The sequence below is a fragment of the Pseudidiomarina aestuarii genome (assembly GCF_003987355.1).
Taxonomy (GTDB): Bacteria; Pseudomonadota; Gammaproteobacteria; order Enterobacterales; family Alteromonadaceae; genus Pseudidiomarina; species Pseudidiomarina aestuarii.
This window is the reverse complement of record NZ_PIPR01000001.1, coordinates 575935-1037307: the sequence shown is the minus strand read 5'-3', so window position 1 is coordinate 1037307 and position 461373 is coordinate 575935. Positions and strand designations below refer to the sequence as shown.

Sequence of the window (461373 nt, the reverse complement as noted above, 5' to 3'; positions counted from 1 at the left end):
TGAGGGACGCTTGGTATTGGCAGACTTGCTATCGCATTTGCGTGTGGAAGCAGGCAAGTATCCACGGCCGCAGCTGTTTAGTGTCGCGACGTTGACGGGTCATGCCGCATTAGCGAAAGGTCCATACTCCGCATTCGTCCCCAATGGTCCTGCGGTGTCACAAGGCACAGCAAATCGATTATTGGAAGCTGGCGAGGTGTATGGCGACCCGGGTGAAATCAGTTGGTCGCGTCGTGAGGACTATGATTTTGTTCGTCCACGCACGAAGTCTGATGATGTGTTATCGAGCAATAATGGCCCCTCTGCAACCACCAAACGTGGGCATCAATTCCCTATGGCTTTCCTAGCGATAGCTGCAGGCCTTGATGGGCACGGTAATGATAGCGAACACCCTCTGCCGTATGTCCATGTCGATATCGCGGGTAGTGGGGTTGAAGGGGGTGATTGGCAGCATGGGAAACCGACCGCAACGCCAGTTGCTTGCTTTTCAGGATGCTATTTACATCGCTAACAACTGATTATTAGGATGGCAACTCGAATGCAGAAGATACAACAATGGCTACGTAGTAGTTTAGTGACAGCGGCCGCACTCGTCACACTGACCGTTTCAGCACAACCGACTATGGATGATGTTGAAATTAAGGCAACACAAGTGAGTGAGCGGGTGTTTATGCTAACTGGTGCGGGTGGCAACATTGGCGTTTATGTGGGTGACAATGGCGTTGCTATGGTGGACGCACAGTATGCAGCATTGACGGATAAAATTGCTGCTGCTATCTCGGAAATCAGCGACAAGCCGTTGCAACTGCTCGTCAATACCCATTACCACCGTGATCATGTCGATGGCAACGCTGGTTTTGTTGAGCGCGGTGCGAAAGTGGTTGCGCACGAGAATGTGTTGTCGCGTCTTCAAGCTGATGCTGAGTTCAATACCACTGGTTTACCGACTATTACGTTCGACAATGAGTTGGTTTTGAAAATTGGTGGCGACAGTCAATTGTTTATGCGCCATTACGCCACGGGTCATACGGATGGTGATGCGGTGATTTGGTTTGGTGATGAGAACGTGATTCACGCCGGTGATATGTTCTTTGTGGATCGCTTTCCGTTTATCGATCTGAATTCTGGCGGAAACGTTCAAGGTTTCATTGATAATGTTTCTGCGGTCATCGCGGAACTAGACGATGAGACTAAAATTATTCCAGGTCATGGTCCGTTGTCGACCAAGCAAGATTGGCAGCGTTTGGTTTCCATGGTCATCATTACGCGTGAGGAAGTTCGCCTGATGCAAACCGAGGGGTTGAGTGCAGACGAAATTGTTGAACGTGGTTTGTCAGATCAGTGGGATAGCTGGACGTGGGGCTTTATCACTGAAGAGCGCTGGATTCGGACGTTGCTGCAAGAGCTGTAATGAACTTATAAAAAACGCCGACTTAAGTCGGCGTTTCTATTTTTAGCGTATCCAATTGTGCTTTGGTCTTGCCGTGCGGCTGTGGCGCGCGACTCTCCGGGTCAATGTGCACAAAAACGATATCGTCAGCCACGCAGATGTTTTGTTTCGTTTGCTTGTTACGTACGACACAAGTGACTGTCACCGAAGTGCGACCTACGGCTTTTACGAACAGACCAAACTCAACCACATCCCCCTGATAGGCAGAAGTTTCGAACGTGATAGCACCAATGTGCTTCGTCACGAGACTTTTGGCATCGAGTTGGCAGGCGGCGAAGATATAGGCTTCTTCGTCGATCCATTCCAGAATTCGACCGCCGAAGAGTGAACCTGCAAAGTTCAAATCGTTTGGCATGACCAAACGACGCGATAGAAAGCGCATCCGTTTAACTCCCTATATTGAGGCAAAAGTGAAGCAAAAAATAATGCGCTCAGTATAGCATGCATCAACGCTTCAGCGAGCGTTCGAAAAAATCTGCAATCAGTTGATAGCGGTGAATACTTGTTTCCTTTCCGTAAAGCCCGTGAGCTTTGCCTGGATAAGCCATAAGTTCAAATGGCAACATCGCTTGCTGCAATGCATAAGTGAGTTTGGCGGTGTGGGTATAGAGAACATTATCATCGGCCATGCCATGGTAAATGAGCAATGGCTTGCGTAATTGCGTGGCATAGGGCATCACCGATGCTTGTCGATAGCCTTCCGGATTGTCCTCAGGTGTGCCCAGATAACGCTCTGTATAATGAGTATCGTATAAAGCCCAATCGGTCACTGGGGCACCCGCCACGGCAGCTGCAAACTGTTCGTCCGCGCGGAGAATCAAATGCAGCGCCATGTAGCCGCCGTAACTATGCCCGAAGACTCCAATCCGTTCTGGGTTGATGTATGGCCGACTCCGCAAGAATTCAGCGCCAACAATTTGATCGGCGACTTCGAGCTGTGCGAGTTGCCGAAATATACCGGATTCAAACTGGCGACCCCGATTACCGCTACCGCGATTGTCGAGTTGAAAGACAACATACCCCTGCTGGGCCAAATATTGCGTAAAATAATCGCCCCAACTGTTGGTGACACGCTGTGCGCGCGGCCCACCATAGACCATCACAACAGCCGGGTAGCGTTGATTATCAGCAAATTGCGTCGGTTTCGTCAGTTTATAATGCAAGACTTGGCCATCTGCTGCATTGAGAGTGCCAAACTCAGGCTGACTCCAGTTATCTAAATAAGGACTCAGTGGATGCGCTTCATTTAACGTATTTTCATGCAGCCACGCAATACGCTCACCGGTAGGGCCGTGTAATGCGACTTGTGGGGGTTGCGTAGTGCTTGAAAAACTATCCACATAACTACGTGCATTTCCCGCAAAATGCACCGAATGAAAGCCAGAGCGCTCCGATAAACGAGTAGGCTGACTCGGTGTGCTGGTAGTCATACTCGCGCGATATAGATGCCGTTCTATTGGTGTATCCCTGCGCGCTGTGAAATAGATCAAGCCAGCAGTCTCATCAACACTCGCAACCTGATCCACCTGCCAGTCGCCTGCTGTAAGTTGGCGAATCAACTGGCCGTCGAGGCGATAGAGGTAGAGATGCTTAAAGCCACTGCGCTCAGATGCCCAGATAAAATGTTTGCCGTCAGCAAGAAAAACCAGATCGTCATGCAAATTGATCCAGTGCGTGCTGCTCTCTTGCAGGATACGTTGATGGCTTTTGTCGGCAAGCGAATAAGACCATAACGTCAGCTCACTTTGACTTCGATTCTGCCACTGATAGCTCAATTGCGAAGTGTTACCCACCCAATTCACACGGGCTAAATAACCATCGCCGTAACGCTCTGGGAGTCCCAACCAGGTCAGGTTTTGAGTAGCGAGTTGCAGTACACCTAAGTCAACGACCGCATTGGCTTCGCCGGCCGCTGGATAACGTTGCTTTACCAGCTCAGTTTTGTCGGCATAGACATCAACCCGTGTTTTGATCGAAACCGGGCGCAAGTCGACGCGGGTCAACGCAATATGTTGTTCATCAGCGCTCCACCAATATCCCGTCATACGTTTCATTTCTTCTTGCGCAACGAACTCGGCGACAGCGTACTGAATAGTCGAGGATGAACCAGTCGTTAGTTGCTTCGCGCTATTGGTGGTTAAATCGACCGACCAAAGATTGTGTTCATACACATAACTGACGAAGTTGCCCTGCGGTGAGAAGCGCGCATCGGTAACACTGATTTCGGCACTGGTTAGAGCAGTAATTTGTTGTTCTGCATCGTTATCTAACGCATACAAATAGAGCTGACCGGCAAGCGGTATCAAAATATGAGAACCTTTCGGAGACCACTGATAATCGACGATACCCGTTGCGCGGATACGCAGACGTTCGCGACGGGCGCGCTCAGTCGCCGACATAGCCGTGGGGTCAGGCGCAAGCGTCTCTGCATCGAGCAGCAGTTGATGCTGCCCAGCACGCACATCGTAGACCCATAAGTCATAGATCTCCGGTGACTCCAACGACCCCTTGAGATAACTCACTAAGTTGCCGTCAGGCGAAAACTGAATATTTTGTGGTGCAACGGTGGTGAGGTCGGGCGCAGAGAAAATACGCTCGATAGAGAGTTGATCGGCATCTGCAACGCCACTCCAAGTGAGCGTTGCAACCATTGCGACCAATGCGTGCAAAAAACGCATGCCTGCTGATTCCTTTATTCCCAAAGTAAGGTCAAGTGTATCAAAGCAGGCTGCGTTTCGCTTTCGACTGCGACAAAGTGTGCCGCAACTGCGCTAGAATTCTCCGCGTATACCAATGCTAAAGTTACGACCACGAACGGGCGCATCCTCTTTCAAGAATGAGGTGTGGACAAAGCCTAGTTCATCGGTCAAGTTCTCTGCTTTGGCATATAAGCTGATGTTGTGCTCAGCCAATGCCGCAGGAAACCAACTGACCTTCGCATCGACCAACCCGTAACTTGCGGTTGGTTCCTCGTTGATCGCAATGCGATCTTGCTGGGCGTAGTAGGTGTAACCTAAACTGGCACGCCAATTGTTGCCGAGATAGTGGACGTCAGTGCCAAATCGTTGTGTTGGAATGCGCGGTAAGTTTTCTGCGCCATCGCGCGTCCGAGCACGAATGTAGTCGCTGAATGCCTCAACTTCCCAACGTTCATTCAGGTGGTATTTACCGCTCAACTCATAGCCGTATAACTCGACGTCACGCTGAGTGAAAGCGATAACCGGCAATCCCTCACCGTGATCATGCTCATCGGCATGTTCGTCACCATGCTCATCATGGTCGTCTTCGTGCATCAGATCTTCGCTATTTACGCCAGTAAAGGCACCAAACACGTAATCATCAACTTGGTTATAAAATAGGTTGGCTTGGAGGTGTAAGTGTTCGGTTTCAAAATGCATACCAAGGTCAATATTATTTGATTTTTCCTCAACCGGGGCCCGATCATTGGCTTCAACATGATACTCATGCTCACCTTCTTGATGCAGCTCGTACACTAAGCCCAATTCATAGGTTTGCGTAGCCAAATGCGTTCCATCCGAGAACAGCTCACTACCCGATGGTGCACGCTGAGCATGACTGAAATTCGCCGCGAACTGGAGTTGCGGTGTCGCTTGATACGTGAACCCGATGGAGGCCGAAAGCGGCGTGAACGAGAGACTCGAATAGGCATTGTCTACCAATGTCGGTGCGTCAACATCAACTTGTTCGTAGCGTAAACCACCTTGCCAATTCAAGTCACCGAATTGTTGTTCAACGAGCCAGAACAAGCCATGTCGCGTGGTCGTTGATGGTGGTGTGTATGCTTCCTCGCCAAAAGCGTTCAAATCTTGATCAAAGTAATGATAACCAAAAGCACCATTCCAGCCGGCTAGTGGCTCGTGAGTCAAGGTGACACGCAGTTCATTCTGTTCGTTTTGGAAGGTACTTGCTGGTGAACCATCTTCAATTTCTTGGTGCTGATAATCGGTGAATCCATAGCGGACTTCTGCTTGTTCGATGCCAGTCCAAGGTTGATAGAGGCCGGCATGAAATTGAATTCGGTTTTGCCAAAGTTCAGCATATGGACCCGCTTCTTCCATGTTTTCGTCGGCATGCTCGCCCTCATGCTCATCGCCATGCTCATCTTCGTGTTCTTCTTCATGACCATGATGATGTCCGGGAATACCGTACTCCTGCTCAAGACGACCATAAGCTACACCGGCGTAGCCGCCATCAAACAAATAACTGAAGCCAAAGTTCGCGCCTTGCGCATCAATAAAGCTGTTTTCTACTGTATCTTCGGTTTCACCTTCGTCATTCGTAAATGCTGGAACGTCGTAGTCATCAGAACGACGTTTAAAGCCATCGAAATGCCAGACCGTATCTTTGTGGTCGGCAGTAAAACCTAATGTTGCTTCACGCAAACTGCTCGCGGTATCAAACCGCGTACCATAAAATCCGCGCGATCCGCCAACGGCTTCTTGAGCAATACGGTTATCGACGACATTCACGACTCCACCAATCGCACCACTGCCATATAACAGCGTTGCGGGGCCACGTAAGATCTCAATCTGTTCCGCCACCGATGTCTCGGTCGTGACTGCGTGGTCAGGGCTACTGCGCGATACATCGCCGCTATCGAGTCCATTTTGCGTGACTTTCACGCGTGGTCCATCTAAACCACGAATAATCGGGCTACTAGCGACACCAGCGAAGTGTGTTGAACTAATGCCTGGTTCATTTTCTAATGTTTCGCCGAGAGTGTGGGCGTGTTGCTCACGCAATTCATCCCCAGCAATGACACTAACTGGTTGCGCCGAACTAATTTGAGTGCGCGCCAAAGGGCTGGCGGTGATAACGATCACTTCAGGTTTGTCGCTCTCTTTGTGAATAGTATTTTCTGCTGATTCTTGTTGAGCGATTGCCAGCGGTGTCCAGCTTCCTGCTACTGCGGCGGCAATAACGATTGCGAGTGGATGTCGACGAAACATATCAAACCTCTCCAATAGATAGTGTTACTCAGCGAGTTGCCTAACTCACCAATGCTTATGTAATGTTATAATATAACAATATCTCGACTCCATTTGAATCTCAAGTAGTTTTGTCGTCATGAGCAAGCTTTTGGTCGTATTCTCTCGCTCAGGTATCGAATTGGGGCGGGATAAAACTAGTCAGCTTGCTTCGGCTTGGATAGACTGAGCCCCGACTTTTTATTAACCGTTACGGATATCGATATGAAACCATTATTGAATCGCTCTAATCGAACGCGATTAGTGGCTTGGTTTGGTGCTGTTTTGCTTACAACCAGTCTGGCTGCCTGTGGGGAGCAAAAATCGCCTGCAAATACATCGTCACAAACGGCTGATAGTTCAACGTTGAGTGCTAGTGCGGCGTCGTTACAAGCGCATTTAGAGTTTTTAGCCAGTGATGCGTTAGAAGGGCGCGATACGGGTAGCGCTGGCCATGAAATAGCAGCCCAATATATTGCTGCGCAGTTTAAGCAACTTGGCTTGCAACCCGCCGGTGATGACGGGACTTACTACCAACGTATTCAGTTTCGCCGGAGCTTTTTGAAGGAAAATAGTGCAACATTTTCCATTGATGATGGTTCTGAAGTGGTCAGTTTGGATTACCCAAAGCAGTTTTTGACCGGTCCGAGTGTCTATAGTGAAAGAGATGAAATTACCGCGCCTCTCGTGTTTGTTGGCTACGGTCTCGTCTCCGATGTATTCGGTATTGATGATTACGCTGGCTTAGATGTAGACGGTAAAATTGTGGTGATGCTGACTGGGCGCCCAGAAGATTTACCGAGTGAGGAGGGTGCTCACTTAAATAGTAGCAAGGCGAAATTTGCCGCGGAACGCGGCGCAGTAGGCATTATTACCCTGCATACGCCAGCCCGTGAAGAAGTGCGTCCGTTTGAAGTCAGCATCATGTATCAGCGTGCGCCGACTGTGCGTTGGCTGCAGCCCAACGGTGAGCCAAATGTGGCGTACAAAAATATCGCTGCGTCCGCCTATGTTCATCATGAAGCAGGCGCACGATTATTCCGAAATGCACCGCAATCACTAAACGATATTTTTGCGCAGATGGAAGCTGGCGAATCGCCGCAAGGTTTTGATTTGAACGTGACTGCATCGCTCACTCGTGAATCACGCCATGAAGAAATCAGCAGTCCTAATGTGGCGGCGATTTTACCGGGTAGCGATCCGACATTGAAAGATGAGTATGTACTCTACACAGCACATTCTGATCACATCGGCATCACCAAAGACTTGAGCCAAGATGACCATATCAACAATGGTGCTATGGACAATGCTTCCGGGGTATCGGTCATGCTCGAAACTGCGCGGATGTTTGCCGAAGCCGAGACGGCACCGAAGCGTTCTATTTTGTTTGTATCGGTCACTGCTGAGGAACGTGGTTTGTTGGGGGCGGACTACTACGCACACAATCCAACCGTGCCTTTGAGTCAAATTGTTGCCAACGTAAATTTGGATATGCCAGTGCTGTTGTATGATTTTGCGGATGTGATTGCTTTTGGTTCAACGCACTCCACATTGGGTAACTCGGTAGCCCAAGCAGCGGGTGAGTTTGGTATTGAGCTGAGTGAAGATCCGATGCCTGAACAAGCAATCTTTACCCGCTCGGATCACTATCCCTTCGTGAAAAAAGGGGTTCCTGCGGTCTTTTTAATGACTGGGTTTACAGCCAAAGATGAAGATCAAGATGGTGGTCAAATTTGGGGTGAGTTCTTTGCTGAGCATTATCATCAGCCGAGTGACCAACCCAGTTTGCCGATCAATTATGAGGCAGGCGTCGTCTTTACCAATATCAACTACACCATTGGTCGGCAGGTCGCCAACACGCCTGAACGGCCGCGTTGGCTCCCTGAATCGTTCTTTGCCCGCTTAGATTAAGTGCGGTTTAAATAGGTGAACCGGGTGGCAATGGCCGTGCTTTCGCGAGCGGCCATTGTCCTCGGGTAAACCAACTCTCGAAAGCGCTCATCACAAAAGCCTGTGTCGCAGATGGCGCAGCATCTTGCCAAGCCTCCTGCTGTTCTAGTAAAAATGCTTGTAATTGAGCTTGTAATAAAGCGTTGCTCGTTGCCGCTTGAAAGCTATGCACGATAGCGGTCAACGAGGTCAGTGCGAGTTGTTGCTCAAGCGCAGTCGCTTGTGCTTGTTGTGCGGGTGCCAACGTTGTCGCGGCAATGCCATTCAGTACATCGGCAACAGCAGGAATCGTATCGTCATGCGCGTGCTGCTGCTGCAACCGGCCAAGCCGTTCAGGGTGCAGTAATAAGTCTAACGAAAATGTTGCGCTGCTTGTGGCCATTGCATGAGCGTCTGGAATCAGTCCAGTGGCGCCCTGGAAATGCTCTCGGTTCGATGGTTCGCCGTAAGCGAGCGGTTGCAACCATGCCTGAATAGTCGGATTCACCGCTAAGGTATCGGCATCGATCGTACGTAATAGTTGACGTAAGGCCCGCTGCTGTTGGCTGCCATTGACGGCGCGCAGCGGCTTAGCAGTGCCATCGTGAATGCCGTAGTCATAATGCACACCACCGAGCATTTTTACTGCCGCTTCGGTTTGATAGCGGTGCAAGAGGTACATAGGTACAAAGATATCCTGCAAGCGACTGATCGGCTCGTTCGGAGCTAAATTAGCCAGCCCAAAGTTTTCTAACGCCGTTTGTCGAACGCCTAAAATACGCTCTAATTCGGTGACTGCGTCACTGCCGTTATCCCATAGGTGAGCATCGGGGTGTGCACCGCCGGCGGGTCGGGCATCACGATCTGAAATATAACTTAAACCCAGCGCCCGATTCTGTTCGATCACAGCGTCGAGAGGTTCGTTGCCATAACCGTATGCGATGACTCGCTTATCCCACAAACCAATTCCTTCTTTGTAGGCTGCGGCCAGCGTTAAACCGTTGTTGTCAGTATCAATACTGACTAATGGGTGAGGGTAATCCATGACGGACGCACGGTCATCGCCGCTGGCAGCAAAGTTATGAGCAATACCTAGGGTATGGCCGATTTCGTGGGCAGAAAGTTGACGAATGCGTGCTAACGCCATTGCTTCAACGGCAGCCATTCGCTGTTGCTGTTCCGCTTCGTTAAGGCTTTCAGCGTACGGGGCTATTAACCCTTGCGCAATTTTCATATCTTGCCGTACGCGCAGCGAACCTAAGGTCACATGACCTTTGAGAATTTCACCTGTGCGTGGATCGATCACGGACGCGCCATAGCTCCAGCCGCGGGTTGAGCGATGTACCCATTGAATGACGTTATACCGAACATCCATGGGATCTGCATCTGCGGGTAGGATCTTCACCTGAAAGCCATTGGGGAAACCTGCTGCAGCGAACGCGTCCGCCCACCACCGACCGCCGTCAAGTAATGCGGTACGCACGGGCTCTGGCACGCCTGGGTCGAGATAATAGATGATTGGCTCGTCGGCACTAAAGCGGTGCCTTGGGATGTATTGAACTGTTGTCGATTGGCCGAGTGGCGCAGAGTAATCCTCGAACGCATGACTCCAAAAACCGCTTTGCGGATGGAATGCGCGGGGTTGGTAGCCGTCATCAGGTAACGCAATAAATGAATGATGGAGATGCAATGTAATTGCATCGGGGTCCGGTGCAACACTGCGTAAATAGGCTCCAGTGCCTTTGCCGGTAAAGGTTACTTTGGCTTCCAGTTCGGTGTTTTCTGGGAAGCTCCGGCTGCGTTCTGGATAGACCACTGACCGGTCGGTCGCGACCTTAAACGAACCTTGCTTGGTTCGTTCTAAGCTCGCACTTACACCGTGCACATCACTGAGTAAAAATGGGGTGTAATCAATCAGTACCGCAGTGTCGTTCTTTGCGGCTACCGTGAATCCTGCGATGACCGAGTCGGCAAACGCTTCTTGAATACTGGCTCGCTCTGCCGCGTTGGGGCTACTGGCTCGAAATTTGGTATTTTGTTCAACCAATAAGACTTTATCGCCCTCAATATGGAAGTTGGCTAGTCGAGTGGCGCCAAGTTGACCACGGTCTAGGCCAATATCGTTTGAACCGAGGCCCCAAGGTAAACTGGTCTGAAAAATGAATTCAGGGGCATCAACAGGAACTTCGAGATAAAATTTCCCTGTATTCGCATCATGGTAAAACGTAAACAAACCAGCATGAGCTGTCATCGCTGCGGTATAAGTGCTGATGGCATCTTGAGATGCTGTCGTCTCGTTTTGCGCTGTCGCAGTTGGCGCGACAATGCTGACACTAAGTGCAACAATCAAGAACCAAAACGAGGCGGCTAGCGTGCTCAATAAATTCAATTTAGTATGGGGCATAAATCAGGTCCGGAGTTCACATGACAAACGTCGGTTATAACAAATTTGCGCTGGATACGCGACTCGAACACGATACGATTGACCTTGGCGAGCGGGGAATTTGTCGCGTTCTTCGATTTGACGATCAGCGCTACGATTGGTTGGTGTTGGTTCCTCAACGGGCCGATTGTATTGAGTTTATCGATTTGAACGAGGCTGACCAACAGCAACTGGCCGCGGATGTGCGTTGGGCCGCAACATTGTTACGCCAGCACGGTAAGGGACAGAAGTTAAACGTGGGGGCGCTCGGCAACGTGGTCGCTCAGCTGCATATTCATATGGTATTGCGCGCCCCGGATGATCCTGCTTGGCCGGGTCCCGTTTGGGGGCATTCTCCAGCCCAGCGATTTACTCCCGTGGACGCAGCGAAGGAACAGCATCGCTGGCGCCGATGGCTCGAACTAGATTAATTCGGAAAGCTCAGTTTGCAGTTGTTGGCACCAGGTCGCGATGCGTTCATCACTGAGCTCATACTGGCTATCTTCATCAAGTGCCAGCCCAACAAAAAACTCTTGATCATGAACCAATGCTTTTGATGCGGCGAATTCGTAGCCGTCATTAGGCCATAGACCAATGCGGATGGCACCTTGGGTGGTTGGACTTGCTGCTAACTCATCATGCAGCATGCCGAGCGCGTCTTGAAACCAGTCGGTATATCCGACTTGGTCACCCATGCCGAATAACGCAACAATTTTATTGTTCAAATGAAGCTGCCCAATTTCATCCCAATGGCTTTCCCAGTCTTCTTGGATTTCACCGAAATCCCAAGTCGAGAGGCCAAAAATGATGATGTCGTATGCTTCACATTCACTTAAGGGAGTGTCTTTGATATTGAAAAGGTCGATAACGCCCGCTGGAAACTGCGCTTGAATTTTTTCAGCAGCGATTTCGGTGTAACAGGTCGTTGAACCGTAAAATAAACCAATTTTCAATGTCATTAGTTGACTTGTCTCCACTTGATCGGGGTGATTTGAGCTTACGCGCAGTGTATCAGAATCCAGTACTTTCTGGTAACCTACGCGCCTTTAAAAGAAGCCGATCAAAGGAATTATTCATCATGGTTGCAAGCGCAGAATTTCATGCCTTAGTGGCACAGTTGGAGCCGGTTTTTGATGCTGCGGTCGTTACAGGCGATGCAGATCAACTCTTTGCCAGTGGCTATTTGCGTGGCCATTTTGATCTTGCTGTGGCGCAATTAGAATTGAACGATCAGGCGCAAGCATCTGCCATTATGCCGGCGGTTCGGGCGTCGGTAGAAGCGAACAAGCATGAACTCAAGCCTGCGGATCAGGCGCTGATTCAGGGACTGCTCGATCAACTTGAAGCCGTTGCGGCAACAACCGCTGACGCAACAACTCGTTTATAGGTTGAGGTTCTCCCGCCCACTGCGCAGCGATTATTTCTGCGGCAAGTGGTGCGGCGGTGAATCCGCGCGAGCCCAACGCTCCAATCACCGCTAATTTGGCTGCCAGTTCACCGACCACGGGCAAATGATCGCGGCTGGTATTGCGCAGCGATGTCCGATCGGCAACTGCTGTTAGTGTTTTAGGCCAAGCTTGCGGTGCTAAATTATCGCTCAGCGTCGCTAAGTTCTGGTCAGTATCCGACGGTAATGATTGAGACGCCTCTGTTGCGCTGAATTGGCGAGCGTAGGTTGCCCCAACGCAATGTTGTGACTGCAATGCCGGAGTAAAATAGCCCTTGTAACAAATTACCGACGGACACGTTGCGGTCGTTGCAGTGCTGCTTACCATAGTGACTTGACCACGAACATTTTGAAATTGTAATTGCCAATCCGCAGTGAGTTCGGGTAAGCCTGCGCCTGCTGCAAGAATGACGGCGTCAGCTGCGAGAATGAGCTGTGATTGTTGGTCGTACAAATGCCAACCGGTTACGCTGGGTTCAATCCGCGCAACGGTGGCCTGAGTGTGGTTGCTGTCCGTCAGTAATGCATTCACCGCGTTTGCGGCTTCGAGCCAGCCACCTGTGGGATACCACAATGCCGATTGCGCCGGTAGCTCAGACCAATGGTTTTGAACGTGTTGCGGCGACCACAGTTGCACTTGCTCCGAACTGTATTCTTGGACTATTTTTTGGGCTCGTAAAGTTCGCTCAGCAGTATAGTTTAACTGTAACACACCGCACGAGTGCCAATAGTCAGCCGCATGTTGGCGGTAGAAGTTTTGGGCGTACCCAAATGCAGCGACAAAATACTCGGCGAGTGGACTGCGTTGCGCATGAAGTAAAGGATAGACAGCAGCCTGTGGATTTCCCGATGCGCCGTCAGCAATTCCCGCGCTGACAATGTGTACCTCCCAACCGCGTGCTCGGCAAGATTGCGCAGCAGCGGCAGCGGCGATGCCACCACCCACAATAGCGATGCGGCGTAAGTTTCCAGTGTCGGGTATTACGGCAGGGGTATGTTCGGCAATAACGCCACGTAACATTTCTCGTTTGCGGCCATAACCAGCGGCTTTGCTCACGGTGTAGCCAGCTGCTTGTAATCCACGCCGGACTGCTCCTGCTGCAGTAAAAGTCGCGAAAGTTGACGCGGGCGCCGAGGCTGAGGCCATTGCGTGATAGAGTTCAGGTTGCCACATTTGTGGGTTCTTATCGGGTGCGAAACCATCGAGAAACCAGGCATCAACAACGTGTTTTGCGGTGGGTAACCACTGTGGCAGCGTATCGAGTAAGTCGCCGAACCAGAGGTCGAGCGTGACCCGTCCGCCTGCTAGAAGTCGTCGATGGCAGCCTGGCTCTGGCGCTGGATAGTGTTCTTGTAGCTCGGTCGCATAAGCAGCTAGTTCAGGAAATTGTGCATGGGCGCGTTGCATATCTGCTACTTGCAGAGGGTACTTCTCAAATGAGACTATATGAAGATGCAGATGGGACGGTGCGTGGGTCAGAAAGCTTTGCATCAAGGCAAGTACATTCAGCCCGGTTCCAAAACCAGTCTCTGCGACGACAAAGCGTGACCGCGAGTGCTGATGCCAGCGCGCAGGTAGATCGTTTTGAGCTAAAAACACGTAACGGCTTTCAGCAAGACCGTTATCATTGCTAAAATAGATATCGTCAAATTCGGTGGCCACGGGCATACCGAATTCATTGAATACAACTTGGGCAGATTTGGGCCGACTCATGTTGATGATAAGCTCATACTAGAACAACCAGAAGAATACGCGCTAGTGTATCAATAATCGTCACAAAAATAGTGTAAAAAGCGGAAAGCAGACCACTTTAATACAGAACTGAGCTACCATACACAGGCGCTCAGCAAGACAGGAAATCAGAATGAGAAGAGCAGTGATCACCGGAATCGGCATCGTGTCGAGTATCGGCTTAAATAAAGAGGAAGTTCTGGACTCGCTCAAACACGGCAAGTCAGGACTCGAGTTCTCTCAAGAATTTGCAGACATGGGTCTCCGCTGTCAGGTGTGGGCACCAGTGCGCGCGAACCCAGCAGATCATATTGACCGTAAAGCACTGCGCTTTATGGGCAATTCAGCGGCCTATGCCTACATGGCAATGGCGCAAGCGATTGAAGATGCAGGTCTGAGCGAAGAGCAAGTATCGAATCCACGTACAGGACTTGTTGTGGGGTCTGGTGGCGCCTCCGGCGAACAGCAGGTTGCTGCTGCAGACACGCTTCGCGAAAAAGGTGTGAAGCGAGTCGGTCCATATATGGTTCCGCGCTGCATGGCGTCTACGACGTCGGCCTGTTTGGCTACGCCATTCAAAATTAAGGGTGTGAACTATTCCATTAGTTCTGCTTGCGCAACCTCTGCCCATTGTATTGGCCACGCACTTGAATTGATTCAATTTGGCAAGCAAGACCGCGTGTTCGCTGGTGGAGGTGAAGAGTTACATTGGACCCTCGGCATGGAGTTCGATGCCATGGGTGCCTTGAGTACCAAATACAATGACACCCCAACCAAAGCCTCGCGTACGTATGATGCGGATCGTGATGGATTTATTCCAGCAGGTGGCGGTGGCATTTTGGTCATCGAAGAATTAGAAGCTGCCCTAGCACGTGGTGCGACCATTTATGGTGAGATTGTTGGCTACGGTGCGACTTCCGATGGTTACGATATGGTTGCCCCGTCGGGTGAGGGCGCGATTCGTTGTATGGAAATGGCAATGAGCACAGTGGATACGCCCATTGACTACTTGAACACACACGGTACCAGTACACCGGTTGGTGATGTCAAAGAACTCGAAGCCATTCGCGCTGTGTTTGGTGATAATACGCCGCATATGAGTGCTACGAAAGCAATGACTGGGCATTCACTCGGCGCTGCTGGTGTGCATGAGGCGATTTATTCGTTATTGATGTTAAACCATGACTTTATTGCACCCTCTATCAATATCGAGAATCTCGATCCAGCCGCAGAGGGCATGAACATTGTTCGTGAACCAACTGCAGCGAAGCTCACGACAGTCATGTCGAATAGCTTTGGTTTCGGTGGTACGAATGCAACCTTAGTCATGCGTCGTTACGAGTCTTAAGCGCGAGCTTTAGGTTACGACAACAGTAGGATTTATCGATGAAAAAGGTGCGCCGCGGCGCACCTTTTTTGTTATGGTAGCGGCAGTAAAACGACCCATAGTCGATTGCTAGAAAGGAGTTTCTATGCGGATTCTTGCAGATGCATCCATGCCTTTGGTGGAGAAATTAGCGAGTTTGTGCCAAGCAGCGGGATACGCGGTCGAATTCGATACATTTCAAGGTCGCCAACCGAATGCGGCGCAGTTGGCCGTGGCTGAAGTATTATTGATTCGCTCGATCACGCGAGTGGACCAAACCTTGCTCGATCAAGCTCCGCAGTTGCGTTGGTTAGGTACCGCTACTATTGGCACGGAGCATGTGGATACGGATGCTGTGCAAGCGCGTGGCATCTGCTTTCACTCAACCCCGGGGGTGAATGCGCAAGCTGTAGGCGACTATGTCGCCAGTGCTATAGCCGCATTGACCGAGCATTTGGGGCATTTACCCAGTCGCAGCGGTCGCAAAATGGCGGCTATTGTGGGTGCCGGACACACTGGGCGGGCTGCAGGTTCCCGCTTGCGAGCTTTTGGCTACCACGTGAGTTATTACGATCCTCCGATCGCGGCAGCCTTTACCGAGCATCCGGTGCCGGTTCATGCAGACTGGCAACGCGTTGTGGATGCTGATGTCATCAGCATTCATGTGCCGCTGATTGCCGATGGGCTCTATCCTACCGTTGGCCTCTTTGATGAGACCACGCTGTTAAGTCTTGCCGATGACACTATTCTGATTAATGCCAGCCGCGGCCCTGTGGTCAGTGAAGCTGGCTTGCGCGCAGCCAAAGCGCGTGAGCAGCAATTGCGCGTGATTCTCGATGTGTGGGAGCATGAGCCAATCATCGCAGCTGATTTGCTCCCTTACCTTACTTTTGCGACGCCCCATATTGCTGGGCATAGCGTCGCGGGAAAGGTGGGTGGCACGTTACAACTTTTTCAGTTGTTCACGCAGTGGGCTGGCTGGACAGTGGCATTCCCTGATTTGGCGCAGTTACTCGGCGCAATGGCTGACTTGCCAAAGCCTCCGGTAATCCATGCCGAGCGCGCGCCGAGCGCGGTAGAACTGGCATCCTGGGTGTTGTCCATTTATGATATACGCGCTGATGACGAGCGGCTGCGACAAGCGCCGGCAACTGCCAGCGAATTTGATGCATTGCGCCGTCATTATCCCGCGCGCGCAGAACTCTCAACTCTACAACTGCAGCCAGCTGCATGGCAGCTCGAGGGCAATTGGCCCCAGCGGTTGCGTCTGTTAAAAGGAAGCTAAAAATGTCACGTGCTTATTCTGTAGCCGTTCTTGGTGCCACTGGGTTAGTGGGCCAGCAGATGATTGAAATTCTCGAAGCACGGGATTTTCCCGTTGGACAATTGTTCCCATTAGCCAGCAGTCGTTCAGCTGGCGCGACAGTGTCATTTCGAGGCGAAGACGTCACAGTTTTAGATGCTGAAACCTTTGATTGGAGCCAAGTCGAAATCGGCTTTTTCTCTGCAGGTGGTTCAATCTCACGGATCTACGCTCCACGCGCAGCAGACGCCGGCTGTATTGTGATTGATAACACGTCGGAGTTTCGCTACGAACCTGAGATTCCTTTGGTGGTACCGGAAGTCAATGGTCATACGTTGGCTGACTTCCGCAATCGCAACATCATTGCCAACCCAAACTGCTCAACGATTCAAATGTTGGTGGCGTTGAAGCCTATTTATGATGCCGTGGGTATTGAGCGAATTAATGTAGCGACTTATCAATCGGTTTCTGGTGCGGGCAAAGAGGCTATGGATGAACTGGCAAAACAAACCGCTGCGCTGTTGAATGGCCGTCCGGTTGAGCAAGAAACATTCAGCCGTCAAATCGCGTTTAATTGTATTCCACAAATTGATGTATTCATGGATAACGACTACACCAAAGAAGAGATGAAGATGGTGTGGGAAACGCAAAAGATTTTGGGTGACAGCTCGGTGCGAGTGAATGCAACAGCAGTAAGGGTACCGGTATTCTTTGGTCACGCTGAAGCGATTCATATTGAAACCCTGCAACCGATTGATGCTGAACAAGCCAAAGAGTTACTCAGAAATGCTCCTGGTGTGGTGTTGATGGATGCGCGAGAAGACTTCCCCACCCAAGTAGGGAATGCTGCGGGTCATGACGAGGTATTCGTCGGGCGTGTGCGAAATGATATTTCGCATCCACAAGGACTAAACTTATGGGTGGTGAGTGACAACATTCGTAAAGGTGCAGCAACCAATAGTATTCAAATAGCCGAACATTTGATAAAAGAATATCTATAACTCACTATTATGATTCAAATAGTCGTCATTTGAACAAGGATTACTCGCAATGCAGCGGTCGATTTTAGCTCTGATTACCGGAAGTTTGTTGCTGGGCTTAGCAGGCACGGCAGCCAAGGTACATAGTCACGCGTTGGCTCCTTTTAGCACGATTGCGCTGCAGGGGCAGAGTGTATCGCGTTGGCAGGAAGAGCGATTCGGCCCCATTGTATCCACGGATACCTTGTGGACGATCTCTACCTATTACGGACAAAAGCAAGGTATTAGCATCTACGCCATGATGGATCTGATTGTCGCGGCCAACCCTCGGGTCTTTATCAACGGCAATCCGGATCGGATGATGGATGGTTATTTTTTAACGATTCCAAATCTGAACGACCGCGCGAGCGATTCTACTGATTCTGAGTCAACCTCAGTCGTTGCCGGTGATCGTGTGGTCGATGACACGGTTATCGCGACGCCTGATCCAGTTGAAACCGCAGTCGATGCCGCTGAAGCGACTTTATCTGCTGAAGAAATGGATTCGTTGCGAACGAATTTAGCTGAATCCATCGAGCTGATTGAAAATCTGCAACGGGAAAATGTGGACTTGCAGGAGCGTTTGCGCGCGGTGAACGCTGAGCTCGCTGAATTGAAACAGCGCGTAGATATCGAGGACGCTGCCGATGCCGAATTACGTCAGCTGACGGATGAAGTCACTGCAATTGCAGCGGCCGAACAGGAGTCTGTTGAAGAACCGACTCGCGAGGACAGTTCACCTGCAGAAGGTGCTGCGACTGCGGAAGAACCCGCTGCTATCGAAACCGCTGATGCTGAAGTTACTGTTGACGAGTCGCGTACCGATGAAACGATGAGTGAGGAGTCACTTGCGGACGTTGATGCTGAAGCCAGTGAGTCTGCTGCAGAACCAGATGTTGAAACCGCAGCGGTTGAACCGATGCTTGATGCAGATGAAGAGGTGACCAAAGAGTCGGCGACAGCCGCGTCCTCTGAATCAGAATCGAGTGCTTCAACAACAGTACCGAAGCGTGATGCCAGTAAACGGCAGAGTCCGAGCTTCATCGACTGGTTGTTGCAGCCCTATCAGTTAGCGCTCGCGATACTCGTACCACTCTTAATTGCGGCCATTATTTGGTATGTCATTTATGTGCGCCGCGTCAACCGTGAAATTGCAGGAACCTATAATGGTGCTCGCCAAGCGGCCGAACGAGACCAACAAGATTTGAGGGATTCTGAGCCAGCTCCGCAAGAAACAACTGAAGAGCCAGTTGACAACGATGAGGTGGCCGTTGCAGAGGATGCGGTTTTGTCGACCGATCCACTGTGGTCTGAAACCGATAAGGACCTGGACGATTTTGAGATGGAGGTCGTGGATGCTGAGAGTCCAACGGAATCAGCGGAGGAAGAAGCGAGTGATGCTGATATTGAGGCCGCTTTAGCTGACCTGAATTGGTCAATGGATGATGCGGCGAAAGCAGACGCAGAAGACTCTGACACAACAGCGGAGACCGAGGAAGACGAAACCCATGAGTCTGAGGCGGAGGTATCGCTGGACTCCATGCCAGACTTGGAGTTCGAACCTGCTGTTGAGCCAGAGCCAGAGCCAGAGCCAGAGCCAGAACCAGAACCAGAACCAGAGCCAGAACCCGAACTTGATGCTAGTCTTGAGCTTGAGCCGCAGTCGGACGAAGCCTCCGTTGAATCTGCAGATAACGATGCTGAGCCCGAAGCCGAGCACGATCTGGATTTGATTGATATCGAAACCTTGTTGGAAGAGGCAGATGCCGAAGCCAATGATGATGTGGAAGACCGCTATTCGACAGATGATGTCAAAGAAGTATTGGGTGCGTCGGATGAAGCTGCAGAGCCCCCCGCTATCGACATCGAGGATGACTTCGAATTGGGTAAAAGCCCAGCAACCTTGCTCGATCTGGCGCAAGCCTACATAGAAATGGGCGAAATTGACGATGCGCAGCTGCTATTAAATAAGATTAAGCACTGTGGCGACGACGATATTGAACGGGAAGTAGCCCAATTGCTGCAACAGCTTGATGGTCAATCCCATCGTTAAATTGAGATAAGTGCAGTACTCATGACGGATGTTGAACAAGATTTAAATGCCAGTGCGTTGACGCGAATTGCATTGGGTGTGGAATATGATGGCAGCCAGTTTTATGGCTGGCAGCGTCAGCGCGAAGTGGTTTGTGTGCAAGAAGTGCTCGAACGCGCGTTGAGTCAAGTTGCCAATAGTCCCATCGAGGTGACTTGTGCTGGGCGTACCGATGCGGGTGTTCATGCGACCGGCCAGGTGATTCACTTCGATACCCCAGAACTGCGAACTATCGCCGCCTGGACTATGGGTGTAAATAGCAACCTACCAGCCAGTGTCGCCGTGCGTTGGGCGCAGGTGGTTCCTGCCGATTTCAATGCGCGCTTCAGCGCTACTGGGCGTCGTTACCGCTATATCATCGCCAACATGCGCTTACGTCCTGGATTCTTGCAGTATGGCCTCAGCCATTATCATCAACCGCTGAACGCGGCAGCTATGCATCGCGCTGCGCAAGGCCTGCTCGGCGAAAATGACTTTACTTCCTTTCGCGCCGCTCAGTGTCAAAGCACCACATCGTTTCGCTGCGTCACTCACATAGATGTGCGCCGTCATGGCGACTTTGTTGTCGTCGATATTGCTGCGAATGCGTTCCTCCATCATATGGTGCGGAATATAGTGGGTAGCCTCATTGAAGTGGGTGTCGGTGCTCAGTCTGAGTCGTGGGTTGCTGAATTATTAGCTGCACGGGACCGTAATCTCGCGGCAGCGACGGCAAAGCCAAATGGTCTTTATTTAGTGCAAGTCGACTATCCTTCTGAGTTTGGTCTGCCGCAACTACCCCCGGGGCCGTTATGGTTGCCGGACTATCATCCCGGTCATGAGTAGCGGCTGTGTCGCCGAGTGCTTAGACCACTTTTTACTGCACTCATTGGAGCGGATGTGCTTTAATAAGGTCACTGAAACAAACAAATCATCGTCATAGTTAACGATAACAACGGAATCATATGAGCTGGATTGAGCGTATTCTCGCGAAACCGAAGAGCGGTAAGCGTCGTAACATTCCTGAGGGTGTGTGGTCGAAATGCACCAGTTGTGACGCCATTTTATATGGCGCCGACTTAGAGCGCAGTTTGAATGTGTGCCCGAAATGTGATCATCACATGCGCATTGGTGGCCGCCGTCGCCTTGAGGCATTTTTCGACACCGATACCATGACTGAAATTGGGGCCGAACTCGAGCCGCAAGACATTCTCAAGTTTCGCGATTCGAAAAAGTACAAAGATCGTATCTCAGCGGCGCAAAAGGCGACCGGCGAGAAAGATGCACTGATTGCTGGCAAAGGTAAGCTGAAAGGTATGCCTATTGTCGCAGTAGCATTCGAATTCGAATTTATGGGCGGATCCATGGCTTCGGTGGTGGGTGCTCGATTCGTGAAAGCCGCCGAAGTCTGTTTGCGCGAAAAGCTACCATTGGTGTGCTTCTCTGCGTCGGGCGGTGCGCGGATGCAAGAAGCCTTGTTGTCATTGATGCAAATGGCTAAAACGTCAGCGGCGTTAGCGCGCATGAGCGAAGAAGGCTTACCGTTTATCTCAGTGCTTACTGATCCGACTATGGGCGGTGTATCCGCGAGTTTAGCTATGCTGGGTGACTTAAATATTGCCGAGCCTAAGGCTTTGATCGGTTTCGCTGGCCCCCGCGTCATTGAACAAACCGTCCGAGAAACACTGCCTGAAGGTTTCCAACGAGCGGAGTTTTTAGTGGAGCATGGCGCCGTCGACATGATTGTAGACCGTCGTCAGATGCGAAATAAAATCTGCGCGTTGTTAGCTAAATTCCAGAAACTTCCGGCAGTCGCTGACGAAATTTAAGGAGACTTGTGTCGTCTTCACCAGTGACTCCACCTTCTACAGCAGCTGGGCTTGATGCCTGGCTGTCTTATTTGGAGGCCTTGCATCCGACAGCTATTGATATGGGGCTGGACCGGATTCGACAGGTCGCCAATAAGCTCAACCTCGACCAGAATCAGCCGCCGGTTGTCACCGTGGCAGGTACCAATGGTAAAGGCTCCACGGTTCGTTACATCGAGACTATTCTACGCTGCCAAGGCTACCGCACGGGCGTTTACATTTCGCCGCACATCCACGAGTATCGTGAGCGAGTTCGGGTTGATGGTGAGTGGTTATCGAACGCTGATCATGTCGCTGCGTTTCAAGCGATTGAGGCTGTGCGGGGTACCACATCTTTAACCTACTTTGAGTTTGGCACCTTAGCAGCGCTGTGGCTGTTGCAGCGCGCTCAAGTCGATGTGTGGATCCTTGAAGTCGGGCTAGGAGGGCGCCTTGACGCCGTCAATATCATTGATGCAGACGTACCTGTGCTCACGTCTGTGGGTATCGATCATATCGGCTTTCTGGGATCCGATCGGGATGGTATTGCGGTTGAAAAATCGGGTATTTTTCGTCCCCACCGCGTCGCTATCTGCGGCGAACCTGACTTTCCAGAGGTAGCGCTCGATTACTGTCGGCAAAATCAGGTGCAACTCCGTCGAGTGAACCAACAGTTCTTTTATAAAGTGGCTGCTGATGCGCAATCCTGGAGCTTTCAGGGCGTTCACACACAATTATCTCAATTAGCTTTGCCTCAGTTACCATTACCCAATGCTGCAACGGCTCTGGCTGCTATTGAGGCGTTATCTTTGCCGGTGAGCGCAGAAGCTATTCGTGAAGGCCTCGCGCTCGCTCGTGAGCCAGGGCGTTTGCAGGTGCTCGCTGGACCACCAGAACAGTTATTGGATGTCGCGCACAACCCGCATGCTGCGGCATTTTTGTGTGCACATGTGCAACGCTTCTATTCAGCACAGCAACGGCCTGTGTACGCGGTGATCGGGATGCTCAAGGACAAAGACATTGCGGGAACTTTAGCGGCACTGGAGCCTGCAGTATCGCGTTGGTTTTGCGCCGACTTAGGGCCGCCGCGTGGAGCCAGTGCGCGTGAATTGGCTGCTGCGTTGCCACCGACAGTTCAAGCGTTTGAGCTATTTTCCTCGGTCGAGGCAGCACAGCAAGCGGCTTGCGCAGCGGCTCTGGAGCATTCGTCGCAGCAACCTCTGGTATTGGTGTGCGGCTCGTTTTACACTGTCGCTAGTATTTCGACTTCGGAGTAAGCATGTCTTCGCCCCTGCAAAACCGGATTGTTGGCAGTATTATTTTATTGGCTCTCGCAGTGATCATTCTGCCCGAGTTGCTCGATGGTAAACCTGTGGAGGATCGCGAGGCTTTTGTCGCAATGCCCCTGCAGCCTGAGGTGGATGTTGAGCAACAGCCTGTTGCTGAGATCCCAACTCAAGCAGAGCCTGTTGAAGACGAAGCATTTACTGAAATTCCAGCCATTGAAACGGTTGAACTGGGTGAGCAAGAACCCGCATTGAATCCGGATTCAACGGTTCAAGCTAAACCAAGGCCACCGACCGATGCTGATTTGCAGGAAGGTGGTTGGATTATTCAACTTGCTGTACTCGGTAATCAAGAGTCAGCCGAGCGCACGGTTCAATTACTCAAAGAGCGCGGCTATCCAGCGTACATTGAGCCCTATCAAAGCAATGGCAGAGCCATGCATAAGCTGTTAGTCGGGCCTGGGCTTGTCAAAAATGAACTCACTGCGCAACTCGATGAACTGCGTGAACTCACGAATCTCTCTGGTAAGGTCATTCGTTATCAGCCTTAGTTGGAGACATCTTTGGGCGCTGAGTAGGATTGATGAAAAGCGCTTAAAAAGGGAGCGTAATGCGACCAATTTTCTGGTACACTGCGCGCGTTTTCATAACAGCCTCAGGAATGCTTCCCTATGGTCTGGATAGATTATGCCATCATCGCAGTCATCGCACTGTCAACGTTGATCAGCCTGTTTCGCGGGTTTGTTCGTGAAGCTCTGTCTCTCGCTATCTGGATAGCAGCCTTTTTCATTGCCAGCTGGTATTACCTCGATTTAGCCGTGTATTTTACCGGCATTGAAGATGAACTCGTGCGTAATGGCGCAGCAATATTAGCGTTATTTGTCGCCACTCTCATTGTTGGTTCCATCGTCAATTTTTTGGTGAGTAAACTGGTCGAGTCGACCGGTCTGACTGGAACTGATCGCGTGCTTGGTGCCGTGTTTGGTGCGCTGCGCGGTGTGTTGATAGTCAGTGCGCTGTTATTTTTCCTTGATTCCTTTACTGGTTTTGCCAGCAGTACCTGGTGGCAGAATTCGGTACTGATCCCGCATTTTGGGATCTTTATTCAATGGTTTTTTGAATACCTTGAACAATCGTCCAGTTTTCTTCCCAAACAAGTGTAATGAGGTTGTGTTGGCATGTGTGGCATTGTAGGCATAGTTGGTAAAGACCCAGTCAATCAAGCGTTGTATGACGCTTTAACCATGCTCCAGCATCGTGGCCAAGACGCGGCGGGAATCATGACCGTAGACCAAGACACATTGCGTTTGCGTAAGGCGAATGGTTTAGTTCGTGATGTTTTCCACACGCGGCATATGCATCGTTTGCAAGGTCGAGTGGGTATTGGGCATGTTCGCTACCCAACGGCCGGTAGCTCCAGCTCCGCTGAGGCGCAACCGTTTTATGTGAATTCGCCCTTTGGTATTGCCATGGCGCACAACGGTAACTTAACGAACGCACAAGAACTGCAAGAGCAGTTGTTTGCCAAAGCACGTCGGCACATCAATACCACGTCGGATTCAGAAGTCTTACTGAATATTTTTGCACATGAGTTGTATCAACAGCATAGTTTGCAACTGACCGCTGATGATGTTTTTGCAACCGTGTCGCGTGTGCACCGTCAGATCCGCGGTGCTTATGCCGTTGTTGCTATGATCATTGGCCACGGAGTCGTCGCGTTCCGGGACCCGTGGGGGATTCGTCCGTTGGCACTTGGCAAGCGCGAAACCGCTCAAGGCAACGAGTGGATAGTCGCGTCAGAGAGTGTTGCTATTGATGGGACTGGTTTTACCTTCGTGCGTGATGTGGAACCGGGTGAGGCTATCTATATTTCTGATGAGGGTGAGCTCTTTTCACGTCAGTGTGCTGACAATCCGCAACATGTTCCCTGTATTTTTGAGTATGTTTACTTTGCGCGTCCAGATTCGACGATTGACAAGATTTCAGTCTATGCATCACGCGTGAACATGGGACAAAAGCTCGGTGAGAAGATCAAGCGAGATTACAGTCATTTGGATATTGATGTCGTCATTCCAATCCCCGAAACCAGTTGCGATATCGCATTGGAAATGGCGAACGTGCTGGGCTTACCCTATCGTCAGGGGTTCGTGAAAAACCGCTATATTGGTCGCACGTTTATCATGCCGGGACAAACCCAGCGACGGAAGTCGGTGCGGCGTAAACTGAATGCTATTGGTGCCGAATTTAAAGGCAAAAATGTGCTCCTAGTCGATGACTCGATTGTGCGTGGTACTACCTCTGAACAAATTATTGAAATGGCGCGAGAAGCCGGTGCCAAGAAAGTCTATTTTGCATCTGCTGCGCCTGAAATTCGCTTCCCTAATGTGTATGGCATCGATATGCCAAGCGCGAACGAGCTGATAGGTCACGGTCGTGAAGCGTCGGAAATCAATGATTTGATCAAAGCTGATGGATTAATTTATCAAGATCTTGATGACCTAATTAGCGCGGTTCAGAAAGAAAATCCTACGGTTGAGCGATTCGAAACATCAGTCTTTAGCGGCGAATACATTACCGGTGATATCAACCAGTCGTATCTCGACCGACTGGATGCTGCTCGCAACGATGTTGCTCGGAATGGATCGGATCAAGGCGAAGATGCGAATCTAGAGCTGCACAACGAAGACGACGACTGACCATTCGAAAGCGTGATTTGCTACTGGTTACTAGCTACTATAAGAGCGAAAAGCGTGATTTGCTACTAGTTACTGGCTACTAGAAGAGCACAGATCTGTGTTTTCTAGTAGCCAGTAGCTAATAACCAATAGCTAGTAGCTAGTAGCTAGAGTTGGAAGGGATAGACCGAGCCGAGTTTGAGGATTTGAGTCAACTCGTCCAGTGCGGTGCGCGACTCATCCAACAGATTCGGATCGGCTAGATCTGCCACCGCCAACTCATCCCGATAATGTTTATCAACCCATTGATTAAGCCGATTGAACAGAGTATCTGTCAGGATAACCGCAGGGTTTACCGCTGCCAATTCGGTGTCATTCAGAGCTACGCGCAAACGTAAACAGGCTGGCCCACCACCGTTCCGCATACTTTGCTTCACGTCCATGTAATGCACTTGCTGGATGGGCGTGTCACGGGTAACTAATTGCGCTAAATAATCGGCAACGCTGTCATTTTCTTGACATTCAGTTGGCGCAATAATCGCCATTTTACCGGACGGTAAAGTAATCAGCTGGGTGTTAAATAAATAGGTCTGTACGGCATCTTCTACCGACACTTCAGACGTTTTCACTTCGATGAAATAGACTGGCTCGGAACCGAATTTTTGCTGGATTTCGTGTAGTTTTTTCTCGGTGTCGAGAAATGCTTGTTCATGATAGAACAGCACATTCTGGTTGCCGACCGCAATCACGTCATTATGGAATACACCTTGGTCGATCACGGCTGGGTTTTGCTGAATGTAGACAGTGGTCTCATCACTGAGTCCGTGTAAACGTGCAATGGCTTGTGATGCTTCATAGGTTTGCCGAGCTGGATAACGCGATGGCGCTGGTTTGCTCGAGTCAAATGCGTAACGTCCGAAGGTAAAAATTTCCACTCCCGCTTTGTCGTAGCTACTGCACAGTCGCGTATGGTTCGCCGCACCTTCGTCACCGAAATGTTCGTTATCGGGTAAATGGGTGTGATGCTCAAAATAACGTGGGTTCGCGAACATGGACTGTAAAATTCGTCCACTGGTTTGCGGCTCGAGCGAACGGTGGAATTTATTGGTCAGATTGGCCGGGGTAAAATGTACTTTGCCGTTGGCAGTATCTGCACCCGGCGAGACGGTAGCCGCGTTTGCAGTCCACATGCTGGATGCGGAGCATACGGCCTGAAAAATTTCTGGAGCCTGTTGTGCCGCTTTAGCAAGCACTTCGCCATCATTGCCGGTAAATCCGAGCCGCCGCAGTGCATGGGTATCTGGACGCTCTTGCGGTGCCAGCACACCCTGTACCATACCGAGATCATGCAATGCTTTCATTTTCGCGAGACCTTGCTTGGCTGCGGAACGAGGGCTTGATGTCGCTTTGGCGTTACTGAGTGAGGCTACGTTGCCGTAAGAAAGCCCAGCATAATTGTGGGTAGGGCCCACTAAACCGTCAAAATTTACTTCTACGTGACGTGAACTCATCAAGGTCTCCGTTGCCAACTAGGCATTGTACTGTTTCAATTTAAGGCTATTATACGCACACTTTTGGCTGGGTGTAAGGGGCGGGAGGTCTTGAAAAGATTGGCTTGCCGCACCATTTGCATGGATATGACGGGATGCAGAATTTTTATGAAATTTGATCTGCATGGTTGTGAAGTGACTAGAGAACAGATATATCTAAAAAAAGAACCCGCAAGTAAACCACATCATTTGATACATAGAGAGTCGCATGGCTAAAGCGCTGGTTATTGTCGAGTCGCCGGCAAAGGCAAAGACAATTAATAAATATTTAGGAAACGATTTCGTAGTGAAATCGAGTGTCGGGCATGTCCGTGATTTGCCGACCCGAACCACTGATTCAGTCAAAGCAAAATCTGCGGCTGAAGTGCGAGCGATGTCGCCGGAAAAGAAAGAAGCCTATAAAAAACGCCGTGATTTTGAAAAGCTGGTCGCCCGCATGGGGGTCGATCCGAATAATGGGTGGCAGGCGCAATACGAAGTTTTACCGGGTAAAGAAAAAGTCGTTGCAGAACTGAAAAAGCTGGCAAGTAAAGCCGAAACCATTTATCTCGCAACGGATTTGGACCGCGAAGGAGAGGCTATAGCTTGGCATCTGCGTGAACTTATTGGCGGTGATGACCAACGTTTCCAGCGCGTGGTCTTTAACGAAATTACCAAGAAAGCCATTCAAGACGCCTTCTCTCATCCATCGGCATTGAATACGCATCGCGTGAATGCGCAGCAAACGCGGCGGTTCCTCGATCGTGTGGTTGGCTTTATGGTGTCGCCCTTGTTGTGGAAGAAAATTGCGCGGGGATTATCGGCGGGTCGCGTGCAGTCGGTGGCGGTGCGCTTAGTCGTAGAGCGCGAACGTGAAATCAAAGCGTTTGTCCCAGAGGAGTTTTGGGATATCTACGCAGATCTGCAAAGTCAGCGAGAGCACGATTTGCGGATGCAGGTCCAAAAGTTCCGAGATAAGGCATTCAAAGCAGGCGACAAGGCTGCTGCTGATGCCGCAGTGGCTGCATTACAGGATGCCCGCTACCTAGTTACTGATCGCGAAGATAAACCAACCAGCAGCCGCCCATCGGCTCCGTTTATTACTTCGACCTTGCAACAAGCAGCCAGTACTCGATTGGGTTACGGTGTGAAAAAAACCATGATGCTGGCACAGCGGTTGTATGAAGCAGGTCATATTACTTATATGCGTACCGATTCGACCAACCTGAGCCAAGAGGCTGTGCAGAGTGTACGTGGCTTTATTGAAAAGCAGTATGGTAAAGATTACCTGCCGGAAAAGCCGAATTTTTATGGTTCCAAACAAAATGCGCAAGAAGCGCATGAGGCGATCCGTCCGTCCTCTGTGACCGTCAAGTCTGAGCATTTGAAAGATATGGAGCGTGACGCACAGCGGTTGTATGAGCTGATTTGGCGCCAGTTTGTTGCCTGCCAAATGACTCCAGCTCGCTATGATGCGACGACACTCACTGTCACAGCGGGCGAGTACGAACTCAAAGCACGCGGTCGCGTCCTGCGTTTCGCCGGTTGGACCAAGGTACAGCCGCCTGCGGGTTCGAAAAACGACGAAGACAAGAGTTTGCCCGATATTAAGAAAGGGGAAACCTTAGCATTACAGGCCTTGGATCCACAGCAGCACTTTACCAAACCGCCAGCACGTTTTAGCGAAGCGTCATTGGTCAAAGAATTGGAAAAACGTGGCATTGGTCGGCCATCGACTTACGCTTCGATTATTTCGACTATCCAAGACCGTGGTTATGTACGGGTGGAGAATCGCCGCTTTTATGCTGAAAAGATGGGCGAGATTGTCAATGATCGCTTGGTCGAAAACTTCTCGCGGCTACTCAATTACAACTTCACCGCCGAAATGGAACAGGCGTTGGATGATATCGCCGAGGGCAAACGAAATTGGAAAGAGACGCTCGATGCGTTTTACGCGGAATTTAGCAAAAAGCTAGCTGACGCAGAGTTACCTCCGGAAGAAGGCGGTATGCGTGCCAACCAAATGGTGCTCACCGATATCGATTGTCCGCAATGTGGTCGGAAGATGGGTATTCGGACGGCATCGACGGGCGTCTTTTTGGGCTGCTCCGGTTACGAGTTGCCGCCTAAAGAGCGCTGTACGCAAACATTAAATTTACTACCGGGCGAAGAAGCCATTCGCGTCACTGACGACGACGAAGCGGAAACCAACGCACTGCGTGCGAAAAAGCGTTGTCCAGAATGTGGTACTGCCATGGACAGTTACCTCATTGATCAAGGCCGCAAGCTGCATGTGTGTGGTAACAATCCACAGTGTTCTGGACAGCTGGTAGAGCAAGGCGAATTCCGCATCAAAGGCTATGATGGTCCGGTGCTTGAATGCGACCGTTGCGGCAGTGAGATGCAATTAAAAACGGGACGTTTCGGCAAGTACTTCGACTGTACCAACAGCGAGTGTAAAAATACGCGGAAGTTGTTGAGAAACGGTCAGCCGGCGCCACCGAAAGAGGATCCAGTGCCATTCCCAGAGCTACCTTGTGAAAGCGGCGATGCGTATTTTGTGCTTCGCGATGGAGCCTCAGGTATCTTTATGAGTGCCAACACCTTCCCGCGGTCACGCGAAACGCGGGCCGTAAAGGTCAAAGAGCTGCAGCAATTTAAAGACCGGATTCCGAAGAAGTTTCATTATTTAGCCGATGCGCCAGCACAAGATGATCAAGGTCATGATGCGATCGTTCGCTACAGTCGCAAAACCAAAGAGCAGTATGTTGTGACTGAGGAAGACGGGAAGCAAACAGGCTGGCAAGCATTCTATAAAGATGGCGAATGGTCGGTTAAGAAAGCAGCCAAAACTACTGCGAAAAAGACCAAGAAATCAGCGGCTAAAGGAACCAAAAAGAAAGGTACGAAATAAACTACAACACGATGCGCGAACGCCTGCTTGTTGCTCACTGTTAGGTCAACTACAGTGAATACTCGTTGCCAAGGACGGTGACGTTTAAAAACAACAAGGAGGTGTGCAATGGCTTTCATTCGTGTTCTTTTCTGTAGTGGTGTCCTCAGCGTAGGGCTGCCATTTTCCACGCAAGCGACAGAATGCGCTGATTTTGATATCAGCGCTGACCCTCACTTGATGCCAGTGACTGAGCAAACACTGACACCCCCATCGGCAGCAGACACCGACGTCTCATTGCAGCTTCACGATGGCCTGTTAAAACCGCAACTGGATTTACTCTTGCGCGAGCAATTTGGCGTGCAAGCGATCGAGTGGCGGGCGTCTACGCAACACTTGTGGCCAACCGTTTATCTGCTGCGTGGAGCCTCCTGGCGACAATTATTGCAGCAAATGCTTGAGCCCTATCAATTACGAGTTACCCTGCACGCAAACCATACCGCTGTTGTTGATTATCAGCAGTCACAGCGTGCCTCGCTATGAGATACATCCTCGCTTTGTTCAGCGGTCTTTTAGTGGGGTGCGCGGTCCCGCAACTCGCAGACAGCAGTGACCTCACCAATGAGCGTCGTCATCAGGTCATGCTCGCACAATTGGAACATTTGCAACAGAGTGGGGACTCTACGCTAACTACGAGTCGCATCACCGAGTCCGAGCAGTTCTATGTACCGCCCTTAGCGCCGCTTCGTCATGACCAACCGAGTTGGTTTAGCCAGCCGCAGTCCAGCAGTTTTAGTGATGTACCAGCACACATTGCGCTAGCAGAAGTCCTCACGCCTGTTGCTCTGTCCTATCAATTTCTTACCCCACGCCTGGCCGATGCCTTAGTGTCGACTCCAACGACTCGGACTGTTGGTGAATTTATTCAAGCGCTCGAACGTTCGACCGGGTGGCATATTGAGACGGATGACGATGGTATCGCAGTCAGTGAATTTCGGGTTGCTGAATTTGATGTAGCCTTTCTCACCGGCGATACCAATTTCTTTCTCGGTAATAAGGGACAGCAGAGCGGCACATCGCAACGTAACGCCAACTTACCCGTGCAATCGCTAAACTCGACCAATGAGCAATTTCTCAATTTCAGTAGCTCCGCATTGTCGGTATGGACTGACTTAGATCGCGCATTGCGCTTGTTACTATCAGAAGCTGGGCAGCTCTCTATTAATCAAAGCTCGACGTCGGTATTGGTTCGCGACTACCCCCACCATGTCGCGTCGATTGAACGCTATTTAGATCAGCAAAATGAACGGCTCACTCGACAAGTGGCCATTGAGGTTCAAATTTTGGATGTGACCTTTACTGATGAAGAGCAGTTCTCGGTAGACTGGCAGGCGCTGCTGAAGACCGCCGGTGGCGAGGGTGTTTTGGGGCTCACTTCGGCGGCAATATCGGGCATTGGTGGTGCGGACGGTGCGCAACTGTCATGGCAGCAACAACAGGGGCGTGCTGCTGGCTCGAAGGTATTTCTGGAGGCCTTGGAACAGCAAGGACTGGTTCGTATGAATAATCATCCGCGGGTGGTGTCATTGAACAATCAGATTGCCAAGATTCTACTTGAAGACAATGCCACCTACTTAGCCGCAGCAGGCTCCACCGCAACCGCAAATGTGGGGACAACCGAGTTATTGGAACCTGGTGTAGTCACCACTGGTTTCGAGCTTTATGTATTGCCGAGTATCGGTGACGATGAAGTGATTCTACAACTGTCGACGGAATTGTCGGATTTGGAACGCATCGATGAGGTTCGATCGGGCCAACAGTTAATTCAAACACCGCACACCAAACGCAAAAAATTCTTTATGAAAGCACTGATTCAAAATGGTCAGACGCTGTTGCTGAGTGGACTGCGGAATGAACGTGAGCAGTGGCTTGAACAAAAGAGTTGGCTGAGTACATTGCTCGGTGGCGGACACGCTCAGCAGCAACGGCACTCGGAAACTTTGGTGCTGTTGACACCGCGAATTGTTAAGCGAGCGAACCTATGACTCCAGCAGTGAAAGAGTCCAGAGCCCATTGTTGGCGTCAATGTTGCACTTCGAAAGGTCGGGTCGTAGCCCTGTTACGAAGCGCTCAACAATGGCAATTCACACACTATTCAGTGGTTCCCAGTGGCTCTTACTATTGGCTCAGTTGTGCTCAGGTAGGCGCACACCAACGCGTTTATGATTACGCCCATGAATTGCGCTTGCAGTATCCCCAACTACCTCATGTGATCGCCGTTACGGAGTATTCCCAACAGATTCATGTCGTTATTTGGTATCAGCATAAACTCGTGGTGAGTCTGTCTGTCAAGCAACAGCAAACGGACGTTGCTTGGATGAAGGAGCGCTTGCGTGAATGGACCGAGTCCTGGGAATTAAGTGACGCGCATGTGTTATTGGATGTGCCCTCGGATCCGTCGCTCAATGATTTTGTCAGAGACTATGCGTGCTCCTCCCAGTGGTTGAATAAACCCGCAGGGAAACAAACAGCAACGAACGCGTTACTACGTCCTTTCAGTGAACCATTGCCTTGGCAACGACGCAGACGACTCTGGTTCAGTTTTGCGGTTGTTGTCAGTATTGCCGCTGGGACGTCGTGGTGGTTCTGGCCGGAACGGCAAGTCAGTGCACCGCGTATCCAGTCCTATTTGTACGAGATTGAGGGAGTACCGCTATCTCACCTTGAGCAACTGCTGACTTATCAAGATCAAGCGAATTTGATTGCAGGTTGGCAATTTCAGGAGGCGACCCTAGCCGCTGGGACTTGGACGATAGTGATGCGATCAACTTATGGTTCGGTGTCTGAGTTACGTCAGCAAACACCACTCGTGGTGAGTGGCGATGCCACAAGTGCGCGCTTGGGAACACGGTTTGAGCATAAGGTGACGATGACGCCGCAACAACTCGTTAGTGATCAGCAGCACGCCAATGATGCACTTGAAGCCCTGCTGAATGACTGGGCTGAACACATTCAATGGCAGCGGGTCGGTGCTCCAGCAGTCGACAAACTCCAATGGCAAGAATATCAATTGGAATGGTTACCCGATGCGGCAGGTTTAGATCGGAAGTTTGCACAGGCATTGCAAGCATTGCCAGGCCGATTACTCGAGTATCGTTGGTTCGAAGCGCGACAGGAACTAACGATGAGATTGCGTTTTTATTGGCTACCGAGACATCTGCAGGAGGCAGACCTATGATCATCACTGGGCGTATCAACGCATACATACTCCTCGTTGGCATTGCATGTTTGTGGCAGCCAACGGCGCAAGCACAGCAGATTGAAACCGGAACCGAGATCCTCAAGCAACTGCGTTTGCAGGAACTACAAGAGCGTTCTGCCGCTTCTCGCGCGAAACAACTGCACTACGAATTACAAGTCGCAGAGGCAGAGTCTGCGATACGTCAGTTACAACAACCTTCCACAGCAGCGAAACAATCCGCTGCTACCGAATCGGAAACCACTCAGGTCGCATTGATCGGCTGGACTGAACGACAGGGGCAGTTGCGCTACCTCTTACGTGTCGATGAGCGGATTGTCCGTGTTTGGGATGGTATCGCCAACAGTGCTGGTTTGCTGGTTAAACGCGACGATGATCGTTTGAGCGTCTCTATAGGCAAAGCCACCTATCAGTTGGAGTTACTACATGAACACTACTGACCACGTTGGCTTTGCCGCTCATCAAGTGAATCTGCAACTGCTCGATTACTGCTTAGCGTTGGCAGAGCAAGAACAGCCGGTCTTTGCACTGTGTAGTCAGGATGGCTGGCTAGTTAGCACAGTCGTTGCCTGGGGCAGTCAGCCACAAACCTTAGTCAATTTAATGTGCTTGATGGAGCTTCAAACATCAGGATTTCGATATCGCTCGGTGGAACCTGAGCATGTGATTCGAAACTTGTTGCATGATGCTGATGATCTCAGAAAGGTGAAGCGGCAAACCGAGTCTGCGGTCGTTTTAGACCAGACGCGAGCGCAGCAAGCACTTGAAGACCTAGTTGTTCAAGCTATCCAACTGCAGGCTTCTGATATCCATTTAGTGTTTCAGCCGAGCGTGGCAACTTTGGCCTTTCGTGTGCACGGTCGATTGGTCAGCCGAGTGGAACGCGGTCGAGAAGTGCTAGCGGCTGCAATTGCGGCGGCGTTGAACACACGCTCTGATGATTTTCATGAACTTTTTGACGAACAGCGTCTGTCGAGTGCCAGTATTAGTTTGACGGTGGTACATGATGAACAACCTAAGTCGTTGCGATTGCGAGTACAGAAGTCACCGACACGATCTGGGTTTGCGGTGACGATGCGATTGCAGTATGAGCAACAAACGATAAAGAGTTTGGCTGAACTCGGGATGCCCATAGATATGGTCGAGAGCCTGTCCACGATGATCCGCACTGGGCATGGTTTGATATTAGTTGCTGGACCCACTGGGCAGGGGAAGTCAACGACCTTGGCGGCAATGAACTTGGTGATTCCTGCTGCGCATAAAGTCATCTCATTAGAGGATCCGATTGAGATTATTCAACCGCAGATCGAACAAAAGCCGGTGCTCGCTGATCATCCAGAATTAAATTTCGCCAACATGGTTAAGGTGGCGTTACGAGAGGATCCTGATGTTATTTCGATTAGCGAAATTCGCGATAGCGCAACAGCAAAAGCTGCTTATACCGCGGCTTTGACCGGTCACTTAGTTTCAGCAACGGTGCATGCACACGATTGTCTTGGGGTCATTCAGCGACTTCTGGATTTGGGGGTGTCAGGTTCGATGCTGGCGCAACCGGGCGTTTTGCAGGGGATTTTGGCCCAGCGTCTCGAGCCTATTCTGTGCCATGCTTGCCAGGGTATTGAAGAGGGTATTGAAGCCGCAGGGAAAATGGACACAACCTGCACACGTTGCTTAGGTTCAGGGGTAACGGGTCGGCGTTGGCGGGGCGAGTTGCTGTGTCTGGATGATTTTCTTCGTGCCGCTATTCGGCATGAAAATTTAGCGGAGTGTCAGCGGATCTTGGTGACGCGAGGGTGGCCGTCACTCGCCTCAACTCAACCCATTTTAGTATCTCATCAGCGCTCAGTTGAGGAGACGTCATGCGTTTAGCTCGCGATCGGCAATTAGCTTTTCTGGAAGACTTTGCGGTTGGGCTAGGTGATGGTTTGAGTCCCATTCAAATTGTTCGGGAAATCTCTGAAAATGCGGCTCAGCAGCGTCTGCGACAAGAACGACAAGTTGCCAGCGAATTTCTCGCTGCATTGAATCAGGGACAGCCCTTGGTCTTTGCTATGCAGGCTCATTTTGATTCCGATTTATGTATGTTGGTTGCGGTCGGTGAGCGAAGTGGTGTTCTTGAAAATTTGATTACGCAGTTAAAAGGATTTGAGCAACAACGACGAACAGCCCAACAAGCCTTTTGGAAGCCGCTGGCTTATCCGGCCGTTATGGTCGTGGTTGCGATGATAGCAGTAAAGTTCATCGGTCAGAATGTAGTCATGAAATTGGCAAATTCGGTGCCGGAATTGCAATGGCCATTGTTCAGTGTGTGGTTGGTTGAATTGAGCGAGGGTAGCTGGCTGGTGTTGTTGATGGTGATACTGAGTGGATTGATCGTATTTGCTTGGGGGCTACCGCCTGGGATTTCACTTCGAGGCAAGGTTGCTCAGCCACTTGTGAGTGTCGGTGCGTTTGTTATTCAGCGCTATTTTCGTGCGGTGTTGCTGCTGCAAACAGTGAGTGTGTTAATGCGTGGTGGGGGTAATTTGGACCGAGCTTTGCGGGCTATGCAGTCGGTACCGAAGCATCCACTGTGCGAGGTAGTGACATTGATGCGGCAACGGCTTGCAGCTGGAGAGCGACGATTAGGAATCCTATTCGATGTGCAGTTGCTGTCTCCGCGGATGTTATTTCGACTCAGTAATGGGGGGCGTCAGGATGAACTGTCTACATTACAGCGGGTGGCGGATTATGCGAGCCATGATGCAATACAGGCGTTGTCGCGACTACGGGTGTTAATGCTGAGTTGCTGTTACGGATTAATTTTTGTGCTGTTGGTTCTCGTGGTGGGTGGCATGGGAGCCATGTTAATGGTCACTACCCAACAATCGCTGTCATGAAAGCAGGGAAAAATTAGATAGATTAACAACAAGGAGTGTTCGATGAACAAGCAACAGGGATTTACATTTATAGAAGTATTAACGGTGTTATCCATTATTGCGCTAGCAACCATTGGCTCATTGGTTGCGCGGGATTGGGCCGTAGGTAACTCGCGAATTAATGAGGCAAAAAGTCAGATTGTGACCATTCAGCTGGGCACCCAGATTTGGCGACCTAGCAGCGGTTTGTATACGGGGATTACTCTGGAATCTATGTCAGGTATTGCCGCCGTCCCGGAGAATTGGCTCGATGGAGTCGGACTCAATCCGTGGGGTGGAAATATTACGGTGACGGCTGATAGTTCCGATCCATCCCGTTATGTGATTGCAATGACTGGCATTGGGCAAGAAGCCGAGGGAGCCCGCGTCGCCAGAGATTTTGGTGAACATGCACTGAGTGCGGTGTATGACTCAGGCACGCTCACATTACGCTTCCAAGGTTAAGTCATGAAAAGCTCAGCTCAGCTATCTGGCTTTGTTATTGCAGAGCTTCTGATTGCAGTAGCGGTGCTGAGCTTGTTTGCAACGACGATGTTACTGGCATTGCAGTGGCACTATCACTTTGTCGTACAGCGGCCAATGACCCACGTGAACGACAGTCCAGTGCTCATTGCTTGGCAACTACGCTTGTTGAGGCAAAGTCGGGCGGTAGCAATTTTGCAGGGTAGCAATGATGAAAATTAGAGGTGGTTATATTCTATTTGAATTGATTATCGCGTTGGCGTTGATTGGCTCAGCATTGCTGTTATTTGGACAATGGCTTTCGCGATCTCCGACCAATCTGGGTGGACAAGCCAAATGGCTAGCGGATACAGAAGTATTGATGGAAGCGACTCGCCAATATTGGTTTCAAACAGGCGTAGCGCCTGAATCAGTCGAACAGTTGCAGGCTACTGGTTACCTCCCAACGATTCAATCGCCCTGGGGACGTCCGTGGTCGTTCAATGCAACTAATAACGTCAATAGTCGCTTGCTAGCTCTGCAAATTCAGGCGCCTTCAGTCGGTGAGGCGCAATGGTTAAAGACGCAACTATCGTCGGTCGTCGTGCAGCATCATACGGTTAGTCTAATGATTTGGCAGCCAATCTCAGATATTCACGCCGCACGATATGTACATCGCGTTCCACGTACGGACATTCCAGAGCTCAATCAGCTCGCTACTCACCTTGACTTTTCAGCACACGATATCCGTCAAGTCGGCACTGTCGAGGCGACTGATATTACTGTCGATCAGGTACAAGCCGACAGAATGTTAGTGCGCAATCTTACCGGCACGTGGCTCACTGCCGAACACATTGAGACACAGACGTTCAATACCCTCGATGGCAGCTATTACACCCTTCGAAATCAACTACAGCAATTACAGCAACTGTGGGATCAGTGTGTGGCCAACGGTGGTTGTCGCTGATGCCCCAAAGCTCTGTGCAACGAGGCCGACAAACTGGCATGGTGATGGTGGAGAGTTTGTTAGCGCTGCCCGTCATAGTCTTATTTGCCTGTTTATGGGTGCAAATCGTATGGTTGTTCTGGGCGGGACAAACATTGGCAGTCGGTTCGAGCTACGCGTTACGAGCGGGTGTTCTCCATCAGGGCGAACGCCAAGCGATCGAGCGAACTTTGGCGGCAGCGATGGCGACAATCGATCCAACCACATTGGCGAATTTGGATTTCGATTTCAGCAAGGCACCGAAGCCAGCGGATTTTCAAAAGACTCATGTAATTGCCGCGGCTCGACAACAGTTGCATGTGAAAGTGGCTGGACGAATTGCGATCCGTCACGCAACACCTGCACAGTTCAAGAAGTTTGGCGAGCAACGTCGCATTCATGGCGAATGGCGCTGGGTTATACCGAATGATCATTTAGACGCTCGCGCCCAAACTATCGAACGGTCGGAACAGCAAGACTGGCTTGCAGCTCAACAACTTGAAATTGAAGTGTGGTGGTGCTTTCCGTTGCAAGTTCCGCTGGCGGCACAAGTTTTAGCCGCATGGTCAGAATGGCAGTTGAGTGCAGCTCAACAATTTTGTCGTACGCGAACTGCGATGACGGATACGCCCTATTGGGTACTGACCCACCATATTCGAGGACCGATGCTAAGCGATCTCGTTGGACCGCCTGTGACCGATTTATTCTGAGGTCGGTGCAGGTGCATGCCAAGTCTCGCAGGCCTGCAAGGTGTTCTGTAGTAACGTTGCCACTGTCATCGGGCCAACACCGCCTGGAACAGGAGTTATGTAGGAAGCACGACTGGCTGCGGGTTCAAATTCGATGTCACCGACGAGTGTTCCATTAGTAAGCCGATTAATACCTACATCAATAACGACCGCACCGGGCTTGACCCAAGAACCGGGGATAAAGTTTGGCTTGCCGACGGCTACTACGAGTACATCAGCTCGCTCGATGTGTGCTTGCAAGTCTGTTGTGAAACGATGACAGATGGTCGTCGTTGCACCAGCCAGCAACAACTCTAATGCCATTGGCCGACCGACAATGTTGGAAGCGCCCACAACGACCGCGTTTTTACCGTGTAAATCCAGCTTAATAGAGTCCAATAGCGTAATGACGCCGCGTGGTGTGCATGGACGTAAGGCCGGATTGCGTTGGGCGAGACGGCCCATATTGAACGGATGAAAGCCATCGACATCTTTGAACGGATGAATGCGTTCGAGAAGCGCCTGTGCATCCAATCCTTGTGGTAGCGGTAATTGCACCAAGATACCATCGACTTCAGGATCGGCATTGAGCTGGTCAATCAGCTGTTCAAGCTCAACTTGCGTACTCGTCGCAGGTAAATCAAACGCTTTGGAAACAAAACCAACTTCGTCACAAGCTCGACGTTTACTACCAACGTAAACTTGGGAAGCAGGATCTGCTCCTACCAGAACTACCGCCAGTCCGGGCGCTCGCAGCCCGGCTTGTTGACGCGCTGCAACACGTTCCTTTACCTCATTACGAACTTGTGCGGCTACAGCTTTGCCATCGATGCGTTGAGCGGTCATAGACGAACTTTCCTTTTAAGGTGTAAATAAACAGGCTAACGGGCTAGTGAACCGTTCTCGATGGCTGCATATTTTCGCACGTTTTTGCGAGTTGGTGTAGTCGTAATCCATGCAACCCTCGTGCTGTAGTTTTTGACGAGTCTTTGTGATTGATTTAAAAAGCAGCAGTTGGCAGCTATCGACAAAAAAATGTTTGACGCTGTGGGGCGAGACAGGTAATATTCGCCCCCGTTGTCAGGCCGCGTCCTGCACGGGTTTATCGGAATTGTCGGCGAGTAGCGCAGCTTGGTAGCGCACTTGTTTTGGGTACAAGGGGTCGCTGGTTCGAATCCAGTCTCGCCGACCATTTTCGAGCGTAGCTATGCGCCCGTAGCTCAGTTGGATAGAGCAACGGCCTTCTAAGCCGTGGGTCGCAGGTTCGAATCCTGCCGGGTGCGCCATGTTTGCCCTGGCATTTCTAGGTGCTGATTGTCAGCGTCTGATAGCAATAACTTCACCACGAAGTTGTGGTGGCTGTAGCTCAGTTGGTAGAGCCCCGGATTGTGATTCCGGTGGTCGTGGGTTCGAGCCCCATCAGCCACCCCATTTTTCTCGAGTAATTTCCCACATATTGATTGTCGGCGAGTAGCGCAGCTTGGTAGCGCACTTGTTTTGGGTACAAGGGGTCGCTGGTTCGAATCCAGTCTCGCCGACCATTTCTTCAGCACTTGTTGATCTTTTTAACAAACTAACCGATAGTTATTTACACAACCGTAAATTGCTGGAGTTTGTTATGCGTACGTTTACCCTGAAACCCTTATTGCTTGCTAGTTTCTTTAGTCTGGCTGCGAGTCCTTTGGCGTTGGCTCAAGAAACTGTGAATCCAGGTCAAGTAACCGCACCAACGGGACAGTTCCAGCCAAGCAATTGGGGCGCTCAATATTTAAAAATCAAAACTTCACCTGAACTCCTTGAAGAGGATGAGATCCCAACCTTTGAAGTGGTCGAGTCCGACTGCACGTCAGCAACCTGTAGTAAAGATATGCAAGAACTGGTGGAGTTTGCCCTGAACGGCAGTAGCGACGCACAGGTTATTGCTGCCGTTGCATACGCGACCGGTGATGGTCTGCCAGCGAATCCTGACCGTGCTCGGCAATTTTTGAAGCGCGCTTTACAACAGAAAGACTCGCGCGCTTGGTACATCTACTCGCAGTGGTTGCGTCAGGGCGCAGGCGGGTTTGAAGAGGACCGTGTAGAGGCCGAATACGCATTGCAGCGCGCTGCACGCAGAGGCTCACCGCAAGCGCTTTATGAACTTGCGGTGCGCGAATTGAATTTTGATGGTGGTGACAACAGTAAAGCGGTCGAGATGCTGGAGCGCGCAGCACAGCGGCATGACTTACCCGCGAAATACTTGCTGGCTCAATTAAAAGCTGGTGGCGTAGGTACCCCAGAAGATTTGGTTGGTGCCGCGAAGTTGTTTTCTGAACTGAAACGTTGGAACTATCGCGAGAGTGGAGTTCGCTATGACGCAGTCATGGCTGATCTTGAGACTAGTCAAAATACTGAAGCTATGATCGAGGTCGATCTTTATGCGAAATCAGGTTACGAAAATGGCGTCGAAGTTATTGAAGTGTCAGGAGCGCGAATTACCACCGAAGAATATGTGAGTGAGTTGGTTGATGTGCTCAGTGGTGTGAATCTCTATGACGGGAGTTCGACAGGCACGAATATTCGTGGTCAAGTTTGTGGCCAAGGTGTCTCTAAATGTAATGTAATCTACACCGCTGGTGACCGCGGTAATGCAGGTACGACAGCGCTAGGAGCCCTGTTAGGAAGAGCCTATCCTTCGCTGTAATATTTCGTGTTAAACAAGTGCTATTGAAAAAGTCGGCTGAAAAGTCGACTTTTTTGTTATAAAAGCATTTAAAACTTGATTTTTATTAAAAAATTGTCAATATTTTTTGTGAATTCAACAAAAAGAGCGATTGACGATGAAAACTCAGACCTATCTAACTTGCGGTACCTTTCTACTATTAGCACTCGTTGTTAGCTTTAGTACCTCCGTATTTGCTCAAGAAATACTGAATACCAATGACTGGGCAGAGACTGAATGTCGTTCGGCACAATGCAGCGAAGATATGAAACGTCTCGTTAAGTTTTCTCTCAATGGCAGCCCGGATGCGCAAGTGATTGTTGCGTTGGCATATGCCAATGGTGAAGGCCTTGAGCAAAACCTCGATCTTGCGCGGCAACATTTGAAACGAGCACTGCGCAATAATGATCCACGTGCTTGGTATATCTATTCGAACTGGTTAAAGAAGGGGATCAGTGTCGATGCCGATTTAGTTGAAGCTGAGTACGCCTTTCAACGAGCATTGCGTCAAGACCATCCGTCTGCGTTGTTTGAGCAAGCAGTACGAAACCTCAACCTTGAGGGCGGCACAAACCAAAAGGTTGTTCAATGGTTAGAGCGAGCAGCAAAACAAAATCATCAGCCTTCACAATATCTGTTGGCCCAGTTGCTCGCTGCGGGAGTTGGAGTTCCTGCTGATGCGGACCGCGCAGCTATCTTATTTGGCAAATTAAGTCGCTTCAACTACAAAGAGAGCCGCGAACGCTTGGCTTCGTTAGTTGAATCGGAAGCAATTCAAGAACAGACAGTCACTGCGCTGCAATCTGAATCCAGCCCATACCAAAACGTGGAGCGTATTAGCGTGTCCGGTACTCGTATCACGATGGAGAGTTATATCGGTGAATTAGCTTCTACTCTAGACAATATGAATATTTATACTGGCCGGTCGACAGGCACAAATATTCGAGGTCAAGTGTGTGGACAAGGCTTTGCTATGTGCGGTGCGATGTATCCCGCCTACGGAAGCCCTGCAGCAACTGCGTTAGGTGTTATATTGCGCAAAGCGCATTTCTAAAACAAAATATCGACAAGCAATAAAATATTTACAATGTAATTCATGGCTCGGTATACTTCGGTTAATTAATGAGCGCATGTCTGTAACTGTATGCCGATAACAATAAGTGTGTAAATATCAGTGTCGATGCCGTGTAAACAGGACTCCGTGGACTTAAAGTCCATCACTAAAACGCAACTAAGACCGAGCGATTCAGCAGAATCGTTCGGTCTTTTGATTTCTGAAATCAGTGCCCAATTGATCAACTGTCCGTTTGAGAAAACCGAACAACATATTTCGCAAGCACTTGCAGCTTTAGGTCATGGTGATCGTAAAGATCGGTGTTATGTATTCCTGTTCAATGACGATTACAGCACCATGTCGAATACGCATGAATGGGTGAATACTGAGATCAGTGCACACATTGACGAGTTACAGGATGTTCCGCGCGATGCCATGCCGTGGTTTTTTGATCAGATGCTACAGCAGGGACAAGTGGTGGTCAGTTCGCTATCGGAGCTGCCGCCCGCCGCAGTTGGCTTTCAGGAAGAGTTAGCGCGTGAGCACATTCGTTCCATGATGGCTGTTGGTATGTTTCTAGAAGGCCAATTGCTTGGTTTTGTCGGCTGTGATTTGGTGAATCGACAAGTGCACTGGAGTGATATTGATGTACGGCAAATGCGATTGGTGGCGGACTTAATTGCCAATACGATTGCTCGCCAACGCTCCGAGGCTAAACTACGCAAAACCGAAGCTGAGTTGCGGTTGGCAAATCAACGTTTGGCGCAGCTGGCACGAGAGGATGGCTTGACCGGGTTAGTGAATCGGCGCGGGTTGGACGAAGCACTCCGGCAGGAATTGCAGCGAGCGCGACGCAATGCCCAGCGTTTGACTGTTTTTATGATCGATGTCGACCATTTTAAGTCGTTTAACGATGTCAGTGGCCATGTTGCTGGTGATCAAGCGTTGAAGGCTGTCGCGAGAGTGTTTCGACAAGTGTTTAAGCGCAGTGGCGAGGTGGTTGCGCGTTACGGTGGCGATGAGTTCTTTGTGGTGTCGCCGCAATGTGTTCCGAGTGAAGCTCAGGAGCGCGCAAAGAAAATCCTTGAATGCGTCCGTACCCTCAAAGATACCGGCGAAATTGAGCGGCCGGTGACGGTAAGTATCGGTATTGCCAGTTTAATTCCCAGCACGGAAGACGATGTTGATAGCTTATTGCGAATTGTTGACCAAGCTGTCTACCAAGCCAAACATCATGGGCGCGATTGTTCCGCGCTCATCACGGTGTAATTTATACTCGACTCCCCCCAGTCGCTTCGTTATAATGCTGCGTCATTTTGAAGGGCCCCCGAATGGTAGTGGGCTCAGGCCACAAGTGAAGCCGAGGTAACAAAGCAATGCAGGTTTCTGTAGAGACAACCCAAGGATTAGAGCGCCGTGCGACTATCGTAGTGCCGGCCGAAGCAATTGAGAAAGAAGTCACGCGTTTGCTCAAAGAAGAGTACCGCAACCGTCGTATCAATGGCTTCCGCAAAGGCAAAGTGCCACCAAACGTGTTACAGAAGCTGTTTGGCAAAGAAGCGCATGCACGTGCCGCATCGAACATGATGTACACCAAGTATTACGAAGCGGTCATGCAAGAAAAATTGAACCCAGTCGGTAACCCTGCGATCGAACCAAAAGTAAATGAAGCAGGTAAAGACCTGGAGTTCGTTGCGACTTTCGAAGTATACCCAGAGGTCAAAGTTGGTGCGTTGGATAAAATCACCATCGAAAAGCCTACTGTTGAAGTGACCGAGAAAGACGTCGATAACATGCTTGAAACTTTGCGTCAGCAACACGCTGGCTGGAAAGAAGTCAAGAAGAAGTCGAAGAAGAAAGATCGTATCACGATTGATTTCGTCGGCTCTATTGACGGTAAAGAATTCGACGGCGGCAAAGCTTCTGATTTCGCGCTAGAACTCGGCGAAAATCGCATGATCCCTGGTTTTGAAGACCAAATTATCGGCATGAAAACCGGTGAAGAGAAAACCATCGAAGTCACGTTCCCTGAAGATTACCACGCGGAAAACCTGAAAGGGAAAGCTGCGTCGTTTGTGATCACAGCGAAGAAAGTTGAAGAGCGTGAGCTGCCAGAAATTAATGACGAATTCGTTGCGCTATTTGGTGTGAAAGAAGGCGGCATTGAGGCTTTGAAAGCTGAAGTTCGCAAAAATATGGAACGTGAGTTGAAAACTACGGTTCGTAGCAAAGTCAAAGAGCAAGTGCTCAAGGGCCTCGTTGAAGCGAATGAAGTAGATACTCCGAAAGCAATGGTTGATCAAGAAATCGACAACTTGCGTCGTCAAGCCATGCAGCGTTTTGGCGGTCAACAAGCGAACTTACCTGAATTGCCTGCAAACTTGTTTGAAGAACAAGCGAAAGAGCGCGTAAAGGTTGGTTTGTTACTCGGCGAAGTGATTCGTAGTAACGAAATGAAAGTTGATTCTGCGAAGGTCGATGAGATTATCGAAACCAACGCTTCTGCCTACGAAGATCCAGCTGAAGTGGTTGCTTACTACAAAGGCAACGAAGAATTGATGCAACAAGTTCGCAATGTTGCCCTGGAAGACCAAGCGATTGAATTTGTTCTGAGCCAAGCGAAAGTGAAGGCAAAGAAAGCAACATTCGACGAATTGATGAATCCGAAGCAAAAGTAAGTTTACGAGAACCGTCGAAGAACATTGACGGGCTCTAGATCAACTTGGTTTAATGGCTCGTATATCTTATACGAGCCATTTTTTATTTCAGGAGTTGTAATTATGTCAGAGTTGACGTCTGCACCAATGGCCGCTTTGGTCCCTATGGTGGTCGAACAAACTTCAAAGGGAGAGCGTTCGTACGACATCTACTCGCGCTTGCTCAAAGAGCGTGTCATTTTTTGTTGTGGCCAAGTGGAAGAACACATGGCCAATTTGATTGTGGCTCAGTTATTGTTCCTTGAGTCTGATAATCCAGATAAAGATATCTACTTGTACATCAACTCGCCCGGTGGCGTGGTCACCGCAGGCATGGCTATTTATGATACGATGAAATTCATTAAGCCAGATGTCAGTACGGTATGTATGGGGCAAGCGGCAAGTATGGGCGCGTTCTTATTGGCGGGTGGCCAAAAAGGTAAGCGCTATTGTCTGCCTAACTCTCGAGTGATGATTCATCAACCACTTGGCGGATTCCAAGGGCAAGCGTCTGACTTTGAAATTCATGCGCGGCAAATTTTGGATATCAAAGAGAAGCTGAACCGCATGTTGGCCGAGAATACCGGCAAAGATTATGAGCAAGTAGCGAAAGATACTGACCGTGACTATTTCATGGGTGCTCAAGAGGCTGTCGATTACGGCGTAGTTGATGGCATTCTGACCAAGCGAGAAGGAAACTAAATCGAATGACGGACACAACCAAAGGCGATGGCGATAAGCCATTATTCTGTACCTTTTGTGGCAAGAGTCAGCATGAAGTTCGTAAACTGATTGCTGGGCCGTCCGTATTTATTTGTGATGAGTGTGTCGAGCTGTGTAACGATATTTTGCATGAAGAAATTCAGAATATCGCGCCGCAAGCCTCAAGTGACCAATTACCGGTGCCTAAGGAAATTCGGGAACACTTAGATGAATATGTGATCGGTCAAGATTTGGCGAAAAAGGTACTGGCGGTCGCCGTGTACAACCATTACAAGCGGCTCCACAATAATAGTAGTAAAGGTAAAGAGAATGTCGAGTTGGGCAAGAGTAACATCTTGCTGATTGGTCCAACCGGTTCAGGTAAAACTTACCTAGCAGAAACGCTCGCGCGTTTCCTCGATGTTCCGTTCACTATGGCTGATGCGACCACATTGACCGAAGCGGGTTACGTGGGTGAAGACGTTGAAAATATCATCCAGAAACTGCTGCAGAAATGTGATTACGACGTCGAAAAGGCGCAACGTGGCATCGTCTACATTGATGAAATTGACAAGATTTCACGCAAATCAGACAACCCCTCGATAACTCGCGATGTATCGGGTGAAGGGGTGCAACAAGCGCTACTGAAACTGATTGAAGGTACGGTAGCAGCAGTGCCACCCCAAGGTGGTCGGAAGCACCCGCAGCAAGAGTTCGTGCAGGTCGATACCTCGAAAATCTTGTTTATCTGCGGCGGCGCATTTGCTGGTCTAGATAAAGTTATCGAACAGCGGATCAGCGTTGGCACTGGCATTGGCTTTGGTGCGCAAGTGAAGAGTAAGAAGTCTGACGGCGAGGGTGCAACCTTAGCCAAAGTCGAACCTGAAGATTTGGTGAAGTACGGTCTGATTCCAGAATTTATCGGGCGCTTGCCAGTATTAGCAACACTGACCGAGTTGGACGAAGACGCTTTAGTACAAATTCTGCGTGAACCCAAAAATGCATTAACCAAACAGTACAATGCCTTGTTTGAAATGGAAGACGTGGAATTGGAGTTCCGAGAAGATGCTTTACGTGCCATAGCTCGCAAAGCCATGCAACGGAAAACGGGTGCGCGTGGTCTCCGCTCTATCGTTGAAGCGGTGTTGTTGGATACCATGTACGAATTACCATCGTTGAAGAATATCAGCAAAGTGGTGATCGATGAATCTGTCATCAAAGGTGAGTCTGATCCGATCCTGATTTATCAAAATCAAGGTAAAGACAAGCAAGCCGCAGGTGAATAGCACCCCCAGTTAGCACAAAAATCATGCAAAAAGGGCCAATAAGGCCCTTTTTTTGTGCAAAACATTGAACTTTAGCTGGAGGACCACATATTAAGGAGTAAGATAAGAAAGCATACACAGAGTTACCACCTGGAGAAGTTTATGAGCGAAGAGCGGGTTGAACGCCTGAGTATTCCCGTATTGCCATTGCGTGACGTCGTTGTCTATCCGCATATGGTGATTCCATTATTTGTTGGTCGTGAGAAGTCGATCCGCTGCTTAGAGGCCGCTATGGATGCGGATAAGCAAATCTTTTTAGCTGCCCAGAAAGACGCCACTGTGGATGAACCAGAAGCGGACGACATCCACACTATAGGCACCATTGCGACTATCCTACAGCTGCTGAAATTGCCTGATGGCACGGTAAAAGTGTTAGTGGAAGGTGTGCAGCGCGCAGCGATTGATAATTTCGAGCCGTCTCCCGATTACTTTCAAGCACTGGTCCATTACCTCGATTCCGAGCGCATGGATGAGAAAGAAGAAGAGGTGATGATTCGCTCGGCAATCAATCAGTTTGAAGGTTATGTCAAACTGAACAAAAAGATTCCACCAGAAGTCCTTACTTCACTCTCTGGAATTGAAGCTGCGGACCGCCTCGCTGATACCATGGCAGCGCACATGCCGCTGAAACTAAATGACAAGCAACGCGTGCTAGAAATCACAGATGTACGCGAACGTCTTGAGTTTTTGATGGCGTTGATGGAAGGCGAGATTGATCTGCTCCAAGTCGAGAAGCGCATTCGTACGCGAGTGAAGAAGCAGATGGAAAAAAGTCAGCGCGAGTACTATTTGAATGAGCAAATGAAAGCCATTCAAAAAGAACTGGGCGAAATGGAAGACGGTCCTGACGAATTTGAAGCGCTACAACAGAAGATTGAAGACGCCAAAATGCCAGAAGAAGCCGAGATGAAGACTCGTGCTGAACTGCAGAAGTTGAAAATGATGTCACCGATGTCAGCAGAGGCAACGGTAGTCCGTGGTTATATCGATTGGATGGTATCGGTACCGTGGAAAAAGCGCTCGCGGATCAAGAAAGATTTGGCGGGGGCTGAAAAAATCCTAGACGCAGACCACTATGGTCTGGAGAAAGTTAAAGAACGCATTCTCGAGTATCTTGCCGTGCAACAACGGACGAGCAAAGTGCGTGGTGCCATCCTCTGTTTAGTAGGACCTCCCGGTGTTGGTAAAACATCATTGGGTCAATCGATTGCGAAGGCTACGGGACGTAAATATATTCGCATGGCACTTGGTGGTGTGCGTGATGAAGCTGAGATTCGTGGTCACCGTCGCACCTACATCGGCTCGATGCCAGGTAAATTGATTCAGAAAATGGCGAAGGTTGGGGTGCGTAATCCGCTCTTCTTACTCGATGAAATCGATAAGATGGCCTCCGATATGCGTGGCGATCCAGCGTCAGCCTTGCTCGAGGTATTAGACCCGGAGCAGAACATCAACTTCAACGACCATTATTTGGAAGTGGACTACGACCTGTCGGATGTCATGTTCGTCGCGACCTCCAACAGTATGAATATTCCAGCACCATTACTGGATCGGATGGAAGTGATTCGCTTGTCAGGTTATACCGAGGACGAGAAATTAAACATCGCGAAGCGCCATTTGCTGCCGAAGCAGATTGAACGTAATGGTTTGAAAGCCAAAGAAATTAATGTGAAGGACGACGCGATTATCGGAATTATTCGGTATTACACCCGCGAAGCTGGGGTGCGGAATCTGGAACGTGAAATTTCTCGTCTCTGCCGTAAAGCAGTGAAGAAAATCGTTCTCGATAAGCGCGTCAAGCATGTGGAAATCAACGGTGAAAACCTGAGTGATTTTCTTGGTGTGCAACGCTTTGATTTCGGTAAGGCCGAGGACAACAACCAAGTTGGACAAGTGACCGGCTTAGCCTGGACTGAGGTGGGGGGTGACTTACTCACCATTGAGGCGACCAACGTTGCAGGTAAAGGCAAAATCACCTCAACCGGCTCGTTGGGTGATGTCATGCAAGAGTCGATTCAAACAGCGTTAACGGTCGTACGTAGTCGCGCAGCTAAGCTCGGCATCCCGGATGATTTCCATGAGAAACGTGATATTCACGTGCATGTTCCTGAGGGCGCAACTCCAAAGGACGGTCCGAGTGCGGGTATTGCTATGGTCACTTCGCTAGTTTCATCATTGACGCAGATCCCGGTTCGGGCTGATGTGGCGATGACCGGTGAAATTACCTTGCGCGGAGAAGTGCTCGCCATCGGCGGTTTGAAAGAAAAGCTACTCGCAGCGCATCGCGGTGGCATCAAGCATGTTTTGATTCCTAAGGAAAACGAGCGCGATCTGGTTGAGATCAGTGATAATGTGAAGGGTGATTTGAAGATTCAGCCGGTGCAATGGATAGACGAAGTGCTGAAAGTTGCACTCGAACGGACCCCTGAGGCGGTCGGAAATGCACCGTAAAACGATAAAATGCGGGCTGCGAGGCCATCATCAGCCTACAGACCGCATTCTTTCGTCAAAAAAATTGTGAAAAAGGGTTCTCAATAGAAATTCTTGTGGTAGCCTAAGGCAAGAGTGATTGGTCAGAACAACATTGGAATTCGTCTGCCACCACACTTGTGTGACTGGTTTGAGTTAAGTAGTCTACTTACCTGTTGCCAACGCTTGAACGGTTTGTTCAAGCTTGTTATAACCTTCGCTGGGCCATTCATATGCAAATGGAACCATGCAAAATCTGATAATAACAATCTAAGGGGATGATACTGTGAACAAGTCTCAGTTAGTTGACAAAATTGCAGAGGGAGCAGAGATTTCTAAAGCTGCTGCTGGACGTGCTTTAGACTCTTTCATCGAAGCAGTAACAGACGCTTTGAAAAAGGGTGAGCAAGTAGCTCTAGTTGGTTTCGGTACTTTCAGCGTTCGTGAGCGTGCTGCTCGCACTGGTCGTAACCCACAAACCGGTCAGACTATTCAAATTGCAGCTGCAAAAGTACCTTCTTTCAAAGCCGGTAAAGCACTGAAAGACTCAGTAAACTAATACCTGCGGAGCGGTAGTTCAGCTGGTTAGAATACCGGCCTGTCACGCCGGGGGTCGCGGGTTCGAGTCCCGTCCGCTCCGCCAGCGAATGTTGAAAATAACCCGAAGCCTCGCTTCGGGTTATTTTTTTAGCGCACAAGCAGGTATAATACCGCGCAATTGTAGAGTTAAATCGAGGTGTAACAGAACATGTTGGACAGTATTCGAGAGAGGTCTCAAAGTTTCATCGTGAAAGCCATTTTGGTTTTCTTGGCTTTGACCTTTGCGTTGTTTGGAATTGGAAGCTACGTCACCAATCAACCTGAGCCTGTTGTTGCTATTGTCAACGGTGAGGAAATTGCGCAAGCACAATTCGACCGTGAAGTAGAAAATGAGCGCAATCGCCAACAACAACAATTAGGCGATTTTTACGCAACACTATCAGCCGATCCTGCGTTTAATCAACGTCTTCGCCAACAAGTTCTGGATCGTCTTATCGACCAGAAATTGGTTGAACAGTATGCGCAAGAACGCGGCTTGCGAGTGTCGAATGAGCAAGTGAAAGCGGCTATCCGTGAGTTTCCAGCATTTCAAGTGGCCGGGCAATTTGATAACCAAACCTATCGCATGGTACTGGCACAAAACGGTTTTTCTGTCGATGGCTTCGCTGAATTGATGCGTGGCGATATGGCGCGGACTCAGTTACTTGAGTCCATTCTAGAAACGGACTTCGTATTGGCCGATGAAGTACAGCAAGTGCAAGCTCTGGTCAATCAATCGCGCAGTGGTGGCTATCGTGAAATCGCGCTGGCGGATTATCTAGATACAGTCGAAATCACCGATGCTGATGTAGAGACTTGGTATCAGCAAAATCTCAACCGGTTTGCGGTTCCTGAGCAAGTTCGCGTGGAGTTTGTCGCACTACAAGCGGGTGCTATTGCCGAGTCGATTGAAATCGATGAGACGGTCGTTCGTGAGTGGTATGAGAGTAATCGTTCACAGTATGAAACTGCAGCGCGAGCTCGCTTCTCACACATTTTGATTGAAGCGGAAGATGGCAATGCCGATGCTCGAGCTGAAGCAGAAGCTTTGCTTGCTGAAATTAATAATGGAGCTGATTTTGCCGAAGTTGCTAAAGCAAACTCGGATGACGTCTTTTCTGGAGAGCAAGGTGGTGATCTCGATTTTATTGAAGCGGGTACCATGGATCCAGATTTTGAAGCTGCTGCGTTTGCGTTAGAAAACGTAGGCGATGTGAGCGACGTTGTAGAGACATCTTTTGGTTTTCACATTATTAAGTTAACCGATCGTGAAGAAGGTTCAGTGACGCCATTTGAGGAAGTTCGTGACGACATCGTTGCCGAATTGCGCGATGAGCGTGTTAAGCAGCGTTACTATGAGTTACAGCAAGGCGTCGCAGAGGCATCATTCGAAATGCCAGATACGTTGCAACCCGCAGTAGAGGGTACGCAACTGACTGTGCGCACTTCAGATTGGTTTAATCGTAATAACGCACCGTCAGCATTGAATCATCCTGCTGTGTTGCAGCAAGTATTTGACAACGACTTTATTGCGGAAGGTTTAAATAGCGACTTAATCGAGACCAGTGATACAGAGTCCGTTGTTGTTCGTGTTCTTGAGCATCGCCCAGCCTCCACGCGTGCTCTGGACGACGTTCGTGACACGGTCACAACGCAGTTACGCCGTGAACGTGCTCAAGTCGCTGCATCTGAGCAAGCGGAAGCAATTGCAGAGCAGCTCCGAGCAGGTGAAGCGAGCGTCGAATTGACCCTGCTTGATGCTGTTAACCGTCGTACTGATGAACACCCTCGCGCTATCGTGCAAGCTTTGTTCGATATGGCGGCACCAGCTGCAGGTGCAACCACGGTAACGACAGCGACACTCAACAACGGCAATGTTGCTGTGGTGCAACTGCGTGAAGTCATTGCGGGTGAGCCCGATGCTGAGTTGGCAACTAGTCTGCAAGAGCAGTTGGAAACGAGTAACAGCCAACAGCTTTATATGGCCTTCGTTGAGGGGCTACGTGCGGACGCTGAAATTGAAATAGTTCGGAATAACTAAGTCCATTGGATGGCTCAGTGATGAAAAGCCCGCCTCAGTGAGAGCGGGCTTTTTTGTGTCTCATGACTGGGTTGGATATAAGGGCGGCAATGCTGCCTTTGGCTTGCTCTTCTTATGTTGGTCTCGGACGGCGCTCTGTAAGGCTCGCCAGAGTCCTTTGCCCTCCAGCCATGGGGTAGGTGATGAACCGAAACGAGATGCTAAGAGAAAGTCTATTTGCGCGGTTACAGGGGCACTATCAAGGTGTTTCTTTAATCCCAACAAAGATGCATCTGCTAGTTTTAAGTCATGTCGTGCCCACAACTGGAGTGCTTGGATAGCCCCGGCACCGTCATTGTGGGTACACGCGTGTTGCACTTGCTGCCAATAGTGATTGCTGGGTGTCGACTGTGAGCTTGTCTCGTTGGTATTGCGCTGACGACCGCGATACCAGAAGCCAAAGAGGGTCAGTAACCATAATGCGGCAAAGCTGCCCGTCAGTGCTATCCAGAGCCAAGGTTGCGACTCGTTTGAAGTCTCCTGCGCTATATCGGTGCTACCGATGCGAGTTGTCGGAGCTGACTCATTGTTAGGCGTAGATGCGACGGGTGCCGATGTAACCGCTGGTTGCTGCGGGATATCCGGTTGCAGGCCTGAGCCAGCGACAATGGTGAAACTCAGCGAGTCAGTTCGAGCTTCCTGACGTTGCCCTGTCGATGTGTTAAACCAGGGAATCACCAGTGCCGGAATGGTCAGTTCACCCACTTCACGTGGAATTAACGTCACCGATACGAGTTTTTGCGCAATGACATTACCATTGCGCACTGCGCTTCCTAATTCCGGTTGTTCAGGGTAGCTATTGGCTCCAGCCAATTGCGGGAGTGCCAGTGGCGGTAATTGCTCAGGCTTAACGCCAATCGCCGTGAGGCGGTATTGCAATGTAATGGGCTGACCGATGGTTAATTCACTCGGAATATCTTCACCATCACTGATGTATTCAAGACTCAGAGTAGCTAATTCAGCGGGGAACCACTCGCCCTGCCAATTATCGGGCGCAGGCCGAACACGTAACGGAATGTCCTGAGCAGCGGTAGTGACCGGTTGTGTTGAGGAGAATGCCGAGAAGATGGAGTTACCACTTTCAGTACTGATTTGTCCTTCAAAAACCGGACCGCGAATGGTTTGTTCGCCTGAACGCTGAGGGGTGACCACGTAAGTGCGTTGAAATACCTGATAGCGAATACCATCAATCACTTCATAGGTTTCTTCATCTTTACCAATTTGCACCACATCTGCATCGGTCAACCGCGGTGGAATGATATTACCGCTTTGCAAATTCGCGGCTAAATACAAGCGTGCAATAATCGTCACTTGTTGCTGAACATATATTTCGTCGGCACTCACACTGGTGCGAATAAAGGCTAGACTTTCTTCTTCTCCGGCATCGCTACCCGCTTCTAGCACGCGCAAGGAGATCGGTTCTGATTGGACGGACTCGATGGTTAGTGCAGGGATTGTCACTTCACCTGCGGTGGTCGGGGCTCGGACGCTCACCGTAAAGGTGGTTTGGCGACTAAAACTGTTGTTAATCATCGATGTGCGTCGAGCGGTACGCGTATTCAATACACTGAAACTGTCCGGCAGCTGAGCTGCAGCATCGAAACTGCTGGTCGGCACATCATCGTCAACGGTTACGGTGAGGATAAAGCTATCGCCGGCCACGACCGGATTTTTATCAACACTTGCTATCACGGTGGTCGGTTCCGCATGTGCGGGGAGCAAGGCGCCCAGCACTAACACGGCCAGACAGAAGAGCATCGCTGCAAGCTGGCCTGGCAAAGCTGTTCTCATATCTATTTGTTGCGCGGTTATGTGCGTTACCACTCTTGTTCTACTCCTCTGGGTAATCGATTCTGTTCTCGGCGTTGAGCTTCGAGCCGCATTTTATTACGCAGCAAAACTGCCGGGTCATCTTGAATTCGATTCAACCACTGTTCCATTTGCTGCCGCTGCTCTTCAGTTAGGTCGCCTTGCGGTAAAGCTTCACGGGGTTCAGCTTCAGCTTCGGCATTGTCAGCCTCTGCCTCTTGTTCTTGCGGTTCAGGTTGTTCTTGCTGCGATTCGTCGCTTTCGGATTCGTCGGAATTTTCTTCCGCTTGTTGCTGTTGGTCGCTCTCTTGCTGTTCGCCTTCAGCTTGCTCTGACTGCTGCTGTTGGTCGCTTTGCTGCGACTGCTGTTCCTCTTGCTGTTCTGCAAGCTTTTTGGCTAGTTCGAAATTCTCTTGTGCAGCTGTCCAATCCGGTTGTTGTTGCAGAGCTGCTTGGTAAGCGCCCGCAGCTTCGGCATACCGCTGCAACTGCATTAATGCGTTGCCTTGATTGTAGAATCCTGTCGCATCCGTCCGTTGCGAGAAGTCGGTTAAAGCAGCGGCATAATTTCCTGCACGATAACTTGCTTCACCACGTTGCCAACTGTCTTCGCTGATGGCCCGCGCGCGTTCAAATTCACCTTGTTGCAGGGCTTTATCGGCTTGTTGATAAGGGGTCGCAAAGAGTTGCTCATGCCAAGCTAATCCTGAGCTTTCTGGCGGTGGCGTCGCGTCAGACTCTTGGGCATAGACCGGATTGATTAAGCATAAACAAATAAGTACCGGCAATACTTTGGGTAACATGCCGCGGCGAGCGGCGGACAAGGCGGCTCCTAGCAGAACCAGGACGAGCCAAGGTCCTTGGTCTCGCCATTGATCACCGGCTTGGTCTTCGGTTTCACTGCCAGAGCGCTCGATGGGCGCTAAGTCTGTGAGATAGGTGAGGTCAGCTTGATCATTTCGAATCACCGCAAAGCGACCTTGAGTCAGCGAACTGAACCGCTCAAGTGTTTCAGGTATAAGCCTTGGCACGACCACTTGGCCACTGCGATCACGCATGAGACTGCCATCTGAACGCTGAATGGGAGCACCTTCTTCCGTACCGATCCCGAGAATAGACACACGATGGTTGCGGCTGCGTAAAAACGTAACAATGCTTTGCTGATCACGCGACTGAATACCATCAGTAAGCCAATATATATCTCCGTTTGCGTAGCCAGCTTCCGTTAATAAACGATCGGCGAGTTGCAGTGCTGCCAATGGATTACTGCCTTGTTCGGGCATGATCTCGGGACTGAGTGCGCGAATTAAATTGGTTAGATTATTCGCATCAGCGGTCAATGGGCTCACCACGAAAGCATCGCCTGCATAGGCAATGAGACCCACCTCACCATCTAAGTGTGACTTGACCAAGTCGATGGCCTTAAAGCGCTGCTGCGTGAGTCGATTGGGAGATATATCGGTGCTGCGCATAGACATCGACATATCCATGATGACCACTTGACCGGCTTCGAGTTGATAGACTGGTTGTGGGAGACGTTGCCACGTAGGACCCGCGAGCGCGACTGCGCCTATCAGTGTACCGAGAACCAGTAACCGCAGTGGCCAATGCCGCTGGCGTTCGTGCTGCGGTGGACTCAACCAAGCTAGTAAATGGGGGGCTACGACATGTTGCCAACCACTTTGTTGTCGCTGTTGGCGAAGTAATTGCCAACCCACCAGTAACACCGGCAGCAGCGCGAGTAACCACCAGGGGCGGAGGAAATGAAACTCAGCCATGTTGCTCCTCCGACTCTGTGCGACGTTGCCACTGTGGCAGGCGCAAAATCATCCACGCGAACGTGAGTATCCATGCGAAAGCCAATGGCCAATGAAAGAGGGCACGTTGAGGTCGTCTGAGCTGTTCGTCACCTGCAACAGGTTCATATTGATCCAGCAACGTATAAATTTCCTCAAGTTCAGCAGTACTGCGAGCACGGAAGTATTCACCACCGGTGGCATCGGCGAAACTGCGCAGCATGTCTTCATCTAGGTCGCGACTTGGATTGACGCGTCGTTGCCCAAAGAAACCTTCGACAATCACTTCCTCTGCGCCTACACCAATGGCATAGATTTTGACATCATGAAATTGGGCGAGTTGCAGGGCTTGTTCGGGTGAAACATTCCCTGCAGTATTTTGACCGTCGGTTAACAAAATAAGAATTTTATTCGACTCTTCATCATCAGCAAAACGTTTCACCGCAAGCGCAACCGCATCGCCTATGGCTGTGCGCTCGCCAATAAGCCGGAGCACAGCTTCGTCGAGCAACTGCTCAACGGTACGACGATCGTAGGTCATCGGAGCTTGCACATAAGCCGTATCGGCGAACAAGATGAGACCGAGACGATCCCCGACTCGACGGCTGATGAAGTCAGTTAAAACACTCTTCACCATGGTTAATCGATCAACCTGTTGCCCTTCAATTTCCATATCGGCAATTTCCATACTGCCCGAGAGATCGACTGCCAGCATCATTTCACGCGCTTCGTTGCGCGCGGCAACGGGCTCACCAAGCCAGCGCGGTTGCGCAGCAGCTGCAACGAGAGCCGTCCAAATGAGCGCGGCAATAAATAACGCCCACCGTGAAGTTTGCGTGCGTTGCATGACGCCGTCGGCAGCAGGGACATAGGATACGCGCAGAACCGAAGTGGGTTGCCGAAATTTTGGCACTAACCACCACAATAAAACTGGAAGAGGCCAAATGAGGCCAAGCCAAGGCCAAGCAAATTCAATCATGACTTACCTCCTGTCGGAGGCAAGGCGCGCTGCAACCAAAATTGCGCGTAACGCTGGTATTCGACGACTAGATCGGCTGCGGTATCACCTGAATATTGAGTGCGCTCGAGCTCATCAATGACTGGCTGCCAACGTTTCGCCGCGCGGGTCGATAATTGTTGCTGCAGGAACTGCCACCAAACAGCGCCTTGCATACTGGCGACTTGCTCGCGCGGGAAGTAAGCCAGTAGCGCTTGCTTCAAGAGCGCAGTGACTGCGGCCGGATTGGTTGCGGGTTGTTGCGCAAGCTCACGCAACGCGAGACGTTGCATCCGCCGTTGGCGCCAACGGCGCAGTAGCAGCCAGATAGCGACTGCTAGCACAATGAGGACAAGAGTGCCGACTACATACCATCCCGGTGCCAGAGGCCACCATGATGCCACTGGTGCACTGACGATATCATTCATTTCAGCGAGCGCTTCGTTGGCTGCTGGCGTATCCAGTAACATCATCGCATCACCTCAGCCCATTGCTGCTCCAAGGCTTGACCGGCATCGACCCGTAGTGGCCTAACCCCCAATTGTTGAAAGTGTTGCTGAAGTTCGGCTTGTTTTGTTTGCATGGCTGCTAGGTAGGCATTGCGCTGTTGGCTATCCATGACCAGTGGCGTCTGCAGGCCATCGGTAATCGCTAATGGATTGGATGCCGCAGGGAGTGGCATGTCCAACTCAAATGGGTCAGTTAATTGATAAGCATGCAGTTGGCAATGACGACGAATCGCCAATAAGCGATCGAAAGTATCATGACTAGCCGTGAGCCAATCACTGATGCAATGCACAATAGTTCCTGGACGAGCCACTTGCTGCGTACGCTGAATAAGATCGTCCAATGTTTGTGTTGCCTGTGTGGGTGAATCATTACTGCGATGTTGCTGTTCAACGAGTGCTTGCACCAATCGCATCATGCCATGTTGCCGACCTTGCGGTCGCACCTCACGGTGATCTTGACCGGAACTAATGAGACCACCAATGCGGTCATTGCGGCTAATAGCAAGCCAACCCAGTGCTGCAGCCAAGTGACATGCTTGCACTGATTTGACGAGTAATTGGGTTCCAAATTGCAGAGTAGGGCCCAAGTCGACAATCACCATGACCGGACGCTCACGCTCTTCGCGGTACAGTTTGGTATGCGGTGTGCCGGTTCGCGCTGTGACACGCCAGTCAATCGAACGGACATCGTCACCAGCTTGGTAATGCCGCACTTCGTCGAACTCCATACCTCGGCCTTTATGCTTGCTGAGAATGGCGCCAGTCTGTGTTTTGGGAGGTTGCAGCCGCTGATGCCGTTGAAAAGCCGCCACCTTATTGCGGTAATACATAAGCTCAGCACTCGTGACACGGATGCCATTCGAGTGCATTACGTCTAACCAATGCGTACTGCTTGTCTGCATAGTCACTGCCATGATAACGCTAAGGTGCGGGAACGAGACTCAAAATTTTCTGGAGTACTGCGTCTGCGGTAATACCATCAGCCTCGGCTTGATAACTCAAGATGATGCGGTGGCGGAGTACATTCGGGAATACCGCTTGAATATCTTCTGGAGTCACAAAATCGCGACCATCCAACCATGCTCGAGCACGGGCACAGCGATCCAGGGCAATCGTTGCCCGTGGACTGGCACCATAACTCAACCAACGACCCAAGTCGTCGCTGTAGGCTGCTGCGGTGCGCGTTGCGATGACCAATTGCACTAAATAATTTTCGACGGCTTCGTCCATGTAAATTTCGAGCACTGCTTTTCGCGCGGCAAACAGGTCTGCTTGCTTGAGCGGTTGTAGCATCGTTTCCGAACCATGCAATTCTTCACCACGCGTCAGTCGCAGAATATCCAACTCAGTTGCTGCATTTGGATAATCGATATTAATGTGCATCAAGAAGCGATCGAGCTGCGCTTCAGGGAGCGGATAAGTGCCTTCTTGCTCCAATGGGTTTTGAGTGGCGAGTACCATAAAGAGTTCGGGTAATGGGTAGGACTTCTGCCCTACGGTAATCTGCCGTTCCGCCATAGCCTCCAACAATGCAGACTGAACTTTTGCTGGGGCGCGGTTAATTTCATCTGCCAAGATGACATGATGGAATAGCGGACCTTGTTGGAATTCAAACGTACCTTGTTCAGGGCGAAAAATATCGGTACCGGTCAAATCAGCGGGAAGCAGGTCGGGTGTGAACTGAACCCGGTGGAAGCTGCCTTCAATACCTTGTGCCAATGCGTTGACGGCACGAGTTTTGGCAAGGCCTGGCGGGCCTTCCACCAACAAGTGCCCGTCGGCAAGCACAGCAATCAGCAGGCTTTCCGTAAACTCGGTTTGGCCTAGTACCTGACTATTCAAGTAAGTACGAAGCGCTTGAAACTGTTCAGCGGCCATGGTGTTCCTCTATCTACATCGGATGAACTCGAAAATGCGGTGTATACTCTACTTACGCACTTTACCGAAAACAACGGTTTAATTCTCGCCAGTAACCCGTTAAAATTTGTAACTAGCTATGAGGTCAGACCAGATTGATGGCCCACTTCTATTTTGGATGAGGACAATTGAATGTCAGCACGTCAGCAATTAACCACACCAGCGGGTGAGCGTATCGCTATTGTCGCCGGATTGCGAACTCCGTTTGCAAAACAGGCGACCTATTTTCATGGCGTTCCAGCACTCGACCTTGGCAAGCTTGTAGTGCAAGAACTGCTGAATCGTTTCAGCTTGGAACCGCGAGAAGTGGAACAACTGGTGTTCGGACAGGTGGTCCAAATGCCCTCAGCACCCAATATTGCGCGCGAAATTGTGTTAGGCACAAGTCTGCCCGTGAGCACCGACGCATACAGTGTGTCCCGAGCTTGTGCGACCAGCTTCCAAGCAACTGCGAATATTATCGAAAGTATGGTTGCTGGGAACATTCAAGTGGGTATTGCTGGCGGTGCCGACTCGTCATCAGTATTGCCGATTGGTGTGTCACGGACCCTAGCGCACGCACTGGTTGATTTGAACAAAGCTCGTTCTCTAGGACAACGCTTGGCGATTTTGAAACGTCTGCGGTTTAAGGACTTAATGCCGGTTCCACCCGCTATTGCTGAATACAGCACGGGGCTGACGATGGGGCAAACCGCGGAACAAATGGCTAAATCCCATGGGATTAGCCGCGCGGATCAAGACGCACTGGCACATCGTTCGCATACCAAAGCCCACGAGGCTTGGGAAGCAGGCGTTCTTGCTGACGAAGTGATGACCGCCTACGCCGAACCTTACAAGGATTTTCTCGGTCGCGACAATACCATCCGTAGCGATAGTCAATTAGACAGCTATGCCAAATTAAAGCCCGTCTTTGATCGAAAGCATGGCTCAGTTACTGCGGCGAACAGCACCCCGCTCACAGACGGCGCCGCTGCAGTGCTATTGATGACCGAAAGCAAAGCAAAAGCGCTAGGCTACTCGATTCTCGGCTATGTGCGTAGCTACGCATTCAGCGCCATTGATGTGTGGGAAGATATGTTGATGGGACCCTCTTATGCGACACCGATTGCATTAGAGCGAGCTGGCATGAAATTGAGCGATTTAGATTTGATTGATATGCATGAGGCATTCGCTGCACAAACCTTGGCGAATGTGAAAATGTTCGCGAGTAAGAAGTTTGCTGAAGATAAGTTAGGGCGGAGTGAAGCCATCGGTGAGATCGATATGGACAAATTTAACGTCCTTGGTGGTTCTATTGCCTACGGTCATCCATTTGCTGCCACAGGTGCTCGTATGATCACACAAACGCTCCACGAATTACGCCGCCGTGGCGGAGGCACCGCATTGACGACAGCATGTGCTGCCGGTGGCTTAGGTGCAGCAATGATTTTGGAGAGCAACTAATGAGCGCAGTAGCAACGACAACTAAAGCATTTCAATTGGAAATTCGTGACGATCAAGTCGCTGTGATTCGCATTGACGTTCCGGGCGAGTCAATGAATACATTGAAGGCCACTTTTGCTGAAGAAGTTGCTGAAGTATTGAATCAGTTGGAGTCGAACTCCGCTATCAAAGGTGTGGTCGTGATCAGTGATAAGCCAGGCTCCTTTGTTGCGGGTGCGGACATCAGTATGATCGACGATTGCGAGACTGCGGCGGACACCGAGAGCCTCGCGCGCCAGGGACAAGCGATGTTTGATCGTATCGAGCAGTTAAAAGTCCCAGTCGTCGCAGCGATTGACGGTGCGTGTCTCGGAGGTGGTCTCGAACTCGCATTGGCTTGTCATTATCGAATCACTACTGAAGATAAAACGGTCATTGGTTTACCGGAAGTTCAGCTCGGGTTGTTACCTGGATCAGGCGGTACTCAACGTTTACCGCGTTTGATTGGCATGCAAAAGTCATTGCCATTGATTCTGACTGGCAAACAATTACGTCCGAAGCAAGCGCTCAAGCTTGGGATTATTGATGAGATTGTCCCTCGCAGCATTTTACTCGAAGCCGCTGTGAAAAAGGCTTTGAGCAGCAAAGCTCGGGTTCGCAAAGTGAAGCACTCATTACTGAACAAAGCATTGGAAGGTACAGGTGTTGGTCGCGGCATTATTATCAGCAAAGCGCGGGAACAAGCGCAGGCCAAAGCGCATGGAAATTATCCAGCGATTGATGCCATCATCGATACTATCGCCTATGGATTGAACGAAGGCTTTCAGGCTGGCCTTCAGTATGAGGCGCGACGTTTTGGTGAACTCGCCATGACACCAGAGTCAAAGCAGTTACGCGGCATCTTTTTCGCGACCACTGCTATGAAGAAGGAATCAGGAGCTGGCGATGTGAAACCGCGCAAAGTTGAGCGTGTTGGTGTGCTCGGTGGCGGATTGATGGGCGGTGGTATTGCTTATGTTACTGCAGTGAAGGCCGGTATTCCGGCCCGCATTAAGGACATTGCAGAGCAGGGTATCGTACACGCTTTACGCTATAGCTATGATTTACTGAAGACCAAGGTGAAGCGCAAACAGATGCGTCGGTCCGAGCTAGAGAAAACAATGCTCAGACTTAGTGGTACTTTGGATTATAGCGGTTTCGATCGTACTGATGTCGTGATTGAAGCGGTGTTTGAAGACTTAAGTTTGAAGCAGAAAATGGTGGCAGACATTGAAAATGTTGCCCCGGAACATTGTATTTTTGCGACCAATACTTCGAGTTTGCCAATTACCAAAATAGCCGAGGGCGCGAAGCGCCCAGAGCAAGTGGTCGGGCTGCATTATTTCTCACCGGTTGATAAAATGCCATTGGCTGAGATTATCACGCACGCGGGTACGTCAGCGGAAACCATTGCAACAGTGGTGTCCTTGGCGAAAAAGCAAGGCAAAACGCCGATCGTAGTTAAAGACGGTGCTGGATTCTACGTAAACCGTATTTTGGCACCTTATATGAATGAATCGGCGCGGATGGCACTGGCGGGCGAGCCCATCGATAGCATTGACAAAGCTTTGGTGAAGTTCGGCTTCCCAGTCGGCCCGCTGAAGCTGATGGATGAAGTGGGTATTGATGTGGCCGCGAAAGTAGCGCCTATCATGGAAGCTGAATTGGGTGACCGATTCGCAGCACCTGCGGCCTTTAGTAAGCTGCTTGATGATGATCGTAAAGGTAAAAAGAACAAGAAAGGTTTTTACAGCTATTCAGGCAAAAAGCCAGGTAAACAGGTCGATGAATCAGTCTATTCGTTACTTGGAATCAAGCCAGATGCGAAAATCAATCCAGCAGAAATTGCGCAACGCGCGGTCATGTTGATGCTGAACGAGGCGGTTTACTGTTTAGCTGAAGGTATTATTCGTAGTCCGCGTGACGGAGATATTGGGGCGATTTTTGGAATTGGCTTTCCGCCATTCCGTGGCGGACCTTTCCGCTATATGGATGCACTCGGGATTGCAACGGTTGTGAAACGTCTGCGCCAGTATGAAGATGAATTTGGTGAACGGTTCCAGCCTGCACCATTATTAGTCGAGATGGCTGAAAGCGGGCAAACTTTTTACGGTACGGAAACCCACTCTTAACGAATGAATGAGGTGAATAAACGTGATTATTGCGCTGTGTAGTTTGTTGTCTGCGCTGGGTTTATATATTCAAGCTCTAAAGAATGGTATGGGTGCTAAGCGTTGGGGGTTGCTCGGATTGTGCTTCGGGCCGCTCATGGTACCCATGTTTGTCAGTCATAAACGCATGACCTTAATGCGTACGCTTGGTCGTCATGATGTGCTGTGGCAGTGCCGATGAGTGACAGAGTAAAAGGTTTTAGTTCAGCAATACATGCGCCGGTTTCTTAACCGGCGTTTTTATATGCGCAAGAAATTGGTCACGTTTCAGGGGTTGAGCGAACAAGAAGCCTTGAGCAAACTCACAGTTGAGATGATGCAGCGTGGAAGCCTGTGCAGCGTTGACGACGCCCTCAGCCACAACATCGAGCCCTAGATTGTGAGCCATGGCGACAATAGAGGCGACCATATTCCGATCACGCTCAGCGCCATTGATATCATCGATAAATGCTTTATCGATTTTTAACGTTTGAATAGGGAAGCGTTTCAAGTAGGCCAACGATGAATAACCGGTTCCAAAATCGTCCAGAGCTAAGTGAATACCGCAGAAGTGCAACTCAGTCATAATCTGAATTGCACGCTCCGGATCTTCCATGACTACGCCCTCAGTTATTTCGAGTTCTAGACACTTGGGATCTAAGCCTTCCTCATCTAAGATATTCATGATGCGCTGAGTTAAATCAGGTTGGAGGAATTGCTTGGCGGATAGGTTCACTGCAACTCGCCCGTCAACAGCGCCAGAAGCAACCCATTCACGCATATCTCGACAGGTTTGTCGTAATACTCGCTCGCCTACGTCAATGATTAATCCGGTTTCTTCCGCCAGCGGAATGAACTCAGCGGGACTGATTATTCCAACGCCAGGAATGTCGAGTCGCACCAGTGCTTCGAGTCCGACAAACTGATGTGTTTTTAAGCTGACTTTCGGTTGGTAATGAACCTGCAAATGATTGTTGCGGAGTGCTTGCCGCAGTTGATTTTCAAGTTGTAGGCGGCGAACTGCGTTTTTATTCATCGATTCATTGAAGAATTGATAACCGTTACCACCGCGACTCTTCGCGTGATACATAGCAGTATCTGCATTTTGTAGTAACTCTTGTGACGATTGACCATCGTTCGGGTAGACCACAATACCGATGGAGCTACTGACCACAATGTCATGACCACTGATGTGGAACGGGTGACTCAGTGCTTCCAATACTTGATTCGCTGCATCAGTGATGTCGTGTAAGTCAGTGGTATCTTCGAGAATCAGGGTGAACTCATCGCCGCCCAGTCGATAAAATGTGTCTTGTGCGCGTCCAATTTCCCCGACTCTTTCAGCAACTTGCATGAGCAGGTGATCACCGACTTCATGGCCGAGTGAGTCATTAATCTTTTTAAAATCATCGAGATCGAAAATCAGCAGCGCATGGGCGATACGTTTTCGTACCAAGTTCGAATGACTGACCTGAAAGTAGGAACGATTGGGTAATCCTGTCAGGGTATCGGTATTGGACAATCGGCGCAGTTCACGTTCGGCATTTTTGCGTTCGGTGATATCAGAAAATGTCGCAACGTACTGAGCAATTTGGCCGCTGTCATCAGTAATCGCATCCAGCGTTAACTCCATTTGATAGGTGGTGCCATCTTTGCGTAGATCTTCGATCTCACCATGCCAGCTCCCGTGCTGTTGCACCATCCGCTTAATTTGCGCGAGGTATTCAGGATTGTAGAGCGACAGATGCAAGGGTTTGTTGAGCATGTCAGCACGACTATAACCGGTAATTTTGGTGAAGCTTTGGTTGGTTTCGATCAATTTAAACTGACTGTCATAAATACAGACGCCATCTGAAATATTGGTAATCGAAGTCGCCAGCATTTTCAGGCGCTCTTCGGCGGCAACTAAGGGTGTAATGTCTTTTAAAGTCCCGGTCATTCGAATCGGTTGTTGATGCTCGTCGCGCGCCACAATTTTGCCGCGGTCGAGTACCCAAATCCAACCATTGTCGCTGCTCACCCGATAGGTAACCTCAAAGGTATCTATCTTCCCATCTAAGTAATCTCGAAGCTGTTGCTGGACGCGCTTCAAATCGAGCGGATGAATATTGGAGGTTGGACTGCGCTCGCCAGCTCTCAGTCTGTCCTGTGGAAACTCAGATAAATGCCGCCAAGTGTTATGGCGATGAATGGCTTGCTCTTGAATATGCCAATCCCACAGTTGGTCGCCACTGCCCCATAAACTGAGCTTAAGACGTTCCTCACTATCGCGCAATTGAACCAATGTCCGGCGTTTGGCGCGTACTAAAAGAGCCAAGCCAAATAGAATGCAGCAGCTTAATATGGCATACAAGGTGATGGCCCACGGCGACAACCATGTGGGGACTGCAACATCCAAAGTAATCGTACGTCGGCCTTGCCAGGTTTTGCCATCAATAGAGGCTTCCACAATAAACTGATGTTCACCAAACGGCAGGTTGGTATAGGTCGCACGACGAAACTCCGCATCTGTAATCACCCAATCACGGTCTACGTCTTCGAGTTGATAGCGATAGAACAACCGCTGTGGTTGGGGTGCATAGGGAGCCCCAAATTCGATAGTAAAAGGCGAATCAATCGTTGGAATAAAGAGGACTTCGGAATTGTAAAGCTGCGGACGGTTACGATCGTCCAATTGCTGCGCGCTGACAGGTTGGTTCGCCATTCTCAAAGTAATGAGCTCAACCTGCCAGTCAGAATATGATGCGACAGACTGCGCTGAAGTACCACCCGCTGTTAAAAGCAGGCTGCACCACATGATGACCTGAAGTAGTGGCGTTCGACGCACGCTATCCCTCGAGTGAAAGGCTGCTTTTCTACTGCGCAGCTCTTCTATTTGTTATGTGTTGCTTAAGTTAAACAATTCAGCTGTCGGTGTCAAAGTTCTTCGGCATTGTGCTGATTAGCAGCTGTTGCTCTTCATTTCTGAGTAACTGCTGTGCGAAAGGAATAAAGGAAGAATGTTGCCAATTCGTTATTGCGATTCCAAGTTCATGTAAACGATTGAAATCATGATCGTTTTGCGTAATCGAGCTCCACAGACGCTGACTGCGCACGCGTAGATTGGTGTCTTTTTCTACCAACTGCGCCAACATGGCTTGCTGCGCACGTTTAAAGTCCGCGGGACGAAGTGTTTCTAGCTGTTCGGCAAATATCTCGACAAACTCCACTAAGGCCGCATTTAAGTGATTGGCGTCATATTGACTGGATTGCACATACAGCAATAAATGGGGCACTTGCTGGATGGGTAGGTAAGTGGTGCCGACCACGTATCCTAATTGCTGTTCGGTCCGCAACTCGTGAAAGAACAGTGGACTCATCAATTGATTGAGCAATAAATACGCCGCCTGTGCAGGCAATTCTTGGGTGAAACTTTGCAGTGCGAGAATAGACGCTTGATCTTGATGATGTGTCACTAATGACGAGCACAACCTTGCTTTGGGTTGCACCTTCAACTCAGCAAAAGACGTTGGTTTCAAGTCTGCTTGCTCGACTCGAGTGTGCAGTTCTAACTGGTTTGTCAGCGCATGGATGTAGTCATCCAATTGTTGACGCTGTAAATCTCCGTGAGCAAATACGTCGGCGTTAATCGGTTCTAGTGCTGAGTCGAGCCAGTTCTCAAAAGTACCGAAGGTCATCGCTTCTAAGTGGTCGGCTAAATCACAGACCGCATAGGTATTGGGTTGTAGCGAGATATTCAGACGCGAGAACAATACGTTCATTGGCTTATTGGTCATCGCTGCTCGCCAATTATTGATGAGTTTCTGCCGTAATTCTTGCCAGCGCTTTTGCTCAAAACGCATGGTTCTCAATTCAGCTACAATTTGCACCGCAAGCGGCACCGTTGCGGCAGATAATCCCGATATGTGCAGGGTCAAACCTTGTTGTTGGGGATAAATATTAAAATGAAGTCCGGCTACTTCGGCGTCATAACAGGTCTCGTTGAGACCATCGAGCAGTAATTCACTCCACAGTCGAGCACAGGCAAAATTCGCTGGTGTAGCGACCATATCAGGCAAATAGAAGCAGGTATAAATATGCGCTTTAGGTACCCTAAAATCGGGGTCATGCCAGTGCCATAGTCGCAACCCTGGAGTGAGCAATTCGAACTGTGGTTGCTCGGCCAGTTCAGCTTCAAGCAGAGGTTGGGTATCGAGCTGATCGGTGATAAAGCGATTCTTTTTGGGTAATTTCGCGGTTGTGTGTTGCGCTAAACGAAAGCGCTCGAGCCGCTGCTCGCTGAGAGGCTGGATAGCATAATCAGTGCCGTAAATAGGTTCATGCTGATCGGTTTCTACCTGCCGGTGAATGAGCGTGATCCGCATATTATCGGGTTGCATACAGTCAAATAACTCGCGAGCAAAGTCCACATTGATACAATCCATGCGATAGTCCCCAAAAATGAGGTCGCAGTTTGGATAATGATGCATATTCACTGCCAACTGCGGTGCGAGATCACTCGCTCGGGCTGGCTCCTGAAATCGGAACGCTTGGTTGACCGACAGTTGGCGCTCACGATAACGCCAATCCTCCAAGCCTTCTGAGGCAACCTTTCGAATCAGTGCGAGTACCTCACAAATGATGTCGTCAATATGCTGCAACCCTGACTCCGTTAACTGCATATTGATATTAAAGTCTTTAAAATTACTACCGCTCATTCCACCACCTGCGGCCAGTGAATTGACCCAGTGTCTGTGGCGCAACTCTGAAAACAAACTGCCAGGGCCTTCATCACCGAGTATATGCGCGATAAAGCTCGTGGTTTTATGCGCGTAATCTTGGTCAATGCTCGGCAGCGCGAATGTCAGAATCAAACGCTTGGCGGCCTTTAATGGACGAACCTGCAGTTCAACCCCAAGTTGTGAAGGCAGGTACAAAGGAACACTAATGGTTGTCGGCTCGCTCAAAGCGGATGGTGCAGTAGGAAGCTTACCACCATAGTTCAACGCCAATGCCTCGAGTTCCTCGAGTGACTGCGGACCGATAATGACCAGTGTCATTCGGTCGGGGCGGTACCACGTCTTAAAAAACTCGAGGAGTCGTGGTCGCAAGGGGTTGTCCGTAGTGTCCTGCAGAGTATTGAGGTTCCCGACGGAGAACTTACTAAATGGATGCGCTGGATTGACGGTCGCTTTATGAACTTGATAGAGACGGCGGAGCTCATCTTTTCGCTTCAATTGAAATTCCGACTCGACCGATTGCAACTCTTTCGTAATCCAATCTTGTGAAAAGAGAGGTTGGTAAAAGAATCGAATGAATCGGTCTATTGCTGGTTCAAGAAACTCAGGATCGATATTGAAATAGTAATTACTGAATTCAGTTCCGGTCCACGCGTTATGACTGCCGCCATGCTGACTGACAAAGTGTTGGTAATCTTCAGGCTCTGGAAACTCTTCAGTGCCGAGAAATAGCATGTGCTCTAAGAAGTGAGCAAGCCCTTGAGCGTTTTGCGGATCGTGAAAATGCCCTGCATGGACGGCGGTCGAAACAGCGGCTTGTTGGGATCTCGCATCATGAACCAGCGCGCAACGAAGACTGTTCGATAATCGAATGATTCGATAGTCCCGATGGTCGGTCGGGCTTTTGATGATGCTTTGTGCGCACGTTTCGGCAGATGCCGGCGCAGTGGTGGGTGCCATAGAGCTCCTGATGTTGGCTTAGCGCTACCCGCGCCAAGCCATTGAGCAGCTATTGGTCCAGCGGGGTATCGAAGTTTTTCGGCCGGTCGAAGTCACCTTCGTAAGAGACCAGCTTGTCATCTTTAAAAGTCAGTGTGACTTTGCGATTATAATCGCCTTCGCCACTACCAGAATTCATATCAAATACGTAATACCAAACGTCGTTTTCAAAAGGGTTGGCTGCTACAGGAGCACCAACAACATACTCGACTTGTGCTTTACTCATGCCAACACGGAGCTGATCAATATCACGTTGTTCCAAGTAATTACCTTGTGGAACGTCAATTTTGTACACCATGCTATCCAATACGGAACACCCACTTAGGATGATCAGACTACCAGCGATAATTAAACTTCTCATGGGTCCTACTATATTTTATTTCTCGGCGAACGAGTATCGAATGAACTACGTGGTGCATCATAGCCAATGCTTGTGATGATGACCAGCCTCAACGACAGATTGACTTCGATAAAACTGAATAGTTCCACCGTTACCGACAAGCTTCGAGTGTGAAATTACGAAGCGAGTAACTCTGCTGCATTGGCTTTGGTTGCAGAGGTAATGGTATCGCCACCCAATAGCCGCGCTAACTCGATCACGCGCTGCTCATTGGATAGCGCGGTAATAAACGTCTCTGTTGACTGTCCATCCGACGATTTTTCAACTTGAAACTGTTGATGTGCTTTGGCAGCGACCTGCGGCAAATGCGTCACACAAATGACCTGATTCGTCGTGCCTAATTGCCGTAGTAATTTGCCGACCACTGCTGCGGTTGGACCGCTGACACCGACATCAACTTCGTCAAACATTAAGGTTGGCGTACTCAGATGACTGGCGGTAATCACTTGAATTGCCAAGCTGATACGTGAGAGCTCACCTCCAGATGCAACTTTGGCCATTGCTTGAATGGGTTGCCCTGGGTTGGTACTCACTAAAAAACGTACTGTGTCGGTGCCGATTGGTGTTGCCGGTGATTGTTCATCCGCATCCACGGCAATCTCAAACTGGGCATGTGGCATATTCAATTGCTGCATGGATAATACAATTTCTTGACTCAAACGTTTTGCTGCCTGCTGGCGGCTGGTTGATAGCTTTGCTGCCGCTTGACGATATTGACTGGCAGCAGCTTTGACGTCGGCGTCGAGTTGCTCAGTATCTACTTGTTGGTCAGCGAGCGTTTTGAGTTCAGCATTTAAAGCTGCGTGATGCTGAGCAAGAAGATGGGGTTCAACTTGGTGTTTGCGAGCCAACTTGACAGCAGTAGTTACACGTTGCTCGAGTTGATGTAACTGTTCATCATCAATTTCGATTTGCTCATGATAATGACGTAATTCTCGAGCTGCCTCTTCTATTTGAACTCCCGCTTCACGCAGCAATTGAACTGCTGGCGCTAATCCCTCATCCACGTCTAATTGCGCTTCAAGTCGCGATAATGCCGTCTGAATGAGACCATGCGCGTTATTGTGTTCGCCATCGAATAAGGCATTCAGTGCAAAGCTTGAATCCTCGACTAAAGCAGCGCTATTGGCAGCACGTTTGAATTGCTGATCGATAACTTCATACTCACCTTCCGTCAGAGCAAACTCATCGAGCTCTTGCACTTGATAAGCGAGTAATTCGTGTCGCGACTGCACATCTGAGCTTTGTTGTGCCAGTGTTTTTTGCTGTTTACGAAGTTGATACCAACGTTGGTAAGCAGTCCGCACACCTTCTAACAACGTGGCATGCTGCGCATAACCATCGACAATAGCGAGTTGGTGATCAGCTCGAGTCAATAATTGATGTTCATGTTGCCCATGTATATTGACTAACAGCGGCGCGAGCTCGCGCAATTGACCGACTGTAGCTGGGTAACCATTGATCCATGCTTTTGAACGGCCTTCCGCGGTAACAACGCGACGGACGACACAGTCGTCATCATCAGCTTGTAATTCATGCAGTGCCAACCATTGTGATGCGGGGGAGTCAGCGCTTAATGTAAATGCGGCCACCACTTCAGCTTTATCGCTTCCAGCGCGAACCCATTCGGTATCCGCTCGATTGCCTAAACACAGGCCTAGTGCGTCAAGAGCGATGGATTTACCTGCGCCCGTTTCGCCAGTGATAGCAGTCATACCTTGAGCGAAATCGATATCGAGTTGACGAACGACAGCAAAGTTACGGATGTGTAATTGGCTTAACATGGCTCACCTCAAATACTGGTTGTTCATACAGTAGTTATACAGTGTTTATACAGTATTTCAAGAGAGCCAATAAAATTTAAAAGAGACGACTACCCCAGCCAAGTTTATTGCGCAGGACACGGTAGTAGCTATGGTCGGTGGGGTGCACTAACCTAAGTTGTTGTGGGTGTTTGCGGATTATTATGTGGTCACCTGGCAGCACTTTCATGCGTTTGTGTCCATCGCAGCTGATTTGTAATAAATCATTGTCTGGAGCGGTACGCAATTGCACTATGCTCGTTGCTGGTATCACGATCGGGCGGCTACTGAGCGTGTGTGGAAACATCGGTACTAACGAAATCGCATCGAGTGCCGGCGTTAGAATAGGGCCACCCCCTGATAATGAATAGGCCGTTGAACCTGTTGGGGTGCTGACAATTAAACCATCGGACCGCTGGCTAAACACAAAATGGTCGTCAATGAATACCTCAAACTCAATCATGTGTGCGACTTTGTCTGAGTGAAGGACAATCTCATTAATCGCACGGCCGACCATGGTAGACTTTCCATCGTGCATAATTTCTGCATTTAATAGAAAGCGTTCTTCAATTTGATAGTGACCTTGAATGACCGGCAGTAACTGTGCCAATGCATGATCGGGGTCAATATCTGTGAGAAACCCCAAATTACCGCGGTTAATCCCAATCACAGCAAGATTCGCATCACAGAGTACGCGGGCTGCGCCCAGCATGTTGCCGTCGCCACCCACTACCACGACTAAATCGGTATTGCCATTGAGTTGATCCAACGGCAACACTTGTGCTTCAACAGACCCCAGTTGTTTAGCGGTGCGGCTTTCGATAACCACGTGATACTGAGCGGCGATTAACTCGCGTTCGAGTAATTGAAGGGTGTCACGAGTTGCGTCATGATTGACTTTGCCAATCAAGGCAATACGCTGAAACGGTGTACCCAGTTTGCTCATGGTTGATCCTTTCAATCTCAACAACGAATTAATTATCGAAAGCACTCTTGAAAGCCGGGTTGACGCCCCCATCTTTCCGATTAGCCTAGTGGGGCGGCAGTCACTGAAGTTGGCCCGCTCATTGTTAGAAAGATTAACGTGAATTTGGAATGAATCACAACTGCTTTCAATAGCTACAGAGATATGAGTATTTAATTTATGAGCACGAATGAATCAAAACCTACTGCAGAGCAACCCACAACCGAGCAAACGGAAGAGCTGGCCCCTGAAAGTGTCGAGAACTCGAACGAATCAGTAGCCGCTGAACAGAGTGATGCAGATGAGGCGCTGAGCGAACGCGTAGCGGAGCTCGAGTTAGCGCTAGAGAAAGCTGAGCGTGGACACGCAGACGCAAATGAGCGCGCTGTTCGCGCTGTCGCTGAGATGGAGAATGTTCGTCGCCGTGCGTCCGCTGACGTTGAGAAGGCACACAAATTCGCGCTCGAGAAATTCGCTCAGGATCTACTGACGACGCTCGATAACTTTGAGCGTGCTCTGGCGGTAGCCGAGCAATCAGAGAGTGTTGATAAAGCTTTTGTTGAGGGTATTGAGCTTACCTATAAAGGTCTATTGAGTACCATGCAACGCTTTGACGTGCAGCCAGTGGGTGCTGAGGGTGAAGTTTTTAATCCAGAATTGCATCAAGCTATGTCGATGCAAGCCGCTCCGGATCGCGAGAACAACACCATCCTTGCAGTGCTGCAGAAGGGCTATACATTGAACGGACGGTTGTTGCGACCCGCTATGGTGATGATCGTAAAAAATTAGGAATAAGCGACACAGAGTTCAGAGTAAAGTTCAAATTTTTAGTTGTAATTTCAGCCCTCTTGGTTAATATCGAGGTGATGGGGTTTTGTATGTGATGGCGTTCCACATTCCCCTGATAAAATAATAACCAAGAAATCAAGGGCTTATAAACTATGACTATCTCTTCAGAGTGGAAGCGCAGCCGTCTCGCGTACGCGATCGGCTGTGTTGTCGCTGGTACCGCTTTTAGCGTACAAGCACAAGATGAGAACACGAACGATGAAGCAAATGCAGAAGAAGCGCAGGAGCGAATTCAAGTAACAGGTTCTCGGATTCGTACCGACGGTCTTGACCAGGCTGCCCCAGTTGAAATTATTCTTGCCGAAGAAGCGGTAAGCCAAGGTATGGTTACTTTGGGTGATTTGCTGCGTGCATCTACCGTTGCAGCGGGTTCGAACCAGGTTACCGCAGCAGCTTCAACAGCATTTGTGACCGCGGGTGGTACCGGTACTGAGACCCTGTCACTGCGTGGCTTAGGCGCAAACCGTACTCTTGTTCTTTTGAACGGTCGCCGTATCGGTCCTGCAGGTACGCGTGGACAAGTATCAGCGTTTGACTTGAACATCATGCCGTTGTCAGCAGTACAACAAGTCGAAATCCTGAAAGATGGTGCGTCATCATTGTACGGTTCAGACGCGGTTGCAGGTGTTGTGAACATCATCACCAAACAGGGCGACGAGTCGAACTTCAACATCAATACCAGTCAACCGACTGAAGCGGGTGGTGAAACTTTACGTATCAACGGTACGTTTGGTCGTAGCTATGACAACGGTTCATTCCGAGTTGTTGCTGACTTTAACAAAATCAATGAACTGGCCATGGGCGACCGTGAGTTCTTTAACTGTGCGCAAAACTATGTGTTTGACCCAGATACTGGCGCACGTGCAGATACCGTTGACCCGCGCACTGGTAATTTCCACTGTAATGATCTGTTATGGGGTCATGTGTGGATTTATGACTACGCGTCAGATAGTAACGTACCCGGCGGCGCATTAGCGCAGTACGATTATGATGGTGATTTAGGCCAGTATGTTCCGAGTTTTAATGATACAGCCAACGACCCAGAGGATATGCGTACGCCAGAAGGCTGGTTCCCAGTTGCCTATGACCAACCGTCATTTGGTGTAGCGAACGCTGACCATCCTTTCCAAGATTTAGAAAGCCTATCTCCAGAGCAAGAAATCGGTACTTTGTTCGCCACTGGTGAATACTGGGTTTCTGATACTGCGACGTTGTACGGTGAAGTCTTGTTGAACCGCCGTAAAACAACGACCAATGGCTATCGTCAGTTCTGGAACTACCAGTACAACGAAAACTTCTTTGCGGGTAACTCCTTGTCTGAGGGTTGGACCGGTGCACAATGGTTCTCACCAACAGCGATTACTGACCATTCAGGTGCTGAAATTACCGTTGACTACCGTCGTTTTGTAGTCGGTGCAGAAGGTTACCTTGGTGACTGGTTCTGGGATATCAACGTTCAAGACAGCCGCAGCGATGGCGAATACATGAACAAGATCATTTATGGCGATGCTATTTATGATTGGAACTTCTCGACCGGTTCGTGTGAAGGTCAAACAACTTCATACCGTGGCGTCGATTGTATTGATGTGCCTTGGTTAGACCCAGATTTCCTAGCCGGTAATATCACTGGTGAGGTTCGCGACTTCTTGTTCGGAACTGAGACCGGTAACACTATCTACGACCAGCGGACTTTCGAAGCAGTCATCACAGGTGACCTGTGGACATGGGATGCGGGTACCGTAGGTGCAGCGTTCGGTCTGTCATATCAGCAGGATGAAATTGTGGATACCCCTGGGGAGCATACCCTTAATGCAAACACATGGGGTTCTTCGTCAGCAGGTATTACGGCAGGTAAAGCCAATACTCGGGCAATATTTGGTGAGTTGAGCATTCCGTTGTTACGCGATGCGCCGTTCGCCGAGCGCCTTGAATTGACTATGTCGGGTCGTTATACCGATGTGTCTTCGTACGGCGGTGATACCACTTACAAAGCAGCAATCAACTGGTTGATTGCAGATGGTTTCCGTGTTCGTGCATCGCAAGGCACGTCGTTCCGTTCACCAGCGCTGTATGAACTGTACTTGAACAACCAATCAAGCTTCACGACGCAACGTTCAGTTGACCCATGTATCAACTATCAACAGCAGTTTGAAGACGGTAACTTAGCCGAAATCGTTCGTGATAACTGTGCGGCTGAAGGACTACCCGGCGACTTTAGCGGCGGCGCAATCTCCGTCACTGTATTCTCTGGTGGTGGTGCAGGTCAGCTTGAAGCTGAAACGTCAACTGCACGTACAGCTGGTTTAGTCTGGATTCCAGAATGGACTGACTTCAGTGCAAGCGTAGATTACTTTGAGATCGAAATTGATGGCGAAGTGACGTTGTTGTCTGCTGGTGCGATTGTTTATCAGTGTTACGCATCAGAAGACTTTGAAAACGAGCCTTTGTGTGACCAGTTCTTCCGTAACGCGACTGATAACCGCATTGAGGAAGTACGTGGTGGTTATTTGAACATCGCATCTCAGGTTAGTCGTGGTGTCGACTTCCAGTTGAATTACCCACTGCAAACTGACTATGCAGACTTTAACTTCACTTACGAGCACACAGTACAGCTTGAATCCTCAAGCCAGTTGTTTGCCGATAGTGACGTGATCGACCGCGTTGGTGAGTTCGGTGCGCCGAAGCACGTAGGTAATTTCCGTGCTGCAATGATCAAAGATGATTGGGAGCTAAACTGGACCGCACGTTACATTGGTTCAGTATCGAACCACGAGCGTTATGGTCTGGGTGACTACCGTGATGACGCGACATTGTTCGGCAATCCAGTTCGTGTAGTTCTGGCGAGCGATGCGGTTATCTATCACGCACTGTCAGTAACCAAAGAGTTCCGTGACGAAGGTCTGGATGTCACTTTAGGTGTGGCGAATATCTTCGACAAAGAGCCGCCTAAAGCTAGTTCGATCGGTGGTGTGACTCGGTTAGGTAACACTGCGTTCTACAGTCAATATGACTGGTTAGGTCGTCGCGTATTCTTGAACTTGTCTTATCAGTTCTAATCTCGGTTACGCCGTGAATCTAAAATGCCGACGTCTTGTCGGCATTTTATTTTCCGGCATACTGAACAGTCTTCATGTTAAATAAAAAGAGTCCTGATTATGCCTCGCGTACTTGCGAAACCGGATACCCTGAACGAGCTGAATGAAAACTTTCAACAACATCGGCTCAAGCAACCGGTATTCTTGAATTCGGTGCCTAAGTGTGGAACCCATCTGCTGCGCAATATTTTTCGGATGTTCGTTCCAGTCGATCAACAGTACCACGAGCAATTCATTCAAATTCCTGTCTTAAATCAACATTTAAAAGCATTTGATCCAGCGCAACCTAAGTTGAGCTGGGGGCACTTGTTGTTCTCTGATACTTCAGCGATGGCTTTACACAACGTCAAACACATCGTTGTGGTGCGAGACCCTTTTGATTGGGTTTTGGCTCGCGCTCGATTCTTCCTCTCGGATAATTTTCAGGGCAATATGGAGAATCTGAAGAGCGGTCGTGTCACGGTCGAAGAAGTGTTGAATATGATGATTTTTGGCATTTATCAAAAAGCACCGACGTTGTCCGAAATTTTCACGCACAACGCTACTGCGTGGTTGGGAACAGGCATCCAATTGGTGCGTTACGAAGATGTCATTAAACATCTCAAAGCACTCGATAAACCCGAAGCAGAAGTTTATTTCAAAGAGCTACTGAGTGGTTTGAACTTATCTGAATGGCCGAGTGATTGGCGTGCACGCGTCGAAACAGGTTCGGATCGAGAGCAAAGCGGAACCTACCGAGACAATCTGCAGAATACCGCATTCGAGATTCCGAATGAATTACCGGACATTCAGAAACAGTTGGTTGAATATGCAGCGCCAGGTCTGCGCCGCCTGCTTGGATACTATTAACTGACGGTGAATAGTGAACAGGGAATAGATAACGGAAAGGGATGACCATTAAGATCCGAGAAGCGAAATTACCTCATAAATAACAAGAATAAGAGGGAAGTTATGAATAAGCGTCGTAAAATTTTAATCGTCGGAGGAGGCTCGGCCGGTTGGATGGCTGCTGCGTATTTGAACGCAGCGCTGAATCAACGAGGTGAGAATTCGCGCGTCGATATTGAGTTGCTGGAGTCGCCGGACACACCACGTATTTCAGTAGGTGAGGCCACCATTCCGTCGATGAAGCATTTACTCGCAGCCATTGGGATTAACGAATTTGATTTTATGAAGGCTTGTGATGCAACGTTCAAGCAATCGATTCGGTATACCAATTGGGTTCATAACGATAAATCCTTTTATCATCATCCTTTCTCTAGCATGCGTATTCATCCGCTCGAACGTGCCGGCCTTGATTGGTTGGCTAGCGATCAGAGTATTCCATTCATGGAGACGTGCTCAGCACAACCCATTATTTGTGAGTGGGGTTTGTCGCCGAAAATGCTCGGCGAGTGGGATATGGGCGCGCCATTGAACTACGCCTATCACATGAATGCACAGAAGTTTGCGGACTATTTGCGCGACTTTTCAACGGCTCGCGGTGTCGTGCATACGCTTGAAAATATGGTGGAAGTAAAGAAGGTAGCGGATGATCGTATTGGTTCGATTACGACCGACAAGGGGCGCGAAATTGAAGCGGATATTTTTGTCGACTCCACTGGTTTCAGTGCACTTCTGATTGAAAAGCAGATGGGTGTTGGTTTTGAAGATTGCAGCCAATATTTGTTGTGTGATCGTGCAGTGACTATGCATGTTCCCTATGATACCCACTTCCCAGGAATGATACGGCCCTACACTTCAGCAACTGCGTTATCCAATGGCTGGGTATGGGATATTCCAATGAGTAATCGGCGATCTGTTGGCTACGTGCATTCGAGTGCTTTTATTTCGAAAGAGGATGCTGAACGCGAATTACGCGCTTATCAAGGTGGTAACACCGATCAACTAGATGCTCGGTTCGTGCCGTTTAAAGTGGGACGGCGCAAACAAATATGGTCTGGAAATGTGATTGCCATTGGTCTCGCGGGTGGATTTATTGAGCCGCTCGAGTCAACGGGTTTGTATTTGAGTGATTTAGGTGCAGTGCTATTGGCTGAACATTTTCCGTGGGACGAGGGCGGCATGGAGGTGCTAGCGAGTCGCTACAACCGCGTGATGTCGAACCGCTTTTACGAAATTCTTGATTTCATCAACATGCACTACTGCCTTACCAAGCGAACGGATACCGAATTCTGGCGAACCGTGCAGCAACCGGAACATATCAACGACCGATTGCAAGCTAAGTTTGAATTTTGGAAGGTCAAACCGCCGACGCAACATGACTTTCAAGACCAATGGTTTATGGGCATGTCGCAGCAACCACAAGCAGCTGAGTTAACGGGTGGTGATATGCGCCCGGCAGTGGACACGGGTGGTTTATGGAATCACGAGAGCTACGAATGCATCTTGTACGGCATGGAGTTTTTGAAAGATGAATGTGATCGATGGTTCGGCACCCAGCGGCCGCCGACCAAAGTCCATCCTGCTATTATTCAACGGTTACAGCAGGCTCGTCAGAAATTACCTCCGCATCATATTTGGTTGCACCGTGTCATGGGTATGCAGCCCTATCAAACGGCGTATCGGCCGCACGGCTGGTAAAAAATATTTTCGTCTCTAACTTGTTTTTCACGATGCCAACCCCATTAAGTAGGCATCGTGAAAAATAACCCTGTACTGGGTGTTGAAATACAAAAACAACACCCTATATCAGAGTTAACAAGCCACATTTTAGTTTAAAGGTAGTTGGAGACGAATTATGGGTAAAATTATCGGTATCGACCTAGGCACCACCAATTCATGTGTTGCTGTGCTCGACGGCGGCAAGGCTCGAGTCATTGAAAACGCTGAGGGTGATCGCACCACTCCTTCGGTTGTCGCGTACACCGATGACGGCGAAATTTTGGTGGGTAGTCCAGCTAAACGCCAAGCGGTCACAAACCCAAACAACACGCTGTTTGCCATCAAGCGACTGATTGGTCGTCGCTTCCAAGATGAAGAAGTCCAGCGTGACCTGAATATCATGCCATACAAAATTGTCGGTGCAGACAATGGTGATGCGTGGGTAGAGGTCAACGGTGATCGTAAAGCGCCACCGCAAATTTCAGCTGAAGTTCTGAAGAAGATGAAAAAGACTGCGGAAGATTTTCTCGGCGAGAAAGTCACAGAAGCGGTGATTACAGTACCTGCCTATTTCAATGACGCTCAACGCCAAGCAACCAAAGATGCCGGTCGCATTGCTGGACTTGAAGTGAAGCGTATCATTAACGAGCCTACTGCTGCTGCACTTGCCTATGGTATGGACAAGAAGTCTGGCGACAATGTGATTGCCGTGTATGACTTAGGTGGTGGTACGTTCGATATTTCAATTATCGAAATTGATGAAGTTGAAGGCGAGCACACCTTTGAAGTACTGGCGACGAATGGTGATACGCACCTCGGTGGTGAGGACTTCGATAACCGTTTGATCAACTATCTCGTTGAACAGTTCAATAAAGACCAAGGTATCGATTTACGTAAAGATCCGCTGGCTATGCAGCGTCTGAAAGAAGCTGCTGAAAAAGCCAAGATCGAATTGTCATCAGCGCAACAGACCGAAGTGAATCTGCCTTATATTACTGCCGACAACACAGGTCCGAAGCACTTAGCGATTAAAGTGACTCGTGCGAAGCTCGAAAGCTTGGTTGAAGATCTGATTGTGAAGTCACTGGAACCTGTGAAACAGGCATTGAAAGATGCTGACCTGTCCGTAAGCGATATCCAAGATATCATCATGGTCGGTGGTCAAACACGGATGCCGAAAGTACAGCAGGCCGTCACCGATTTCTTCGGCAAAGAGCCACGTCGTGATGTGAACCCTGACGAAGCAGTCGCTGTCGGCGCAGCAGTTCAGGCTGGTGTCTTGCAAGGTGATGTGAAAGACGTGTTGTTGTTGGATGTTACACCATTGTCTCTGGGTATTGAGACCATGGGTGGTGTCATGACGAAGTTGATTGATAAGAATACGACCATTCCGACCAAGCAGTCACAGTCTTTCTCGACGGCAGACGACAATCAATCGGCAGTGACGATTCATGTGCTGCAAGGTGAACGGAAGCGTTCCAGCGATAACAAATCACTGGGTCAGTTCAACCTAGAAGGCATTCGCCCAGCGCCACGTGGAGTGCCGCAAATTGAAGTGACGTTTGATATCGATGCGGACGGTATCTTGCATGTATCGGCGAAAGACAAAGATACAGGCAAAGAGCAGAAGATCACGATTAAAGCGTCTTCTGGCCTCAGCGACGATGAAGTCGAGAAAATGGTTCGTGACGCGGAAGCAAATGCGGAAGAAGATCGTAAGTTTGAAGAAATGGTCCAAGTTCGTAACCAAGCAGATAGCCTGGCTCACGCCACTAAGAAGCAACTTGCTGAAGTGGGTGACAACTTAGATGCTGCGGATAAAGAAAGTATTGAGGCAGCCATCAATGAGCTCGAAGCTGCGGTGAAGAGCAACGACAAAGAAGCGATTGAAGCGAAGCAACAAGCGCTGATCGAAGCATCAGGCAAGCTCATGGAAGCAGCTCAGCAACAGGCCCAACAGGGGGATGCTGGTGATGCTGAAGGTGGCCAAGGCAAACAAAGCAACGACGATGCGGTTGACGCTGAGTTTGAAGAAGTTAAAGACGATAAAAAGTAATCCTACTCCCGCGCGGAGTTGGGTCTAAAGCGCACGGGGGTTGCCGCACAGGTGGCCTCCGTGTGTTTGTATGCGATGAACACAAAGTAATTGAGTGGATGACGCAAGATTATGGCGAAAACAGATTTCTACGAAGTACTCGGAGTCGGCAAAGACGCTGATGAGCGCGAGATAAAGAAAGCCTACAAGCGCATGGCGATGAAGTACCATCCCGACCGCACCAAAGGTGACAAAGACCTCGAGCTTAAATTTAAAGAGGTAAAACAAGCCTACGAAGTGCTGATGGATCCGCAAAAGCGTGCTGCTTATGACCAGTACGGTCATGCTGCGTTCGAACAAGGACAAGGTGGTTTTGGTGGTGGTGCCGCAGGTGGTGCCGACTTCTCAGATATCTTTGGCGATGTCTTTGGGGATATATTTGGCGGCGGTGGCGGCCGGCGTGGCCGCGCGCAGGCGCAACGTGGTTCCGATTTACGCTATAACTTAGAGCTGTCGCTCGAAGAAGCCGTACGCGGTAAAGAAGTTGAGTTAAAGATCCCGAAATTAACATCCTGTGACGATTGTGGCGGCTCTGGTGCACGCAAAGGCTCGTCAGCAGAGACCTGTGGTCACTGTCATGGCGCAGGGCAAATTCAAATGCGCCAAGGATTCTTTGCGGTGCAGCAAACCTGTCCACATTGTCGTGGTCGCGGCAAGATCATCAAAGATCCATGTCGCACCTGTCATGGCGATGGCCGAGTAGAAAAAACGAAAACGCTGAGTGTGAAAATCCCTGCTGGTGTCGATACCGGTGACCGTATTCGGTTAAATGGTGAGGGTGAGGCCGGCGAAATGGGCGCACCAGCGGGTGATTTGTACGTCCAGGTGCATGTGCGCGAGCACAAAATCTTCCAGCGCGACGGGAATAACCTATACTGTGAAGTTCCTCTTAGCTTTACAACCGCGGCACTGGGCGGTGAAATTGAGGTACCGACACTTGACGGTAAACTGAAGTTGAAGATTCCGACCGAGACGCAAACTGGGAAACTATTCCGTCTGCGTGGTAAGGGCGTGCGCTCCGTTCGCACTGGTGCGGTTGGTGATTTAATGTGTAAGGTGGTCATCGAGACTCCTGTGAACCTGTCGGATAAGCAAAAAGATTTGCTCCAGCAGTTGAATGATTCGATGGGCACTGGCAAAGAAGCAGCGAAGTATCGGCCGAAAGAACAAGGTTTCTTCGACGGAGTCCGTAAGTTTTTCGATGATTTAACGAACTAAATCTGGTGAACAGTTAACAGGGAATAGTGAACAGTTTACTTTTGCGTAGCATTAGGAGAACAGTATGTGGAAATCGATTGGACTTGCAGCAGCGTCAGCGTTGTTAGTGTTTGGTTGTACCCAATCTCCAACCGGGCGCAGCCAGTTTAAGCTGTTTTCTTCTGATGAAATGGCTACCTTAGGTAACCAAAGCTACGCAAAAATTAAAGATCAAGAGAAGGTCAGTGATGACCAAGCGCTAATCGGCTATGTGCAATGTATTACCGATGACTTGGTGGCGGTGTTACCGCAACCGTGGCGCGACTTGAAGTGGGAAGTTACTGTATTCGACAATGAAGCGGTGAATGCTTTTGCATTACCCGGCGAAAATATCGGTGTCTACACAGGTCTGATTGATGTAGCGGAAACACCTGCGCAACTCGCCGCTGTGATTGGGCATGAGATTGGCCATGTCATCGCTGAGCATGGTAATGAGCGGATGACTTCTGAAGTTGCTGCTGGATTGGGTTTGAGTCTCGGTGCTGCTTGGGTCGGTCAAGAGCTAGAGGGTGATACCGCAGCCATTGTCATGGCGAGTTTAGGTGTCGGTACGCAATTGCTCTATATTTTGCCTTACTCTAGAACCCATGAATCCGAATCGGACCAGTTGGGAATGGACTATATGGCAGCTGCTGGCTATGACCCTGCAGGCGCGGCGCAATTATGGCGTAATATGGCGGCACAAGCAGGTGCTAACCCGCCAGAGTTTTTATCCACGCATCCGTCACCGCAAACTCGCATTGATGCGCTCGAATCCTACCGTTCACAAGTGCAAGCAACCTACCAACGAGCCATTTCAGAACGCGGTCGACCCGACTGCGTGAAGCCAACATAACGGAATATCTAAGAGCAAACTGATCTTTTTCTGCTGCGCCCACGATTGTTAGAGTGGGCGTTTTGCTTTTTACTACAGCAGTTGGACTCATATTTATGATCAAAGCTTGGTTCGCAATTCCATTCTGGCAGCGAGTGCTGGGTGCATTTGTATTGGGTGTCGGCATTGGCGTGCTAGAGCCGAATGTCGCAATACTCTTGCAGCCACTTGGTACACTGTTCATTAATGCGATTAAAATGGTTGTTGCGCCGCTCATTTTAACGGCGATTGTCAGTGCGATACTGCAATTACAAGGTGGCGAAGGACTGGGGAAACTCGGCGCCAAAACCATTGGTATGTTTCTCCTAACGGCGGTTATTGCCAGTCTCATTGGTTTGTCGGTCGGCAGCCTGCTGGATATTGCACCGCAAGGTGAATTAGTCGCACAACCTGATTACGTGCCAAAAGACGTGCCCGGTCCAGCCACCGTATTTCTCAATTTCATTCCGGTGAATCCATTTGCTTCACTCGCGGATGGGAATATCCTGCAAATCGTCGTGTTTGCGGCACTCGTCGGTATGGCCATCAATGCACTTGGAGAAGTCGCTGCGCCGCTCGGGGCCGTATTTCAAAGCGGCGCCCAAGTCATGTTTAAGATCACCAAATGGGTACTTGAATTAACGCCGATTGGTGTGTTGGGTTTGATGGCTTGGACCGTAGGTAGTTATGGCCTGAGTAGTTTATGGCCGCTCGCTGCTTTTATCGGGGCCATCTACCTTGCGTGCATACTCCATATCGTGCTGGTATACGGCACCATTGTTAAGCTCGCTGGGGTGTCGCCGTGGTACTTCTTTAAAGCTGTGTTCTCGGCGCAAATTGTTGCTTTCACCACGTGTAGTAGTTTTGGCACGATTCCGGCTGCTCACACCGCTATCACTGAACGCTTGGGCGTTAGCAAAAGCTATGCTGGATTTGTGTTACCGCTGGGCGCGACCATAAACATGGATGGTTGTGGTGGAATCTATCCGGCCATTGCATCAATCTTTATTGCACAGCTCTATGGAATACCGCTAGAGTGGATGGATTATGTGTTGATTACGCTGACAGCAACACTGGCATCAGTCGGGACAGCCGGAGTACCTGGGACCGCGATGGTGATGTTGACGGTCACCTTAAATACAATTGGTTTACCATTAGAAGGTATTGCTTTCATCGCAGCGATTGATCGGGTGATTGACATGATCCGAACGGCAACGAACGTCTCAGGTGATATGGCAATAGCGACACTACTAGGCCGCGAAAAACTAGTAAAAAGTGAACAGTAAACGGTGAAAAGAAAGGCGAGATTTGGTCGTCTATTCACCTTTCACTGTTCACCTTCAGTTTTAGAGGGAGATGGATAGGTGAGAATTGGAGTATTTGGCGCCTCTGGGCGGATGGGACAGGCCGTTTTACGTGAATTAGATGACACTGCCGGTGTCAGCGCCGCTGCAGCCCTGGTTCACGCGCACTCGAGCCGTCTGGGCGATTTCGCCACTGACGAACTGCAATATCAGACCGCGCAAGACATTGAACCGGAGCAGGTCGATGGATTGATCGATTTTTCGTTGCCAGCAGCACTATCCGAAAATATTGCAACGGCAGAACGCCTTCAGGTACCTCTGGTTGTTTGTACGACAGGCCTCAATGAAGCTCAGCAGCAACAGTTGCAACAAGCTGCGCAACATATTCCAGTGCTCTACGCTGCGAATACGAGTCTGGGCGTGACGCTATTAAAAGAGCTGGTTGCGATAGCAAGTCGAGCTCTGCCTGCCGCAGATATCGAAATTGTTGAAGCGCATCACAGCGCAAAGCGCGATGCACCTTCAGGGACTGCTATATTGTTGGGACAAGCAGCTGCGCAAGGGCGCCAACAAGATCACGCAGCAGTGAGTGCCGGACTGCGCGCAGAGGGCATTCGTGAGCCGGGCTCTATCGGTTATGCAGCTATTCGAGCCGGAGATATCATCGGTGAACACACGGTCTACCTTGTTCAAGCTGGCGAGCGTGTGGAGTTGACACATCGGGTGAGTAATCGACAAGTGTTTGCGGCTGGCGCTGTGCATGCGGTGCGTTGGCTTGAGAATAAGCAAGCCGGTTTCTATGAGATGAACGATGTGTTGAATCTGCATTTTGCACTGGAATCCGAGGGCAAAGCCACAGACAAAATCGGCTAGACGAGAGCGCAGAATTTCTGTAACATATCGCCAATTTGCTAGCTCATGCTGGTAAGCTGAAAACGCGCACTCCGGCAGGTCACAAGTTTAAGCTGGAGCAAGGTAATCAACGGGGAAGTCAGTACTGATTCACCCGTTTTTTTATGTACGGAGGTTAGCCTTGAGTATTCTAGCGAGCCATTCAGCAAGTAAGGCCATTTTGGTCCTTGCCGATGGTACTGTTTTCCACGGCACTGCAATTGGTGCCGGAGGTAGCGCAGTTGGTGAAGTTGTTTTTAATACGGCAATGACTGGCTACCAAGAAATTCTCACCGACCCCTCCTATGCTGAACAGATCGTCACTCTCACTTATCCCCACATCGGCAATTACGGCACCAATCACGAAGACGAAGAATCCAATCGGGTTTGGGCAAAAGGCCTCATCATCCGTGATTTATCGCTAAAAGCGAGTAACTTCCGTCGTGAACAATCTCTGGGTGATTACTTACGCCAGCGCAATGTGGTTGGTATCGCTGATATTGATACCCGTAAACTGACTCGAATTTTGCGCGAAAAGGGTGCCCAAAACGGTTGCATCATGGCCGGCGACATTGATGTCGATGCAGCCTTAGAGCAAGCTCGTGCATTCCCTGGATTGAAGGGAATGGATTTGGCGAAAGAAGTTACTATTAAAACGCCAGTGGAGTGGATGGGACAAAGCTGGCGGCTTGGCCATGGTTTCAGCACACTGGAAGAACCCAAATTTCATGTCGTTGCCTACGATTATGGCTGCAAGCGCAATATTCTGCGAATGTTAGCGGATCGCGGTTGCAAAGTGACGCTCGTTCCTGCACAAACACCGGCGGCAGAAGTCTTAGCGATGGAACCAGATGGTGTCTTCTTGTCGAATGGTCCTGGTGACCCTGAACCCTGTGACTACGCGATTACCGCAATAAAAGAGATTATCGCGGCTAACATCCCGGTGTTCGGTATTTGTCTCGGCCATCAATTATTGGCGCTGGCCAGCGGTGCAACTACGGTGAAGATGAAGTTTGGTCATCACGGTGCTAACCACCCTGTGCAAGACTTGGCGACGGGACGCGTCATGATTACTAGCCAGAATCATGGTTTTGCGGTGGACGAAGCGAATCTTCCTGAGACGCTGAAAGTGACCCATAAATCTCTGTTCGATAATACCTTGCAGGGTATTCACCGCACGGATGTTCCAGCATTCAGTTTTCAGGGTCACCCTGAAGCGAGTCCTGGCCCGAACGATGCAGCTCCGCTGTTTGACCACTTTATCGAATTGATGAGCCACTAATTATGCCAAAACGTACCGACTTAAAAAGTATTCTGATTCTTGGCGCCGGCCCAATTGTGATTGGGCAAGCATGTGAATTTGACTATTCAGGTGCGCAGGCGTGTAAAGCGCTTCGTGAAGAAGGTTATCGCGTTATCTTGGTCAACTCGAATCCAGCGACCATTATGACCGATCCTGAAATGGCCGATGTGACCTACATCGAACCTATTCATTGGGAAGTTGTTGCCAAAATCATCGAAATTGAGCGTCCAGATGCAGTGTTACCCACTATGGGAGGGCAAACCGCCCTGAACTGCGCGTTAGAGCTTGATAAACACGGCGTCTTGGATAAGTTTAACGTTGAAATGATCGGCGCTGACGCTGACGCGATTGATAAAGCAGAAGACCGTGATCGTTTTGACAAAGCAATGAAAGCTATTGGGCTTGAAACCCCGAATGCAGAAGTTGCCCATAACCTGACAGAAGCCTTCGAAATTCTCGAGCGACTGGGTTTCCCCTGCATTATTCGACCATCATTTACGATGGGTGGTAGTGGCGGTGGTATCGCTTATAACCGTGAAGAATTCGAAGAGATTTGTCGCCGCGGATTAGATTTGTCACCCACCAAAGAACTACTCATCGATGAGTCGCTGATTGGTTGGAAAGAGTATGAAATGGAAGTGGTTCGCGACAAAAATGACAACTGCATTATTGTCTGTGCCATCGAAAACTTGGATCCAATGGGAATCCACACCGGTGACTCAATAACCGTCGCACCTGCGCAAACGCTAACCGATAAAGAATACCAATTGATGCGAGATGCAGCTATGGCTGTGTTACGTGAGATTGGTGTTGAAACGGGTGGCTCTAACGTGCAATTCGGTATCGACCCAGATACCGGACGTATGGTCATCATCGAGATGAATCCGCGGGTATCGCGGTCATCTGCGCTTGCCTCGAAAGCGACCGGTTTCCCCATTGCGCGAGTTGCTGCGAAATTGGCTGTCGGCTACACGTTGGATGAACTTGAGAACGAGATTACCGGTGGTGTCACTCCAGCTTCTTTTGAACCTGCTCTAGACTATGTCGTGACTAAGATACCGCGGTTTAACTTTGAGAAGTTTGCCGGCTGTAATGACCGCCTCACGACGCAGATGAAGTCGGTGGGTGAAGTCATGGCGATTGGCCGCAATCAGCAAGAATCCCTGCAAAAAGCATTGCGAGGCCTGGAAATTGGTGTAAGCGGTTTTGATCCTATCGTCGATATCAATGACCGTGGTGCACGTGGCAAAGTTATTCGTGAATTGAAAGAACCTGGCGCTGAGCGGCTGTTCTACATCGCCGACGCTTTCCGGTTGGGCATGAGTGTGCGCGAGGTCTTTGAACTGACACGCATCGATGAGTGGTACCTGATTCAAATCGAAGAAATCGTATTGCTCGAGGCTGAAATTCAGAAATTGGGCATGAGCGGTTTGACTGAGTCAGTCTTACGCATCTTAAAGCGCAAAGGTTTTGCTGACAAACGCATTGCAGACCTATTAGATGTTGCTGAAGGTGAAGTGCGTCGTCGCCGGCATGATTTCAATGTGGTGCCGGTTTATAAGCGCGTTGATACTTGCGCTGCTGAGTTCAAATCAGACACTGCTTATATGTACTCCACCTATGATGAAGAGTGTGAGGCTGCACCCACCGACCGGAAGAAAATTATGGTCATTGGTGGCGGACCGAACCGCATTGGGCAAGGAATCGAGTTCGATTATTGTTGTGTGCACGCAGCGTTGGCGTTACGCGAAGATGGTTACGAAACCATCATGGTGAATTGTAATCCAGAAACCGTATCAACGGATTATGACACGTCCGATCGTTTATATTTCGAACCGATTACATTGGAAGATGTCCTCGAAATCGTTCGGGTCGAGAAGCCAGAGGGTGTCATTGTTCAATATGGTGGTCAGACACCATTGAAACTGGCGCGCGAACTCGAAGCGAACGGAGTCCCTATCATCGGCACGTCACCGGATGCGATTGACCGTGCCGAAGACCGTGAGCGTTTCCAAAGTGCCGTGCGCCGCTTAGGCTTGAAGCAGCCTGAGAATGCAACGGTTACAAAAATTGATGATGCGTTGCGTGAAGCGGAGCGAATTGGATATCCGCTGGTGGTGCGTCCTTCCTATGTATTGGGCGGACGAGCCATGGAAATTGTTTATGATGAGAGCGATTTGTTGCGCTACTTGACCGACGCGGTGAAAGTATCGAACTCTGCGCCAGTATTACTCGATCGTTTCCTCGACAATGCCATCGAGGTGGATGTCGATGCGATATGTGACGGTCGTGATGTGCTTATTGGCGGCATCATGCAACACATTGAGCAGGCAGGTGTGCACTCCGGTGACTCCGCGTGCTCATTACCGCCTTATTCACTGGGCGAGAAAATTCAGGACGAATTACGTGACCAGATGCGCAAGCTGGCGTTTGAGCTCAACGTAAACGGTTTGATGAATGCGCAGTTCGCAATCAAAGAAGATGATATCTATTTGATTGAAGTCAACCCTCGTGCTGCCCGGACGGTGCCATTTGTATCCAAAGCAACAGGCGTGCCATTGGCTAAGATTGCGGCGCGTGTCATGGTCGGACAATCATTAGCGGAGCAGGGCTACACCAAAGAAGTGATTCCACCTTACTTCTCGGTGAAGGAAGTGGTTATTCCATTTGCGAAGTTCCAAGGTGTGGATCCAATCCGCGGTCCTGAAATGCGCTCAACGGGCGAAGTGATGGGTGTTGGAGAAAGCTTCGAAGAAGCCTATGCCAAAGCTAACTTAGGGGCAGGTGAAGCGCTAGCCAAAGCCGGTAAAGCACTGTTGTCGGTGCGTGACGGTGACAAAGCTCGATTGTTTGATTTAGCGCGCGGTTTGATTGGCTTAGGCTTTACGTTAGAGGCGACTCGCGGTACTGCGAAGCTGCTCGGCGAAGCCGGATTCGACTGTTCAGTCGTGAACAAGCTGCAAGAGGGTCGACCGAATATTGTTGATGCCATTAAAAATGGTGAGTACAGTTACATCATCAATACCGTCGAGGGTCGCCAAGCCATCGAAGACTCTGTCTATATTCGTCGTGAAGCACTCTTGAATAAAGTGATTTACACCACCACGTTAAATGCAGCATTTGCGACGGTGAAGGCGAATACAGCTGATGATCGTGCGCGAGTGAACTCATTACAAGATTTGCATAAAAGGGTTGCATCAGCATGAATCAAATACCCATGACCTCTCGCGGCGCTGAAATGCTGCGAGAAGAATTGAAGCGTCTTAAATCTGAGGATCGTCCGCGTATCATTCAGGCAATTGCCGATGCGCGTGAGCACGGCGATCTGAAAGAAAACGCTGAATATCACGCTGCTCGTGAACAGCAGGGGTTCTGTGAGGGACGCATTCAAGAAATTGAAGCCAAGCTCTCGAATGCGCAGATCATCGATATCACAACTATTCCTAATCAAGGGAAAGTTATCTTTGGGTCTACGGTGACGGTGTATAACACCAGCACCGATAAAGAAGTGACTTACAAGATTGTGGGTGACGATGAGTCAGATATTAAGCAGAATCTGATTTCTGTGAACTCGCCTTTTGCGCGTGCGTTGATTGGTAAGCAAGTCGATGACGCTGTCGTAGTCAGCACACCCAGTGGTGATGTGGAGTACGAAGTCGTGAAGATTGAATATCTGTAAAAGCTAGTGAACTGTAAATAGTTAACAGAGAACAGCAAGAAAGATGAGAAGCCCGCCGATGATGCGGGCTTTTTCATGTGTCCAAGCTATTGAGTAGAGCATTCAATTCAGCCTGCTTTTGTTCCTTCAACTCAGCATTAAGCGCTGGAAGATGATAAGCGTCAACATCAGGGAAAACGTCTTCAATCGATTTGCCAAGAGCTTTAGCAATGGCTTGCGCAACAACCTGTGAGCGCGCTTTGCGGGCAGCCACTTTAGACACCAACGACGGACTTTTCTGCAATGCTGTTGCTAGCATCGAGTAGTCAAACCCACGTTTTGCTAATTCCTTTTTGATTTCTGTGTTGTCCATTATGTATAGTGCTTGAGCTAGTTGTGAATTGATTTGTGAGTTATGTTGTGAATTCACTATAAACTCACAAATGGCGTCAAAAGAAGGTGAAAACATGTCAAATGACAATATAAATACAAAAATCGAGTCTTTTGACGTGATTCGAAATAAATCACACACAGGGATGAAAAGCAAGGTGGAATTACCCGATCTCGAAGAATGTATGTATCGTCTCCGGCTGCTGTCAGGCGAACACAAAATAAGTCACGTCATGCGCTGGCTTGGCGTCTCCGCCACAACCTATGCAAATTGGAAGCGGCGGGGCAACGTAAACTATTCGACGCTCGTTGAAGGATTGTTGCGGAATGGTATTTCGTTAGATTGGTTTTTTGCGCCGAATCAACGTTTGCATTATCCGCAGCCGGGAGAGCTAGGTGAAGTGCGACCAGGTTATGACAATCGCGTTTTTGTAGATAAGACTCTCGCCGGGTTAGCGCTAGCAGAACCGATTTTGAAACAAAACGGTGTACCTGTAACTGAAGCGACCAAGCGTGTCATGCTCGATACCTTTATGCTCGAACGCAGTAATGTGTTGGATATCAAAACTGCGCTAGAGCAAGTTGGCAAGGCGCTGGCCGTCGCTATGAGCGGCCCGCAGCAGGAACCGTAAGTCAAGAAACCTGCTGTTTATTTGCGGGGTAAAGTAATCTTTGCCTCGGGACTTGGCTTGTAGAGTGTCAGTATTTTGCCGACCACTTGCACGCGGTGTGCACCGGTGTGCGCAACGATGGTTGCGTAGATAGCTTCTCGCTCCTCGCGGTCTTCGCCGGGTACCCGAACCTTGATCAATTCGTGGTGATCTAAAGCCAACTCTATCTCGGCCATAACGCCTTCGGTGAGACCATTTGCCCCTAACAACACCACTGGCTTGAGCGAATGCGCTAAGCTTTTTAGGTGTTGTTTTTGTTTATTACTTAAAGTTGTGGCGTTTGCCATGTCATAATGCTCTCTACGGACTTGAATTTCCGCTATTCTACCGCCATGTAGTGGGTAGACGCTAGTTGAGTAAGAAAGAATGGCAAAAAAACGCTCTGCAAGCAGCTCTCGATGGCTGCAAGAACATTTTAAAGACCACTATGTACAGAAAGCGCAAAAGCAAGGTTTGCGCTCGCGGGCTGTGTTTAAATTAGAAGAGATCCAGAATAAAGATCGGATTCTGCGCCCGGGTATGAATGTTGTAGATTTAGGTGCGGCACCGGGTGGTTGGTCGCAATACGTAGTGGAAGCGACGCAAGGCCAAGGTCGTGTGATTGCTTGTGATATTTTACCGATGGATCCCATTGCTGGTGTCGATTTCCTCGAGGGCGACTTTCGCGATGAAGGCGTTTTAGATGCGTTATTGACCCGAATCGGTGGTAAAAACGTAGATGTAGTATTGTCAGACATGGCTCCGAACATGAGCGGTTCTGACATTGTCGATCAGCCGCGCGCTATGTATCTGGTGGAGTTGGCGCTCGATATGTGTCATCAGGTTTTGAAACCGAATGGCAGTTTTGTCGTCAAAGTATTTCATGGACAAGGTTTTGAAGATTATCTAAAGGCAGTGCGAGCTGCTTTTACCACGGTGAAAAGTCGCAAGCCCGACTCTTCCCGAGCACGGTCGCGCGAGGTCTACTTAGTGGCGACTGGCTATAAACTGTAGTACTCTGTGGGCTGAATAACGAATGAGGTAACCAGCTTTGAGCGATATGGCAAAAAATCTAATTCTGTGGCTAGTGATAGCTGTAGTGCTGATGAGTGTTTTTAACAGCTTCAGCCCAGGCACAGCGGCCAACAATACAGTGTCTTATGACAAATTCATCGCCCAAGTGAATAATGGCAATATTCGTAAAGCGGATATCTCCATTGAGGAGCGTGAAATTGTTGCGCAGACTCGTTCTGGCGAAACCTTCAAGACGGTGATTCCATGGAATGACAACCAACTACTCAACGATTTGTTAGAGAACAACGTTGAGGTAGTCGGTAAGCCTGTCGAGCAACAGAGTATGCTGACCTCGATACTGATCTCGTGGTTCCCGATGCTGCTATTGATTGGCGTGTGGATTTTCTTCATGCGTCAGATGCAAGGTGGTGGCGGTGGCCGTGGAGCGATGTCATTTGGTAAGAGCAAAGCGCGCTTGATGGGTGAAGACCAAATCAAAACGACCTTTGCCGATGTCGCTGGCTGCGATGAAGCGAAAGAAGAAGTGACAGAGCTGGTCGACTATTTGAAAGACCCAAGTCGTTTCCAACGTCTCGGCGGTAAAATTCCGAAAGGCGTGTTGATGGTTGGTCCTCCCGGAACTGGTAAAACCTTATTGGCGAAAGCTATTGCTGGTGAAGCCCGCGTCCCATTCTTTTCGATTTCGGGTTCTGATTTCGTTGAGATGTTTGTGGGTGTTGGTGCGTCGCGGGTGCGTGACATGTTCGAGCAAGCGAAAAAATCGGCGCCGTGTATTATCTTTATTGATGAGATCGACGCAGTCGGTCGTCAGCGTGGTGCAGGTCTGGGTGGTGGACACGACGAACGCGAACAAACATTGAACCAAATGCTGGTTGAAATGGATGGCTTTGAAGGCAATGAAGGTATTATCGTGATTGCCGCAACAAACCGTCCAGATGTATTAGACCCGGCGTTGTTGCGTCCCGGCCGTTTCGACCGTCAAGTGATGGTGGGTCTGCCAGACGTGCGCGGACGTGAACAAATTTTGAAGGTACATATGCGCAAAGTGCCGTTGGGCGACGATGTGGATGCATCCGTGATTGCGCGCGGGACGCCTGGTTTTTCTGGTGCTGATTTGGCGAACTTAGTGAACGAGGCGGCATTGTTCGCGGCGCGTGGTAACAAACGTGTAGTTTCACAGGAAGAGTTTGACAAGGCGAAAGACAAAATCATGATGGGCGCAGAACGCCGCTCGATGGTCATGACGGATGATGAAAAAGCGATGACTGCATATCATGAGGCCGGCCATGCGATTGTGGGACGTTTAGTGCCAGAGCATGACCCTGTCTATAAAGTCTCGATTATTCCCCGTGGCCGAGCTCTGGGTGTGACGATGTACCTGCCAGAGCAAGACCGGGTGAGTCACTCGAAACAGCATTTAGAAAGTATGATCTCAAGTCTGTTCGGTGGTCGTTTGGCAGAGCAGATTATCTACGGTGATGAAAAAGTCACCACGGGTGCTTCAAACGACATCGAGCGAGCAACGATGATTGCTCGTAAGATGGTAACCCAATGGGGTCTTTCGGAAAAAATGGGTCCCTTGCTTTACGCTGAGGACGAGGGCGAGGTGTTTTTGGGTCGTCAAGTGACGCAACATAAACACATGTCGGATGAAACAGCGCGGGCGATTGACCAAGAGATCAAAGATTTCATTGACCGTAACTATCAACGTGCACAGCGCATTTTGGAAGAGAATGTAGATATTCTGCATTCGATGAAAGACGCGTTGATGAAGTACGAAACTATTGATGCCGATCAAATTGATGACCTGATGAATCGACGTGAAGTTCGTGAGCCACGTGATTGGCGAAAGCCTGAAAATACATCGGGCGGTAGTGGCGCTACAGCAAGTTCTGATGAGCCACTAACGAACGGTAAACCGGGCGACGCTCCGGCGAGTTAAATCCTCTAAAGCCCCGTTCAGGGGCTTTTTTTTGCAATGATTCTAATAGGAAATGATTGTATGGGGTCACCATTGATTCAGGTGATGGGAATTGTGAATACCACACCCGATTCCTTTTCTGATGGCGGTAAATTTTCGACGCTGGATCGCGCCTTACGGCAGGTGGAACAACTCGTCGCGGATGGTGCGGATTATATTGATATTGGCGGTGAGTCGACGCGACCTGGTGCCGCTAGTGTGGGATTGCAAGAGGAACTAGACCGCGTAATTCCTTTGGTAGAAGCGGTTCGTTCACGCTTTGCAGTAAACGTTTCCGTTGATACGTCCAAAGCTGGTGTGATGCAGGAAGCCATTCGCGCAGGTGTGGCAATGATTAATGATGTGCGAGCATTACGTGCTGAAGGAGCTCTGGATGCGATTGCAGCAAGCCAGGTAGACGTTTGCTTGATGCACATGCAGGGTGAGCCCAGAACCATGCAACACGAGCCGTCTTATGACGATGTGGCGAGTGACGTGAAAACCTTTTTAAGTGACCGCGTGCGCGCCTGTTCCGAAGCGGGCATTGACTCGAGTCGCATCTTTCTTGATCCAGGCTTTGGGTTTGGTAAATCTATCAGGCATAATTACCAGTTATTACAACGACTACAGGCATTTCACGAACTTGGGTTACCGCTGCTGATTGGTATGTCGCGCAAGTCTATGTTGGGGCAGGTAACGGGTCGTGATGTGGCTGAACGCTTGTCTGCAAGTATTGCAGCGGCAACGATTGCCGCAATGAAAGGCGCACGTATTATTCGCGTGCATGATGTCAGGGAAACGGTTGATGCCATGAAAATAGTGGTCGCAACCTTGGCAGGAGATAATTAATTGAGTCAGCGTAAATATTTTGGTACCGACGGAGTGCGCGGTCGTGTTGGTGAGTTTCCGATCACACCTGATTTTGCGGTCAAGCTCGGTTGGGCAGCGGGAACCGTTTTATCCGCGAGCGGAAATTACCGTGTATTAATGGGTAAAGATACGCGAATTTCTGGCTATATGTTGGAGTCCGCTTTAGAGGCTGGCTTGCTCTCGGCAGGCGTGAGCGTCGAATTTCTTGGCCCTATGCCGACGCCGGCAGTCGCCTATTTAACGCGTAATTTTAGAGCTGCTGCCGGCATCGTGATTAGTGCTTCGCACAATCCTTATTACGACAACGGTATTAAATTCTTCTCAGATATTGGCAGTAAGTTACCAGACCATGTTGAGGCTGAAATCGAACGCTTACTCGATGAGCCCATTAAATGTGTCCCTTCCGAGGACATGGGGCGCGCAAGTCGAATTGGCGACGCCCCCGGTCGGTACATCGAGTTCTGTAAGAGCGTATTCCCGAGTGACTTATCGCTGCGTGGTATGCGCATTGTAGTGGATTGTGCGCACGGTGCGACTTATCACATTGCGCCTGATGTGCTGCGTGAGCTTGGCGCTGATATTTGGGAAATTGGCACGGAGCCTAACGGTGTCAACATCAACGAAAAGTGCGGTGCTACGCACCTCGATGCGTTGCGCGAAAAAGTGTTGAAAGAGAAAGCTGATTTAGGCTTTGCGCTCGACGGCGATGGAGACCGCATCATGTTAGTCACGCCCAGTGGGCGGATTGTCGATGGCGACGATATTGTCTTTATCCTCGCGCGTGCAGCGCAGCAAGACGGATTGTTGCAAGGCGGCATTGTTGGCACCTTGATGAGTAATTTTGCGCTGGAAAAGTTTTTTACGGATCGCCGCATTCCATTCGTTCGTGCGAAAGTGGGTGATCGGTATGTGATGGAAGAGTTAGTCAAACGTGACTGGCGTATTGGTGGTGAAAACTCGGGTCATATCATTAATCGGCAATATCATAGTACCGGTGACGGCATTATCGCTGGCTTACAAGTGTTGACAGCTATGCTCCGTGAAGGCAAAACCTTAGATGAGATGCTGGCACCGTTCCACAAATATCCGCAAGCACTGGTCAATGTTCGTTTTCAGGGGAACTCGGATCCGTTGCAGGCAGAGAATGTTCAAGCGGTTGTTGCTGAAGTGGAGCGGGCGTTGGGAGACAATGGCCGCGTGTTGCTGCGGAAATCCGGTACCGAACCGTTAATCCGGGTGATGGTGGAAGGCCAGGACGCGAAAACTGTTAAGGCCTATGCCGACGAAATTGCCAGTGAAGTTGAAGCCGCTAGCTAGTGGCGAAATGTTGAGCGAATGAATGCGTAAAGCGCATTCGCCGCTTGTAACTTGCGATGAGGTTATGTAATATCTCGCCGCTCTGTTGTAGGGAATCAAAAGAGACGCTTATGTGGGTTATCGCCAATTGGAAAATGAATGGTAATCGAGCATTATGCGAGCAGTTAGCAGAAGCGCTGCGCTCTCGTCAGGATGACCTGCAGTCTGTTCGCATTGCCGTGTGCCCACCAGCCGTACTATTACCGCAGTGGCAGCAAGTCGCCGGTTACGATGATATCGTCCTTGGTGCGCAAGATGTGAATGAACATGGCAGTGGTGCTCACACGGGTGAACACAGCCTGCAGCTGTTGAATGAAACGGGTGTGAGCTTGGTTCTCATCGGCCATTCAGAACGTCGCAGCTACTATGGTGATTCACCTCGAGTGGCGGCAAAGCTGGCTACGGTGCTAAAGCAGTCAGCGCCAGCAATGACCGCAGTGCTTTGTGTTGGTGAAAGTGCGGCGGAGCGGTCGGCTGAGACAACCTTTGTTGTTATCGAGGCGCAGTTAACAGAAGCGCTAAGTGAGTTACCATTGGCCACTGTTGAGCAGTGGGCGAGTCGGTTAATCATTGCGTATGAGCCGGTTTGGGCAATTGGCACGGGTGTAACAGCCAGCCCAGAGCAAGCACAAGAAGTGCATCAATTTATTCGAAGCTGGTTGACTGCAAAATTGCAGGCAACGGGCACAAAAATCCCACTGTTATACGGTGGCAGCGTCAACGCTGAAAATGCGTCAGCACTGTTTGCTGAAGCGGATATCGATGGTGGTTTGATTGGTGGTGCAAGTTTAGATCCTCAAGCATTTGTGGATATTTGCAGTGCCGCGACCCGGAGTGAGTAAAACATGCAAGAATTTCTATTGATTGCGTATTTGATTATCGCCTTAGTATTGATTGGATTTATTATGATTCAACAAGGCAAAGGTGCTGATATGGGTGCCTCGTTTGGCGCTGGTGCATCGAATACCGTATTTGGTTCAGGCGGGTCGGGTAACTTTTTAACCCGTACCACCGCTGTACTAGCCGTAATATTTTTTGTTTTAAGCTTAATCTTAGGTAACTTAGCGTCAGGTTCAGGTGACACGGAAAGTGAATTTGAAAACCTAGAGACCCCGGTCCAGCTGGAAGAAGTTCCAACGGGTACGGATGAGTCCAGTGACGTTCCAGCGGGAAACTAAGTTAAGCAGTACAAGTTAAAGCCGAAGTGGTGGAATTGGTAGACACGCTATCTTGAGGGGGTAGTGCCTTCGGGTGTATGGGTTCGAGTCCCATCTTCGGCACCAAATTTGCAACCGTACGCGGTTGCTTTCCAAGTGAAAATTCGTATAATACTTGGCACGTTTTCGGACGCGGGGTGGAGCAGTCTGGTAGCTCGTCGGGCTCATAACCCGAAGGTCGTAGGTTCAAATCCTGCCCCCGCAACCAATTAACACAGGGTCCAGTGTGTTTTAAAGCCCCGCAGCAGTTCGGGGCTTTTTACTATGTGACCTCTGCTGCAGCGTTGAATGGTGTACTTTAGTGATGCAATTCAACGATTTGGCAGTCAATTACACTGGGCGATTACGCCCTTTTTTTGTTTTAGGAGTTGGTCTTTGGCACGAATTGAAGAGCGTTTAATGGAAATGCTTGAGCCTGCAGTGGCGGCATTGGACTTTGAACTGTGGGGCGTGGAGTTTGTTCGCGCTGGTAAGCATTCAACATTGCGAGTTTATATTGACCATGCCGATGGCGTGGGCGTCGATGATTGCGCACAGGTGAGTTATCAAGTCAGCGCTATTCTTGACGTTGAAGACCCAATTAATACCGAATATTTCCTTGAGGTGTCCTCTCCAGGCATGGAGCGACCGTTTTTTGCAGCACAGCAGTTCGCTGATTACGTGGGCGAAATTGCTGCCGTTGAATTAACCATGGCACAGCAAGGTAAACGTAAATTTAAAGGTGAAATTGCCGCAGTAGACGGTAATCAAATCACTTTCGTTGTCGACGGAGAGGCGTTTACCGTTGCTCATTCGACTATCAAAAAGGCTCATTTAGTTCCTCAGTTCAACTAAGGATTTTGTAGGCGAGGCAAGGCAATGGCAAAAGAAATTTTAATGGTTGCAGAAGCGGTATCGAATGAGAAAGACGTCCCGCGCGAGAAGATTTTCGAAGCGCTTGAGTCAGCACTCGCGCATGCAACGAAGAAAAAATACGATGGCGACATCGAAGTGCGGGTCAGCATTGACCGTACGACTGGCGAATTCGATACGTACCGTCGCTGGATGGTCGTCGATGATAGCGAGCAACCGCTTGAGCATCCGTACCGCGAGATCAGCTTAGCAGCAGCGCAGTACGAAGATCCGAACGTGGAAGCGGGTGATTATGTAGAAGAGCAAATCGACTCAATTGAGTTTGACCGCATTACTACGCAAACAGCCAAACAAGTTATCGTGCAGAAAGTTCGCGAAGCAGAACGTGCCAAAGTGGTCGATGAGTATCGTGATCAAGTGGGTGAACTGGTCAGTGGTATCGTCAAGCGCGCAAATCGCGAGCATGTCATTCTCGACTTAGGTAATAACGCGGAAGCGATTATCTATCGCGAAGAGATGTTGCCACGTGAGTCGGTTCGCGCGGGCGACCGGGTTCGTGGTCTATTGTACGATGTTCGCCCTGAAGCACGCGGCGCACAGCTCTTTGTGAGCCGAACCAATCCAGATTTTCTAATTGAATTATTCCGGATTGAGGTGCCAGAAATTGGCGAAGAAATGATTGAAATCCGTGGTGCAGCTCGAGATCCGGGTTCGCGCGCGAAAATTGCTGTGAAGAGTAATGACCGTCGCATCGATCCAGTTGGTGCTTGCGTGGGTATGCGTGGCGCTCGAGTTCAAGCTGTATCGGGTGAGTTAGGCGGCGAGCGTGTCGATATCGTGCTGTGGGATGATAATCCAGCTCAGTTCGTCATCAATGCGATGGCTCCTGCTGAGGTTGCATCGATTGTCGTTGATGAAGAAGCGCATACGATGGATATCGCAGTAGAAGAGGGCAATTTAGCGCAGGCAATCGGTAAAGCGGGGCAAAATGTGCGGTTGGCGAGCCAACTTACGGGCTGGCAGTTGAATGTGATGTCTGTTGACGAGTTCACCGAGAAAAATGAAGCCGAAGCGCAACGTCTGCTTGATTTGTTTACGAAGAACTTGGCGATTGATGAAGATTTTGCAGCAGTGTTGATTGACGAAGGATTCTCTTCGTTAGAAGAAATTGCTTACGTGCCTATGGATGAGCTACTTGCCATTGACGGTATGGACGAAGACATTGTTGAAGAATTACGTAGCCGTGCTAAAGGTGTATTAACAACACAAGCTTTAGCGAACGAAGAAAGTTTAGAGAGTTCAGAGCCTGATGAAACATTATTAGGTCTTGAAGGATTAGATCGTCACTTAGCCTATGTATTGGCAAGTCGTGGCGTGCGGACTCTCGAAGAACTAGCAGAGCAAGGTATTGATGACCTTGCTGATATTGAAGAATTAACCGAGCAACGAGCGGGTGAATTGATTATGCAAGCGCGTAACATTTGCTGGTTCGGTGATGACGAATAAGGTCAACGGGGGTCCAACAGATTATGGAAGAAGTAACGCTAGATAAACTAGCCAAAGATGTCGGTACGACAGTTGATCGTTTGGTCCAACAGTTCGCCGAAGCGGGCATGAAGAAACAGCCAGGCGACAGCGTGACCGAGGGCGAAAAGCAGGCGTTGTTAACGCATTTAAACAAGGCCCATGGTGGCCAAGGGTCGGCTGAGCCGAACAAAATGACGTTAAAGCGCAAAGAGAAAAGCACCTTGAGCATCGGTGGTGGTCCTGGTCGGAGCAAATCGGTGCAGGTTGAAGTACGAAAAAAACGTACTTACGTGAAGCGTTCGTCGATTGACGAGCAGCAACGTGCAGAACAAGAACAAGCTGAACGCGAGCGCGCTGAAGCCGAAGCACAACGCAAAGAAGCGGAAGCGAAAGCGGCCGCTGAAGCGAAAGTGGCAGCCGATAAGAAAGCGGCGGAAGAAAAGGCCAAGCAAGAAGCTGCGCGCAAAGAGAAAGAAAAAGCCAAAGCGAAAGCTGAAGCTGAGAAACGTGCGGCTATGTCTCCGGAAGAACGGAAGAAGGCTGATGAAGCAAAAGCTGAAGCTGAGCGCTTGCGTAAAGTGCAGGAAGAAGAAGCTCGTAAGAAAGCCGAAGCTGAAGCGGAACGTCAAGCGGAAGAAGCACGTAAATTAGCAGAAGAAAACTCTGCTCGCTGGCAGGAAGAAGAAGCGAAGCGCAAAAAAGCGGAACAAGAAGATGTTCACTTTACGACGTCGACGCACGCTCAAGCCGCTGAAGACGATCAAGATGTGGATGAGGAGCGTCGTAGTCGCCGTAAGAGCAAACGTCGTGCGAAAGACGATGAGCGTGATGAAGCGCCACGTCGTGAGAAGCGTCGTAAGGGCTCGAAACGGTCTACCCTACAACAAGCCTTTACCAAGCCAGCATCGCCGGTAGAACGTGAAGTGAAGCTCGGTGAAACGGTTACGGTAGGTGAACTAGCCAACCGGATGGCGATCAAAACCAGTGAAGTCATCAAAACGATGATGAAAATGGGTGAGATGGTCACCATTAACCAAGTATTAGACCAAGAAACTGCCACGTTGGTAGTCGAAGAAATGGGTCATAAAGTAGTGCTAGTGAGCGATAACGCGCTCGAGCAGGAAGTACTTGCTGACCGTCATGGTGAAGAAGATCGTAATGCGGTTTCTCGTGCTCCAGTTGTTACCGTCATGGGTCACGTTGACCATGGTAAAACATCGCTATTGGATTACATTCGTAAGGCGAAAGTCGCATCCGGTGAAGCCGGTGGTATTACCCAGCATATTGGTGCATACCACGTCGAAACCGATCAAGGCATGATCACGTTCCTGGATACTCCTGGTCACGCTGCATTTACATCCATGCGTGCTCGTGGTGCCAGTGCTACGGATATCGTGATTTTGGTCGTTGCTGCTGATGATGGTGTGATGCCGCAAACGCTAGAAGCGATTCAACACGCGAAAGCTGCCGGTGTACCTATTGTTGTTGCGATCAATAAAATGGATAAGCATGAAGCGGATCCAGATCGCGTGAAAAACGAATTGGCACAGCGTGATGTTATCCCTGAAGAGTGGGGCGGTGATGTTCAATTCGTGCCTGTTTCTGCACATACCGGTGAAGGTATTGAACAACTGCTCGAGAGCATTCTCCTCCAAGCCGAAGTGTTGGATTTGAAAGCTGTGGCTGATGGTATGGCGCACGGTATTGTGATTGAGTCGCGCCTTGATAAAGGCCGCGGTCCGGTTGCTTCAGTTTTGGTTCAGGAAGGTACGTTGCGTCAAGGTGATATCGTCTTGTGTGGTCTGGAATACGGTCGTATACGGGCGATGCGCGATGAGACTGGAAAAGAAGTGAAGTCTGCAGGCCCATCTATTCCGGTCGAGATTCTCGGTCTGTCTGGCGTCCCGCAAGCGGGTGACGAAGCAACCGTAGTCCGTGATGAGCGTAAAGCACGTGAAGTCGCTAATTACCGCCAAGGTAAATATCGCGAAGTGAAACTCGCACGACAGCAGAAAGCGAAACTGGAAAACATGTTTGCGAACATGGCAGAAGGTGAAGTGCAAGAGCTGAACATTGTACTGAAGTCAGACGTACAGGGCTCACTCGAAGCAATTTCTGATGCGTTGACCAAGTTGTCGACCGACGAAGTGAAAGTGAACATCATTGGTTCTGGTGTGGGTGGAATTACCGAAACTGACGCCTCCTTGGCAAGTGCTTCGCGCGCCATCGTGGTTGGCTTCAACGTTCGTGCGGATGCCACTGCGAAACGTTTGATTGAACAGGAAAATGTCGATTTACGCTATTACAGCGTTATCTATGACCTGATTGATGAAGTGAAGTTGGCGATGGGCGGTATGCTTGCCCCTGAGTTCAAGCAACAAATCATTGGCTTGGCTGAGGTTCGTGATGTCTTCAAATCACCCAAAATTGGTGCGATTGCAGGCTGTATGGTGACCGAAGGTATCGTCAAGCGCTCAGCGCCGATTCGTGTCCTGCGTGATAACGTGGTGATATTCGAAGGTGAGCTAGATTCATTGCGCCGCTTCAAAGACGATGTTGCAGAAGTCCGTAATGGGATGGAATGTGGTATCGGCGTGAAGAACTACAACGACGTTAAAGTGGGTGATCAAATCGAAGTATTTGAAACCATCCAAGTCGAGCGGAGTCTGTAACCTACTATGGGAAAAGACTTTAGTCGTACCGACCGTGTCGGACAGCAGTATCAGCGAGAAATCGCGATGATTCTTCAACGAGAAATCAAAGACCCGCGAGTGAGCTTGGTCACCGTTTCTGCAGTTGAAGTATCGCGTGATCTCGCTTATGCCAAAGTATTTGTCACCTTCATGCAAGATGATGACGGTGCGGTCAAAGCGGGGTTGAAAGTGCTGAATGAGGCCTCTGGTTTCATTCGGTCGCTGCTGGGGAAGCGCGTACGTGCGCGCATCACTCCGGAATTGCGATTCGTGCATGATCCATCCTTGAATGAGGGGATCCGCATGTCGCGGCTCGTTGACGAAGCGATTCGCAACGATAAACAACGCTCAGGTTCGAAAGACGGAGACGAATAAATGGGACGAAGAAAGTCAGGCCGCGATGTGAGCGGTGTGATTTTGCTCGACAAACCATTGGCTGTAACCTCGAACGCCGCACTGCAACAGGTGCGGCGTTTTTTTAATGCCAATAAAGCGGGCCATACTGGTGCTCTGGATCCACTGGCGACTGGGCTGTTACCGCTATGTTTTGGTGAAGCCACCAAGGTTTCTCACTTTGCCCTCGAGGCCGACAAAACCTATCAAGTCACTGCTCAACTCGGTGTTCGCACGACCACGAGTGACGCGGAGGGTGAGGTGGTATCGCAGCAAGCGGTAACCGTAGATGCGACAACCATTCGCTCGCTACTTCCTGAATTTGAAGGTGAGCAGCGTCAATCACCGTCGATGTATTCAGCACTCAAGTATGAAGGCAGACCGCTGTATTACTATGCGCGAATGGGGATTGAGGTACCACGCAAGACGCGGACTATTCACATTCGATCGATTCAATTCCTCGACTTTTCGAATGATCAGCTCAAATTGGAAGTCACTTGTAGCAAGGGCACTTATATACGGACACTGATCGACGATTTGGGCCAACGATTGGGTTGTGGGGCGCATGTCGCCGCTTTGCACCGCACCTGGATAGAGGGCGTCGAGGGGCCTTGGATCACTATTGAAGAACTGGCTGCTTTGGCTCCCGATCGAGATGCCCCGGAGCCAGATTACACGGTTATTGAGGCGCAGTTGCAACCCAATGATTGTGTTATTCAGCAACTGCCGACGTTGTGTATTAGCGGTGCGGAAGTCGGCAAATTCTGCAGTGGCAATCCAGCGCGCTGGCCATTGGAAACAGAGGTCGGCGTGACTGAATTTTGGCGAATTGTGCGACAAGAAGATGGTTGTTTTCTCGGTATCGGTTGGCATCGTGATGGACAGGTGATTCCGAAACGTGTTTTGAACGGAATTCCACTGATTTAAGCGTTTCGTGTGATTGCGTTTATCAAGGTTAGTCCGTATAATGCACGGCGATTGGGTTAGTGCTGAATTAGTGATCGGCACTGACAATATTCATTTATCAGGAGTAATATATGTCACTAACTGCGGCACAAAAAGCTGAAATCGTTAAAGAATTTGGTCAGGGCGAAAACGACACTGGTTCACCAGAAGTTCAAGTAGCGCTGTTGACTGCGAACATTAACGAGTTACAGAGCCACTTTAAAGAACACGCGAAAGATCACCACTCACGTCGTGGTCTGTTACGCATGGTTAGCCAACGTCGTAAATTGTTGGATTACCTTAAGCGTAAAAGCAATCAGCGCTACGCAAGCCTGATTGAGCGACTGAAAATCCGTCGTTAAGCATTGTTCAAGAAAAGGGGCCTTTGTGGCCCCTTTTTTCTTTAAGAAAAACGTAAAATTTGACCAGAAAGTAAGAAATCATAAGTAAGAGAAGAGTGAAGGAAACTAAAACGTGAATCCGATTACGAAGCAATTCCAATACGGTCAGCATACCGTAACATTAGAGACTGGTGCGATGGCGCGCCAAGCAACTGGCGCGGTACTGGCCAGTATGGATGACACCACTGTATTAGTGACAGTGGTTGCTAAAAAAGAGGCTAAAGAAGGCCAAGACTTTTTCCCATTAACAGTCAATTATCAAGAGCGTACGTACGCAGCCGGTAAAATACCGGGTGGCTTTTTCAAACGTGAAGGCCGTCCATCAGAAAATGAAACACTGACTTGTCGTCTTATCGACCGTCCAATTCGTCCGCTGTTCCCTGAAGGCTTCAACAATGAAGTTCAGGTCGTTGCGACGGTTATCTCGGTCAACCCACAAGTATCTCCAGACATCGTTGCCTTGATTGGTACCTCTGCAGCTCTGGCCATTTCTGGCGTACCATTTGCTGGCCCAATTGGCGCTGCGCGCGTGGGTGTTGTTGATGGTGAATATGTCTTAAACCCGACTCGCGATGAATTGGAAGTATCTAAACTTGATTTAGTGGTTGCTGGTACAGCTGGTGCCGTTTTGATGGTGGAATCAGAAGCTCAGATGCTGAGCGAAGACGCCATGTTGGGCGCGGTCGTATACGGTCACGAACAAATGCAGGGTGTGATTAGCGCAATCAACGAATTTGCCGCTGAAGCAGGTAAACCGAAATGGGAATGGACTGCTCCTGCGAAAAATGACGCTTTAATTGCGAAAGTTCGTGAAGTTTCAGAAGCGGGTATCGGTGATGCTTATTTGATCACTGAAAAAGCAGAGCGTTATGCCAAAATTTCAGAATTGAAAGCGAGCGTCATTGAACAATTGACTGCCGCTGATGAAACGTTGTCTGCCAAAGAAATCGGTGACATCTTCCATGGCCTAGAGAGTGAAGTGGTACGTCGCCGCATTATTGCCGGTGAGAAGCGTATTGATGGTCGCGATGTTGATATGGTTCGTGCGCTACATATTGCGACAGGTTTGTTGCCACGTGTACACGGTTCTGCGGTATTCACTCGTGGTGAAACCCAAGCGTTAGTCACAGCTACTTTGGGTACTGAGCGTGATGCGCAAATTATTGATGATATCGCAGGCAGCGCCAATAGCCGCTTCATGATGCATTACAACTTCCCTCCGTACTGTGTTGGTGAGACCGGTATGGTCGGTTCTCCGAAGCGTCGTGAAATTGGCCATGGCCGATTAGCGAAGCGCGGTGTGCAAGCAGTAATGCCATCTCAGGAAGAATTCCCGTATACCATCCGTGTGGTCTCTGAAATTACTGAATCAAACGGCTCAAGCTCGATGGCTTCGGTGTGTGGTGCCTCATTGGCATTGATGGACGCAGGTGTACCGATCAAAGCATCGGTTGCTGGTATCGCCATGGGCTTGGTCAAAGAAGGCGATGATTATGTCGTATTGTCGGATATCTTAGGTGACGAAGATCACTTAGGTGACATGGACTTTAAAGTCGCGGGTAGCGTTGATGGTGTCACTGCATTGCAGATGGACATTAAAATTGATGGCATCACCCGTGAAATCATGGAAAAAGCGTTGGAGCAAGCGAAAGCCGCTCGCTTACACATTTTGAAAGTGATGGATGAAGCTATTTCTGGTGCGCGTACTGAATTGTCAAACTATGCACCGCGTTATCACACCATGAAAATCAACCCAGATAAGATTCGTGACGTGATTGGTAAAGGTGGTGCGGTCATTCGTGAACTGACTGAATCAACCAACACGAATATCGAAATCAACGATGACGGTACGGTTCGTATCGCAGCAACGGACCAAGCGTCTGCTGACGCAGCCATTGCGCGTATCGAAGAAATTACTGCTGATGTCGAAGTGGGTCGTATCTACCAAGGTAAAGTTGCTCGTATCGTCGATTTCGGTGCGTTTGTGACTATTTTACCGGGTAAAGATGGCTTGGTTCACATTTCACAAATCGCAGAAGAGCGCGTGAATGATGTGAATGAGTACCTGAAAGTGGGTGATACTGTACCCGTTAAGGTATTAGAAATTGACCGTCAAGGTCGCGTCCGTTTGAGCATGAAAGAAGTTGCTGATAAGCCAGCAGCTGAACCAGCTCCAGCTGCGGAAGCACCCACTGAGCAAGCTGACGACGAATAATTGTCTTTGCTTACAAAAAGTTTGAAAAGGAGCCGCTGGCTCCTTTTCTTTTTTGGGGCTGCATGCGTTATGATGGCAGGACGACAATGAAAAGGAAATACGCATGCGAAGTCAGTGGGGCTGGTTTCTCGGTGTTCTAGCATTACTGCAAGGTTGCGCTCTGGCACCCGCCAGCGAACAGTCGAAAATTCTTGCTAATTTGATGGTAGTCACACCACAACAAGCCGATATTCGATATCAACTCGAAATTGCGAAGCTCAATGAAGTGTTGGCTCATGATCTCGAGCTCGATGCGGAAAGCAAAGCACAATTACTCTATCGTCGTGGCTCTTTACACGATGCGTTGGGCTTGTTAGCCCTCGCTCGTATTGATTTTAACCATGCCCTAGATTATGACCCACGCTTAGCCGATGCCTATAATTATTTGGGTATTCACTACTCGCAGATTGAAGAATTCGAATTTGCGTATGAAGCTTTAGAAGCGGCGTTAGAACTCGATCCAGAACATCCATACGCACACCTCAATCGGGGCGTTACTGCTTATTACGATGGCCGGTTTGATCTCGCGGTGGATGATTTTACGTTGTTTTATGACCGTGCACCGGAAGACCCTTATCGAGCTATTTGGCTGTATCTCGCCGAGTTCGAAGTAGATATCGAGGCAGCACGCACACACCTTGCACAAAACCGTGTGAGTCATGGCACGGAAGAATGGGGTTGGGTGCTCACTGATTTAATGCTCGGTGTGGTCAAAGAACAAGATTTTATTGATCGGTATGCAACGCGTAATCTGGGTGCTGATGAGACAATGGCCGAGCGGATGTGTGAAACCTATTTCTATCTCGGCAAGTTAAAACAACAGCAGGGCGAGCATGCTACAGCGATGGTCTATTTTCGTCTAGCGATGAGCACCAACGTATTTATGTTCCTCGAACACCGATTTGCTGAAGTCGAAATTCTTCGATCGCAGCAAGCTATTGAGGTACAGCGTCAGCGTTCGACCGCCTCGACATCTGCGTAGTTGCCGATTATGACGTCGTGCTTACAGCGTCTCATTATTGCTACGCTTTGCTGGGTTTGGTGTATTTCGGCAACCGCTGCGACTACGCTGCCGCCATGGCAATTACCGTTTGACCGGACAGATTGGTATCAGCAGTGGCTCCCCGGACAGCTCCTCGATCCATTAGCACCTTATGTGGAATCCTCCTGTTCGAACCCAATTCAGATATGGATTCCACCACATGAGGCTCATGACAATTTCTATGCTGCTCTGTTAGACGATTGGCAAAGCCATCCTTTGTCCGAGTTTACGCCTTGTTTGCAAGTGAAACGCTATCCGACAGCGGATTTAGACTGTGCTATCGAGGGTGTTCGCCAGCGTCAACGATGCACGCTACCGTTATTACCCAGTGAGGCAGGCTCGCAACATATTGTGTTTCGCGGGAGCTTTATTGCCAGTGTTGATCCGCGTGTACTGATGCTACCCGAACGAGCTGACGTTATGCTGATGGCCCATGAAATAGGTCATTGGCTAGGATTGGTTGATGAATATGCAATGAGTCCAAGTATTGCCAGAAACTTTTGCACGGGGCGCTATCGTGGCGATAGTTTGAATGTGGTTGTGACCGAGAGAGAAGTGTTGTCAGCACTCGAATTACAAACGCTTTGGGCTGAACTGCCATGGCGCGACGCAGTATCGAGTTGGGAGCAACTTGGCGTCGTGCAGAGTGACGGACGTTGGCGTTTAGGTACTCGCAACAGTCAGCAAGTGGGCCTACACAGTATCAATACCTGTGCGCATGCAGAGGGCTATGCCTGGCGACCCGTGGGCTACTTTACTGCAATGCAATACCACGATACCAATCGCTGGCCAGAATTGTATTTAGAGCTGATTCGCAGAGCGCAGCAATAATCTGCGCTCGCATGACAACAGTATTAAGGGAGAGTGACTACCGCAGTAGCGGTTTGGGCAATCATAATGACCGGGCAGAGCAGCGCAAATAACCAAATGAGGCTACGTAACTTGTCAAAATTTGCCAAGTAAAGCACATGATAGACTACACGAAGACCAATAAAACTCATCGCCAAAGTGATATTCGTGGTGGTGACTTGCTCCGTCGCAATGACGAGTAAAATAGCCGCCGCATACAGAGGAAAGGCTTCATAGGCATTATAGTGCCCAGCTACCGCACGAGCTCCAGCGCCAGTTAAACGAGCCTGTTGAGCGCGCGGGTGACGATTATCGTACCCTTTATCTCGGTTTTGAAAGTAAACGACTGGGGCTTTCGCAGCAATCGGCAACAAACCAGCTATTAATAAACACCAAATCAAGGTACTCATTTAACCTCCTTGCCTGCCGCTTGTAGGTCGGCATGATAAGACGAACGCACTAATGGGCCGCTCGCAATATGAGTAAAGCCCATCGCTTCACCCTCTTCGCGAAACATCTCAAACTCTGCAGGCGTCACATAACGTGTTACCGGCAAATGATGACGACTTGGCTGCAAATATTGGCCAATCGTCAACATATCAACATCATGCGCTCTTAAGTCGCGCATGACATCAAGAATTTCTTCATTGGTCTCACCGAGTCCAACCATCAACCCTGATTTGGTACGTATATCCGGTCGAGCCTCTTTATAACGCTGCAATAAATCCAGCGACCATTGATAGTTAGCACCAGGACGCGCTGCTTTATAAAGGCGCGGTACCGTTTCTAAGTTGTGATTAAACACATCGGGCGCTTCGCCGGTGAGGATATCCAGCGCGATATCCATACGACCGCGGAAATCCGGAACTAAGACTTCGACTTGGATGCTCGGTGTGTGTGCTCTGATTTCACGAATACAATCGGCAAAGTGCTGGGCACCACCATCGCGAAGATCATCGCGATCCACTGAAGTCACGACCACATATTTCACTTTCATATCGCGAATAGTCTGACCAAGCTTCACTGCTTCATCTGGATCGGGAGCGAGTGGGCGACCATGCGCGACATCACAAAATGGACACCGACGGGTACAAATAGCACCGAGAATCATGAAAGTCGCTGTCCCATGATTAAAACATTCTGGCAGATTGGGGCACGAGGCCTCTTCACACACAGAGTGCAATCCATGCTTACGCATGGCCTGCTTAATTTCATCAATGCGTTGCGTTGATGCCGGTAGCTTCACTTTCAACCACTCTGGCTTCCGAAGCATTTGATCGCGCTCAGTTGGAACTACTTTGACCGGAATCAATGCCATTTTATCGGCATCGCGTAGTTTAACTCCGGGTTCAACTCTCACTGGCTTTGACATAAGCGTTGCTAAATCCTGTACAATTTTGAATGGCAGTATAACCGATCCGTTGCGAGAACAATTGCGTTACTTTCTCCGCAGCTTCGACAACGGTTTGTGGTCCATTAAGTTCACGGCATTGGACCATTTGCATGCCTGCATAACCACACGGGTTAATGCGTAAAAAGGGTGATAAATCCATGTCCACATTCAGCGCAAGACCGTGAAAGGAACAACCTTTCCTAATACGCAATCCGAGTGAACAAAGTTTTTCATTGTTAACATAAACCCCTGGGGCATCAGGCCGAGCAGCGGCAGCGACGCCATAACTCGCCATCAGATCGACAATGGTTTCCTCTATATGCGAGACCAATTGCCGAACACCTATCTTTAAACGTCGAATATCGAGCAAAAAATAGACAACGAGCTGACCCGGACCATGATAGGTCACTTGACCGCCTCGATCGACCTTGACGACCGGGATATCACCAGGAGCGAGCAGGTGTTCAGCTTTGCCGGCCTGGCCTTGAGTAAATACCGGTTCGTGCTCAAGAACCCACAATTCGTCCGTGCTCGCATCCGTTCGTTCGTCGGTAAAACGCTGCATGGCGGCCCAAACCGGTTCGTACGGCTGCCGGCCTAGATGACGAATAATCAACGATGTGGCGACTGAGGGATCAGAGGACATAGCGAACTTCGTCTATATCGCTGAGTGCGCGATAGACTGTTTCAATGTGACTCTGACTCTCGACGCGGATTCGAATCGAGACGGAATGATAATTGCCTTTGCTACTGGGTTTCACGCTCGGAGCATAGTCATCGTGCGGAGCATGCGCTTTCGCTACAGCTACGACTTTTTCAGGCAAATCAGGGGTCGCTACGCCCATCACTTTAAAAGTAAAGTGGCAGGGGAACTCGACCAGTTCATCAAATCGGGTTTTTTCCATTACTGCATCCCCAAATGGTGACGTTTACTGTTGTGGAACGCCTCGATCAACTGCTGAGTTATCGGTCCACAACCACCAGAGTTGATAATTATATCATCAATTCTACCGATCGGCTGTACCTCGCGGCTGGTGCTTGTCAGAAAGCATTCGTCTAATTGACTGAGTTCATCCACTCGAAAGGCCTCTTCTCGCACTTCGATGTCGCTACCACGAGCTAATTTCAACACCCAGTTCCGAGTAATGCCAGCAAGAATGAGATGATTCGCAGGAGCGGTATACAGAACACCGTTTTTCACGCCAAAGTAATTACTGGCAGCACCTTCGGTAATCGTGCCGTCACGATGCAGCATCGGTTCAATCGCATGTTGCTCTTGGGCGCTTTGTTTCAGCAATATGGAACCGAGTAAACTGATACTTTTGATGTCACAGCGAAGCCAGCGAATATCCTCCAACAATGCAGCTTTAGCTGGTACTGGGGTACCCCAATGAAGCGGCGCCGATTGCGTCATTAGAAGGATAGTGGGTTGCAACGAACCTGTTGGTAAATGCGTGCGCTGGTTGCTACTACCGCGCGTAATTTGTAGATAGACGGTGCCATGCTCAAGCTTATTTTTGGCAATCAGTTGGGCTATGCACGTTGGCCAAGATGGTGCGTCATTGCCATCAATGCCAATAGCCTGAAGTGAGCGTTGCAGGCGTGCCAGGTGCTCATCGAGCAAAAATGCACGGCCGCCATACACCGGAATGACCTCATAAACCCCATCCGCAAACAAAAAGCCTCGGTCAAAGACCGAGACTTGTGCTTGCGCGGCAGGTAACCACTGACCATTTAGATAAACAGTCCCTGCCATGCATTATTCTTCGCTAAATTTTCGAGTTGCCCAATCCATGAGTTGTTTGAACATACCACCTTCTTCGACCGCGTTCAGCGTCACCAGTGGAAAGCTAGCGAGGTCTTTGCCATCTAATTGTAAGTACACCGTACCCACCTGCATGCCTGCAGCCATCGGTGCTTCTAATTCTTGGCTCAGTTCAAAATTAGCTTTTAAATTGTCGCGTTGACCACGGGGAATAGTGACGACGATTTCATTAGCGACACCCAGGGTGATGGTATCGGTCTCGCCACCCCAAATACGATGATCAACAAAATTCTCACCCGCTTTATAAGCCGTTACGGTCTCGAAATAGCGAAATCCGTAATTCAATAGCTTTTTACTTTCGACTTTACGTGCTTGCTCGCTGCTGGTGCCCATGACTACAGCGACTAACCGCATATCGCCTTCAGTAGCCGAAGATACGAGGCTATAGCCTGCTTCTTCGGTATGGCCGGTCTTAATACCATCGACATTCATGCTGCGATCCCACAACAATGAATTGCGGTTGTATTGCTTGATATTGTTGTAGGTAAACGACTGCTCGGCATACAGAGCATATTCTTCTGGCACATCACGGATCAAAGCCATACCTAAATTCGCCATATCGCGAGCGGTGGTATATTGATCGGGGTCAGGAAGACCATGGCTGTTCGTAAAGTTGGAGCCAGAGAGACCCAGTTCTGCTGCATAGGTATTCATGAGGTCAGCAAACGCATCTTCAGAACCGGCAATATGTTCTGCCATGGCGACACAAGCGTCATTGCCAGAAGAAATCACAATGCCGCGATTTAAGTCGGCTACGCTCACTTGTTTGCCCACTTCAATAAACATCTTTGAAGAGTCAGGGTAATTTTTAGCCCAAGCATTTTCGCTGACGGTGACCAGATCATCGTTCGAAATTCGGCCTGCCTGCATTTCACGACCAATAATATAACTGGTCATCATTTTGGTTAGGCTAGCGGGTGCCAGTTGCTCATCTGCATTGCCCTCAACCAAGACAGTACCCGTATCATAATCCATGAGGATATAACCGCGGGCATTAATGGTGGGTGCTGGTGGGACTATTGCAGCGTGTGCCGCAGAGGCAAAAATGGCGGCCAAAGTGAATGTGATGACGAATTGCTTTACCAGACGATGCATGGGCTCCAATCTCTTTGTTGTCGTAAAGTTTAAAACGGCTGCGATCCTACCACGTTTAAAGCGCTAAGGCAGAACCTTACTCGGCAGAAACGCGAAAAACGTCGGCATAACCATCAGCTTTGAGTTGCTGCAGAAGGCGGTTAGTCTGTGCTTCTGCAAAAGGTCCAAGAACTACTCGATGTAGACCGTTGTTTGGTTGGGTAGTTGCAGGAACCTGATAAATTTCGGTCAGTTGCTCGGCAGCTGCGGTTAACCGCGTAAGATCACGTCCGGAGTGCACTTGAATATAAAATTGTTGCGTTGTGGTCGCAGCAATCGGTGTGGTAGTCGCGAGCTCTTGATTGTCGGTGGCAGGATGCAAAGCTTCAATCTGAACCGGTGCGGTACCGTTCGCTAAGAATCCAAGTTTATAGGCAGCTACGTACGATAAATCTATGATGCGATCGCCATGGAATGGGCCGCGATCATTGACTCGAACGACAACACTCTTGTTGTTGTTGAGGTTCGTCACCCGCACATAAGTGGGCAGTGGCAGCGTCTTATGCGCCGCACTCATGGCATACATGTCATAAATCTCACCGTTCGAGGTGAGATGGCCATGAAACTTTTCTCCATACCACGAGGCTGTGCCTGTCTCGGTATATCCTCTCGCATCCCCCATCACCTCCCAGGTGCGACCAAAGAGTTCATAGGTACGATTACCTTGCCGGCTAGGTGGCAGCGTTTTCGGTGTCGGCTCCAGTAGTTCAGCCGCAGTTGGCAGACGCGTTGGAATACTGTCATGTTGCTGGCTATAACGACTTGCTGGCTTGCTTGAGCAAGCCAGTAACGTGCAGACTAAGCCGACCACAATGAGTGTTCGGCTCTTATTCAGGGGAAGATTCTTGGTCATGGTAGTTACGGGCTAACTGCTCACTGAATTGGTGCACAACCATGGCATAAAGAGGGCTATGATTGTAACGCGTAATCACGTAAAAATTTTGCAAACCTAGCCAATAATCAACGCTATCCGGTTGGTCAAAGGCAAACACTTTAGCCCGTTGCGCAGCATCTAGCACTGCGCCTTGCGGAAGCTGGAGCCCTTGTTCTTGCAGCGCAGCAATGGTTTGTTCCGGTTTCATTCCCGCAGTCACTAAGTCCGCATGTGTGCTGTGTTCAGGTAACTCGATAGCGACGGTTTTCCCTGCCTGCCAACCGTGGCGCGCAAAGTAGTTGGCCACACTACCAATCGCATCAACAGGATTGGACAATAAGTCACGAACACCGTCACCATCAAAATCAATTGCATAATGTCTATAGGACGATGAAATGAACTGGCCATACCCCATAGCTCCGGCGTAGGAGCCTTTGAGTTCATTGAGGTCTAGTTTTTCTTCACGGGTGAGCAATAGGTACTGCTGCAATTCAGAGCGAAAGAATTTAGCGCGAGGCGGATAGTGGAAGCCTAGAGTGAACAGCGCATCGAGCACGGGATACTTGCCTTTGTATTCACCATAAAAGGTTTCAACGCCAATAATCGCGACAATGACAGCTGCCGGCACACCAAATTCAGCCTCGGCACGCGCTAACGTATCCGCATGTTGCTGCCAAAACTTTAATCCAGCAGCTAAACGCTTTTCGGTCAGGAATATAGGATGGTATTGATACCAAGGTTTCGCCTCCCACGGGCGTTGAATCGCATCCAAAACCTCTTGATTGAGCTCTGCACGTTCAAGGACAGCAGTAACCTCAGCACGATCAAATTGGTGCTGATTGACCATCTCATCAATAAAAGCCTCGCGGTCTGCAGTGACCGGTGTAGTTATGGCTAAAGCCATCAAATAAGCGAGCATACTCCCCCCTTGTGAAAACACGCGTTACTAGCTATTGGCTATTAGCTACTAGCTATTCGTTATTCGTTATTCGTTATTCGTTATTCGTTATTCGTTATTCGTTGTTCGCGAGTAACCAGTAGCCAGTAGCTAGTTGTGCATAACCAGTCGTTGGTTGGTGGCGATAGCCATTAACAAACCAAATCCGGCCAGTAGTGTCACCATTGACGTACCACCATAACTGATCAGCGGCAATGGCACACCAACCACCGGCAATAATCCTGAAACCATGCCGATATTGACCATAACGTACACGAAAAAGGTCAAAATGAGGCTACCCGCGAGCAATTTTTGATAGATTTGCTGTGCGCGCATCGCAATTTGTAGACCACGAAAGATAATGAAGCTATATAACAGCAGCAATCCAATGACGCCGACCAAACCAAATTCCTCGGCGAATACTGCGAAGATAAAGTCGGTGTGACGTTCAGGCAGAAATTCGAGTTGCGATTGTGTGCCTTCAAGCCAACCTTTTCCCTCGATACCGCCGGAGCCAATAGCAATCTTGGATTGAATGATTTGATAACCACTCCCGAGTGGGTCACTTTCGGGATTTAGCAATGTCAAAACGCGTTGCCGTTGATAATCACGCATCAAGAAGATCCAGAGCACCGGAATAAAGGAACCAATACCGACTATGAAGGCGGTAATCAAACGCCAACTCGGGCCCGCCAAAAACAAGACAAAAATGCCGGAGCTCGCTATCAGAAGCGAGGTGCCTAAATCAGGTTGCTTGGCAATCATGAGGGTTGGCACGAGTAGAAGGACCATAGCTGCGAGTAGACGCCGTTTTCTCGGCGGAATACCTTGTTCAGCAATAAACCAGGCTATGGTCATAGGCACCGCAAGTTTCATCAGCTCAGACGGCTGAATTGTTGCGACACCAATATTCAGCCAACGTTGCGCGCCTTTGCTGGATTCACCGAACAACAGTACGGCCAGCAACAGTACGAGGCCTGCCGCAAATAGCGGGAGTGACCAGCGTTGTATTGCAGACAGTGGAATTTGCGCAATAAACAACATTGCGACAAAGGCAACACCAATACGCATGACCTGACGTTCCAACATAGCCACATTCTGACCGCTGGCGGAATAAACGGTGACTAGTGATACTGCCGCTAATACCAGCAGCGCCACAAACAAGGGTCCATCAATGTGGAAGCGTTGTAACCAGGGATTTCTTTCTCGTTCAGCGGTTGTTTGCAAGGGTATTTACCTGACTAAAATAGAAGTCCATAACTTTTCTGGCTAATGGTGCCGCAACACTACCGCCACCACCAGCGTTCTCAACGGCTAGTACAATCACAATTTCCGGCTCATCGTGCGGCGCGTAGCCAACGTACATGGCATTATCCCGATGTTCCTCTGCAATGCTTTCTGCATCATATTCGGCGTCTTGCGCGATTCCAATGACTTGCGCGGTCCCTGTTTTACCGGCCGACGTATAAGTAGCTCCTCTAAACGCAGTGCGTGCAGTCCCTTTGGCTGAAGCGACCACTTTAGTCATGGCATCGCGCGCGATTTCCCAATTCTCAGGGTTGGTTAAGACAACTGGGGGGCGCTGTTCTACAACGGCGGGAAGCCGAATATCTCCATCAACAATCTCACCCAATAAGCGCGGCACCGGACGTTTGCCTCGATTCGCTACGACTGAGGTGGCAACGGCGAGTTGCATGGGTGTTGAGGTCCAATAACTTTGACCAATGCCGATCGATACAGTCTCACCCGCATACCAAGGTTGATTAAAGCGAGCGCGTTTCCAGCCTCGCGACGGCATAACCGCAGCGGTTTCCTCCGCAATGTCGATACCCGTATATTCGCCAAAGCCATACTGTGTCATGTATTCGGATATCGTATCAATACCGAGTTTTAACGCGAGGTCATAATAGAATGTGTCACAACTTTCGACGATAGCATCGGTCACATTGACCCACCCATGGCCCCAAGACAACCAATCTCGGTAGCGATGGTCCACGCCTTTGATCTGAAACCAACCTGGATCCCAAATTTTGGTCTCTGGTGTGATGATTTGTTCTTCGAGACCGACAATCGCAAGCTGCGGCTTGATCGTCGAGGCCGGCGGGTAACCGCCTTGGGTGGTGCGATTTAACAGTGGTGAATGTCGCGATTGCAGCAAACTCTGATATTGAGCGACAGAGATCCCTTGCGCAAACCAATTGGGGTTATAACTGGGCTTACTCACCATGGCGAGGATGCCGCCATCACGTGGATCCATGACAATAATAGAGCCACGTTGATCACCTAATAATTCATCGACTTTGAGTTGTAGTGGTAAATCAATTTCGAGATACAGATCTTGACCCGGAATAGGTGGCTCAATACTGAGTGTGCGCAGCATCCGACCGTGAATATCGACTTCGACTTGCTGATACCCCACAGTGCCATGCAATAGTTCTTCATAGAAGCCTTCGACGCCGAGCTTACCAATGGTTCGCGTAGCTGCATAGTTGGCTTGCACGCCTTTTTCGCGGAGTTCAATCACATCGTTTCGATTGATCTTGGCGACGTAACCCAATGCGTGCGTAAGCGCATCTGCGTAAGGGTAGTGACGAACTAAGCGCGCTTCGAGACTGACTCCCGGGAATTCGTGTTGACGCACAGCAAAGCGCGCAATTTGTTCTTCATTGAGACTGTCGAGAAAGATCACGGAGCGGAATCGACGTTCCCGTTTTTGCGCCGTATAAAAGTCGCTGATTGCTTCATCATCAAGATTCAGGAGTTGCTGCAGCCGTTGCAATGTATCCTCGAGGTTTTGGACGCGCTCTGGCGTTATTTCCAAACTCAAAACCGGACGATTTTCTGCGAGCAAAATACCATTACGGTCATAGATCAATCCCCGGTTCGGCGCTATCGGCACAACCCGAATACGATTGTCGTTGGAACGAGTTTGAAAGGATTCATGCTGGACAACCTGTAACGAGTACATGTTGTAGAGTAAGACGCTAAACACGACAACGACCACAAACATGGCGAAGCCAACACGACGATTAAATAGTGCGGCTTCAGCATGGCTATCTCTGATGGTCTGTCGGTTTCTTGATCTCATGTCTATTCGCGATGATAAGGATGGTTTGCGTTGACACTCCAAGCGCGATACAAGCTTTCCGCGAGAATCACACGGACCATTGGATGCGGCAGCGTCAGTGGCGACAATGACCAGCGTTCTTCAGCAGCGGCTGTGCACTCAGAAGACAGTCCTTCGGGACCACCAACTAACAAGCTCACATCACGCCCGTCCATTTGCCATGCGTCTAGTCGTTGAGCTAACTGGGGTGTTGTGAAAGCCTTGCCCGTGACCTCAAGAGTGACAATTCGATTGCCTTTGCCACAGGCCGCTAACATGGCATCGCCTTCTTGTTTGACGATACGGGCGACATCCGCATTTTTGCCACGTTTACCTGCGGCAATCTCAATGAGGTCTAAAGCACACTCGGGGGGAAGTCGTTTCGCATAGGTTGCAAAACCAGTGCTGACCCAGTCAGGCATTTTTTGTCCGACTGCGATCAGCTGAATACGCATTACTTACGGCCCCAAAGTTTTTCTAATTCGTAAAAGTCACGAATAGGTTCTTGCATGACATGAACAATCACATCACCTAAATCAACCAAAACCCACTCTGAATGTTCGTTTCCTTCAATACCCAGTGGGGCAACACCATGATGCTTAGACTCAGTAGCGACATGATTGGCAATGCTGCGAACATGTGTTTTCGAGCTGCCTGAACAGACGATCATGTATTCAGCGACATCGGTTTGTTCCATGACGTCGAGCACACGAATGTCGCGGCCTTTTAACTCTTCTATCTTTTCGATAACAAAATCGCGTAATTGTTCAGCTTGCAAAAGAAATAATCTCCATAGGTCGAAAGTTCGCGCAGTTTATCACGTTTAAGTCCCGAAAAGCAGCTAACGATACAAGCCTTCTGTTTGAATAAAAGCAGCTACAGCAGGTGGCACGAGCGACTCCCATGGCAATTGTTGCTGAATTCGGTGACGCACTGTAGTCGCGGCAATGGGATAGGTTTCATTCGCAACACGAATCGCGCAACCGTGGGCTGATCGGCGTAGCTCTCTCGGTGAGGTTAGCCAACGATTGGCGAAGAAATCGGTCACCTCAGGTTGCCAAGTCGGTGCCTGATCAGGGCGCGATAAAATCGCAAAATGTGCATGGTTGAGAAGATCTTGCCATTGATACCACCCATTGAGTTTGGCGATGGCGTCCTCGCCCAACAGAAATACTAGAGTGTCTTGTGGCCAACGTTGTTTAAGTTCTTCCAGCGTTTGTACCGTATAGGACGGACGATTTTGTCGCAGTTCCCAATCATCCGCATAGACGTGTGGGAATTCAGCCGTTGCTAACTCGGTCATCTTGAGACGCTGCTCTGCCGTGGCACCGGGGTAATCGCGATGCGGGGGTTGAGCGCTCGGAAGTAACCGCAATTCATCGGCCTGTAACCAACTCAAAGCATTCAGAGCTGGCCGCAGATGTCCCCAATGGAGCGGATCAAACGTCCCACCTAATATGAGGCGTAATCTCCCACAAGTTGGCGTCAGTTCGGTCATGTGAGCGACAACCGAGTGACACGGTCAGGCAAACACCACAACAAGACAAAGTGTGTTGCTAGTGTTTTATAGTCCTCACCGCTGTCACGTTTGAATGCAAACTCAAGTCGTTTGAGCATATCTGTAATGGCCCGGTGTTGTCCTTGCAGACGCTGGGCGACTTGGTGGTAAGCGGCTTCTTGATTCTTCCAAATGGGGAGCGTGCGAGCTGCTTGCCCAATAGGTTCACCGCGCCCTAACGCTTGTTGCAAGGCATGAACCGTTTGCCACTCGCGTTGAAACATCCAGTTCAAAATGGCGATTTCGACATCCTCTTCGAACAATCGATGTAAACGATGTAACGCATCATCGACTTGGCCGTGCAGCAGCGCTTCTTGCAAGGCGAAAACACTGAATCGACTTTGGTCTTGGCTACTTTGGCGAACCGTTGTTAGGTTGAGGGGTTGGGGCAGGCCCATCAGCGCCAGTTTTTGGAGTTCTTGGTCGAGTGCCAGCAGATTGCCCTCGTACCAATCGGCTAACAAATTCAGTGCTTCGCGGTCCAGCTCAAGTTGGTAGCGCCGGGCGCGGGCATCAATGAAACGCGGTAATGCTGCTCGATCGGGCGCATTGGCCGCAACAACCAGCGCGTTGCGGGTCAGAATCTGATACCACTTCGCCTTGAGTTGTTCTTGTTTTAACTTTGGCCCGAGGACAACGAAAACCTGGTCAACATTGGGTTGCTCGGCATAGCTACGCAGAGCATCGCCTCCCTCTCGCCCGGGTTTCGCATCGGGTAATTCGAGTTCGACCAGGCGCAGTTCCGAGAACAGACTCATGCTGGCCCCAGACGCTAAAATCTGATTCCAATCAAACTGTGCATCTTGAACGAGACGCTGGCGCTCATGGATACCCTGTGACTTGGCGTAGTTGCGAATCGCTTGCACAGCGTCGTCGACTAGCAGAGGCGTGTCGCCGAAAATACAGATAATCGGGGGCAGACCGCGACTTGCGAGGACATCGTTGAGTTGTTGCGCATTCACGGTAGCCATTCTGAACTCAGCTTATGGGGTCAGTTGGGCGGAAATTTGCCGAAGTATTTGACGTGCCGCGTCCTCACGCATTTCAGTGACCAGCACCTCACGCTCACGAGTTTTCGCCAGTGCAAAGTTTGGATCATCTTGGTAGTCTCGAAATACTTCCACCTGCAGCGGGATACTGGTTTGAGGACCGTTATGCAGCACATACTCTACCGTGTAAATGAGCTCATACTCAGCTACTTGACCACTGCTGGATAACGACAATGTGCGTCGGTCGAGGCTATCACTCACCAGTTGTATGACGGTTTGCCGAGGCTGTTCGTCGAGCTGTGCGCCCGCCAGTTGTAGTCGCGACGCTAAAATTTCTGCAAACTCACTAAAAGGTTCGGCTTGAATGTACACAGTTTCCAGTTGCGTTGGCAGTTGATAACTATCCCGCAATTGAAAGCCGCAACTGGAAATGACCAGCGCGGCCAGTCCGAGAGTCATCCATCGTACAAATGAGGGTCGCGTTACTAGCTGTTTTTTCATGACGATATGATGCTCTCTGATGATTAATTTGCAACGATATTTAGCAATTTGCCTGGAACGTAAATTTGTTTGCGAATCGTCACGCCATCAAGGAACCGGGTGACGTTGTCGTCCGCTAATGCAACCTGAATAACATCCTCTTGTGTTGCCGCAGCAGGCACTGTGATTTTACCACGCACCTTACCATTCACTTGTACGACAATCAGCACATTCGACTCGACCAAGGCCGATTCATCGCAGTCGGGCCATGCCGCAAAGACAACGTCTGATTGATGACCTAAAGCTTGCCACAGTGCCTCGCTTAAGTGCGGAGTGACTGGCGCGAGCATCAGAACGATAGCGTCAACAGCTTCAGCGACAACACCGCATTCCAACGGTTGACTGAGGTCGGCCTTCTGTAAGCGGTTTAAGAGTTCCATAATAGCGGCGATAGCCGTATTGAAATTCTGCCGTCTCCCCATGTCATCGGTCACTTTCTGAATGGTACGGTGCACCTCGCGGCGCAGTGCTTGTTGCCCGTCATTCAATTGTGTCCAATCTTGTGACATACCATTGGCTTGAGCGGCTTTTACGTCAAGGGCCAAGCGCCAGACTCTGCGTAAAAAGCGTTGTGCGCCTTCGACACCCGAGTCTGACCACTCGAGAGTGGCTTCGGGTGGAGCGGCAAACATCATAAATAAGCGGACGGTATCAGCACCGTATTTGTCAATCATGACTTGCGGGTCGATACCGTTGTTCTTCGATTTCGACATTTTCGTCATGCCACCGTAGATGACCGGTTGGCCATCGCTGCGCAAACGTGGATTGATGATTTTCCCTTTCTCATCACGCTCAAACTCGACATCTAAGGGAGAGAACCAAGTCTGCCCACCGTTTGCATCTTCGCGATAATAACAGTCGGCTAGCACCATGCCTTGAGTTAACAACCGTTTGAAAGGCTCAGAAGAGTCAACTAAACCCGTGTCTCGCAACAGTTTATGGAAAAAGCGAGAGTAGAGTAGATGCAAGATTGCGTGCTCAATGCCACCGATGTACTGATCCACAGGGAGCCAATAATTGGCTTGTTTTGGATCCAACATGCCGTCATGGAAGTTCGCACTGCAATAGCGTGCGTAATACCAAGATGATTCCATGAAGGTATCAAAGGTATCGGTTTCATGTTCTGCGGGCTGACCTTGATAGGTCGTTTGACGCCATTCAGGATTCTCTTTCAGTGGAGACGTGTTGCCAGACATGACGACATCTTCCGGCAATCGAACTGGCAGATCCTCGGCAGGCACTGGCACTGATTCACCATTCGGTAAATTCAACATCGGGATCGGTGCACCCCAATAGCGTTGGCGCGAGACACCCCAATCACGGAGGCGATAATTCACTTGGCGGCGGCCAATACCTTGCTCGCTCAGATAGTCGGCAATTTGCTCAAAAGCTTCAGCACTGCTTAACCCAGAGTAAGCACCAGAGTTAATCGTGGTGCCTTTCTCGGTAATTGCGGCTTGTGAAAGATCCGTATTGCCTGCACTTGGCTCAATGACTTGTTGAATCGGTAGCTTGTACTTAGTCGCGAATTCCCAATCACGCTCATCATGGCCCGGAACCGCCATTACTGCACCCGAGCCATAATCCATCAAGACAAAATTAGCGACCCAGACCGGAATTAATTCACCGGTTAGCGGATGCACGGCACGAATGCCAGTGTCCATACCTACTTTCTCAGCTGTGGCGAGTTCAGCTTCTGCCATCTTCGTGTTTTTAATAGTGTCGATGAATGCAGCTAATTCAGGGCGTGTCTGGGCGGCCTTTTGCGCCAGCGGATGCTGTGCCGCCACGGCCATATAAGTGACGCCAAAGAGGGTGTCTGGACGCGTCGTGTAGACCGTTAATAACTGATCTGATTCGGCAACAGAGAAGTCAATTTCGACACCTTCAGAACGACCAATCCAGTTCTTTTGCATGGTTTTGACCTGCTCAGGCCAGCCATCTAAGGTATCTAGGTCGTTTAATAATTCATCCGCGTAGGCTGTAATTTTGATAAACCACTGCGGAATTTCCTTCAATTCAACTTTCGCACCAGAACGCCAGCCACGACCATCAATCACTTGCTCATTCGCAAGCACAGTCTGGTCGACTGGGTCCCAGTTGACCGTCGCGTTCTTTTTATAGACCAAACCTTTTTCGTAGAGCTTGGTGAAAAACCACTGTTCCCAACGGTAGTATTCCGGAGTACAGGTCGCAATTTCACGTGACCAGTCATAACCAAAACCCAGAGACTTCAGTTGCTGACGCATATAGTCGATATTCTGATAGGTCCATTTTGCCGGTGCTGTTCGGTTCGCAATCGCTGCGTTCTCCGCCGGTAAACCAAAGGCATCCCACCCCATTGGCTGGAGGACGTTTTTGCCTTGCATGCGCTGAAACCGTGAGACCACATCACCTAAGGTGTAATTGCGCACATGTCCCATGTGAAGTTTGCCACTGGGGTAAGGAAACATACTGAGGCAATAAAATTTTTCTTGGTTCGGATCTTCTTGAACAGAAAACACCTGGTCCTGCTCCCAACGACGTTGGACGGCTGGTTCGATGATGGCTGGATCATACTGTTCGGGCAATGCTGTCGACATGTCTATTCCTGACTCGATGGTTATTGTGTGTCGTCACACTGGACACTAATCAAAGGATGGCAAAGCGATTAAGAAACGCTGAATTACAGGGCGTACCACATGAGTAGCATCACCACGATACCCGCTAGACCGAAAAAGCCATATTCAAAGCGCTCACGTTGCTGCGCTTCAGGCTGGTCTGGGTTACGATGAAAAATGAACATCCCAATACTGCTCACACCCAGCGTACCTGCGGCAACAAGCACGGCAAAAATAGCGGCTGCAATTATATTTTCCATAATAAGTTCCACGCATTCAAAAGAGTTGAAGGACGGTTAAGTCCACAGTTTACTGATTTTGGTGGCGTTTGACTATGCTGATCAGCCCGATAATTGCGCCACAGGCTGCTATCCATAAGGCGAGCCACTCACCCCAACGTGCATAGAGTGTGGTTCCAGTGACGACCGGCACGACAGCGCTGACTGTAGCTTCTTCAAACTGCGGTGCGCGAGCAATTTCATGCCCGGTTTCATCGACGACCGCGCTGATGCCGTTGTTGGTTGCGCGCAATAGCGGCCGCCCCAATTCTAATGCACGCATACGAGCGATCTGCATATGTTGCGCGGGGCCATGAGACGCACCAAACCAAGTGTCATTACTGACGGTGAGTAGGAAATCTGTGGTTGCAGATAAATTGGCGCGAACTTGTCGTGGAAACGCGATTTCATAGCAAATAGCGGCGCTGAGGGTAAATCCTTTAGCGCGGAGATTGGTTTGCTGATAATCCCCACGACTGAACGATGACATGGGCAGGTCAAATAGCGGAGCCAATGGGCGGAGAATGTCTTCAAACGGCACGAACTCACCGATGGGGAGTAACTGATGCTTTTCATATCGGTTGCTATGACCATGATAATAGGCTTCCTCGACATCATCAGCGCCATCGACTCCCAATGCGATCAGGCTATTGTAATAGTCGAACTGACGGTAATCGAGAATGCCGGTAATCAGCGCAGTATCTGACTGGACCAGAGCCTTATGGATGTTCTCCAGCACGTCATCGGTATAAGGCTCTGGCATGGTCACCGCTGACTCGGGCCAGACAATGATGTCGTGAGAGCTATAATTGGGGCGACTCAGATCCAGATAGGTCATCAAGCTTGGCCAATGTTGGTCAGGATTCCATTTACTCGATTGGGCAATATTACCTTGTACCAGCAACACGTTGGCTTCGTTATCTGTGCGTTCAAGCGGATTTAACCAAGGTAACAAGAAGGGTAACGCGAGCAAGCTGATTGCGACTCCAGCATAGCGCTTTTGCCGAGTCCGTAGATATTCAATAATAGCGACCGCACAATACCAAAGCAGCACGGCAACGCCCGTTCCTCCGAGCCACGAGGCGTACTGGCCCAGGTAGCTATCTGTTTGTGTATAACCGAGATCTAACCATGGAAAGCCGGTGAGTAGCGTGCCACGCAACCATTCTGCCAGATACCAAAGCAGCGGCACTAACCAGATTGCGCATGGCCAGTTGCGAGCTGCGGCAGAGCGCCAAGCCCATAAAGCCAGAGCTGGAAACAGGCTTAAGTACATAAACAATACGGCAAGCACGGCGATGGTAGCAACGACGGGTAGACCACCAAAGGTATCGATACTGACATAGATCCAGCTTAACCCTGCGCTAAACCAGCCGATCCCAAATAAATAACCTAAGTGCCAAGCTCGGCGAGGTGAACTATTCCGCCCTAACCACAGCAGGAAAGTCAAAATTGGAATGACCAGCCAAGATTGCTGAAAGGGAGCATAGGCAAAGACAAGTAGGGCGCCACATAGCAGCGCTGCCAATCGTGACCAACCGGCAGTCATCGTCTTGTTTATCAAGGTCTTCATTAGTCAGCGTCGGTAGAGGGTTGAGGCTCTGGAATCGTGACTTGTAACTGTTGTATGCGACGTTTATCGGCCGCTGTCACTTTGAAGATGATTCCTCCCAGTGAAAGCTCTTCACCGAGCTGCGGCAAGTGGCCGAAACCGTGCGCAACCATCCCTCCAATGGTGTCGTATTCTTCATCACCAAAGTGGGTATCGAAATAATCATTGAAATCTTCGATGGTCGTCAGTGCTTTGACCGAGTAACGGGACTTATTAATGCGCCGAATATCGGCTTTATTGTCCTCATTGATATCCGTTTCGTCTTCAATTTCACCGACAATTTCTTCCAGAATATCTTCAATCGTCACAAGTCCAGATACACCACCATACTCATCGACGACGATCGCCATGTGATAGCGCTGCTCGCGAAACTCTTTGAGCAAAACATCTACACGTTTGCCTTCAGGCACTATCACGGCCGGACGGATGACTTTATTCAGAGTGAACTCGTCATCAGCCATTCCGAAACCGTAGGGCAACAAATCTTTGGCGAGGAGAATGCCTTCAATATGGTCTTTATTTTCACTCACAACCGGATAACGGCTATGCTGTGAGTCAATTACTATTGGCAAAAACGAATCGACGTTTTGATTGATATCGATAGTCACCATTTGCGACCGTGGAACCATGATATCGCGAACCTTCAATTCGGCGACATCCAAAACCCCTTCAATCATTTCTTTGGTGTCATTGTCGATCAGATCACGTTCTTCGGCATCTTGGATTAGATCAACCAATTCTTCGCGGCTATTCGGCTCTCCGGTAAACAGCTGTAGCAATTTATTTGCCCATGTTTTACGTGAAGAGCCGTTGGTAGAGTGAGGATGGTCATCGCTCATGAGTGTGTATAACTCCGGTTTTTATCAAACACGATTCGTTTCATCCGTGCGGTCTATGTATGGGTCGGCAAATCCAAGCGTTGCTAGGACGGTTGTTTCGAGCGCCTCCATCGTATCCGCGTCAGCATCGTTTATATGGTCATAACCTAGCAAATGCAAGGTTCCATGTACAACCATATGCGCCCAGTGGCTCAGAGGGTCTTTGTTTTGCTCGCGGGCCTCTTGTTCTACTACCGGTGCGCAGATGACTAAATCGCCGAGTAATTGAATCGGCATCTCCACTGGCGCTTCAAATGGAAACGACAGCACATTGGTCGCATAATCTCGTTGCCGGTAGGCTTGATTGAGCTGCTGTGCTTCCGCCGTATCGACTACGCGGATAGTCAATTCCGCAGGACTATCTTGAGCTGCAGCCCGGTAGGCTGCAGTCACCCACCGTTCGAATTCATCGAAATCCGGAAGTTCAGACGTGGAGGCGCATTGGAGATCGAGTTCGATCATGCGTTGCGCTCGTCAAACTGATCGTAGGCTTGTACGATGCGCTGCACAACTGGATGACGCACTACGTCACCGGCTTGGAAAAATGTAAAGTGAACAGCCTCAACGTCTTTGAGTACTTCAATGACGTGACGGAGTCCAGATTTTTGCCCACGCGGTAAATCGACCTGTGTGATATCACCGGTAATAACCGCACGTGAATTGAATCCAATCCGAGTTAAGAACATTTTCATTTGTTCACAGGTCGTGTTTTGGCTTTCATCGAGGATTATGAAGGCATCATTGAGCGTACGTCCGCGCATGTAAGCTAACGGAGCAACTTCAATCACATTTCTCTCAATAAGCTTTTCTACCTTTTCGAAGCCCAACATCTCAAACAAAGCGTCGTATAAAGGGCGTAAATAGGGATCAACTTTTTGTGCTAAATCGCCTGGTAGGAAACCTAATTTTTCGCCAGCTTCAACGGCTGGGCGGGTGAGCAAAATACGGCGAATTTCTTGTCGCTCGAGTGCATCCACAGCGCAAGCAACTGCTAAATAGGTTTTGCCGGTTCCCGCAGGACCCACTCCGAAGCTCACATCATGGCTTAAAATGGCGCGCACATAGGCCGCTTGATTTAGGTTCCGTGGTTTGATGAGGCCGCGTTTGGTTTTGATGTGTGTCATTTTTTCGGCGGCGGGGTCGATGCTGTCATCCTGCTCAAGCACATTCGCTTCTTGAATAGCAAGGTGCACAGACTGCGGTGAAACCGCGCCATCTTCGCCTTTCACTGTAGCTGTTTCGACGTAGAGATCGCGGAGCAACTTCGCTGCAGCTTCAACGGTATGCCGCGGGCCTAATAAGCGAAAATGATTTTGGCGGTAGGAAATTTCGACACCCAGACGACGTTCTATATGTTTTAGGTTTTCGTCAAAAGGCCCGCACAAATCGGCAAGACGCCGCGAATCGACGGGCTCTAAGTTTATATCTTGTGTAGTAATAGCAGAGCTCAATGAAACCTCAATTTGGTTAAGACAGATGATTCGACTTCGGCGTACCCGGAACAAAGGTGGCGACACCGAGTTCGTCAGGTTGTTGCACGGCTTGTCGAGCCAAAATAGTTTGCGGAGCAGTATCAACGCGCAAGCCCATATCATGCTCACGACGAATCACGTCACCACGCAGCGAGTTCGCATAAACGTCCGTTATACGAACATCAACAAAGGTTCCGATCATATCGGGCGTTCCGACAAAGTTAACGACGCGGTTATTCTCAGTACGACCACTCATTTCCATCAGATCTTTCTTCGAAGGACCTATGACCAATATGCGTTGTTCGGTTCCGACCATCCGGCGAGCATGATTCAGAGCTTGTTGGTTCAAACGCTGTTGTAATAGCTGCAGGCGCTGCTTCTTCGTGGCTTCGGTGACATCGTCGGGCAAGTCGGCCGCGGGTGTACCTGGGCGAGCACTGTAGATAAAGCTGAAACTCATATCAAAATCAATGGCCTGAATCAGGTCCATGGTCTGCTCAAACTCTTCATCACTCTCGCCGGGGAAGCCAATGATAAAGTCTGACGACATCGCGATATCTGGGCGAATTTTACGCAACTTACGGATCTGTGACTTGTATTCCAGCGCAGTATGGCCGCGCTTCATCAATGTCAGGATTCGATCCGCACCGCTCTGAACGGGTAAATGCAGATGATTTACCAATTCTGGGATGGTGGCGTAAGCCTCGATAATATCGTCCGTAAATTCGACTGGGTGCGAGGTGGTGTACCGGATCCGGTCAATGCCATCAATCGCTGCAACTAAGTGCAGAAGTTCAGAGAAGCGACAAATACCGCCATCAAATGATTCACCGCGATAGGCGTTGACGTTCTGACCGAGTAAATTCACCTCGCGCACGCCTTGCTCTGCCAGTTGTGCAATTTCGTACAGGACATCGTCTACGGGCCGACTGACTTCTTCGCCGCGAGTATAAGGAACGACACAGAACGTACAGTATTTACTGCAGCCTTCCATAATCGACACAAAGGCTGAAGGACCGTCTGCTTTGGGCTCTGGCAACCGGTCAAATTTTTCAATCTCTGGAAACGAGATGTCGACCATCGGTTGGTGATCAGTTTGCACCTGCTTCACCATTTCTGGCAGACGATGCAATGTTTGTGGACCGAAAACGATATCCACGTAAGGCGCTCGGTCACGAATATGTTCACCTTCTTGAGAGGCCACACAACCGCCCACACCAATCACTAAATTAGGGTTCTTGTCTTTGAGTGTCTTCCACCGGCCCAATTGATGAAACACTTTTTCTTGTGCTTTTTCTCGGATGGAGCAGGTATTAAGCAAGATCAGATCCGCGTCTTCCGGTTCTGCTGCGACATCATAACCGTGAGTTGCATGGAGTAGGTCGGCCATTTTGGCTGAATCGTACTCATTCATCTGACAACCCCAAGTTTTGATATATAACTTCTTACTCATTGTTTTGGCCACTCAAATTTTGACTGCAAGCTGGAGAACTTCAAAGGGACGCTATTTTAGCCTGAACCGCACTGAACTGCCAACTTTACCCTATATTTCTGCTTTGCGGCGCGACCGCAGTGCTAAGTAACCTGCGAGTGTTATCACAACGGCGCCGGCGAGCATAAACCAGGTAATGGGTTCGTCCCAAAACCAATACCCCATTAAGGAAGCAAAGATCACAGAACTATAGGTAAATACACCGACTCGTGCTGCTGGCGCTAGAGAGTATGCGCGTGTCATTGCGAGCTGACCAATCATCGCTAAGGCCCCCATCACGGCAATGGCAAACCAGTGCGTGTTGGCAATAGATTCGCCGCGCCATAGCAATGGAATAGCAGAGATAGCCGTTGCTAGCATTGAAAAATAAAACACGATTTTACTCGAGGATTCGGTGGCGGACATCTTACGAATCAGCGTTTTGGTATAGGCGGCAAGCACTGCGGCAATAAAGGCAATCCAAATTACGGGCGACAATTCCGCTGCGGTTGGATTTAAAAACAAATACACACCGACAAAGCCAATCGCAATCGCTAACCAAGTTTGCCGACTGACATACTCTTTTAACCAAAACTTGCCTATCACCGGAATCAGGAAGGGGGATAAGAGTAAAACTAAGGTTGCTTGTGCCAGCGGTATGTGTGCAATGGCATAAAAGAAGAGGTACATAGCCACCACGCCGGCAATACCTCGAGTGAGATGGAAGCGCCATGCTTGCGTGTGGAAAGCTGATGTTCCTTTGCGCCAAATCCAAGGTAAAAGTACGACAAACGCCATTAAGCTGCGGAAAAATACGAGTTGTTCGGAGGGTAAATCGGTGCTCAAATATTTGACCAGCGCACTCACACCCGCAAAACACAGTTCTGCGCTGAGTACGAGCACTGATGCAATCACCACCGAACGTTGTGGGGTGTCCATAACAGCCTTGTCGAAGAGAAACACTGATGAACCGATATATTATCACGATAACGTTGCTAACTTTGAGCAATGTTTTCATGACGTTTGCTTGGTACGCGCATTTGAAAAACATGGCAGAAAAACCATGGGTTGTCGCTGCATTTTTAAGTTGGGGTATCGCGCTGTTTGAATACCTGCTGCAAGTACCGGCAAATCGTATTGGCTATGAAGTCATGTCAGTTGCTCAACTAAAAATTCTGCAAGAAGCGATTACGCTGACCGTGTTTGTGCCGTTTGCGATATTTTATCTAAAAGAAAAGCTGACGCTCGATTACTTGTGGGCCGGTTTGTGTATTTTAGGAGCAGTATTCTTTATTATGCGAGGGAAACTCGCGGGCTAATTAGGGAATCGATATGCAAATTGTTGTTGTTGGCGGCGGCATGGTCGGTGCGGCCTGTGCACTCGCTCTCGCACGAACAGGGCATCAGGTGACTATCATCGAAGCCGGTGATTCGCCGTTAGAGTCAGCGCCAACAGAGCAGTGGGATATTCGCATTTCGTCCGTGCATCGCGCGAACTTAGATTGGCTCGAAATGTTGGGCGTGCTGGCCTGCATTCCGGCAACAAAAATGTGCAACTACTCCAGTTTGGCAGTACAGTCGATAGACGGCCAACGGTTAGAATTCAATGCGTCAGATATCGCACTGCCAACTCTTGGGGCGATGATCGAAAACCTCACACTTCAGCATGCATTGTGGCGATGTTTGCAAACCGAATCGAATGTAACCGTGCAGACTCAAACCACAGTTGAGTCGATTCATTGGGCCGAGCGACAATTACGTACTGTAGATGGCGCCTCCATGCCTTTTGATCTGGTGATTGGTGCGGACGGCGCTCAATCGTCGGTGGCAAAGTTGGCTGGCATTGGGCAACGCGGTTGGGATTATGACATGCGCTGTTTACTTGCCAACGTAACCACAGAGCAGGAGATACCCGCTGCGACGTGGGAAGTATTCCGCCAGTCGGGCCCATATGCGTTGTTACCACTGACTACGCACCAAGCTTGCTTAATTGATTACGCGCCACAAGGACATCACCCACAGACTGAAAACGACGTCAAAGAACGACTGCAAAGGCAGTTTCGCTCGCACATTGGTGATTTTCATCTGCAGCAATGGGGGCACTTTCCATTACGCCGGCAGCGAGCCTTGCGCTACCATGCACAGGGTTGCGCAGTGTTAGTCGGTGATGCCGCACACAGTATTCACCCGTTGGCTGGACAAGGCGTTAATCTTGGTTTTGCGGACGCGCAGGCTCTGGTACAAGTGTTGCAAAGTGCCAGCGATGATACTCTCGAACGAGCTTTCTCTGAATACAGTCAAATGCGGGTGTCAGCCAATCAGCGCATGATGCGAGCAATGGACTTGATCCACTTCGGATTTAGCAGTCAACAGCTGCTACCGAGACTGGCTATAGCGGGTGGGATGAAAATTCTGGAACAAGTAACACCGTTGAAAAGAAAGCTGATCGAACTGGCAACGGGATACTGAGAAAAGCGCTAGATGAGGAGCGCCATTAGATATTAGTTACTGGAAAAATACAGACCTAGGTTTTCTAGTAACCAGTAGCCAATAGCAAGCAGCTAGATACAAAAAAACCGCGTGAGCGGTTCTTTGTTTGCTTGTTGATCACCACCATAAGTGGTGCGGAGGGGGGGACTTGAACCCCCACGAGCTTGCGCTCGCTAGCACCTGAAGCTAGTGCGTCTACCAATTCCGCCACCCCCGCAACAAGCAGAGGTAAAAATGGCTGGGGTACCAGGATTTGAACCTGGGAATGGCGGGATCAAAACCCGCTGCCTTACCGCTTGGCTATACCCCAACACTGGGTGCATCAAGAAGAGAGTGGCGAATGGCTGGGGTACCAGGATTTGAACCTGGGAATGGCGGGATCAAAACCCGCTGCCTTACCGCTTGGCTATACCCCAACTGGTGTTAATCGCCTGTCAGTTTGAGTTGGTGCGGACGGAGAGACTTGAACTCTCACGCCGTGAGGCACTGGAACCTAAATCCAGCGTGTCTACCAATTCCACCACGTCCGCCCAAAGGGCTTTTTGAATGGTGGCTACGGCGAGATTCGAACTTGCGACCCCAGCATTATGAGTGCTGTGCTCTAACCAGCTGAGCTACGTAGCCATATCAAAAACATCACAAACTGCGCTCTGTGAGTGCGGCGCGTATTATGCAAATCAGGGGGCGCAGCGTCAACCTCTTTTTCGCAAAATAACCGCGCCTCACGTGCGATTGCTCAAAAAAGCGAATAATTGATTATTTTATCAACGGCGAAAGCTTAAAATGGGAGAGACTCGCCGTTGCTGTGACGAAACGAACCGGTATTTTCAAGCGTCAATTCGTCAATGCGCTGAACCAATCTTTGTGCTGCTTCATCGGCACTGATATCACCCGCATGATTCACCATATCGGTTTGGACAAATCCGGGATGTAGCAGGCCTACTGCAATTCCATCGTCTTTTAAATCATTGGCAAGTGACACGCCCGCGGCATTCAGCGCCGCTTTACTCATTCGATAGCCATAGTAGGCACCCGAGCCGTTGTCAGCCATTGAGCCCATGCGGCTGGTGATTAAGGCAACTTTGCTACCACGCTTCAGATGCGGCCGCAGTGTATCCGTGACCAACAGTGGGCCGACTGCATTGACATCGAACTGCTTGCGGATGGACTCGACACTCAGGTCACCAAGCGATTCGCGGCTCAATAACCCGGCATTGTTGATTAGAATATCAATAGACGTATTCTTTAACTCGGCACTGAGCTTCTGTAATGCGTCAGTGTCCGTAACATCGATGCCTTCGATAACGTTGCAGTCTAGTTTGCGTAGTTCCGCGGATGCCTGCCGACACACGGCTGTGACTTCATCACCCCGGTCGAGATATTGACGGGTGAGGGCAAGACCGATGCCACGGTTGGCACCTGTAATCAAAATATGCATAAAACCTCCTGATAAACAAAATTCGATACTAGTTACTAGTTACTAGTTACTAGTTACTAGTTATTAGAAAACCCAGATCTGCGCTCTTCTAGTAGCTAATAACTAGTAGCGTTCGCCATCTAGCGCCCTTCGAGAAGTTATTGGCTGTTGGTGAGTTTTTTGGGGTCCAGTAGTTGCTCGAGTTCGCTGCGTGGGATGTCGGTCATTTCTGCCGCAACATCGATGATTGGCCGCTGTTCTTGATACGCCTGTTTGGCGATTTTGGCCGCTTGGTCATAGCCGATGTGACTATTCAGTGCTGTGACGAGGATCGGATTTCTTGCCAAGGCCTCATCGATCCGAGATTGATTGATGCTGAAATCTGCAATCGCCTGATCAGCCAGCGAACGCGCCGCATTGCTCAGTAACTCAATACTCTCCAACTGTTTCAGCGCGATCAGCGGCAGCATCACATTAAGTTGGAAATTACCTTGTTGCGCGGCGGTGCTCACCGCAGCATAGTTGCCGTTGACGTGTGCTGCGATCATTGCAACAGCCTCTGGAATCACCGGATTGACTTTGCCCGGCATAATGCTGCTGCCAGGTTGCAGTGCGGTGAGACTAATTTCGCCTAAGCCGGCGAGCGGACCACTATTCATCCAACGCAAATCATTGCTGATTTTAAGTAGCACCGCCGCAAGGCTATTGAAGGTGCCCGCCACCAGCAAATTTACTTCTTGGCCAGCAATACCGGCAAATTTATTCTCAGCTGATGTAAAAGGTATTCCTGTGGTATCCGCTAGCATGCTGCAAACGAGTTTGCCAAACTGCGGATCGGCATTGATACCAGAACCAACGGCGGTACCTCCCTGCGGCAGCGTGCACACGAGCTTCATTTGTTGCTCCAGTTGCGCTTGGCAATGAGCGACTTGTGAATCCCAAGCGAGAAGTTCTTGAGCGAGCGTTATCGGCATCGCATCCATCAAATGCGTTCGTCCCGTTTTGACAACATCTTGCAGCGAGTCTGCTTTGGATTGAATCACGCTTCTAAGATGTTGCAGTGCAGGGATGAGATCGTGCACGAGCGTCGTCGCAACACTGACCAAAATGCTCGTGGGTATCACATCATTACTGCTTTGACTGGCATTCACTTGGTCATTGGGATGAATTGACGCTCCAGAATTCTTGGCGAGCTGACTGATCACCTCGTTCATGTTCATATTGGTGCTGGTACCCGAGCCGGTTTGGAAGATATCCAGCGGAAACTGGTCGTGATGCTGTCCGGCGATGATTTGTCCCGCGGCAGTTTTGATGGCTTGGGCTTGCTCAGGTTGAATCACTTCGAGTTCGGCATTGGCGTGTGCAGCCGCATACTTTACCCGAGCTAACGCAGTTATAAATGCCTTAGGAAAACGATAGCTGCTCAGTAGGAAGTTTTGTCGTGCACGCTCCGTTTGTGCGCCCCACATTGCAGTTGCGGGAATTTCTACGTTGCCCATGCTGTCACTTTCAGTACGAAATTTTGACATTGCTTCCCCCTGTAAATGATTGGTATCTTGCGATCGCATCTGCTCTAATGAGCGTATAACAATCGTGACTCGTTTGGCGATGCGCAAGATTGCATCTCTCACCAGAGCATGGGGGCACTATGCTGAAATTTCAAATCGCGTCGACTTTAGTGGTCGGTTTTATCCTGGCCGGTTTATCGATTGCGAATGCGCAAACGCTAACGGTGACGGTCCTTGATCAACAAGGTCAGCCACTCGCAGATGCTGTGGTTAGTATCGATACGGGGCAGACCCAGCAGCCCTTGGCAGGTGGCGCTATCATGGACCAAGTTGACACCTTGTTTAACCCGTTTGTATTAACGGTTCCAGCTGGAACCACCGTTCGCTTTCCTAATTCAGATAATATTCGACATCAAGTCTATTCATTTTCTGCTGCAAAGCCCTTTGAATTACCGCTCTATTCAAACCGTGAAGCACCTACAATTGATTTCAATGAAGCTGGAATCGTGGTCTTAGGCTGTAATATTCATGACCACATGCGTGCTTATATTTACGTGACCCCGCATACGGAATCGCAAGTTACTAATGCTGCAGGGCAAGCGCAGTTGACGTGGGCTGCAGCAGATTCGGCCACGCTGCGAGTTTGGTATCCGGGCCTCAGTGAGACCATTACTGAGGAATTCCAGCGCGAATTGACCGACGCGGCAACGGAGCTAACCGTCCAGTTGCCAGTCACGATTCAACGTCAGGAAACGCCGGAGTTGTCACCGTTACAGCAACGTTTCAATCGCCGCAAAGGTGGCTAATGATTAGAACGTTTCGCGGCCGCCTGATCGTATTGTTCGCCACGTTAGCCGGTGGCGCTTTAATTATTTCATTGGTCGCCGTTTGGTTGGCGACAAACAACCAGTCCGAGCGTACCGTCAACCGTGAGCTAGAGGTATCCGAACGGGTATTTGGTGAGTTGATGGCTGTTCGTGGTGAGCAGTTACTGCAAGCCGCAGAGGTACTGACGAATGACTTTGGCTTTCGCGAAGCGGTTGCCAGCGGTGATGAAGACACGATTATTTCGGCGCTGGTCAATCACGGTCAACGCATCAATACCGATTTGATGGTGTTGCAATCACCCTCCGGTGCAGAAATTGCCGCAACACATGACTTAGAGTTACTCCCACCGTTGTCCATTCTCACAGAAGAAATGAATACCTCAGTGTTGGTATTTGCTGATGACACTATGTATCAGTTGGTGACAGCGCCTGTACAGTCTCCCGATTTAATTGCTTGGGCCACGCTCGGATTTGCGATTGATGATGAACTCGCGACGAATTTACGAGAACTGACCAATGCCGACATTACGTTGGTGGATATGGGGGCCAATCGCCTCATAGCCTCGAGTCTCGAATCGTCGTTGCAGTCCAGTCTTGCACCACTGATTGGCTTGGGCATGGAGCCCTGGCTAGCTTGGTTAGAGGAGCATGGTTTGGCAGCGCATTGGTTGGAACTCGATACTACTCAACTCTCTTATGTCAGTGAGCGAGAAATTTTTCTTATTTTTAGTGCTGATCGTGAAGCCGCAGCGGCGGAATTTAATGTCCTGCGTCAGCAGTATATTGGTATAGGCTTGGCCACTTTGCTGATGGCGCTGGTATTTGCTGGAATTACAGCACGTCGCATCAACCAGCCTTTAGCGCAGTTAAGCGACGCTGCTGAACAGCTCAAGCGTGGTGATTATCAGAGCCCCATTCGCTTAGCTCGTGAAGATGAGTTCGGGCATTTGGGCGAAGTATTTGATGGCATGCGAGTCGCCATTTCAAAACGTGAAGAACAAATCGTTCATCAAGCCGAATATGACTTGCTAACGGATTTACCGAATCGTTCATTGCTTAGTCGTCGGCTCACAGAACGTCTCTCCAACGGTGGTTTGGGGGTGATGGTGCTGATCAATATTGCGCGCTTTCGAGAACTGAACGATCGACTTGGACAACGTATTGGTGACCAAATTCTGCAATTGGTCGCAACGCGTCTACAACAGCAGCTGACCGATGCATGGTGGTTGGCGCGATTGGCTGGCGATGAATTTATTATGGTAACGGAAAATATCCGCGACGATAACTGGCGCCAGTTTGTGGTCAAACTCATGGACCAGCTACAACAGCCTTTTAATCTTGGTGGTTCACGCTATTTATTGCATTTTCGCGCTGGAGTAGTGCGATTCCCCGATGATGGGGATAGTTTTGATACCTTAGTGCGCCGCCTGCAGATGTGCGCTGCACAGGCAAAACAACAGAAGCTGCCCATGCTCGCCTATCGCGAGGGTATGGATGAGGATTACCTACACCGACTGCGCATCCTGCAAGCGTTGCCCGACGCAGTCGATAAGCAAGAGCTGCAATTACACTTCCAGCCGAAATTAAATGTGGCGTCAGGTGAAGTTATTGGTGCAGAGGCGTTGATTCGTTGGCGTCATCCAGAGTTTGGTATTATCCGACCGGATGAGTTTATTCCACTTGCTGAGCAAACCGGAGAAATTCATCGCATTACGCAATGGGTTTGTATTGCGGCGCTTGACCAATTGCAAATGTGGCACGAGGCGGGCTTACCCTTTATGGTCGCGATCAACCTCTCTGCGATTGATCTGCAGCAAGACGATTTGTCCGCATTTATTCGCGGATTGATTGAACAACGTGGCTTAAAGCCTGAATCCGTGACATTAGAAGTTACCGAGTCAGCGATTATGGCCGATATTGAACAGGCTATTGAACGTCTGACTGAGTTGCGCAGCAGCGGTATGCGGATTTCCATCGACGATTACGGTACCGGTTATGCCTCGCTAGCACAGTTGAAACGCTTACCAGTCGATGAATTGAAATTGGATCGATCGTTTATCCGTGAGTTGGATCATAACCAAGCCGACCAAACGATTGTGCGTTCAACATTGGCTTTAGCGAGAGATATGCAGTTGACAACGGTTGCCGAAGGTGTGGAAGATGAAGCATCATGGCGTCGATTGCAAGAGCTTGGCTGTCAAACCATGCAAGGATTTTATTTTAGTCGGCCATTGACTGCGACTGAATTCGAACAGTGGACACGACGTTATCAACAAGGATTAGCTCATGAGACATAACCTTCTCATTTCTAGCTTGCTGGCATCTGCAGCGTTTATTGCGATGCCTGCAGAGGCTGACCAAGGCCGATTTATCGCAACCGGCGGCGCCACCTCTATCGAGGGCAGCGCAGGTGGCGGAATTGTACCTTGGGCAACACTGTCAAGTTACGCTGAAGAAGGTCAATGGGGTGCTACTGCGGCGGTTACCGAAGTGAGCGTCGATGATTTTCGACTATCGGTATTGGGCGTTAGTCTCACTTATGACAATAGATTTGAGCTCTCAGCAGCGAAGCAAACGTTCGATCTGAGCACGATTGGCGGAGAGTTGAAGCAAGACGTATTTGGTGTGAAGTACCGTGTTGCCGGTGATTTAATTTACGGTGATTTACCGCAGTTTAGTGTCGGATTGCAGCATAAGCGAAATAGCACGTTTGCCTTGCCGTCCGCTGTTGGTGCACAAAGTGACTCAGGTACGGATTACTATGTAAGCGCGGCCAAAGTCTGGCTCGATGGTCCTTTTCATCGGACCTGGCTTGCCAACATTACGTTACGAGCGACGAAAGCAAATCAGATTGGATTGTTGGGCTTTGGTGGTGATCAAAATAATGACTATGAAATACAACCTGAGGTTGCTGTCGGCATGTTTATCAATCGGAATTGGGCGGTAGGTGCTGAATACCGGACCAAGCCAGATAATTTGGGTTTTGCAGAAGAACACGATTGGTATGACATTTTTGTCGCGTATTTCCCGACTAAATCTGTGAGCGTGGTCGCGGCCTATGCTGACCTCGATTCTATTGCGGGTCTCGCTGATCAAACAGGTTGGTATTTATCTTTGCAAGCAACGTTTTAAGTAGGAATCGAGACTATGTCTATCAAAAGCATTATATTCGCCGTTGCGCTCCTTTGCGCAAGCACCCCCAGTCATGCTGATGACTCGCTCTACCAAGAGCTCGGTGGACAGGCTGGTATCAGCCAACTGATGGAAACCTTTGTGCTTGAAATAGCCAGCGACGATCGTATTATTCACCACTTCGAAAAGACGGACATCGAACGCTTGCACCGACTGCTGACCGAACAGGTTTGTGTGATTGCCGGTGGGCCTTGTGAGTACACCGGTGAAGATATGGTGACCGTGCACACCGGAATGAACATTACCCGCGCAGAATTCAACGCATTGGTCGAAGACTTAATGACCGCGATGGAACAAGAGGAAGTGCCGGTGACCACTCAGAATCGGCTGCTTGCCGCGTTAGCTGAAATGCACTCCGAAGTCGTGGGCCTCTAATGAAACTGACAGTAAATAGTGAACGGTAAACAGTTAACTGTTCACTTTTCACCATCCACTGTTCGCTATTCACTATTTACTATTTACTAATAGTCCGTAGTTATTATCAAAACAGGGAAGATAGATGAGAATCAAGGTACCCCACACATTAGTCTTAATGGCCTATTTGATGATCGCCGCGTTAGTGATGACTTGGCTTATTCCCTCTGGCGAGTTTGAACGCACCGTCAATGACATCGGTCAGACAACGGTTGTGCCGTGCAGTTATGCACAACTTGAAGATGCTGACTATTTAAGTCCATTACAATTGTTGCTGGTGATTCCTGAAGCATTAGCCGATGCCCAAGGCGTGATCTTCTTTGTGCTCTTGATTGGCGGTGTCATGGGGATTTTGCGGGCAACTGGGATGTTGGACGCAGTGATCGGAATCTTACTGCAAAAGTTTGCGGATAAGACCGGTTGGTTGATCCTAGGTGGCATGCTGACTTTCGGTATTTTTTCAGCATTGATCGGTGTTGCTGAGGAATATCTTATCTTTGTCGCGATGCTCGTGGCCTTATGCCGTGCACTCAAGCTTGATGGTATTACAGCCATGGGCATTCTCATCGTGGGTTACGGCATTGGTTATGGCTTATCGCTGTTCAATCCGTTTACTTTGCTGATTGCTCAATCTATCGCGGAGGTGCCACCCGCATCAGGATTAGAATATCGGTTGATATTGTGGCCGTTTTTTATCGCTATCGGCTTCCATCACGTATACAGCTATGCCAAACGCGTCGCAACGGATCCTTCCGCGTCTTTGCTCGCGGATGTACAGCCTAAAGACAATACGGCAGTTACCGAGTACCCAACACTGACCAATCGCCACAAAATTATTCTCGCAGGATTCGTTGTCGTACTCGGTGTTCTCGTTTGGGGGATTAAAGTTCATGGCTGGTATTTGGTTGAATTGAGTGCTTTGTTCCTTGGTTTTGGCTTGTTCGCAGCGATTGTTGCTAAAATGCCGAGTGGCGACGCGGCCCAGCGATTTATCGAAGGTGCAGCTGAACTCACCGCAACCGCCTTATTAATCGGCTTTGCTCGCTCTATTGCGATGATTCTCGAGCAGGGCCAAGTGCTGGATACAGTGATTTATTATTTATCCATGCCGGTTGAGGCGCTGGGTGGTCATTTCGGTGCCGTTGCGATGCTGGTCATTCAGAGCATGCTCAACTTCTTTATTCCATCGGGAAGTGGTCAGGCATTTGTCACCATGCCAATTATGGTTCCGATTGCGGACGCTGCAGGCATTGGTCGCCAAGTTGCTGTCATGGCATTCCAGATGGGGGATGGCTTGATGAATATGATTGTACCGACTAATCCGGTATTGATGGGGATTCTCGGTCTCGCTGGAGTTCCCTACGAGCGCTGGTTTAAGTTCGTCGCGCCGCTGATGCTAAAACTTCTAGTTGCCTGTGCTATAGCGCTACTTATCGCAGTCAGCATCGGCTACTAGTTACATTGAACAGTGAACAGTGAATAGGGAACAGCAAAGATTAAAAAGAGCGCTCCTTTTTGGCTTAGCCCTTTCTATTCACTGTTAACCTTTCACTGCTCACTGTGTCTTCAGACGTTAAACCGGAATAGGATGACGTCACCGTCTTTGACGATATACTCTTTGCCTTCTTCGCGGCGCTTCCCAGCCTCTTTCGCACCCTGTTCACCACGATACTGAACGTAGTCGTCAAATCCGACGACGACGGCTCGAATGAAGCCTTTCTCGAAATCGGTGTGAATCTTGCCAGCGGCTTGTGGAGCGGTCGAACCAATCGGAATAGTCCATGCGCGCACTTCTTTCACACCAGCGGTGAAATAGGTGTGTAAGTTGAGAAGTTGATAGCCACCGCGAATAACGCGGTTCAAACCTGGCTCGGTTAAGCCTAAATCGGTCATAAATTCAGCTTTTTCAGCTTCATCGAGTTCAGCAATTTCCGATTCGATTTCGGCACAAACTGGAACCACAATCGCATCTTCTTTAGCCGCGATAGCACGAACTTCATCGAGGTAGGGGTTATTCTCGAAGCCGTCATCATTGACGTTGGCAATGTACATGGTCGGCTTCAGAGTCAATAAATTGTAGGAGCGAATGACTGCCCGTTCATCATCTGATAATGCTACAGAACGAGCCATATCGCCGTTTTCTAAAGCGGGTAGGAGCTTTTGCAGAACGGCTATTTCAGCAGCTGCTTGTTTATCGCCGCCCTTTGCTTTTTTACCTTGACGATGAATAGCTTTCTCAACGCTATCGAGATCGGCAAGAGCCAGCTCAGTGTTGATAATTTCAATATCAGCAGACGGACTCACTCGTCCAGCCACGTGCACGATATTGTCGTTCTCAAAGCAGCGCACGACATGACCAATAGCATCGGTTTCGCGAATATTGGCTAAGAATTTGTTGCCAAGGCCTTCGCCTTTGGATGCACCCTCAACCAAGCCCGCTATGTCTACGAACTCCATAGTTGTCGGAACAATTCGCTGTGGATTGACGATTTCAGCCAATTGATTCAGTCGTTCGTCAGGAACGGCAACGACACCCGTATTGGGTTCAATGGTACAGAATGGAAAGTTAGCTGCCTCAATACCTGCTTTTGTTAATGCATTGAAAAGGGTCGATTTACCGACGTTAGGCAGGCCGACTATGCCGCATTTGAATCCCATGATTAGCTCTCGCTCTGTGCTTTAAAACTATGAAGGTGCTGTTGTGCCGCACGCATATCTTGCTCAATAAGCAAATCAATACTGCGGCACGCTTGCGCAATGGTATCGTCCATCCAGCTCTGCTCTAGCGCAGGAGCTTTACCTAGTACAAAGCCAGTGACTTGGCTCTTATGACCAGGATGACCGATACCAATGCGTAAGCGATGAAAGTCCGGACTTCCAAGCTGTGCAATAATGTCTTTAATACCATTATGGCCACCAGCGCCACCACCTGTCTTGAGCTTGGCGGTACCGGGTGGTAAATCTAATTCGTCATAAGCGACCAAAATTTCTTCTGGTTTAATCTTGTAGAAGTTCGCCAGTGCTGCAACCCCTTGACCACTGCGATTCATGTAGGTCATCGGCATTAATAAACGCAAATCTAGCGCACCGCGTTGAATTCGCGCAGTGTGACCGAAAAACTTGGATTCAGGTTGTAAGGAGACAGCGTGTTGACGAGCGTATGCTTCTACCAGCCAGAAGCCGGCGTTATGGCGAGTTTGAGAATATTCGGGGCCTGGATTACCCAGGCCCACGAGTAAGCGAATGGTTGACATGAAACCTTATTCGGCGTCGTCGTCTTCAGCTTTCGCTTCAGTTTCTTTCGTAGTTGGAACTTCTGCTGAAGTTTCTTCTTCATCAGTTTCCTCTTTCTCGACGCGTGGTGCGACGATAGAGACTACTGCTTGGTCGTGATCTTCACCTTTAGTGAGCTCAACCAACTCAACACCCTTAGGTACTGCGAGGTCAGTTAAGTGCAAGGTATCACCCAAGTGCATGTTGGCAACGTCGACTTCCAAGAACTCTGGTAAGTCTTGTGGCAAACAGTGAATTTCAACGTCAGCAATGTGGTGAACGACAACACCGCCTTCGGTCTTCACACCAATCGAAGATTTCTCATTGATGAAGTGAAGTGGAATGTTGGTGTGTAACTTCTGACCTTTCTCAACACGTTGGAAATCCAAGTGAGTCAATTTTGGCTTGAACGGGTGACGCTGTACGTCTTTCAAAATCACCTGTTGCTTCTTACCATCAACTACTAACGTGAGGATATGAGAATAGAAGGCTTCGTAGTCAGCCATATTGTTCACTTTGCTGTGTTGCAAAGTAATAGAAACGGCGTCTTTTTTGCCACCGTAAATAATTGCTGGCACTTTGTCTTCGCGACGCAGGCGGCGGCTCGCACCTTTCCCTGTGTCAGTGCGAAGTTCTGCCTGCAGAGTAAAATCGATTGTAGACATAACGTCACTCCAATACCGCGACTGATAGCTGCGGTAATTAATTGATATTAGCCGACTCGTCGCGACCAACGATTCGACATGAACGAACTATTTAGAAACCCCATAAATAAAGGGCGCGAAATACTAGCACTCGCGCCCTTTATTTTCAAGATGTGTTGTGAGCTATTTGAGCTCACAAGCTAACGGTAATCTGAATCTTAATATTCGAACATCGCAGAAATAGATTCTTCGTTACTGACACGGCGTAAGGCTTCAGACAACATGCCACTGAGAGTCAACTGATGCACCTTATCTAAGGCTTTCATACCTTGGCTCAATGGAATGCTATCGGTAACGATGACTTGGTCAATTTGCGAGTCGCGAATATTCTCGACCGCATTGCCAGAAAACACCGGGTGCGTTGCATAGGCAAAGACTCTGCGTGCGCCATTGGCTTTCAAGGCGTCTGCAGCTTTACACAGCGTACCGCCGGTATCGATCATGTCGTCAACAATAATGCAATCGCGGTCGTTGATATCCCCAATAATATGCATGACTTGCGATTCATTCGCGCGCGGACGGCGTTTATCGATAATGGCGAGGTCGACATCGTTGAGTAACTTCGCGATAGCTCGTGCACGAACTACACCGCCGATATCGGGTGATACCACAACTGGATTATGGAATGCTTGCTGACGCAAATGTTCCATTAACACAGGGCTTGCGAATACGTTGTCCACTGGCACATCAAAGAAGCCCTGAATCTGTTCGGCATGGAGGTCGACCGTCAGTACACGATCAACACCGACGCTGGACAAGAAGTCGGCGACAACTTTCGCTGTGATAGGGACACGGGCAGAGCGGACGCGTCGATCTTGGCGTGCATAGCCGAAGTAGGGCATCACGGCAGTGATACGGCCAGCTGAGGCGCGCCGAAGCGCATCAACCATGACTATCAGTTCCATCAGGTTATCGTTGGTGGGGGCGCAGGTCGATTGAATGATGAAGACGTCCGAACCACGGACATTTTCATTAATCATGACGCTGATCTCACCATCGCTAAAGCGACCCACATTGGCATCACCCAACTTGATGTATAAACGGTCGGCAATTTTCTGGGCGAGTTCTGGCGTGGCATTGCCAGCAAAAAGCTTCATATCAGGCACACTAAACCTCAATATTGTTTGGTCAGGTTCACAGTTGAAGCCTGCCGCAGTAGCGAGCAGACCGGAGATTCATTGAGCCCGCGGGCGACGAACCCTGTCCATGGTGCAGGCAATTGTGCAAGCGTATCCGTTGCTGCGGTCTGGCTGTCAAAACGTCCGAAAATACAGGCTCCGGTGCCGGTCAGCCGCGACGGCGCGTATTCTACCAACCAGTCGAGGGCGTTGGCAACTTCAGGATGCAATTGACGGACCAGTGGTTCGCAGTCATTGCGCGTGTTTTCCCAGGTCCAATGCTGCGGTTGAATCAATGCTGAGGCACGCGGTAGGTCAGGATGCTGAAAAATCGACTGGGTGCTAACCGAGACTCCAGGATGGATCACCAAATACCAAGGCGACTGCGGCTGGCAGGGTGTGAGTTGCTCACCGATACCCTCTGCAAAAGCAGCCTGACCATTTACAAAAACCGGGACATCGGCACCAAGCTGAAGTCCGAGACTGGCTAAGTCAGTCATACTCAACGGTAGTTGCCAAAAATGCCTCAACGCCAGTAATGTGGTCGCGGCATCAGAGGAACCGCCACCCAGGCCACCGCCTGTCGGTAAGCGCTTATCGATGTCGATGCGGAGTCCGCGCCAATGCTTTGGGAACTCATTTTGCACCAGAGCTACGGCTCGATTGACAAGATTGTTCGGTCCAGCCAAGTCAGTTTGGCTGCATTGAATAGTCACCTTCGGCTCAGCGATCGGAGTAAAATTCAGTGAATCACCGAAGTCGAGGAACTGAAATAGCGTTTGCAGTGCATGGTACCCATCGGGACGGCGGCCGACCACATGTAAAAACAGGTTCAGCTTGGCTGGTGCAGGTAAGGTTAGTGGTGTCATCATAATGACCAATCCGTGATGCGAAGTTTGATGCGCCAGTCTGTCGCGTTTATCTCAATACTGCTCGGAACATAGATAGTATTGACTGCTGTAAAGAGTGATAACTCTGCTTGCCAAGGTTCTTCATCAGCAATCACCTTGTAGCTGGATAAAACAACCACGTCATCAATGGTACTGGGCCGGACGACGGTGATGTTCTCTGCGCGCTGCGGCAATCTGCCCAGCACAACGCCCGGGAGTGCGTCAACGGGAATAGAGATCCCAAAATAGGTTTGCAACAACGTCGTCATAGTCGCTGCTCGGTATTCGTTTTGGTCTTCATCGATTAACACCGCGCCTGCAGTGGTTTGTTCGAGACGAGCTAGCGTGCCTTTCAGCGGATGAGAGAAGCGCATTGAGGTTGTTGTTGGAGTCCAACGCCAATCGATATAAACGGCATCGCGCGAATCGTCACGGAGATTGAACAGAGCAATCTGACCTTGTAGCCGCCACGAATCAACCGAATCAAGTTGTTGTTGATGACGCTGATAAGCGGCGCGATCGATTGCTGGAATCGAATCAAGCATTTCACTCTCCGGAATGCTGACACAGCCTGCAACCAGCAGTATCCATATGCTTATCCACAACTTTCTCATTCGGGTCGTCCAGTTCGTTCGCGGTGCTAGATTGCTTTCCATCATGCGGGGTTTCACGTACAATTACCACCGTTTTGCAGTAGCGAAGGGCTTGTCTGTTCCCGATATTATGACCATTTTTGCACTGGGTGTTAACCATACAACGGCTTCGGTCGATTTGCGTGAACGTGTCGCCTTCTCGCCTGAGCAACTGCATCAGGCGCTAGCACGCCTGCGCGCGGACACCGGTGTGCAAGAAGCGGTCATTCTATCAACCTGTAACCGCACTGAGCTCTATTGTCATGGCAACGTGTCCAGTGACCTCTTAATGGGGTGGTTGGCGGGCTACCATGGGATCAGCGCCGAACAGTTGCAAGCCCATAGTTACAGCTACGAAGATGATGCGGCAATCGAACATTTGATGGCGGTAGCCAGCGGTCTCGATTCGCTGGTTTTAGGCGAGCCACAGATTCTCGGACAAGTGAAGCAGGCGTATCAGTTTGCGAAGAACCAAACCAGTGTGGGTGGTGTTTTAGAACGCCTATTTCAACAAACATTCCGAGTTGCCAAAACGGTGCGTAGTGAGACACGAGTGGGCGAAAATGCCGTATCGGTCGCCTATGCTGCAGTCAATCTGGCCAAGCATATTTTTGCTGAGTTAGAGCGCGCGACCGTCCTCTTGGTTGGTGCGGGAGATACCGCGGAGCTAGCGGCACAGCATTTGAAAGAGCAAGGTGTCGCTCGGTTATTGGTAGCGAATCGCACTTTGGCTCGCGCTGAAGCGGTAGCCACCGCGTTTGGCGGTCAGGCACACACGCTCGGTGAACTACCTGAGTTATTGCCGCAAGCGGATATCGTGATTAGTTCGACAGCCAGCACATTGCCAATTATTGGTAAGGGCTTGATTGAATCTGCATTGAAAAGTCGCAAGCGTCGCCCGATGTTACTCATAGACTTGGCGGTACCGCGCGACATTGAAGCGCAAGTAAATGATTTAAATGATGCTTATCTCTATACGGTCGATGATTTGCAGGGCATCATTACCGAAAATTTGAAGAACCGTGAGGATGCTGCTGCTGAAGCACGCTCCATTATCAAAGAGCAGACCGGTGGCTTTGTAGCATGGTTGCGCAGCCTCGATTCGGTGGATGTGATCCGGGATTTTCGGCAACGTACAGAAGCAATGGCGAGTGAACAACTGGCGCGGGCGCGCACGCAACTGCAAGCTGGGAAAGACCCCAGTGAGGTGCTTGAGGAATTGAGCCAACGTTTAACCAAACAGTTCCTGCATCAACCGACCAAACTCCTGCGTGATGCCGGAGCGAACGGCGATTATTTAACCTTAGCTGTACTCCAACAACTCAACCAAGAAGACTCGAAATAGGTTAACTCCATGATGAATCCGTCCATCGTTCGCAAGCTCGAAGCGTTGCTTGAACGATATGAAGAAGTCCAACAACTCCTCAGTGATCCACAAATAATTGGTGATCAAGAGAAGTTTCGAGCGCTGTCGCGAGAGTATTCGCAACTAGAAGCGCTGGTGGATTGTTTTACAGCCTATCAAAAGGCACAGCGAGATGAAGCTGGCGCCAAAGAGATGTTGCAAGAGGATGATGCTGAAATTCGTGAAATGGCGAAGAATGAGCTGGAATCCGCACAAGAGCAATTAGAATCCTTGCAGCATGAACTGCAAATTTTGTTACTGCCGCGCGATCCCAACGATGACCATCCGTGCTACCTCGAAATCCGGGCTGGGGCAGGTGGTGATGAAGCCGCTATTTTTGCCGGCGATCTCTTTCGGATGTATAGCCGCTACGCAGAACAGAAAGGTTGGAAAGTCAGTATAGTTAGTGCTAGTGATGGTGAGCATGGCGGCTATAAAGAGGTGATTGCCCATGTTTCCGGTGATGGCGCTTACGGTCGCATGAAGTTTGAATCCGGCGGACATCGCGTTCAGCGAGTCCCTGAAACAGAATCACAAGGTCGCGTGCATACATCAGCCTGCACCGTGGCGGTGTTACCAGAAGTGCCGGAAGCTGAGGCTGTTGAGATCAACCCAGCGGATTTGCGGATTGATACTTATCGTGCATCAGGTGCTGGTGGTCAGCACGTCAACCGAACGGATTCTGCCATTCGAATTACGCACATACCGTCCGGTTTTGTCGTCGAGTGTCAGGATGAACGTTCGCAGCACAAAAATCGCGCCAAAGCGATGTCTGTCTTGCAAGCACGTTTGAACCAAGCTGAAGTCGATAAAGTGCGTGAGCAGGAACAATCAACCCGTCGTTCATTAGTCGGAAGCGGGGATCGTTCAGAGCGCATCCGAACCTACAACTACCCGCAAGGACGGGTCAGTGATCACCGTATCAATTTAACGTTATATCGGCTTGATGAGGTGCTAGGCGGTGCATTGGACTTGCTGCTGGACGCGATTGTTCAGGAGCATCATGCGGACCAATTGGCGGCACTCTCCGAACAGCAATGATCATTCGAGCAGCGTTGCAATGGGCACGAACTGAACTCACAGACAGTGACAGCCAGCAAATGGATGCTGAAGTGTTGGTGGCTGCAGCCATGCAGCGCTCTCGAACTTACCTCCATACCTGGCCGGAGCAAGAATTGTCTGCCGCGGAACTCGAACAACTTCAACACTGGGTGCTGCAGCGTAAAAATGGTGTGCCTATTGCGTACCTGTTGGGCTCGAGAGAATTCTGGTCATTGGATCTCGAAGTAAACAACACGACGTTGATTCCTCGTCCCGATACCGAAGTCCTTGTCGAGACCGCGCTGCAATTGGATCTGTCACGGCGATCACGGGTGCTGGATTTAGGCACGGGTACGGGAGCTATAGCGCTTGCTTTGAAGTCAGAGCGAACAGAGTGGGAGATTACAGCTGTCGATCGAATTCCCGCGGCATTGGCTTTAGCTCGCTCGAATAGCCGTCGCCTTAATTTGCCTATTCAGGTATTGGAGAGTCATTGGTTTGCTGCATTAAGAGGACAGCAGTTCGATCTGATTGTCAGTAATCCACCTTACATTGATGCCGAAGATCCGCACTTGTCGCAGGGTGATGTGCGGTTTGAGCCAGCCTCAGCTTTGGTTGCTGAACAGGCTGGATTGGCAGACTTACGTGTGATTGTAGAGCAGGCAGCTGAATTTTTAGAACCTAACGGTTGGCTGGCGCTCGAACACGGTTGGCAGCAAGCAGCGGCGGTTCGTGAACTGCTAGTGGAGAACGGTTTTGAGCAGGTTCACAGTCGCCGAGATTATGGTAATCTGGAACGCGTATCCTGCGGTCAAATTGCGACCATGTCGTCGCCCAAGAGGTAAGGACTATGTCCAACGATTTTATCTTTGCCGATGAGATCGACAATCAGCCTGTACCACCTCGTCGCTCGAACGCGGACGGTTGGAAGGTACTCATTGTTGATGATGAACGAGAGGTGCATGCGGTGACTCGGCTGGCTCTGATGGAGTTGAGTTTCGAAGGCCGTGGGTTGCACTTTCTGAGCGCACATACCCGGGCTGAGGCTGAAGAATTGGTGCTGCAGCACCCGGATATTGCTATTGTGCTGCTGGATGTGGTGATGGACACCGACGATGCGGGTCTCCAAGTAGCTCGATTCATTCGCGATGAGGCACATAATCAAAAAGCGCGGATCATCTTGCGCACCGGACAACCCGGACAAGCACCTGAGCGCACTGTGGTACTCAATTATGATATCAACGATTATAAATCGAAGACCGAGCTGACCTCGCAGAAGTTGTTCACATGTGTCATGTCGGCCTTGCGTTCATATCGCGATATTATTCGTGTTGAAGCCCAATTACAGAGCCGTGAACAGACGTTGATGGCATTAACTCAACTACTCCAAACCAACTATCCAGACTGCTGGCAGGACGCTGTGACACAGCGGCCCGAACTCGAGTTATGGATGCAACCACCAACCAAGGATACATAAATGCCATACGAAGCATTGAAACATCTCCATGTCACCATCGTTGCTGTAAGTGTGTTATTATTTGTGGTTCGCTTTTTCTGGCGCGCCACAGGCTCCAGCATGGCCGCTAAAAAGTGGGTGAAAATTGTTCCACACATTATTGATACGCTGTTATTGCTATCGATTGTCGGACTGTTGTTACATTGGCAACAATGGCCATGGGAAACCCCGTGGTTGATAAACAAATTAATCGGACTAGTCGGCTATATCGTGTTCGGCTTAATTGCCATGAAGGCCACCGTAGCCTGGATTCGTTATGTTGGGTTCGTTGGCGCATTAGCATGGATTATGTTCTTGGTTCATGTAGCGTTCAGCAAAACCGCACTGATTTAAAAGAACGTTACTGGCTATTAGCTACTAGTTACTCGAAGAGCGTGGGATTGTCGTTTCAAATAGCCATTAGCTATTAGCTAGTAGCTAGTCAATGAGGAATTGAATGCAGTTTTCGTATTTACAGCATGTTGAACGTGAAATTTTACCAACCATAGAAATCTTGTGGGAGGTGAGTCGCACGTTTCATAGTGACAGCGACACTTACGTTGCCGATTACTATCAGCTGATTCGAGAACTCTCGGAAAAGAATCGAGAGCTCGTAGGGTTAGAGAAATTAGAACGCATCACGGAGCAATTTTATTTAGAGCTCGGTTTTAGTGATGCGCCTGAACCTGTTGTTGGTGCGAAACGCATTTTGTTGGATCGGGTGATTAGTTATCGCACCGGCCTTCCCGTGAGTATGGCTATCTTATTACAAGAGGCCTGTGCCTATGCTGGTTTGCAGTTAGATTTGGTTGATTTTCCCGGTTATCCATTATTGCGCTTTGATCATGGTGAAAGTAGTTATTTTGTCGATCCTATGAATGGAGAATTGCTCGAAGACCAGCAAGTGCAAGAACGTTTTGAAGACGTAACCGATCATGAAATCGATTTCGCTTGGGACTTGCTCGAAAGTGCTGAACAAAAGACGATTTTGGTGCGCTATTTGACCGAATTGAAACATGCTTTTATCAACGACCATGAATTTGCTAACGCATTGACCACGGTACACATGCTACTGACCGTGTTGCCCGATGATCCTTATGAAATTCGCGATCGCGGTTATGTCTTGGAAGAACTCGATTGCCAACAGGCAGCTGTTGACGACTACCAGTATTTTGTCGAACAATGCCCCGATGACCCCAGCGCACAGTTATTGCGCTTACAGCTTGAAACCTGGTCTGCGCCGGTTCATACACTCCACTGACGGAGTGGCTAAGCACCAGTGATGCGCTTTCCCAGTGAAGAATAATAATAAGGAGAATCCATGGATACGGCGTTGATTACGAATGAGGGAATCGTTCTCGGCTTACTAGCGTTGATACTGGCCGCAGTATTTTATACGCAGAATAGCTCTCACTCATTTTGGCAGAAATTTTACCGCGTTGTTCCAGCGTTATTGTTGTGTTATTTCATTCCCTCGTTACTCAATACCTTCGATATCGTCAATGGTGAGACCTCTGGCGTTGCCAAGGTCGTGAAAACCTATTTATTACCGGCCTGTTTGGTTCTGCTTACGTTGAGTCTTGATTTAAAAGCTATTTCTAAGCTCGGTTGGCGTATTGTCGTGCTCTTTTTTGTGGGTACCTTTGGCATACTCATTGGCGGTCCTATTGCCTTGCTGATTGGTTCGGCGATATTTCCTGAACTGATCGGTGTCGATGGTCCAGAGGCTGTATGGCGGGGCATGACCACCATAGCTGGGAGTTGGATTGGCGGTGGCGCGAATCAGTTAGCCATGAAAGAGACCTATGAAGTTGGCAATGATATTTTTTCGGCTATGGTGACTGTCGATATCATTATTGCCAATATTTGGATGGCTGTACTCCTTTATTTAGCTGCGAACCACAAACGTATTGATGCGAATCTTGGTGCTGATGTGTCTGCCATTGACGACATTCGGCGACGGGTCGAGCATTATGAAGCGGAACATAAACGCAATGCTGGCGTACCTGAGTATATTTTCATTCTCGCCGCGGCATTTGGTGCTGCTGGCATCGGTCACTTTGCAGCTGATCTGATTGCGCCGTATATCGGTGAAAATTATCCAGCGCTCAAACAAATGAGTTTGGACGCGAAATTCTTGTGGGTCATCATGGTGGCTACCGCTGTTGGTATTGCACTGTCGTTTACGCGAGTACGTAAGTTAGAAGGTGCGGGCGCGTCAAAAATCGGCTCGGTAATGATTTACTTCTTAGTGGCAAGTATCGGCCTTTCCATGGACATCACCGCCATTGCCGATGTGCCTAAGTATTTTGTTTTAGGCGCAATCTGGATGATCATCCATGCTGGCTTGATTGTGGTGGTTGCTCGACTTATTAAAGCACCGACGTTTTACATGGCGGTGGCTAGCCAAGCCAATGTTGGAGGAGCTGCTTCAGCTCCGGTGGTCGCGTCAGCATTCCATCCTTCTTTGGCTTCGGTCGGCGTGCTGCTAGCTGTGCTAGGCTATGCAGTAGGAACCTACGTCGCTTACTTCTGTGGTCAAGTGTTACGACTCATCGCGGTAGGTTAAGTGACCGAGCGTTAAAGAGAGGAATAGTAGAGTGATTAATACGCAAGTCATCAAAGTCGGCAATGTCAGTATTGCGAACCAATTACCATTTGTGCTGTTTGGTGGCATGAATGTCTTGGAGTCGCGTGATCTCGCGATGCGTGTTGCTGAGCACTACGTTGAAGTCACCCAACGTTTGGGTATTCCTTATGTGTTCAAAGCATCGTTCGACAAAGCCAACCGTTCCTCTATTCATTCTTATCGTGGCCCGGGTTTGGAAAAAGGCTTGGCTATATTTGAAGAGCTAAAATCGACCTTCCAGGTACCCATCATTACCGACGTGCATGAGCCACACCAAGCGCAAGCCGTTGCTGAAGTGGTTGATATTATTCAGCTCCCCGCATTTTTAGCACGCCAGACGGATTTGGTGGTTGCAATGGCAAAAACGGGCGCCGTTATTAATGTCAAAAAACCACAATTTTTAGCGCCACACGAAATGCGCCATATCATTAAGAAGTTTAATGAGGCAGAGAATTACAACGTCATTTTGTGCGAGCGAGGCAGTAGTTTCGGTTATAATAACCTGGTCGTCGACATGCTGGGTATGGATGATATGAAGCAGATGGCGCCGGTGATGTTCGATGCAACACATGCGTTGCAACGTCCGGGTGGCCGCGCGGACTCAGCCGATGGTCGCCGAGCTCAGGCAGCCGTGCTAGCTCGCTCAGGTTTAGCATTGGGGCTCGCTGGACTCTTTATTGAAGCGCATCCGAACCCGGATGAGGCATTGTGTGATGGCCCCTGCGCATTACCGCTCAATAAACTCGAACCTTATCTTCAGCAAATGCAAGCAGTTGACCAACTGGTGAAAAGTTTTCAACCATTGGATACGAGCTCCGCTTAGCAGCGCTTGCGCCGCCTCTGAACATACTATAAATTAAAACGCATGTTTTAAACTATGTATGGGTAAATTATGGCGAAGCGTGCCACCACCAAAGATAAGATCCTTAATGCCGCAGAAGCGTTGTTCGCCGAACATGGCTTTGAACAAACGTCACTGCGGCAAATCACTGCACTGGCAGAGGTTAATCTAGCCTCCGTTAATTACCATTTCGGCTCAAAAAAAGCTTTGATTCAGGCGGTGATGGCGCGCTATCTCGAAGTCTTCATGCCAGCGTTGGATCAGCAGCTTGCTCAATTACAACAACAATCCTTAATTTCCACTCGCCAAGTGTTTGATTGCTTTCGCGAGCCGCTCAAGCAGTTGAGTAGCGTGCGAAAGGGCGGGCCAACACTTTTTTTAAGTCTGCTGGGTTTTGCTTATGCTGAAATTCAAGGGCATTTACGGCGCTATACCATGGATCATTTTGGTGCCGTTATGGAGCGTTTGTTGGCGGTCTTGCATATGGCAAATCCGCAGCTGAGTCCGGTCGATATGTTTTGGCGACTGCATTTTGTTCTGGGCGCGACCGTTTTCACGCAGGTGTCGGGTCCCGCGCTGCGTGAAATTGCAGCGGCTGACTTTGGCGAGACCGTGCGCGCCGATCAAATAGTCGATAAATTGATTCCGTTTTTAGCTGGTGGCGTTGACGCGGTCAGTCCTGCTTGAGCTATGCTTACCTAATCACTGAGACAGTCACACCGTCGTACAATTGACGATAGAGGTTTATGCATGGAAATTTTAATCATTGTTCTCATTGCACTGCTGCTGCTTCTCGCTATCGGCGATATTCGTCGAGCGTTGATCACGAGACCCGTGTTTGCTTTCTTCCAGCGCGTGTTGCCCCCGTTGTCACCGACGGAGCGCGAAGCGATGCAAGCTGGCGATACCTGGTGGGATGCAGAGTTATTTCAAGGACGGCCCAATTGGCACGCATTTTTGCAAACTAATGCGCCACATTTTACTCCTGAAGAACAAGACTTCATTGATAACCAGCTAGAAACATTGCTTGCCATGCTCGATGATTTTGAGATCGTGCAGGAAGATTGCGATTTGCCGGAAGCGGTATGGGCATACCTGCGAAAAGAGAAGTTCTTCGCAATGATCATTGGGCGTGAGTTTGGCGGTTTAGATTTTTCACCAGCGGCTAATTCACATATTGTGTCGCGTATTGCAACGCGCTCAATCAGTGCTGCCGTAACTGTAATGGTGCCAAATTCTTTAGGCCCGGGTGAGCTACTGACGCACTATGGTACGAGTGAACAAAAAGACTATTGGCTACCGCGGCTGGCATCAGGTGAAGAGATTCCCTGTTTTGCATTAACAGGACCTGAAGCTGGCTCCGACGCGGGCTCGATTCCAGATACCGGTATCATTTGTCGCGGTGAGCACGATGGTAAAGAAGTGGTCGGTATTCGGCTGAATTGGGATAAACGCTATATCACACTCGCGCCCGTCGCTACGGTATTGGGGCTAGCGTTCAAACTCTATGATCCAGATGGGCTGCTTGGTGATCAACAAGAGCTCGGCATTACCTGTGCATTGATTCCTACTTCACATCCGGGTGTTGAGACTGGAGCACGCCATTTACCGCTGAATCAAGCGTTCATGAACGGTACTACTTACGGTAAAGATGTCTTTGTACCGCTTGATTGGATTATTGGTGGATCCGATTATGCCGGTAAAGGTTGGCAAATGCTGATGGAGTGTCTGTCCGCTGGACGCGGTATTTCGTTGCCTGCGTTAGCGGCGGCAACCGGTCATTTGACCGAACGCATGACCGGTGCTTACGCCTATGTGCGTCGGCAGTTTGGCTTACCGATAGGGAAGTTTGAGGGCGTTCAAGCGGCCATGGGAAAAATTGGCGGCACCAATTACATCTTGGAATCGATGCGGCGATTGACGGTCACCGCCTTGATGGCGGGGAAAAGTCCTTCGGTGATCACAGCAATGACTAAATATCACATGACCGAAATGGGCCGGCAGGTGATGGATGCAGCCATGGATATCCATGCGGGTAAAGGCATTCAGCTCGGCCCGAAGAATTATCTCGGACATGGTTTTATGGCAACTCCGGTATCGATTACCGTTGAAGGTGCCAATATTCTCACCCGTAGTTTGATGATTTTTGGGCAGGGGGCTACGCGCTGCCACCCTTATGTACTTGCTGAAATGGAGGCGGCATCGAATCCGAATCAGGATCAGGGCTTGCTCGACTTTGACGCATTATTGTTTCGACACATTCGCTTTGGCCTGGCCAATGCCGGTGGTTCGCTGCTCATGGGATTGACGGCTGCGCGGTGGGTGAAATCACCAGTCAGTGGTTGGACGGGTCGCTACTATCAGCAATTGACGCGAATGAGCCGGGCACTCGCGCTCACAGCGGATGTTGCCATGCTGTCTTTGGGCGGTGACTTAAAGCGCAAAGAAATGCTCTCGGCACGTCTCGGTGATGTATTGAGTCATTTATATATGGCTTCGGCTGTATTGAAACGCTATGAGGATGAAGGGCGTCAAGCGGGCGATCATGACTATGTGACATGGGCATTGACGCATCATCTGTATGAGATAGGCCGTGCATTTCAGGAGTTTTTCGCGAATTTCCCCAATCGGTGGTTGGCGTGGACGCTACGATTGTTGATTTTCCCAGTTGGGAACCACTATAAACGTCCAGCTGATCAGCTCTATCAAGCAATCGCAGAGAGTATGATGGAACCCAGTGTAACTCGTGAGCGACATACCTTTCTGTGTTATTGGAAAGATGATCCGAACGATGTGACGGGGCATATGGAACTTGCATTTCGAGCAATGAAGTCGAATCGTGAGCTGTATAAAAAACTCAGCAAAGCGGAAAAACGGGGTGATATTCCACCGGATTTGAATGGAGAGGCTCTGGTGGCTGCCGCATTAGATGCGAAGCTCATTGACGGCGCCGAAGCCGAATCATTAACAGCTTGCGAGGGATTGCGAATAACCGCAGTAGCGGTTGATCAATTTGCTCCGGAGACGCTGCGGCGACAACCGAAGGAACCTGGCTGAGACCGCTTGAAAAGAAAGGGCGCTGGATTCAACAGCGCCCTGTGCGGATTCCCTGTACGGATTACACGCCAATTGGCTTGTAACGAGTACGATGTGGTTCCATAGCTTGCTCGCCATGGGTTTTCTTCATGTACTCTTCGTAATCAGTGTAGTTCCCCTCATAGAAGTTGATTTTACCTTCATCTCGATAATCGAGGATATGGGTCGCGACCCGATCGAGGAACCAACGGTCGTGCGAAATCACCATTGCTGACCCCGGAAACTCCAATAGTGCTTCCTCCAACGCGCGGAGGGTTTCAACATCCAAGTCATTGGTTGGCTCATCGAGAAGCAACAGGTTACCGCCAGCCTTCAATAGTTTGGCCAAATGAACGCGGTTGCGCTCACCACCGGATAGTTCACCGATAATTTTCTGTTGGTCGTTACCACGGAAGTTAAAACGTCCCGCATAAGCACGGCTGTTGATCTCAAAATTACCAATACGAATGATATCTTGACCATCGGAGATCTCTTGCCACACGTTGTTCTTCGCATCCATGTTGTCACGGAACTGGTCGACGCTGGCTAATTGCACGGTATCACCGAGTTCTACAGTACCTGAATCAGGTTGTTCCTGACCGGTAATCATGCGGAACAGTGTCGACTTACCGGCACCATTCGGACCGATAATACCGACGATGGCTCCCTTGGGAACGCTGAAACTGAGATCATCAATCAACACGCGGCCGTCGTAGGCTTTCTTGAGGTGGTTCACTTCAAGAACTTTATCGCCGAGCCGTGGACCTGGTGGAATGAAGAGTTCGTTGGTCTCATTGCGTTTCTGGTAATCACCGCTTTGGAGCTCTTCAAATCGAGCCATCCGCGCCTTGCTTTTCGCCTGACGCCCTTTAGGATTGGTCCGCACCCACTCGAGTTCCTGTTTGATACTGCGTTGTCGAGCACGCTCGCCTTTCTCTTCTTGCTCCAGACGCTTCTCTTTTTGCTCCAACCAGGAGGAATAATTACCCTCCCATGGAATGCCGTAGCCACGGTCTAATTCAAGAATCCAACCGGCTACATTATCGAGGAAGTAACGGTCGTGGGTAATAGCGACCACGGTGCCTTCGTAGTCGTGCAGGAAGCGCTCAAGCCAAGCGACAGATTCTGCATCCAAGTGGTTCGTCGGTTCATCAAGCAACAACATGTCGGGCTTACTCAATAACAGTCGGCAAATTGCAACGCGGCGGCGCTCACCACCCGACAATACTTTTATTTTGGTATCCCAAGGTGGTAATCGTAATGAGTCGGCGGCACGCTCCAACATATTGTCGATGTTATGCCCATCTTTGGCCTGAATAATAGCTTCGAGTTGCCCCTGCTTTTTGGCTAAGGCGTCAAAATCAGCGTCTTCTTCTGCGTATGCAGCATACACTTGATCGAGCTCAGCCAGCGCGTTTTTGACTTCAGCAACGGCTTCTTCAACGGTTTCCCGAACCGTTTTCGATTCGTCAAGCTGCGGCTCTTGGGGGAGGTAGCCAATCTGGATACCCGCAAGCGGGCGTGCTTCGCCGTCAATCTCGGTGTCGATACCGGCCATGATGCGCAGCAGTGTGGATTTACCTGCACCATTTAAACCAAGCACACCAATTTTTGCACCGGGGAAAAAGGATAAGGAAATATCTTTCAGAATTGTCTTTTTGGGTGGGACGACTTTACTCACCCGAGACATGGAGTAGATGTATTGTGCCATAACGACAAGGAATCCTTTATGCAGCAAATTGAATGGCGCTATTTTAACCCTGAAGTTGGCGCTAACCCAAGTATATTGGTAAACTAGCGACCAGTTTCTTAAATGAATTGTGCCAACGCTACTGAGCCTGCGTTATGGCACCCGCCTCAAGATGTCAGGAGCCCCGATGTTAAAGCATGAAATGACCATTGCCGATTATGATGCCGATCTTTGGCAAGCCATGCAAAACGAAGTTCAGCGCCAAGAAGAGCATATTGAACTGATTGCGTCTGAAAACTACACCAGCCCACGTGTACTTGAGGCGCAAGGTTCGCAGTTAACCAACAAATATGCCGAAGGCTATCCGCACAAGCGTTATTATGGCGGTTGTGAGTACGTTGATGTGGTCGAAGACCTTGCCATTGAGCGGGCCAAGCAGTTGTTTGGTGCTAAATATGCCAACGTCCAGCCGCATGCCGGTTCACAAGCCAACTCCGCAGTATTTCTAGCACTGTTAGAGGCAGGTGATACCGTCTTAGGAATGAGTCTGGCCGATGGGGGGCACTTGACGCATGGTTCAGGTGTCAACTTCTCCGGTAAACTTTATAAAGCAGTGCAATACGGTTTAGATGAAAGTACCGGGGAAATTGATTACGCAGAAGTGCGTAAATTGGCATTAGAACATAAGCCGAAGCTCATTGTGGCTGGATTTTCTGCCTACTCAGGTGTAGTGGATTGGCAACGTTTCCGTGATATCGCGGATGAAGTTGGCGCCTACTTCCTAGTTGATATGGCACATGTTGCCGGGCTTGTTGCCGCGGGTTTATATCCGAATCCAGTCCCTATTGCAGATGTAGTCACCACGACCACGCATAAGACCTTAGCTGGCCCTCGTAGCGGTCTGATTTTGTCAGGTAAAGACGATGAAACCCTGCATAAGAAACTTAACAGTGGTGTGTTCCCTGGCAGTCAAGGTGGCCCACTGTGTCACGTGATTGCAGCGAAGGCCGTGGCTTTTAAAGAAGCAATGGAGCCGGCATTCAAAGCCTATCAACAGCAAGTCCTCGATAACGCCAATGCGATGGTTCGTGTGATGCAAGAGCGCGGCTATAAGATTGTCTCGGGTGGTACGCAGAACCATTTATTTTTGGTCGATTTAATCGATAAAGATATTACCGGTAAAGATGCGGACGCCGCTTTAGGCAATGCTTACATCACGGTGAATAAGAATTCGGTTCCAAATGATCCGCGTTCACCCTTCGTCACATCAGGTTTGCGTTTGGGAACACCGGCCATTACCCGTCGTGGATTCAAAGTTGCAGAAGCAGAGCAAGTCGCGAATTGGATTTGTGACGTGCTGGATGATATCGGCAATGATGCTGTGATTGAGCGCGTTCGCGGTGAAGTCAAAGCGTTGTGCAAACGATTTCCGGTATACGGCTAACTATTTGCGTTAAAGAACGAGAAACTCTATGCATTGTCCGTTTTGTGGCACGTTAGATACCAAAGTTATCGACTCCCGTTTGGTTGCAGAGGGCGCGTCTGTGCGCCGCCGTCGTGAATGCACCGACTGCAAAGAGCGGTTTACGACTTTCGAGACCGCTGAGTTGATTATGCCACGTGTCATTAAAACGGATGGCACCCGTGAACCGTTCAACGAGGATAAACTTCGAAATGGTTTGCTTCGAGCGCTGGAGAAACGTCCAGTTAGCTTAGAAATGATGGAGCAGGCCATCAATAACGTGAAATCCTCGTTGCGGGCCACCGGTGAGCGCGAGGTGACGAGTCAAGCAATTGGGGCGCTGGTCATGGAAAACCTCAAGGCTATCGACAAGGTGGCTTATATTCGATTCGCATCTGTTTATCGTGCATTTGATGATATTCGAGAATTCGGCGAAGAGATTGCACGGCTGAACGATTAACTGATTCACGGGGCACTCTCATGACACATCAGCAGTATATGCAGATGGCACTCGATCTAGCTGCTCGTGGTTCCTATTCAACCGCTCCCAACCCACAAGTCGGCTGCATTATTGTTGCCGACGGTCAAGTTGTCGGCCGCGGCTGGCACGAGCGCCCGGGCGAGCCGCATGCCGAAGTCTATGCATTGCGTGAAGCTGGGGCGTTAGCAAGTGGCGCCACTGCGTATGTGACACTTGAACCTTGTAGCCATTTTGGCCGTACTCCTCCCTGTGCTGACGCACTGATTGACGCTGCAATTAGTCGTGTCGTCATTGCCCAACTCGATCCAAATCCATTGGTTGCTGGGCGTGGTGTCGAGAAGTTAAAGGCCGCGGGTATAGCTGTGGAAGTCGGAGTCTTAGAATCTGCTGCGCGCACAATGAATTGTGGCTTTCGTAGTCGAATGGAGCGCGGTCGACCGTGGTTACGCGTCAAGTTAGCAGCCACTGTAGATGGCCGTACCGCGTTGGCTAACGGCGCCAGTCAATGGATCACGGGTACTGCTGCACGAGCTGATGTACATGACTTTCGCGCTCGTAGCGGGGCAATTTTGAGTACAGCGAGAACGGTGTTACGTGACAATGCTCGATTAACGGCACGCACAGAGCGGTGCGAACAGCAACCGTTACGCGTCATTATTGACAGCCAAGGGCTACTGGAACCGACCGCGAGCCTTTTTCAAGAGTCATCACCTATTTTGCTGGTACAGACAGCCGCAACTCCAGATCGTGCGGTGCAGTGGCCTCAACACGTTGAGGTATGGACAGCGCCGAGCACAGAGCGTCGGGTTGATCTGCAGGCATTAGTCGCAGAATTGGGGCGTCGCCAAATCAATGATGTTTGGACGGAGTGTGGAGCTGAGCTGGCGGGAAGTTTAATGCAAGAAGGTCTGATTGATGAATGGGTGATCTATGTCGCCCCCAAGTTTTTCGGTGCAACAGGTCGCGGTCTGGTCGAAATACCGATCTTTAGCAATATCGCGGATGCCCCCAAATGTATTTTCACGGATGTTCGCCAAATTGGTGCTGACATCCGCATTATAGCGAAGCCAGATACTGGCTTAGGAGAATGAACATCGTGACAACGCTGAATAGCGCTGCTGAGATTATCGACGATATCCGGCAAGGTAAAATGGTCATTCTGATGGATGACGAAGATCGCGAAAATGAAGGTGATTTGATTATGGCGGCGGAGTGTGTCACACCCGCTGCAATCAATTTCATGGCACGGTTTGGACGTGGATTAATCTGCTTAACCCTGACTGAGCAGCGCTGCACACAACTGCGTCTCCCACTTATGGTCGATCAAAATCACTCACCCTATGCCACTAACTTTACTGTATCTATTGAAGCAGCTGAAGGTGTGACGACTGGGATTTCAGCGGCAGATCGCGCTCGCACAGTTCAGGCCGCGGTTGCGAAGGATGCCAAGCCAACGGATCTGGTGATGCCTGGGCACATCTTTCCATTGAAAGCGAAAGCCGGTGGCGTATTAAACCGAGCGGGGCATACCGAGGCCGGTTGTGATTTAGCGCGATTAGCAGGTTTTGAACCCGCGGCAGTGATTGTTGAAATCTTGAATGAAGACGGCACCATGGCGCGGCGCCCCGACTTAGAAAAATTTGCTGCGGAGCACGATTTAAAAATCGGCACCATTGCGGATTTGATTGAGTACCGTTCGCTAAAAGAAAAAACGATTGAGCGCAAAGCGCATTGTAAATTGCCTACTGCGCACGGTGAATTTGAGCTGATCACGTATCAAGATACAATCGACAACCAAGTGCATTATGCCTTGGTCAAAGGTGAGATTTCTGCTGCAGAACCGGTCAATGTACGTGTCCATTTGCAAGACACCTTCAATGACCTGTTTGCTACCGAACGTGCTGCTAAGCGCAGTTGGCCCTTGGGCCACGCGATGCAGTATATTGGTGAGCACGGTGGGGTATTAGTCGTGATCGGTCGGCAGCAAAGTTCAGCAGATATTTTGGAGCAAGTGCAAAGCTTCGCCGCTGAAGATCGTGGTGAAAAGCGCGTATCTGCAGCGGCCTCAAACGCATCGCGAAATGTCGGTATTGGCTCGCAAATATTGGCTGATTTAGGCATTCACCAAATGCATCTGATGAGCTCGCCGAAGCGCTATTCAGCCCTGTCTGGATTCGGTCTTGAAGTCGTTGACTTTATTGAAGACGAGAGCTGAGGGCGATTTTCAACCGCTTTGACATGCTCCCATAGCCAACGATGGGTGGGAGCAGACAGCCCGAGTTGCTCGCATTGCTGAACAACAAAGCCATTTAGATAATCTATTTCAGTACGGCGATGCCGAATGATGTCACTCAGCATCGACGAACGGTTATTTGCTGTCGCCTGAATAACTCTTTGCGCATCTGCAACTAATTCAGCAGCCGACCATTGCATCCCCAACTGCTTTGCGAGTGCAACGAACTCATTGGCTAATTGTTGTTGAGGTTCTGCAATAGGGTGATTGAGTAATTCACCGTTGTTGCAGTTATAGAGAACCGTTAGAGGATTGATTAAGCAATTGATCGCCAATTTTTGCCAACGTTTGAGCTGAATATTTGGTAGCCATTCAAACGGCGGCAAACTGCGATTTAGCGTTGCCAACATTTCTGCAGGACAGGCACGGTCGCGTTGCTGCGCTCCTAACCAACTCTCACCTTGTCCAGCATGATTGAGTTGCGCACCATGACGAAATGCACCCTGTGTGGTCACCCAATGAAAGCTATTTGCTGGCAACACGGACTCCTCGGCTACAAGCATACCGTTATAGCTCAGAATAAGCGGGATGTGGCGGTACCAAGAGTGTTCTTGAACTTGCTCTAACCAGGCTTCAATATCGTAGGCTTTGAGCGCTGCAATCACAACGTCAGGCGCTTGAGCCGGATCGAATGCATCGAGTTCAATGGTGCTTTCTTGATTAAGGATAAAGGCTTGTGGTGGCGTTCCAGAGCGAGTAGCGACCATCACGTGTTGATGTTGCTGTTGCAATTTTGCCGCAATCAACCCACTCAATGCCCCCTCACCATAGACTAACCAGCGCATGTTTAATCAGCCTCTTGATGACGATGATAGTCGGCTTCGAGTTCACCCAAGCGTTTGCGAAGCGCCAACAGAATCAATAAGCCGGGTATCACCATGACACTGGTTAAAATAAAGAACAAACTCCAGTTGCCATCCAGCCAATCGACCACAAAACCGCTATAGGAGGAGACTAAGGTTCGACCGAGATTGCCGAGTGATGCCAGCAAGGCGTATTGCGATGCGGTAAATGTGCGATTACAGAGCAAGCTAATAAAGGCCACAAAGGCAACTGTTGACCAAGCACTGGTAAACCCATCGATCAGTACCGCAGCGAGCAACAAGTCGGTATCGGCGCCGACTAGCGCTATCCAGGCGAAGAGGAGATTGCTCGCTGCCATGGCTGCACCACCGATGAGCAAGCCGCGAACAATACCGATACGAATATTGACAATACTTCCCAGAACCGCAAAAACAATCGTGACCCACCAAGTAATCACTTTAGAATAGGTTGCAATCTGGTCGTTGGTGAAGCCAATTTCTTTGTAGAAGACAATCGACATCCGGCCCAAAAAGGCTTCACCGAGCTTAAAGACAAAGACAAAAGTTAAGAGCGCTGTAGCAAGTTGCCAGCCATTGCGCGTAAAAAATTCAACTACGGGCGCGACAAAGGTTTGTTGTACCCACGTCCACCAGCGAAAGCCCTGCACGCGAACTTGCTTAATGGCGTGGTAGCGTTTGCTTTCGGCAACCATAATGACAAAGAGCAGTTGCACCGCAAGCACGCCGAGCAAAACCCAGTAGGCGTCTTGCCACGAGTAGGTAACGCCGTCGACTAGGTAGAATGGAATCGCACCCAGACCGCTGTAGCCCGTCCACCAGCCAGCAGTAGCCATGGCAGCGCCGGCTGATTGTAATCGTGATTCATTGGCGGCAAAACTTTCGATTCGAAAGGCGTCTATCGCGATATCTTGCGTTGCTGAAAAAAAACTTATCGCAACAGCGGCAACCGCTATCCAATACAAATTATTCTGCACATCGAGTGTGCTCATGAAGAGAGTTGCGAGTGCGAGACCACTCAAACACAGAACGATCCAGCTGCGGCGGGCACCAAGCCATCGATGCAACAACGGTAGGCGAAAGCGATCAACCAAGGGTGACCACAGTGCATTGATGCTGTAGGCGACAAACACAATTCCGAAGAGACCAATCGAACCGCGCGAAAGTCCTTCTTCTTGTAGCCATGCCGACAACATTGAACCAATCAGGACCCAAGGGAAACCGCTGATAATCCCGAACCCAAAGATTTGCCAAACACGAGCCTCGCGATAGACCGCGAGGTCTCGGTACCATGGTTGTGCAGCGCTGGTCTGCGAATCGGTCATGATTGTGGTACGACTTCGATACGAATGAGTACGGGCGGATCTTTAGGGACATCGCGCCATAATGTTTTCTCGTCGAAGGGCACTGATTCGAGTGCTGCAAGCTTTTCAAGCGTTTCTTCGCCACTTACGATCCAACCAAAAACCGCATAGCCCCAACCCTTGCTCGACGGATCGAGTGATGTATTGTCGTTCAGGTTAAAGAAAAATTGTCGAGTTGCGGTATGTGGGTCACTTTCACGAGCCATCGCAATAGTCCCATAAACATTCTTCAAGCCGTTGCCCGATTCATTGGGTATCTTCTTAAAGATAGTTTTCGCTTCGAAGTTCTCGTCATAACCGCCACCTTGCAGGACGAAACCCGGAACTAAACGGTGAAATATCGTATTGTTGTAGCTACCCGCTTTGACGTAGTCGAGAAAGTTTTCGGCAGTAAGCGGCGCTTTATAGCGGTCCAACTCGATCTCGAGATTGCCGAGAGAGGTTACGAAACGCAAACGTGGGAATGGATTATCTGGCTGAATTCCATTCGCTGAGGTAGCGGGGGACATCAACATGAGTCCGGCTAAAATGGCCGCTAGCTTTACTACATAGCGCATAAATACTCCCTTCATTCAAACTAGTGGACGAACGTAGTACTCGGCTTAAACCGCTCGGTACACCACAAATTTACTATTCTGTTCAACTGGCTCTACCAGTCGAAATGTCTTTTGCAAAATCAAATAATACGGAAGATGACGGTTAGCGACTAGCCATAATTCACCGCCAGGTTTCAGCACTCGACGTGAGTCACGAATCATTTGCTTCGCAATGTGATCGGTCATGGCATGCTCTTGATGGAATGGTGGATTGCACAGCACGCGATCGAAAGAGCTCGTGGCAACGCTGCTCAGGCAATCATCGAGAAGAACTTGATAACGTTCTGACGTGCCCAAGTTCTGCTCTATATTTCTAGTGCAAGATGCAACGGCCAGTTTCGATTCGTCAAACCACGTGACCTGAGCGTCAGGATGCCATTGTGCATAAATTAAACCAAGAATACCGTTGCCGCAGCCCAAATCGGCGACTTTCGCTCCAGTTGGGTGTGACGATAGATGTCGCTCCATGACTTCAATCATAAAGCGGGCACCAATATCGAGTTGATTGCGAGCAAAGACCCCAGCATGCTGGGTTAGTGTTAATCCCAGTTCTTGCCAAGTTGTTTGAAAATCGTGTTCTGGCCACGACTGTGCTCGGATTCGAGCCGTTAACAATCGATGTTTACGCTGAATGAGGGAGACCTCAACCGAATCGCAATAGTGTGCAAAAATTTCCCGAACACCGGGTGTAAATAACTGACTCTTGGCGGCTACTTGCAGCAGAGTTCCCGGCGCTAGGTCTCGACTCAGCTGTGCTAATTGACGTTCGAGTAAACTTTGCGATTTCGGCAGCTTCATGAGCACATGATTGATGTCCTGAGGCAGAGTCTCGAGTGGGCTAACGGTCGAATAGGCACCTTTCAGCGCGTTCGCAGCGGTATTCTGGTGATAGGCTTGATCGGCTAAGTACGAATCGGTCACTAGACTTATGGTTACTGAGTTCGCGTTCGAGAATAGCTGTTGGGCTCCACACAACAGCGCGCCCCAGCTATCATTGACCAGTAACAGATGCTCCGGCCGTTCTGTCGTTTTTAAGCGTTCAAGCAACCACGTATCACCTGCATCCCAAGCCTGCAAAGTAGCGTTGTTTCTGGGTGGAAAGCGCTTCAAATCCAAGCGTCCACTGGGGCTATCCCAGAGATGGGGTGCTGCGGTGCGGGTCCAAGTGTCGCCTTGGTTCGACGATTTATTCGGCTGACGTGGGGGACGAACAGGAGATCTTGGCATAGGTCGGACATTTCACTGTGGAACAATCATGCTATGATAGCGAAAAACGACCAGTGACTATAGGTTTTATCACGTGAAAATATATGCAGAGATTACCGGGTGGGGCAAATGTTTGCCACCTGCGATTATGACCAACGACGATCTTGCGACTTTCTTGGATACGTCCGATGAATGGATTCGCACTCGTACGGGAATTGAAGAGCGTCGCGTGAGCCATGTTGGTACTTCGCATCTCGCAACTGTTGCCGCTCGTAACGCGCTTGCCGCAGCCGATCTTGATCCAAATGAACTGGATCTGATCATAGTCGGAACTTGTACTGCTGATGAAATCATTCCAAACGTGGCATCTGCGGTTCAGCGTGATATCGGTGCGAAGTACGCGGCGGCTTTTGATTTGAATGCAGCTTGCAGCAGCTTTCTATATGGCATGCATTATGCGACGCAGGCGATTCGTACCGGTGTGCACAAAAAGGTTTTGATTATCGGTGCAGAACGACTCACGCGAATTCTCGATTGGACGCAGCGGGAGAGCGCGGTGCTATTCGGTGATGGTGCTGGTGCAATGGTACTTGAAGCAACCACTGAAGAAGTCGGATTATTAGCATCGCATGTTACGTGTGATGCTGATGCCCGTGATGTTCTAGCCCTCGAATTTGGTATGAGTTTCGATCGTTTTGGTTTTGACGGCATTATGCCGTTTAATTTTGTCGGTCAGGAAATCTTCAAGCGTGCTGTCAAAGGCATGAGCCTTGCGGTGGAAAAGGTATTTGCTGAAACCGGATTGACGACTGCTGACATTGACTCATTGATTCCGCATCAAGCAAACAAGCGACTTATCGATTTTCTCGCCAAAATGTGTCATGTTCCGGAAGAAAAAACGGTCATCAACATCCAAAAATACGGCAATACGTCGTCGGCAACACTACCCATTGCGTTCTGCGAAGCAGTTGAACAGGGCATTGTGAAACCCGGCGATACCATTGTCTCGGCAGTCTTTGGTGGCGGCTTAACTTGTGGCGCGGGTATTATCCGTTGGGGGCAACGTGTCACTCCAAAGCGCGACAACACAATGCAATTACCCAGCAACGGTCAAAGCGCACTCGATCTAATTTTGCCGCTACATTTGCAAACGAAAGCAGCTTGGGAGAAACGTGGTGAGTGAGTTTGTCAACGTTGAAAAACGCGATGCGGTTGTTTGGATTCGACTGAATCGTAGCCACAAGAAAAATGCGCTAACCCAAGATATGTATCGTGCAATGACTGCGGCCTTGCAGGATGCCGAAGCAGACCAATCCGTAGCTGCGGTCGTGTTGACCGGAAGTGGCGATAGTTTTACCGCGGGCAATGACTTGAATGATTTTTTGGCGATTGAGAAGCTTGATGATTCAGCGCCACCATTTGCGTTTTTGTACACATTGAGCCAATTATCCGTGCCAGTGATTGCGGCGGTGCATGGCCTGTCGATTGGCATTGGCACCACCATATTGCTGCATTGCGACTTGGTATATGCCAGCAGTGATGCGCAGTTTTCGTTACCTTTCATTCATCTTGGCCTCGTTCCGGAAGCCGCGTCTAGTTTGCTATTACCGCAACAAATTGGACATTTACGGGCGGCGGAGATGCTCCTATTAGGTGATGCGATTAATGCCAGTACAGCGTTGACTTACGGTTTGGTCAATCGAGTTGTTGCTGCAGATGAACTTGAGGCGACCGTGGCAGAGGTCTCGACAGAATTAGCGAAGCGACCCGTAGCTGGACTTCGAGCTGCCAAGAGATTAATGAAGGAACCTGCAGAACCGGTTGCTGATCGAATTGCTCGAGAAGCGAAAGTATTCGCGAAAGCGCTGGTGTCACCCGAAGCGAAAGCAGCTATCGCTGCAAGAATGAAAAAGAAAAGCTGATTAAAAAGCCAGCACTTGAGGGCGCATACCTTGTGTCCTCGGGTGCAATACTGCATAATGCGCGCCGTTATGGTGGCTCTATTGGTCCCCTCGCAACACGAACTAGCGAACCCGGTCAGGCCCGGAAGGGAGCAGCCGTAGTTGGGGATGTGGGTGCCGAGGTGTGGCTGGTAGGGCCGCCACCCAATCTAAAACCAAAAGCGTTACTCGAACGCTTCGCTGTCGTTACTCGTTATTCGACAAAGCCCCCTCGACTTTCCTCCACTATTGTTGTTGAATCGAACAACGAATAACGAACAACGAACAACGAAGTTCACAGCAGGGAAGTGTGTTATGCCCAAGAATCCTCAACCCGTCTATTACGGCGAATACCTCTCGCTCGACCAGTTATTAACTGCGCAGAATCCGCACAGCCCGCGCTATGGTGCTGAAGCGCATGATGAAATGTTGTTTATTATTGTGCATCAAGTGTATGAGCTCTGGTTTAAGCAAGTCCTCCATGAACTGCGTTCGATTCATCGTTTGTTTCAGCAACCCGAGCTAGGAGATGCCGATTTATACATGGTTGGACACCGGTTGCAGCGAGTCCTGACGATTCAAGATTTGATGAATGACCAAGTTGGTGTTATTGAAACGATGACGCCGCAGGAATTCCTTGAGTTTCGCGACTACTTAGTACCAGCATCCGGATTTCAGAGTGTGCAATTTAAGGAACTCGAAATCATTCTGGGACTCACGCGCGGCAAGCGGATAGCCTTTGATCAAGAGTCTTTTTACAACCGACTGAAACCTGCTGACCAAGAGCATCTCGAGGCACTCGAACAATTACCGAGCTTATTCGATTGTGTGGACGCGTGGTTAGCTCGGATGCCATTCCTCGAGTTTGAGGACTTTCGCTTTTGGGAACATTACCAAGCTGCTGTTACAGACGCCTTCGCTCGTGATGAGGCGATCATTCGAGAAAATTCAGCTAGCGAAGAACAATTGGCTCAGGAATTGGCAACTTTGCAGTCCAATCGAAGCATGTTTGAGGCGCTTTTCGATAACAATCGTTATAAAGATTTGCAAAAAGAAGGTGCAGTCCGATTGTCACAGTCCGCTATGTTGAGTGCGCTATTCATTACTCAATATCGCGAGGAACCTGCATTTCAATTGGCATTTCAAGTCATCACTGCATTTGCAGAGCTGGATGAAAAGTTGACGATTTGGCGATATAAGCACGCCATGATGGTGCAGCGAATGCTCGGCACGAAAATTGGGACGGGTGGTTCTTCGGGACATGATTATTTGCGCCGCACAACTGAGCAAAACAGGGTATTTAAAGACTTCTTTGCTATGGCAACTTATTTGCTTCCCAAAAGCGCTTTACCAGACTTACCGAATGCAGTGCGCAGCGAACTAGGTTTTGCCCGTACTAAGCGGCGTTAGGGGCCACAGCTATTTCTTCTGATTGCGACTCAATGCTTGATGCAGCGCGGTGATTTGGTCACTCATTTTCGTGGCCAGCCACTCTCGCTGCGTTGCATCTTCGGTGCGTTGTAAGCGCTGCAAATGACGGCGTATTTCACGTGGATAATCGAGTGGATGTTCGGCATCACCGTGGAACAAATTATCGTCAAACCAAGGACTAAAGTTATCGCGATGGATCTGCATCGCGTTAATTTGTTGTTCAAATTCTTCTAGAGTTTTCTCAAGCCGCTGGATTAACTCTACCGTAATCGTTGTTGCCATTACTTTCTCCCAATACTGCGCGCAGCTTAAACGAGTTCTCGACCGCCGTCAGTAAATTGTAAAGACGCGGAACTTTGTTCTATACAAGTGTTCAAATATGCATCAGTAGCGCTCCAGTAAATCCACGCTCTGTTATAAATCTGTGAAGCTTTTGAGTAAGCTAAAATAGTCTGTTTGGATACGATATCGGCTGTTGACAGGTTCCGTTCAATCGTGGGAGTATTGAAGCATTATTGCAGCTTTATTATTAGCTGCAATAGCTGCAAGTGTTGATTAAACTCTTTTCGTCACTCAAATAACTGGGATGCTGACGACGTAGTGTCGTTCTGCATAAAGTTAAGTCAAATTGGTTGGGAACTATGACCAAAGTAATCAATAAAAGCAAAGTCGCAGCTGCCCTTGTTGGTATGTTCGCGGTTGCAGGTAGCGCAAGCGTTGCCGCTCAAGACGTTTCTACGTTGCAAAACGAAGAAGCAAAAATCCATGCGGCTGATGTCCGCTCACAAACGAAAATCGATTCTTTGTACGAGCAGAGCCAAGAGCTGCTTTACGAATATCGCGCTGTTGTAGACGAATATGAAAACTTAAAAGTTTACAATGACCACGTGCAGCGTTTGGTTGATGATCAAAACGCCTCGTTGGCATCTTTGCAGCGTCAAATCGATGGTATCGAAGAAACGAAGCAAGGCGTCGTTCCTTTGATGTACAAAATGATCGACTCGCTCGAGCAATTTGTGAACTTGGATATTCCAATTCATAAAGAGCGTCGTTTAGCGCGCGTTGAACGTCTTCGCGACGTCATGGAAAACGCTAACGTCACGACTTCTGAGCAATTCCGTCAGATCACAGAAGCATACCAAGCTGAAATGGACTACGGTTCAGGCTTGATTGCATACGAAGGAAAACTGAGCTTCGAAGGTGAAGAAATCTCAGTCGACTTCTTCCACTTGGGTCGTGCTGCATTGATGGCACAGTCTTTGGATTTAGCGAACGGCTGGATCTACAACAAAGAAACCAATGAGTGGGATGCTTTGGATGACGCTTATTTAGGCGACTTAACTAAAGCAATTCGTATGGCGCGTAAGCAAACCGCCCCTGATCTGATTAAACTGCCAATCTTTGCAGCGGAGCGTGCAGAATGAAACATCTCCTGAAATCCGTATTGGTGGCAGCAACCTTTACCTTTGCTGCAGGCTCGTCAGTTGCAGTTTATGCACAAGAGCAACAAGCACAGTCTTTGGACGAGCTTCTTGAGCTTGTTCAGCAAAACCGTGCCGCATCACAGCGTATTAACGCTGAACGTGAAGCCGAATTCACTTCAGAGCGTGCTGATAAGCAAGCTTTGTTGAATCGCGCAGAACGTCAGTTAGCTGATGAGAAAGCACGCGGTGAGCGTCTTCAGGCGCAGTTTGCTGAAAATGAAATCTCTTTAGCAAATAAAGAAACCGAACTACAAAACGCATTGGGTACGTTAGGTGAAATCGTTGGTGTTGCACGTGGTGCAGCTGGCGACACCATCGGTCGTATCGCAACTTCAATCGTAAGCGCCCAATATCCAGGCCGTGAAGACGTGTTGGAGTCAATCGCTGAAGCGAGCGAAGTACCGCGCATTCAAGAACTAGAAGAATTGTGGTTGGCTTGGTTAACCGAGATGAAAGAGTCAGGAAAAGTTGTCACTTTCAACTCAGAAGTAACTTTGCTAGACGGCTCAAGCGAAATGCGTGATGTGACTCGTATCGGCGTATTCAACTTGCTTTCTGACGGTGAATATTTCGTGTACAACGATACTGCTGAAGAAATCCAGCCATTAGGTCGTCAACCAGAAGGTTACGTCTTATCAGCTGCTGAAAACTTCTTGAGCACTGACTCTGGTTTCGCTAGCGTTTACATTGACCCTGCGCGTGGCCAAATTCTTGGTCTAGCAACTCAGAAAGCTACTTTGTCTGAGCGTTATCACCAAGGTGGTACGGTTGGTTATGTAATCACTGTCGTTATGATCATCGGTTTGTTGATTGCTATCTTCAAGATTGTGTCACTCAGCGCGCAAGGTGCGAAAATCCGCGCACAGCTGAAAAACACTGGCAATCCTTCTGAGAAGAACGCATTAGGCCGTATCTTGAAAGTTTACCAAGAGAACGCGAACACTGATGTAGAGAACCTCGAGCTGAAGCTTGATGAAGCTATCATGCGTGAAACGCCAACCATCGAAAGTGGTGTAAACATCATCAAGATCTTTGCTGCTATCGCGCCGTTACTGGGTCTATTAGGTACGGTTGTAGGTATGATTGGTACCTTCCAATCAATCACCTTGTTCGGTACCGGTGATCCGAAGATCATGGCGGGTGACATTTCAATGGCGTTGGTAACCACCGCTATGGGTCTGATTGCCGCAATTCCTTTGATTTTGGCACATGCTTTAGTGCACGGCCGTGCGAAGAAAATCTTCCACGTCCTCGATGAGCAAGCTGCGGGTATCGTTGCCCAGCACGCGGAGAAGAAGGGGTAATCCTATGATTTACCTGATGGAGCTTTGGGAATCTATCAGGGATTTTCTGGGTACCGGTGGCGATGTCTTGTACATCGTCATGGGGACGCTCTTTCTCATGTGGGCACTCATGGTAGAGCGGTTTTGGTTCCTCACGGGTGTATTTCCAAAGGTGAAGCAAGACATCATCACTAAATGGAACGCTCGTGAAGACACCACCTCCTGGTACGCGCACAAAATCCGTGATGCATGGATTTCTGAAGCAGCTGAAAAATTAGACGCACGTATTTTCTTGATTAAAACCTGCGTCGCTTTATGTCCCTTGATCGGACTGCTCGGTACCGTTACCGGTATGATTGCAGTATTCGAAACTATGGCGACACAAGGTACTGGTAATCCACGTTTGATGGCTTCTGGTATCTCAATGGCGACAATCCCGACAATGGCGGGAATGGTTGCAGCGCTGTCTGGCATGTTCTTCGCAACACGCCTTGAAGCGCGGGTCAAACGTGCGAAGAACAAGCTGATCGACAGTTTGCCACATCATTAAGAGAGAAGAATTATGGCAAGTAAACGTATTCGTGAAGAGGAAGATGCAGCGATCGATATGACGCCGATGCTCGATATCGTGTTCATCATGTTGATATTCTTCATCGTAACGACCTCTTTCGTCAAAGAAGCTGGTATTGACGTGAACAAGCCGGAAGCGAGTCAGGCAGAGAAGAAACCTTCTGCCAACATCTTTATTGCTATTCGTGAGAATGGTGAAGTGTGGATGGACAAGCGTATGGTTGACGTTGAGCGAGTAGGCGCGAACATTGAACGCCTATTGGCAGAACAGCCTACTGATATCGTAGTGATTCAGGCAGACAAAGAAGCCAAACATGGTGTTGTCGTAGAAGTCATGGATCAAATCAAGGAAGCGGGTATTGACAAAATATCCATAGCCGCAGAGGACGATTAATATGGTGCGCTTTATAGTATCAATACTATTAGGTGCTGCAGCTACGTTCCTCCTGTTTGCGTTCATGGCATTCTTGATCAGCGGGGGAGACGGGCGTAATGCACCGCCTCCACCGTCTGCAGTCATCGAGATTGTAACGAATCCGCCTGAGTCAGATGTGGATCAGCGTCGTCGGACGCCACCACCTCCGCCGCCGCCACCAGCTCAACCGCCGGAAACTCCGCCGAATGAGCCGGATAACGCAGACAACGAAGGGATGAACCTCGATTTGGGTTTTGAAGTCGATGTCGGTGGTACGGAAACTGGCTTTGATGCCGGTGGAATGATGACGGATGGTGAAGCAACGCCGATTGTTCGTATCAATCCGCGTTATCCGCCAGCTGCAGCTCGCGATGGTATTAATGGCTGGGTATTACTTCGTTTCACGATTGATGAGACAGGTGGTGTCACTGATGTTGAAGTTATCGATTCAGAGCCACGCCGTGTATTCGATCAGGAAGCTCGCCGAGCGCTATTACGTTGGAAGTACAAGCCGAAGATTGTCGATGGCAAGGCCGTTCGTCAGCCTGGTCAGACGGTGCAGCTTGATTTCAACTTGGAGCAGGAGCAATAACCGATGAACCACAACAAATTATCCATGCTGATAGGTGCAAGTCTTTTGTGTGGCGCGTTGATGATGGGGTCAATCTCTGTCATCGCGCAAGAGGTTAATTACAACCTGCCGTCTGCTGAAGCAGTGCAAGCGCGGAAGGATTCACGACGCAATCAAGCGGTTTCTGACCGCGTTGGTCGTCGAATCATGGGTGCTTTCGAGCTGTACAGTGAGCAAGAAGATATCAAAGGCGCCATTGCTGAGTTAGAAGAAGCGGATCCGCGTGATCCGTTCGACCGAGCTTATGTAATGCGGTTCTTGGGTAACTTGTATGCGGCAGATGAGCGCACAGAAGAAGCTTATCGCGTCAGTAAAGAAGCTGCGGATTACGATGCCCTCGGGTGGTCGGATCAAGCCTCAGCATTAAAGCTAACTGCAGATCTCGCACTCGCGTTAGAGAAATATTCAGACGCGATACAATACTACGGTAAGTGGTTGCAGTTTACTGGCGAATATGACCCTGAAGTGTTTTCACGTATTGCTACTGCATACTATGAGACGCAACAGTATGACAAGATCATCAAGCCTGCGGACATGGCAATTCAATATTATGAAGAGCCAAACAAAAATCCGTACATCTTGAAGGTTGCGTCTTACTATGAGCGGAAAATGTATAGTGATTCGATTCGCGTATTAGAGCAAGGTCTGCAGGTTTTACCGGGTGAAAAGACTTGGTGGAATCAGTTAGGTATGCTGTATATGCTCGAAGAGAAGATCGATAAAGCACTGCAGACGCTCGAAATTGCTTATCTAGCTGGTTACTTTGATAAAGAAAGTCAATTCAAAGCGCTAGTCCAGTTGTACTCAAACAGCGAAATTCCGTTTAAGGCGGGAATGCTGATGGAGAAACATCTGAATTCTGGCGATATTGAGAAGACTGCTCGGAACTATCAAAGCGGCGCAAGTAGTTACGAAATCGCGAAAGAATACGAGAAAGCCGCTGAACTGTATGGTAAAGCAGCTGAGTTAGAAGAAGAGCGTGAAGAGAAGGCGAAATTTTATCGTCGGCAAGGCACCGCATTTTTGCGTGCTGAGCAGTTCTCAAACGCAGCTGATGCGTATTTGAAAGCGATTGATTTCGGAATCGAAGAACCAGGCCCAGTATACATGTCGTTGGCGGAATCGTATTTCTACCAATCGAAATATCCTGACGCTCTGCGTTATGTGCTCGAAGCGAAGAAAGATAGCAACCAGGCGCGTACTGCGCGCAGTTGGGAAAACTACATTCGCTCAAAAGCCAGTAACAAAGGCATTGACCTGTAGATTGCTAAGTCAATGAAAAAACCCCATGAGGCAACTCTTGGGGTTTTTTAATGTCTGAGATTCAATCACGCCGAGCAATGTAAGATCTCAATAAAGAGAAACGTCTATACTGCTGTAGTAGACTAAACTCAATAAACGCGAATCGCGTAAGTTATTTTTGCAGGACAGAAAAAGGAAATTATCATGAAAGCCATGAACAAATCATTATCCATTGCAGCGGGTGCACTATTAGCAACAGCTGCAACCTCAGTTCCGGCCGAAGCGAATCCGTTCGGTTACAGTGTACTGACCGCGGGTTATCAGCAAGAGGCTCAGCAACAAGAAGCAAAATGTGGTGCTGAACATAAGGAAAAGATGAAAGAAAAAGCCAAAGAAGGGAAGTGTGGCGAAGGTAAGTGTGGCGAAGGCAAATGCGGTGCCGAGCACAAAGATAAAATGAAGGACAAAGCCAAAGAAGGGAAGTGTGGCGAAGGTAAATGCGGCGAAGGCAAATGCGGTGCCGAGCACAAAGATAAAATGAAAGACAAAGCCAAAGAAGGGAAGTGTGGTGAAGGCAAATGCGGCGAGGGTAAATGCGGCGCAGCGTAGGAATAGGCTTACGAAGGGAGTTTCTGTCGCGAGTTGAGGCTGAAACTCCCGCCGTAGGTTTTTGGGAAATTGCTCCCGAAAATTGGCTCTCAAGAGGTAATGATGCGTATCGACAACTCGATGCCATACGGGAACGCTATTCGCTAACCACGCACGGTTTGTCGCTATCCATCGGTAGTTTTGATCCGTTGGATGAGCAGTTGGTTGTTGCGGTCAAAAATTTTCTAGATCGCTTCGATATTGCCCTGTACTCGGAGCACTTGAGCTATTGCTCAGGGCACGGTCACCTCTACGATTTGTTACCAATCCCATTTACTGATGAAGCGGCCGATTATGTGGCACAGCGCATCCGGCGCGTGCAGGACATCATCGAACGGCCATTGGTCCTTGAAAATGTCTCGTATTATGCAGCGCCTGGGCAGGAAATATCGGAACTTAAGTTTATTCGCTCAGTACTTGAGCAAGCAGACTGCCGATTGTTGTTAGACGTGAATAACGTATTCGTGAACAGTGTAAATCATGGCTATGACCCATACGATTTTATCGCCGGGTTGCCGAGTGAGCGAATTGTTTATGGTCACATTGCTGGGCATACCGAAGAGGCTCCCGACTTATTAGTGGATACGCATGGCGCAGATATCCGTGCTGAAGTTTTTGACTTACTCAGGTTTGCCTACCAACAACACGGTATATTCCCGACATTACTGGAGCGTGACTTCGATATTCCTCCGCTGCCGCAATTGCTCGGTGAAGCCAATGCTATCGAAAGGATTCAGGATGCGATTGAGAAAGAAGCAAAAACTAAGCATTGCGCCGTATGAGTTTCATTGATACCCAAAAGCAATTTGTGGCCTATTTACGGGATCCACAGAATAATCCAGCACCAGCCGCTATTGAAGGCAGACGCCTTGCGGTCTACCGACGGCTGATTCGAAATAACGTAGCCAGCTTTCTGAATAGTGGTTTTCCTATACTTAAGGCGAGAACTCCTGTTGCTACTTGGCAATCGTGGATTGACGCATTCTTGGCTTCCCATCAGTCAACTTCTCCGTTTTTTTCCGAGATCGGGCGTGAATTTGTCGCCTTTTTGGAGGAGCAGGAGTGTCTTCAGGTTGATCAATACGAGCGAGAATTGGCACGTTATGAGCGAATGGATGTCGATGCGATGTTTGCGCATATTCCTGCTGAATTGCGACGTGCGGACATGGACAGTTTTGAAGATCAGAGTTGGGTTGTGAGTCCAGCGGCGTTTTTAGATCAATTTCATTATCGCGTCACTGCGCTTGATTCATCATCCGAACAGCCGGTCCGGCAAGAGCATCCACAATTCATTCTTGTCTATAGAACACATTCGGAGCAGGGAGACGCAGAGCCGGTACAGTTTTTGGAACTGACGCCCTTAACAGCGGTCTTATTAGAGCTCCTGCAACAAGCCCCAGAGCAAAATTATCGAGAGTTATTACTGCGGTTACAGCCCTTGTTACCACAGCTTGAGACCGCGCAACTTGAGCAGGGCTTACGACAAATTCTCACAGACTTTGCAGCACGTTCTGTGTTGTTAGTGAAGGCCTGATCAAGTATGATCCGCGGCGTTCGATCGTCAATTTGTTGAGGTAATTTCAGATGTCTCATGATGAGAACTTTAAAGATCAATCGACGTCAGCCGTTGGCTGGATTGCCGTCATCCTGTTCGTTGCAGTACCTTTATTGCCAGCTGTCTTAGCTTGGGCAAAAATCATTTCTGCTTAAGCATTAGAAGCGCACATTAAACGGGTAAACTTATGTCACTGTCGTTATTGCTGGTTGAGGATAAACCAGCCACCCAAGCGATGTTATTGGCGATACTTGCTGAAACAGAGTTTGTGGTAACCGTAGCCAATGATGGCTTAGACGGTCTAAATCATGCGAAGCACCAGCATTTTGATATCGTTGTGATTGATCACAAGATGCCATTAATGGATGGCCTAACTTTATGTAAGAACTTACGTGAGTTGGGTGGCTATGTGTATACCCCTATATTATTTTTGACGACGCAGGACGTTCGTGAAGTGCAAGCGGTAGCGAAACAAGCAGGCGCAGATTTGTGTCTTGCTAAGCCGGTTGATGCTGAGCGACTGCTTACCATTTTGGCTGATCTTACCCAAGGCTATCGGCTGCAGTCTCAAACTCTTTCGTCGTCCTCCCAGCAGGTCGGTTGAGATGTCCATCGAACATCTGATTCGCGTGATTCCAGATTATCCTAAACCGGGCATCCTATTTCGGGATATTACTCCGTTGCTAGCCGATGCTGATGGTTTTCGAGAGGTGATTGATCGGTTAGCAGAGCGTTATCAAGATAAGCAACTCACACATGTAGTCGGCATTGAAGCAAGGGGCTTTATATTTGCCACGGCACTGGCCTACAAACTGGGTGTTGGTTTTGTACCGTTGAGAAAACCAGGTAAATTACCGAGTGCAACGTATCGCTATTCCTATCAGCTTGAATATGGTGAAGATTCTCTGGAGATTCATCAAGATGCACTTTCTGTTCACGACCGCGTAGTCATTATTGATGACCTATTGGCAACCGGTGGAACGGTCTTGGCAGCGGTTGAACTAATTGCGCAGACTCAGGCAAGGCTTCTGGAATGCGCTTTTCTTGTGCAACTCGATGATTTGTCCGGTGTACAACGGCTAGCTGATGCGAACATTCCAAGCTATACCCTCTGTCGATTTTAAGGTAACGTAGGTCGTCAGTAATGCAGAAGATAAGAGCTGGTGTCACGTATGTGTGAAGAGAGGAATTGGGTTTCATGAGTTATCAAGTTTTAGCTCGTAAATGGCGTCCCCACACCTTTACTGAGGTAGTGGGTCAGCAACATGTGCTGAAGCCATTGACTCATGCACTGACTACACAACGTCTACACCATGCATGGTTGTTGACCGGTACGCGTGGCGTAGGTAAAACCACGATTGCCCGGATCCTGGCGAAGAGTTTGAACTGTGAGCAGGGGATTACTCCACAACCCTGTGGCACTTGTGGTGCTTGCAAGGCTATCGATGAAGGTCGCTTTGTTGACCTGCTCGAAATCGATGCGGCGTCTCGAACCAAGGTCGAAGATACGCGTGAACTGCTCGATAATGTTCAATATAAGCCGACGCAAGGGCGCTATAAAGTCTATCTTATAGACGAAGTTCATATGCTGTCGCGCCACAGCTTTAACGCACTTTTGAAAACCCTCGAAGAGCCACCAGAACACGTCAAATTCTTGCTGGCGACAACAGATCCGCAGAAACTTCCAATCACCGTTCTATCGCGTTGTTTGCAGTTTAATCTCAAGGCATTGTCGCGGCAGGAGATCGCCGATCATCTCCAGCATGTGTTGGAGGCTGAATCGATCCCCTATGATGCACCAGCCTTGCAGCATTTGGCACGAGCAGCGCAAGGCAGTTTGCGCGATGCATTGAGTTTGACTGACCAAGCCATAGCGCAAGGTGAGCAAAAAGTGACTAACGCTGCTGTGCAACAAATGCTAGGCAATGTGCCGGGTTATGAGTTAGCGGCGATATTGCAGGCAGTCATTCATGGGCATCCGCAGCAGACACTCGACTTGGTCGATAAAGTTGCGGGACAGGTGCCGGATATCGGCTCGTTGTTGACAGAATTACAGCGTCTCGTGCATCAGCTCGCTCTAGTGCAACAAGTGCCTGCGAGTGCGGAGCTATTTGCCTTTACTGATGCTGAACAAAAGCTCGTGCAGTTGATTCCTGCTGAATTGCTGCATATTTTCTACGATATTCTGAGTTTGGGTCGTCGTGATTTAAATTATGCGGTCGATGCACGTTCGGGTGTTGAAATGACTATTTTGCGTCTTTTGGCATTTCGCCCAGAAGTCATCGAGGTCCAGGAGACGTCACCTGATACTGTCACTCGTCAAGAACCCATGCAGACGGCGCCAGTCCATTCGGAACTCTCGTCGGAACTTTCGCCAGAACTCTCGCCAGAATTCTCGCGAGAGCGTTCTTCAGAGCCACACCCAGAACCAGAGTTAGAGCCAGAGCTAGGCTCAGAGCCAGAGCCTGAACCAACAGCAAGCAGTAGTGCGGATTCGGTGCGAGCATTGATCGCAACGCGTGACGCGCTGGACCAAAAAAAAAACAATAACTCACGAGTCCCGCAATCAATCCAAGCCGCGCCAGAATTCGTAAAAGAGCCGACGCCTGCTGTTGAATCAGCGCCGCGAGCAAATCCTGAACCAACACCTGAAGTAGAATCTGAGACCGACTTCGAGGCACATTTCAACTCAGCATCTCAGGACCAAGAGAGCGAGCAAGCACCAGAGACGCCGACAACCCGTCCAGAAGCTTATGCAAGTCATGTCAGAAAGGCTGCTGAAGTGGACGGTTGGGCTGCTATTATCGACAATTTGGACCTGCATGGATTGCCGCGGCAATTGGCGATGAATAGTACTTATGAATTGGCGGGACAGGGCGTGTGTATCATCCGGTTGCGGCAGCAATGGGCCCATTTATTAAGCGACAGTCCCGTACAAGTGCTGACGACCGCGCTGCAAGCGTCGTTGGACGTGTCTACGGTACGTATTGAAGTCGCGCCGTCAGAACAACAGACTCCGGTGGAAATTCAGGCGGATATTGACCGCCAGCGGCTCCTTCGAGCGCGTCAGAATCTACAAGATGATCCATTGGCACAAGCGCTTCAGAACACTTTTCAGGCGCAATTAATTGAAGACAGTATTCAACCAAGTTAGAGGAATTCCGTATGTTTAAAGGTGGTATGAGCGGTATGATGAAGCAAGCGCAGCAGATGCAAGAGCGGATGCAGCGCGCGCAAGAGGAAATTGCCAATCTCGAAGTGACAGGTGAAGCCGGCGCAGGGATGGTAAAGGTGACCATGCTTGGCAATCATAACGTCCGCCGGGTTACTATTGATCCGAGTTTATTCAGTGATGACGATGCAGAAATGATTGAAGATTTGGTGGCTGCGGCTATAAATGATGCGGTACGTCGCGTTGAGCAAACGAGCAAAGAAAAGATGGCTGAAGTGACTGGTGGCATGAATCTACCGCCTGGCTTCAAGATGCCTTTCTAAGGACTCCGCCGTGCGTTTTAGTCCAATTATTGAAGAGTTAATACAGGCCTTAAAGGTGCTCCCTGGTGTGGGTCAAAAATCGGCCCAGCGGATGGCGTTTCAGCTGCTGGAGCGCCATCGTGAAGGAGGCGAGCGGTTGGCTGTGGCGTTGCAAACCGCAATTGAACAGGTCGGTCACTGCAGTGTTTGTCGGACACTCACAGAACATTCAACTTGTGGCCTATGCGCCGATACATTGCGACGTGATAGCGGGTTACTGTGTATTGTCGAATCACCGGCAGATGTTGTGGCAATCGAGCAAACGTCACAGTATCAAGGGTGCTATTTTGTCTTGATGGGGCATTTATCACCCTTAGACGGTATTGGACCCGATGAAATTGGCTTGGATATCCTTGCACAAAGACTCGAACAAGAATCTATTACGGAAATTATTTTGGCGACCAACCCTACGGTAGAAGGCGAAGCAACCGCGCACTTCATCGCCGATCTTGCGCGCCGCCACCAAATTCGAACGTCTCGAATTGCGCATGGTGTGCCAGTCGGTGGTGAACTTGAATATGTGGATCAAGCCACGTTAGGTCATGCATTCAGTGGCCGTAAATGGATTGAGAATAATTAAAATTTACGCTTGAAATAGCGTCGAATACCCCCATGTTTACTCCAGCATTCGTTAGTCCACATGTGTAGGAGAAAACACTATGGCGGAGACCCGTCAAACTGAAACCCACGGTTTTCAAACCGAAGTGAAGCAATTGCTGCACTTGATGATTCATTCGCTTTATTCCAATAAAGAAATATTTCTTCGAGAGTTGGTTTCAAACGCATCGGATGCGGCCGACAAATTACGTTTCAAGGCGCTGAGTGACAGCTCATTGTTGAGCGACGATGCAGAACTTTATGTCCGTGTCAGTGCGGATAAAGACAGTAAAACCATCACCATTAGCGACAACGGTATTGGCATGACTCGAGATGAAGTCATGAGTAACCTAGGTACCATTGCTAAGTCTGGTACCGCAGAATTTTTTAGCCAATTGTCAGGCGATCAGGCCAAAGATAGTCGTTTGATTGGTCAGTTTGGCGTTGGCTTTTATTCCGCGTTTATTGTGGCTGAAGCCGTTACCGTGCGCACTCGTGCAGCTGGGGCTGCCGCGAATGAGGCGATTGAGTGGTACTCACGCGGTGAAGGCGAATTTGATTTAAAAGTCATCGAAAAAGCTAAGCGCGGCACCGATATTATTTTGCATGTTCGCGATGACGCCGCGGAGTATCTCGATGAATGGCGTTTGAAAAGTATCATCACTAAATACTCCGACCATCTGAGCATTCCTGTGCAAATGCCAAAGGCTGCCGACGAGGAAGAAAAAGCCGCAGACAAAAAGCTTGAGTGGGAGGCGGTCAATTCTGGACAAGCACTCTGGACGCGAGAAAAAGCGGATATTAGCGATGATGAATATAAAGAGTTCTACAAAACCGTCGCTCATGATTTCGAAGATCCATTGTTGTGGAGCCACAATAAAGTAGAGGGAACGTCGGAATACACCAGTCTGCTTTATATTCCGAAGCGAGCGCCTTGGGATTTGTGGAATCGTGAACAACAGCATGGCATTAAACTGTATGTGAAACGCGTGTTCATTATGGACGACGCGACCCAATTGATGCCGAGCTATTTGCGTTTTGTGCGCGGTTTGATGGATTCCAGTGATTTGCCGCTGAACGTGTCTCGCGAAATTTTGCAAGACAACAAAATTACCCGTTCAATGCGCAACGGCAGTACTAAGAAAGTCTTAAGCATGCTGAGCAAGCTAGCGAAGGATGAGCCGGAGACTTATCAGAATTTCTGGAACACTTTTGGTACGGTATTGAAAGAGGGGCCAGCTGAAGACCAAGCCAATCAAGAGAAAATTGCCGGCTTATTGCGGTTTGCATCAACCCATCAGGACTCCAGTGAAGCAACGGTTAGTCTCGATGATTACCTGGCACGGATGTCAGATAAACAGGACAAGATCTATTACATTGTTGCGGACAGCTATGAAGCCGCTCGCGATAACCCTGCGCTAGAAATCTTCCGCAAGAAGAATATTGAAGTGCTGTTGTTATCGGAGCGCATTGATGAATGGCTGATGAGTCATCTCAGTGAGTACCAAGAAAAATCATTCCAAGCGGTTACGCGTGGCGATTTAGATTTGGGTGAGCTCGAAGACAATGCAGATAAAGAGCAACAAGAAGCGGCGGAAAAAGCTTTCGCTGAGCACACAGAACGCTTTGCTAAAGCGCTGGGTGACAAAGTCAAAAGTGTGCGTGTGACGAATCGTCTCACCGCATCCCCCGCTTGCATTGTGACCGACAGCAACGATATGAGCACGCAAATGGCGAAGCTGATGGAAGCTGCCGGCCAGAAAGTGCCAGAAACCAAGTACATTTTCGAAATCAATCCTGAACATACGCTCGTACAGCGCGTGGTTGGGTTGGACGACGAAGCGCGTTTTGGTGAATGGGCACAACTCCTTCTGGATCAAGCAACACTAGCTGAGCGCGGCAGTTTGAAAGATCCAGCACAATTTGTCTCACGGTTGAACAAATTGATGTTGGAATTAACCGACGTATAACCTGCCTCTAACGAGGGTTGTCCGACCAAAGTCGGGCAATCCTCGGACTTGTAAAGCCCGTGTATGCAAGGTAAAGTTCGGGCTTATTCATACGCTAACCCAAGATAAGAAAAAAGAGGTTGTTGATGCGCATTATCCTGTTGGGCGCTCCGGGCGCAGGGAAAGGCACACAAGCGCAGTTCCTAATGAAAACTTTCGGGATTCCACAGATTTCGACGGGCGACATGCTGCGAGCCGCAATCAAGGCGGGAACACCGCTGGGGCAACAGGCAAAACAGGTGATGGATGCCGGTAAACTTGTTTCCGATGACATCATGATAGGTTTGGTCAAAGAACGTGTCGCAGAACCTGATTGCCAAAATGGCTTTTTGTTGGATGGATTTCCACGCACGATTCCACAAGCAGATGCTATGCATGAGGCCGGTATTTCAATCGACTGTGTATTGGAATTTGCAGTACCTGATGAAGTCATCGTGAAGCGTATGGCAGGACGCCGAGTGCACCCTGGTTCGGGCCGTGTTTATCATATTGATCACAATCCACCAGCGACTGAAGGTAAAGACGACGAAACCGGTGAAGATTTAGTTATTCGTGACGATGATAAAGAAGCGACAGTGCGCAAGCGGTTGTCAATTTATCACGAACAAACCGAGCCATTAGTCGCGTATTATCGTAAACTGGCGGAACAGGGCAAGACGGCCTTTCATCGGATTGATGGAACCCGTGATGTCGAAACGATTAGTTCAGAGCTGGGTAAGCTTCTTGGCTAGTTCGTGACCGCTTCGACAAAGCCCACCTTGGAGTGGGCTTTTTTGTGAGTGTTTATCGAGTTAAATCAATAATAACAAGGATCGAATCATGGAATTTAGTTTTCATAACACCATGTTGTATGCGGGTTTATTAACCCTGCTTTATTTTGTGCTCTCCGTTCGAATTATTCGACTTCGCTGGCGTGATAAGGTCGGTATCGGCACCGGTGAGTCAAAAGATCTAAAAGCTGCTGTCCGAATTCATGGGAATTTTTCTGAATACGTTCCGTTGAGCCTACTGTTGTTGTTTTTGATTGAAGCGAGTGGCGGGCCGACTGAACTGGTGCATGCTTTAGGTGCGGCGCTATTTATCGCACGTATTGCCCACGCTATCGGCTTGACTAAAACAGTTGGTACATCGGCGCCGCGAGCCATTGGTGTATTGCTGACTTTCGTGGTGTTGCTCACACAAGCAGGTTATATGGTTGGTTTTTCTGTTGGGCGGTTAATTGGCGGATGATTGAAGTTCAACCGGGTCTCTATCGCACTGGCACGGCGGGGCAAAGCCCCGTTCTGTTGTTGCACAGCTCGCAGAGTAATGGTGGTCAATGGCGAGCATTGCTCAATGCCTTAGCGCCCCATTTTGATTGTCTCGTTGTCGACCTGCTGGGGTATGGTAAGGCCCCAGCAGTGAGCACGGCTGAACCGCATCTGTTTCGATTTCGTGATGAACTGCCGCGTATTATGAATGCGATTCAGGCACTGAACTGGCAGCAGCCGGTGACGCTCATTGGCCATTCTTATGGTGGGGCACTGGCATTAAAGCTAGCGGTCGAGAAATCTATCGATGTGCGCAGTTTGGTTGTCTTTGAACCGGTCGCGTTTCATTTGTTGGAAGCCAATGAAGCCGCGCGACTCGAAATTGAATCCATCTCCAGTCAGATGGTGAACAAAGATGCAAAAGCCGCAACAGCAGCTTTTGTGGACTATTGGAATCAACCGGGCTATTTCGCGGCATTGCCTGAAAAGATACAGCAGGCGATGACGTTGCAAGCCGGTAAAGTACAGTGTGATTTTGCCGCGCTCATGGGTGAGGAGTACGACCTACGTGATTGTGCGTCGATTCGCCAACCTACCTTATTATTGCAGGGACAGTATACGCAGAACAGTGCGCGGACTGTTGCTCACAAATTGGAAGTAGCTTTGCCCGCTGTGATCAGTCGAACCTTGCCGTGCGGACATATGGGGCCGATTACCCATGTCGATGCTGTCAATGTCGAAATTCTGGAGTTCTTAGCAGCTGTTTATGGGCTTGATGTGCGACCACAGAAAGCCTCGGAGGCTCGAGGTTAGTTTATGTATCAACCTTCGAGTGACGATTTTCCGTGGCTAGCCGATGAGCCAGACTATGCCTACTTCGACACAGCAGCGACTTGCTTGGTGCCAACCTGTGTTCGCCACGCTGTTGACCGTTACTTGTTGGATACGCATGCCAATGCGCATCGTGGTTCTTATGCGCGCAGTCGCGAGGCAACGCAACAGCTCGAGCAGGGACGACAAACACTAGCAAAGTGGTTTCAGATACAACCGGATCAACTGGCGTTCTCAGCTTCGACGACGCAGGCATTGAATGATCTGGCGCAGGCAGTGCCGATTGCGTGGCAAGCGGGCGACGAAATTTTGCTTTCTATTGCCGAGCACCATGCCAATTTATTACCGTGGCAGCGACTCGCACAGCGTTTTGATCTCAAATTGCGGTTTATTGAGCTTACTCCAGAAGGGGACTTGGCGACACCGGAGTTGCTGTTGACCGAGCGGACACGGGTCGTTGCAGTCAGCGCTGCCAGCAATGTAACCGGTGCTGTCTTCGAACTCGCCCCATTGTTAAGAGCAGCGCGTCAGCGCGGTGTTGTTTCGATTGTCGATGCTGCCCAATTAGCACCGCATCAACCGCAGAAACTCGGCTTGCTGGATGCGGATGCCGTGGTTTGTAGTGCGCATAAATTCTATGGTGTCACCGGTCTAGGACTGTTGTTGTTAGCGCCGCGATTCGCAGATCAGCTATCACCATTTCGAGTCGGTGGAGGTATCGTCACCAAGGTGACACGTGAGCATGCGGAATACCTGAGTGACGTGCATCGGTTTGAGGCGGGCACCCCGAATACACTTGCGGTGATTGCCGCCGCAACCGCGACGGAGTGGCTGGATCGGAACGCGGACCTATCTCACTACTTAGATACACAGCGAGCCGAGCTGAGTCATTTATTGACGCACAGAGAGTGGTTACAGGTGCTTCCTGCAGGGCCAATGCAAACACCGACCCTCAGCTTAGTGAGTTCCTCGGTGCATGCACATGATTTGGCGGCTTATTTAGACAGTCAGCGTATCGAAGCGCGAGCAGGCCACCATTGCGCACAGCCGTTACTGCAGTATTTAGGCCATTCAGGAGTAGTCCGAATTGCTCTTGGCGCGTATACTACGCCGCGACATCTTGAACGCCTTGTCTCAGTCCTAGACGAGGCTTACGAATTATTTTCCTAACACTGAACCAGTGTATCGATTGGAAACAACATGGAAACGAAAAGCGAATGGTGGCCTGAGTCCATCAAGCTCGCCAAACTCACCGTACCTATATTGATTGCGCAGGTCACTCAAGTGCTGATGAGCGTGGTCGATACGGTGATGGCTGGTCGCGTCAGCCCGACCGATCTAGCTGCAGTCTCCGTTGGTAGCAGTATTTGGTTTCCATCGATTCTATTAATCTTTGGTTTAGCGCTGGCATTGGCGCCGATCATTTCTCACTTTCACGGCGCGGGTAAAGTGACTCAAGTGGCGAATATGGTTCACCAAGGCTTTTATGCGGCTATTGCCGGCGCAGTGCTGAGTTTATTAGTGATTGCGAGTGCGCCGTTGATTTTGAACCAAATGGACGTCGCTGACGATTTTCGCCGTATTACGTTGGACTACCTCGGCTATATTGCTTGGGGGGTTCCAGCTATCGTGATCTATATGGTATTGCGCAACTTCTGTGAAGGCTTGTCGAACACTATTCCATCTTTGGTTATCGGCGTCATTGGCTTACTCGTCAACATTCCCGCGAACTACTTGTTTATTTATGGTTATGGCGACTTGATTCCGGCCATGGGTGGCGCGGGCTGTGGTATCGCAACGGCTATCGTGCTGTGGGTTATGGCGCTTGGCATGGTGGTCTATGTGGCTGTCGCCAAACGCTACAAAGAAATCCATTTGTTTGGGCGTTGGTTTGCGCCAAGCTGGGACGACATTTGGTATGTTGTGCGCTTAGGTTTTCCAATTGCCACGTCGATGTTTTTTGAAGTCAGCCTGTTTGCGGCAGCGGCGCTTATTATCGCCCCACTGGGCGCTACTGTGGTGGCGAGTCACCAAATTGCACTCAATATTTCCTCGTTGGTGTATATGGTGCCAATGAGCATAGCGATGGCAGTGACGCTGCGTGTAGGCTTTGCGCTGGGAGCCGGGAATCCACGCAATGCAATGCTCAGCCATAAATTGGCAAACGTGTATGGGATGTCCATTGCTATCGTGAACGCAACCATTTTATGGTTAGCTGGAGGGTGGTTAGCAAGTCTTTATACAGCCGATGCAGCAGTTATTGAATTAGCTGCTACGTTAATGGGCCTCGCTGCTTTGTTCTCAATTTCGGATTCGTTCCAAGCCATTGCTATGGGAACCTTGCGTGGCTATAAAGACACTCGCATTGTGATGCTCATTACGTTTGTTTCCTATTGGCCATTTGGGTTGACCATCGGTTATTTGCTGTCGCGCACGGACATCATTGTTCCAGCAATGGGAGCTGCGGGCATGTGGATCGGCTTTATTACAGGCTTAACTGGGGCGGCGGTACTACTGACGTGGCGGTTAATTCGAGTGAGTCGACGCTACGAGCGTGAGCTGGCAGCGCCGATTCGAGATTAAGATTGGCGTTGTCGCAGTACCTCGAGTACTTGGTTCAGTGACAAATCTCGACTCTCCAACACCACCAGTAAATGATAGAGCAGGTCAGCGGACTCATTCAGGAGTTCGCGGTCATCGCCCGCACAAGCTGCAAGTGCAACTTCAACACCTTCTTCCCCGACCTTTTGTGCTGCGCGCTTCGTGCCTTCGGCAAATAAACGTGCCGTATAGCTCGATTCTGGCGCGGCCGATTTACGACTCGCTATTGTGTCATTCAGCTGTTGTAACAGTGGTACTGCAGCTCCTGAGGTACTGGAAAAGCATGAGCGGGTACCCAAATGACAGGTGGGCCCTTGCGGCAAAGCCAATGCTAATAAACTGTCGGCATCACAGTCCGTATGTAAACTCACTAATTGCAACACATGACCCGACGCTTCGCCTTTCGTCCACAGCCGCTCTTTACTGCGACTATAAAAAGTAACTTGGGCAGTCTCCAGCGTTTTGTCAACGGCGGCAGCATTCATAAACCCTTGCATCAAGACTTCACCGCTCAATGCATGTTGTACGATGGCTGGAATCAAACCATCGCTGGCTTTACTAAAGTCGAGCTGTGACCGCGTGCTTGAATTGATTTCCATGACTAGCTTCCTTGTTGAGTCGTTGTGGTGAAAGGCCGAATAGCAACGCCTTGCGCAGCGAGATAGGTCTTGAGCTCACCCATGTCGATGACACGTTTATGAAACACGGATGCTGCCAGAGCACCATCTACGTTCGCCGTGGTAAAGACATCTGCAAAGTGCGCCATGGCACCAGCGCCACCCGAGGCAATCAGAGGTACCGGACAGTGCGCACGTAATGCGGTCAGTTGTTCAAGATCATAGCCTTGGCGAACACCATCTTGGTTCATGCAGTTTAAAACAATTTCACCCGCGCCGCGCGCTACCACTTCGTTCAACCAGTCTCGCGTTTGCCAACGCGTTTTTTGCGTTCGCGTCTCGTCACCGGTGAACTGATAGACTTCATACCGATTTTGTTCTTGGTTATAAAAGCTATCAATACCGATGACGATACATTGTTGCCCGAATTCATCCACTAAAGCGTTGATCAGATCGGGGTCGCGCAGAGCAGGTGAATTGATGGAAATTTTATCTGCGCCCATTGCGAGAATTTCTTGCGCTTGCGCGATAGTGCGGATACCGCCAGCAACGGTAAAAGGAATATCGATCACACGGGCGATACGCTCGACCCACGATTTATCGACGACTCGGTCGTCTGACGATGCAGTGATATCGTAAAAGACGAGCTCATCCGCACCCTCAGTTGCATAGCGCTGCGCGAGCGGCTCAATGGCCCCAATCACTTCGTGATTACGAAACTGGACACCTTTAACGACTTCGCCATTGCGAACGTCTAAGCAGGGGATGATGCGTTTGGCCAACATAGGAGCGCCTCCTCTAGGGTGAATTGCCCAGTCAGTAATGATTTACCGAGAATGGCACTATCGCACTGTACGGCTTGCAACTGCTCTAAATCAGCCAAGGTCGCAATGCCTCCCGACGCCTGCAATTCAATGGTCGGATAGTCACGCTTTAACGCAGCGTAGAGTTCGGTGTTTGCGCCTGACAACATCCCATCACGGCTAATGTCTGTGCACAACACATGCTTTAGGCCACAAGCAAGGAATCGTTCAATTATACTGTTTAAGGTGGTTGTCGATGTTTGTTGCCAACCGTGGGTCGCAACTCGGGCGATGCCCTCTGCATCAATGTGTACATCCAAAGCTAAGACAATCGCTTCAGCACCAAATTGTTGAAACCAGGACTCAACCAGCTCCGGTTCACGTACCGCGAGTGAGCCGATGACTACACGGGTCACACCGCTTTGCAATAGTGCTTCGACATCCGACACGGAACGAATACCACCACCGACTTGAACCTTCATCGAGGTGGCTGCCGTTAAACGCTGCAACAACGCAAGCTGGCGTTGCTGTGGGTCCTTAGCACCATCTAGATCGACCAAATGAAGCCAGTCAGCGCCTGCGTCTTGGTACTTCTGAACCAGAGGCAATGGGTCGGACGCATAGGTGGTTTGACGATTAAAATCGCCTTGTTGCAGGCGTACAACTTGGCCTGCAATGAGATCGAGAGCGGGTATTAACATGCTTTAATCACCGTCAGTTAATGCCAAAAAATTCTGCAGTATTTGCGCGCCAACCGTGCCGGAGCGCTCGGGATGAAATTGCGCACCAAAAAAATTCTTGGAGCGAATCATCGCGGCAAAAGGTTGTCCGTACGTACATTGCGCACTCGTGTACTGATCAACCGCCACGGCAAAACTATGCACGAAGTAGCAGTAAGCAGGGCTTTCGACCCCACGCAAAAGCGGATTACTAGCACTGGGGTCGGTCATCGTATTCCAGCCCATGTGCGGCAGTGGTAAACCAGCGGCAATCATGCGTTCGGTACGTGCAGGAATGACGCCTAAACAATCGACATTCCCTTCGGCTGAATAGTCGGTGAGTAATTGCATTCCCAGGCAGATACCGAGTACCGGCTGTTCAAGTTGTTGAATCACCTCAACCAAGCCGAGTTGCTGCAAATTGCGCATCGCCGCCGCTGCGGTTCCGACGCCTGGTAGCACCACGCGATCAGCAGCACGGATAACAGTAGGCGATGCGGTCACGACAGGCTCAACCCCTAGACGTTCGAATGCAAAGCGGACCGAACTTAGGTTGGCACAACTCGTATCGATAATGACTAACGAGGTCATGCCAGCATCCCTTTACTCGATGGTAAAGCGCCATCTGCAGTGCGTGCGATAGCCTGTCGAAGTGCCCGTCCGAATACTTTGAAGAGGCTCTCAACCTGATGATGGCTATTGCCCTCGGTCGTCGATAAGTGCAATGAAACTGCCATGGCGTCGCTGAGCGAGCGGAAGAAATGTCCGACCATCTCGGTCGACAATTCACCCACTTTATCGCGGCTAAAATCGGCTTGCAGTTGCAGGTATGGACGTCCTGACAAATCTAACAAGCACTCTGCGCGACACTCGTCCATGGGCAAGGCAAAGCCAAATCGACCGATTCCACGTTTGTCACCCAAAGCCTGACGCAATGCGGCGCCAAGCGCCAGAGCTGTATCTTCTACTGTGTGGTGTTCATCAATGTGCAAATCGCCTTGTACTTCGACACTTAATGCAAACCCAGCGTGAGTCGCAATTTGCTCCAGCATGTGGTCGAAAAAGCCAATTCCAGTCGCAAATTTTAACGGTTGCTGTGCGTCCAAGTCGAGTTGAATACGAATGTCAGTTTCGCGAGTTTTACGGTGCACTGTGGCAGTGCGCGGACGATCCAATAGTTGATGTTGGATGGCACGCCAATTCATCTCACTTGGACTGTATTTAATGCCGCGGATGCCCATATTCTCGGCTAGTTGAATATCTGTCTCACGGTCACCGATGACATACGAGTCGGTGAAATCGATACGGCCTTGCTGCAAGTAATCTTTGACCAGACCTAGCGCTGGTTTGCGGCACGAGCAGCCGGCATCAGGAAAATGTGGACAGATGAGAATATCTGCAAACCGAATACCTTGTGACGCGAAGATTTCCAGCATCAGCTGGTGCGGTGCATCAAAGTCAGCTTGCGGAAAGCTCTCTGTACCTAGACCGTCTTGATTGGTCACCATCACGAGCTGATAACCAGCGCGCTGAAATGCAAGTAGAGCAGGAATGACATCTGGCTCAAATTTCAGTTTTTGAATACTATCCAGTTGTTTGTCGACCGGAGGCTCTTCAACCAGGGTACCGTCGCGGTCAATAAATAAAATACGTTGTGCGGTCATTGTGGGAGTACCTGCTCTAATTGTTGCATTTCTTGGACGCTGCCGATGCTAATACGGACACAGTTATCGAGGCCACGCTGGCTCGATTGATTGCGAATCAGAACACCTTGAGCGCTGCACTGTGCCACAAGTGCGGCAGCATCGTCGACTTGTATCAACACGAAATTAGTCGCGGACGGGTAGAGGCGTTTAACCCACGGTGCTGCTTGAAGTTTTTGCAGCCACTGTTCGCGGAGCGCTCGAGTTTCCGTCACTGCTCTTTGCATGGCGGCAATAGCTGCTGGTGCCAAAGCCCGTTGTGCATCATTGAGGCTCGATGCCGGCATGGGATAGGGCGCAATCACTTTACGCAAACAATCGATGAGCGCAGGCGCTGCTAACGCGAATCCGCAACGAATGGCCGCCATACCAAATGCTTTAGATAAGGTTCGTGTCACCACCAGTTGTGGGTACTGCGTCAACCACGTGGCTACGCTCGGTTGATCGGTGAACTCAATGTAGGCTTCATCGACAATCACAAAAGCTTGTTCGCCAACACTTTCTAATAAGTTTCGTAAGTCGCCTAGCGCCAAGTTATTCCCTAAGGGATTTGATGGGCTACAGACAAAAATCAGCTTCACCCCATCTAACTGTGCCACCATCGCTGAGAGATCCAGTTGTAAACCCAGATCCGGTGTCTCAATAAGCGGTACTTCGCGCACCAGCGCACCATGGGTTTGAGCGCTGATTGCGTACATACCGTAAGTGGGTGGGCAAATCATAATGGCGTCTTGGCCTGGCTCGCAGAAGGCACGAATCATGAGCTCAATGATTTCATCACTGCCACGAGCACTCAGAATCGAGTCCACCTGAACGCCAGCATAATCTGCATAGGCTTGATTGACAGCATCGCTCTGGAACGCAGGGTAGCGATTCAAAGCCGGTTCGTCGTTGCCGAGCGCCGGCGTAGTCGGTGCTTCGTTGGCATTCAACCATACCGAACCACCACTCATACTGCGTCGCGCTGAGGCGTAGGGCACTAGATTGCGCAAGTGGGCGCGCTGTAAGCGCTCTACCATACTCATGATGCATTTCCTTGTGAGTCGTCAAGACGAATGGAGACGGCGCGTGCGTGCGCGCTCAACCCCTCGGTTTCAGCCAGTTGAATAATGGCCGAACTTAGCCCACGTAGGCCCTCACGAGTGGCCTCCTGAACCGTATAACGACGATAGAAATCGAGCAAACCAAGGCTGCTGTAATTTTTAGCAAAGCCATAGGTCGGTAATACATGATTGGTTCCCGTCGCATAGTCACCGCCTGATTCGGGGGTGTAGTGACCCACAAAAATCGAGCCCGCGTGTGTGAGTTGCGGGAGCAACGTCTCCGTATCATCGACTTGAATCGATAAGTGCTCAGGTGCGTAGCGCTGACTGATTTCAACCGCTGTTGCCAGCGAGTCGACTTGAATGAGGGCGCTACTCGCTAATGCCTGTTCAGCAATAGCTGCACGCGGTAATGAGACGAGTTGCGATTGTAGAGCATCTGCAGTTGCTGCAATGAGCTGAGCTGACGGTGACACTAAGATAACTTGCGAATCCGGACCGTGCTCCGCTTGGGACAGCAAGTCAGCAGCAACATAATCAGGATTCGCAGTGGCATCGGCAATGACCATCAACTCGGAAGGCCCTGCTGGCATGTCAATGGCACAACCTTGCGGATCTTGCGAGACCCATTGCTTAGCTTGCGTAACATAACTGTTGCCGGGACCGAAGATCTTTACCACAGGGGCAATAGACTCAGTACCATACGCCAACGCAGCAACAGCTTGTGCACCGCCACAGCGATATACTTCTGTGATACCGCACTTCTGCGCGACATACATCAGTGCTGGCGACAAGCTTCCATCCGCAGCTGGCGGGCTCACCAAAACTCGACGTTGGCAACCCGCAAGTTGTGACGGTACACCTAACATCAATGCTGTTGATGGTAGCACCGCAGTACCACCAGGAATGTAGAGACCAACCGCACTCAAGCCATGATAACGCTGACTGCAGACCACGCCGGGAGCGGTTTCGACGGTCACAGGTTGTGGTTGCTGAGCTTGGTGAAACGCATAAATCGTGTCGTAGGCTGTATCAATCGCTGCTTGGGTTGCGGCATCCAATTTTGCTGCCTGTGCCGCGATCTCAGCCGCTGGATACGCCAATTGCTCAAGTTCTGGCGCATCAAAACGGCGCGTATATTCCAATACAGCCTTATCACCGTCGCGCTGTACGGCTGCAATAATATCGGCAACCTGCTGGCGCAATACTTCTGGCTGCGCTTGGGCGGGTCGAGCTAACAATTTTTCCCGGTCGGCATCACTGAGTGACGCCCAATTGATTGCTTGCATCTGATTTTGCTCGTTTGTTGTCATGGCTAACCCAACATTTTCTCAATCGGCAATACTAGGATGGAACTACAACCAATGGCTTTGAGTTCTTCCATAGTTTCCCAAAACAACTTCTCGGTACTCACCACGTGCACGGCAACTTGCTCATCACTGTGTTGCAACGGCAGTACTGTTGGACGTTCAGCGCCAGGCAGCAATGCAACCACTTCTTCTAAGCGAGCCTTCGGTGCGTGGAGCATGATGTACTTGCTTTCACGCGCCATTTGCACACCGTCCAAACGGGGCAGCAATTGATCAACAATAGCTTGCTTTGCTGCAGTGAGTGGTTCTGGGCGCTGAATGAGTTGTGCGGTGGAACGGAAAATGACTTCTTTCTCCACCAACCCATTCGCTTCTAAAGTCGCCCCCGTTGAGACTAAGTCACAAATTGCATCCGCTAAGCCAGCGCGTGGAGCTACTTCAACGCTACCAGTCAATACAGCGGTACTGGCCTTAATGCCCTGTTGCTGCAAATAGTTTTGCAGCAGAAATGGGTAAGTGGTGGCAATACGCTTGCCTTCAAGATCGGCTAAACCGCGATAGTTATCTTCTTTAGGTACGGCGATGGACAAGCGGCATTGACCAAAGTCCAACGCACGTAAAATATTGATTTTCGCCGGCAGCTGTGTGGCTTGGCGCTCCAAACGAGCCTCTTCGAGCACATTTTCACCCACCAAACCCAAGTCGACCACACCGTCCATCACCAGTCCTGGAATGTCATCGTCACGTACCCGCAATAAATCGACCGGTTGGTTGCTGCTGTGCGCGAGTAAACGCGCTTCGTGCAAACTGAATTTAAAGCCACACGCTTCCAATAGGGCAATTGATTCTTTACTCAAACGGCCAGATTTCTGGATGGCGATTGTAAGGCGTTGCGAATTCTTGTCGACGACCATGTGAAACTCCATGTTTAAACAACTCTAATACGAAAAAACCCCCGTAAAGGATGCCTTCCGGGGGTCTTGTCTCGAAGGCAACCGTAATAGCTACGATTAGCCTGAGCACAGCGCTTGGCTAATCGGGGTGTCGATGATGATGGTGGTGGTGCCAAATAATAGTTGCTGTGCGCATAAATCTCTCTCTCAAAAACACTCCTCGCTAGTTGCTCTTGGTTACTGGCTACTAGTGAAACGTGAATTGTGAATGGTTGAACGATTACATTGACGAAGATTGTATAGAAAAATGAAGGGTAATTCAACGAGGAGGTTGCTTGAAATCTGGGTTTCAGTCGATTTCTTGTCTGTAAGTTGTATAAACTCGACAATAGAAGAAAAAACAACTTGCGGTAAAAGTTAGCTGCTTGGCAACTTCGGGTTGTGCTAGCATATCGGCATGACCGCTGTAGCCCAATATTTTAGCCCCCAAAGCTCTCTCGCCAAGACCGTGACTGGTTTTGTTCCGCGTGCTGCGCAAACCGAAATGGCGACCGCGGTGGCACAAGTGATGCGCGCTAAAGCGTCGCTGGTAGTTGAGGCTGAAACGGGAACCGGTAAAACTTATGCGTATCTCGTGCCATTATTGACGGCAACTGGAAAGGCTATCATCTCAACAGGCACGAAAGCATTACAAGAACAGCTTTATTTTCGGGACCTACCGCTATTGCGAGATGCAATTGCACCCGGTAAACAAGTCGCCTTGTTGAAAGGTCGCAGTAATTATCTTTGCCTACACCGAATGCAGCAGGCGAGCTCGCAAAGCGGCGAGTTTTCGAAAGTGGTGCAATCTCAACTCGTCACCGTTCGGCAGTGGGCACAGCGCACAGAAGATGGTGATTTAGGGTTGTTGAATGTGCTTCCGGAAGATGCGGAAGTGCTCCCTCAGGTTACCAGTACGGTTGATAACTGTTTAGGTCGAGACTGTCCCGATTACGAAGAATGCTACCTTGTTAAGGCACGCAAGCGCGCGCTCGACGCTGATCTAGTCGTGGTGAATCATCATCTGTTCTTTGCCGATATGGCGTTAAAAGACGTTGGGTTTGGTGAACTCATTCCGGCGGTCGATACGGTCGTGTTTGACGAAGCCCATCAATTACCCGATATTGCGAGTCAATATTTTGGCGAAGCGGTATCCAGTCGCCAATTGCAAGAACTCGCGCAAGATTTGAAGGTTATTTATTTAACTGAACTCAAAGATCTCAAACAGCTCGATAGAATAGCGGACAAGCTACTCATGACCTTACGTGAGTGGCGGCTGATGTTTCCAGTGGAACCCCAACGTGGTAATTGGCGTGATTGGCAACGTCGAGCGGGTGTTAAAGAAGCGGCCGCTGATGTTGCCGAGCAGCTGCAACTCGTGATTGATGTTACGAAAAATGCCTTGGGACGCTCGAAAGATTTAGATCAAGCCTATGAGCGCGCGACCTTAGCAGCGCACAAATGGGAACAGCTGCAAGCGACAGAACGAACCGGCTATAGTTTTTGGTACGAAACCACGCCGCGCCAAATTACCTTGCATCAAACGCCCCTCAGCGTCGCCGACAAATTTGGTGCCTATATTGACGCAGCTGATATGGCATGGGTATTCACTTCGGCGACATTGGCAGTGGGTCAAGATTTTAGTCACTTCACTGAACAACTGGGGTTGAGTAGTGCTCAGACGCTGTGCTTATCGAGCCCATTTCAGTTTTCTGAGCAAGCGCTGTTATGTTTGCCTCGGTATCTCCCACAGCCCCAAGCACCGGAGTTTTTCGCGAAGGTATTGGACATCGTCGAACAGGTATTAAGCGTCAATCAAACCGGTGGTACCTTTTTACTATTTACCAGTCACCGGATGTTACAACGCGTTGGTGCGGCGCTCGCAGAACGTACGGAACGGCCATTGTTAGTGCAAGGCAGCACCAGCAAACGTGAGCTGCTGGCGCAATTTGTGGCGGCTGGCAATGGAATTCTATTGGGGACTTCATCGTTTTGGGAAGGGGTCGATGTGCGCGGGGATGCATTGCGTTGTGTGGTGATCGACAAGCTCCCCTTTGCATCACCGGATGATCCGCTCTTGCAAGCGCGCGTTGAGGATGCGCGTATGCGTGGGCTGGATGCGTTTAGTCAGGTACAGTTACCGCAAGCTATTATTGCACTCAAACAGGGTGCAGGACGTTTAATTCGGGACCAAGATGACCGGGGCGTGCTGATCATTTGTGATCAGCGGTTAGTTGGTAAGCCCTACGGCGGAACCTTTTTGACGAGTTTGCCAGCTATGCGGCGAACTCGAGATTTGCAAGAAGCATTAAACTTTTTAGCAGAGTTGGAGGCGGCAAAGTCGCATGAGTAATGTTGTTTTAGCATTAGATACTTGTACCGAGTTGTGTTCGGTTGCGCTGCAAAAGGGAGAGCGACTAGTCACTCGACAAACGCTGGCACCGCGGGAGCACTCGCAAAAAATTCTGGGCTTCATTGATGAAGTCCTCGCTGACTTGGATATCGGATTCGATGCCATCGAACGCTTAGTGGTTGGTCAAGGCCCCGGCAGTTTTACCGGCGTTCGGATTGGCGTTTCGATAGGGCAAGGGTTGGCATTCAGTCACACTTTGCCGGTTACTCCCATCTGTACTTTAGAGGCTCTTGCAGAGCAGGCGTGGCGCCGTTATCAGGCAACCGATGTCATCGCAGCTATTGATGCCAGAATGAATGAGGTTTACATCGCTCGTTATCAACGTCGCAATGATGCCTGGATTGCAATACAAGCGCCGCAGATGGCGGCGCTCGAGCAGCTCAGTAAGGAACTATGGTTGGATGACGGGGAGCCGGTTGGCGTTGGTACGGGATGGCAGGCCTATGGGCAGCAACTCGATGCAGAACAACGTGTATCAATATTGCCTGATGTTTGGTTACCCGAAGCTCGCGATATGTTGAGCTTGGCACTGCACCCGCACGCAAAATCGGTCCAAGCCGCTGAACTTGAGCCTCTGTACGTACGTAATGAAGTAACCTGGAAAAAGTTACCTGGCCGGTAGCGATACCAAGTTAAAACGGCGTAAATGCACTGGAACTTTTGGTCATTCAGGCTTATCAAAGTAAAGGTAGCGCGCCAATTCGAGTCAGGTTGTGACGCAGCCTAAGGAGTTCAGAATGAAAATTTGGTTAGTGAGTATCGCAGCACTGTTCTTAGCAGCATGCTCTACAGTTCCGGATGAGCTGGCGGTCACCAATGAGAAGAACCTTGTCAATTACGAGACCGCGTTAACTAATCCTGAGCAAGTGCTAGGCCAACAAGCACGTTGGGGTGGTACTATTGCTGAGGTTCGTAACAGTGATGATGGGACTATCATTGAAGTGGTCAACTTTGCTTTGCAGAGTTGGGGCCGACCCGTCGCAAGCGATGAGAGCCAAGGTCGTTTTCGCGCAATTTTGCCTGAATTTGTTGACCCAGTTGTTTATGAGGAAGGGCGCTTAGTGTCTTTTGTCGGCACTGTCGGTGAGCCAATCGAAGGAAAAATTGATGAGTTCCGCTACCTGTTCCCGACATTAAATGTAACCGCAAAGTATCTTTGGAAGGACGAACCGCGAACTTCCAATGTACAAATTGATTATGGTTCGTTATGGTATCGACACCATTATTTCGCACCACCGTACCGTATTTATTACCCGGTACCTGTGCGTACAACCCCAACCGGGGATTCGGGTCAATCAGGAAATGATCAATAACGAATTCACATCATCTTTATTCCCACAGGCTCGGCTTCATGCCGAGCCTGTTTCGTTTCAGCTTGACTGGGGCATACTGCGTGGTCTGCGTTGGGGTGCTGACGATAAGCCAGTGATTCTTGCTGGGCATGGCTGGCTGGATAATGCGCATAGCTTTTTACCCTGCGCTGACGTGTTTCTGCAGTCGCCGCTCGCCCAAACACATCAACTCATCGCCATAGATTGGGCGGGACATGGTCTGTCTGATCACCGTCCGGTAGGCAACTATTATGCGTTTATTGACTACGTCTATGATTGTTGGCAACTCATCGAACAAGAAAACTGGCAGTCGGTGGTGTTGCTGGCGCACTCTATGGGCGCCTTCATTGCCAACATGCTTGCTGGTATTGCACCCGAAAAAGTCCAAGCAGTTCTCGCGATTGAGGCTTTCGGTCTGTTAGCGACACCGACTGCTGAAACGACGGCAAACTTGCGGAGCGGTTTCCAAAGTCGTTGGGCGATGCAGAAAAAACGCCGGAATCACTATCCATCATTTGCTGCGGGTGTCGCTGCGCGTGCTCAAGCCGGTGATTTCTCTCCCGAATATGCGCACTTGTTGGTGGAGCGAGGTATCGAGCAAGTGGGGCCTGAAGACTTCTGTTTTCGTGCCGATGGGCGACTGCGGATGGCGTCGCCAGTGCGATTAACCGCGGCACAGATCAGTGACGTACTGCGGCATATCAAATGCCCGTTTACTTTGCTGTACGGGACTGAAGGGCATGAACGTGTGCATGAAGCGTTACACTTGTGGCAGGCGGAAGTACGGCAGTTGCAGGTGCACGCATTGAGTGGAGGTCATCATGTGCATATGGAACAACCGAACGCGGTCATTGCCCACTTGATGACGATGATCGACGGTCTCAATGACTAGGCAACACTGGTCGGATATGCCATTATTGCGACCAGATACAGATTCTCTGACGCAGGAGCATGACACGCGTGGACAAGATTTGGTTAAAACGTTACCCAGCGGGCGTTCCAGATACCATTGATCCGGAACATTTCAATTCATTGGTCGATATCTTTGAACAAAGCATCGAGGCTTATGGCGACAAGGTTGCATACGTCAACATGGACCATGAGCTGACTTTTAACGACCTCGATAAATACTCCAAACAGTTTGCTGCCTATCTTCAGGCGCAAGGCCTGAAGAAGGGCGACGCTGTTGCGATTATGATGCCTAACTTACTGCAATACCCGATTGCACTGTTTGGTGCGCTGCGTGCTGGAATGGTGGTGGTTAACGTTAACCCTCTTTACACCCCTCGCGAACTGAGGCATCAGCTAAGTGATGCCAACGCGAAAGCACTGGTGATACTAGAAAACTTTGCCGCTACCTATGAGAAAGTGAAAGCCGATGTACAGGTTGACCATGTCGTATTGACCCGAATCGGCGATATGCTTCCGACACCGAAGCGCTGGATTGTCAATTTTGTTGTGAAGTACGTGAAGCGTATGGTGCCTAGCTATAAGCTAACCGGCACGATCGACTTTCTAGCTGTCTTGGCTAAGGGGCAAAAAGCGTCCTATGAACGTCCGGTTATGAGTGGGGATGATCTGGCGTTTTTACAATATACCGGTGGAACCACTGGTTTAGCCAAAGGGGCGATGTTATCGCACCGCAATATGGTTGCCAATCTTGAGCAAGTATCTGCTGTTGTGGCACCGCTTGTCGTCGACGGTGAAGAGACCATTATCACAGCACTCCCGCTGTATCATATTTTCGCATTAACGGCGAACTGCTTGACGTTCATGAAGCACGGTGGGCGCAATATTTTAATTACCAATCCGCGCGATATGGCTGCGTTCGTGAAAGAGTTGGGTAAATATCCATTCTCAATGATTTCTGGCGTGAACACGCTATTTAATGGACTCTTGCACACCGATGGCTTCAAAGACTTAGATTTTTCATCGTTAAAAATCGCTCTAGGAGGCGGTATGGCGGTACAACGCTCCGTTGCTGAACATTGGGAGCGCGTTACCAAGTCACGTTTACTAGAGGGTTATGGGCTGACCGAGTGTTCGCCGGTGGTTACGACCAACCCGACCGATATTGAACAGTACAATGGCACCATTGGTATTCCGTTGCCGTCAACAGATGTACGTGTGGTTGACGTCGATAGTGGCGAAGAGGTAGCCCAAGGCGAGTCAGGTGAAATACAGGTTCGTGGACCACAAGTGATGGTCGGGTATCTCAATCGCCCTGATGAAACTGAAAAAGTGATGAAAGACGGATGGTTCTGCACCGGCGATATTGGTGTGATGGACGAGGACGGCTTCTTTAAGATTGTTGATCGTAAGAAAGACATGATTTTAGTGTCAGGTTTTAATGTTTATCCAAACGAAATTGAAGATGTCATTGCGGGTCATCCGAAGGTGCTGGAAGTGGCTGCTGTGGGTGTTCCGCACGATTCTTCAGGCGAGGCAGTGAAAGTATTTGTCGTTCGTAAGGACAAATCGTTGAGCGAGCGTGAACTGATGGACTATGCCCGTGAGAATTTAACGGGTTATAAAGTACCGAAGTTCGTTGAGTTCCGCCAAGAACTACCGAAAACCAACGTCGGTAAAATTTTACGTCGTGAGCTTCGTGACGAAGAAGAGAAGAAGTCGAAAGCTTAGATGTCGACATACCAACTGGTTACAGAAACCGCCGAGCTTGTTGAATTTTGCAAACATGCTCGGCAATTCTCCTCGATTGTCCTCGATACCGAATTTGTGCGAGTTCGCACATACTACGCCCGCCTCGGACTGATTCAGGTTCGCGCTGGCGAGCATACTGTACTGATTGATCCGGTTGGAGCGATTGATTTAAGTTCGCTGTGGGAATTACTGCGTGCTGAAGATTTAGAAGTAGTTATCCACGCCGGTGGTGAAGACTTTGAAATTCTCGCTCAAGCAATGGGACAACCGTTACGCAACGTGTTTGACACGCAAATTGCGGCTGCCTTTGCTGGGTTGGGTGATGCACTCGGCTATGCTGCATTGGTCGAGCAATTGACCGGTGTGGTGCTGGATAAGTCACAATCACGCACCGATTGGTTGCAGCGACCGCTAGCGCCAGAGCAACTGGATTATGCTGCAGCGGATGTAGATTACCTGCAACAGGTTTATCCCGCTTTGCTGAGTCGTTTGAGCGAGAATCCTCTCAAGCTCGATTTAACGGTGGCTGAGAGTGCCTTTCAGGTAGAAAAACGCACGCAACAGTGGCCAGCTGAATTGCTCTATTTGCAGTTTGGCAATGCTTGGCAATGCACACCGCAACAATTAGCGGTACTGCGTGAAGTTTTACAATGGCGTTTAGAGCGCGCTCGTGAGGCAGATATTCCGTTGAGCTTCGTTGCGAAAGATCACACGGTTCTAGAGCTGGCGCGTCAGCATCCGGTCAAAGCAGACGGTTTATATAGCATTACCGACTTGTCGCCGGTAACTCGGCGTTACGCGGGCAAAGAATTATTAGCCGCAATCCAACGCGGTCTTGCGGTGCCACTGGCGGAACAACCGGAGCGTTTGAGTAAACTCACGGATATGCCAGGCTATAAACCAGCATTCAATGCATTGAAGAAAGCAGTCGATGCTTACGCGAAGGAGCTCGACGTCACGCCATCACTGATTGGTTCGCGGCGACAGCTGAACGATGTCATTCATTGGTTTTGGCAAATTCCAGCAGCTTATCGGTCGCGTTTGCCAGCGCCAGACTTGTTAGTCAGCTGGCGGGGCGCTAAGCTCAAAGCTACCATCGAGTCGTTACTAACCAGAGATTAGCAAGATGTTATGTACGGTGTTTCGCAGTGCTAAACGTGCTGATACTTACCTCTATTTGCCGCATTCCGCTGATTTTTCGGATTTACCGGAACCCTTACGGCAACATTTTGGTCAACCTATACAGGTCATGACTTTCGCATTGACAGATCAGCGTAAGCTTGCGCAAATCAGTGTGGCAGCATTACGTGAACATCTCACGGATCCAGGTTACTACTTACAAATACCACCACCGGTGACGAGCCTATTACAGCAGGAGAAGCGCTCATGATGAAGAAATTACAAGGTTGGGTTGTCGCCACAGGCGCGGCAGTTGTGTTGAGTTGGAGCCCGCTAGCTAGTAGCGCAGATGAGGCTGATTTCCCTGCCTATGTAGATAAAATCAAGGCGGAAGCGCGCGCAGCAGGCTATACCGAAGATACGTTAAATCGCGCGTTTGCTGGAGTGAAATTCTATAAGAAATCGGTTGAAGCAGATAAAAATCAACCCGAATTTAAACTGACGTTAGATACTTATTTGCCGCGTGCCGTACCGGAGTGGAAAGCGGATAAAGCGGTAGAAATGTATGCCAAACATCGGGATTTGCTGGACAAGATTGGTGCTGAATATGGCGTTCAACCGCGGTTTATCGTCGCTTTGTGGGGTATTGAGACCAATTTCGGCTCTTACACGGGTGGCTTTGATGTAATTTCTGCGCTGACCACTATGGCTTTTGAAGGTCGTCGTGAAGAGTTCTTTAAAAAACAACTCTGGCATGCGCTAACCATCGTACAGGAAAACCATATTGACGTAGAACAAATGCAAGGTTCTTGGGCTGGTGCCATGGGACAAACGCAGTTTATGCCGAGCTCATTTATGCAATATGCGGTGGATTATGACGGTGATGGGCGCAAAGATATTTGGGGCTCGATGGGAGATGTTTTTGCATCGGCTGCAAACTATTTGAAAAGTGTCGGCTGGCAAGATGACGTAACCTGGGGACGACAGGTGCAGATCCCCGGCGATTTTGACGAATCATTGGCGGGTTTGAATACCAAAAAAACCTTAGCGGAATGGCAAGCTCTTGGCATTCGTCGAATGGATGGCAATGATCTACCCAACCGCTCTGATTTAGAAGCGTCGGTCGTCATTCCTGACGACAAGCAAGGCCGTGTCTATTTAGCCTACGCCAATTACGATGCGCTGATGCGTTGGAACCGTTCGCATTATTTTGTGGCTGCGGTGGGATATTTGTCGGATCGCATTCGGTTTCCACGTTAAATCGAATAGGAGAGGCTGACGATGCGCGAGTTGCCAAGCAAAATTGTCTGCGTGGGTCGCAACTATGTTGAGCATATTGCTGAACTGAATAATGTTGCTCCGAGTCGACCGCTCCTATTTATCAAACCGTCCACGGCACTCGCAACCTTACCTGAGGTAACCATTCCTCGAGCTCAAGGTGAATGCCATCATGAGGTCGAAATTGCGGTACAGATTGGTACTCAGCTGCGTCGTTGCACGCCAACTGAAGCAAGCAAAGCCATTCAGGCCTATGGCCTTGGATTAGACCTGACGCTACGGCAAGTACAGAGTGAATTAAAAGCAGCAGGGCATCCTTGGGAGCGCGCAAAGGCTTTTGACGGTTCTTGTGTGTTGTCTGACTGGATACCAGCAACTGAACTGGACGCCGAACAACCGCTGGAGTTTTCGCTGACGGTAAACGGAGTCCAGCGTCAGGCGGGTCGTTCAGCGGAAATGATTTACACCATTCCCGACTTAATTGCCGATATTTCCCAACAATTTACCCTGTTGCCCGGTGATGTAGTGCTTACAGGCACTCCTGCAGGAGTCGCGGCGTTGGCGCCAAATGACCAGTTGGAACTCAGGTTGCAGCAGGGTGACAAACACTGGTCTTGGACTGGAACCGTGCATTGTGACGGATAGCAAACCTGCGTTCTGGGAAACTAAATCACTCGATGAGATGTCCGCTGCCGAATGGGAGTCTCTGTGTGATGGTTGCGGGAAATGCTGTCTGCATAAATTGATTGATGATGATGATCCTGAAGAAACCGTGCACTACACCGATGTAGCTTGCCGACTACTGAACACCGAAACGGCGCGCTGTAGTCAGTACGCCACACGGAAATCCTTGGTACCCGATTGTGTTGTCATCCACCGCGATAATGTGCACGAATTAACTTACATGCCGCAGTCGTGCGCCTATCGCCGCTTAGCAGAGGGACGTGGATTAGCGTCGTGGCATCCGCTGCGCAACCAGGGCTCTCAACGAGCGATGATTGCTGCGGGTATCAGTGCTGTCAACCGAGTTATCGGCGAAAAATACATCGACGAAGACCTCGAGCAGCGCATCGTCACTTGGCCGTTGTTCGACTCAGAGTAGCCCAAACCAATGTGACGGCAACGAGAATTGCAGTGACGCTGTAGACGGCGAAGATGATCTGCATCCAACCCGGCATACTTAACCCAGCAAATTGCCAGTCAATATCACCGCATAAGCCAGGTGCACCAAAGACTCCCGGAAACCACTCATGTAACGGCATAAAGCTAGGAAAATTCGGGAAGGTATCACACACCATAAAGAATGCGTTGGTACTGTTCTGTAAGGCCACATGCTCGGCTGCAATCAGGTAACCCCAAACTGCAGCAGTCAGCCAGCCTAAAGTTCCTAACCATTGAGTCATACGTGATCGCGGTGCCACCAGAGGGACCAGTGCAACCGTGCCAATCGCCATGATCGCAACCCGCTGATAGATGCATTTCACACAGGGCTCTAAGCCCATGCCGTATTGGAAATACAGTGCTGCTGCCACCAATAGCCATGCTGAAGCAGCCAGTACAGCCCATGCTGCCCGTTGGCTCGGTAGTTGTTTCAGTGTAGCAAGCATCGATGTGTTCCTTGTCTCTTATCTTTCGCTGTCGCGATGGTGAAACGAAACGATACAAAAGTAAAGCCATTCCAAGAGAAACAACAGTACTTGTCCGACCATTGGAAAGACTGTTAAAATCGCTGACCTTATTTGCTATAGCAACCGTTATCCTATGCGGTCATCAAGGACACAGGCGCGATCATGATCATAAAGGCACAGAGTCCAGCAGGCTTTGCAGAAGAATATATCGTTAAATCAATTTGGAACGGTCACTTCGCCCCCGGTACTATTCTTCCGGCCGAGCGTGAACTGTCCGAGTTGATTGGCGTAACGCGAACCACGTTACGTGAAGTGTTGCAGCGCTTAGCGCGAGATGGCTGGTTAACCATACAACATGGAAAACCGACGCGGGTAAATAATTTCTGGGAAACATCGGGTCTTAATATCTTAGAGACATTGGCGCGACTCGATGAGGACGGTATGCCTTTATTGGTCGATCAATTGCTGTCAGCCCGCACCAATATCAGTGCTATCTATATTCGGGCAGCGGTTCGCCATGCTCCCGAAAAAGTAGTGGCGTTGTTAGAGCCCGCGCATGACCTCGATGACACGCCAGAGACCTTTACTCAGTATGATTATCGATTAAATCATGATGCAGCACTAGCCTCAGGAAATCCGATTTACGTGTTGGTATTGAACGGTTTCAAGGGGCTGTATTCGCGGATCGGTAATTTTTACTTTACTAACCCGGCTGCTCGTCAGTTAGCGCGCGATTTTTATCATAAATTACGTCAGACCGCTGAAGCGGGTACGCACGAAGAGGCGGTGAAGTTAGTCCGTCAGTACGGCTACGATTCAGGTAAAATCTGGCAGAGTATGCGCGCGGATATTCCAGCGAATTTAGTCGAATAAATAAGCTATCAGACAAACAAAAACGCCGACATACAGTCGGCGTTTTTAATGGATCGCTAATGATTAGCCGGCGAAGTTTTTCGCCACGAAATCCCAATTAACCAAGTTCCAGAATGCATCCAAGTATTTTGGACGAGCATTGCGGTAATCGATGTAGTAGGCATGTTCCCACACATCAACGGTCAAGATTGGCGTGATGCTGCTGTCGGTGATGGGGGTTTCAGCGTCATCAGTATTCGTGATGTCGACACCGCCATCGGCAGTTTTCACCAACCAAGTCCAACCAGAACCGAAGTTGCCAGCCGCTTGTGCACTGAACTCTTCTTTGAACTTCGCGAACGAACCAAACTTCTTATTGATCGCGTCTGCTAGTGCACCCGTTGGCTCGCCGCCACCATTCGGGCTCAAGCAGTGCCAGTAGAAGGTGTGGTTCCAAACCTGCGCAGCATTGTTAAACAAGCCACCTGAAGCAGTCTTGATCACTTCTTCAAGAGATTTGTTTTCAAGGTCAGTACCTTTCACCGCGTCATTCAATTTGGTTACATAGGCAGCGTGGTGCTTGCCGTAGTGATACTCGAGCGTTTCGGCCGAAATATGAGGCTCTAGAGCATTTTTTTCATAAGGTAGTGCTGGTAATTCAAAAGCCATGTGGACTCTCCTTGTTGCTGAGTGTTCGAATAGAATTCCAAACAGGCCTTCAGTTTAACATTGAATTCTGTAAGGACCGTTACAATATACCTAGATAGTGGCAGAAAAGTTTATTTTCAAGGGCAGTCGATGACTTCTTCTGATCAAATCTGATGCTGCGAGCCGAGTCAGCTTGTGATAAAATATGCCCCGCTTTTTACCGTTAAGAGGTGATAATTCATTTATGGAAACTGTAGACAAGATTAAGCAACAAATTGCCGAACATCCGGTGTTGTTGTACATGAAAGGTTCACCGAAGCTGCCTAGCTGCGGGTTTTCATCGCAAGCTTCACAAGCGTTAATGTCTTGTGGACAAGCTTTTGCCTATGTTGACATTCTGCAGAATCCAGATATTCGCGCGGAACTGCCAAAGTTTGCTGACTGGCCAACGTTCCCACAATTGTGGGTCGAAGGTGAGTTGGTGGGTGGTTGCGACATTATTCTGGAAATGTTCCAGAAAGGTGAATTACAAAGCTTGATTAACGAAGTCGCAGAACGGCATCCACAGCCAAGTGCTGAGTAAAATAAAAACTGATGTCGGGTGCGCAAGGATATTTGTTCACTAACTGAAAATGGAGAAAATAATGGGTGTATTGGTTGGCCGTAGGGCTCCTAACTTTACTGCTGCAGCAGTTTTAGGTTCTGGCCAAATCGTTGAAGACTTTAACTTTCACCAGCAAATCAAAGGTAAGAAGGCGGTACTGTTCTTTTATCCGCTCGACTTTACGTTTGTTTGTCCGTCAGAATTGATCGCTTTTGATCAGCGTTTAGCTGATTTTGAAGCGCGTGGCGTTGAAGTAATCGGCGTTTCAATTGACTCACAGTTCAGCCACAATGCGTGGCGCAATACTGCCGTCGAGAACGGTGGTATTGGTGAAGTAAACTATTCACTCGTTGCAGACGTGAAGCACAGCATTTGCCGAGCTTACGACGTCGAGCACCCAGAAGCTGGGGTTGCTTTCCGAGCGTCATTCTTGATCGATGAAGAGGGCGTTGTGCGCCATCAAGTCGTCAATGACTTACCGCTGGGGCGTAACATTGATGAAATGCTGCGCATGGTTGACGCGCTGAATTTCCACCAAGAGCATGGCGAAGTATGCCCAGCGGGTTGGAAAGAAGGTGATGAAGGCATGAAAGCAGATGCAAAAGGCGTTGCTGATTATCTTTCGAAGAACTTTGATAAACTGAAAAAAGTTTCTTAATCCAGTTTATAGGTAATGAAAAGGCCGTTGTCAGTCATGCTGAGAACGGCCTTTTTTATGAATGACTCATCCTATGCGCGACGGTCGGGACGCTTGAAGAAATATAGAATTAAGGCAGCAATGGCACCGAGTGTGTCGGCCAACATATCCTTTTGCGCATCCCAGATATCACCTTGCGAGCCTAAAAATTCGATCCCGGCATCCCCACCAGCAAGGTCTGCATACCACCACTCAATAATTTCATAGCCTGCAGCGACACTCATAATCATAAAGAGTCCGAAAAAGCCTGCAGCGACCGGAGCAGCCCATTTTTTCTTCAGGAGCAGCTCAACCATGGGGTAAGCATAAAAACCCACCGAAAAATGCGCAATACGGTCGAAATGGTTACGCTCACCACCCCACCATTCGGTGAACCAATCGAACGGCACATTCGCGAACGTATAATGGGCGCCTATGGTGTGCATAATCAGCCATATCGACATCAATGCATAGCTGGTGTTACTGAATTGAAATTTAGGGTAGGTGAATACAAGTAACAAATAGATGCCTATGACGGGAATCATTTCAGCGATCCAAACATCGAACATGGCTGGATTGATCACCGACCATACCATCAACAGTAATAACCCCAGTGCCAATCCTTGTGGGAAATAATGCTTCATAAACGTACTCTTCTGAATAAATTGTTCAGCGAGCTACTCAGCAGCAGACGAATCATCCGTCTGAGATGCGAGCGGCCAACCGCCTAATGCTTGATAGCGATTGACCATCCAGCAAAATAGCTCGGCGGTGCGCTCGGTATCGTACAAAGCAGAATGCGCTTGTTTGCTGTCGAATTCAATGCCTGCTGCCTGACAGGCCTTCACTAGCACAGTTTGTCCAAGCGTGAGAGCAGCTAAAGCAGCTGTGTCAAAGGTGACGAAAGGGTGAAAAGGATTACGCTTCAGCTCGGCGCGCTCGGCTGCTGCCATGACGAAGTTATGGTCAAATGTGGCGTTGTGACCGACGAGGACGCAACGTTGGCACCCAGCGTCCTTTTGCGCTTTACGAAGTCCTTTGAATACTTCTTTCAATGCCTCATTTTCAGCTATCGCACCGCGCAAAGGGGAATGGGGATCGATGCCATTAAACTCGATCGCCGCTTGCTCGATATTTGCGCCTGCAAAGGGCTCGACGTGAAAGTGAAAGGTTTGATCGAGTTCCACTTCATTGACATCATTGAACTTTAGGGTGACCGCAGCAATTTCTAGCAGCGCATCCGTTTTCGAGTTAAATCCTGCTGTTTCAACATCAATCACGACTGGCAAATAGCCACGAAATCGTTGTTTCATACGTTCGTCAGTTGCCATGTTTCAGTGCTCTCAGTTGCGAAAATTAAGCAGGTTTACGCTCGATTAATTCGATGGCATAACCATCGGGGTCACGAACAAATGCAATGACAGTCGAGCCACCTTTGACTGGGCCTGGCTCGCGATATACATCGGCTCCTGCCGCACGCAATTGGTCGCACGTTGCGTAAATATCTTCAACACCAATCGCCAAGTGTCCAAATGCTTCGCCATGTTCATATTCACTCACGCCCCAGTTGTAGGTTAATTCAAGGACGCTGTGATCGCGCTCATCACCATAGCCGACAAAAGCGAGCGAGTATTTGTAAGCTTCATTTTCAGAGGTTCGCAGTAATTTCATGCCGAGTGCTTGCGTATAGAAGTCGATAGACCGTTGTAAATCACCGACACGAAGCATGGTATGTAATAAACGCATGAGTTCAATCCTTACTCGTCTGAGGTTTTTCTTTAAATTCGTCGAATGGGTAGAGATATTACCATATTTAAAATCGTAACCCTGAGATCAAAGCGTCTGTTAGTTCAGTTGACAGTGGATCAAAATGTCCATTCTGATAAGGGATGATTTCCACTTGAGCAGCAAAGTCTTCAATAAAGTTAGCTGGGGTCGTCAAATACGCCTGCTCTAACCATCTTAAATTCTCCGCAATTTGGGTTCCTGAAGGACTCGAAGCCTTATACAAAGTAACTTTTGTCTGCACTTTAGTAGAGGGCTGATGGTTGGCATTGATATTCTGGCTACTATCCTCATTGGCTAGCAGTGCGTCCAGTTCTGGGGAGAGCAATCGAGCTTTGTGCAGACTGAAGTAACTATCAATGAGTTGTACAGAGCCAAGCGTTTCTTGCTCTTGTTCTAACAAACGACAAACTTCAAGCGCCAGTACGCCCCCAAAACTCCAGCCAACAAAATGCCAGGGACCTTGTGGCTGGATGTGTTTAATCAACGGAACCAACTGCTGTGCAAGTTCAGTATAACTCGATGAAGCCGCCTGCTCGGTGTAATGCTCTAATAAATAACGGTAGAAGTTATTCAGCAGCACCAGCCTAGTGTCCGTTGCACGCTCGATAAATGGTTGATAAAAATCGACACTATCGCCTTCACCGGGTGGGAAAACAAACACTGTGTTGGGTTGCTCGCAGTTGTGTAATTGATACGGATTGAACTGCGGATAATCACATAGCGATTGCCGCACTGAGACTTGATGTTGCAGACAAAACTCAATCAGTTGCTGCACACGTTGCTGTAAACGAGCGGCGAGCTGGTCGCTAAACTCGTGCCCATACAGGGTGGTGCAGGAAAACCGTAGTTGCCGTTCCTGATATACCGCCAGAATACTGACAGGTTCAAAAGCTCTTTGTTGAGATGGGTAGTTGGCGCCACTAGATTCAGCAACTATCTGCCAGTCATCGGCACTACCACCCGCATTTATTTGTCCCAAATAGTTAAAACTTACCGCCAGATGTTCAGCTTTGTTATGCCGATAACAGCCGGAGCGGATATAACTCTGACCATAACTTGAGGCTTGTCTTACGGTTTCTTTGTTATAGTGAATATTGTGCGCTAGGTCGTCCGTGGCGGCCAACATTACAGGGTAAAAGCTAGTGAACCAGCCCATGGTTCTGTTCAGGTTTAGACTGTTGTTATTCGTTTGACGACCATGACTCTCGAGCAGCACAGCTTGATTGGTATGGCCCCAAAGATCTCTTAACGCTAAGGCTAAAGCAGAGAGTAATAATTCATTAATCTCTGTTTGATAAGCCTGATGTGCTTGTTGCATCAGCAACTTGGAATGCTCTGGTGATAATTGCATTTGAGCCTGAGAGCTTGCGGTTATGGTTGGTCGTTGCACTTCGGGTAAAGTTGCACAAAACGCTTGCCAATAATGCGTCGGATAGACCTGAGGCGCTGCACTTTGGGCTGCAACCCATTGCCGATAACTAGTGGTCTTATCCGCTAGCTGTTGGTGCCGAGACGACTGTTGTTGGTAAAGGCTGTTTAAATCTTCTACTAGCAAACGCCAGCTTACCGCATCTATCAGCAAGTGATGGCAGGCAAAAAATAGACGCGCGCTCTGATCGGGATAATTGTGCAAATATGCCAGCTTAAATAGCGGACCCTGTTCAATATTAAATTCGCTCTGCCAAACAGATAGTTGTTGCTCGAGCTCCTCATCCGTCATGGTGGCGCGGTCAAGATCTTCTAGTATTAACTGTGGTAACTCAGCCGAATACGATTGCCGATAGCCTTCAGCGGTATTTGAGAAACTAACTCTCAAGATATCGTGATGTGCCACCAATTGTTTGACGGCTTGTTGCAATAAAGCTGGATCCAGCGGTTGAACTTTGACGAGAAATGACTGATTCCAATAGTTCTGGTTGATCACCTGACCGGATTGGACCAAATCAAAAAACCACTGCTGAATCGGCAGTAAGTTAAAGCTGCCGCTTAACAGCCCTTGTTCTGCAACAATCTCGTGCTGCTCATGTTGTTGATCAAGCAGTAAGGACATTGCTTTTAAACTGCGGTGCTGCATCAGAGCTTTGACATTGCAGTGCCAACCAGCCTTTTTCAGTAATGCCGCAAGCTGCATGACTAGTATTGAGTCGCCCCCAAGCAGGAAGAATTCATCATCTCGTCCGATATTGACATCGCCGAGAAGTTGCTGCCACAGTGTTGCCAGCTGTTGCTCGGTCGCGGTCTCAGGGCTGCGATAACTTTGGTTAATTTGTGGCAAAGGTAAAGCTGCTTCATCTAATTTGCCGTTGCTGGTCAATGGCAATTGCTGGAGCCATAACCAGTGATCGGGTTGCATAAAATCGGCTAATCTCGGCTTTAGTTCCGCAACGAGTTGTTCTATTTCAGGATCTGGAGTAACTAGATAAGCCAGCAGTTGGTCGCGACCATTCATCTGATGCAGCTTCAGCGCTGCTTGCCGCACCTTGCTGTGGTTGAGTAATTGCTGCTCTATTTCTGCGAGCTCAATACGATAACCCCGGAGTTTGAGTTGCTTGTCTTTCCGGCCCTGAAATACTAGTTGGCTAAGATCGTTATCGTCACTTTGCCAGCGCACGAGATCCCCAGTTTTATACAATCGATCACCGGCGATAAAAGGACTTGGAATAAAAGCACTCTCGTTCAGCTCGGATTGATTCAGATATCCTCTGGCTACGGCAACACCGCCAATGTAGAGTTCGCCTGCTACTTCAAAAGGCACGGGTTCCAATTGAGTATCCAGTACATATAGACTGATATTGTTCAATGGTAATCCAATAGTGGAGCTTCGGTTTAAATCGACTTTAGCCAAGCTGGAGGTAATAGCCGCTTCAGTAACACCATATTCGGCATAAATATCGACATGAGAAAAGCGCTGCAGAGCTGCAGAGCTGGCAGCGGCGCCGCCATAAATAAGATACTTGAGATTGGGCAGTTGCGTTGGCTGCAGTACGTCGAGCACAGCACCGGATAGAATCAGGTGACTGACGTTCCTCATGCAGGGTTGGCTAAAGTCTATCTCTTTGCTGAGGAGCAACTTTGCTCCAGACAGCAGCGCATTCATGATCACAGCTACAGCAGCGTCAAATGCGTAAGACAAGCCAAGATAGAGCACAGAGCCGGAGTCGATCTGATAGGTCTGCTGCTGTTGCAGTATCGTATTTAGGACCGATTGATGCTCAATGAGCACACCTTTGGGCATCCCTGTAGTACCAGAAGTGTAGATGACATAGGCTAAATCTCGCTTCGATACGGCTATATCTGGTGCCGTTTCGGGTTGGTGATGGAGATCAAGCAAGTCCAAATTAATTAACTGGCAGTGCTCAGGTAACATGGGCTTGCAGTCAACCTCTGACAGGCTCAATACCTGCTTCGCTTGAGTGTCACTCAGTATATGTTGTAGGCGATGTGGCGGAGTGGATGGCTCAATGGGCACCCAAGCTGAGCCGGTTTTCAGTACCGCCAAGATAGCGACTATCATCCAAACAGAGCGCGGCAGCACAAGAGCAATCATTCGCTGCTGTTCACCGTCGCTCATCTGCAATAACTGATGCGCTAATTGGCTCGACAGATCATCTAACTCTCGATAGGTCAGTTGTTGCTGATCCAGTTGTACAGCGATTTGTTCGGGATGGTCTGCGACTTGCAATGCAAATAATGCATTCAGAGTAGTTGCATACGCTGTGTCTGAGTGTTGCTGTTGCCTGTTGCCAAGTGCCAACATAGCCGCTCTTTGCTCGGAGTTAAGTAAAGACAAGTGTCCGTTTTTACTCTGCGGTGCATTGACTACGTGTTGGAGTAAATTGACAAATCCCTGTTGTATGAGTCGTATGCGCCGCTCGCTATATAACGAGCTGGCATAATTGAGGGTACCGCTGATGTGTTGATCCCGCACTTCCAACTGAAACGACAGATCATACTTGGCATTGCAGTCGCCGGCAGGCAATGGAGCAGGGCTGAGCCAGTCGAGATCCGTGGTAGCTTCTGCAAATGTTTGGACTGAAAACATCACTTGAAAGAGCGGGTGACGGCTTGCATCCCGATCGACGGAGAGTTGTTCCAACAGTTGTTCAAAAGGCAGTTCCTGATAACGCTGTGCTGCAGTGCTCTGCTCGGTAATGTCGGACAGTAGAGCGAGAAAATCGGCTTCTGGGTCGATATAATGGTGCAGCACCTGCGTATTTACAAAGAAACCGATTAAGGCATCAGACCCAGGTAATTGGCGGTTCGCCATCGGAGTACCCAGCAATATATCCTGCTGCCCAGTCAGTTTGTGCAGCGTTAAACTCCACACAGCTAGCAACAGGTTATAGACCGATACCTTCTGCTGCCGCGCTAAGGCTTGCACTTGAGTGGATAGATCTAAGCTCAAACTAAAATCAAGATCGGCGCCTTTATAGTCAAAGTTTTTCGGCCTGGGGTAACATGTGCGCAGGTCTAACGGTGGTACATCGATTAGTTTTTTCCAATAGGGATTTTGCGCCATTGATTGGTTTTTGTTTTGCTGCCAGCGGGCATAGTCGCGGTATTGGTAATCCAGAGGGGGTAACGTTTGTTCCGGTTGTTGGTAAAACTGGTCAAGCTGACTAAATAGCAAGTCCATGCTCCAACCATCAAAGGCGATATGGTGCACTAAGATCAATAAATAATAAGTGCCATCATCAAGCTCGAAAACGGTGGCACGAATCGGTAATTGAGTCTGCAACACAAATGGCATCTGCACTGCAGTTTGAATCTGTGCGGGTAACTGATCGGTACTCAGTTTTTGATAGTCCAATTGAAAACGATCAGCAGATACTTGTTGCTGCCAAGCAAGACCATCACGTTCTTCGATTACTGAACAAAGTACTTGCTGATAATTAATCAGGTTGATAAATGCTTGCTCTAATCGGGCTAAGTCCAATGTCTCTAGTTTTAGCAGCATAGGAATATGATAAGCGGTGCTGTTAGGCTCTAAGTTATATAAAAACCACAGTCGATTCTGCGCTAAAGAAAGCGGCGCAGTATTGTTATCAGATTCTGATACTGGCAGATCTTGTTGCTCTTCGCTGTTACCATGTTTTAACAAAGCTGCAATGGTCCTGTGGTGAAATAAATCAGCCACAGCCACCTGCCAATCAGCGTCTTTAGCCATCTTATGACAGAGTAATAGTGCCTTGATGGAATTGCCGCCAATACGGAAAAAGTCGTCGTTCAGGCCCACCTGTTCCAAGCCCAACACGTGTTGCCACAGCTGTACGATGTGCTGCTCAAAGTCCGTAGTTGGTGCCTGATACTGTGCTTCCACATTCTGAGCACGATGTGGCTGCGGCAGAGCAGTTCTGTCCAGTTTGCCATTTGCGGTCAGACTAAATTGCTCGATGTGGATAAAAACGTCAGGCCACATATAATCAGGTAAAAATTGAGCGACAAAAGCCGTCAGTTGATCTGCGGGAACATCTGAATCGGCTTGGTAATAAGCAGCTAAATAGGGTTCGCTCTGCTGCTCTTGATGGATAGCGACGACCAAAGCCTGACTTATATGAGTGTGTGTCTGCAGTATGCTTTCAATTTCAGCCAGCTCAATACGATGACCACGAATTTTCACCTGAAAATCAGTGCGGCCTTTGTATTCCAACTGCCCATCCAAAGTTTGTTTCACCAGATCGCCGGTTTTATACAGCCGCTCTTGGGTCTGCGGATGAATAATAAAACGTTCAGCTGTCAGCTCTGGTCTATTCAGATAACCGCGAGCTAATCCTGCGCCACCTATATATAATTCGCCGACTACACCAGCTGGCAGGAATTTAAGGTCCGGATCCAGGACATACGTATGCTCATTCGGCAAAGCGTTGCCAATCAACAGAGGGTTATTGAGATGCTGATGTTTATCGTAAAGGTGGCAGGTGCTCCAAATCACAGTTTCAGTGGGGCCATAAACATTTACTACTTGAGCAAAGTGATGTTGCAACCGAGATAACAATTCGCTATCTAGGGCTTCGCCACCAACCAGACACGTGATGGAGCTTAAATCAACACCATCCATAGCCAGTAAAGTACGCAACACCGAAGGGGTTTGCTGAATAAGGTTAATCTGCGGATGGTGCTGCAAATCGGCCACCGCGTTTTGCAGGTCGGATAAATACAAAGTGCCGCCACGCAGCAGTGGTAAACCATATTCCAAACCAAAAATATCAAACGTGACCGCGGTTAAAGATAAAAGCTGCACTGGTTGATTTTTTGGCAAGTAGAGCGGGAAGTTCAGCAAGAAATCCGTAAAACTGTGCTGCTCTACCATCACTCCTTTCGGTTGGCCTGTAGTGCCTGAAGTATAAATGACATAAGCCAGATCGGTGCCGCAAACATCAAGCGACAACGGCGCACTCGGTTGTTGGTGGTACTCAAGGCCAGCAGGGTTATAGACTGGAACTTCTGTATCGACATCCAATCGGTCCGTTAATACTAAGCGGCAGTTAGCATCTTGCAGTATAAAGCGGATGCGTTGCAGTGGGAAATCTGGGCTGATAGGGACATATGCGCAACCGGCTTTGAGGATGGCCAGTATCGACAGAATAAGCTCTGGTCCACGTGGCAACAGCAAACCAACGATATCACCCGAGTCGCAGCCCAGCTGGCGTATTTGATGAGCGAGCTGATTCGATTCTTGATCCAACTCTTGATAAGTCCAGCTTTGGTGTTGCCAGACTAAAGCATGTTGTGTTGGCATTAGGGATGCTTGCTGATAAAACCGTTCGGCAAAGGTGGCACTGTTGGTGTTATCAGGCTCTGATTTAGCGTTTGAAAGAACGTGTTGATCCGCAGCGCTAAACCATTGTAATTGATCAATCCTGGTTTGAGGATATGCAGCTATTTGCTGCATTAAAACCAGATAACGTTCAGTCAGGCGCTGCATAGTATCTTTACTAAAAAGCGCAGTAGAAAAATTCAGCGCGCCGAGTAATTGTTCGCCTTCATCTTTGATATATAACGACAGATCGTATTTGGCTACCTGATAATTTTCACCTAAATCAAATTCAGAAAAATAGGCCGACTGAGTAGGATCTGCAAACTGGTCCATCGAAAACAGCAGTTGGAATACTGGATGACGGGATGGATCAGGCTGCAGCTTTAGCAAATCAACCAGATACTCAAACGGCAGGTCCTGATTTAACTGCGCCTCTGCGACGGTACTCGTTACTTGCTCCAGCCACTGCTGTGCGCTTTGTTCGGGCTGAATGTGCAAACGAAGTGGCAGTGTATTTACAAAAAATCCAATCAGCTGCTCAGTGTGCTGGTGATGACGATTCGCAAAGGGTGTGCCGAGGACGATATCCTGTTGACCGCAGTATTTATGCAGCAAGATAGCAAAACCTGACAACATCAAGCTATACAAGGTACAACCGCGAGTGGATGCCAGAGCTTTTAACTGAGCCGTTAAAGTAGCCGGAAAGTGAAACAGTAAGTTATCACCGGCATAGCTCAATTTGGCAGGTCGAGGTTTGTCCAACGGCATTTGTAGCGGACTTAGTTGTTGCAGTTGTTGTTGCCAGTAGTTTAACTGCTGATCAAACTGCCCCGCAGTAAAGGCCTCACGTTGCCAGTGGCTATAGTCCTGATATTGCAGTGGTAGTGGTTCCAACTGCAGGGGCTGACCATCGCAAAAATGCTGCATCGCTTGTTCTAGCTCTGCCATAAAAAGGCCATGGCTCCAGCCGTCAAATGCACTGTGGTGGATGTTGATCAGGAGCACTGTGGTTTGGCTTGGGATCAGTTCAAAATACCAAGCTTTGAGCGGAATATCCTGTTGCAAATTGAAGCAATAATTCACGCAGCGATGAAAGGTTTCGTCAAAGTCTTCATCAATGATCGCTATTGTTTCCAGTTGAAAGCTGTCTGTTGGCTGGAGTATGGAGCGGGCTTGTTCACTATTTTGCTTGGTCGAAGAACGCAAAACATGATGTCGTTCAACCAATAGCAGCAAGCTTTGTTGCAGTTGTTTGGCTGAACCCGCTTGCACTTTGAGAGCTATAGGAATGTTGTAGGCAGTATTGGTCGCATCATATTGCTGTAAAAACCACAGGCGTTGCTGGGCAAAAGACAATGGCGGCTCGGCCAGCGTACAGGTCTGTATAGCCTGATGTTCGTTTGCTGGGTTCAAATTCTGATTTAAATTAACCAACGCATTGCGGATGTTTTTATCCGCAAAAAGTCGGGCTACCGGGTAATGAGTTTGCAACAACTCTGCCATCGCATGAGACACACTGATGGCTAATATCGAGTTACCACCGAGACGGAAGAAGTCATCTTCAATACCTACTTTGTCGATTTTTAAATAGCGTTGCCACAACGCCACTAACTGCTTTTCTTGCTCCGTTTTTGGTGCTACATAGTGATCTGTTTTTAGTTCTGGTTCGGGTAAAGCATTGCGATCAAGCTTGCCGTTTACATTGACCGGGAAGCGGCTCAGACCAATAAAATGCTCGGGCACCATATAATCGGGTAATTTTTGTAATAATAATGCTCGCAGTTGCTCAGGCTCTGGCATCGTGTCGGTTTGGCAATATGCGATCAGCCTGTCTTGACCGGCGGCTTGTTTAACCATGACTAAAGCCTGGCTGATGTGCGGTAAAACACACAGCGCTGCCTCTATTTCACCCAACTCAATACGAAAACCTCGTAGCTTAACCTGAAAGTCATTGCGGCCGAGATATTCGATATTTCCATCAGCACGCATTCGGACTCGGTCACCAGTCTTATACATGCGTCGACCGGCTGAGGCATTCTGTGTTACATGGTAGAAAGGATTCGGTAAAAACCGCTCTGCAGTTAACTCTGGCAAATTTAGATAACCACGAGCTACACCATGACCTGCAATATAAAGTTCGCCGGCTACGCCTTTGGGCACCAGTTGTTGGTCGGTATCAAGGATATATAACTGAGTGTTCTGGATGGGTTTACCAATCGGTATAGAACGAAGGTCGCCGTGACAATAGAAATAACTAGAGTCTATCGCCGTTTCTGTAGGGCCATACAAATTATGCAACTGAGTCCGTTGATTCGGATTCAATTGCTGAAATTTCTGCACTGTGGCGAGAGAAAGTGCTTCACCTGAACAGAAAATATAACGTAAACAGGAAGGCACCAGGCGACCACGGCGTTGCAAGTCATCCAAGAAAGCCTGAAACATGGTCGGCACAAAATGTAGAACAGTGATTTGCTGTTGCTCAATGAGCTGGTACAAATAATCCGGATCTTTATGGCCTTCCGGCTCTGCTACGACAATCTCCGCACCATAAGCGTTTGCCCATAACAATTCCCAAACTGACACATCAAAGTTATAAGGTGTTTTCTGTAGCACTTTATCTGTTGCGGTCAGTGGGTAGGTGTTTTGCATCCAGTCAATACGGTTCAGCAGATGCTGATGTTCCAGCATCACGCCTTTGGGATTTCCTGTGGTACCAGAGGTGTAAATAATATAAGCAAGTTGGTCCCGGTTTATTAGCTCAGGCAATGGGCTTGGTGGTGCAGTGTTCACTGGCACTGGGTCTTGCCATAATCCAGAATCGGCCCAGAGCACCTGAGTTGACCCGGACAGCGCTGCGACGTCGTGTTTTAGCAACTGATGGCTCACCAAAGCTGCTGCTTGAGTATCCGCCAATATAAAATTTTGACGCTGTGGTGGAAATTTAGTTGCTATCGGCACGTAAGCGCCACCAGCTTTGTGAATAGCCAGAATAGCGACAATCAACTCGAGCGAGCGCTCCATCAGCAACGCGACTAACTTTGATGGTGAAGCCTCAAGCACGGGTAATAGTTGCAGTGCCAACTCCGTACTGCGTTGGTCCAGCTCTTGATAGCTTAGGCTTTGTGAACCAAAACTCAGGGCGGCTTGGTGAGGTGTCAATGACACCTGACGGCTAAACAATGCCGTTACACTGGATACATCAGGCAATGCTCTGGCAGTATCATTGAGTTCCAGCACTAAATGCTGCTGTTGCTGTGCACTCAATAGCTGCAGTTGATTGAGCTTAACCCCAGGTTTTTCGAGCAACTGCTGTAATATGGTTTTGTAATGAGCCAGCATTTGCGCCACAGTGCTCTGATCAAATAAAGCTGTGGCATAGTTCAGCTCTAACGTGACGTTATATTTTTCTTCTGTAACAAAGAGCGATAAATCATATTTGGCAATCTGATACAGGCCGTCTGGGCTCAGTAAAGTGAAATCTTGCTGTTGAGCCTGTTCATCAGCTTGTTGCAGGGTAAAGAACACCTGAAATAGCGGATGACAGCTTGGATCTCTTGGTAACTGCAGTTTTTCTACGAGTAAATCGAACGGCATATCTTGATATTGCTGAGCTGAAATCAGACTCTCATGCACAGAGCGTACTAATTCGGTCAGACTCAGATTGGGGTTGGTTCGGCAACGAATAGGCAAACTGTTGACGAAAAAGCCAATCATATCTTTAGTGCCGGGGTAATGACGGTTCGCGGCGGCTGTGCCAATCAGTAAGTCATCTTGCTGACTGTATTTGTGCAATAACGCAAAGTAAGCCGATAAAGTTAAGGTATAAAAGCTACAGCCTAAAGAGCGAGCCAATTCATGCAGACCTTTAGAGGTTTTGGTATCTAGTTGCAACTTTTCAGTATCGCCTCGCGGATCAAAACTGTTTGGTCTGCTGCGATCCAGAGGTAACTCTAAGGGTTGCGCGTCGCAAAGTTCTGCTTGCCAGAATTGCCATTGCTCCTGTTGCAGTTTGCCGCGAAGCAAGTGCTGCTGCCAATAGGCAAAATCCTGATATTGGAGAACGAGAGAAGGTAACTCGACTGTCATGCCTTGGCTGAAGTGCAGATAAAACTGCTGAAACTCGTGCAATAAACAAGGCAGACTCCACCCATCGACCGCAATATGGTGCAATGTGATAAGAAAAATCGATGGATGATTGGGGCGCTGAAAATAATGAGCACGCACTGGCAATTGTTGATCCAACAGAAAAGGCCGAGATAGTTCCTGCCGTAACTCATTATGTAAAGCGTGCTGATCGATTTCTGCGTCAAGCAGCTGATGGTCAAATTGCAATTCTGTAGCTGGTTTTAATAGACCTACAGGTTCAGCATCATGCCTTACCAGCACAGTACGCAATACCTGGTGGCGCTCCAATACGGCCAGCAATGCTTGTTCAGCAGCAGTGATACTTTGTTCTGTGTTGCTGTTGTGCAGCTCTAATATCAAGGGCACATTATAGGCGGCACTATCCGGTTCAAACTGTTGTAAAAACCACAACCTTTTTTGCGCAAAAGACAACGGAAACGGTTGCACATCGCTCGGATAAATAATCGGTAGTTGTAGGCTTTCCGACATAACCCCTGCGCGTTTTAACAGTTTAATCAAGTCAGTTTTATGAGGTTTGATTTTAGCCAGCCACTGTTCTCTATCGTCCAGCGGCTGTCGAATCGAAAACTTCAGTTTGTCTTCACCATCCGTTTGCTGCTCAACCCATAAGAAAATGCCGCGTTCATTCACTTGATATAAAAGCTCTGTTAGCTGCATGGTTAAATTTCTCCGCTATCAAAGCTGGTTTGCTGCAGTATCTGTTGATCAATGATCTGAGCTATAGCGGCTATAGTTTTAGCTCGGATAAAATCGCTGACGGAGAGTTGACAATTAAAAGCAGAGGCAATTTGCTGACTCAGACTAATCGCCAGAATAGAATCTCCACCGAGTTGATAAAAATCATCCTCTATTCCCGGCTCACGAACCCCTAGGCTTTGTTGCCAAAGTTGCGCTAATTTGCGCTCAGTTTCGGTACTGGCTTTGACTGACCCTGTGACAAATTCGGCATCGGGTAGAGCGCTTCGATCAATTTTGCCACTAGCAGCCAACGGCATTTTCTCTAATAGCACCCATGCTTGAGGTTGCATGTAGTCTGGTAGCAAAGGCTTGAGGTGAGATTGCAGTGTTTTGCTGTCTGCCTGCTGGCGCGACAGATAATATGCCACCAGGAGCAGTTGCTCGTCCTGTTGACGCTGCATCACCAGCACCTGTTCAACGGCTGGATGTTGCAGTATGGCGTGTTCAATTTCTGCCAATTCAACCCGATAGCCTCTAATTTTCACTTGCTGATCACGGCGACCCACATAATACATCTGACCGTCAGTACCAAGACGAACTAAATCGCCCGAGTGATACAAACGTTCAAAACCGGGCTCAGCACTGTAGGGGTTGCTTGTGAATTTTTCTGCAGTCAGTTCAATTTTACCCAGATAACCTCGTGCTAAGCCGATACCACTCAGACAAAGTTCAGCAATCGCTCCGGGTACCGCAGGTAAACCCCATTGATCCAGTAAATAAGCGCGCATATTTTGCACTGGCCTGCCTATGGCAATGTTGTCGACGTCCAGCACTTGGCTTTGTGTGGCACAAACACTGGTTTCGGTGGGACCATATTGATTCCATAAAGTACAGGGTGGCAATTGCTGCAAGCCATCCAAAGATTCGCCGCCAGTATAGAGCTGCTGCAATTTGGTTCGCTCCAGTCCGTGGAGATGCTTAATGACTGCGGTACTGATAAACGCTGTGATGATTTGATGCGTACAGAGATAATCTACGAGTCCAGTTACATCATTTTGCAGCGGTTGCGGGAGTACGTATAGGCAAGCACCGCTGGTTAAGACAGGGAAGATTTCAAAGACCGAGGCATCAAATACATAGTTAGAAAACTGCAACACTTTATCGCCTGGCTGGTGCGCGAGTAACAATTGCTGAGACTGAGTAATATTTATCAGCCCTTGATGCTCTGTCATCACTGCTTTCGGTTGTCCTGTGGTGCCGGAGGTGTAAATCAAGTAAGCCAATTGGTTACTGGCTAAGGTCCAACTCGGTTTGTTTGCTGTGGTTGCTTCGGCTTCAGACTGCATTTTTTGCAGATTCAGCACGATAGTTGGGCACGGACTGAGTGTACTGATAGATTGCTGGGTATCTGCATCGGTAAGCACCAATAACGCCTTGCTATCGCTGAGCATGAAAGCAGTGCGCTCCTCAGGAGCATCTGGGGCAATTGGCAGGTAAGCAGCACCTGCTTTCATCACCGCTAACATCGCAACAATCATAGCAGCAGATTTGTGTAGGCAAAGTGCAATCACGGCATCAGGATCGGGCCGTAATTGAGTAATGAGTTTACCCGCCAATTGATCACTCAGTTGCTGTAATTGACGGTAGCTTAGATAGTCGCCCTCAAAGTAGATTGCCTTGTGCTCTGGATAGAGGTCGACCGTTTTTTCAAACCACTGGATGACATCAGTTGCTGGTAGAGTTCGACTGGGTCCTTCTAGACACCATGACTCCGTGCTTGCTTGCTTGATGCACAGCTCTGAATGGGGTCTCAGCAAAGCTTCAGGTAGTTCTGTAAGCAATGAATTCAATTGCGACAAAAGCTGGCTGGCGCCCCGGTCCGATAAGTGGGTTGCATCGTATTTCAGACCATAATGCAGACTATCGCCTTGCTGATACGCCACCAGTACCAGCGGATAATTAACCTTCTCGAACGCTTCACGATACTGATACTGTATGTCTTGTTGTTCTTCTGCCGATGGGTAGTTTTCGAACACCACAATAGACTGGAACAACGAACCACGACCACGCTGTAGGTCAGCCAAATCAGCAAAAGAAAAATGGTTCATGGAATTAATAGCCTTGCTGATCTGCTGCAACTGCTGCAGAACTGTATTGGAATTATCCCAGTTCACTAGCAGTGGTAAGGTGTTGATATAGAGTCCGACGCTTTCCTCTATCCCTTCGATAGGTAGAGCACGTCCGGAGATCGTAGTACCAGCTAAGGTTTGTGGAGCAAAGGTATAACTCGTTATTAACTTATGCCAGACAAATTGCAACAGAGTACTTAAGGTGATCCCGTGTTGCTGAGTTAGCCCTGCAAAAGCTGATACAGAGGTTTGACAAAAAACCTGGCCTGCTTGGGTGACCAAGTGCTGTTCTGCCTCTTTTCTTGTGAAGGGTAGGTCAAAAAGTGGTGATAAATCGTTCACTGTTGTCATTTCGGCCAGTTGTTGTTGCCAGTAAGCCTGACAACTTTGCTGGTGATAATGATAATAACTTTGTGCCTGCAAGTAGCTTTGCTGATTAATCACAGAGGGTTTATTACCGCTCAATAGTGCCTGATAAAAACCATGTACGGTTTTCATCAGTTGTGGACCACTCCAGCCATCCGAAATGGAATGGTGTTCACTGCGCAACAGACAGTAATGATCTTCAGAGAGTTTAATCAGATAAAGTCGCAATAAGCAGGGCTGTCTCAAGTCGAAGGCGCGTTTACGATCCTGTTGTTGCAGTTCTTGTACCTGCTGCTCTGCATTATCCGACTGGCTATAGTCCAGTTCCACCAGTTCAAGCTGGGCCGAGCTGTGAACCAATTGTACCGGGTGCTCCGTCCAGTCAAAACTGGTTCTGAGCGCTGGGAAACTTTGTACGGCCAGTTGCCAAGCCTGACGGTATAAAGACACATCAAGCTGTTGGTAATAATCAATAACAAACTGCACTCGGTAGGCATCATCGTCTGGATGCATTAACGCATGTGACAAGAAGCCTTTTTGTAGGGACGTTGCAGAATAAATGGCATCCAGTTGATGTTGCTGCATCAGTTGGTCATAGTATTCGAGCGTCAGCGGCACACCAAAATCTGCTGGCGTTTTTTCTCTGGAGCCAGCGTCCGGTAACGCCACACAATGTCCAGTTAAAGCCGTTATTTGCTGTTCAAATAGAGAGGCAAACTGGTTGCTCTGTGCAGTGCATAGGTTACTACTAACATCAAAGAATAACCGGCCGTGTTCGACAGCACCGTTGATATCCAACAACCAAGATTGCTGATTGCTGGGCGCAATACCACAAGACAGCTCATCTAATTGAATGACCCATTCGTCTGAGTCATCTGCATTCAAGACACCGAGGTAGTTAAATTGGATCGCAGGTAAATGGAGCTGTAGCTGTTCGGCAAATGCGCCAAAACCCAAGCCTTTATTTGGAACCTGTCGCAGTTGTTGTTTGATCTGGCGAATAGCCAGACCTGGCTCGTCTGCTGCTTGTAAATTGACAGGATATTGGCTGGTAAACCAGCCAATGCTATGGCTTAAATCCAACTGGTTGTCTTGTGGCTGGCGGCCATGACCTTCCAAACTGACAGTGACAGACGGTAATTCAAAAAGTTGCTGCAAAGCTCGGGCAAGAGCGGTCAGTAGTAAGTCATTAATCTCAGTGTCATAGGCCTTGTTGGCTTGTTTCAGTAATTGGTGTGTTAGCTCTGCTGAAAACTCAATACGTTGGCAGTGCTTTCCAGTGTCAGGCTGCATCACTGCTAACGTCGAGTAATCGATTTGTTGTTGTGCAGTGTTTTGCCAGTAGCTGCGCTCCCCAGCAAACAGAGCAGGGTAGCTGTCTACATAACTGACCCATTGCTGGTAGCTGCTGGTGCTCTGTGCTGCAGCCTTGCCTTGATAAAGTGCATGCAAATCTTCCAGCAGGATACGCCAAGAGACGACGTCGATTAGCAAATGATGGCAATAGATAAAAATCCTGCCTTGTTGCTCAGAATCGATCAGATAAGCCAGCCCGTACAAAGGACCCGTTTCAATATTTAGACTTTGTTGTAGGTTCGTTAATTGCTGCGCGAGTTCGTTTTCATCGAAAGTTCGTGCATCGATCAGTTGCACTTCCGGAACGGGTTGAGCCCTATATTCATGTTGCCACTGACCTTGGTCAAAGACAAAGACACAGCGCAGAATATCATGGCGCTGAATTAATGCCGCCCAGGCCTGCTGCAGTGGTTTGATTTCAAGCTTCGGCACAGCAATAAAAAAGCTCTGATTCCAGTGATTTGGTTGCGAAATTTGTCCTTGCTCAAGTTGCCGGAAAAAATTCTGTTGTATCGGTAGCAATCCAAACTGACCTTGTGCCAAACCTGGCTCAACCCCGGGTCGAGCGGTCGTGACTGACTGCAAATGTCTGGCTAAAGTTCGTACAGTTCGGTGTTCAAATAGATCTTTTACCGACAAACTGAGACCCGCTTTGCGCAAACGTGATACCAACTGAATCGATAAGATAGAGTCGCCACCACTGCGGAAGAAGTCGTCGTGGACACCGAGTTTCTCGACGGCCAGTAGAGGTTGCCAGATGCTCAGTAATTGTTGTTCAAGTGGGTCTTCTGCCTGCTCGAATTGCTGTTGCTGGATTTCAGGGTCGGGTAATTGTTTATGGTCCAGTTTGCCGTTATTCGTTAAGGGTAATGCGGACATCCACTGATAATAAGCCGGTTGCATATAGTCGGGTAGGAACCCAGCGACTGTATCTCGAAGCAGATCTTCATCGAGTTTTTCAGCAGCAACATAATAAGCGACTAGCGCGGGTTGTTGCCCCACCTGTTTCAGCACAACAACAGACTGCTGGACCTGTTCCAGCTGCTCTACTGCAGCTTCGACTTCACCACATTCAATGCGGTAACCTCGGAGTTTCACCTGATTGTCATTGCGGGCTAAGTATTCCAGCTCACCACTGGGTAACCAGCGCACTGTGTCGCCGGTACGATAGAGGCGTTGATAGTCTGAATTCGAGTCAAAGGGGTTGGTAACAAAACGTTCGGCTGTTAATTCAGGTCGGTTCAAATAGCCTGAAGCCACGCCAAACCCTGCAATATAAAGCTCTCCCCATACGCCTACCGGTACCGGTTTTTGTGCTGCATCCAGTACATAAAGTTTGTAATTGGCGTAAGCACGACCGATACCCTGATCCTCTGCTACATCGGCTAGACAAGCGCCCACGGTGGTTTCAGTCGGACCATATTCATCCAAAAGTCGGTCACAGTTCTGTAACAGCAGTGATTTTTGCTGAAGTTTGAGCTTTTCGCCGCCAACCATCAATGTAGTTAAGTGGATGCGGTTGTCGTCCAAAAATACTTGTTCTGCGAGACTAGGAACCAGTTTGGCAAAAGTGACCCGCTCAGTAAGTAGATGCTGGCGATAAGCATCGAGATCTTTGAGCGTTTCGGTAAAAATAACGATTTCGCAGCCCAGCATTAAAGGCACTAAAGTGGTCGTCACGCTCAGGTCAAAGGCTATGCTCGACGAGAAATCCACCACGGAACCTTGAGGCATATTGCCGTTGCCTACATTCGCAATGTAATTGACGACGGAACGGTGCGTAATTAAAACACCTTTAGGCAAGCCAGTCGTTCCTGACGTGTAGATAATATAAGCTGGGTCTTGTGGCGATGGCTTAACGGTCGGGGCCTCAACAGGAAGGGCTGACAGCTCCAACAGGCTCAGATCTAACACCTGCAGTTGGCGCGGGATTAGATTACACAAGGTTTGGCTACTAATCACCAAGTCGGCTTGACTGTCCTCTACCATGAAAGCTATGCGATCTGCTGGAGTCGCGCTGTCAATGGGGAGATAGGCCGCACCCAACTTGATACTGGCTAATAGTGAGACAAAAAGCTCAATGGAACGGTCCAGTACGATTGCAATCACTGGCTGCTCGGACAAATACTGCTGGTCATGGATAAAGCCAGCTAACTGATCGGATAATTGATCAAGTTGCTGATAACTTAGTGTTATACCATTACAACGTAATGCTGACTCTGTGCCTTTATTCGCCACAGAATGGCGCCAGTATTCCGCTAAATGACCGAATTCGAGCTGCTGCTGGTGTTGATTGTTTTCATACAATAGCCAGTGCCGTTGTGTCTCGCTGATCACTTCAAAACTGCTGAGTTTGGCCTCAGGTTGCTGAAGCAATTGCAGCAGAATGCTCTGGAAGGATTCCGCCATTTGAGCGATAAAATCAGGGCTAAATAGGGAGCTGGCGTAGTTTAGATCCAGTGTAAGATGATGCTGGTGTTCCGTGACAAAACAGGTTAAATCATGTTTAGCCACCGGATAAAGCTGATCCACGCTTTGCAGCTCACACCACTGCTGCTGGGTTTGGCCAAAACTCTGGACTGAAAACATGACCTGAAATATCGGATGTCGACTACTATCTCTTTCAACCTGCATTCTGTCGACTATCAGCTCAAAAGGCACATCTTGATGGCCCTGAGCCGCGACTATTCCTTGATGCACAGCCATAGCAAAAGCATTGAAATGCTGTTCTGGATTGATCTGATTGCGCACCGCTAAGGCGTTCACGAAAAAGCCCATCAAGGCTTCAGTACCTTGATAATGACGATTGGCAACAGGACAACCGACGACGATGTCGTTCTGATTGCAGTATTTAGATAGCAGTAGATTAAAGGCAGCTAATAGCAGACTGTTTAACGTAATTTGTTGTTGTCTTGCCAGTTTTTTCAACTGCAAGCTCAAATCATTGGTAAGCGTTAGCTGTAAGTTCTCACCTTTGTAATCAAACGCTTTTGGCCGTGGGTTGGACTCAGGCAATTGCAGTGGCTCAAACCCTTGCAGTTGTTGTTGCCAATAGTCTAATTGACGTTCTAACTCATCTTCCGCTAAGAATTGGCGTTGCCAGATGGCAAAGTCGCTGTATTGCACCGGCAGTTCAGGTAATTGCAGTGGCTGCTCTGACACATAATGTTGCTGGTACATCGTCAATTCATTGAGTAGCAAATCCACACTCCAGCCATCAAAAGCAATATGGTGGATAACCAGTAGCAAGTAATGGTCCTGTTCTGTATCAATCAGGCTGGCGCGGATGGGCAACTGTTGGTTCAAATCAAAAGGCCTATTGATTTGTTCCTGCAGGAGCGGATCAAATTCTAACGAGGCACAATCATGCTGCTCGATGCTAAGATCACTTGCGTTCTTTAGTTGTAACTCTGTGGTGTCATCCAACTGCTGATAAACACTACGTAACACCTGATGGCGTTCCAATATAGCGTGCAATGCAGGCGGCAACCACGTTGTGTCACTGGCGTTTAGTTTGAGCAGCAGGGGAATATGATAAGCGCTAGAGTCTTGTTCATACTGCTGCAAAAACCACAGCCGATTTTGTGCATAAGACAGCGGTTTCTCTGCCTCAGTAGCTGGCTCGATGAGCACGGCTTCTTTACTTAAGCCATGCTCTGTGAGCTGAGCTATGGTTTTATGTCTGAATAAGCTGGCCAAACTCACTTCACGTTGTAGCACGATTGATATTCTGTGGCTCAATGAAATGGCTAATATCGAGTTACCGCCTAGCTGGAAGAAGTCGTCGTGCACGCCCACTCGGGTAATGCCGAGGATATCTTGCCAAATCAGGCACAAAGCTTGTTCTAGTTCATTTCTTGGTGCGACATAATTGCGCTGGTCCTGTTCAGGCTCTGGTAGGGCGTTGCGATCCAGTTTGCCATTCGGGGTGAGTGGCATTGCCTCTAACTGCACTAGCATATTAGGCAGCATAAAAGCAGGTAATCTTTGTTCGAGATAAGAGCGCAGCTCCTTGGTGTTTAGCGGTATTAATGGTTCGCGCACGGCATAAGCCAGTGGTCTTGGCCGGGCGCTGACCAATTGTGAGCTGACGAGCTGAGCGTGCAATGAGGAACTGGGTTGATCAATACGCTGGAAAATCAGCGTTAACAAGGCCGGGTCGTCAGGTTGCACACTGGCTTTAAATTGATAGCCATAGGTGTTGGCAATATCAGCCAATTGCTGGTAACTCAGTAGTTGGTTTGCAGCCAATCTGCTGGGTAAATTATGAAACTCAATGTAGTTTTGATAAACTCGACTATTGGGATAGTTGCGGATCACAAAGCTGGTTAAGTTTTGCTGGCAGCACTGCTCAACAGCAAAGTCAGCAGAGAAGTGGAACTCGGTTTCCACTTGAGCTAATGCTTGTGGGGCAGCACCAGTACTACAATCCACAATCACGTCATAGCGGTAATTCAACATTTCATTGCTGTAGCGGCCTGCCTTGAGCAGCAGATCGATAGGTATGTGATTCTTACCCTCGCCATTCCTATCTTTAAATTCTTGAGCAAATCTCAGGAAAAAGTCTGGGCATACCAACAGTTCTTTGTCCTGCACTCTGGCTTGTTTTGTAGCTTCCACTAAGCTTGTAAAAGAGGCATCAGGCTGCAAATACTTTTGGATATCGTAATGCATAATATCCAGCAAGCGAGCATCTCTAATATCACCAATAAATAGCTGACCCTGCCCGTTTAGTAGGGTCATGGCTTGTTGACAGACCTCCAACAGATACTCACAGGAAGGGAAGTACTGGATTACCGAGTTGATAATGATCAAATCCGGCTGATAGTCGCCAACAGTCTCTGCTATGGAAGCTGCGTCACACAAGGCGAACTGAGTTTTATGCTCAACATCGAGAACAGTTGCACCAAACTTCAATTTGGCTAAGGCCTCAGCTGAAAAGTCTGTGGCAAAGTAATGGTCGCAGTGCGGCAACAGCGGATAAAACAATAAACCAGCGCCGCTGCCTATTTCCAGTATACGTTTGGGTTTGAGTTGTAAAATACGTTCTAAGGTCTCGTCACGCCATTCCAGCATGCTTTCGTGTGCAATAGGCTTGCCATCATAGGAACTATTCCAACCGTCGAAATCAGCTGGATTAAAGTCGTCAGCCGATTTTTTGCCGTATTCGCTCTCGTAGATTTTATTCCAGTCTGCTACCAGAGATACATCATCAGACTGACCTAACGATTGAGAAGTAAAATAGGCGGCTATGTAGCTTTGTCCTTCGCGTTCACGGATGATAGCAGTGGCTTGTTTGATAGCAGGAAACTCTGTCAATACGGCTTCAATCTCAGCGAGTTCTACTCTGTTGCCCCTTATTTTCACTTGATGATCAACTCGGCCGAGATAATCTAGATCACCGTTGAGTAGTCTGCGGACACTGTCCCCAGTGCGATACAACCGTTGGTGCGCCGAGCCCAGATTTTTGCCATATGGATTGGCAATAAAACGCTGGCTACTGAGTTCTGTCTGATGTAGATAACCAGCCGCAACCCCGGCACCAGAGACGTACAGTTCTCCTGGGACACCGCACGGCACAGGTTGTAAGTGAGCGTCGAGGACATAACATTTCAGGTTAGCAAGCGGCTTGCCAATGGTGGTTGCTAAATCACCATCCTGATAGACATGTAAGCTGGTGCAGACGGTCGTTTCAGTCGGGCCATAAGCATTGATTAAACGGCGGCCTTTGGACCAGCGCTGCATGGTTGCTAAAGGAGTGGCTTCACCCGCAACGACTAGCAGTCGCAGTTTGGGTAGTAGGGCTGCGTCCATGACGTTCAATAATGCCGGAGGCAAGGTGGCGACACTGATCTGCTCTTGTTCCAGCAGACTGAGTAAAGCGCCAACATTTTCTTTGTAAGCATTCGGACAAATGACTAGCGTACTGCCTTGCAGCAAGGTGGCAAATATTTCCCAAGTGGCAGCATCAAAACTAAAGGACGCAAATTGCAGCACTTTATCTTCTTTCACCAGATCCAACAGCTGGTGTTGCGCACTGGCCAGATTAACGATAGCAGCTTGCGGAATCATCACCCCTTTAGGTCGGCCTGTCGTGCCTGACGTATAGATCACATTTGCCAATCGATGTTGGTTTTCGGGTACTTTTGGATTGCTTTTGGGTGCCGTCAGATGCTGTTGCTCATCCATGTAATACACTGCTAAATCGAGCTCTGACAGGGTGGTGGCCGAACTGAGTAACTGGCGTTGAGTTAAAACGAATACCGCTTTGGAATCTTGCAACATATAGCGAATACGTTGCGGCGGATACGCAGGGTCGACGGGGACATAAGCTGCACCTGCTTTCAGTACCGCTAATATAGCGACCAGCATATCCGCAGAGCGATCCATCATGATCGCAATGAGTGGAGTAGGTTGGCCAACCGTAAATTCCGGCAGCCGTTTTTGCAATTCGTGCGCCAGTTGATTGGATTCAGCGTTTAATTGCTCATAAGTGAGATTACGGTTTGGATCCGACACCGCAGTGCGCGAGGCGTGTTGTGTAGTTGACTGATACCACCACTGCATTAAATCCTGATGCGCCAAAGTACGTTCAGTTTGATTGTGTTCCAGCAGTACTTGCTGTTGATGTGCCACAGTCAAGCGCTGATTGATGTGATGTTGCTTCGCCAGTTGCTCCAGATAATCGACGTAATGTGCTTTCATTAATTCCAAATAGGATTGGTCGATAAAGGAGCTGTGGCCTTGAAAAGCAATATCAAAACTGTCGCTCTGCCGACTCACCACGAGAGCCAACGGAATATTAGTAATAGCCAACACATCCAACATTTCAGAGCCGGATTTTTCTAAGGTGGCATGTTTTTGATAAAAATGAATGTAATTAAAAGCGGCCTGATAAATATCTTGCTGCAGCGCTAAATCGGCTTTGATTTTGCCGTACGGGTATATTTTGTGGCGCAACAGTTTAAGACGCTGCCGATGGGTTTGCTTCAGTAAATTAGTGCTGTCTGTGAGTTGCATTCGAAGCGGTATAGTATTCAGATGCAGACCGAATTGCTGGTCGCCACCGTCCAGCTCTAGCCGGTTATTGACGACCAGTCCGACAGTAATATCTTCCTGATTGAAAAATACACTAAGTAGGTAGAGGTATGCGGATAAATAGACGGTATCGACCGAAACAGACTGCTGGAAAGCGAGTTGTGACAATGCCTGACTCAGTTCCGGCTCTAAAGTGAGTGTCGACTCCAGTAGCATGGGGCTATTGGCCTGTTGTTGCCGCTCAGTGAACTGCACTGTCGGCATGCTATAATCCGCTAGGTAATCCTGCCAGAAGCGGCTATGCGTCTGATCTTTAAGTGCTTCCACCTCTTGCTTTACATAGTGAGCAAACAGTAACTCATGGTCCTTTTGTATGGCTTGATGATTGACGTAAGCTTGAATAAACTCGCTGAGCAATGAAGCTACACTCCAACCATCTTCGATAGAGTGATGGGAGGTAAACAGTAACTGAAAGGCATCCGACTCACGAACTATCGCCAAACGGAATAACCCCGCGTTATTGATCGGCAACGGCGTCGCGAGCTCTTGCTGGTAAGCCTCTGTATATTTGTCATAAAAAACGATCTTGTCTTCACATGACACTAGCTTGTGGATCAGAGTCAAATAGCCAGGACCATCCTGTTTAAGGTAGCTGGCCCGTAACAACTCATGTTTTTGAATGAGCTGTTGCCAAATTTGCACAAACGTTTCCATCTCAAAAGCGGCAGGGATGTGGTTAACTTCAATATTATGATAGACCTGCTGATTCTTATCAGACTCAACGAACATGCCTTGTTGTAACCAAGTCGCGGGGTAGGCATCCTCAAGCGAGGAAAGATCGATACTCAGTTGGTTGAGTAGCACAGGTTCTACCAGCTCAAATGCTTCATAAGTGGTTTGTTCTGCACTGTATTTGCCCGCATTTCTGAACAAAGCCGCTAAGGTTCTGTGTTCAAAAATATCCCGAACTGAAATATCTAGCCGAAGCTCTTTAAGTCGGGCTACCACCCGAATACTGTTGATGGAATCGCCGCCAATCTGGAAAAAATCATCTTGCATGCCCACTTTTTCAACACCTAACACTTCTTGCCAAATCAGGCAGGCTTGCTGTTCTTGTTCATTTTGCGGAGCAATGTAATGTTGTGAGCTGAAATCAGGTTGCGGTAGAGCTTTTTTGTCCAGCTTGCCATTTACGGTTAACTTAAACTCGGTGACATGAATGTAATGCACTGGCACCATATGAGGCGGTAACTTAGCGGCTAGGGCTGCAGACAGCTTATGATGATCTAGTGCTGAATCGGCCAAATAATAAGCCACTAAAACCTTACTATTCTGCGTGTCTTTGGTAATGACTAAAGATTGGCGCACCGTCGGATAAGCAGATAAAGCCGACTCAATTTCACCTAGTTCAATGCGATAACCCCGAATTTTTACCTGATTGTCAATACGGCCTATATACTCCAGCTCGCCTTGTTCAGTCAGGCACACTAAATCACCGCTTTTATATAGAACTTCATGACCAGGTCGATCATATGGATTGCGAATAAAGCGTTCGTTGTTCAGTTCCGGTCGGTTCAGATAACCACGTGCTAAGCCCGGACCGCTGACATATAGTTCAGCCGTTACTCCCATTGGAACTGGCTCTAAATAGTCATCCAATAGATAAACTTGCAAGTCGCTCAGTGGTTTGCCAATTGTCGATTGGTCACTGATGTCGTTCTGCTGTAAGGCTTTGTAGGTTACGTGCACTGTAGTTTCTGTAATGCCATACATATTGACCAAGAGCGGCTGTTTATCGCCGTAATAATCAAACCAGGAACTCAGTTGGTTGAGATTTAGCGCTTCGCCACCAAAAATCACATAACGTAATGACTTAATGCGGGGTAACAGTAGAGCTCGGTCACTAAAATTATAAAAAGCAGAAGGTGTTTGGTTCAGCACCGTCAGTTGTTGTTGCTGGCATAAAGCGACAAAAGTTTCCGTATCTTGTGCTTGTTCTTTGGTCGGCACAAACAGGCGGCCACCGTAAGCAAATGCCCCCCAGATCTCCCATACACTGAAGTCAAAGACGTAGGAGTGGAATAGACACCAGACGTCCTGTTGGTTGAACTGATAGTCGGCCTGCGTTGAGCTTAGTAGACGGCAGACATTATGGTGCTCTAACAACACCCCTTTAGGTTTACCGGTGCTACCCGAAGTGTAAATAACATAAGCCAGTTGATGCGGATCTATACTGACATCAGGTGCGGTTGTGCTGTGTTCTTGCCCAATATTTTCATCCAAAAATAGAGTATCGCCAGAAAATTCACCGCTTAAGTCGGAGTAGTTTCGATGGGTCAATAGCAGTGCTGCTTGGGTGTCTTGCAGAATAAAACTGACTCTGTCCTCGGGGTAGCTACTGTCTATTGGTACATAAGCTGCTCCTGCTTTTAATACCGCCAGTATTGCCAGTACAGTATCCAGAGATCGTGGCAGCAACAAAGCAATCAGCGTATCCGCCTCGACGTTAGTCCGTTGGCGGATCAAATGAGCCAATTGATTGGCCTTATTATCCAGTTGCCGATAAGTCCAGGCTTCTGCACCAAAGTTAAGTGCTACATTGTCGGGAAACTGTTGCACAGAACGCTCAAACATCTGCACCAGAGTTTGGTTCTGTTGATGGTGCTCCATGTCCTGCACAATCTGAAATGGATGCAACAGCTGCTGGATCTGCTGGGTTGGCATCACCTGCAATTGGTGGATTTTGGTTTCAGGATGCTGCAGACATTGCTCTGTCAGTAGCTGCAAAGCTGTGATCAGTTGCTGCGCTTGTGTTTTGGTGTACATAGCGCTGCGATATTCCAGCCGCAGTAGCAGTTGCTGTTGGTGATCAAATTCGAAATAGAGTGGATATTTAACGCTATGTGGCAAAGTGTCATTTTGCGTGACCTGCCAGAGTAGCTGCACTTTGGATTTAGGCTCCAAAGTCATATAGATGCCTGGCAGCTTTTCGTCTAACGTATTCTCATGCCGCAACGCCTCAAGCAATTGCTGATAAGGAATAATTTGGTCCAGATCTTGTTGTATATCAGCAAAACGCTGCTTTACTAAATCAATAAAAGGCTCTGTTGCGTCAATGTGACAATTACTGATGTCATTAGCGAGAAAATTGCCGTACACAGCTTCTGCATCGGGTCCACGCAACGATTTTACGCCACCGATACTCATCTGCCGCTGCCCTGAGAATTTCCAGACTAGAACCGCGATCAAGCTCTGCAACACAGCATATAGACTGACATTATGCTGACGGGCAAGCGTTTCCAATTGCTTGGTTTGAGTTTCACTAAAATTGGTGCAGAGATAATTGCCCTGACAATCCACAGAGGGGCGACTGTTGAATAAATCGACTCTGTGCATGCTTTGAATCAGTGCAGACAGATCTGATCGTGGCAAAGGGCGTGAAATCGTTGTCGGGTATGGCGCTAACGCGGAATTGCCATCTTTGAGCAGCGCATATAATTGCGGCACAAAGAGGTTATACATAGCGTCACCATCACTGATAAGATGATGGTGAATAAAGGCCAGCTTCACCGGTTGATTATCGCGATAAAACAGCACAAACCTGTACAGCGGTCCTCTTAGTAACGCAAATGGCAAATTGACCCAGTGCTTTAAGCTGGCTTTGTATTTCTGGTCAAATTCGGCGGCTGTAAAATACTCGGTGTGGATCTCTGGCCCGTGTTCCAGTGATTCAGTCACAGCAAAACTCTGATAGTCCTCGAGAACTTTCATTCGCATCGAAGCATGATGATTGATAAACCGCATCAAAGCATGACTTAGTTGCTGCTCAGTTAGGCGCATACCATGAAAATCGATGGTAATGTTTTCGTTGTAAAGTACAGGGCTGGTGATGAGCTGATGATTTAGGACCAGTCGCTGCATTTCATTCAGCTCTGTGCTGTCTGACGCAATAATTTGTTGGCTAGGTTGTTGCAAAGGAACCAGTTGAGTCGCCAGTTTACGCACCGTGTTGTGCTGATACAGTAGCTTAGTGCTGCAATCCAGTTGCTGTTGTTGCAATAACAAAGCCACCCGCATAGCCGCAAGCGAGTCACCGCCAATTTGGAAAAAATCATCGGTGACACCAAACTGATCTGATCCCAGAACTTGCTGCCACAAGGTCAAAATCAGCTGTTCACGCTGATTTTTTGGCACAGCTCCGACCTGCTGCAGCCATTCAGGCTCGGGCAATCGTTGTCTGTCTATTTTGCCGTTGGTGGTTAACGGGAAAGACTGCAAACCAACAAAATAATGGGGCAGCATGTAGCTCGGCAGGCGTTCAGCCAGTTGTACTCTTAAACGTTTCTCATCAATTGGGGCGAGCGCCTGGTAATAAGCGACTAAACGCTTTAATTCATTACGTTCTTTAACCAGCACTAAAGACTGACCAATTTCTTCGATAGTGGATAATGCGGCTTCTATCTCACCAAGCTCCACCCTAAAGCCATGGATTTTGACCTGAAAATCGTTGCGGCCTAAATACTTCAGACTACCTTGCGCAGTATGCTTCACCAGGTCACCGGTCTTGTAGAGTCGGTCAAATCCTTGCTGATGCTCAGCAGCAGTAGCAAAAGGATTAGCAATAAAACGAGCTGCTGTTTGCTCTGCTTTGTTCAAATAGCCACGGGCTAGACCTATGCCAGATACGTACAATTCTCCGATTTCTTCGTCAGGAACTGCTTGCATCGCTTCATCAAGAACGTAAGAGCGCATATTGGGTAAGGCGTAGCCAATGTCGTTGACATCGACCGAGTCGACTCGTTTGCCAGTAACATAAATGCTGGCTTCAGTTGGACCATAGTAGTTGTACAAGGCAAAACGTTCAGCGAAATAGCGTCCGACGGTTTGATCACAAGGTTCGCCCGCGAAAATAATGGAATGTAGTGCTGGGTAGTTGATTCTGGGAACTATTGCCAATATAGCAGGGGGCAAGTAAACCAGATTGATTCGATTTTGGTTCAGATAAAGCGACAAATTATGGGCGTCTTGGCGTATGTCGTTTTGCAGCAAATGCAACTCGTTACCATAGATCAAAGTCGCAAAGATTTCGGACACCGAAACATCAAATACAAAATTGGTAAAAGCAGCAATTCGATAGCCTGGCACGCCGTAGAGGTGTTTTAGAGCATGAATGGTATTCAGCGCACTACGATGCTCAATCATTACCCCTTTCGGCTCTCCTGTGGTGCCAGAGGTATAGAGAATATAAGCCAAACTTGTCGCTGATTGTGGCAGGGCGTCCACTTCATCTTGATGGGTCGGTGTTTGCTGCAACAAGTCCTCGATGCACAACAAACTCGCTGTACTGGCTGAGCACTTGTGCTGCACGCTGTATTGACTGATCAGTATGGGTGCTTGGCAATCCTTGAGTATGTAGTCAATCCGTGGCTCTGGGAAGTCGGGATCTACTGGGACATAGCAGCCACCACTTTTCAGTACGGCAAGCATCGCAACAACTCCGTACCAGCTCCGCTCGAGCATAATAGCCACGGGCGTTTCCTGCGGCATAGAGCTTTTGTAGGTATTGAAATAATGCTGACGAATCAGCTTCGCTAATTGATCAGTAATTTCGTCAAGCTGTTGATAACTGATTAGTTTGTCACTGTCTACCAAAGCAGTTGTGTCAGGATATAAGGAGGCGGTGTGCTGAAACATCTGATGGATACAGAGTGAAGAAGTTGGAACACTGTCTTGCAGTTGAAGTTGCAAAGCATCCAGATAACGAGCCATATTTTGTTGTAGCCAGAGTGCCTCTGCATCTGACAAATGCTGATTGTTAAAGGTTAATCTGAACAACCATTCTTGATTATCGTTACGGTCAAACTGCAATGAGACATCATAGTCATCCGCTGTATTCCAAGGCATGGGTAACGGAGTGATGTCTAGGTCGTCAGCACCTAACTCTACTTCCAGCAATGGCGCTTCAGCAAAATCAAGATTTAAACATCGGTTGGTACCGGTTAACTGCTGTTGATCATGAATAATGTCGTAAAAGCTTAAAGCGCTGTGGTGTTGGGCGTTACGGTATTGACTGGCTAACGATTGGACCAACTGCGACATTGAGCCAATGCGCATGTCACAGCACAAGGGCAAAGCACTTAAATGTGATGGGCCATCACCAAGGTTTAGCTTGCGTGCCGACAACACCAGCTTGGACTGTCCAATTAATAGAGCCAAACTGGTGGAGTAGGCGGCTGCCAGCAACTGATAACTATCCAGTTGCAGTTGTTCGGCTATTTTATTGACTAGGGTGACACGCTCAGAATCCCATAAAAACGTATGTGAATGGTAACGTGCGGTGGCGACATGTTTGACCGGCAGCGGCGTAAACAGATCCATACCGCTGAGCTGCTCACGCCAGTAAGAGCGAGCGGATTCAACTTGATGATTATCAGTGTAGACCTCTGCAGGTAAAGACTCCGCAGGCTGCTCTGAACTGACTACATACTCTTCATCTGTACTGTAACTCCATATCTGTCGTATCAACTGTTCGGCCAGGCCGTTATTGATTTCCAGATGAAAGGTATTGATGACAAAATAGTAATGGGAAGCTGAATATTGAATCAGGAACAAATGCGGTTGAGCTGCTGAAGACAGATCGTAAGGGCGGTTTACCAATTGTTTAATGAAATCGTAAATACATAAATTGTGGTCGTCGAATGCAAGCAACTGAACGTAGCTTTCTGCTGTGATTTCTGAGTGTTCCGTGCGATAAGCGTAGTCGATACTAAGACGGTCATTAATATTTTGTTGTAAATAGTGGTAGCAGGCTTGTAAAAACTGCTCTACATTCAGTGGACCGGCAATTTCAAAAACAAGTGACGCGTTATTGCGCTGTTCAACTGGGTTAACAAACCACTGAAAAAGCAATTCCTCGTTACTAATGGTCAAAGCCATGTGATGTCTTCCCGTTAATCGAACTTGAACAAGTGACCCATGCTATTGTTGTCAGGGATAAAAAAGCTTTTTTATTATATTTGTTTAGCTAAATGCTGACTTTTATTTTGATGATTATTAAGTTTATTCTGACTATCACAAAAGCTAACATTTTTTGTTTGTGGCACAAAGTAGAGATAGAAAAATATTTTTCATTATTCGCAATTTTTATGAACAGATTGCTACTACTGATCAAGAATAAAACATAAAAGAAACAAATTAATATGACGCATCGCTGAAAACGTTCTCGCAAGTTTACAAAAAATAAAAAATAGTTTATTTGTTAGACACCTAAGAGATTCCCTTAGCATAAAGTTAATAGAACGTGGTTTCGATTAAGTGTACTAGCGTACGACTACAAGGAAAATCAAGATGGCAACTGCAAAAACATCCACATCAAATGCGAGCAGTACCTCGGGTCAAGCCGAAACTGAGGCTGATAATAAAACACAGGCTGATCATTCGAACGTTGATAAATCAGCGCAAGCCGAAGAGCTTATCCGCAAACACAGTTATGCGGCAGCTGGTGTAGGTTTAATTCCTATTCCTTGGGTAGACTTTATTGGTTTAACAGCGATTCAATTAAAGATGCTGAACGAGCTGTCTAAGACTTATGAGGTGGAATTCTCGGAAGAACGCGGCAAGGCTATCATTGGTTCCTTGGTTAGCGGGTTCTTACCTGTCGCCATTGCGCAACCTGTGGCTAGTTTTATCAAAGCAATTCCGTTGATTGGTCAAACTACTGGCGCTGTTACTATGTCGATTCTCGGTGGTGCTACAACGTATGCTATCGGCCGAGTTTTTAATCAGCATTTTGCGTCGGGTGGGACTTTTCTGGATTTAGACCCTGCAAAAGTAAAAGCGTATTTTAAAGAGCAGTTTGATGTCGGAAGGAAAGTCACTGCTGAGGCTAAAAAAGCGGAAAAGTAGCTTTTAAATCTCGCTTAGCAATCAAACAAAGCTTCGTGGACCAGTGAATGTTGGCCACAAGCTTTGTCTGATTTATACAGAATGAGTCAATAGAACCAGTTGCTAGTGCGTCCCGCATCTGATTACTCTGTTGTGTTCATTGTTAATCGCATCAATCTGCATTGTGGACACACAATATGGCAAAACTACATTTTTTATGTGCAGTAATACTTACGAGCAGTGCCGTTTTTAGCTCATCTTTACTAGCTCAGACGATCGATATCGATTATCTGAAATCAACAAATCCAGAGTTATACCGCCAGTTAATGGCTGTGGAATTGTGTCGCAAAGACCCGCAAAACACCTCCTGCCAAGCTGCCGATTCGAATAAGAATAGTTCTGGAGTAGCTCAACACCCAGCCGATGCAGCACCAAAACCCACTCATCCTTCGGGTCAATGGTGGTATGACAGCGCTTATGAACAAGGACTAAATGATCAGTGGCAACATGCATTGCAAGTAACTGCTGATTTAGCAGAAATGAGCGGCAATATTGAAGGTGAAGAGTTTCATATCGAGCTGGACTACTTTTCCCGCGTCGATGCCTGGACTAATTTCTTGACACTTATTTATGAAAAAGATGACGTCAAGCAGTCTGGTATTCAAGCTCTCGACAAAAAACATTACGCCTTTAACTACGGTGGTCGTTACGATTTTAACGAATCTTGGTTTGCCCAAGGTGGTTACATCATCGAGCAAGACACAACGCGATCCTTAGATCGCCAGCAAGTTTTATATGCAGGTGCCGGTATGCACATCATTGCTACTGATCGAGTAAACTTGAGTTCGATGCTCGCGGTGGGCGAACAGCATGACGAATTTATCAACCAAGATGCTGTTGGTATCGGTTCACTGGATTATTCGGTGGCTTACTTTGTAGAACAGTTATCTTGGCATCTCACGAAAACCATCAGCATAAACCAGAGTTTTACTTGGTTACATAGCTTGGAGTCACTGCCTGAACCTGGACCTTCAATGACCGCAGGTAACACAGTCAATCCTATGTGCGTAGAGCCGCCAGTGTCTGGTTCAGAGTATTGCATCATCGGTAATAGCAATAAATCAAAGTTGGGCTTTACCCTCGGTCTTCAGTATCAGATCAACGCTCATATGTCGTTGCTCTATAACTACAGTTTCGAGAAGGACAATACACCCTGGGTCGGTGTTGAAGGAACAGATAGAAGCAACAGTATAAGTGTCAGAGTACGCTTCTAATATTGAAGTATCGACTATGGATAAAAGAGATCTAGGGATATCATACAAACATGAAGTTTAATCTGATTAGTTTTATCCTGGATAAACTGGGCAGTAAAAGAAATAAAGTTCTTGCAGCTGTCATTTTCGCGGGCATCACCAACGGTATGGTGATGCTGGTGATTAATGATGTTGCAAAAGATTTTAATGAGATCAACTTCGTAAACTTGCTGTTTTTTGCCCTGTGTATTTCAGGATTCATGTATGCAAGGCGTTTTTCTGAATATAACACTCAGGCTAGTGTGCAGTCTGCAATCTCAGAACGACATCTTGCGATCATAGACAAACTCAGAAAAAGCTCTCTAAGCCAGTATGAAAAAATTGGTAAAATGAGTGTGATCAGTAACTTGCTTGATAACTCTCAAATTATCTATGAATCCTCCCGTATTTTAGTCCATGTCAGCACTGCTGGTGTGATGCTCATTTTTTGTTTCGGTTATATCGCTTGGTTGTCAACCATTGCATTTTGGATGTGTGCGGTGGTCCTGACGATAGGTATTTTTACCTACAAGAAAGCACAACGTCAGGTGGTCGAGCTTTACCATGAATATCAGGCCAAAGATGCCGAATTTTATAATGCTTTGAATCACTTTCTCGATGGGTTTAAAGAGTTAAAAATCTCAAGAGAACGAAGTAACGATATTTATCTAAACGAGTTCACTGCTAATCTCCATGAGTCAGTTGCACTCAAATTGCGTTCAGAAAAAAAGGTGGTGACCAATACCACCTTTATTCAATGTTTGTTTTACGTCCTAATGGCTTGCGTCGTATTTTTATTACCCCAGTTGGATGAAGCAGAACCAAGCGTGCTGATGTCTATCACGGCCGTGGTGTTGTTTATGTCTGGTGCTATAGGTTTGTTAGTGGAGGCGATGCCGCTTGTGATGAAAGCCGATATCGCTTTGGGTAATCTGGACAAAATGGAGAGCAGAATAAATCAAGCAATGGAGTGTGAACAGCTGAACCGACCTGGCCACTTTAATGATTTCTCTAGTATCCGCTTAAGTGATTTGACCTATAACTATCTCGATGAAACTAAAAATAAGATGTTCAGTATAGGACCGGTTGACCTGACTCTAAAACGAGGTGAAATTATCTTTTTGGTCGGCGGTAATGGCAGTGGGAAAACTACATTGCTGAAGAATATTTGCGGTTTGTATTCCGCGTCCTCGGGCTCTATTCATATTGATGATCGTGTACTGCAGAACGATAGCTATGATGATTTCCGGAACCTGTTTTCCATCGTGTTAACTGATTTTCACTTGTTTGAAAAGTTGTATGGTCTGAAAAATTACGACGAGAAAAGCATCAATGACTTGATTGCGCGAATGAAAATTGAAGACAAGACCTACTTTAAAGATGGACGATTTAGCAACCTAGATTTATCAACAGGACAACGTAAACGGATTGCTTTGATCGTATCCCTGCTCGAAGACAAACCTATCATGGTGTTCGATGAAGTAGCCGCAGATCAAGATCCTGAATTCAGGGAGGAGTATTACCGTGTGATACTGCCTGAACTGAAAAAACAAAATAAGACGATTATTCTGGTCAGTCATGATGACAGATACTTTGATATGGCAGATACATTAATCAAGCTTGAATATGGAAAAATTGCCAGCATAACAAGGCAGGACCACGAATGAGACTCAAGATAAAACGCTTTTTCAACCGTGTCAGCGCGAAAATAGACGACTATTTACCGAATATTATTATCACCTGCTTCATACTGCTATTTTTATTAGTCTTATTGTGGAACCGTATTTTTATTACTATCCAAGCAGGTGAAGGCGGAGTGCTCTATAAGCGATTTGCCGGTGGTACCGTGGTCGATGAAATCTATGGTGAGGGGCTGCATTTAATTTATCCTTGGGACATCATGGCAATCTACAATTTACGGGTACAAAATGAATTGCATAGTTTAGATGTGCTCACCAAAGAAGGTTTAAAGCTGACAATTAAAATGGCCATACGTTTTCATCCGGACCGCGATATGGTCGGAGTGTTACATAAATTTGTTGGTCAGGATTATTTTAAAATTGTTGTATTGCCAGAAATAGAGGCGACCGTGCGTTCTTATGCGGTTGATGATGATCTTACCAATATCTACGCTACGCTTGCTACCAAGTCGACCTTCCAGGAAGCTGTCAACGAAGCAATTGGTCGAGTCGCAAGAAAATTCGTTACTGTGGATGAAGTGATGATCACAGATATTCAGTTGCCAGAGCAAGTTGATCAGGCCATTCAAGAGAAACTATCACAACAACAATTAGTATTTGCCTACGATTTCAGAATCGACCGAGAAGAAAAAGAAGCAGAGCGCAAACGAGTAGAAGCTGAGGGTATCAGCCGATACAACACGATAGTCAATTCAAGTTTGAGTAGTGACGTCTTGTTGTGGAAGGGTATTGAAGCAACCAAAGATATTGCTAAATCAGATAACTCTAAAGTTATTTTAATAGGACCAGACAGAAACTCATTACCTATTATTCTCAATGCCGAAAATGAGAGTTTCCGGAAATCGTCGGAGGAAGCTGCTGACGAGTCGTCTGAAAGCTCTCAGGGAAATGATTCTGCCCAAAAGGCGAATCAACCATGATAAAGCAGTTGCGTGTCATTCTTGATCCTGTCGTGGGAGCGTTTAGATGAAGTGGCGTCTGTTTTATGCCGTGTTGATTGGTTACTTAGTGTTTGTGGCCTACAGGTTTTATCTGGAGTCACAACCTATCTCCGCTATTGAGATCCGACAAAACCATCTGGCGCAAAGTGAACAGCTTGATGTGGCAGTGGTTTGGCCCGAGGGCGAAGACAAGGCCGGGTATGTTAAGGCGGTTCGATTAGTTGTTGAAGCCATCAATGCTGAAAGATTGGGTCTTTGTCAAAGCACAGAACAGGAGAAACTGGAGCCGGCGGATAACAAGGCGTGCAATACTAAAGTTCTGAGACTGTTAAACTATGCTGAGCCTATTCGTCGAGATGCAGCGGTGAAGCAGGCGAAGACTATAGTTCGTAATCCAAATATGTTGGCTGCGTTGGGCTACTACCGCTCAGTTGCTGCGCTTCCTGCTGCGCCAGTATACGAATTTGAAGGAGTGATGATGCTTTCTTCAGGTTCTACGAATGCGAAGTTGACTGATTATGACTTCAACTACATCTTCCGAAATGTAGCGAACGACGATACCAATGCGAAAGTATTGGCGAAACATATTCATGATGAAGGTTATATCAATGCTTATGTAATCTATGAGCGAGATTTATATGGCACCGAATTTTCAAACTATTTTATAGAACATGCCTCAGCGTTGGGCCTGAGAGTACCAGCCCAGGCATTTTTTGAGGAAAATCACACCAATTTCGGACCTTTGTTATCGTCGTTACGAAGTAAAATCAGTCCAATTAATCTGACCGATGAGATTGCTTTACTGCAAGCCAAATTGCAGCAAGCTGAACGCATGCTTGAGATAGCCAGGTTGTCCTCAAGCGGAGACGATGCCAGTATTATTGAATTCCTCGCCGCAGAACAAAAACTGAAAAATGGGGAGAACAAATTTTTTGATTCCATGCCGAGAACAAAACTGCAACAGTATTTGCAAACGGATCTCAAGCAAAGTAGTTCAACAGCTTACTTGGAATCCTTGTTTCTCAAGAATCAAAAAGAGCTCATTTTGCTCGAGAAAACAGAGCAATATGTAGAACTCGATCAACTGAATGCTGAATTGCAAATGTGGATTGAAAAGATAAAGTCAATCAAAGATGAAGACAATTCGTCAGTGTCAGCAAGGTTGATTAATGAGCTCCATGTCACCAGAAAAGTGATCGACCTAGATGCCGATGAGGTGCTGCTTAAGTTCGAGCAAATGCAGAAACGAATCAGCAAGATCAAGTCTGGCGAGGTCGATGTCATTTTTATCGCGGGCTTTATGCCTGAAGTCGGAGTAGCTATTGCGCAAGCTAGAGATTTAGATATCAAACTGCCAATTTTTGGTGGGCACCCCTTAATCGATATAGAAGACCAATGTAAAACAACGGCTGATTGCGCTGACTATGGTGATATCTACGCGTTAGTAACGCATGATGTGAACCAATACCGACGTGCCTATGACGCGATGAAGCAGGGCGCTGAACCTCAAGACGTCTGTTTTGAAGGCGAAGAAAACTGTCTACCTGCACGTTATGCTTGTCCGAATTTTGAAACGGCATATATAAAATTTCGAGAGTTCGCTGAAAGCTATCAACAAGCATATGGTACCGAGCCGGATAACTGGGCAATTCAGGGCTATCTTGCAGCGAACATCATTCAGGAGACACTAAAAATTGCGTATTCTCTCGAGCCTGAAGTTTTAGCAGATACCTTGTTGTACCGGGCAAATAGCGAATTTGCCGATAAAGGACTAATGTTTAGTTGTCATAGCCATGGCATTACCAAAGGCGATATTCTGGTTGAGGAAATGAAAATCCATAAACTCGAAGATCTTTAGTTGAATTTTTGACAGAAAGGAGTGATCTATGTACGTGTTATTGTATCTGTTGTTGTGTGCCACAGTTGCTTATATGGGCAGAAACCGTAAATTGGGCTTCTGGGGATATTTATTTGCTTCCATGTTATTTACTCCGCTTATTGGAGTAATATTATTACTGGCGTCAGATAAGAAGGTTGCTGCTGCCGATTAAGATGGTAGTTAGCACAACAGGAATCAATAAAAGGCGTGGCTCAGGGTATGACGTCGCAGGATAGTAATCTATTTTTTGTTCCGCAGCGCCTATTAGCCCCGAAGTTGCGCCTTTTTTATTTTCCTTTTGCGGGTGGTTCAGCGCAAAGTTATCAGCAGTGGCATTACAGTTCTCACTCAGATGTTGAGCAAGTTTTTGTGCAACTAAAGGGGCGGGGCTCGCGAATTTGTGAGCGACCACACCAGACGATGCAGCAGCAAGTAGAAGAGTTAATGACTCATGCTGCATATTTTACCGAATATCCATTCATGATTTTTGGCCATAGCTTGGGAGCATTGATTAGTTATGCTTTGTGCTGTCAGCTACAAAAATCAAATTTTCCGATGCCATTACATTTATTCGTCTCAGCTTGCAGAGCTCCTCATTTGCCTTTTCTAAATAAAAGCCGTCATGCTTTGCCGCAAGACGAATTTATTCAAGCTTTGGAGCAATTAAACGGAACACCGGTAGAGGTTTTACGTAACGAAGAGTTGATGGCATTATTTGAACCTATGTTAAGAGCAGACTTCAAAATCGCTGAAACGTATCAAGCCGAACCAATACCCATGCCGTTTCCATTTTCTGTAATCTATGGTGAGCAGGATACTAGTACCCACATGAGTCAGCTCACAGCGTGGAACGAGCTCACGAAAAAGAAGTGTACGATGAGGTCGTATCCAGGCGAGCATTTCTATATTAACCAGAGTCCAGATCAACTGACCGACTACATACAATCTGTCATCGGCCAATGCCTGAACGATAAGGCTGTAGGCGTCTGAGCCATATGCTTTTCGATCAGTTTGAACCATTCGCTGAAGAGCATTGGCACAGCGGTTTCATCCGTTGTATCCGACACCAGTTATACAAAAACTCAACTCATTTACTCAGCTGTGAATTCAATATTCATAGTTATAATGACCAATGTTTTGTCGCACACGGCATTGATTTTCCAGACGAAGTTAGAGCAGCAGTGATAAAGCGTAAAGCTGAATATCTAGCTGCCCGTATCGTCGTGAAACAGGCATTGTCAGCTTTAGGACTTGAGGTCGCACAACAACAGGTGAGTATCGCGAAAGATCGCTCACCAGTGTGGCCAAAGGATATCATTGGTTCAATCAGCCATACTCAAGACTTCGCTGTTTGCTGCGTCACCAGAGCGGCGGAAATAAGTCTTATTGGGGTAGATTCAGAACTGATTTTATCAGCGCCAGCTGCGCGGAGTTTAGCAGCGGAAATCCATAACGAAACAGAACTGAAACTAATGACAGATGCCGGATTTAGTGAAGCTGTGGGCACCAGCATCATTTTCTCCGCGAAAGAGAGCTTATATAAAGCACTTTATCCCGTTGTATGTTGTTATTTTGGTTTTGAACAAGCTCGTGTGAGTCAGTTGGATCTTCAGCGTAGTCGCCTTACCTTAACGTTATGTCGATCTTTTGCGTCTCAGCACGGATTGGCGTCAGATTACACTATTCAGTTCAGTATCAAAGGCACTTTAGTGCATACCTTATTGCTCCAATCATAAGCTCTTGGGCTAGTCAGTTTTCTTTTTAAATTCCTATAGCCTTCAATGATACAGGAACCACATCGCGGCTTACGGGCGGTACAGTTATATCGCTGTTAATAAAACCAAGCCCATAATCTTGAAGGAGCAGGGTAGTGCTAAAAGCGTCTGTTGGAAAGCTGTCGCTAGTAGTAGCTAATGGCGTTAATCCGTTTTAAACTCGAAATTCAACCGGAAAAACAGGTCGGGGTAAGTTCGATGAACATCCTAAGCAAATCACAGGTTCAGCCTGAACGAATTGAATTCGTCGATGCCCTACGCGGTTTCGCTTTATTCGGCTTGCTCATGGTGCATGCGGCTGAAGCATTTGGTGTCGGTCTGTCACGAGGGACTGACGATCCGTGGGGGCAGGCTGTTTTCTTTCTCTTCGGAAGCAAGGCCTTTGCGATTTTCGCGCTGCTTTTTGGGTTCAGTTTCGCAACGATAATGGCCAATCAGAGGGCACGCGGCGTCGATTTCACCAAGCGTTTCGCATGGCGGCTTTTCCTCCTTTTGACGATAGGATTCTTACACTCGCTGCTATATTCCCCTGAGATACTGCGCTTGCTCGCGTTTCTGGGCGTTCTGCTCATCCCGTTAGACAGAGTTCGTAGCAATTATGCACTGCTGGCAATTGCGGGCCTGTTTTTCCTTCAGATGCCGCTACTCATCCAATGGTTGCTTGCTCATTGGGGCAATGCCTTTGCCGCTTCAGAGCCCTATTATTCGAGCTCCGGCCTTTGGGATGTGTTCAGAAACGGCAGTTTGGGAGCACTCATCAGTGCCAATCTCGTTGAGGGTAACTTGGTCAAGTGGTCGATAAACTGGTCGTTTGGCAGGGTGAGCGAGATTGCCGGACTGTTCGCAGTTGGGGTTGTTATTCAGCGGACAGGCTTCTTCGCCAGCCTTGCGAAAGACCGCGTGATTGCATTAGCGTTGGTTGTCATTGGCGGCACCATCTTCGCTATCCTTGAATTCATCGTGAAGCCGTTGGTCCCTGGATCACCATCAGGCGTAGAGTTTGCGATCGGACCCTTTACCGAGCGTGCAATACTCTTCCAGTGGATAGGAATCAGCGGCATAGCAGCGCTAATCGGTTTTTTGGCGCTCCTGTGGAACTCGCCAGTGCAGTGGCTCGTGGGCCTTTTCAGGGGCCCCGGACGGATGACTCTTACGCTATATGTCGCCCATTCCGTTATCGCCGTTCCCATCTTGTATCAGTTCGGTCTAGGAATGGCTGAAGTGTGGGACACGCAACAGAGAATATTGCTCGCAATCGCATTTTTTGGATTGCAGATCCTGTTCGCGCACTGGTGGTATGCACGATACCGCTATGGACCGCTGGAATGGACTTGGCGCGCGGCCACCCTGAACGACTGGAAAGTGCCGCTGCGCAAACATTCCCAGTCGGCTTGACCATGCTAAGCTCTGCGCCGACTGGTATCCATAATAATGGAACACTGGCGTAGAGCCGTATTCAGATCGCAACTCATTTTACATGGGGCCCCTGGTAGAGCTCGATAGTTAGGCATTGCACATACGCCAACTTGAGTGAGACTACGGGGTACTGTTTAGGCAATCAGACGGCTGTCTGCTTTCTCAGTTGTTGAGTAAACGATGTTGTACGCTTCTTATTCGGTTTTATCTTTGTACTCACACAGGTCTTCAATAATGCACGAGCCACATCTTGGTTTGCGGGCAATACAGGTGTAGCGACCATGCAAAATCAACCAATGATGAACATCGACTTTAAATTCTGCTGGTACCACCTTTAATAGCTTTTTCTCCACTTGATCGACGTTCTTGCCGGGTGCGAACTTAGTACGGTTCGATACGCGATAAATATGCGTATCCACGGCAATCGTCGGCCAGCCAAATGCAGTGTTTAGAACTACGTTTGCGGTTTTGCGACCAACGCCTGGCAATGCCTCTAAAGCTTCACGATTTTCGGGTACTTCACCGCCGTATTGATCGACCAGAATTTGACAGGTCTTGATGACATTTTCTGCTTTGGTATTGAATAAGCCGATAGTCTTGATGTGATGTTTTACACCATCTAAGCCCAATGCAAGCATTGCTGCAGGCGTTCGTGCGATGGGAAAAAGGTTGCGGGTTGCCTTATTAACACCGACATCCGTTGCTTGGGCGGATAGCAGGACCGCAATCAGCAATTCAAAACTCGAACTGTATTCCAGCTCGGTGGTTGGGTGTGGGTTTTCGGCGCGCAGCCGGGTCAAAATTTCAATTCGCTTGGCTTGATTCATATTCCTGTTACTACGTTTTCTATTGGGCGGTTACGCGTGCTCGCGTGACTACTTTGTCTGGTTGCTGCGCACGTTGCTCGCGATAGTGATCAATCAAATTTTTCAGTGCAATGATGAAGCCCATCACTATGAAAGCCCCGGGTGGCAGGATTGCCAATAACAGCGGATAGTCAACTGTAAACACGTCGATGCGCAAATGGACTGCCCACTCGCCCAGCAACAGCTCAGCTCCAGCGAATAGAGTTCCGTTACCAATGACTTCACGAATACCACCCAACAACAGCAACACTGCGGTAAAGCCGAGCCCCATCATCAAACCATCAAAGGCTGACCAATGCCATGGATTTTTCGAGGCATACGCCTCGGCGCGCCCAATAATCGCACAATTGGTGACAATGAGTGGAATAAAGATACCGAGTGCTTGATAGAGCTCAAACAAATAGGCATTGATGAGTAGTTGAATGACGGTCACAAAGGTCGCGATGACCATCACAAACACCGGAATGCGGATTTCTTTGGGAACGTAATCGCGTACTAATGAAACGGTGATATTGGAGCCGATCAGCACAAACATAGTCGCCAGTCCTAAACCTAGGGCATTCGTTACGGTTGCGGTAACTGCCAATAGTGGGCAAAGACCGAGCAGCTGAACCAGTGCAGGGTTGTTGGTCCAGAGTCCTTGTTGTGTGAGCTCTTTCAGTTGCGTCATGATGTGGTCTCCCAACAGTTATTGGGTGCTGCAAACCAACTGTCACGATTGGCTTGAAAACTTAATACGGCTGCTTCAACCGCGCTCACCACCGCTCGTGGCGTGATGGTCGCGCCAGTAAACTGATCAAAAATACCGCCATCGCGTTTGACAGCCCAGCGCGGGTCGTCAGATCCGTTGACCGTGAGCCCCTGAAAGCTCTCGATCCAATCGCTTTTACGGCGTTCAATTTTGTCACCGAGTCCGGGAGTCTCGGCATGGGCTAGAGTGCGTACACCGGCAACAGAACCATCGTGTTGAATAGCGACCATCAATTGAATCGCACCGCTGTAGCCGTCGGGTGCGGTCACGGTGATGGCGAGTGCTTGCGGTTCACCGTTGAGCCAAGCGCGATAGGCGCGTTGGGGCTTGCTCCCGAGTGCCGGCACGTTCAGTTGCGTGCAACTGGCGTAGAGGTCATTGTTATGCGCACGGGGCGGAATAATCTCATTCAGCACACGCAATAATTCCGCTTCTTGTTGCCGTTGAATGGGTACTTCGGTAAGTTTTGCGATGACGACAATCAACAAGGTCGCCAACATGGCAAAAACCGCGAGAATTACCCCATTACGCTGCATACTACGAGCAATCATGAACGACCTCCGTGCCCGTAAGCAATAGGTTGCGTGTACCTATCAATAACCGGAACGCACATATTGGCAAGTAGCACTGCGAATGCAATGCCGTCAGGATATCCACCCCAGGTTCGAATCACGAAGGTGAGAAAACCTATTAATAGACCAAAATAGAGTCGGCCACGGTTGGAGGTGGCGGCAGTCACTGGGTCTGTGGCAATGAAGAACGCCCCCAACATGGTAGCTCCACTGAGCAGGTGTAGCGATAAGCCAATGGCTTGTCCCGGTGCGAACAACGACATGAGAATACTTGGAACGGCTAAGCCGAGCAACAGTCCGCCTGGAATATGCCAGCTAATTATTTTCAGGTAAATCAGCGCTAGACCACCGAGTAAGAATGCAAGGTTGACCCACATCCAGCCAATTCCTGCAATGTCATTGAAGATTGGTTTTGCTAATGCTTCGGTCGGCGTTAGCGAGCGACTTAAATCTGTTTTCACGCTATCCAGCGGCGTTGCCATAGTGGCGCCATCAACACCGGTGCGTAGTTGCTCCATATTGTAGCCTGACTGGGTGTAGCCCGAGCCGACCAAGGATACACTATCCGCAAAGTTGATGGTGTACTGCGCTAACGATTGTGGCACTGGCCAGCTGGTCATCTGCACCGGGAATGAAATCAACAAGAGCACATAGCCGGCCATGGCTGGGTTAAAAAGATTTTGACCGACGCCCCCGTACACATGTTTCACCACGACAATGGAAAAACTTGTGCCGATGACAATAATCCACCATGGCGCGTAAGCAGGAATACTCACAGCGAGCAGAAGTGCGGTGACAATAGCCGTATGGTCACGCCAAGCAAATCGCGCTGAGCGCCCCCGTAACCACATACAGGCTGCTTCAGTAAAAATGGCAGTGATCAATGCTAGGAGCATTTGTAACCAGACGCCCCAGCCAAAAAAGTAGGTGAGTGCAGCAACACCAGGAATCATACACAGATATACCCAACGCATGACCTGTTGTGTGGTGCGACGCTGATGCGTATGGGGTGAGGTCGCTATGGTAAAACTCATGTTGATTCCCCATCCGGTTCTGAGTTTGCTTGTTGCTCTTTCAACTGAGCTGCTTTACGAGCCTTGGCACGCGCAATCGCAGCCTGTACCGCATCTTGAGGATTATCGGCACCAGCTTTAACTGCTTCAGCTTGAGCTTGTTTGCGCGCCTCGGCTGCTTTACGATGGCGTTCCAGCCGTTCTGCTTTCTCGCGCTCTAATCGTTCATTTCGGGCTTCAAAACGTTTCCGGGCCACTTCTGCTTTGGCTTTTTCCCGGGCAATATTGCGCACTTCGGCTTTTGCTTTGCGGTAATAGTGCACTAACGGAATTTCACTTGGGCAGACATAGGCACAGGCGCCACATTCGATGCAATCGAACAGGTTTTGCTGATTTAAACCGTCATAATCTTTGGCTTTGGCAAGCCACTGCAACTGCTGCGGCAGCAGTTGGGCTGGACATACATCGGCACAGGCACCACAACGAATGCACGGCATCTCTTGTTGTGGTGGTGCCAATTCCGCGGTCGATGGCACCAAAATGCAATTCGTTATTTTCACCACCGGCACGGTCAGATCGGGCAGGGTGAAGCCCATCATGGGTCCGCCCATAATGACTCGCTGGTTGGTCTCGGCTGTGTAACGTGTGACCTGTAATACGTGTTCAACTGGGGTGCCAAGGCGCACCCAGTAGTTACCCGGCTTCGCAACATGTTCGCCGGTCACGGTCACCACCCGTTGTAACAAGGGCTCACCGTGGTCAATCGCACGTGCAACTGCATAAGCAGTGCCGACGTTGTGCATGACAAGCCCAATATCGATCGGTAAGCCTCGACTCGGTACTTGCCGCCCCGTCAGTAACTGAATAAGCTGCTTCTCGCCCCCAGACGGGTATTTAGTGGGCACTACGCGAAGCTGCATGCGCGGATAATCGGTCAATGCTGCCTGCATGGCCGCTATGGCTTCCGGTTTGTTGTCTTCAATGGCAATGAGCGCCTGCGGACATTGGGTGATGTCCAACAGTAAATCAGCACCACGCAAAATAGTACTGGCCTGTTCACGCATCAGGCGGTCATCCGCACTGATGTAGGGCTCACATTCCACCCCATTGATGATCAAATAATCCAGCGGTCGCTGTAATGCTAATTTCTGCGCAGTCGGGAAACCTGCGCCGCCGAGTCCGGCAATCCCCGCTTGGCGTAATTGCTCGAGTAAGTCAGCCCGAGAGGCTGTTGCAACGTCTTGTATCGGTAGCGGCGGGGCAAAGGTATCCTTGCCATCGGCAGTAATGGTAATGACGATGTCGGGCAGTCCAGATGGGTGTGCGATGCGCCCGGGACCAATAGCGGTAACCGTACCTGATGTTGGTGCGTGAACCGGTAAACCGAACCCGACACCCACTTGCGTTAAGGGTTGGCCGGCTAATACGGTTTGGCCCACTCGAACAATGATGTCACCGGGTTCACCACTGTGCTGTTTAATTGGCACGGAATAGTGCGTTGCCAGCGGTAATTCTCGCAATGGATAGGTATTGGAAAGCTCTTTGCGTTCCGGCGGATGAATCCCGCCTGGGAACGTCCAGATATGTCCTGCAGCGATAGTTTTCGGGTCAGCGGTCATCGGTTACGACTCCTGGTCCGCAGTAGCAACCATCTTCACGGGAATTTGTTGTAAATCCCACTGCCACGTTTCTGGTTTGGTAGGCACGGGCACCATGTCAATGCAGTCTACGGGGCAGGGCTCAACACATAAGTCACAACCCGTACATTCATGTGCAATGACGGTGTGCATATGCTTCGCCGCACCCAAGATGGCATCGACCGGACAGGCTTGAATACATTTGGTGCACCCAATGCACTCGTCTTCGCGGATAACGGCAACTTTTTTGACATCTTCAGCGCCGTGCGCTGAGTCCAATGGTTTTGCTTCTACCCCCATTAAGTCGGCGAGTTCCTTAATTGTGGCATCACCACCGGGCGGGCATTTGTTGATGGCATCACCATTGGCAATGGCCTGCGCATACGGTCGACAACCGGGGTAACCGCATTGTCCGCATTGCGTTTGTGGCAAGATGGCATCAATTTGGTCGACAATAGGATCACTTTCAACCTTAAAACGAACGGCGGCGAAGCCGAGGATCAAGCCAAATAATAAGGCGAGCCCACCGAAGACTAAAATTGCGGTCAACACACTCATTGTACCGTCACCAAACCAGCAAAACCCATGAATGCTAAGGACATTAAGCCAGCGGTAATCATCGCAACCGCCGCGCCTTTAAACGGAATTGGAACGTCTGCTGCGGCAAGCCGCTCGCGTAACGCTGAAAACAATACCAATACCAATGAGAAGCCGACTGCAGCGCCAAAACCATAAACAATAGATTCGACAAAGTTGTGTTGCTCATTAATGTTGAGTAACGCAACACCTAACACCGCACAATTGGTGGTGATGAGTGGCAGGAAAATGCCGAGGAGGCGATACAGAGTCGGACTCGTTTTATGCACGACCATTTCGGTAAATTGAACCACCACGGCAATCACCAAAATAAAGCTTAAGGTTTGTAGCGCAAGCAGGTTCAACGGTTCCAGAATGTATTGGTTCACCAAGTAGCTCGCCACAGAGGCCAGCGTCAACACAAAAGTGGTTGCTGCGGACATACCCACAGCGGTCTCTAGTTTGTTGGAGACCCCCATAAATGGGCACAACCCTAGAAACTTAACGAGTACGAAATTGTTGACTAACACGGTTGCTACCAACAGCAGCAAATAGTCACCCATAACACTTCTCATGTGGCTTGCATTAACAGAGGTATTATCGGCTCTTTAGCCCCATGAAACAACCGACGAACTGTCGGGTTATTGGATTTTTCTGGCCATTTAGAGCCGTTTGTCATGAAATCTTCATAAAAGTGTCGCGGAGACTACATTTTGAATGTCTAAAGTTCACGCTAGACAAACCTAGTGAGGCCGAGTGATGACACGATGGCTAGAGCAATTACATACGGTTGATGAGCTGAGCTTCAGCTGGTGTTGTCGACGCTTCGCAAAATTATCGCAATCCCCTTATGTAAGGTTGGTATCGCTCAGCGGCGACGGCTACGTTTATGCATTGTTGGTGGGTTGCGCTTGGTGGCTAGCCGAACATGACATGCAACCCATGTTGTTGGCATTGGTCCTTGGTTTTGCCATAGAAATTCCATTGTTCATGCTCATCAAACGTTGGTTGAAGCGCCCGCGGCCTTATCAGCGCCTGCAAAATTTTCAAGCTGTGATTCAAGCGCATGATCAGTTTAGTTTCCCATCAGGACACACCACGGCTGCCTTTCTTTTTGCTGGCTGTGCTGGCTATTTCTGGCCTGATTACACCGGCTTACTGTATCTGTGGGCAAGTTTAGTGGGGCTATCGCGCGTATTACTCGGCGTTCATTATCCAGGCGATATTCTTGCCGGAGCCGCATTAGGTTCTGCTCTCGCACTGTTGTCAATTGGGGTTGTTGTCAGTGGCTAAGGAAGCGACTAGCACCTATTAAGGAGGTAAAACCATGCGAATTTTGATTGGTATTCAGGGTACCGGGAACGGTCATATTAGTCGCTGTGCCGCTCTTGCTGAAGCGTTGCAACGATACTCAGTTGATGTCGACTATTTGGTATCAGGACGCGAGCGCTCTGCTTTATTTGATATGCAGGTATTTGGTGATTATGCGTGGCGACAAGGGTTAACCTTTGCCGTAAAAGATGGTCGTTTAGCACTTTTCGAAACCTTACAGCGAAATCGTTGGCGCACCTTCTGGAATGATGTCAATGCGTTGGATCTGAGCGCTTATGATCTCGTTGTCAGTGATTTTGAGCCAGTTACGGCATGGGCCGGTCGTCAACAGCAACAACGGGTGATTGGAATTGGTCGTCAATTTGCTTTTTTTGATCGGCTACCGAGTTTGCCTGTGCAAGCGACCCAACGCCAGCTATTACGTTGGTTTGCTCCAGTGTCTGATGCAGTGGGTATGCACTGGTTGGCCGATAGTCCATCGATACTGCCTCCGGTCATTCATCAACGAGCCACCACGCAAACAGCGGTAAACGAACATCAAATCATCGTGTACTTACCCTTTGAACCACTTGCTGCTGTGCATCGTTTATTGGCAGGATTTCCAGGCTATCAATTTCACATCTTCCATCCGCAAGCTGAACGCAAGTCAATCGACCATCTGCATTATTATGCGCCTTCGCGACTTGAATTTGCTGATGTATTTGCGAGCTCAAACGGCGTCATCAGCAACGCTGGATTCGAAACGGCGAGTGAGGCCCTCGCTGCGGGTAAAAAGCTGCTAGTGAGGCCATTGGCGGGGCAATTCGAGCAACAGGCAAATGCGACTTGTCTGGCTGATCAAAGATTGGCCACAGTGATGTCCGATTTAGATCCGTACGTGCTCGGTGATTGGCTGCAGCAAGGGCGTGCGAAAAAGTTTCATTGGCCGCATGTAGCTGACCATATTGCGCAGTGGCTTGCGAGCGGTGCAGAGCAGTCGGTCCACGAATTGAGCCAGAAGGTATGGCGGCAATGCGAGTTTGATGATTATTTTGGATTGTTGCAACACGGCTAAGATGGCTCCCCAGGTAGGATTCGAACCTACGACACATGGATTAACAGTCCACCGCTCTAACCAACTGAGCTACTGGGGAAAAGCATTTGGGAGGTGTTGTGAGAGGCTGAGTTGGCTCCCCAGGTAGGATTCGAACCTACGACACATGGATTAACAGTCCACCGCTCTAACCAACTGAGCTACTGGGGAACAGCTACACAACGGGTGCGAATGTTAAAGGTGGTTGCGCACCCTGTCAATACTAAAAAAGTCTGTTTGCTGAATAAATCAGCACTCGCAAAAAAAATGCCAAAGTCAAGCAAGTGACTTTCGTTAAAATATATCAAATGATATAAAATGTGAAGTGCGCCAATTATCCACAGTATTGCCAATGTCACGCCACTCAAAGGCTTGCCGATCTTATCCACTAAATCTGTGGATAACCTTGTGGAAGAACCTGTGAGATTCCATAAAAATCGGGCTTCACGGCCTGATTTAGCGATTGCTTAAAAATTGCGTCAAAATAAAAATATACGTACAAAACAATGCTTTAGATAAAATCGACGAACTGCAGTTTGCTTGCGCACGAGCTATTCACGACTCTTATGACGAAACGGTCATACTTGTGCAAAACCTCGCCATTAGTTACTAGCTACTAGTTACTAGTTACTAGCTACTAGTTGCTAGAAAAGCGTAGATCGATGTTTTCTAATAGCTAATAGCTAATAGCTAATAGCTAATAGCCAGTAGCCAGTAGCCAGTAGCGGTTATTTGATTTGGGCGAATGCTGCGATACGGCGGACGGCTTCTTGTAGAGTCTCCATCGAGCATGCAAACGAGAACCGGCAATGACCCGGAGCGCCGAATGCAGAACCTGGAACCAGTGCTACTTTTGCGTCGTTGAGGATTTGCTCACAGAGTTCCACATCAGTCGAGCAGCTTTTTGCAGCCATAAGACCGTCGATGTTCGCAAACGTGTAGAAAGTACCATCGCCGGCGATGCACTGAACACCAGGGATTTGATTTAATGCCTCGACCAGATAATCATGACGTTGTTTGAATGCCGTGACCATTTCATTGATACAGCTTTGATCGCCATTGAGTGCCGCAAGAGCCGCGTATTGACTGATACTGGCGGGATTCGATGTGCTTTGTGACTGAATTTTCTTCATCGCTGCAATAATAGGTGCAGGGCCAGCTGCGTAGCCAATTCGCCAGCCCGTCATGGCATAAGCTTTGGACACGCCAGAGAGAACGACAATACGGTCACGCAATTCTGGTGCAACCATTGCAATGTTGGCAAAAGGTTCTTGGCTCCACAGAATATGCTCATACATGTCATCTGTTGCGATGAGGATATCTGGATAGTTGACTAACACCTCAGCCAGTTTTCGCAATTCCGCTGCGGTATAGGCGGTTCCGGTCGGGTTCGAAGGACTATTGAGGAACAATAGTCGTGTTTTGGGTGTGATTGCCGCCTCTAATTGTTCCGCATTGATTTTATAGCGCTGCTCAATTCCCGCTGGAATAAACTTGGGCTCGGCACCAACGAGCAGCGACATGTCGGGATAAGAAACCCAATAAGGTGCTGGAATAAGAACTTCATCACCGGGATTCAACCAAGCGCTCAGCAGGTTGAAGATACTGTGTTTACCGCCTGCAGAAATGAGGATTTGGTTCACTTGATAGTCGAGTTGATTGTCGCGGTTGAGTTTCGCGATGACTGCTTTTTTCAGATCTAAAATACCATCGACAGCCGTATATTTTGTATGTCCAGCATCAATCGCGGCCTTTGCAGCATCTTTGACAAATGCAGGCGTATCAAAGTCGGGTTCACCGACACCGAGACCGATAACATCATGACCAGCCGCTTTCAGCTCCGCTGCTTTTTGTGAAACGGCAAGGGTAGGCGACGGTTGAATGGCATTGACACGATCTGACAACTGGTAGTTCACGGATACTTCCTGTAACGACGAAACGATGGCTTATCATACGATTTCGAGTCAAAAATGTCTATCTGGTCAGCCGTCAATAACTGTCTTTTGTGGGGTTTCAGGCGTAGCGATAATGCTGTGCTTTCGGTACACTATGGGGTCTTTCTTTTCACCTTCAATAAGAGCGCCGTGAATGAGTAATGTAGCCGCTACAGTGAAGGCTAAATCATTAGTTTCCGATCCAATAAAACCGACGCTATGGCGAATGACATGGCCCGTCATTATTGGGGTGTTGACGTTGATCAGCTTCAATGTTGTCGATACGTTCTTTATCGGGATGCTGGGCACAGATCCACTTGCCGCAGTCAGTTTTACTTTTCCCGTGACCTTTACAGTCATCAGTTTGGCTATCGGTCTCGGTATTGGTACCTCGGCTGTGATTGCCCGTAAGCGGGGCAGTGGTCGTGAGGAGCATGCGCGTTTCGATGGTGCTGTTGCTCTGGTGGTCGCAGGCTTGTTGGTGTCGGGGTTGTCGGTACTTGGCTATCTTTTTCTCGAGCCTATCTTCACGATGTTGCAAGCCCAACCACGCCTGATGCCTTATATCCGAGACTATATGCACGTATGGCTGATTGGCGCGGCGTTACTGGTATTGCCAATGGTTGGGAATGCCGTACTCAGGGCAGCCGGCGACACCCGTACCCCATCCATTATCATGGCCTCTGGTGGCTTGTTGAACGCTATTTTTGACCCGATTCTCATATTTGGTTGGGGTCCGATACCTGCGTTTGGCATTCAAGGGGCAGCCTTGGCGAGTTTGCTGTCGTGGACTATTGGTGTGGTGCTAGTGCTTTGGTATCTCAACTACAAGCAATTATTGACTTTAATCGCACCTGCCGGCGCCAGTTTCATGCATTCAACCAAACAAATTCTATCTATTGGTATTCCAGCCGCGGGCGCCAATATGTTAACACCCGTTGCCATGGGCGTTCTTACTGCGATTGTTGCCAGTTATGGTGCGCCAGCGGTGGCAGCGTTTGGTGTCGGAACTCGTTTGGAGTCGCTCGCTAGCGTGGTCATTTTGGCGCTATCGATGTCGCTCCCTCCGTTAATCAGTCAGAATTTCGGCGCCCATAGTTTTGATCGTGTAGCGGCGGCATATCGACTGGCAGTGCAATCGATTCTCTTGATTCAACTGGTCATTTATGTGGTGTTGGTATCCTTAGCGCCCTATATTGCCGCGGCGTTTACAGATGATCCTGAAGTGGCGCGCATTATCCGCTTATTTATTTATATCATGCCGCTCGGTTATGGATTACAGGGCATTATTATTCTGACCAATTCAAGCTTTAATGCTTTGCACCGCCCATTGTCGGCCTTGGTCCTCAGTGTTTTCCGATTGTTTGTGATGTTTGTTCCGTTGAGTTATCTCGGTGCACTCTGGTTTGACCTCAACGGCCTCTTTGTCGGCGGTGTGGTGGCAAACTGTATTACAGCGGGAGTGGCGTGGTACGCGTTTCAGCGAGTCCTTGGTCAAGAACAACGACATTATCAAGAAGTAGGGAAAACCGCATGAGTCGAGCTTTCGAGTTAGTATCATCGTATCAGCCAGCTGGTGATCAATCGCAGGCTATCGAGAAGTTGGTCGATAACCTCGAGGCTGGTTTAGCGCATCAGACGTTACTGGGGGTTACCGGTTCGGGTAAGACGTTTACCATGGCGAACGTGATTCAAAAAGTGCAACGTCCGACTTTGATATTGGCTCACAATAAGACGCTTGCTGCGCAATTGTATGGTGAGATGAAAGAGTTCTTCCCGAACAATGCGGTTGAATATTTTGTCTCCTATTACGACTATTACCAACCTGAAGCTTACGTACCCACCACCGATACTTTTATCGAAAAAGATGCGTCGATTAATGAGCACATTGAACAAATGCGTCTCTCGGCGACCAAGGCATTGTTGGAACGTCGTGATGTCGTGTTGGTCGCCTCAGTGTCCTGTATTTATGGTTTGGGGGACCCCGACGCCTATATGAGCATGATGTTGCATTTGCGCCGAGGTGACATTATTGACCAACGTGATATTTTGCGTCGTTTAGCGCAGCTCCAATACAAGCGCAACGACGCCGCATTCGAGCGCGCGACGTATCGTGTGCGCGGTGAAGTCATCGATATATTTCCAGCAGAATCGGAGCAACTAGCGATTCGGGTCGAATTATTTGACCAAGAAATCGATCGAATTAGCTTTTTTGAACCGCTAACAGGGCAGATTACGGAAGCCGATGTGGCACGCGTAACAGTGTATCCGAAATCACACTACGTAACCCCTCGGGAAACGCTACTGAAAGCGATTGAACATATCAAAGTCGAGCTGGCAGAACGTAAACGAGATTTACTCGACCAGAACAAGTTGCTGGAAGAGCAGCGCATTAGTCAGCGTACACAATTTGATATCGAAATGATGAACGAGCTCGGTTATTGCTCAGGAATCGAAAACTATTCACGGTATTTATCAGGACGTGCTCCTGGCGAGCCGCCGCCAACGTTGCTGGATTATTTGCCGGATGATGCGTTACTTGTCATTGATGAGTCGCACGTGACGGTGTCGCAAGTTGGGGCTATGTATAAGGGCGATCGTTCACGCAAAGAAAACTTAGTGAATTATGGCTTCAGATTGCCCTCGGCGCTCGATAATCGGCCGCTTAAATTTGATGAGTTTGAAGCCATAGCACCACAAACCATTTATGTGAGTGCGACACCGGGTAAGTACGAGATCGAGAAATGTGCGGGCGAGGTGGTTGAACAGGTCGTGCGGCCAACGGGACTGATCGATCCAGAAATTGAAATCCGCCCGGTGGGTACGCAGGTCGATGATTTGATGTCCGAAGTGCGCTTGCGGACTGCAAAAAATGAACGGGTATTGGCAACAACGCTGACCAAGAAGATGGCCGAGGATCTGAGTGATTATCTGGATGAGCATGGCATTCGCGTCCGTTACCTGCACTCTGATATTGATACGGTTGAGCGAATGGAGATTATCCGTGATTTACGTTTAGGCGAGTTTGATGTTTTGGTCGGTATTAACCTCCTACGAGAGGGATTGGATATGCCAGAAGTCAGCTTAGTGGCTATCCTCGATGCCGATAAAGAGGGCTTCTTACGTTCCGATCGCTCGTTGATTCAGACCATCGGCCGTGCCGCTCGAAATCTAAACGGGAAAGCGATACTCTATGCTGATCGCATTACCGGTTCGATGCAGCGCGCCATTGATGAAACGGAACGTCGCCGTGCGAAGCAAATTGCTTTTAATACCGAACATGGCATCACGCCGCAGGGATTGAACAAGAAAATAACCGATGTGATGGACTTAGGTTCAAGTCGCAACAAGCGTGGTGAACGGGGACAACGACAAGCAGCAGAACCGCGCGCCAGCTACAACGACCAGCCTGCGATAGTGGATCCAAAACAATTGCTGCAGCAATTAGAAAAGACTGAAAAAGCTATGTATCAGGCAGCGCGTGACCTCGAATTCGAACGCGCAGCTCAGTTACGTGATGAAGTAGCTGAACTACGCGAACAATTGAAACGCAGTTAGTCTGGATCGCGCTCAAACATGTTGCGACGTGCTTCATCACTGAGTTCTTTGGCACGCTCGAAGTCCTTTTCAATAGCATACGCGCGTTCAGCCGCCGGACGCGCGCGAATGCGCTTAACCCATGCTTGTACATTGGGGTAATCGGCTAAATCAATGTAGTGCCAATCATGGCTTCGACACCACGGGTGAGCAGCCATGTCTGCAATTGAATAATTACCACAAATGAAGTCTCGCCCCTCAAGTTGTTTATCGAGGACTTTGTAGAGCCGTCTGGTTTCCTTGTTGTAGCGCTCTTGAGCATAGGGGATAGGCTCGGGTGCATAGCGATTAAAATGGTGATTCTGGCCTAGCATGGGGCCTAAACCGCCCATCTGCCACATCAGCCATTGCAGTACCTGATAACGTTCAGAACCGTCGTTGGGAAGATATTTGCCATGCTTTTCTGCTAGGTAAATTAAAATCGCCCCTGACTCAAATATTGCCACCGGTTCATCACCAAATTCGGGTTGATGATCGACGAGTGCTGGCATTCGATTATTCGGACTAATTTTCAAAAAGTCAGGCTCAAATTGGTCCCCTTTGGTGATATCCACCACTTTAATGGTATACGGCAAGCCAAGTTCTTCGAGAAACAAAGTCACTTTGTGACCATTTGGGGTAGGGAAGTAATATAAATCGTACATAAGGGATCCTCGTTCTAGGCTGAGAAACTTCACATTTGGGCATCGACAAAGTCCCGTCTCAAACGTAGCATAGCATCTCTTGAACGAGGTCATAATGCTAAAACCGGGTGACGAAAACTACGTAACTATTGACGGCAAATTGAAAACGCCGCTGAGTCTTACCGTGCTGCTGTTATTCTTTATGCGCGGCTACGTTGCTTGGATCATATCGCTGACATTCAGCGAAGATCGCGGTCGCTTACTCCAGTTTTTCTACACGTCCACAGAACAATTTGCACTCGCACTTTTAGTCGGGTTACCGGCTGTTTTCGTGTTGATCATGTTGTTTCAATTGAAAGATAACGTCCCAGGTTGGGTGAGCCGTAGTGCTAGCTTTGCGCCACTCATGCTTTGGTGCAGTTGGACTGTAGATGGGGCGTTATTATTGAGTATTGTCGCTAGTCATTGGCCCAGCTTCTCGGTGGTAAAAGCGGCACTCTTATTCGGCTGGTTGATGTGCTTGTGGTTGTTGCTGTTCTCGCGTCATCTAAAACGCTTCTGGCAACTAATAAAAATCAGTGATTAGTGAACAGTGAATAGATAACAGAGTGTACAGGTGGCAGTGAATCGGGCGCTGAGCGAATGTGTTCCATTCACTATTCACCGCTCACTATTAACTCGAAGAAGAAGTGGCGTCCCCTAGGGGATTCGAACCCCTGTTACCGCCGTGAAAGGGCGGTGTCCTAGGCCTCTAGACGAAGGGGACCCCGGACCGCTAACGCATGTGGTCGCGCTAACGAAGTTGTAGTACGTGGCGTCCCCTAGGGGATTCGAACCCCTGTTACCGCCGTGAAAGGGCGGTGTCCTAGGCCTCTAGACGAAGGGGACGCAGCGTAATACGGTCATTGTTCTGTTTATGGCGTCCCCTAGGGGATTCGAACCCCTGTTACCGCCGTGAAAGGGCGGTGTCCTAGGCCTCTAGACGAAGGGGACGCACCAGAACAAATACTCTCAGGTTTTCACTTGTACCGAACGCGATGTTGGTGGAGCTAAGCGGGATCGAACCGCTGACCTCTTGCATGCCATGCAAGCGCTCTCCCAGCTGAGCTATAGCCCCACGTCGCTCTGTTCTTTTCTATTCATTCACAATGGAAAGGAACACAACTTCAGTACCCTGACAGCGGGGCGAATTCTATGGTAATCGCGCCGCGTCCGTCAACCTTTTTTTGGGGAATTACCGCCGTTTGCGCCTTTTTTAAGCAAACTGATTGGCAAGTGAGCCAAATCAGTTCTCAGTGATTCCTCAAAAATGATAAATCGCTTCCAAAGAAGCTTTGTCACTGACCGAAACATTCATGTCACGAACCAGTCCATCTTCAAGACTATAAACCCAACCATGAATTTCCACTGGCTGACCGCGATCCCAAGCGGCTTGGATAATTGTTGTCTTGGCAAGGTTGCGGACTTGCTCAATGACATTGAGCTCGCATAGCCGGTCGATTCGCGCGGACTCATCAAGCTGTTCCAGTTCATCGCGATATTCTTTGTAGATATCCTTAATGGGATACAACCAGTGGTCAACGAGACCGTGATTACAACTTTCCGTAGCTGCTTTGACGCCGCCACAGCCATAATGTCCAACCACGAGGATATGCTTTACTTTTAAATGATCGACGGCGTATTGCACCACCGATAAACAGTTAAAATCCGATTGCACAACTTGGTTGGCGACATTGCGATGTACAAACAATTCACCGGGTGCCATATCAACCACTTGATTGGCTGGCACTCGTGAGTCGGAACAGCCGATCCAGAGATATTCCGGCACTTGCTGTGAGCTGAGCCGTTTGAAAAATTCCGGGTCGAGCTCAACTTGGCGTTTCGCCCAGTCGTGATTGGTTTTTAATAGGTGCGCAATGGTGGACATGCTGACCTCAATATTGATTAGTTGGCGTTTGCTTCACGTTCTGCAATAACAGCAAGCGCGGTTTCGATGCGTTCAACCACTTGTTGCTGGGTTAAATGAGCTAATGTTAGATCGAGCGATGGCGAGTTTCCACTGCCGGTTACTGCAACGCGCAGTGGCATTCCAATTTTGCCCATGCCGATATCGAGATCGGTTGCGGTTTTTTGAATGGTTTCGTGAATGGTTTCTTGCGTCCATTCCGTCAATGCCGCGAGCCTTTGTTGAACGACCAATAGTGGTTCTTTAGCGACAGGACGCAAATGCTTTTTCGCAGCATCTGCATCAAATTCAGAAAAATCCTCGTAGAAGTAACGGCTCGTTGCTACCATTTCTTTGAGCGTTTTAACGCGATCGGCCTGCATAGCAATCAGGTCTGCTAATGCTGGACCTTGGCTCGGGTCGATACCTTGGTCTCGGAAATGCCAAGTTAAGTGTGGGACTACGGCATCAGCAGGTAATGATTTCATATAGTGCTGGTTTAACCAATTCAGCTTCTCTGTATTAAACGCTGAAGCTGCCTTGTTGACATCATCAAGGCTAAAATATTGAATCATTTCGTCGACACTAAATATTTCTTGGTCACCATGAGACCACCCAAGACGAACCAGGTAATTCAATACAGCTTCAGGTAGATAGCCATCATCACGGTATTGCATCACACTGACCGCGCCGTGGCGTTTTGACAGTTTCTTACCATCATCGCCGAGAATCATAGACACATGGGCATACTCGGGGACAGGAGCACCAAGGGCCTTCAAAATATTAATTTGTCGCGGCGTGTTGTTGATATGGTCTTCACCACGGACAACATGGGTGATATCCATTTCCCAATCATCAATCACCACACAAAAGTTGTAGGTGGGCGTGCCATCACTGCGCGCAATAATCAGATCATCGAGTTCTGTGTTGGCAAATTCAATGCGGCCGCGGATATGGTCATCAAATATGACGCTTCCCGTTTGTGGGTTGCGGAAACGCACGACATAGCGGTCGCCTGAAACATTTGGGTTATCGCGACAATGACCGTCGTAACGTGGCTTTTCGCCGGCGGCCATTTGTTGTTCGCGCATAGCGTCAAGTCGCTCGGTTGAGCAATAGCATTTATAGGCTTTATCTTCAGCGAGCAGTTGCTCGATATAATGCTCGTAACGATCAAACCGCTTGGTTTGGTAATAAGGACCTTCATCCCAGTTCAATCCGAGCCACTGCATTCCCTCAAGAATGGCATCAATGGCGGGCTGAGTGGAGCGTTCGCGATCGGTGTCTTCAATGCGCAGCACAAATTTGCCACCTTGGGCTTTGGCGACTAGCCACGAGTAAAGTGCGGTACGGGCACCGCCGACATGTAAATAGCCTGTAGGACTGGGGGCGAAACGAGTGACCACTGCCATGATTTGCGTTCTCCGCGTTCTCAATTCGAATACGTGATTCGAAAAGGGTGATAAATAAAGAGGGGCGTAGTTTAACAAGAAGCTGCAGACCATGCATCTGCGCAATTGGAACAATCCAGAGGAATTATTCGACTGCCGCCTAAAAAGTCAGCAGTCGAACCCAGAGAAGAATATTTTCTGTTGACAGGCTTTGTCATCTCCCTATAATACCGCCCCGCAGCGCAGCAAAAATCGGATGGTTAGCTCAGCTGGGAGAGCACCGCCCTTACAAGGCGGGGGTCACTGGTTCGAACCCAGTACCATCCACCATTTGCCGCATGCATTCTCTTCCCAATGGATGGTTAGCTCAGCTGGGAGAGCACCGCCCTTACAAGGCGGGGGTCACTGGTTCGAGCCCAGTACCATCCACCAAAACCATTTAAAATCCTCAAAGCGTTACTCGCTAATAGTTACTTGTCACTCGCTAATAGTTACTGGTTACTCGCAAAACCCAAAACCCAAAAACCAAAAAACAAAAACCAAACCGCCGATCTGTGTTTTCTAATAACTATTAACTAGTAACCAGTAACCAGTAACCAGTAACCAGTAACCAGTAACCAGTAACCAGTAGCCAATAGCCATTAGCTAGTAGCCGGCGAGTTCTAGGAGCTTAGGCTCCATAATGTCTGCGATGAGTGGTTGTGCTTCGCGATTCGGATGAATCCCGTCATTCTGCATTAAATTCTCATCAACAATAATTTGTTCCATGAAAAACGGGACCAACTGAATCTCTGCTTCTTCAGCCACAGTTGGAAAAATATTTGCAAACATTTGGCTGTAGCGTTGTCCATAGTTCGGCGGTATGCGAACTTGACTGAGAGCGACGCGAACGTTTTGTCGCTGCAGTTGGTCGATAATTTGTAACAGATTGTCTTGAATGGTTGCAGGCGTGAACCCACGCAAGCCATCATTACCGCCTAGTTCAACAAATACTGCAGTCGGCTGATGCTTCTCAACCACGCCAGGTAAGCGGTTTAGAGCGCCTTGAGTAGTATCGCCACTGATGCTTGCATTGATAAGTGTGATCTCTGGGTATTCGGTTTGCCAACGTCGCTGCAAAATACCCACCCATGATTCTTTGGGTGACATGCCGTAACCTGCACTTAAGCTATCACCGAGAACCACAAGTGAGACATTTGCGAAAACGGGACGTATAAGACCCAAGACGCAGATTACAAACACAAATTTAATTAGGAAGTTTTTCATAGATGCTTATTCAAACCACTCAGTTACGAAAAGACGTTCAGACTACCGACGGTATTCTACACATTTTACAGCCTATTGACTTGCAGATTGCTGCAGGTGAGACCGTTGCGATTGTCGGTGCTTCTGGATCCGGTAAGTCCACGCTCTTGTCTCTTTTGGCAGGGTTAGACCTAGCAAGTTCCGGAGATGTTCTTATAGATAACGTAAAGTTGAGCGAATTGGATGAGGAACAGCGTGCAAAAGTGCGCGCGGATAAGATTGGTTTTATCTTCCAATCGTTTCTACTAATACCAAGTTTGACCGCTTTAGAAAATGTCATGCTTCCGGCAGAGCTCGCTGGCAATCGCAATGCAGAGCAACAAGCTCGTGAGTTACTCGGTAAGGTTGGATTGGCTGAGCGTTTGAAACACTATCCCAATCAACTTTCCGGCGGCGAGCAACAGCGCGTAGCGATTGCGCGGGCGTTTGTTGGAACTCCGAAAATTCTGTTTGCCGACGAACCGACCGGCAATCTGGATTCGAATACCGGTCACAAAGTCGAAGACCTGCTCTTTGAAATGAATCGTGAGTCGGGAACCACACTGGTTATGGTCACCCATGACAATACCCTTGCTGCACGCTGCCAGCGCATTTTGCGCATGGATGCAGGGCAACTGACTGAGGATCAGCAGCATGTGGCATAAGATCTCTTGGCGACTCCTACGACAGGAGCTGAAACGCGGCGAGCTCACGATTATGGCCGCTGCCATTGTGTTGTCGGTGACAGCAGTGCTCTCATTAAGCCTTTTTACAGAGCGCCTGCAAGCTGGTTTGACAGCGCGCAGTGCTGAATTTTTGGCAGCGGATCGAGTGCTCAGCTCGCGACGTACCATCGATCCGTCGTGGATTGAGGAAGCGGAGTCACGAGGCCTGCAAACGGCTAATCGTGTTGTCTTTAACTCGATGGCCTTTCATGATGACGCCTTGGCTCTGATTGATGTGAAGGCCGTGAGTGATGGCTATCCATTGCGCGGTGAATTGCGCACTGGCGAGCAACCTTTTGGCGACGATGAACCCGCCCAAGGACTCCCGGCAGCTGGTGAGGCTTGGGTCGCGTCAGCGCTCTTTCAAGAGCTTGCGCTAGAACTCGGTGATGTGATTGATATTGGCGAGAGCTCGTTCACCGTCACTCGGGTTTTAACCTACGAACCCGACGTGGGATTTTCTGTCTTTACCGACAGTCCAAATGTCTTAATCAACGATAGCGAATTAGAAGCGACTGGCTTGATCCAGCAGGGATCACGCGTACGTTTCAACGTGTTATTTGCGGGCGAGGCAGATGCGTTAAATGACTACGGTGAGTGGCTTTTACCGCAGTTAAACGAAGCCACTCATGACTGGCGTAGCGTCGAAGATGGTGACTCGGCATTGGCGCGCAGTTTGCGTCGAGCAGAGCGGTTTATGATGCTGGCTAGCCTGTTGGGTGTAGTGCTGGCAGCGACCGCCGTAGCGGTGGCCGCACAGCGCTACTGCCAGCGAAATTATGATGTCGTCGCCATCTTCAAAACCTTGGGGGGCGATAAACGGCAGATTCAAAAGATTTTTATTTTGCATCTATTCCTACTATCGATGATTAGTATTGGAGTTGGTCTCGCCTTAGGTTGGATTATTCAGGCTACGGTGATTGGATTTGTCGCCGAATACCTCGGACAAACATTACCCGCAGCAGGTTGGCAACCCTATCTGCTCGCCAGTGCGACAGGTTTCGTTAGCGCCCTGATGTTTACTTTGTATCCGCTATTACGACTGATTCAAATTCCACCATTACGTGTGTTGAATCGTGACATGACCGGTAGCGATTCGTTGCAATGGCTGCATTGGATAGCCTCCGGCGGCACAGTGTATGCGTTGCTACTGATATACAGCCAGCAGTGGATGCTATCAACTGCATTGTTTGTCGGTGGTGCGCTCGCTGCAGTACTACTGTTGGTGGTGGGGCGTCTGTTTATTCGCGTTAGTCGCCAAGCCGGTATGCAAGCCGGTAGCGCATGGCGCTTGGCGATGGCGGGTTTACAGCGTCGTGCACAAGCCAACTCCGTGCAGATGTTAAGCTTTTCGACCGCCATTATGTTGTTGCTGTTGGTGCTTGCTCTGCGCAATGAATTGTTGGCCGACTGGCAGGAGCAATTGCCTGATGATGCACCTAATTACTTCGTGATCAACGTTGCGAAAGAAGATGTCGATGAGTTGGCGACACGCTTTGAAGAACGTGCCATTGAGTCCACCGACCTCTATCCAATCGTACCGGGTCGAATGACTGCAGTGAACGGCGTCCCAGTGGTTGACGAGGTGACCAAAGAGGCCCAAGCAGAAGCAGGTGATAAAGCCAGTGAGCTGCGCGAAGGCTTCGGTCGCGAATTGTCACTGACTTGGCGTGATACGCTCCCTGAGAACAATACTGTGCTGACGGGCTCGTGGTGGGGCGACAATGCAGAACCGCAAGTGTCGGTCGAATCGGAAGTAGCAGAACGCATGCGTTTGCAGGTCGGTGACGAGTTAGAGTTTAACATCGGTGGTAATGTCTTTACCGTACCAGTGACAAGTATTCGCAGCGTTAATTGGGGAACTTTGCAGCCAAACTTCTATATGATTTTCAATACGGAAACCTTAGAGGATTTTCCAGCGACTTTTATTTCAAGTTTCCGCTTGGATAATGAGCGAAAGAACGAATTATTCGATTTGTTCCGTCCATTCCCGCAGGTTTCTCTGATTGATTTGGATGCCATTACCGAACAACTGCGCGAAGTGATTAGCCAAGTGAGCTTGGCGATTGGCTTTGTGTTGGTGCTGGTGTTGATTGCTGGGGTACTCGTGTTACTGGCACAAGTACAAGCGTCCATGGAAGAGCGACAAAAGGAACTGGTAATACTCAGAACGCTTGGTGCACCGTCGAAATTATTGAGCCGAAGTGTCTCATATGAGTTCATTATTCTTGGGGCCATCAGTGGTTTGATAGCGACGCTCGCAATGGAGTTGGCATTACTGATTCTGCAAACCCAAGTGTTCGATATGGATGCGAATTTCCATTGGCGCTTCTGGGTGATTGGACCGCTGGCTGGTGCCGCTGTCGTAGGTACTATGGGCAGCTTAGCTTGCCGCCGTTTGGTGCGTCGAAACACCGCGCAACTGATTCGCAAACTAGCCTAAATCAGATGATTTAACTGGGTTCGGGCGAACTGTTGCTTAAATGAGGAAGTATCAGTTCGTCCCAACTGGAGCCTGCCAACCGTTGTCGAAAGAAACCAAAATGGCCAATGCGCTCTAAACCGACGGATTGAGGCTCAATACACAAACGTTGTTGCGGAGCATTCACGTATGCGTCATGCATGGCGTGAATGTTTCTTTGTGACAGTAATTCGTCATCGCTGAAGCTGATGGATGTAATGGGTGTAGAAATTTTGGCGTAGCGTTGTCGATTGGCTTCGCCCTCCACACCAATTAGATATTCTGGATGCAGGCACCAACGCCGCCATTGGCGCATGGCTGCGCCAGGAAGGTTGCCAACAATACCTAGTTTATCGCCAGGGAAGTAGCCAAACATCGGCAGTGTCAATGGTGCTATGATGTGCCAGAGCAGCCAGGCTTTTGGTTTTAATTGCGGTGTATTTTCACGCCAGTAGCCACTACCTGTAGCGACTGTGATCATCCGATCGACCGCGGAGTAATTTGGAATCATACCGAATAACTGTCCGCTGACGCTGTGCGCAAACCAAATGATAGAGGCAGTGGGATAGAGTTGTTGGGTATGTGCGATAACAGCCGCTGCATCTAATTCTGCCCACTCACGAATGGTTGTATGCTGCTGTTTTAAAGGCCCCTGTAACGAGGCTCCAATACCGAAATAATCAAAGCTAATAACAGCACGACCCTGTTGTGCGAGCCATTGACAAAAGTTTTGATAGTAGGATTGAGGTACACCCATGGCTGGTGCCATGATGATGACTTGTTCGGGTACTGGCTGTGGCCAATGTTGCACCGCGATAACACGATTCGTCTCTGTTTCTAAATTAAACTTGAGCGGCTGTGTAGTCATCGGACGGCAAACTTAGTTGTCAATTTCCGGCGTATCTTTATCGGTATCGGTATGGTGTTTGAAGATATAAGCCCCACAGAGTACCGTAAAGATAATAGTCGCTGCCAAGGTGCCAAACACTTTGAAATTGACCCACGCATCCAAACTCATGGTCTCGGCAATATAGAGATTGACGATAGCCAACGAGATGCAAAAAATCACCCACGCATAAGTCAACCGTTGCCATGCAAAGTGTGGAAGTTTTATCTCTTGACCGAGAATGCTCTCTAGAGGACTCTTTTTCTGCCACCACATGGCGCCGAGAAGAAAGGCAGCGATAGCGAGGTAAATGACAGTAACCTTGATCTTGATAAACCAATCATCGCGTAAGAAGAGAGTGATTGCGCCAAAAATGAGTACCAGACAACAAATGATCCAATGTCTCGGTGTGATAGGCTCACGCATGAACTTCAAACCGACGAGCTGGATTACAGTGCCAACCATCAATACGCCTGTTGCGATAAAAATATCGCCCATTAAATAGAAGATAAAAAATAGCGCTAATGGCAGGTACTCAAGAACAACTAACATGTTTAACTCCGTGGTATAGACAGACGCAGTGTGCCAGAAAAGCTTGGGCTATACTAGCTGTATACAGGGGTAAACGAAGCGATAACAAAGAGGAAAAACGGACATGAAAGTACTCATCACCGGTGGGACTGGCTTGATTGGCTCAGCTCTTGTGGCGCGGTTACAAGACCGCTACCAAGTGACGGTTTTGTCACGTACGCCACAGCGCGCGCAACAGCAGTTAGGCAAAAAAGTCCATGTGCTGAAAAGCCTCGATGATATCGCTGATCTGAGCGCTTATTACGCAGTCATTAATCTGCAAGGTGAGGGCATTGCTGACAAACGTTGGAGTACGCGGCAAAAGCTGCGTCTGGAGCAAAGTCGCTGGTTGATTACCCGGCAACTGACCGAGCGTATTCAAGCTTGTGCGCAACCCCCCGAGGTGTTTATCAGTGGCTCGGCGATTGGCATCTATGGTCCGCAGGGTGCTGAACCGGTTACCGAAGCAAGTTCGATTCAAGCCGATGATTTTGCACATCACTTGTGTGCTGAGTGGGAGCGTTTAGCCTTAGCCGCCGATAGTGAGAAGACGCGGGTCTGTGTGGTGCGCACGGGGGTCGTGCTGGCCGAGAAGGGGGGCGCTTTAGAGAAAATGTTGCCGCCCTATTTGTTGGGTCTCGGTGGGCCTATCGGAAAAGGTGAATTTGGGTTTTCTTGGATTCACCTAGATGACATCGTTGGCATTTTTGAATTTTTGCTCGAGCAGGAATCTTGTCGCGGTATTTACAATGGAACGGCTCCGGAGCCGGTTGCGCAGCGTGACTTTAGTGCCGCAATCGCCAAAGTCTTGCGGAAATCTCATTTTATGCGAGTGCCACCGGTGTTGTTGAAGCTGGTATTTGGGGAAATGGCAGAGATGTTGACGAAAGGGCAGTTCGTGCTGCCCGATCGTATTCGTTCTGCGGGTTACTCGTTTCGATACCCGCAAGTGAAAGAAGCGCTCAGAGCTTGCCTGTTGCCGCCTTCATAGTCCGCACAAAATGCGTGAGTTGCGTCAGCATAGCCTCGGGTTGGTCTAAGTTTTGCTCAATAATCTTAACCACAGCGGAGCCACTGATAGCTCCTGCTGCTCCGGCTTCTATGGCTGCTTGAACGTGCGCTGGCTCGGCAATTCCAAAGCCGAGCAATGGTGGCGCACTGTTCGCCGCTAGCAAAGCATCAATGACCGCCGCGGCTGGTTTTTGCATCGTCGTTTCGGCGCCCGTAACCCCAGCACGACTGAGCAAATAGACATAGCCTTCGCTAGCTTGAGCAACTTGCCCCAAGCGCTCTGAGGATGCATCGGGTGGAGCGATAAAAATTGGGGCTATACCATGCTGTTTGGCGATGGTAGCGAACTGCAACCCTTCACGGACAGGTACGTCGGCAACCAATACGGAATCGACTCCAGCTTCTGCGCAACGCGCATAGAACTGATCAAGACCACCACTGGCAATCAAATTGGCATAGACGAGAAGGCCAATCGGTAAATCAGGAAATTCTGCTCGAATCTGCTTTAAGATCCGAAAGCAATCACTGATTCGAGTTCCCGCAGCGAGCGCACGTAAGCTCGCTTTTTGGATGGTTGGGCCATCGGCAACTGGATCAGAGAAAGGTAAGCCAAGTTCAATCGCGTCAGCACCGCCACGAACGAGTGCACGAATGACTTCGATACTTTGCTCTGGATTCGGATCACCGATGGTGACAAAGGGAACAAAAGCGCCTTGTCGCTGTTGCTCGAGTTGCCCAAACATCGCTTCATAACGACTCATACTAAGCCTCCCTGCGCTTGAAAAATTTTACGTACATGGTCGATATCTTTGTCACCACGCCCCGATAAGTTTAGCAGCAAAATCTCCGGGGCATCCGGCTCTGCTGCGCGGCGCAACGCATAGGCTAGCGCGTGTGCCGACTCCAATGCGGGTATGATCCCTTCTTTTTCGGCAAGTATACGAAATGCTGCCAAGGCTTCATCGTCGGTCACAGATTCATACCGTGCGCGTCCAATACTGTGTAGGTGAGCATGCTGTGGTCCAACACCTGGGTAGTCTAGACCAGCGGATACCGAGTAACTTTCTTCAATCTGGCCCTCTTCGGTTTGCATCAGGAACGATTTACAGCCATGCAAGATACCGGGCTTCCCAGCTGCTATGGTGGCGCCATGTTCGTGGGTTTGAATACCTTTTCCGGCGGGTTCAACACCGACCAGTTCGACACCGGCTTCGTCAATAAACTCGGCAAACATCCCAATAGCATTCGAGCCGCCGCCGACACAAGCAATCACTTCGTCTGGAAGGCGTCCAGCCTGTTCAATAATTTGTGCTTTGGCTTCGGCGCCAATCATGCGGTGAAATTCACGCACGATAGTTGGGAACGGATGGGGTCCAGCAGCAGTGCCCAACAGGTAATGAGTAGTGGCATAGCTCGCAGTCCAGTCACGCATTGCTTCGTTGACTGCATCTTTCAACGTGCCACTGCCAGTATCCACGGGTACCACTTTAGCGCCCATTAGTTGCATGCGAAACACATTGGGTTGCTGCCGTTCGACATCTTTCTTACCCATGTAAATGGTGCAATCGAGATCCAACAGAGCGCATGCTAGCGCAGTTGCTGTCCCATGTTGGCCGGCGCCAGTTTCCGCAATAATACGGCGTTTGCCCATCCGTTTAGCAAGCAAAGCCTGACCGAGAACCTGATTAGTTTTGTGAGCACCACCGTGGAGCAAGTCTTCACGTTTTAGATAGATTTTCGTTCCGTTTGGTGAATCCAGCGGTAAATTCCGACAGAGGGAAACCGGGGTTGGGCGACCCAAGTAATTTTTCAATAGATCTGCAAATTCGCGCTGAAATTCGGGATCGGCTTGTGCGTCAACAAATGCCTGCTCCAATTGGTCTAGCGCCGGGAGAAGAATCTCGGGCACAAATTGGCCACCAAAATCACCGAAATAAGCGGAATAGGTCTGGCGTAAACCTGCTGTTGATGTTTGTGTCGTCATGCTGATATACCTCTTGTCATCGAGCGTCCGTACTGTCGTAAGTGGGCAAACAAGGCAATAATTTTACCTGCGTCTTTGTGCCCGCGGTCACGCTCCACTCCTGAATTGAAATCGAGTCGTTGAATGCCGGTTGCCAGTGCCTCACTGGCGTTCGCTTGGGTCAGTCCACCTGCGAGTATGCAGTGTGGACGTTGTGCGTCTGTTAACGCCGTTAGATGTTGCCAAGCAAAGGGTTCTCCAGTCCCACCCCCTGGACTATCAAGAAGCCATGCGTCAACCGCAACTTGGGTAGGTAACTGAACGGGTGCGTTACGAATTCCCAACGCTCGCCAAATTTGTGTTGTCGACGGCAGTGCTTGCCGTAAATCAGTGATGTAATCGTAATCTTCGTCACCATGCAGCTGCACTGCGCGTAAGTTCAGTTGCTGCGCGTAGTTTACCACCTCAGCGACCGGCCGATTGACAAAGACACCGACAAAACCAAGGGTCGGTTCGGTCGCAACAATAGCCTGAGCTTGCTCAAAGGTCACCGATCGAGGCGATTTCGGGGCAAAAATTAGGCCACCAAAGGCTGCACCAGCGGCTCGAACGACCATGGCATCTTGTGGTTGTGTAAGTCCACATACTTTATGTTGCCCATAAATTAGCTCACGACAGGCTTGATCCAGATTCGGCTGAGCGGACAGTGCACTACCGACCAAAAAGCCATCGACATAAGGTGCCGTTGCCCGAACCTGCGCTGAAGTATGATAGCCCGACTCAGCCACAACAAGTGCTTGGTCATGAGCAAGCTTACTCAACTCAATACTACGTTGCGGGTCGATGCTTAGATCGTGCAAGTTCCGATTATTGATCCCGATAATTTTCGCACCGAGCGCATTGGCTCGATGCATTTCCTCGGTCGTACTGACTTCAGTCAAAACATCCAGTTCTAGCGCTGCTGCACGGTCTGCAAGTTCACGATACTGTTCGTCCGATAAAATCGATAGCATCAATAGTACGGCATCTGCACCAAAATGACGCGCAAGTATAATTTGGCGTGGATCAACAATAAAATCTTTACACAGAACGGGAATCGAGACGGCTGCACTGACCGCCGCTAAATAAGCGAAATCACCTTGGAAGTAATCCGGCTCTGTTAACACTGAAATAGCGGCGGCATAACGAGCATAGGTTTGCGCCATCTGCACCGGGTGAAAATCGGGGCGAATCAATCCTTTCGAGGGTGAGGCTTTTTTGCATTCCAGAATAAAGCTACTCGCCGGCGTTGCTAGCGCTGCTGCTAGCGAGCGTTGACTCGGTTCTAAGGCCATCTCAAGAGCGGCCAGATCGTAGCTTTGGTAGAAGCTCTCAAGACGCTTCACGCGGTCAGCGACAATGCGCGTCAGAATAGTTTCAGCCACGATTAAACTCCTGTAATTGCTGTAGATGGTGCAATGCGGCGCCACTTGCTAAATGTTCGCGAGCTGCTGCAGTTGCGGCATTAAAGTTGTCATAGCGGTCGGCTAGATATAATAAGCCAGCAACGCTCATTGCGACAGCGTTTAACTGTGGATCTGCTGCGGTACCGGCCAGTACCTGCTGTAATGCTTTCGCGTTAAAATCAGCGTCACCACCGCGAAGTTCGGCAATCGCGGCTCGCTGTACCCCAAAATCTTCCGGGTTCAGTTCATATTCGTGCAGTTCACCGTCCTTGAGTTCAACCACAAAGGTCGAGTCGTGGAGAGCCATCTCATCGAGTCCGGAACCATGAACGACCATGGCGCGTTGGCAACCGAGTAACCGTAAGGTTTCGGCCAAGGGTCGGCACCAGTTCGGATCATAGACTCCCAATTGCTGAACGTCGGGGCGAGCTGGATTCACCAGCGGTCCGAGCAAGTTAAAAAGGGTTCGTGTCTTCAAAGTTTGTCGAACTGGCATCGCATAACGAATGCCGGGGTGGTAATGCGGTGCGAACAAAAAGCAAAAATTGAAACGGTCCAACTGCTCGGCAGCAATAGCGGGATCTTGCGTGACGGATAGCCCCAGACTCTCCAGCACGTCGGCTGAACCAGAGCGTGATGACACACTACGATTACCGTGTTTGGCGACGGTCAATCCCATACTGGCCGCTGCTAATGCCGCAGTCGTTGAGATATTGATGGTATTACTCCCATCACCGCCGGTTCCACAGCTGTCCACAATCAGTCGGTCGGGTCGAACAAAGGGCTTCGCAGCCACTCGTAAAGCTTGTGCTGCGCCTGCCATTTCAGTTGGCTGTTCGCCCCGTAGCTTCATTGCCGTCAGAATGCCGGTGATTTGAATTTCGGTCAGCTCACCTTTCACTAAGTGCTGAAAGAGGCGCTGCGTCTCTGCCGTTGATAAGACTTCACCGTCGAGTAAACGTTTAATCATTTCCACGCTCGAATCACTCCGTCAGTTGCGCTGTTGAATGTAATTGAAATAGATACTGAACACATTGGCTGAGCAGTTGGCTACCGTAACTACTCAGAATAGATTCAGGGTGAAACTGTAATCCCAACGCGTGGTAGTCATGAAAGTACGCAGCCATCGGGATATCGTTCACTGTAGCCAGAACATCGACACTGTCAGGTTGCTGAAAACCTGCCAGCGAATGATATCTAGCGATTGCAATAGGATGCGGTAATCCCGAAAAAATAGGATGTTCCTGACAAGTGAGAAGCGAACGTTTGCCGTGCAAGGTCTCGTGGCAGCGGTCAACCACGCCACCACTCGCTTCCCATAGCGCCTGAAAACCCAAGCAAATTCCCAACACCGGATAGTTCCGCTCCGCTGAGCCTTCAATCATCTCGAGCAAATTGCCTGCCTCCCGCGGATGCCCGGGGCCAGGTGACAGACACAGCAACTGGGGTCCTGCATAGGCTTCCATCTCCGCCAAAACGGTCGCGGCGGGAACATTATTTCGGTACACCACCAATGGAAAGCCAAGTAACCGCATTTCGTCGACTAAGTTGTAGGTGAACGAGTCAAAGTTATCGATAAGAACAATCCGACTAGGTTGCTGATTGAATGTCTTGTTCATGATTGATCTCCACGTGCCATGGCCGTCTGGATGGCGCGAATGACCGCCTTGGCTTTGGCTTCGGTCTCCGCCACTTCAGCGCTTGGTACCGAGTCGTACACCACACCAGCACCTGCTTGCACAGTTGCGCGTCCGTGTTGAACAAAGGCAGAGCGAATGACAATACAGGTATCCATGTCACCATTTCCGGCAAGGTAGCCGACCGCGCCTCCATAACTACCACGACGTTGTTGTTCGACTTCGCGAATGAGGCGAGCAGCGCTGAGTTTAGGGGCGCCGACTAAAGTGCCCATATTCATACAAGCACGATAGGCGTGTAATGCATCTAAATCAGGCGCGAGTTGCGCGACCACACGTGAAACCAAATGCATCACATGTGAATAGCGATCGACTTGCAGCAAGTCAGCGACATAGCGCGTTCCCGGCTCAGCAATGCGAGCCAGATCGTTACGGGCTAAATCGACCAACATCATATGCTCTGCGAGCTCCTTTTGATCCAGTCTAAGATCCAGCTCCAGGCGACTATCGAGATCTGCATGAATGGAGCCGTCAGCATGTTTACCGCGTGGCCGCGTTCCGGCAATTGGATAGAGTTCTACTTGGTTACTGGCAGCTGTATATTTCAGTGCGGATTCTGGTGATGCGCCAAAGAGCTCGAACTGTTCAGTACGCAGAAAGAACATGTATGGTGATGGATTACTGCGCTTTAATTCTGCGTAAGCAGCGAGTGCATCCGAGCAATCTAATTGAAACCGCCGAGATGGCACCACTTGGAATATATCCCCAGCTAAAATGTGTTCCTTCAATTGAGTAACTTGTTGCGCGAATACATCTGCGGATGGGGTAGCTGTCAGAGCTACAGTGGTTTCAGTGCCAGCCTTTTTGGAACTTTGTACAGGAGGCAATTGGCAAGCTGCGGCGATTTTACCGACTTGATCGGTTAGTGTTGCATAGTAAGATTCGCACTCTGGGCCACTGATTAGATTGGCCAGCAATTCCGTTGTTTTCGCTTGATGATCGACAACCACTAAGGTCTCGGCTAGGTAAAATTGATAGTCAGGGCAATCGTTAGAGCCGTTTGGAACATCGGGCAATTGCTCAAATGATGCGACATAGTCGTACGCAAAAACGCCCCCCAGATAAATACCCAACGGATGCGACTGTGTCTGCTGTAGACGTTGCTGCAAGATCCGCAATGGTTCATCGTTAGCGAGCGCACGCAGCCGTGAATCTTCGTCAAGCGTGGCGGCTGGTGGTGTCACAAATACGGTCAATTCGGTTGTCGTTTGCTCGATTGCAAAGGAGTCGTGCTGCAGCTCAGCGGCCAACCAGGGTAATAACTGTTGACCATTATTCGTCAGTGCTTTGACACGAATGGTTTGCTGCTGACAAGTTATCTGCAGCGCAGCAGTGACCATAACTAAGCTTTTCAGGCTACGTTTCGAATTCACTTCCGCTGAATCCAACAGCATGGTGTGTGGATAATGTCCGCAGACTCGCTGAAACAGCGCTAAAGTATCTGCTTGATAAGGCAGCTGAATCTGCAATGTTGTGACGTGTCCCAACTGTTGTTCAAATATCATGCTCATGCACAGCGTCTCACTCAATTATTATTCGCGACCATAAAAAAACCCGCTCAAGGAGCGGGTTTTCTGGAATTCTGACGTCTACTTTGTTGTAGCCAACGCACAAACTCACCACCCGCTATGTCGGGAAGTGCCACCACCAGTTGTTTGCGTTCATGACTGTCAACATAAGACCTCTAAAAGCGTTATTCGTTACTAGTTACTAGTTACTAGTTACTAGTTACTAGCTACTAGCCAGTAGCTAACTTGTACAGAAGATACTTAGGTTGGGATGCAGAGTCAATCGTTTCGAGCGATTAACTTGTCTAGCCAACTTTATGCTTCATGATTCGTTCTTTCTGGCGCTGCCAATCGCGTTCTTTGACGGTATCGCGTTTGTCGTGCGCCTTTTTACCCTTTGCCAAATGGATTTCAAGTTTTACCAAGTGGCGTTTCCAATACATCGCTGTAGCCACAATGGAGTAGCCTTCGCGTTCACTGGCGCCAATTAATTTGTCTAATTCGCGGCGTTTCAGCAGCAGTTTGCGCGAGCGCTCGGAATCACAAACAACGTGCGATGATGCAGATAGCAGCGGTTGTATTTGCGAGCCGAGTAGGTAGGCTTCGTTATTTCGGATAACGACATAGGTATCGGCGATATTGACTTTGCCGGCGCGGATGCTTTTCACTTCCCAGCCTTGCAGTTCAATACCGGCTTCAAATTTGTCTTCGAGGAAATACTCATGGCGCGCCTTTTTATTGAGCGCGATGGTTCCTGTATTGGCAGATGCTTTAGGTTTGTTCATGGCGCGTATTATACGCAAGGCGCGCTAAATTAAAATCGTTTCCATGCAGATGATCCGAACTGCGAAGTAGGTTATGATCCGCAACAATTTGAAGTGGTCGAAAAAGCAGCAGCTTGTCTTTGACCTTATTTGCCGAGCATTCTTGCCATAGACAAGGAACTTAGATTTTCATGCCGACAATTGAGCGTAGCGCGTTAGTGCCGTATAGCGATGCCCAGATGTATGCGCTAGTCGATGATATTCTTGCGTACCCAGAATTTGTCCCGGGATGCGTAAAGGCCGAAGTGGTTGAGCAAACTGAACAATCCAAGGTTGCCCGTTTACAAATCAGTAAAGCCGGTATCAGTAAGAGTTTTAGTACACGAAATCGCGGTGATCATCCGCATGAAATTGCGATGGAATTAGTGGACGGTCCGTTCCACTATTTGCGCGGTGGCTGGTATTTCCAGCGTCTCAACGACGATGCCTGTAAAATTGTCTTAAAACTAGATTTCGAATTTGCTAATCGTTTGCTGGGTATGGCGTTTGGCCGAATTTTTAATGAATTGCAAAGCCGAATGGTGGATGCATTTGTGCAACGTGCGCGGCAGGTTTATGGAAGTCCATCCTCATGAGTAGCGACCACATTCATATTGAAGTGGCATACGCAACTCCCGACCGCCAGCAAATTATTCCGTTGCGAGTTGCTGCCGATACTTCGGTGGCGGATTGCATTGCGCAGTCCGGAATCTGCACCGCGTTTCCAGAGATTGATTTGCAAGAGCAAAAGGTTGGTATATGGAGTAAGACCGTGAAACTGGATCAGTATCCACGGGAAGGTGACCGGATTGAAATCTATCGGCCACTGATTGCCGACCCGAAAGCAGTGCGGCGAAAGCGTGCCGAACAAGCTGTTGATGATGGTCGAGCCGATCCCGTTACCGGTGGTCGCCGCCGATGAAATTTTATCTGATCCGCCACGGCGATGCGGTACCTTCGCAAGCATTGAATGCCGATGCGATTCGCCCATTGAGTAAGCTTGGCGAGGCTGAAGTCGCAACCAATGGCAAATGGTTGCACCAACATCTGCGCGAGCAGGGCGTCGAGCAACTCGATTGGCTCATCTCGAGCCCCTATATTCGTGCTCGTCAAACCGCCGCGATTGTTCATCAGCACTGTTCGGCGATGTATCAATCAGAATCAGCCGACGCAACGCCAGATGGCGATCCTCAGCAGTTTGCAGATTGGTTATTTGCGGAGTTAGCTGTGCATCACACGCGAGCACAGCATGTCGCTCTGGTCTCACACATGCCATTTGTGAGTTATTTGGTGCAAACGTTAGACGCAACTCGACAGCCCATCGTATTTCCAACCGCAAGTATTGCTGAGTTTGAACTCGATTTAGCGATGCAACGTGGTACTTTTCAAGGACTCACGGTCCCCGACACTATTCTGACCTGAGTCAACCTGCATCCGTTGCATTCAATTCATGTTGAATGAGTACCAGAATAGCCGCGTCACCACCCCACTCAGCAGGCGCTTGATGGAAGGCTCGAACGGCTGGATGCTGGACCAACCAATGGGGTAAATTCTCGCGTAAAATTCCCTGTCCGTGTCCATGCATTATGGCGCAGCAATCGATGTGTTGACGTTGAGCCGCGCGAATCATGGCAACTAATTCTGAGCGCGCTTGCGCTTGGGTCAAACCGTGTAAATCAAGCATGAGCTCAGGACTATAGTCCCCGCGGCGCAGTTGTTTTGCTAAGTAGGGGGACTGACCATCCGCAACGAACCGAAGTGGACCCGCAGGGAAGTGTGCCTGATAACGGGTAGAGAATTCGAATTCAGCGGTTTGCTGCTGTCGTTCATGACGTTCCGCGCGGCGTTGGAGTTGCGTCTTTTTGCGTGGAGCGGTCTCAATAGTGTCGTGACGAATGCGCTTATCAACCTGAACTGCATCACGAAAAAGTGCTTTGTCGTCGTCATCATTGCCACTGCTCATGCGCTTCGTTCTCATCTGATTTTCTGTTGGGAATCTGGTTTCAAGTAATGCGTGAATCGTCAGTTTAGGTTATCTTATAGCGATAGAGAACCGCAATGAACGATTTGTGCTGATACCTTCTATTTCAGTACGTAGACGGAGAGTAAAGTGGGATCAAATAACGCCACGGAAGCAGTAAAAAGTCTGAGATCTATTCTCGATCATTTGCGTTGGGGGGTAACCACGCTGCAGGGCGCTGATGTCTTTTTTGGGCACGGTACGGATAATGCGTACAGTGAATCAAAGTTGATACTGAGTCATACGTTGGAGCTCGATTTTGAACAGCTAGAACATTTTCGTGACGCCGCTCTTACGCCCGCCGAACAAGCTCGTTTTATTGCTTTGATTGAAGAGCGGATTCACAGTCGCAAGCCGGCCGCTTACTTAATCGGTAAAGCATGGTTTGCTGGGTTACCTTTTGTTGTCGATGAGCGTGTGCTGGTGCCACGGTCGCCGATTGCTGAACTCATTGAAAAATCATTCGAGCCTTGGCTGGCGCCTCCGGTTCGGCGTATTCTCGATCTCTGCACCGGTAGCGGTTGCATTGCGATTGCTTGCGCTTATGCCTTTCCAGAAGCCGAAGTGGATGCGCTCGATATTTCACCCGACGCCTTAGCGGTAGCTGAACAGAATATTGAATTACATCAACTCGAAGGACGCGTCATTCCGTTATTATCTGATCTGTATGAGACCGTGCGTGGCGAACGGTATGATTTAATTGTGACCAATCCACCATACGTGGATGCAGACGATATGGCAGATTTACCTGCCGAGTTCCACCATGAACCCGAGTTGGGTCTGGCTGCGGGTGAAGATGGGTTAGATTTGGTCCGCACCATTTTACGCGAAGCTCCTGATCATCTGACGGAACATGGCGTATTGGTATGTGAAGTCGGTAACTCAATGCTCGCGCTGCAAACAGCCTTTCCGCAAGTGCCATTCGAATGGGTCGAGTTTGATTTCGGCGGCGATGGTGTATTTGTGCTGTCCCGTGCAACATTGCTCGAACACCAGTACGAATTTTAACGATAGGATGACACATGGCCGGTAATAGTTTTGGTGAATTATTTCGCGTCACCACATTTGGTGAAAGCCATGGTGCCGCACTTGGTGCCATCGTTGATGGGTGTCCACCAGGCCTTGAGCTTTCAGTTGAGGAAATTCAACGGCAACTTGATCGTCGTAAACCTGGCCAAAATCGTTTTACGACCGCTCGTCGCGAAGCCGATTCTGTGCAAGTTTTATCAGGTGTGTTTGAAGGTAAGACTACGGGTGCACCTATTGGCCTATTGATTCATAACAGCGATCAACGCAGCCAAGATTATGGTGCTATCAAAGATCTCTTTCGTCCCGGTCATGCGGACTATACCTATGCGCACAAGTATGGTCATCGCGATTATCGTGGCGGCGGTCGCTCATCTGCCCGTGAAACGGCAATGCGAGTTGCTGCTGGCGCTATTGCCATGCAATGGCTTGCCCAACATGGTGTAATGATTCGCGCTGGCGTTGTACAAATAGGTCCCCATCAAACCGATGTGGATGCCGCGACGTTCGATTGGTCGCAGACTTCTCAGAATCCCTTTTTCTGTCCTGATGCGACTATGGCGACTGCCTGTGACGAATTTATGCGGGCGTTAAAAAAAGAGGGGGACTCGGTGGGCGCTCGCGTCTTGGTTGAGGCAACAGGTATCCCGGTCGGATTAGGTGAGCCGGTATTCGATCGACTCGATGCGGATCTTGCAAAAGCACTCATGAGTATCAATGCCGTGAAGGCAGTAGCTATTGGTGATGGGTTTGCGGTTGCTGCACAGCGCGGTAGTGAACATCGCGACCCACTCACTCCGACTGGATTTAGCAGTAATCATGCGGGTGGCACTTTGGGTGGCATCAGCACCGGGCAGTCGTTACGCATGGAGTTAGCGTTCAAACCAACATCAAGCATTACGATTCCTGGTACTACCATAGATACACAGGGCGAAACCCAAGAAATCGTTACTCGTGGGCGTCATGATCCGTGTGTGGGTATTCGCGGAGTGCCGGTTGCGGAAGCGATGGTGGCGCTGGTAGTGATGGACCACTGGCTCCGTCATCGCGCGCAAAATGCCGATGTTGCGCATTCATTTCCGGATATTGAACGTTAAGCTGTGCAACATCATTACTCTCAACTAATTGAATTATTCACTGAATGTTTCGAGCGGTCGTATCGCACGAGATTGGTCGCGGGCGAGGATGAACCTTACTATCAACCCGCTACGGCAGAACGTATGGCGGAAGTGGTTTTTGCGCATGGCTTTTTTGCGTCTGCGCTCCATGAGATAGCGCATTGGTGTATTGCAGGCAGTCAACGTCGAACGCAATTCGATTATGGTTATTGGTATGAACCTGACGGCAGGGACGCGCAACAGCAAGCTGAATTTGAGCGAGTGGAATGTAAGCCGCAGGCATTAGAATGGCTGTTTTCGTTGTGTGCCGGAGTTCCGTTTCAAGTCAGTGTCGATAATTTGAGTGGTATTGAAGTCGACCGGCAGGCGTTCACTAAAGCTGTGTGGATACAGTTACTCCACTTTTTTGAGCAGGGCTTACCCGAGCGTGCTGAGTGTTTTGCGAAAGCGCTTTGTCAATACTACGAGCAGCCATGGCCGCCGGTCTGCATCGCTGAATCGATACGAGAGCTTGATTATGTCTAAAGCATTTACCATCGGTTTGATCATTAATCCAGTTGCCGGACTGGGCGGTAGTGTGGGCTTTAAAGGAAGCGATGCTGAAGGTACCAAGGAACGTGCGCTAGCGCTTGGTGCTGAGCCTCAGGCTCAACGGCGAGCAGAGCAGGCGTTGCGACAACTTGGTGAGCAGGGGCAGTTGCTTAAATTTGTGACTGCCGCTGGTGAGTTAGGCGAAAACGTCGCCACAAGTATCAGCGCACAAGTGGAAGTTATCTATCAAGCTGAGACGACACACTCAACCGCAGCAGATACTCGTGCAGTGGTGCAACTTCTTGCCGAACGTTCAGATATTGATTTGTTGGTCTTTGTTGGTGGCGATGGCACTGCGCGCGATGTCGCAGCGTGTTACCCGGATGATCGACCGGTTCTGGGTGTACCTGCAGGCGTAAAGATTCATTCGGGAGTGTATGCCATTAGCCCGCGCGCAGCTGGCAATGTCATTCTTGATTTGTTGACTGGAAAGCTGACCAGCGTGATTCATGCTGATGTCATGGATATTGATGAGGAAGCCTTTCAACGCGGTACTGTACGTGCGCGTCGATTCGGGGAATTACTTGTGCCTGCTGAACTACGTTATGTGCAAGCCGTCAAGATGGGTGGCAAGGAAAGCGATGAACTTGTCTTAGCAGATATTGCGGCGGAAGTGATCGAACGAATTGATCCAGACCGATTAACGATTATGGGCTCCGGCTCTACAGTCGATTTCATTATGCAAGAATTAGGTCTGCCCAACACATTGCTCGGCGTCGATGTCATCTATCGCGGTGAGGTGATTGCTGCTGATGTGACTGCTAATCAGCTACTTGAGTTGATCGAGGCCTATGGCGGCGCTGATTTAGTGATTACTATGATTGGCGGCCAGGGACATTTATTGGGGCGTGGCAATCAACAACTGAGTCCTGCTGTGATTCGAGCCATTGGACGAGAGCATATTTGGGTGGTCGCAACGAAACGTAAATTGCACGCTCTAGGCGGTAGACCTTTATTGGTCGACAGTGGTGATCCCGAACTCGATGATGAACTTGCTGGGTTACAACGCGTCATTACCGGGTATCGGGACGAAGTGTTTGTCGCCGTTCAGTCTATCTAAAAGACGCGTTAGTACTGCGAGCGCGGCAACCGAACGACAATACCATCGAGCGCTTCGGTCATCTCGATCTGACAGCTCAGACGGCTATTTTCTTGTGGTTCAATAACCATGCCCAGCATGTCTTCTTCAAGTTCGCTTGGCTCAGGTATTTTATCGGTCCAAGCCGGATCAACATAACAATGGCAAGTTGCGCAGGACATCACACCACCACATTCACCGAGAATGCCATCGATCATATTATCCACAGCACCGTCCATGAGGTTTTGACCCACATTAACGTCGGCTTCAAACTGGTTGTCCTGTGCATCGATGTAAATCACTTTTGGCATACTACTACTCCCATTGAAACTATTTCGCGGTCGGCAGAATAGCATAAATGACGGGCGATTTTCTTGCCCTATTTGGTGTAAACTACGAGATTAACTGATGAAAAGTTTCAAGGAGTCGATATGAGTTGGCATGCCAATCGAGAATTTTTTGTATCTTGGGAGGAGTTGCACCGAGCGACCAAGGAATTAGCCAGACGGCAACTGCCAGCTGAACAGTGGCGCGGGATTATTGCAGTCAGTCGCGGTGGCTTAGTGCCCGCAGCCATACTTGCTCGTGAATTGAATGTACGTATTGTCGATAGTGTTTGCGTGAGTTCTTATGATCATCAAGCACAACGGGCTGATGTCAGCTTAATTAAAGACGTTTCGGCGACTACAGATGGCGAAGGATTTCTGGTTGTTGACGATTTGGTGGATACCGGTAATACCTTGAAATTTCTCCGCCAACGGCTACCGCGGGCAAAGTTTGTGACAGTCTATGCCAAGCCCGCAGGGATGGAATTAGTAGACGATTATGTTGCCGATTTAGAGCAAGAAACCTGGATTCATTTTCCATGGGACATGCACCTGCACTACGTTGATCCTCTTGCTGGCGCTGAATAGTTTTTATATCTATCGACTCAGGAAAGTAAAAAGAGCTGCAACAGCAGCTCTTTTTTGTCTACCGAGTAGCCCGTTAAGCTTATGCTAACAGAGCTTTAAGTTGCGCAACCACTGCATCAATGGCCATTAATTTTTTATCGCCAGAGCGGCGGTTCTTGTATTCCACTTGCGCTTCATCGAGATTGCGCTCACCAATCACGATTTGATGCGGAATTCCGATCAATTCCATATCTGCAAACATCACACCCGGGCGTTCTTTGCGATCGTCAAATAAGACATCGATACCAGCGTTCACGAGGTCCTGATAAAGCTTCTCAGCCGTTTCCTGAACTCGTACCGATTTGTGCATATTCATCGGCACGATCGCGACACTGAACGGTGCTAACCCATCACCCCAGGTAATACCGTATTGATCATGATTTTGCTCGATAGCTGCAGCTACAATTCGCGTCACCCCGATACCGTAACAACCCATCATCAAGGTTTCATGTTTACCCGACTCGGTGAGAACACCGACCTTCATCGCATCCGAGTACTTCTTACCCAGTTGGAAAATATGTCCGACTTCAATGCCACGTTTTATCGACAAGGTACCACGGCCATCTGGGCTTGGGTCGCCCTCTACGACATTACGTAAATCGGCGACATCAGGTAACGCACAATCGCGTTCCCAGTTGATATTAAAGTGATGGAAGCCATCTTCATTCGCACCTGCACTGAAATCAGCGAGTACCGCAACGGAGCGGTCGATAACCAGTGGCATTGGCAGGTTGATCGGACCGAGCGAGCCAGGTCCAGCACCAATGACATTGCGAATCTCCTCATCACTGGCAAACTCAAGCGGACTTTTTACCGCAGGTAATTTGCTTGCTTTGATTTCATTTAACTGGTGGTCTCCACGAATCATCAATGCGACCAATCCCTTCTCGGCACCTCTGACAATCAGGGTCTTGACGGTCTGTTCAATGGGTACGTTGAATTGTTCGACCAATGCGGCGATGGTTTTGCAATGGGGTGTCGCTACTTTTTCCAGCGCTGCTGCTGGAGCAGGGCGCTGCTGCTGCGGCGCTACGGCTTCTGCTAATTCGACGTTCGCTGCGTAGTCGGATTCGTTTGAAAACGCGATATCGTCTTCGCCCGAAGCGGCTAGCACATGAAACTCATGCGATGAGCTACCACCAATAGACCCGGTATCTGCAATCACAGGGCGGAAGTCGAGACCGAGCCGGGTGAAGATTTTACAATAAGCCGCATGCATACGCTCGTAAGTCTCTTGCAAGCTGGCTTGATCAAGATGGAAGGAGTATGCGTCCTTCATGATAAATTCACGGGAGCGCATCACGCCGAAACGCGGGCGAATCTCATCTCGAAACTTGGTTTGAATTTGGAATAGATTGAGTGGCAATTGCTTGTAGCTATTGACCTCTTTGCGAACCAACTCGGAAATCACTTCCTCATGGGTAGGACCGAGCACAAAGTCACGAGCGTTACGGTCTTTTAGGCGCAACAATTCTGGACCGTAGTCCTCCCAACGACCTGATTCTTCCCATAGATCAGCTGGCTGCACCATTGGCATCAGTACTTCGAGAGCTCCGGCATTTTCCATTTCTTCGCGCACGATTCGTTCCACCTTCCGCAGTGAGCGAAGCCCACTCGGAGTCCAAGTATACAAACCTGCGGCAACTTTACGGATCATGCCGGCGCGGAGCATCAGTTGATGACTGATTACCTCGGCATCGGCAGGCGTCTCTTTTAATGTACCCAATAAATACTGACTGCTGCGCATGAGCTTTTTCAATCCTTTCGAGCGATTCCAAATAAGTGGCCTGAATTCTACCAGTCTCGCGGAGGTGTCAAAAGTCTTTACTGATACTCATGACAATATTTTGTTCATTTTCCACCCGCCACTGGATATTTATATCATACAGCGTCATGCCATAGACCTTGTTCTGATGCTCCTGCTTTTTGTATGCCGGTCGCGGATCTTGTGCGAGTACTTGTTCAATGAGTAAGGCGAGTTGCGGATACTCAGCTTCAAATTGACCTAATTGATGTTGCGCTTCTTGGGTAAACACTGTGGTAAGCGCGGAAGTGGGGCGGCTATCGGCATAGCCTGCTATTGCCTGAGGTATTGCCTCGGCATAAGGAAGATAAGGCTTGATGTCGATTACAGGGGTACCGTCTACCCAATCTGAGCCAAGAACGTCGATATACGTGGCTGATGAGGTGTGACGGATCCCTTGTAGTGGCACTACAGACATACCGATCCCGTTGGGACGATAAGTCGCACGTGATGCAAAAACGCCGGTGCGGACATTGCCGCCCAAGCGCGGCGGCCGGACTAAAGGCTTCCAACCACTCGCAAGAGTTTCGGAAAATAGAAATAACACCCAAATGTGTGAAAACGTCGATAACTCGCGAACACAGTCCGGATGTGCATAGGGTCCCTGAAGACGAATAGAGGCAACGGCAGCGGTCACTAGGCCGGGTTGCCGCGGCACGGCAAACTTTTGTGGGTAGGGAGATTCAACATAACCGATGGGTTCGATGCGGTGAGACTGGAGTTGGGCCACAAAATTTCTCTGCTGACTTCGATTCGTGAAATTTCACCACATATTAGTGAAAATCGCTAATACTCTTCATACTATCATTGTGAGAGGGGTATCTACTCTATCCCTTGATAGTTATAACATATTGTTTTACATGAAATATTTAAAGTTGGCATTGTAATTGCTTGGTATCAGTAAACCATAACCATGGAAGACTGGAGAACACCATGAACAAGCAACAAATCGTGTGGGGATTTGCATTTACTTTAATTTCTAGCATCACTCTGGCGAGTTTACCGAACGCGATAGCCAGTGAACGTGAGAAGCAGTTGTCAGGTAGTTACGACGTGACCGCGGCTACTGAACTTAAAGTTGAATCGGGAGTGGGTACGATTGAATTTAAGTATCATGACAAAAATACTGTTGAAGTTGAGATTATCGCAACGGTTGATGAAGATGATCGTTGGAACAATGGTGACTTGTCGAAGGCCGAACTGGTTGCAACACAGTCAGGTGACCGGTTGCGCCTAGAAGTACCAGAACAAGATGATATTCAATTGGATTGGGTTATTACCATGCCAGCTATTGCCGAAATTGACGCCGATCTCGGGGTAGGTGAAGTGATTGGTACTTTTGCTGCTGCTGACTTTAACCTTGACCTTGGCGTGGGTGATGTGGATCTCGAAATCAACGGCGCGGTTGCTACTGTAAAAGTGGATGTTGGTGTTGGTGACAGTTCTGTACGTGGTGACGTCAATACGTCTACCGATCGCTTTTTAGTGACCTCATCAACGAAAGCCACAGGTTCAGGCGTAGCACGGATTAATATTGATGTGGGCGTGGGTGATGTAACAATAGATGTGAATAATTGATAGTGAACAGTGAACAGTAAATAGTAAACAGAGAATAGAAAAGACAAAAGAAAAGAATAAAAAAAAGCAGCGAATACTTTGTGTATTCGCTGCTTTTCTATTGAGAATGGAAAGGTATTAAATTAAAAACTTTTCCAGCTTTTCGCCACGGTCCACCGCATTTTTCAATGCTTTAGGCATGCGACCTTGACCAGTCCAAGTGATACGCTCACCGGATTCATTTTTAATTGCATATTTCGGTGGCTTTGGTGCCCGCTTACGACGGGTTTTAGGTGCCGCAGCACTATCTCCGAGTAATTCGCTAGGATCAATACCAGCCGCATCCATAGCTTTACGCAATTCTTCAATTTTGCGACGCTTTTCAGCTTCTTGCTGCAGCAACTGCGCTTCTTCCTCTGCGCGATCAGCAATCACTTTTGCTAATTTTTCCTGAACTTCTTCCAATTCAGAAACCGATAATTCCTTTACCGCTGCTTTTAAGCGTCGTCCATGGGTTAAAATACTAATAAATTCACTCATACTTTCTTATCCACTTTTAATTAAATAAATATTGTTTAAAAATTGTATTTATTAAACAGATAAATAACCAAGACGACAATCTTATTTATTTGTCAGCGATATCTTACAATTTCATTTAGTTAATTAAAATCTATTTTACATATTAGGATAAGTCGGACCACCGCCTCCCTCTGGAGTCACCCAAGTAATATTTTGAGATGGGTCTTTAATATCGCAAGTTTTACAATGAATACAATTCTGTGCATTTATTTTAAATACTGATTCGCCATTTTCTTCGACAATTTCGTATACGCCTGCAGGGCAATAACGTTGAGCAGGTTCGGCAAATTCGGGCAGGTTAACGGTCAGTGGAACCGTTTCATCCGCTAATTTTAAATGACACGGTTGTTCTTCTTCGTGATTCGTATTCGACAAATACACTGATGATAATCGATCAAAAGTTAACTTATTATCGGGTTTCGTGTAATCAATCGTTGGAGCGTCAGCAGCTTTCTGCATACCCTCATGATCAGGCCTTTGATCCCTAATAGTAAACGGTAATTTGCCACCGAACCAATTTTGATCCAGCGTGTTATAAGCGCCACCTAACCAAGTACCAAACTTATGAATGGCAGGACCAAAATTCCGCGAGCGATACAATTCATCGTAAAGCCATGATGATTGAAAACGTTCTTGATAGTCGGTCAAGTCAGCAGCAGGCGATTCGCTTTGCAAGGCCGCGAAAATGGTTTCAGCTGCCAGCATACCGGACTTCATGGCGGTATGATTGCCTTTGATTTTGGCAAAGTTCAATGTGCCGGCATTGCACCCAACCAATAAGCCGCCTGGAAAGCTCATTTTCGGGAGCGAGTGCAAACCGCCTTTGGTGATCGCTCGCGCACCGTATGTGACGCGCTTACCATTGTTCAAGGTCTTTGCAATGGCTGCATGGGTTTTGAAGCGTTGAAATTCAGCAAACGGATTCAAATGTGGGTTGGTGTAGTTTAAGTCAACAATCAGACCAACATACACCTGACCGTCTTCGGCATGATAGAGATACCCACCACCCGTGCCATTATCGCCGAGCGGCCAACCTGTGGTATGAACCACGAGACCGGGTTGATGTTGTTCCGCTGGAATATCCCAGATCTCTTTAAAGCCAATGGCATAATGTTGCGGTGATACATCGTCCGCGAGATTAAATTGTGCCTGTAACCTCTTGCCTAAATGCCCGCGACAACCTTCGGCAAAGATCGTATATCGCGCGCGGAGTTCCATTCCAGGTTCGAAGCTAGGCTTCTGCTGACCATCGCGGTCCAAGCCCATATCGCCAGTAATGATACCGGCAACACGACCCTCTTCGATGATGACATCAGCGGCTGGAAAACCAGGAAAAATCTCAACTCCCAACGCTTGAGCTTGTTCAGCCAGCCAGCGACATACGTTGCCCATGCTCGCAATATAATTACCGTCATTGTGAAAGGTTTTAGGCACCATGAAGCCGGGCAGCTGAGTGGACTTCTCTTGATCTTTTAACAACAGAATTTCATCACCCGTGACCGGTGTGTTCAAAGGAGCACCTAAATTTTTCCAATCCGGCAGCAGCTCGTCTAATGCGCGTGGTTCAAACACTGCGCCTGAGAGGATATGAGCACCGACTTCAGAGCCTTTTTCTACCACACAGATCATCAATTCCTGTTGCTGTTCTTGGGCTAGCTGAGCGAGTTTAATGGCACTTGCTAAACCCGCAGGGCCGGCTCCGACAATGACGACATCACAGTCCATGCTTTCACGTTCGATCGCTTCATTCTGCATAATCTTCTCCTACTACAAATGCTTGTTTGTCAGATGCCAGCAATGAAAATAGCTGAGCGTGGGACAACGGACGGCATAAGAAATGGCCTTGGGCAAGAAAACAGTTCCGCTGCAGCAAATAGTCGATTTGTTGTTGGTTCTCAACGCCTACGGCAATCACTTGTAAATCTTGTTGGTCCGCTAATTCTAGTATCGTATTGGTAATTTTACTGTTTACTGTATCGACCGGAATTTGACTAATCAATGACCGATTGATTTTTATGCCATGGGGTGCCACGTGCCTCAATGCATGAGTGGTTTCATGATGGATGCCAACCGTATCGATAAATATTTGAATACCTAAATGTAACAGTGCCGAGATATGTTGTGGTTGTTGCTGCACACCGTTGACAAAAACATAATCACGCAGCTCGATAGCCAACTGTTGTGGTGGTAGTTGAGTTCGCGTAAGTAACTCGCTGAGCTCAGTTGCAAGCGAGGTCATACCGAGCTGTTTCGCGGAAAAGTTTAAATGCACGACTAAGTCTTGATGACCGGCTTGACGCAAAGCTGAAATGTCATCCGCTACTTGCCGAATACAGCGTTGCGTGACCGGAACAATGAGCCCCGTATCTTCAATGATGGGTAAAAACTCGTCTGGCTGCAATAGGCGGCTTGCATGCTGTCGCCAACGAATCAGTGCCTCAATACGACAAATTTTTTGAGTCTTTAAGTCAAAGACCGGCTGGTAGTGCACTTCGACTTGCTCATGCTCAATGGCGTGATAGAGCTGACTCAGTAACAGTCGTCGTTGCACCAATTCATCCTGCTGGCGACGCGTATAGATGGAGACACCGTTATACCCTTGGCGCCGTGCTTCATTCAGCGCCATCTCGGCTTGTTGCAGCAGGCGAGTGGGCTGGTAATCCGCATCGTTAGCAAAGGCGAGGCCAATCGCACATGAGCAGTATACTTCGTGTTTTTCAATGTAAAATTGCGGAGCAATCAGCGCTTGAATTTGGTGCGCAGCCTCGAGGGCATGCTCATCAGTGTATATATCGGGCAAAATAAGAACAAATTCATCGCCACTCAAACGAGCCACAAAGCCACGTGGTGGGCAGAACTTCCGGAGTCGATGCGCAATACGGCGGAGCACTTCGTCGCCCATGGAATGTCCCAGTGCTTCATTCAACTTTCGAAACGCGTCGAGGTTCATATGAGCAGCCAGTAATTGCCCCTTGCGCTGTTCGATGGAGCTTATTTCACCGCGCAGGTAATTCATTAAGGCTTGTCGATTCGGTAATTCGGTGAGTTCGTCATGTTCTCGCAAGAATCGAACTTGTTGATCTAAGTTATGCTGCCGCTGCAGCTTTTCATTCGCTTTCGCGAGCGCATCGCGAAGTATTTGCCCGCGTCGCTGCAGCAAGCGTGCCAGAGCAAAAATAAACATACCTAACAGGGTGAGGGCGCTGCCAATCGCGACTGTGAGTTGCGGCGTTGATGAAAGACTTGCATTTAAGCGCGCTCGGGTCGGCCATAGTTCACTACGAAAACTGGTGTCATCAATCCGCAAGCGACTATAAACAGTCCAGTCATTGCGCGTGCTTAAATCACCGGAAAAGTTAAAGATAACTTCGGTTTGGTTCCATAGTTGAAACTGATAACCCTCCTCCAGCACGATGTTCATGACATCGCGCATGAAATCACGCAAATTAAAACGCAATAACAAAATACCTGACTCAAGTGTCCGCTCGATACGCACAGCAATAAATAACTGCTCAAAGTCACTGGCAATGATGCGAGCATCACTCGGTGCTGCTAATGCCATTCGAGTCTGAGTTACAGCCTTAAAAATGGCATCATGGACAGGGTCGTTCGATGAACTAATAATCACATCGTCAGTGACTTGGTAGAGGCGCGGATCTTGGCGAGCTCCGGTTTCTACAAAGAAGACACTATCGATGCTCGGGAAATATCGACGTATCAGGACATCGGTACCGCGTAGACGTTGCAAAATAGGAGTTGGTGAGCGTGTCACTTCTTGTGCTAACCACTCACTAATGTAGATAGTTTGCAGTAGCTCACGGCTTACCGTGTACTCAATTTCACGAAGTTGCTCAGATTGCTTCGCAAGAATGACTTCTCGTTCCGAATTCGCAAAGAAGTCATGACTCACGTAGGTCAATAGGCCGCCTATTAATAAGACGATGAGGTATCCTCGCAGGCGGCGCCAGATTGAAAGCATTGGGCAATTACTCGGCTAACTCAGCGCGGTTGCGAAATTGCTCCAGCGCTTGCGGATTCGCTAAGGCATCGGTGTTTTTTACCGTTTCACCGTGTACCACTTGGCGTACCGCGAGTTCTACAATTTTGCCGCTGATGGTTCGAGGAATATCATCCACTTGCGCGATCACCGCTGGCACATGGCGCGGCGTCGCATGTTGACGAATCACCGTCTTAATTTCTTGGCGCAACGAATCATTCAATTGAATACCGTCGCGCAACCGAACAAATAAGACCACGCGCTCATCGTCCTGCCATCGTTGACCGATTGCGATGCTCTCGAGAACTGCTTCGATTTTCTCAACTTGACGATAAATTTCGGCAGTACCAATGCGCACTCCTCCGGGATTTAAGACTGCATCGGAGCGGCCATAAATGATCACACCATCATGCTCGGTGATTTCGGCGTAATCGCCGTGTGCCCACGTACTTTCAAAGCGGGCAAAATATGCATTGAAATACTTACTGCCGTCATGATCTGCCCAGAAACCGATAGGCATATTGGGGAAGCTATTGCGACACACAAGTTCACCTTTTTCGCCGGTCACCGGCTGGCCTGCATCATTAAATACCTGGACGTCCAGACCGAGCCCTACACATTGCAGCTCACCTCGGTAAACGGGCAGGATAGGGCAGCCTAAAGCAAAACAAGAAACAATATCGGTGCCACCAGAAATAGACGATAAACACACTGCCGATTTGATCGCGCGATAGACATAATCAAAGCTTTCAGGCGTTAGCACCGAGCCAGTTGTGAGAATGGCTCGTAAAGCTTCGAGCGGGTGGTGATCGTTGGGCTGATAATCAGCCTTTTCCAGAGCGGATAAATACTTAGCGCTCGTTCCAAAAATAGAAATACGCTCTTCTTCGGCGATATCCCAGAGCACACTGGGCTGTGGGTAGAACGGTGAACCATCAAATAGCAGCAGCGTAGCACCCGAGGCTAAACCCGATACAAGCCAGTTCCACATCATCCAGCCGCAGGTGGTGAAGTAAAAGAATACATCCTCTCGATTCAAATCAGTGTGGAGACCATGCTCTTTGAGGTGTTGTAAGAGTGTGCCGCCAATACCATGAACGATACACTTGGGTACGCCGGTGGTACCTGAGCTAAACATGATATAGAGCGGGTCATTGAATCCCATCGGAGTAAATTCAATGCTGGTTGCATTGCTGTCGAGAAAGTCTTGCCAACGACTCATACCCGCTTCGACTGGTAAGTCTAGGTGCGCAAAATCGACGCGAATAGTCTGCGTGACTGACGGCAGTTCAGCGCGGATGGCCGCTACCTTGTCGGCTATGGATAATTTTTTACCATTGTAAAAATAGCCATCAACTGTGATAAATAATTTCGGCTCGATTTGACCAAAGCGATCGAGGACGCCTTGAACCCCAAAGTCGGGTGAGCATGACGACCAAATGGCGCCGATGCTGGTCGTTGCGAGCATCGCCACAATAGTTTCAATACTGTTCGGCATCATCGCTGCCACACGGTCACCTTGGGTGACTCCGTGAGCGCGCATGGCAGCTGCCAGCTCCGCTACGACCTGATAGAGCTCGGCATAAGTCAGTTGTTGACGAGTGCCGTCTTCACCGCGAAAAATGAGAGCGACTTTGTTGTCGCGATGGCGCAGTAGATTTTCTGCGAAATTTAAACGAGCTTGCGGAAACCAACGTGCGCCAGGAATACGTTCCGGATGCTCAACTATGGTTCCGCCGGGATTTCCGATGACATCGAAATAGTCCCAGATATAGCGCCAAAATTGATCGCTATGCTGCACTGACCAAGTATGAAGGTCGTGATAATTGGCTAAACTCTGCTCGAATTGCTGATTCACTTGTTGTAGGAAATCGGTCATGCGAGCGGATTGAATTTGCTCAGCAGTCGGTTGCCATAAACGCGTCATTTTACAGATCCTTGTTTTGCAATTTCAGCTTGTGCGACCAGCGACCGCGGCGCCTGCTGCAGGGTGGCGCAGATAGATTGGCCCGCTGCAATCAACTGATTCAAATCAACGCCGGTTTCGATACCCATACCATGCAACATATACACCACGTCTTCCGACGCAACATTGCCGCTTGCACCTTTCGCATAGGGACAGCCGCCCAAACCAGCTACAGCACTATCAATTGTACTCACTCCTAAAGGTAAGCAGTTGGCGATATTTGCAAGTGCTTGACCGTAGGTATTGTGGAAGTGCAACGCTAATTGCTCCATCGGCACACGTTCTGCAACGGCGCTCAACATGCGTTGGGCTGCCAGCGGAGTACCAACACCAATAGTGTCTCCCAGTGAAATCTCGTAACAGCCCATGCGATAGAGTCGTTCAGCCACGGCAGCCACTTGCGCCGGGGCAATGTCACCATCGTAGGGACAACCGAGAACGCAACTGATATAGCCACGCACTTTGATTTGCTTGGCTTTTGCTGCTGCGATGACCGGTTCAAAGCGTGCTAAGCTCTCGGCGATACTGCAATTGATATTGCGCTGACTAAAACCTTCGGAAGCGGCGCCAAAAATAGCGACCTCATCGGCGCCAGCCAACATCGCGTTTTCAAACCCTTTGAGATTGGGCGTTAACGCAGCATAGGTAATGCCAGAATGACGTTCGATAGCGGCGAAGACGTCCGCACTATCAGCCATCTGTGGAACCCACTTAGGACTGACAAATGAGCCTGACTCAATATAGGTTAAACCACTGGCTGATAGTTGATTAATCAGTTCAACTTTCGCTGCGGTGCCGACGTTGCGCTCATTTTGGAGTCCATCGCGAGGGCCCACTTCAACCAACTTTACATGCTGTGGCAGTGCCATATTAGGATTCCTCAGGAGTGATACTTAAGAGTTCCGCGCCATCACTGACGAGATCACCCGCAGCATAGAAAACGTTCTCCACTGTACCTGCATGGCTAGCACGAATGGTGTACTCCATTTTCATGGCTTCCATGATCACCACAGCTTGGTCAGCTGCAACGGTATCACCGGTTGCAACCATCACTTCCACGATGGTTCCATTCATCGGAGCGGTCATACTACCCGTGGCTTGATCGTCGCTCAGCGTGTCGGCGACACGATGGCGAATAAAGCGGAGACTCGCTTGCTCAGTAAATACAGTGATTTCATTGCCAGCATTGAAGACGTATACCGAGAACTGTCGTTGATTGCGACTGACGATGAGACGATCACCTTGATAGTGGGCTTGCCAGACTATGTCTGGTTGATCTGCTTGGATCCAGCCTTGTGGTGTTTGTTCAATCGCGACGTTCACCGCTTCATCTTGGTATTGTAATGCCAGTTCAAAGCACGGCGCTTGGTTGAGCCGGAAAGCATTCCGCTGCGCCCATGGGTTAGCTGAGGCAGTTACGGTACCGGAAACTTCAGCTAAGGCAGCGATAACTGCATACTCGGCAACCAGCGGTTGAGTATCGACGAATAAGTCTGACTCATATTTTTCGATAAACCGAGTGGTCAATTCAGCGCGCTGGAACTGCTGATGATTGGCAATTCGGCGCAAAAAATCGATATTGGTTTTGACACCGCCAACACGATATTCGTGCAACGCTTGGACGAGGCGCCGCAGGGCGATGGTTCGATTCTCTCCCCAAACGATCAGTTTTGCGATCATCGGGTCATAATAAGCACTGACTTCATCACCTTCGATAACACCGCTGTCGATGCGAATGTGCGAGTCAGTGGCAGGCGTACGCAAGACATGCAGGGTACCTGTGCTTGGGAGAAATTCGTGCTCAGGATCTTCGGCATAAATACGTGCTTCGAACGCGTGTCCAGTCACTTGAATTTGATCTTGCGCGAGTGGCAGTGTTTCGCCACTGGCGACTAGCAATTGCCACTCGACTAAGTCTTGGCCAGTAACCATTTCGGTGACGGGGTGTTCAACTTGGAGTCGTGTGTTCATCTCCATAAAATAGAACTTACTGTCACTGTCGAGTAGAAATTCAACGGTACCGGCACCAACATAATCAATGGCTTGTGCGGCGCGAATTGCAGCCTCACCCATTGCTTCGCGAGTGCGTTGACTAATGGCCGGAGCAGGTGCTTCCTCGATGACTTTTTGATGGCGACGCTGTACCGAACAATCACGTTCGGCTAAATAGACCGCATTGCCGTGCTGGTCGCAAAAAACTTGAATTTCGACATGGCGGGGATTACCGAGATATTTTTCGACCAGCATTTTGTCGTTGCCAAACGAGGCTTGGGCTTCCCGCTTTGCTGATTTCAGCGCATCAGCAAACTCGCTGTCTTGATTGACGATGCGCATACCTTTACCACCGCCGCCATAAGCGGCTTTTAACAGCACTGGGAAACCAATTTTCTGGGCTTCAGCTTGCAGCTTTTCAATGCTTTGTTCGCTGCCATGATAGCCCGGAACCAGTGGCACATCCGCCTCACTCATGATGGCTTTGGCAGCACTTTTGGAGCCCATTGCGGCAATAGCGCTGACCGGCGGACCGACAAAAATAATGTCGTGTTTGGAGCAGGCCTCAGCGAAATCTTCGTTTTCTGATAAGAAGCCATAACCCGGGTGAATGGCATCGGCACCGGTATCACGCGCCGCTTGAATCACTTTATCAACGACTAAGTAACTCTCGGCACTTGGAGCGGGGCCAAGATACACGCTTTCATCGGCAAGTTGGACGTGTTGAGCATGACGATCAGCATCTGAATAGACGGCTACGGTCCGGATACCTAAGCGTTTTGCGGTCCGGATGATTCGACAAGCAATTTCACCACGATTGGCAATCAGTAACTTTTGCAACATGCCTTATCCTTTTTTCCATGCTGGTGTGCGTTTCTCTAGAAACGCTTGTAACCCTTCTTGTCCCTCGGCAGAAACACGAATCGCAGCAATGCGTTCGATTGTGGTGCGCCGAGTGGTTTCGTTTAAAGGTTGTTGGTCGATATCAAGGGCTAGCCGTTTGGCCGCAGTGACGGCCGCGGGGCTGTTATCAACGAGTGCAGTGAGCAATGGTTGCAACGCTGACTCAAGATCATCGGTCACAGAGTGTACGAGCCCAGTATCATGAGCCGCTGCCGCACTAAAGCGTTCAGCTGTTAGCATGTACCGGCGTGCTTGGCGTGTGCCCATAGCGCGCATCACATAGGGACTGATGACTGCCGGAATGAGACCGATTTTAACTTCACTCAGACAAAAGTTTGCTTGGTCGTGAGCGACGGCAATGTCGCAACACGCCGCTAAACCTACAGCGCCGCCAAAAGCAGCCCCCTGCAGGAGTGCGATAGTTGGTTTACTTAAGGTATCGAGTCGCTCCATCAATGCCGATAGCTCGCCAGCATCGGCTAGATTTTCGTCGAAATCTTTCTCCGCCATCGAGCGCATCCAGTTTAGGTCTGCACCAGCAGAAAAGTTCTTGCCAACGGCACGAAGTACCATGACTCGACAGGTTGGGTGTTCGTCAATACTGTCGAGTGCATGCAACAACTCCGCGATCATCCGATCATCAAAGGCGTTGTGTACTTCCGGACGATTGAGCGTCAGATAGCTGACGTTCTCTTGGTGTTCGAGCTGAATATACTGATAGTTCATAACCCATCCTTACATTCGGAAGACGCCGAATTTCGTGTCGGCAATTGGCGCATTATTCGCAGCAGCAAGACTTAACCCCAATACCGTGCGAGTTTGTGCAGGGTCAATAATGCCATCATCCCATAGGCGTGCCGATGCATAATAGGGGTGACCTTGAGCCTCATATTGCTCAATAATCGGCTCTTTTAGTTCCTTTTCAGCCGCCTCAGACAGAGTTTTATTCTGGCGCGCTAAATTGTCTTTGGTTACTTGCGCCATGACTCCCGCAGCTTGCTCACCACCCATAACGGAAATGCGCGCATTTGGCCACATGAACATGAGAGTTGGATCATAAGCACGACCACACATCCCATAGTTGCCGGCACCGTAACTGCCGCCAATTAACACGGTAAATTTGGGGACTTCAGCACAACTCACGGCAGTAACCATTTTGGCGCCATGTTTAGCAATACCCTCGGCTTCATACTTTTTACCGACCATAAAGCCAGTGATGTTCTGTAAAAAGACCAGAGGAATTTTTCGCTGCGCGCACAGTTCAATGAAATGAGCGCCTTTTTGTGCAGATTCGGAGAACAAGATTCCATTGTTTGCGACGATGCCGACTGGGTAGCCATGAATGCGGGCAAAACCCGTCACCAAGGTGTTGCCGTAATTTTGCTTGAACTCGTCAAAATTGGAACCGTCGACGATGCGCGCAATGACCTCACGGACATCGTAAGGTTTACGTAGATCAGTACCAACAATCCCATAGATTTCTGCAGCATCATAGAGGGGCTCTTCAACTGCGTGTTGCGGTACGGGTTGCGCCGGTTTGAAGTTTAAGCGCGCGACGGAGCGCCGCGCCAACGCCAGTGCATGCTCGTCGTTTTGCGCAAAATGATCGGCAACACCAGAGACCCGAGTGTGCACATTCGCTCCACCAAGCTCCTCGGCACTTACTTCTTCACCAGTCGCAGCTTTGACTAAGGGTGGGCCGGCAAGGAAGATGGTTCCTTGCTCTTTGACGATAATGCTTTCATCTGCCATGGCCGGCACATAGGCGCCACCGGCGGTACACAAGCCCATGACAACCGCAATTTGAGGAATACCGAGCGCGGACATCCGTGCTTGGTTAAAGAAGATTCGTCCAAAGTGGTCACGATCCGGGAATACTTCGTCCTGGCGAGGCAAGTTTGCACCGCCCGAGTCGACTAGGTAGATGCATGGCAAATGGCAGCGTTCAGCGATTTCTTGCGCACGGAGATGCTTTTTTACTGTGAGTGGGTAATAGGTTCCACCTTTAACCGTGGCATCGTTCGCAACGATCATACATTGCACGTCTTCGACTTGCCCAATACCAGCCACAACACCTGCTGCTGGCACATAGTCGTCGTAACATTCCCAAGCGGCAAACTGGCCGATTTCAAGGAATGGTGAACCACTGTCAATGAGTTTTTCTATGCGTTGCCGAGCCAATAACTTGCCGCGTGCTAAATGGCGCTCTTGATACTTAGGTCCGCCACCTTGCTTAATTGCATGCACTTTCGCCTGCAAGTCAGCGACAACTTTCTGCATCGCTTCTGCATTGGCTGCATAAGTCGGGTCCTTCGGATTGACTGCACTGGATAATACGGTCACACGTGACTCCTTGATTAAGCTGATTCGCTAAACAGTTCGCGGCCGATCAACATACGGCGAATTTCTGACGTTCCGGCGCCAATTTCATAAAGTTTGGCGTCACGCAACAAGCGGCCAGTCGGGTATTCATTAATGTAGCCATTGCCCCCCAGCAACTGAATAGCGTCCAGCGCTAATTGAGTCGCAAGTTCAGCAGAGTAGAGAATCGCTCCTGCTGCGTCTTTGCGTGTAGTTTCACCGCGATCACAAGATTGTGCAACCGCATACACGTAGGATCGTGCAGCGTTCGTTCGCGTATACATATCCGCTAACTTTCCTTGCACCAACTGAAATTCGCCGATCGCTTTACCGAATTGCTTTCGGTCATGCACGTAAGGCACACAGACGTCTAAGCACGCTTGCATAATACCTAATGGACCAGCGGCAAGCACGGCACGCTCGTAATCCAAACCACTCATCAGTACTTCGACGCCATTGTCGAGTTGACCAAGAATGTTTTCGCGCGGCACGCGACAATTATCAAAGACCAATTCACAGGTATTCGATCCGCGCATGCCTAACTTGTCCAATTTCTGCGCTGTGCTGAAACCGGGGAAGTCTTTTTCAATAATGAAAGCGGTAATACCACGAGAATTTTTCTCAGCGTTGGTTTTTGCGTAGACCACTAAGACGTCAGCGTCTGGGCCATTGGTGATCCACATTTTGTTGCCATTCAGAACATAATGGTCACCGTCGAGGTCAGCACGTAATTTCATACTCACCACGTCGGAGCCAGCGTTTGGTTCGCTCATCGCCAGGGCACCAACATGTTCGCCCGAACACAGTTTTGGGAGATACTTTTGTTTCTGTTCTTCATTACCGTTGCGGGCAATTTGATTGACACAGAGATTAGAGTGCGCGCCATAGCTCAAGCCAACGGATGCAGATGCACGGCTGATTTCTTCCATAGCGATGACATGTTCGAGATAACCCAAACCGGAGCCACCATAAGCTTCGTCAACAGTGATACCAAGCAGTCCTAATTCACCAAATTTGCGCCATAAGTCGGCGGGGAATTCATTGTTGTGGTCAATTTCTGCAGCGCGAGGTGCGATTTCTTCCCGCGCAAATGCATTGACGGACTCGCGAATCATGTCCGCGGTTTCGCCCAAACCGAAATTGAAGACGCTGTACTGGCTGATCATAACTTCTCCTGGATAACTTTAGATGGGGCCGGGGCATGCTGTAACTCTGCCAGTTCATCGCGGCAGCGTTCCTCAAGATTCCCTAACTCGACCAATAGAACTTTGATGTCCTCGAGTTGTTGACGCAAAGAGAGCTTTTTGTCGTCAATCAATTCCAAAACCGTATGTAACTGCCGAACACTACTGTTTTCCATGTCGTACAGATCAAACAGATTTTTCGTTTCAGCGAGTGAAAAGCCTAATCGTTTGCCGCGCAAAATGAGCTTTAATCGAACCCGATCTTTATTGGTGTAAAGTCGAGTTTGCCCTTGCCGACTCGGCGTCAATAAGCCTTGGTCTTCATAAAAGCGAATGCTGCGGGTGGTAATATCAAATTCCCGAGCAAGTTCGCCGATGCTGTATGTAGTAGGTGTGCTCATGTGCGCTTGCATTCTGGCTAAAAGAAGAGGTAAGCTTAATCGAAGTTGACGTTAACGTAAAGGTCATGTGAAAGGGATAGTAAATAGTAAATAGCGAACAGTGAACCGCAAAGACCAAAAAGCTATTCCTAATTTTTGATCTTTTGTTTTTGTCTTTTCTGTTTTCTATTCACTGTTCACCATTCACTGTTCACTATTCACTGTCTTTGAGGAGTAGGTATGTCTGGTTCTGATGCAATTGTCATTGTCGCTGCGAAGCGCACCCCTATGGGTGGTTTTCAGGGTAGTTTGAGTGCGGTGAGCGCCCCGATGCTTGGGGCTGCGGCTATCCGAGCAGCGGTTGCCGAGAGTGGGCTGGAGCCGAACGCTGTGCAAGAAGTGATTATGGGTAATGTATTACCTGCGGGCTTGGGGCAAGCGCCAGCGCGGCAGGCAACGTTGCACGCGGGTTTACCGCGTAGTGCAGGCGCAACCACGATTAACAAAGTGTGCGGGTCAGGCTTAAAGGCCGTCATGTTTGCACATGACTTATTGACTGCGGGTTCCGCTGATGTGGTGGTAGCTGGCGGGATGGAAAGCATGTCGAATGCACCGTATCTGTTGAAAAAGGCACGTGCAGGCATTCGCATGGGTCATGATCAGATTCTTGATCACATGATGTTGGATGGCCTAGAAGATGCCTACGAAGGCAAAGCAATGGGTTGCTATGCGCAAAGCACCGCAGATGAGTATGGCATTGGTCGTGAGGCCATGGATGAATTTGCGCTTGAATCACTGCGCCGTGCACAAACTGCCATTCAGTCAGGCACCTTTACTGCTGAAATTACACCGGTGACGGTAACCACTCGCAAGGGTGATGTGACGGTCGATACCGATGAACAGCCAGGCAAGGCCATGCCGGAGAAAATTCCAGGTTTGCGTCCTGCTTTTGCGAAGGACGGAACCATTACAGCAGCTAATTCCAGCTCAATTTCTGATGGCGCGGCTGCGCTTGTTTTGATGCGCGAGAGTGAAGCTGTAAAGCAGGGCTTGAAGCCGCTGGCTCGAGTGGTGGGCCATGCGACTCATTCGCAGGCACCTGCTGAATTCACCGTTGCGCCTATTGGTGCGATGCGCAAATTGCTCGACACTATTCAATGGCAACAAGACAGTGTTGATCTATGGGAAATCAATGAAGCATTTGCCATGGTAACCATGCTGGCGATGCAAGAAATGAAGCTAGATCATCAGCGGGTCAATGTGAACGGCGGTGCTTGTGCACTGGGACATCCAATTGGTGCGAGTGGTGCTCGTTTGCTAGTGACGTTGTTGCATGCATTGAAACAACACGGTAAGAAGCGTGGTGTCACGTCACTATGTATTGGTGGTGGTGAAGCCGTCGCCATTGCCGTTGAACTTATGTAGTTCTGCTACTTCGTCGTGGGCTTGCGAGCCACACGGCGAAGCTCAGCACGAGCGCGCCAAGAATTAGCCGTAGCCAGTCCACATTTTGCCCCCAGAACATGAAGTTGATCATCAGTCCTGCGGGTATGAGCATATTGTTCATAGTGGCCAACTGAGCGGTATTGACGCGCTTGGCGCCGACATTCCAGGCGAAGTAGCCAAGCCCTGAGGCAACAATACCAAGCCAGAGGAGAATGCCCCAGTGTAGCGAAGTTTGTGGTGCTAACTGCAAGTTACCAAACCACAGCGCTGCAAATGCAGTGATGACAGCAGCACCGGCAAAAAATGGTGCGAAGACATGTAATTGATTGCGCTCATCACCGAGTGGCAGGCGTTTATAGCAGATTTGACCGGCCGCGAAGCATAGATTCGCGGCTTGAATAAGAGCAAAACCGAACCAAAAGTCCGAACTGATCGTTTCATAACGGATAATGGCGGCGCCAAGCACAGCAATAGCAGTGGCGAACCACCAACGCAGCGGGAGATGTTGCTTGTTGAAAATCACGTCATCGATGAGCACCACATAGAGCGGTGTGAAGATAGTAAAGAGCAGCACCTCTGCAACGCTCAAATACAAAAAGGCGTGATACAAGAACAAGTACATCACGCCGATTTGAATCGCGCCAATGGCGGCAAGTTGAAGTTGTCGCACGAGTGGCAGACGACGCCAGCGATACAATGGCGCGAATACCAGTAATGCTAATGCCATGCGGATAAAAACGGCGAGATAGCCATCAACGCGGCCAGCAAGAAATTCGCCGATGAGCGAAAAGCTTGCTGCCCATAATAAGGTTACAGCCCACAGAATCCACATGGTTAGATGTCCTGTTGTTGGTGGGTATCGCGATAGAATTGAGGTGCAATACCCATGGTTTTTTTAAACAACCGTGAAAAGTAATAGGGATCATCAAAACCAACCGCGGTTGCAATGGTTCGAATGGAGTCGGTTGTGGTATCCAGTAATTGACAGGCTAGATCAATTTTTAATTGATTGAAGTAGCGCATTGGAGCGACGTGCGTCAATGCCTTAAATTTCTTGGCGAAATGATAGCGTGATAGCCCAGTAAATGCAGCAAAATCATCGAGGCTGAGATCGCGATGGCAATTGTCTCGCATGAAGCGCTCTAACGCTGGGAGTGAAAAACTACTTCCTGTTGTTGGTTCGGTGAGCAACGGCAGTTGTGCGAGCAAATGTTGCAACAGCGTCGCGGCCAGAACTCCGCCAGCCATCGTAAAACGTTGATGCTGGAGATTGAGCAAGTCGGTCACTAAAGGGAGCAGGGTGCGCCAATGTTGAATGGACAAAATTGGTGTAGTAACAGTCAAGTTGAGGTTGGCTAACGCAGCTTGCGCTGAACTGCCTTGGAAGTGCAGCCAGTAGATGCTCCAAGGATTGGTGTCGTCAGCAGCATAATGATGCGCAACGTGCTGTGGAATCAAGAGCAGTTGGCCCGCATTCAGTTCGCCTTGAATATGTTGTTGGTGGTGTGTGAGCTGGTAGTGTCCACGCCCCTGATGACAAAAAATTAGCAAATAATCTGGGTGCGTGTGACGCGTCGCACTGTGTCCATGCGCTTGCAAATAATGTCCATAAGCAAGCGGGTAGAGGTGTTTCGTCAACGGATGTCGCGACAACTGCTGAGTTAGCTCCAATGGCAGCACAATACGTGAGCTACCCGCTGGTAAGGGCCAATTAGAGGGTTGCGACATGGCGATTGAACTACCCTAGGTTGCCAAGAAAAGATGCCAATATTGTCCATCATGGTAGCAAGATCGTCAATGTTCATCGAATCCGAAAAATGCTGTAATGCGGTTACTCGCAATTTGATATTTGTTACTCGAACTGAAACGAAGAAAGCTAGTAACTCAATGCTAGTAGCCAGTCGCAGAATTTAAATGAGGAAGTGAAAATGAAGAAGGTTCCATTATTTATCAACGGTGAATTCGTGCAATCCAAGTCAGACCGCTGGATTGATGTCACGAATCCAGCTACGCAGGAAGTCATTGCGCAGGTGCCATGCGCGACTCAGGATGAGATGGATGCAGCGGTAGCGAGCGCGAAGAAAGCCTTTTTGACGTGGAAAGAAGTTCCCGTTTCTGAACGTGCACGCGTCATGATGCGTTATCAGGCATTGTTGAAAGAACATCACGATGAAATTGCTGAAATTTTGGCCAGTGAAACCGGAAAAACGTTCGACGACGCTAAAGGTGATGTTTGGCGTGGTATTGAAGTGGTTGAACATGCAGCAAATATTCCATCACTGTTGATGGGCGAAACCGTTGAAAACGTCGCGCGCGGTATCGATTCTTATAGTTACACGCAACCGCTTGGCGTGTGTGCAGGTATTACCCCTTTTAACTTCCCGGCTATGATTCCGTTGTGGATGTTCCCGCTGGCGATTGCTTGCGGTAATACCTTTATTTTGAAACCGTCTGAGCAAGACCCGCTGACACCGACTCGTTTAGTCGAGTTGTTTGAGCAAGCGGGTGCGCCGAAGGGTGTCTTGCAAGTGTTGCATGGCGGTAAAGATCAGGTCGACTTTATTCTTGATGAACCAGCGATTCGTGCGATTTCTTTCGTTGGTTCGGTTGCTGTGGGTCAATACATCTATCGCCGTGGCACAGAGAATATGAAACGCGTGCAAGCGTTTGCTGGTGCGAAGAATCACTGTGTAATCATGCCTGATGCGAATAAGAGCCAAGTGATCAGTAACATCGTTGGCGCGTCGGTCGGTGCTGCTGGACAGCGTTGTATGGCCATCTCTGTTGCCGTGTTTGTGGGCGCAGCAAAAGAATGGATTCCTGAAATCGCTGTTGAGTTGGCCAAAGTCAAGCCAGGTGGCTGGAATGACAAAGACGCCGCTTACGGTCCGTTAATCAGCCCGCAAGCCAAACAACGCGTTGAAAACTTCATTACCCAAGGCCAAAACGAGGGTGCTGAGCTGTTGGTTGATGGCCGCAACTGCCAAGTAGAAGGTTTCCCGAATGGCAACTGGGTTGGCCCAACCATGTTCTCGAAAGTAACGACTGACATGGAAATCTACAAGAATGAGATTTTTGGTCCGGTATTGTGTGCAACCGAAGTGGACACGTTGGACGATGCATTGAAATTAGTGAATGCGAACCCGTACGGTAATGGCACGTCCATCTTTACCGCTAGCGGTGCCGCCGCGCGCAAATATCAACATGAAGTCGAAGTGGGTCAGGTGGGTATCAATATTCCGATTCCGGTACCTCTCCCATTCTTTTCTTTCACAGGTTGGAAGGGTTCGTTCTTCGGTGACTTGCATGCTTACGGAAAGCAAGCGGTGCGGTTCTATTCAGAAACCAAAACGATTACTGCCCGTTGGTTTGAGAGCGATATCGCTGATGCCAATGGCCCGAATATGACGATTCATCTGAAGTAAGGTTAAAGGTGTTGCTATGAATTTTAATTTAACGGATGACCAACAAGCGTTTGTAGATACAGCCCGCGCTTTTGCAGATAAAGAAATGGCGCCTTTTGCCGCTAAATGGGATGAAGAAGCGCATTTCCCGATTGAAGTCTTCCGCAAAGCCGGTGAAATGGGCTTTATGGGGATGTATACACCGGAATCAGCAGGTGGCTTTGGCATGAGCCGTTTAGACTCTGCCCTGATTTTTGAGCAACTCGCCATGGGTTGTACTGCAACAACCGCGATGATGACTATCCATAACATGGTGGCTTGGATGATTGGTTCATTCGGCACCGAGTCTGTTATTGAGGAGTGGGTTCCGGATCTGGTTACCGGCGAAAAATTAGGTTCGTATTGTTTGACTGAACCGGGTTCAGGCTCCGATGCCGCGAGCTTGCGCACCAGCGCGAAGAAAGACGGCGATGACTACATTCTGAATGGTTCGAAGATGTTCATCTCGGGTGCGGGTAGTACCGATGTACTGGTCGTCATGGCTCGTACCGGCGAAGCCGGACCAAAGGGTGTCTCGGCGTTCGTAGTACCTGCTAACGCAGAAGGTATCCACTATGGCAAGAAAGAAGACAAGATGGGTTGGAATGCTCAACCCACACGTTTGATTACGTTCGAAGATGTGCGTATTCCGGCGGCTAACTTGCTCGGTCAAGAAGGCGAAGGGTTTAAGTTCGCTATGATGGGACTAGACGGCGGTCGAATTAATATTGCCGTATGTTCTATTGGTACTGCCCAAGCAGCGCTGGAAACAGCGCGCGATTATATGTTGGAGCGGAAACAGTTTGGCCAAGCGTTAGGTCAATTCCAAGCGCTGCAGTTCAAACTCGCGGATATGGCAACCGAGTTGGTTGCTGCGCGGCAGATGGTGCGGTTAGCTGCCTTTAAGGTGGATACGGACGATGCAGATAAAACCACTTATTGTGCGATGGCAAAACGCTTTGCTACCGACGTCGGTTTTACCGTGTGTAATGAAGCACTCCAAATTCATGGTGGCTATGGCTACATCAAAGAGTATCCGTTAGAGCGTCATGTTCGAGATGTTCGCGTTCATCAGATTCTAGAAGGTACGAATGAGATCATGCGGGTGATTATCGGTCGCCGGTTATTAGCTGATCTGGATCGTGCCATCCTCTAAGGAGCAAGCATGTCAGACGTAGTACTGTTTGAAGAACTACAAACGCCGAGTGGATTCAAACTCGGCGTTGCCACATTAAATTCCGAGAAGTCACTGAATGCGTTAAGTCTGGATATGATTCAACGGTTACAGCCACAGCTGGACGCTTGGGCTGCCGCTGACGATATTGCAGCAGTATTCATGCAAGGCGCGGGTGAAAAAGCGTTCTGCGCTGGTGGCGACATTGTCGCTATGTATCGTGCCATGGAGGCCAAGCCCGGTGTTTTGGTGGATGAAATTGCTGACTTTTTCGGGCAAGAATATCGCTTAGATTATACCATCCAAACGTATCCAAAGCCCTTTATTATCTGGGGTCACGGTATTGTTATGGGGGGTGGTATGGGCTTAATGAATGGCGGTAGCCATCGCATTGTAACCGAGCGTTCATTGTTGGCTATGCCGGAAATCACTATTGGCTTATACCCAGATGTGGGTGCCACTTACTTCCTGAATAAAATGCCGACCGGTTGTGGCTTATTTCTAGGCATGACGGGTGCGCATATGAATGCCACTGACGCACTATTTTTAAAGTTAGCCGATCACTTTGTCAGTAGCTCGCAGAAAACTAAGGTTATGGAGTCTCTGCTCGCGCTGCCATGGTCGAATTCAGCCGCTACCAACCGAACGCAAGTGACTGAGCTGCTAGCTGGGTTCGCGCGGGAGTCGGAGCAACAGCCGCCAACTGCCCAGGTGGAGCCGCATCTCGAGGTGATTCAACGGGTAACGATGGGAGCAGAAGCTGCGGAAGTGGTCGCGGCAATTACTCAGGAGCCGAGCACTGATGCTTGGTTCCAGCGTGCGCAAAAAACACTTGCTGGCGGCTGTCCAATGACCGCGCACATCGTGTTCAATCAGCTGCAACATGGTGCTGATTTGAACCTCGCGGACTGTTTCCGCATGGAGTTAACCTTATCGGTGCAATGTTGTACCCGCGGCGATTTTCGTGAGGGGATTCGCGCATTACTCATCGATAAAGATAAACAACCGCGCTGGCAACACGACTCGGTCGCAGCTGTAGATGCGGAAGAGGTAGATGCATTTTTCACCTCGCCCTGGACTGCAGCGGAACATCCATTACGAGATCTGTAAGCACAGGTTAAGAGTGAGTTGCGTGCAGTTATTGTAAGCATCAGGAATTCGGAGGAGCTATGGCTCAGATTGGATTTATCGGACTAGGGAATATGGGCGGCCCGATGGCCGCGAACTTAGCGAAAGCAGGTCATCAGGTTACGGTTTTTGATCTCAGCGCGGAGGCACTCAAAGTGGCTGCCGAGCATGGCTGTAAGCTTGCTAACAGCACGCAAGCCGTTGCTGACGGAGCTGATTTTGTTATCAGCATGCTGCCTGCAGATAAGCATGTTCAAGGGGTTTATTTAGGCGAGCAGGGGCTCATTCACAGCCTTAGCAACAGCACGGTGGTGATCGATTGTAGTACGATTGCAGCAGAAACCGCACGGTACGTGGGGGCAGAGCTTGGCAAACAAGGCATTACCTTTATTGATGCGCCTGTTTCAGGTGGTGTTGGTGGTGCTATCGCGGGCACTCTGACCTTCATTTGTGGCGGTAGCGAAGCGGCTGTTGAGCAAGCTCGCCCGATCCTCAATGATATGGGGAAAAATGTATTCCGAGCAGGTGACATTGGCGCCGGACAAGTGGCAAAGATTTGCAATAATATGTTGCTATCGGTGCTGATGGTGGGTACGTCAGAAGCTTTGCAACTGGGCATCGCTCATGGTCTTGATCCAAAAGTGATGTCGGAAATCATGTTGCAAAGCTCGGGTCGAAACTGGACTTTAGAAGTATATAATCCGTGCCCTAATATCATGGACAATGTGCCTTCCAGCAAAGGCTATCAAGGTGGCTTTTTAGTTGACCTAATGAGCAAAGATCTGGGGCTGGCGCAACAAGCAGCTTTGGCCAGTGGCGCCAGTACACCGATGGGGTCATTGACGTTGAACTTGTATCGCAGTTGGGCGCAGTTGGGTCATGGTCGTGAGGACTTCTCCAGCATCTTCAATTACGTGAAACCACAAACGAAATAATGAGAACAGCATGCAAATTAAAGACAGCACTATAGTCATTACCGGTGGCGCTCAGGGCCTTGGGCGCGCAATGGCCGAACATTTTGCCAAAGATGGCGCACAATTAGCTTTGATTGACATGAATGCCGAGACCCTTGATGACGCTGCAAATGCGTGTCGTGAACTGGGTGCAACTGTCGTGCGTGGTTATGTGATGAATGTCACCGATGAAGCTGCAGTTGAGGCAACTTTTAACGATATCGCTGCTGATTTTGATGGTATCGATGTGCTCATCAACAACGCAGGTATCTTACGTGATGGTTTGCTGATCAAATGCAAAGACGGAGAAATCACACAGAAGATGCCGTTGCAACAATTCCAGTCTGTGTTGGACGTGAATCTGACCGGAACCTTTCTCTGTGGTCGTGAAGCTTCCGCGCACATGGCAAAGGCCGGCAAGGGCGGCGTGATTATTAATATCTCGAGTGTTGCTCGCGCTGGCAATATGGGGCAGACCAATTATGCTGCAACTAAAGCCGGTGTGGTGGCGATGACAGTGACATGGGCACGTGAACTGGGACGATTCGGTATTCGTTGTGGTGCTATAGCGCCGGGGTTTATTGAAACACCCATGACCGCAGCTATGAAGCCAGAAGCCATTGAGCGCGCGCTGAGCATGGTGCCCTTGCGCCGTTGGGGGCAACCGGATGAAATCGCACACAGTGCTCGCTACATCATTGAAAATGACTTCTTCAGTGGTCGTGTGGTAGAAATAGACGGTGGTGTACGACTGTAACAGGAACTCATGCGAAAATTACCCCCACTGAATGCGCTAAAGTCGTTTGAAGCAGCAGCACGACATTTGAGTTTTACTCGTGCTGCCGATGAACTTTTCGTGACGCAGGCAGCTGTGAGTCATCAGGTCAAAGCACTTGAAGACTTTCTGGGGGTTAAGCTCTTTCTCCGCCGCAATCGCTCCTTGCTGTTGACGACAGAAGGGCAAACGTACTACCTCGAATTAAAAGAAATCTTTAATCACTTATTACAAGCCACAGAACGCTTGAAGAATGCGAGTGAGCGCGGCTCGCTGACGATTTCACTGCCACCGAGTTTTGCTATTTTATGGTTTGTACCGCGTCTCAGTCGGTTTCGAGAAGCCTGTCCGGATATCGATGTCCGTATTCGCGCTGTTGATGAAGTGGATGGCTCGCTCACCGATGATGTGGATGTCGCTATCTATTACGGTGCGGGGAAGTGGCCCGGACTGAGAGCCTATAAGCTACATAATGAATATCTGTTGCCGGTCTGTTCGCCACTCCTTTTAAACAGCAATAAACCACTGCGCGAACCGGCCGATCTGTTGAATCATACCTTGTTGCATGATGAAACCCGCAATGCGTGGAAAGATTGGTTTAAATTGGTCGGCATTGATAAGAATAAAGGCGATAACGGACCTATATTCAGCCATTCCAATCTAGCTCTCAAAGCAGCTGTGCATGGACAAGGAATTGCACTGGCCAATAATGTCTTGGTCAAACCAGAAATTGACGCAGGTCACCTCGTTCAAATTTTTCCGGAGGCATTGCCACGTTTAAAGTCTTTTTACCTTGTATGCCGTGATTCTCAAGCTGAAGTCGGTAAAATTGCGACATTCCGTAATTGGTTATTGAGTGTGGTCGAAGAGGAAGAAGATGCGTACGAATAACGGTCAGCAAGAATGACAGCGGTGGCTGGACAACGAGTCGCCATTCAACGCGATAACTTGGATGGTCGTTTTCGAGTGGTTTTTGCACATGGTGCAGGCGCCGGTCTGCAGAGTGACTTCATGCAGTTTATTGCGTTAGGTCTGGCATTGCATGATATCGAAGTGGTTCGCTTTAATTTCCCCTATTGGCAGCAGTTCATGGATACCGGCAAGCGGCGCCCTCCGAATCGGATGCCCGAGCTTGAACATTGTATGCTCACTGTGTGTCATCAATTTAACGACGACAAGCCTCTCATTGTGATGGGAAAGTCGATGGGGGCACGGGTTGCCTTTCGCATTGCGGATGCGGTGCAGGCGCGTGCTGCTATAGCATTAGGCTATCCATTTCATCCGCAAGGCAAGCCAACCAAACTCCGATTGGATGATTTACATAATCACTGTTCACAGAATTTAATCATTCAAGGTGACCGCGATCCATTTGGCAAGCCGGACGAAGTGAAGAGCTACGCCTTACCCAAAAATATCCAGTTAGCATGGCTGGACTCTGGTGATCATAGCTTTTTACCAACCAAGCGTAGCGGATTCGAAAAATCGCAGTTATGGCAAGCAGCCATCGACCGCTGCGTGCGACTCGTGCATAATAGCGCCCCTTTGCAAACATCGAATGAGTGAATTTAGGTATGAGCGGCATTTTAGCTTACTGTCGACCGGGCTTTGAAAACGACTGCGCGGCTGAATTGCAGGACAAAACTGCGTTGTTAGGCGTGTTTGGTTACTGTCAAACGGAAGCGCAGCAAGGCTATGTCTGGTATCGCTGTCAACCTGAAGAAGCGGACCATCTGGCCCGTAAACTCGTGCTCCGCGAACTTATTTTTTGTCGCCAGTTTATTGCGGTACTCTGCGAATTGACGGCGTTGCCAGCGGAAGACCGCGTGAGTGCGCTGCAACTTGCATTGTTGGACGCAGTCACAGTGGAAGCTTTCGAGGGTGTTAAGCCTTTGGGTAGTTTGCGGGTTGAGACACCAGACACCAATGATGGCAAAGAATTAACGAAATTCTGTCGAAAGTTTACGGTGCCATTGCGGCAGGGGCTGCGCAAAGCCGGTCTACTATTAGCTGAGGAGTCCGATCGGCGACCCACGCTCCATGCGTTTTTTCTGTCTGGACAAAGTGTGGTCTTAGGCTATTCCTATAGCTACAACCAATCCCCTTGGTTGATGGGTATTCCACGATTACGTTCATTTGCAGATGCGCCGAGCCGTTCGACGTTGAAATTAGATGAGGCGTTTCAAGTTTTTGTGCCGGCACACGAGCGGGAAACACGTATCAGTTCAGGAATGAATGCAGTTGATTTAGGTGCTGCGCCAGGCGGCTGGACTTATCAACTGGTGCGTCGCAGCATGATGGTGCAAGCGGTGGACAATGGCCCGATGGATCAGAAATTACTGGATTCGGGTCAAGTAAAATATTTTCAGGAAGATGGCTTTAAATTCCGGCCCAAGAAAAAGAACATCACCTGGTTGGTTTGTGACATGGTGGAGAAACCTTCTCGGGTTGCGGATCTCATGGCCGACTGGCTAATCGAGGGCGACTGCATTGAAGCGATTTTCAATCTAAAATTGCCGATGAAGAAACGCTATGCTGCGGCGAAAGAGGCGCTGGAACACATCACGCTCCGGCTTCAAGAAGAAGGTCGTGGTCGTTTCGAATTGTCAGCCAAACAGCTCTACCATGATCGAGAAGAAATCACCGTCCACGCCCGAATTGTTTGATGTTAGGTTAGGGTGAGGATACAAAAAAGGCTGGTCAGTGCATCGCGCCGACCAGCCTTTTTTATGATGGACTCGGGTTACAGGCGATCGATAATCGCTTGCGTGAAATCGGTTGTGCCATGTTGACCACCTAAATCACGGGTCGTGCGATCACCGCTCGCAATGACATCAACGATTGCTGCACGAATACGTTTCGCCTGTTCTGGCATCTCCAAATACTCAAGCATTTGAATTGCGCCCAGTAACAAAGCGGTTGGGTTCGCCAAGTTTTGCCCAGCAATGTCAGGAGCTGAGCCATGCACTGCTTCAAAAATTGCAGAGCTCTCGCCAATATTCGCGCCTGGAGCCATGCCTAAGCCGCCGACCAAACCCGCACACAAGTCAGACAAAATATCACCGAACAGGTTGGTGGTTACAATCACATCAAACTGCTCTGGATTCATAACCAGTTTCATACAGACTGCATCAACAATCATTTCGTCGAACTGAATGTCTGGATAATCGGCTGCAACAGCGCGAGCAGTTTTGAGGAATAGTCCTGACGTTGACTTGAGAATATTCGCTTTGTGCACAGCCGTGACTTTTTTACGGCCTTCGCGTCGTGCCAATTCAAAAGCAAACCGTACGATGCGTTCGGAACCCAAGCGCGTGATACGGCTGATTGCTTCTGCTTCACTACCATCCTCGCTGACTCGCTGACCTAAACCTGAGTACATGCCCTCAGTGTTTTCGCGAATGGTAATAATATCGATGTCTTCATAACGCGCCTTCGTTCCTTTAAAAGAAAGGACTGGGCGCACGTTGGCATACAAATTAAATTGCTTGCGTAAGCTGACGTTGATTGAGGTAAAGCCTTCGCCCACGGGCGTTGTTAAAGGACCTTTGAGCGTTGCACGATTGCGTGCAATCGCATCTAACGTCGTTTGCGGTAGTAACTCGCCAGTCGTCTCTAATGCCGCGAGACCTGCATCCGCAAATTCGTAAGTAAAATCACAGCCAGCGTGATCAAGAACTTTCAGTGTGGCGTCGACAATGTCGGGGCCAATGCCGTCACCTGGAATGACTGTAATGGTCGTGCTCATGAGATTTTTTCCTAACCTGAAGACAACACATACCGGGCGGTATGCTTAGGTGCGCGGAGTATAGCAAATGAGGTGCTCACGCACCTCATTAAAAAGATTGATATTCGCTATAAGCATCTGCACCCCAAGCAATGAGTAAATCATCTTTGAAGAGCAGCGGTGTACATTCATCGCGGGTTGTAATGCCATCTGACTTGACGTGATGGGTCCGATAAAACAGCACCAACACTTCGCTATCACTGGTGGCCTTAGCCTCGCTAAAATCGGGGGAACCGAGTAACCGGATCACGTCCCCTTTGGCGGTGCCCAGATCAAGGCGACCGATTTGCTTGAGATTAAAGGTTTCGCGTTCTTGCCAACTCAGACTTTCCGGATCTGCTTCAAAAAAGAAGACCGTTGCAGCAATTGCTGCAACGTAGATTCCGAATCCGATAATGACAATCTTTAACATTTTAGGCATGGTGAACTCGCTTTCTGCCGTTTAGTCTGTCACGACTCGATAACAAGGGTGGTAAACACTGCCCGGCAATTTCATTCGGCCTTGCTCGACAAAAGCACGCAAGAGCACATCTAATTTGCGCATCATATCGCGCTCGCCATGAATTTCAAATGGTCCATGCTGACGAATGGCACGGATGCCTTCATCTTTTACGTTACCTGCAACAATCGACGAAAATGCGCGGCGTAAGTCAGCCGCCAGCGCTTGTGGTGCTTGGTCTTTGTGAAGATTTAAATTCCTTACACGTTCATGAGTCGGTACAAATGGGCGTTGGAAAGCCTCATCAATGTGCAGCGTCCAATTAAAGCTGTATGAGTCACCAGTTTCTCGACGGTATTCTTTCACTTCAGTGACGCCTTGTTTCATGGCAGTCGCTACGGCAGCAGGGTCATCAATAATAATGCTGTAGAACTTCTGTGCTTCTGCACCTAAGGTATCCAGTACGAAAGCGTCGATAGCCTCAAAGTAACCGCGGCTGGATTGCGGTCCAGTTAAAATCAGCGGCAGTTTTTGTTTCGCATTATCCGGGTGCATTAAAATACCCAAAATATACAGCATTTCTTCTGCTGTTCCTGCACCGCCAGGGAAAATCACAATCCCGTGTGCACAGCGAACAAAGGCTTCTAAGCGCTTCTCGATATCTGGCAAAATCACCAATTCATTGACGATTGGATTTGGCGGTTCTGCGGCAATGATACCCGGTTCGGTGAAGCCTAAATAACGACCGTCGGCAATACGTTGTTTGGCGTGGCCAATGGTTGCGCCTTTCATAGGTCCTTTCATAGCTCCAGGACCACAACCCGTACAAATATTCAGGTGACGTAGACCTAAGTGATAGCCCACTTCTTTGGTATATTTGTATTCAATTTCATTGATTGAGTGACCACCCCAACACACCACGATATTCGGGTCGAGATTAGGTTGAATGACCTGCGCGTTGCGCAATATATCGAATACGACATGCGTCAACGTATGGGTATCCGCTGAGTCTAGTGTTTGTGCATTATAACGCTCACCAGTGAAGAGAATGTCACGCAGTACGGCCTCGACGAGCTCCTGCATACCAACAATCAACTTGCCGTCGACAAAAGCTTCAGCCGGTGGATTGATTAGCTCTAGTTGAACACCGCGCTCACATTTAAGGACATTTACATCAAAGTCTTTATATTTATCAAAAATTTCTTCGCTACTATCGGTGTTACTACCAGCGTTCAAAACGGCTAAACAACAATTGCGAAACAGACGATACAACTGCTCATCACTCGATTGTTGTAAACGGGAAATTTCGAGTTGCGACAGCAAACTCATACTGCCGCGAGGAGAAATAGTTATTTTCATTCTTTGTTCTTATCCTTGTATTACTGCCGCACCAGTCTTTGTTGACGTGGTGCCGTTTCAAAATCTGAGCGGAATGGATTGATATCCAAACCGCCGCGACGCGTGTAGCGGGCGTAGACGGTCAGCTGTTCAATTTGCAACTGTTGTTTCATGTCTACGAAAATTCGCTCCACGCATTGTTCATGGAATTCATTATGGTTTCGAAATGAGACTATGTATTGCAATAGCGCTGCATAGTCGACTTGTTGTCCTCGATAGCGAATCAGGACAGATCCCCAATCGGGTTGATTGGTGATAAGACAATTCGACTTCAGGAGATGACTGTGCAACGTTTCCTCAACAATTGTGCCCGAATTTACCGAGCGCAGCAATTGCGGCTCGTAGTGATACTGCTGAATAGCGACATCGACGTGATCAATACAAAGTCCCGGCAAATCGCTAAAACCAGCTGTACTGGCTGTTTTGAGGTCCAGCAGTTGAACTTTAACGGTTGCGCCTGCGCAGTCAGAGAGATCGTGCTCGAGCTGCTTTTGCACTTGCTGCCACGAATCCCAACGACTTTCATTAAAACTATTGAGATAGAGCTTAAAGCTTTTCGACTCAATGAGATTTGGACTTACAATTGGCACCTGACATTCAACAATAGCCACTTGCGGTAAACCACGTTGATTCAACCATGACATTTCATAGGCATTCCAATAATCCACACCTGTAAACGGTAATTGCTCAGCATTGAGGCCCAAAGGCTCACGGTTAAGCTGTCGAGGCACCGCTTGTAGCAGAGTTGCATCGTAATGGTCTGGATACTGAGTCGGCTGTCCTAAAGACAAATGGCCGAGAGGGTTTGTCATGGTGTTCCTTAAATCGCACGAACGGTTGCTTGTTGGTTATTCAAGTCATGTTTGAAGCGTTTTATGCTAGGCTAAACGCAGCCGAATATTGTAACGGTGTCCGGAATGAGATGCTAGTTGATTTGGACATCATCCAGAGCATAGTAACCATAAGTAGTAACGAGGGAATTCAGGATGTCGATCACGACTGCTCTTGATGCGTTAATAGACCGCTATGTCGGTCTGTACGCTGAACACAATAAACCACTACTGGTGGAGCGCCAAGACGACTGGGATGCGCCGATTTACCGCGAGCCATGGGATCATGATCCTGATTATGTGATCTGGCAGCCGGTGCAGCAGACCCATCCACTGAATTTTAAGGATTTGGCGGCAGCACTAGAAATGCCATTTCAGTCCGATTTTGCGGACTATTATTCACGCTGGTTTGCGGGCGATCTTGCGGTGGACTGGAATCACCATCCACTGCAATTGTTACATATTCACTGCACTGAAGATGGCGAGCGATTATTAGCGAACTGTGCAGGCCATATTTTGATGAAGCGACGATTGAAACAGCCACCAACACTCTTCATTGGGCTTGCGGAAGAGGCCGACGACCTACTGCTGACCGTTGACAATGAAACGGGTGTGGTTGGATTGGAATGGGTTGGGCAGGAGCAACATGAAGTGCTAGCAGACTCGCTCGAGACATTTATACAGGAAGTAACACCGCGGTTGCAAAGCATCGGCGAGGAATCATGAAAAGCCATCGCATTTTGGACACAAATCGGGCATTCTGAGATGACATGAAAACATCGGGACACACAATGACAACAACATCTCCCGCTGCGTTAGACACAGCACAACTTTCGTATTTGGTGGCAGAAGATCTCAAAATAGCTGCTTCACTGTTGTACCAAGCTTATTTCGACGATCCTTTGTTCATGGAACTGTTTCAAGCGGATAAAGCTGATTATGAGAAACGCCTGCGGGCTGCTATTCGTGAAGAGCTCGCTGCTTTTTGGGAAGCCGCTCAGCCTATGGTTGGCGTGTTTGATGGCGAGAGTCTCGTGGGTGTGGCCTGTTTAACTCGTCCTGGGAAAAGCTTTGGTCCAGGTCGCTATTGGCATTGGCGCCTCAAAATGTTGCTCACGGCCGGTTATGTCTCAACGCGTCAATTACTTGAAAAAGAAGCGTTGATTCAAGCAGCAATGCCAGAGAATGATTATCATATGCTGGCGTTTATAGCGGTTCATCCGCGCTATCAACAACAGGGCTGGGGTGACGTTCTAGTGCGCGCGGCGCGGCAACTGCTCGAGGAAGATAAAACCTCAGCTGGCATAGCCGTCTATATTACCCAATCACACTACTTGCCATTGTTTGAACAGCATGGTTATAGAAAAGTCACCTCGGTGCGAGTAGGCTCTATAGTGGGTGAATTGTTATTCGCTGAAAGAGAATCAGCGGCAACAGCGGCGAACGAGGAGAATACGCATGGCATTTAAGAACTTTGCAGAATTCTACCCCTACTACTTGGCTGAACATTCGAATCCGCGATGTCGGGCTCTGCATTACATTGGTAGCACGTTGGTGTTGCTCATTATTGCTTATGCGCTGTGGACGCAGAATTGGTGGTCTTTGTTGTGGGTCCCGGTGGCGGGATACGGTTTTGCCTGGCTGGGTCATTTTGGCTTCGAACATAATAAGCCCGCAACATTTAAATATCCGGCTTATTCATTGGCGGCCGACTGGGTCATGTATAAAGATTTTTGGGTGCGCTGCTGCCGACGTTTGTTCGGCTCGTCAACCAGTTCTACTCAGTAGGGAGTCGATAGGGAGGTGTGGAGACGCGTTGAAGGCTCAGGTTTAACAGCGTTATCTCACCCTCATAACGGCTCTCACCATCACTCGAAAAGCCAAAATTGTAGCGACTTTGCCAACCCATCCGCCGACCCCAGCGATGTGGTCGGCTGGCTTGCCAGGCTAAATCTAAAAATTGCAGTCCTTCTTGCTGACAGTAGCGCCGGGCATGCTGTTGCGCTGCCTCGGCCTGTCGACGCCCCTGCCAAAACAAGTAGCCGCCAAAACATAAACCCAATAAGAGAATGACATCAGCGAGCATCAGTGACTCCGGCAATGAACTCCTGCCAAGCCGATTGCACAGCGGTTGGCAGGTCATGGCGTTGCAACAACATCAGTACATAGGGACGAACACTGGGTAAGCGCAATAAATCGGTCATTAATGCATTAAACAGCGGCTGTTGTTGTAGCTGTGCAAGGGCATGGATATAGCGGTATAAGCGCGACTGATCCGGTTGTTGCGACGCGGTTTGGTCAATCAACGTCGACCAAAAACGTAGCCCAATCAAGACCAGTTGGTCTGCATCTGGGTGTTGCAAGATATGATCAATCAGGTCGGCGGTAGCGGATTGCTGTGACTGACTGGCAAGCGCTCGCAAGCGATAAAGACAGTCAACGCGATGCAAGTCTGGGGCTGCCAGAGAGAGCAAATCCTGTGTAAAAGCTTCAGCCAGTGTACCGGGTAAACAGTGATGCTCTAGTGCCTCGGCGAGCGCTTTCTGCATGGCCGCAGGGTAGCGACTAAAATGCTTCGCTATCGCCGTGCTGGTCAGCGGATCTTGATTCAAACGAGCCGCCACATCATGCAAACCTTGCAGACCTATGTTGTGCCACAGTTCTGGTTCGGCTGAACGTAATTGCTCCTGAGCGAGTTCAAAGTGAATAGACGGAGCCCGTTGATGACGCACCGACAACTGCGCATAAAGCGCGGCGCGCTGTGTTTCCGTTGGCGTAAACAAATAAGGGGATTGCTGCAGTTCTTGCTCTTGTTGCGCGTTTAATGCGCCGGTGATTTGTTGTCCCAATAATGTCAATACACTGGCAACGAATGCTTGCTGAGCAGCCAAGCTGATTAATCCACGCTCATCGATTGGAAATTTCAGAAACCAGAGAAAATGTTCCGCAGCGGCATGCTTTGCATCCCAAAACTCGATCGCCAGCCAAGCGTGGTTCTGGAAAGGGTATGGATGTGCTTGTCGTTGCATGCAGATAGATTGAAAGTCGGCTTCAGTAATGGCTTCTAATCGACGACCGCAATCGTAGACATGGTAAGCACTACCGCTTTGTTCCAGTAGGTCAGGGAGGAGTGAAAGATGGTCTGTTTGGCTCATTAAACTTGCAACATGGATGATTTTCTTGAAAGATGTGCGGCATTATAACGATTAACGGGTCGTGGAGGTAGTCATGGACCAGCGTCAACGTGCAGCTCGATTATTGGAGCGAATTGAAGCCGAATTAAATAGTCTCGGCCTCTGGCAAAGTCATTTTCCACCAGCACAGGCATTGGCGAGTGATCAGCCTTTTGCGATGGATACGCTCGATTTCCATCAGTGGCTTCAATTTGTCATGGTACCACGCATGTGGGACCTGGTAGATGGTGAACACCCATTACCAGCAAATATTGCGGTCAGCCCGATGGCAACTCATGTCTATCGTGATCGACTCGAACATCACGAAGGACTGATCGACAGTTTACGCGAGTTCGATATTCTCCTCAGTGGTGCGGATCCCTTGGCCGAAGATTGTTAATCACAGTGCGAATGAATCCATTATGAAGCCAGAACTTGAGGTACTCTTTCATGACGAGTACCTGATCGCGATTGATAAACCTAGTGGCTTACTCGTTCATCGCAGTTGGTTAGCGCGAGAAGCAACGGAATTTGCGTTGCAGCGCGTTCGTGATCAAATTGGCCAGCGCGTGTATCCGGTCCATCGTTTGGATCGTCCTACTTCTGGCATCTTACTTTTTGCAAAAGACTCAGAGACCGCGCGATTGCTCACCGAGCAATTTACAGAGCGGCTCGTGCAGAAGCGCTATCATGCGGTAGTGCGAGGGTACTTGGGCGACGGCGAACTGGATTATCCATTGCGAGAAGAACTCGATAAAATTGCCGATGCACAGGCCGATCCAGACAAAGGCCCACAAGCAGCCGTAACGCGATATCGTTGTGTCAAGCAAATCGAGCTACCGTTTGCGGTGAGCAAAAAGCACTCAACATCACGTTATTCGTTAATGGAAATCGAACCGCTCACCGGTCGCAAACACCAAATTCGTCGGCATATGTCGCACTTGCGGCATCCAATCATCGGCGATACTAATCATGGTGATGGTCGCCACAATCGCTTTTTTCGTGAGCATTTTTCAATACAACGCTTGCTGCTAGCCGCAACACAGTTAAGTTTTCGACACCCGCACAGTGAGGAACCGATTGTCATTACTCAGCCGATTCCTACTGATTTTCTGCGGGTATTTGACGCAACTAGCTAATGTAACTCGCTAGTCAACGCTGCGGAGCAGGGCGTTGATACCAACCTTTTCACGAGTTTTTGCATCGACTTTTTTGACAATGATGGCAGCATACAAGCTGTACTTACCATCAGCAGAAGGCAAATTTCCGGGTACGACAACAGCCCCAGCAGGCACTCGCCCGTAACTAATGGTACCGGTTTCACGGTCATAGATACGCGTACTTTGACCAATATAGACGCCCATCGAAATCACGGCACCGGTCTCAACGATGACGCCTTCGACAATTTCCGAGCGAGCGCCAATAAAGCAATTGTCTTCAATAATGGTTGGGTTGGCTTGCAAGGGTTCTAATACACCACCGATACCAACGCCACCTGACAAATGCACGTTTTTACCAATTTGGGCACAAGAACCCACGGTCGCCCAGGTGTCGACCATTGTTCCCTCATCTACGAACGCCCCGATATTGACGTAAGAGGGCATTAATACGACGTTGCGGCCGATAAAGGCACCTTTGCGCACCATAGCTGGCGGTACAACACGCATTCCCTCGGCACGAAATTGCTTATCGTCGTAGCCCGCAAACTTACTGTCCACTTTATCGAAGAAGCGCGTTTCACCGCCATTCATCAGGTGGTTATCTTGGGTGCGAAACGATAACAACACGGCTTTCTTTAACCATTGGTGAACATGCCATTCACCGTCAATTTTCTCAGCGACGCGACGCTCTCCCGAGTCAATACTGTGAATGACCTCTTCAATATCGTTGCGAAGCTTGCTGCTTACCGTTTTTGGATTAATCTCGGCGCGATTTTCAAAAGCAATTTCAATACGTTGTTGTAAGTCAGTCATGACGTTTCCTTTTACTTCTTCAGGCGTCTTCAAGAGCAGCAATGATTTGCTGCCGTAATTCGTTCTGCTGCTCAGCATTCAATGCTTCGTGGCGGCGGGTGGTGACAATAAATAAATCTTCGGCTTGTTCGCCGACCGTCGAAATTTTAGCGGTAAGAATGTTGAGATCCAACCGCTGCAACACTCGTGCAACTCGAGCAACTAAGCCAGGGCGATCGAGCGCGATCAGTTCGAAGGCAGTGCGATGCTTGTTTTTAGTCGGCACAAACTCGATTTTGGTGGTGACCGTAAAACTACGTAACCTGCGTGGGAGTCGGCGTTGCACGCTGGGAACAGGTTGCCGACTGCGCAAGACGTCGTGGAGCTGTTGTTTGAGTGACTCGATGTGACGCGCATCGGTCAATGGCTGTCCATTCTGCTGCAACACCACAAAAGTATCCATGACATAACCGTCTCGTGTCGCCAAAATTTGCGCATCGTGAATAGATAGATTCTGTCCTTCCAATACAGCGGCAATAGCAGCAAACAGATAATCTTGTTCATGGTGATAGACAAACAGTTCGGTTGTGCCTTGATTACTCTCATCACCGACCAAAATCAGAGGTAATTGTTCATCACTTTCGACTCTGGCAATGTATTGTGTATGCCACGCAATTTGCTCAGGGCGATGCCGTAAAAAATAATCCGCGGTAAATCGTCCCCACAACACTTCGATGGTGGTAGCGGTATAACCCGCACTGAGCAACAAAGCCATAGCATGCGCTTGATGTTCGTGAATGCGTTGGCGCATTTCGCGTGCTGCAGAAGGGATGTCGGTTTGTGAGGCGCGAGCAAAAAAAGCAGCGGTTGCATGGTACAAATTCTCGAGCAACGTTGCTTTCCAGTTATTCCATAAGGTGCTGTTAGTGGCGCGAATATCGGCCACCGTCAAGCAATAGAGGTAATCCAGTCGTTCTTGTGTTTGTACGGTTTCAGCAAATTCGCGAACCACCTCAGGATCATGAATGTCACGTTTTTGTGCGGTTACCGACATGAACAAATGATGGCGGACGAGCCATGCAACCAATTCCGTCGCATGCTCGGGTAAGCCATGTAACTCAGCAAAATGACGCACGTCTTGCTCACCCAACTCACTATGATCACCGCCACGACCTTTAGCAATGTCGTGGAAAATGCCCGCAATATAAAGCCATTCAGGATGGTCCATCGCGCTAACCAATTGCGAGCATAGCGGGAAATCTTCGGTTTTATCCGGCAACGTGTATCGATACAAATTCCGCACGAGACGGAAGGTATGCTCGTCGACTGTATACGCGTGAAATAGGTCAAACTGCATTTGCCCGACAATTTGTGCCCATTGCGGAAGATAGTGAGCCAAAATTCGATGTTCGTGCAACAATTGAAACGCAAGACCACAACCTTTCGGCAATGCCAGCAACTCGAGGAAGAGCTGTCGACATTGAGGCTGACTACATAATGGCTGCTGCAACCGTTGCCGTGCGGAGCGTAATAACCGAATGGTATGGGCTTGAATGGTTTCAATCGCATCATCACGAGCAACATGCAAAAACAGTTGTAAGAGTGCTTCATCACGATCGAACACACGATCATGTCGAGCAGCAATGCAGTTGTTATACGAGTAAAAGTTTGAATCTAAATTGCGTGTTGCTGTGCTTTGATCTGCGCCTAAAATAGCCTGATCAAAAAATTGGAGGAGCATAGCGTTTAATTCGCGGACTGCTGCAACCGCGTTAAAGTAATCTTTCATCAGGGCTTCGACAGCTGTTTTACCGGTATTGCCATAGCCCATGCGTTGCGCGACACCCACTTGAAAATCAAACAAGAGTCGATCTTCTTTCTTGCCTGCTTCCAAGTGAAGGGCGAACCGAATCCGCCACAGAAAACGCTGTTGTTCCCTTAATTCAAGTAACTCCGCTGCGGTGATAAAACCAAACTGTACCAAGCTCTCTTCACTTTGTGTTTGAAAATGTCGTTTGGCAATCCAGCCGATGGTTTGGATATCACGCAGGCCACCGGGGCTGCTTTTGATGTTCGGCTCCAGATTATAAGAGGTCCCATGAAACTGTTGGTGACGCTGTTGTTGCTCGTCTTGTTTGGCTTGATAGAAAGCCCTACTGCTCCACGGAAACTGATGGAAGGTATCCTGTTGCAACGCCGCCGCCAGTTCGGTATCGCCGCTAATATAGCGTTGTTCTAGGAGGCTCGTCGCGACAGTGACTTCTGCCTCCGCTTGCTCCCGACAATCAGCAAGGGTGCGAACGCTGTGTCCAACATCCAACCGCACATCCCATAAAAACTGAATAAAGTTGGCTATTTTTTCTTTGATGGCATTCGGTAAGGGGTGCTGATGTACAAAGAGTAAGTCGATGTCGGAACCCGGGTGCAAGGTCCCTCTACCGAAACCACCTACGGCAATCAACGCGAGGCCTTGATCTGGGAATTGACATTGCTGCCAAAGCGTCTGCAACAAACTATCAACGAACTCACTTCGCGCCACCAGTAAGGATTCGATATCGGCGGTGATAAATGCTTCTGCCGCCCACAATTGCTGCGCTTCGAGCTGCTGCCGACTTTCTGCGAGTGTTAACGGTCGCTGCCACGATGGCGCGAAAGTCGGGTTCATCATTTACGCATCCAAATGCCGTATGACTCGCGGCAAATCTTCTTCATCACGCAATGTCAGAACTTCCACACCGTCTTCAGTAATCAGCAAAGTGTGTTCCCATTGTGCACTCAGGTTGCGGTCTTTGGTTAGCACTGTCCAACCGTCGCGCATCAGTTTGGTATGTCGTTTACCCGCATTGACCATGGGCTCGATGGTGAAACACATGCCAGCTTCTAAAATATCTCCTGTACCGGGTGTGCCATAATGCAGAATTTGCGGATCTTCATGAAACACAGCTCCAATACCATGCCCACAGTATTCGCGCACAATCGAGTAACCGTGACTTTCAGCATGCTGTTGAATCACTGCCGCAAAATCACCGGTTCGAATACCCGGCTTCAGCATCTTTATAGCCTGATACAGACTTTCTTGGGTCACGCGAATCAACCGTTCGGCAAGAATACTGGGCTGACCGACCACAAACATTTTCGAGGTATCGCCATGATAGCCATCGAGTTTTACAGTGACATCAACATTCATAATGTCACCGTTCTTCAAAGGCTTTTCATTAGGGATGCCGTGGCAAACCACATGGTTTAACGAGGTACAAATAGACTTGGGAAAGCCATGATAATTGAGTGGAGCAGGGTAGGCTCCAGCCGCGATAATGTAGTCATGACAAATTTTATCAAGTTCAGCGGTGGTTACTCCCGCTTGAATATGCGGTTCAATCATTTCGAGAACGCTGGCGGCTAGCTTACCTGCAGCGCGCATTTTCTCAATTTCGTCAGCTGTTTTAATAGTAATTGGCATGTTCTTCGCTAAAACCTTTCATGATGTCTGCGTCAAATGAGCAGAGAGCAACCGGAGTCGCAGAGGACTCTGAGAGCATAGGAAAACGATAATTAAAAAAGAACCAATATTTTAGCAGCTTGCAGACGCCGCGAAAAGCGCAAAAACAAGCACTTCCACTTGCAGTTCGATCAGTTTTCATGGTATAAAGCGCCCGCAATTTCGATTGCAACACATGAACTTAAAAACACACACATACATCGACACATGGTTCGGGGTGCTTGATTCAGCGGTGTAGGCTTGCAAAGCCACGCGCAAAATCGGGTCGAAGCATGGGATGTATGGAGGCATAACCCCTACATTAGGAAAAAGATTATGGCAAACGTTTCTATGCGTGACATGCTGAAGGCCGGTGTGCACTTCGGTCACCAAACCCGTTTCTGGAACCCAAAAATGAAGCCTTTCATTTTCGGTGCACGAAACAAGATCCACATCATCAACCTCGAAAAAACTGTACCTATGTTCAACGATTCGTTGAATTTCCTGCAACACGTTGCATCGAACAAGGGCAAAGTTTTATTCGTAGGTACTAAACGCGCTGCGGCTGAATCTGTTCAAGAAGCTGCTGTGAATTGTAAGCAGTTCTACGTCAATCACCGCTGGTTAGGTGGTATGTTGACGAACTGGAAAACAGTTCGCCAGTCAATCAAGCGTTTGAAAGAATTAGAAACTCAGAGCCAAGACGGCACCTTCGAAAAGCTGACCAAGAAAGAAGCGTTGGTTAACACTCGCGAAATGGCGAAGCTTGAGAAGAGCCTCGGCGGTATCAAGGATATGGCTGGTTTACCAGACGTATTGTTTGTTATCGACGCTGATCACGAACACATTGCGATTAAAGAAGCTAACAACCTTGGCATCCCAGTAATCGCTGTTGTCGATACCAACTCCAACCCAGATGGTGTTGACTATGTTATCCCTGGTAACGACGATGCTATTCGTGCAGTTCAGTTGTATTTGAATGCAGCTGCAAGCGCTATCAACGAAGCTCGTGGTCCAGCAATGGACAGCAAAGACGATTTCGTTGCAGCGGAAGAAACTGAGTAAGTCATCGAATTATAGAGGACAGACACATGGCAATTACAGCAGCTCTGGTTAAAGAACTGCGCGAGCGCACTGGCGCTGGCATGATGGATTGTAAGAAAGCACTGGAAGAAACTGCGGGTGATATCGACGCGGCAATCGAATTGATGCGTAAAAGCGGTCAAGCGAAAGCAGCGAAGAAAGCAGGTCGCGTAGCAGCTGAAGGTGTTATTTTAACCAAAACCGAGGGTAATACCGGTACTTTGGTTGAATTGAACTGTGAAACGGATTTCGTTGCACGTGATGAAAACTTCTTAAGTTTTGGTGAGAAAGTCATCAATGCTGCGTTTGCGAACAAAGAAGTGGACGTTGAAAAGTTAAAAGCCACTGACTTAGGCGGTGCTACCGTCGAAGAGACGCGTGAAACTTTAGTTGCGAAAATCGGTGAGAACATGAACGTTCGTCGTGTGATAACTGTTTCCGGTGGTGACATCGTAGAAAGTTATGTCCATGGCGGTCGTATCGGTGTTTTGGTGGCACTGACGAATGGTGACGGCGAATTAGCTAGAGACGTTGCTATGCACGTTGCTGCAAGCGCACCACAGTTCGTGAAGCCTGAAGACGTTTCTGCAGAAGTTGTAGACAATGAGCGTCGTATTCAGTTGGATATCGCTATGCAAAGCGGTAAGCCACAAGAAATCGCTGAGAAAATGGTTGAAGGTCGGATGCGTAAGTTCACGGGTGAAATCAGTTTGACTGGTCAAGCCTTTGTGAAAGATCCGAGCATCACTGTTGGTGATTTGCTGAAGTCGAAAGGCGCTGATGTCATCACTTTCGTTCGTTTCGAAGTCGGTGAAGGTATTGAGAAAAAAGCTGAAGATTTTGCTGCTGAAGTTCAAGCGCAAATGGCTGCAGCGAAAAAGGCTTAATGCCCATGTCGAAAACGTCGACATACAGTTAAAAAAACCGCATCTTGCTTCGCAGGATGCGGTTTTTTTTCAGGTAAAATATGAGTAGCTAAGGACAACGGAGAAACACAATGAACGCCAGTAGCAAACCAGTTTATCGTCGCATCCTGTTAAAGCTCAGTGGTGAAGCACTGATGGGTGACGAGCCGTTTGGAATTGACGCCAAGGTGTTGGACCGCATGGCAGAAGAAATAAAGGAACTCGTTGAACTGGGTGTGCAAGTCGGTTTGGTGATTGGTGGTGGGAATTTGTTTCGCGGTGAGGGTCTTGCAAAAGCAGGCATGAATCGGGTTGTTGGCGACCATATGGGTATGTTGGCAACGGTAATGAATGGCTTGGCGATGCGAGACGCTTTACATCGTGCCTTTGTGAATGCTCGACTGATGTCGGCAATTGAACTGAACGGTGTTTGCGATAGTTATAATTGGGCTGACGCAATCAGTCTGTTAAAATCTGGTCGTGTGGTGATCTTCTGTGCCGGCACGGGGAACCCGTTCTTTACGACCGATTCAGCGGCCTGTTTGCGCGGTATCGAAATTGAAGCTGAGTTGGTGTTAAAAGGCACGAAGGTCGATGGGGTGTATTCGGCGGATCCAAATCGTGACCCGGATGCACAACTCTATCATCAAATCAGTTATAATGAAGTCCTCGAAAAGCAGTTAAAGGTGATGGATTTGGCTGCGTTCACTTTAGCACGCGATCACAATTTACCGATCCGCGTGTTTAATATGAATAAAACAGGCGTTTTGCGCGCAATTATCATGGGTGAAAACGAAGGCACCTTGATTACCAATAGCGCTGAATAAGCTCCTAGCAACCAGTCGAGCTCAACCGAAAAGGGAACTATTGTGATTAACGAAATTAAACAAGATGCAAAATCGCGGATGGAAAAAAGCGTTGAGTCTCTGCGAGCGCAGATGGCAAAAGTGCGCACTGGACGTGCCCACCCGAGCTTGCTCGATAGCGTCATGGTCAATTACTACGGCACCGACACACCATTACGTCAACTCGCTAATATTACCGTGGAAGATTCGCGGACTTTAGCATTGACTGTGTTTGACAAGTCGGCCAACCAAGCGGTTGAGAAAGCCATCATGACTTCAGATCTCGGTTTGAACCCGGCTGCGGCTGGCAACGTGATTCGTGTGCCGCTCCCAGCGTTAACCGAAGAGCGCCGTCGTGACCTCGTGAAAGTGGTTCGTGCTGAGGCCGAACAAGGTCGTGTTGCGGTGCGAAATATTCGTCGTGACGCAAATGCTGATTTAAAAGAACTTCAAAAAGAAAAAGAAATCTCAGAAGATGAAGAGCGGCGCGCGACGGATGAAATTCAGAAATTGACCGATTTGTATATTGGCAAGATTGATGAATTGTTGAGCGAAAAAGAAAAGGATCTGATGGAAGTCTAAGCCGCAGGGCGAACACTCCATTGGTACTGGACGCCGTGTCAGGTATACTCGCACGGCGTTTTTCATATACGGCAGAAGCAATGAGTACAGAGGAAGTGACACAAATTCGCATGCCACGGCATGTCGCAATTATCATGGATGGTAATGGCCGTTGGGCGGAGCAGCGCGGCAAACGTCGTACTGCTGGACACAAGGCTGGAGCTGAGGCTGTCCGTAAGGCCGTCACTTTTGCTCGACAGAAGGGCATTGAGAGCCTCACGTTGTTCGCTTTTAGCAGTGAGAATTGGCAACGTCCCGAGCAAGAAGTGTCTGTGCTCATGGAGCTATTTTTTAGTGTGTTACAACGTGAAGTGAAAAAGCTGCATAAACATGATGTGAAATTCTGCATCATCGGAGAAATCTCTGCGTTTTCGCCGAGGCTGCAAGAACGCATCAAAATTGCAGAAGAACTGACAGCCAACAATCGCTCATTGACTTTGAATATTGCAGCTAACTATGGTGGGCGTTGGGATTTAACGCAAGCCGCTCAGCGTTTGGCCAAACGTTGCGAAAGTGGCGACCTGAAAGCTGCGGACATTACCGAGAATATGCTGGCGGAGCAACTGTGTTTAGCCGGACAGCCGACACCGGATCTGTTGATTCGCACTGGTGGTGAGCAGCGCATCAGTAATTTTTTGTTGTGGCAATTAGCCTATGCAGAACTTTATTTTAGTAAAGTATTATGGCCAGATTTTGACGAACAAGAATTTGCAGTCGCGATAGCGGATTTTAGCTGTCGTGAAAGACGCTTCGGCATGACCAGCGCACAACTGCAACAGGCCATATTGGCTACCGATGTCACAACCGGGGACTAATTTGTTAAAACAACGACTATTAACAGCAATTGTACTTATTCCGCTGGCTTTGTACGCGGTATTCGGTCTTGAACTTGAATGGTTTGCGGCGGCCGTATTGGTCCTGATGACGGCGGGTGCGTGGGAATGGTCGCCGTTAATGGGGCTCCGTCGGACGCTCAGTAAAATTGCGTACACCGTGTCGGTTGCCGTATTGCTCGGCGTACTGATGTATTTGGTTCCCTTGCATCACATTTGGGTTGACGGTGAGTTGGCGCCAGTCATGTTGTGGGTCATTGTCGCTGGCTGTGTGTGGTGGTTGATCGCCCTAGGTTTAGTTATTCAATATCCCAATAGTCGCCGCTGGTGGTCAAAAACCCGCTCGATTGTAGGGCTTTTTGGTTACTTGACCTTGATTCCCGCGTGGGCAGGGTTAGTGGCAGTACGCTCGCTAAATTATGCTGAAAATCCCTTGTTTGGTGGTTTCGCGGTACTCTTCATTTTGTTGTTGGTCTGGGCTGCGGATGTGGGTGCTTTTTTCGCCGGCGTTCGCTATGGTCGAAACAAGTTGATGCCATCGGTAAGCCCCGGCAAAACCATGGAAGGTCTGTGCGGCGGTATCACCCTCGCGTTTGTGGTGATGATGGTGGTCGCGCATTGGGTCAAGATTCCTGCAGAGCAGTTCAGCGGTTATTATTTAACCGGTCTACTGACCGTAGTTGCGTCAGTGTTTGGCGATTTAAATGAAAGTATGTTTAAACGCTGTGCTGGAGTGAAAGACTCCGGTTCCTTATTACCGGGTCATGGTGGCATTCTTGATCGTATTGACAGCCTCACCGCTGCACTCCCCGTATTCACGCTGAGTTATTTGTGGTTATTAGCTTGAGCACTGCTATGTTCGAACCTCAAACGTTAACGATTCTTGGTGCCACTGGTTCCATAGGGCTAAATACGTTAGCGGTGGCAGCCCAGCACCCAGAGCGCTTTCAGTTGTATGCAGTGACTGCACACTCAAATGTGACTGCCATGGAACAGATTTGTCGTGAACATAAACCTCGCATTGCCGTGATGGCGGACGTACACGCAGCGGCTGACTTAAAAGTCCGGATTGCGGATACATCTGTGCAAGTACTCAGCGGTCAACAAGCATTAGCGGACGTGGCTGCCGCGGCTGATATGACGATGGCGGCTATTGTTGGCGCCGCTGGATTGATGCCAACGATGGCAGCAGTAATGGCTGGTAAGCGTGTATTACTTGCCAATAAAGAAGCGTTGGTAATGTCTGGCCAACTGTTTATGAATGCAGTGGTTGAGCATGGTGCCATTTTGCTTCCTATCGACAGCGAGCATAATGCGATATTTCAGTGTCTACCGGTTGCCGCACAATTGTCACTTGGTGATCAATCATTGACTACCGCGGGCATCAGTAAAATTATTTTGACTGGTTCAGGCGGTCCGTTTCGAGAACTACCATTGGCTGACTTGGCGCACCAATCGCCACAAGCTGCTTGTGCGCATCCGAATTGGAGTATGGGGCAGAAGATCTCGGTCGATTCTGCCACAATGTTGAATAAAGGCTTGGAGTATATCGAGGCGCGCTGGTTGTTTAACTGTCAGCAACACGAACTGGATGTACTGTTACACCCACAAAGTATTATTCACTCGATGGTTCGCTACACAGACGGTTCGGTGCTTGCACAAATGGGCGAGCCCGATATGCGAACGCCGATCGCCTATGGTTTGAGTTATCCGGATAGAATAGTCAGTGGCGTCAAAGCGCTGGACTTTGAACAGGTGGGGGCGCTGACGTTCTGCAAACCAGACCCAGAGCGATACCCTTGTTTACAGCTCGCTCAAGATGCGTGTTGGCAAGGACAATGGGCGACGACCAGTTTAAATGCAGCGAATGAAGTGGCAGTCGCCGCATTTCTGAATCAACGCATTCGATTCACGGCTATCGCCGACGTTTGTGCTGAGGTGGTTGGGCGAATTGAGGCGCAGGAATTGAACTCGTTTGAAGCGATCTTGTCTGTAGACCATCAGGCGCGACACTATGCCGAGGAAATCGTGGAGAAGTACGCTGTATGTTAAGTTTGCTGTGGACACTTGCTGCGTTTGTGGTGACCCTAGGTATTTTGGTCACGATTCATGAATTCGGACATTACTGGGTTGCTAGACGCTGTGGGGTAAAGGTTTTGACCTTCTCAGTTGGGTTTGGCAAACCATTGTGGTCGCGGCAAGCGCAAGATGGCACTGTCTATCAAGTTGGAGTCATTCCTCTGGGTGGCTATGTGCGGATGTTGGATGCGCGAGTCGACGAAGTCAGTGCATCGGACTATCCCGTCAGCTTTAACGCGCAATCCGTCAGTAAACGTGCAGCGATTGTTGCTGCCGGGCCTATAGCAAACTTTCTTCTCGCAATACTGGTGTTATGGCTTATGTATGTCATCGGCGTACCATCAGTGAAACCCATTGTAGGTTCGGTGACGCCACAATCGATTGCAGCACAGGCCGAGATTCAAACGCCCGCGGAAATCATTGCTATCAATGACCGGATTACTCGAGATTGGCAAGCGGTCAATTTAGCTCTCGCTGCCGAGTTAGGTAACGACAAAGTCACCGTCCGGCTCCGAGATGACAATAATCGTGTGCAAGACGTTCAATTAGCTATTACCAATTGGCGTTTAAGTGAAGAACAACAGCCCACATTCTTGCAGTTAGGGCTGGAGCCATTCCGGCCACAACCGACTTTGACTATTGCCTATGTTGCGGATGATTCACCAGCGCAGCGAGCCGGGTTCCAGTCGGGAGATAAAATTTTAGCGATAGATGGAACTCCACAGGCCGAATGGTCTCAAACGCTTGAAGCTATTGTTTCGGCACCAGCTGAGACAAAGTTATTTACGGTGGAACGTAATGGTCGCCAGGAAGATTTGTTAGTCAAATTGGGACAACGTTCTATTGATGGACAAGAGCGTGGGTATTTGGGGGTTGAAGCGGAAGGAACTCGCTATCCCGACGAATACCGATTTGTGCATGAGTATGGTGTGATTGATGCCATAGGCGCTGGGGCGAAACAAACCTGGGAGCTCATGGAGTTGAGTGTCGCCATGCTAGGTAAGCTGCTTACTGGAACAGTGTCAGTGAGTAATCTCAGTGGTCCGGTTGCGATTGCTGAAGGGGCTGGAGTTTCAGCCAGTTACGGATTGGTTTACTTTTTAGGGTTTCTCGCGTTAATCAGTGTTAATCTCGGTATCATTAATCTGTTACCATTACCCGTTCTAGATGGTGGTCATTTAGTTTTTCTCGCTGTTGAGGGTATTCGAGGTAAAGCAGTTTCTGAACGTGTTCAGGATATTGCGTTTCGCATCGGTGGTGCACTGATATTTGCGTTAATGGCTATCGCAATCAGCAACGATATATTGCGATTGACCGCTTGAAACATTACGTCCAACAAACAAAATTAAGTAGCACAGAATGACGTTGAAAGAGCTGTTCTTAGCCGCCCTTGTTGCAGGGGCTGCATTGCCAGCGCATAGCGCTGAAGAATTCGTAGTAGAAGACATTCGTGTACGTGGCCTCCAGCGAGTAGCTTTAGGTGCGGCATTAACATACATTCCGGTTCGCGTCGGCGATACGGTGTCTGAGTCCGTGGTTCGTGACAGTATCCGCTCTCTTTATTCCTCGACGCATTTCAATAATATTGTGGTGCGTCGTGAAGGTGGCACGCTCATCTTCGAGGTGAGCGAGCGTCCAACCATCAGTGCCATTGAATTTGATGGTAATAAAGATATCAAAGACGAACAGTTGGTTGAAAGTCTAACCGACCAAGGCATTGTCGAAGGTGAGCCACTCGACCTCACCACGGTATCGACTATCGAAACTGGACTTGAGGACTTTTATCACAGTATTGGTAAATATAATGCCAATATTGACGTCAACGTGGTGAATTTACCGCGTAATAGGGTGCGTGTTGAAATTGACTTCGAAGAAGGCGACTCTGCTGAAATCCAACAAATCAACATTGTCGGCAATAAAGCGTTCAGTGATGAACAGATCTTAGCCGGGCTCGAACTGAAAGATGAGCTACCGTGGTGGAATTTGTTGGGTGAAACGCGCTACCAAAAGCAGCAGTTGAGTGGCGATTTAGAAACTCTCGAATCGTTTTATAAAGATCGCGGTTATTTGACGTTCGCAATTGAGTCGGTGCAAGTATCGATGACGCCTGATCGGCGTGGTGTCTATGTCACCATAAACGTGCGTGAGGGTGAAATCTTTAAAGTTCGCGATACTCGCGTGATTGGTGAGTTGCGTGGCCAAGACGAAGTTGTAAAACGCCTAGTAAAAATAGAACCGGGCGAGCAGTATAGTGCTGCAACAGTGACGTATCTTGAAGACTTAGTGGCGCGTGTATACGGTCGTTATGGCTATGCGTACCCAGAAGTCCGTGCCATTCCAGAAATTGATGAAGAAACCAATGAAGTCGATTTGGTGTTCTCGGTCAACCCAGGCAAGCGGGTCTACGTAAATCGAATCAACTTTCGCGGCAACGTTACCACCATGGATGAAGTGCTGCGTCGTGAAATGCGTCAGTTAGAGGGCGCACCATTGAACGAGGATGCGATCGAGCAAGGTAAAGTTCGACTTGAGCGACTCGGTTTCTTTGAGACGGTAGAATCAAGCACGCAGCGTGTAGACGGTCGCGACGATTTAGTAAATGTCGATTTTACAGTAAAGGAGCAGCCGTCCGGCTCATTCAACTTCATGTTTGGCTACGGCGATTATTCAGGGCTACAAATTGGCGCTGGTGTATCACAAGAAAACTTCTTGGGTACGGGTAATCGAGCTGGTATTAACATTAATACTAACCGTTTCAATCGCAACCTGCAGTTGACCTATACGGACCGCTACTTCACTAAAGACGGAGTAAGCCTGTCTGGTCAACTCTATCTGACTGAGTTCGACGCTGGAAATTTGGATAACTTTATTCGCTACAACCAACGCAAATACGGTATCGGTAGCACTATTGCATTTCCAATTAATGAAATCAGTAGTTTCAATTTTGGCTTGATGTATCGCAACGAAGAAGTCACCAATGTTGAAGGTTATGAGCAAATTCGGAATTTCTATCAGCCGTATATTGATGAACGTGACCCGAACTCAGGCGTTTCATTTGATATTTTTGAGGCGACTGCTGGTTGGCAGCGAGTCACATTAAACCGTGGTGTATTTCCAACTGCTGGTACTCAAAATCGACTGAATGTCGGTGTGACGTTGCCCAATAGTGACGTGAACTTCTTTAATGTTAACTATGAATTCAAGCATTATTGGCCGCTCACGCAGAGCCAAGACTATGTCCTGTTAACGCGGTTGAGCGCAGGCTACGGTAATGGTTATGGAGAGGATGATAATGGTAATGAATACCTGTATCCGTTCTATGAAAACTTCCGCTTGGGTGGTAACGATACACTGCGCGGATTCGAAGCGAACACTGTAGGTCCAAAAGCGGTATTCCGCTACCCAGATTCCATCGGTGGTGTGCCGGGGTACAATGGTATCCCGAGTGATCTGCCGGCTGGACCGGGAGCTGATACTTTAGCAGTGAGTCAGTTTTCCGTTGGTGGTAACGCCATGGTATCGGGTGGCTTTGAGTTAATCTTCCCGACCCCTTTAGTGAAAGAAGAAGCGAAGAATACAGTTCGTACCAGCTTTTACGTGGACGTGGGGTCAGTATGGGATACCGAGTTCGATTACGATACCTATCAAAACCTTGAGTTATTGGCGAATTCGTTCCCGTTACGTGACTTCAGCTCACCCAGTGACTATCGCGTTTCTGCAGGTATCGCGATACAGTGGTTATCCCCAATGGGACCATTGACGTTAGCATTTGGCCGACCATTGAAGAGCGCGGACGAAGATAGAACGCAAGTATTTACCTTTAACTTTGGTACCACATTTTAAAATAGCAGCATAGCAAGGAGTTTTTTGTGAAGACATTAATGAAGACAACATTGGCCGCGGCATTACTTTCGACCGCTTTGTTCGCCAATGCAGCGGAAGCGCAACAAAAGATTGGCGTGGTAAGTTTCCAGGCCATTTTGCAGAATCTTCCGCAAACACGCGAAATTGAAGAAACCATTCAAAATGAGTTCAAGACGCGCATTGAAGAAGTGCAAGCTATTGAGGCTCAAATGAATGGTATTGCCGAAAAGCAGCAACGTGATGCGGCTATCCTGTCGGCCAGTGAACGTACTGCTATGCAGCGCGAGTTCGAAGGTCTTGAGAGTCAGTTACAGTTGAAAGTACGTGCTCTACGTGAAGACATGAATCGTCGCGGTACTGAAGAACGTGACAAAATCATGATGGAAATTGCGCGCGCTACTCAGGCGGTTGCGAACGAGCTTGGTTATGATCTAGTGATTCAAGCCTCAGCTGTCGCTCACATGACTCCCGATCATGAATTGTCGGAAGAAGTGATTGCTGAAATGACAGGTGGTAACTAAGTTGCCAGGCAACTACACCCTTCAAGATCTTGCCTCGGCAATCGGTGCTGAGGCAGTGGGTGATGGGTCGCAGCCTATTCAGGGTGTGGCGACTTTAGCATCAGCCACCACTGGTCAGATCGCATTTCTAGCGAACGATAAATATCGCTCGCAGTTGGATGCGACGCGCGCTAGCGCGGTTATCGTTGCCCCTAACGTTGATTTACCAGAAGGTTTATCGGCGTTGGTGACCAAAAACCCTTATGCAGGGTTCGCGAAAGTTGCCCAGCTCCTCGATACCACACCAAGCCCAGCTGCTGTTGGCATTGACCCAACCGCACAAGTGGATGCCTCGGCACATATTGGTGAGCGAGTAGCCATCGGCCCGAATGTTATTGTAGCGGCGGGTGCGGTGATTTCTGATGACGCAGTCATTGGTGCCGGATGCTACATTGGTCCTCGGGTGCAGATTGGTGAGCGCACGAAGTTATGGCAGCACGTGGTTTTTTATCATGATTGTGTTGTTGGGGCTGATTGTCTCTTCCACAGTGGTGCTGTCATTGGCGCGGACGGTTTTGGTTGGGCGAATGAGCAGGGTAAGTGGATTAAAATTCCACAACTCGGGCGGGTGGTTATTGGTGATCGTGTTGAAGTGGGTGCCAGTACGACGATTGACCGTGGTGCCTTGGATGACACGATTATCAGTAATGGCTGTATCATCGATAACCAGTGCCAAATTGCTCACAATGTATTCATTGACGAAGATACCGCCATTGCCGGCTGCACGGTTCTCGCAGGCAGTTGCCGCATTGGTAAGCGTTGTCTCATTGGTGGGGCTACTGCTATCAATGGTCATATCAGTATCTGTGATGATGTTCAGATCAGTGGTTTTTCCATGGTGATTAAGGCCATTGATGAACCAGGTGTTTATGCTTCCGGTATTCCTGCCGCACCGCACCGCGAATGGCGGCGTAATGGTGCGCGCTATCGCCAGTTGGATGAACTCTTTCAGCGTGTGAAAAAAATAGAAAAACAACTAGACTCAGACACATAAGCTGCGAGGAAATTCTATGTCGAATTCAGCGGACGGTGCCTTCGATATCAAAGAAGTGATGGCACTCTTGCCACATCGTTATCCCTTTTTATTGGTCGATAAAGTCGTTGCCTGTGATGCACAGACCTCGATTCATGCAGTGAAAAATATTTCCGTGAATGAGCCTCAGTTTACGGGGCATTTTCCGGGTAATCCTATTTTCCCTGGTGTCATGATTCTCGAGGCTTTAGCGCAAGCGGCCGGGTTACTCGGGTTCAAAATCACTGCAAGTCAGCCCGGCAGTCGTGATCTATACTTGTTTGCGGGTGTTGATAATGCTCGATTTAAAAAGCAAGTTTTACCGGGCGATGTACTTGACCTGTTTGTCACCTTTGAAAAAGAGCGCCGAGGCATTTGGGTATTTAAAGGTCGCGCTGAAGTTGCCGGTGAATTGGCGTGTAGCGCAGACATTATTTGTGCGAGACGAGAGACCTAAGTGATTCATTCTACAGCGATAATCGATCCTAAAGCGAAACTCGGTAACAACGTCAGTGTTGGCCCGTACAGTATTATTGGTCCAGACGTTGAATTAGGTGACAATTGTGTCATTGCGCCGCACGTCGTCATTCGTGGGCCGACGATTATCGGTCGCAATAACAAGATTTTTCAGTTCGCATCCGTTGGCGAAGATTGTCAGGATAAAAAGTATGCTGGTGAACCGACACGCCTAGAAATTGGCGATAACAATGTCATCCGTGAGTGTGTCACCATTCACCGTGGTACGGTTCAGGACCAAAGTCTCACGAAAATTGGCTCTGATAACTTGCTGATGGCGTATGTTCACGTCGCCCATGACTGTGTTGTTGGTGACCATGTTATTTTGGCGAATAACACGACGCTCGCGGGTCACGTGCATGTCGGAGATTGGGCCATTTTAGGTGGTTTCACCGGAGTGCATCAATTCTGCCATATTGGTGCGCACGCGTTTACCGCGGTAAATTCCGTCGTTGTACAAGATATTCCCCCATATATTATGGCGCAAGGGCACAATGCGGTTCCTCGCACCATCAATAGCGAGGGCTTGAAGCGCCGCGGGTTCTCATCAGAACAAGTCATGCGCATCAAACGTGCCTTTAAAATTCTCTATCGACAAGGTTTGACGGTGGCTGAGGCAATTGTTCAGATGCAGGCATTGGATGCTGATGAAATTCAACCTTTGATCGACTTCGTGCAGTCCAGTCAACGCGGCATTATTCGCTAAGTCATATGAAACAAACCAATGTTGACGCACCGGTGATTGCCTTGCTTGCAGGTGAGCATTCGGGAGATACACTGGGTTCAGACCTGATGCGTGCGTTGCGGCAGCTATTACCGAACTGCCAGTTCATTGGTGTCGGCGGTCCAAAGATGGCCGCTCAAGGTTTGACTAGTTTGGTCCCCATGGAAGATTTAGCCGTCATGGGGCTCGCTGAAGTCATCAGTTCACTCCCACAGTTATTACGTCATCGCCGGACCGTTGTGCGGCAGATATTGGCCGCGAGGCCTAATGTGTTTATTGGTATTGACGCGCCTGATTTTAATTTACCGATTGAGAAAAAGCTTAAGGCCGCTGGGATCCCAACGGTGCATTATGTGAGCCCCTCGGTGTGGGCATGGCGTCAGGGACGTATACATGGCATTAAAGCAGCGACCCATCATGTGTTGTGCTTATTGCCCTTTGAGAAGGCTTTTTACGATCAACATCAAGCGCCGGCAACCTTTGTTGGACACCCGCTTGCAGATTCATTACCCATACTCGATAGCGAAGTGGAGTCCGTAGCGAAGCGCCAAAGTGCTGCCCGGCGGGAACTGGGGCTAGTCGAGGATAAACGTGTGGTTGGGCTGCTACCGGGCTCGAGAGCAGGGGAAATAGCGCGATTAGCTCCGATTTACTTGCGTGCCGCAGCTTTGTTAAACGAACGTGACCCAACGGTTCAATTTGTGACTCCGATGGTCTCGGCAGCACGGCGCGAGCAGTTTTATGCATTGGCGAAGACGCTGGCACCCGAGCTCCCATTAACCATTATCGACGGAAAGGCACACACGGTCATACAAGCATCTGATGCCATTATTGTGACTTCAGGCACCGTGACCTTAGAAGCGATGTTGCTGGGAACGCCGATGGTTGTTGCATACAATTTTAGTTGGTTAAGTTTTCAATTGATTCGGCGGTTATTCAAAGCACCATTCTTTAGTTTGCCCAATTTGCTCGCGCAACGAGAACTTGTCCGCGAGCTAGTCCAGCACGATGTGACACCAGCGGCGTTGGTAGCACAGGTCCAAGTTTTATTGGATCAGGAGCAAACGCCGCTTCGTAATGAATTTCGCCAACTACACGCCTTAATACAACAGAACGCCAGTGCCAGTGGTGCGCATGTGATCTGTGATATCATTCAAAAGTATTCTAAATAATAGAACGTTTAAAACCATATTTAGCGCTAATAATTCGATTTATCAGGATTTATACTAGACTTCATTCGAATTGAAGGAGGTGAGTATGGGACTGTTAGTTGACGGTAAGTGGCACGATAAATGGTACGACACCGATAGCACGGGTGGCCGTTTTGAACGGAGTGCAGCACAATTCCGAAATTGGATAAAAGCTGATCCAGAAGCGCGTTTTCCAGCAGAAAGCGGACGCTATCATCTCTACGTTTCCTTTGCCTGCCCATGGGCGCATCGCACCTTGATAATGCGCAAGTTGAAAGGTTTGGAAGACCACATCACGGTATCTGTGGTAGAGCCTCTCATGTTAGAAAATGGCTGGGAATTCGGCGATAGACCGCTGCATGACCCCTTGTATGATCACGATTATTTGTATCAACTGTATCTGAGTGCGGATCCTCAGTATAGCGGGCGGGTTACCGTGCCTGTATTGTGGGACAAAAAGCAGCATACCATTGTCAGTAACGAGTCAGCGGACATTATTCGCATGTTGAATAGTGAATTTGATGCGTTAACAGGGAACTCACACGACTTTTATCCAGCAGCGCAACGCGACGAGATAGACACGATTAACGAAACTGTCTACGACAATGTAAACAATGGTGTTTATAAATGTGGTTTTGCGACTCAACAAGATGCGTATGAAGAGGCCTTTGATGCTTTGTTTGCTACGCTTGATGTACTCGAAGAACGGTTAAGTAACCAACGATTTTTAGTCGGTGACCGACTGACTGAAGCCGATTGGCGATTATTTACGACGCTTGTGCGTTTTGATGCGGTCTATGTTGGACATTTTAAAACGAATGCGAAACGCATTGTCGATTATCCGCAGTTATGGGATTACGTCAAAGCGCTCTACCAAGTAGAGGGAGTAGCTGAAACCGTTGTCATGGATCATATTAAAACGCATTACTATGGGAGTCATGGCACGATTAATCCAACCGGTATCGTACCCAAAGGTCCGTGGCTAGATTTTACTGCACCACATCAGCGTGGGGAGGTTTTATGACTAAAATGATTCTGACTCGGCATCGCGGGATGCCGGCGCAAGATGGTGCTGGTGTGAAATTGACACGAATTATTAATCAGCCGAGTTTGCGCTATCAAGATCCGTTTTTAATGCTGGATGAATTTCGTTCGGATGATCCGAATGATTACATTGCTGGTTTTCCGCCGCATCCGCACCGGGGGTTCGTCACGTTGACCTACATGTTGGCGGGTCGCATGGAACACAAAGATTCGGTGGGAAATACTGGCGTTGTCGAAGCAGGTGGTGCGCAATGGATGAAAGCTGCGAAAGGGATCATTCATGCCGAAATGCCGAAACAAGAAGATGGCTTGATGTGGGGCTTTCAATTGTGGATTAACTTACCGGCCAAAGATAAGTTATCTGCGGCGCAGTGGGCCGATCATCCCGCCGAAAAGATCCCAGAGCTCGCGATCAATGATGCCACAGTGCGCCTCATTGCCGGTGAATATGAGGGGCAATCAGGTCCAATCCAGCAACCTGAACAACAGTTTTTAATGATGGATATCAAATTGGGCCAGGCGCCTGTCGGCATTGAGAGTTTTGGTCAGCAAACCCGTCTGGTTTATGTGTACCAAGGTAATGTGGCGATTAATGGCGATGTATTGCAGCGCGGTGAGTTAGCTCGCTTGGCTGCGACTGATACATTGCAGTTGCAGAGCGATGGTGCGGAGGATGCCTCGGTCATTCTGTTGGCAGGCGAGCCGATTGGCGAACCGATAGCTCAGTACGGTCCATTCGTGATGAATACGCAACAAGAAATCGAGCAAGCGATTCGAGATTATCAAGCCGGTCGGTTGCAAGAGGCATAAGATGACTGAATCGCGACAGATGCAAGCATTGCTAGCAGTTGATAAAACGCCGCAATGGATCTCACGCGCAGTACCTGAATGTGGCATCGACGAGGTTTTGATTCGGGTGGCTTATGCCGGCCTGAATCGTGCCGACTTGATGCAAATAGCCGGTCATTACCCGCCGCCAGTCGGTGCCAGTGACATCCTTGGTCTCGAGGTCAGTGGAGTCGTGGTGGCATGTGGCGAACATGTGACGCAGGTTAGTCCTGGAGATACTGTTTGTGCCTTGCTAGCTGCAGGTGGTTACGCTGACTATGTGGCAGTCCCTGCTGGTCAAGTGGCGCGGCTGCCAGATGGCTTGTCGTTGGCTGAAGGTGCGGGTATTTGCGAGGCCTATGCGACCGCTTGGTGGAATTTGTATGTGTTGGCTGCGGTGCAATCTGGCGAACGCATACTGATTCATGCCGGCGCGAGTAGCGTTGGTAATGCCGCGATTCAGTTGGCACAAGCGTTTGATAATCCGTGTTTTGTGACGGTTGGTAGTGATGAAAAACTAGCTTGGTGTCAACAATTAGGCGCGGATGCAGGCTGGAATCGGCAACGCGGCTCCTTTGTGGATGCGGTTAAGGCCTGGGGGGGCGCGGATATTATCTTAGACCCCGTAGCTGGTGACTATTTGGCCGGTGATTTGGAAGTCATTCATGCCGACGGTCGCATCATCATTATTGGATTACTTGCAGGTCGGTTTGCTCAAGTCGACATCGGCCGATTACTGATGAAACGAGTACAGCTGCGTGGGAGCACCTTGCGGAGTCAATCCGTGGCAGTAAAGAGTAACATTATGGCTCAGTTACAGCAGTCTGTGTGGCCTTTGTTTGAGTCAAAACAGCTGCAACCCCAATTGGATACGGTTATCGCGCGGACCGACCTTATGGCTGCATTTGAACGCATGCAAAATAATGATACTCAGGGTAAACTGGTGGTCACCATTCATGGCGATTAACAAGATTATGCTCTATGGCTAGCATTTCCACCGCAGTTGACGACCAAATTAGCGCCTTTTTGGACCGGTTATGGCTGCAGCAGGGCGTCAGTAAGCATACTAGCCAAGCCTATCAGAGCGATCTCAGACAGTTTCAAAAGTTTCTGGTCACCGCGCAGCGCCCCAATCTCGCGGATGCTTGCGCTGAAGATATTGAAGATTATCTATTGTGGCGACGGCAGCAGGGCTTGTCGCCACGGAGTACCTCGCGCACGCTCAGTGCATTAAAAAAGTTCTACCAGTTTGCTCGCACACAACAGTGGTGCGCAGTCGATCCAACAGCGCGATTGCGGCGGCCTAAGCAACCCCAATCGATTCCACACAGTTTGTCAGAGTCTGAGGTAGAGGCCCTACTGAATGCGCCGAATGTCGAGGATGCAATTGAACTTCGCGACCGCGCTATGCTCGAAGTTCTGTATGCAACAGGCCTGCGTGTAACCGAGTTAACTCAACTGACAACCGACCAAATTAGTTTGCAACAGGAACTCGTTCGTGTCGTCGGCAAGGGCAATAAAGAACGCTTAGTGCCGTTAGGTGAGGAAGCGTTGCATTGGGTACAGGACTATTTGCATTCAGCTCGATCGACATTACATCAAAAGCCAGGCGACTGGTTGTTTATCACTCGCCGTGGCGGACCGCTCACGCGGCAGGCCTTTTGGTATCGGATTAAATTGTATGCGCAGCGTGCGGACATCCGTTCACATTTGTCACCACATACATTGCGCCATGCATTTGCCACTCACTTGTTGAATCATGGAGCCGATTTACGGGTGTTACAGATGTTGCTTGGCCACAGCGACTTGTCGACGACGCAAATTTATACCCACGTAGCGCGTGAACGTTTACAACAATTGCATGCTCAACATCATCCGCGCGCATGATAAGATGGCGCGTATGCAATACAATTCTTTGAATCAGGTAAAACGACCTATGAAAATAGCAGTATTAAAAACCATCTTCGTCGCCGTGTTTGGGTTAGCTGTGAGTGTGAACTCAGCGAATGAAATCGACGACTTGGATACCAATCATTTGCAACGCATGGGATTTGCCGTTGAATCCGTACGCGAATCCAGTATCCAAGGTTTGTATGAGGTCATTACCAACCAAGGTTTGATTTATGTGAGCCGCGATGGGCAACTGCTCATGAGTGGTCGTATTTATGATATTACTGGGCCACAACCGGAGAACCTGAGTGATATCACGTTGAATGCGATGCGCCGTGATAATCTCGCAGAGCACGTGGATTCGGCGATTGAATTCAAAGCTGACAATGAAAAATATGTCGTGTCTGTGTTTACGGATCCAACGTGTGGTTATTGCCGTCAACTCCATCAACAAATGGACAGCTATCTCGACGCGGGAATTACGATTCGCTATTACGCTTGGCCACGTAGTGGTCTTCAGGGGAGTGCGTTTAATCAGCTGAATGCCATTTGGTGTGCCAACGATCCGAAGGATGCCATGACGCGCGCTAAATCTGATCAGTCGATCAAACAGGGTAATTGCGCGACTCCTGTTCAAGAACATTATGAATTGGGTCAAAAATTCGGTGTGCGCGGTACACCCGCGTTGGTGTTAGCTGACGGACGCCTGCTGCCAGGTTATTTGCCGCCATCTCGGCTGGTGCAAGAGTTGAATAAGTAATCGTTTCACTGAACCTAGAACCTGCGTTGTTGTTATGCAGATAAAGCGCTACCCCGACTATCCTATCGAAACTTTGCCGGCAGCGATGCCGGCATTATTGCGACAAATCATTGCTCGGCGCGGTGTATCCTCGGTGGATGAGCTACAATTGACGACGCAACGGCTACCGCGTGTCGAACAGTTGCGCGGCGCCCATGAGGCGGCGGAACGTTTAGCCCAAGCCATTGCCGAGCAAAGACATATTTGTATCTGTGGTGATTTTGACGCCGACGGGGCAACCTCAACCGCTTTAATGGTGTCGGTTCTGAGAGCCTGTGGTGCGCAACATGTTAGTTATATCGTACCCAATCGATTTGCTGATGGTTATGGGTTATCACCCGCGGTGGTCTCTCATGCTCAGCAACAAGGTGCCGAGTTAATCGTCACTGTTGATAGCGGCATCTCCTGTCACGCAGGAATTGCGGCTGCCACAGATTGTGGCATTCCGGTAATAGTGACGGATCATCATTTGCCCGGCCCCAAGTTGCCGGCAGCAGCGATTATCGTGAATCCCAATCATCCGGATTGCACCTTCCCATCAAAATCTATTGCTGGCGTTGGTGTGGCCTTTTATGTGCTGTTGGCGTTGCGGCAAGTTTTGCGCGAGCAGGGGCGAGCGACCCCGAATTTAGCGGATTGGCTTGATTTAGTTGCGGTGGGTACTGTAGCCGATGTGGTGAAGCTTGATGGCATTAATCGCATTCTTGTCCATCAAGGCTTGCAGCGAATTCGTTCTGGACATTGTCGACCGGGTATTCAAGCACTCCTCACAGTGGCCGGACGCGATCCCGAGCAACTGCAAGCAGCTGATCTCGGTTTTGCAATTGGGCCTCGCATTAACGCCGCCGGTCGACTCGATGATATGGCTGTGGGAATTGAGTGTTTACTGGCTGAAACTCAGACTGGTGCGCTGCAGCTCGCGCAGCAGCTCGATCAGTACAACCGCGAACGGCGCGCCATCGAGACTGAAATGCGTGAGCAGGCCGCAGAGTATGTGGCCGATTACACAGCGAGCGCGATTCCACCTGTTGTGGTCCTTTATCAAACAGGCTGGCATCAGGGTGTGATTGGCATTGTTGCAGGCCGAGTGAAAGAGCAAATTCATCGCCCGGTTATCGCCTTTGCTGATGCTGAAGAAGGACTCTTAAAAGGCTCCGCTCGCTCCATAGCAGGCATTCATATGCGAGACTTATTGGAGGCTGTGCACAGTCACCATCCACAGCTGATTGAGCGTTTTGGTGGCCATGCCATGGCAGCAGGATTAACGCTGAAAAAGTCAAATCTTGAGCGGTTTCAAGAAGCGCTCGAAAGTACCGCTGAACGTTGGCTTGATGGCGCTGATCTGGAGCCAGTATTGTGGTCCGATGGCGAACTTGATGAATCGAGCTTGACCCAACAATTCGTGCAGCAATTGCGAGCTTTAGGCCCCTTTGGGCAGGGTTTTCCAGAACCCTTGTTTGATGGTGAGTTTGGTATTATTCAACAACGTATTGTTGGCAGTAAGCATTTGAAGCTCGTATTAGCAACACCGGCAAAAGTGCCGATTGATGCTATCGCTTTTAATATAGATACAACAGAATGGCCTGATGCGAGCGTGCAACGCATTCATGCCGCCTACCAGGTTCAATTAAATACGTTTCGTGGCCGTACTTCTGTGCAGCTACAACTAGAGCATTTTGTTGCTTTACGATAGAATAGCGCCCCTTTGTGATTGATTGTCGGCGAGATAAACAACATGTTCGAAACCAATGCGACTTATGTAGCTATCAAAGAGATGCGAACGCGTAGCGAAGCGCTTCGGGGGTATCTTTGACTATGCAGGCAAAGTTGAACGATTAGAAGAAGTCAGCCGTGAACTCGAAGACCCTAATGTTTGGGGTAATCAAGAGCGCGCGCAAGCCCTGGGTAAGGAACGTGCGGCACTCGATGAAGTGGTAGGTACACTCAACAAGTTGCAACAGGGGCTGGAAGACGTCGAAGGACTGGTGGAGTTAGCCGTCGAGGCGGATGACGAAGCAACCTATAATGACGCAGTCATGGAACTCGACGAGTTGGAAAAGCAACTCGCAACACTCGAATTTCGACGCATGTTCTCTGGTAAAGATGATGCCTCTGATTGTTATTTGGATGTTCAGTCCGGCTCCGGCGGGACTGAGGCACAAGATTGGGCAAATATGTTGTTGCGTATGTATTTACGCTGGGCTGAAGCGCACGAGTTTAAAGTTGAAATCACCGAGCTATCCGAAGGTGAGGTTGCCGGTATTAAGTCTGCGACAGTGCGAGTGCAGGGCGAATATGCATACGGTTGGTTGCGCACTGAAACGGGCGTGCATCGTCTCGTGCGAAAGTCACCGTTTGACTCAGGCAATCGTCGGCACACGTCGTTTGCATCGGTATTTGTTTATCCTGAGGTGGATGACGATATTGATATCGAGATCAATCCTGCGGACTTGCGCGTGGATACTTATCGGGCCTCGGGCGCTGGTGGGCAGCACGTCAACCGGACCGACTCGGCAATACGGATTACTCACGAACCCAGCGGTATTGTCGTGCAATGCCAAAGTGATCGCTCTCAGCATAAAAACCGTGATGCTGCGATGAAGCAATTACGAGCGAAATTGTATGAAATGGAGTTGCAGAAGCAACTCGCGGAAAAACAAGCGCTCGAAGATTCGAAATCAGATATCGGTTGGGGTAGTCAGATTCGATCGTATGTATTAGATGATGCTCGAATCAAAGATTTACGCACGGGCGTAGAGAATAGAAACACGCAAGCAGTGCTTGATGGCGCACTTGACCCATTTATTGAAGCAAGCTTGAAGTCTGGGCTCTAAGGTCTAGACAAGCAAGCCAATCCAGTTAAATTAGGACGAAAGAATGAACGATAAAACGCAGACGCCAGAGGTTGATGTCAATGAGCAAATAGCGCAGCGTAAGGCCAAACTCAAGGCATTACGTGAGCAGGGCGTTGCTTTTCCGAATGACTTTCGTCGTGATAGCCTCGCTGCTGATTTGCATGCTCGTTTTGACAGCGTAGAAAAAGAAGCATTAGCTGAACAAGGTATTCGAGTAGCCGTGGCTGGACGCATGATGACGCGTCGCATTATGGGTAAAGCTAGTTTTGCGACCTTGCAGGATATGTCGGGGCAGATTCAAATCTACGTCGCGCGTGATAATTTAGTGGAAGGGCTTTATAACGAACAATTCAAGAAGTGGGATTTGGGCGACATTCTCGGCGCAACTGGAACTTTGTTTAAGACCAATACGGGTGAGTTAAGCGTGCAGGTGGATGACGTCCGCTTATTGACGAAAGCATTGCGTCCACTGCCAGACAAATTTCATGGTTTAGCTGACCAAGAAATTCGCTATCGTCAACGATACTTAGATCTGATCACCAATGAAGAGTCTCGGAATACCTTTATTGTGCGGTCAAAAGTTGTTGATTATATTCGCCGCTATTTAACCGCTAAGCAGTTTTTAGAAGTCGAAACACCGATGATGCAAACCATTCCCGGTGGTGCGGCTGCGCGACCGTTTGTGACGCATCACAATGCGTTGGATATGGAGCTATACCTGCGTATCGCGCCAGAATTATATCTGAAGCGACTGGTTGTGGGGGGCTTTGAGAAAGTATTCGAGATAAACCGTAACTTCCGTAACGAAGGCTTGTCAACGCGACATAATCCAGAGTTTACTATGCTCGAGTTCTACTGGGGTTATGCAGACTACAATGACTTGATGGATCTTACGGAAGATATGCTGCGCGGTATGGCGGCTGAAATTCTTGGCTCCATGCAATTTGAAAGCGAAGGTGTTGCCTATGACTTCAGTCAGCCGTTCCAGCGGATGACGGTGAATGAAGCCATTTTACAACATTTACCGAGTGCGACGGCAGAGCAACTGAGCACCCTAGAGCAGGCGAGTGCGCTTGCAGGTGAATTAGGCATTCAGGTCAAATCAAATTGGGGTCTCGGTAAAGTACAGATCGAAATCTTCGAAGCAGTGGCCGAGCATAAGTTAATTCAACCAACCTTCATTACCGCTTATCCGGCTGAGGTATCGCCGTTGGCGCGTCGAAATGACAACGATCCGCATATTACGGACCGCTTTGAATTCTTTGTGGGTGGCCGTGAGTTAGCGAATGGTTTTTCTGAGTTGAATGATGCAGAAGATCAAGCGCAACGCTTTCTCGATCAAGTTCAACAGAAGGAAGCGGGTGACGACGAAGCCATGTTCTATGACGATGACTATATCACCGCATTAGAGCACGGCATGCCGCCAACAGCAGGTGAAGGGATCGGGATTGACCGTCTGGTCATGTTACTGACTAACTCACCATCGATTCGTGATGTATTGTTATTCCCTCACATGCGGCCGCGCAAAGGTTAAACCTACAATAGAACGAAAAGGGGCCACCAGTGGCCCCTTTTTTATTACGGAAGCAACAGTCGATAGCCGATACTCGGTATGGTTTCGATAAAACGTGGATGAGTGGCGTCATCGTTTAGTTTTCGCCGCAATTGACGAATAAAAATCCGAAGATAGTGGCTATCCTCGCGATGGCTTGCACCCCATATTTGGCTCAATAATTCTTTGTGTGGCACGACCGTTTGCGGTCGTTCAGCCAATGCCCACAACAGTAGGAACTCTTTGTTGGAGAGAGCTATAGATTGTCCATCTACTACCACCGAATGATCGTTCTTGACCAAGGTCAATGCCCCGACTTGTCGCGTTTCATCGTCAGTTTTTGTGGGCAGGTCACGCAGTAATACTCGCACCCGAGCCACTAGTTCACGGATCCCGAATGGTTTGGTGAGGTAATCGTTGGCACCGCACTCTAACAGCTTTACTTTCTCTTGTTCTTCATCGCGAGCACTCAGAACTAAAATAGGCACAGAGCTTTCAGCACGAATTCGTTTCAGGAGCCAAATGCCATCATGATCAGGCAAACCTAAGTCGAGAATTATCAGCTGCACCGGCAGCGCCTGATGCAAATCCCAAGCGCCCTCGGCAGAACTGGCCTCGTAAAATTCAAATCCCTCAGCTTGCATTGAAATTCGTACAAAGGAACGAATCCGAACTTCATCATCAACAAACAAGACAATTGGACTTTCCATACTATTCCTTGATAGTTCTTACCGGGTGACTGTAAGTGGGAAACGAATGGTAAACTCTGTTGAGCTTTGCGTACGGCGTACCTCCAACTGAGCCGAGTGTGCCTTTATAATACTCGCAGCGACCGCTAACCCCAATCCCGTTCCAGCCAATTTAGTATCGTTCGACGATTGATTCGCAAACGGTTGAAAACTCTGCTGAATGACTTGCAGGTCTTTTTCGCTATTGTGATTAATGATCCGGACTTGTTGGTCTGAAGCAGTCACCTTCGTTTCGATGACCACTGTAGAGCCTGCCGGTGAGTATCGTAGTGCATTATCAAATAAGTTGAAGAGTGCTTGTTCTAATAATGGTTTTTGCGCATCGATGTTGATTCGATCAACCGTATAATTGAGTTCGAATCTATCACTTTGTTCAAATCGCAACACAACATCGCGACACAGCTCAACGAGATCGGTCGGTTTTGTCTCTAGATTAATGACACCATATTCCAGTCGCGTTGCTTGCAACAGGTTTTGAATATACTGTTGCAGCCGCTCTGCCTCTGCGATTGCCCCGTCAATCAGTTCATCACGCTCCGGTTGTGTCAGCCGTTGTTGATAGGATTGAAACGTTGTCAGGTTGCCTAACACACTGGTTAAAGGTGTTTTAATATCATGAGAGAGCGATAGCAAAAGTTGGGCACGTAGCTGCGCATCCGCTAAAGCTGAGTCCTGTTGTTGAATACGACTCACTAAATTCACACTCCCCAAAGCAATAATCATGAACACTGCGAGCGTGGCAATTTCGTCCACCTCTTGCATGTGCAATGAATAGCGGGGTGCGGTGAATAGAATATTAAAAGCGAGGGCACCCACTACAGCTGCAATGTATCCAATGATGGGGCGTGTGAGTAGCGTTGTTACAATCACGCCACCGAGCAAAATTAACGCCGTGCCAGCGGCTGGAACTAACCACTGCTCGAGAAAAATTGCGGCGCTGATAAATGCAGCGATGATCAAGCAGGCAAGTATTAAATCGCGGCTCTTTAGTGTGCGTAGCAAGGTCAATTTATTCACGCCAAAACTCCGGTAACAGAAGTGCTATCAACGTAAAGTATTCGAGCCGTCCGAGCAACATTGCAAAGTTCAGTATCCAAATGCCAGAATCTGACACATTTATAAAGTTACTCCCAACTTCACCAAAGCCTGGACCAAGAACGTTTAGGCATGCTGCTACAGCTGTGAACGCGGACCAAAAATCAAAGCCAGTTGCAGCAACCAATAAAAAGGTAAAGACAATAGTCGATAAGGCGGACAACAGTAAAAACGCAATAATAGAGGTGACCACAGAGTCCGCAACAATTTTGTCTTGATAACGAATCTGTTTCACGGCCCGCGGATGCAATAAGACCGAAAACTGATTTTTGATCAGCTTAAAGGCGATGATATCGCGAATGATCTTGTTACCACCAGCAGTTGAACCGGCACAACCACCTAAGTAACTTACAAAAACTAATACTAATGGCAATACTAACGGCCAGGTGCTCAGGTCGGTGGCGCCATAACCTGTACTGGTCATGAAGGAAATAATGTGAAAAAAACTTTGGCTCACAGCATCGTAGGTCGATGCATAGGTATCGTTACTGAGTATGATAGCGGTAACAATCAATCCGAAGGACAGAACAAGGCATAGAAAGATACGAGTTTCCTCATCCCGCCAATAATCGAGCCATTGCCGCTGCGCATTGATTCGCCAATGCAGGGCAAAGCTAATTGCTCCCAATACCATAAAAACGTTTGCTATCCAGAGAATTGTATTACTCTCGAAGTAGCCCAAACTCGCGTCATGGGTAGAGAATCCGCCTGTCGAGACGGTTGTAAAACTATGCGCGATAGCATCATAAAAGCTCATACCTGCGGACCAATAGCAGGCGGCACAAGCAACGGTAATTGCTAGATACACTAGCCATAGGTAGCGGCTAGCGTTACCAATTCGTGGGGCAATTTTATCATTTTTGATGGGCCCCGGAGTTTCAGCGATCAACAACCGCATGCCGCCAACATTTAACATTGGCAGCAAGGCAACTACGAAGATCACAACACCCAATCCCCCCGTCCATTGGAGAAACTGGCGGTACAGTAGAAAACTCGGCGCCATGATATCAAGACCGGTCAGAATGGTCGCCCCGGTGGTCGTGAGTGCGCTGACGGATTCAAACATGGCGTCAGTCCATGAAACTTCCGTGATCCAATAAATTGGCAGCGCACCAACCGTGCCGGCTATGATCCAAGTGAGCACAGCAAATAACAGTCCATCATGAATACGGATAGTCTGTATTTCATGCTTTCTTAAACGCGTCCAGATGAGCACGCCGATCAGCATCCAAATCAACGAGCTGGCGAAGAACCAGCGCGCTACTAGATCTTGAAAGACCGTTACCGATAGCACTGCAAATACAAACTGGATACCAGCCAGCCAATGGATAGGATAAACGAGCAGTTTCACAACAGTGCGTGCATTGACCATATGAAGCCCCCTTAGGAGCTTCTATGGTAGGTTTAACTCGCATAAAAAAGCGTGAGTGATTTTACTCAGGCGCCATAAAAATTGCGTAAAATTAGCTTGGAAATGCCTGCAGTAAGTCGGCAAGGAGCTCGTCTTTGTCTTCGATTCCTGCGGACAGCCTCAACAAGTCTGCTGGGCATGGACTGCTGGGTCCCTCGACGCTGGCGCGATGCTCAATCAAAGATTCGACGCCACCGAGCGAGGTGGCACGCTTCCAGAGTTTTGTGTGTGCAGCAACATGAATGGCAGCCTGCTCTCCTGCGCGCATGCGAATGGATAACATGCCGCCGAAACCACCATGCATTTGCTGTTTTGCGACCGAATGTCCCGGATCCGAGGCTAAGCCAGGGTAGAGCACCGCAAGAACAGCTGGATGCTGGCTCAACTGTTCAGCGATAAATTGCGCATTGGTGCACGCCTCGCGAACACGCAAGTGCATGGTTCGCATCCCGCGCAGTAGCGTACTCGCGTCATGTGGACTTGGTACAGCTCCCCCTTGTGAGCGGACTGCGCGAATGCGTTGCCAAAACTCGCTATCGTCAGCGCTCACTAGGGCTCCTGCAATCACATCCGAGTGCCCATTGAGGTACTTGGTGGCTGAATGCATCACGATGTCAGCGCCGAGCTTCAGCGGTTGCGTGAGCAGCGGCGTAGCGCAAGTAGAGTCGACTGCAACCCAAGCCCCAGCTGCTTTCGCAACCTGTGCGATGGCAGCAATGTCGCTAATGGTCCACAATGGATTGCCCGGAGTTTCTAACCACACCAATTTAGTTTCACCAGGACGGATGTGCCGTTCGACTGCGCTGACATCGGTCATATCAATGAGATCAATGACTAATCCCCAGCGCGTCGCATAGTTCAACAACCAGTTCCGTAGTGCCCAATACATGACCTGTGGAGCGAGTACGTGATCACCAGGCTGCAGACCCTGAAATACTGCTGTTGCCGCAGCCATTCCGGAACTAAACAACAATGCCTCATGGCCCTGTTCGAGCTCACATAAAAGCGCTTCAACCGGTTTGTATGAGGGATTATCTGCACGCGAGTAAACATTACCAGTAGGATAACTGTTGTCGGCGCCACGAATATAGGTGGTAGCAATATGAATAGCAGGCACCACACCTTGTGATTCGTGATCATGAGCACCTAACGCTTGTGCGAGTGCGGTGGCTGCTGAATAGGGAGACGATTTATGAGTCATGGTAGATGCACGTATCGAGGTCAGTGAAAGTTGCGAATACGATAGCACAGAGTCTGAGTAGACAGGATAGGGCAGCAATAAAAAACCACAGCATCAAATAGATGCTGTGGTTCTCATAAGCAATGCACGAACGGCATGCTTAGTGGTCGTGGTGATCACCTTCTGGATGCACGTGACCGTGGTCCAGTTCACTTGCGGTAGCGTCACGAACTTCGACAATTTCAACGTCAAAAGTCAGTGCAACACCCGCAAGTGGATGATTGCCATCGACAGTGACTTCGTCATCAGACACTTCAACGATCACGACTGATTGCTCGCCGTTGTCAGTACTGGCACGAAACTGCATGCCAGGTGCGACTTCGTTGTCACCGAATAAGGTGCGTGGGACGGTCTGAATAAGCCCATCATGACGCTCGCCGTAGGCATCGGCAGCAGCAATGTCAGCGACAAATTTTTCACCGGAAGGTTTACCTGCAAGAGCGTCTTCTAAACCTTTGATCAGCATGCCTCGACCGAAGATGAACTGTAATGGGTTCCCTTCTTTTGATTGATCCAGCACTTGGCCTTCAGCGGTTTTAACGGTGTAGTGAATGCCGACAACTTTGTCTTGGCTAATGGTTTGACTCATGATTCATCCAAGTTATAAGGCAGTGGGTAAATTTCCAAGAAACTTGCGTTATCATCTTTGACTCGATAGACCGTCGTCGCTTCGCTATCGCTCGGCAACACTGCGAGTAAATCGAGAGGATAATCGGTACGGCTCACTGCATTAATTACCGTACCCGCACGGCGCCAATTCTCTCCGAGTTGCTGTTCGATAATAGCTCCCGGAGCTACCATAGAACCTTTACCGCGGAGACGGAACAAAGCGCGCTTTTGTTTGCCCAGATAATGCATCCGAGCAATTGTTTCCTGGCCGATGTAGCAGCCTTTAGTAAAGCTAATTCCCGCTAACGCTTGCACGTTTAGCATCTGTGGTACGAATTCGAGCACAGTACCCTCGTGCAGGGTAGCACGACCGCGCTCGATTTCCAGCGCCTGCCAGTACTCGGCAGGCGAATTGGTGGGTAGCTCGTGGCCACGGGTCACCAAAAGGTATTGATCGGGTTCAGCGCCGAGATTCAGTACGACGCTATGTTCAGTTTGGGTAGCAGTATGCTGACCATCAAGTAAAGGTGTTTGAAGCCATTCAGCCACTCGCGCAGGTGCAGCGGTGCCAAAAACACCAAACAGTTGAAAACTTGTACCGGTAGTTATCTCAGTTTTACTGAATACGCCGTATTTCTGTAATTGGGCTAAACTTGCAGCAATGGCTGCTTGCGTCGAAATTAACAGCACACTCTCTGCGAAGCGAGTTACCCATAGGGTAGCCAGCATTTTGCCTTTATTATCGCAATGAGCGGCGTACAACCAGTTGCTCTCCGTGAGTTGATTGATGTCACACGACAACTGACCTTGCAGAAACTTATCAGTCTCTGGGCCATGTAATTCAATCACCGCATAATCTTTCAGAGAAACGGTTACGTATTCAGGTTGAGCTTTGGTAAACTCTGGTGCTAACACAATCACCTCGCATCGGCTTTCGTCGCCAAAAAATTTTCGCCGAAAATGTTATAGCCACATAGGTGGGGACGATTGTTCATTATACAAGGGTTAAAACACGGGTTAAAAGGGATCCTCATGGAAAAGCTACAACAGAGTGCTGAATTATTGCGTGATAAGAACCGTATGCGCTGGGCTTGCCGTCGCGGGATGCTGGAGCTGGACGTGTTGTTTCGTCCCTTTGTTGACGAAGCCTACGATGATTTGCCGGCTGAGCAACAAGAGCAGTTCCGGCGACTTCTGACCTGCGATGATCCTGATTTATTTGCGTGGTTTATGGGGCATCAAGCCTGTCCAGATCCAGATCTAGCCGAAATGGTGCAGGTAATATTACGCCGCGTTAAAGTGTAAATGTCCGGTTCATACTGCTTATTTGCAAGTGCTCGCACGGCATGGCAACAGTCCGTGGTCTGGGGCGTGCAGTTGCAGCAGCGGGAATGGCTTGAATTGTCTGCTTCGGGGGGAAAACCACAACGATCATGGCAGGCAGAAAAGCACAGTTGGTGTATCGCCACTTGGGCTTTTGTGCGGCTGCACCGTAAGTCTGGCAGTCATCTCGAGAGCCGCTGGTTGTTCTTGAATCGCAGGGCTTTAGGCCGGCAACAATGGCACCGGCTAAGACGATTGCTGTTGTTGTGGCGTGAGGATCGTTGGACCTGAGTCTGCTGCTAACTCAGGGTAGTCAAGTATGTAATGGAGACCGCGACTCTCTTTGCGCTCCATGGCACTACGCACAATCAGTTCAGCGACCATCACTAAATTCCTCAGTTCGAGTAAATTGTTACTGACTCGAAAGTTACGATAGTACTCTTGGATTTCTTGTTGCAAGAGCTCAATTCGGCGTAGTGCGCGTTCCAGCCGTTTAGTCGTGCGTACAATACCTACGTAATCCCACATAAATAAACGCAATTCATGCCAGTTGTGTTGAATGATTACTTCCTCATCGGAATCACCGACTCGGCTCTCATCCCACGAGGGGAGGCGTTCGAGACGCTGGGCTGTCGCGAGTTTAGTTTTGATATCAGCAGCCGCGGCTTGTGCAAATACTAAACACTCCAGTAACGAGTTACTTGCCATTCGATTTGCGCCATGCAAGCCAGTGTATGCAACCTCACCAATGGCATACAAATTCGGTAAATCGGTTTGCGCGGTTAAATCGGTTTTGACCCCACCACAGGTATAGTGTGCAGCCGGAACAACGGGCATGGGTTGTTGCGTGATGTCTAAACCTAACCCGAGACATTTTTCGTAAATAGTAGGGAAGTGCGCACGTATGAAATCTGCGGGCTTGTGTGAGATATCTAAGTACATGCAATCCGCACCGAGCCGCTTCATTTCAAAGTCAATCGCGCGCGCCACTACATCCCGGGGAGCCAGTTCGGCTGCCTCATGAAATTCTGGCATAAAGCGCGATCCGTCTGGGCGTTTTAACAAGGCCCCCTCGCCACGGAGCGCTTCGGTCAGCAAAAATGTCTGCGCATTCGGATGGAACAAGCAGGTTGGATGGAATTGGTTAAATTCCATGTTGGCCACCCGACAACCTGCGCGCCAAGCCATTGCAATACCATCGCCACTGGCAACATCAGGATTACTGGTGTACTGATAAACTTTGCTGGCGCCACCGGTCGCTAAGGCAACAAATTTTGCTGCTACAGTCTCGACTCGCTCAGCCAGTCGGTTCCAGATGTAAGCACCATAACAACCGCGGGCAGCGCGAGTGTGCCGCTCGGTGATTAAATCTACGGCATTGTAGCGCTCGAGAACTTTAATGCGAGGATGCAATTTAACTTGTTCAACTAACGTTGTTTGCACGGCGCGCCCAGTTGCATCCGCAGCGTGTAATATGCGCCGATGACTGTGCCCACCTTCTTGATTTAAATGGTATTTTGCCTCGCCACTACTTGCGGTGACTTGGTCAAAACCAACCCCCATATCAATCAGCCATTGCAAACTCTCGCGGGCGTGGCGGGTGGTAAATTCAACCGCATCCATTTCACAAATACCGGCACCTGCAATGAGCGTATCCTCAATATGGCTTTCAATGCTATCATTCTCATCGAACACAGCGGCAATGCCGCCTTGCGCATAATATGTAGAGCCTTCGGTGAGAGGTCCCTTGGAAATGACGATGACGTCCGCTTCTGAGGCAAGTTGCAATGCTAAGGTGAGTCCGGCAGCACCGCTACCGATGATCAAAACATCACATTGAAAATCAGGGATTCGTTCCATAAAGTAGGGATATCTAAGGCGAAAATTCGCTGCGTGGCCTATTGAATAGAACCGATTTTACTCTTTTGCAGATTTTTTGCGAACTTTTTACCTGAGCGTCGGTCATAATTGACAATCACGCGACGGGCCTAAAATCTGAAGTAGCCAAGGGTTGAGGAGAACAGGCTCGGATGAGCGAACACGAAACCGACAAGGTATTGGTCGAGCGCGTACAACAAGGTGACCCGAGAGCTTTTGATCTGTTGGTCAAAAAGTACCAGCACAAAGTGATGAGTCTCATTTCACGGTATGTGAAGCAATCTGCTGATGTACCCGATGTAGCTCAAGAAACGTTTGTGAAAGCTTATCGAGCATTGGAAAACTTTCGGGGTGAAAGCGCATTTTACACGTGGTTGTATCGTATAGCGGTCAATACAGCGAAAAATTACTTAGTTGCGCAAGGGCGCAAACCACCTGCCAGTGACGTCGACGCAGGTGATGCGGAATATTATGAGGGCGGCGGTGCGTTAAAAGATTCCGCCTCGCCAGAAAATTTATTATTAACCGATGAAATTCGTGACGTAGTGATGCGAACCATCGATAACTTGCCAGAAGATTTGCGTCGAGCGATTACTTTGCGTGAATTAGATGGGTTAGGGTACGAAGAAATTGCGATTGAAATGGATTGTCCGATTGGTACGGTTCGTTCGCGGATATTTCGCGCTCGAGAAGCCATAGATCAGCAACTTCGTCCGTTATTAGAGCGCTAACAAAAACGACATGATTCAAGGAAACACTATGCCTAAATGCAGCAATGAACACGTATCAGCGCTATTAGATGATCATCTTGACGGTGAGAATCATAGCCAATTAGATGCGTTGTTAGCTGATTCAGAAGCGACAGCGACATGGCAACGCTATGCACTGATTGGTCATGTTGTGCGTGACACGGTACGAACAGGTCAGTCGTTAGATATTAGTAGCCAAGTTGCCGTAGCGATTGCCGCTGAAACGCCATCAAACGCAGTAATTAATCCGCAATTGGGTGCTGGCCACGCACAGAGTAAAGCTGCATTACGGTGGTTGAAGCCGTTGTCGAGTGTTGCTATTGCAGCGAGTGTTGCAGTGGTTGCTGTTCTAAGTATTCAACAACCGGTGTTGGATAACGGTGCCGTTACAGAATCGATGGAACCTGCGCTGGTGACCAATCCATTAGGTGGGCGTAATCCTGTCAGTTTTAATACCGTGGTTCCTGATAATGGTCCGTCAGCAGCAGAGGTCGCTCAGCAGCGACAACTATTGCAGGCTTATATGCTCGATCATCAGCGTCAATTGCAGTTATCATTGCAGGCGAAGCAACAAGATCGTAGCGAGTCAACCAGTGCTAGTGAGAGTGAAAAACCAACGAATGATTAATGTGGGTGCAACGGCCGCCGGTGTCGGGTTGATAGCGGCGGCCATGTTCTGTTTCCCAACCCCCCTCAACGCCCAAGCTGTAGTTCTTGCTACAGAGACAGACACTCCAGCACAACAGAGTAACGAAGCACTCACGCAGCCGACGCCTGAAGCGATGGCGACAATGGCTGTGGCCAATCCAGAGGCCATCGGTGTGCAGTGGTTTAATCGCATGAGCCAAGCACTCCGTCAATTAAACTTCGAAGCAACACTCGTGCATACCCAGGGCGACCGAATACAGCCGCTATTGTGGTTGCATGGCCGACATGCGGATGGGCTAGAGGTAGAACTTTTGGTCCAATTGAATGGTGCTGATGTCCGCATTCTGCGCCTCGGTGATACCACCTCGTACTATTTTCAACCGTCTGATAATTCTTATTCATTACAGAGTGACGTGACTTATGGTTTGTTACCTGCAGCCTTTTATCAGCGATTCTCGACGTTGAGTGACTTCTATCAAGTGATTGCTGGAACTGGCATGCGTGTAACCGGACGTAATACACAGTTTCTCCGCTTGGTCAGTCGAGACAACAGCCGCTATCATTATGGACTTTGGGTGGATAGAGAGACCGGTATGTTGCTGAAAATGCAGATGACCACGCCGCAAGGCGAAGTGCTCGAGCAAGTGCAATTGACATCGTTCCAAGTGCGCTCAGAACTACCCGTATCACTCGCCGATTTGCGCGGTGTGCAGCGTCCGCCACGCCTGTTTGAGTTACAACAAATGACCGACACCAGCTATGGCGTGATGGTGGATTGGTTGCCGGGAGGTTTTGAATTACAACGGAAAAATCACCGGCTATTGTTAGAAACCAATGTGCCTACGGATTATTTTTTGTATAGCGATGGGCTGACCGATGTTTCTATTTATGTGTCTCCAGTCAGTGATGTAAATTTGCCGAACTTGTCCATTCAGGGACCTGAATCGTTAGTGACTGCGCAACGGCAGAATTTTGCCATTACCGTCGTCGGCAAGTTGCCAGTTGAAACCTTAAACCGAATTGCCGACAGTATCCGCGTGGCTAATCCGTCATGATTCGCGAGCATGCCCATATTGTTGCTGTTGAAGCCAACTATCTGCTGGTAAGTACGCAACTGAAAACGGGTTGTGGCAGTTGTCAGCAACAAAATACTTGTGGTGCGGGAATTATTTCTAAAGCGTTCTCCGACCGCCGCGCCGAATTTCGTATTGCCAAACCTGAACAGGGTCAATTCCGTGCCGGAGAAATGGTCGAACTATTACTCCCAGAAACAGCGCTTACGAAATTATCGTTATTACTTTATGGCACACCGTTAACCGCGTTATTGGGCGTTGCTGTGCTAACGACATCAGCATTACAGTGGCCTGAAGGTGCGGTGATTTTGGCTTCTCTACTCGCGTTTGGACTGAGTTTTTGGAGCCTGAAACGCTGGCTAAAAAAGCATGATCTGCGGGTCAATCAATTATTGACCATACAGCCGCTGCAAACATCGGCATAAGATTGTGCTGTTTATGGGCATGATTTAGACGCAAATATCCCGAAATTCCTTTGTTCCTGGCGTCATAATCAGTATGATCGGCGCATTCTTCTATTTCTTGCAAATTAATCAGTTGTTGAGGTGCATTAATGCCCGCACAGGCGTTCAAGCAAACGAATATTCGTAACTTTTCTATCATCGCGCACATTGACCACGGTAAGTCGACTCTGTCTGACCGACTGATTCAACATTGTGGTGGTCTGACTGCGCGTGAAATGGCAGAACAGGTGTTGGACTCCATGGACTTGGAACGTGAGCGTGGAATCACGATCAAAGCCCAAAGTGTGACGTTGCATTACACGGCGAAAGACGGCGAAACCTATCAGTTAAATTTTATCGATACACCAGGACACGTTGACTTTTCCTATGAGGTGTCGCGGAGTTTGGCGGGTTGCGAGGGTGCGTTGTTGGTAGTTGATGCTGCACAAGGTGTCGAAGCACAAACCCTAGCGAATTGTTACACCGCGCTGGATATGGATCTGGAAGTGGTGCCGATTCTCAATAAAATCGATCTACCACAAGCCGATCCGATGCGCGTGGCAGAGGAAATTGAGGACATTGTTGGCATCGAAGCGATCGATGCGGTGCAGTGCTCCGCAAAAACCGGTATTGGCATTGATGATGTGTTGGAACGCATTGTTCGCCAAATACCGCCACCACAGGGTGATCCAGACGCCCCGGTGCAGGCACTGATTATTGATTCGTGGTTTGATAACTACCAGGGCGTGGTGTCATTGGTTCGCGTGAAAAATGGCACTTTGCGTGCCGGCGATAAGATGAAAGTCATGTCGACAGGGCAAGTGTACCAAATTGACAAAGTCGGATTCTTTTCGCCGAAAGCGACCGAGTCGGGCATTCTGCGCTGTGGCGAGGTTGGCTTCGTTATCGCGGGTATTAAAGAAATCTTGGGCGCGCCAGTAGGAGATACGCTAACACTGGCAAAGTCGCCGGCAGAACAACCTTTACCGGGTTTCAAGAAAGTAAAGCCACAGGTCTACGCGGGCATGTTCCCCATTTCGTCTGAAGATTATGAAAGCTTCCGTGATGCGCTCGGTAAGTTATCTTTGAACGATGCGTCGTTATTTTATGAGCCAGAGAATTCGTCAGCGTTAGGCTTCGGCTTCCGCTGTGGATTCTTGGGTATGTTGCACATGGAAATTATCCAAGAGCGACTGGAACGTGAATACGATATTGACCTCATTACCACGGCACCTACGGTTGTCTATAAAGTCGTACGCAAAGATGGCAAGGAGTTGATGGTTGATAATCCATCCAATCTGCCCCCCGTGAATGATATTGAAACCATCTATGAGCCGATTGTTGAGGCCAACATTCTGGTGCCCCAGGAGTATTTGGGCAACGTCATCACTTTGTGCGTAGATAAACGGGGTGTGCAGACAAAAATGCTCTACCACGGCAAACAAGTGGCTATTACTTACGAATTGCCGATGGCGGAAGTGGTCATGGACTTTTTTGACCGACTTAAATCAACGAGTCGCGGTTACGCGTCATTGGATTATCACTTTAAGCGGTTCCAAGAAGCGGACATGGTGCGTGTCGATATTCTGATCAACCAAGAGCGCGTCGATGCGCTGGCTATGATTACTCACCGTGATCACTCGCAAGGGCGCGGCCGTGAGTTGGTTGAGAAAATGCGCGAACTGATCCCACGACAAATGTTCGATATTGCGATTCAAGCGGTGATAGGAACGCATGTGATTGCTCGATCGACAGTCAAGCAATTGCGGAAAAACGTTATCGCGAAGTGTTATGGCGGCGATGTAAGCCGGAAGAAGAAACTGTTACAAAAACAAAAAGAAGGGAAGAAGCGGATGAAGCAACTCGGCAATGTCGAGGTGCCTCAAGAGGCGTTTCTTGCAGTGTTAAAAGTAGGGAAATAGCGCATGGCAAATATCTATTCTATCCTGCTGACGGTGGTGACCATCTTAGCAGGATTGATTTGGTGGTATGACGCGCGGGTCAACAAACCGCAACGACTAGCCAAGATCACAGCAGAAGAAGAACGTTTACAAGAAACACTGAGCGAAGACGCGCAACAGCGAATCGCACCACAAGGACGAGTGGCTGAGTTCTGTCAGTCTGTGTTTCCGATTTTATTTGTGATTCTCATTTTGCGCAGTTTCTTATATGAGCCTTTTCGAATTCCGTCGGCGTCAATGATGCCGACCATGCTGGATGGTGATTTTATCTTGGTGGAAAAGTTTGCCTACAGCCTGCGCGACCCGATTTGGCGACATGAATTGATTGAAATGGGGCAAGCTGAGCGTGGTGATATTGCGGTATTCAAATTTCCACCGCAACCTTCAGTGGATTTCATCAAACGCATTGTCGGCGTTCCGGGAGATCGGATTATTTATCGCAATAAGACCTTGTATCTCGAGCCTGCTTGCGTAAATAATCAACAAGAGTGCCCGCAAATTCAAGTGGTCGAAAAAAATATCGAGCCGCAGGAAGAGGTTTACTTCAACGGGTCTCGTCCGCTTGAACGTTATAGTGAACAGCTCGGTCATGTGAGCCATGATATTCTCGTTGATCCGAGCGTTTCACCGCGCGTGAGCTATTATTATCAGCAACAGGATAGAACGACGGCCGTCGATGAATGGGTGGTTCCTGACGGACACTATTTTGTGATGGGTGATAATCGCGATAACTCCGAGGACAGCCGCTATTGGGGCTTTGTTCCAGAAGAAAACTTAGTGGGCCGAGCCGTGTTTATTTGGATGAGTTTTGAGTTTGATCAGAGTTCGAATCGATTTTTGCCGAGCTGGATCCCTAGTGGCATTCGTTGGCATCGTTTAGGAACTGTGGAGTAATTTTGAGCATTCCGAAGCCTCCAGTAGAGCAGTTAGAACGTGTTTTCGGTTACCAATTTCAGAACCGTGAACGTTTGCAGCGCGCGCTGACCCATCGCAGTGCTTCTGCTACACATAATGAGCGCCTTGAGTTCCTTGGTGATGCGGTGCTGAGTATTATTATCAGTGAGGCATTGTTTGAGCGATTTCCACGCATCGACGAAGGTGATTTAAGTCGCATGCGTGCAACTTTGGTTTGCGGTCGTTCGCTTGCCAAAGTAGCGCAACGATTTGAACTCGGGAAATTTCTCGTGCTAGGCCCCGGTGAAATGAAGAGTGGTGGTAATCGGCGTGAGTCGATTTTAGCCGATGGTATCGAGGCACTCTTGGGCGCTATGTATTTGGAAAGTGACTTGCCAACTTGTCGCCCAGTAGTGTTGGGGTGGTTTGCCGATAAACTAGCGACTATCCAGCCAGGCGCGACACACAAAGACCCAAAAACGCGGCTACAAGAATACTTGCAGGGACGCCAACAACCGTTACCCGATTATCAAGTGGTGAGTACGCAAGGGCAGGCACACAACCAACAATTTACCGTTTCTTGTACAGTTGCAGGCATCGACAAGCCTGTTATGGGTACCGGAACCAGCCGGCGCAAAGCTGAACAAGCCGCCGCACAGCAAGTCCTCGAAAAATTGGACTTGGAGCTATCGAAATGAATATTGAAAACCTATTAGCTGAGATGTCAGATCCAAACCAAGAGTCGGCATTTGTTGCTATTGTCGGGCGTCCGAATGTCGGTAAATCGACCCTACTGAACCAACTATTGGGTCAAAAAATCAGTATCACCTCCAGTAAACCTCAAACCACGCGACACCGTATTTTGGGTATTGAAACTGAAGGATCGCGACAAATTGTCTATGTCGACACGCCAGGCCTGCATCAGGAAGAGAAGCGTGCCATGAACCGATTGATGAATCGCGCGGCAACCAGTTCCATCAGTGGCGTCGAAGTGATTCTATTTGTGGTTGAGGCAACCAAGTGGACTGCCGACGATGAATTGGTGCTAACTACCTTGAAGCGCACCCAGCGTCCCGTGATTTTGGTAGTGAACAAGATTGATTTGGCGAAAGACAAAGGCGCTTTGCTGCCACAATTACAGCAACTAGCGCAACGACATGACTTTGCAGAAATTATCCCTTTGTCTGCTGAAACGGGTGAACAAGTGGAGGCGTTGCGCACCATAGTGCACAAATATGCGAAGCCAGGCGCGCATCATTATCCTGAAGACTATGTTACCGACCGTTCGCTCCGTTTCATGACAGCAGAAATTATTCGGGAAAAACTGATGCGCTTTACCGGTGATGAACTGCCGTATAGCGCTACGGTTGAAATCGAGCAGTTCAAAACAGCTCCGAATGGCACCACGCATATTCACGCCCTGATTTTGGTGGAGCGAGAAGGCCAAAAACGTATGGTTATCGGCGCCGGTGGTAATAAATTAAAAACCATCGGTAGTGAAGCACGACGTGATCTAGAGCCGCTCATTGGCAGTAAAGTTCATTTACAGCTCTGGGTAAAGGTGAAGTCGGGTTGGGCGGATGATGAACGAGCGCTGCGCAGTCTCGGGTACGGTGAGGAATAACTGTGGAGGCGGCCTTTGTTTTACATCGGTGGCCGTATCAGGAAACGAGTCTCATCGTAGAGCTTTATAGCCGTACGCAAGGGCGCATGCGGGTTGTCGCGAAAGGCGCTAAACGCCCGAAAAGTCCATGGCGTAGTATTCTTCAACCGTTTGTGCCGATTACGATTGAGACACGCGGCCGTCATGACTTGCAAACATTGACGCATGCAGAGAGTTCGGCCGGAGCTTTGCAACTGGCGGGCCGGCAATTGTATAGCGGTTTTTATCTCAATGAGCTGCTACAGCGACTGACGATCCCTTATCAAGCAAACGATGCGTTATTCGATGACTATCAAGAATCGCTCGTGTTACTGCAAGACGTTGAACATGTAGAACCCTTGTTGCGGCGTTTCGAATGGCAGTTGTTACAGCATTCTGGGCACGCGTTTGATTGGCTTCATGATGCCGAATCAGGAGCGGCTATCGAGCCAATAAAGCGCTACGATTTTCGTGCAGAATTTGGGTTTGTTGAGTCATTGCAGGGCGCTTTTAATGGTGCCGATTTGCTGAAGATTCACGATTTTGAAGTGAGTGACGAGCGGTTATTAAGGCTTATGAAACAGATTATGCGAGCCGCTTTAAAGCCGTATTTGGGCAGTCAGCCACTGCGCTCTCGCTCGCTGTTTCAAGTGCAAACAAAAGCGGTCAAGGATACAACACATGATACCTGAACATTATCCCATTCTGTTGGGTGTGAATATTGACCATGTAGCGACAGTTCGCAATGCGCGGGGCGTGTCTTATCCCGATCCTGTTACTGCAGCTGCACTGGCAGAACAGGCGGGTGCGGATGGAATTACAATTCATTTGCGCGAGGATAGACGGCATATTCGTGACCGTGACGTTGAAATGCTCGCGGATACGTTGCAAACGCGGATGAATTTAGAAATGGCCGTGACGGATGAGATGTTAGCCATAGCCTGTCGCATCAAACCTGCGTATGTGTGTCTGGTTCCAGAAAAACGCGAGGAGCTGACGACAGAAGGTGGCTTAGATGTCGCCGGACAGCGCGACAAAATTAAAGCGGCAGTCGAGCAGTTAGCCGAAGCTGGTATTGAAACGTCACTGTTTATTGATGCCCAGCGCGAACAAATTGATGCAGCACTCGACTGTGGCGCGCCGATCATTGAAATTCACACCGGGCATTACGCCGAACAACAGTCTGAGAAAACGCAGCAACAGGCACTCGCGACCCTAATAGATGGTATTCAGTATGCGCATTCGGCAGGCTTACAGGTGAATGCCGGACACGGTTTGCATTATCACAACACGGCTCCGATTGCCGCGATTCCTGAATTAGTGGAGTTAAATATCGGTCACGCCATCATCGCTCGCGCCGTATTAGTTGGGCTCGACCGTGCGGTACGCGATATGAAAGCATTGATGGTATCCGCACGCCAACAGGCGCTCATGAAGCAGGGCTGATGGCACAGATTTATCGGCCAGCGAAACGCCGTCAAGCGCCCGCAAAAACGAGTGACCCCACCCCAGTGGTCGGCCTTGATCATCAAGGCCGCGGCGTGGTGCGCACATCGCAAGGCACCCGTTTCATCGATGGTGCACTCCCTGGCGATATGATTCGGTATCAAAATGACGGTAAGTATACTGCTCGTTTGATTCAAATCATGACGCCCGCTGAGCACAGGGTGGAACCACCCTGTTCATTCTATCAGCAATGTGGTGGCTGTGACTTGCAGCACCTTGAGCTCAGTCAGCAACGCATCCACAAGCAGCAAGTGGTTCATGAGCTACTGCAGAAGTTTGCCGGTACCGAACCTGAATCATGGCTACCACCGCACGGCGGCGACGCATTCGGCTACCGCCGTCGGAGTCGATTGGCGGTTCATTGGAATGCCAAGCGGCAAACGTTGAAGCTCGGTTTTCGAGCGAAACAAAGTAAAGAGATCGTCGCCATCAATGACTGCATGGTTCTGGAGCCGTTGTTGAATAAACTCCTGCGTCCCTTGCAGGCATTACTGCCGCAACTCACTCTGTTGCGCTGGCTCGGGCATGTTGAATTGTATGCTGCGTCAACGCCAGTGGTGTTATTGCGGCTGAGTGATTGGCAAGTGACCGCATTGAACGACGATGACCGCGCCTCGCTTGCGGCCTTTGCCAGCGCTCAGAGCGTTGCTATTTGGTTCCAGCTTGACACTGGCGAGTCAATCCCAGTTGTTGGAGAGCAGGCATTGCCACGCTATTTAACGGCAATTGAAACGGCTGCGAAACGGCAGCAGTTTGAACTTCCCTATACGCCAGGCGACTTTATTCAAGCCAATGCCGCCAGCAGTGAGTGGATGGTTCAACAAGCGCTCCGTTGGCTAGACCCGCAGCCAACAGACACGATTCTCGAGTTGTATGCTGGCACCGGTAATTTCAGTATCCCTATCGCCGCAACCGGTGCAAAACTTGTTGCTGTTGAAGGCGTGGGACGCATGGTTCAGCGCTTACAAGAGAATCTCAACCAAGCTCTAGGACAGGGCCACACTGGGACAGCCATTCAAGCCGACTTGAATCAGCCTGTGGTGACGCTACCGAATGAAGAGACACGCTATTCAAAGGCATTATTGGACCCAGCACGAAGTGGTGCTCAACACGCAGTGGCGTTACTCGCGAAGCTACAAATTCCTCGTATTATTTATGTTTCTTGTGCGCCCGATACGTTAGCACGCGATGCAGGGTACTTGCATGAGCAGGGGTATCGCATCAAGCTGGCACAAGTGGTTGACATGTTTCCGCAGACCCATCACATTGAGACTATCGTTTGGTTTGAACGGGAGTCATAACCGTGGTGTTGGTCAGAAGTACCCATGTCGATAAGCCGCAGCAACATGGGAATTGGTTAGCTGCTGTGCCTGCTAGTGCGCGCGCAGAAGCCATCAAAGCGCACTCGGAATGGCTCTCCTCGCACTGCAAAAATCGACCTGACTTGCTCTTAAAAGGGCAGGAGATGGTAGAAATACTAGGAACATTGAATCTTGATCATGATTCATTGGTAGCCGCCCTGTTCGAACCCGCTTTAGAAGCCGGTGTGATTCAATTAGAAGTGGTTGAACAACAAACCAGTGGTCCTATCATCCAATTGATTCAAGCCGTTCAGCAAATGCAGACCATCAGTGAACTGCAGCACTTCCAGCACGGCAAACCCAATACGGCGCAAATTGATAATGTGCGGCGCATGTTATTGGCTATGGTGGCCGATGTTCGAGCGGTACTAATAAAGCTTGCCGAGCGAGTCTGCTTCTTGCGCGAGGTGAAAAGTCTGGATGAAGAAACACGAGTCCTCGCTGCCAAGGAATGCCAAGAAATATACGCACCGCTCGCCAATCGCTTGGGGATTGGACAACTCAAGTGGGAGCTCGAAGATCTTTCCTTTCGCTATTTAAATCCAGAAACCTACAAGGCTATTGCTCAACAATTGCACGAACGCCGTGTCGACCGTGAAACGTACATTCAAGATTTTGTGCAACAAGTGCAAGCCCGACTTTTAGATGAGGGCGTTGAAGCCGACATTTATGGGCGTCCGAAACATATCTATTCGATCTGGCGAAAGATGCAGAAAAAGCATCTAGGGTTCGACCAGTTATACGATATACGGGCAGTCCGTATTATCACTCGCAGTCTTAAAGATTGTTATGCGGCACTGGGCGTTGTACACAGTTTATTTCGGCACATCGCATCCGAGTTTGATGATTATATTGCCACGCCCAAAGCGAACGGTTACCAGTCTATCCACACGGTAGTCGCGGGCCCGGCAGGGAAACACATTGAAATCCAAATTCGTACTCAGGCCATGCATGACGATGCTGAGCTCGGTGTTGCGGCGCACTGGCTCTATAAAGAAGGCTCAAGTGCGGGCAAAGGGCATGGGTTTGAAGAGAAGATAGCGTGGTTGCGTAAACTGCTGGCGTGGCAAGAAGATATGGCCGAGAATGATGAATTAGTGGCTGAAATTCGCTCGCAAGTTTTTGAAGACCGCGTTTATGTATTTACCCCTAAAGGTGAAGTCATCGATTTGCCAGCGGGTGCTACGCCGCTCGATTTTGCCTATTACATCCATTCGCAAGTGGGGAATCGTTGTATTGGTGCCAAGGTGGATGGTCGAATCGTACCTTTTACCTATCAACTCCAGAATGGCGAGAAAATTGAGATCCTGACTCAGAAGTCAGCTCAACCACGGCGTGATTGGTTAAATACGAGTTTGGGCTATTTGAACACCGCCAGAGCACGCAGTAAGGTGCAAACCTATTTCAAAAAGCTCGATCGTGACAAGAATATTGCCGCCGGCAAAGAGAGTCTGGAAGCTGAACTCGCCAAAATCAATGTCCCGGTGGGACATGCGGAACAGGTGTTGGAACGCTTCAACATGCAGCATCTCGATGACTTGCTAGCAGCTATTGGTGCCGGTGACGTTCGCTTGCATCAGGTGGTCAATCAGTTGCGTCCGCAGTCGTCAGCGAGTGCCTCGGCAGAGCGATTAGAGCGGCTCACCGCGCGTGCCAAACCCGCAGCGAAGTCCGGTAAGGCAGGCAAACAAAGCGATGTCACTGTGGAAGGCATTGGTAACCTGTTAGTACAGTTTGCGAAGTGCTGCCAACCTTTGCCTGGTGAACCCATTATGGGGTTTGTAACGCAAGGCCGTGGAGTCTCTGTGCATCGAGCCGATTGTGAACAATTGGAACATATTCTCGAACAACACCCAGAACGCGGCCTCGCGGTGCGTTGGAGCGCCCGTGAGAGTGGCAATTACCGCGTTGATTTAACGATCGATGCCAATGATCGAACCGGCTTGCTGCACGATATCACCAGTATCTTGGCACACGAAAAAGCAGCTGTTGTACAACTGGATTCGCAGTTGGATTCGTTGAGTCAACAAGCGCGAATTGCACTGGCACTCATTGTCGATTCGAACGAGGCATTGACACGTATTTTCGGCCGCTTACATCAGGTGAAAGGAGTACATCGCGTTGACCGAACAAAGCAATAAATCAAGTTCAGGAGAATTTCCTGGAGTGGCGGCGTTGGTGCGTGTGATGGAGCAGTTGCGTCATCCGGATACGGGCTGTCCATGGGATCTGGAACAGACTTTAACGAGTTTGATTCCTTATACCATTGAAGAAACCTATGAAGTCGCGCAGGCGCTGACTGATGGTCACTACCCTGAAATTAAAGATGAGCTTGGTGATTTGTTATTTCAGGTTGTGTTTTATACGCGCTTGACTGAAGAGTCAGGTCATTTTGATTTTGATGAAGTGGCCATGCAAACGGCCACGAAATTGATTCGCCGTCATCCACACGTATTCCATGCTGATGGAACCCCTCTGAGTGCTCACGAATCGCGCCCCAGTCAAGCTGAGATCAAAGCGCGGTGGGAAGCGATTAAACAAGAAGAACGCGCAGAAAAGCAGCAGTTGCAGCCGACAGAGTCGACTGTTTTTGCCGATATCCCCGAGCAACTACCGAGCTTGTTACGTGCACTGAAACTGCAGAAACGAGCCGCTAGTGTTGGTTTTGATTGGGATTCAACCGAACCAGTCGTTGCGAAGATTCGCGAAGAGTTGAACGAAGTCGAAGTCGAGCTTGCGAAACGTGATCAAGAGGCATTAGAAGGTGAAATCGGCGATCTCTTGTTTGCTGTGATTAATTTGGCTCGCCATGTTCAGGTTCATCCAGAGCAGGCATTGCGACGCACCAATCAAAAATTTCAGCAACGGTTTCAAGCCATTGAACGTGAACTTTCGGCTGCTGGTCAAGCACCGTCGGATTTGAATCTGACAGAATTAGAACGCTATTGGCAAAAAGTAAAACAAGATGAATAACGCAGTTTTGATTGTCGGATCGCAATGCCTCGGGTATACTATTTTCCCGTCTTAAAGCAATTCCCGAATCAACCTGACGACTTAGGTCTCACATGACAACTAACTATATTTTCGTCACCGGCGGAGTAGTATCCTCGCTGGGTAAAGGTATTGCTGCAGCTTCATTGGCGGCAATTCTCGAAGCACGTGGCCTTAAGGTTACGATCCTCAAACTCGACCCCTACATCAACGTCGATCCAGGGACCATGAGTCCCATTCAGCACGGTGAGGTTTTTGTCACCGAAGATGGTGCTGAAACCGACCTCGACCTGGGCCATTACGAACGCTTTATTCGCACGCGGATGTCGCGTAAGAATAATTTTACCGCTGGACGTGTCTACGAAGACATTATTCGTCGAGAACGCAAAGGCGAATTCCTCGGTGCAACGATTCAAGTTATTCCGCACATTACCAATGAAATTAAACGACGTATTGTTGACGGTGGCGACGGGTTTGACATCGCGATTGTCGAAATTGGCGGTACTGTGGGTGACATCGAGTCACAACCCTTCTTAGAAGCCATCCGTCAACTCGGCACTGAAGTCGGTCGTGATCGCACCCTGTTTATGCATTTGACGCTCGTGCCATTCCTCGGCGCCGCGGGCGAGGTGAAAACCAAGCCCACGCAACATTCCGTAAAAGAACTGCGTTCGATTGGTATTCAGCCGGACATTCTGATTTGTCGCTCTGACCGTGCATTGCCAGGGAATGAACGTTCAAAAATTGCGTTGTTTACCAACGTTGAAGAGCGTGCGGTCATTGGTCTGAAAGATGTCGATAGCATTTACAAAATTCCGGCGATCCTGAAATCACAAGGCCTCGACGAAATCGTGGTCAGTCGCTTCCGACTCGATCGCCCAGAGGCGAATTTGAGTGAGTGGGAACAGGTTCTCTATCAAGAATCGAACCCCAGCGGTGAAGTGACGGTCGGCTTCGTTGGCAAATATATTGAATTGCCAGATGCTTACAAATCCGTGAATGAGGCGTTAGCCCATGCCGGTTTAAAAAATCGTTTAACCGTGAATATTCGTTACATTGATGCGCAAGATCTGGAAACGAAAGGTCTGGCCAAACTAGCCGATGTTGACGCGATTCTAGTACCCGGTGGATTTGGTGAACGTGGAATTGAAGGAAAGATCCTAGCGGCACAGTACGCTCGTGAGCAAAAAATACCCTACTTAGGTATTTGCTTGGGTATGCAAGTGGCGTTGATCGAGTTCGCGCGCAACGTGGCTATGCTGCCCGGTGCGAACAGCTCTGAATTTAACCCGAAAACAGACCATCCTGTCGTTGGCTTGATCAACGAGTGGATGGATGAAAAGGGGCAAAAGGAGCTTCGCGATCAGAACTCTGATCTGGGCGGAACCATGCGCTTAGGCGCTCAACCGTGTCATCTTGAGCAGGGTACACGTGCTCATGAGCTTTATGGTGAAGATGAAATTCGTGAACGGCATCGCCATCGTTATGAGGTCAATGGTACGTATATCGAACGACTGGAGGCCGCAGGCTTAAAAATCTCCGGTTGGTCGTTCGATAAGCGACTAGTAGAGGTGATTGAAATTCCCGAGCACCCATGGTTTGTTGCGGCTCAATTTCATCCAGAGTTCACGTCGACGCCGCGTGATGGACATCCTTTATTCCGCGGCTTTATTGAGGCCGCTGGTGTGTATAAGAAGCAACGACGCGGCTAGAGCACGCGTCGTCGTCTAAGGAGTAAGTTAGAATTATGGCAACTATTCGTAGCATCAAAGCCCGTGAGATCATGGATTCACGCGGCAACCCGACCGTTGAGGCGGATGTTTATTTGAGTGACGGTCATTGGGGACGCGCTGCTGCGCCAAGTGGCGCCTCAACAGGTTCGCGTGAAGCATTAGAATTGCGTGATGGTGATCCAGCACGTTACCTCGGCAAAGGTGTCGAGACTGCGGTCGCAAACATTGTGGATCGAATTGCTCCAGCTTTGCAGGGCTTAGACGCAACTGATCAAGCCAAAATTGACGCGGTAATGATTGAATTGGATGGTACTGCCAATAAAGAAAACCTCGGCGCCAATGCTATTCTCGCTGTCTCTCTAGCTACCGCAAAAGCCGCTGCTGCGAGCAAAGGCATGGAATTGTTTGAGCACATTGCTGAATTGAACGGCACTGCGGGTCAATACAGCATGCCATTACCCATGATGAATATTTTGAACGGTGGTGAACACGCGGATAACAACGTTGATATCCAAGAGTTTATGATTCAACCAGTCGGCGCATCAAGTTTCCGTGAAGGGTTGCGGATGGGGGCCGAAATCTTCCATGCATTGAAAAAAGTGCTGCAAAAACGTGGTTTGAGCACAGCGGTGGGTGATGAAGGTGGTTTTGCGCCGAATCTCGCATCGAATGAGGAAGCTTTGGCCGTGATTGTAGAAGCCGTTGAGCAATCTGGTTATCGCATGGGTACGGATGTGACATTAGCGTTAGACTGCGCTGCGTCCGAATTCTATCGTGATGGTAAGTATCACTTAGCTGGTGAAGGCAAACACTTCACGGCTGCAGAATTTGCTGATTATCTCGGTGGCTTGTGCCAACGCTATCCAATTATTTCCATCGAAGATGGGTTGGATGAGAGTGATTGGGATGGTTGGAAGATTTTAACGGAACGTTTAGGTGCACAAGTGCAGTTGGTCGGTGACGACTTGTTCGTGACCAATACCGCGATACTGAAGCGTGGTATCGAGCAAGGCATCGGCAATTCAATTTTGATTAAATTTAATCAAATTGGTAGTCTCTCAGAAACTCTCGCAGCCATTCGCATGGCGCGTGATGCGGGCTTTACCGCTGTGATTTCCCATCGTAGTGGTGAGACTGAAGATGCAACTATTGCCGATTTAGCCGTTGGCACTGCAGCCGGACAAATTAAAACCGGATCGCTGTGTCGCTCAGACCGTGTGGCTAAGTACAATCAATTGTTGCGTATCGAGGAAAAGCTGCAAGGCGCAGCGCCTTATCGTGGTCGCTCAGAAGTGAATGCGAAATAACTCTGCGACAACGTCCGTAAGGCAGCTCAGTTAGAGCAACAAAGGTAACGAGACGGGCAATGAATCCGACCACAATGATGAGTCAAGGCGATATTTTTCAACCGCTGACCAAGCAGGGTGGTTTTGCTGAGCTATGCACAGCGCTCTATGAACGGGAATTGCTCGTTTTATCACAATTGAATGTTGCCTCTACGGTGAGTTTGCAGCGTCGCTTAAAAAGTGTCCCATACTATGTCCAACAAGCTGCTCGGGGTATGCTCGAGCAGTCGTTCCCATTGGAATTGGATCAGCAAAACGCCAGTTGGCAGGCACCGCAGAAAGCACGGTTAAACTTCACCGAAACCCAACGTAAAAAGTTACAAGCGTGGCTACTGAAAGGCGCTCGACTTGGCGTGGTTACGGTAGTTTATGACTTCAATCAAACCCTACAACGGGTTGTTTTAGATTCGATCGACCGCATTGATTTTGCCAAGCGGCGCGTGCATTTGAATCAATTTGGTTGGTTTGATTTTGATGGCAAATCGCTCGAAATTGATGATCAAGGCTATCAACACTGGCAATTGGCACGACCTGATAGCCAATCCCTGACGCCAGCCTTATGTGGGCATCAATGGAATCATAAAGGCAGAACCGAACCGCGTACCCTGAGTCTGCGTGAAGTCCTGCTTGCTACCACGTTAAAGTGGGACAAATAGTCGCTTTACCACTGCAGTAACACCAATAGACCCGCACCGATAACAACGCTTAAGGTTAAGTGACGAAACCACTTTTCGGGAAGCTGTAAGCTAACTTTGTGACCACACCAAGCGCCGAGCAGAGCACTTGCAACCAGCACCGTGACCCACGGCCACAGATCCACGGTATAGCGTCCTTGTAGCCCAAAAGAGAGGACGTTGGTCGTCGCTAGGGCAAGGAAAAATACGGTTAGGGTCGCCCGAAACGTTAATATAGCGAGCTGCTGATTGCTTAAAAACAACACGATGGGCGGCCCGCCCAGTGTTAACGCACCATTACTGAAACCAGCGAGAATACCAATCCAACTCTGATTCTTGGCTGTGGCTGGTAATTGAAAGCGCAGACCAGACCAGAGCAGAATACCCACGACAACAACAAATATAGCCATACCCCGTTGCAGCCAGTCCAATTGAATGTGGGCGAGTGCAAAGGTTCCAATTAAACTCCCACCAATACCGGAGATCACTAGGGGGCGCCAGTCGCGAATCGTTACGTAGCTGTGCAGTTTTAAATAGAGGAAGCCGGCGAGTAGTAAATTGACAATCGATAACGTCGGCGTGATGAGCGTCAGTGGCAGTAACAAAGACAGCAGCGGTACTGCGACCAAGCCAGAGCCAAATCCGGTGATTCCCTGCAATAGGGCACCGGCAAACATAATCATGGCTGCAAGCAAATAGTCTATAGGCATTCGGATAGTACTTGGGCTTCTGGTTTGGAGTGCGTATACTAACAGAAAACTCGAGCGGGAAACCGATGCGACTGTTGAAATTACTGTTTTTATGCATACTGATTGGCCTGCAATATCGGCTGTGGTTTGGCAAAAATAGTTTGCCAGATTACTGGCGTACACAGCAGGAAGTTTCTCGACAAGCCGAAACAAATCACCGCCTCGAACAGCGGAATCAGGTGTTGGCTGCCGAAATCGCCGATCTTCGCGAAGGTGAAGCAGCGCTCGAAGAACGAGCACGAAACGAGCTCGGACTGATAAAACGCCAAGAAACCTTCTTTCGCGTGGTACCAACAAAAACTCAATAGCATGACGAAACAACAATCGGTCGCAGCCGTGATCCCCGCGGCCGGAATTGGTCAGCGAATGCAAGCTGCCATCCCAAAACAATATCTTCATATCGGTGATGCTACTGTGCTTGAGCACAGTATCCGTGCGATGGCGCGTGATCCGCGCATCGGTGCTGTATTTGTTGCCACGGCTAGTGATGATAGGTGGTTTGCACAACTCGAGATAGATCTGACAATTCCAGTCGTTCGCGTTGAAGGGGGAGCAACACGCGCTCAATCTGTTGCCGCAGGTGTCACCGCAGCGCAACGCGCTGGCTATCGCTATGTGGCCGTTCACGACGCGGCACGTCCTTGTCTTGCTCGGAGTGAATTGGCAGCCGTGATCGAACATGGTCTCGAGCACAGTGCGGGCGCTCTCTTAGCCTTACCTGTGGCTGATACCATCAAGCGCGGAAGCGCTAGCGGTTATGCGCTAGAGACCGTGCCGCGAGACGGACTATGGCAAGCGTTAACACCACAAGTTTTCTCGATTTCCGTGCTCTTAGATGCATGGCGAATGATAGGTCTGGATGATCCGCTGTTAACGGATGAAGCTTCAGCGATTGAAGCTTTGGGGTTACAGCCACGATTAGTGATGGGACGACGAACCAATATTAAGATTACGCAGCCTGGTGACGAGGTCATCGCGGCAGCATTATTACCCGAGATATTACAGGAATAACTATGCGAATTGGGCACGGCTATGATGTTCATAAATTCGGTGGCACGAAACCATTATTACTGGGCGGTGTTGAGGTTCCGCATCATCAAGGACTGATCGCTCACTCCGACGGTGATGTGGTGTTGCATGCCGTTACTGATGCGTTACTCGGCGCCGTTGCGTTAGGTGATATCGGCCGTCACTTCCCGGATACCGATCCGCAATATGCCGGTGCAGACAGTGCTAAGTTACTCTCACATGCTTACGCACTCGTCCAAGAGCAAGGTTATCGATTGGGTAATGTGGATGTCACGATTGTTGCGCAAACACCGAAGATGGCTCCCCATATAGCCGCTATGTGCAGCCGCATTGCGACATTATTAAATGCACAGACACAGCAGGTCAACGTGAAAGCCACGACCACCGAGAAGCTTGGTTTCGTGGGTCGTGAAGAGGGTATTGCTTGCCACGTGGTTGTGTTATTGGAGTCGAAACCGAGTGGATTCTGAAGCGTTTAATCAGTGGTATCAGCAGTTAGCTTATTTGCACGGGAAACCGTCAGCGACAGCAACCTTTCGGCAAGAGCCCGAGCATTTTCAAGTCATCGAACAATTAACACCACCCAGCACGGAAGCCGAAGGTGAACATCAGTGGCTATGGGTGCGTAAGAAGGGCGCGAATACCGTATTCGTGGCGGAGCAACTCGCCGCTTTTGCAGGCGTTTCACCGCGCCAAGTCAGTTACGCGGGCTTGAAAGATCGTCACGCGGAAACTTGGCAATGGTTTTCGGTGCAACTGCCGGGGCAAGCACTGCTTGTTTGGGAAGCGCTACACCATGCTGAATTTGCCGTTGAGCGAGCGGTGCTGCAGCCGAAAAAATTACGACTAGGCTTTCATGACGGCAATCGTTTTCGGATTCGTCTGACCGATGTGCAGGATATGGAATCCGTGTTGGAACGCTGGAAGCTCGTTGTTGAGTCTGGTTTCCCGAATTATTTCGGAGAGCAGCGTTTTGGTCGTGATGGTGCCAATATTGCCAAGGCAAAACGCTGGTTTGAGGCTGGCCGAAAGTATAGAGTAAACCGTAACCAACAAAGCTTTCTGTTATCCAGCGTGCGGAGTCTACTGTTTAATCAAGTCACATCCGCGCGCGTGAGCGCACAGCGATTGCTGCCGGAAGTGGGCGATGTTTTGGGTTTGGCTGGGAACCGCTCAGTATTTCGAGTTGAGCAGGTTGACGCAGAATTATTAAGTCGATTCGCGGCGAGAGATGTGCATCTCACGGCGCCCTTAGCCGGTGATGAAAAGCTGCAGAACGATAGTGCGATTGCGCAGTTCGAGCAAACCTGCAGCGATGAGTTTTGGTTACAAGGTTTGCGTCAGCAACGGGTGGAGGCTGCACGCCGCCCCTTGCTCGCATTCCCGCGTGATGCGCAGCACCAACAGATTGATGCGAATACCATTGTATTAGAGTTTAGTTTGGATGCAGGAGTCTTTGCGACCAGCTTATTGCGCGAAATAGTGCAACTGAACAATGCCAAAGCAAATCTTGATGGTGCAGTAGAATTGAGCGACGATTAAAAAAGGTAAAACGATATGATGAAGTTATTAGTCAGTAACGATGACGGTGTTCATGCGCCAGGCATAGAAGCGTTGCATGCAGCATTAAAAGAAATCGCTCAGGTTCGTGTTATAGCACCCGACCGAAATTGCAGTGGCGCCAGTAATTCATTGACGCTGCATAATCCACTGCGGGTCCAGCGGTTGCCGAATGGCTTTTACTCGTTAAATGGCACCCCCACAGACTGCGTCCACTTGGGTACCAATTCGCCATTGGCTGACGACGTCGATTTAGTCGTATCAGGCATCAATGATGGTCCAAACATGGGTGATGATGTGCTCTATTCAGGCACCGTCGCGGCAGCAATGGAGGGCCGTTATATGGGGCTTCCATCAATAGCCGTTTCGATGGGATCGCGCGGTCATGATTACTATGAAACAGCCGCTCGCGTGGTTGCTGAAATCGTGAGTCGCATGGCCGATGAGCCATTGCGTATGGATACGATTCTCAACATTAATGTTCCTTCAGTACCTTATGAACAACTCAAAGGTATTCGAGTGACTCGTTTAGGTCGCCGCCATCGAGCAGAAACCATGGTGCATGATCGCGACCCATTCGGTCGCGATATCTATTGGTATGGACCGATTGGCGGACAACAAGATGATGCTGCGGGTACGGACTTCCATGCCGTGAAAGAAGGGTATGTGTCGGTGACACCGATAAGTCTGGATATGACGGCAAAATCGCATCAAGAAACCTTGGATCAGTGGTTGAGTAAAATGGCGCCATGATGATCCAGAATTTCCAGGGTATGGCGCGCCGTTTAGTGACATTGTTGCGTCAGCAAGGTATTAGCGATCCAAATGTATTGCGGGTGGTCGAGACCACCCCTCGGCATCAGTTTATGCCCGAGTCATTGGCTCACAAAGCCTATGAAAACACTGCATTACCGATTGGCAAAGGACAAACTATTTCGCAACCGCTGATGGTCGCGTCAATGACGCAGTTACTGATGCAGCATCATTGCCAAAAAGTATTAGAGATTGGAACGGGGAGTGGCTATCAAACTGCTGTGTTGGCGCAACTGGTTGAACGCGTCTATTCCGTTGAACGTATTGCCGAATTACAGTATCAGGCCAAACGGCGACTTAAAAATCTTGATTTGCATAACATTCAAATGCGCCACGGTGATGGATGGCAGGGGTGGTCAAGTAAGTCACCGTTTGACGGTATTATCGTCACGGCAGCGGCACAATCTATCCCGCAAGCACTGTTAGATCAATTGGCCGATGGCGGTGTGTTGATCATTCCCGTTGGCACGGAGCGGCAAGCTCTCCATGTGGTGCGGCGCTTTGGTGATAGTTATGAACAAAAGCAATTAGGTGACGTGAAGTTTGTTCCCTTGGTTCCGGGAGCGCTGGCATGAAGCTATTTAGTTGGCTCTATGATCGGGTTCTGCAATGGTCGCAGCATCGTCGTGCCCCAGCTATTCTGGCTGCTCTAAGTTTTTCCGAGTCGGTTATTTTTCCAATTCCTCCGGATGTTATGTTAGCGCCGATGGCGATGACACAGCCCAAACGTGCCTGGTTCTTCGCGGGTATAACGACGATTGCTTCCGTATTAGGCGGTATTGCTGGTTATCTGCTTGGTTGGTTGGCATTTGATCCTATTGTTTTGCCACTGGTTGAGTGGGCCGGCTATCAAGACAAACTCACCACAGTGACAGAGTGGTTTCAGAATTATGGCTTTTGGATTATTTTCATTGCTGGTTTTTCACCGCTACCTTATAAGCTGTTCACCGTCACAGGCGGTATGTTGCAAGTTGCATTTATTCCGTTTGTCATGGGCTCATTAGTGAGTCGAGGTTTACGTTTCTTTTTGGTCGCGTGGCTATTACGGACTGGTGGCACAACCATGGCTGTTCGGTTGCGGACCTATGTGGATCGGATCGGTTGGGGGATGGTGATTATCGCCATAATTGCTTATGTATGGACACGTTAATCGAACGCTTCTGATTACTGTTCTGTGTGTCCTGACAGGAGTTGGCTGCGCACAGCGGGAGGATGCTGCTCCGGTTAAGCGAGTCTACACCGGCTCATCTATTCATGATTATGAGCGCGCTTCATTGGCAGGATCCACCTATACGGTCGAGCGCGGTGACACGCTTTATTCAATAGCATTTCGCGCTAATCTAGACGTCCGCGACTTAGCGCGCCTCAATCAGTTAGCTGATCCATATCTAATCTATCCTGGGCAAGAACTTCGCTTGCAAAGGCAGGGCGCGTCCAGAAGGCCAGGAGGACCGCAATCAGTTCGTCAACCAGCGCAAGAAATCGACCATTCAGCGACAAAATCTCCCCCCAAGACCGTTGATTCAGCAACGAATAAAGAGTATGTTGATGTTAAAAATAAACAAAATATTAGCAAACCAAAGGTTTTACCTAAGCCGTTAGAAGTACTGCCAGCTAGCAAAGATATCGTTTGGCGCTGGCCAGCCACTGCTCCAGTTATTCGAGAGTTCTCAACAACCGAAGCAGGTAATAAAGGCTTAGATTTTGGTGGAGCTAAAAATGATCCCGTCTTCGCAGCGGCGGCCGGTAAAGTGGTCTATGCCGGTAATGCGTTGAAGGGATACGGCAATTTAATCATTTTGAAACATAACGATGATTACATAACCGCCTACGCTCATAATTCAGAATTGCTCGTACGAGAGCAACAGTGGGTGCAGGTAGGTGATGAGATTGCAAAAATGGGGGACACCGACGCGGAGCGCGTCAAACTTCATTTCGAAGTTCGATTCCGTGGAAAGTCGGTAAATCCAAGGCATTATTTGCCTCGGGGGGCACAATGAGTCGAAGTCAAGAAGACATCGAAGATATCGATGAACAAGACCTGACCTCTGCAATGCAGCAGGTCGAGGCTGAGTCTGACGATGAGAGTGAGTTCGACGAAATCATTGCAAGTCGAGCGAATAACCAACGGAAGATGGATGCAACCCAGTTGTATCTGAGCGAAATAGGCTTTTCGCCCTTACTGACTGCTGAGGAAGAGGTTTATTTTTCTCGATTGGCACGCAAAGGGGATGCGAAGGCACGCGCGCGAATGATCGAGAGTAATTTGCGCTTGGTCGTAAAGATCGCGCGACGCTATACCAACCGTGGATTGGCGTTGCTTGATCTAGTCGAAGAGGGCAATTTAGGTCTCATTCGTGCGGTCGAGAAATTTGACCCAGAGCGTGGTTTTCGGTTTTCAACTTACGCGACATGGTGGATTCGACAGACGATCGAACGTGCCATCATGAATCAAACCCGTACGATTCGCCTCCCTATTCATGTGGTTAAAGAACTCAATTCTTACTTGCGCGCTTCACGCGAACTCGCCCATACACTTGACCATGAGCCTACCGCTGAGGACATAGCGGCCAAGATGGATGTCACGGTTGCAGAAGTCAGCCGAATGCTGCGACTCAATGAGCGTGTATCGTCGGTCGATACGCCGATGGGTGGAAGTGACAACGATAAAGCCTTAGTCGATATGTTATCTGATGAGAACGACTTCGGTCCGGAGGGGGTGCTGCAAGATAACGACCTACGCGAAAACATTATTGATTGGCTGGCGAATCTGAATACCAAACAACGTGAAGTCCTGGCCCGTCGATTCGGCTTGATGGGGCACGAACCCGCCACTCTCGAAGATGTCGGTCGGGAAATCGGCCTCACCCGTGAACGGGTCAGGCAAATTCAGGTAGAAGCGCTACGCCGTCTTCGCGATATGTTGCGGCAACAAGGTCTCAGCTTGGATGCGCTGTTTCACCGCAATTGATTTTTCTTAGTCTTGTTCTCGGTCCGTTGCAAGGCGCTGCAAGAGTTCCAACTGCTGTAACGCAGCTATGGGTGTCAATTCGTTGATGTTGAGTGTTTGCAGAGCCTGAACCACAGGGTGAATTGCCTCCTGTTGAGGCTGTTGCGTCGGTGTAGGCACCTCACCAGCAGCCGCTAAAGACTTTTCCTCTAAGGTTTGAAGATGCTTTCGAGCTGCGTTAATCACTGCTTTTGGAATGCCTGCCAGTTGTGCCACATGGACACCAAAACTTTTGCTTGCTGCACCCGTGACAACTTGATGTTTAAAAGCAATCGAATCACCGTGCTCAACCGCTTCCACATGCAAATTAACGGCTCCGCTTTCCGCCCCAACCGTCTGCGTCAGCTCAAAATAATGCGTTGCAAAAAGTGTGAGAGCGCGATTTTTTTGCAGTAGTGTTTCGGCACAAGCCCACGCTAGTGCCAAGCCGTCATAAGTAGACGTACCACGGCCAATTTCATCCATTAAGACCAAGCTTTGCGCGGTTGCGTTGTGCAAAATGGTCGCTGCTTCGGTCATTTCCACCATAAACGTGGAACGGCCAGAGGCTAAATCATCGGAGGCGCCAATACGGGTAAAAATACGGTCAATAGGACCAAATGTGGCAGCTTCCGCAGGCACAAAACTCCCACAGTGCGCCATGATAGTGAGTAAAGCGATTTGCCGCATGTAGGTTGATTTCCCCCCCATATTGGGGCCGGTAATCAATAGCAACCGCTGGGCTGACGATAAGTCTGCATCATTAGCTATAAAAGGCTCTGAACTGACCGTCTCAATAACCGGATGACGACCACAACGTATCTGAATCATTGTCTCTTCTGTGGTGAGTTCTGGCGCAACGTAGTGGTATTCTTCAGCTTGCCGAGCAAAGCTGTTGAGAACATCAATTTCCGCGATAGCCTGTGCGGTTTGTTGGAGTTGCGGTAAGGGCTCAGCGATGCACTCGAGCAGTTGCTCATACAGCCATTTTTCGCGGGCCAAGGCACGGCTTTGGCTCTGCAGTACTTTATCTTCGTAGGTTTTTAGTTCTGGAATAATGTAGCGCTCTGCATTCTTCAGAGTTTGGCGGCGTTGGTAGTCAGCTGGGATTTGGTGACCAGCAGCACGGCTTGCCTCGAGGTAATATCCATGGACACGGTTATAACCTACTTTCAGCGTATGAATTCCTGTTCGTGCGCGCTCGCGTTGTTCAATATGCTGCAGAAAATCAGTGGCTCCAGCAGCCAGGCCACGTTGTTCATCAAGTTCATCGTCATAGCCATCAGCAATCACACCGCCATCACGAATCAGCTGTGGTGGTTGTTCAACAAGTGCACGCTCGAGCAACTTAACTAAGTCGGGCTGGAGCGACATGGCTTGCTGCCAACGTCGCAAGGCTGGCGTTGTTAATTGTTCGTGTAGGGTGGGCAATGCGGTAAAGGCTGCACGTAATCGTGTTAAATCGCGGGGCCGCGCAGTGCGCAAGGCAACCCGTGTAAGAACCCGCTCGAGATCACCAATTGCACGGAGTGACTCCCGGACTGTTGCTGCCGGTATTTGTTGTAATGCAGCGACCGCGTCGTAACGAGTTTGCAGGTGGCTATGATCCCGGAGCGGACGTTGTAACCACCGTCGTAATAATCGTCCGCCCATCGCTGTATGCGTTTGGTTGATGACATCGACCAGAGCGGTTGGCTGACCGCTTAACGAATCGACAAGCTCTAAATTTCGACGGGTGGTGGCGTCAAGCATAATCGTATCGTGTAGGTGTTCGGCTACGATGGATTGAATATGCGGTAATGCGCCCCGTTGGGTGGTGCGGACGTAGCTCAGTAGAGCACCCGCGGCACCGAGAGCTGCAGGCAGATGACTGACATCAAAACCATCGAGATGCTGAACTTGAAATTGCCGCTTGAGTAGTGCTTGTGCGGTATCCCGATCAAATTCCCAATCTGGACGCCGACGCAAGCAACAGCGCAACTGCATGCTAGCCGGTAACTCCCAAGTATCAGGATAGAGTAGTTCAGCCGGATGTAAGCGTTCGAGTTCTGCGCGACCTTCATCGAGGGTGCTCACTTCGACAATCGTAAAGCGGCCATTGGCCATGGTTAGCGCGGCAATGGCTAGTCCGCCTGCGTGTGGCTGAATGGCCACCAAGGGCTGATCTTCATGTTCATTCAGAAGGGCTTCATCGGTCAAAGTACCCGGGGTTAGAATCCGAACGACTTGCCGCTCAACCGGTCCTTTGCTCGTGGCAGGGTCACCAATTTGTTCACAGATTGCAACGGATTCTCCTAACTGCAAAAGCCGGGCTAGATAGCCTTCTGCGGCATGATAGGGGACACCAGCCATAGGAATCGGTTGGCCATTACTGGCGCCGCGCTTGGTCAGAGAAATATCAAGTAGCTGCGCCGCTCGTTGTGCATCCGCATAGAACAATTCGTAGAAATCACCCATCCGATAGAATAATAAAGTGTCCGGATGCTCTGCTTTGATGCGCAGATATTGTTGCATCATCGGTGTATGCGACGAAAAATTTGAAGCTGGTGTTGTAGCGTTCGACATGCCTGTTATTATCCGTATAGAGTCGATTATCCGCGGAGTTGAATGAGTTCATGTTAGCACAATCCACAACAGAATTAGCAGCGCAATTCGGGCTGTGGCTGCATCAGAAAAACTGGCGAGTGGCTACCGCTGAATCCTGTACGGCTGGCGGGATCGGCTATGCTATTAGCGCCATCTCAGGTAGTTCAGCATGGCTTGAGGGCGGCTTGATCACCTACAGTAATGAATTGAAGCAACAGCTGCTTGGCGTATCTGCTGATGACCTGCAGCGCTTTGGTGCAGTGTCGAGTGAAGTGGCCGCCGCAATGGCACGAGGGGCACTGCAGCGTACGCAGGTGGATTGTGTTATTGCAGTCACTGGCATTGCCGGACCTGATGGCGGCACCAGAGAAAAACCAGTGGGTTTAGTTTGGTTCGGATTGGCGTGGGCTGACCAGTGTTTAACGTGGTCGAAGATTTTCCCAGGTGATCGCGAGGCGGTGCGCCAAGCCACAATTGAGGAAGCATTGCAGGGGTATAAAAAAATACTTGATACTGTATAAAAATACAGTATACTCAAATCAACGTCTCAACAACACGGACACTATCATGAGCAACGATAAACAAAAAGCTTTAGACGCAGCATTAAGTCAAATTGAACGTCAATTTGGTAAAGGGTCGATTATGCGTTTGGGAGATAACCAAACGTTAGATATTGAAGCGGTATCAACCGGTTCACTCAGTCTCGATATTGCGTTGGGTATCGGCGGTTTACCGTTTGGTCGAGTGGTAGAAATATATGGTCCTGAGTCGAGTGGTAAAACGACCTTAACTTTGCAGGTCATTGCAGAAGCTCAGAAGAAAGGAAAGACTTGTGCGTTTGTTGACGCTGAGCACGCGCTAGACCCAATTTATGCAGAGAAGCTCGGCGTTAATGTCGCCGACTTATTGATTTCACAACCAGACACCGGTGAACAGGCGCTCGAGATTTGCGATATGTTAGTACGTTCTGGCGCTGTTGATATCGTGATTGTCGATTCGGTTGCCGCATTAACGCCGAAAGCAGAAATTGAAGGCGATATGGGTGATAGTCATGTGGGTCTTCAAGCACGACTGATGTCACAAGCCTTACGGAAGTTGACGGCGAATATCAAAAAATCCAACAGCATGTGTATTTTCATCAACCAAATTCGGATGAAAATCGGTGTCATGTTCGGTAATCCAGAAACAACTACGGGCGGTAATGCGTTGAAGTTCTACTCGTCAGTTCGTCTTGACATTCGTCGCATTGGTGCGGTGAAAGAAGGTGACGAAGTGGTCGGGAACGAGACCCGAGTCAAGGTGGTTAAAAACAAAGTTGCACCACCGTTTAAACAAGCTGAATTCCAAATCATGTACGGTTCAGGTATCTCGAAAGAGGGCGAATTGATTGATCTGGGTGTTAAGCAGAAGATTGTCGATAAATCAGGTGCTTGGTATAGCTACAAGGGCGATAAAATTGGTCAAGGTAAAGCTAATTCGATCAAGTTCTTAAGTGAGAACCCCAAGATTGCACAAGAAATAGAAGGCCTGATTCGTGAGCAGCTTTTGGCGAAGCCAGTGAAAGGCGAGAAGAAAGCTGTGGATACCACATCAGCTGCAGATGATGTAGATTTAATGGATGACGATTTAGTTTAATGGACTGAGTAACATGCAATACGCGAAAGTAGCCGTAGCTCTGGGCTCAGGAGCTGCGCGAGGCTGGTCTCATATTGGTGTTTTAAAAGCACTACAAGAGATGGGTATCGAAGTAAATATTGTCGCAGGCACTTCAATCGGCTCCCTTGTGGGGGCCGGTTTTGCTTCTGGTCGCCTTGAAGAACTCGAAGAATGGGTTCAAGACATGGGACGTTGGCAGGTATGGAACCTGCTTGATTTTGGAATCAGTCACGGCGGAATTATTCAAGGTGAGAAAGTATTCGGCCATGCTCGAGAGCGTTTTGGCGCAGCAGATATTGAAGATCTGCCGGTGACTTTTGGTGCCGTCGCGACTGATCTCTATACGGGGCGCGAAGTATGGATTCGAGCTGGTGACATCTATCATGCTGCGCGGGCCTCATGCGCAATGCCAGGGCTTCTGGCGCCGGCTGCTCACGAAGGACGATGGATGGTGGACGGTGCTTTGGTAAACCCTGTTCCTGTCTCGCTTTGTCGTGCGCTTGGGGCTGATTTTGTCATTGCGGTTCATTTGAATTCTCAGTTGACCACGTCAGGCGTGGAAACACGCAAAAAGCATCGTGCTCCTCAGTCGCATCTTGAGGTGAATCCAATGGCTGATATTCATGGTCAAAAGGCTCCGAATCCTTCTGAAATGGAATCAGATGAGCCAAATAACGAACATGACGAAGGTTTCTTTAAGAACTTTATTAGCACCAGTTCTCAATACTGGGATTCGGTCAAAGAGAAGTTTAATGGCCCTGACCACAAAGCGCCGGGTATGTTGGGTGTCATGTCGGGTGCAATTGATATTATGCAGGAACGCATCACCAAAGCACGTATTGCCGGTGACCCTCCTGATGTTCTTATTCAGCCCAAGTTGGGTCATATTGGCTTACTCGAATTTGAACGAGGTACGGAAGCCATTGAAGTTGGGTATGAAACAACCATGAAAATGGAGAGTTTTATCATGGACGAGTTAGCACAATACGTCGAACGCCGCGGCTAATCCTATTTTTTGTTTCTGTTCACTGTTTACGGTTCACTGTTCACTGTTCACAAAAAAGGCCCAGATGTGATGAGCATCTGGGCCTTTTTGTACAAACGAGACTAGTTCTCTAGTCGTTTTTCCATTTCTGCAAAGGTATCTTGCTGCGACTGTATCGGTGGTGCAGTCAAGAGACTGACGACCACGATTGCCACGGTGCACAGAACGAAACCTGGGATGATTTCATACACAACGCTCGAAAGCGTTTGACCATCCGCAAGTACTGGTGCGTAGATCCAGAACAGCACGGTTGCGGCACCAATCAACATGCCCGCTAAGGCTCCGTGTCGATTCATACGCTTCCAATACAAGCTGAGAATGATCACTGGTCCAAAGGCAGCTCCAAAGCCAGCCCAGGCATTAGCAACGAGACCTAGAATGGTCGAATCCGGGTCCCAAGCCAAGTAAATTGCAACTAATGACACTACGAGGACTGAAATACGACCCACTCGTACGAGCTCACGATCCGATGCATCACGGCGCAAGAATGCCTTATAGAAGTCCTCGGTCAACGAGCTCGACGTGACCAAGAGTTGTGATGAAATGGTACTCATAATGGCCGCAAGAATTGCTGCTAAGAGGAAACCACCGATGAGCGGATGGAAGAGGAACTGCGAGAAGATAATGAAGATCGTTTCTGGATCCGGCAGCGTCATCCGCGTTTCAGCGACATAAGCAATCCCGACAAAACCGGTTACCATGGCACCGATAATCGAGACAATCATCCAGCTGACTCCAATCCGACGTGCAGTAGGAATGTCCTTGACCGAACGAATCGCCATAAAGCGAACGATAATATGGGGCTGACCAAAGTATCCTAGGCCCCACGCGAGGAGGGATATAATGCCGAGAAACGACAGTTGGTTCACCATAGAGTCGGCGATGGCTCCATCCCTAAAGAAACTCAGGAAGTCTGGGTTGATATCGCGAACGGTATTGGTGACTTGTGTCATGCCACCCAAGTCGAATATCGCAACAATAGGTACCAAGACGAGGGCAACGATCATGATACAACCTTGCACAAAGTCGGTCATACTCACGGCTAGAAAGCCACCGAATAGGGTATAAGCGCACACCACGCCAGCTGTGACCCAAAGTCCAGTACTATAATCCATACCAAAAGAGCTATCGAAGAGCTTACCACCGGCGACCAAGCTGGCCGAGGTATATAAGGTAAAGAACACGATAATAACGAGTGATGAAAATACCCGCAGTGCACGCGAGCGATCGTCAAATCGATTGGCGAAGAAATCAGGAATAGTAATCGAGTCGTTAGCGACCTCGGTGTACATCCGCAGTCGTGGTGCCACAACTATGTAATTGAGCCAGGCACCAACAATTAAACCGACGGCTATCCAAAGTTGTGAAACACCTGAGACGTAAATGGCGCCGGGTAGGCCCATCAGCATCCAGCCGCTCATGTCCGAGGCGCCAGCACTGAGAGCAGTCACACCAGGACCTAATGAACGGCCTCCGAGCATGTAACCAGATACATCATCGGTAGATGTTTTGTAGGCATAGAGACCAATACCTAGCATCGCTATGAAATAGAGCGCTAATGAAATAAGCGTACCTGTTTCCAAAGCATTACTCCTGTGTTGTTGAGTGTGATGACGATGTTGCAGCCGTGACGTTGTTTTGCAAATCGGTTTGCAACAGCAACCGGGTTAATTGTTCTTGAGGCTGTAACATCATCGTTTGAGTTGAACCAAACTCGACTAGTTTACCATGATGCATAATCAATATCTTGTCTGCGACATGTTTCACGATCTCCGCCGAATGTGATACGAAAATGAACGAAATGCTCATATCTTCCTGAAGGTCTAAAATTAAATTAATGATTTGAGCTCGAATTGATGGATCCAGCGAAACAAAGGCTTCATCGGCAACGATGATCTGTGGATCAACAATAATGGCACGAGCAATGCAGACCCGTTGCTGTTGTCCACTTGAGAGCATATGTGGGTAGAAGTGATAATGATCAGGCAATAAACCTACTTTGCGCAGTGTCAGCATGACATGGTCGCGTTGCTCTTCACTCGTCAAAGTCGTATTGAAAAGAAGTGCTTCCGATAGCTGCCGACCAATGGTCGTTTGTGGATTCAGCGAGCGTAAACTGTCTTGGAATATCATCCGAATATGACGACTGCGCTGGCGGTAATTGCGAGGGTCTAGCAGCTGTCCATTGAGATAGATTTCGCCTGTAGAAGGCTTCTCCGCACCAGCAATAAGTTTGGCTATCGTAGATTTGCCAGAACCCGTTTCCCCCATAATGGCAAGAGTCTCACCGCGTTCGAGTGTCAAGGTGAGAGGTTCGAGTGCACAAATTTTGCGCCCCGGCAACCAGCCATCTTTATGCACGTAGTACTTCGATACATTTTTGAGTTCGAGTAGCTTAGTCATCGCTAGCAACCTCGATAATGGGAAAATGACAAGCGTATTCTTGCTGCTTCACTTTGCTTAATCGTGGCGTATTCACGCACGCTTGGCGAGCATAAGGGCAACGTGGACCGAGGCGACAACCAATGGGCAAATGCTGCAATGTTGGGATGGCCCCTGTGAGCGTTGGTAATCTTGTTTTGGGCGCAGCAGTCTGACCGAACAGACTCATGCTTAACATCGCTTCCGTATAAGGGTGTGCGGGCTTGGTAAGTACCGTATTGGTTGGACCGGCCTCCATCAATTGCCCGCAATACACCAGCGAAATACGCTGACTTTCCGGAATAATCGAGGTCAGATCTTGGGTAATCATCAAGATGGACATGCTTTGACTGGCGCTTAACTTTGCCAGCAAACGATAAATTTGAGCGCGAGTATTAGGCTCCATGGCTGTGGTCGGCTCGTCAGCAATCAGCAGCTTTGGGTTGTGAGCGATAGCCATTGCAATACTGACTTTCTGAGCTAAACCCTCGGATAACTCATATGGGTATGAGTCCATAATACTTTTAGCTTCTTTAATTCCGACTCTATGTAGCAATCGTTCGGCGCGTGTTTGCCGATCAGCTTTCCGCCGCAAGTAGAGTCCTTTCAATTCGCCAGCTGGAATCAATTCACGCAGCTGCTCACCCACCTTTGAATTGGGGTCGAGATAACTGCCTGGATTTTGAAAAATCATTGCCATGTCGCGACCGGTTACGAGCCGACGTTGTGCTGGATTCAGAGCGAGAAGGTCATAATGGCGCCACCACAGTCGGTCGGCAGTGATCCGCCAGCGCGGATTGATAAAACCAAGAATAGCTTTAGCGAGTAGGCTTTTACCTGAGCCCGATTCACCGACGAGTGTATGGATTTCGCCTTCGGCTATTTGCAGACTCAGTTTATCGACCACTTTTACCACGCCCGCTGACGTTTCGAGTTCGATGGTAAGATTACGAATATCTAAAATACTCATGAGCTACGAATCCGTTCTTGGATAGCGGCGCGAATACTATCGCCGAGCACGTTTATGGCCAAAATCGTTAAAAATAGGGCGATTCCCGGCAGAATCATTGTCCATGGCGAGAGATAGACCTGATCTAGGCTGCGGGCCAGCATCGAACCCCATTCCGGTGCTGGAGATTGAACCCCGAGACCAAGAAATCCCAGTGCAGCAATGTCGAGGATTGCTGTCGATAGTGCGATGGTCACTTGCATGACAATCACGGTGGTAATATTGGGCGCAATAACACGCGTGAGAATGAACCAACGGCTACAACCGTTGAGGCGCGACGCTGTGACATATTCTTTGTAACGCTCTTCGTATATTGCATTGTGAACGCTGTGAATAAATTGCGGAATCAACACCAGCGTGATGGCAATCATCACATTAAATAGGGAAGGTCCCACAATTGCGATAATAACCAAGGCAAGCAACAACGACGGAATCGACAGAATAACGTCGAGCAAGTGATTGAGAGTCGACGACTGCACACCCCGACTCATACCCGCCCAAGCGCCAATGCTACTACCGATAACCGCGGCGATAAACACGGCAAGAATTGGATACCCCAGACTGTAGACCGAGCCTGCGATAATACGTGAGAGCAGGTCACGCCCGAGGTCGTCGGTACCAAACAGAAAGCGAATTTGCCCATCTTGTTGCCATGAGGGTGACTGCAACACGGCATCAGCATATTGGTAATCGGGATCGTGCGGAACAATTATTGGCGATAGCAGCATGACCAATAAAATAAAACCAAATACGTACAGCGCGGCAACCGCAAAAGGGTTGTTATTCATTAACACCCAAATAGCACGCAGAGGCGATGGTTCGCGATACTGGTAATAAATATTAGTGCTCGGCATACAACTCCTTACGTACCTGTGGGTAACGCCAGGCGTGGAAGAGTTCGACGGCTACGTTGACAAAGAGAATCAGCGTTGCAAGCATGAGTAATCCTGCCTGCAGAACGGGATAATCGCGCTCATAGATTGCTTTAACTAACCAACTGCCGACTCCAGGCCAATTAAAGATGACCTCGGTCACAATCAGGTTACTCATCAACATACTAAACTGCAGGCCTAACTGGCGCACCACTGGCTGCATGGAGTTTGGAATACTGTGACGAAGCAAAATGCGAGTTTCGCTCAAGCCTCGGGCGCGTGCTGCACGAATATAATTGTGTGAAAGCACATCTAACATTGCGTTTCGTGTGATGCGCATCAGCATCGTCAAAGGCATAATAGCTAGCACTGCGACAGGCAGCCAGAGGTGATGCAACGCGTCTCGCAATGCGGCTTGCTTGAATTCATAATCCGAAATACTAATATCGATCAATATCGCACCTGTGGTCGTCGGCACATCGTAGAGCGGATTAATTTGACTCGAAATCGGTGCCCAGCCGAGTTTCACCGCAAACAAAAGGATACAGAGTTGAGCCAGCCAGAAAACGGGTATTGAATAGGCGCTGAGACCAGTACCCATAATGACACGATCCAAAAGGCCTCGTTGTTGAATGGCTGCGTATATACCGAGGGGGGCGCCGAACACAAAAGCCACCAACATGGCCAGTAAGCTCAATTCTAGAGATGCCCCTAGGGCGGTTAAACCATCTTCAAATACGGGTCGTTCGGTAACAAGGGATTGCCCCCAGTTACCTTGAACGAGTTGCTGTAAAAAGCCGCCATACTGTTCGATGATTGTCCCACCAAAATAACGTTGCTCAGCGGCGAGTCGATAAGCTTCGCTGCTGCTATCTGCGATCCCTGTCATGTTGGTCAGCGGGTTACCGGGAAAAAAATAGTTAAGCGAAAATAAAAAGAGTGTCAGCAGCCACAACGTGAACAGGAACAAGACAACGCGTCGCAAGGTATACCGAATCATGGTTGCTCCTTGACTGCATCCGCAGCTGGCTCGGGCGTTTGTTGCGGTTGTTCTTGAACCCGACTCGCGCGGCGGAAACTTAAGCCACCGTATGGAGGTAATTCGACCCCTTCGATGTCAGCTCGCTGGGCTTGAAACCGCAGCGAATTGGCAATCGGAACGAGCGGCACGGCTTGCGTGATCGCTCGTTCAATATCTTGATACAGATTTACGCGTTGATCGCGGTTCGTTGCGCTGATGGCATCAATCAGTAACTGATCGAACGCAGGGTCACACCAATTCGCTCGATTGTTGCCAGATTCTTTCGCAGCGCAGCTTAAAATCGGCCGGAAAAAATTATCTGGGTCGGCATTGTCCGCAACCCAACCAATCAATACGCTATCATGTTCGCCATTTGCTAATCGACGCCGGAACGTATTCCATTCATAGGTTACCATAGTCGCGCTGATACCAACTCGCGCTAAATCAGACTGAATCAGTTCTGCCATGCGTTCGGCATTCGGATTGTATGCACGTTGCACAGGCATCGCCCAAATAGACATGGAAAACCCGTCAGCGTAACCCGCTTCGGCCAGTAATGCGCGGGCGCGCTCCGGATTAAACGGATAGGTTTGGTCTTCTTCACTAAATGCCCAAGAGGTTTCCGGTAAGACGCCGGTTGCTAAGCGTGCATTGCCGTCGTAGATAGTTTGAATAATCGCGGGGCGATTAATCGCATGGGCCAATGCTTGGCGAACCAGTGGTTGATCGAATGGTGGTCGTTCGGTATTAAAGGCCCAAAAAGCAATATTAGGATTTACTGCTGATTGTACTTCTATTTCCGTATCGGTTGAGAGTTCGGCTAACTTATCGACCAATGGATAGGGGATCACATCACATTCACCGGTTAATAGCTTCAACATACGCTTGTTTGCGTTGGGTGTGATGGTATAGACCAGTTGGCGAATTCCGGGCGGTTTGCGCCAATAGTTTTCATGCCGATAATAACGAATACTGATATCTTTGCGAAACTCTACGAATCGAAACGGCCCAGTACCTATGGGTTGTCGGTCGATAGCCTCTGGCGTACCTGCTTGCAGTAAATTGGTACCATACTCGGCCGAGAGGATGACTGCGAAATCGGTTGCCATGTTCGCGAGAAACGAGCTGTCAGCCTGAGCTAAATGGATATCGATGGTGTGCGAATCAATCATTTCGATGCGCTCAATCAAATGAATGAGACCACTTGAGTTAAAGAATGGATAGCTGCCACCTCCCACTGAGTGATAGGGGTGGTCGGGGTTTAACCAGCGATTAAAACTAAAAAGAACATCGTCAGCCGAGAAGCGGCGGGTGGGTGTAAACCACTGCGTTTGGTGAAACTCCACATCCTTGCGCAGCTCAAAACGATAACGCTTACCGTCATCGAGCGCTTGCCACGACAGTGCCAATGCGGGTTCAAATTGTTGCCGCTCGGCATCATAATCGATTAAGCGGTCGTAAAGCTGAGCTGAAGTCGCATCTATGGTAGTGCCAGACGTACCGAGTTGCGGATTGAAGCTCTCGGGATTACCTTCTGCACAATAGACTAACCCTTGCCGAAGTGGCTCTGGTTGCTCATCAGGCTGACTGCAGGCTGCAACAACGCAGCAGCAGCCGACGACCAGCCAGAACCGCTGGATAACCATTATGCTTGCCCCTCAAGTAATGCATACTTTTTCAAATAACCACGCAATTGATGATAGGTCAGCCCGAGTATTTCTGCGGTTTTTTTCTGGTTGAATTGCGCAAATTGTAACGCTTGCTTGAGTACATGAACTTCATAGTCAGCGGTCAGCTCTTTAAAGTCTAACGTGCCCGAATTGAAATCAATTTCAGGTCCGCCAGAAGCAGCCTCAGGAACGGTATTCTCAGCAGTTGGCGAGGTCACAACGGAACGCTCTACGTCAGGCTGAGAGGAAGTATCTGCCGGTGACTGTCGGTGTGTAGCCGGTTTGGGACGATAGGGACTATCAAAAGGATCTAAAACAATATTTGAAACGGGGATTTGACCGTTACCGAGTCGATAAACCGAACGTTCGACTACGTTTTTCAATTCACGCACATTACCCGGCCATTGGTAATCCAGTAACACGCGTTGCGCAGCTTCGGTAAAGCCACTAAACAGCTCATAGCCGAGCTCACGGGCCATTTGAATCGCAAAATGCTCGGCCAACATGAGAATATCATCGCGGCGCTCACGAAGTGGTGGCAAGGTAATGACGTCAAACGCTAGGCGATCTAACAAATCTGCCCGGAATTTACCTTGCGCAGCTAACTCTGGGAGATCTTCATTGGTCGCAGCAATTAATCGTGTATCGACCTTCACGGTGGTTTTGCCACCCACACGCTCGAACTCTCCATATTCAATCACCCGCAAAATTTTCTCTTGTACTAACGCCGAGGTGTTGGCGAGTTCATCGAGAAAGAGAGTGCCACTGTCAGCGCGCTCGAAGCGTCCTTCATGTCGCTTTTGGGCACCCGTAAAAGCGCCTTGTTCGTGCCCGAAGAGTTCACTTTCAAGCAACGACTCACTGAGTGCCGCACAATTTAATTTCACGTAGGCTTGTTCCCAGCGTTGTGATAAAAAGTGCAACCGGGCAGCGATGAGTTCTTTACCAGTACCTCGTTCGCCGATAATGAGAACAGGTTTGTCGAGAGGAGCAATTTGTGAAACTTGCTCTAAAACTTGGAGAAAGCTGTTAGCTTGACCGATGAGATTGTCGTTATCACGGAATCGGCTCATGCGAAGCACCACACTTATCGTTATTATTGCGTTCGTTCAGCTTGCCATTTCCGAGAACGAAACGTTTTTAGTGAATTTGGCTAAATATTAGTGTATTTCATTACCAACAGGCGTCAAACTGTTTTTCTCCTGACTGGCCAAAAACTCAATAAAACAGGCGATTAGGAGCATTTTTTAAAAGTTGGCATGGGTTCTGCATGGTTAGTCGTGACAGTGACCAAAACCACTTTTTGAAATTTTTGAGGATGATAATTATGGGTATCTTTACACGTTTTACAGATATCGTGAATTCCAACATCAATGCATTATTGGATAAGGCTGAAGATCCGGAAAAAATGGTTCGCCTGATCATCCAAGAAATGGAAGACACACTCGTTGAAGTTCGCTCTACGTCAGCACGCTTAATTGCCGAGAAAAAAGATACTGAGCGCCAAGCCGGTCGACTCGCGCAAGAAGTTGCGGAGTGGGAAGCGAAAGCTGAACTCGCACTGAGTAAAGAACGTGAAGACCTAGCGCGTTTAGCGTTGGTTGAGAAGCAAAAAGCAACGGACCAACAAGGTAGTTTAAATGCAGATATCGCTCGCATCGATGAGCACTTACAGCGTCTCGGTGATGAAGTTGGACAGTTGCAAGAGAAGCTAGCCGACGCGAAAGCGCGCCAGAAGAGTATTATTATGCGGCAGCGCTCTGCCAGCACTCGCCTTGAGGTGAAGAAGCGCATTGATAGCAGCAAAATTGATGATGCGATGCATAAGTTTGAGCGTTATGAGGCTAAAATTGATGATATCGAATCGCAAGTAGACTCTTATGACTTGGGTAAGAAGACCTTACGTGATGAGTTTGCTGAATTGGAAAGCGCAGATAAAATTAATGATGAACTGGAAGCTTTACGGGCCCGCATGAAAAAAGATAGCGGTAAGAAAAGCGACTAATTTGACCGAATAAGGACCGACTCATGAACGTGTTTGAAATGGTAACTATTCCACTGATTATCTTTATGATATTCGTGGCGCCGATATGGATCATCATGCATTACCGGGCACAACGTAAAATCAATCAAGGGTTAAGTCAGGATGAGGTAGCCCAGTTGCAGGAGTTGGCGCGTCAAGGTGAGCGGATGCGCGAAAGAATCCAAACTTTAGAAGCGATTCTTGATGCGGAGTCGCCAAAATGGAGGGAACGGATATGAGTACCCCAACTAAGAAACGTGAACTGTTACGTGATAAAAAGAATGGCAAGATTGCAGGGATCTGTGCGGGTATTGCCAACTACTTCGGCTGGGAAGTGTGGCTGGTTCGAATTGTTGTCGTAACGTCATTCATTTTCGGGCAAGGTTTCACGCTGATTCTCTACATTGCCGCGTGGTTTATCTTGGATGAAAAGCCGAAGAGCGCGACGAACGATAGTCACGAGCCTGTCGAGTTAAAAACCAAAGTTTGGCAAGCCGGCGCGCCTCCGCATGGCGCATTCCGCGAAATTAGCGGTGACTACAATGACTTGGAATCACGTTTGCAAAGTATGGAAACGTACGTGACCTCCAATGCATACAAACTTGATCGTGAACTGAATCGGTTATAACTGATTCACTGATGCAGCTCACACGATTAAAAAAGCTCCAACAACAAGGCCGCGATCTTCTCGATCGCGGCCTTGATCGTCATATACGGCTAGGTGTAACGGGTCTCAGCGGTGCCGGTAAAACGGCGTTAATTACGAGTTTAATTGATCAACTGAGTCATTCTGCTAGCTACCCGCAAAAGTTACCGCGGTGGTCACTCGCCGCGCAGCGCCGTATCGTGGATGTAAAGTTTGCAGCACAGCCCGATTGGTCCATCGCCCGCTTTGACTATGAGGGGGCACTGCAAGCGTTGCGTGCTGAATCTCCGCAGTGGCCCGAAAGTACGACCGGATTGAGCGAGTTGCGCTTGGAATTGACGATAGCGCGTGACGGTGGTTGGAAACAAGCGGCGTGGCCGACCCAGAAGCTAGTCATCGACCTATTTGACTATCCGGGAGAATGGTTGTTGGATCTGCCGCTGCTGGACATGACGTTCGAGGACTGGTCAACGGCACAATTAAAACTGCTCCATGAGCCTAGTCGAGAACTCATTGCAAAGCCTTGGCTGACAGCGACGGCAAGTGTCGGGGACATTGTATCAACAGCGGACCTAGACGCAGTAGTACGCCATGCAAGTGCTGGCTACCGAGATTTACTCAAACGTCTGCGGTATGACGTTGGTGTGTTTTGGTCGCAACCAGGACGTATGTTGTTACCTGGCTCTCTTGAGGGAGCACCCATCCTCGATTTTTTCCCGTGGCCAGGTCACTTTAACGATCAAACCAGCGCGCTTACAAAGGCTTTACAACAGCGCTTTGAGCGTTATAAAGCGGAAGTCGTCACACCGTTTTATCGGGATTACTTTTGCCGGTTCAATCGGCAAATCGTGTTAGTTGATATTCTCGGTGCCATGCAACGAGGACCCGTTGCTTTTGCTGATTTGCGATTAGCTCTCAGCGCGCTGCTACCAGTGTTTCATTATGGTCGCAATAGCTGGTGGCAGCGATTGTGGCGGCCGCATATTGAACGCGTAGCCTTCATTGCAACTAAGGCTGATTTACTGACATTGACTCAACAACGAACCGTGTTGGACTGGTTACAAGAGTTAGTCGGTTCAACAGAGATCGACGTTGATTCTGCCGTGGCTCAGATGCAACAAGTTGTCGCAGCAGTGCGCGCCACGGAGTATGGGCACTTAGCTGATGGTCGTGAAGTTCTAAGGGGCTCTGTTGATGGAACGCAACGAGCCTTTCATGTTGATTATTTGCCAGCTTTTGGCGCGCAATTGGCTACCCCGGTTGCGTTACCTAAGCTGGACCCGCCGGATGCAAATGAACCAGGACCATTACCAAATCTGCGTATCGATCAACTGCTCGAGTTTTTATTGGGAGATTTAGCATGACGGAATCCTCAAAACGCCCACAAGTTCAGTATTTCGAGGCAGATGATTTTGTCGCACCGGAGCCGTCACCAAGGGTCGAGCTGACCGATTCGGTACCGTCTCGGTTAGTCGAACGGCCGCACCGGAGTCGCTGGCGTAAATGGTTAACGCTGGGCATTGGCTTGATTGGATTGCTACTGGTGGTTGAAGCCGTGCTATTTATTCTGGCGAGCTGGCGTGAGTCCTTGTTGCTGGGTGCACTATGGTCATTGGCTCTCGGCATTGTGGTGATTACCACCGGTGCTTGGCTCATCCGTGAATGGTGGCTGCTGCGGAAGATGCGTCAACGTTGGCGACAACGCGACGATAACCAGCAGCATCCACAAACTTTCCGCCCAGAACAACTATTGCCACAACTGGGACACCCCGACTTGTATTCGCACTGGGCAAAGTTTGATCGGCAAGGTTTGCAACAGGAAGAGCAGTTACAGCTGTTCGAGCAGCAGGTGCTGAGTAAAGTTGATCAGCAGGCGGAGCGTATTATTACCGACCATGCCCTGCAGAGTGCGTTGCTGGTTGCCGTCAGTCCGATCGCGTTAGTCGATGCTGGCGCTATGTTGTGGCGGAATCAACGTATGGTCACAGCTATTGCGAAATGCTACGGCTTGGAAATGGGGTATTGGAGTCGCATGCGGCTATGGCGCCAGTTATTCGTGAACATCGTAGGTATCGGCGTGACGGAAGTGGCGATCGATTTATCAACCTCTTGGCTCGATGCTAGTGTGGCGAGCAAGCTATCCGCACGCGCTGGCCAAGGTGTTGCGGCGGGTCTTTTGACAGCGCGACTGGGCCTGCAGGCACAACAGCTCTGCCGACCTTTGGTCTTTCAACACGTTCAAGCTCCGCGTCTGAGCGTTATTCGCAAACACATGATGCAGCGGTTGATGCATCAAGTTCCTCAATTTTGGCGATCGGCAACTGCAACAAAGCAGTCTGATGCCGTTGCTTCCTCAGCGGTGGAAAAATAACGTTACACCTGTATAGGCAGCTGACCGACTGTTGATAGTTGCGTTCACACGAGAGCAGATGCACTCTGATAGTAGATTTTAACAAGGATATTCTGCTGCTATGCGCTCAAACGATAATAATAACAAGCGTTGGCAACCCGCAACGGTGACCATTCACGGTGGTAAGAAACGTGATGAGCACGGTGCGTTGGTGTCGCCTCTGTATCAAACCGCCACTTTTGCGTTTGAAAATACTGCGCAGGGTTCGGCGCGCTTTGCTGGTGAAGAGGCAGGGTATATCTATTCTCGCCTCGGTAATCCGACGGTCACTGAGTTAGAGCAACGTGTTGCAGCCTTAGAAGGCTATCCAGCAGCGGCTGCGTGTGCCACCGGTATGGGTGCCGTCTCTGCATCGATGCTCGCGTTTTTGCAGCAGGGCGACCATGTGGTGATTTCAGATGCTATCTACGGTTGTAGCTTCGCTTTGTTTTCTCACCTGTTTACGCGGTTCGGTATCGAAGTCACCTTTGTTGATATGAGTACGCCGGATCAAGTGCGTGCTGCAATGCGGCCAGAAACGCAGGTCGTATTTTTAGAGTCGCCGGTGAATCCTCATCTACGTGTTATTGACATAGCCATGGTCAGTACCATAGCACACGAGTTTGATGCTCGAGTTATTGTCGACAACACATTCATGACGCCTCTCTTGCAACAACCGATTCAGCAAGGTGCTGATCTAGTTTTGCATAGCGCGACTAAATATTTGAACGGCCATGGCGATGTGGTGGCGGGTGTTGTTTGCGGTTCAACAGACGATATCGAGTTGATCAAGTTGACCACATTAAAAGACATGGGGGCGACGATGAGTCCGCATGACGCGTGGTTGATTCTGCGCGGTCTGAAAACGCTGGATGTGCGAATGGAACGCCATTGTCGCAATGCTGCAGAAGTAGCGGCGTATTTGCAACAGCAACCACTCGTACGTGAAGTCTATTATCCGGGCTTCCCGACGCACCCTGCGCAACGTTTGATGGGAACCCAAATGCACGGTGCGGGCGCAGTGATCGCATTTGAGTTGCATGGCGATATGGATAGCGCACGCCAGCTGTTGGATGAACTTGAGCTAATCACTATAGCGGTTAGCTTAGGTGATGCGGAGACGCTAATTCAGCATCCTGCTTCGATGACACATTCGCCTTATACTCCTGAAGCGCGAGCGGCAGCGGGTATTACAGACACGCTGATACGGATTTCAGTAGGCTTAGAGGCCGTCGGTGATATTATCACCGATTTGGAACAAGCCTTTGCAACGGTTGCGAACCAACAAAAACACACACAACCTCAAGCAATATACGGGTGATTGGGTATGGGTAAACAGAGTAAGTACGTGTCACGTCAACCTGACGAAAATGGAATGATTCATTGGTCAGATGAAGATAATGCAGTATGGCGCGATTTAGTTGACCGACAGTTGAAGCATATTCCGGGTAAAGCGTGTGATGAATACATGCACGGGCTGGAGTTACTGGATTTACCACGTGATCGGGTGCCGCAATTGCATGAAATCAACGCGGTGTTGCAAGAAACCACAGGTTGGCAGGTTGCTCAAGTGCCGGCGTTGATTCCATTTGATGAATTCTTCCGGCTATTGGCGAACAAAGAGTTTCCGGTGGCAACGTTTATTCGTACACGTGAAGAATTTGACTACTTGCAAGAGCCAGACATTTTTCACGAGATTTTCGGGCACTGTCCTCTGTTGACCAATCCAGCGTTCGCTCATTTTACTCATCAATACGGTAAATTGGGGTTAAACGCGACTCCGAAAGAGCGTGTGTATTTAGCACGACTCTATTGGTTCACCGTGGAGTTTGGTTTGTTGAAAACGGCGGATGGTCTGCGTATTTATGGCGGTGGTATCTTGTCGTCGCCAGGTGAAACCGATTACTCGTTATACAGTGACAAGCCGGAGCGCTTGCCCTTGAAGCCTCTGGATGCGTTGCGCACGCCGTATCGTATCGATATTATGCAGCCGCTATACTACACCATCGAATCGACCGATGAGCTATTTGAAATAGCCGACTTAGATATAATGGCATTGGTGCATGAGGCGATGGAGCTCGGTCTATTTGAGCCCAAGTTTCCGCCGAAAGAAAAGCTTGCCGCCAATCAATAATGTCATAACGCACAGAACTTGAAGTAGAGAAGGAAACGAGATGTCAGAGTTACAACAACAGAAATGTGAAGCCTGTAATGCAGATGCACCACAAGTTACGGACGAAGAACTCGCGAGTTTAATCCGTGAGATTCCTGACTGGACTCCTGTGGTTCGTGATGGTGTGATGCAACTGGAGCGTGAATTTAAGTTTAAAAACTTTAAACTGGCTCTAGCCTTCACTAACCGCGTTGGCGAGATTGCCGAAGCAGAGTTTCATCACCCAACTCTCACGACCGAATGGGGAAAGGTAACCGTCACCTGGTGGACCCATGCGATTCATGGTTTACACAAAAATGATTTCATTATGGCGGCTCGTACTGACGCGGTGTTAGCTGACAGCTAAACAAGTTTGCGGTCCCCAGTAGAAAATAAACGCCCAATGCGAGTGATCGCATTGGGCGTTGTTGTGTATACTAAGGTTTACAGTCAACGATTCACGGGCAGACGGTGAACTATGCGTTTAGAGATAACTTGTGATGACCGCCTTGGCATAGCGCAGGACGTACTCGAAATTTTGCGTGATCATGAAATAGATTTGCGCGGCATCGAAGTCGATCCGAAAGGGAAGATTTTCCTCAATTTCCCCGAATTGGAGTTTGAAGACTTCCAACACCTGATGCCAGAAATCAGACGCATACCCAACGTCAAAGATGTGAAAACCGTGGCCTTTATGCCATCCGAACGCGAGCATTTCGAGTACAGTCTACTCCTGTCAAAATTACCAGACCCTGTGTTGTCCGTGGATACGCGTGGGGTAATCGACATAGCCAATGACGCTGCAGAACTGCTCTTGAATGAGCAAGGACAGCGCTTGTCCGGACAACAAATTAGTCATTACCTGACCGGTTTTTCAATTCAGCGTTGGCTCGATAAACAACCTCGTGAAGCAACCGTACAACAAGTCATCATTGGTGGTGCTAAATATTTTGCCGATGTGCTTCCGATTTGGATCCACGACGACAACGGCAAGAACAATTTTGCCGGCGCCGTGATCACCTGCAAACCGCAGCCGCTCTCGGGCGCTTGGCAGCGCGGTGGTAACGAAGAAGCTTTCAGCCAGCTGATTGGTGATCATGCCAGCATGAAACGGGTATTGCGAGAAGCCGCCCGTATGGCTGAGCTCAATGTGCCATTGTTGATTCAAGGCGAAACTGGGGTCGGCAAGGAATTACTTGCACGCGCTTGTCATCAAGCCAGTCGCCGCTCGCAACAGCCATTTTTGGCTATCAATTGTGCAGCGTTGCCAGACAATGTCGCAGAGAGCGAGTTATTTGGCCATGGTAAAGGCAGTTTAGGGCCATATACTGAAGCGAAGAAAGGTATCTTTGAACAAGCTCATGGCGGCACTGTACTGCTGGATGCCGTCAGTGAGATGTCCAATGGCCTGCAAGCAAAGTTATTACGTTTTATCCAAGATGGACGCTTTCGTCGTATTGGTGAGGAGCAAGAGGTGCGGGTAGATGTTCGCATTATTTGCTCAACCCAAGGTGAGCTTGCTGATCGGGTTAATGCTGGTAGCTTTCGTGAGGATTTGTTTTACCGCCTTAATGTGCTGACTCTCACCGTTCCACCGTTGCGTGAACGTCGCAGCGACATCCAAGTCCTGGTCGATCATTTCACGGTGCAAGCCTGTCAACAGCTTGGACGAAGCTTGGTCGCACTCACTCGACCGGCTCGGGAACGACTCCAAGAGTTCCACTGGCCGGGGAATGTACGGCAACTCGAGAACGTGTTGTTTCGCGCCATATCTATGCTTGAGGGGGATACTTTAGGGGCTGAGCAGTTACAGCTGCCACAACCGAGTGCACTGCCAGAGAATGTTGCTCTCGACTTGGATGCCGATACGCTTGATGAAGCAGTCAAAAAATTTGAGAGCGCTGTGCTACGGCGGTTGTACCCGAGTTATCCAAGCACCCGTTTATTGGCCCGGAAGTTAGGGCTATCGCACACGGCGGTTGCGAATAAATTGCGCGATTACGGTATTGGAAAACAGCGCAAGCGTAAGTCTACAGACATCTAATGGCGGCTTGCAGCGCTCGGATGTAGCGGAAACGATACAGTAATCCGCCCAATACGGGTAGCTGGCAGCAAAAGTTGACAAGAGTTCCCGATAATAGGCATGAAATGAATAGCTGTAATGATATATTTACAAATCGGATGAACACTTCCCCGCAGTCTTTTTACGCCCGAAACTGGTCAATTTTGGCATTGTGACGCTTAATGGTAGCACTACCGATTTAGTTTATTGGCCCACTTCCGCGGCCGTTGTTTGCAAGGGAGCTACAATCATGACTGACAAAAACTATAATCCACTCCAGACCGATGGTTTCGAATTCGTTGAGTACACAGCTCCGAATGCCGAGGGTATCGCTGCACTCAAAGATTTATTCGACAAGCTTGGTTTTACCGAAGTCGCGAAGCACAAACGCAAAGAAGCTTGGTTATTTAAGCAAAACGACATTCATTTTGTTATCAATGCTGAACCAGGTGGTCAGGCAGAAGCTTTTGCGAAAGACCACGGTCCGAGTGTGTGCGGCATGGCGTGGCGCGTTAAAGATGCTCAACATGCCTTTGCTCATGCCGTCGAAAATGGCGCGAAACCTTTCCAGCGTGATGTCGCGGCCGGTGAAGCTAATTTCCCTGCGGTTTATGGTATTGGTGAGAGCGTATTGGCATTTGTTGACAACTACCAAGGGCTTGAAGTTTACAAGCAAGACTTCGACTTCTATCCAGACTGGGAAGCGAAGATGAAAGACCATGCGGCTGGCCTGTATGAAGTTGACCATCTGACTCATAACGTTTTCCGTGGCAACATGGATACGTGGGCTGGCTTTTACGAGCGCATTGGTAACTTCCGCGAAATTCGGTACTTCGATATTGAAGGTAAGTTAACCGGATTGTTGAGCCGCGCGATGACTGCGCCTTGCGGCAAAATCCGCATCCCCATTAACGAATCACATGACGACAAGTCGCAAATTGAAGAATATCTGCGCGAATATAAAGGCGAGGGTATTCAGCACATCGCTCTGACCTCAGACAATATCTATCAGACCGTGCGCGACCTGCGCAGCATCGGCATGGACTTTATGCCGACGCCTGATACTTACTACGCGAAAGTGGACGAGCGTGTTGAAGGTCATGAAGAGAACCTTGAGGACCTGCGTGACTTGCAAATTCTGATTGACGGCGCGCCAATGAAAGACGGCATCTTGCTGCAAATTTTTACCAAAACAGTAATCGGCCCAGTCTTCTTTGAAATTATCCAGCGTAAGGGCAATGAAGGCTTTGGTGAGGGTAACTTCAAGGCACTATTTGAGTCGATTGAAGAAGATCAAATTCGTCGTGGAGTGTTAAGCGATGCGTAAATGGATCAGTTTTCCGAAACAAGTTGGCGTGACCTCGAAGCAGGCACACGCTGATTTGCCGGAGCAGGCGATCTATGAACGTGAAGTTGGGCGCAGTGGTTTCTTTGGCCCAGCGACGCATTTTCATCATCGTCATGCGCCAACAGGTTGGAGTGAGTGGACCGGTGATTTACGGCCACGCAACTTTGATTTTAACAAACTGGATAATGTGGCCACCGATTCCCCATGGCAAGTGCCTATGTTGTTGCACAATGCGCACTGCAAGTTCCGTATTTGGCATTGCCAGAAGAATATGCCGTTCCTGGTGCGCAATGCCGATGGTGACGAACTGTTGTTCGTTCATGAGGGCCGCGGTGAGTTGTTCTGTGATTATGGCCACATTACCCTTGAGAAGGGTGATTATTTTAGCATCCCACGTTCAACTTCGTGGCGTCTAGAGCCTATTGAACCGATGCAACTGGTGATGATTGAAGCTACGAATGGTAGTTATCAGTTACCTGAGAAAGGTCTCGTGGGCAACCATGCGATTTTTGATCCTGCCTGTCTCGAAGTGCCCGATATTGATGAAGCATTCAAAGCACAATACGACGAGAATGACTGGCAAATTCAAGTCAAACGACATGGTCAAGTATCGGTGATCACCTATCCGTACAATCCTCTCGATGCAGTGGGTTGGCACGGCGATTTGGCGCCCGTGCGCGTCAATTGGCGTGATTTCAGGCCGTTGATGAGTCATCGCTATCATCTACCGCCGTCAGCTCATACGACTTTCGTGGCTGAGCGTTTTGTGGTGTGCACCTTTGTGCCGCGGCCGATCGAATCCGATCCCGGCGCGCTGCGAGTGCCGTTCTACCACAACAACGATGACTACGATGAAGTGTTGTTCTACCACGAGGGTGACTTCTTCAGTCGCGATAATATCGATAAAGGTATGGTGACTTTCCATCCGGCAGGCTTCACCCATGGACCTCATCCAAAAGCGTTCCAGGCTGGCCGCGAGTACAAGAAGAAGTTTACCGATGAAGTAGCGGTAATGCTGGATTGTCGGGATGCGTTACAGATGGGGGACGTCTGTGCCTCGGTCGAAAATCCGGACTATGTGTACAGCTGGAAGCCGAAAACCGAATCCGATAAATAAGGAGATTTATGAAATTCGCAACTTACCGTGATGGTACTCGTGACGGCCAACTCATGCTGGTGAGCCGTGATCTTAAGCACGCAATTGCTGTGCCGGCGCTGGCTGCAACGTTGCAGGAAGTCTTAGATGATTGGGACGGCATCGCCCCCCAGTTAGAAACCGTTTACGCCGCATTGAATGCTGGTGAACTGAGTGATGCGCAACCGTTTGATGAAGCGCTTTGTGAATCCCCCTTGCCACGCGCCTATCAATGGGCGGATGGCAGTGCTTATGTGAATCACGTTGAACTGGTGCGCAAGGCCCGGAATGCTGAAATGCCGGAAAGCTTCTGGACTGATCCACTCATGTACCAAGGTGGATCGGATGACTTTCTGGGTCCGAAAGATCCAATCGAAATGGCGGATACCAGTTGGGGTATCGATTTTGAGGGTGAGATTGCAGTGATTACGGACGATGTCCCTATGGGAGTATCGGTAAGCCAAGCTGGCAATTATATTCGGTTGTTGATGCTAGTGAACGATGTGTCGTTGCGTGGCTTGATTCCGAACGAATTGGGTAAAGGCTTCGGCTTTTTCCAATCCAAGCCATCATCGGCGTTTTCACCGGTTGCTGTAACACCAGATGAGCTCGGTACAGCATGGCGCGACAACAAGGTGCATTTACCGTTATTAAGCCACTACAACGGTGAAAGCTTCGGTAAACCGAATGCCGGACAAGATATGACGTTTGATTTTGCGCAGTTGGTCGCGCATGCAGCGAAAACGCGTCATCTCAGCGCCGGAGCGATTATTGGTTCAGGAACCGTATCGAATAAACAAGGGACTGAGCACGGGAGTGCGATCAAAGAGGGCGGAGTAGGCTATAGTTGTATCGCTGAAGTCCGAATGATCGAAACTATTCGTGACGGTAAACCGAGTACTGGCTTCATGCAGTTTGGCGATACCATCCGCATTGAAATGTTGGACGCGAACGCGAACAGCATATTTGGAGCGATTGACCAAACGGTGGTTCAGTACCAAAACCCTGATTAAATGATACGACGGAGCGAGACATGGAACTGTATGGCTACTGGCGTTCAAGCGCCAGTTACCGCGCGCGCATCGCTTTAAATTTCAAGCGTCTTGATTACAACTATATTCCAGTTCACTTGTTGAAAGAGGGCGGTCAACAACACAAGACCGCCTATCGACAACTCAATCCCAATGGGCTGGTGCCTACGTTAGTCGATGGACCAGTCGTTATCCATCAATCGTTAGCGATTATGGAATATCTCGAAGAGAAGTATCCAGGTCCTGCATTATTGCCGGGTAAAGCAGCGAAACGTGCTGCGATTCGGGCGCTTGCATTGGATCTAGCGGCTGAATTGCAACCCCTGATTAACCTGCGGGTGCAGCAATATTTGAGTCAAGAGCTCAGCGTCACTGACGCGCAGAAGAAAGCGTGGCTCGAGCACTGGTTCAAGCAGTCGTTCTCTGCGTTTGAGCAGAGTTTACATGAAACCAGTGGTGAGTTTTGTGTCGGTGACGAGTTTTCTTTGGCGGATGTTTGCTTAGTGCCACAGCTATACAGCGCCGAGCGATTTGGCATTGATGTGAGTGCATATCCCTATTTGACCCGTATTGGCAAACGGTTACTCGAATTACCGTGGGTTGAGGCTGCGCATCCGAACCTGCAGTCTGACGCAGAAGCCTGATTATCTCTCGCAAACACGAAACGCCCGGCTCGCATGTTGTCGGGCGTTTTGCTTTAATGCGTGAAGACCTATTAAAAGCCTCATCAGAAAGGAAGGATCAACTATGAAAACCAAGTTAGCGGTGGCGATAGCCGCGGCCTTGTTGACAGCCTCGTGTGCGAGCACCCAATCGTACGCACAAAACGAAACGACTGAGCGCCCTGCGATTGTACAAACGGCTGCTAATTCGCAAGCAACGGCTGATAGCGTGCTCACGCTCAATCAAATTATGGCAGATCAGGAGTGGGTCGCTCGTTCGCCCAGCAACGCTTACTGGATGGCAGATGGCAGCGGCGTGATCTATCAGCAAGAGCGCGAGAACAGCGAACTCAATGATTGGTACCATTTGGCATTAGAAAATCCTTCTGAAGCACACACCATACCCCTGGACCGTCTGCATCGATATGCGCACAATGATGGTGTCTACAATGTGGATCGTTCACTGCTGGCGTATACCTTTGAAGGCAATATCTTCGTTCGAGAGATGGCGACAGGACAGATTCTTCAGCTCACGCGTGATGAGGCGAGACAATCGCAATTACTATTTTTGACCGATGGTCGGGTTTCATACCGGCAGGGTAATGATTTCTTCGCTGTAGATACAGCGTCAGGCTTGACTGAGCAGTTGGCGAGTCTGGAGACGCGCGATGCACCCAAGCCCAACGAAGAACCGAAAGATTTCATTGCGCGCGAGCAACTAGAACTAATTGAATTTATTCAAAAAGAACGCAAAATTCGTGCAGATCGGTTTGACCAACAACAAAAACTTCGCGCCGCGAATGAGTCACTCGCACCGCAACCGTTTTATCTCGGCAACAACAAACAAATTGTCGCGGCCAGCCTATCGCCTGCCGGTGATAAACTGATTGTTGCAGTTTCTGCGCCAAACTCTTGGCGTGATGATGGTGACATCATGCCAAATTACATCGGCGAGGATGGCCGCGTGAAAGCGGAAAATGTTCGTCGTCGAGTGGCTGATGCGAAGCCTGTTGAGCACCAACTCATGATGCTAGACCTAGAGTCAGGCGAGCAAACCACGTTGACCTACAATACGTTGCCTGGTTGGGATGAAGATGTATTGGCGGACGTTAAACGCGAAAATCATGAAGCCCAAGGTAAAACCTACACGAGCGAGAAGAAGCCACGTGCGATTACTTTGATGCAAGATTGGGGTTGGCAAAGCGGTGCGGTCCGTTGGAATTCTGAGGGTACGGAAGCGGTTGTTATGCTTGAAGCTTGGGATAACAAAGATCGTTGGATCGCGTCGTTGGACTTCGCTGGTAAGCAACTGGTGAATCAACATCGTCTCCACGATGATGCTTGGATTAACTACACCCATAATGAATTCGGTTTTGTCACTGGTACTCAAGACACCATTTGGTATCAGTCAGAGGAAGATGGCTATGCGCATTTATACGCCAAGACTTTAGGTGGCGAGGCTCGGCAGTTAACATCGGGTCAGTATGTGACTGAAGATCCGCAATTGAGTGCTAATGGTCAACATATCTACTTCAGTGCGAACGAACCACATCCAGGCAACTACGAGATCTTTCGAGTGGCTGTGGCAGACGGTGAGTTAGAGCAGTTAACCAACTTGGGCGGCATTAATAACTATGAATTGAGCCCAATGGAAGACCAACTGTTGATCACCCATTCTAATGCACTGAATCCGCCTGAGCTTTATGTTCAAGCGATAGGAAGTGACACTGCGGAACGCTTAACGTACACGGCTACAGATACCTATTTGAGTTTCCCGTGGGCACCACCAGAAATTGTACCCATTGCTTCGAGCCATGTTGATCATCCGATTTATACACGCGTCTACTATCCAGACGACTACGATGCGAATCGTGCCGAAAAATATCCAGCGGTCGTTTTTATTCACGGCGCTGGCTATCTGCAAAATGCACATAGCGGCTGGTCAAATTACCAACGAGAATTTATGTTCCATACGTTCCTAACGCAACAGGGCTATGTGGTTCTGGATTTAGACTATCGGGGCTCTAAAGGCTACGGTCGTGATTGGCGTACCGCTATTTATCGACAAATGGGCACCCCTGAAGTGGAAGATTTGATTGATGTGGTCAATTGGGCTGGGGTAAATGCCAATGTGGATACCGATCGAGTGGGCACATACGGTGGCTCTTATGGCGGCTTCCTGACCTTTATGGCTTTGTTCAAGGAGCCAGGTTTATTCAAAGCGGGAGCTGCGTTACGTCCGGTATCTGATTGGGCTCACTACAATACTGGTTATACCTCGAATATCTTGAATCTACCTGATGATGATCCTATTGCGTATCGTCGTAGCTCACCATTGTACTTCACGGAAGGTTTGGAAGATGCATTACTGATTAATTCACCCATGGTCGATGACAATGTCTTCTTCCAAGATAGCGTGCGGGTAGTTCAACGCCTTATTGAGCACGAGAAAGAGGATTTTGAAACGGCTATTTATCCGGTCGAGCCCCATGGGTTCCGTCAACCATCGAGCTGGCTGGACGAATACCGCCGCATCTACAAACTGTTCGAAGAAAACCTCAAGTGACTTTGAAGTGCGCTAGTGGCTACTAGCTATTGGCTACTCGATAAATAAAAAGCCCCTTGCGGGGCTTTTTTGTTGGCTTTCGCTAGTAGCTAGTTACTATTAGCGTTTTCAAGGCTTTTAGCACTTTGTCATCTCTGACGTCACAACCTTGCGCGCTTGGCTCAGACTGCTCGTGCGTTCATCGCGAACCAACGGCTTTCTTTCCCCACTTGCCACTGGCAATGGTTGGAATGCCTCTGTTCGAGCAACAGCACTCGCCTTAGCCATAGGTGCGGTCGTAAACTTCACCTTAGTTTCAGTGGCAGGGGCTGCTGCTTGCGTTTTCTTTGCACGAGCTTTGGGAGCAGCTTTGGTTTTCTTTTCAGCTTTATCCGCTTTCTCAGCCTTCGCTGCTGGTACCGGCTGTTCTTCCGCTGCATCAGGTTCAGGCGCTGTTTCTGGCTCCGCTTCTGGCTTCGCTTCGATTTCAGCGTCTGGCTCAGCAGCTTTTGGTTTAGCTTCAACAGCAGGTTTTGACTCAGCTTCTGCCGCGGCTTCGTCAGGTTGCGCTGCGGGAGCTTCGGCAACATCAGTAGCCGTCTCAATGGAGACCGTTGCTGACTCTTGGGTCGCTTCTGACTCAGCTTCGGGTTTAGTCGCCGTATTTTTCTCTGCGGCTTCATCTGCAGCTTCCGTTGCAGTCTCTGCCTCGGCTTCAGCTTTTCGACGTTGGCCAGCAGCACGTTGATGACGGGGAGAACGACGACTCCGATTTTTCTGTGGCTTGTCTTCGGTTTGCTCGGTCTCCGCAGTTGCTTGCTTCGACTCGACTGCATCAGATTCAGATGCCTGCTCCTGCGCTTTGACTGCAGTCTCTGCCTGTTCTGGCGTTGCTGCAGGTTGAACGGCTGGGGCTGCTGATTCAGATGCTTCTGGTACTGACTTATTATCGGTGCTACCCGTTGTGTCGGTTACAGTGCCGCTGGCTGCTGCTGATAGTTCGGAGCCTTGACGGACTGAACGTTCCAATTTGCGTCGTTGCCGACGTGGCTTCGGCGTTGCTGGTTTTGACTCTGTTTTCGCCTCGCCTTTAGTTTCAGCTTTTGCCTCAGTTGTCGCCTCAGCAGCTTCTGCAGCTTTGGCTGTCGTCGCCTTATCATCAGCGTTGGTTTGCCGATTACGATTGCGATTCCGTCCACCCCGACGCGAATTGCCACGCTCGTTACGCTCATCTTTCGAGGTATCTTTGTTGGTGTCCGCTGCTGGAGTTGACGCTGCAGTGCTCTCATCATCACGATTAGTACGCTGACGATTGTTGCGGCGGCGATTATTGCCGCGACCATTCCCGCGGCGCTGGTTCGGCCGACGATTATTAGACGCTTGCTCGCGTTGCTGTTGCTTTTTCTTGGTCTCTTCTTCTGAGTCACCAAATAATCCTGCTAACCAGCTGCCTAAACGGCTGAACAGAGAAGGCGTAGTCACCGTTGGTGCAGCAGCAGGTGCAGCTGGGGTTGGTGCTGGCGCAGGCGGTGCCTGCAATCCTTTCAAGGCCGGTTCTTCAAAACTTGGCTTGTCTTTATTCAACACTATTTCAGTACGGGCATCTTCAGCATTTTCGATGAGAGTAAAGCTGTTCGCTTCATCTGCTTCATCTTGGCGTAAACGACGCACGTCGAAATGTGGTGTTTCAAGGTGTGGGTTTGGAATAACGAGAACCGATACCTTGTGGCGTTTTTCAATATCGAAAATAGACTGACGCTTCTCATTCAATAAGTAGGTAGCAACCGTGACCGGCACCTGTGCTTGAATTTGAATGGTATTGTCTTTTAGTGCTTCTTCTTCGATCAGACGTAGAATAGACAGCGCTAATGACTCGGCAGAACGAATCGTACCGTGACCGCTGCAGCGCGGACAGACGTGATTCGACGCTTCACCCAAGGATGGGCGCAGACGTTGACGTGACATTTCTAACAAACCGAAACGTGAGATCCGCGTGACTTGAACGCGAGCGCGGTCGTGTTTCAGACTATCGCGGAGTCGGTTTTCGACCTCACGCTGGTGGCGAACAGGAGTCATGTCAATGAAGTCAATAACTACCAAACCGCCAACGTCACGTAAACGTAACTGACGTGCAATCTCTTCTGCTGCTTCCAAGTTAGTTTGTAGCGCAGTTTCTTCGATATCGCCGCCTTTTGTAGCGCGCGCTGAGTTAATATCGATAGAGGTTAATGCTTCCGTTGGATCGATCACGATCGAACCGCCCGAAGGTAATCGCACTTCGCGCTGGAATGCCGATTCAATTTGGCTTTCGATCTGGTAGTGATTAAACAGAGGCACGTCACCTTGGTACATCTTCACTTTGTTCACAAAGTCTGGACGAATCAACCGAACGTGTTCACGAACTTGGTCAAATATTTCTGTTTTATCAATCAATACCTCGCCAATATCGCGACGTAAATAGTCACGAATGGCGCGAAATACAACATTGCTTTCTTGGTGAATCAAAAATGGAGCAGGGCGTGATTGCGCGGCTTGTTCGATAGCCGCCCAATGGTGCTTGAGCACGTTTAAATCCCATTCCAATTCTTCGGTCGACTTACCAACGCCCGCCGTACGCACAATCAATCCCATTTCGTCTGGGATATTGAGCGCGTCGAGGGTTTCCTTTAATTCGGTTCGTTCATCACCCTCGATACGACGTGAAATACCACCTGCACGCGGGTTATTTGGCATTAATACCAAATAGCTACCTGCGAGTGAAATAAAGGTAGTCAGCGCAGCACCTTTTTGTCCGCGTTCTTCTTTATCGATTTGGACGATGACTTCTTGCCCTTCCTTGATCACTTCCTTGATATTGGGACGACCAGAAAAGCTGTAACCTGAAGGGAAATACGTTTTGGCAATTTCTTTGAGAGGTAAGAAACCGTGGCGCTCTGCACCGTAGTCAACGAACGCAGCTTCTAAGCTTGGTTCGATACGAGTTATTTTACCTTTGTAGATATTGGATTTTTTCTGTTCATGACCTGGTGATTCAATATCGAGGTCATATAGACGTTGTCCGTCAACGAGCGCAACCCGCAATTCTTCTTGCTGGGTCGCATTAATGAGCATTCTTTTCATAGTTGTGACTCTTCACATACTTAGCCACAACACGGCACGAAAGGCTTACAGCCGTCGCGATTTCGAGTTCAAATTGTAGTGTGCCATAGCGCTCTCACAGCGTGTACTGACGCCCCCCGTCGTAATGGCTTTGCGACGTGAGGTTGCAATTGGTTACCAAGCCGAAATGCACTTGTAAACGAAACTTTCGTACCATGCCGTAGCGATGGTTTTAAAACGTGATTTGATTAATAAAGGCGGGTTCGCGTACTCGTTGCGACCATCTTCGCAGATGTTTATCCGTGCCGTCGAAATCTCGCTGATGGGGCTAGTTGCCCGCATTTGTGCGTATTCCGAGGTGGAAGTGTCGTTCGCTGTCACCACTCAGACCGCTCAAATCACTCGTAAATTCTTTGTCTCTACCGCTCTCTGTTGTGTCGGTGCGGATTTTTCCGACACAGGATTATCCCACGAAGTGCCCTCTCATGACAAGAAACAATATTGTCAAGACTGTTGACGCCCGAATTTCTACGATACACTTCATTTACAAATAACAAACAAAGGTACAGGGTTCATGCGTAAATTTTTCATCGGAGCTGCTGTTGTTGGGGTAGCAGTTGTAGCTGGATATCAGTGGCTGGAGTCAGATACGAGTATCGATCCGAAGTTAACGACTGCGTTGAGCGCGGTCCCGAGTGACACGGCGGTACTGTCAGCCTATTTAGAACCCATTGATATGGTCGCATACATGCGGCAGGTGGGCGGCTTAACTCCAGAACTACTGGAGCAACTCCAAAGTGACTTCGCTACATTGATGGATAGCCTTTCTGAGCGTGATAGTGCGGAACCGAACACTGATAATGAAGCTACCGCGAATATCAATCGTCTGAAATTCTTGTTTGCTTATGCCCAAACCATGTTAGAAGTCATTGGCGGTGACGTATCTCTCGAGGAACAGATGGGTTACGCGCAAAATACGCGAATTCTCTCCTACATGGTGGGTATTGCTCCAGTTATTCGCTGGGAAACAGCTGATAGCGCCCGTGTTGTTGCCTTCATCGAAAGCCTTGAAAATGACTATGATGTGACGCCAGAGATTCTTACCGTAGCTGGCGAAACCGTGCGCTCCTACGCCATTGATACCGGCAGCGAAGAGCAGTGGTCGGTGTGGTTGAGCACGAATAATGACTGGACGACACTGAGCGTACATTCATCTGCAACACCAGTCGCTGATCACGCGTTGCTGATTGGTGCTGAAGCAGCGCCTGAAAATGTGATTGCAGATGGCAGTTTTGATGCTATTCGTGAGCGTTATGCGTTGGACTATGGCAGCGTCGGCTGGATGTTATCGGAAGTGCTGACGGATGCGGTGAGTAATCGTCAATCGAATCGACTCGGTCGCGATTTGCGGGCCATTTTTCCAGAAGCCTTTGCGGAGCCAGAGCTCAAACAATGGACGGATGCCTCGTGTCAGGCTGACTTGCAAACCATCAGCGAGCGTTTTCCGGGTTTCTTCTCGGATATGCAAGTAACCACCACATCGGCAGACAACATGCGTATTGATGCTCGCATGGTTCTACCGATTGTGCAGGAAAATACAATTGGTGCGCTGCAGAAGCTACGTGGTGTTGTACCAAACTTCATGCAGCGTTCAATGGATGACGTCACAGTTGCTATGGCACTGGGTATCGACGCGAGTCAACTCGGCCCAGTGGCAAGTGACCTGTGGAATGCGACAGCTCAAGCGGACTTTTCCTGTGGGCCGTTGGTTGAACTGCAAGCCAGTATGCAACAGCAGCCTATCGGCGGTGCTTTTGCAATGACCAACATGGCAAGTGGCCTGCTTGGATTACAAGTCCTCGTTAACGAAATCGACGTGAATGGCCTGACTCAAGGCGATTTTTCCGGTCAACAAGTGGTGGTCAGCACCTCTTTAAATGACGTCGCATCATTTTACAGCGTGCTGCAAGCTTCATTTCCACCGTTAGCAGGCGTTAATTTGCCACCCGTGGGCGATACAATTGATATTTCGCCAGTCATGGCAATGGGTATTGGCGTTCCAATGAGCGCCAATCTGTCACGCGGTGAACATCAGCTAACTATCGCGACTATGGATGCTGTTGCGCAGCAATATCGGGAGCAACTCAACCAAACGTCGATTGAGGACCGTGGCTTGTTAGCTGTGAGTGTGGATAACGGTAAGATCAGCGAGCTGATCGAGGCCCAATTCACCGCACAGGGGCAACCCGTCCCAGAGGAGTTACAGTCGTTTATGGGACAGAATACCGTATCATCGCTTACTATGGACCTGAGTTTGCGTGGTCTTGAATTCGTGTATTCTACTGAGACGTCGAATTAATCTTTTCTATTGAAACCGCCGAAAATTCTGCGGCAGTGGGCGTCAGTTTCATGATAAACTGACGCCCATGCAAGATACCCAATCCACAAATCAAGGCGTCAGTTGGCAAACCGTTGAAGCGGACTATGCGGACCAGCGCATCGACAACTATTTGCTCGCGCAATTAAAAGGGGTGCCCAAGTCATTGGTGTACCGAATTTTGCGTAAGGGCGAAGTGCGCGTAAATAAAAAACGAGTAAAACCCGAATATCGCTTACAGGCAGGTGATTTAATTCGTATTCCACCGGTTCGTGTGGCTGATCAAAATCCATTACCCAGCGCCAACTTAAGTAGCGTACAAGCACTCGACCAACAGGTACTCTACGAGGATGATATTCTCATTGTCTTGAATAAGCCTGCCGGAATGGCGGTACACGGCGGTTCGGGCTTGCAATTTGGATTAATCGAGAGCTTGCGTGCACTGCGTCCACAAGCAAAGCATTTGGAACTTGTTCATCGCCTGGACCGCGAAACGAGTGGTTGTATTTTGATCTCTAAACGACGCTCAGCATTGCGCCATTTGCATGAGCAATTACGCAATAAAACCATGGACAAGCAATATGTGGCTTTGGTGAGAGGGCAGTGGCAGGATCATGTGAAATTAGTCGCCGCTCCTTTATTAAAGAATACGTTGAAATCTGGTGAGCGAGTGGTTCGTGTGGATGCGGATGGGAAACCGTCCGAGACGAAGTTTCGTGTGGTTGAGCGGTTCGAGGATTGCAGTTTAGTCGAAGCATCACCGTTGACCGGGCGAACGCACCAAATTCGCGTACACGCGCTGCATGCAGGGCATCCATTGGCACAAGATCCAAAATACGGTGATGAAGGGTTTAATCAGCAAATGCGTGAACGCGGATTACAACGTTTGTTCCTTCATGCGAAAAGTTTACGCTTCGAACATCCACAATCGGGCGAGATGATTCAGGTGGTCGCGCCACTCGAGCCATCATTGCTGCAGGTCTTAAAAAGTTTACGCCAATGAGTTCGCAACTGACTACTCCTCTTATTATTTTTGATTGGGACGGCACTGTGATGGATTCGGTGGGACGTATTGTGTCATCGATGCAACTGACGGCTCGCGATCTGGATTTACCGGTTCCAACGGCGATGGCGGTACGGGATATTATTGGCATTAGTTTAATGCCAGCGATTGATCGTCTATTTGGCACGTTATCGGAAAGCCAGTTAGAACGCTTTTTTGCCGTCTATCGGCATTATTATATTGATGCGGACCAAACCCCGTCACCGGTCTTTCCCAACGCTGAGTCGGTCCTCCAAAGTTTGCATTCGCAAGGTTTTCAATTAGCGGTCGCCACAGGCAAAGCACGACATGGTCTGGAACGGGTATGGGCAGAAACTGGACTCGACGCTTGGTTCCATTATTCGCGTTGTGCCGATGAAGCCGAGTCGAAGCCCCATCCGAAAATGTTACACGACTTATTGCGCGAAAGCGGTTTTCAAGCAGAGCAAGCAATTATGATTGGCGATTCCGTGCATGATTTGCGAATGGCAGCAAATGCTGGCATCGCAGCCATTGGTGTGACCTTCGGTGCGCATCCGCGACAACGACTCCAAGACGAAACGGCATTGTGTTTAGTCGATTCATGGGTGGAGTTACAATCGGTCTTAACTCAGTTTAATCCGTCTCTGACTCACCAAGTTGTAGGTTGATAGCATGGACTCTTTACCTCTTATTCTCGCTTCCACTTCACCATATCGCCGCGCATTACTGGAAAAAACCGGTTTACGGTTTTCGGTTGCAGCGCCTGAAGTTGATGAGACCCCGCTAGCAGCAGAGACCGCAGCGCAATTGGTGGGGCGGTTGGCGGTTGCTAAGGCACAAGCACTTGCAGCCCAATATCCGCAGCATATTTTAATCGGTTCCGACCAAGTAGCGGTTGTTGAAGGCGAAATTCTCGGCAAGCCAGGAACGAGTGAGCGGGCCGTGGCTCAACTCATGCAAATGAGTGGCAAGACAGTGACCTTTTTGACCGGTCTGGCGGTGTATCGAAGTAGTGATGGCGCGCTGCAACAAATCGTCGAACCGTTCGCTGTACATTTTCGTTCGTTAACACAGGCCGAGATAGAGGGGTATGTGCGTCTCGAACAACCCTTGAATTGTGCAGGTAGTTTTAAGAGCGAAGCGCTCGGAATTAGTTTATTTGAGCGACTTGAGGGACAGGATCCGAATAGCTTGATTGGGTTGCCATTAATCGCACTGTTGAAGATGTTGCGAGAGTGGGGCGTAAACCCGTTACTAGAGCCCGCAAAAGTAAGCTAAATTTCTACAAAGGACTTGTGTTCAACCCCCGAATCCATTAACATTCGCGCCCTATGCAGAAGGTTCGTATTCCGATTTCGGTCGATCCGGTCAAAAGTGCCGGCAAACAGTTGAGCTATCAGGGACTTGTTCCTGGCAATATGCTTGCGCGATTGCAAGAAATGCTCGTTGAACCTTGTCCTGATGTTGATGTGGAATTGCAATTTGATATTGACCCACAACAACTGAAGTATATACAAGGCTCTGCAACTGTTGATGTTGTTGCTGCGTGTGAACGATGTGGTGAGCCAATGGCGCTCACATTAGAGACCTCGTTCATCTACGCTCCAGTGACGAAACGCCAGGCCGCCGACGATATGCCTGAGGACTACGAGCCCATTGAGCTGGATGAGCTCAATGAAGTGAATCTGCATCGAATTGTGGAAGATGAATTAATATTGGCCATGCCCGCGTTCGTGAAACACGATGAGCAAGCATGTCAAATCGATAGCAAAGCGATGCAATGGGGTGAAATTGATGAAACCCTAAGCGAACAAGAAAATCCGTTCGCTGTATTGCAAGCATTAAAGCGTAAATAACTTACGTCACTAAATTTAGGAGATAGCGTAAATGGCTGTACAACAGAATCGGAAAACTCGTTCGAAGCGCGATATGCGTCGCTCTCACGATGCCCTGAGCGGCCCTACACTGTCGGTTGACTCTACCTCTGGTGAGACGCATCGTCGTCACCATGTAACAGCTGACGGTTTTTATAAAGGCCGTAAAGTAATCAACAAGTAAACCAGAAGCGGAAGTGAGGCTATGGCCACACTGACTCTGGCACTTGATGCAATGGGGGGCGATAACGGCCCCTCTATTGTTATTGAGGCACTGAAAAAGGCACTCACCACACATCCAACGGTTCATTTTATCGTGGTTGGTGACGAAGCCGAAATTCAATCTCTTCTCAGTTCTGCTCAGCTTTCTGAGCATCCTCGCGTGACTATTGCTCATGCCAGCCAAACCGTGGAAATGACGGATAAGCCTGGCTATTCTCTACGTGCTAAACCTGATTCATCGATGCGTGTGGCGTTGGAACTCGTTGCAAACGAGCAAGCAGCTGCGTGCGTCAGTGCCGGTAATACCGGGGCTTTGATGACTAAAGCATATTTTGCTTTGAAAACTCTCCCTGGTGTGTTGCGTCCAGCTTTGATGTCGGCTATTCCGCAACATCAAGGGGGGTCGGCCTTCGTGCTCGATTTGGGCGCGAATCCGGTGTGTGATTCGGACACTTTATTCCAGTTTGGCGTTATGGGCTCTGTTGCCGCTCAGGAAGTTCTGGGCATCGCAAAACCGCGTGTGGCGTTACTGAATATTGGTGAAGAAGACACCAAAGGTAATGATGTCGTGAAAGCGGCAGCTGCATTGTTTCAACAATCGTCGCATATTCACTACATCGGCTTTCTAGAAGGCGATGATTTGTTTGCTGGAAAGGCTGATGTCATTGTGTGTGACGGGTTTGTCGGTAATGTTGCACTGAAGAGTTGCGAAGGGCTGGCAGATCTCCTGTTATCGAATATTCGCGCGAATATAGAAGCGCATTGGCTGACACGTTGGTTCGTCAAATTGTTTTATCAACGCCTGCAACGTTCGTGGGATTGGCTGAAGCCCGACCACTATAACGGCGCGAGTCTGATAGGATTGCGGGGCGTTGTGATTAAAAGCCATGGTGATGCAAATGCTCGCGCTTTCGAAAGCGCCATTGCCCAAGCCATAGAAGCTGCACAGCGGTCGCTCCCGAACCAAATTAAGGATCGGGTTGAGCAAGTACTGTTAGAGCAGGAATAAAAACAACCCATGTATTCAAGAATTGCAGGAACTGGTCACTATTTACCGAGCCAGTGCCTGACCAACGCTGACCTCGAGCGGCGTGTCGACACATCTCACGATTGGATTGTCGAGCGCACAGGCATTCACGAACGACGCATTGCAGGTCCCGCAGAAAGTGCAGTGACTATGGGTGCTGCTGCGGCGAGTCAGGCACTTCAAGCTGCCGGTATTGCGCCTGACGCACTCGATTTAATCGTGGTCGCAACAACATCGGGTGAAAATGCCTTTCCAAGCGTCGCTTGCGAAATCCAAGCTGCATTAACTGATCAAAATATTCCCGCTTTTGATGTGGCGGCCGCATGCTCAGGTTTTATTTTCGCGTTGTCGGTGGCAGATCAATATATTCGCAGTGGTATGTACAAGAATGTTCTGGTTGTCGGAACGGATGTATTGTCACGCCTGTGTCGACCGGATGATCGCAACACCATCATTTTATTTGGTGACGGCGCAGGTGCAGTTGTGGTGCAAGCCAGCGAAACGCCCGGAATTTTATCGACGCATTTGCACAGTGCTGGTGAGTTTGCTGACTTACTGGGTGCCAAGCATGCACATCGGCAGTGGAACGAGCGCGCTGAAGAGCTCAGCGAAGCCTGGATGTATATGAAAGGCAACGAAGTCTTTAAGGTGGCTGTGACAAAGCTAAGTGAATTGGTGCAAGAGACGCTGGCGGCTCATGCTCTGGAGGCCGATGCGTTAGATTGGCTAGTCCCTCATCAAGCAAACATGCGCATCATTACCGCTACAGCGAAGAAATTACGGATGCCGATGGCACATGTGGTAACCACGTTGCGTTACACCGGCAATACCTCTGCCGCCTCAGTACCTATTGCGCTTGATGTTGCTGTGCGTGATGGCAGAATACAACGAGGTCATAAATTATTATTAGAAGCCTTTGGCGGTGGATTCGCCTGGGGCTCAGCACTTATCGATTATTAAGGACAACAGATGCGAGCAATGGTTTTTCCGGGACAAGGGTCCCAAAGTGTTGGCATGGCGGCGGAGTTAGCGGCACAGTACCCGTTGATCCAGTCTACTTTTGCGAAGGCAAGTGAGGTGTTGGGTTACGATTTATGGGAACTAGTCAGTCAAGGGCCGAGCGATGCACTGAATGAAACACAGCGAACGCAACCTGCTTTATTAACCGCCAGCGTCGCTATCTATCGGTTATTGCAGCAACAGGGCGTAGCTGCGCCAGCGTATCTTGCTGGGCACTCACTCGGTGAATATTCCGCACTCGTGTGCGCTGGCGTGATTGATTTCGAAGCTGCCGTTGCTATTGTCGCGAAGCGCGGTGAATTTATGCAGTCTGCGGTACCTGCTGGCATTGGCGGAATGGCAGCCATTATTGGCCTTGACGATGATGCAGTGCGAGCATGTTGCGCTGAAGCGGCGGGCTCTGAAGTGGTCGCGGCGGTGAATTATAATTCGCCGGGTCAGGTTGTGATTGCTGGTCATGCAGCAGCCGTTGCTCGTGCCGGCGATGCTTGTAAAGCGGCGGGCGCAAAACGCGCACTCCCACTCCCTGTGAGTGTGCCGTCACATTGTGAATTGATGCGTCCAGCGGCAGAGAGACTTGAGCAATTACTCGAACAAACCACGTTCCACACCCCAACGCTGGCTGTGGTCAACAACGTGGATGTAGCTATCGAGACGGATGCCGGTGCTATTAAAGATGCATTGATCCGACAGTTGTATTCTCCGGTGCGATGGACTGAAACAGTAGAGTTTTTGGCCGAACAAGGGGTCACTCAGTTTTATGAAATTGGCCCCGGCAAAGTACTCACAGGTCTCATTAAACGCATCGCCAATGATCCAGTTGTCGATGCCATCAATACCCCGGCAGGGGTGGACAGTTTAACGAACTCGACGAGTTCAGAGTAGGAGTGTAATGATGACAATGGCAGGACAAGTAGCATTAGTAACCGGCGCTAGTCGCGGCATTGGTAAAGCAATTGCCGAGGCGCTTGTTGCCCAAGGTGTCACTGTGGTAGGTACCGCTACCACACAACAGGGCGCTGATGCCATTTCCGCATACTTAGCGGACAAAGGTGAGGGCGTTGCGCTCAATGTGACCGATGCAGACAGTATTGATGCGGTGCTGAAGCACATTGATGAGCGTTATGGTCAATTGGATATCTTGGTCAACAATGCGGGCATTACTCGCGACAATTTATTGATGCGGATGAAAGAAGACGAGTGGGATAGCGTTTTAGATACGAATCTGAAAGCGGTCTTCCGACTGAGTAAAGGCGTGATGCGCGGTATGATGAAACGGCGTAGTGGTCGAATTATCAATATCTCATCTGTGGTTGGCACAACGGGTAATCCAGGCCAGGCGAATTATTGTGCGGCGAAAGCCGGTTTAGTTGGCTTTACCAAAGCACTAGCACAGGAAATTGCTGCTCGTGGAATTACTGTAAATTGTGTGGCACCGGGTTTTATTGATACGGATATGACCAAATCATTGACAGAAGACCAACAACAAGCCATTTTTGCTAATATCCCAGCGGCCCGACTCGGGCAGCCTGAAGAAATTGCAGCCGCGGTGACGTTTCTAGCGTCGCCTGGGGCAGCGTACATTACCGGCGAGACTATTCACGTGAATGGCGGCATGGCAATGGTTTAACCCGCAGTTGCCAACAGTTGGCACTGTGTAATGGCTAGTGGTAGTACCATTTATTGCTTTATTATTGAAGCGGCATTCACTACACTAAGCCCAATTTTTAGATCGTGACCTAAAGTGAAGGGAACTTAATACAATGAGTACTATTGAAGAACGCGTTAAAAAAATCATCATCGAGCAACTTGGTGTGAAAGAAGAAGAAGTTAAACCAGAAGCTTCTTTCGAAAACGACCTCGGTGCAGACTCTCTGGATACCGTTGAGTTGGTGATGGCTCTGGAAGAAGAGTTTGAGACTGAAATTCCAGACGAAGAAGCTGAGAAAATCAAAACGGTTCAATCAGCTATCGATTACGTGACCAATCACGCGAACGACTAAGCGAATGAATTGAAGAGGGCGGAATTTTTATTCCGCCTTTTTTTGTTCTGCTCAGACGATGCTGTGGAAAAATGGCCAACCGCTAACGGCACCTGCCTTTGATCGTGGACTCCAGTTCGGCGACGGGCACTTTACAACGTTAACGATTCGCCATGGCCAAGTGCTCTGGTGGCCTCTCCACTGGCAGCGATTATGCCAAGCCGCAGAAAAGCTTGAACTACCGCTTCCCCCGCAAGCCACAATTACAGAATTTCTTCAAACTATTGCATCAACCCAGCCGCAGTGTGTTGTTAAACTGATGATGACGGCAGGGGATTCAAGTCGCGGCTATGCCCGTCAAAGCCAAGCTGAACCCCCTTGGTATGCGAGTGTCAGCCCCATTCCAGAAGTTCCCGCACATCCTTTAAAAGTGCAACTTGCGCGATTGAAATTAGCCGAACAACCGGCTTTTGCCGGCTTAAAAACATTAAATCGTTTGGAGCAAGTGATGTTGGCGCAAGAACGGGAGCAACGGGATTGCGACGAACTCGTAGTGACCGATCAATCGGGGGCATTGGTCGAGAGCATCAGCAGTAATTTATTTTGGCGTTGCGGCGAGCAATGGTTTACGCCCAGTTTAGCCCAAGCGGGAATTAGTGGCGTCGCCCGAACTCAGTTGTTGAATGAGAACATTCTCGGTAAGGTTGAAATTGTTCGTGCTGGTACCGATGTGCTATTTACTGCGGATCAAGTATTCTTGATTAACAGTGTTTTGGGGCCGCGTGCCGTTGCTGAGTTCCAGGGGCATCTTTTTAGTGCTCCGATTCTACCAAAAGGTGTGAGTACGTGGTGGCAATCCGAAATATCGTTCTCGTTGTAGTTTGCGTTGCCCTCGTCTTGGCTGGGTCCGGCTATTGGTGGGCACAGAAAACGTTGCAGCAACCGCTGGTGATGCCTACTGCGCTGGTAAACACTGACGAGCCTGCATTGGTCGAAATTCCCGCAGGTTCACATCTTCGATCGGTTCTGCAGATCTTACATGAACAAGGCTATTTACCGGGTTCCGTTCAGCACGCTTATTATGCGTTGCGGGTGTTTACGCCCGCTGATTCAATTCAAGCTGGCGTCTACGCCATTGAACCCCATAGCTCGTTAATCAGTTTCTGGTCGCAAGTAACTGCAGGGCGTGCACACTTATTTCAAGTCACGCTGATTGAGGGACAGAATTGGTCGCAGTGGGTGGAAGTGCTGCGGCAAGCAGCCTATCTAGATCACAGCCTATTAGAACAATCAGAAGCGCAAATTTTAAGTGAGCTCGGGCTCTCTGACTATGCTCGAATGGAAGGTCTCTTGCTTCCTGAAACATACACCTATAAAGCCTACACATCGGCGACGACAGTGTTGCGGAAAGCTGCCGTCGCGATGCAAACGCAGTTGTCGGAGTTATGGGCCAATCGCGACCGTGATTTACCCTATGCAACGCCTTATGAATTACTTATCATGGCATCCATTATCGAAAAAGAGACTGGTGTTAAAGCGGAGCGCGCTCGGGTGAGCTCGGTATTTGTGAACCGACTGCGGTTAGGAATGCGGTTGCAATCCGACCCAACTACGATTTACGGCATTGAGAATTTCGACGGTAATCTAACACGTGCACATTTACGCACTGAGACGCCGTATAATACGTATCGCATTCCGGCTTTACCACCGACGCCTATTGCGATGCCGAGTAAGGCGAGTTTAGTAGCAGCAGCAAATCCGGAAACAACCGATTACTTGTATTTTGTGGCCGATGGCTCAGGCGGACACATTTTTTCTCGAACTTTGGCTGAACACAACCGTGCGGTAAATCGCTATCAACGGGGAATCAATTAACTATGACTGGGAAGTTTATCGTTGTTGAAGGGCTCGAGGGAGCAGGGAAGAGCTCAGCGATAGCCAGCATCGTCACGCATCTACAAGCGAAAAATATTGCCGCAACGACCGTCCGTGAACCCGGTGGTACGCCACTAGCAGAAGCCTTACGTGAATTAGTGAAGCAAGATTGGGCTGAGCCCGTTCATGCCAATACAGAACTGCTGATTATGTATGCCAGTCGGGTGCAACTCGTAGAGAACGTGATCAAACCCGCGTTGCAGCAAGGCACTTGGGTTATTGCGGATCGCCATGACTTGTCGTCACGTGCTTATCAAGGTGGTGGACGCCAGTTAGGCGATGGCAAACTGCAAGTTCTAAAACAGCAGGTACTGGGTAGCTTTGGCCCTGATCTTACACTGTTGATTGATGTCGACCCTAAGCTTGGTTTAGAGCGGGCTCGAACGCGAGGTGCTCTGGATCGAATTGAACAAGAAGATTTGAGCTTTTTCGAAAGAACCCGTGCGCGCTATCTGGAACTGGCAGAAGCCGATCGCTCCATACATGTCATCGACGGTGGGCAAAGTATGGAAGCCGTGCATCGTGATTTATTAGCTTGCGTTGAAGCGGAGTTATTTCGGTGAGCCTACCTTGGTTACGCCCGTTGTGGCAGCAACTCACGACTGATCTGCACAGTGGCCGGCTTAGCCATGCGCATTGTTTTCCATGGCAACCAGAATTGGGACTCGATCGTTTTATTTATACTTGGATTGAGATGTTGCTCTGTTTGCAGCCATCCCAACGCGCTTGCGGGAACTGTAAGAGCTGTCTATTGGGCAAAGCAAAAACGCATCCTGATTTCTATGAACTCAGCTCTGAGGATGGCAAAGCGATTGGCATTGACGCAGTGCGCAGTCTGACCATGAGTCTTCAACAAACTGCGAACCAAGCGGGCCGTAAAGTCGCCTGGATACGTGATGCCGAATTATTGACAGTGGCTGCAGCGAACGCACTCCTAAAAACACTTGAAGAGCCAACCGCAGAGACTATATTGATTGTTTCTGCAAGTCGCCCACGCTTGTTATTACCGACGTTACTCAGCCGCATGCAGAAACACACCGTGAGCAGCCCACCACTCATTGAAGTCGAGGCTTGGTTGCAGCAACAGCTTGGGCGTGCATTGACCGCTGATGAGCAGCCTTGGCTGCAACGCTTAGCGCATGCACCACTGACTTTACTGGCGAAACTCCGTGGTGAGGTGGAGAGTCATTCGGCGGCGGCATTTGAGGCCGAAGCGCATGCAGCAGTTGAACAACTGATTCAAGCATTCTGTGAGGTAGGTACCTGGCCGACCGTCGATAAAAACAAAGTGCGGTTGTGGCTCACCGCCAGCGAATACTTTATTCAGGAATTAGTGCGGATCTACCTGCAATTGCCGCATGTGCAGTTACACCATCCAGACCACCAAAGTGAGCTGCAACGGCAGCTGCAGATGCGTCATGTGAATCAGCAGCAACTCAACGATTGGCTGCAAACGTGTTATGCTATTCGCCGTTGGACTACTGAGCAAAGTGGCCTAAATGGTGTATTGTTATTACAAGATTTGTGGGCGGAGTGGCAGATAGGATGAGTACCAAGCGCATCATGATAGAGTCAGAAGAACAATTACGACGCTTGTACATGCCGTTTATTAAGGGCGGAGCTTTGTTTATCGTGACGGAAGATCCCTACACCCTAGGCGATGAGATGAAGCTAGTGCTGCGTCTACCACGTGACCAAGAGGACACGTTAGTTCGCGGTAAAGTAGTCTGGTTAGCCCCGTCGCGGCCAGGTCGAACCGACCAGCAGGGTGTTGGCGTGCAATTTATCGACGATAAATCGCATTTAAGAAATCGCATTGAAACCTTGCTAGGCCATTTAGGTGAGTCGGGGTTGCCCACCGCTACTATGTAGTTCGCCATTCTTTTCTCTGCAAATTGGAGTCGTTGTGTTTGTCGATTCACATTGTCATTTAGATAAACTTGATTTAACCGAATTTGATGGGCAATTCAGCCAAGTCTTACGCAACGCTGAGGCCGCGCAAGTCGAACGCATGTTGTGTATTGGCGTGACGTTGGAAGATTTTCCGCAGATGCGTGAATTAACGCGCAATTACCCGCAAATCAACATTTCTTGCGGCGCCCATCCCTTATACGTTGCCAAAAATCCCTACGCCAGCGAACAGCTCAGAGAGTACGCGAGTCTGCCAGATGTCGTCGCTATTGGTGAGACAGGTCTCGATTACTACTACGACAAAGAGTCGAAAGCTATTCAGCAACGCAGCTTTGCCGAACATATCGTTCTAGCTGTGGAGTTGGACAAACCGCTGATCATTCACACGCGTGACGCGCGTGAAGACACACTATCCATGCTACGTGAAGGGCAGGCTCAAAAGTGTGGTGGTGTGCTGCATTGCTTTACCGAGTCGTTAGCCATGGCTGAGGCAGCGATTGCTGATTTGGGTTTCTACATCTCGATTTCAGGTATCGCCAGTTTTCGTAACGCGGATGAATTACGCTCTGTCATTGAAGCGATTCCATTGACCCAACTACTGATTGAAACCGATAGCCCATGGTTGGCGCCCGTTCCTCATCGCGGTAAGCAAAATCAACCAGCCTATGTCGCTGATGTAGCACGCTGTGTTGCTGAGGTGAAAGGTATTTCGGTAGAGGCTGTTGCTGAGCAAACAACGGCTAATTTTTACCAGTTATTTCAGCGCGCTCGATAAAAATGCACAAAAAATGTGCAAATGGTTAGCAATAAATTATTTATTGTCTACACTTGATCTTACCCTCGACTTATATCGAGTTAGCGCACGGCTCAATCCCTTGAGCCATTCCCCTGAGCTCGGGACATCCTGGATTCGTCCCGAGCTTTTTTTTGTCTTGCTTTTAAGCTCACTAAATTCCTGTTCAGACGAAAATAACGAGTAATATCAAGACGGGGCAAACGAATTTTACGTAGCCCGGCCAGAGCTTCCAAAACCACGTTTTTTCGATATTCGGTGAGCCGCCTTGCAGTGCTTTCAACAACAGATGCTGACGTAAAATCCAAGTGAGAAAGAAACCGAAAATGATAGCCATTAGCGGTTGCATATACACCGTCGTGACGGTTATCACCAAACCAAATAGCGTTTCAAAGTTATAAATGATCGTTGCTGCGATACCCGTGATCACGATACCTAACACGCGCGCCGCAGTCGCACGTTCAATATTGAGTTCTTCACGTATAGTGTTTACCGGAGCCTCTAGCATAGAAATCGAGGAGGTAATCGCGGCAATCACCATAAACACGAAAAAGGCGACTGCGATCCAGTTGCCAATGGGTCCCATGGAATCAAACATGGCCGGCAGCACGGTAAAGACTAGCGTATCGGCCGACAATAGTTCACCGGTCTCCGAGTAGATGGTGACCCCCATGTCTTGTGCTGCAAACATTGCTGGTAAAATTAGCATCCCGGCAAGCAACGCGACTGCGCTGTCGACCCCGGCAACCCAACCCGCTGTTTTGGGTAAATTTTCATCCTTGGATAAGTATGCGCCATACGTCATCATGCAACAAAGGCCAATGGAGAGACTGAAAAACGCCTGGCCCATCGCGCGAATAACTAGTTCCGGATCGGTAACTTGACTGAAATCTGGAGTCACATACATCACTAACCCTTGCCAGGCACCCGGGAGTGTCAGTACGTAGATAGCCATTGCAATGAGCAGCAGGAACAGTAACGGCATTAGACGCTTAGACCATCGCTCGATACCTTCTTTCACGCCAGAGCGGACCACACGGACGGTCATGACCATAAACAAAGCCATCATCAGCAGATTGCGTTCGATACTGAAGCTGACAAACCATTCGGCGACGCTGTATTGGCCAAAGATCTTGAACACAGCAGCAAATAGATAGCCTAATAGCCAACCCGCAACAATTGCATAAAAAGCGAGGATGAATCCCAGGGTCGCCAGCGCCACAACAGCGGCGATAACGCCGGTTCGCCGCCATAGTGGTTGATGACTCATTGTGCGCATGGTGGCGACTGGGTTTTGTTGGCGCAGACGACCAATGGTCAGCTCAGCCACCAAAGTCGGGTAGGCGAGGACCAAGATCATGAGCAAATAGACGAGTACAAAGGCACCACCGCCATTGCTTGTAGCTTGTGTGGGAAATCCCCAGATATTACCGAGGCCTACCGCGGAACCGGCTGCGGCGAGGATAAAACCAAGTCGAGAGGAGAATGCAGGTGACGTAGCTGTCATAGTGAGTACCGCATATAAAGAAGGTTAAAATAGCATCATTTACAGCGTTAATTCGCCACGTAAATTCTGTTGGAGTTGGTGCTCAAGCTGGGCTTGCGGTAAGTTCTGGGATAACAGGTAGTGAAGCTTAGTCAATGCTGCTTCTATGGTCATATCATAACCACTCACCACACCCATTTCTGCCAGCGCATTGCCGGTCGCATAGCCGCCCATATTGACTTTCCCTTTAAAGCATTGGGTGCAGTTTAAAATAGTCGTTCCAGCTTTTATGCCACGTTCGATACTGGCGAGCAATTGCTTGTCTTGCGGCGCATTTCCTACGCCATAGCTCTGCATGATCAAGGCACGAACGGGTTGTTGCAGCAGATTATCGAAAATGACCGATGAAATACCTGGGTAAAGTGTCACAACGCCAATGGCTTGCGGTGTCACTGAGGTAAGCTGCAGAGGTGCTGAACTGACGGGTTGAAGCTCACCCGCTTGAAGGCGAATTTGAATGCCGGCTTCGAGCAGAGGTGGAAAATTGGGCGAATCAAATGCATCGAAACCGTTAGCATCGGCCTTAGTCGCACGATTACCGCGAAAGAGTTGATTATTAAAAAACAGACCTACTTCATGAATCGGGTAATTGGCTGCAATATAGAGTGCATTCAATAGGTTGGTTTGACCATCAGAGCGCAAGGCTGCGAGCGGGATCTGCGAGCCGGTAATAATGACCGGTTTACCGAGATTCTCGAACATGAAAGACAGCGCTGACGCGGTGTAAGCCATGGTATCAGTGCCGTGAAGGACCACGAAACCATCGTACTCGTCGTAATGGTGTTGGATATCTTCCGCAATATGTTGCCAGTCTTGTGGCGACATATCCGATGAATCCATCAGTGGGTCATACTCTGAGATGGTAAATTCAGGCATTTCATCCCGGAAGAACTCGGGCATTTTTTGCACACATTCGGTTAAAAAACCGGGCACAGGGACATAGCCCTGTGCCGATTTTCGCATACCTATAGTGCCACCTGTGTAGGCGACGTAAATCTTTTTGCGGGTCAAACGACTAACCTTATCGGTTGCGGTCAGACGCGAACATCAATACGTCGGGCATAACTCACACAACGCGTAGATCCCATTCGGATCATTGAATTTCGTTGTGATTTGCAAGTCAGACCATACTCGCATTAACTCTGCTTCCAGTGGGTTCTTTGCAGCCACGGTAGGCTGAGGGAACCACGCTTGAGCAGTACCGAAGAAATTAGCCAGCATTTGTTGACGCGGCGACAGTTCTTGGGTCAGCGTCTCGACGGTGAATTCAGTCAAGTCTGCTTTTGCAGCAGCAGCGGCAATAGCATCCTCGAAATCACCCAATTGGTCAACCAATCCGAACTCTAATGCTTTGGTTCCAGTCCAAACGCGCCCTTGAGCTACGGCATGGACCTCGTCATACGACATGTCGCGACTATCGGCAACCATTTGAACGAAGTCGGTGTAGAATTTCTCGACGCTCAACTGGATGATTTGTTTCGCATCATCGCCCAGTGGCTGAGTGATATCCATGACCGGCATTTCAGTGGTGCGAACGCCATCACTGTAAACACCAATTTCAGCCAACGAATCTTCGATGGTGAAGAAGGTTCCAAACACACCGATAGAGCCAGTAATTGTGGTCGGTGCTGCCCATATCTCATCTGCAGAAGCGGCAATCCAATAGCCACCTGATGCAGCCACTGAACTCATGGATGCGATAACTGGGATTCCGGCTTTCTGCAGCTCTAGAACTTCTTGGCGGATAATCTCCGAGGCAAAGCCGCTGCCACCCGGGCTATCTATACGCAATACGACCGCTTTGGTCGAATCATCTTGGCGTGCGCGGCGCAATAATTCGGCAGTACTATCACCACCAATCATGCCGGCTTTTTGGTAGCCATCGACAATAATACCGCGAGCCACAATGACCTTAATGCTATTAACATCATCGTTATTTTCTTCAGCCATGAGCGATTCTTGCTCGATAGCCGCTAAATAGGCATTGTGGTCAATGCGTTTCCACGATTTTTCATCGTCATCGAGTCCAGTTAACTCGATCATCTGAGTGCGAAACGCTTCACGCGTTTTCAGTTCATCGACCACGTTGGTGGTGACGGTCAGCTTCGCTAGGTCGTTGTTGTTCTCAGCTACTAAAGCTTGGAAATCGGCCATAGTACCGCTCAGTATCCGAGGATCGATGTCGCGCAGGGCAGTCACGCGTGACTTATAGGTTTCCCACAACTCACCATAGAGTTGGCCGTTCGCTTCTTTGGCCTCGTCTGACATGTCGTTGCGGATATATGGCTCAACAGCTGACTTGTAGTCACCCACTTTAAACACATGGGTAGACACTTTCAGTTTATCTAGGAGATCTTTGTAATACAGGTTATTTCCACCCATACCATCGAACATCATGCCACCGAGCGGATTTAGATAAATCGCATCTGCATGCGCAGCGAGATAATATTGCGCTTGGCTAAAGTAGTCACCGTAGGTGTAAATAGGTTTACCACTTTCACGGAACTCGGAGAGTGCGTTACCGATCAGTTCGAGCTTATTCATGCCTGCGCCCATGAAACTGGACAAGTTGAGGTAAATACCGCTAATGCGATCGTCGCTCGCTGCCAGTTCGATACTCTCAATCACGTCACTCAACAAGACTTCTGGAACGCTTGGTGCCGAACCTAAAGCTTTATTAAAGAACTCATCAACAGGATCGACGTAGGTTTTTTCTTCAACAATATAACCTGTTAAGTTCAATACCAGCATGCCGTCAGTAGGCACTTCTATGGCGTCTTCACCGCTCATAAGGAAACCGACAAAGACAAAAAGGACGATAAAAAATACAAGGTTTACAATGACTTTTCTGATGCCATTGATAAAACCAAACAACTTGCCAAACACATTACGAATTCCGCTCATGGCCACTATCCTGAGATTTAGTTTTTTACACGTTGCGAGCATACTTTAGAACAAACCGATAGACTAGAGCGACAATGTAACAGAGCGTGATCTTTGTTAAGCTAGACGCAGTCCTTTATTTATTCTTTCGAGGTTTTCATGCAAGCACTTGAATTGCTGCTCACCCGTTCATCGATGCCACGACTCATTGAACCAGGTCCTTCCAAACAACAGCTCGACTTGCTTTTACAAGCGGCTTCGAGAGCTCCGGACCATGTCGCATTAACACCGTACCAGTTTGCAATATTTGCTGACTCAGCGCGACAGCAATTGGGCGAAATTTTTAGACAAGCCGCTGAACGGCGCAATAAATCAGCTGAAGAGCAGTTGGCCGCAAGTCAGTTGCCATTGCGTGCACCCACAGTCATTGCGGTGAGTATGGTGTATCAACCGCACGACAAAGTACCGCGCGATGAACAGTTCGCTAGCGCTGCCTGTGCCACCTTGCTGCTACAACAAGCGGCCTTTGCACAAAATTTAGGCGCGATTTGGCGCACCGGTTGGTTCGCTGAAGACAACTGGGTTAAAGAACAACTGGGATGCGGTGACGACGATGCAATCGTCGGGTTTTTGTACGTGGGCACGCCCGCGGTACCGACACCGATCAAGCCGATGAAGGACATTGCGAATAACATAAAACACTGGTGAACAGGGAATAGTGAACAGAAAAGACACAAAACAAAAACGTTACCGGATACTAGCTATTAGTTACTAGAAAACCGTACATCCGTGTTTTCTAGTAGCCAGTCACTAGTAGCTAATAGCTGAAAGAGGGTTACTGGCTATTGGCAGTTAGTTACTAGAAAACCGTACATCCGTGTTTTCTAGTAGCCAGTCACTAGTAGCTAATAGCTGAAAGAGGGTTACTGGCTATTGGCAGTTAGCTACTAGAAAACCGTAGATCTGTGCTTTCTAGTAGCCAGTAACTAGTAGCTAATAGCTGACTTAGAAGTCGGCTGATTTGGGAGCGCGTGGGAACGGGATGACATCGCGAATGTTGGTCATGCCGGTGACGTAGCTCACTAAACGCTCAAAACCGAGTCCGAAGCCAGCATGAGGAACGGTGCCGTAGCGACGAAGGTCGCGATACCAGCTATACTCTTCTACCGGCAGCCCCATTTCAGCGAGGCGGGCGTCAAACACATCCAAACGTTCTTCACGGGCACTACCACCGATGATTTCACCGATACCGGGTGCCAAAATGTCCATGGCTGCGACTGTTTTGCCATCGTCGTTCTGGCGCATGTAGAAGGCTTTGATACCTTTCGGGTAATTCTTCAATACTACGGGTGCGCCCACGTGCACTTCAGCGAGGTAACGCTCATGCTCGGATTGCAAATCGGTGCCCCAGGACACTGGGTATTCAAATTTCTTCCCACAGTTCTGCAAGATTTCGACCGCATCGGTGTAATCCATGTGCACAAATTTGTTATTGGCAACATGTTCCAGTCGGTTGATGACTTCTTTATCGATGCGTTGTTGGAAAAACGCCATATCGTCGGCGCGTTCTTCAAGTACCGCGCGAATGGCGTACTTCAACATATCTTCCGCTAAATAGGCGATGTCGTCGAGAGAGGCAAATGCGACTTCCGGCTCTACCATCCAGAATTCTGCCAAATGGCGACTGGTGTTCGAATTTTCTGCACGAAATGTGGGTCCAAAGGTATAAACCTTCGACAATGCACAAGCATATGTTTCGACGTTGAGCTGACCAGAAACCGTTAAGTAGGACTCTTTGCCAAAGAAGTCTTTGGAAAAATCGATTTCGTTCTGGTCGGTTTTCGGTAGGTTCATCAGGTCGAGTGTCGAGACCCGGAATAATTCACCCGCGCCCTCAGCATCGGAAGCAGTAATGATCGGCGTTGCTACCCACAGATAACCGTGCTCATGAAAGAAACGGTGCAACGCTTGTGCTAGACAGTTACGTACCCGCATGACGGCGCCAGTGACGTTCGTACGCGCACGCAGGTGTGCGAACTCACGTAAATATTCCATCGAATGGGGCTTCGGTGACATTGGGTAGGTATCTGGATCTTCAACAAAACCAAATACTTTTACTGCTGTAGCTTGGAGTTCGAACGACTGACCTTTGCCAGCGGATTCACTCACAGTTCCGGTTATGGCAACACTACAACCCGTGGTGAGCTTCAACACTTCATTGTCGTAATTATTCAGGGTATTGGGGACCACGGCCTGAATAGGATCAAAACACGAACCATCGTGCACATTGATAAATGAAATACCGGCTTTTGAATCACGGCGGGTACGGACCCAGCCACGCACGGTTACTTCATCACCAACGGCAACTTTCCCCGATAACACATCGACAACAGTAGCGAAGGACATTAGCCAACCAACTCCATAGTGAATAAATGATAAAAAACGAATGAAGTGGCTATGTTACCTTGCTTTGCGCACAACTCAAGCAGAAACAGCGACCATCGCGCGACAAAGTTGACTCAATTGTGCAGATGAAATCACAAAGGGTGGCATTGCATAAATCAGTCGTCCAAATGGACGGATCCACACCCCCAGTTCTGCAGCCTGGCGCTGCACTTTTGCCACCTCTACTGGGTCATGCATTTCAATCACGCCTATGGCTCCAAAGACCCGCACATCGGCCACGCGTTTCGAGGTATGTGCTGGTGCCAACTCGTGCTCCAGCTGAGTAGCAATGGCAGCCACTTGCTGCTGCCAATTACCGGTGGTAAGCAGTTGCAAGTTCGCACTGGCAATCGCACAAGCGAGTGGATTTCCCATGAATGTAGGACCGTGCATAAAAGTACCACCAGCAGGGCCGTCACTGATGGTAAGAGCAACAGTATCAGTCGTAATAACCGCAGCTTGCGTAAGATAGCCGCCCGTTAGTGCTTTACCCACGCAGAGAATATCAGGCGTAATTGCAGCGTGTTCACACGCAAAGAGGCGTCCGGTTCGGCCAAATCCGGTCGCTATTTCATCCGCAATCAGGAGTACTTGATAGTGATCGCAAAGCGCACGCGCTCCAGCTAAGTACTGCGGATGATAAAAGCGCATCCCCCCAGCACCTTGGACTATGGGTTCGAGTATCAATGCTGCCAGTTCATGCTGGTGCGACTCGAGAAGTTGCTGCAGCGCGTCCAAGTCTGCAGGATTCCAGTCGTCAGAAGGCGAGCATTGCGGAATGGGTGCAAATAATTGCTCGCGCAGGCTGCCTTGGAAGAGGGCATGCATACCATTCACCGGATCACACACCGACATGGCTGCGAACGTATCCCCGTGATAGCCTCCGCGAATGGTTGCGAGCCGGTTCTTGTGCGGACGATCGCGACTAAACCAATATTGCACGGCCATTTTAATCGCCACTTCTATGGATACTGAGCCGGAATCGGCCAAAAACACCCGATTCAGGTCAGCAGGTGTCATCGCGACTAATTGTTTACACAGATCTATAGCAGGCTGATGGGTAATACCACCGAACATGACATGGCTCATTTGGTCAATTTGACTGTGCGCAGCTGCGTTCAGGGCAGGATGGTTGTAACCATGAATAGCGGCCCACCAGGACGACATGCCATCAATTAATCGGCGTCCATCCTCAAGTTCCAGTTCGCATCCGGCAGCAGCAACGATGGGATAAGCGGGAAGTGGATTCTTGAAGGAGGTATATGGATGCCAAATGTGGTGTCTGTCGAATTCTAAGTCCATGGTCATGAAGAGATCCGATTAGTCATGAGATAGGTTAAAAAGTGTACAGATGTCTATAATTCGAGTTTCAATAAGTTGACAGTGTACGTAATGCCCCTAAACTAGTCCACTCAGAATCGTGCTTGAAGCGCATCACCTTTTCGTAGCAAGGAGTTCCCATGACCAGTGCCATTCGTCACGACTGGAGTAGCCAAGAAATAGAGGCGCTATTTGCGCTGCCATTTAACGATTTGTTATTTCGGGCACAGAGCGTTCATCGTGAAACCTTTGATCCGAACGCCGTTCAGGTCAGCACACTCTTGTCGATAAAAACGGGTGCGTGCCCAGAGGACTGTAAATATTGTCCGCAAAGTGCGCGGTATAACACGGGATTGGATCGAGAACGGTTGCTTGCGGTTGAGAAAGTGCTGGAAGAAGCTGAGGCGGCGAAAGCACAGGGAGCAAGTAGATTCTGTATGGGGGCAGCTTGGCGCAATCCGAAAGATCGTGATATGCCGTATGTGATTGAGATGGTAAAAGGCGTCAAGGCTTTAGGACTCGAAACCTGTATGACACTGGGTATGCTCAATCCACATCAAGCGCAGGCACTGCGTGAAGCTGGTCTCGATTACTACAACCATAATCTTGATACGTCGCCGGAATTTTATGGGGATGTGATTACGACGCGTACCTATCAAGACCGGTTACAGACCTTGGAAAACGTGCGTACGGCGGGTATGAAAGTCTGTGCTGGTGGTATCGTCGGTATGGGCGAGAGTCGTCGTGATCGAGCTGGATTATTGCAACAACTGGCAAACTTACCAGCACATCCGGAAAGTGTTCCCGTCAATATGTTGGTGAAAGTGAAAGGAACGCCGTTTGCAGAGTTAGACGATCTGGATCCGTTTGAATTCGTTCGTACCATTGCGGTGGCGCGTATTTTGATGCCGAAGTCGTTCGTGCGACTGTCTGCCGGGCGTGAAACCATGAACGATGAACTGCAAGCCCTGTGCTTTATGGCCGGCGCTAATTCCATATTCTACGGTGAGAAACTTCTCACTACGCCAAACCCTGAGGCTGATAAAGATCAGCAATTGTTTGAGCGGCTGGGACTGCATGCACTGCAACACGAAGATTACAGTGATGCTGTTCAAGAGGCGGTGATTGCCGATGCTGTAGCTGAACAAGAACAACCTGTTCGTTACTACGAAGTGAGTTGAGCTATGGTCGCCATTCGCTCGCAGTTGCAACAAGCGCGACAGCAACGCGAGCAACTGCAGCGTTGGCGGCAGTTGCCCCAATTCGTTCGTGCCGACGCGCGATTCGTGGAAACTGCTGATGGCCGGCGGTTTGTAAACTTTGCTAGCAACGACTACTTGGGACTTAGTGATCACCCTTTGGTCAAGCAATCGTTTGCCGACGCAGTGCTGACGTATGGAAGTGGCGGTCGAGCATCGCCCTTAGTCACTGGCCTAACTAAACCTCATAGCAATTTACAAAAGTGTTTAGCTGAGTACTTAAACCGTGAGCAAATTCTCCTGTTTTCCACGGGTTTCGCCGCCAATCATGGTGTCTTGCAAACTTTAGCCCCTCATTATGATGCCGTTATTGCTGATAAATTAGTTCACGCCTCATGGCTTTCTGGGGTGCGATTACAGCGTTTTCAACACAACGATGTGGGGGCTTATGAGCAACGCTTGAGGCAAGCTGCTGGGCAACAAAACCCTAATGCGGCGGTTTTGGTATTGTCGGAAAGCGTGTTCAGTATGGATGGTGACCAAGCGCCTGTGCAAGACTTGCTGGACGCTGCTTTTCCTCCAGCTGTACAGCGCGACCTCTGGCTGGATGATGCTCATGGTTTTGGGACCCAAGGTGAACATGGCTTAAGTATTGGTGGAGCCTTCAGTGCTGAGCAGGTACCGTTGCTCACGTTAACTTTTGGCAAGGCGGTAGGCGTTGCTGGAGCAGCAGTCGCGACTAGTCGAGAGGTGGCTGACTACTTAACGAATTATTGTCGCGAGTTAGTGTATTCAACGCAGTTCCCTGCAGCTCAAGCTGCGGCGATTCACACTGCGGTGGACCTCATTGTTGGTGCCGAGGGCCATGGTTTACGACAACGGTTAGCCGAAACGATACAAAGCTTTCAGAGTTTATCGAAACAACGCGGTTTAGCAGTCGCTGAGAGCACCACTGCTATTCAACACATAGTCATTGGTGCCGATGCTGATGCATTATGGGTGGCCGATCAACTTCGCGAAGCCGGTATCTGGTGCACAGGAATGCGACCCCCGACAGTGCCAGAGCAGACTGCGCGTATACGCATCACCTTAACCGCAGCACATCAACCATCCGACGTGATTCATTTGGTGGATGTGTTGGCTGCCGCAATCGATGCTCGCGCTGCGCGCGTGGAGTTAGGTTCATGAGTGCTGCCGAGGCAACCTTTGCATTGGATAAGCGCCGCATTGCTCAGCACTTTAACCGGGCGGCGCAGAGCTATCAGCAGCACAATCATCTTCAACGCGACTGCGCAGCATTACTGCAACAGGAATTTGACGCATTGACACTGGCGTCGAGCAGTGTAGTGCTTGATGTTGGCTGCGGTCCTGGAGTCGCCAGCGGGTATCTTGCCGAGCGCTGTGGACACTATTTTGGGCTCGACATTGCTCCAAGCATGGTAGCCCAAGCGCGCATGAATCACCGTGCACTGGCGAATCAGTTCATTTGCGCAGATGCCGATGCACTGCCTATTCCTGACCAATCTATAGACTGCATCTACAGTAATTTGACTTTGCAATGGTGTACTCACCTAGAGCAAACCTTAGCGGAGTTGACTCGGACACTTTGCACCGATGGCTGTTTGCTCGCAACCACGGTACTTGCTGGCTCACTCGAGCCATTGGCAACCGTAATGCGGATGGTTGATGGCGCTCAACATAGCAATCGCTTCTTGCAAGTTGATGATGTGCAGCGAGCCTTAAGCTCACTGAAATCAACGCACTTTCAGTTTACCCAACAGGATTTTCATTATTGCTACGCCTCAGCGCGAGACATGTTTGGTCATTTACGCGGTATCGGTGCGAACTATACGGCGAGAGAAGCGGGTGGGCTGCGCTCACGCGCATGGCTGAGGGCGATTGAAGCTGCATTGGAACCCTATCGAAATGAACGGGGTTTTATTCAATTAAAATGGAATATCGGGCTTATAAAGGCATTTAAAATAGATGAATGAATTACAAAAACTCAAGTATGATTCTATTTTTGTTACAGGTACAGATACCGAAATTGGGAAGACTTTCGTTACCACCGGTCTGGTTCGCGAGCTTGAGCGACAGGGACTTCCTTGTGCGGTCAGTAAATTAATCGCCGCTGGTGCCGAGCGTACCGATGACGGTTGGGTCAATGAGGACGCAGTAGCGCTTCGTCAAGCATGTACGGATGATGCCACCTATTCCGAAGTCAATCCTATCTGCCTGCGAGCAGCAATTGCACCTCATATTGCGGCGCAAGAAGAGGGCGTTGAGTTGACCGTTCAGCGCGTAAGTACCTTGCTGCTGGCGCAGCGATCGCGCGCGCAAGCAAAACAACGTCTATTGATTGCGGAAGGTGCAGGCGGTTGGCTATTGCCACTGCAACAGCGTTCGTTAGCGGACGTGATTGCTGAACATCAAGTCCCCGTTGTGCTCGTAGTGGGGATGCGCCTAGGCTGTCTCAATCATGCATTACTCACCGTAGCAAGCCTCGAACAGCGACGTGTGCCATTGTTGGGCTGGGTGGCGAATACCTGTCAGCCGAAACCCATGGCTCGCTACGCCGAAAACCTGGCGACCCTAAAAGCGTCGATTGCCGCACCACTGCTGGGTGAAATCGCATACCAAGAATCCCCTGAAGAAAGCCAGGCAGTGTTCTCGCCACTCGCTACAAAATTGCGGTTACTAGCTACTCGCTACTAGCTATTAGTTACTAGTTACTCGAAAACACAGATCGAGGTTTTGCCAATAGCTACTAGCTATTAGTTACTAGTTACTCGAAAACACAGATCGAGGTTTTGCTAATAGCCAGTAGCTAATAGCCAATAGCTAATAGCCAATAGCTAATAGCCAATAGCCAGTAGCTACTAGCTAGTAGCGCGTTCCGGTAAGCGAAACAAAATATCTTCATTCCAATTGAATTTTTATCTTGAGATCGCCATATATACTCTCAGTATCGGTTGTCTTGCGTGAGGACGTCAGTATGTTGCGTATTGTTTTATTTTTAGCCACAAACTTGGCTATTTTGGTGGTGTTTGGTGTAGTCATGAATTTGATCATGCCGGCCTTTGGCTTGGATCCATCGGGTTACCAAGGCTTGCTGATCTTTGCTGCGCTGTTTGGTTTTGGTGGTGCATTCATCTCGCTGTTTCTATCGAAATGGTTAGCAAAGCGTTCAGTGGGTGCACATGTGATCACGCAACCACGTAACAACACCGAAGCATGGTTACTGCGGAAAGTTGAAGAACAGAGCCGCAAAGCCGGTATTCCGATGCCCGAAGTGGCAATTTACGACTCACCGGAGCCCAATGCTTTTGCCACCGGAGCCAGTAAACGCAGTTCGTTAGTGGCAGTCAGCACCGGTTTGATGCGCGCGATGAGTGAAGATGAAGTCGAAGCAGTATTAGCGCATGAAGTCAGTCACATCGCCAATGGCGATATGGTCACGTTGACGCTTATCCAAGGTGTAGTGAATACTTTCGTGATTTTTATTGCCCGCGTGATTGCTGGAGCTATTAACAATGCATTACGTGGCAACAATTCCGAGGGACAGGGACTCGGTGGTTTCGCTTATTTTGGCATCGTGATGGTACTTGAGGTGGTCTTTGGAATCTTGGCCAGTATTATCGTGATGTGGTTTTCACGGCAACGTGAATTCCGCGCAGACAGCGGATCCGCTGCTCTCGTTGGTCGACACAAAATGATTGCAGCTTTGCGGCGGTTACAGAGGTCACAGGAATCTACTTTGGATGGCACTATGATGGCATTTGGGATACAAAGCAAACGTTCGTTCAGTGAATTATTTATGAGTCATCCGCCGCTCGAAAAACGTATTCAAGCGCTTGAAAATAGCCGTTAAAGCGTTGTAACAAGCGCCGTAAATCGGTACATTGGTGTTTTCATATAAGCAGTAGGAAAACCGCATGACTAATTGGAACTCGCGGAGTTGGCGAGAAAAGCCAATTTTACAACAACCCGACTATGCTTCCCCAACCGAACTTCAAGCTGTTGAGCAGCAGTTGAAACAGTTTCCTCCGCTAGTATTTGCGGAGGAAATTCGTGCGTTGCGTAAAAATCTTGCGGCAGTTAGTCAAGGCAAAGGGTTTCTGCTGCAGGGTGGTGATTGTGCAGAGTCTTTTGCAGACTTTAATGCACCCAAAATTCGGGATACGTTCAAAGTCATCTTACAGATGGCAATCGTTATGACTTTTGCAGGCTCCTGTCCGGTCACCAAAGTAGCGAGGATGGCGGGGCAATATGCAAAACCTCGCTCGAGTGGCACTGAGACGATTGATGGCGTTGAATTACCTATTTATCGCGGTGACATTATCAATGGTTCGGATTTTAACTCCGCAGCTAGACAGCCTGATCCACAGCGGATGATACAGGCGTATCATCACTCGGCGGCAACCTTGAACTTATTGCGTGCATTTGCACAGGGTGGTTTAGCAGACCTGCATAAAGTTCATAAGTGGAATATGAGCTTTGTCGCCGCGAATCCACTGAAAGAAAAGTATTTAGAGGTAGCAGAACAAATTCAATCAGCACTGCAATTCATGGAAGTGTTGGGGATTAATTCGGATACCAATGCAACGATTCACGAAACCCAATTATTTACATCACACGAAGCTTTGTTGCTGTCCTATGAGGAAGCCCTGACGCGGATTGACACACTAACAGGCTTGCCTTACGACTGCTCTGCACACATGGTGTGGATAGGTGAACGGACACGGCAACCGGACCACGCTCACGTTGAGTTTATGCGTGGTATTCATAACCCGCTTGGTGTTAAAATAGGCCCTACAACAGAACCTGATGACGTCATTCGATTGTTAGACATTCTGAACCCGCTCAACGAGCCGGGAAGAATGACTCTCATTACTCGCATGGGTGCCAACAATCTAGCCGATAACCTGCCGAGAATCCTACGGCGAGTCAAAGCTGAAGGTCGGCATGTAGTGTGGTCGAGCGACCCGATGCATGGCAATACGGTGAAGGCTGAAAATGGCCTGAAAACACGTAACTTCGATGCCATTCATACCGAGTTACGCGAATTTTTTGCTGTACACCATGCCGAAGGAACATACCCTGGCGGCGTACATCTCGAAATGACGGGTGAGGATGTCACTGAATGCACTGGTGGGGCGTATCAAATCAGCGAACACGATTTGACGCAACGCTATAAGACGCAGTGCGATCCTCGATTAAATGCAGATCAAGTTCTTGAGTTAGCGTTTCTGGTAGCGGACTCATTGCGTGATGCACGCAATGGCCGTGGTTAAGTTTATCGTCGACAGTTTCGAGGTTATAGCAGTCTATGTCACAATCAGTGATGCAGTTTTTTGAGAACCTTTGGCAAGATTACATTCAGTTAACTCCCTCCGCAGCAAAAGTGCATGAGGTTTTAGGGAAGGGCCGCGACATCATCAATGACCATGTCGCCTTCCGCACTTTTAATATAGCCCCTGTGGGCTTAGAGGCTCTGGCCGCGCATTTCATTGCGATGGGCTATGAAGCAAAAGGCGATTACGTTTTTGAAGAAAAGCGTTTGGTGGCAAAACACTACGAACACAGTGATCCGCGCCTGCCGAAAATATTCATTAGTGAGTTGTTGGTGGAAAGTTTTTCCCCAGAGTTGCAACGCATTGTAAAGAATTTGGTCGACCAAGTTCCTGCTTCTGCGGTGACTGCGGAAGACTTCTTGTATTCCGGTGCGCATTGGCAAATCAGCAGCACAGATTATGAACGTCTGCTCGAAGAGAGTGAGTATGCAGCGTGGATGGCTGCCTTTGGTTTCCGTGCGAACCACTTTACGGTCAACGTGAATGAGTTGCCGGATTACGATTCGCTTGAGCAAGTGAATCAAACATTGAAAAATGCTGGCTTCCAACTCAACACCTCAGGTGGCGAAATCAAAGGTTCGAGCGATGTATTCTTGGAACAATCATCGACCTTGGCGGATCACACTGCCGTGCGTTTTAGTGATATGGAAAAAGTGATTCCAAGTTGTTTCTATGAGTTCGCGAAGCGCTACGAGATTGCTCCAAACCAGCTCTACACTGGGTTCGTGGCTGCCTCCGCTGATAAAATCTTCGAGAGCACGAACGCTAAATAACTCGAAGCGCTACTGGCTATTGGCTATTGGTTACTAGAAAAGCGCAGAGCTGCTCTTGCGGGTAGCCAGTAACTAAAACCGTTATTAGCTATTGGTTACTGGTTACTAGAAATGCTTAGATCGGATCTTGCGAGTAGCCAATAACTAGTAGCCAGTAGCCAGTAGCTAGTAGCTCATCAGTAGCGATGCCGCTCTAGATTGGTTTCGTTAAGTATTTTCGCTGCAATTTCTTCGACCGAGAAGCGGGTGCTATCCAGAAATGGAATAGCCTCGCGACGGTAGAGTTGCTCCACCGCATTCAATTCAAATCGACATTGTTGCATCGACGCATATTTGCTGCCCTCGCGGCGTTTACTGCGAATTTCATGCAAGCGTTGAGCTTCGAGCGTTAAACCAAAAATTTTATGCCGATGGGGTTTGAGTGCCCGAGGCAACTGCAAATGTTCAAAGTCATCATCATCGGTAATCGGGTAATTTGCAGCTTTGATACCATATTGAAGCGCTAAATAGAGGCTGGTTGGTGTTTTGCCGGTACGTGAAACGCCCAGTAAAATAATATCGGCTTCATCATAATCTGCGATATTACTACCGTCATCGTTAGCGAGGGTGTAGTTGATTGCCTCAATTCGAAAATCATAATCTTCTTGAATACCGTGAGTCCGATGTGTTTTGGGTTGTGCTGGAATGCCCAGTTCCCGGCTCAACGGCGCGACAAAATAATCTAAGAAATCGTAACAGCTACCTTGGCTCGCGGTAATGATGCGCTTGATATCAACGCTGACAAAGGTGTGAAAGATAATCGGCCGTTCACCACTTTGTTGATGAGCGGAATTAATGCGTTTCACGGCAGCATCGGCTTTTTCCGGTGAATCAATGAACGCGAGCGTTCGATGTTCCACCTTTAACGGAAACATTGATAACATCGCTTTACCAAAGGCCTCAGCGGTTCGTGCGGTGCCATCTGAAATATAAAAAACCGTGCGCATAGAAAGTATCCCCAGTTAATTCGTCTCGGATGTTAACTTGTGCCATAGCAACGTGTAAAATAAACCGCAGTTTTTCCAACGACGTGGCCGCAGTGAGGTCGCACTCTAGTCTAACTCACGAGGAAACTTACGGTGCAGAATAACGTGCAAGATTATGTGCTTTGGTACGATCAATTAGGGATGAATGATGTCGGTCGCGTTGGTGGGAAAAACGCATCGTTAGGTGAGATGATTAGTAATCTGGCCGGAGTCGGCGTATCGGTTCCAAATGGCTTTGCCACCACTGCGGATGCGTTTAACGAATTTCTCGAGCAAAGTGGTGTCAATGACCGTATCTACGCATTGCTCGACACCCTCGATACCAACGATGTAAAAGCACTGGCCGAAGCGGGTAAACAAATTCGGCAGTGGGTCATTGAGACGCCTTTTCAACCTGAATTGGATCAAGCGATCCGTGCTGCTTATCAAAAACTCAGCGATGGCAATGCTGAAGTGAGCTTTGCTGTTCGCAGCTCCGCGACGGCTGAAGATATGCCGGATGCCTCATTTGCAGGACAACAAGAGACATTCCTGAATGTGCGTGGTATTGACGCCATTATGGAAGCGATTAAGCATGTCTTCGCATCTTTATTCAATGATCGCGCTATTTCATATCGTGTCCATCAAGGTTATGACCATCGAGGCGTAGCGCTGTCGGCTGGCATCCAGCGTATGGTCCGCAGTGACATTGCTGCGTCTGGCGTGCTGTTTACTATTGATACTGAATCCGGCTTTGAAGATGTGGTATTTATTACCTCATCATTCGGGCTTGGTGAAATGGTGGTGCAGGGAGCCGTAAATCCGGATGAATTCTACGTCCATAAACCGACACTCGCGCGCAAAAAACCAGCAGTATTACGCCGTAATCTCGGCAGTAAAAAGATTCAAATGATCTATGCCGATAGCCAAAAGCATGGTCAGCAAACGGCGATTGTCGATATTGACCCCGCATTAAGTCAAACGTTCTCCATTACCGATGATGAAGTCCAAGAATTAGCGAAACAAGCAGTCATTATTGAGAAGCATTATGGTCGTCCTATGGACATCGAGTGGGCGAAAGACGGCATCGATGGCAAGTTATACATTGTCCAGGCACGTCCAGAGACCGTTCAGTCCAATAAGTCAGGCCAATCAGTTGAGCGCTATGCGCTACAAGAAAAGACCGCAGTGGTGGCAACCGGTCGTGCTATCGGTCAACGCATCGGTGCTGGTGTGGCTCGAGTTCTCAACGATATCTCAGAGATGGATCAAGTTCAGCCAGGCGATGTACTCGTGACTGATATGACGGACCCGGATTGGGAACCTATCATGAAGCGGGCTGCCGCCATTGTGACGAATCGTGGTGGGCGAACCTGTCACGCGGCCATTATTGCGCGTGAACTCGGCATTCCGGCCGTGGTGGGTTGTGGTGACGCGACCGCGCGCATTGCTGCAGGCCAAGCGGTTACAGTGTCCTGTGCTGAAGGCGATACCGGATTCATCTACGACGGCGAATTATCGTTTGATGTCACGCAGTCGGATATTGGTGCAATGCCGGATTTGCCACTAAAAATTATGATGAATGTGGGTAATCCTGACCGTGCTTTTGATTTCGCAGGTTTACCGCATGCGGGTGTGGGCTTGGCGCGTCTCGAATTCATCATTAATCGAATGATTGGTGTGCATCCGAAAGCGTTATTGAATTTTGATCAACAGACACCGGAACTACAGAAAGAAATCAGCGGATTTATGGCAGGTTACTCGAGTCCGCGTGAATACTATGTCAGCAAACTGGCCGAAGGAATTTCAACGTTAGGTGCAGCCTTTGCGCCTGAACGCGTGATCGTGCGTATGTCTGACTTTAAATCAAACGAATATGCCAACCTGGTGGGCGGTCGCCAATACGAGCCACATGAAGAGAACCCGATGCTCGGTTTCCGTGGTGCTTCACGCTATATTTCGGAAGACTTCCGCGAATGTTTTGCGATGGAATGTGAGGCTATCAAACGCGTTCGCAACGACATGGGGTTGCGCAATATTGAAATTATGATTCCGTTTGTACGAACGCTTGACGAAGGCCGTCAAGTGATCGAGTTGTTGCGTGAGCAAGGCCTCTACCAAGGCGAGAACGGTTTACGCGTGATTATGATGTGTGAACTGCCGTCCAATGCCTTATTGGCAGAGCAATTCCTTGATATTTTTGATGGTTTCTCAATTGGTTCCAATGATTTAACCCAGCTCACCTTGGGGCTTGATCGTGACTCTGGCGTGATTGCGCACTTATTTGATGAACGCAATGAAGCCGTCAAAGCGATGTTATCGATGGCTATTCAGGCTGCGAAGAAGAAGGGCAAATACGTCGGTATTTGCGGTCAGGGTCCATCTGATCATCCTGATTTCGCTGCTTGGTTGGTCGAACAAGGCATTGATTCCGTATCACTTAATCCTGATACCGTTGTCGAAACTTGGTTGTATTTAGCCAAACAGTTGTAGGAGCATAGCCAACTTGGCGTCCGTGGTTCAGCAGTTACCCGAACATACACCGGCTGATCGCCGTGAAACGCGATCAGACAGCCTGTATCAACGCTTTTTGCTTGAGCTTGAACAACAAGGCTTTGCGGGAGACATTGAGAATACGTACGGTCAGCGTTTGATTGCTGCAACCGACAACAGTATTTACCAACGGCTCCCCCAAGGTGTCGTTTATCCGCGGACCACAGCGGCGGTTCAGCTGATTTTCCAATTGGCACAGTCGGATGAGTTTCGCCCCATTCGCTTTGCTCCGCGGGGCGGTGGTACTGGCACTAATGGGCAGTCGCTGACACATTGGTTAGTGATTGATCTCAGTCGGCACATGCGTGCAGTACTGAACGTCGATGCAGAGAACGCGCAAGTGGTGTGCCAGGCTGGTGTTATCAAAGATCAGCTCAATGATAGTGTAAAGCCATCAGGTTTCTTCTTTTCTCCCGATTTATCGACATCGAATCGCGCGACTATTGGCGGCATGATCAACACGGATGCGTCCGGGCAGGGCTCATTAGTGTACGGCAAAACCAGCGACCACATCCTGGGTTTGACAGCAGTGTTAACCAATGGTGAAGTTATCCAAACGGCTCCAGTACCGTTGTCGGAAGCTCGCAATCGTGCAACAGGTGATTCTTTAGAAGCTGCGTTGTATCGGCAGGCCATTGAAAGTTGTGTTGAGCAACGTCCAGCTATTGACGCAAAGTTTCCTCCACTGAATCGTTTTCTAACCGGTTATGACCTCAAGCATTGCTATGATCCGCAGCAGGACACCATTGACCTTTCGCGGTTGATTGCTGGCTCTGAGGGGACCTTAGCGATCGTGACCGAAGCGACGTTAAATTTAACCCGCATACCTCGTTGCAAGGTCTTGGTGAATGTTAAGTACAGTGATTTCCAAGCCGCGCTGCGGCATGCGCGGACATTAGTCAAAGCGCAAGCTACGTCGGTAGAAACTATAGATAGCAATGTCTTAAATCTCGCTCGCGAAGATATCATTTGGCATCAGGTTGCCGAGCATTTGCAGGATGTCGATGGGCAAACCATGAACGGCATTAATATGGTGGAGTTCACTGCAACGGACTCAGCAGCACTCGACGCCAAAGTTGAGCAACTGATTGACACGCTTGATGCGCAGCTAGGCAGCGCGGATCCAAGAGGGGTAATTGGCTATCAGATTTGTGCCGATGCAGCGAGCATCCAAACCATTTATGCCATGCGCAAAAAGGCCGTGGGTTTGTTAGGTGCAACTAAAGGAAAGCGCAAGCCCATTGCTTTTGTTGAGGATACGGCAGTCCCGCCGGAGCACTTAGCAGACTTTATTCTTGAGTTTCGCGCTGTCCTGGATAGCCACCAACTTCATTATGGTATGTTTGGTCACGTCGACGCAGGAGTTTTGCACGTGCGCCCAGCGCTGGATATGGCGGATCCAATTGATGAAGCACTCGTTCGAACCATTAGCGATCAAGTGGCTGAACTAACAGCTAAATACAACGGCCTGATGTGGGGCGAGCATGGTAAGGGCTACCGCTCAGAGTATGCGCCTAAGTTTTTTGGTGAGCTGTATCCTGAAATTCAGAAAGTGAAGCGTGCGTTTGATCCTGATAATCGACTCAATCCGGGTAAGTTGGCGACGCCATATGGCAGCGATGAGTCGTTGCAGGGCGTACAAGCTGAATTACGCGGGCATTATGATAGGCAAATTCCGATTACCATGCGCGAGGCCTATCAACCAGCCATGAATTGTAATGGTAATGGTTTGTGCTTCAACTATGTCCCGGAATCGGCTATGTGCCCGTCATACAAAGCAACGGGTAATCGCCAATATTCGCCGAAAGGACGAGCGACGTTAATCCGCGAATGGTTGCGTCTGAATAGCGTTCAAGACATGGATGTCAGTGGCATACCACCGCAGCGAACTTGGCTCGAGAATCGCTTTAAACCACGCCTTAGCCCGAATGACTTTAACCATGAAGTGAAGCAAGCCATGGATACCTGTTTGGCGTGCAAGGCCTGCGCAACACAATGTCCAGTTAAGGTTGATGTACCAAATTTCCGAGCGCGGTTCTTGAGCTGGTACCACCAACGGTATGCGCGGCCGACCAAAGACAAAATGGTTCGAGATGTCGAGCGTCTTGCGCCAGTTCTGGCAAGATGGCCTCGTTTTAGCAACGTTCTGACGCATAATCCAGTGACTGAATGGTTCTTAAAACGAGTGGTGGGTTATGTGGATGCGCCGCGGTTATCAACTCCCGCATTGAGCCAACAGTGGCAGTGGTCGACGGCTGACGTTGATGGAATCTTGGCAAAGCCGCCGGAGCAGTTAGCTCAGTCGGTGGTGATTGTACAAGATCCATTCACCAGCTTTTATGACGCGAAAGTCGTGCAGGCATTTGGACACGTTGCGGCAGCCATGGGCTTCGAACCTATACTCTTGCGCTTTATCGGTAACGGGAAGGCGCAGCATGTGAAAGGTTTTCTGCACGAATTTTCGAAAACAGTGGCGACTGTGGGGCCGCAGTTGCAACGGTTAGCAGATGCTGGTGTGGCGCTGGTGGGCTTAGATTCTTCGACAGCTTTGTGCTTTCAGGATGAATATCGGCAGTTTGCGCCGGTAGGCCAATCGTTTACTTTTACTGTCAATGGTGTCCAAGCGTGGTTGATGCAACAGAGTGATAAATTATCGCCATCTGCGAATCACACACTGGCTCATAACCGCTGGCAATTACTGTCGCATTGCACTGAACAAACAGCGGTGCCGGAGTCGGCTAAACACTGGCAACAGATATTTCAGCGCATGAACTTAGAGCTCGAAGTGACCGCAACCGGATGTTGCGGTATGGCTGGTACCTTTGGACATGAACAAACGCACCAAGACACGAGCAAGCGACTGTTTGAGATGAGTTGGCAAGAGCCGTTGGCGCGCAGTGATGTCGGGCATGTGGCAACCGGATTCTCGTGTCGTTCACAAGTGAAACGATTCGCTGGACAACCCATTGAGCATCCTATTCAAATAGTAGCGCGCTGTGTAGTGAGTGAAAGTGAAAAGTGAACAGTGAAAAGGACGTGGATACAAAAAAGCGACGTTGTTACGTCGCTTTTTTTATGACCACTGAAGCAGTTAGGCGTTTGCTTTCGCCGCTTTGGCTTTCGCGATAACTTCACGTGCCAGCTCATCTGCGATTTGACCGGTAGGTCGATTCTCAGCAGTAGAACGAGAGAAGATGGTATCTAAGGTGCCATAGATGTCACGGACACGTTTATCTGTCTCAACGCGAGACATATTGGCAGCTTCGCTACAGACGTGGATAACGCCACCGGCATTGATAACATAGTCTGGAGCATACAAGATGCCTTGATCCATGACTTTTTGGTCGTGTGCAGGTGTTGCTAACTGGTTATTCGCGCTACCAGCAATGATTTTTGCTTTCAGCACCGCGAGTGTTTGATCATTAATGGTCGCACCTAGCGCACAAGGAGCATAAACATCCACGTCTAAGCCGTAGATTTCATCCAAACCAACCACCGTTGCACCAAGTTCACGCGCTGCGCGTTGACAGGCTTCTTCGTTGATATCGGTCACGAAGAGCTCGGCACCTTCTTTATGGCAATACTCGGCAAAGTCGTAACCAACAGCACCTAAACCTTGTACGGCAATTTTAACGCCCTGCAAATTTTCGTTACCGAGCTTGTGTTTAGCCGCAGCTTTCAGACCTAGATAAGTTCCCAGAGCGGTATGCGGCGATGGGTCGCCTGCTTTTTCAGCTGTACCTGCCACAAACGTGGTTTCTTCGGCTACAATTGCGATGTCGCTGGTGCGGATGTTCACATCTTCAGCAGTAATGTAGCGACCGCTGAGTGAGTTGATGAAACGGCCATAAGCGCGGAACAATTCTGGGCTCTTAATCGTTTTAGCATCACCAATAATAACCGCTTTGCCGCCGCCTAAAGGTAGTCCAGCGAGCGCACTTTTATAGGTCATGCCCCGCGATAAACGAAGAACGTCCGTGAGAGCTTCTGCAGAGGAGGCGTAATTCCAAAGACGGGTGCCACCCAGTGAGGGGCCAAGAGTCGTATCGTGGATAGCAATAATGGCTTTAAGACCAGTTTCTTTGTCATGACAAAACACGACTTGCTCGTGTTGGTCGAACTCTGTGTGCTCGAATAGAGACATGAGTAATCAGTCCTCGTTTATCCCAATAAAGTGCGCGCACATTACCATTTTGTTCTTGCTTTCGCTAGTAACTGGATAAAATATTTCGTTTACGTAAACGTCAACTTTTGCAACCAAAGTTTACAGCGCTTTAGGCTTTGCCAAATCAGCCTTTCGCGTTACTATAATGGCCCTTTGGCGCCTCGTTGAGGCAGCCTTCATTACGGTAAATAGACCAGTTAAAACAAATAGGTTCACTATGGCTGAAGCAACTACGCCTCCGAACGATGCAGATGTTTCTGCATGGGTCCGCGAGCATTTTCAGAAAGCAAATAAGTATCTGGCAGAGCAGGGTATTATCGTTGATCGTGTGTTAACGAAGCGGTGTCGTTACTTGGTGCCATTGGTCGCGGTTTGGCGTTTGACGACGCAAGATAAGAAAGAAATTTGGGCTATCAACGGTGATGTTCCAAGTGACGTCGTCAGTGCGAAAGTAGCTGAAACCGCGCGTGATGCGTTGAAACATTTTGCGTTGCAGTGGCAACTGCGTGCAGAGGGCATTGTTCAAGATCCTGAAGCGTCGAAAGACCCAGAACAGCAACGCTATGCTAGCTTCCTAGTTGGTCGTGCGGAGAGTCTGTACGAAATGACCGAGCAGGATGATTTATGGAAAGATGAGCCGGTTAGCTAGGCTCACCTTCCTCTTGAACTAGATAGAACACGCCAGCTTGCAATAATTCGCACACTAGTGCGCGATTGTGGTCGTGAGCGAGGTGGCTGGCGTAATCCGTAAGCTCACAATCATCCCACTGCTGCGCCAGTTGTGTGACAAAGTCATGCTGCTCTGGTGCGAGCGGCCAACGTTCTCCAGCAAAGTAAAGCGCTTCCTCTTGTGGCCCCAACAAAATACGTGAACCCGGCGTGCGGCAGAGCAGTAGTTCGGAAGCTAATGCTTGGGCCAACACTGCTTCAGAAATAACGTCATCAGGTTGTGGTAAGGGTCGCTTACTTTGCGACATGACCTGTAATAGCGCGATATCGAGTTGTGCTTCACTCAAACCATGCTGGACAAACGACTTCACCGCATTCAATTGTTCCGAATCGACGCGAAACGCAGTTCCAGCTTGAAGAGCTGCCGGGTCACGGTAGCGTGGATAGTGTTGTTCAGTTTGATGTAAGACGTCAGCAAGAGCAGCAATAAACTCTGCACTGTTGGGGGCTCGAAAACCAATGGAGTAATTGAGACTTGGCTCGAGTGCAACGCCTTCATGCGGACATCCAGCCGGAATATAAAGCATATCACCAGGTTCCAAAACCGTGTCAATAGTGGCGACAAAATCACTCTGAAGTTGTTTTAGGTCAGGATGTGGGCAGTGTTCTGCAGCACCAGTTAAGCGCTCACCAACGCGCCAATGACGTGTACCTGTGCCTTGAATAATAAACACGTCGTATTGATCCAAGTGAGGCCCGACACCGCCGTGTTCGGTAGCAAAACTGACCATGACATCATCGGTTCGCCAATCCGGTAAAAACCGAAATGGTTGGAGCAGACTCTGCACCGCTGGGAACCACTCATTCACAGATTGAACTAACAAAGTCCAACCGCTCTCACCAAAAGCTTCGTAGTCGCTAAACGGACCGTGCTGAACATTCCACTGACCCTGATGATTCTCGATGACTCGCGAGTCGACGCCATCTTCCATAGCGAGACCGGCAAGCAACTCGGGTTCGATGGGATCGTTAAAATCCGCAAACGCACCGCGAATCAACAGTGGTTGGCGTTGCCAATACTGTTGCAAAAAATTTTGCGTATCGAGCTTTAGATGCACAGTCATGTTAACTCGCTAGATCATCGACGAACTGAATTGCACGACCAATGTACGATGCTGGCGTCAGTAGTTTCAGCTCAGCTTTCACCGTCTCGGGTAATTCGAGACCGTCAATAAAGACCGCCATCGCCTGTTGGTTAACGCGTTTTCCGCGTGTTAAAGCTTTTAGCTTTTCGTAAGGTTTTTCAATACCATAACGGCGCATGACAGTTTGAATAGGCTCTGCCAGCAATTCCCAGTTTTGATCCAGTTCGCGGAGTAGGTTGTCCGCATTTACTTCAAGTTTGCTGATGCCTTTCAAGGTAGCTTGATAGGCAATAAGCGCGTAGGCGAAACCCACACCTAAATTACGTAACACGGTCGAATCGGTGAGGTCACGCTGCCAGCGACTCACCGGCAACTTGTTACCGAGGTGATCCATAATCGCATTCGCTAAGCCCAGATTACCCTCTGAATTTTCGAAATCAATCGGGTTCACCTTGTGCGGCATAGTAGACGAACCGACTTCACCTTCAACCGTGCGCTGTTTAAAGTGATTCAGTGCAATATAGCCCCACACGTCACGGTCAAAGTCGATAACAATCGTGTTGAAGCGTGCAACTGCAGCGAATATCTCGGCAATATAGTCATGTGGTTCAATCTGTGTGGTAAAGGCGTTCCACTGCAGACCCAAGCTTGTGACAAAACGCTCTGACTCCTGATGCCAATCGACTTCCGGATAAGCGGCTATATGTGCATTGTAATTGCCGACTGCACCATTGAGCTTCCCGAGTAATGGCACAGCACTGAACTGCTCAATTTGCCGCTGCAGACGAACTGCCACGTTGGCCATTTCTTTACCTAATGTTGTCGGTGTAGCTGGTTGGCCGTGGGTACGCGCCATCATAGGTACCGCTTTATGCTCAACAGCCAACGCCAATACAGCGTCATGTAACTCAGTCATGACAGGCAACATGACTTGGTCGCGGGCTTCATGCAACATCAGTGCATGCGACAGGTTATTGATATCCTCAGAGGTGCAGGCAAAGTGAATGAACTCACTCACTGCGGCTAACTCGGCATGATCAGCAACGTATTCTTTGAGGAAATACTCGACGGCTTTTACGTCATGATTGGTTGTACGCTCAATAGTCTTGATGCGTTCCGCATGTTCTTCCGTGAAGTTTTCAACGAGAGCTTCTAAGTGCGCATTTGCAGCGTCACTGAATGCCGGCACTTCTGCAATAGCTTGGATGCTGGCTAAATGCTGGAGCCAACGCACTTCAACCACGACGCGATTGCGAATGAGTCCATACTCACTAAAAATAGGGCGCAATGCAGCAGCTTTGCTACCGTAACGGCCATCGACGGGGGACAAAGCGGTGAGGGCGGACAAATTCATCATGATTGAGGCTCCGATTGCTCATGTAAAGTGCGTAAAAGGGATTGTGCGGTACGCACCATACGTTGGCGCGAAAACAAGAAATGACGACGTTTGCCGCCTAAGTGATTCCACAGCACAGCATTGCGTACGCCGGCTAGTAAATATGCGCGAATTTGATTTTGGACATTCGCTTGTTTTAAGTAATCTGGTTTGCCATTAATTTTTAATGGTTGACTAAGCGGTGAGATAAAGTCGCTGTAGGCACTCGCCATACCAGCAACAACAGTATCAGTATTGAACTGAAAGTCATGTTGCTGACGATACAGTTGCTCGATGCGCTGTCCTAATTGCTGTTGCGCTTTCTCAGCGCGCATAAATTTTCGAGCCAACGCGAGAATACCCACCACGTAGCGCGTGATTTCCACGTCTTTGTCACGGGTAGCGCCAATTTGTTGGAGAAGCTGTTCGAGTCCCCATTGCAGCGCACTAGGTTCCGGATAAATGGCAGCAAAACCACTTGGGTTTTGATTCAAAACACTGTCAATCAGGGGTTGGCCACGCGCGGGCTCTCGTAGGCTACCTTCACGCGCTATCTGTTTAACCGCTGCTGCTGCTTGTGCGATGGCCGCCAACGATAAAACGCGTTGTTGCCATACATCGTGGCTCACAACAGTATTCACACCAGTACTCACAGCAGTACCTCGGTAGGTGATAGGTGACTCGCTAAGCGTTGTTCAATGATGCCACCACCGAGACACACTTCGTCTTGATAGAAAACAGCAGACTGCCCAGGGGTTACTGCGGCGACGGGGGAGTCAAACTGTACTTCTACGCGGCCATCGTCGAGGCGTTTCACCCGACATGAGATGTCGTGTTGACGATAACGCGTCTTCACCACTGCGGTGAAGGTGTCTGCTGGTGTGGCGCGGTTTACCCAATGTAACTGACCTGCAATCAGGCCGGTTGACATCAGACGCGGATGTTGCGCTCCTTGAGCAACGATCAAAACATTGCGCTCGAGATCTTTGTCGACCACATACCAAGGCTCATCCCCCGCAGTGGCAACACCCCCGATGTGTAGGCCTTTACGTTGCCCCAGCGTGTGATACATCAAACCTTCATGCTGGCCTAATTCCACGCCATCGACAGACTCAATGCTGCCCGGACGCGCAGGCAAATATTGCTGCAAGAAATCCTTAAACTTCCGCTCACCAATAAAGCAAATGCCGGTTGAATCCTTTTTATAGGCTGTCACCAGACCTTGCTCTTCAGCAATACGGCGTACTTCTGGCTTTTCCAGCTCTCCGACAGGGAAAAGCGTTTGCGCAATGTGCTCGTGACTGAGGGTATACAGGAAATAGCTTTGGTCTTTATTGTCATCTAGACCGCGCAATAATTGGTGCTTGCCATTCACTTCACGACGCCGGACGTAATGTCCAGTAGCTATATAGTCGGCAGCGAGCGCTTCGGCTGCGAATTCGAGAAAGGCTTTAAATTTGATTTCCTTATTGCACATGATGTCGGGATTCGGCGTACGACCTGCGCGATATTCTTCCAAGAAGTATTCGAAAACGTGGTCCCAATATTCCGCCGCAAAATTCACGGTGTGCAATGGTATCCCGAGCTTTTCACAAACAGCTTCAGCATCGGCAAGATCCGTTGCTGCTGCACAATATTCGTCGGTATCGTCTTCTTCCCAGTTTTTCATGAACAAGCCTTCAACTTGATAGCCTTGTTGCAGAAGTAAGTATGCGGATACCGATGAATCAACCCCGCCGGACATGCCGACGATGACTTTTTTGTGCGAATTGTCGTGTTTTTCTGTGCTCATAACTACTCAATTGACGCTTACCTTTATGGCGGCGAATTCTACCACACAGAGGGTTCTTCACGCCACTCGCCAGGCTGCATTCCACGTAATGTCCAAGGTCCGACCCCAGCTCGAATTAAACGTAGTGTGGGGTAACCTACCGCTGCCGTCATCCGGCGTACTTGTCGATTGCGTCCTTCGGTAATTCGCAAACACAACCACGTTGTAGGAATGGCTTGGCGTTCGCGAATCGGGGGGACTCGTGGCCATAATTCCGCAGGTTCGTCCATCAGGAATACTTCGGCGGGCGCTGTTACGCCGTCATTCAATTCAACGCCATCACGCAACGCCTTTAGTGCTTCGGTGGTCGGGATACCTTCAACTTGTGCCCAGTAGAGTTTCGGCATTTTATATTTGGGATCGGTGATCTTGTGCTGAATCACACCGTCATTGGTCAGCACCAAAAGTCCCTCACTATCTTTATCAAGGCGGCCGGCAGGATAAACATCTTTGAACGGAACCAATGATTTTAATGTGTGCTCAGAGTCGTCCCCCGAAAATTGCGTTAACACGCCAAAAGGTTTGTTCAACAATACGATTTTGGGGTTGGCGGGACGAACTTTCATCGCGTCTTTGGCTGGTGAGCGAACACGTGAACGGCGGCGTTGTGGGGCGGGCATAATTCCTCTCCAATAAATAGCGCAGAACTGTTAGGTCCAGCCGAGCAGCGGCAAGTGCGCTTGTGAGGCGACAATGATAAACTATTTCGTAGCGACTCGCGCATTTCAGTGCAACAATGTCGATGATTAAACAGTTAAAAAATAGAATGGAACCGACATGAGTGATGACAAACTAGTGAAACGACAAGGCAATTTCAGCAGAGCGTTACGGGGTGAAGAACCACTTGTCATAGGCGAAGTCTTGCAGCGTGCCTGGGAGATTACAGTACGTAGCTTGCCGGTTATGCTGCCGTTGATGATTGCTTATATTGTGATTGCCATGGTGTTGAATAGTTTGTTCCTAACGATTCCCGAGGGAATGACAATGTTCGATGTCATGCTGGATCCTGAATTGAAAAGTGACAACGATTGGACTGGGATTGTCACTCAAATCATTCTTGCGCCTCTATGGGGCGGTCTGACGCTCATTGGCATCCTTAACGCCAATGATGAAAAAATCACGTTTTCGGCCGCGTTTTCGGTATTACAGCGCTCGATTCCTGTCATGGCGGTGACTTTCGTTAAGCTTGCTTTACCCGCTCTGATCACATTTTTGGCATTTGTGAGTATCGGTCTTTTTAGTCCGCCAGCCGCCGGTGCGGTTAGTCTGATTGCACTGATTATCATCAACATTACATTTATGTTGGCTATACCGCTGGTCGTACATCGTCAAACCAGTGTATTCAAATCGATTATGGGTTCAGTGTTGGTCCTTCGCCGTTATTTCTGGCGGGCGTTGGGCTTAATGATTATCATGGTTATCATCATAATTATTAGTGCATTACCGTTATTGCTCGGTTTGTTGTTTACGTTGCCGCTCCTATTTAATGTGACCGGCGTTCTCTACATCGCCTTGCTCGGCGATCGTGATACGCAAGAAGCTGAACCAGTGTTTGCGGAAGAGCAGGTCGAGGCCTCTTCACCAATCAATAAAGATACTCCAAACGAATAGAGGATCTATGCAAAATCAAAAAATTTGGCACAGTAGTCTATTGGTCATAACGCTTAGTGCGGTTGCGCTAAGCGTCTATATTCCCACCCAACTGCAGAATACACATTCAGACGCGCCAGAGCTGCGTCCTGGCGAACCAGCTGTACTGGTGGAAGCGCCAATTCATAAGGAAGTTCCTGACTTTACAACCTATACAGATACGCGAGATAAAAAGCAGGCATTCTTTGCTTTCCTGGCACCTCTAGTTCAAGCCGAAAATAGCCGGATTGAGGTCCAACGCGATCGATTGTTGCGTCTGTATGAACGTTGGCAAGTTGATTCCAACGCATTAAAAGCTGGAGAGCTGGCATGGCTCAAGCAGTTAGCAAGTCTCTATCGAGTTAAAACTGATGATGTTGAGTTGGGTACACAGTTTGACCTGTTATTACGGCGTGTTGACGTCGTCCCTGAGGCTCTGGTTCTGGTGCAGGCGGCTAATGAATCCGGTTGGGGTACGTCTCGATTTGCACGTGACGGATTAAATTTCTTTGGCCAATGGTGCTTCAGCGAGGGGTGCGGCATTGTGCCAGATTCGCGCCCAGAAGGTGCGAATCACGAGGTACAGAGATTCGCTTCGGTCAATGCGTCGGTGCGTAGTTATTTGCGAAACATCAACACGCATCCGGCTTATTTAGATTTGCGTGTGTTACGAGAGCAGAGACGCCTAGAAGGTGCCGACATAAGGGCACTCGACCTAACGCCGGGTCTGATGAGTTATTCTGAGCGAGGCGAAGACTATATTGACGAGCTCAACTCAATGATTCGAGTCAACCGCCCGATTATTGTCGATGTGATTGAGTCGGACGCAAACTCAGATGCTGAATCTAACTTAAATTCAGCACCTGGATCGGAGTAATCTCGTCCGCTTGGTCGTCTTCATCGCGGAAGTTTAGAAAGGTGGTCGGCGTAGCGTGATCGAACGCCGTATCGCCATCCGGATTCTCTTGTCCAGTTGCGGTTATCGACTTAAATCCGAATAAACTTGCATCGGCCAGATGCGATGGAACGACGTTTTGTAGTGCCGAAAACATACTTTCGATACGGCCAGGATGACTGCGATCCCATTGTTTCAGCATGTCTTTGATGACTTTTCGCTGTAAATTTTCCTGCGAACCGCAGAGGTTGCAAGGGATAATAGGGAACTGACATGCCTCGGCGTACTTCGCGATATCTTTTTCACGAGCGTAAGCAAGTGGACGAATGACAACATGTTGACCATTGTCACTGACTAATTTGGGCGGCATTGATTTCATGGTGCCACCGTAAAACATATTCAATAACAAGGTTTCCAACATGTCGTCGCGATGGTGACCGAGCGCGATCTTGGTCGCTCCGAGCTCGTTGGCGACGCGATAAAGAATGCCGCGCCGTAGACGCGAACAAAGCGAGCAGGTGGTTTTCCCTTCAGGAATCTTTTCTTTCACGATTGAGTAGGTATCTTCTTCAATAATGCGGAAGTCGACGCCTTCACGGGTAAGATACTCAGGTAAAATATGCTCTGGAAACCCCGGTTGTTTCTGGTCCAGATTCACCGCAATGATGTCAAATTTGATCGGAGCAATACGCTGCAGAAACCGCAATATGTCGAGCAGTGTGTAGCTGTCCTTGCCGCCTGACAAACAGACCATCACGCGATCACCGTCTTCGATCATATTAAAATCTTCAATAGCGCGCCCGACGTCACGACGGAGACGTTTTTGTAACTTATTCAATGCGTATTTCTGCTTTTTGGCCGCAGGACCTAAGTTGGCTATTGTTTCTGCTGTCGACATATTCACTACCGCTTGATGAAAAAACGGCGCGATTATACCTTAACCGGCGATTGAAATCCCGCAGGTTTTACTGCGAGCAAATCACAATTGAGCTGTTCAATGACATGCTCAGCGGTGTTGCCCAAAAGTGCCGCGCTGAAGCCAGTTCGCCCCATGGTTCCCAAGACCACGAGTTCTGCATCGAGCTCTTTCGCTAAGGCTGGAATGACCTGCTCGGGCAACCCTTCTTGAACGTGTTGTTGAGCAGCAGGAATAGCAAAAGGTTTTGCATGCTCAGCCAAAGCCTGACGATGGTTCTCTGCGATGCTTTCGCGATAATTACCGGTGTCAAATTCGGGTATCTCGGCAGCGATAGTCAAGGGTGCTCCTGGGTAGGCATTGACGAGGTGCACCGTGCTACTTAAACATTGGGCAAAGCGCAGCGCCTGTTCGGTAATTCGCTGGTTAAGTTCCTGATGCTGATTGTTCTCACCTGTGGTGTGAATAGCAGCCAAAATTTGGCCCCCCTCTGGCCAATCATGTTCCTTAACCAATAAGACGAGACAGGGT

410 protein-coding genes, 20 tRNA genes, 1 other RNA gene and 1 pseudogene (2 of these 432 cut by a window edge) are annotated in these 461373 nt (G+C 49.2%); 270 read left to right on the top strand and 162 right to left on the bottom strand.

Annotated features, from left to right (window positions below):
- A protein-coding gene (locus CWE22_RS04805; RefSeq protein ID WP_169930221.1) for a M17 family metallopeptidase crosses the window boundary here: on the top strand, window positions 1-511 show its end. Its footprint begins 1022 nt before the window's first position; 511 of the gene's 1533 nt are visible here — the last part of the coding sequence; the start codon falls outside the window, past its left edge; it ends in the stop codon at window positions 509-511.
- Between the two features lie 27 nt (window positions 512-538).
- Complete coding sequence (locus tag CWE22_RS04800; RefSeq protein WP_169930220.1) at window positions 539-1411, top strand: MBL fold metallo-hydrolase; 873 nt, start codon at window positions 539-541, stop codon at window positions 1409-1411.
- Between the two features lie 22 nt (window positions 1412-1433).
- On the opposite strand, the gene CWE22_RS04795 is transcribed toward CWE22_RS04800, so the two are convergent.
- The 3 genes from CWE22_RS04795 to CWE22_RS04785 form a co-directional block, all read right to left on the bottom strand.
- The gene (locus tag CWE22_RS04795) at window positions 1434-1832 is read right to left on the bottom strand and encodes an acyl-CoA thioesterase (RefSeq protein ID WP_169930219.1); all 399 of its coding nucleotides are present in this window, start codon (window positions 1830-1832) and stop codon (window positions 1434-1436) included.
- Window positions 1833-1896: 64 nt separating this feature from the next.
- Complete coding sequence (locus CWE22_RS04790) at window positions 1897-4128, bottom strand: S9 family peptidase (protein ID WP_169930218.1); 2232 nt, start codon at window positions 4126-4128, stop codon at window positions 1897-1899.
- Between the two features lie 93 nt (window positions 4129-4221).
- The gene (locus CWE22_RS04785) at window positions 4222-6420 is read right to left on the bottom strand and encodes a TonB-dependent receptor (protein ID WP_169930217.1); all 2199 of its coding nucleotides are present in this window, start codon (window positions 6418-6420) and stop codon (window positions 4222-4224) included.
- A 243-nt stretch (window positions 6421-6663) separates the two neighbouring features.
- On the opposite strand from CWE22_RS04785, the gene CWE22_RS04780 reads away from it, so the two are divergent.
- Window positions 6664-8349 carry a M28 family metallopeptidase gene (locus CWE22_RS04780; RefSeq protein WP_169930216.1) on the top strand — a complete coding sequence of 562 codons (1686 nt, stop codon included), beginning with the start codon at window positions 6664-6666 and terminating at the stop codon, window positions 8347-8349.
- A gap of 7 nt (window positions 8350-8356) precedes the next feature.
- On the opposite strand, the gene CWE22_RS04775 is transcribed toward CWE22_RS04780, so the two are convergent.
- Window positions 8357-10771 (bottom strand): zinc-dependent metalloprotease, encoded by a 2415-nt coding sequence (locus CWE22_RS04775; protein ID WP_169930215.1) that lies wholly within the window; start codon window positions 10769-10771, stop codon window positions 8357-8359.
- A 20-nt stretch (window positions 10772-10791) separates the two neighbouring features.
- Here CWE22_RS04775 and CWE22_RS04770 point away from each other — a divergent pair, with 20 nt between their 5' ends.
- Window positions 10792-11220 carry an HIT domain-containing protein gene (locus CWE22_RS04770; protein ID WP_169930214.1) on the top strand — a complete coding sequence of 143 codons (429 nt, stop codon included), beginning with the start codon at window positions 10792-10794 and terminating at the stop codon, window positions 11218-11220.
- Here CWE22_RS04770 and fldB read toward each other — a convergent pair.
- Window positions 11212-11742 carry a flavodoxin FldB gene (fldB, locus tag CWE22_RS04765; protein ID WP_169931025.1) on the bottom strand — a complete coding sequence of 177 codons (531 nt, stop codon included), beginning with the start codon at window positions 11740-11742 and terminating at the stop codon, window positions 11212-11214. The two genes, CWE22_RS04770 and fldB, sit on opposite strands and share 9 nt — an antisense overlap.
- Before the next feature lie 125 nt (window positions 11743-11867).
- Between fldB and CWE22_RS04760 the strand changes: the two genes are divergently transcribed.
- The gene (locus tag CWE22_RS04760) at window positions 11868-12176 is read left to right on the top strand and encodes a YfcL family protein (RefSeq protein ID WP_169930213.1); all 309 of its coding nucleotides are present in this window, start codon (window positions 11868-11870) and stop codon (window positions 12174-12176) included.
- Here CWE22_RS04760 and mnmC read toward each other — a convergent pair.
- Window positions 12085-13950: a bifunctional tRNA (5-methylaminomethyl-2-thiouridine)(34)-methyltransferase MnmC2/FAD-dependent 5-carboxymethylaminomethyl-2-thiouridine(34) oxidoreductase MnmC1 gene (gene mnmC, locus CWE22_RS04755; RefSeq protein ID WP_169930212.1), complete on the bottom strand. Its 1866-nt coding sequence runs from the start codon at window positions 13948-13950 to the stop codon at window positions 12085-12087. The two genes, CWE22_RS04760 and mnmC, sit on opposite strands and share 92 nt — an antisense overlap.
- 151 nt (window positions 13951-14101) lie before the next feature.
- On the opposite strand from mnmC, the gene fabB reads away from it, so the two are divergent.
- The 10 genes from fabB to purF all read left to right on the top strand — a co-directional run bounded on the left by fabB (window position 14102) and on the right by purF (window position 25556).
- Entirely contained in the window at window positions 14102-15316 is a 1215-nt protein-coding gene (gene fabB, locus CWE22_RS04750) for a beta-ketoacyl-ACP synthase I (RefSeq protein WP_169930211.1), read from the top strand.
- A gap of 124 nt (window positions 15317-15440) precedes the next feature.
- Entirely contained in the window at window positions 15441-16619 is a 1179-nt protein-coding gene (locus CWE22_RS04745) for a 4-phosphoerythronate dehydrogenase (protein WP_169930210.1), read from the top strand.
- 2 nt (window positions 16620-16621) lie between these two features.
- Window positions 16622-17638, top strand: coding sequence for an aspartate-semialdehyde dehydrogenase (locus tag CWE22_RS04740; RefSeq protein WP_169930209.1), 1017 nt, complete (start codon window positions 16622-16624; stop codon window positions 17636-17638).
- Window positions 17639-17687: 49 nt separating this feature from the next.
- Window positions 17688-19709, top strand: coding sequence for a FimV/HubP family polar landmark protein (locus CWE22_RS04735; protein WP_169930208.1), 2022 nt, complete (start codon window positions 17688-17690; stop codon window positions 19707-19709).
- Window positions 19710-19730: 21 nt separating this feature from the next.
- On the top strand, window positions 19731-20573 hold the full coding sequence (gene truA, locus CWE22_RS04730) for a tRNA pseudouridine(38-40) synthase TruA (RefSeq protein WP_169930207.1): 843 nt from the start codon (window positions 19731-19733) through the stop codon (window positions 20571-20573).
- A gap of 119 nt (window positions 20574-20692) precedes the next feature.
- A complete protein-coding gene (gene accD, locus CWE22_RS04725; protein WP_169930206.1) occupies window positions 20693-21556 on the top strand; it encodes an acetyl-CoA carboxylase, carboxyltransferase subunit beta in 864 nt (287 codons plus the stop codon).
- An 8-nt stretch (window positions 21557-21564) separates the two neighbouring features.
- A complete protein-coding gene (folC, locus tag CWE22_RS04720) occupies window positions 21565-22851 on the top strand; it encodes a bifunctional tetrahydrofolate synthase/dihydrofolate synthase (protein WP_211618609.1) in 1287 nt (428 codons plus the stop codon).
- Window positions 22852-22853: 2 nt separating this feature from the next.
- On the top strand, window positions 22854-23411 hold the full coding sequence (locus CWE22_RS04715; RefSeq protein ID WP_169930205.1) for an SPOR domain-containing protein: 558 nt from the start codon (window positions 22854-22856) through the stop codon (window positions 23409-23411).
- Between the two features lie 120 nt (window positions 23412-23531).
- A complete protein-coding gene (locus tag CWE22_RS04710) occupies window positions 23532-24023 on the top strand; it encodes a CvpA family protein (RefSeq protein WP_169930204.1) in 492 nt (163 codons plus the stop codon).
- Window positions 24024-24038: 15 nt separating this feature from the next.
- Entirely contained in the window at window positions 24039-25556 is a 1518-nt protein-coding gene (gene purF, locus CWE22_RS04705; RefSeq protein WP_169930203.1) for an amidophosphoribosyltransferase, read from the top strand.
- Between the two features lie 146 nt (window positions 25557-25702).
- On the opposite strand, the gene astB is transcribed toward purF, so the two are convergent.
- Window positions 25703-27046, bottom strand: coding sequence for an N-succinylarginine dihydrolase (gene astB, locus CWE22_RS04700; RefSeq protein ID WP_169930202.1), 1344 nt, complete (start codon window positions 27044-27046; stop codon window positions 25703-25705).
- 247 nt (window positions 27047-27293) lie between these two features.
- On the opposite strand from astB, the gene topA reads away from it, so the two are divergent.
- The 11 genes from topA (at window position 27294) to CWE22_RS04645 (ending at window position 38270) form a co-directional block, all read left to right on the top strand.
- Entirely contained in the window at window positions 27294-29978 is a 2685-nt protein-coding gene (topA, locus tag CWE22_RS04695; RefSeq protein WP_169930201.1) for a type I DNA topoisomerase, read from the top strand.
- 108 nt (window positions 29979-30086) lie between these two features.
- Window positions 30087-30500, top strand: coding sequence for a hypothetical protein (locus CWE22_RS04690; protein ID WP_169930200.1), 414 nt, complete (start codon window positions 30087-30089; stop codon window positions 30498-30500).
- A complete protein-coding gene (locus tag CWE22_RS04685) occupies window positions 30497-32002 on the top strand; it encodes a hypothetical protein (protein ID WP_169930199.1) in 1506 nt (501 codons plus the stop codon). Before CWE22_RS04690 ends, CWE22_RS04685 begins: the two co-directional genes overlap by 4 nt.
- Window positions 31999-33195: a hypothetical protein gene (locus tag CWE22_RS04680; protein WP_169930198.1), complete on the top strand. Its 1197-nt coding sequence runs from the start codon at window positions 31999-32001 to the stop codon at window positions 33193-33195. The genes CWE22_RS04685 and CWE22_RS04680 overlap by 4 nt, the downstream gene beginning before the upstream one ends.
- Window positions 33192-33656 carry a hypothetical protein gene (locus CWE22_RS04675; protein ID WP_169930197.1) on the top strand — a complete coding sequence of 155 codons (465 nt, stop codon included), beginning with the start codon at window positions 33192-33194 and terminating at the stop codon, window positions 33654-33656. The genes CWE22_RS04680 and CWE22_RS04675 overlap by 4 nt, the downstream gene beginning before the upstream one ends.
- Entirely contained in the window at window positions 33643-35085 is a 1443-nt protein-coding gene (locus CWE22_RS04670; RefSeq protein WP_169930196.1) for an ATPase, T2SS/T4P/T4SS family, read from the top strand. Before CWE22_RS04675 ends, CWE22_RS04670 begins: the two co-directional genes overlap by 14 nt.
- Window positions 35076-36095, top strand: coding sequence for a type II secretion system F family protein (locus tag CWE22_RS04665; RefSeq protein WP_169930195.1), 1020 nt, complete (start codon window positions 35076-35078; stop codon window positions 36093-36095). Before CWE22_RS04670 ends, CWE22_RS04665 begins: the two co-directional genes overlap by 10 nt.
- A 42-nt stretch (window positions 36096-36137) precedes the next feature.
- Window positions 36138-36578 (top strand): type II secretion system protein, encoded by a 441-nt coding sequence (locus CWE22_RS04660; RefSeq protein ID WP_169930194.1) that lies wholly within the window; start codon window positions 36138-36140, stop codon window positions 36576-36578.
- Window positions 36579-36581: 3 nt separating this feature from the next.
- Window positions 36582-36818: a hypothetical protein gene (locus tag CWE22_RS04655; protein ID WP_169930193.1), complete on the top strand. Its 237-nt coding sequence runs from the start codon at window positions 36582-36584 to the stop codon at window positions 36816-36818.
- Window positions 36805-37542 carry a type II secretion system protein gene (locus CWE22_RS04650; RefSeq protein ID WP_169930192.1) on the top strand — a complete coding sequence of 246 codons (738 nt, stop codon included), beginning with the start codon at window positions 36805-36807 and terminating at the stop codon, window positions 37540-37542. Before CWE22_RS04655 ends, CWE22_RS04650 begins: the two co-directional genes overlap by 14 nt.
- Complete coding sequence (locus tag CWE22_RS04645; RefSeq protein WP_169930191.1) at window positions 37542-38270, top strand: TadE/TadG family type IV pilus assembly protein; 729 nt, start codon at window positions 37542-37544, stop codon at window positions 38268-38270. Before CWE22_RS04650 ends, CWE22_RS04645 begins: the two co-directional genes overlap by 1 nt.
- Here the strand turns inward: CWE22_RS04645 and folD are convergent.
- Window positions 38262-39134: a bifunctional methylenetetrahydrofolate dehydrogenase/methenyltetrahydrofolate cyclohydrolase FolD gene (folD, locus tag CWE22_RS04640; RefSeq protein ID WP_169930190.1), complete on the bottom strand. Its 873-nt coding sequence runs from the start codon at window positions 39132-39134 to the stop codon at window positions 38262-38264. The two genes, CWE22_RS04645 and folD, sit on opposite strands and share 9 nt — an antisense overlap.
- 269 nt (window positions 39135-39403) lie before the next feature.
- On the opposite strand from folD, the gene CWE22_RS04635 reads away from it, so the two are divergent.
- The 14 genes from CWE22_RS04635 (at window position 39404) to ppiD (ending at window position 51855) form a co-directional block, all read left to right on the top strand.
- A tRNA-Pro gene (locus CWE22_RS04635) sits at window positions 39404-39480 on the top strand.
- A 17-nt stretch (window positions 39481-39497) separates the two neighbouring features.
- Window positions 39498-39574, top strand: a tRNA-Arg gene (locus tag CWE22_RS04630).
- A 69-nt stretch (window positions 39575-39643) separates the two neighbouring features.
- Window positions 39644-39719: transfer RNA gene (locus tag CWE22_RS04625), tRNA-His, on the top strand.
- Window positions 39720-39752: 33 nt separating this feature from the next.
- Window positions 39753-39829 (top strand) — tRNA-Pro (locus tag CWE22_RS04620).
- 77 nt (window positions 39830-39906) lie between these two features.
- Window positions 39907-40971, top strand: a complete 1065-nt coding sequence (locus CWE22_RS04615) for a tetratricopeptide repeat protein (RefSeq protein WP_169930189.1) — start codon at window positions 39907-39909, stop codon at window positions 40969-40971.
- A 136-nt stretch (window positions 40972-41107) separates the two neighbouring features.
- Entirely contained in the window at window positions 41108-42043 is a 936-nt protein-coding gene (locus CWE22_RS04610; RefSeq protein ID WP_169930188.1) for a tetratricopeptide repeat protein, read from the top strand.
- Between the two features lie 147 nt (window positions 42044-42190).
- A complete protein-coding gene (locus CWE22_RS04605; protein WP_169930187.1) occupies window positions 42191-43312 on the top strand; it encodes a sensor domain-containing diguanylate cyclase in 1122 nt (373 codons plus the stop codon).
- 107 nt (window positions 43313-43419) lie between these two features.
- Window positions 43420-44721 (top strand): trigger factor, encoded by a 1302-nt coding sequence (tig, locus tag CWE22_RS04600; protein WP_169930186.1) that lies wholly within the window; start codon window positions 43420-43422, stop codon window positions 44719-44721.
- 102 nt (window positions 44722-44823) lie between these two features.
- Window positions 44824-45441 (top strand): ATP-dependent Clp endopeptidase proteolytic subunit ClpP, encoded by a 618-nt coding sequence (gene clpP / locus CWE22_RS04595; RefSeq protein WP_169930185.1) that lies wholly within the window; start codon window positions 44824-44826, stop codon window positions 45439-45441.
- 5 nt (window positions 45442-45446) lie between these two features.
- Window positions 45447-46727: an ATP-dependent protease ATP-binding subunit ClpX gene (clpX, locus tag CWE22_RS04590; protein WP_169930184.1), complete on the top strand. Its 1281-nt coding sequence runs from the start codon at window positions 45447-45449 to the stop codon at window positions 46725-46727.
- A gap of 141 nt (window positions 46728-46868) precedes the next feature.
- Window positions 46869-49217: an endopeptidase La gene (lon, locus tag CWE22_RS04585; RefSeq protein WP_169930183.1), complete on the top strand. Its 2349-nt coding sequence runs from the start codon at window positions 46869-46871 to the stop codon at window positions 49215-49217.
- A gap of 304 nt (window positions 49218-49521) precedes the next feature.
- Complete coding sequence (gene hupB, locus CWE22_RS04580) at window positions 49522-49794, top strand: nucleoid-associated protein HU-beta (protein WP_169930182.1); 273 nt, start codon at window positions 49522-49524, stop codon at window positions 49792-49794.
- Window positions 49795-49801: 7 nt separating this feature from the next.
- Window positions 49802-49878 (top strand) — tRNA-Asp (locus tag CWE22_RS04575).
- Between the two features lie 105 nt (window positions 49879-49983).
- Window positions 49984-51855, top strand: coding sequence for a peptidylprolyl isomerase (ppiD, locus tag CWE22_RS04570; RefSeq protein WP_169930181.1), 1872 nt, complete (start codon window positions 49984-49986; stop codon window positions 51853-51855).
- Window positions 51856-51915: 60 nt separating this feature from the next.
- Here ppiD and CWE22_RS04565 read toward each other — a convergent pair whose 3' ends face one another.
- The 6 genes from CWE22_RS04565 to CWE22_RS04540 are packed head-to-tail and all read right to left on the bottom strand — an operon-like array spanning window position 51916 to window position 58883.
- Window positions 51916-53718, bottom strand: coding sequence for a BatD family protein (locus CWE22_RS04565; protein ID WP_169930180.1), 1803 nt, complete (start codon window positions 53716-53718; stop codon window positions 51916-51918).
- On the bottom strand, window positions 53712-55481 hold the full coding sequence (locus CWE22_RS04560; protein WP_169930179.1) for a vWA domain-containing protein: 1770 nt from the start codon (window positions 55479-55481) through the stop codon (window positions 53712-53714). Before CWE22_RS04560 ends, CWE22_RS04565 begins: the two co-directional genes overlap by 7 nt.
- Window positions 55474-56478 carry a vWA domain-containing protein gene (locus CWE22_RS04555; protein ID WP_169930178.1) on the bottom strand — a complete coding sequence of 335 codons (1005 nt, stop codon included), beginning with the start codon at window positions 56476-56478 and terminating at the stop codon, window positions 55474-55476. The genes CWE22_RS04560 and CWE22_RS04555 overlap by 8 nt, the downstream gene beginning before the upstream one ends.
- Window positions 56475-56969, bottom strand: a complete 495-nt coding sequence (locus CWE22_RS04550) for a DUF4381 domain-containing protein (RefSeq protein WP_169930177.1) — start codon at window positions 56967-56969, stop codon at window positions 56475-56477. The genes CWE22_RS04555 and CWE22_RS04550 overlap by 4 nt, the downstream gene beginning before the upstream one ends.
- Window positions 56966-57907: a DUF58 domain-containing protein gene (locus CWE22_RS04545; RefSeq protein WP_169930176.1), complete on the bottom strand. Its 942-nt coding sequence runs from the start codon at window positions 57905-57907 to the stop codon at window positions 56966-56968. The genes CWE22_RS04550 and CWE22_RS04545 overlap by 4 nt, the downstream gene beginning before the upstream one ends.
- A 19-nt stretch (window positions 57908-57926) precedes the next feature.
- A complete protein-coding gene (locus CWE22_RS04540) occupies window positions 57927-58883 on the bottom strand; it encodes an AAA family ATPase (protein ID WP_169930175.1) in 957 nt (318 codons plus the stop codon).
- 171 nt (window positions 58884-59054) lie between these two features.
- On the opposite strand from CWE22_RS04540, the gene fadI reads away from it, so the two are divergent.
- Genes fadI through CWE22_RS04525 form a run of 3 tightly spaced genes read left to right on the top strand, consistent with a single transcriptional unit; the run spans window position 59055 to window position 62735 of the window.
- Entirely contained in the window at window positions 59055-60365 is a 1311-nt protein-coding gene (gene fadI / locus CWE22_RS04535) for an acetyl-CoA C-acyltransferase FadI (protein WP_169930174.1), read from the top strand.
- Window positions 60365-62515: a fatty acid oxidation complex subunit alpha FadJ gene (gene fadJ / locus CWE22_RS04530; RefSeq protein ID WP_169930173.1), complete on the top strand. Its 2151-nt coding sequence runs from the start codon at window positions 60365-60367 to the stop codon at window positions 62513-62515. The genes fadI and fadJ overlap by 1 nt, the downstream gene beginning before the upstream one ends.
- 22 nt (window positions 62516-62537) lie before the next feature.
- Window positions 62538-62735, top strand: coding sequence for a hypothetical protein (locus CWE22_RS04525; protein ID WP_169929370.1), 198 nt, complete (start codon window positions 62538-62540; stop codon window positions 62733-62735).
- Between the two features lie 18 nt (window positions 62736-62753).
- On the opposite strand, the gene CWE22_RS04520 is transcribed toward CWE22_RS04525, so the two are convergent.
- From CWE22_RS04520 to nadK, 5 genes are all read right to left on the bottom strand, one after another.
- Complete coding sequence (locus tag CWE22_RS04520) at window positions 62754-65360, bottom strand: EAL domain-containing protein (RefSeq protein ID WP_169930172.1); 2607 nt, start codon at window positions 65358-65360, stop codon at window positions 62754-62756.
- 76 nt (window positions 65361-65436) lie between these two features.
- Window positions 65437-68211, bottom strand: a complete 2775-nt coding sequence (locus CWE22_RS04515; protein ID WP_169930171.1) for an insulinase family protein — start codon at window positions 68209-68211, stop codon at window positions 65437-65439.
- Between the two features lie 49 nt (window positions 68212-68260).
- Window positions 68261-68611, bottom strand: coding sequence for an outer membrane protein assembly factor BamE (locus tag CWE22_RS04510; protein ID WP_169930170.1), 351 nt, complete (start codon window positions 68609-68611; stop codon window positions 68261-68263).
- A 155-nt stretch (window positions 68612-68766) separates the two neighbouring features.
- Entirely contained in the window at window positions 68767-70434 is a 1668-nt protein-coding gene (gene recN, locus CWE22_RS04505) for a DNA repair protein RecN (RefSeq protein ID WP_169930169.1), read from the bottom strand.
- 76 nt (window positions 70435-70510) lie between these two features.
- Complete coding sequence (nadK, locus tag CWE22_RS04500) at window positions 70511-71398, bottom strand: NAD(+) kinase (RefSeq protein WP_169930168.1); 888 nt, start codon at window positions 71396-71398, stop codon at window positions 70511-70513.
- A gap of 198 nt (window positions 71399-71596) precedes the next feature.
- Between nadK and grpE the strand changes: the two genes are divergently transcribed.
- The 12 genes from grpE (at window position 71597) to greA (ending at window position 89346) form a co-directional block, all read left to right on the top strand.
- Window positions 71597-72205, top strand: coding sequence for a nucleotide exchange factor GrpE (grpE, locus tag CWE22_RS04495; protein ID WP_169930167.1), 609 nt, complete (start codon window positions 71597-71599; stop codon window positions 72203-72205).
- A gap of 152 nt (window positions 72206-72357) precedes the next feature.
- A complete protein-coding gene (locus CWE22_RS04490) occupies window positions 72358-75321 on the top strand; it encodes a TonB-dependent receptor domain-containing protein (RefSeq protein WP_169930166.1) in 2964 nt (987 codons plus the stop codon).
- A 99-nt stretch (window positions 75322-75420) separates the two neighbouring features.
- Window positions 75421-76209 carry a sulfotransferase domain-containing protein gene (locus tag CWE22_RS04485; RefSeq protein ID WP_169930165.1) on the top strand — a complete coding sequence of 263 codons (789 nt, stop codon included), beginning with the start codon at window positions 75421-75423 and terminating at the stop codon, window positions 76207-76209.
- A 102-nt stretch (window positions 76210-76311) separates the two neighbouring features.
- Window positions 76312-77943, top strand: a complete 1632-nt coding sequence (locus CWE22_RS04480) for a tryptophan halogenase family protein (RefSeq protein WP_169930164.1) — start codon at window positions 76312-76314, stop codon at window positions 77941-77943.
- Window positions 77944-78100: 157 nt separating this feature from the next.
- Window positions 78101-80020: a molecular chaperone DnaK gene (gene dnaK / locus CWE22_RS04475; protein WP_169930163.1), complete on the top strand. Its 1920-nt coding sequence runs from the start codon at window positions 78101-78103 to the stop codon at window positions 80018-80020.
- 111 nt (window positions 80021-80131) lie between these two features.
- Window positions 80132-81277, top strand: coding sequence for a molecular chaperone DnaJ (gene dnaJ / locus CWE22_RS04470; protein WP_169930162.1), 1146 nt, complete (start codon window positions 80132-80134; stop codon window positions 81275-81277).
- Between the two features lie 64 nt (window positions 81278-81341).
- Complete coding sequence (locus CWE22_RS04465; RefSeq protein ID WP_169930161.1) at window positions 81342-82151, top strand: M48 family metallopeptidase; 810 nt, start codon at window positions 81342-81344, stop codon at window positions 82149-82151.
- 95 nt (window positions 82152-82246) lie between these two features.
- Window positions 82247-83455 carry a dicarboxylate/amino acid:cation symporter gene (locus tag CWE22_RS04460; RefSeq protein WP_169930160.1) on the top strand — a complete coding sequence of 403 codons (1209 nt, stop codon included), beginning with the start codon at window positions 82247-82249 and terminating at the stop codon, window positions 83453-83455.
- A 78-nt stretch (window positions 83456-83533) separates the two neighbouring features.
- Entirely contained in the window at window positions 83534-84346 is an 813-nt protein-coding gene (gene dapB, locus CWE22_RS04455) for a 4-hydroxy-tetrahydrodipicolinate reductase (protein ID WP_169930159.1), read from the top strand.
- A gap of 160 nt (window positions 84347-84506) precedes the next feature.
- Complete coding sequence (carA, locus tag CWE22_RS04450; protein WP_169930158.1) at window positions 84507-85646, top strand: glutamine-hydrolyzing carbamoyl-phosphate synthase small subunit; 1140 nt, start codon at window positions 84507-84509, stop codon at window positions 85644-85646.
- A gap of 2 nt (window positions 85647-85648) precedes the next feature.
- Window positions 85649-88873, top strand: coding sequence for a carbamoyl-phosphate synthase large subunit (carB, locus tag CWE22_RS04445; RefSeq protein WP_169930157.1), 3225 nt, complete (start codon window positions 85649-85651; stop codon window positions 88871-88873).
- Window positions 88870-89346, top strand: a complete 477-nt coding sequence (gene greA, locus CWE22_RS04440; protein WP_169930156.1) for a transcription elongation factor GreA — start codon at window positions 88870-88872, stop codon at window positions 89344-89346. Before carB ends, greA begins: the two co-directional genes overlap by 4 nt.
- A gap of 73 nt (window positions 89347-89419) precedes the next feature.
- Here the strand turns inward: greA and CWE22_RS04435 are convergent, their stop codons facing one another.
- On the bottom strand, window positions 89420-89698 hold the full coding sequence (locus CWE22_RS04435; RefSeq protein ID WP_169930155.1) for a helix-turn-helix domain-containing protein: 279 nt from the start codon (window positions 89696-89698) through the stop codon (window positions 89420-89422).
- Window positions 89699-89792: 94 nt separating this feature from the next.
- Here CWE22_RS04435 and CWE22_RS04430 point away from each other — a divergent pair, with 94 nt between their 5' ends.
- Window positions 89793-90347, top strand: a complete 555-nt coding sequence (locus CWE22_RS04430) for a hypothetical protein (RefSeq protein ID WP_169930154.1) — start codon at window positions 89793-89795, stop codon at window positions 90345-90347.
- A gap of 17 nt (window positions 90348-90364) precedes the next feature.
- Here the strand turns inward: CWE22_RS04430 and yhbY are convergent, their stop codons facing one another.
- Complete coding sequence (gene yhbY, locus CWE22_RS04425) at window positions 90365-90673, bottom strand: ribosome assembly RNA-binding protein YhbY (protein WP_169930153.1); 309 nt, start codon at window positions 90671-90673, stop codon at window positions 90365-90367.
- Between the two features lie 79 nt (window positions 90674-90752).
- Between yhbY and rlmE the strand changes: the two genes are divergently transcribed.
- From rlmE to CWE22_RS04340, 17 genes are all read left to right on the top strand, one after another.
- Window positions 90753-91379, top strand: a complete 627-nt coding sequence (rlmE, locus tag CWE22_RS04420) for a 23S rRNA (uridine(2552)-2'-O)-methyltransferase RlmE (protein WP_169930152.1) — start codon at window positions 90753-90755, stop codon at window positions 91377-91379.
- 37 nt (window positions 91380-91416) lie between these two features.
- A complete protein-coding gene (gene ftsH / locus CWE22_RS04415; protein WP_169930151.1) occupies window positions 91417-93342 on the top strand; it encodes an ATP-dependent zinc metalloprotease FtsH in 1926 nt (641 codons plus the stop codon).
- A gap of 60 nt (window positions 93343-93402) precedes the next feature.
- Window positions 93403-94209: a dihydropteroate synthase gene (gene folP, locus CWE22_RS04410; protein WP_169930150.1), complete on the top strand. Its 807-nt coding sequence runs from the start codon at window positions 93403-93405 to the stop codon at window positions 94207-94209.
- Window positions 94210-95547 (top strand): phosphoglucosamine mutase, encoded by a 1338-nt coding sequence (glmM, locus tag CWE22_RS04405; protein WP_169930149.1) that lies wholly within the window; start codon window positions 94210-94212, stop codon window positions 95545-95547.
- Window positions 95548-95657: 110 nt separating this feature from the next.
- Window positions 95658-96428: a triose-phosphate isomerase gene (gene tpiA, locus CWE22_RS04400; protein ID WP_169930148.1), complete on the top strand. Its 771-nt coding sequence runs from the start codon at window positions 95658-95660 to the stop codon at window positions 96426-96428.
- 3 nt (window positions 96429-96431) lie between these two features.
- Window positions 96432-96764, top strand: coding sequence for a preprotein translocase subunit SecG (gene secG / locus CWE22_RS04395; protein WP_169930147.1), 333 nt, complete (start codon window positions 96432-96434; stop codon window positions 96762-96764).
- A 20-nt stretch (window positions 96765-96784) separates the two neighbouring features.
- Window positions 96785-96869: transfer RNA gene (locus CWE22_RS04390), tRNA-Leu, on the top strand.
- A gap of 65 nt (window positions 96870-96934) precedes the next feature.
- A tRNA-Met gene (locus CWE22_RS04385) sits at window positions 96935-97011 on the top strand.
- Window positions 97012-97178: 167 nt separating this feature from the next.
- Window positions 97179-97637, top strand: a complete 459-nt coding sequence (gene rimP, locus CWE22_RS04380; RefSeq protein ID WP_169930146.1) for a ribosome maturation factor RimP — start codon at window positions 97179-97181, stop codon at window positions 97635-97637.
- A 24-nt stretch (window positions 97638-97661) separates the two neighbouring features.
- Window positions 97662-99161 carry a transcription termination factor NusA gene (gene nusA, locus CWE22_RS04375; RefSeq protein ID WP_169930145.1) on the top strand — a complete coding sequence of 500 codons (1500 nt, stop codon included), beginning with the start codon at window positions 97662-97664 and terminating at the stop codon, window positions 99159-99161.
- Between the two features lie 23 nt (window positions 99162-99184).
- Entirely contained in the window at window positions 99185-101854 is a 2670-nt protein-coding gene (gene infB, locus CWE22_RS04370) for a translation initiation factor IF-2 (RefSeq protein WP_169930144.1), read from the top strand.
- A gap of 6 nt (window positions 101855-101860) precedes the next feature.
- Entirely contained in the window at window positions 101861-102250 is a 390-nt protein-coding gene (gene rbfA, locus CWE22_RS04365; protein WP_169930143.1) for a 30S ribosome-binding factor RbfA, read from the top strand.
- Complete coding sequence (gene truB, locus CWE22_RS04360) at window positions 102251-103195, top strand: tRNA pseudouridine(55) synthase TruB (protein WP_169930142.1); 945 nt, start codon at window positions 102251-102253, stop codon at window positions 103193-103195.
- Between the two features lie 110 nt (window positions 103196-103305).
- Window positions 103306-103575, top strand: a complete 270-nt coding sequence (gene rpsO / locus CWE22_RS04355; protein WP_169930141.1) for a 30S ribosomal protein S15 — start codon at window positions 103306-103308, stop codon at window positions 103573-103575.
- A 112-nt stretch (window positions 103576-103687) separates the two neighbouring features.
- Window positions 103688-105829 carry a polyribonucleotide nucleotidyltransferase gene (pnp, locus tag CWE22_RS04350; RefSeq protein WP_169930140.1) on the top strand — a complete coding sequence of 714 codons (2142 nt, stop codon included), beginning with the start codon at window positions 103688-103690 and terminating at the stop codon, window positions 105827-105829.
- Window positions 105830-105932: 103 nt separating this feature from the next.
- Window positions 105933-106850 carry a lipoprotein NlpI gene (gene nlpI / locus CWE22_RS04345; RefSeq protein ID WP_169930139.1) on the top strand — a complete coding sequence of 306 codons (918 nt, stop codon included), beginning with the start codon at window positions 105933-105935 and terminating at the stop codon, window positions 106848-106850.
- 9 nt (window positions 106851-106859) lie between these two features.
- Window positions 106860-107741 carry a hypothetical protein gene (locus CWE22_RS04340; protein ID WP_169930138.1) on the top strand — a complete coding sequence of 294 codons (882 nt, stop codon included), beginning with the start codon at window positions 106860-106862 and terminating at the stop codon, window positions 107739-107741.
- A 23-nt stretch (window positions 107742-107764) separates the two neighbouring features.
- On the opposite strand, the gene CWE22_RS04335 is transcribed toward CWE22_RS04340, so the two are convergent.
- The 23 genes from CWE22_RS04335 to CWE22_RS04225 all read right to left on the bottom strand — a co-directional run bounded on the left by CWE22_RS04335 (window position 107765) and on the right by CWE22_RS04225 (window position 129365).
- Window positions 107765-108169: an MAPEG family protein gene (locus CWE22_RS04335; protein ID WP_169930137.1), complete on the bottom strand. Its 405-nt coding sequence runs from the start codon at window positions 108167-108169 to the stop codon at window positions 107765-107767.
- Window positions 108166-109131 (bottom strand): lipoyl synthase, encoded by a 966-nt coding sequence (gene lipA, locus CWE22_RS04330; protein ID WP_169930136.1) that lies wholly within the window; start codon window positions 109129-109131, stop codon window positions 108166-108168. The genes CWE22_RS04335 and lipA overlap by 4 nt, the downstream gene beginning before the upstream one ends.
- A complete protein-coding gene (gene lipB / locus CWE22_RS04325) occupies window positions 109109-109798 on the bottom strand; it encodes a lipoyl(octanoyl) transferase LipB (RefSeq protein WP_169930135.1) in 690 nt (229 codons plus the stop codon). The genes lipA and lipB overlap by 23 nt, the downstream gene beginning before the upstream one ends.
- Window positions 109788-110057, bottom strand: a complete 270-nt coding sequence (ybeD, locus tag CWE22_RS04320; protein ID WP_169930134.1) for a DUF493 family protein YbeD — start codon at window positions 110055-110057, stop codon at window positions 109788-109790. The genes lipB and ybeD overlap by 11 nt, the downstream gene beginning before the upstream one ends.
- A complete protein-coding gene (locus CWE22_RS04315; RefSeq protein ID WP_169930133.1) occupies window positions 110057-110908 on the bottom strand; it encodes a D-amino acid aminotransferase in 852 nt (283 codons plus the stop codon). The genes ybeD and CWE22_RS04315 overlap by 1 nt, the downstream gene beginning before the upstream one ends.
- 3 nt (window positions 110909-110911) lie before the next feature.
- Window positions 110912-112072 (bottom strand): serine hydrolase, encoded by a 1161-nt coding sequence (locus CWE22_RS04310; protein WP_169930132.1) that lies wholly within the window; start codon window positions 112070-112072, stop codon window positions 110912-110914.
- A gap of 76 nt (window positions 112073-112148) precedes the next feature.
- Window positions 112149-112964, bottom strand: a complete 816-nt coding sequence (locus CWE22_RS04305) for a septal ring lytic transglycosylase RlpA family protein (RefSeq protein WP_169930131.1) — start codon at window positions 112962-112964, stop codon at window positions 112149-112151.
- Window positions 112939-113904 (bottom strand): lytic murein transglycosylase B, encoded by a 966-nt coding sequence (gene mltB / locus CWE22_RS04300; RefSeq protein ID WP_169930130.1) that lies wholly within the window; start codon window positions 113902-113904, stop codon window positions 112939-112941. The genes CWE22_RS04305 and mltB overlap by 26 nt, the downstream gene beginning before the upstream one ends.
- A 129-nt stretch (window positions 113905-114033) precedes the next feature.
- The gene (gene rodA / locus CWE22_RS04295) at window positions 114034-115149 is read right to left on the bottom strand and encodes a rod shape-determining protein RodA (protein ID WP_169930129.1); all 1116 of its coding nucleotides are present in this window, start codon (window positions 115147-115149) and stop codon (window positions 114034-114036) included.
- Complete coding sequence (gene mrdA / locus CWE22_RS04290; RefSeq protein WP_169930128.1) at window positions 115133-117010, bottom strand: penicillin-binding protein 2; 1878 nt, start codon at window positions 117008-117010, stop codon at window positions 115133-115135. Before mrdA ends, rodA begins: the two co-directional genes overlap by 17 nt.
- Window positions 117011-117012: 2 nt before the next feature.
- The gene (gene rlmH / locus CWE22_RS04285) at window positions 117013-117483 is read right to left on the bottom strand and encodes a 23S rRNA (pseudouridine(1915)-N(3))-methyltransferase RlmH (protein ID WP_169930127.1); all 471 of its coding nucleotides are present in this window, start codon (window positions 117481-117483) and stop codon (window positions 117013-117015) included.
- Window positions 117483-117806, bottom strand: coding sequence for a ribosome silencing factor (gene rsfS / locus CWE22_RS04280; protein ID WP_169930126.1), 324 nt, complete (start codon window positions 117804-117806; stop codon window positions 117483-117485). The genes rlmH and rsfS overlap by 1 nt, the downstream gene beginning before the upstream one ends.
- A 63-nt stretch (window positions 117807-117869) precedes the next feature.
- Window positions 117870-118526: a nicotinate-nucleotide adenylyltransferase gene (gene nadD / locus CWE22_RS04275; protein WP_169930125.1), complete on the bottom strand. Its 657-nt coding sequence runs from the start codon at window positions 118524-118526 to the stop codon at window positions 117870-117872.
- On the bottom strand, window positions 118523-119557 hold the full coding sequence (holA, locus tag CWE22_RS04270) for a DNA polymerase III subunit delta (protein ID WP_169930124.1): 1035 nt from the start codon (window positions 119555-119557) through the stop codon (window positions 118523-118525). Before holA ends, nadD begins: the two co-directional genes overlap by 4 nt.
- 12 nt (window positions 119558-119569) lie before the next feature.
- A complete protein-coding gene (locus CWE22_RS04265; protein WP_244595949.1) occupies window positions 119570-120076 on the bottom strand; it encodes an LPS-assembly lipoprotein LptE in 507 nt (168 codons plus the stop codon).
- A 23-nt stretch (window positions 120077-120099) separates the two neighbouring features.
- Entirely contained in the window at window positions 120100-122685 is a 2586-nt protein-coding gene (gene leuS / locus CWE22_RS04260; protein WP_169931022.1) for a leucine--tRNA ligase, read from the bottom strand.
- Between the two features lie 95 nt (window positions 122686-122780).
- Entirely contained in the window at window positions 122781-122975 is a 195-nt protein-coding gene (locus CWE22_RS04255; protein WP_169930123.1) for a hypothetical protein, read from the bottom strand.
- Window positions 122976-123024: 49 nt separating this feature from the next.
- The gene (lnt, locus tag CWE22_RS04250) at window positions 123025-124566 is read right to left on the bottom strand and encodes an apolipoprotein N-acyltransferase (RefSeq protein WP_169930122.1); all 1542 of its coding nucleotides are present in this window, start codon (window positions 124564-124566) and stop codon (window positions 123025-123027) included.
- Entirely contained in the window at window positions 124566-125444 is an 879-nt protein-coding gene (corC, locus tag CWE22_RS04245; protein ID WP_169930121.1) for a CNNM family magnesium/cobalt transport protein CorC, read from the bottom strand. The genes lnt and corC overlap by 1 nt, the downstream gene beginning before the upstream one ends.
- 24 nt (window positions 125445-125468) lie before the next feature.
- Window positions 125469-125945: an rRNA maturation RNase YbeY gene (gene ybeY, locus CWE22_RS04240; RefSeq protein ID WP_169930120.1), complete on the bottom strand. Its 477-nt coding sequence runs from the start codon at window positions 125943-125945 to the stop codon at window positions 125469-125471.
- Window positions 125942-126934, bottom strand: a complete 993-nt coding sequence (locus tag CWE22_RS04235) for a PhoH family protein (protein ID WP_169930119.1) — start codon at window positions 126932-126934, stop codon at window positions 125942-125944. Before CWE22_RS04235 ends, ybeY begins: the two co-directional genes overlap by 4 nt.
- Before the next feature lie 16 nt (window positions 126935-126950).
- Window positions 126951-128408: a tRNA (N6-isopentenyl adenosine(37)-C2)-methylthiotransferase MiaB gene (gene miaB, locus CWE22_RS04230; protein WP_169930118.1), complete on the bottom strand. Its 1458-nt coding sequence runs from the start codon at window positions 128406-128408 to the stop codon at window positions 126951-126953.
- 90 nt (window positions 128409-128498) lie between these two features.
- Window positions 128499-129365 carry a DMT family transporter gene (locus tag CWE22_RS04225; RefSeq protein WP_169930117.1) on the bottom strand — a complete coding sequence of 289 codons (867 nt, stop codon included), beginning with the start codon at window positions 129363-129365 and terminating at the stop codon, window positions 128499-128501.
- 26 nt (window positions 129366-129391) lie between these two features.
- Between CWE22_RS04225 and CWE22_RS04220 the strand changes: the two genes are divergently transcribed.
- Together CWE22_RS04220 and CWE22_RS04215 are read left to right on the top strand one after the other, a co-directional pair.
- Window positions 129392-129745, top strand: coding sequence for a DMT family protein (locus CWE22_RS04220; RefSeq protein ID WP_169930116.1), 354 nt, complete (start codon window positions 129392-129394; stop codon window positions 129743-129745).
- Between the two features lie 13 nt (window positions 129746-129758).
- On the top strand, window positions 129759-130895 hold the full coding sequence (locus CWE22_RS04215; protein WP_169930115.1) for an FAD-dependent oxidoreductase: 1137 nt from the start codon (window positions 129759-129761) through the stop codon (window positions 130893-130895).
- A 151-nt stretch (window positions 130896-131046) separates the two neighbouring features.
- Here the strand turns inward: CWE22_RS04215 and CWE22_RS04210 are convergent.
- The 7 genes from CWE22_RS04210 to CWE22_RS04180 all read right to left on the bottom strand — a co-directional run bounded on the left by CWE22_RS04210 (window position 131047) and on the right by CWE22_RS04180 (window position 133862).
- Window positions 131047-131133: transfer RNA gene (locus tag CWE22_RS04210), tRNA-Leu, on the bottom strand.
- Window positions 131134-131151: 18 nt separating this feature from the next.
- A tRNA-Gln gene (locus tag CWE22_RS04205) sits at window positions 131152-131226 on the bottom strand.
- Window positions 131227-131257: 31 nt separating this feature from the next.
- Window positions 131258-131332, bottom strand: a tRNA-Gln gene (locus CWE22_RS04200).
- A 29-nt stretch (window positions 131333-131361) separates the two neighbouring features.
- Window positions 131362-131446: transfer RNA gene (locus CWE22_RS04195), tRNA-Leu, on the bottom strand.
- Between the two features lie 17 nt (window positions 131447-131463).
- Window positions 131464-131540 (bottom strand) — tRNA-Met (locus CWE22_RS04190).
- A 154-nt stretch (window positions 131541-131694) separates the two neighbouring features.
- Window positions 131695-132354, bottom strand: coding sequence for an SDR family oxidoreductase (locus CWE22_RS04185; protein WP_169930114.1), 660 nt, complete (start codon window positions 132352-132354; stop codon window positions 131695-131697).
- A gap of 137 nt (window positions 132355-132491) precedes the next feature.
- On the bottom strand, window positions 132492-133862 hold the full coding sequence (locus CWE22_RS04180) for a class II fumarate hydratase (RefSeq protein ID WP_169930113.1): 1371 nt from the start codon (window positions 133860-133862) through the stop codon (window positions 132492-132494).
- Between the two features lie 119 nt (window positions 133863-133981).
- On the opposite strand from CWE22_RS04180, the gene CWE22_RS04175 reads away from it, so the two are divergent.
- The 5 genes from CWE22_RS04175 (at window position 133982) to CWE22_RS04155 (ending at window position 139730) form a co-directional block, all read left to right on the top strand.
- Window positions 133982-134647 carry a methylamine utilization protein gene (locus CWE22_RS04175; RefSeq protein ID WP_169930112.1) on the top strand — a complete coding sequence of 222 codons (666 nt, stop codon included), beginning with the start codon at window positions 133982-133984 and terminating at the stop codon, window positions 134645-134647.
- Window positions 134647-136965 carry a putative bifunctional diguanylate cyclase/phosphodiesterase gene (locus CWE22_RS04170; RefSeq protein ID WP_169930111.1) on the top strand — a complete coding sequence of 773 codons (2319 nt, stop codon included), beginning with the start codon at window positions 134647-134649 and terminating at the stop codon, window positions 136963-136965. The genes CWE22_RS04175 and CWE22_RS04170 overlap by 1 nt, the downstream gene beginning before the upstream one ends.
- On the top strand, window positions 136955-137800 hold the full coding sequence (locus CWE22_RS04165; RefSeq protein WP_169930110.1) for a DUF3034 family protein: 846 nt from the start codon (window positions 136955-136957) through the stop codon (window positions 137798-137800). The genes CWE22_RS04170 and CWE22_RS04165 overlap by 11 nt, the downstream gene beginning before the upstream one ends.
- A 15-nt stretch (window positions 137801-137815) precedes the next feature.
- Entirely contained in the window at window positions 137816-138235 is a 420-nt protein-coding gene (locus tag CWE22_RS04160; protein ID WP_169930109.1) for a group I truncated hemoglobin, read from the top strand.
- A gap of 124 nt (window positions 138236-138359) precedes the next feature.
- Window positions 138360-139730 (top strand): YfcC family protein, encoded by a 1371-nt coding sequence (locus CWE22_RS04155; protein ID WP_169930108.1) that lies wholly within the window; start codon window positions 138360-138362, stop codon window positions 139728-139730.
- A 110-nt stretch (window positions 139731-139840) separates the two neighbouring features.
- Here the strand turns inward: CWE22_RS04155 and ychF are convergent, their stop codons facing one another.
- The 6 genes from ychF to lolB form a co-directional block, all read right to left on the bottom strand.
- Complete coding sequence (ychF, locus tag CWE22_RS04150) at window positions 139841-140932, bottom strand: redox-regulated ATPase YchF (RefSeq protein WP_169930107.1); 1092 nt, start codon at window positions 140930-140932, stop codon at window positions 139841-139843.
- A gap of 2 nt (window positions 140933-140934) precedes the next feature.
- Window positions 140935-141528, bottom strand: a complete 594-nt coding sequence (pth, locus tag CWE22_RS04145; protein ID WP_169930106.1) for an aminoacyl-tRNA hydrolase — start codon at window positions 141526-141528, stop codon at window positions 140935-140937.
- Between the two features lie 6 nt (window positions 141529-141534).
- Complete coding sequence (locus CWE22_RS04140) at window positions 141535-142212, bottom strand: 50S ribosomal protein L25/general stress protein Ctc (RefSeq protein ID WP_169930105.1); 678 nt, start codon at window positions 142210-142212, stop codon at window positions 141535-141537.
- 197 nt (window positions 142213-142409) lie between these two features.
- Window positions 142410-143357, bottom strand: a complete 948-nt coding sequence (locus CWE22_RS04135; protein WP_169930104.1) for a ribose-phosphate pyrophosphokinase — start codon at window positions 143355-143357, stop codon at window positions 142410-142412.
- Window positions 143358-143365: 8 nt separating this feature from the next.
- Window positions 143366-144241, bottom strand: a complete 876-nt coding sequence (ispE, locus tag CWE22_RS04130; protein WP_420821021.1) for a 4-(cytidine 5'-diphospho)-2-C-methyl-D-erythritol kinase — start codon at window positions 144239-144241, stop codon at window positions 143366-143368.
- On the bottom strand, window positions 144238-144804 hold the full coding sequence (gene lolB / locus CWE22_RS04125; protein WP_244595948.1) for a lipoprotein insertase outer membrane protein LolB: 567 nt from the start codon (window positions 144802-144804) through the stop codon (window positions 144238-144240). Before lolB ends, ispE begins: the two co-directional genes overlap by 4 nt.
- Before the next feature lie 178 nt (window positions 144805-144982).
- On the opposite strand from lolB, the gene hemA reads away from it, so the two are divergent.
- The 10 genes from hemA (at window position 144983) to CWE22_RS04075 (ending at window position 155359) form a co-directional block, all read left to right on the top strand.
- Complete coding sequence (hemA, locus tag CWE22_RS04120) at window positions 144983-146236, top strand: glutamyl-tRNA reductase (protein WP_169931020.1); 1254 nt, start codon at window positions 144983-144985, stop codon at window positions 146234-146236.
- A gap of 12 nt (window positions 146237-146248) precedes the next feature.
- On the top strand, window positions 146249-147337 hold the full coding sequence (gene prfA, locus CWE22_RS04115) for a peptide chain release factor 1 (protein WP_169931019.1): 1089 nt from the start codon (window positions 146249-146251) through the stop codon (window positions 147335-147337).
- Window positions 147334-148182, top strand: a complete 849-nt coding sequence (prmC, locus tag CWE22_RS04110) for a peptide chain release factor N(5)-glutamine methyltransferase (protein ID WP_169930102.1) — start codon at window positions 147334-147336, stop codon at window positions 148180-148182. Before prfA ends, prmC begins: the two co-directional genes overlap by 4 nt.
- Window positions 148183-148187: 5 nt before the next feature.
- Window positions 148188-148814, top strand: a complete 627-nt coding sequence (locus CWE22_RS04105) for a response regulator (protein WP_169930101.1) — start codon at window positions 148188-148190, stop codon at window positions 148812-148814.
- Window positions 148815-149186, top strand: a complete 372-nt coding sequence (locus CWE22_RS04100) for a SirB2 family protein (protein ID WP_169930100.1) — start codon at window positions 148815-148817, stop codon at window positions 149184-149186.
- Between the two features lie 103 nt (window positions 149187-149289).
- Window positions 149290-150093 (top strand): SirB1 family protein, encoded by an 804-nt coding sequence (locus tag CWE22_RS04095; protein WP_169930099.1) that lies wholly within the window; start codon window positions 149290-149292, stop codon window positions 150091-150093.
- A 60-nt stretch (window positions 150094-150153) separates the two neighbouring features.
- Complete coding sequence (locus CWE22_RS04090; RefSeq protein WP_169930098.1) at window positions 150154-151401, top strand: DUF819 family protein; 1248 nt, start codon at window positions 150154-150156, stop codon at window positions 151399-151401.
- 34 nt (window positions 151402-151435) lie between these two features.
- Window positions 151436-152284: a 3-deoxy-8-phosphooctulonate synthase gene (kdsA, locus tag CWE22_RS04085; RefSeq protein ID WP_169931018.1), complete on the top strand. Its 849-nt coding sequence runs from the start codon at window positions 151436-151438 to the stop codon at window positions 152282-152284.
- 69 nt (window positions 152285-152353) lie between these two features.
- Complete coding sequence (gene psrA / locus CWE22_RS04080; RefSeq protein WP_169930097.1) at window positions 152354-152989, top strand: TetR family transcriptional repressor PsrA; 636 nt, start codon at window positions 152354-152356, stop codon at window positions 152987-152989.
- Between the two features lie 63 nt (window positions 152990-153052).
- Complete coding sequence (locus tag CWE22_RS04075; RefSeq protein WP_169930096.1) at window positions 153053-155359, top strand: acyl-CoA dehydrogenase; 2307 nt, start codon at window positions 153053-153055, stop codon at window positions 155357-155359.
- 61 nt (window positions 155360-155420) lie between these two features.
- Here CWE22_RS04075 and ettA read toward each other — a convergent pair whose 3' ends face one another.
- A complete protein-coding gene (gene ettA, locus CWE22_RS04070) occupies window positions 155421-157088 on the bottom strand; it encodes an energy-dependent translational throttle protein EttA (protein WP_169930095.1) in 1668 nt (555 codons plus the stop codon).
- Between the two features lie 166 nt (window positions 157089-157254).
- Here ettA and glyA point away from each other — a divergent pair, with 166 nt between their 5' ends.
- The 4 genes from glyA to ribBA are packed head-to-tail and all read left to right on the top strand — an operon-like array spanning window position 157255 to window position 161225.
- A complete protein-coding gene (gene glyA / locus CWE22_RS04065; protein ID WP_169930094.1) occupies window positions 157255-158511 on the top strand; it encodes a serine hydroxymethyltransferase in 1257 nt (418 codons plus the stop codon).
- A 28-nt stretch (window positions 158512-158539) separates the two neighbouring features.
- Window positions 158540-158989: a transcriptional regulator NrdR gene (nrdR, locus tag CWE22_RS04060; RefSeq protein WP_169930093.1), complete on the top strand. Its 450-nt coding sequence runs from the start codon at window positions 158540-158542 to the stop codon at window positions 158987-158989.
- Window positions 158990-159009: 20 nt separating this feature from the next.
- The gene (gene ribD / locus CWE22_RS04055) at window positions 159010-160101 is read left to right on the top strand and encodes a bifunctional diaminohydroxyphosphoribosylaminopyrimidine deaminase/5-amino-6-(5-phosphoribosylamino)uracil reductase RibD (RefSeq protein WP_169930092.1); all 1092 of its coding nucleotides are present in this window, start codon (window positions 159010-159012) and stop codon (window positions 160099-160101) included.
- Between the two features lie 5 nt (window positions 160102-160106).
- Entirely contained in the window at window positions 160107-161225 is a 1119-nt protein-coding gene (gene ribBA / locus CWE22_RS04050) for a bifunctional 3,4-dihydroxy-2-butanone-4-phosphate synthase/GTP cyclohydrolase II (protein ID WP_275069052.1), read from the top strand.
- Here ribBA and CWE22_RS04045 read toward each other — a convergent pair.
- Genes CWE22_RS04045 through CWE22_RS04030 form a run of 4 tightly spaced genes read right to left on the bottom strand, consistent with a single transcriptional unit; the run spans window position 161165 to window position 165311 of the window.
- The gene (locus CWE22_RS04045) at window positions 161165-162088 is read right to left on the bottom strand and encodes a ketopantoate reductase family protein (protein ID WP_169930090.1); all 924 of its coding nucleotides are present in this window, start codon (window positions 162086-162088) and stop codon (window positions 161165-161167) included. The two genes, ribBA and CWE22_RS04045, sit on opposite strands and share 61 nt — an antisense overlap.
- 2 nt (window positions 162089-162090) lie before the next feature.
- Window positions 162091-163449: an AmpG family muropeptide MFS transporter gene (locus CWE22_RS04040; RefSeq protein ID WP_169930089.1), complete on the bottom strand. Its 1359-nt coding sequence runs from the start codon at window positions 163447-163449 to the stop codon at window positions 162091-162093.
- Window positions 163446-164045, bottom strand: coding sequence for a peptidylprolyl isomerase (locus tag CWE22_RS04035; protein ID WP_169930088.1), 600 nt, complete (start codon window positions 164043-164045; stop codon window positions 163446-163448). The genes CWE22_RS04040 and CWE22_RS04035 overlap by 4 nt, the downstream gene beginning before the upstream one ends.
- A 45-nt stretch (window positions 164046-164090) precedes the next feature.
- Complete coding sequence (locus CWE22_RS04030; RefSeq protein WP_169930087.1) at window positions 164091-165311, bottom strand: methyltransferase; 1221 nt, start codon at window positions 165309-165311, stop codon at window positions 164091-164093.
- Between the two features lie 73 nt (window positions 165312-165384).
- Here CWE22_RS04030 and CWE22_RS04025 point away from each other — a divergent pair, with 73 nt between their 5' ends.
- The 4 genes from CWE22_RS04025 to CWE22_RS04010 all read left to right on the top strand — a co-directional run bounded on the left by CWE22_RS04025 (window position 165385) and on the right by CWE22_RS04010 (window position 168640).
- A complete protein-coding gene (locus tag CWE22_RS04025; RefSeq protein WP_169930086.1) occupies window positions 165385-166473 on the top strand; it encodes a ketoacyl-ACP synthase III in 1089 nt (362 codons plus the stop codon).
- Complete coding sequence (locus CWE22_RS04020) at window positions 166466-167212, top strand: enoyl-CoA hydratase (protein WP_169930085.1); 747 nt, start codon at window positions 166466-166468, stop codon at window positions 167210-167212. The genes CWE22_RS04025 and CWE22_RS04020 overlap by 8 nt, the downstream gene beginning before the upstream one ends.
- Window positions 167213-167291: 79 nt before the next feature.
- Window positions 167292-167388: signal recognition particle sRNA small type (gene ffs / locus CWE22_RS04015), an RNA gene on the top strand.
- 157 nt (window positions 167389-167545) lie between these two features.
- Window positions 167546-168640, top strand: a complete 1095-nt coding sequence (locus CWE22_RS04010) for a tryptophan 2,3-dioxygenase family protein (RefSeq protein ID WP_169930084.1) — start codon at window positions 167546-167548, stop codon at window positions 168638-168640.
- A 9-nt stretch (window positions 168641-168649) separates the two neighbouring features.
- Here CWE22_RS04010 and priC read toward each other — a convergent pair whose 3' ends face one another.
- Window positions 168650-168943: a primosomal replication protein PriC gene (priC, locus tag CWE22_RS04005; RefSeq protein WP_169930083.1), complete on the bottom strand. Its 294-nt coding sequence runs from the start codon at window positions 168941-168943 to the stop codon at window positions 168650-168652.
- Between the two features lie 359 nt (window positions 168944-169302).
- On the opposite strand from priC, the gene CWE22_RS04000 reads away from it, so the two are divergent.
- The 21 genes from CWE22_RS04000 to CWE22_RS03905 all read left to right on the top strand — a co-directional run bounded on the left by CWE22_RS04000 (window position 169303) and on the right by CWE22_RS03905 (window position 187293).
- Entirely contained in the window at window positions 169303-170085 is a 783-nt protein-coding gene (locus CWE22_RS04000; RefSeq protein ID WP_169930082.1) for a DUF3450 domain-containing protein, read from the top strand.
- The gene (locus CWE22_RS03995) at window positions 170082-171449 is read left to right on the top strand and encodes a MotA/TolQ/ExbB proton channel family protein (protein WP_169930081.1); all 1368 of its coding nucleotides are present in this window, start codon (window positions 170082-170084) and stop codon (window positions 171447-171449) included. The genes CWE22_RS04000 and CWE22_RS03995 overlap by 4 nt, the downstream gene beginning before the upstream one ends.
- 4 nt (window positions 171450-171453) lie before the next feature.
- A complete protein-coding gene (locus CWE22_RS03990; protein ID WP_169930080.1) occupies window positions 171454-171978 on the top strand; it encodes a MotA/TolQ/ExbB proton channel family protein in 525 nt (174 codons plus the stop codon).
- Between the two features lie 12 nt (window positions 171979-171990).
- Window positions 171991-172392 (top strand): ExbD/TolR family protein, encoded by a 402-nt coding sequence (locus CWE22_RS03985; protein ID WP_169930079.1) that lies wholly within the window; start codon window positions 171991-171993, stop codon window positions 172390-172392.
- A gap of 1 nt (window position 172393) precedes the next feature.
- Window positions 172394-173005 (top strand): energy transducer TonB, encoded by a 612-nt coding sequence (locus CWE22_RS03980; RefSeq protein WP_169930078.1) that lies wholly within the window; start codon window positions 172394-172396, stop codon window positions 173003-173005.
- Between the two features lie 3 nt (window positions 173006-173008).
- Entirely contained in the window at window positions 173009-174307 is a 1299-nt protein-coding gene (locus CWE22_RS03975) for a hypothetical protein (RefSeq protein ID WP_169930077.1), read from the top strand.
- A gap of 183 nt (window positions 174308-174490) precedes the next feature.
- On the top strand, window positions 174491-174895 hold the full coding sequence (locus tag CWE22_RS03970; protein ID WP_169930076.1) for an HvfA family oxazolone/thioamide-modified RiPP metallophore: 405 nt from the start codon (window positions 174491-174493) through the stop codon (window positions 174893-174895).
- Window positions 174880-175716 carry an HvfB family MNIO-type RiPP peptide maturase gene (locus CWE22_RS03965; protein WP_169930075.1) on the top strand — a complete coding sequence of 279 codons (837 nt, stop codon included), beginning with the start codon at window positions 174880-174882 and terminating at the stop codon, window positions 175714-175716. Before CWE22_RS03970 ends, CWE22_RS03965 begins: the two co-directional genes overlap by 16 nt.
- A complete protein-coding gene (locus CWE22_RS03960; protein WP_169930074.1) occupies window positions 175713-176468 on the top strand; it encodes an HvfC family RiPP maturation protein in 756 nt (251 codons plus the stop codon). Before CWE22_RS03965 ends, CWE22_RS03960 begins: the two co-directional genes overlap by 4 nt.
- 50 nt (window positions 176469-176518) lie before the next feature.
- Window positions 176519-176644, top strand: coding sequence for a hypothetical protein (locus CWE22_RS12150; RefSeq protein WP_275069051.1), 126 nt, complete (start codon window positions 176519-176521; stop codon window positions 176642-176644).
- 32 nt (window positions 176645-176676) lie between these two features.
- Window positions 176677-177093, top strand: coding sequence for a response regulator (locus CWE22_RS03955; protein ID WP_169930073.1), 417 nt, complete (start codon window positions 176677-176679; stop codon window positions 177091-177093).
- Between the two features lies 1 nt (window position 177094).
- The gene (locus CWE22_RS03950; RefSeq protein ID WP_169930072.1) at window positions 177095-177613 is read left to right on the top strand and encodes an adenine phosphoribosyltransferase; all 519 of its coding nucleotides are present in this window, start codon (window positions 177095-177097) and stop codon (window positions 177611-177613) included.
- 74 nt (window positions 177614-177687) lie between these two features.
- A complete protein-coding gene (gene dnaX / locus CWE22_RS03945) occupies window positions 177688-179643 on the top strand; it encodes a DNA polymerase III subunit gamma/tau (RefSeq protein WP_169930071.1) in 1956 nt (651 codons plus the stop codon).
- Between the two features lie 11 nt (window positions 179644-179654).
- Window positions 179655-179984, top strand: coding sequence for a YbaB/EbfC family nucleoid-associated protein (locus CWE22_RS03940; protein WP_169930070.1), 330 nt, complete (start codon window positions 179655-179657; stop codon window positions 179982-179984).
- Between the two features lie 10 nt (window positions 179985-179994).
- Entirely contained in the window at window positions 179995-180603 is a 609-nt protein-coding gene (gene recR, locus CWE22_RS03935; RefSeq protein ID WP_169930069.1) for a recombination mediator RecR, read from the top strand.
- 79 nt (window positions 180604-180682) lie between these two features.
- Window positions 180683-182590, top strand: coding sequence for a molecular chaperone HtpG (gene htpG / locus CWE22_RS03930; protein WP_169930068.1), 1908 nt, complete (start codon window positions 180683-180685; stop codon window positions 182588-182590).
- Window positions 182591-182715: 125 nt separating this feature from the next.
- Window positions 182716-183360 (top strand): adenylate kinase, encoded by a 645-nt coding sequence (adk, locus tag CWE22_RS03925; RefSeq protein WP_169930067.1) that lies wholly within the window; start codon window positions 182716-182718, stop codon window positions 183358-183360.
- An 88-nt stretch (window positions 183361-183448) separates the two neighbouring features.
- A complete protein-coding gene (locus CWE22_RS03920) occupies window positions 183449-183859 on the top strand; it encodes an MAPEG family protein (RefSeq protein WP_169930066.1) in 411 nt (136 codons plus the stop codon).
- On the top strand, window positions 183856-184692 hold the full coding sequence (locus CWE22_RS03915) for an alpha/beta fold hydrolase (protein ID WP_169930065.1): 837 nt from the start codon (window positions 183856-183858) through the stop codon (window positions 184690-184692). Before CWE22_RS03920 ends, CWE22_RS03915 begins: the two co-directional genes overlap by 4 nt.
- Window positions 184693-184695: 3 nt before the next feature.
- On the top strand, window positions 184696-185880 hold the full coding sequence (locus tag CWE22_RS03910; protein WP_169930064.1) for an aminotransferase class V-fold PLP-dependent enzyme: 1185 nt from the start codon (window positions 184696-184698) through the stop codon (window positions 185878-185880).
- 30 nt (window positions 185881-185910) lie between these two features.
- Window positions 185911-187293: an MATE family efflux transporter gene (locus CWE22_RS03905; RefSeq protein ID WP_169930063.1), complete on the top strand. Its 1383-nt coding sequence runs from the start codon at window positions 185911-185913 to the stop codon at window positions 187291-187293.
- Here the strand turns inward: CWE22_RS03905 and hisIE are convergent.
- The 8 genes from hisIE to hisG are packed head-to-tail and all read right to left on the bottom strand — an operon-like array spanning window position 187290 to window position 194420.
- Window positions 187290-187910 carry a bifunctional phosphoribosyl-AMP cyclohydrolase/phosphoribosyl-ATP diphosphatase HisIE gene (hisIE, locus tag CWE22_RS03900; RefSeq protein ID WP_169930062.1) on the bottom strand — a complete coding sequence of 207 codons (621 nt, stop codon included), beginning with the start codon at window positions 187908-187910 and terminating at the stop codon, window positions 187290-187292. The two genes, CWE22_RS03905 and hisIE, sit on opposite strands and share 4 nt — an antisense overlap.
- Window positions 187911-187912: 2 nt before the next feature.
- Window positions 187913-188713 carry an imidazole glycerol phosphate synthase subunit HisF gene (gene hisF, locus CWE22_RS03895; RefSeq protein WP_169930061.1) on the bottom strand — a complete coding sequence of 267 codons (801 nt, stop codon included), beginning with the start codon at window positions 188711-188713 and terminating at the stop codon, window positions 187913-187915.
- Complete coding sequence (hisA, locus tag CWE22_RS03890) at window positions 188683-189432, bottom strand: 1-(5-phosphoribosyl)-5-[(5-phosphoribosylamino)methylideneamino]imidazole-4-carboxamide isomerase (protein ID WP_169930060.1); 750 nt, start codon at window positions 189430-189432, stop codon at window positions 188683-188685. The genes hisF and hisA overlap by 31 nt, the downstream gene beginning before the upstream one ends.
- Window positions 189433-189435: 3 nt before the next feature.
- Window positions 189436-190041, bottom strand: coding sequence for an imidazole glycerol phosphate synthase subunit HisH (gene hisH / locus CWE22_RS03885; RefSeq protein ID WP_169930059.1), 606 nt, complete (start codon window positions 190039-190041; stop codon window positions 189436-189438).
- On the bottom strand, window positions 190038-191114 hold the full coding sequence (gene hisB / locus CWE22_RS03880) for a bifunctional histidinol-phosphatase/imidazoleglycerol-phosphate dehydratase HisB (protein WP_169930058.1): 1077 nt from the start codon (window positions 191112-191114) through the stop codon (window positions 190038-190040). Before hisB ends, hisH begins: the two co-directional genes overlap by 4 nt.
- Window positions 191111-192178, bottom strand: a complete 1068-nt coding sequence (gene hisC / locus CWE22_RS03875; protein ID WP_169930057.1) for a histidinol-phosphate transaminase — start codon at window positions 192176-192178, stop codon at window positions 191111-191113. Before hisC ends, hisB begins: the two co-directional genes overlap by 4 nt.
- Window positions 192175-193485, bottom strand: a complete 1311-nt coding sequence (gene hisD / locus CWE22_RS03870) for a histidinol dehydrogenase (protein ID WP_169930056.1) — start codon at window positions 193483-193485, stop codon at window positions 192175-192177. Before hisD ends, hisC begins: the two co-directional genes overlap by 4 nt.
- Before the next feature lie 26 nt (window positions 193486-193511).
- Window positions 193512-194420, bottom strand: a complete 909-nt coding sequence (hisG, locus tag CWE22_RS03865) for an ATP phosphoribosyltransferase (protein ID WP_169930055.1) — start codon at window positions 194418-194420, stop codon at window positions 193512-193514.
- A gap of 436 nt (window positions 194421-194856) precedes the next feature.
- Between hisG and CWE22_RS03860 the strand changes: the two genes are divergently transcribed.
- From CWE22_RS03860 to CWE22_RS03815, 10 genes are all read left to right on the top strand, one after another.
- Window positions 194857-196791: a DNA repair helicase YoaA gene (locus tag CWE22_RS03860; protein ID WP_169930054.1), complete on the top strand. Its 1935-nt coding sequence runs from the start codon at window positions 194857-194859 to the stop codon at window positions 196789-196791.
- Window positions 196784-197473 carry a tRNA (adenosine(37)-N6)-threonylcarbamoyltransferase complex dimerization subunit type 1 TsaB gene (tsaB, locus tag CWE22_RS03855; RefSeq protein WP_169930053.1) on the top strand — a complete coding sequence of 230 codons (690 nt, stop codon included), beginning with the start codon at window positions 196784-196786 and terminating at the stop codon, window positions 197471-197473. Before CWE22_RS03860 ends, tsaB begins: the two co-directional genes overlap by 8 nt.
- Before the next feature lie 115 nt (window positions 197474-197588).
- The gene (locus tag CWE22_RS03850) at window positions 197589-198164 is read left to right on the top strand and encodes a Slp family lipoprotein (protein ID WP_169930052.1); all 576 of its coding nucleotides are present in this window, start codon (window positions 197589-197591) and stop codon (window positions 198162-198164) included.
- Window positions 198154-199074 carry an alpha/beta fold hydrolase gene (locus CWE22_RS03845; RefSeq protein ID WP_169930051.1) on the top strand — a complete coding sequence of 307 codons (921 nt, stop codon included), beginning with the start codon at window positions 198154-198156 and terminating at the stop codon, window positions 199072-199074. Before CWE22_RS03850 ends, CWE22_RS03845 begins: the two co-directional genes overlap by 11 nt.
- Before the next feature lie 68 nt (window positions 199075-199142).
- A complete protein-coding gene (fadD, locus tag CWE22_RS03840) occupies window positions 199143-200822 on the top strand; it encodes a long-chain-fatty-acid--CoA ligase FadD (RefSeq protein WP_169930050.1) in 1680 nt (559 codons plus the stop codon).
- The gene (rnd, locus tag CWE22_RS03835; RefSeq protein WP_169930049.1) at window positions 200823-201965 is read left to right on the top strand and encodes a ribonuclease D; all 1143 of its coding nucleotides are present in this window, start codon (window positions 200823-200825) and stop codon (window positions 201963-201965) included.
- Between the two features lie 4 nt (window positions 201966-201969).
- Complete coding sequence (locus tag CWE22_RS03830) at window positions 201970-202233, top strand: YcgL domain-containing protein (RefSeq protein WP_169930048.1); 264 nt, start codon at window positions 201970-201972, stop codon at window positions 202231-202233.
- Window positions 202230-203222 (top strand): lytic murein transglycosylase, encoded by a 993-nt coding sequence (locus CWE22_RS03825; protein ID WP_169930047.1) that lies wholly within the window; start codon window positions 202230-202232, stop codon window positions 203220-203222. Before CWE22_RS03830 ends, CWE22_RS03825 begins: the two co-directional genes overlap by 4 nt.
- 21 nt (window positions 203223-203243) lie before the next feature.
- Window positions 203244-203885 carry a fumarylacetoacetate hydrolase family protein gene (locus CWE22_RS03820; protein WP_169930046.1) on the top strand — a complete coding sequence of 214 codons (642 nt, stop codon included), beginning with the start codon at window positions 203244-203246 and terminating at the stop codon, window positions 203883-203885.
- A gap of 37 nt (window positions 203886-203922) precedes the next feature.
- Entirely contained in the window at window positions 203923-204342 is a 420-nt protein-coding gene (locus CWE22_RS03815) for a YcgN family cysteine cluster protein (protein WP_244596002.1), read from the top strand.
- Here the strand turns inward: CWE22_RS03815 and dsbB are convergent.
- Complete coding sequence (dsbB, locus tag CWE22_RS03810; protein WP_169930044.1) at window positions 204314-204847, bottom strand: disulfide bond formation protein DsbB; 534 nt, start codon at window positions 204845-204847, stop codon at window positions 204314-204316. The two genes, CWE22_RS03815 and dsbB, sit on opposite strands and share 29 nt — an antisense overlap.
- Before the next feature lie 183 nt (window positions 204848-205030).
- On the opposite strand from dsbB, the gene fadR reads away from it, so the two are divergent.
- Window positions 205031-205741 carry a fatty acid metabolism transcriptional regulator FadR gene (gene fadR, locus CWE22_RS03805; protein WP_169930043.1) on the top strand — a complete coding sequence of 237 codons (711 nt, stop codon included), beginning with the start codon at window positions 205031-205033 and terminating at the stop codon, window positions 205739-205741.
- A 63-nt stretch (window positions 205742-205804) separates the two neighbouring features.
- Here the strand turns inward: fadR and CWE22_RS03800 are convergent, their stop codons facing one another.
- On the bottom strand, window positions 205805-206389 hold the full coding sequence (locus CWE22_RS03800) for a superoxide dismutase (protein ID WP_169930042.1): 585 nt from the start codon (window positions 206387-206389) through the stop codon (window positions 205805-205807).
- Between the two features lie 223 nt (window positions 206390-206612).
- Between CWE22_RS03800 and grxD the strand changes: the two genes are divergently transcribed.
- Both grxD and CWE22_RS03790 read left to right on the top strand, forming a co-directional pair.
- On the top strand, window positions 206613-206951 hold the full coding sequence (gene grxD / locus CWE22_RS03795; RefSeq protein ID WP_169930041.1) for a Grx4 family monothiol glutaredoxin: 339 nt from the start codon (window positions 206613-206615) through the stop codon (window positions 206949-206951).
- A gap of 61 nt (window positions 206952-207012) precedes the next feature.
- Window positions 207013-207630 (top strand): peroxiredoxin, encoded by a 618-nt coding sequence (locus tag CWE22_RS03790; protein WP_169930040.1) that lies wholly within the window; start codon window positions 207013-207015, stop codon window positions 207628-207630.
- A gap of 71 nt (window positions 207631-207701) precedes the next feature.
- Here CWE22_RS03790 and CWE22_RS03785 read toward each other — a convergent pair whose 3' ends face one another.
- From CWE22_RS03785 to CWE22_RS03765, 5 genes are all read right to left on the bottom strand, one after another.
- Entirely contained in the window at window positions 207702-208292 is a 591-nt protein-coding gene (locus tag CWE22_RS03785) for a DUF2238 domain-containing protein (RefSeq protein WP_169930039.1), read from the bottom strand.
- A gap of 33 nt (window positions 208293-208325) precedes the next feature.
- Window positions 208326-208979, bottom strand: coding sequence for a ribonuclease T (rnt, locus tag CWE22_RS03780; protein WP_169930038.1), 654 nt, complete (start codon window positions 208977-208979; stop codon window positions 208326-208328).
- A gap of 25 nt (window positions 208980-209004) precedes the next feature.
- Complete coding sequence (gene gloA, locus CWE22_RS03775) at window positions 209005-209394, bottom strand: lactoylglutathione lyase (RefSeq protein WP_169930037.1); 390 nt, start codon at window positions 209392-209394, stop codon at window positions 209005-209007.
- Window positions 209395-209461: 67 nt separating this feature from the next.
- A complete protein-coding gene (locus CWE22_RS03770) occupies window positions 209462-220996 on the bottom strand; it encodes a non-ribosomal peptide synthetase (protein WP_169930036.1) in 11535 nt (3844 codons plus the stop codon).
- 2 nt (window positions 220997-220998) lie between these two features.
- The gene (locus CWE22_RS03765) at window positions 220999-238842 is read right to left on the bottom strand and encodes a non-ribosomal peptide synthetase (RefSeq protein ID WP_169930035.1); all 17844 of its coding nucleotides are present in this window, start codon (window positions 238840-238842) and stop codon (window positions 220999-221001) included.
- Window positions 238843-239253: 411 nt separating this feature from the next.
- Between CWE22_RS03765 and CWE22_RS03760 the strand changes: the two genes are divergently transcribed.
- From CWE22_RS03760 to CWE22_RS03725, 8 genes are all read left to right on the top strand, one after another.
- Window positions 239254-239811 (top strand): YcjF family protein, encoded by a 558-nt coding sequence (locus CWE22_RS03760; protein WP_169930034.1) that lies wholly within the window; start codon window positions 239254-239256, stop codon window positions 239809-239811.
- A 176-nt stretch (window positions 239812-239987) separates the two neighbouring features.
- A complete protein-coding gene (locus CWE22_RS03755) occupies window positions 239988-241064 on the top strand; it encodes a DUF481 domain-containing protein (RefSeq protein WP_169930033.1) in 1077 nt (358 codons plus the stop codon).
- A gap of 50 nt (window positions 241065-241114) precedes the next feature.
- Entirely contained in the window at window positions 241115-242749 is a 1635-nt protein-coding gene (locus CWE22_RS03750) for a cyclic peptide export ABC transporter (RefSeq protein ID WP_169930032.1), read from the top strand.
- The gene (locus CWE22_RS03745) at window positions 242746-243702 is read left to right on the top strand and encodes a prohibitin family protein (protein ID WP_169930031.1); all 957 of its coding nucleotides are present in this window, start codon (window positions 242746-242748) and stop codon (window positions 243700-243702) included. The genes CWE22_RS03750 and CWE22_RS03745 overlap by 4 nt, the downstream gene beginning before the upstream one ends.
- Window positions 243703-243748: 46 nt before the next feature.
- Window positions 243749-245581: an ABC transporter substrate-binding protein gene (locus CWE22_RS03740; protein WP_169930030.1), complete on the top strand. Its 1833-nt coding sequence runs from the start codon at window positions 243749-243751 to the stop codon at window positions 245579-245581.
- Window positions 245582-245609: 28 nt separating this feature from the next.
- Window positions 245610-245774, top strand: coding sequence for a hypothetical protein (locus CWE22_RS03735; protein WP_169930029.1), 165 nt, complete (start codon window positions 245610-245612; stop codon window positions 245772-245774).
- A 47-nt stretch (window positions 245775-245821) separates the two neighbouring features.
- Window positions 245822-246592, top strand: coding sequence for a thioesterase II family protein (locus tag CWE22_RS03730; protein ID WP_169930028.1), 771 nt, complete (start codon window positions 245822-245824; stop codon window positions 246590-246592).
- Window positions 246593-246783: 191 nt separating this feature from the next.
- Window positions 246784-247338: a 4'-phosphopantetheinyl transferase family protein gene (locus CWE22_RS03725; protein WP_169930027.1), complete on the top strand. Its 555-nt coding sequence runs from the start codon at window positions 246784-246786 to the stop codon at window positions 247336-247338.
- Here the strand turns inward: CWE22_RS03725 and CWE22_RS03720 are convergent.
- Window positions 247287-247403, bottom strand: a pseudogene (locus CWE22_RS03720) (hypothetical protein); the annotation flags it as partial. The gene CWE22_RS03725 and the pseudogene CWE22_RS03720 sit on opposite strands and share 52 nt — an antisense overlap.
- Before the next feature lie 112 nt (window positions 247404-247515).
- Between CWE22_RS03720 and CWE22_RS03715 the strand changes: the two are divergent.
- Window positions 247516-248772, top strand: a complete 1257-nt coding sequence (locus CWE22_RS03715; RefSeq protein WP_169930026.1) for a DUF418 domain-containing protein — start codon at window positions 247516-247518, stop codon at window positions 248770-248772.
- A 215-nt stretch (window positions 248773-248987) separates the two neighbouring features.
- Here CWE22_RS03715 and nth read toward each other — a convergent pair whose 3' ends face one another.
- Genes nth through rsxA form a run of 7 tightly spaced genes read right to left on the bottom strand, consistent with a single transcriptional unit; the run spans window position 248988 to window position 254771 of the window.
- Window positions 248988-249620, bottom strand: a complete 633-nt coding sequence (nth, locus tag CWE22_RS03710) for an endonuclease III (RefSeq protein ID WP_169930025.1) — start codon at window positions 249618-249620, stop codon at window positions 248988-248990.
- A gap of 19 nt (window positions 249621-249639) precedes the next feature.
- Window positions 249640-250329: an electron transport complex subunit E gene (locus tag CWE22_RS03705; RefSeq protein ID WP_169930024.1), complete on the bottom strand. Its 690-nt coding sequence runs from the start codon at window positions 250327-250329 to the stop codon at window positions 249640-249642.
- Complete coding sequence (gene rsxG, locus CWE22_RS03700) at window positions 250326-250961, bottom strand: electron transport complex subunit RsxG (protein ID WP_169930023.1); 636 nt, start codon at window positions 250959-250961, stop codon at window positions 250326-250328. The genes CWE22_RS03705 and rsxG overlap by 4 nt, the downstream gene beginning before the upstream one ends.
- Window positions 250958-252016 carry an electron transport complex subunit RsxD gene (gene rsxD, locus CWE22_RS03695; RefSeq protein ID WP_169930022.1) on the bottom strand — a complete coding sequence of 353 codons (1059 nt, stop codon included), beginning with the start codon at window positions 252014-252016 and terminating at the stop codon, window positions 250958-250960. The genes rsxG and rsxD overlap by 4 nt, the downstream gene beginning before the upstream one ends.
- The gene (rsxC, locus tag CWE22_RS03690) at window positions 252013-253614 is read right to left on the bottom strand and encodes an electron transport complex subunit RsxC (protein WP_169930021.1); all 1602 of its coding nucleotides are present in this window, start codon (window positions 253612-253614) and stop codon (window positions 252013-252015) included. Before rsxC ends, rsxD begins: the two co-directional genes overlap by 4 nt.
- 3 nt (window positions 253615-253617) lie before the next feature.
- On the bottom strand, window positions 253618-254190 hold the full coding sequence (gene rsxB / locus CWE22_RS03685) for an electron transport complex subunit RsxB (RefSeq protein WP_169930020.1): 573 nt from the start codon (window positions 254188-254190) through the stop codon (window positions 253618-253620).
- A complete protein-coding gene (rsxA, locus tag CWE22_RS03680; RefSeq protein ID WP_169931017.1) occupies window positions 254187-254771 on the bottom strand; it encodes an electron transport complex subunit RsxA in 585 nt (194 codons plus the stop codon). Before rsxA ends, rsxB begins: the two co-directional genes overlap by 4 nt.
- Window positions 254772-254967: 196 nt before the next feature.
- Between rsxA and CWE22_RS03675 the strand changes: the two genes are divergently transcribed.
- Both CWE22_RS03675 and CWE22_RS03670 read left to right on the top strand, forming a co-directional pair.
- Window positions 254968-255501: a phosphatase PAP2 family protein gene (locus CWE22_RS03675; RefSeq protein ID WP_169930019.1), complete on the top strand. Its 534-nt coding sequence runs from the start codon at window positions 254968-254970 to the stop codon at window positions 255499-255501.
- Between the two features lie 34 nt (window positions 255502-255535).
- A complete protein-coding gene (locus CWE22_RS03670; RefSeq protein WP_169930018.1) occupies window positions 255536-256594 on the top strand; it encodes a glycosyltransferase family protein in 1059 nt (352 codons plus the stop codon).
- A 2-nt stretch (window positions 256595-256596) separates the two neighbouring features.
- On the opposite strand, the gene CWE22_RS03665 is transcribed toward CWE22_RS03670, so the two are convergent.
- From CWE22_RS03665 to CWE22_RS03655, 3 genes are all read right to left on the bottom strand, one after another.
- Window positions 256597-256673 (bottom strand) — tRNA-Asn (locus CWE22_RS03665).
- A 33-nt stretch (window positions 256674-256706) separates the two neighbouring features.
- Window positions 256707-256783 (bottom strand) — tRNA-Asn (locus CWE22_RS03660).
- Between the two features lie 557 nt (window positions 256784-257340).
- The gene (locus CWE22_RS03655; RefSeq protein ID WP_169930017.1) at window positions 257341-258528 is read right to left on the bottom strand and encodes a pyridoxal phosphate-dependent aminotransferase; all 1188 of its coding nucleotides are present in this window, start codon (window positions 258526-258528) and stop codon (window positions 257341-257343) included.
- Between the two features lie 172 nt (window positions 258529-258700).
- Here CWE22_RS03655 and CWE22_RS03650 point away from each other — a divergent pair, with 172 nt between their 5' ends.
- Together CWE22_RS03650 and uvrB are read left to right on the top strand one after the other, a co-directional pair.
- Entirely contained in the window at window positions 258701-260083 is a 1383-nt protein-coding gene (locus CWE22_RS03650) for an MATE family efflux transporter (RefSeq protein WP_169930016.1), read from the top strand.
- The gene (gene uvrB / locus CWE22_RS03645; protein ID WP_169930015.1) at window positions 260080-262104 is read left to right on the top strand and encodes an excinuclease ABC subunit UvrB; all 2025 of its coding nucleotides are present in this window, start codon (window positions 260080-260082) and stop codon (window positions 262102-262104) included. Before CWE22_RS03650 ends, uvrB begins: the two co-directional genes overlap by 4 nt.
- Here the strand turns inward: uvrB and CWE22_RS03640 are convergent.
- A complete protein-coding gene (locus CWE22_RS03640; protein ID WP_169930014.1) occupies window positions 262101-262787 on the bottom strand; it encodes a glutathione S-transferase N-terminal domain-containing protein in 687 nt (228 codons plus the stop codon). The genes uvrB and CWE22_RS03640 overlap by 4 nt on opposite strands.
- A gap of 94 nt (window positions 262788-262881) precedes the next feature.
- Between CWE22_RS03640 and CWE22_RS03635 the strand changes: the two genes are divergently transcribed.
- The gene (locus CWE22_RS03635; protein ID WP_169930013.1) at window positions 262882-263352 is read left to right on the top strand and encodes a DUF2919 family protein; all 471 of its coding nucleotides are present in this window, start codon (window positions 262882-262884) and stop codon (window positions 263350-263352) included.
- A 104-nt stretch (window positions 263353-263456) separates the two neighbouring features.
- Here the strand turns inward: CWE22_RS03635 and CWE22_RS03630 are convergent.
- The 6 genes from CWE22_RS03630 to gltX all read right to left on the bottom strand — a co-directional run bounded on the left by CWE22_RS03630 (window position 263457) and on the right by gltX (window position 266123).
- Window positions 263457-263532 (bottom strand) — tRNA-Glu (locus CWE22_RS03630).
- Between the two features lie 46 nt (window positions 263533-263578).
- A tRNA-Glu gene (locus tag CWE22_RS03625) sits at window positions 263579-263654 on the bottom strand.
- Between the two features lie 29 nt (window positions 263655-263683).
- Window positions 263684-263759: transfer RNA gene (locus CWE22_RS03620), tRNA-Glu, on the bottom strand.
- Between the two features lie 48 nt (window positions 263760-263807).
- Window positions 263808-263883 (bottom strand) — tRNA-Ala (locus CWE22_RS03615).
- Between the two features lie 186 nt (window positions 263884-264069).
- The gene (gene can / locus CWE22_RS03610; RefSeq protein ID WP_169930012.1) at window positions 264070-264693 is read right to left on the bottom strand and encodes a carbonate dehydratase; all 624 of its coding nucleotides are present in this window, start codon (window positions 264691-264693) and stop codon (window positions 264070-264072) included.
- A gap of 17 nt (window positions 264694-264710) precedes the next feature.
- Complete coding sequence (gene gltX / locus CWE22_RS03605; protein WP_169930011.1) at window positions 264711-266123, bottom strand: glutamate--tRNA ligase; 1413 nt, start codon at window positions 266121-266123, stop codon at window positions 264711-264713.
- 233 nt (window positions 266124-266356) lie between these two features.
- Between gltX and CWE22_RS03600 the strand changes: the two genes are divergently transcribed.
- Window positions 266357-266432 (top strand) — tRNA-Val (locus CWE22_RS03600).
- Window positions 266433-266458: 26 nt separating this feature from the next.
- Window positions 266459-266534: transfer RNA gene (locus CWE22_RS03595), tRNA-Val, on the top strand.
- A 213-nt stretch (window positions 266535-266747) separates the two neighbouring features.
- On the opposite strand, the gene CWE22_RS03590 is transcribed toward CWE22_RS03595, so the two are convergent.
- The gene (locus CWE22_RS03590; RefSeq protein WP_169930010.1) at window positions 266748-267368 is read right to left on the bottom strand and encodes an arylesterase; all 621 of its coding nucleotides are present in this window, start codon (window positions 267366-267368) and stop codon (window positions 266748-266750) included.
- Window positions 267369-267370: 2 nt separating this feature from the next.
- Between CWE22_RS03590 and CWE22_RS03585 the strand changes: the two genes are divergently transcribed.
- Complete coding sequence (locus tag CWE22_RS03585; protein ID WP_169930009.1) at window positions 267371-268051, top strand: ABC transporter ATP-binding protein; 681 nt, start codon at window positions 267371-267373, stop codon at window positions 268049-268051.
- Entirely contained in the window at window positions 268041-270554 is a 2514-nt protein-coding gene (locus CWE22_RS03580) for an ABC transporter permease (RefSeq protein ID WP_169930008.1), read from the top strand. The genes CWE22_RS03585 and CWE22_RS03580 overlap by 11 nt, the downstream gene beginning before the upstream one ends.
- Before the next feature lie 10 nt (window positions 270555-270564).
- On the opposite strand, the gene CWE22_RS03575 is transcribed toward CWE22_RS03580, so the two are convergent.
- Both CWE22_RS03575 and CWE22_RS03570 read right to left on the bottom strand, forming a co-directional pair.
- Window positions 270565-271440, bottom strand: coding sequence for an alpha/beta hydrolase family protein (locus CWE22_RS03575; RefSeq protein WP_169930007.1), 876 nt, complete (start codon window positions 271438-271440; stop codon window positions 270565-270567).
- Window positions 271441-271452: 12 nt separating this feature from the next.
- A complete protein-coding gene (locus tag CWE22_RS03570) occupies window positions 271453-272010 on the bottom strand; it encodes an inner membrane-spanning protein YciB (protein WP_169930006.1) in 558 nt (185 codons plus the stop codon).
- 103 nt (window positions 272011-272113) lie between these two features.
- Here CWE22_RS03570 and CWE22_RS03565 point away from each other — a divergent pair, with 103 nt between their 5' ends.
- Window positions 272114-273019 (top strand): TIGR01777 family oxidoreductase, encoded by a 906-nt coding sequence (locus CWE22_RS03565; protein WP_169930005.1) that lies wholly within the window; start codon window positions 272114-272116, stop codon window positions 273017-273019.
- Here CWE22_RS03565 and trpA read toward each other — a convergent pair.
- From trpA to smpB, 7 genes are all read right to left on the bottom strand, one after another.
- On the bottom strand, window positions 272991-273800 hold the full coding sequence (gene trpA / locus CWE22_RS03560; protein ID WP_169930004.1) for a tryptophan synthase subunit alpha: 810 nt from the start codon (window positions 273798-273800) through the stop codon (window positions 272991-272993). The two genes, CWE22_RS03565 and trpA, sit on opposite strands and share 29 nt — an antisense overlap.
- Window positions 273797-275023, bottom strand: coding sequence for a tryptophan synthase subunit beta (gene trpB / locus CWE22_RS03555; RefSeq protein ID WP_169930003.1), 1227 nt, complete (start codon window positions 275021-275023; stop codon window positions 273797-273799). Before trpB ends, trpA begins: the two co-directional genes overlap by 4 nt.
- Complete coding sequence (gene trpCF / locus CWE22_RS03550) at window positions 275020-276426, bottom strand: bifunctional indole-3-glycerol-phosphate synthase TrpC/phosphoribosylanthranilate isomerase TrpF (RefSeq protein ID WP_169930002.1); 1407 nt, start codon at window positions 276424-276426, stop codon at window positions 275020-275022. Before trpCF ends, trpB begins: the two co-directional genes overlap by 4 nt.
- On the bottom strand, window positions 276419-277423 hold the full coding sequence (trpD, locus tag CWE22_RS03545; protein WP_169930001.1) for an anthranilate phosphoribosyltransferase: 1005 nt from the start codon (window positions 277421-277423) through the stop codon (window positions 276419-276421). Before trpD ends, trpCF begins: the two co-directional genes overlap by 8 nt.
- 7 nt (window positions 277424-277430) lie before the next feature.
- Window positions 277431-278066: a glutamine amidotransferase-related protein gene (locus tag CWE22_RS03540; RefSeq protein ID WP_169930000.1), complete on the bottom strand. Its 636-nt coding sequence runs from the start codon at window positions 278064-278066 to the stop codon at window positions 277431-277433.
- Window positions 278063-279655 carry an anthranilate synthase component 1 gene (locus CWE22_RS03535; RefSeq protein ID WP_169929999.1) on the bottom strand — a complete coding sequence of 531 codons (1593 nt, stop codon included), beginning with the start codon at window positions 279653-279655 and terminating at the stop codon, window positions 278063-278065. Before CWE22_RS03535 ends, CWE22_RS03540 begins: the two co-directional genes overlap by 4 nt.
- 302 nt (window positions 279656-279957) lie before the next feature.
- Window positions 279958-280437 carry an SsrA-binding protein SmpB gene (gene smpB / locus CWE22_RS03530; protein WP_169929998.1) on the bottom strand — a complete coding sequence of 160 codons (480 nt, stop codon included), beginning with the start codon at window positions 280435-280437 and terminating at the stop codon, window positions 279958-279960.
- A 170-nt stretch (window positions 280438-280607) separates the two neighbouring features.
- On the opposite strand from smpB, the gene CWE22_RS03525 reads away from it, so the two are divergent.
- Genes CWE22_RS03525 through sixA form a run of 3 tightly spaced genes read left to right on the top strand, consistent with a single transcriptional unit; the run spans window position 280608 to window position 281877 of the window.
- Window positions 280608-281051 (top strand): type II toxin-antitoxin system RatA family toxin, encoded by a 444-nt coding sequence (locus CWE22_RS03525; protein WP_169929997.1) that lies wholly within the window; start codon window positions 280608-280610, stop codon window positions 281049-281051.
- Window positions 281048-281377 (top strand): RnfH family protein, encoded by a 330-nt coding sequence (locus tag CWE22_RS03520; protein WP_169929996.1) that lies wholly within the window; start codon window positions 281048-281050, stop codon window positions 281375-281377. The genes CWE22_RS03525 and CWE22_RS03520 overlap by 4 nt, the downstream gene beginning before the upstream one ends.
- Window positions 281374-281877 (top strand): phosphohistidine phosphatase SixA, encoded by a 504-nt coding sequence (gene sixA / locus CWE22_RS03515; RefSeq protein ID WP_169929995.1) that lies wholly within the window; start codon window positions 281374-281376, stop codon window positions 281875-281877. Before CWE22_RS03520 ends, sixA begins: the two co-directional genes overlap by 4 nt.
- 1 nt (window position 281878) lies before the next feature.
- Here the strand turns inward: sixA and smrB are convergent, their stop codons facing one another.
- Window positions 281879-282433 (bottom strand): endonuclease SmrB, encoded by a 555-nt coding sequence (gene smrB / locus CWE22_RS03510; protein WP_244595946.1) that lies wholly within the window; start codon window positions 282431-282433, stop codon window positions 281879-281881.
- Between the two features lie 132 nt (window positions 282434-282565).
- Between smrB and prmB the strand changes: the two genes are divergently transcribed.
- Genes prmB through CWE22_RS03490 form a run of 4 tightly spaced genes read left to right on the top strand, consistent with a single transcriptional unit; the run spans window position 282566 to window position 286270 of the window.
- Window positions 282566-283483, top strand: coding sequence for a 50S ribosomal protein L3 N(5)-glutamine methyltransferase (gene prmB, locus CWE22_RS03505; protein ID WP_169929994.1), 918 nt, complete (start codon window positions 282566-282568; stop codon window positions 283481-283483).
- 14 nt (window positions 283484-283497) lie between these two features.
- Window positions 283498-284598, top strand: coding sequence for a chorismate synthase (aroC, locus tag CWE22_RS03500; RefSeq protein WP_169929993.1), 1101 nt, complete (start codon window positions 283498-283500; stop codon window positions 284596-284598).
- Window positions 284599-284601: 3 nt separating this feature from the next.
- Window positions 284602-285144 (top strand): elongation factor P hydroxylase, encoded by a 543-nt coding sequence (locus CWE22_RS03495; protein WP_169929992.1) that lies wholly within the window; start codon window positions 284602-284604, stop codon window positions 285142-285144.
- A complete protein-coding gene (locus tag CWE22_RS03490) occupies window positions 285137-286270 on the top strand; it encodes an ATP-NAD kinase family protein (RefSeq protein ID WP_169929991.1) in 1134 nt (377 codons plus the stop codon). The genes CWE22_RS03495 and CWE22_RS03490 overlap by 8 nt, the downstream gene beginning before the upstream one ends.
- An 8-nt stretch (window positions 286271-286278) precedes the next feature.
- Here the strand turns inward: CWE22_RS03490 and CWE22_RS03485 are convergent, their stop codons facing one another.
- A complete protein-coding gene (locus tag CWE22_RS03485) occupies window positions 286279-286599 on the bottom strand; it encodes a 2Fe-2S iron-sulfur cluster-binding protein (RefSeq protein ID WP_169929990.1) in 321 nt (106 codons plus the stop codon).
- Between the two features lie 120 nt (window positions 286600-286719).
- Between CWE22_RS03485 and gpt the strand changes: the two genes are divergently transcribed.
- A complete protein-coding gene (gene gpt, locus CWE22_RS03480) occupies window positions 286720-287202 on the top strand; it encodes a xanthine phosphoribosyltransferase (RefSeq protein ID WP_169929989.1) in 483 nt (160 codons plus the stop codon).
- Window positions 287203-287281: 79 nt separating this feature from the next.
- On the opposite strand, the gene CWE22_RS03475 is transcribed toward gpt, so the two are convergent.
- Both CWE22_RS03475 and tsaA read right to left on the bottom strand, forming a co-directional pair.
- On the bottom strand, window positions 287282-288988 hold the full coding sequence (locus tag CWE22_RS03475) for a proline--tRNA ligase (protein WP_169929988.1): 1707 nt from the start codon (window positions 288986-288988) through the stop codon (window positions 287282-287284).
- A gap of 67 nt (window positions 288989-289055) precedes the next feature.
- Window positions 289056-289775, bottom strand: a complete 720-nt coding sequence (gene tsaA / locus CWE22_RS03470) for a tRNA (N6-threonylcarbamoyladenosine(37)-N6)-methyltransferase TrmO (RefSeq protein WP_169929987.1) — start codon at window positions 289773-289775, stop codon at window positions 289056-289058.
- Window positions 289776-289978: 203 nt separating this feature from the next.
- On the opposite strand from tsaA, the gene CWE22_RS03465 reads away from it, so the two are divergent.
- Window positions 289979-290623, top strand: coding sequence for a hypothetical protein (locus tag CWE22_RS03465; RefSeq protein ID WP_169929986.1), 645 nt, complete (start codon window positions 289979-289981; stop codon window positions 290621-290623).
- A gap of 117 nt (window positions 290624-290740) precedes the next feature.
- Here CWE22_RS03465 and CWE22_RS03460 read toward each other — a convergent pair whose 3' ends face one another.
- The 10 genes from CWE22_RS03460 to CWE22_RS03415 all read right to left on the bottom strand — a co-directional run bounded on the left by CWE22_RS03460 (window position 290741) and on the right by CWE22_RS03415 (window position 303985).
- Entirely contained in the window at window positions 290741-291142 is a 402-nt protein-coding gene (locus CWE22_RS03460) for an H-NS family histone-like protein (protein WP_169929985.1), read from the bottom strand.
- Between the two features lie 135 nt (window positions 291143-291277).
- Window positions 291278-292921: an electron transfer flavoprotein-ubiquinone oxidoreductase gene (locus CWE22_RS03455; protein ID WP_169931015.1), complete on the bottom strand. Its 1644-nt coding sequence runs from the start codon at window positions 292919-292921 to the stop codon at window positions 291278-291280.
- 4 nt (window positions 292922-292925) lie between these two features.
- Window positions 292926-295160 carry a putative bifunctional diguanylate cyclase/phosphodiesterase gene (locus tag CWE22_RS03450; RefSeq protein ID WP_169929984.1) on the bottom strand — a complete coding sequence of 745 codons (2235 nt, stop codon included), beginning with the start codon at window positions 295158-295160 and terminating at the stop codon, window positions 292926-292928.
- A gap of 7 nt (window positions 295161-295167) precedes the next feature.
- Window positions 295168-297105 carry an acetoacetate--CoA ligase gene (locus tag CWE22_RS03445; protein WP_169929983.1) on the bottom strand — a complete coding sequence of 646 codons (1938 nt, stop codon included), beginning with the start codon at window positions 297103-297105 and terminating at the stop codon, window positions 295168-295170.
- Window positions 297102-298013 carry a hydroxymethylglutaryl-CoA lyase gene (locus CWE22_RS03440; RefSeq protein WP_169929982.1) on the bottom strand — a complete coding sequence of 304 codons (912 nt, stop codon included), beginning with the start codon at window positions 298011-298013 and terminating at the stop codon, window positions 297102-297104. The genes CWE22_RS03445 and CWE22_RS03440 overlap by 4 nt, the downstream gene beginning before the upstream one ends.
- 1 nt (window position 298014) lies before the next feature.
- Window positions 298015-299979 carry an acetyl/propionyl/methylcrotonyl-CoA carboxylase subunit alpha gene (locus CWE22_RS03435; RefSeq protein WP_169929981.1) on the bottom strand — a complete coding sequence of 655 codons (1965 nt, stop codon included), beginning with the start codon at window positions 299977-299979 and terminating at the stop codon, window positions 298015-298017.
- A 3-nt stretch (window positions 299980-299982) separates the two neighbouring features.
- Window positions 299983-300765, bottom strand: coding sequence for an enoyl-CoA hydratase/isomerase family protein (locus CWE22_RS03430; protein ID WP_169929980.1), 783 nt, complete (start codon window positions 300763-300765; stop codon window positions 299983-299985).
- A gap of 9 nt (window positions 300766-300774) precedes the next feature.
- Window positions 300775-302382 (bottom strand): carboxyl transferase domain-containing protein, encoded by a 1608-nt coding sequence (locus CWE22_RS03425; protein ID WP_169929979.1) that lies wholly within the window; start codon window positions 302380-302382, stop codon window positions 300775-300777.
- Window positions 302383-302396: 14 nt separating this feature from the next.
- Window positions 302397-303566 carry an isovaleryl-CoA dehydrogenase gene (locus tag CWE22_RS03420; protein ID WP_169929978.1) on the bottom strand — a complete coding sequence of 390 codons (1170 nt, stop codon included), beginning with the start codon at window positions 303564-303566 and terminating at the stop codon, window positions 302397-302399.
- Window positions 303563-303985, bottom strand: a complete 423-nt coding sequence (locus tag CWE22_RS03415) for a MerR family transcriptional regulator (RefSeq protein WP_169929977.1) — start codon at window positions 303983-303985, stop codon at window positions 303563-303565. Before CWE22_RS03415 ends, CWE22_RS03420 begins: the two co-directional genes overlap by 4 nt.
- A gap of 219 nt (window positions 303986-304204) precedes the next feature.
- On the opposite strand from CWE22_RS03415, the gene CWE22_RS03410 reads away from it, so the two are divergent.
- Window positions 304205-305389 (top strand): acetyl-CoA C-acyltransferase, encoded by a 1185-nt coding sequence (locus CWE22_RS03410; RefSeq protein WP_169929976.1) that lies wholly within the window; start codon window positions 304205-304207, stop codon window positions 305387-305389.
- On the opposite strand, the gene CWE22_RS03405 is transcribed toward CWE22_RS03410, so the two are convergent.
- Complete coding sequence (locus CWE22_RS03405; protein ID WP_169929975.1) at window positions 305382-306242, bottom strand: EamA family transporter; 861 nt, start codon at window positions 306240-306242, stop codon at window positions 305382-305384. The genes CWE22_RS03410 and CWE22_RS03405 overlap by 8 nt on opposite strands.
- Before the next feature lie 2 nt (window positions 306243-306244).
- A complete protein-coding gene (locus tag CWE22_RS03400) occupies window positions 306245-307138 on the bottom strand; it encodes an AraC family transcriptional regulator (RefSeq protein WP_169929974.1) in 894 nt (297 codons plus the stop codon).
- Between the two features lie 200 nt (window positions 307139-307338).
- On the opposite strand from CWE22_RS03400, the gene CWE22_RS03395 reads away from it, so the two are divergent.
- Genes CWE22_RS03395 through rlmM form a run of 8 tightly spaced genes read left to right on the top strand, consistent with a single transcriptional unit; the run spans window position 307339 to window position 315546 of the window.
- The gene (locus CWE22_RS03395) at window positions 307339-308835 is read left to right on the top strand and encodes a CoA-acylating methylmalonate-semialdehyde dehydrogenase (protein ID WP_169929973.1); all 1497 of its coding nucleotides are present in this window, start codon (window positions 307339-307341) and stop codon (window positions 308833-308835) included.
- 16 nt (window positions 308836-308851) lie between these two features.
- Complete coding sequence (locus CWE22_RS03390) at window positions 308852-310009, top strand: acyl-CoA dehydrogenase family protein (RefSeq protein WP_169929972.1); 1158 nt, start codon at window positions 308852-308854, stop codon at window positions 310007-310009.
- Between the two features lie 9 nt (window positions 310010-310018).
- The gene (locus CWE22_RS03385) at window positions 310019-311137 is read left to right on the top strand and encodes an enoyl-CoA hydratase/isomerase family protein (protein ID WP_169929971.1); all 1119 of its coding nucleotides are present in this window, start codon (window positions 310019-310021) and stop codon (window positions 311135-311137) included.
- 59 nt (window positions 311138-311196) lie between these two features.
- Window positions 311197-312090 (top strand): 3-hydroxyisobutyrate dehydrogenase, encoded by an 894-nt coding sequence (gene mmsB, locus CWE22_RS03380; protein ID WP_169929970.1) that lies wholly within the window; start codon window positions 311197-311199, stop codon window positions 312088-312090.
- Between the two features lie 10 nt (window positions 312091-312100).
- Window positions 312101-312865, top strand: a complete 765-nt coding sequence (locus CWE22_RS03375) for an SDR family oxidoreductase (RefSeq protein ID WP_169929969.1) — start codon at window positions 312101-312103, stop codon at window positions 312863-312865.
- Between the two features lie 9 nt (window positions 312866-312874).
- A complete protein-coding gene (locus tag CWE22_RS03370; RefSeq protein WP_169929968.1) occupies window positions 312875-313774 on the top strand; it encodes a transcriptional regulator GcvA in 900 nt (299 codons plus the stop codon).
- A gap of 12 nt (window positions 313775-313786) precedes the next feature.
- Entirely contained in the window at window positions 313787-314446 is a 660-nt protein-coding gene (locus CWE22_RS03365; protein ID WP_211618602.1) for an alpha/beta family hydrolase, read from the top strand.
- Window positions 314447-314454: 8 nt separating this feature from the next.
- Window positions 314455-315546 carry a 23S rRNA (cytidine(2498)-2'-O)-methyltransferase RlmM gene (gene rlmM / locus CWE22_RS03360; protein WP_169929967.1) on the top strand — a complete coding sequence of 364 codons (1092 nt, stop codon included), beginning with the start codon at window positions 314455-314457 and terminating at the stop codon, window positions 315544-315546.
- A gap of 77 nt (window positions 315547-315623) precedes the next feature.
- Here the strand turns inward: rlmM and CWE22_RS03355 are convergent, their stop codons facing one another.
- From CWE22_RS03355 to queF, 4 genes are all read right to left on the bottom strand, one after another.
- Window positions 315624-316628, bottom strand: a complete 1005-nt coding sequence (locus tag CWE22_RS03355) for an isocitrate dehydrogenase (protein ID WP_169929966.1) — start codon at window positions 316626-316628, stop codon at window positions 315624-315626.
- A gap of 88 nt (window positions 316629-316716) precedes the next feature.
- Window positions 316717-317088 carry a DUF3192 domain-containing protein gene (locus CWE22_RS03350; protein ID WP_169929965.1) on the bottom strand — a complete coding sequence of 124 codons (372 nt, stop codon included), beginning with the start codon at window positions 317086-317088 and terminating at the stop codon, window positions 316717-316719.
- 21 nt (window positions 317089-317109) lie between these two features.
- The gene (gene ppnN, locus CWE22_RS03345) at window positions 317110-318465 is read right to left on the bottom strand and encodes a nucleotide 5'-monophosphate nucleosidase PpnN (protein WP_169929964.1); all 1356 of its coding nucleotides are present in this window, start codon (window positions 318463-318465) and stop codon (window positions 317110-317112) included.
- A gap of 20 nt (window positions 318466-318485) precedes the next feature.
- Window positions 318486-319316, bottom strand: a complete 831-nt coding sequence (gene queF / locus CWE22_RS03340; RefSeq protein ID WP_169929963.1) for an NADPH-dependent 7-cyano-7-deazaguanine reductase QueF — start codon at window positions 319314-319316, stop codon at window positions 318486-318488.
- A 174-nt stretch (window positions 319317-319490) separates the two neighbouring features.
- On the opposite strand from queF, the gene syd reads away from it, so the two are divergent.
- The 3 genes from syd to CWE22_RS03325 all read left to right on the top strand — a co-directional run bounded on the left by syd (window position 319491) and on the right by CWE22_RS03325 (window position 321122).
- On the top strand, window positions 319491-320060 hold the full coding sequence (gene syd / locus CWE22_RS03335; RefSeq protein ID WP_169929962.1) for a SecY-interacting protein: 570 nt from the start codon (window positions 319491-319493) through the stop codon (window positions 320058-320060).
- A 65-nt stretch (window positions 320061-320125) separates the two neighbouring features.
- Window positions 320126-320803: a GNAT family N-acetyltransferase gene (locus CWE22_RS03330; RefSeq protein WP_244595945.1), complete on the top strand. Its 678-nt coding sequence runs from the start codon at window positions 320126-320128 to the stop codon at window positions 320801-320803.
- Window positions 320793-321122, top strand: coding sequence for an Mpo1-like protein (locus CWE22_RS03325; protein ID WP_169929960.1), 330 nt, complete (start codon window positions 320793-320795; stop codon window positions 321120-321122). The genes CWE22_RS03330 and CWE22_RS03325 overlap by 11 nt, the downstream gene beginning before the upstream one ends.
- Here the strand turns inward: CWE22_RS03325 and CWE22_RS03320 are convergent.
- Both CWE22_RS03320 and CWE22_RS03315 read right to left on the bottom strand, forming a co-directional pair.
- Window positions 321112-321420: a DUF3301 domain-containing protein gene (locus tag CWE22_RS03320; RefSeq protein WP_244595944.1), complete on the bottom strand. Its 309-nt coding sequence runs from the start codon at window positions 321418-321420 to the stop codon at window positions 321112-321114. The genes CWE22_RS03325 and CWE22_RS03320 overlap by 11 nt on opposite strands.
- Window positions 321410-322489, bottom strand: coding sequence for a DUF3549 family protein (locus tag CWE22_RS03315; protein WP_169929958.1), 1080 nt, complete (start codon window positions 322487-322489; stop codon window positions 321410-321412). The genes CWE22_RS03320 and CWE22_RS03315 overlap by 11 nt, the downstream gene beginning before the upstream one ends.
- Before the next feature lie 73 nt (window positions 322490-322562).
- On the opposite strand from CWE22_RS03315, the gene CWE22_RS03310 reads away from it, so the two are divergent.
- A complete protein-coding gene (locus CWE22_RS03310; protein WP_169929957.1) occupies window positions 322563-322907 on the top strand; it encodes a YqcC family protein in 345 nt (114 codons plus the stop codon).
- A gap of 22 nt (window positions 322908-322929) precedes the next feature.
- Entirely contained in the window at window positions 322930-323646 is a 717-nt protein-coding gene (gene truC / locus CWE22_RS03305; RefSeq protein WP_169929956.1) for a tRNA pseudouridine(65) synthase TruC, read from the top strand.
- A gap of 9 nt (window positions 323647-323655) precedes the next feature.
- On the opposite strand, the gene dapD is transcribed toward truC, so the two are convergent.
- From dapD to map, 3 genes are read right to left on the bottom strand one after another with little or no spacing between them, the layout of a single operon-like run.
- On the bottom strand, window positions 323656-324480 hold the full coding sequence (dapD, locus tag CWE22_RS03300) for a 2,3,4,5-tetrahydropyridine-2,6-dicarboxylate N-succinyltransferase (protein ID WP_169929955.1): 825 nt from the start codon (window positions 324478-324480) through the stop codon (window positions 323656-323658).
- 19 nt (window positions 324481-324499) lie between these two features.
- Complete coding sequence (gene glnD / locus CWE22_RS03295; protein ID WP_169929954.1) at window positions 324500-327127, bottom strand: [protein-PII] uridylyltransferase; 2628 nt, start codon at window positions 327125-327127, stop codon at window positions 324500-324502.
- The gene (gene map / locus CWE22_RS03290) at window positions 327128-327919 is read right to left on the bottom strand and encodes a type I methionyl aminopeptidase (protein WP_169929953.1); all 792 of its coding nucleotides are present in this window, start codon (window positions 327917-327919) and stop codon (window positions 327128-327130) included.
- 354 nt (window positions 327920-328273) lie between these two features.
- Here map and rpsB point away from each other — a divergent pair, with 354 nt between their 5' ends.
- The 22 genes from rpsB (at window position 328274) to lysS (ending at window position 351119) form a co-directional block, all read left to right on the top strand.
- On the top strand, window positions 328274-329002 hold the full coding sequence (gene rpsB / locus CWE22_RS03285) for a 30S ribosomal protein S2 (RefSeq protein ID WP_169929952.1): 729 nt from the start codon (window positions 328274-328276) through the stop codon (window positions 329000-329002).
- Window positions 329003-329028: 26 nt separating this feature from the next.
- Window positions 329029-329907 carry a translation elongation factor Ts gene (gene tsf, locus CWE22_RS03280; RefSeq protein WP_169929951.1) on the top strand — a complete coding sequence of 293 codons (879 nt, stop codon included), beginning with the start codon at window positions 329029-329031 and terminating at the stop codon, window positions 329905-329907.
- Window positions 329908-330017: 110 nt separating this feature from the next.
- Window positions 330018-330752, top strand: a complete 735-nt coding sequence (gene pyrH, locus CWE22_RS03275; RefSeq protein ID WP_169929950.1) for a UMP kinase — start codon at window positions 330018-330020, stop codon at window positions 330750-330752.
- Between the two features lie 78 nt (window positions 330753-330830).
- Entirely contained in the window at window positions 330831-331352 is a 522-nt protein-coding gene (gene frr / locus CWE22_RS03270; protein ID WP_420821043.1) for a ribosome recycling factor, read from the top strand.
- 80 nt (window positions 331353-331432) lie between these two features.
- Window positions 331433-332206, top strand: a complete 774-nt coding sequence (gene uppS, locus CWE22_RS03265) for a polyprenyl diphosphate synthase (protein WP_169929948.1) — start codon at window positions 331433-331435, stop codon at window positions 332204-332206.
- Window positions 332187-333071, top strand: coding sequence for a phosphatidate cytidylyltransferase (locus tag CWE22_RS03260; protein WP_244595943.1), 885 nt, complete (start codon window positions 332187-332189; stop codon window positions 333069-333071). Before uppS ends, CWE22_RS03260 begins: the two co-directional genes overlap by 20 nt.
- Window positions 333072-333079: 8 nt before the next feature.
- Complete coding sequence (gene ispC / locus CWE22_RS03255; RefSeq protein ID WP_169929947.1) at window positions 333080-334276, top strand: 1-deoxy-D-xylulose-5-phosphate reductoisomerase; 1197 nt, start codon at window positions 333080-333082, stop codon at window positions 334274-334276.
- Window positions 334270-335625, top strand: coding sequence for a sigma E protease regulator RseP (rseP, locus tag CWE22_RS03250; RefSeq protein ID WP_169929946.1), 1356 nt, complete (start codon window positions 334270-334272; stop codon window positions 335623-335625). The genes ispC and rseP overlap by 7 nt, the downstream gene beginning before the upstream one ends.
- 37 nt (window positions 335626-335662) lie before the next feature.
- The gene (gene bamA / locus CWE22_RS03245; protein ID WP_169929945.1) at window positions 335663-338146 is read left to right on the top strand and encodes an outer membrane protein assembly factor BamA; all 2484 of its coding nucleotides are present in this window, start codon (window positions 335663-335665) and stop codon (window positions 338144-338146) included.
- Between the two features lie 26 nt (window positions 338147-338172).
- Window positions 338173-338688: an OmpH/Skp family outer membrane protein gene (locus CWE22_RS03240; protein WP_169929944.1), complete on the top strand. Its 516-nt coding sequence runs from the start codon at window positions 338173-338175 to the stop codon at window positions 338686-338688.
- A 1-nt stretch (window position 338689) separates the two neighbouring features.
- A complete protein-coding gene (lpxD, locus tag CWE22_RS03235; RefSeq protein ID WP_169931012.1) occupies window positions 338690-339721 on the top strand; it encodes a UDP-3-O-(3-hydroxymyristoyl)glucosamine N-acyltransferase in 1032 nt (343 codons plus the stop codon).
- 16 nt (window positions 339722-339737) lie between these two features.
- On the top strand, window positions 339738-340196 hold the full coding sequence (gene fabZ / locus CWE22_RS03230) for a 3-hydroxyacyl-ACP dehydratase FabZ (RefSeq protein ID WP_169929943.1): 459 nt from the start codon (window positions 339738-339740) through the stop codon (window positions 340194-340196).
- Window positions 340197-340961 carry an acyl-ACP--UDP-N-acetylglucosamine O-acyltransferase gene (gene lpxA / locus CWE22_RS03225; RefSeq protein ID WP_169929942.1) on the top strand — a complete coding sequence of 255 codons (765 nt, stop codon included), beginning with the start codon at window positions 340197-340199 and terminating at the stop codon, window positions 340959-340961. It abuts the gene before it with no gap.
- Window positions 340962-340966: 5 nt separating this feature from the next.
- Complete coding sequence (gene lpxB, locus CWE22_RS03220; protein WP_169929941.1) at window positions 340967-342151, top strand: lipid-A-disaccharide synthase; 1185 nt, start codon at window positions 340967-340969, stop codon at window positions 342149-342151.
- An 85-nt stretch (window positions 342152-342236) separates the two neighbouring features.
- Complete coding sequence (locus CWE22_RS03215) at window positions 342237-343193, top strand: glutathione S-transferase family protein (protein ID WP_169929940.1); 957 nt, start codon at window positions 342237-342239, stop codon at window positions 343191-343193.
- Complete coding sequence (locus tag CWE22_RS03210) at window positions 343190-344023, top strand: pirin family protein (RefSeq protein ID WP_169929939.1); 834 nt, start codon at window positions 343190-343192, stop codon at window positions 344021-344023. The genes CWE22_RS03215 and CWE22_RS03210 overlap by 4 nt, the downstream gene beginning before the upstream one ends.
- Before the next feature lies 1 nt (window position 344024).
- Complete coding sequence (locus CWE22_RS03205) at window positions 344025-345008, top strand: NAD(P)H-quinone oxidoreductase (protein WP_211618600.1); 984 nt, start codon at window positions 344025-344027, stop codon at window positions 345006-345008.
- Between the two features lie 14 nt (window positions 345009-345022).
- On the top strand, window positions 345023-345928 hold the full coding sequence (gene xerD, locus CWE22_RS03200; RefSeq protein WP_169929938.1) for a site-specific tyrosine recombinase XerD: 906 nt from the start codon (window positions 345023-345025) through the stop codon (window positions 345926-345928).
- A gap of 49 nt (window positions 345929-345977) precedes the next feature.
- Window positions 345978-346691, top strand: coding sequence for a bifunctional protein-disulfide isomerase/oxidoreductase DsbC (gene dsbC / locus CWE22_RS03195; RefSeq protein WP_169929937.1), 714 nt, complete (start codon window positions 345978-345980; stop codon window positions 346689-346691).
- A 34-nt stretch (window positions 346692-346725) separates the two neighbouring features.
- Window positions 346726-348423 (top strand): single-stranded-DNA-specific exonuclease RecJ, encoded by a 1698-nt coding sequence (gene recJ / locus CWE22_RS03190; RefSeq protein ID WP_169929936.1) that lies wholly within the window; start codon window positions 346726-346728, stop codon window positions 348421-348423.
- Between the two features lie 42 nt (window positions 348424-348465).
- Window positions 348466-349564 (top strand): peptide chain release factor 2 gene (prfB, locus tag CWE22_RS03185; protein ID WP_169929935.1). Its coding sequence is split into 2 segments (ribosomal slippage): window positions 348466-348540 and window positions 348542-349564, totalling 1098 coding nucleotides; the frame shifts between segments, so codons are not numbered across the junction.
- Window positions 349565-349607: 43 nt separating this feature from the next.
- Complete coding sequence (gene lysS / locus CWE22_RS03180) at window positions 349608-351119, top strand: lysine--tRNA ligase (RefSeq protein WP_169929934.1); 1512 nt, start codon at window positions 349608-349610, stop codon at window positions 351117-351119.
- 44 nt (window positions 351120-351163) lie between these two features.
- Here lysS and CWE22_RS03175 read toward each other — a convergent pair whose 3' ends face one another.
- The 6 genes from CWE22_RS03175 to ygfZ form a co-directional block, all read right to left on the bottom strand.
- Window positions 351164-351847 carry a response regulator transcription factor gene (locus CWE22_RS03175; protein ID WP_169929933.1) on the bottom strand — a complete coding sequence of 228 codons (684 nt, stop codon included), beginning with the start codon at window positions 351845-351847 and terminating at the stop codon, window positions 351164-351166.
- Window positions 351848-351865: 18 nt separating this feature from the next.
- Window positions 351866-352903 (bottom strand): sensor histidine kinase, encoded by a 1038-nt coding sequence (locus tag CWE22_RS03170; RefSeq protein WP_169929932.1) that lies wholly within the window; start codon window positions 352901-352903, stop codon window positions 351866-351868.
- A complete protein-coding gene (locus CWE22_RS03165) occupies window positions 352896-354353 on the bottom strand; it encodes a TrkH family potassium uptake protein (protein WP_169929931.1) in 1458 nt (485 codons plus the stop codon). Before CWE22_RS03165 ends, CWE22_RS03170 begins: the two co-directional genes overlap by 8 nt.
- Window positions 354354-354444: 91 nt before the next feature.
- Window positions 354445-355593 carry a trans-sulfuration enzyme family protein gene (locus CWE22_RS03160; protein ID WP_169929930.1) on the bottom strand — a complete coding sequence of 383 codons (1149 nt, stop codon included), beginning with the start codon at window positions 355591-355593 and terminating at the stop codon, window positions 354445-354447.
- Between the two features lie 139 nt (window positions 355594-355732).
- A complete protein-coding gene (locus tag CWE22_RS03155; protein WP_169929929.1) occupies window positions 355733-356221 on the bottom strand; it encodes an FKBP-type peptidyl-prolyl cis-trans isomerase in 489 nt (162 codons plus the stop codon).
- The gene (ygfZ, locus tag CWE22_RS03150) at window positions 356218-357156 is read right to left on the bottom strand and encodes a tRNA-modifying protein YgfZ (RefSeq protein ID WP_244595941.1); all 939 of its coding nucleotides are present in this window, start codon (window positions 357154-357156) and stop codon (window positions 356218-356220) included. The genes CWE22_RS03155 and ygfZ overlap by 4 nt, the downstream gene beginning before the upstream one ends.
- A 117-nt stretch (window positions 357157-357273) precedes the next feature.
- Between ygfZ and CWE22_RS03145 the strand changes: the two genes are divergently transcribed.
- Together CWE22_RS03145 and CWE22_RS03140 are read left to right on the top strand one after the other, a co-directional pair.
- Window positions 357274-357546: an FAD assembly factor SdhE gene (locus tag CWE22_RS03145; protein ID WP_169929927.1), complete on the top strand. Its 273-nt coding sequence runs from the start codon at window positions 357274-357276 to the stop codon at window positions 357544-357546.
- Window positions 357547-357855, top strand: coding sequence for a hypothetical protein (locus CWE22_RS03140; protein WP_169929926.1), 309 nt, complete (start codon window positions 357547-357549; stop codon window positions 357853-357855).
- Here CWE22_RS03140 and nadB read toward each other — a convergent pair.
- Window positions 357811-359424, bottom strand: a complete 1614-nt coding sequence (nadB, locus tag CWE22_RS03135; protein ID WP_169929925.1) for an L-aspartate oxidase — start codon at window positions 359422-359424, stop codon at window positions 357811-357813. The two genes, CWE22_RS03140 and nadB, sit on opposite strands and share 45 nt — an antisense overlap.
- 170 nt (window positions 359425-359594) lie before the next feature.
- Here nadB and rpoE point away from each other — a divergent pair, with 170 nt between their 5' ends.
- The 16 genes from rpoE to CWE22_RS03055 all read left to right on the top strand — a co-directional run bounded on the left by rpoE (window position 359595) and on the right by CWE22_RS03055 (window position 376445).
- On the top strand, window positions 359595-360173 hold the full coding sequence (gene rpoE / locus CWE22_RS03130) for an RNA polymerase sigma factor RpoE (protein ID WP_169929924.1): 579 nt from the start codon (window positions 359595-359597) through the stop codon (window positions 360171-360173).
- Window positions 360174-360201: 28 nt separating this feature from the next.
- Window positions 360202-360819, top strand: a complete 618-nt coding sequence (locus tag CWE22_RS03125) for a sigma-E factor negative regulatory protein (protein ID WP_169929923.1) — start codon at window positions 360202-360204, stop codon at window positions 360817-360819.
- A complete protein-coding gene (locus tag CWE22_RS03120) occupies window positions 360797-361894 on the top strand; it encodes a MucB/RseB C-terminal domain-containing protein (RefSeq protein WP_169929922.1) in 1098 nt (365 codons plus the stop codon). Before CWE22_RS03125 ends, CWE22_RS03120 begins: the two co-directional genes overlap by 23 nt.
- Window positions 361891-362337, top strand: coding sequence for a SoxR reducing system RseC family protein (locus CWE22_RS03115; RefSeq protein ID WP_169929921.1), 447 nt, complete (start codon window positions 361891-361893; stop codon window positions 362335-362337). Before CWE22_RS03120 ends, CWE22_RS03115 begins: the two co-directional genes overlap by 4 nt.
- A gap of 128 nt (window positions 362338-362465) precedes the next feature.
- Window positions 362466-364277 (top strand): translation elongation factor 4, encoded by a 1812-nt coding sequence (gene lepA / locus CWE22_RS03110; protein WP_169929920.1) that lies wholly within the window; start codon window positions 362466-362468, stop codon window positions 364275-364277.
- A gap of 3 nt (window positions 364278-364280) precedes the next feature.
- Window positions 364281-365210: a signal peptidase I gene (gene lepB, locus CWE22_RS03105; protein WP_169929919.1), complete on the top strand. Its 930-nt coding sequence runs from the start codon at window positions 364281-364283 to the stop codon at window positions 365208-365210.
- A 2-nt stretch (window positions 365211-365212) separates the two neighbouring features.
- The gene (gene rnc / locus CWE22_RS03100) at window positions 365213-365908 is read left to right on the top strand and encodes a ribonuclease III (RefSeq protein ID WP_169929918.1); all 696 of its coding nucleotides are present in this window, start codon (window positions 365213-365215) and stop codon (window positions 365906-365908) included.
- Window positions 365905-366834 (top strand): GTPase Era, encoded by a 930-nt coding sequence (era, locus tag CWE22_RS03095; protein WP_211618598.1) that lies wholly within the window; start codon window positions 365905-365907, stop codon window positions 366832-366834. The genes rnc and era overlap by 4 nt, the downstream gene beginning before the upstream one ends.
- 2 nt (window positions 366835-366836) lie before the next feature.
- Window positions 366837-367544, top strand: coding sequence for a DNA repair protein RecO (gene recO / locus CWE22_RS03090; protein WP_169929917.1), 708 nt, complete (start codon window positions 366837-366839; stop codon window positions 367542-367544).
- Complete coding sequence (gene pdxJ / locus CWE22_RS03085; protein ID WP_169929916.1) at window positions 367534-368298, top strand: pyridoxine 5'-phosphate synthase; 765 nt, start codon at window positions 367534-367536, stop codon at window positions 368296-368298. Before recO ends, pdxJ begins: the two co-directional genes overlap by 11 nt.
- The gene (rlmD, locus tag CWE22_RS03080; protein WP_169929915.1) at window positions 368298-369659 is read left to right on the top strand and encodes a 23S rRNA (uracil(1939)-C(5))-methyltransferase RlmD; all 1362 of its coding nucleotides are present in this window, start codon (window positions 368298-368300) and stop codon (window positions 369657-369659) included. The genes pdxJ and rlmD overlap by 1 nt, the downstream gene beginning before the upstream one ends.
- A 2-nt stretch (window positions 369660-369661) precedes the next feature.
- On the top strand, window positions 369662-371860 hold the full coding sequence (relA, locus tag CWE22_RS03075) for a GTP diphosphokinase (RefSeq protein ID WP_169929914.1): 2199 nt from the start codon (window positions 369662-369664) through the stop codon (window positions 371858-371860).
- On the top strand, window positions 371841-372692 hold the full coding sequence (mazG, locus tag CWE22_RS03070; RefSeq protein WP_244595940.1) for a nucleoside triphosphate pyrophosphohydrolase: 852 nt from the start codon (window positions 371841-371843) through the stop codon (window positions 372690-372692). Before relA ends, mazG begins: the two co-directional genes overlap by 20 nt.
- Window positions 372693-372784: 92 nt before the next feature.
- Complete coding sequence (locus CWE22_RS03065; RefSeq protein WP_169929913.1) at window positions 372785-374422, top strand: CTP synthase; 1638 nt, start codon at window positions 372785-372787, stop codon at window positions 374420-374422.
- Between the two features lie 35 nt (window positions 374423-374457).
- Window positions 374458-375750, top strand: coding sequence for a phosphopyruvate hydratase (gene eno, locus CWE22_RS03060; RefSeq protein WP_169929912.1), 1293 nt, complete (start codon window positions 374458-374460; stop codon window positions 375748-375750).
- A gap of 59 nt (window positions 375751-375809) precedes the next feature.
- Window positions 375810-376445, top strand: a complete 636-nt coding sequence (locus tag CWE22_RS03055; protein ID WP_169929911.1) for a hypothetical protein — start codon at window positions 375810-375812, stop codon at window positions 376443-376445.
- A 5-nt stretch (window positions 376446-376450) separates the two neighbouring features.
- Here CWE22_RS03055 and CWE22_RS03050 read toward each other — a convergent pair whose 3' ends face one another.
- On the bottom strand, window positions 376451-377173 hold the full coding sequence (locus CWE22_RS03050) for a sulfite exporter TauE/SafE family protein (RefSeq protein ID WP_169929910.1): 723 nt from the start codon (window positions 377171-377173) through the stop codon (window positions 376451-376453).
- Window positions 377174-377238: 65 nt separating this feature from the next.
- Between CWE22_RS03050 and ftsB the strand changes: the two genes are divergently transcribed.
- The 9 genes from ftsB to rpoS are packed head-to-tail and all read left to right on the top strand — an operon-like array spanning window position 377239 to window position 383585.
- Window positions 377239-377520, top strand: a complete 282-nt coding sequence (gene ftsB, locus CWE22_RS03045) for a cell division protein FtsB (RefSeq protein WP_169929909.1) — start codon at window positions 377239-377241, stop codon at window positions 377518-377520.
- A gap of 1 nt (window position 377521) precedes the next feature.
- Entirely contained in the window at window positions 377522-378223 is a 702-nt protein-coding gene (gene ispD / locus CWE22_RS03040) for a 2-C-methyl-D-erythritol 4-phosphate cytidylyltransferase (protein ID WP_169929908.1), read from the top strand.
- Window positions 378220-378711: a 2-C-methyl-D-erythritol 2,4-cyclodiphosphate synthase gene (gene ispF, locus CWE22_RS03035; RefSeq protein WP_169931008.1), complete on the top strand. Its 492-nt coding sequence runs from the start codon at window positions 378220-378222 to the stop codon at window positions 378709-378711. The genes ispD and ispF overlap by 4 nt, the downstream gene beginning before the upstream one ends.
- Window positions 378701-379783: a tRNA pseudouridine(13) synthase TruD gene (locus tag CWE22_RS03030; protein ID WP_169929907.1), complete on the top strand. Its 1083-nt coding sequence runs from the start codon at window positions 378701-378703 to the stop codon at window positions 379781-379783. The genes ispF and CWE22_RS03030 overlap by 11 nt, the downstream gene beginning before the upstream one ends.
- Window positions 379784-379798: 15 nt before the next feature.
- Window positions 379799-380554 (top strand): 5'/3'-nucleotidase SurE, encoded by a 756-nt coding sequence (gene surE, locus CWE22_RS03025; RefSeq protein WP_169929906.1) that lies wholly within the window; start codon window positions 379799-379801, stop codon window positions 380552-380554.
- Window positions 380554-381189, top strand: a complete 636-nt coding sequence (locus tag CWE22_RS03020; RefSeq protein WP_169931007.1) for a protein-L-isoaspartate(D-aspartate) O-methyltransferase — start codon at window positions 380554-380556, stop codon at window positions 381187-381189. Before surE ends, CWE22_RS03020 begins: the two co-directional genes overlap by 1 nt.
- Entirely contained in the window at window positions 381186-381764 is a 579-nt protein-coding gene (locus tag CWE22_RS03015) for a YqaA family protein (protein WP_169929905.1), read from the top strand. The genes CWE22_RS03020 and CWE22_RS03015 overlap by 4 nt, the downstream gene beginning before the upstream one ends.
- Window positions 381748-382614: a peptidoglycan DD-metalloendopeptidase family protein gene (locus CWE22_RS03010; protein WP_169929904.1), complete on the top strand. Its 867-nt coding sequence runs from the start codon at window positions 381748-381750 to the stop codon at window positions 382612-382614. The genes CWE22_RS03015 and CWE22_RS03010 overlap by 17 nt, the downstream gene beginning before the upstream one ends.
- Entirely contained in the window at window positions 382611-383585 is a 975-nt protein-coding gene (gene rpoS, locus CWE22_RS03005; protein ID WP_169929903.1) for an RNA polymerase sigma factor RpoS, read from the top strand. Before CWE22_RS03010 ends, rpoS begins: the two co-directional genes overlap by 4 nt.
- A 6-nt stretch (window positions 383586-383591) precedes the next feature.
- Here rpoS and mutS read toward each other — a convergent pair whose 3' ends face one another.
- On the bottom strand, window positions 383592-386168 hold the full coding sequence (mutS, locus tag CWE22_RS03000; RefSeq protein WP_169929902.1) for a DNA mismatch repair protein MutS: 2577 nt from the start codon (window positions 386166-386168) through the stop codon (window positions 383592-383594).
- A 50-nt stretch (window positions 386169-386218) separates the two neighbouring features.
- Here mutS and CWE22_RS02995 point away from each other — a divergent pair, with 50 nt between their 5' ends.
- The 3 genes from CWE22_RS02995 to CWE22_RS02985 are packed head-to-tail and all read left to right on the top strand — an operon-like array spanning window position 386219 to window position 388851.
- On the top strand, window positions 386219-386710 hold the full coding sequence (locus CWE22_RS02995) for a CinA family protein (protein ID WP_169929901.1): 492 nt from the start codon (window positions 386219-386221) through the stop codon (window positions 386708-386710).
- 46 nt (window positions 386711-386756) lie between these two features.
- Entirely contained in the window at window positions 386757-387824 is a 1068-nt protein-coding gene (recA, locus tag CWE22_RS02990; protein ID WP_169929900.1) for a recombinase RecA, read from the top strand.
- A gap of 13 nt (window positions 387825-387837) precedes the next feature.
- On the top strand, window positions 387838-388851 hold the full coding sequence (locus tag CWE22_RS02985) for a patatin-like phospholipase family protein (protein ID WP_169929899.1): 1014 nt from the start codon (window positions 387838-387840) through the stop codon (window positions 388849-388851).
- Between the two features lie 101 nt (window positions 388852-388952).
- Here CWE22_RS02985 and putP read toward each other — a convergent pair whose 3' ends face one another.
- From putP to pspF, 7 genes are read right to left on the bottom strand one after another with little or no spacing between them, the layout of a single operon-like run.
- Complete coding sequence (gene putP, locus CWE22_RS02980) at window positions 388953-390473, bottom strand: sodium/proline symporter PutP (protein WP_169929898.1); 1521 nt, start codon at window positions 390471-390473, stop codon at window positions 388953-388955.
- Window positions 390474-390477: 4 nt separating this feature from the next.
- Window positions 390478-391293, bottom strand: a complete 816-nt coding sequence (locus tag CWE22_RS02975) for an ATP-binding cassette domain-containing protein (RefSeq protein WP_169929897.1) — start codon at window positions 391291-391293, stop codon at window positions 390478-390480.
- Window positions 391286-392281 carry an oligopeptide/dipeptide ABC transporter ATP-binding protein gene (locus CWE22_RS02970; protein ID WP_169929896.1) on the bottom strand — a complete coding sequence of 332 codons (996 nt, stop codon included), beginning with the start codon at window positions 392279-392281 and terminating at the stop codon, window positions 391286-391288. The genes CWE22_RS02975 and CWE22_RS02970 overlap by 8 nt, the downstream gene beginning before the upstream one ends.
- Window positions 392278-393174, bottom strand: coding sequence for an ABC transporter permease subunit (locus CWE22_RS02965; protein ID WP_169929895.1), 897 nt, complete (start codon window positions 393172-393174; stop codon window positions 392278-392280). Before CWE22_RS02965 ends, CWE22_RS02970 begins: the two co-directional genes overlap by 4 nt.
- A complete protein-coding gene (locus tag CWE22_RS02960) occupies window positions 393161-394192 on the bottom strand; it encodes an ABC transporter permease (protein WP_169929894.1) in 1032 nt (343 codons plus the stop codon). The genes CWE22_RS02965 and CWE22_RS02960 overlap by 14 nt, the downstream gene beginning before the upstream one ends.
- On the bottom strand, window positions 394189-395859 hold the full coding sequence (locus CWE22_RS02955; RefSeq protein WP_169929893.1) for an ABC transporter substrate-binding protein: 1671 nt from the start codon (window positions 395857-395859) through the stop codon (window positions 394189-394191). Before CWE22_RS02955 ends, CWE22_RS02960 begins: the two co-directional genes overlap by 4 nt.
- Window positions 395859-396956: a phage shock protein operon transcriptional activator gene (gene pspF, locus CWE22_RS02950; protein WP_169929892.1), complete on the bottom strand. Its 1098-nt coding sequence runs from the start codon at window positions 396954-396956 to the stop codon at window positions 395859-395861. The genes CWE22_RS02955 and pspF overlap by 1 nt, the downstream gene beginning before the upstream one ends.
- Before the next feature lie 254 nt (window positions 396957-397210).
- On the opposite strand from pspF, the gene pspA reads away from it, so the two are divergent.
- The 14 genes from pspA to CWE22_RS02880 all read left to right on the top strand — a co-directional run bounded on the left by pspA (window position 397211) and on the right by CWE22_RS02880 (window position 411897).
- Window positions 397211-397888: a phage shock protein PspA gene (gene pspA / locus CWE22_RS02945; RefSeq protein WP_169929891.1), complete on the top strand. Its 678-nt coding sequence runs from the start codon at window positions 397211-397213 to the stop codon at window positions 397886-397888.
- Window positions 397889-397911: 23 nt separating this feature from the next.
- The gene (gene pspB, locus CWE22_RS02940; protein WP_169929890.1) at window positions 397912-398145 is read left to right on the top strand and encodes an envelope stress response membrane protein PspB; all 234 of its coding nucleotides are present in this window, start codon (window positions 397912-397914) and stop codon (window positions 398143-398145) included.
- On the top strand, window positions 398142-398534 hold the full coding sequence (gene pspC, locus CWE22_RS02935) for an envelope stress response membrane protein PspC (RefSeq protein WP_169929889.1): 393 nt from the start codon (window positions 398142-398144) through the stop codon (window positions 398532-398534). The genes pspB and pspC overlap by 4 nt, the downstream gene beginning before the upstream one ends.
- 11 nt (window positions 398535-398545) lie before the next feature.
- A complete protein-coding gene (locus CWE22_RS02930; protein ID WP_169929888.1) occupies window positions 398546-399916 on the top strand; it encodes a YcjX family protein in 1371 nt (456 codons plus the stop codon).
- A complete protein-coding gene (locus CWE22_RS02925; RefSeq protein WP_169929887.1) occupies window positions 399913-400923 on the top strand; it encodes a TIGR01620 family protein in 1011 nt (336 codons plus the stop codon). The genes CWE22_RS02930 and CWE22_RS02925 overlap by 4 nt, the downstream gene beginning before the upstream one ends.
- A gap of 100 nt (window positions 400924-401023) precedes the next feature.
- Window positions 401024-402262 carry a methionine gamma-lyase gene (gene megL, locus CWE22_RS02920; RefSeq protein WP_169929886.1) on the top strand — a complete coding sequence of 413 codons (1239 nt, stop codon included), beginning with the start codon at window positions 401024-401026 and terminating at the stop codon, window positions 402260-402262.
- Window positions 402263-402268: 6 nt separating this feature from the next.
- Window positions 402269-403075: a phenylalanine 4-monooxygenase gene (gene phhA / locus CWE22_RS02915; protein WP_169929885.1), complete on the top strand. Its 807-nt coding sequence runs from the start codon at window positions 402269-402271 to the stop codon at window positions 403073-403075.
- 40 nt (window positions 403076-403115) lie between these two features.
- Complete coding sequence (locus CWE22_RS02910) at window positions 403116-403460, top strand: 4a-hydroxytetrahydrobiopterin dehydratase (protein ID WP_169929884.1); 345 nt, start codon at window positions 403116-403118, stop codon at window positions 403458-403460.
- Window positions 403461-403571: 111 nt separating this feature from the next.
- Window positions 403572-405137, top strand: a complete 1566-nt coding sequence (gene tyrR, locus CWE22_RS02905) for a transcriptional regulator TyrR (RefSeq protein WP_169929883.1) — start codon at window positions 403572-403574, stop codon at window positions 405135-405137.
- 268 nt (window positions 405138-405405) lie between these two features.
- Window positions 405406-406482 carry a 4-hydroxyphenylpyruvate dioxygenase gene (gene hppD, locus CWE22_RS02900; protein WP_169929882.1) on the top strand — a complete coding sequence of 359 codons (1077 nt, stop codon included), beginning with the start codon at window positions 405406-405408 and terminating at the stop codon, window positions 406480-406482.
- Entirely contained in the window at window positions 406475-407620 is a 1146-nt protein-coding gene (locus CWE22_RS02895) for a homogentisate 1,2-dioxygenase (RefSeq protein WP_169929881.1), read from the top strand. Before hppD ends, CWE22_RS02895 begins: the two co-directional genes overlap by 8 nt.
- 8 nt (window positions 407621-407628) lie before the next feature.
- Window positions 407629-408651 (top strand): fumarylacetoacetate hydrolase family protein, encoded by a 1023-nt coding sequence (locus CWE22_RS02890; RefSeq protein ID WP_169929880.1) that lies wholly within the window; start codon window positions 407629-407631, stop codon window positions 408649-408651.
- Window positions 408652-408671: 20 nt separating this feature from the next.
- Window positions 408672-409313, top strand: a complete 642-nt coding sequence (gene maiA, locus CWE22_RS02885) for a maleylacetoacetate isomerase (RefSeq protein ID WP_169929879.1) — start codon at window positions 408672-408674, stop codon at window positions 409311-409313.
- Window positions 409314-409416: 103 nt separating this feature from the next.
- On the top strand, window positions 409417-411897 hold the full coding sequence (locus CWE22_RS02880) for a S9 family peptidase (RefSeq protein ID WP_169929878.1): 2481 nt from the start codon (window positions 409417-409419) through the stop codon (window positions 411895-411897).
- Between the two features lie 117 nt (window positions 411898-412014).
- Here CWE22_RS02880 and rne read toward each other — a convergent pair whose 3' ends face one another.
- Window positions 412015-414996 carry a ribonuclease E gene (rne, locus tag CWE22_RS02875; protein ID WP_169929877.1) on the bottom strand — a complete coding sequence of 994 codons (2982 nt, stop codon included), beginning with the start codon at window positions 414994-414996 and terminating at the stop codon, window positions 412015-412017.
- Window positions 414997-415549: 553 nt separating this feature from the next.
- On the opposite strand from rne, the gene CWE22_RS02870 reads away from it, so the two are divergent.
- From CWE22_RS02870 to CWE22_RS02790, 17 genes are all read left to right on the top strand, one after another.
- On the top strand, window positions 415550-417334 hold the full coding sequence (locus CWE22_RS02870) for a hypothetical protein (protein ID WP_169929876.1): 1785 nt from the start codon (window positions 415550-415552) through the stop codon (window positions 417332-417334).
- A gap of 67 nt (window positions 417335-417401) precedes the next feature.
- Window positions 417402-418355 (top strand): 23S rRNA pseudouridine(955/2504/2580) synthase RluC, encoded by a 954-nt coding sequence (gene rluC, locus CWE22_RS02865; RefSeq protein WP_169929875.1) that lies wholly within the window; start codon window positions 417402-417404, stop codon window positions 418353-418355.
- On the top strand, window positions 418352-419044 hold the full coding sequence (locus CWE22_RS02860; RefSeq protein ID WP_169929874.1) for an HAD-IA family hydrolase: 693 nt from the start codon (window positions 418352-418354) through the stop codon (window positions 419042-419044). The genes rluC and CWE22_RS02860 overlap by 4 nt, the downstream gene beginning before the upstream one ends.
- 4 nt (window positions 419045-419048) lie before the next feature.
- A complete protein-coding gene (locus CWE22_RS02855) occupies window positions 419049-419654 on the top strand; it encodes a Maf family protein (protein WP_169929873.1) in 606 nt (201 codons plus the stop codon).
- 53 nt (window positions 419655-419707) lie between these two features.
- The gene (gene yceD / locus CWE22_RS02850) at window positions 419708-420232 is read left to right on the top strand and encodes a 23S rRNA accumulation protein YceD (protein ID WP_169929872.1); all 525 of its coding nucleotides are present in this window, start codon (window positions 419708-419710) and stop codon (window positions 420230-420232) included.
- A 31-nt stretch (window positions 420233-420263) separates the two neighbouring features.
- Window positions 420264-420434, top strand: coding sequence for a 50S ribosomal protein L32 (gene rpmF, locus CWE22_RS02845; RefSeq protein ID WP_169929871.1), 171 nt, complete (start codon window positions 420264-420266; stop codon window positions 420432-420434).
- A gap of 21 nt (window positions 420435-420455) precedes the next feature.
- Window positions 420456-421481 (top strand): phosphate acyltransferase PlsX, encoded by a 1026-nt coding sequence (gene plsX, locus CWE22_RS02840; protein WP_169929870.1) that lies wholly within the window; start codon window positions 420456-420458, stop codon window positions 421479-421481.
- Between the two features lie 9 nt (window positions 421482-421490).
- Window positions 421491-422459, top strand: coding sequence for a beta-ketoacyl-ACP synthase III (locus tag CWE22_RS02835; RefSeq protein WP_169929869.1), 969 nt, complete (start codon window positions 421491-421493; stop codon window positions 422457-422459).
- Window positions 422460-422468: 9 nt separating this feature from the next.
- Window positions 422469-423404, top strand: a complete 936-nt coding sequence (gene fabD / locus CWE22_RS02830) for an ACP S-malonyltransferase (protein WP_169929868.1) — start codon at window positions 422469-422471, stop codon at window positions 423402-423404.
- 7 nt (window positions 423405-423411) lie between these two features.
- Entirely contained in the window at window positions 423412-424149 is a 738-nt protein-coding gene (gene fabG, locus CWE22_RS02825; protein ID WP_169929867.1) for a 3-oxoacyl-ACP reductase FabG, read from the top strand.
- Between the two features lie 133 nt (window positions 424150-424282).
- A complete protein-coding gene (gene acpP, locus CWE22_RS02820) occupies window positions 424283-424522 on the top strand; it encodes an acyl carrier protein (RefSeq protein ID WP_034774275.1) in 240 nt (79 codons plus the stop codon).
- 58 nt (window positions 424523-424580) lie between these two features.
- Window positions 424581-425381 (top strand): aminodeoxychorismate lyase, encoded by an 801-nt coding sequence (gene pabC / locus CWE22_RS02815; RefSeq protein ID WP_169929866.1) that lies wholly within the window; start codon window positions 424581-424583, stop codon window positions 425379-425381.
- Window positions 425348-426376 carry an endolytic transglycosylase MltG gene (gene mltG, locus CWE22_RS02810; RefSeq protein WP_169929865.1) on the top strand — a complete coding sequence of 343 codons (1029 nt, stop codon included), beginning with the start codon at window positions 425348-425350 and terminating at the stop codon, window positions 426374-426376. Before pabC ends, mltG begins: the two co-directional genes overlap by 34 nt.
- 2 nt (window positions 426377-426378) lie before the next feature.
- Window positions 426379-426999: a dTMP kinase gene (tmk, locus tag CWE22_RS02805; RefSeq protein ID WP_169929864.1), complete on the top strand. Its 621-nt coding sequence runs from the start codon at window positions 426379-426381 to the stop codon at window positions 426997-426999.
- Window positions 426996-427985 (top strand): hypothetical protein, encoded by a 990-nt coding sequence (locus tag CWE22_RS02800; protein WP_169929863.1) that lies wholly within the window; start codon window positions 426996-426998, stop codon window positions 427983-427985. Before tmk ends, CWE22_RS02800 begins: the two co-directional genes overlap by 4 nt.
- Complete coding sequence (locus CWE22_RS02795; RefSeq protein ID WP_211618595.1) at window positions 427982-428308, top strand: PilZ domain-containing protein; 327 nt, start codon at window positions 427982-427984, stop codon at window positions 428306-428308. The genes CWE22_RS02800 and CWE22_RS02795 overlap by 4 nt, the downstream gene beginning before the upstream one ends.
- A gap of 34 nt (window positions 428309-428342) precedes the next feature.
- Entirely contained in the window at window positions 428343-429122 is a 780-nt protein-coding gene (locus CWE22_RS02790; RefSeq protein WP_169929862.1) for a TatD family hydrolase, read from the top strand.
- A gap of 184 nt (window positions 429123-429306) precedes the next feature.
- Here CWE22_RS02790 and CWE22_RS02785 read toward each other — a convergent pair whose 3' ends face one another.
- Genes CWE22_RS02785 through sppA form a run of 3 tightly spaced genes read right to left on the bottom strand, consistent with a single transcriptional unit; the run spans window position 429307 to window position 433590 of the window.
- Window positions 429307-430647, bottom strand: coding sequence for a sodium-dependent transporter (locus CWE22_RS02785; RefSeq protein WP_169929861.1), 1341 nt, complete (start codon window positions 430645-430647; stop codon window positions 429307-429309).
- Window positions 430648-430686: 39 nt separating this feature from the next.
- A complete protein-coding gene (gene ansA / locus CWE22_RS02780; RefSeq protein WP_169929860.1) occupies window positions 430687-431697 on the bottom strand; it encodes an asparaginase in 1011 nt (336 codons plus the stop codon).
- Between the two features lie 36 nt (window positions 431698-431733).
- Window positions 431734-433590 carry a signal peptide peptidase SppA gene (sppA, locus tag CWE22_RS02775; protein WP_169929859.1) on the bottom strand — a complete coding sequence of 619 codons (1857 nt, stop codon included), beginning with the start codon at window positions 433588-433590 and terminating at the stop codon, window positions 431734-431736.
- 138 nt (window positions 433591-433728) lie between these two features.
- On the opposite strand from sppA, the gene CWE22_RS02770 reads away from it, so the two are divergent.
- The gene (locus CWE22_RS02770) at window positions 433729-434277 is read left to right on the top strand and encodes a nitroreductase family protein (protein ID WP_169929858.1); all 549 of its coding nucleotides are present in this window, start codon (window positions 433729-433731) and stop codon (window positions 434275-434277) included.
- A 297-nt stretch (window positions 434278-434574) separates the two neighbouring features.
- Here the strand turns inward: CWE22_RS02770 and asnS are convergent, their stop codons facing one another.
- Together asnS and bioA are read right to left on the bottom strand one after the other, a co-directional pair.
- Window positions 434575-435975, bottom strand: a complete 1401-nt coding sequence (gene asnS / locus CWE22_RS02765) for an asparagine--tRNA ligase (protein ID WP_169929857.1) — start codon at window positions 435973-435975, stop codon at window positions 434575-434577.
- Window positions 435976-436050: 75 nt separating this feature from the next.
- Window positions 436051-437322 carry an adenosylmethionine--8-amino-7-oxononanoate transaminase gene (gene bioA / locus CWE22_RS02760; RefSeq protein WP_169929856.1) on the bottom strand — a complete coding sequence of 424 codons (1272 nt, stop codon included), beginning with the start codon at window positions 437320-437322 and terminating at the stop codon, window positions 436051-436053.
- 152 nt (window positions 437323-437474) lie between these two features.
- Between bioA and bioB the strand changes: the two genes are divergently transcribed.
- From bioB to CWE22_RS02725, 7 genes are all read left to right on the top strand, one after another.
- Window positions 437475-438515 (top strand): biotin synthase BioB, encoded by a 1041-nt coding sequence (gene bioB / locus CWE22_RS02755; protein WP_169929855.1) that lies wholly within the window; start codon window positions 437475-437477, stop codon window positions 438513-438515.
- A 3-nt stretch (window positions 438516-438518) separates the two neighbouring features.
- On the top strand, window positions 438519-439721 hold the full coding sequence (locus CWE22_RS02750; RefSeq protein WP_169929854.1) for an aminotransferase class I/II-fold pyridoxal phosphate-dependent enzyme: 1203 nt from the start codon (window positions 438519-438521) through the stop codon (window positions 439719-439721).
- Complete coding sequence (locus CWE22_RS02745) at window positions 439718-440527, top strand: methyltransferase domain-containing protein (RefSeq protein WP_169929853.1); 810 nt, start codon at window positions 439718-439720, stop codon at window positions 440525-440527. The genes CWE22_RS02750 and CWE22_RS02745 overlap by 4 nt, the downstream gene beginning before the upstream one ends.
- A complete protein-coding gene (gene bioD, locus CWE22_RS02740) occupies window positions 440520-441248 on the top strand; it encodes a dethiobiotin synthase (RefSeq protein ID WP_169929852.1) in 729 nt (242 codons plus the stop codon). The genes CWE22_RS02745 and bioD overlap by 8 nt, the downstream gene beginning before the upstream one ends.
- A 280-nt stretch (window positions 441249-441528) precedes the next feature.
- Complete coding sequence (htpX, locus tag CWE22_RS02735; protein ID WP_169929851.1) at window positions 441529-442404, top strand: protease HtpX; 876 nt, start codon at window positions 441529-441531, stop codon at window positions 442402-442404.
- A 64-nt stretch (window positions 442405-442468) separates the two neighbouring features.
- On the top strand, window positions 442469-443827 hold the full coding sequence (locus tag CWE22_RS02730) for a class II 3-deoxy-7-phosphoheptulonate synthase (RefSeq protein WP_169929850.1): 1359 nt from the start codon (window positions 442469-442471) through the stop codon (window positions 443825-443827).
- A gap of 35 nt (window positions 443828-443862) precedes the next feature.
- On the top strand, window positions 443863-444660 hold the full coding sequence (locus CWE22_RS02725; RefSeq protein WP_169929849.1) for a DUF1338 domain-containing protein: 798 nt from the start codon (window positions 443863-443865) through the stop codon (window positions 444658-444660).
- Window positions 444661-444836: 176 nt separating this feature from the next.
- Here CWE22_RS02725 and ppsR read toward each other — a convergent pair whose 3' ends face one another.
- Window positions 444837-445646: a posphoenolpyruvate synthetase regulatory kinase/phosphorylase PpsR gene (gene ppsR, locus CWE22_RS02720; protein ID WP_169929848.1), complete on the bottom strand. Its 810-nt coding sequence runs from the start codon at window positions 445644-445646 to the stop codon at window positions 444837-444839.
- 144 nt (window positions 445647-445790) lie between these two features.
- Here ppsR and ppsA point away from each other — a divergent pair, with 144 nt between their 5' ends.
- Together ppsA and ydiJ are read left to right on the top strand one after the other, a co-directional pair.
- Window positions 445791-448157 (top strand): phosphoenolpyruvate synthase, encoded by a 2367-nt coding sequence (gene ppsA / locus CWE22_RS02715; protein ID WP_169931005.1) that lies wholly within the window; start codon window positions 445791-445793, stop codon window positions 448155-448157.
- A 22-nt stretch (window positions 448158-448179) separates the two neighbouring features.
- Window positions 448180-451239: a D-2-hydroxyglutarate dehydrogenase YdiJ gene (ydiJ, locus tag CWE22_RS02710; protein WP_169931004.1), complete on the top strand. Its 3060-nt coding sequence runs from the start codon at window positions 448180-448182 to the stop codon at window positions 451237-451239.
- A gap of 69 nt (window positions 451240-451308) precedes the next feature.
- On the opposite strand, the gene CWE22_RS02705 is transcribed toward ydiJ, so the two are convergent.
- A complete protein-coding gene (locus CWE22_RS02705) occupies window positions 451309-452361 on the bottom strand; it encodes a Glu/Leu/Phe/Val dehydrogenase dimerization domain-containing protein (RefSeq protein ID WP_169929847.1) in 1053 nt (350 codons plus the stop codon).
- 238 nt (window positions 452362-452599) lie between these two features.
- Between CWE22_RS02705 and CWE22_RS02700 the strand changes: the two genes are divergently transcribed.
- On the top strand, window positions 452600-453031 hold the full coding sequence (locus tag CWE22_RS02700; protein WP_169929846.1) for a DUF4826 family protein: 432 nt from the start codon (window positions 452600-452602) through the stop codon (window positions 453029-453031).
- Here the strand turns inward: CWE22_RS02700 and CWE22_RS02695 are convergent.
- Genes CWE22_RS02695 through CWE22_RS02675 form a run of 5 tightly spaced genes read right to left on the bottom strand, consistent with a single transcriptional unit; the run spans window position 453024 to window position 458022 of the window.
- Window positions 453024-454175 carry a cupin domain-containing protein gene (locus CWE22_RS02695; RefSeq protein ID WP_169929845.1) on the bottom strand — a complete coding sequence of 384 codons (1152 nt, stop codon included), beginning with the start codon at window positions 454173-454175 and terminating at the stop codon, window positions 453024-453026. The two genes, CWE22_RS02700 and CWE22_RS02695, sit on opposite strands and share 8 nt — an antisense overlap.
- A 1-nt stretch (window position 454176) precedes the next feature.
- A complete protein-coding gene (purB, locus tag CWE22_RS02690) occupies window positions 454177-455550 on the bottom strand; it encodes an adenylosuccinate lyase (protein ID WP_169931003.1) in 1374 nt (457 codons plus the stop codon).
- Entirely contained in the window at window positions 455550-456224 is a 675-nt protein-coding gene (gene hflD, locus CWE22_RS02685) for a high frequency lysogenization protein HflD (protein WP_169929844.1), read from the bottom strand. Before hflD ends, purB begins: the two co-directional genes overlap by 1 nt.
- Window positions 456221-457363 (bottom strand): tRNA 2-thiouridine(34) synthase MnmA, encoded by a 1143-nt coding sequence (gene mnmA, locus CWE22_RS02680; protein WP_169929843.1) that lies wholly within the window; start codon window positions 457361-457363, stop codon window positions 456221-456223. Before mnmA ends, hflD begins: the two co-directional genes overlap by 4 nt.
- 38 nt (window positions 457364-457401) lie before the next feature.
- Window positions 457402-458022, bottom strand: coding sequence for a pseudouridine synthase (locus CWE22_RS02675; RefSeq protein ID WP_169929842.1), 621 nt, complete (start codon window positions 458020-458022; stop codon window positions 457402-457404).
- 157 nt (window positions 458023-458179) lie between these two features.
- Between CWE22_RS02675 and CWE22_RS02670 the strand changes: the two genes are divergently transcribed.
- Both CWE22_RS02670 and CWE22_RS02665 read left to right on the top strand, forming a co-directional pair.
- Window positions 458180-459013 carry a hypothetical protein gene (locus CWE22_RS02670; RefSeq protein WP_169929841.1) on the top strand — a complete coding sequence of 278 codons (834 nt, stop codon included), beginning with the start codon at window positions 458180-458182 and terminating at the stop codon, window positions 459011-459013.
- A 7-nt stretch (window positions 459014-459020) separates the two neighbouring features.
- Window positions 459021-459908, top strand: coding sequence for a glucosaminidase domain-containing protein (locus CWE22_RS02665; protein WP_169929840.1), 888 nt, complete (start codon window positions 459021-459023; stop codon window positions 459906-459908).
- On the opposite strand, the gene ttcA is transcribed toward CWE22_RS02665, so the two are convergent.
- Both ttcA and uspE read right to left on the bottom strand, forming a co-directional pair.
- The gene (gene ttcA, locus CWE22_RS02660; RefSeq protein WP_169929839.1) at window positions 459877-460824 is read right to left on the bottom strand and encodes a tRNA 2-thiocytidine(32) synthetase TtcA; all 948 of its coding nucleotides are present in this window, start codon (window positions 460822-460824) and stop codon (window positions 459877-459879) included. The two genes, CWE22_RS02665 and ttcA, sit on opposite strands and share 32 nt — an antisense overlap.
- 32 nt (window positions 460825-460856) lie before the next feature.
- On the bottom strand, window positions 460857-461373 hold the 3' portion of the coding sequence (uspE, locus tag CWE22_RS02655; protein WP_169929838.1) for a universal stress protein UspE. 413 nt of this gene lie beyond the right edge of the window; the window shows 517 of its 930 coding nt (coding positions 414-930); its start codon lies beyond the right edge, outside the window — the gene reads right to left on this strand; it ends in the stop codon at window positions 460857-460859.

What these genes read in the sequence shown, in the direction of transcription:
- CWE22_RS04670 (WP_169930196.1), top strand. Translation starts at nt 33,643, where the DNA reads ATGAACACTACTGACCACGTTGGCTTTGCCGCTCATCAAGTGAATCTG.
- CWE22_RS04775 (WP_169930215.1), bottom strand. Translation starts at nt 10,771, where the DNA reads ATGCCCCATACTAAATTGAATTTATTGAGCACGCTAGCCGCCTCGTTT.
- CWE22_RS02670 (WP_169929841.1), top strand. Translation starts at nt 458,180, where the DNA reads ATGAGTGATGACAAACTAGTGAAACGACAAGGCAATTTCAGCAGAGCG.
- folP (WP_169930150.1), top strand. Translation starts at nt 93,403, where the DNA reads ATGGGGTCACCATTGATTCAGGTGATGGGAATTGTGAATACCACACCC.
- CWE22_RS04480 (WP_169930164.1), top strand. Translation starts at nt 76,312, where the DNA reads ATGAATAAGCGTCGTAAAATTTTAATCGTCGGAGGAGGCTCGGCCGGT.
- gloA (WP_169930037.1), bottom strand. Translation starts at nt 209,394, where the DNA reads ATGCGTTTATTACATACCATGCTTCGTGTCGGTGATTTACAACGGTCT.
- CWE22_RS04435 (WP_169930155.1), bottom strand. Translation starts at nt 89,698, where the DNA reads ATGGACAACACAGAAATCAAAAAGGAATTAGCAAAACGTGGGTTTGAC.
- mutS (WP_169929902.1), bottom strand. Translation starts at nt 386,168, where the DNA reads ATGTCGAACGCTACAACACCAGCTTCAAATTTTTCGTCGCATACACCG.
- CWE22_RS12150 (WP_275069051.1), top strand. Translation starts at nt 176,519, where the DNA reads ATGTCTCATGATGAGAACTTTAAAGATCAATCGACGTCAGCCGTTGGC.
- CWE22_RS02665 (WP_169929840.1), top strand. Translation starts at nt 459,021, where the DNA reads ATGCAAAATCAAAAAATTTGGCACAGTAGTCTATTGGTCATAACGCTT.
- CWE22_RS04090 (WP_169930098.1), top strand. Translation starts at nt 150,154, where the DNA reads ATGGATACGGCGTTGATTACGAATGAGGGAATCGTTCTCGGCTTACTA.
- CWE22_RS03320 (WP_244595944.1), bottom strand. Translation starts at nt 321,420, where the DNA reads ATGCTCGCTGATGTCATTCTCTTATTGGGTTTATGTTTTGGCGGCTAC.
- CWE22_RS04035 (WP_169930088.1), bottom strand. Translation starts at nt 164,045, where the DNA reads ATGCGCTATGTAGTAAAGCTAGCGGCCATTTTAGCCGGACTCATGTTG.
- lolB (WP_244595948.1), bottom strand. Translation starts at nt 144,804, where the DNA reads ATGCTTGATTCGATTCCAGCAATCGATCGCGCCGCTTATCAGCGTCAT.
- CWE22_RS03755 (WP_169930033.1), top strand. Translation starts at nt 239,988, where the DNA reads ATGGCAAAACTACATTTTTTATGTGCAGTAATACTTACGAGCAGTGCC.
- ttcA (WP_169929839.1), bottom strand. Translation starts at nt 460,824, where the DNA reads ATGTCGACAGCAGAAACAATAGCCAACTTAGGTCCTGCGGCCAAAAAG.
- greA (WP_169930156.1), top strand. Translation starts at nt 88,870, where the DNA reads ATGAATCAAATACCCATGACCTCTCGCGGCGCTGAAATGCTGCGAGAA.
- CWE22_RS02880 (WP_169929878.1), top strand. Translation starts at nt 409,417, where the DNA reads ATGAAAACCAAGTTAGCGGTGGCGATAGCCGCGGCCTTGTTGACAGCC.
- CWE22_RS02960 (WP_169929894.1), bottom strand. Translation starts at nt 394,192, where the DNA reads ATGATTCGGTATACCTTGCGACGCGTTGTCTTGTTCCTGTTCACGTTG.
- can (WP_169930012.1), bottom strand. Translation starts at nt 264,693, where the DNA reads ATGTCCACCATTGCGCACCTATTAAAAACCAATCACGACTGGGCGAAA.
- CWE22_RS04540 (WP_169930175.1), bottom strand. Translation starts at nt 58,883, where the DNA reads ATGGCCGCTGAACAGTTTCAAGCGCTTCGTACTTACTTGAATAGTCAG.
- truB (WP_169930142.1), top strand. Translation starts at nt 102,251, where the DNA reads ATGGGACGAAGAAAGTCAGGCCGCGATGTGAGCGGTGTGATTTTGCTC.
- CWE22_RS04485 (WP_169930165.1), top strand. Translation starts at nt 75,421, where the DNA reads ATGCCTCGCGTACTTGCGAAACCGGATACCCTGAACGAGCTGAATGAA.
- CWE22_RS04800 (WP_169930220.1), top strand. Translation starts at nt 539, where the DNA reads ATGCAGAAGATACAACAATGGCTACGTAGTAGTTTAGTGACAGCGGCC.
- CWE22_RS04610 (WP_169930188.1), top strand. Translation starts at nt 41,108, where the DNA reads ATGAAAACTCAGACCTATCTAACTTGCGGTACCTTTCTACTATTAGCA.
- CWE22_RS04795 (WP_169930219.1), bottom strand. Translation starts at nt 1,832, where the DNA reads ATGCGCTTTCTATCGCGTCGTTTGGTCATGCCAAACGATTTGAACTTT.
- CWE22_RS02745 (WP_169929853.1), top strand. Translation starts at nt 439,718, where the DNA reads ATGAGTGCTGCCGAGGCAACCTTTGCATTGGATAAGCGCCGCATTGCT.
- clpX (WP_169930184.1), top strand. Translation starts at nt 45,447, where the DNA reads ATGACGGACACAACCAAAGGCGATGGCGATAAGCCATTATTCTGTACC.
- ppsR (WP_169929848.1), bottom strand. Translation starts at nt 445,646, where the DNA reads ATGCGCACGGTTTTTTATATTTCAGATGGCACCGCACGAACCGCTGAG.
- CWE22_RS03940 (WP_169930070.1), top strand. Translation starts at nt 179,655, where the DNA reads ATGTTTAAAGGTGGTATGAGCGGTATGATGAAGCAAGCGCAGCAGATG.
- CWE22_RS04685 (WP_169930199.1), top strand. Translation starts at nt 30,497, where the DNA reads ATGAGATACATCCTCGCTTTGTTCAGCGGTCTTTTAGTGGGGTGCGCG.
- recJ (WP_169929936.1), top strand. Translation starts at nt 346,726, where the DNA reads ATGCAGATAAAGCGCTACCCCGACTATCCTATCGAAACTTTGCCGGCA.
- CWE22_RS03465 (WP_169929986.1), top strand. Translation starts at nt 289,979, where the DNA reads ATGAACAAGCAACAAATCGTGTGGGGATTTGCATTTACTTTAATTTCT.
- CWE22_RS03355 (WP_169929966.1), bottom strand. Translation starts at nt 316,628, where the DNA reads ATGAGCACGACCATTACAGTCATTCCAGGTGACGGCATTGGCCCCGAC.
- asnS (WP_169929857.1), bottom strand. Translation starts at nt 435,975, where the DNA reads ATGTCCTTCGCTACTGTTGTCGATGTGTTATCGGGGAAAGTTGCCGTT.
- mmsB (WP_169929970.1), top strand. Translation starts at nt 311,197, where the DNA reads ATGGCTCAGATTGGATTTATCGGACTAGGGAATATGGGCGGCCCGATG.
- CWE22_RS02890 (WP_169929880.1), top strand. Translation starts at nt 407,629, where the DNA reads ATGAAATTCGCAACTTACCGTGATGGTACTCGTGACGGCCAACTCATG.
- CWE22_RS03010 (WP_169929904.1), top strand. Translation starts at nt 381,748, where the DNA reads ATGTATGGACACGTTAATCGAACGCTTCTGATTACTGTTCTGTGTGTC.
- pspC (WP_169929889.1), top strand. Translation starts at nt 398,142, where the DNA reads ATGAGTACCCCAACTAAGAAACGTGAACTGTTACGTGATAAAAAGAAT.
- bamA (WP_169929945.1), top strand. Translation starts at nt 335,663, where the DNA reads ATGACGTTGAAAGAGCTGTTCTTAGCCGCCCTTGTTGCAGGGGCTGCA.
- infB (WP_169930144.1), top strand. Translation starts at nt 99,185, where the DNA reads ATGGAAGAAGTAACGCTAGATAAACTAGCCAAAGATGTCGGTACGACA.
- CWE22_RS03050 (WP_169929910.1), bottom strand. Translation starts at nt 377,173, where the DNA reads ATGCCTATAGACTATTTGCTTGCAGCCATGATTATGTTTGCCGGTGCC.
- sixA (WP_169929995.1), top strand. Translation starts at nt 281,374, where the DNA reads ATGAAATTTTATCTGATCCGCCACGGCGATGCGGTACCTTCGCAAGCA.
- rnd (WP_169930049.1), top strand. Translation starts at nt 200,823, where the DNA reads ATGTCGACATACCAACTGGTTACAGAAACCGCCGAGCTTGTTGAATTT.
- recA (WP_169929900.1), top strand. Translation starts at nt 386,757, where the DNA reads ATGAGCAACGATAAACAAAAAGCTTTAGACGCAGCATTAAGTCAAATT.
- CWE22_RS03790 (WP_169930040.1), top strand. Translation starts at nt 207,013, where the DNA reads ATGGGTGTATTGGTTGGCCGTAGGGCTCCTAACTTTACTGCTGCAGCA.
- smpB (WP_169929998.1), bottom strand. Translation starts at nt 280,437, where the DNA reads ATGAACAAACCTAAAGCATCTGCCAATACAGGAACCATCGCGCTCAAT.
- CWE22_RS03815 (WP_244596002.1), top strand. Translation starts at nt 203,923, where the DNA reads ATGTCCGCTGCCGAATGGGAGTCTCTGTGTGATGGTTGCGGGAAATGC.
- astB (WP_169930202.1), bottom strand. Translation starts at nt 27,046, where the DNA reads ATGAGTTCACGTCACGTAGAAGTAAATTTTGACGGTTTAGTGGGCCCT.
- gpt (WP_169929989.1), top strand. Translation starts at nt 286,720, where the DNA reads ATGAGTTGGCATGCCAATCGAGAATTTTTTGTATCTTGGGAGGAGTTG.
- CWE22_RS04430 (WP_169930154.1), top strand. Translation starts at nt 89,793, where the DNA reads ATGTCAAATGACAATATAAATACAAAAATCGAGTCTTTTGACGTGATT.
- CWE22_RS03160 (WP_169929930.1), bottom strand. Translation starts at nt 355,593, where the DNA reads ATGACTCATAAATCGTCTCCCTATTCAGCAGCCACCGCACTCGCACAA.
- CWE22_RS03800 (WP_169930042.1), bottom strand. Translation starts at nt 206,389, where the DNA reads ATGGCTTTTGAATTACCAGCACTACCTTATGAAAAAAATGCTCTAGAG.
- CWE22_RS03745 (WP_169930031.1), top strand. Translation starts at nt 242,746, where the DNA reads ATGAGACTCAAGATAAAACGCTTTTTCAACCGTGTCAGCGCGAAAATA.
- yceD (WP_169929872.1), top strand. Translation starts at nt 419,708, where the DNA reads ATGCAGAAGGTTCGTATTCCGATTTCGGTCGATCCGGTCAAAAGTGCC.
- bioD (WP_169929852.1), top strand. Translation starts at nt 440,520, where the DNA reads ATGAATGAATTACAAAAACTCAAGTATGATTCTATTTTTGTTACAGGT.
- ychF (WP_169930107.1), bottom strand. Translation starts at nt 140,932, where the DNA reads ATGGGATTCAAATGCGGCATAGTCGGCCTGCCTAACGTCGGTAAATCG.
- pspA (WP_169929891.1), top strand. Translation starts at nt 397,211, where the DNA reads ATGGGTATCTTTACACGTTTTACAGATATCGTGAATTCCAACATCAAT.
- truA (WP_169930207.1), top strand. Translation starts at nt 19,731, where the DNA reads ATGACGGATGTTGAACAAGATTTAAATGCCAGTGCGTTGACGCGAATT.
- CWE22_RS03460 (WP_169929985.1), bottom strand. Translation starts at nt 291,142, where the DNA reads ATGAGTGAATTTATTAGTATTTTAACCCATGGACGACGCTTAAAAGCA.
- bioA (WP_169929856.1), bottom strand. Translation starts at nt 437,322, where the DNA reads ATGACCATGGACTTAGAATTCGACAGACACCACATTTGGCATCCATAT.
- yhbY (WP_169930153.1), bottom strand. Translation starts at nt 90,673, where the DNA reads ATGGCAAACGCCACAACTTTAAGTAATAAACAAAAACAACACCTAAAA.
- pdxJ (WP_169929916.1), top strand. Translation starts at nt 367,534, where the DNA reads ATGATACCTGAACATTATCCCATTCTGTTGGGTGTGAATATTGACCAT.
- CWE22_RS04655 (WP_169930193.1), top strand. Translation starts at nt 36,582, where the DNA reads ATGAAAAGCTCAGCTCAGCTATCTGGCTTTGTTATTGCAGAGCTTCTG.
- tyrR (WP_169929883.1), top strand. Translation starts at nt 403,572, where the DNA reads ATGCGTTTAGAGATAACTTGTGATGACCGCCTTGGCATAGCGCAGGAC.
- CWE22_RS02955 (WP_169929893.1), bottom strand. Translation starts at nt 395,859, where the DNA reads ATGGTTATCCAGCGGTTCTGGCTGGTCGTCGGCTGCTGCTGCGTTGTT.
- CWE22_RS03310 (WP_169929957.1), top strand. Translation starts at nt 322,563, where the DNA reads ATGGACCAGCGTCAACGTGCAGCTCGATTATTGGAGCGAATTGAAGCC.
- CWE22_RS03575 (WP_169930007.1), bottom strand. Translation starts at nt 271,440, where the DNA reads ATGACTACACAGCCGCTCAAGTTTAATTTAGAAACAGAGACGAATCGT.
- CWE22_RS03055 (WP_169929911.1), top strand. Translation starts at nt 375,810, where the DNA reads ATGAATCCGACCACAATGATGAGTCAAGGCGATATTTTTCAACCGCTG.
- rpoS (WP_169929903.1), top strand. Translation starts at nt 382,611, where the DNA reads ATGAGTCGAAGTCAAGAAGACATCGAAGATATCGATGAACAAGACCTG.
- CWE22_RS03400 (WP_169929974.1), bottom strand. Translation starts at nt 307,138, where the DNA reads ATGTCGCAACCCTCTAATTGGCCCTTACCAGCGGGTAGCTCACGTATT.
- CWE22_RS03410 (WP_169929976.1), top strand. Translation starts at nt 304,205, where the DNA reads ATGTCTGGTTCTGATGCAATTGTCATTGTCGCTGCGAAGCGCACCCCT.
- fadR (WP_169930043.1), top strand. Translation starts at nt 205,031, where the DNA reads ATGATCATAAAGGCACAGAGTCCAGCAGGCTTTGCAGAAGAATATATC.
- trpA (WP_169930004.1), bottom strand. Translation starts at nt 273,800, where the DNA reads ATGAGTCGTTATGAAGCGATGTTTGGGCAACTCGAGCAACAGCGACAA.
- ybeY (WP_169930120.1), bottom strand. Translation starts at nt 125,945, where the DNA reads ATGATCGAACTCGATCTCCAATGCGCCTCCACGTCTGAACTTCCGGAT.
- CWE22_RS03375 (WP_169929969.1), top strand. Translation starts at nt 312,101, where the DNA reads ATGCAAATTAAAGACAGCACTATAGTCATTACCGGTGGCGCTCAGGGC.
- ispD (WP_169929908.1), top strand. Translation starts at nt 377,522, where the DNA reads ATGACGAAACAACAATCGGTCGCAGCCGTGATCCCCGCGGCCGGAATT.
- CWE22_RS04045 (WP_169930090.1), bottom strand. Translation starts at nt 162,088, where the DNA reads ATGCGCTGGTTAGTCTATGGTGAGGGGGCATTGAGTGGGTTGATTGCG.
- CWE22_RS03635 (WP_169930013.1), top strand. Translation starts at nt 262,882, where the DNA reads ATGCTAAAACCGGGTGACGAAAACTACGTAACTATTGACGGCAAATTG.
- lnt (WP_169930122.1), bottom strand. Translation starts at nt 124,566, where the DNA reads ATGAAGACCTTGATAAACAAGACGATGACTGCCGGTTGGTCACGATTG.
- CWE22_RS04030 (WP_169930087.1), bottom strand. Translation starts at nt 165,311, where the DNA reads ATGCCAAGATCTCCTGTTCGTCCCCCACGTCAGCCGAATAAATCGTCG.
- CWE22_RS02700 (WP_169929846.1), top strand. Translation starts at nt 452,600, where the DNA reads ATGGCTGAAGCAACTACGCCTCCGAACGATGCAGATGTTTCTGCATGG.
- CWE22_RS03825 (WP_169930047.1), top strand. Translation starts at nt 202,230, where the DNA reads ATGATGAAGAAATTACAAGGTTGGGTTGTCGCCACAGGCGCGGCAGTT.
- CWE22_RS04780 (WP_169930216.1), top strand. Translation starts at nt 6,664, where the DNA reads ATGAAACCATTATTGAATCGCTCTAATCGAACGCGATTAGTGGCTTGG.
- phhA (WP_169929885.1), top strand. Translation starts at nt 402,269, where the DNA reads ATGGGTAAACAGAGTAAGTACGTGTCACGTCAACCTGACGAAAATGGA.
- pabC (WP_169929866.1), top strand. Translation starts at nt 424,581, where the DNA reads ATGCTGTGGAAAAATGGCCAACCGCTAACGGCACCTGCCTTTGATCGT.
- map (WP_169929953.1), bottom strand. Translation starts at nt 327,919, where the DNA reads ATGCCAATTACTATTAAAACAGCTGACGAAATTGAGAAAATGCGCGCT.
- hisH (WP_169930059.1), bottom strand. Translation starts at nt 190,041, where the DNA reads ATGACCTCGTTAGTCATTATCGATACGAGTTGTGCCAACCTAAGTTCG.
- tig (WP_169930186.1), top strand. Translation starts at nt 43,420, where the DNA reads ATGCAGGTTTCTGTAGAGACAACCCAAGGATTAGAGCGCCGTGCGACT.
- CWE22_RS04100 (WP_169930100.1), top strand. Translation starts at nt 148,815, where the DNA reads ATGCCATACGAAGCATTGAAACATCTCCATGTCACCATCGTTGCTGTA.
- CWE22_RS04740 (WP_169930209.1), top strand. Translation starts at nt 16,622, where the DNA reads ATGTCACGTGCTTATTCTGTAGCCGTTCTTGGTGCCACTGGGTTAGTG.
- CWE22_RS04785 (WP_169930217.1), bottom strand. Translation starts at nt 6,420, where the DNA reads ATGTTTCGTCGACATCCACTCGCAATCGTTATTGCCGCCGCAGTAGCA.
- CWE22_RS03395 (WP_169929973.1), top strand. Translation starts at nt 307,339, where the DNA reads ATGAAGAAGGTTCCATTATTTATCAACGGTGAATTCGTGCAATCCAAG.
- pth (WP_169930106.1), bottom strand. Translation starts at nt 141,528, where the DNA reads ATGTCAACCATTCGCTTACTCGTGGGCCTGGGTAATCCAGGCCCCGAA.
- rlmH (WP_169930127.1), bottom strand. Translation starts at nt 117,483, where the DNA reads ATGCGTATTCAGCTGATCGCAGTCGGACAAAAAATGCCTGACTGGGTC.
- CWE22_RS03915 (WP_169930065.1), top strand. Translation starts at nt 183,856, where the DNA reads ATGATTGAAGTTCAACCGGGTCTCTATCGCACTGGCACGGCGGGGCAA.
- xerD (WP_169929938.1), top strand. Translation starts at nt 345,023, where the DNA reads ATGGCTAGCATTTCCACCGCAGTTGACGACCAAATTAGCGCCTTTTTG.
- ettA (WP_169930095.1), bottom strand. Translation starts at nt 157,088, where the DNA reads ATGGCACAATACATCTACTCCATGTCTCGGGTGAGTAAAGTCGTCCCA.
- dnaJ (WP_169930162.1), top strand. Translation starts at nt 80,132, where the DNA reads ATGGCGAAAACAGATTTCTACGAAGTACTCGGAGTCGGCAAAGACGCT.
- CWE22_RS03580 (WP_169930008.1), top strand. Translation starts at nt 268,041, where the DNA reads ATGTGGCATAAGATCTCTTGGCGACTCCTACGACAGGAGCTGAAACGC.
- nadB (WP_169929925.1), bottom strand. Translation starts at nt 359,424, where the DNA reads ATGGAACGAATCCCTGATTTTCAATGTGATGTTTTGATCATCGGTAGC.
- CWE22_RS04255 (WP_169930123.1), bottom strand. Translation starts at nt 122,975, where the DNA reads ATGGAAAATATAATTGCAGCCGCTATTTTTGCCGTGCTTGTTGCCGCA.
- purB (WP_169931003.1), bottom strand. Translation starts at nt 455,550, where the DNA reads ATGAATTTGTCCGCCCTCACCGCTTTGTCCCCCGTCGATGGCCGTTAC.
- tsaB (WP_169930053.1), top strand. Translation starts at nt 196,784, where the DNA reads ATGAGTAATGTTGTTTTAGCATTAGATACTTGTACCGAGTTGTGTTCG.
- CWE22_RS03210 (WP_169929939.1), top strand. Translation starts at nt 343,190, where the DNA reads ATGACTAAAATGATTCTGACTCGGCATCGCGGGATGCCGGCGCAAGAT.
- mrdA (WP_169930128.1), bottom strand. Translation starts at nt 117,010, where the DNA reads ATGAGATCAAGAAACCGACAGACCATCAGAGATAGCCATGCTGAAGCC.
- CWE22_RS02750 (WP_169929854.1), top strand. Translation starts at nt 438,519, where the DNA reads ATGGTCGCCATTCGCTCGCAGTTGCAACAAGCGCGACAGCAACGCGAG.
- CWE22_RS03370 (WP_169929968.1), top strand. Translation starts at nt 312,875, where the DNA reads ATGCGAAAATTACCCCCACTGAATGCGCTAAAGTCGTTTGAAGCAGCA.
- CWE22_RS04105 (WP_169930101.1), top strand. Translation starts at nt 148,188, where the DNA reads ATGTCCAACGATTTTATCTTTGCCGATGAGATCGACAATCAGCCTGTA.
- CWE22_RS04265 (WP_244595949.1), bottom strand. Translation starts at nt 120,076, where the DNA reads ATGAAAAAACAGCTAGTAACGCGACCCTCATTTGTACGATGGATGACT.
- CWE22_RS03475 (WP_169929988.1), bottom strand. Translation starts at nt 288,988, where the DNA reads ATGCGCAGCAGTCAGTATTTATTGGGTACATTAAAAGAGACGCCTGCC.
- rpmF (WP_169929871.1), top strand. Translation starts at nt 420,264, where the DNA reads ATGGCTGTACAACAGAATCGGAAAACTCGTTCGAAGCGCGATATGCGT.
- queF (WP_169929963.1), bottom strand. Translation starts at nt 319,316, where the DNA reads ATGACAAACCCTCTCGGCCATTTGTCTTTAGGACAGCCGACTCAGTAT.
- CWE22_RS04555 (WP_169930178.1), bottom strand. Translation starts at nt 56,478, where the DNA reads ATGATTGAATTTGCTTGGCCTTGGCTTGGCCTCATTTGGCCTCTTCCA.
- CWE22_RS03760 (WP_169930034.1), top strand. Translation starts at nt 239,254, where the DNA reads ATGGCAACTGCAAAAACATCCACATCAAATGCGAGCAGTACCTCGGGT.
- CWE22_RS02910 (WP_169929884.1), top strand. Translation starts at nt 403,116, where the DNA reads ATGTCAGAGTTACAACAACAGAAATGTGAAGCCTGTAATGCAGATGCA.
- uvrB (WP_169930015.1), top strand. Translation starts at nt 260,080, where the DNA reads ATGAGTCGAGCTTTCGAGTTAGTATCATCGTATCAGCCAGCTGGTGAT.
- CWE22_RS03445 (WP_169929983.1), bottom strand. Translation starts at nt 297,105, where the DNA reads ATGACGCGTTTATGGCAACCGACTGCTGAGCAAATTCAATCCGCTCGC.
- CWE22_RS03315 (WP_169929958.1), bottom strand. Translation starts at nt 322,489, where the DNA reads ATGAGCCAAACAGACCATCTTTCACTCCTCCCTGACCTACTGGAACAA.
- ispE (WP_420821021.1), bottom strand. Translation starts at nt 144,241, where the DNA reads ATGATGACACCACTAACCTTACCTGCACCAGCCAAGCTGAACCTGTTT.
- CWE22_RS04215 (WP_169930115.1), top strand. Translation starts at nt 129,759, where the DNA reads ATGCAAATTGTTGTTGTTGGCGGCGGCATGGTCGGTGCGGCCTGTGCA.
- ppnN (WP_169929964.1), bottom strand. Translation starts at nt 318,465, where the DNA reads ATGAAAATAACTATTTCTCCTCGCGGCAGTATGAGTTTGCTGTCGCAA.
- folD (WP_169930190.1), bottom strand. Translation starts at nt 39,134, where the DNA reads ATGACCGCTCAACGCATCGATGGCAAAGCTGTAGCCGCACAAGTTCGT.
- CWE22_RS02855 (WP_169929873.1), top strand. Translation starts at nt 419,049, where the DNA reads ATGGACTCTTTACCTCTTATTCTCGCTTCCACTTCACCATATCGCCGC.
- CWE22_RS04010 (WP_169930084.1), top strand. Translation starts at nt 167,546, where the DNA reads ATGCCCAAGAATCCTCAACCCGTCTATTACGGCGAATACCTCTCGCTC.
- CWE22_RS03115 (WP_169929921.1), top strand. Translation starts at nt 361,891, where the DNA reads ATGATTCGCGAGCATGCCCATATTGTTGCTGTTGAAGCCAACTATCTG.
- CWE22_RS03985 (WP_169930079.1), top strand. Translation starts at nt 171,991, where the DNA reads ATGGCAAGTAAACGTATTCGTGAAGAGGAAGATGCAGCGATCGATATG.
- rlmE (WP_169930152.1), top strand. Translation starts at nt 90,753, where the DNA reads ATGGCAAAAAAACGCTCTGCAAGCAGCTCTCGATGGCTGCAAGAACAT.
- rluC (WP_169929875.1), top strand. Translation starts at nt 417,402, where the DNA reads ATGCAAGATACCCAATCCACAAATCAAGGCGTCAGTTGGCAAACCGTT.
- aroC (WP_169929993.1), top strand. Translation starts at nt 283,498, where the DNA reads ATGGCCGGTAATAGTTTTGGTGAATTATTTCGCGTCACCACATTTGGT.
- CWE22_RS03435 (WP_169929981.1), bottom strand. Translation starts at nt 299,979, where the DNA reads ATGTTGCAAAAGTTACTGATTGCCAATCGTGGTGAAATTGCTTGTCGA.
- pspB (WP_169929890.1), top strand. Translation starts at nt 397,912, where the DNA reads ATGAACGTGTTTGAAATGGTAACTATTCCACTGATTATCTTTATGATA.
- CWE22_RS04180 (WP_169930113.1), bottom strand. Translation starts at nt 133,862, where the DNA reads ATGTCAAAATTTCGTACTGAAAGTGACAGCATGGGCAACGTAGAAATT.
- CWE22_RS03965 (WP_169930075.1), top strand. Translation starts at nt 174,880, where the DNA reads ATGCGGCGCAGCGTAGGAATAGGCTTACGAAGGGAGTTTCTGTCGCGA.
- rpoE (WP_169929924.1), top strand. Translation starts at nt 359,595, where the DNA reads ATGAGCGAACACGAAACCGACAAGGTATTGGTCGAGCGCGTACAACAA.
- CWE22_RS02970 (WP_169929896.1), bottom strand. Translation starts at nt 392,281, where the DNA reads ATGAGTATTTTAGATATTCGTAATCTTACCATCGAACTCGAAACGTCA.
- CWE22_RS03975 (WP_169930077.1), top strand. Translation starts at nt 173,009, where the DNA reads ATGAACCACAACAAATTATCCATGCTGATAGGTGCAAGTCTTTTGTGT.
- CWE22_RS03450 (WP_169929984.1), bottom strand. Translation starts at nt 295,160, where the DNA reads ATGCTTTCAATCTGGCGCCGCCTGCGAGGATACCTCATCGTCTTATTA.
- CWE22_RS04710 (WP_169930204.1), top strand. Translation starts at nt 23,532, where the DNA reads ATGGTCTGGATAGATTATGCCATCATCGCAGTCATCGCACTGTCAACG.
- CWE22_RS04760 (WP_169930213.1), top strand. Translation starts at nt 11,868, where the DNA reads ATGGTTGCAAGCGCAGAATTTCATGCCTTAGTGGCACAGTTGGAGCCG.
- gltX (WP_169930011.1), bottom strand. Translation starts at nt 266,123, where the DNA reads ATGGCAGTGGTCACTCGTTTCGCCCCCAGTCCTACAGGCTATTTACAT.
- prmC (WP_169930102.1), top strand. Translation starts at nt 147,334, where the DNA reads ATGATCATTCGAGCAGCGTTGCAATGGGCACGAACTGAACTCACAGAC.
- CWE22_RS03260 (WP_244595943.1), top strand. Translation starts at nt 332,187, where the DNA reads ATGTCACAACCGGGGACTAATTTGTTAAAACAACGACTATTAACAGCA.
- tpiA (WP_169930148.1), top strand. Translation starts at nt 95,658, where the DNA reads ATGTGGGTTATCGCCAATTGGAAAATGAATGGTAATCGAGCATTATGC.
- grxD (WP_169930041.1), top strand. Translation starts at nt 206,613, where the DNA reads ATGGAAACTGTAGACAAGATTAAGCAACAAATTGCCGAACATCCGGTG.
- rlmM (WP_169929967.1), top strand. Translation starts at nt 314,455, where the DNA reads ATGAGCGGCATTTTAGCTTACTGTCGACCGGGCTTTGAAAACGACTGC.
- CWE22_RS03365 (WP_211618602.1), top strand. Translation starts at nt 313,787, where the DNA reads ATGACAGCGGTGGCTGGACAACGAGTCGCCATTCAACGCGATAACTTG.
- uppS (WP_169929948.1), top strand. Translation starts at nt 331,433, where the DNA reads ATGAGTACAGAGGAAGTGACACAAATTCGCATGCCACGGCATGTCGCA.
- hemA (WP_169931020.1), top strand. Translation starts at nt 144,983, where the DNA reads ATGACCATTTTTGCACTGGGTGTTAACCATACAACGGCTTCGGTCGAT.
- CWE22_RS04465 (WP_169930161.1), top strand. Translation starts at nt 81,342, where the DNA reads ATGTGGAAATCGATTGGACTTGCAGCAGCGTCAGCGTTGTTAGTGTTT.
- CWE22_RS04040 (WP_169930089.1), bottom strand. Translation starts at nt 163,449, where the DNA reads ATGACCGATTCGCAGACCAGCGCTGCACAACCATGGTACCGAGACCTC.
- ftsB (WP_169929909.1), top strand. Translation starts at nt 377,239, where the DNA reads ATGCGACTGTTGAAATTACTGTTTTTATGCATACTGATTGGCCTGCAA.
- ribD (WP_169930092.1), top strand. Translation starts at nt 159,010, where the DNA reads ATGACACATCAGCAGTATATGCAGATGGCACTCGATCTAGCTGCTCGT.
- dnaK (WP_169930163.1), top strand. Translation starts at nt 78,101, where the DNA reads ATGGGTAAAATTATCGGTATCGACCTAGGCACCACCAATTCATGTGTT.
- CWE22_RS03920 (WP_169930066.1), top strand. Translation starts at nt 183,449, where the DNA reads ATGGAATTTAGTTTTCATAACACCATGTTGTATGCGGGTTTATTAACC.
- CWE22_RS03980 (WP_169930078.1), top strand. Translation starts at nt 172,394, where the DNA reads ATGGTGCGCTTTATAGTATCAATACTATTAGGTGCTGCAGCTACGTTC.
- surE (WP_169929906.1), top strand. Translation starts at nt 379,799, where the DNA reads ATGATGAAGTTATTAGTCAGTAACGATGACGGTGTTCATGCGCCAGGC.
- hisC (WP_169930057.1), bottom strand. Translation starts at nt 192,178, where the DNA reads ATGAGTATGGTAGAGCGCTTACAGCGCGCCCACTTGCGCAATCTAGTG.
- dapD (WP_169929955.1), bottom strand. Translation starts at nt 324,480, where the DNA reads ATGACTGACTTACAACAACGTATTGAAATTGCTTTTGAAAATCGCGCC.
- CWE22_RS03765 (WP_169930035.1), bottom strand. Translation starts at nt 238,842, where the DNA reads ATGGCTTTGACCATTAGTAACGAGGAATTGCTTTTTCAGTGGTTTGTT.
- rsxA (WP_169931017.1), bottom strand. Translation starts at nt 254,771, where the DNA reads ATGGGTGACTATTTGCTGCTGTTGGTAGCAACCGTGTTAGTCAACAAT.
- CWE22_RS03020 (WP_169931007.1), top strand. Translation starts at nt 380,554, where the DNA reads ATGATCCAGAATTTCCAGGGTATGGCGCGCCGTTTAGTGACATTGTTG.
- CWE22_RS04545 (WP_169930176.1), bottom strand. Translation starts at nt 57,907, where the DNA reads ATGCAGACAAGCAGTACGCATTGGTTAGACGTAATGCACTCGAATGGC.
- dsbC (WP_169929937.1), top strand. Translation starts at nt 345,978, where the DNA reads ATGAAAATAGCAGTATTAAAAACCATCTTCGTCGCCGTGTTTGGGTTA.
- CWE22_RS03770 (WP_169930036.1), bottom strand. Translation starts at nt 220,996, where the DNA reads ATGCAGCTAACAGAGCTTTTATATCAAGTGAATGAACGCGGCATTTTC.
- CWE22_RS03015 (WP_169929905.1), top strand. Translation starts at nt 381,186, where the DNA reads ATGAAGCTATTTAGTTGGCTCTATGATCGGGTTCTGCAATGGTCGCAG.
- CWE22_RS03520 (WP_169929996.1), top strand. Translation starts at nt 281,048, where the DNA reads ATGAGTAGCGACCACATTCATATTGAAGTGGCATACGCAACTCCCGAC.
- clpP (WP_169930185.1), top strand. Translation starts at nt 44,824, where the DNA reads ATGTCAGAGTTGACGTCTGCACCAATGGCCGCTTTGGTCCCTATGGTG.
- fabG (WP_169929867.1), top strand. Translation starts at nt 423,412, where the DNA reads ATGATGACAATGGCAGGACAAGTAGCATTAGTAACCGGCGCTAGTCGC.
- CWE22_RS02975 (WP_169929897.1), bottom strand. Translation starts at nt 391,293, where the DNA reads ATGACTAAGCTACTCGAACTCAAAAATGTATCGAAGTACTACGTGCAT.
- CWE22_RS03565 (WP_169930005.1), top strand. Translation starts at nt 272,114, where the DNA reads ATGAAAGTACTCATCACCGGTGGGACTGGCTTGATTGGCTCAGCTCTT.
- lipB (WP_169930135.1), bottom strand. Translation starts at nt 109,798, where the DNA reads ATGTCCTCTGATCCCTCAGTCGCCACATCGTTGATTATTCGTCATCTA.
- lepB (WP_169929919.1), top strand. Translation starts at nt 364,281, where the DNA reads ATGGCAAATATCTATTCTATCCTGCTGACGGTGGTGACCATCTTAGCA.
- hisF (WP_169930061.1), bottom strand. Translation starts at nt 188,713, where the DNA reads ATGTTGGCCAAACGCATCATCCCCTGCTTAGACGTTCGCAATGGCGAA.
- bioB (WP_169929855.1), top strand. Translation starts at nt 437,475, where the DNA reads ATGACCAGTGCCATTCGTCACGACTGGAGTAGCCAAGAAATAGAGGCG.
- nlpI (WP_169930139.1), top strand. Translation starts at nt 105,933, where the DNA reads ATGCGAAGTCAGTGGGGCTGGTTTCTCGGTGTTCTAGCATTACTGCAA.
- CWE22_RS03995 (WP_169930081.1), top strand. Translation starts at nt 170,082, where the DNA reads ATGAAACATCTCCTGAAATCCGTATTGGTGGCAGCAACCTTTACCTTT.
- CWE22_RS03670 (WP_169930018.1), top strand. Translation starts at nt 255,536, where the DNA reads ATGCGAATTTTGATTGGTATTCAGGGTACCGGGAACGGTCATATTAGT.
- CWE22_RS02675 (WP_169929842.1), bottom strand. Translation starts at nt 458,022, where the DNA reads ATGCCCGCCCCACAACGCCGCCGTTCACGTGTTCGCTCACCAGCCAAA.
- CWE22_RS04165 (WP_169930110.1), top strand. Translation starts at nt 136,955, where the DNA reads ATGAGACATAACCTTCTCATTTCTAGCTTGCTGGCATCTGCAGCGTTT.
- fabB (WP_169930211.1), top strand. Translation starts at nt 14,102, where the DNA reads ATGAGAAGAGCAGTGATCACCGGAATCGGCATCGTGTCGAGTATCGGC.
- psrA (WP_169930097.1), top strand. Translation starts at nt 152,354, where the DNA reads ATGGCGAAGCGTGCCACCACCAAAGATAAGATCCTTAATGCCGCAGAA.
- CWE22_RS03140 (WP_169929926.1), top strand. Translation starts at nt 357,547, where the DNA reads ATGTCCGGTTCATACTGCTTATTTGCAAGTGCTCGCACGGCATGGCAA.
- CWE22_RS03990 (WP_169930080.1), top strand. Translation starts at nt 171,454, where the DNA reads ATGATTTACCTGATGGAGCTTTGGGAATCTATCAGGGATTTTCTGGGT.
- CWE22_RS03430 (WP_169929980.1), bottom strand. Translation starts at nt 300,765, where the DNA reads ATGAACTATCAGTATATTCAGCTCGAACACCAAGAGAACGTCAGCTAT.
- fabZ (WP_169929943.1), top strand. Translation starts at nt 339,738, where the DNA reads ATGTCGAATTCAGCGGACGGTGCCTTCGATATCAAAGAAGTGATGGCA.
- CWE22_RS04790 (WP_169930218.1), bottom strand. Translation starts at nt 4,128, where the DNA reads ATGCGTTTTTTGCACGCATTGGTCGCAATGGTTGCAACGCTCACTTGG.
- CWE22_RS03175 (WP_169929933.1), bottom strand. Translation starts at nt 351,847, where the DNA reads ATGGAAAGTCCAATTGTCTTGTTTGTTGATGATGAAGTTCGGATTCGT.
- CWE22_RS03850 (WP_169930052.1), top strand. Translation starts at nt 197,589, where the DNA reads ATGAAAATTTGGTTAGTGAGTATCGCAGCACTGTTCTTAGCAGCATGC.
- megL (WP_169929886.1), top strand. Translation starts at nt 401,024, where the DNA reads ATGCGCTCAAACGATAATAATAACAAGCGTTGGCAACCCGCAACGGTG.
- CWE22_RS03205 (WP_211618600.1), top strand. Translation starts at nt 344,025, where the DNA reads ATGACTGAATCGCGACAGATGCAAGCATTGCTAGCAGTTGATAAAACG.
- hisA (WP_169930060.1), bottom strand. Translation starts at nt 189,432, where the DNA reads ATGTTAATACCCGCTCTCGATCTCATTGCAGGCCAAGTTGTACGCCTG.
- CWE22_RS03730 (WP_169930028.1), top strand. Translation starts at nt 245,822, where the DNA reads ATGACGTCGCAGGATAGTAATCTATTTTTTGTTCCGCAGCGCCTATTA.
- CWE22_RS03950 (WP_169930072.1), top strand. Translation starts at nt 177,095, where the DNA reads ATGTCCATCGAACATCTGATTCGCGTGATTCCAGATTATCCTAAACCG.
- CWE22_RS02730 (WP_169929850.1), top strand. Translation starts at nt 442,469, where the DNA reads ATGACTAATTGGAACTCGCGGAGTTGGCGAGAAAAGCCAATTTTACAA.
- CWE22_RS04075 (WP_169930096.1), top strand. Translation starts at nt 153,053, where the DNA reads ATGGAAATTTTAATCATTGTTCTCATTGCACTGCTGCTGCTTCTCGCT.
- ppiD (WP_169930181.1), top strand. Translation starts at nt 49,984, where the DNA reads ATGTTGGACAGTATTCGAGAGAGGTCTCAAAGTTTCATCGTGAAAGCC.
- CWE22_RS03585 (WP_169930009.1), top strand. Translation starts at nt 267,371, where the DNA reads ATGCTTATTCAAACCACTCAGTTACGAAAAGACGTTCAGACTACCGAC.
- CWE22_RS04650 (WP_169930192.1), top strand. Translation starts at nt 36,805, where the DNA reads ATGATGAAAATTAGAGGTGGTTATATTCTATTTGAATTGATTATCGCG.
- hisIE (WP_169930062.1), bottom strand. Translation starts at nt 187,910, where the DNA reads ATGGAAATCAATTCAAGCACGCGGTCACAGCTCGACTTTAGTAAAGCC.
- CWE22_RS04185 (WP_169930114.1), bottom strand. Translation starts at nt 132,354, where the DNA reads ATGCATATTTTGATTACAGGTGCCAACCGTGGCATCGGTCTTGCCCTC.
- CWE22_RS03750 (WP_169930032.1), top strand. Translation starts at nt 241,115, where the DNA reads ATGAAGTTTAATCTGATTAGTTTTATCCTGGATAAACTGGGCAGTAAA.
- CWE22_RS04665 (WP_169930195.1), top strand. Translation starts at nt 35,076, where the DNA reads ATGCGTTTAGCTCGCGATCGGCAATTAGCTTTTCTGGAAGACTTTGCG.
- maiA (WP_169929879.1), top strand. Translation starts at nt 408,672, where the DNA reads ATGGAACTGTATGGCTACTGGCGTTCAAGCGCCAGTTACCGCGCGCGC.
- CWE22_RS03440 (WP_169929982.1), bottom strand. Translation starts at nt 298,013, where the DNA reads ATGGCACTGCCACAGCATGTAAAGTTGGTTGAAGTGGGCCCTCGCGAT.
- CWE22_RS04745 (WP_169930210.1), top strand. Translation starts at nt 15,441, where the DNA reads ATGCGGATTCTTGCAGATGCATCCATGCCTTTGGTGGAGAAATTAGCG.
- lysS (WP_169929934.1), top strand. Translation starts at nt 349,608, where the DNA reads ATGAACGATAAAACGCAGACGCCAGAGGTTGATGTCAATGAGCAAATA.
- CWE22_RS04155 (WP_169930108.1), top strand. Translation starts at nt 138,360, where the DNA reads ATGAGAATCAAGGTACCCCACACATTAGTCTTAATGGCCTATTTGATG.
- rsxB (WP_169930020.1), bottom strand. Translation starts at nt 254,190, where the DNA reads ATGAGTGTGTTGACCGCAATTTTAGTCTTCGGTGGGCTCGCCTTATTA.
- sppA (WP_169929859.1), bottom strand. Translation starts at nt 433,590, where the DNA reads ATGAGCGGAATTCGTAATGTGTTTGGCAAGTTGTTTGGTTTTATCAAT.
- trpB (WP_169930003.1), bottom strand. Translation starts at nt 275,023, where the DNA reads ATGACGACACAAACATCAACAGCAGGTTTACGCCAGACCTATTCCGCT.
- CWE22_RS03970 (WP_169930076.1), top strand. Translation starts at nt 174,491, where the DNA reads ATGAAAGCCATGAACAAATCATTATCCATTGCAGCGGGTGCACTATTA.
- CWE22_RS04335 (WP_169930137.1), bottom strand. Translation starts at nt 108,169, where the DNA reads ATGAGTACCTTGATTTGGTGTTTATTAATAGCTGGTTTGTTGCCGATT.
- CWE22_RS03330 (WP_244595945.1), top strand. Translation starts at nt 320,126, where the DNA reads ATGACAACAACATCTCCCGCTGCGTTAGACACAGCACAACTTTCGTAT.
- CWE22_RS03125 (WP_169929923.1), top strand. Translation starts at nt 360,202, where the DNA reads ATGCCTAAATGCAGCAATGAACACGTATCAGCGCTATTAGATGATCAT.
- rlmD (WP_169929915.1), top strand. Translation starts at nt 368,298, where the DNA reads ATGGCACAGATTTATCGGCCAGCGAAACGCCGTCAAGCGCCCGCAAAA.
- CWE22_RS03845 (WP_169930051.1), top strand. Translation starts at nt 198,154, where the DNA reads ATGATCAATAACGAATTCACATCATCTTTATTCCCACAGGCTCGGCTT.
- CWE22_RS04305 (WP_169930131.1), bottom strand. Translation starts at nt 112,964, where the DNA reads ATGACCAAGAATCTTCCCCTGAATAAGAGCCGAACACTCATTGTGGTC.
- CWE22_RS03650 (WP_169930016.1), top strand. Translation starts at nt 258,701, where the DNA reads ATGAGTAATGTAGCCGCTACAGTGAAGGCTAAATCATTAGTTTCCGAT.
- lpxB (WP_169929941.1), top strand. Translation starts at nt 340,967, where the DNA reads ATGAAACAAACCAATGTTGACGCACCGGTGATTGCCTTGCTTGCAGGT.
- topA (WP_169930201.1), top strand. Translation starts at nt 27,294, where the DNA reads ATGGCTAAAGCGCTGGTTATTGTCGAGTCGCCGGCAAAGGCAAAGACA.
- CWE22_RS04680 (WP_169930198.1), top strand. Translation starts at nt 31,999, where the DNA reads ATGACTCCAGCAGTGAAAGAGTCCAGAGCCCATTGTTGGCGTCAATGT.
- priC (WP_169930083.1), bottom strand. Translation starts at nt 168,943, where the DNA reads ATGGCAACAACGATTACGGTAGAGTTAATCCAGCGGCTTGAGAAAACT.
- CWE22_RS02930 (WP_169929888.1), top strand. Translation starts at nt 398,546, where the DNA reads ATGCAGCTCACACGATTAAAAAAGCTCCAACAACAAGGCCGCGATCTT.
- miaB (WP_169930118.1), bottom strand. Translation starts at nt 128,408, where the DNA reads ATGAGTAAGAAGTTATATATCAAAACTTGGGGTTGTCAGATGAATGAG.
- CWE22_RS04615 (WP_169930189.1), top strand. Translation starts at nt 39,907, where the DNA reads ATGCGTACGTTTACCCTGAAACCCTTATTGCTTGCTAGTTTCTTTAGT.
- CWE22_RS03960 (WP_169930074.1), top strand. Translation starts at nt 175,713, where the DNA reads ATGAGTTTCATTGATACCCAAAAGCAATTTGTGGCCTATTTACGGGAT.
- hisG (WP_169930055.1), bottom strand. Translation starts at nt 194,420, where the DNA reads ATGGTCGTCGACAAGAATTCGCAACGCCTTACAATCGCCATCCAGAAA.
- CWE22_RS03905 (WP_169930063.1), top strand. Translation starts at nt 185,911, where the DNA reads ATGGAAACGAAAAGCGAATGGTGGCCTGAGTCCATCAAGCTCGCCAAA.
- CWE22_RS03420 (WP_169929978.1), bottom strand. Translation starts at nt 303,566, where the DNA reads ATGATCAGCCAGTACAGCGTCTTCAATTTCGGTTTGGGCGAAACCGCG.
- accD (WP_169930206.1), top strand. Translation starts at nt 20,693, where the DNA reads ATGAGCTGGATTGAGCGTATTCTCGCGAAACCGAAGAGCGGTAAGCGT.
- dsbB (WP_169930044.1), bottom strand. Translation starts at nt 204,847, where the DNA reads ATGCTTGCTACACTGAAACAACTACCGAGCCAACGGGCAGCATGGGCT.
- CWE22_RS04220 (WP_169930116.1), top strand. Translation starts at nt 129,392, where the DNA reads ATGAACCGATATATTATCACGATAACGTTGCTAACTTTGAGCAATGTT.
- glnD (WP_169929954.1), bottom strand. Translation starts at nt 327,127, where the DNA reads ATGATGAACCCGACTTTCGCGCCATCGTGGCAGCGACCGTTAACACTC.
- CWE22_RS03910 (WP_169930064.1), top strand. Translation starts at nt 184,696, where the DNA reads ATGTATCAACCTTCGAGTGACGATTTTCCGTGGCTAGCCGATGAGCCA.
- glyA (WP_169930094.1), top strand. Translation starts at nt 157,255, where the DNA reads ATGTTAAAGCATGAAATGACCATTGCCGATTATGATGCCGATCTTTGG.
- CWE22_RS03065 (WP_169929913.1), top strand. Translation starts at nt 372,785, where the DNA reads ATGACAACTAACTATATTTTCGTCACCGGCGGAGTAGTATCCTCGCTG.
- CWE22_RS03215 (WP_169929940.1), top strand. Translation starts at nt 342,237, where the DNA reads ATGGGACTGTTAGTTGACGGTAAGTGGCACGATAAATGGTACGACACC.
- CWE22_RS03785 (WP_169930039.1), bottom strand. Translation starts at nt 208,292, where the DNA reads ATGAAGCATTATTTCCCACAAGGATTGGCACTGGGGTTATTACTGTTG.
- CWE22_RS04770 (WP_169930214.1), top strand. Translation starts at nt 10,792, where the DNA reads ATGACAAACGTCGGTTATAACAAATTTGCGCTGGATACGCGACTCGAA.
- lepA (WP_169929920.1), top strand. Translation starts at nt 362,466, where the DNA reads ATGCCCGCACAGGCGTTCAAGCAAACGAATATTCGTAACTTTTCTATC.
- pyrH (WP_169929950.1), top strand. Translation starts at nt 330,018, where the DNA reads ATGAACGCCAGTAGCAAACCAGTTTATCGTCGCATCCTGTTAAAGCTC.
- rne (WP_169929877.1), bottom strand. Translation starts at nt 414,996, where the DNA reads ATGAAAAGAATGCTCATTAATGCGACCCAGCAAGAAGAATTGCGGGTT.
- carB (WP_169930157.1), top strand. Translation starts at nt 85,649, where the DNA reads ATGCCAAAACGTACCGACTTAAAAAGTATTCTGATTCTTGGCGCCGGC.
- CWE22_RS04690 (WP_169930200.1), top strand. Translation starts at nt 30,087, where the DNA reads ATGGCTTTCATTCGTGTTCTTTTCTGTAGTGGTGTCCTCAGCGTAGGG.
- CWE22_RS03165 (WP_169929931.1), bottom strand. Translation starts at nt 354,353, where the DNA reads ATGGTCAATGCACGCACTGTTGTGAAACTGCTCGTTTATCCTATCCAT.
- dnaX (WP_169930071.1), top strand. Translation starts at nt 177,688, where the DNA reads ATGAGTTATCAAGTTTTAGCTCGTAAATGGCGTCCCCACACCTTTACT.
- CWE22_RS03860 (WP_169930054.1), top strand. Translation starts at nt 194,857, where the DNA reads ATGACCGCTGTAGCCCAATATTTTAGCCCCCAAAGCTCTCTCGCCAAG.
- secG (WP_169930147.1), top strand. Translation starts at nt 96,432, where the DNA reads ATGCAAGAATTTCTATTGATTGCGTATTTGATTATCGCCTTAGTATTG.
- CWE22_RS04310 (WP_169930132.1), bottom strand. Translation starts at nt 112,072, where the DNA reads ATGCATCGTCTGGTAAAGCAATTCGTCATCACATTCACTTTGGCCGCC.
- CWE22_RS04645 (WP_169930191.1), top strand. Translation starts at nt 37,542, where the DNA reads ATGCCCCAAAGCTCTGTGCAACGAGGCCGACAAACTGGCATGGTGATG.
- ybeD (WP_169930134.1), bottom strand. Translation starts at nt 110,057, where the DNA reads ATGGAAAAAACCCGATTTGATGAACTGGTCGAGTTCCCCTGCCACTTT.
- corC (WP_169930121.1), bottom strand. Translation starts at nt 125,444, where the DNA reads ATGAGCGATGACCATCCTCACTCTACCAACGGCTCTTCACGTAAAACA.
- CWE22_RS03675 (WP_169930019.1), top strand. Translation starts at nt 254,968, where the DNA reads ATGACACGATGGCTAGAGCAATTACATACGGTTGATGAGCTGAGCTTC.
- acpP (WP_034774275.1), top strand. Translation starts at nt 424,283, where the DNA reads ATGAGTACTATTGAAGAACGCGTTAAAAAAATCATCATCGAGCAACTT.
- CWE22_RS04560 (WP_169930179.1), bottom strand. Translation starts at nt 55,481, where the DNA reads ATGGCTGAGTTTCATTTCCTCCGCCCCTGGTGGTTACTCGCGCTGCTG.
- CWE22_RS03525 (WP_169929997.1), top strand. Translation starts at nt 280,608, where the DNA reads ATGCCGACAATTGAGCGTAGCGCGTTAGTGCCGTATAGCGATGCCCAG.
- lon (WP_169930183.1), top strand. Translation starts at nt 46,869, where the DNA reads ATGAGCGAAGAGCGGGTTGAACGCCTGAGTATTCCCGTATTGCCATTG.
- CWE22_RS02870 (WP_169929876.1), top strand. Translation starts at nt 415,550, where the DNA reads ATGCGTAAATTTTTCATCGGAGCTGCTGTTGTTGGGGTAGCAGTTGTA.
- CWE22_RS03385 (WP_169929971.1), top strand. Translation starts at nt 310,019, where the DNA reads ATGTCAGACGTAGTACTGTTTGAAGAACTACAAACGCCGAGTGGATTC.
- nrdR (WP_169930093.1), top strand. Translation starts at nt 158,540, where the DNA reads ATGCATTGTCCGTTTTGTGGCACGTTAGATACCAAAGTTATCGACTCC.
- CWE22_RS03535 (WP_169929999.1), bottom strand. Translation starts at nt 279,655, where the DNA reads ATGAGCATGATATTTGAACAACAGTTGGGACACGTCACAACATTGCAG.
- CWE22_RS03735 (WP_169930029.1), top strand. Translation starts at nt 245,610, where the DNA reads ATGTACGTGTTATTGTATCTGTTGTTGTGTGCCACAGTTGCTTATATG.
- CWE22_RS03415 (WP_169929977.1), bottom strand. Translation starts at nt 303,985, where the DNA reads ATGAGCACACCTACTACATACAGCATCGGCGAACTTGCTCGGGAATTT.
- truC (WP_169929956.1), top strand. Translation starts at nt 322,930, where the DNA reads ATGAAGCCAGAACTTGAGGTACTCTTTCATGACGAGTACCTGATCGCG.
- CWE22_RS04735 (WP_169930208.1), top strand. Translation starts at nt 17,688, where the DNA reads ATGCAGCGGTCGATTTTAGCTCTGATTACCGGAAGTTTGTTGCTGGGC.
- CWE22_RS03490 (WP_169929991.1), top strand. Translation starts at nt 285,137, where the DNA reads ATGTCTAAAGCATTTACCATCGGTTTGATCATTAATCCAGTTGCCGGA.
- CWE22_RS04660 (WP_169930194.1), top strand. Translation starts at nt 36,138, where the DNA reads ATGAACAAGCAACAGGGATTTACATTTATAGAAGTATTAACGGTGTTA.
- CWE22_RS03955 (WP_169930073.1), top strand. Translation starts at nt 176,677, where the DNA reads ATGTCACTGTCGTTATTGCTGGTTGAGGATAAACCAGCCACCCAAGCG.
- nth (WP_169930025.1), bottom strand. Translation starts at nt 249,620, where the DNA reads ATGAATCAAGCCAAGCGAATTGAAATTTTGACCCGGCTGCGCGCCGAA.
- CWE22_RS03715 (WP_169930026.1), top strand. Translation starts at nt 247,516, where the DNA reads ATGGCGTTAATCCGTTTTAAACTCGAAATTCAACCGGAAAAACAGGTC.
- rsxC (WP_169930021.1), bottom strand. Translation starts at nt 253,614, where the DNA reads ATGACCGCTGACCCGAAAACTATCGCTGCAGGACATATCTGGACGTTC.
- CWE22_RS03325 (WP_169929960.1), top strand. Translation starts at nt 320,793, where the DNA reads ATGGCATTTAAGAACTTTGCAGAATTCTACCCCTACTACTTGGCTGAA.
- CWE22_RS03705 (WP_169930024.1), bottom strand. Translation starts at nt 250,329, where the DNA reads ATGACGCAACTGAAAGAGCTCACACAACAAGGACTCTGGACCAACAAC.
- CWE22_RS04510 (WP_169930170.1), bottom strand. Translation starts at nt 68,611, where the DNA reads ATGAGAAGTTTAATTATCGCTGGTAGTCTGATCATCCTAAGTGGGTGT.
- lipA (WP_169930136.1), bottom strand. Translation starts at nt 109,131, where the DNA reads ATGTCAAAGCCAGTGAGAGTTGAACCCGGAGTTAAACTACGCGATGCC.
- rsxD (WP_169930022.1), bottom strand. Translation starts at nt 252,016, where the DNA reads ATGAGTTTTACCATAGCGACCTCACCCCATACGCATCAGCGTCGCACC.
- CWE22_RS02725 (WP_169929849.1), top strand. Translation starts at nt 443,863, where the DNA reads ATGTCACAATCAGTGATGCAGTTTTTTGAGAACCTTTGGCAAGATTAC.
- CWE22_RS02995 (WP_169929901.1), top strand. Translation starts at nt 386,219, where the DNA reads ATGTTAGCACAATCCACAACAGAATTAGCAGCGCAATTCGGGCTGTGG.
- frr (WP_420821043.1), top strand. Translation starts at nt 330,831, where the DNA reads ATGGAAAAAAGCGTTGAGTCTCTGCGAGCGCAGATGGCAAAAGTGCGC.
- CWE22_RS03820 (WP_169930046.1), top strand. Translation starts at nt 203,244, where the DNA reads ATGCGCGAGTTGCCAAGCAAAATTGTCTGCGTGGGTCGCAACTATGTT.
- rbfA (WP_169930143.1), top strand. Translation starts at nt 101,861, where the DNA reads ATGGGAAAAGACTTTAGTCGTACCGACCGTGTCGGACAGCAGTATCAG.
- hppD (WP_169929882.1), top strand. Translation starts at nt 405,406, where the DNA reads ATGACTGACAAAAACTATAATCCACTCCAGACCGATGGTTTCGAATTC.
- CWE22_RS04340 (WP_169930138.1), top strand. Translation starts at nt 106,860, where the DNA reads ATGACGTCGTGCTTACAGCGTCTCATTATTGCTACGCTTTGCTGGGTT.
- adk (WP_169930067.1), top strand. Translation starts at nt 182,716, where the DNA reads ATGCGCATTATCCTGTTGGGCGCTCCGGGCGCAGGGAAAGGCACACAA.
- CWE22_RS02985 (WP_169929899.1), top strand. Translation starts at nt 387,838, where the DNA reads ATGCAATACGCGAAAGTAGCCGTAGCTCTGGGCTCAGGAGCTGCGCGA.
- mltB (WP_169930130.1), bottom strand. Translation starts at nt 113,904, where the DNA reads ATGCTCGCTTATTTGATGGCTTTAGCCATAACTACACCGGTCACTGCA.
- rsxG (WP_169930023.1), bottom strand. Translation starts at nt 250,961, where the DNA reads ATGATTGCTCGTAGTATGCAGCGTAATGGGGTAATTCTCGCGGTTTTT.
- syd (WP_169929962.1), top strand. Translation starts at nt 319,491, where the DNA reads ATGTCGATCACGACTGCTCTTGATGCGTTAATAGACCGCTATGTCGGT.
- mnmC (WP_169930212.1), bottom strand. Translation starts at nt 13,950, where the DNA reads ATGAGTCGGCCCAAATCTGCCCAAGTTGTATTCAATGAATTCGGTATG.
- CWE22_RS03590 (WP_169930010.1), bottom strand. Translation starts at nt 267,368, where the DNA reads ATGAAAAACTTCCTAATTAAATTTGTGTTTGTAATCTGCGTCTTGGGT.
- CWE22_RS02895 (WP_169929881.1), top strand. Translation starts at nt 406,475, where the DNA reads ATGCGTAAATGGATCAGTTTTCCGAAACAAGTTGGCGTGACCTCGAAG.
- hisB (WP_169930058.1), bottom strand. Translation starts at nt 191,114, where the DNA reads ATGACCGCACAACGTATTTTATTTATTGACCGCGACGGTACCCTGGTT.
- rnt (WP_169930038.1), bottom strand. Translation starts at nt 208,979, where the DNA reads ATGGCAACTGACGAACGTATGAAACAACGATTTCGTGGCTATTTGCCA.
- fadI (WP_169930174.1), top strand. Translation starts at nt 59,055, where the DNA reads ATGTCAGCACGTCAGCAATTAACCACACCAGCGGGTGAGCGTATCGCT.
- CWE22_RS02705 (WP_169929847.1), bottom strand. Translation starts at nt 452,361, where the DNA reads ATGTCTCTATTCGAGCACACAGAGTTCGACCAACACGAGCAAGTCGTG.
- nusA (WP_169930145.1), top strand. Translation starts at nt 97,662, where the DNA reads ATGGCAAAAGAAATTTTAATGGTTGCAGAAGCGGTATCGAATGAGAAA.
- plsX (WP_169929870.1), top strand. Translation starts at nt 420,456, where the DNA reads ATGGCCACACTGACTCTGGCACTTGATGCAATGGGGGGCGATAACGGC.
- tmk (WP_169929864.1), top strand. Translation starts at nt 426,379, where the DNA reads ATGACTGGGAAGTTTATCGTTGTTGAAGGGCTCGAGGGAGCAGGGAAG.
- CWE22_RS02925 (WP_169929887.1), top strand. Translation starts at nt 399,913, where the DNA reads ATGACGGAATCCTCAAAACGCCCACAAGTTCAGTATTTCGAGGCAGAT.
- CWE22_RS02835 (WP_169929869.1), top strand. Translation starts at nt 421,491, where the DNA reads ATGTATTCAAGAATTGCAGGAACTGGTCACTATTTACCGAGCCAGTGC.
- CWE22_RS04675 (WP_169930197.1), top strand. Translation starts at nt 33,192, where the DNA reads ATGATCATCACTGGGCGTATCAACGCATACATACTCCTCGTTGGCATT.
- prfA (WP_169931019.1), top strand. Translation starts at nt 146,249, where the DNA reads ATGAATCCGTCCATCGTTCGCAAGCTCGAAGCGTTGCTTGAACGATAT.
- CWE22_RS04140 (WP_169930105.1), bottom strand. Translation starts at nt 142,212, where the DNA reads ATGTCTACAATCGATTTTACTCTGCAGGCAGAACTTCGCACTGACACA.
- CWE22_RS04095 (WP_169930099.1), top strand. Translation starts at nt 149,290, where the DNA reads ATGCAGTTTTCGTATTTACAGCATGTTGAACGTGAAATTTTACCAACC.
- grpE (WP_169930167.1), top strand. Translation starts at nt 71,597, where the DNA reads ATGAGCACGAATGAATCAAAACCTACTGCAGAGCAACCCACAACCGAG.
- tsf (WP_169929951.1), top strand. Translation starts at nt 329,029, where the DNA reads ATGGCAATTACAGCAGCTCTGGTTAAAGAACTGCGCGAGCGCACTGGC.
- htpG (WP_169930068.1), top strand. Translation starts at nt 180,683, where the DNA reads ATGGCGGAGACCCGTCAAACTGAAACCCACGGTTTTCAAACCGAAGTG.
- nadD (WP_169930125.1), bottom strand. Translation starts at nt 118,526, where the DNA reads ATGACCGAACTGACGCCAACTTGTGGGAGATTACGCCTCATATTAGGT.
- rpsO (WP_169930141.1), top strand. Translation starts at nt 103,306, where the DNA reads ATGTCACTAACTGCGGCACAAAAAGCTGAAATCGTTAAAGAATTTGGT.
- recN (WP_169930169.1), bottom strand. Translation starts at nt 70,434, where the DNA reads ATGTTAAGCCAATTACACATCCGTAACTTTGCTGTCGTTCGTCAACTC.
- holA (WP_169930124.1), bottom strand. Translation starts at nt 119,557, where the DNA reads ATGGCTACCGTGAATGCGCAACAACTCAACGATGTCCTCGCAAGTCGC.
- CWE22_RS03540 (WP_169930000.1), bottom strand. Translation starts at nt 278,066, where the DNA reads ATGAACAAGACATTCAATCAGCAACCTAGTCGGATTGTTCTTATCGAT.
- CWE22_RS02795 (WP_211618595.1), top strand. Translation starts at nt 427,982, where the DNA reads ATGAGTACCAAGCGCATCATGATAGAGTCAGAAGAACAATTACGACGC.
- CWE22_RS02965 (WP_169929895.1), bottom strand. Translation starts at nt 393,174, where the DNA reads ATGCCGAGCACTAATATTTATTACCAGTATCGCGAACCATCGCCTCTG.
- CWE22_RS04225 (WP_169930117.1), bottom strand. Translation starts at nt 129,365, where the DNA reads ATGGACACCCCACAACGTTCGGTGGTGATTGCATCAGTGCTCGTACTC.
- CWE22_RS03570 (WP_169930006.1), bottom strand. Translation starts at nt 272,010, where the DNA reads ATGTTAGTTGTTCTTGAGTACCTGCCATTAGCGCTATTTTTTATCTTC.
- CWE22_RS04550 (WP_169930177.1), bottom strand. Translation starts at nt 56,969, where the DNA reads ATGATGTTACTGGATACGCCAGCAGCCAACGAAGCGCTCGCTGAAATG.
- CWE22_RS03640 (WP_169930014.1), bottom strand. Translation starts at nt 262,787, where the DNA reads ATGTACGATTTATATTACTTCCCTACCCCAAATGGTCACAAAGTGACT.
- mnmA (WP_169929843.1), bottom strand. Translation starts at nt 457,363, where the DNA reads ATGAGCACAGAAAAACACGACAATTCGCACAAAAAAGTCATCGTCGGC.
- nadK (WP_169930168.1), bottom strand. Translation starts at nt 71,398, where the DNA reads ATGAGCAAACTGGGTACACCGTTTCAGCGTATTGCCTTGATTGGCAAA.
- era (WP_211618598.1), top strand. Translation starts at nt 365,905, where the DNA reads ATGAATATTGAAAACCTATTAGCTGAGATGTCAGATCCAAACCAAGAG.
- hisD (WP_169930056.1), bottom strand. Translation starts at nt 193,485, where the DNA reads ATGCAAGCAATCAATTGGGCGTCACTCAGTGATGCCGACCGGGAAAAA.
- CWE22_RS02785 (WP_169929861.1), bottom strand. Translation starts at nt 430,647, where the DNA reads ATGACAGCTACGTCACCTGCATTCTCCTCTCGACTTGGTTTTATCCTC.
- rpsB (WP_169929952.1), top strand. Translation starts at nt 328,274, where the DNA reads ATGGCAAACGTTTCTATGCGTGACATGCTGAAGGCCGGTGTGCACTTC.
- CWE22_RS03350 (WP_169929965.1), bottom strand. Translation starts at nt 317,088, where the DNA reads ATGCCTAAAATGTTAAAGATTGTCATTATCGGATTCGGAATCTACGTT.
- CWE22_RS03390 (WP_169929972.1), top strand. Translation starts at nt 308,852, where the DNA reads ATGAATTTTAATTTAACGGATGACCAACAAGCGTTTGTAGATACAGCC.
- eno (WP_169929912.1), top strand. Translation starts at nt 374,458, where the DNA reads ATGGCAACTATTCGTAGCATCAAAGCCCGTGAGATCATGGATTCACGC.
- CWE22_RS03405 (WP_169929975.1), bottom strand. Translation starts at nt 306,242, where the DNA reads ATGTGGATTCTGTGGGCTGTAACCTTATTATGGGCAGCAAGCTTTTCG.
- purF (WP_169930203.1), top strand. Translation starts at nt 24,039, where the DNA reads ATGTGTGGCATTGTAGGCATAGTTGGTAAAGACCCAGTCAATCAAGCG.
- CWE22_RS03830 (WP_169930048.1), top strand. Translation starts at nt 201,970, where the DNA reads ATGTTATGTACGGTGTTTCGCAGTGCTAAACGTGCTGATACTTACCTC.
- CWE22_RS04460 (WP_169930160.1), top strand. Translation starts at nt 82,247, where the DNA reads ATGATCAAAGCTTGGTTCGCAATTCCATTCTGGCAGCGAGTGCTGGGT.
- pspF (WP_169929892.1), bottom strand. Translation starts at nt 396,956, where the DNA reads ATGAGCCGATTCCGTGATAACGACAATCTCATCGGTCAAGCTAACAGC.
- CWE22_RS03145 (WP_169929927.1), top strand. Translation starts at nt 357,274, where the DNA reads ATGGAAAAGCTACAACAGAGTGCTGAATTATTGCGTGATAAGAACCGT.
- ispC (WP_169929947.1), top strand. Translation starts at nt 333,080, where the DNA reads ATGTTCGAACCTCAAACGTTAACGATTCTTGGTGCCACTGGTTCCATA.
- CWE22_RS04715 (WP_169930205.1), top strand. Translation starts at nt 22,854, where the DNA reads ATGTCTTCGCCCCTGCAAAACCGGATTGTTGGCAGTATTATTTTATTG.
- fabD (WP_169929868.1), top strand. Translation starts at nt 422,469, where the DNA reads ATGCGAGCAATGGTTTTTCCGGGACAAGGGTCCCAAAGTGTTGGCATG.
- htpX (WP_169929851.1), top strand. Translation starts at nt 441,529, where the DNA reads ATGTTGCGTATTGTTTTATTTTTAGCCACAAACTTGGCTATTTTGGTG.
- CWE22_RS02860 (WP_169929874.1), top strand. Translation starts at nt 418,352, where the DNA reads ATGAGTTCGCAACTGACTACTCCTCTTATTATTTTTGATTGGGACGGC.
- CWE22_RS04170 (WP_169930111.1), top strand. Translation starts at nt 134,647, where the DNA reads ATGATTAGAACGTTTCGCGGCCGCCTGATCGTATTGTTCGCCACGTTA.
- CWE22_RS02770 (WP_169929858.1), top strand. Translation starts at nt 433,729, where the DNA reads ATGCAAGCACTTGAATTGCTGCTCACCCGTTCATCGATGCCACGACTC.
- CWE22_RS04175 (WP_169930112.1), top strand. Translation starts at nt 133,982, where the DNA reads ATGCTGAAATTTCAAATCGCGTCGACTTTAGTGGTCGGTTTTATCCTG.
- CWE22_RS04490 (WP_169930166.1), top strand. Translation starts at nt 72,358, where the DNA reads ATGACTATCTCTTCAGAGTGGAAGCGCAGCCGTCTCGCGTACGCGATC.
- CWE22_RS04160 (WP_169930109.1), top strand. Translation starts at nt 137,816, where the DNA reads ATGTCTATCAAAAGCATTATATTCGCCGTTGCGCTCCTTTGCGCAAGC.
- fadJ (WP_169930173.1), top strand. Translation starts at nt 60,365, where the DNA reads ATGAGCGCAGTAGCAACGACAACTAAAGCATTTCAATTGGAAATTCGT.
- CWE22_RS03485 (WP_169929990.1), bottom strand. Translation starts at nt 286,599, where the DNA reads ATGCCAAAAGTGATTTACATCGATGCACAGGACAACCAGTTTGAAGCC.
- CWE22_RS03155 (WP_169929929.1), bottom strand. Translation starts at nt 356,221, where the DNA reads ATGAGTCAAACCATTAGCCAAGACAAAGTTGTCGGCATTCACTACACC.
- CWE22_RS04515 (WP_169930171.1), bottom strand. Translation starts at nt 68,211, where the DNA reads ATGGCACCCACCACTGCGCCGGCATCTGCCGAAACGTGCGCACAAAGC.
- CWE22_RS04315 (WP_169930133.1), bottom strand. Translation starts at nt 110,908, where the DNA reads ATGGCAGGGACTGTTTATCTAAATGGTCAGTGGTTACCTGCCGCGCAA.
- CWE22_RS04000 (WP_169930082.1), top strand. Translation starts at nt 169,303, where the DNA reads ATGACCAAAGTAATCAATAAAAGCAAAGTCGCAGCTGCCCTTGTTGGT.
- smrB (WP_244595946.1), bottom strand. Translation starts at nt 282,433, where the DNA reads ATGAGAACGAAGCGCATGAGCAGTGGCAATGATGACGACGACAAAGCA.
- CWE22_RS03740 (WP_169930030.1), top strand. Translation starts at nt 243,749, where the DNA reads ATGAAGTGGCGTCTGTTTTATGCCGTGTTGATTGGTTACTTAGTGTTT.
- CWE22_RS02695 (WP_169929845.1), bottom strand. Translation starts at nt 454,175, where the DNA reads ATGACTGTGCATCTAAAGCTCGATACGCAAAATTTTTTGCAACAGTAT.
- rseP (WP_169929946.1), top strand. Translation starts at nt 334,270, where the DNA reads ATGTTAAGTTTGCTGTGGACACTTGCTGCGTTTGTGGTGACCCTAGGT.